We start from the raw sequence: 461,373 nt of genomic DNA, 5'->3' as shown, positions 1-461,373 counted from the left end.
CGGTAACTTATTAAGTGGTCAAGTGTATGTTCGTCCATTAAGAGAGGGTGTGGCTAAATTACCAGGTTACTATTTTGGTGATTTAAATGAAAAATACTTATCTCAAAATATCGATTTTAGTGAGTTTCCTTTAGATAAAGAGGGCAAGGGAGTTATTCAACTTGATAGTCAATGGAAAGAAGTAAAATCACCTTTACAATTAATTGTGCAAGCAAGTTTACAAGAGAGTGGTGGTCGCCCTATTGTACGTCGTGTTATACAATCGGTATGGCCTGCCAAACAGTTGGTAGGTATCCGTCCTTTATTTAAGGATAAAGAGGTGGATTATGATACTACTGTTGAGTTTGAGGTGTTATTAGCTAATGCTCAAGGTGACAAATTAGCAGCTAAGAATTTAAAAGTACGTTTCATTCGTGAGCGTCGTGATTACTATTGGTATTATTCAGACAGTGATGGCTGGGATAGCAATTATAATCAAAAAGATTTAATGATGGATGAACAGCAAATCAGTATTGCTAAAGGTACTACTGCTAAATTAACCTATCCTGTTGAGTGGGGTTATTATCGCTTAGAAGTGGAAAATCCAGCGACAGGTTTAATATCTAATTACCAATTCCGTGCTGGTTATTGGTGGCAAGAAAATACAGAAGAGGGTGGTGCAGTACGCCCAGATCAAGTAAAAATTGCACTTGATAAGCCAGCTTATAAAGATGGAGATAAAGCGAAGATAACTATTACTCCACCAGCGGCAGGTAATGGTTATTTAATGGTTGAATCTTCGGATGGTTTATTATGGTGGCAAGCAATAGATGTGCCTGCTACAGGTAAAACGTTTGAGATTCCTATCGATAGCAAATGGCAACGCCATGATTTATATATTTCTACTTTAATAGTTCGCCCTGGTGACCGTAAGGTTGGCGCTACACCTAAACGTGCGGTAGGTTTGTTGCATTTACCATTAGATCGTCAACAGCGTAAAGTTAATCTTGAATTAGTTGCACCAGAAAAAATGGGACCTTCACAAAATTTAGTGGTGAAGGTAAAAGCCAAAGATAACCAAGGTAACCCTATTAAGAATGCCACTGTATTAGTTGCTGCGGTGGATGTTGGTATTTTAAATATTACTAGTTATAAAACACCAGATCCATTTGCTGGTATCTTTGGTCGTAAAGCGTATGGTGCGGATCAGTTAGATGTATACGGTCAACTGATTGAAACAGGACAAGGTCGCATAGGTTCTTTATCATTTGGTGGTGATGCTGCATTAGCGAAAGGCGGTAAAAAACCAGATACTAATGTGATGATTGTTGCGTTACAAAGTAAACCTGTAACAGTTGATGAAAATGGTGAAGCCGAAGTATCTTTAGCTATTCCTGACTTTAATGGTGAGTTAAGGTTAATGGGGCAGGCATGGACTGATAATGCTTTTGGTATGGCAGAAGCTAAAACAGTAGTAGCCGCACCTATCATTGCTGAACTTTCTACACCTCGTTTCTTAGCAGGTGGTGATAGTTCTACATTAGCGTTAGATATTACTAATTTAACTGAAAAACCACAGAAGTTAGCAGTAAATTTAACTTCAGAGGGATTTGTTACTTTAGTTAATAGCAAACCTCAAGAAGTTACTGTAGCAAAAGGTGAGCGTAAAACATTAACGATTCCTGTAAAAGCTTTGTCAGGTATAGGTGTAGGTAAGGTAACCGTTACTGTGACTGGTATTACAGTAGAAGGTAAAGCAGCACCAGATATTAAACGGACATGGAGTATAGGCACACGACCTGCGTATCCTGCTAGTTTAGAAACTTTCCAAAATGTTTTAGAAAAATCACCCTGGAATATTCCAACTGCTGTACTTAGTGGTACTGAAATGCATGGTAGAGAGGGCTTGGTACAATTAACAAGTCAACCACCCTTGAATTTATCTAAACAAATTCAATCATTGCGTGCTTATCCTTATGGTTGTGCAGAGCAAACTACCAGTGGTCTTTATCCATCACTTTACTCAAGTGCTGAGCTATTAAAACGTTTGAGTGTTACTACAGATCAAACAGATGAGCAACGTCGTAATGCTATCGAAGTGGGGATTGGTCGTTTACTAGGTATGCAACGTCATAATGGTAGCTTTGGTTTATGGAGTAGTGATAGTGAAGAGGGCTATTGGTTATCTATTTATGTAACTGATTTCTTATTGCGTGCCCGTGAACGTGGTTTCTCAGTACCTGAAGAGCCATTACAAAATGCGGTAAAACGTATTCTGAATTATGTACAAAATAACAATAGTATTGATCCCTATTATACCGATAATAGAGATGCTACACGTTTTGCTGCTCAAGCCTATGCAGGTTATGTATTAGCTCGTTCTAAACAAGCTCCATTAGGTGCATTACGTGCGTTATATGATCGTCGTAGTCAGGCACCATCTGGTCTTTCTTTAATTCAATTGTCGGCTGCATTGAAATTAATGGGTGACAATACTCGTGCAGAACAGGCATTAAAAGAAGGATTAGTAAAAACACGTGATAACTCAAGAAGCTATTGGTGGATTGGTGATTATGGTAGTGAGGTGCGTGATAATGCATTAATCCTTGCTCTTCTCCAAGAGCACCAAATGGGCAGTGCAGATACTATATATAATCGTATGTTTACCTTAAGCCAAGATGTAGCTAATAAACGTTGGTTATCTACTCAAGAACGTAATGCTATTTTCTTAGCAGGTTATCGTGTTCTTTTAACGCCTGAAAAAGCTTGGCAAGCTGAGGTTGATGTAGCTGGTAATAAGTATACAGTTACTGATAAGCAACCTAGTTTGAAACTGTCTGATGAAGAAATGCGTAAAATCACCACCTTAAAAGTAGTGAACAAAACAGCAGATGTACCTTTATATCAAACAGTTAATGTAACGGGTTATCCTAGCCAAGCACCAAGAGCTACTACTAATGATGGTCTATCTATTTCGAAAGAATATTTAGATTTAAATGGTAGGACTTTAAATCTTAAAAATGTAAGAAGTGGTGACTTAGTGATTGTGCGGATTAAACTAGCCACTAAACAACGTATCACGGATGCGTTATTGGTAGATTTATTACCAGCAGGTTTGGAGTTAGAAAATCAAAATCTAGCACAAGCATCGGCAAGTTTAAAAGATGCAGCTGACACGATTAAGGAATCTTTAAAATCAATGCAAAGAGCACGTATTGCTCATCAAGAGTTCCGTGATGATCGCTATGTAATACAGTTGGATCTTGGTTATAACTATTCTAACCAAACAACAGATATATTATATTTAGCGCGTGCAGTAACACCAGGCGAGTATCGTGTACCTCCCGCGGTAGTGGAGTCTATGTATCGTCCTAACTGGCAGGCTACCAGTGATGCACCTGCATTACTGATTGTGAAGCCTCATTAAGTATTAGGTAGTTAATTAAAAAGGCGTACTTGAGTACGCCTTTTGTTTTGTAGAGTAAGTTAACTTGGCTATTTTACGTTTTATTGGTAGACATTGGCGAGTTTGGGTATCCATTCCAATTATTATCATTGGTTTACTATGGGTGCTTGATAAGTTATTTCCATTACCTATGCCTGAAGATGGTATAGCACGTATTGTATTAGCGAGTGATGGCACACCTTTATGGCGTTTTGCTGATAGAGATGGCGTGTGGCGTTATCCTATTACTATTGAGCAAGTATCGCCTGCTTATATTGAAGCCTTGTTAACCTATGAAGATCGTTGGTTTTATGAACATCCTGGGGTCAATCCTATAGCTTTAGGACGGGCATTCTGGCAGAACTTAACAGGTGGTAAAATTATATCAGGGGGTAGTACCCTATCTATGCAAGTGGCTAGACTCATTGAGCCACACCCTCGAACGTACTGGGGAAAAGTGAGACAAGTCTTTCGTACTATGCAGTTAGAATGGCATTTGAGTAAAGATCAGATTCTTACCTTATATCTTAATCGTGCACCTTATGGTGGAACAATTGAGGGTGTAGCTGCTGCTAGTTGGGCATATTTAGGCAAGCCGCCAGATCAACTTACTCAAGCAGAAGCTGCATTATTAGCAGTATTACCACAAGCGCCCAGTCGATTAAGACCAGATCGTTATCCTGAGCGTGCTAAATTAGCCAGAGATAAAGTATTAAACCGTTTAGCTGAATTTAATATATGGCCACAGTCTGTTATTGATGAAATACAACAAGAAAGTATTTTCTTAACGGATCGGCAAGAGCCACAAATGGCACCGTTGTTAGCGAGAAGATTATATAACAACAGTCAAACGCCTATTATTCAAAGTACTATTAATGTCAGTATGCAACGCCGTTTAGAGGATTTATTAAAGAACTGGCAAGTGCGTTTACCTGAATATACTTCAGCCGCTATTTTGGTGGTCGATCACCAAACCATGGAGGTAAAAGCCTATCTTGGTTCTATAGATATTACTGATGATAAGCGTTTTGGTCATGTGGATATGGTGTCTTCCATTCGCTCACCTGGCTCAACCTTAAAGCCTTTTCTCTATGCAATGGCAATGGATGCAGGGTTGATTCATTCTGAGTCTTTATTGCAGGATGTGCCAAGACGCTATGGTGATTATAAACCTGGTAATTTCTCAGCAGGTTTTATAGGGCCTGTATCAGCAAGTGAAGCTTTATCAATGTCACTAAATTTACCAGCAGTACAATTGCTTGAAGCGTATGGCCCAAAACGGTTTTATGGTGAATTAAAAGGGGCTGGAGTAAATTTAACATTGCCACCAATGGCAGAGCCTAATTTGTCAGTTATTTTGGGTGGTGTAGGGACTAAGTTAGAAGATTTAGTCATGGGTTATAGTGCTTTTGCACGTCAAGGTAAAGTAGCACAACTGCGTTTTAAACCTACTGATGTTTTAGAGGAAAGGCCATTGTTATCTGCAGGTTCTGCATGGGTGGTAAGGCGTATTTTATCAGGTCAAACAGAACCTGATCGAGACGAGCGAGCAAGGCTAGTACAACGTAGTGTATTAGCATGGAAAACAGGGACTAGTTATGGCTTTAGAGATGCTTGGGCAGTTGGCTTAGGACCACGTTATTTGGTAGGTGTATGGATTGGTAGACCTGATGGAACGCCAGTGCCAGGTCAGTTTGGAGTGGCTTCTGCAACGCCTTTATTATTACAAGTACATGATCTTATTATTAACCAAACTGCAAGCAAAGCATTATCAGTTACTGAAAGTAATCAGCCAGCTAGTGTTGGGGTAGCTGCCATTTGTTGGCCTTCGGGACAGCCATTGCCTGTTAAAGATGCTAATTGTCGTAAAGAGCGTTTTGCTTGGACATTAGATGGTCTAACACCCCCTACCTTGCAAGCAGTAGATCAACCTCTTGGCACAGGCATTAGTCAAACTATTTGGGTTAATAGCAAAGGTTTACAGGTAGCTGCTGATTGTGATGGAGCTATTGAAAAACGCATTGATTTATGGCCTGCTCCATTAGAACCTTGGTTAATTTATGCTGAACGTCGTAACCGTCGTTTACCTAAAGCTGATAAAAATTGTCCGCCTTTACTACCCACTAAATCAGCTCCTCTATTTATTGTTGGGGTGAGAGAGGGGGATAGATTGCGTTTACCTGCCATTAATACAGAGCCGTTAACATTAAAACTTTCTTCATTAGGTGGGGCAGGGCAACGTTGGTGGTTCTTAAATGGAGAACTGATTGAGGAAACTGTACCTGATGAATCTTTTGATAGAGAATTTATAAAGGCAGGTAAACAACAGTTAACTTTATTAGATGAACTAGGTCAAACAGCAACTATTGAGTTTTCCATTCAGTAAAATGTTATACTTTTACCTATTCAATTGCTTATTTGAAAGATATGGCGAAATTAATAAAAATTCTACAATGGATTCGTAAGTTTTTTAAGAGACTATTCTGGTTTACTATTTTTTCAATAATAGGAATATTAGTTATTTCGGTGTTGCTTGTGTTAAGTATGCGTTGGATTAATCCTATTGGCACTTCATTAATGGTTGAGCGTAAAATTGAAAGCTGGCAAGCGGGAGACGGCCTTAAGTTTCAAAGGGAGTGGAAAGGCTGGTATGAGATTTCTGATAGTTTAAAGTTGGCTGTTATTGCCTCAGAAGATCAAAATTTTCCTTATCACCATGGTTTTGATATGGAGGCGATTCAACAAGCTTTAAAACACAATGCGGATGGTGGTAATCTTAGGGGCGCAAGCACTATTAGCCAACAAGTCTCTAAAAATATTTTTTTATGGTCTGGCCGTAGTTGGTTTCGTAAAGGTGTAGAAGTTTGGTTTACAGCGTGGATTGAACTGCTTTGGTCAAAAGAGCGAATTCTTGAAGTTTATTTAAATAGTGCAGAATGGGGTGATGGTATTTTTGGTGCAGAAGCTGCTGCACAATACTATTTCAACACTACTGCTAGAAAACTAACTAAAGAACAAGCTAGTTTATTAGCTGCCGTGTTGCCTAACCCTAGAAATTGGAACCCTGCCAAACCAACAGTATATATAAATTCTCGTGGTGTTTTTATTCGTAAACAAATGGATAATTTAGGCGGTAATGCTTTCTTACAGAAGCTAAGATGTGGCAATGATTGCCCTAAATAATACAATGCTAGCTATACAATAGTTAGCAGGTTCTATTTCTACTATCAATCTTACTTATATTCAATAAGCAGCTATATCTAGCTGCTTTTGCTACATCTGATTAGCTTAAATCTGGATACTTGTCTAATTAATTTATCACTTCAATAATAACCATCTCATATTTTTTAAGCGTCATTTTTACTAAAAAAATAATATTAATTCCTCTTTTTTATTAAAAATAAATCATCATAATTATTTTTTATTTGTATAACTTATTGTTTATAAATAATTTATTTTTATGTTTGATATTTTTGTCAAAAGTTTGTTTGAAAGTATGAATAAAAGCTTAATTAAATTACATGTAATTTAAATTTATTTGACATGTAATAAATCAAGCATTAATCTAACTATAACCTGTTTTGTTGGAGTACAAGACAAGATAAGGAAAACAGTTGTGTAAATAATAAAGTTCAAGAGGAACAGAACAATGCGCTATTTAGCTTTTGCCATACCTGTTTTTGCTATTTCTAGTTTGAGTAGTTATGTGGCTGCTGAAGCAGATACAGTCGTAAATAATATTTCGAATGTCACAGAACAACAGCTAATTCAAACTAAGGATACGCTTTGTCGAGTAACAACAAGTTTTCCAGTAACCGTTCAGCAGTGTGGAGAGGAATGTACAAGCTTATTAAAAGTGGGTTTGATTAAAGTAGAGAAAATAGGTGTATCACCTAGTGTAGAGCAGTATGTATTAACAGAGTTGGGGCGTAATGCTTATATGCCAGCCTCCGCGAAATTATCAGGTAGTTTAGGGAGTTTTTGTTTTGGCAATATAACAAAACATCAAGTTATTAGTGTCAGTGCTATAGATGGTGAGCCACAGATAACGATTACCTATAGCGTTCATATAAGCGATCCGCATCCTGTTCTATATGATGCTAATTTTACGGCAAAGTATTTTTTACCAAATTTACAAGAAGGAAGTACTGAATCAAAACCGATGCAAAGGATTGTTCGTATCAGCTCAAAGGGAGAAGTAAGTATTGTTAGATAGCAAATTGTTTACCCAATAGCTATGGAGGGAAAGATAGTATGAATACAACGTGTCCTAACTGTGGTTATACGCGTCAATCAGAACATACAATATTAGTAATGCCAAGAGGATTATGCATCCTATAGGTATTTACAAAAACAATTGGAACAAAAGCAATTTTGTTTTTTTAAAAAACTTAAATCAAAATTTAATGATTTTTCATTACCCGATAATGAGTTTTTAATCTACATGATATTAGTTGTTATTTACCTATTTACCTATTTACCTTATTTCTTCGCTTTTCAGCAGAAGTTATATAAAGGTAATTGAAAAAATGGATAACTGCATAATAAGCAGAAAAAGGAGTATGTCATGATTATAACGTGCCCAAAATGTAGCTATGTACGTCAACTGCAAGATACTGCAGCTATCAATCAGTGTCCAAAGTGCCATATAGATTATAGGGTTTATGCACATTTTCAAAAGGAATCAGAGAAAGAACAAAAACAACCAATGAGCTATCAAGTTATTAATAGTAAGGTTAATCATTCTTTATCAGTCGATGATGTTATGACAGGAATGGCTTATTTATTTATTGCAGTATCCGTCATTATTTTATTGATGGCTATTTTTTGATAGGGAGGATATTAAAACAGTGATTACGGCTTGTCCAAAATGTGGCTATGTTCGTCAAGCAAAGGATACGACACCGTTAAATCAATTATGTGGATTATAGTGTTTTTTTGCATTCTCAAAAGCAATCAGAGCAAAAAGTAGATAAACCAACAACACGCAAAAAAATCAAAATGCCAGTTAGTAAGTGTTCATTGTTAGATAATGAAATTTTGATTTATGGAATGCTTATTTGTACGGTTATATTCATTATGTTTTTAGTACGATCAAGAGCTTTTTAGCTGAAAGAAGAAAAGTGTGCTTAAAAAATAAGTTTTTTTAATGGTTTTTATAGTTATCCGCTAGGGGTAATCTAGTGGATAACTAAATTATAATTAATTAGCCAATGGATTACGTTCAAGGCGTTTTTTTAAAAAATAGCCCCAAGACAAGCCAATAATAATAGAAACTAAAGAGGCAAGTAATACACCAGCTTTGGCGGCACCTAATAGCGTTTCATCAGTAAAGGCTAAGGTGGCTATAAAGATAGACATAGTAAAGCCTATACCAGCAAGCAAACCAGCTAATAATATACCATTCCAAGTAACTCCTTTAGGTAAATGACAGATACCTAATTTAACGACAATAAAACAGGATAGTAATATACCTATTGGTTTACCAAGAACAAGGGCACCAATAACACCATACATGATGTGTTGCGCTGAGGTTGCTGATAAGTCGAGGCTATCTATCGTAATACCTGCATTAGCTAAGGCAAATAAAGGCATTACACCATAAGTTACCCAAGGATGTAGCGCCATATTTACACGAGTAACAGGGGGTAATAGTTCCCTTTGTACTTTATGAAGTTCGTTATAGGAAACGGTTAACTTACCATTTTGATCAGTGGTTTTGATTGTGTTGATGGCATTGGTTACTGTTTCCACATATTTTTCTTTAGAAATAGTGGCTACAACTGGTGTCATTAAGCCTAATACTACACCGGCTAAGGTTGGGTGGGCCCCTGTCATTAACAAACCAATCCATAAAATAGCGCCAGGAATAATATAAGCATAAGCAGAGCGTAGGCCTAACCATTGAAATAATAGCACCAAGAAAATACCAAAGACACCAACAAATAGACCATTAATATCTAAACCACCTGAATAGAAAAAGGCGATAATTAGCACTGCTACAATATCATCAATAATAGCGAGGGCTAGTAAGAAAACCCTGATATTAGTAGGAATAGATTTACCTAATAACGCCAATGCACCAACAGCAAACGCAATATCTGTAGCCGTAGGTACAGCCCAACCTTGTTGTTGGATAGGCGCATGATTTAGTGCTAAATAAATAATTGCAGGAGTTACAACACCACCAATAGCGGCAGCAATGGGTAATGTGGCAAGGCGAAAATTTGAGAGCGCACCATCATGTATTTCCTTTCTAATTTCCATACCCACAACAAGGAAAAAAACAGTCATTAATGCATCATTTATCCAAAAATGCAGAGACTGTGAAAAGGTAAAAGAACCAAAACTGATACCAACAGGTGTATGCCAAAGCGCATGATAACTGTTTGCAAGTGAAGAGTTAGCCCAGATTAGAGCAATAATCGCAACTACAAATAAAACAATGCCGCCTACGGCTTCAATATGTAAAACTTTTTCTATGGCAGAAAGTGAGCGCATAGTAGCGGCATGAGCTTTGGGTAAGATAGGTTTTTTCATAGGCACGAATCCTCTGCGAGGCGGCCCGACCATCGTTTTAAAACCTGTAATACAACACTATGTTGTAACACCCAACTGGAAATTATAAAACAAATAAAAAAAGGAATCTATTTTTATAACCTTATATACAAGCCTAATTAATTTATTTTATTAAATAGGTTGAGCTTGCTTAGTAGATATTTTTTTCTTCCTTGTATCATATATAACAAATAATATACTTATAATCTCTAAGATTACTAATGTAAAATTAACATACACAAGTTTATCACCACCCGATAGGCCGCTTACTTTAAATTTTTGGGGGTTATTTCGGTTATAAGCAATAAGCACAGTTTTACCAACATAGTCTTTAGTTTGCTCTAAATTAACAGCCTCTTTCCTTTTCTCAATATCTATATAAGGTGGTGCGATTAAAGCTGATATTACTTTATTTTCATTATGAACTGTTTGTTCTACATCTTCTTTATCTGTAAATACTATTGTGGAATGATAGATAATATATTCCGTAGAACCATCATACTGTTTTGACTGTTCAGTATGAATAATAGTGCCCATGGACTCATCTGTATAATCATTAGCGGCGAAAGGATCTAGTATAAAATGGATAGCAACAATGATATTAACAATTAAACAAAATATCCAACTAGAATATATATGCATTGCTGATAATTTCTCCTAAAAAATGAGCATGTCAGTATACCTTTATACTAATTTATTGGTTTTATTTCATTAATTAATAATGAATCAATATGCCTATTATTGTTTTTAGGGAGCTTGGTGTAGCAGAGAAAGAGGTTATTGTTAGCAAAGAGAGCTATTAATAACTAATACTTAAGGTTAATACTACGTTATGCCTTTAGGTAATTTATTAATGAAGGGTATTTGCTTATAGTTTATACAGCCCATATTTAGTACCTTGTTTATCCCTAGTGAAAGACTATTCCTAATACTAAATATGGGTTTATCGCGCAGATATCTTTTTTTTGCCATTAGCCTCTAGTTTATTATGGTATTAGTTCCCGTTATAAACTAGAGGTTTTTCTTTAACTAATACAAAAAATTAGTTATTTAGTTTATTGAATACATAGATTATTTATCATTGGTTAATGATTGCATCACATTAATTAAACTATTGACATCTCTTAACAATAAAGTGCTAGCAATGGCAGTATTTTGTACGGCGTAGGGTTGGGAATTGTTATATTGGTGTAATGCTCTCAAGCAAACCTAATACAGTGACTAATCGGCCTGTTGCACATTCATAGATGTCTTCTAATGAAGTATTTTCATTTTAAAACCACCTATTTAGACCAGCAAGTTATTATTTGTTTTTATTATGTTAAGTTGTGAGAGTCTAGTATTTAAGAATCTTAGTAAATTAAGGAATTAAAAAGAGCTATTTGGCTAATTAAAAATATTTTAAGAGTTGAAGGGTTAGCTAATTATTATGAGTATTAATCTATATATTGATAAGTATTTATCAATATAAAAAGATGGTTTACTTGTTTAGTAATGAAGTAATGCTTGTTATACTAATGTCTAATAAATATTATTTAAAGTATAATTAAGTTTATTTTAAGGGTATTTATATACAATAGATTAATACCAAAAATAGGCTTAATCGAAGTTACTGTTTAAAGGAGTTTGCAGTATGTTTTTTAGTGCATCTGATACACATTTTCAGCTGTTTTGGGATGAAGCAAGCTCACCCAACTCAACAACAAATAACACACCATCATCTACTTCATCTCCTTTAGCACAAAGTACTGTATCTTCAAGCAATACAGCAGGTTTTGGAGAAGCTTTAGCAGCTATAGGTAATAAGTTTTCTAGTTTTTCAGGTGGTAGTAAATCATTAGATCCATTTTCAGCATTAGCAGCAGCCAATAAGTTAAAAGCATCATTAGGTGATAATGGCGACGAAGATACAGTCCAATCAGCTTTGGATAAGCTACAAATATTAACCTTCACAGGAGTAGAAGGAATTTCTACGCCTTATGCCTTTGAAATAACCTTAATCAACAAACATATACGCTTTGATATCACCCAACTGCTCAGCAAATCAGTCTTTATAGGATTTACCCCAGAAGGCAAATCTGGTAATGGTGTGCATGGTCTAGTTCAAGCGGTTAAGCGGGGCCCTATTAGCCAACACTATGGCATTTTTTCTATTGTCATTACTCCTCGTTTTACCCATCTAATGAAGCGCGTGAACCAAAGAAAATTCCTAGCCAAAACAGTACCAGAAATTATCACTACTATTCTCAATGAACATGGTATGCAAGAGGGAGCCGAATCAGGTTTTGAGTTTAAATTAAAAGAAACCTATCCAATCAGAGAGTTCTGTGTTCAATATGATGAGTCTGATTACCATTTTGTGTCGCGCCTTTGTCAAGAGGAGGGGATAGCTTATCATTTTCAACATACTTCAAGTAATCATAAAATGATCTTTACTGATGCTATGCCTTTCTTTCCTAGTGTAGCAGAAGCAGTTAAGTTTATGAATGACACAGGTATGGTAGCAGATAGCCAAGCCCTTAAATATTTTGATGTATCTTTAGCTTCTAGAACTCAAGCAGTAGCATGGCGAGACTATAACTTCACTAATATGAAAATACCAGAAGGGACTAGTGAAGGTAAGCAAAGTCAAAAAGGTAATCAAGCTATTGAGCCTAACCTTGAAAGTTATGATTACCCATCTACAGGTATGAATAAAGCTAGAAATGACCAACTAGCTAAAATAGAAATAGAACGTCTTCGAACTGATCATTTAATAGGTGAGGGGTATTCAGATATACCGACATTCCATAGTGGTTACTACATTACGATAGAAGACCATCCAAGTTTAGATACAATGGATGCTGAAAAACCTTGGTTGATTACCCAAATTAAACATAAAGGCTACCAGCCTCAAGTGCTAGAAGCCTTTGCAGGAGCAGGTAGTGCTGCTAGTACTACACTGCCTAGCCAACTACATAAATACTTAGATATAGACACAGAACTAGAATTTCCTGTTCAAAATCAACAACAAGGCTACTTCAACGTCTTTAATGCTATACCACAAGAAGTATCTTATAGACCTGCTAGAAGACACCTTAAGTCAAGAGTATTAGGAACCCAAACAGCTATTGTAACAGGCGCAGCAGGCGAAGAAATTTACTGTGATGAATATGGACGAATCAAAGTTCAATTCCATTGGGATCGTGAAGGTACTATGGACGAAAATAGTTCCCATTGGATCAGAGTAGTTAGCAACTGGGCTCATGATGGTTATGGTACTGTAGTTATACCTAGAGTAGGTATGGAAGTAAAAATAGATTTCCTCGAAGGAGATCCAGATAATCCAGTAGTAACAGGAGCAATTCACAACGGAGTCAACAAAGTTCCTTATGATTTGCCTGCTAATAAAACTAGAAGTGTATTTAAAACGTCTAGCTCAAAAGGTGGTGTAGGTTCTAATGAACTGCGAATAGAAGACAAAGCAGGCCAAGAACAAATCTTTGTGCAAAGCCAAAAAGATTTTGACCAGCTCACCAAAAACAACCACACAGTACAAGTTAACAACAACAGCCACCTACAGGTACAAAACGAACATAGTGAAACTATAGTCAAGAATCGCTATACCAAAAATGAAAGTGAAGAGCATCATTTAACTCAATTAGATCGTAAAACACAGATCATGATGAATGATTATAAAACTGTGGGAATGAGTGAGCATGAAACCATTGGAACAATAAAAACCACAGAAGCAGGCATGGAGATTCACTTAAAGAGTGGCTTACAAACAGTAATAGATGGAGGATTAAGTTTAACCTTAAAAGCAGGGGGGCAACATATTGTATTGAACCCTGCTGGAATATGGATGACCATGCCTGTCTTTACAGGTGGTGCTCCAATGGAAGGTACTCCTGCTGAGCCTTTAATGCCATTAAGTAAGTTTATGGCTGTGGCAGGGGTTACTTCTAAGCCAGTTATGCATGATAGCTATAATTTACGGTTTCATTTTACCAATGATAATCAAATTCCTTATGCCAATACTAGTTATATAGCTTATTTACCTGATGGTAATACAGTAAAAGGAGTAACAGATGCAGAAGGGTATACTAAGAGTTTCTTTAGTGTTGAACCGCAGGATATAGATGTACATTTATTGATGGAAACCTATGTGCCAGTTTTAAATGATAATGATTTAGTAGACACAGAAAATATAGGTGACTCGCAAAATGTACGGTTCCATTTTACAGATGATGATGATGTACCCTATGCAAATACTGACTATATTGCTACATTCCCAGATGGTTCAACCAAAGAAGGTACTACAGATCAACAAGGTTATACAGAAACCTTTTATAGCGATATTGAGCAAGAAATTAAAGTCCATCTAGTATTAGGTGAAGTACAGGCTAAAAAGGAGAGTATGTAATGGCTGGGGGAAACGAGAATAAGAACAGTAAGGATAATAAGGAAATCAGTTCTGGTAAAACTGAGAGAAAACCTAAGACAACTCAAGAGGTAGAAATTTCTAATAAGACACAAGTTGTAGTTTTTTATATTGGCGGAGCAGCAGATAAAAGAGCATGGTATGGACCTGCATATATTCCAATACTTAGAAAAGTAGAGTGGAAAGAAATTGGCCCATATCATAATATTAGATATGTTAAAGAAAAATTTGAGGCTTCTTTAGAGGCAAATAAGTTAGATAAGAGCCGATATGAAGGTATATATCTTGGATACTATGAAGTTTATAAGGAAAAACAACAAAATTCTTTAGTTGAGAAATATCTTGCCTGTAAGGATAAAAAGCACTTAAAAATAGTGATTATAGGACATAGTTTGGGTGGTTGGAATGGTGCACATTTTTGTAATTATTTGGTTAATAAAAAAAAGTATACAGTAGACTTTTTAATTACTATAGACCCTGTAGGTGTCGGTGATGGAGTAAAAATTGTTGCTGATGTAATTAATAGTTTTCCTACAAAAATTAAGGTTAGAAAGTCTTGGCATAATATACTAGAAATAGGTTCCAGTTTTGGGAATGCAGTTGCTAAAGTGGGAGAGAGATGGATTCCTGGATATGGTTGGAGCCTTAGCTTTCAAAGTTATGAACCAATGGGGAGTCCAGTTATAAAGCATGGCAGAGATGATTCACAATCATTTCCTGATTTTTCCTATATCAGTGAGTATGCACATGATTATGCATGGCATGGAATTTATGACAAGGAAAAACTAAAGATAATAGCTCCACAGTGTAATGCTAAGGAAGATCAATACACAGTTATAGAAGAAACTCCTATTAAACTTTCACCTTATGATCATGTTTCAATAGCATTAAGAGAATGGTTAAAGAAATAAATGTACTGTATAAATAGAAATGGTATAGAGCTATGACTACAAATGAACTTGAAATAAAAGAGCTATCTGAGCAAGACAAGAGCTATTTAATTAATATGATTAAAGCCACTATCCTAATATTAGCAGGCGAAAGTACTTTACAGAGTCAAATTAAATTTTTAGGTAAGTATATGGCTAATGCCCCTAAAACAGGAAAAATAGGAGTTGTTCATGAGTTCAATTATAAAGACTTATTTTCACTGGTTTTTGAAAAAGATACAAAACAGAACTGGAATACAGCACAGATTTTTTTAGATAAAGAATTGTTGACAAATTTCTCTGAGGATATTTTTTTACAGATGTTGCAATTAAACTTTAGTTATACAGAAAATGCACTGAATGATAGTTATGCTTATCAATGGCAGCTTAATAATAAGGTGAGTGTTATTTTTAAAGTTAAGCCAGAACAGCAAACAAATAATGACTATCCTACGGATTTTTATCAAATAGTTATGTTTAATAACTTAGGATAATAATGTAATGATAGTGGATAGGAAAATTTGCTAGGGAGATTTTACAATGTCTAGTTCTAATGAAGAGACAATGGGTAAAACCAGCTCAACAGAAAAGAATATAGTAAAGCAAAAAATTAGTCGGCCTAAAGAGCTTATTCTTTTATTCTGGATAGATGAGGAGGATAAAAATGGGGGATATGATGGTAGAACTTTATTCTCAGAAGCAGCTCAAACACGAATGGAAAATATAAAAAAATCATCTTGGTACAATGAAAAAATACATAAAGTTCATAATCCTCCCATACAAGCTATTCATGAAATAGGTCCTATTATTAATAACTGGACAAGTAAGTATGGTGGAAAAGATAAAATTAAAACCAGAGAAATAGGTGTTTTCTCTCATGCAGCAGGAGATGGTCCTATCTCATATCATACCGCTAATATTCCGCCTGTTACAGGTTGGCCTGTTCAAATGGCTATTACAGGAGGTTGGGATGCTATAGATTTTAACTGGAAAGAACAAGGCGCTATTTGTGTATTTTATGGTTGTAATACAGGACATAATCCAGAGGGATTTGCCCATAGCTTATCCAAGCTATCCAACTTTTCTGGAGTAACAGTTTGGGGACAAAGTACATCCGCCTTCCCATCATTTTATCCTAATTATAGAGTTACTACTGTTGCCCGATCAGCTGCGGATGGTTTCTTTCCTAATATTGTCAGGAAGACAGCACAAACTACATGGGATCTAATGGGGCCAACGTATATGGTTGGAGGTAACTCAGGAGAAGGGGTGAAATCAACTTATATTTTTGGATCACTGACTAACAGTGTAAATCAATTAACAGATGAAGAACTTAAGTCATATCCACCTGCTAATGTGCTGAAGTATTTTCAAAATGGAAACTATGAGGGACAAACTCACCAAGGAGTTTTTAATGATCATAGAAAGACCAATTAAACTATTATTATTAATATTCATTATTTCGTTATATGGGTGTCATGAGATGTCAGAACCAGAGTTTAAAGTTTATGGTAATAAACAGATTTTAAATAATATGATCATTAATGTTCAATCAATTAATTATCGCTTTAATGCCAATACTCCATCTTACACAGGTTCAAGAACGCAAACATTGCTATATAATGATAAACTATTCTCATTTACAAATGATCAAGTAGATCGATACAAAATTTATTTTTCTTATGACAACCAAGTAGCTATACTTGAATTTGATAATATTATGGCAAGGTTTAATGGCTCAAAGGGACGTATAAATCATTTATATGTTTATGAAAAAGATAATAGTATATACATTGAATATTATGGTTTTGATACAGATATACCTAAAAAAATAGGTGTTAAAAGTCATATGACTATACCATTAAAAGATTTTTTTGAAGAAAATAAAATCTCTGATCCCAATGATCAATTAGTATATAAAGAAAAATTATTTGAATTCTATGAACCTAGCATACAAAAATATAAACGAGATCCTCTTTCAAAAGAGGTGAAAGCAGCATTTATGGAAGCACGTTTTGAATTGAAAAAGGATTTTAAACTGTTACCCGAAGATATAAAAAAGATGAATTTGCCTGAAAATGAGTTAAAAGAGCTTTTAAAATAATCTAAAGAAAATTGAGACCAATAAAGTTAGTGAAAAAATAGTGAAAATATTAAAGAGACTCATTGGTATTTTATTATTTACCTCCCTTACCCCGATATTAGTCAGCGGCATAGGAAAATGAAAAGATTAATGTTATTAGTTGTAACTATCTTTTTTGTTAGTTTACATTTGGCTAATGCTCAGGAATGTGAAGATATGATAGGTACTTACCGTATTATTCCATTTTTTAAACCAGTAGGGTTGGCAATAGCTACTAAAGAGCTATTAACTTCTGCGCCTTTGGGAACCCCTTTTTTAAAGTGTAAAAATTAAATAACCAAGTTTGGCATGTAGGTTTGATTCGTGGGAATAGATACCCTATTGAGTTAATATAGGTGGATAAAGCATCAAGAACAAGTTTGAGTTTGAATATAACAGGGAGTGCTGATCTTTGTTATTATGAGTTAAATAAGGGTTTTAAAATAATTAAAGTTGATTTAACAAAACTTAATAAACAACAGTTATCGGTTTTACACGATTATATGTTAAGAGAGTGGGGAAATGAGCTACTTGACAAAGCAACTGATAGCCATACTATAAAAGAATCATATATATTTGATATAGACTCTTTACAAAAGATCAAATATTTTTTCATTATACGTTATTCTGAAATTGGGGTAGGTAGTTTTGTTTTTGTGTTTCCTTTACAGAAAGTAACAGATCGTACAGAGTTTACCTTAGTAGAAAAGAAAATATGAAACATACTACTATTTTACTTAAAGTTATGATTAGGATAATCCTAATATCAGACCAAAGTAATTAGCTATGTAATAGAGCGTTCGTACTAGATGACAATTTTTAATCTCAAGAGAGATTTAATGGTTAGAGTCTGTCAATGCTAATTGAAAACTATAATGTTTGATTTAGCTTACAGCAAATAAAAATAGGGATATATTTTACTTTATTTTGCAAATACGACTTTGTGCAGCAATTCTGACAGGGGTATTATTTGCGCCATACTGATCATATCCATTAAAGCGTTGTAAGACCTCAAAGAAAAAGCGCTTTTCAAACACTTCTGAGTAGATATGTAATAAGCTACCACCTTGATTATCTTCATCGTATAAAATATTAAATTGTTGTAACCTGCCGATAAACTCGGGGCTTAAATCGAATTTAGTAGCTAAATCATCATAATAGTTATCTGGTATTTTTAGTAATTTTAGACCATTTTGTTGTAGTTTTTCTGCGGTATTAAAAATGTCATGGGTGGAAAAGGCGACATGTTGCAATCCTGAACCTTGATAGGCTGATACTGAGCGTGCAATTGAGGTATGTTTATTTTCTGAGATATTTAATGGGATTCTAACTGTGCTGTCAATGCTATGGGCTACCTTACTTTTTATTAAACCGTAAGGGTCTGCTAAGGTGAGCTCATGTTCAGTAACAAAACCAATGATTGCTTTAAAATGTAATGTCCATATATCCATTGTTTCTGCACGGATACCAATCGCAAAATGATCAATGTTATTTAAATATGAGGGTTGATTATACGGTTTAGTATTAAAATCGGTTTGATGAATATCTGCCGCATTATCTAAAAAATATTGTAAGCTACCATCAGGAGCTAATATAGCTGGGATAAATTGTTCTTTCGGCCCTAAGCGGCCTTCATAGGTATGACAACCATATTGTTTAGCTCTACTTAATGCTTGCTCAGCATTACTGACTTTAAACGCACTAGCACATAATGAGGGGCCGTGTAATAAATAATAGTTTTGAGCAAAAGAGTCAGGCTCTGCATTCAATACTAAATTAATCTCACCCTGTTGATACAAGGTAACGTCTTTAGATTTGTGTTGGCCTGTTTTTTGAAAGCCTAGTTGTTCAAACCAATTACTTAACTCATGGTTAGATTGTCCATCCACTGCAAACTCTAAAAATGCAACATTTTTATATTGAGTGACTGATGGAGGTGAAAATAATGGTTCATTTACTTTTATATAATTATATTGTAAATGATGACGTGTTAGTTCTTCTAAATATAATAATGATCTTTTAGCGTATAAAGCTGTTTGCTCTGTAGGGGCCGCACGAAATTCATCGTTAAAAATTTCTAGAGATAAAGGGCCGTCATAGCCAGCTACTAAAATGGGCGCTAAAAAATATTGTAAATTGAATTCACCTTGACCCGGAAAGTTTCTAAAGTGACGACTCCATTCTAATACATCCATTTTCAGTAATGGTGCGTCAGCTAACTGAACAAAAAATATTTTATCTTTTGGAATATAAGCTAATTCGGTGAGGTCATCTTTAATAGATAAAGTATGGAAACTATCCAGAATAATACCTAAATTAGGGTGGTTGATTTGTTTTACTAATGACCATGCGTGTCTATAAGAGTTAACATGTGTTCCCCATGCTAAAGCTTCATAGCCGACTTTAATGTTATGTTGAGTAGCTTTTTCTGCAATCAGATGTAAGTCTTCCATTAGCGTATTATCATCTTTAATACAGTTGCTTTGGGTATTGCTACATAGCAGCATTTTATTTACGCCAAGCTCATGCATCAGTTCAAATTTTTTCTCAGCACGGTTAAGGTTATGTGATAATTTTTCACGAGGAGCTCCTTCAAAATCGCGAAAGGGTTGAAAAAGAGCAATTTCTAAATTCAAGTCTTGGCAAAGGTGTTTAATATCTTTAGGTGAGCCTTCGTAATAAAGCAGATCGTTTTCAAAAATTTCTACGGCATCGAAACCAGCCGCACTAATTGCTCTTAGCTTCTCAGGTAACATCCCACTAACTGAGACTGTTGCGATACTATGTTTCATTTCAGATCCTTTAAACTAAGTGTTCTATATAATATAACTAATGGGCTGTTTAATAACGGTCTAAGCCTGTTCTAAAGAGGCAGAACATTGTGCTGCTTCAATAGATAATGCATGTTGATACCAATATTTTTTGAGCATAATAAGGCAAGAAATTAATACAGCGGGTATGATTAATGATAATAATACTTGGGATAAGCCCCAACCAGCATCTAGCATAAAGGCTCCTGCATAAGCGCTTAATATCGCCCCTACACGACCAATACCATGCATCCAGCTATTACCTGTGGCCCGTGCTGAGGTAGGAAAGAATAAACTGGATAAGGCATTCATACCTGTGTTGGCTCCGTTAAAGCAGAAACCAACAAAGAAAGCGATAAATGATAGCAGTGCAAAGTGTACTGAAGCGTAACTCATTAATGCCATAATCGCGGCACCAATGGTATAGGTGCAGGCTAATACTTTATGAGGGCTGTATCTATCCATTAACCAACCCATAGTGACTGATCCTAAGGGGCCCCCTAATTGAAAAATGGCAGCGATTATTGCAGCTTGAGATAAAGAGAAGCCTGCTTCTTCAATAATAGTAGGTAACCAGCTACCTAGTAAGTAGACTAAAAATAAGGCAAAAAAATAGGCTAGCCACAAACAAATACTACCGACAATATAGTGCTGATTTAGTACGGTTTTAATAGGATTGGCTTCAACTACTTGTATTTGTGGCAGAATAAAAGTGGTGCTCTCATTGGCGGTATTTGATTTGATACGATTGACTATTTGAATGACCTTATCTTTTGAATAGTTTTTTAAAACCATAAAGCTAATAGACTCAGGTAATTTAATGAGTAATAGAACACTTAGCATCATAGGCATAATACCACAGACAACTAATACTGAACGCCAGCCATAGTGGGGGATAAGCCAAGAGGCAATAAAGCCACCCGAAGCTGCTCCTACGGTAAACCCCGCAAAGACTATAGTGACAAAAAGTGATCTATGTTTTGCTGGCGAATATTCACTAATAAGTGTGGCAGCTTGAGGCATTACTCCTCCCATAGCCACTCCTGCTATAAAGCGGTAAATAATCAGTGATGTAGTCGTATGGGAGGTAGCACCTAATAAGGTAAATAATCCAAAGGTAAAGACACATGATACTAAAATTAGTTTACGACCAAATTTGTCAGCGATAGGGCCAGCAATCATGGCTCCGATAGCTAAACCAAATAATGCCGAGCCTAGCACGGGTGCTATTTCTATATTGGAAATAGCCCATTGTCGTTTTAATTCAGGTGCTAGAAAGCCCATGATGGCAACGTCAATACCATCCATTATAACTGTTAAAAACATTAAGCTGATGATCATAAATTGATATGAGCTGGTTTTATTATTATCTAAAAACTCGCGAATATTAATAGTGGACATAATTACTCCTGTTTCGCTTAAGTTGCTATCTTATAAGGCTTATAAATATTTAATTTGAGCTACTTCTCTTAAATGTTCAGCTGTTGTTGTGGGGAAGTTGAAAAATTCTAAATAAGCGGGGATTTGCTCAAACAACATATCTGTTCCTATTTGAGTTTTGCAACCCAGTGTTTGTGCTGCTTTTAGAAAGGGAGTTACTTCTTTTTTCATTACCACCTCACCAATAAATTGGTTGGGATTTAATAAAGTAACATCAAGAGGTAACGGGTCATTGTCATTCATGCCTAGAGGGGTAGCATTAACCACAATATCATATTCAGCTAATGAATCTGTTTGAAAGGCAATTTCGAGTTCTGGGTAATGAGTTTTTAAGCGATTGCCAAGCGATTGTGCAGATCCCTGCCTAGTATCACTTAAACATAATTTAGTAATACCTACTGCTGCTAATGAGGCTGCAATAGCACTACCCACCCCACCAGAACCAACCACGAATGCTTTTTTACCTTGGGGATTTATACCTTTGCGAGTCATCCCTCTAACAAAACCTTCACCATCAAACATGTCGCCGATAACTTTACCGTCATCAGCTATTTTAATAGCATTACAGGCACCTGCAATTTTGGCGGTGGTGCTTAGTTCGTCAACTAGGCTTATAGCATTTACTTTATGTGGCATTGTAATGAGTGAGCCACGAAAATTTTTAACTTGTAGTAGTGCTTTTAAAACAAAAGGAAATTGTTCAGGAGAAACTTCTATAGGTAATAGAATGGTATTAATATTTAGTTCTTGTAAGTAAGGGTTATAGATCATAGGTGCTTTTACACTATGAATAGGATCGCCCAATAGGGTCAAAAAATCAGTTTTTCCATTGATAATCATTTTATTCTTACTCCATAAAATACTGATTGAAAAAATTTAAGGCGGCTTCGTAACCATAAACTCCTAAACCAGCAATCACTCCGATTGCTTGATCTGATAAATAGGAGTAATGGCGGAAAGGTTCACGCTTATAGACATTCGAGATATGTACTTCAATGAACGGGATAGTCACTCCTGCAAGTGCATCACGGATAGCAATACTGGTATGAGTGTAAGCTCCTGCATTAATTATGATGCCTTGTTGTGTTTCTTTAGCAGCATGAATTGCATCAACAATTTGCCCTTCACCATTATGTTGAGTATGACTTATATTGATTTGTAGTGTTTTAGCAACCTGTTCTAAGTGTGCAATTAACTCAGGCAGAGTTTGCTTTCCATAAGTATTAGGTTCTCTTAATCCTAACAAGTTGAGATTGGGGCCATTGATCAGCAGTATATTTGCTACTTTTGTCATATTATTTCTCGTCTTTATTATTTTGATCTTTATTTATGTTTTTGAATTTAACACAGAATTTAAAGGTAAAATACCTATTGCTGGTTCTATCAGTTATAACAAAAACAGTCACACTGTTACGGATAGTTGTGATTTTAAGCGTTGTGGCGAATGGCTAAATAAATAGTATTAGCTAATGGTCTAATCTATTGTTTAATAGTGTATTAATTGATTTTTAATGATTATGGTGAATATTGGTAATAAAAAAGAAGCTTCACCATGTTTAGTAAACATGATCGGTGAAGCTTAAAGAGTGAGGATTGGTATGAAATGTTTAAAATAAGTCAGCTATGAGTTAGCTTATTCTTCACTGAATGATTCGGTATCAATTTCAGCAAGAGTTGCTTTAGGATAACGATTGCCTTGTACTGTTTGTTGATTAATTAACTGCGTTACTTGCGTTAGAATATCATCAGCTATGTCTAAGTTGATTGTTGCAATGTTTTCTTGTAAATGATTAATATTAGTAGTGCCAGGTATAGGAATTACCCAATCGCTTTGCCGTAGTAACCAATACAGAGCAAGTTGTGCTGGTGAACAATTAGCTTGTTGAGCAATTTGGGCGAATTGCTTAAAAAGTTGTTGGTTATGTGACCATTGTGGTTCTTGAAAGCGTGGCATAGCAAGACGTATGTCATTTTTTGGTAAACTATGAAGATTTATTGATGATGCTAAAAAGCCTCTAGCCACGGGGCTAAAAGCTACTAAGGCAACCTTCAGTTTTTTGCACGTTTCAAGTAAACCTAATTCAGGATTACGGCTCCATAATGAGTATTCATTTTGCACAGCTGCAATAGGATGTATAGCATGAGCTTGTTGTAAAGTATTGGCTGATACCTCTGATAAACCTATTGCTCGTATTTTTCCTTCTTTAACTAAATCGGCTAAGGCTCCTACACTCTCTTCGATAGGTACTGTAAAGTCTCTTCGATGTAGGTAATACAAGTCGAGATGATCGGTAGCTAGTCGCTTTAAGCTTTCATTACATTGTGCTTTTATAGTTGCAGGTCTGCCATCAATAACCCGTTTACCATTAACACCCGCCATACCACATTTGCTGGCTAAAAAGATTTGTGAACGTTTAGCCTTTAAGCTAGAAGTGCCTAATAAATTTTCATTAGCGCCAAAACCATATAAGGTGGCTGTGTCGAAGTGGTTAACACCTAAATCTAATGCTTTATCAATTAATGCCTTTGCTTCCTTTTCAGGCAAGGGATGATTATAAGCATGGCTTAAGTTCATACAGCCTAGGCCAATACTCATGACTTCTTTACCTGCTAATTTTCTGGTTTGCAACATTAGCAACCTCTTATAGATTATTTAGTTGTTTTTCTAAATCAGCTAGTACTCGATAGCAATTTATTACTTGCGCTACACTTGAGTTAGGTTCGCGGCCTTCACGAATGGCTGTGAAGAATTCACGATCTTGTAATTCAATGCCATTGGGGGATACAGCTACTTTAGTTAAATCAATTTTTTCTTCTTTACCGTTGACTAAATCGTCATAACGAGCGATATAAGTACCTGTGTCACCAATATAACGGAAAAATGTACCTATTGGTCCATCATTATTAAAGGAGAGTGATAAGGTACAAATAGCGCCATTTTCTGCTAATAACTGAATAGACATATCCATAGCGATGCCAAGCTCAGGATTAATAGGCCCTTGAATGGCATTTGCTTTAACTACTTTTGAGCCAGTTTGATACTGGAATAAGTCTACGGTGTGAGCGGCATGATGCCAAAGCAAATGGTCTGTCCATGAGCGAGGTTGACCTAAGGCGTTAATATTGGTGCGACGGAAAAAATAAGTTTGTACATCCATTTGTTGGATGTGAAACTTGTTCTGTTTAACTTGCTGATGAATCCATTGATGTGAGGGATTAAACCGGCGAGTATGACCAACCATAGCCACTAAATTTGTTTGTTGTTGTACCTTGAGCACTTGTTCTGCCGCAGCTAAGTTATCAGCTAATGGTATTTCAACCTCAACATGTTTACCTGCTTGTAGGCATTTTAGTGTTTGCTCAGCATGTAAGTGGGTAGGAGTACATAATATAACGCAATCCACTTCTGGCATTTTTAGAACATCATCCAAATTGTTTGAATAATGCTCAACGGCATATTCTTCTGCTATTTTTTTAACGGAGTCAATTTTACTACTAACTAGAGCTACTACTTCTGCATCATCAATATTTTTAATAGCATCTAAGTGCTTAATGCCAAAGGCTCCTGTACCAACTAAAGCTACTTTAATTTGTTTCATGGTGTTCTCCTATTAGGCAGGCTCATTTTCTAAAATTAAATGACCTACTGCTGTATTAGAGGCTGGAACGTGATAGAAACGATGCGCAATACGTGGTTTTTTAGTTAAGTTCATCGCTCCGCGTGCTACTAACCACATAACTAACTCAATACCTTCCGAGCCTGCTTCTTCAACATATTCCAAATGAGGCATTTTAGATAAGCGTTCGGGGTCTTCAATAAGTTCATCTAAAAAACAATTATCCCAAGGTTCATTGATTAAGCCAGCACGTGCGCCTTGTAGTTGGTGGCTCATTCCACCAGTACCCCAGATATGCACATTTAAGTCCTCATCAAATGACTCAACCGCTTCTCTAATGGCTTGCCCTAAAGCAAAACAGCGAGCACCTGAAGGAACTGGATATTGCACCACATTTACATGCAATGGAATAACCTTACAGGGCCACTCTTCAACATCTCCAAACATTAATGATAAGGGGACAGTTAAACCATGATCAACAGGGAGCTCATTGGCAATGGTTAAGTCAAAATCATTTTGAATTAATGATTGGCCAATATGTGATGCTAGTTCTGGGTGTCCTTTTACAGTGGGTACAGGTCTAGGTCCCCAGCCTTCATCAGCAATAGGGAACTCAGCTGCTGTACCTAAAGCAAAGGTAGGAATTAAACTTAAGCTAAAAGCATTGGCATGATCGTTATAAATCAAAAAAATAACATCAGGTTTATTTTCTTTCTGCCATTGTTTAGAAAAATCATAACCACTAAAGACTTTCTGCCAGTAGGGTTCTTTATCTTTTCCTAAATCTAAAGCGGTACCTATAGCAGGAACATGAGAGGTATAAACACTTGCAGTAATTTTAGCCATATTATTCTCCTAATGCATGTTTTGGCACAGGTTTGCGTCCACCTGCAATCATCATGTCGCGGTATTCTTGTTCGGTCATTCCAGTCATGCTGCCAGCCATTTGTTGAAACGATAGCCCATCGGTAGCTCCTATTTTGGCTAGGAAATAAATATTGCCTCCTAATGCCAAACAACGATTTAAGTCTCGGGCGATCACTGCTTGCTTTTGCTGTTCAGTCATAGGCCACTCATCTAGATAGGCTCGCTCATTATTTTTAAAGCGTAAGCGGTTTTCTGCTTTCATTAGAGACATACAAAACTGATTTAGATGGTAGCCCAAGCGTGATTGGTCTGCATCAAAAATAGTAGTGCCATGAATGTTTTTATAAGGTTTATCGAGGCTCATTATTATTCTCCTTATTTTATAGGTAGTTATCCTGCAACTTCAGGCCAATATAAGCGCATAGGATTATCAACTAATAATTGTTTTTGTAAATCAGCCGTTGGTGCAATTTGCCTTATATAATCAACCAATAAACCATCATCAGGCATATGATCTTTTAGATTAGGGTGAGGCCAGTCAGTACCGAATAATACTCTATTAGGGAATTGTTCTACCAAGTAACGAGCAAAGGGAGCTACATCTTGATAAGCATTTTGTTCTCCGCTTAAGGCTCTTGGCCCTGTTATACTCAAACGCTCTGGGCAGGAAACTTTGCTCCAAATATTTGGATTATCACGCATTAATTTAACGAACAAGCTAAACTCAGGACCGTCTACTGGTTTGCTTACATCAGGACGTCCCATATGGTCGACTACTACAATAGTAGGTAATGAGGTAAAGAAATCCCATAAATCAGGTAAGTCTTCAGCTTCAAAATAAACCACAATATGCCAGTCTAATGGTGCAATGCGTTTTGCAATGATTTCTAATTGTTCTTTAGGTAGAAAATCTACCAAGCGTTTAACAAAGTTAAATCTAACACCGCGCACACCTGCTTGGTGTAATTTTAATAGTTCTTCATCTGTAATATCAAGTTTGATAGAGGCTATGCCACGAGCCAAATCATTTGACGCTTCTAATGCGTCTACTAATGCTCGATTATCAGTACCATGACAAGTGGCTTGTACGATTACGTTACGTGAAAAACCTAAGTGATCACGTAGTGCGAATAATGCTTCTTTGGGGGCATCACAAGGTGTGTATTTACGCTCTGGTGCATAAGGAAATTTGTCATGCGGGCCAAATACATGGCAATGCGCATCGACCGCACCCTCAGGTAACTTAAAATGAGGTTTACTTGGCTTATTATAAAAAGGTAACCAGCCTTTGGTAACTTCTAGTTGCTGCATTGTAAGCTCCTTTAGTCGATATATTTTAAGCCGGCTTGTGCTAGCGGCTCACGCATGTTGTAGTAATCGAGACCTAATGTACCGTTGGCGAATAAACTCCGCTTATCGTCTTCATTGTCTGATCTTTTTTGTGCAGCTTGAGCCACTTGCATTGCTTTTGCAGCAGGCACTACCACTACACCATCAATATCCGCTATCACTACATCGCCAGCTTCTACAAGCATGCCAGCACAAATGATAGGGATATTTACTGAACCTAAGGTAGCTTTAATAGTGCCCTTGCCATAGATAGCTTTACTAAATACGGGGAATTGCATTTCTGTTAAGTCAGCAATATCACGTACGCCACCATCAATAATAAGTCCTTTGGCACCTTGCGCGCGGAACGAAGTGGCTAATAGATCACCAAAAAAGCCATCACCATTATCTGTGGTACAACCTGCTACCACTACATCACCTTCACGGATTTGTTCGGCAGCAACATGCATCATCCAATTGTCACCGGGTTGGAGTAATACGGTAACTGCTGTGCCACAAACCTTGGCTTGTGGATAAATAGGACGCATGTAAGATTTCATTAAGCCCACTCGTCCCATTGCTTCATGAATTGTAGAGCTACTGTAGTTTGATAATATTTCAACCGCTTTTGGATCGGCACGTTGGATATTACGTTTTACTACACCGAGTTGATTAAATAATTCTAATGACATATTTATAGCCCCTTAGTACGTAATTTTTTATCTAAGCGTGTGAATACTCGACGAGCATTACCCTCAAATATTTGGTGACGCTGTTCAGCACTGATATTTGCTCCATCAATGTAGCGCTTAGTGTCATCAAAATAATGACCTGTTCTTGAGTCTATGCCACGCACCGCGCCAATCATTTCGGAGGCAAATAGAATATTTTTAGTGGGAACTACTTTGGTGAGTAAATCTATACCGTCTTGATGGTAAACACAGGTATCGAAGAAGATATTATTTAATAAGGTTTCTTCAATTTCTGGTTGTTTTAGTGCCTGTGCTAAACCACGGAAACGTCCCCAGTGATAAGGTACAGCGCCACCGCCATGTGGTATTAAGAATTTTATGGTAGGGAAATCTTTAAATAAATCGCTCTTTAAAAACTGCATAAAGGCCGTGGTATCGGCATTTAGATAGTGATCGCCAGTGGTATGAAACTTATCATGGCAACAAGTGCTGACATGTACCATGGCAGGAATATCATACTCCACCATTTTTTCATAAAGCGGATACCAATAGCGATCAGATAAGGCAGGGGAGGTCCATAAACCACCTGATGGATCAGGATTTAAGTTAATCCCTACATTGCCATATTCATTAACGCACTTTTCAAGCTCGGGGATACAGGTTTCTATGGGTACACCTGGAGATTGTGGAAGCATAGCAGCAGGCACAAAGCGATCAGGAAATAGTTGTGATACCCGATAACATAACTCATTACAGATAGCTGCCCATGTTGAAGAGACTTGAAAATCACCAATATGATGCGCCATAAAGCTGGCGCGAGGGGAGAAGATAGTTATGTCAGACCCTCTGTCATCCATTAATCGTAGCTGATTTTCTGTAATGGTTTGACGAATATCATCATCACTGATTTTTAGATCAGCTACGTTAGGTTTCTCTGTTGAGGAGGAAACACTTGCGATTTGCTGATTACGCCACTGATTTAAAGCTTCAGGGGCAGTAGTATAGTGACCATGACAATCAATAACTAAACTCATATAGCACTCCTTTAATGGCTATTCATTATTTTTTTATTTTGCTTGAACGCGACTAGCAAGCAGGCAAATTTCTCCTTGCATTATTAGTCGTGCAGTCCTTAATAAGGCCGCTTTTTGTACTGCTGGATTACCTTGCGAATCCACTGCTACTTCTAGTTCAACACTAAATTCACCGCTAGGGTGCTCAATAGATAACTGATGATGTGTTTTTTGATTGATGGCTGGTTGATAGATTTTTGTAGCAACTGTATTTGGTAGTACACACGCAGTGGCTACAGTAACTGCGGCTAACACACCAATCGCATCATGGCAAACGTGTGGGATAAAACAACGAGTATTAATTGCCCCACCTTGAGTTGCTTCAGAAAGTAGGCACATTTTGGGATAGTTTTTTTGGCTAACATCACCTAAACCCATTTTTTCTGAGGCTTTTAAGCGTAATGTTTCTAATTGTTCTTTTAGCGTTTTATTTTCATTTAATTCAGTCACTGATTCTTGCCCTGTGCAGTTAAGATCAGTGGCTTTGATTAGAATCATTGGCATGCCGTTATCGATACAGGTAACTTCTAATTTTCCTATATTGGGGATGTCAAAAGTATCTGCATAGTTTCCGGTAGGCAATAAGCTGCTACATACTGAACCTGCTGTATCTAAAAAACTAATTTTAATAGGTGCGCTAGTACCAGGGACGCCATCGATTTTACAGCTACCTTCATAAGTGATCTGTCCGTTAGGTGTTTGTATGGTGATATCGCTGAGCATTCCTGTATTTTCAGTTAATACGCGGACGGTCGTTTCACCTTGATGAGCAGTGATTAAGCCAGTTTCTAGCGCATAAGGCACAACTGCTGCCAACATATTGCCGCAGTTAGGTTCAGTGTTAACGGTAGAGTTATCAGGCTGTAGCTGTGCAAATAAAAAAGAAAGTTCAGCTCCTTGTGTATTTGCTTCACACTTAGCGACTATGCCTACTTTACTGGTTAATGGATGAGCTCCACCTAAACCATCAATTTGTCGTTTATCAGGTGAACCCATAGCGGCTAATAAAACTTTATTGCGTTGTTTTATATCAGCTGGCAAATCTGCTTGATTAAAAAATGGGCCTTTAGAAGTACCACCACGCATTAAGCAGCAAGGTATGCGAATTTGTTGTTCCATAGCTTTACTCTTCTTTTTATATTAATAGTGACTATGTTAGGCAATTCATCTATTATGATAAATATGAAAAAAAAACTACTAGATATGACAAATTAGCATAGCTGAAAAATAATCATAAATTATGGAGAGTGGCTGATGAAGAAAGAGTTACCCTTGGACTTAAAACAATTAAAGTATTTTATCCATGTTGCTGAGTTTGGTAGTTTTACTAAAGCGGCTAATCATTTAGATATTGCTCAATCGATGTTAAGTAGGCAGATTAGACGTTTAGAGGTGGATTTAAGGCAAAACTTATTAGTGCGCAATGGGCGAGGTGTGACCTTAACTGATAACGGTAAAATATTATTAGAGCATGCTTATGGCATTATGCATCAAATAGAGCGCACTTATGAAGAGTTAACCAGTGGTCAATTAACAGGGAAGGTTACGATAGGTTTACCACCAACTATGGCTAAGTTATTAGCTGTACCTATTACTAAACAGTTTAAACAAGCACTACCTAAAGCCAATTTGATAATTATTGAGGCATTAACTTCTACGATTGAAGAAGGTATTTTAACGGGAAAGATTGATATCGGATTACTGCATAGTTCGACTCTTGCTGCTGATTTAGAGGTGGCTCCTTTAGGAGATGAGGATTTATGCTTAATCGCTCCGCTTGATGATAACGGTATTAAACAACAAATTTTTACTCTAGAGGAAGTAGCAAAGTTACCGCTAATTTTACCCAGCCATCCCAACTCTTATCGATCTCTTGTTGAAACTGAAATGGCTAAAATCGGTTGTAAACCTGATATTGTGTTGGAAATGAATAGTGTTAATACTATTTTAGAGTTGGTTTACGAGAAAATGGGTTATGCGATATTATCTGCCCGTACTTTGGAATTAGTCACTTATAAAGATGCCTTAGTGGCTTATCCTATTACCTCGCCAACACTGATGAATAAACTATTTATAGCGGTTTCTAATAAAAGGATTATGACTCAAACCCAAAAGACTATGAAGAGTATTATTGAGCAGCTTTGCCAAGCTAAATATTGACTAGATAGCCTATTAATTAGCTGACTATTTGATTAATTTTGTTGTTTTATAGAAAGCTGATAGGGTAGTTAAAAATAATACGGTGCTCATCAAAATTGCCGTCTTTATTCCAACTCTGTCTTAGAGTATTAAAGCGCCATTTAATCGATAAATTTTTAAGTGCACCCTGTTGAAAAGTATAGGCAAGTTCTGATTCTCGCCCCCACTCTCTACCATTACTGGTGCGTAATGTATGTACATTACTGCCTTTAAAATAGCGATGCATCATGGTTAAACCTGTAATGCCTAGGCCTGTAAAATTATAGTCATAACGTAGTTGCCATGATTTTTCTTGAGGGTTGTCGTAGCTATTAGCAAAACTATCGTTGGCTAGTGTACCGCCACTTGAGCCAGTTACTCTCATCCAAGCACTATCACCCGTTAAACGTTGTAACCCTACATAGAAAGTGTGATGATTATAGTGAGCAGAAAATAAACCAAACAACACTTTATTATCTAGTTCACCTGCTTTTTTATTACCATCTTCTTTACCAATAAAGTAGCCTGTATTGGCTCGTAACTGCCAACTACCTAATTGTTGTTCATGTTTAAAGCTAAAATAACCTTGTTTGTAAACATCTTTTAATTGAGCAAACCATGCACCTGCTTGGCTTTTATTGTCATTAAAATTGTATTCTATGCCTGAAAAATTAAACCTATCTGAAGCAGCGAATTTGCCTTTACCTGAGTGGTAAAACATATCTTCCATACTTGCATCGTTTCTTAAGCTAGTACCTCGCATCTGGCCTGCATATAGGGTGGTATTTTGCCATTGGTTAGAGGTAAGCTGTGCACCTTGAAAAGTTTGTGGTAACGAGCGTCCATCATCAGCGCGTAAAATGGGTAAAGTGGTTACCCATTCGCCTACCTTTAACTCTGTTTTCGATAGTTTAAATTTACCAGCTGCTGCTAAACGACCATATTCACGCGCAGGTTTGCCATCATCATGAATCGGTAACATGGAGGTTTTTCCAGAACCTTTACCTGCATCTAATTTAAAGGATGAAAGCCCCAGTACATCTAAACCAAAACCCATGGCTCCTTGCGTATAACCAGATTTAAAATCGAATATGAAACTCTGTGTCCATGCTTTTGATTTATTTTGTGAGCTTTCATTTTTAGGAAAGTTACGAGTAAAGTAATAATTACGTAAGGTTAAGGTTGCATCAGCATCCTCCCAAAAACCTTCCGCATAACTATAGACTTGACTTGTACTTAGTAATAAAACAGTAGTAACTGTATTTTTAAAAGAAGCATAATAATTTTTATTCATAGCGACTCTATCAATTAGTTTTACAATTTAAGATGTTTATTATTTTGATAATTTGAATTTAGCACAGACTAGATCAGTCGAATATGGCAGCATTGCACTATCTGTTATAACAATAATGGTTACACTGTTTGGCTTATTATCTGGTAATAGAAATAAAAAATAGAGAAGAGCTCACTATCATTAGGAAATAGTGAGCATTTGACGAGAAGAGATATTTAATAAATTGCTTGTGTAGACTTATTGGTTAACCAAGGTGATGTTCTGCTAACCAAGTTGTAGCGATATGATGAAGTCGTTTTGCTCTGGTTAGTGCAGGTTCATTGGCTCGGTCTTTTTCGGGTATTTCAAGAGAAATAGCGGTTTCTGTGGGTAGCATGCTTATTATATCGGCTAAGTTTGTGATATATCCTTCGCCCGGTGCTTTGCGTTGTGATCTTGCTTGAGTAATAATTTCATCCATATTTTTAACTTCTTTAGTAGGCACATCACATAACTGAATATACCTAGGCATAGTTCCTCTATAACTTGACCAGTCAGCCGTATTGCTATGGGAGCGGTGGAAATGTATAGAATCTACTAATACTGATAAGTTGCTTTGGTTAACTTTATTAACTAAGGTCACTGCATCTTTTAAGGTAGCAGTAGATAACCAAGGCATAAATTCGACATGAGGTAAAATATCGTATTGAGCGCTTAGTTCAGCTAATAGTCCTAAGTTATCTATTAAGCGTGTTTCATTTTTATCATCTGCTGCTACTAAGGCACTTCTTGCACCGAGTAATTTGGCGGTTTCAAATATTGCTTCAAAGGCTTGAATATCGACATGCTCAGTAATTCGTAAAATTTCAATATCTTCTACTTTTACATCACTTTGCTTAAGCCGAGCAAGACATTCACGCCTAATAGGGGTGTCGCCTTTAAAATCATACGCAGGCTCATTAGGTGTGGCAGGGATTAAGCGTAAGCCAACGCAGTCATAGCCAGCTTGTTGAGCGCAATCGATCATTTCAGGTGGCGTTAATTCGAGTACAGTTAATGCAGCTAATGATAGTTTTCGCATTTTTATTTTTTCCTTTAGCTATTTATAGATGAGTAGTATTTACTAGGATAACTGATCCCTAAGGATAGGGAAGAAAGCATTTGTGTTGTTTTAAGCAATGGGGTAAATAATTGATCCATGTGTTTTTCTGTGAGCCTAACGCTAGGACCTGCAATACTGATAACACCCAAGGCTCTATGAGTATTAGTTTCAAAAACAGGAGCTGCCATAGCTGCTGTACCTAACCCCATACTGTTTTGAAAGCGTGCGTGTTGTTGTTCTCGTACAATAGCTAATTGTTGGTAAAGCAGTTCAATATTAAAGGGGGTAGGTTTTTCACCCTTTTGTAGATAACGCTGTTGTTGTAATTGTATCAATTCAATAGCTGTTGCATCATCTAACGTTGATAACCAAGCCAACCCTGAAGCAGAGAACGCTAAGCGTGCTTCATTGCCCATATCGCTGTCTATTCTCAATGCATCTGTAGCACCTTGCGCTTTAGCCACAAATATTAGCTTGTTAGTATCGATTAAACTTAATCGAACCAGTTCACCACTGATAGTTGCTAGCTCATTAAGTAGTGGTTGTACCACCTGAAAAATATTATCTACAGCCAGCCGCTGAAAGCCTAATTGGGTTAGTTTTAGAGTAAGTTGATAATACTTAGTATCATCATTAAGTTGGACATAACTGTGTTCCATTAAATCTGCAAGTAACCTATGAGTGGCACTTTTGGGCATTTCTAGCCGTTCTGCTATTTCTGTTAAAGCTAGCCCTACTGGTTGGCTCGCCAATAATTCGAGTAAAGACAGTGCGCGATTAATAATTTTAGTTGACATATTTTTCTGTATAGTAAGTAAATAATCTAATTTATTTGGAATAGTTTTCTACTTTATAACTTATCTAGCTATTTTTTGCACTACTTTGTACTGCATGGTTGGCTGCAATCCAAGCAAAGGCTAAACCTGGACCCAGTGTAATTCCAGGGCCTGGATAAGTTCCGCCCATAATCGATTGCATATCATTACCTACTGCATAAAGTTTATTGATTACTTGTTTATTAGCATTTAACACTTGAGCGTTAGTATTTGTAGCAAAACCTGTGCAAGCACCAATATCTCCGGGATAGAGTCTTACTGCATAAAAGGGAGGCTGCGTAATAGTTCCTAAGTTAGGATTAGGTTTATTAAAAGCATCTCCATTTGCTCGTTGATAATCGGTAGTACCTCTTGCGAACTGTAAATCGTTACCTGTTTTCGCATATTCATTCATTTGCGCTATGCTTTGTGCAGTTTTAGCTGGATCTATACCAAGTTTGCGTGCGAGTTCTGCGATAGTATTACCTTGAATTAAATAACCATCCGCCAGAAAAGGCTGTAGTTTTTTACCACCAGGGCGAACCATACCTAGACCATATTTACGTAAACCTTCTGTGTCTGTAATCAAATAACTAGGGATAGAGTTTGTTGTTTGTTGTGCTAGACCAAATCGGTGATATGAGGTTGATTCATTTACAAAACGCTCCCCTCGTTGATTTAGAGTAATCATCCCCGGCTTACCTCTATCTAAAATAAAGTGTGGGAATACGGCAATACTGTTATCTGCTCTTTTACGGGTTGATACAGGCGCCCAAAAACAATTAGTAGGGCCATTAATGTCACCATATACAGCGCCTAACTTTTCTGCTACAACATGGGCTTGAGCAGTATGGCCGGGTGCGCCTGGACACCAGTTTATATCAATAGTAGGAGCTAAGTGTTTACGTCTTTCAATATTTCGATTAAACCCGCCCGAAGCTAGAATAACGCCGCCTTTTACCTTAATTTTCTTAGTGTTACCTTGGTGGGTTAACTCAACACCAGAGATTCCCTGTTCATCTGTAAGTAACTGGGTCATCTCAGTTTCTAATAGGATTGGTACTTGTCTTTTATCCAGTGAATAAAGTAGCGAGGCAATTAGTGCATTACCCATTACTAAGCGAGTACCTCGTGGATATCTCAGCTTATCCATTACATGACGAGCTAATAATTTAGTGGAATAACAGAATGACTTAATATTTTTAGTTAAATTTAGTAGTTGCGTTATATCATCTCTATCAATCATCATTCCGCCTAAGACAGTAAATTCTGGGATAGGAGGACGAACTAACTTAAATCGCTGACCGAGTAATCTACCATCAAAAGGTAATGGTTCGAGAGCACGGCCGCATAACGTAGAATCTTGTTCTTCTGATTGATAGTCAGGATGAAAAGGACGCGCTCTATAACGAACAGAGGAATTTTGCTCAATCTCCTCAACAGCTATTGGGCCAGCATCTAAGAAAGCATCTAGCATAGCTTGGTCAGCTTTTTCACCAATAACAATATTTAAATAATGCTTAGCTTTATCTTTTGTGTCATTAAAGGCACCAACACTTGCAGCATGATGGGTGTTGGGTATCCAAGTAGTGCCTGCAGAAAAAGCGGTAGTTCCACCTACATATTCGGTACGCTCTACTAACAATACTTTTGCGCCTTTCATGGTAGCGAATACTGCGGCAGACATACCTGCGCCACCTGCACCTATCACAACTATATCGTATTCATCATTATTATTTAGATTGTCCCATGCATTCATAATTAACTCGCTATTGTGATTATTTTGATTAACGGTTTAAAAGCTTTATTTGTAATTGCCAAAACAAAAAAATATATGCTATTTTAGAAAACTGGAACAGTATTCCATTTTTTTAAAAGGTATACAACTTATTTTTTAATTACGAATTTGTAGCAACTAATATCAATAAGAAAGGCGTAAATATGAAACAAAACTATTGTGATGTGTTGGTGATAGGTGGTGGAGCTGCTGGTTTTTCGGCAGCAGTAACCGCCGCTTGGCATGGACAAAAAGTAATTTTAATTGAAAAGTCACATTTGTTTGGTGGTGCTACCTGTTGGTCTGGTGGCTGGATGTGGGTGCCACGCAATTCACTAGCACGTGCTGCGGGTATCATTGAAGATATCGAACAGCCACGGCTATTTTTACAAAATGAACTTAAAGATAAATTCGACCCAAAGCGAGTAGACATGTTTTTAAAGTCTGCCCCTGCGATGGTGGATTTTTTTGCTAACAATACCCTACTTCAATTTGAAGACGGTAATAAAATTGCTGATATTCACGGTCATACTGCTGGTGCTAAGGATGGCGGCAGGTCGGTAATTGCTGCCCCTTATCATGGTCGTAAAATGGGAAAGTTAGTCAAAAAAATGTTACCTCCTAAATGGGAAACAGGATTTCTGGGAATGCCTATTATGGCAGGTAAGGATTTATGGAGTTTTTTAAAAGCAACACGCTCCATTTCTGCTGCGTTCTACGTGGCTAAGAGATTGGGGCTACATGCTTTGGATTGGCTAATTTATGGCAGAACTATGCAATTTGTAAACGGTTCAGCATTAATTGCTAGATTAGCAAAGTCAGCTGAGGATTTAGGCGTAACTATTCGAGTTTCAACACCAGCAAAACAATTAATTGAAGAAAATGGTAAAGTGGTAGGTGCTATCGTGAGTACCGAATTAGGTGAAGAAACTATTCATGTTAGCAAAGGTGTTATCCTTGCAGCAGGTGGTTTTTCTTATGATATTAAACGTCGTGCCGCCATGTTTCCCCATATGAAGGATCCCTTAGCACATTGGCCATTACCACCTACTACTAATACCGGAGATGGGCTTAATATGGCGGAACAGGTGGGAGCTGAAGTAGCCACTGATCTAGCTTCGCCAGTAGCTTGGTGTCCTGTGTCATTAGTACCTTATAAGGATGGTACAGTAGGTCATTTCCCACATATTATTGATCGAGGTAAACCAGGGGTTATAGCGGTGATGCATAATGGTAAACGGTTTGTTAACGAAGCTGACGGCTATTATGATTATACTGCGGCTATGGATAGTAAGACACCTGCTAATCAAGAGGTATTCTCATGGTTGATTTGTAGTCATGAATGCCAGCGCCGCTACGGTTTTGGAATGACTAGACCGTTTCCTTTTTCAACTAAGCCTTGGCTTGAATCAGGTTACTTAAAGAAAGCTGATACTATTGAAGGCTTAGCCAGACTATGTGATATTGATCCAAAGGTCTTACGCCAAACCATCGATGAGTTTAATTTACACGCTAAAGAAGGCAAAGATCCTGAATATGGCAGAGGTGGTACAGCTTATAATAGAAAAATGGGTGATCCCGACCATCAGCCTAATCCTAGTTTAGCTCCACTTGATAAAGGCCCGTTCTATGCAATTAAAGTATTACCAGGTAGTTTTGGCACCTTTGCCGGCTTGAAAACAGATGAGCATGCAAGGGTGCTAAATAAAATAGGGCAGCCAATAGAGGGACTATATGCAGTAGGAACAGATATGGCCAGTATAATGGGAGGATATTATCCAACAGGTGGAATTAATTTAGGTCCTGCCATGACCTTTGGTTATGTGGCTGCTTGTCATATAGCAAATAAAACACCTTATACTAATGAGTAGTTTTGGAGTGATACAGTCTTACTTATTGATAAGTATACGATAACGGATAGTGAAATTATTTATGATTGTGTTATGCCTTTAGTTAACCTGATTTTTTCTCGTTAGTTTAAGCAGATTTCTACAATCCAATTATCTTATTTTAAAAAGGTATTTACTGAGAATTTTAGTAACGCAAGAAAAACAATAAAGCTATATGAGATATGAACAATGTCAATGCTAAGTTTAAAAGACCTACTTTATGTTTAATGATTGGATTGTTAGCATGTAACATGAGAGTTACTCCTTTTGTTCTGATTAAAGTTTCGACACCTTTATCAAAACGGGTGGCTCTCTCTTTTGCAAGTGAGTTGTACGATTAGATCTCAATTAATCTAGGTCATTGCTAGACTTGACCGTATTATGGGGTACAGATAAAAATTCTTGGCCTCCTGTCTTAGAAGGCAACCCACATAAATAGCGGAGAAGTTGATTATGAAAAAAGTTAAAATTATTGTTAGTCTGTTTTTATATTTTTTTACATCTCATTTATTCTTTGCAAAAGAAATATTTATAGATGAGTCTTCAGGTAAAGAATATCTATTTTTAGGTAGTGTCGAAGAAAATCAAAAAAAATGGTTAGATTTGAAAAATAATAAAATAGAGTGGATTGAAAATAGTAAGTTACAGCAACAAAGTGGTCAATTAACACCCGAAGAGTTTTTTGAAAAAATAATCAAAAGTGGCCTAATATTTCATGCTGATGGATCTGAACCATTCTGGAATGCCACTATTTCTGAAAACAAATTAAACATATCAATACATGGTGAAAAAGAACAAGAATTAGCTATCAAAACAGAAATGGATAAAAAACCTTTAGATGGTGTTTTTTTATTAATGTTTCAATCAAAAGATCATGAAGTTTATGGGCTAATTAGAAAACTTTGGTGGGATACAACCTGTGATATTAGTGTTACCGATGAAACATCTACTTTTGAAGTATTTATCAATTATCGAGGAAAAATTGTTAAGGGTTGTGCTAGGTTAGATAAGAAGTAGCTTTTATGTGTATATTAAATTGCAAGTGTATATTACTTACTATTTTAATTCTGATAACAATGGTTACTAGCGGAGAAGAAGTTCAAATAGAATCAATTAAATCTACAGAAGGAGCTGGTATAGAATGTACGACAACAATGTCAGGAAATTTAACATTAGATATTATGGGAGAAATAGGTAAAAGAAGTATCTCTATTATAAAAAAAGATAAATACCTATATATAAGTGATAAAGATATTCGTTATTCTCAACCTATCTATGAAGATAGTAAAAATATTTTTTATGTATTAGAAGTTTCTAGGAATATGTACTTTTTACATGGTGAACCTGTACGTGGTACTTTGGGAGATGAAGAATTAGAAAAATCAAAAGAGTCTTATGACATACTTAAGGAAGCATTAGAGGAAGCACATGAAAAAGGAAGTTGTTTGAACTAGAAGTTATAAAATAACATTTACCATTAATAGCATATGTTCATGAAAGAGGATAAATTGATTAAAATAAAAAATATAGTATTTATAATCACCTTTTTCTTTGTATTCCCATTAATTTCTTTTAGTTTCTCTTTAGAGGATGATTATGATGAGGATGGAATTAATGATAAATTTCAAGAAGAAACAGTAGATAATACGTTACATTTAAAGATGTGGCTTTCTTCCATTGATAAAAAAAAAGTCTTACATTATGAAGCCAGTAGATGAAGATAAAATCCCAACTGTTTATCGGAGTTATAAAAAAGGATACTTAGAGTTAGATAGCACATATTATCGTGTGCAAGGGTAGATCTATATAGAATTATATAAATGGTCGCTTGAAAAACAAGACTGGATTTTAACAAAAATAATAACTGGAGAAAGACCTGATCCTGCTAATGATATATTGATCCCATCATTAGAAGTAACATATGTAGAATGTTGTTTTGCTTTAGGTAGTGTAGACCCATACAAAGAATTAACAGAATCAAGAGTTCAGAAAGATATCAACGAAAGATTAGAAAAGAGAATATCTTTATACAATAGCGGCAAGATCAATGTAGCTATCAAGGATGTTGATATATTCGATGCTGTTTCTTATTCAACACTTTTAAATGATGAGAATTTGGTAATTCTTAATGATTTAGCATTTTATTTAGAAAAAGAAAATCCCACTGCTAGTGCTCTGATTTTAGAAAAATATTAACAAAATATCCAAATAGAATAGTAGCTAAATTTAACTTAGCCGATGCATACTGGGCAATTTTGGAAGGAGGCTCTCCTAAGATTAAACAGCTTTATCAAGAATACAAAGAGACAATGATTCAGAAAGGTTTAGCCAAGAAAATACCTGCGAGGGTATTTGAGCGTACTGAATAAGGTAAAGGTTTTGTTTTATCTGTGTAATTAAAAACTAAAATTTATTTAATTTGATCTTACAGCAAATCGAAATAGAGCTATAAATCGGGGTATATATTACTTTGATTAATAAAAAAGCCTAGTTAAATTAATTAACTAGGCTTTGGATATGGAGGCCGGGGTCGGAATCGAACCGGCATAGACGGATTTGCAATCCGCTGCATAAGCCATTCTGCCACCCGGCCATAAGAGTCGGCTATTCTAGCTTTCAGGTTAAAAACTGTCAAATTATTTCCAAATTATTTTTTTGTTTTTATATCATCATTCTACCTTTGAAGCATAGTGATTATTTATGCTAAAAAGACTTTGTTATAGCATTTAAGCTAACAATTATGATAGTGAATTTGGTTTGTGATTTTGTAAATAATTTAGGCTTTTATGATATTTCTCTATTCGCTCTATATCTTTATTGGAAAGCTCTGTAAGTCGTGTTAGGTTCATATTGTCTTTTAAGTCAGCTATTTTTACTGTTTTGGCTAGTTCATTATTGCTAACTCTTTCAATAAATTCTTGGTATGTTTCATTAGGCTGTTTAGTGAGAGCTTCAATAGCTTCTATAATATCCTGTGGAAATCCTTTATTTTTTAAATCTTCTATCGTTATGGTAGTGTCTTCTATTACATCATGTAATAAGGCAACGATTTTTGACTTGTCATCCTCTAGTGAGAACATTAAACGCAGAGGGTGTAGGATATAGGGTTGACCTGCTTTATCAGTTTGCCCTTTATGAGCATTAAAGGCTATATCAAGTGCTTCTGCTAGGTATTTTGAGTTTGTGTTTGAGATTGGCATATTAATAATCAACAGATTATAGGGAGTTGTTGATTATATATGGTTCTAGCAATGAGATGAATAAAATAAAGCCGTACTTTATTAATAAGTACGGCTTATTAGGTGTTTATTGATTCGTTTCAGTTTGTGCGTCTTGTTTTGTTTGTTCTGTGCTATCTTTTAATTGTTCAGATTTTTCTTGCATTTTAGCTTCTAGGCTGTCTTTAGTATCACTAGCAGACTGCTTAGCTTTTTCCCATTGTTCAGAAGCATCTTTGCTGATTTCATCTTTGGTTTCTGCAGCAGATTTTTTAGCTTTTTCCCATTCTTCAGCGGTGGCTTGTTTAGCATTATCCCACTTGTCAGAGGCTTCATTCATTACTTTATCAGTATTTTCAGAGGCAGATTTTTTAGCATCATCCCATGTTTCAGAAGTAGATTGCTTAGCTTCTTCCCATTTATCGGAAGTTGTTTGTTTGGCTTCATCCCATTTTTCTGCAGTAGCCTTTTTAGCTTGCTCAGTTTTAGCAGCAGCTGCGTCTTTGACATTATTAGCTGCTTCTTTAAGATTTTCAGAAGTTGTTGAGGTGTTTTGAGGTGTTGTAGCGGTATCTTTTTTACCATCATCACAACCTGCTAAAGCCAATAATACTAATCCACCTAACAATATTTTTTTCATAAGAAGAACCTCAGTTAATTAATAATAAGTTGCCTTTATGATATAAATAATCAGCTATTAAGTAAGTTAGACGATGGTCATAGTGATTGCTTTGATTTAACAAGATGTTAAAAGTTTTTAGAGGATATTTAAGAGAGTTATTTTAATGATCTGCTATAGATAATCATTTATTGTAAACAAACGGCTTATTCTATTGTCTTAATGTAATAGTATATTAAGGGTGATATTGTATGGTTGCCCTTGAATAGTAGGCGTGTAGTACCCATTTAATTAAAAAACTTGAGGGTTATTACTGATATGCAATTTATTGATTATTATAAAGTATTAGGAGTAGAGCCTACTGCTGACGATAAGACGATTAAGGCTGCTTATCGTAAGCTAGCACGGCAGTATCATCCTGATGTAAATAAAGAGGCAGGAGCAGAGGATAAGTTTAAGGAAGTCGCTGAAGCCTATGATGTATTAAAAAATCCAGAAAAACGCGCTGAGTTTGATCAGTTGCGCCAATATGCACAGCATGGTGGTAATTTTGAGGTGCCACCTAATTGGCAATCACAAGCAGGTGCGGGCAATGGTGGTTTCCATTTTGAAACAGATGGAGAGATGGGGGATTTCTCAGATTTCTTTGAGTCCATTTTTGGAGCAGGTCGTCGTGCAAGCGGTGCACATGCTAATGCAGGTGGTTCAGGATTTTCTTTTAAACGAGCGGGGCGAGATATTGAGTTAGAGTTACCCGTCTTTTTAGAGGAAGTTGTTTCTGGTGACTCAAAAGCTATTAGTTATAGAGTACCTAGTTATGATACTAATGGCCAGCGTCAAGCCGATATTACCAAGAACTTAAATATGAAAATTCCTAAGGGTGTTGTGTCAGGTGAACGTATCCGTTTAAAAGGACAGGGCGCACCTGGTATTGGAGGAGCAGCTAATGGGGATTTGTATTTAATTATTAAATTTGCTCCTCACCCTGATTTTGATGTTAAAGACTATGATCTGACTTTATCGCTACCAATAACACCTTGGGAGGCTGCATTGGGTGCTAAAGTGGCTATTCCTACATTAGCAGGTAAAGTTAATATTAATATTCCTGAAAATAGCCAAGCAGGTCAAAAATTTAGGGTTAAAGGCAAAGGTTTACCTAAGAAGAAAGATGGGGAAGCTGGCGATTTATATGTGATGTTGAAAATAGTTATGCCTCCGACTTTAAATGCGGAATCTAAGGCTTTATGGCAAGAACTGGCCGCTAAAAACTCTTTTGATCCACGTGCAGGGGGTAAAAAGTAATGGTTACTGTCATTGTTTATGATGTGCGAGAGTTATGCCAAGCTATTCATATTTCTGAACATTGTCTAATTGAAATTGTAGAGCATGGTATTGTAGAGCCTGAGGGTGATTCTATTGCAGAGTGGGTGTTTGATACACAGGCATTAGCACTGGTTAGAAAAGCAGTACGTTTACAGCGTGATTTAGAACTTGATTGGACAGCTACTGCATTAGCTATTAACTTGCTAGAGCAAATAGATCAATTACATTCTGATAATGAATACTTGAAACAGCGCTTAAAACGGTTAGAGCTAGCTCAAATTAAGTTGATTTAAAATATTAACTGATTGTTAGTTGATAAGTTATCTTGTTTGAAACAAAAAAAAGGTTCATATTTTTCCGTTATTAGGTATTTTCAGGTAAACTAAGCATTGGTTTTTATCCTAAGTTTAGAGACGAGTTGAGTTTATATGTCAAACGCTCATGCCACCTTATTAATAATTGATGATGATAGAGTGGTACGTGCGAGTATAGCGGCCTATCTAGAAGATAGCGGCTTTACCGTATTACAATCAGCAGATGGTGCCGAGGGGCTAGCAGTATTTGAAAGCAAGCGCCCTGATTTGGTTATTTGTGATTTACGTATGCCAAAATTAGGTGGGATTGATCTAATACGGCATATCGTTGAGGTAGACCCGGAGCTTCCTGTGATTGTGGTTTCTGGTGCAGGCGTTATGAATGATGCTGTAGAGGCTTTACGTTTAGGTGCGGTTGACTATTTAATTAAACCTATCGAAGACTTAGCTGTTCTTGAACATTCAATAAAACGTAGTTTAGAGCGCGTTAAATTAGCAAAAGAGAACTATCTTTATCAATTACAGTTGCAAGAAAGCCTTAATTTATTAAAAGAAGACCAAGATGCAGGGCATCGGGCACAAATGAATATGTTGCCTGAAACGCCTTGGAATACTAATGGCTTACATTTTGCGCATAAAGTTATTCCCTCGTTGTATTTATCAGGGGACTTTGTGGATTATTTCCGCATAGATGATGAACAAGTTTTCTTCTATCTGGCGGATGTTTCTGGGCATGGAGCTTCTTCTGCATTTGCTACTATTTTATTAAAATTTATTACAACCAGCTGGTTGTACAAGTTGCATCGCAAAGGGTTAGTTAGGGAGTTGAAACCTTCTATTTTATTAGGCCATATTAATAAGGGACTAATAGATAGTAAAATAGGCAAGCATGTAACAATGGTAATGGGTATAATTAACGAAAAGAATAATACACTCACTTATACAATGGGGGGACATTTGCCACTCCCCGTGCTGAGTAGTGAAGGAAAAGGGCATTATTTAGAAGGAACTGGTAAGGTTGTAGGCTTGTTTGAGGATGCTGTGTTTGAAGATATTAAAATACAGTTGCCAACAAGTTATACATTAACGTTATTGTCTGATGGTATTTTGGATTTATTACCTGGTAATGATCTTAAGGAAAAAGAGCTATTGCTTCCCAAATTGGTTGCAGAAAATGATGGTTCGTTGGAGTCATTATTAGATGTATTAGGTTTGGCAGAGTTAGAAGCATCACCAGATGATATATCATTATTGTTTATACGCGGAAACGCCATATGAGTATTGAGCATTCAACAGGGAAGATTTTATACACTGAACAGGATGATCTATTTGTTTTAAAATTAACAGGAGATGTTCGTTTAACATTATGTACAGCTCTTGATACAGCAATTTCTAAGCTGTTTGCTGAAAATAAATTTAAAGGTGTTACTTTAGATTTAATGGATGCAGTAAGTTTAGATAGCACAACATTGGGATTATTAGCTAAGTTATCTATTTTAGCTAAGCAGTCAATTAATGTTTTGCCTACCTTAGAAACTTCTAATGAAGATATTATTCGTTTATTAGATTCTATGGGTATAAAGGATTCTTTTGATATAACTGAGGGTAAGCAAGAACAATGGCTTGACCTTAAAGATTTAACTTCTGATGTTTGCTCTGAGGCCTTTGTAAAGGAGAAAGTATTAGAAGCGCATAAAATTCTAATGGATGTTAACGATAACAATAAAGCAGCATTTAAAGACCTAGTAAGTACTTTAGAAGCACAATAAATGAAATGGCGCAAATTTTAATCAGAAAAGACCACTTATAAGTGGTCTTTTTTATGAGTGCTAATTTTTAACTCGTTGTAAACGAAGCCGTAATTTACGATTAGAAATATGTTGTGCATAAGCATTACCACCAATAGCGGTAGCAATACCTATAACCACGATGGCAAAAAATACTTCTTTAGGTAGGGAGGTTAAATAGCCTGTTACAGAGGCAATTACTAAGCTAACAGCGATTAATACTAAGACAACACGAGGCACTATGGTGATATAAAAGCAGGGATTACCAAAGTTAGCAAAGCGATTTCTTTCTTCTTCATCTACTAGTGCAATAGGATTTTTACAAAAAGGACAACTAATGCTTTGTTCAGCACGTAATGCTTGTTGTTGTTTGGAATTAAGATGAAAAGGTCTTTTACAGCAATCAGGTAAGCCTTGGGCTCCTAATACAAATTTAATCATAAAGGCTCAATCATTCATTAAAAAGTAAATTAATTAATAGCGGTTATCTACTATAATAACATCATAAAGTAAAAATAAATGCGTTTACTAGTAATTTAGCTGATGAGTTTAGGCAATGGCAGATAAAGTAAAACGGTTTTGGGAAACTAAGACTTTACAGGAAATGACCACAGAAGAGTGGGAAGCACTATGTGATGGTTGTGGATTATGTTGTTTACAGAAATTACAAGATGATGAGGATGATTGTGTCTACTACACGCGTATTGCCTGTAAACTGTTGGATTTAAAAACTTGTCAGTGTCAGCATTATATTGATCGTAGACAATATGTAGCTGATTGTATACAACTTACTGTAAAAGATATTGATAGTTTTCATTGGTTACCGCCTACTTGTGCTTATCGTCGGTTAGCTGAAAATGATAAATTGCCTGATTGGCATCCATTATTAACGGGTGATCCAGCAACGACCATTAAATCGGGTATTACTATGTCAGGCAAAATGTTAAGTGAAACGAATGTTAGCGAAGATAAATGGGAAGATTATTTAATTTTTAGAGTAGGATAGGCATATTATTTGTTAAATAGTGGTCATTACTTCAAACTTAAACTAGGTACGGATTAATAGGTTAAAGCAGCATGATTCAATTTCGTAATGTAGGCATTATAGGTCGTTTAGGCAGTCAACAAGTGATTGATACAGTGTTTCGGCTGAAACAGTTTTTAGCAGAGAAAAACCTACATGTGATGTTGGAAGAATCCATTGCTGAAGCGATCTCTGAGCATGATATGCAAGTAGCCTCCTATAGCCTAATGGGGGAAAGCTGTGATTTAGCTATTGTGGTGGGTGGTGATGGCAGTGTACTTGGTGCAGCAAGGGAGTTAGCACCTTATAATATTCCTTTATTAGGTATTAATCGGGGTAATTTAGGTTTTTTAACAGATATCAAGCCTGATGAATTAGAAGCTCAGATAACAGAAGTGTTAGAAGGGCGTTATATTGTGGAAGAACGCTTTTTATTAACTGCTCATTCCTACCATAACGATCAATCTACAGGTTGTGCTGATGCATTAAATGATGTCGTACTGCATGCTGGTCAATCAGCACGGATGATTGAGTTTGAGATTTTCTTGGATGGTCAATTTATTAGTAGCCAACGTGCGGATGGTTTAATTATTTCTACACCTACAGGTTCTACGGCTTACGCGCTTTCAGCAGGTGGCCCTATTATGCATCCTAAGCTAGACGCTATTGTAGTAGTACCAATGTATCCACATACACTTTCTAGTCGTCCTATTGTGGTGGATGCGCGCAGTGAGTTAAAAATAGTTATTTCTCCTAATATCGATATTCATCCACAAGTTTCCTGTGATGCACAAAATCATTTGTATTGTGCACCAGGCGATGTCATTACGGTACGCAAAAATAGACATAAAGTTAAGTTATTGCATTTACTAGATTATAACTACTATGAAATTTGTCGTAATAAGCTCGGTTGGGGCAGTCGTTTGGGAAGGGAACATGACTAATGTGGCTTGATCCAAAGAGGGGATACGACATTATAGGAGATATACATGGTTGTGCTAATGCGTTAAGCCAGTTATTAGAACAGTTGGGTTATAGCAAGCAGCAAGGTGTGTGGCGACATCCTAAGCGGATGGCTTTATTCTTGGGGGATATTGTTGATAGGGGGCCTCATATTAGAGGGGCCTTGCATATAGTTAAAGCGATGGTAGATGCAGGGCAAGCTATTTGTTTAATGGGTAACCATGAGTATTATAGCTTAGGTTGGTTTACCCCACGTCAAGATAAGCCAAGTGAGTTTGTACATGCTCATAATGCAAGAAATAAGCGCATAATAAATGAGACACTTGAGCAATTTGCTGCTTATCCTGATGAATGGCAGGAATTTTTACAATGGTTTTATAGTTTGCCTTTATTTATTGATGCAGGACGTTTCCGATTAGTACATGCCTATTGGGATCAACTGTTAATTAACCAGTTTAAAGAACTTTGTCCTAACCAACAGATTACTCCTGAGTTATTACAGCAATCTGTTTATCATCATAGTGTGGCTTATAAGATATTTGATCATTTATTAAAAGGATTGAGGTTACCTTTACTCGATGGTCAGGTATTAGTAAGCAAAGATGGTTATGCCCGTAATGTCTTTAGGGCAAAATTTTGGGCAGATCATCCTGAGACTTATCAAGATGTAGTTTTTCAACCTGATGCATTGCCACATAATGCAATGATTACCCCTTTAACTGATCAACAAAAACATAGTTGTTCAGTTTATTCAGCTGATGAGCCATTATTATTTGTAGGGCATTATTGGTGTGAGGGAATGCCTGCTCCTATCCAAAATAATTTAGCTTGTCTTGATTACAGTGCAGTAAAATATGGTAAGTTAGTGGCTTATCGTTTAGATGATGAAACGAGGATAGATCGTAATAAGTTTGTTTGGATAAATGTAGAAAGACCCCATTAGTCTTATATCAAAAGGCTATTATTTTCGATATATTTAATTTTACTTAGAAAAGAAATAACCATTTTATATTGCTCATCGCAATATGGAATTTTTACTAATGATGAAAAAAATAATTATTTTATTACTGCTATTAAATTTGAGCTGTTATTGGAATTATTTACAAGCTACATCTATTGCTTATCAATCGAATGAAGTAGTCGCAGAAAATGAATCTTTTGTCCGTAAGCTAATTAATACAACTAAGCAAGGCTTTCTAGTACAGGATTTTTACCAAGAAGGTATGAAGTATACTGATCCTTATCTATTATTAAATCAACAGCAACTAGCATTAAATAATTTTGAGTTAGATGATTATTTAAATTATCACATCGATGGCGTTTTGATTGTCTGGCGCAGTGATGGTCAAAAGTTTTTAGAAGCTAATTTTTTAAAAGGTAAACCACAGGGTACTTGGACTTATTGGAACTTTTTAGGTGGTAAAAGCCTAGAAGGTAATTATCAGCAAGGGGAAAAGGTTGGCGAATGGATATCATGGTATAACAACCAGCGAATAAAACAACGAGGTAGTTATATACAGGGCAAACAGCAAGGTCATTGGCAAATGTGGCATACCAATGGTCAGCAACAATATGATGAGTTCTATAGCAATGGCTTGTTAAATGGTACATGGCAGAGTTGGTTTTATGATGGTAAATCAGAAATCACTGGGCAATATAAACAAGGTAAAAAAGAGGGATTCTGGCAGGGTTTCTATGATTCTGGGGATAGGTTTATTCATTACTATCAAAATGGCTTTGAAGATGGTTTATGGCAACGTTGGTACGCTAATGGACAAAAAGCTTATGAAGGGCGTTATCAACAGGGCAAACGCCATGGTATTTGGCAATATTGGCATGATAATGGTCAGTTGTCAGCCAAAATAACCTATAAGCAGGGCGAAGCTACTGGGCAAGTAACGAGAATGCACCTTAATGGTCAATTAGCACAACAGGGCAGTTATGTACAAGGTAGGCGGCAAGGGTCATGGTTAGCTTGGTATGATAATGGTGAAAAAAGAGAACAGAGTAATTATCAGCAAGGTTTACAACAAGGACTTTGGACGCTTTGGTATCCTAATGGTAATAAGTTTATAGAAGCCAATTACCAAGAGGGTGAGAAGCAAGGTAAATGGTTGCAATGGTATGATAACGGTAAACCATTATTAACAGGTGAATATAATCATAATTTAGCGAATGGTACATGGCAATATTGGGCTGAGGATGGCTCCAAGTATAAGCAACAACATTATATAAAAGGTGTTTTGCAAGATTAGTACGATGTTTTACAGTAATAGCTAATAGTGATACATTAAAAATAATGTTTAAACACTAAATGTTTTCTAATGAGGGAAAGTTATGGCTGTAATATTACAAATCGATTTTACTATGTCGGCAGATATGTTGGGTGATCGTTTGGTTAATCCTGCCACAGAGTTAGCTAACAGTATTACTAAAGAACCTGGTTTTATTGCTAAAATCTGGACAGAGAATAAAGCAACCAATGAAGCTGGTGGTATTTATCTATTTAAAGACAGAGAGTCAGCCCAAAACTATGTAGATATGCATCAAAAACGAGTAGAAAAAATGGGTGCAAGCAATATCAACTATAAAATATTTGATATTAATGAGGCTTTAACAAAAATTACTCAAGGGCCACTGCATTGGGATTAATATAAAGTAATTGATAACTACATAAACAGTAGCTATTTTCCGCTATAATAGCCACCGTTTATCTTTAGTAGGAAATAGCAAATGTTAGTATTGGGGTTAGAAACCTCTTGTGATGAAACAGGTGTGGCGTTGTATGACAGCAAAAAAGGGCTATTAGCTGACGCTTTATTTAGTCAGATTGACTTACACCGTATTTATGGTGGAGTAGTACCTGAATTAGCATCACGCGACCATATTAAGCGGTTAATCCCTTTACTAAATCAAGTGTTAGCTGAAGCAGGCTGTGCAAAGTCAGCGATTGATGCCATAGCCTATACCGCAGGGCCAGGTTTAGTGGGTGCTTTGTTAGTAGGTGCTTCATTTGCTCAAGCGCTGTCTTTTGCGTGGGGTATTCCCTCCGTAGGCGTGCATCATATGGAAGGTCATTTGCTAGCGCCTATGTTAGAAGAAAATCCTCCTAAATTTCCTTTTGTTGCTTTATTAGTATCTGGTGGTCATACCCAATTAGTGAAAGTGGAAGGTATTGGTCGTTATGAATTACTAGGTGAATCTGTAGATGATGCCGCAGGTGAAGCCTTTGATAAAACAGCTAAACTATTAGGGCTTAATTATCCCGGTGGACCAGAAATTGCTCGTTTGGCAGAGCAAGGCATGGTAAAGCGTTTTAAGTTTCCCAGACCTATGACCGATCGTCCTGGCTTAATGTTTAGTTTTAGTGGCCTTAAAACCGCAGCTTTAAATGCTTGGCAGCAATGCAAAGCAGATAATGATGATAGCGAACAAACTAAAGCCGATATTGCGTTAGCATTTCAGCAGGCAGTAGTGGAAACATTAACTATAAAATGTGGTCGAGCCTTAGAACAAACAGGTTTAAATCAATTGGTTATTGCAGGTGGTGTGAGTGCTAATAAAGTGCTTCGTCACTCTTTAGAAGAAATGGTTAAACCTTTCAAGGGTAATGTATTTTATGCACGCCCACAGTTTTGTACTGATAATGGTGCAATGATTGCTTATGCAGGTTGCCAACGATTAATGGCGGGTGAACATGGCGATTTAGCAATAGAAGTAAGAGCACGTTGGCCAATGGAACAGTTACCTGCAATTTAACAAATATAAAGGGTATCGCTAATTGATACCCTTATATGTATTGATTACTTGTTATAGATTAATTTTAATTTGTAAACAAGTCCTGCTATTACGGCACCTAAGATAGGGAATACAATAAATACCCATAATTGTGATAAGGCATGTCCATTAAATAAGGCTGGGCCTAAGCTACGAGCAGGGTTAACAGAAACACCTGTTACATGAATACCAACAATATGAATAAGCACTAAGGTAAAGCCAATAGCTAATCCTGCAAATTTGTTTAATGCTTGTTCATGGGTAGAACCAAGAATAACAAATACAAAGATAAAAGTAGCAACAGTTTCAAATAATGCAGCAGCAAGTAAATTATATTGACCTTGATAACCAGCACCATAGCCATTGTGTCCAAGGCCATTAGCTAGTGTAAAATCAGGTGAGCCACTGGCAATAAGATAGAGAATAGATGCTCCTGCGATAGCTCCAAGACATTGAGCGATAATGTAAGGAATAGCATCTTTTATAGAGATACGATTACTTACTAGTGCACCAATAGTAACAGCAGGGTTTATATGACAGCCTGAAATTGGCCCTATGGCATAAGCCATTGCTACAATGCTAAGACCAAAAGCAAACGCGATACCTAATTGTCCTACTTGATCTCCAGCTAATACAGCCGCACCACAACCAAATAACACTAAAGTAGCCGTTCCAATAAATTCAGCAAAATATTTTTTCATGATAATAAATCCAAAGGTTTTTTATTATTATATACCCGTTTGATATAAAAGATATTTTTATTCTTTAGTCTAGTAGCTATATTTTTAAAAATGGCGTTCACGGCCCGCTATTAAATCACGTAAATTACGGCGATGACGCCAAAGGATTAGCACACAAAGTACTAGAATAGGTAAAAGAATAGTGTGTTCAAATAGAATGGATATCATTGTCATAACAGCAAGTGCTAGTAAGGCAGAAAGTGAACTAGTACGAGTAAAGTAAAAAGTTATTCCCCAAGCAATGATAGCAATCATACCTATAATAGGAGATACAGCAAGCACCATTCCTGCTGCGGTAGCGACACCTTTACCACCTTTAAAGCGAAAATAAATAGGGTAAAGATGGCCAATAACAGCGCCTATACCAATCCATGCTTGTTGTTCTAATGTAAAATCTAATTGTTTAGCAATAAATACTGGTAAAATACCTTTTATTAAATCACCTATTAGGGTAAAAACAGCAAGGCGCATGCCAGCTACTCGCATCATATTGGTAGCTCCAGGATTCCCTGAGCCTAACGAGCGAGGATCTGTTTTTCCTGTTACTTTGCTAAGTAAAATAGCAAAAGATACAGAACCTAATAAATATGAAAAAAGTAGTAACAACCAAAACATGTTAATTATTCCTATCCTAATTGTTGATTGTAGCGAGATATTGTAATGGTGGATATAGTTTTTATTGAAAATCTTGAGGTTAGCTCTGTGATAGGAGTCTATGATTGGGAAAGAAATATTCGACAATGTCTAATAATTGACTTACGAATGGCATGGAATAATAAACAAGCTGCGCTAGGCGATGATATTACAAAAGCATTGGATTATGCCAAGGTATCTGAAGTTATTGAAACCTTTGCAGATAGTAGTCAGTTTCAATTAGTAGAAACTTTTGCTGAGAAATTAGCAGCGTTATTACAGCAACAATTTAATATTCCTTGGCTTAGCTTAAAAATAACCAAACCTGGAGCTGTACCTGCGGCGAAAGGAGTAGGTGTGGAGATTGAACGCGGATGTCGTTAACACAAGTTTGGTTAGGTTTAGGTAGTAATATCGATCAACAGCAGCATATTTCTGCGGCTTTATTGGCTCTTTCTAATGCATTGCAGGATATGCAATGTTCTCCTGTGTTTGAAAGTGAATCTGTAGGGATTACTAGCAGTAATTTTTATAATCTGGTGGTAACAGGTTCTACTTCATTACCTCTCTTTGAATTAAGTGCTATCTTAAAGAAAATAGAAGCAGATAACGGACGTTATGATAAGAACAAGAAGTCTTTACCACTAGATGTGGATTTATTGTTGTATGGCGAGCAAGTAGGTGAGTTTGATCATATTACGTTACCTCATACAGGTATTTTAAAAAATGCCTATGTGCTATTACCACTTTCTTTGCTATCACCTTTCCATAAACATCCAGTATTGGGTATGACCTTTTCTGAAATATGGCGACACTCACAGTCTGAGATAAATCAAAAATTGTGGATGATTGATACTCCTTGGCTTTGTTTTTAAAGCTAGTATACTACAGATACTAGTTGTTAGTTTTATAGTTAGGTGTGATAATTCTAACAATATCAACAAAAGGAGTTTGCCATGAAAGAGCGTGGTACATTTGTTATTAATGCTTATGCAGGTTTTATTGTTTTAACAGTATTTATAGGGATAGCTATTTATTTATTAAAACCCATATTAAGCGAACAATTACCAAGCATTACTAATATAGTAATTGCTGCTGTATTGGTATTCGTGTCATTTTTATTGCTTACTTCTTTGCGTATTATTGAACCTAATCAAGCACGGGTTATTATTTTCTTTGGTACTTATTTAGGTACTATTCGTAAGAGTGGTATTTTTATGACGGTGCCATTGGCTAAATCGATTGATGTTTCATTACGGGTTAGAAACTTTAATAGTAATACTTTAAAAGTAAATGATATTGATGGTAATCCTATTGAGATTGCAGCAGTTGTGGTTTATCGGGTAATTGATACAGCTAAAGCGTGTTTTGATGTGGAGCATTATGAGTACTTTGTTGCCGTACAAAGTGAAACAGCCATTCGCCATGTGGCTACTAAATATCCTTATGATACATTTACTGATAGTGATATTTCATTGCGTGGTAATGCTGAGGCAGTAGCTGAAGAGTTGACTCGTGAATTGCAAGAGCGACTTTCTGTAGCGGGTGTGGAGGTAATTGAAGCACGTATTACCCACTTGGCCTATTCACCTGAAATTGCTAGTGCAATGCTACAGCGTCAACAAGCTAAGGCGATTCTTTCGGCTAGACAAATTATTGTGGAAGGTGCTGTTTATATGTCTAAAACAGCTATTGAGCAATTAGAGAAAGATGGAACCCTTAATTTACAGGGTGAACAACGTGCAAAATTAGTGAACAATTTATTGGTTTCTATTGTTAGTGATCGCGGCACACAGCCGATAATTAATACAGGTACGTTGGACTAATACTAAGGAAGAGATGAATAGTAAATTAAGGCGATTATTATTGTTTTGGGGATAAATTTATTTATGACTGTAATAGCTAATCAATCTATTCAAAACCTACCTACTCCTGATAAGACTGGTGGGAAACCGCTAATGCTTGCATTAGCGGAACGTAAAACGATTCGTGATTTTAGTGATAAGCCGATAGCAGAACAAACACTAAGTGATTTGTTATGGGCTACTTGGGGGATGAATCGAGATGGTTGGCGTACTGCTCCTACTAGTATGAACAATCAACAGATGATTGTTTTTGTGGTAAAACCAGATGGTATCTGGCGTTACAATGCTAGCCAACATCAGCTAGAGAAAGTACTAGAGCAAAGTTATTATGCCGCTTTTGGTGGTGCACCACTGACTTTTATTTATGCAGGCTCGCAAGGTAAGTATGATGCATTATCAATAGGAGCTTTATATCAAAATGCAGGCCTTTATTGTGCTTCAGTAGGTTTAGGCAATGTGATTGAAACTAATCATAATCAGGTATTAGCTAATAGATTACCAATGCCTGTGGGCTATAAGATTTACATAACACAGTCATTTGGTTGGCCAGCATAGTAGCTTTGTCTACCCCTTAATACTAAGGGGTAGACATTAAAATTTACATTAATACATCATCAACTGGGTTGATAGGTTCAGGTAGTTCTTGCCCGATTATTTCTTTTACATTAATTTCTAAATTACGGCTCATAGCATCTAAGGGTAAATCATTTTGTTGTGCGTCAAATGGGTCAGAAATTTGGTCACCTAATGCATCTAAACCAAAAAATGTATAAGCTAAAAAACAAACGGCAAAAGGAGTAGTCCAGCCAATACTATCCACTAAGCAGAAAGGTAAGACAAAACAATAGATATGTACTGTTCTGTGTAGTAATAGAATATAAGGGAAAGGCAAAGGGGTATTCTTTATTTTTTCACAACCACTCAGTACACCTGAAAGATGGCTTAGCTCACGATCAACACTGGATAATAATACAGCATTGGTATTAGTTTTTTGACAAACGTTAGCGAACTCTATGCCTAATTTACTTAAGAGATTATTAGGGATATTAGGAGACTTCTCCAGTTCTTGATATTCTTGCTTAGTAAGATAGGGTTCTAGATCTTGTAAGGGACTATTATCCCGCAGTCTATTCCGTAATCCATAACTAAAAGCAATAATTTTATTGGTAATAGCTTGTTGTTCTTCCTTAGTCAGTTGTGGAAAAAAACTAACCAGTTGTCTGGTTAAGTTACGACTACTAATTAGTAATTGTCCCCATAATGTTCTAGCTTCCCAGAATCGTTGATAAGCAACATTATTTCTAAAACTTAAAAAGATAGCTAAGGTAATCCCCCAAATAGTAAAGGGTGCCGCTGTAATAATAATCTTATAGTGGTAAAGCGTACCATGGCTTAATACAACAACTGAGCTCAGTAATACAGTGAATAATACTCTACGCCAAATAATAGGAATAATTGATCCTTTCTTGGAAAAGAGGATAGCAAAGGTAGAAGGTGTTGTTGAGTGAATAATCATAAAAGAATAACTAAGCAAGACGGATAAATTAATTTTAATAGGAAAGCAATTTTTTTCAATACAACAAACAGTTTATTTGACAATCTTTCATAATAAAGTTTACTTAGGTTGTAATTTAAATGAGTTCAAGTCTTTTTTTATCCATGGCAGTTTATGCGTTAGTAACCTCTATTACCCCAGGCCCTGTTAATGTGGTGGCATTAAGTTATGGTACTCAGTATGGAGTTAGAGTTTCCGCTATTTATGTAACAGGGCAGGCTACAGGCTATACCTTGTTATTATTGCTGATAGGTTTAGGGTTACATCATATTTTAGAGCTTTACCCATTACTGATTACTATTATTCAATGGGCAGGCATCGCATTTTTACTTTTTCTAGCCTATAAATTTTTTACTGATAATGGACAATTACAAACTAGTAAACAGCGAAATAGTAATAGGCCTTTTTTATATGGTGCATTAATGCAATGGCTTAATCCTAAAGCATGGCTTTGTGCCGTGGCAGGTATTGGAGCGTATACAATGCAAGGTAATACATTATTGGTTTGGAAATTTGCGGTTATTTATTGGATTATCTGTTTTTTATCGGTAGGCTGTTGGGCTTATGCAGGTATTTTTCTACAACATTTTTTGCAAAAGCCTAATTATTTAAAACGTTTTAATCAGTTAATGGCATTGTTATTAGTAGCCAGTGCTATCTTTTTAGCTTTATAAGTTAAGTTTGGTATTGTTTTGGTGTAGCTGATAATAGCTTTTTAAAAGTACGTTGAAAGTGTGCTTGGTCAGAAAAACCACTGGCCATAGCAGCATCGATAATATTGCTACCCTGTCTTAATAAATTTTGTCCATATTGAATACGGCGGTTAATTAAATAATCATGGGGTGTCATGCCGTAATATTTTTTAAAACTACGAATCAGGTAATAAGGCGAAAGTTTAACCTGTTCACATAGAGTATCTAAATATAGAGAGTCTGTGCAATGTGCAGAAATATAATCAGCTACCTGCTGTAATTTATCATGGGGTAGGGGTAGTTTATCTGTGATAGCAATAGGGGTAATTTGTTGTTGTAATAATGAAAAGAAATCAATAACAGCTAATTGTTTATATAATACTTCATAGTCTGAGTTAGAGAGCGTTGTATAAAGTTTTTTTAATCCTTGATAGATAACAACATTGTGGGTAATGGTTTGTGGGAACGGATAAAAACGACCATCATTAATTCCCAGTTCTTGCTGTAAATTAGATAACCAAACAATATCTACATAGTACATAAGATAAGACCATGGTTGGTCATCAATTGGGTTACAGGCATGTACTGTATCAGGATTAATTAATACAACAGTTCCAGCTTGGGTTTGATGATTAATAGTACCATCAAAATAACTGCTAGTTCCTGCTGTAATAGCTCCAATTGAAAAAGTACTATGCATATGTTGCTGATAACAAGCTTTTCTACCATCAGCAACAGCACGTACTTCTAAAAAGGGTAAAGCAGGATGACGCCAGAATATAATAGGGTTTGTTGTGTCCAATTTGTTACCTGCATTATTTAGTAGTTTACATAGTTATACTAATAGTCAGCTACTGATATGGCAAGTTAAGTTACTAATTGGCTCCCTGTTTAGGCAAACATAGAGAAATAATTGCTGCAATAATCAGTAAAATGCCTGCGCTACCAAAAGCTATCCAATGGTTATGGAATACTTCATAAGCCCAACCACCTAACCATGAACTGATCATGGCGCCAATTTGGTGGCCTAAGTAAGCCCAACCATAGAGAATACCTACTAGGCGAATACCATAGACATCAGCAAGAATAGCTGAGGATAGTGCTATACTACCTGACCATACTAAACCGCCAATAGCCGCTACTGTATATAGTTCCCATTTAGTAGTTACCATTACTAGTGCAAGAAAACCTAAGCCCCGCACAAAATAAATAGCGGCAAGCATGTGGCGACGTTGGAATATATCTGAGATACGACCTAGTATCACTGTACCAAAGATAGCTACTAAGCCAATTAAGCCAATGCCTAATGAACTAGTAGTTTCATCAAAGCTGTGATCTATCAGCATGGGAATACCGTGTGTACCCAGTAGATTCATACTAAAACCACAGGTAAATAGCCCTATACAAATTTGCCAGAAAGGGAGGGTACGCATTGCCTCGCTTATATTTGCATAAGCAGCAGTAGGTTGATGTATTTTACTAGTAGCGGCTTTTTTAGCTATTTGATCAGGCAGTAAATCGGTATGCTCGGGTGCATCATCACGAATAATGAGTAAAGCAGTAGGAATAGTGAGTAGTGCAAAGATGATAGCATAACCCACCATTGTAGTTTGCCAACTAAATTGACTAATAGTATAGGTAAAGACAGGCGTCATTACAGCAATACCAGCCATTGAACCTGTTGATAAGAAGAATAGTGCCATGCCACGTTTGCGCGTAAACCAGCGACTTAATACAGGTGTTAAAGCCACAGGGCTTGTAAAAGCGAGACCTATTGATAACACAATACCAAAGGCTAGAAAAAAGCTAATTAACGTATTGGCAAACACTGTCCAGATTGAAGCACTAACAACAATAATAGTTCCCAAAATAAGTACAAACCTGGTGCCATATTTATTAACTAAATAACCTGCGATGGGCATACCAATACCATAAAACAGCATACCAATGGCAATAATGGCCGATAACCAACTACGGCTAAAACCAAGATCATGTAACATAGGTAAGAAAAATGGGCCAATACTCATCCGCATACCTACTGTTAACATGGTTAATAGGGTGGCTGCGGCTACAATATTCCAGCCAAAATACCAACTACCTGAACTATTTTTAGTCAATTTAAATTCCTCTGTTATTTTTAGTTTATTACTGTTACGTTATATTTTACTTAGTTAATCGTAGGGATTATTGTATTGATTAGATCATGTAGTTAATTATCAGTATTGTTAATAAGTTATTTTTAAAATTAGCTAGATTATAGCAATCTGTTATTAGAAACTCTAATAAATAGTTGGCAAAAAAAAGGGTACAAATTTGTACCCTAAAGAGTGATAAAAATGGTTGATTAGAAAGTGTATCGATAGCCTATATTGATTTGTTGTTTATCGAAACGGTTGCCATTGGCATAGTTTAAGTCTGCATGGATAGTATGTTGCTTATTAATAGTCATACTTACACCCAACTCATTATCCCAAAAGTTACCTTTAAAGCTGTGTTTCTCTTTACTGTTGTTTAAGTGATAACTGATATTGTCACCTGTAAACTCTCTTACATAACCTGTTTTCAGATAAACATTAATAGGGTTAGCTGTGTTTTTTACTTGATAGCCCACTGCAGTACTGACTCTGCCTAAAGTAGAGTTATAATCACTTAGTTTTATATTTAAGCCATTAGAGGCATGGACAGTATCACCTTGTTGATGCATGTAGCTTAACTGTACTTGTGGTTCTAAATACAAACCATCATTAGGGTTTTGAATGAAGAAACGTTTGCCAGCTTCTACCGATAAACCATATCCATTACTGCTAGCATGTCCAGATACTTTATTATTTTGAGTATCTTTAACACTAAAGTTATTTTTAATATGGTCATATTTTAAGAGGGTATCCACATAGAAGTCACTTTCTGTGATATAGGTACCATATAATCCAAAGTTATAACTGCGTACTCCACCATTACCACCGCGGTAATTAGGATTGGCATCCGTATAACCAGCTGCAACACCAACACGGAGAGCTCCTGTTGAAAGGTTAAGTAACTTATCTGCACCTATTTGTGTGCCACGATAGTTCATATCGAAGCCACCAAGATTGCCATCAAACGAGTTTAATTTACCCGCAAAACCACGCATCCAAATATCCACATCTTTAGTGTTTTCTGTATTACGCAGGTCGCCCATTCGTTGCATAAGGTTTTGGGTGTTAATGTAGCTCATTAGGTAACTGGTATTCATAAAGTTACCTGCTGCTTGTGCGGTAGTAGTTAATTTACCACCGCCACCAGGGCTAACAGGTCCTCTATTACAATTAGCATCTGCACAAAGTACCCAGTTATTGCCTTCTTGACGTAAACCGAACTCGTAACCACCTTGTTCAACTCGGCTGTATAATCTGAATTGGTTGGCATTGCCACCACTGGTAGTTTCTACTACAGTCAGTTTATCTGTTACTTGAGCAGTAGATGCTCCATTATTAGCAATGAATAGTTGATTATTACTATTAGCATCTAATTGATTTACTTTAATTAGGTCACCAATTTGGTTACCAATATCCGCTTGCATAGCATAGATACCATTACCTTTTAAACTGTTTACATTTAAGGTAACAGGATCAAAACTATTCACAGGAATATTAGTACCTAGTTGTACGGCACCAAATGAAGCGACACCATTATTTTCTAAGTTGGTAATATTAACAAAACTATTACCTGATCCTGATAAAGCAGTGTTAGCAATTAGTTTTAAATTACTTTGACTGTCAATAGTCGCATTGGCAATATTAGAGGTTTGGCTAGCAGAGCTTTGTATTGCTAATGTACCTTGATTGGTGATGTCTAGAGTACCTTGTGAGATACCACCATCATATATACTGGTGTAACCACCGTTTACGGTTGTATCTTTAATAATGCCAGCACTATTTACAACCTGTGACGCACCTGTATTAATAGTATTATTAATGACTTGTCCACTTCCCCAAACTTGTTGTAAACCACCAGTATTAATAACGTTGTTAGTGGCTATAGAACCAGTATTCTGTACTTTTTGTGCACCACCATTGTTCACTGTAGTATTGGTTGCTAGGCCACCACTATATACTTGTTGTGTACCGCCATTAACAGTAGTATCAGTAGCTAATCCATTGCTGTAAACATATTGGCTACCACTATTTAAGGTGGTGTTTTCTGCTTTACCAGCACCATTACTACTAGCATAAACTTTTTGTATACCACCATCGATAGTTGTATAAGTGACTAGCCCATTGGCATAGACATATTGTACACCTTGACTATTAATAGTTGTTTTATGGGCTTGTGAGCCTATGCCATAAACAGACTGCATGCCATTATTAATAGTAGTGTTTTCTGCATAGCCACCACCATTTTGAGTGGCGAAATTGGTGTTATAAATAAATTGAGAGCCACCATTGTTAATAATTGAACCAATGGCTTTGGCACCAGTACCATAAACGTTTTGCCGACCACCATTAATCAAGGTGTCTATGGCTGTGCCACCTTGGGTTGCATTGGTATTGACATTACCTGTTTCTAAGTAAACGTATTGTTTGCCGCCTGTTTCAATTATAGAGCCGGTAGATATACCTCCAGCCAATACCATTTCTGTACCACCATTTTTTACAGTGGTATTAGTAAGTTCTGCTGGGAATATATCCCAATCTATACTGTCATCAACAAATGCACCAAAACCAGCTTGGCCAACCATAACCCTACCACCATTTTCTACTGTGGTATTGTTTGCTGTACCGCCAACCCGTAACTCACTACCTTGTCCTGTAACAGTGGCATTTTCAGCCGTAGCATAAAAATATTCATTACTATCAGGATTACAGTTATTATTATTACAACCTGGGAGTAATACTAATTGTCCACCATCTTGAATAGTGGCATTAATATAGTCATGGTTAAAGGCATATACACCTGGGTGAGTAACAACTTCATTTTCTGAAATTTGATTGGCTAACCTTGCAAGCGCAGGGTTTACAATTGTTAGTAGCAAAAGCGGATACAATAGAGCACTAGAAGGTGCTCTAACAAACTTTGTATAATACATTTAGGATAATACTCCGATAATTACGGCTGACTTAATCGAAATATCCAAATAAAATTAGGAAGTTAAGTCGTTTATATGAGTATACTATACTTTGGTCTATGTTTTTTATTATAAGTTTCTTTAAGTGTGATGCCGTTCACTATATGTTTAGGTATTCATAACTTTTGTTGGCTATTATTCATAAAAGTATGAATTAATAGGTTGCTTAACTTGTTTGCCTAGGGCTTTATTATAGTGAAGAGGTAATTAATTGCTGAAAGTGCTTTGTTTTAATAAATTCATTAATAGGCATAGGTTTTCCTAGTAGATATCCTTGTAGAAAACGCACCCCTTTTTCTCTTAAATAGTTAGCTTGTTCTTCTGTTTCAATACCTTCAGCAAAGGACTCTAATTTGCAGTTATGGGCTATTTCTATAATACTATCTAAAATATTTTTTGAAAGAGCATCTGATCCAATACGTGATACAAAACTTTTATCTATTTTTAAATAATCTATTGAAAAATCATATAAGTAGCTTAGGTTTGAGTTACCTATACCAAAATCATCTAAAGCAATTTTGGCATTTAAGGTATGAAGTTCTTTAAATAATAGTTTAGTGGTCTCATTTACTTCAATAAGTTCTCGTTCAGTTACTTCTATGACTAGGGTTGCTTTGTTGGTTCTTAAATGTTTAAAGAACCTTCTGCAGTCATTTATAAATTCTAAATCTTTGCAATGAAAGCATGAAATATTGAACCCAATATGAAAATTATCAGGTAATTTTTTGGCATAAGGAGCTAGGGTAGTGGCTACCTCTTTCATAATTAATTGGGTCATTGGAATAATAAGCCCTGTTTTTTCAGCAAGAGGTATAAAGGTATCAGGCATAATGATAGTTGAGTTAGAGTCATGCCAACGTGATAAAACTTCGACCCCTATTATTTGATAATCCTCTGCTCTAAAAAGTGGTTGAATATAAGCTTTTATTTTTTCATCTCGAATAGCCATATGTAATTCATAATAGGATCCAGATATATTTTTTATTACCCAACGCGTAAAAAAATAACAAATGATTGTTAATAAAGTGACAATAAAAAAGTGTTTGCCATAATAAAAAAGTAATACTCCTATGGTGGGTGGGCTAATATAGGAGGTTTCTATTATATAGGGTGTTTGTCCAAGTGACGGAGTTTTAACAGTGTAATAGTTTTTTGTATAAGGGGTAACTCCTTGGTAAGTAATATTTGTATTGTCTAATTTTAAAGTGACTAGCTGTGTATCAAGTCGGGGCTCAAGAATATGTTTAATTTCTTGATCATCTATAACCATAATAACAGCATTATTTTCCTTATTATTATTGGGATAAGGCATATCAAAAACTTGGTTAAATAAAATATAAGAGACTTTAGGTATACGATCCAGATTATTAAAGTACTGTTTAGCAACAAATTGATTATCTGATGAGCAAAAAAATTGTTTATTTTTTATTAAATCAATAGATTTGATTTCAGGATTATTCTTTACAATTGCCATTAATAGCGGACGAGTAGTTTTACAATCTGTGTCTGTAAGGTGCAGAGTAGTTGTTGCAATAGTATAGATGGAGGCCATTATTTCATCTATATGACTGATAGCCATATAGTTAGTTTGTGTTGAAAATGCTCGCCCTTGATATTTTGCATATAGGAAAATACCTGTATATCCTATGAGTCCAGTAAAAATAGCTGTTATAAAGGGATAAAGTTTTCGTAAAATAGCAAAATTTTTTTTTCTTGAAAGTTCCATGCTAATTACACTCGCCTGAATGGGTGATGGCAGATATTATTTGAATTTTATAGTTAATTTATTGTTCTATCTCTATATTTATTGAAAAAATATACAGATTAGTTGAGTTGACTTTTAAAATATGGGCTTTGGATAAAGTCTTTGATAGGGATTGGAGGAGAGAAAAAATATCCTTGTAGATAGGTAACCCCTTTTTCTTTTAGATAATTAGCTTGCTCTTCAGTTTCAACGCCTTCCGCGCAAGATTCTAATTTACAATTTTGAGCAATTTCGATGATTGCGTCTAGAATATTTTTAGAAAGAGCATCTGAGCCAATACGTGAGATAAAACTTTTATCTATTTTTAAGTAGTCAATGGCAAAATCGTAAAGATAGGAAAGGTTAGAATTGCCAACACCAAAATCATCCAAAGCAATTTTGGCATTAAGTTTGTGTAACTCTCTAAATAATTGTTTAGTAGTATCTGTTACCTCTATTAGTTCACGCTCAGTTATTTCAACAACTAGTACAATTTTATCATTATTAACTTGTTTATAGAATTGTTTACAATCGTTTATTAATTGTAAGTTTTCACAGTGTTGTCGAGAAATATTAAAACCAATATGAAAGTTTGAAGAAATACTAGAACTAAAAGGAGCTAATGTTTGTGCTACTTCTTTCATTAGCTTTTGAGTTAAAGGGATAATTAATCCTGTTTTTTCAGCCACAGGAATAAAAGTGTCTGGACTGATTATACCCATTTGTGGATGATGCCAACGTGCTAATATTTCTATACCTGTTAGTTCACCAGTTTTAACACTAAAGATAGGTTGCGTGTAAGGTTTGATTTGATTGTTATTGATAGCTGTATTTAATTCATAGTAGGTGCTTGAAATATTATTAAGAAACCAACGAGTGACAAAATATGAGAAAAAAGCTAGCAGAATAACTAATAATAAGGGTATACCATGAAAATAAAATAAAATTTGTAAATTTAATGGATATATATAGCCAGTTTCAATTGTATAGTTATAACCAATATATGATTTTTCCTCAATTGGTTGATAGATCGTTGGTGTTTCTTTATCTATGCTGTGATAAGTAATGGTATGGTCATCTAGTTTTAATGTAATGATTTGAGTAGGAATCCTAGGGGTTAAAATCTCTTTTAGTGCTTCAAAACTAACAACAGTAATAATTATACGATGTCTTTTTGTAGTGTCTACTGAGTGATCTAAGACAATATCGTTATCTAACAGCATGAGAGCTGTATCTGGTGTATGTTGCTGCAATAATAGCTTTGTATTATTAGTTGAATTTGTACCATCTATATTGTTCTCAGACGAACAATAAGGTTTCTCATTTTTAAGTAAATTAATGGCTTTTATTCTATGGTTTTTAGCAACAATTTCTTCTAAGATAGGCTTGATTGTTTCGCAGTCAAGTTCTATAAGGGGTAGAACTGTAATAGTAGTTGAGTGAAGAGAAGTCAGTAGATCATCTATTTTACTAGTTACTATGTGATTAGTCTCAGAAGTAAAATTTTGCCCTTTTGTATAGGCATAAAAATGAATACCTGTATAACCAATGATGAAAATAAAAAATGCTACCATAAACGGATAAAGTTTACGTAGACTTGAAAAGCTTTTTATTTTGGTGGATTTCATGTAATAACTTATATTTAGTTGTTAAATGTAAATAATAAATTCCTTTCTAATACTGCTTTATTTAATGATTATAACAGGATTTATAATATATTATTATTGTATAGAATTTAGGGTATTTTTATATAATGAATAGGTAGTAGATTACTAATGATAAGGAGCTATGTTTTTGCATAAAAAAGCCTGTTAGGATTTAACAGGCTTTATTTTATATAAAAGAGCTTATTGTGCTTCTACTAGGGTTGTTTCTTCAGGGGCAGACCACACACGATAACGAACTTCAACATCTTTAGGCGCATAAACTACGATAGGTAATTTACTGTTATAGCGCGTAAATGTTTGAGTTGTCATTGGGACAAACGCTTCATGTTTATCATTATTAGGGCAAGCCATCATTGTAGAGGCAGGTTGGCCTACTTGTTCTACTACATAATAACTATAACCCCAACCTTGTAAATCTTTCTCTTCAACACTACCGCCAAGCATATAGCGGTTACAGCTATCAATCATAATTTTTTTGCCAAATACAAGTTCAACTTTGTAGTTTTGTTCATCCTGTTTAGGCTCTAAGAAAATAGCATAACGTTTTTGGTTTTCAGTTGCTTCTGGATAAGGCGCAACATCTTTTAATGCCTTAGGTTTCATGCCTTGCTCTTCCTTTTGTGGAGCTTTTACATCTGTTTGCGCTGGTTTAGCATTAGTTGCTTGAGTAGGCGTATTATCATTAGCTAATGCATAAAAGCTTGCACAACCTAATACAGTGGAAAGGCAAAGAGCAGAAATTTTTTTCATAACAATACCTGTTAGTAATCATTAAATTTGAATAAACACTAATTACTTTAATAGTAATTAACTTAGTACTTAATCATACTATAAAATAATAACGAAATAGTCATATACTATTGTACTACAAGATATTAACAGTAATTATTTATTAGCCAGTATCACAGCACGTTTAGGTGCTGGTAATCCTTCTATAGTGAAGTTGTGATCATTAGGGTCTAGAAAGTCTGGTAGCGATTGAAAAGTCATCCAGTCAGTTGATCGCTGTTCTTGAATAGTGGTTTGACTGATATCAACACAGCGAATATTGTTATAGCCAGCACGTTTTAACCACAGTATTAAAGCGGGAACTGAAGGCAAAAACCATACATTACGCATTTGTGCATAACGATCTTCTGGAACTAATGCTTGTTGTTCATCACCCTCAATAATGAGTGTTTCTAAAACTAACTGCCCACCTTTTACAAGACAGTCTTTTAACTCAAGCAAGTGATCAATAGGGGAGCGACGATGATACAGTACACCCATTGAGAATACTACATCAAAACTTTCTGACTGTTGGGGAAAGTCATCTAAGGTAAAAGGTAATGTCCATACAGGTAAATCAGGAAGGTATTTTTTGATGGCTAAAAATTGGCACATAAAGAGTAAATTAGGGTCAATGCCTAATACATATTTTGCACCTGCGCCTAACATACGCCATTGGTAATAACCATTGCCACAACCTACATCTAAAATATGTTTATCTTGTAGATTAAGATGGGGACTAACTCTATTCCATTTCCAGTCAGAATGCCATTCGGTATCTATAAAGGTATTGAATGTTTTGAAAGGACCTTTACGCCAAGGCATTAGTTTGCGTAAGGCTTGTTCTAGTTGGGTGTGTTGTTGTTCAGAAATAGCGCCGTTAATAGCAAACTCTTTGGCTAATTCGATATGTTCAACATTAAGTTCTGGTAGTTCCGCGATAGCAGCTCGCCAGCGAGGTAAGTCACCATGTTCTCTAGCTAGTCTCTTTTCTACTAGTTGGGGTAGTTGGCGTGCCCATGCTTGTAGATTGGTTTTTGCTAAGAGGGGTATTAAGTCAGTTAAGTCAATCATGGTAAGGCAATAAGAGAAATAAAGTTAAGACATTGAAACCAGACAGTTACTTTGGAAAAACCAGCATCATGTAGCCTTTGCTGGTGAATAGCAAGTGTATCTATTTTCATTACATTTTCAATAGCTGTACGCTTTTGAGCTATTTCAAGTTCGCTGTAGCCATTAGCTCTTTTAAATGCCAAATGTAAATCATTGAGAATATGTTGTGCATGACTGTCATCAAAGCGAACTTTTTCGGAAAGTAATAATGCGCCTTTTTTATCAAGAATGTTATAAATATTTTTAAGTATTTCTAAACGCTGCTCAGGCTTAATGAACTGCAAAGTGAAATTCATAGTAATTACAGAAGCTGCTTGCCAATCCATAGTTACAATGTCATCTTGTATTACTTGTGTAGGCACAAGTTCTTGGTACATGGCTTGTTGTGCAGTTAAATACTCTTGGCAGCGCTGTACCATAGGTGCTGAGTTATCAATCGCTAGAATACGACAGTCTGGTTGTTTTACATGACGGCGCAAAGCTTGAGTTACTGCGCCTAAGGAACAACCTAAGTCATACAGTAAACTATAGGGTTGAGCATATTGCGCAGCGATTACCCCAATATTTTCTACAATAGTAGGGTAGCCGGGTACAGATCGTTTGATCATATCTGGAAAAACGTTTACGACATCTTCGTTAAAAACGAAATCAGGCACTTTTTCCAGAGCAGTAGCAAAAATATTATCAGTTTCTTTCATAGTGATTTAAAGTAGATAGAACGCTTTATTTTAGCATTATGCTGGTATATATTCCTAGCAATGATAACAGAGAGTATTTAATGGTAAAACTTGAGTGGAGAAAACAATAATGAAATTAAAAATGTTTCAGGTAGATGCATTTACTGATACGCTATTTCAAGGCAATCCTGCGGCAGTTATACCATTAGCAGAGTGGTTGTCTGAGTCTCAAATGCAGCAGATTGCAGCTGAAAATAATTTAGCAGAAACTGCTTTCATTAAACAGGTTACAGGTAATAAGTATCATATTCGTTGGTTTACTCCTACCGTAGAAGTACCTTTTTGTGGCCATGCTACCTTAGCCAGTGCTTTTGTTTTATTCCATGAAAATGAATCATTAAATGAAGTAGTGTTTACCACTGAGCAAGTAGGGCAATTAATTATTTATAAGGGAGAGAATGGTTTTATACAGATGGATTTTCCTAATAGAAAACCTACTGAGGTAATTGATAATCCACCACAGGAGTTGTTAGCGGGGCTAAGTATAAAGCCACAGCGAGTGGTGCGTAACGTTCAAGCCTATTTTGCTATTTATGAGAATGAGCAACAGGTACGTGATGTAGTGGCTAATGGTGAGCAACTCTGTCAGCTGGATCCTTATTCTGTAACGATCACAGCACCTGGTAAAGAATATGATTTTGTTTCACGTTTTTTTGCAACTAATCATGGTGTTGATGAAGATCCAGTAACAGGTTCGATTCATACAGGATTAGCTCCTTATTGGGCAGAGCAATTAAATAAGACCCAACTATCTGCTTATCAGGCTTCTGCGCGAGGCGGTAAGTTATTATGTGAGGTTAAAGGTGATCGAGTAGTGATTGAAGGAAAAGGCGTTCTTTATTTAGAAGGTTATATTTATTTGTAATATTTTCATAAGAATGAAGGGAAATGACCTTCATTCTTTTGGCTGCTTTTGCTTAGCTTCTATTTGTTTAAGACGTTCGACAGTTCCTACATCTACCCAATCACCTGTAAATAACTCACCAGTTACTTGTTGCTGTTGCATAGCTTCTCTTAACAGTGGAGCTAATTTAAAAGCTTTTTCAGCGCAGTTGGCAAAAAGTTTTGGGTTAATAATAGCTATACCTGAATAAGTATATTTTTGTTCAGCTTCATTTAATACAATATTATCTTGAGTGAGAGCGAAGTCACCATTAGCCACATGTTGTGGATTATTAACTAATACTAAATGAGCTAGATGATTAATAGAGCGTTTTAGTTGTATAAAAGGGTAGTTACAAAAAATATCACCATTGACTATTAAAAAAGGTTGGTTACCTAAAAGAGGTAATGCTTTTAAAATTCCGCCTCCTGTTTCTAAAGGTTCTCCTTCCGCTGAATACCGAATAGATACACCAAATTGTTCGCCATTACCCAGATAATTTTCTATTTGTTGGCCTAACCAAGCATGGTTAATGACTAATTCTGTAAAACCTGCTTTAGCCAATGCTTTAATATGATATTCAATAAGAGGTATGCCATTCACAGGAATTAATGGTTTAGGTGTGGTTAAGGTAAGAGGACGCATACGTTCACCTTTACCAGCAGCAAGTATCATTGCTTTCATTGTTTGTTCTCGGGTAATGAAAGTTGGTTTAATAGATCTTTAAGGTCATTAAGTTCGGGACGACGTTTAATCACTTCATTAATATAGTTGAAAAAGCGTGGTACATCTTGCACATAACGGGGTTTATTATCTCTATGTCGTATCCGAGCAAAAATCCCAATTACTTTAAGATGGCGTTGTACTCCCATTAAGTCACTGGCTAATAAGAAGTCATCAAAATTATTGTGAATAGTAATACCTTGTTGCTGTGCTTGCTGCCAATAGTGTAATAACCATTGTTCCACTTTTGTTTGCGGCCAACTAATAAAAGCATCTTTAAAAAGACAGGTAATATCATAAGTAATTGGCCCATAAACAGCATCTTGGAAATCCAATACCCCTGGATTAATGTTACTGAACATTAAATTGCGTGGCATATAGTCACGGTGTACAAGCACTTTTGGCTGTTGTAAAGCACTGTCAATGAGTTTTTTACAAATTTTTTCCCATAGTAGTTGCTGAGTTTCTGTAAAGACAATGTTACAATGTTTGTTAAGGTACCATTCAGGAAAGAGTAATAATTCTCTTTGTAAAAGAGTTTCATTATATTCAGGAAGCTCAGTGGATAAAGGCGCTTGTTGCAGCTTAATTAAGCTATCAATGGCAAGTGGGAATAGTTTATCTGCATTTTGCTCAGTAAGTATTTCTAGCCATGTTTGGGTGCCGAGGTCTGATAGCAATAAAAAACCTTGCTCAAGATCAGCAGCTAGAGTTTGTGGAACATTTAATCCTTGTTTGGCAAGTAAGCCAGCTACTTTGATAAAGGGTTGGCAATTTTTATTTTCTTGTGGCGGTGGGGCATCCATCACTATTAGTGATTGATTATTTAAGTAAAGTCTAAAATAACGACGAAAACTTGCATCACTACTAGCCGCTGTTAATAATATGTCACCTTCATTTAGTTTGCCTTTGAAGAAGGGTAAATCAAGGGTTAGAGAGGATAGCCAAGTGGTTAATTGGGCTAGACGTAAGTCGTTATTCATAAATTGCTTCTCCAAAAGGGCTAGCAGTTAACGTAATGATGCTTTATTATCCACTATCTTTGCTCGATCATCGAGAGTATATTTGCCTGATTTTGGGCTATAGGAATTTTGGATTATTTTAAGATGGCAGTTAAAACTACCGTTTTTCACAAAAAAATACCTTTGTTAGTAACTGGCAGCTTTTTGTTATTGCAGCCTTTGGCCTTTGCACCAGTTACTTTTGCTGATAATAATCAGTTTGCTTGCCGTCCTTCTGCATCTGGTGGATGGGATTGTTCTACAGCTGAACGTTCCGCCAGTTTGCCACCACGTCCTACTACTTCTGTAGACCCTACTGTAACTGTAGCTAAAGCAGATGGTAAAAAAACTACTAAGGCAACAACACCTTTAGCAACTGAAAATAAAGGACGTGTCTTAACTAGTCGTAGTGAAGACTATAGCCATCTTGACTGGGTACCAAGAGATCAATTAACACCTGCACAACTTGCTGAAATCGGTATGTATTGTGAAGGTAGTTATATTGAACCAAATCGTGTGGGCATGAATGATAAGACTCCTATAGATGAGGCACCCACTTATATTGCTGCTAATACCTCAAGTTATAATCAAGAAAATCAAGTGGGCACTTTGGCAGGAGATGTGGTTCTACAACAAGGTTCTTTGCAAATAGAAGCAGACCAAGCCGATTTATCCCGTCTTGATAATATTGGTACCTTGTCTGGTAATGTTAAGTTACGTGATGTTGGTGCATTAGTTGTTGGCGATAGCGCTGAAGTTAAGTTGTCAGAAGGTGAAGCGCAGGTTGAAAATGCAGAATTTGTGGTACATCAAACCCATTATCGTGGTAATGCTCGTTATATCAAGCGTAGTTCTGATGGTCTGATTCGCTTAAAAGATGGTACTTTTACACGGTGTGAGCCAAGTGATAATACTTGGACAATTCGTGGTAATAATGTTGTTTTAAATCGTGACACAGGCCGTGGTACAGCCACTAATGCTACCTTAAGGGTAAAAGATATTCCGGTAATGTATTCGCCCTATATTTCATTCCCTATTGATAAACGTCGTCAAACCGGTTTTTTAATGCCTAGCTTTAGTTCCAGCGGCGACAATGGTTTCACGTTATTAGCACCTTATTATGTTAATTTAGCGCCTAATTATGACTTTACCCTTTATCCACAACTAATGACTAAACGTGGTTTATTGATGGAAGGTGAGTTTCGTTATTTAACAGAAAGCAGTCAAGGGCAATTTGCTGCTGCTTATTTGAATGATAATGGTGATATTGATGAAGACCGTAAAGTTTATGGTGAGGATACGCGTAATCGTTGGATGTATAGCTGGCAAAATACAACAGGTATGAATTCACGTTGGTTAGCAGAGGTAGATTTTACTCGTATTAGTGATCCTTTCTACTTTGAAGATTTGGATATTAATAGTAATGGGGTAAATAGCCAGGCTTATGTGAATCAAAAAGGTAAATTAACTTATCGTGGCGATAGTTTTACTGCTGCTATTAATGTGCATGCTTACCAAATGGCTACAATAAGTAGCATTACAGCCTATGATCGTTTACCTCAGTTAACTTTAACAGGTAAGTTACCCTTTACTCCGGGTGGTTTAAACTTTGATTATGATGCTGAGTATGTACGTTTTGATCGTGACTTAGAAAATAAAACCTATGATAATTTTAACTATCAATCCGATCCTGATTTGCAATACATGACTTATCATCCAGATTATTTAATTCAAGGATTGATGAGGGCAAATGGTAATCGTGCTTATGTGGCACCTGAAGTTAGCTTACCAATGAAAGCTTCTTGGGGTTACATTACACCTTCTGTGCAATATGCTTATACCAATTATGATTTAGATTTGGATCATAAAGGTAAACAACAAATGTTAGCAGAAGGACAACGCTTTAAGAATAGTGTTGATCGTGGGGTAGCCATTTATAAAGTAGATTCAGGTTTATATTTTGATCGTAAGGTAAATTGGTTTGGTACTAACTTTAAACAAACTTTAGAACCACGTGCTATGTATCTCTATGTACCTTATGAAAAACAAAATGATATCCCTATTTTTGATACATCAGAAACTCCATTTGGCTATGATAGCTTATTTAGAACGAATCGTTTCTCAGGACGTGATCGCATAGGTGATACTAATCAAGTCTCTTTAGGCTTAACGAGCCGCTTGTTAGAAGATAATGGTTTTGAGCGTCAACGTGTAAGTGTTGGGCAAGCTTATTACTTTAAAGACCGTAAAGTGCAAATGCCAGGTATTGATTGGCGGCAAAGAAACTTAGCTACTAATGATACATCGCCCATTGCTTTACAATATTTGTATCGTTTCAATCGTGATTGGCGATTATCAGCAGATTACAACTGGAGTCCTGAAGATAGTAAGACAGAGTCTGGTAGTGTGATGTTACATTATCAACCAGAAAGTAATCTTAATAAGATATTTAATATAGGTTTCCGTTATCGTGATGATAATGTAGCTTATAATTGGTGGACAAGTAAGTGGCAGCAGTCTGGTGATATGACTCGTCATTATTATCAGTATGGTGCTTGGCGAAATGATACTATTAAAGATTACTATAAGATAAAACAAGCTGATACATCTTTTATCTGGCCAATTATTCCGCGCTGGAGTTTAATTGGACGCTGGCAATATGACTATAACCGTAATCGTACTTTGGACTCATTTGGTGGTATTGAGTATGATAGTTGTTGTTGGCAGTTCCGTGTAGTGGGACGTTATTGGCAAAAATATGATGAGAGTATTCTAAGTCGTACTAATAGTACATCTGATCGAGGCATTTTCTTCCAAATAGTGTTTAAAGGGTTAGGTAATGTTTATGGCAGCGGTGCTAATGGTTTCCTAGATAAAGGTATTGAGGGTTATCGTAAACGTGAAGATCAAAGTTTCTAATTTTTGGCTGGTATTATTCTCAGTATTAGTAGTTTTTTCTGGGTTCACCTCTGCACAAGTAAAAAGTTTAGACCGTGTAATTGCTATTGTTGATGATGATGTCATCATGAAAAGTCAATTAGATAGTAGGGTAGAAGAGGTTGTTCAGACTGTATCTAAGCGTGGTGGTGATTTGCCACCACAGGATGTTTTGGTAAAACAAGTACTAGATAGATTGATTGTTGAGGATTTACAAATTCAATTGGCTAACCGTTATGGTATTACAGCTGATGATGAAGAAGTTAATCAAGCGGTTGCTGATGTGGCAAAACGTAATAACTTAAACATGGATCAGTTTAAAAAGGTTTTACAAAATGAAGGATTATCGTTGACTGCCTTAAGAGATCAGATTCGTCGAGAAATTCTTATTAATCGTGTGCGGCAACGAGTGATTGGTGAGAAAATACGTATTACTGATCAGGAAGTTAAAAACTTTTTAAATTCTGAAATAGGTAAAGCTCAATTATCAGAAGAATATTATTTAGCCAGTATTTTAGTTCCTGTATCTCAGGGAAGTTCTTATGCTGAAATCCAAAAAGCAGAACAAAAAGCTACTGATATTTATCGACAGTTAGAAAATGGTGCTGATTTTGCTAAGTTAGCGATGACTAGCTCTAGTGGTGATAAAGCGCTAGAGGGTGGAGAAATTGGTTGGCGTCAAGCAGCACAATTACCACCACCATTTGACCAGTTAATACATGGTTTGAAAGTAGGTGATTTTACACAGCCTGTCAGTACACCAGGTGGTTTAATCATCTTAAAAGTAATGGATAAAAGAGGTGGAGCAGCTCATTTACAAGATGAGACCAGTGTTCGCCATATTTTATTAAAGCCAAGTCAAATACGTAGTGAAGAAGACACTAAAAAATTAGCTGATCGTTTATATCAACGTATTATGGCTGGGGAAGATTTTGCTCAGTTGGCTAAAAGCTTCTCGGATGATCCTGGTTCTGCACACCGGGGGGGAAGTTTAAATTGGATTGATCCTAGTACATTAGTACCTGAGTTCCGTAAGGTAATGGATGAGTTGCCTGTAGGTCAGATATCACAACCATTTAAAAGTCGTTACGGATGGCATATCCTACAAGTAGAAGGTCGTCGTTCTACAGATAACAGTGCAGAATACCGTAAACAACAAGCCATGAATATTCTTTATGGTCGTAAATATGATCAGGAATTACAAATTTGGCTACAACAGCTTCGTGATGAAGCTTATGTGGAAACAAAACTATAGTTCTATTTGTTCTAATCTAAAAAACTAGCGATGCTTTGTTATCGCTAGTTTTTTTGTCTAAATACCTTATTTTTGTCTAATTCAAATTAATTTGCTATTTATTCTTTTGAATCTATTGATAGAATTTGTTGTACATACTGATTTAATGTAAAGGGTAGATTAGTTTTGCCTGTTAAACTGGTATTAGTGGTTGTTTTAAACCATTCCAGAAGGTATATTTCAGGTGTTTGCATTTGTCCTTGGGCTGCTTTGAAATAATCTAAACAGGCCATTTCTACAGAAGGCAATTGTTTATCCATAAAGCCAATAAGTTCTTCAATTTGTTTTTGATCTAATGACTCTACACCTAAATGACGGCTATTTAAAATCATTGACTTAATAATTGTTGAGGCTTTATTTTTTAAGGCCTGGTATTCAATACCCTGCATATAGCTAGCATTACCATTAGATTCTTTAATAATAATTAAGCCAAAAATTAATAGAAAAGCAGATAGGTATTGCTCAATATAGTGGTAGTCTAATATCTCATTGCCCTGTTGTTGTAAAACAGATCGTTTAGATTGGTTGATAAGCCCCATAAATGTTTCTGTCTTATCTCTAATTTTTTCAAGTACTTTAGTATGTTTTTTAGGGCGACATAGTTCCCTTATTAACTGTATTTCAGTTTCATCAACAGCATGCTCGCTTAAATTTCTGAAAATATAGGATTGGTCTGATAAATTAATACGGCTTTTTTCTTCAAACCATGCTTGGATAGGTAAGGTTGGGTCACTATTGTATTTTTTGGTATAGTTACAATAACTAGTAATTAATTGTTTTATCTGTTGATAATTATTTTTAGTTAATTCAGGAATTCGTTCTTTCTTAGTGCCACGTGTGAGATATACTTTTTGTAAGGTAGGTGTTGTATGTTCTAGTAAGTTATTAAATTGTTTGCTAGATGTATAGTTTGCTTTACCTTTTGATTGGCGAATACCAACAATACAGAGTAGTAAGTACAGTGAGGAGATATGTAATCTTGTATTAAGTTGACGAGGATTGGTATTTTGGGATGCTAATAATGGTTCTTCTAATACTTTTTGAGCAATAGCCTGTTGTAAAGCACCAATTAAATGGGAAGCACGTTCAGTCACTTCTAATTCTATAAATTGTTGTGTATGTTTATCAGTTAGAAATCGCCAAATAAGAAAACCTATTATTAAACATGCTGCTAGAATAATAATATTATAAGTACCTTGTAAAAATACACTTGCTGCTTGCAGTGCAATAGTGATTATAAATAATATTGATAAAATCTTTTTGCCATAACTGCTTTGATCCATAAAGTCTCTTCTTATAATTAGTTAGTTTTTAGTAGAATAGTATTCTAATAGATTTATTGATATTTTGTAATATTTGCCTATAAATGATGATAGAAATCTATTTAAATATAGATTTTTAATGATATGAACAGAACCGTTATATAATAGTTTGTATTTTTTATAATAATTTATTATTGCCTGAATGGACAAAACAAATAGGTTTTACTATGACTGTGCACACCGTGACTAATTTGCCAAATAATTTCCTCCATGCTGTTAATTTATTGATACCAGAAAGTCGTCGTTTTACAGATCCGATGACTACTTTGGCTTATGGAACAGATGCTAGCTTTTACCGCTTAATCCCCAAGTTAGTAATTCGTGTTGAAAGTGAGGAAGAGATAGTAGCTATTTTAAAGGCTGCTTATAAAGAGCAAGTTGCAGTTACTTTTAGGGCTGCGGGCACTAGTTTATCTGGACAAGCTTCTACTGACTCTGTGTTATTGGTATTAGGTGATAGTTGGAATGGTAAGGATATCCGTAATGATGGTTTACAGATTCGTTTACAGCCGGGAGTGATAGGTGCGCAGGCCAATAAATGGTTATTGCCTTATGGTCAAAAAATAGGGCCTGATCCAGCCTCTATTGATACCTGTAAAATAGGTGGTATTTTAGCCAATAATGCCAGTGGTATGTGTTGTGGTACTGCTCAGAATAGTTATAGTACGATTCAAGATATTCGCGTTGTATTAGCTGATGGTACGGTACTAGATACCGAAAATCCTGAGAGTGTAGAAGCTTTTAAACAAACTCATAACTGGTTATTAGAAGAGTTAGCACAATTAGCCAAAGATACTCGTGCTAATACGGAGTTGGCGGATAAAATTCGCCATAAATACCGTTTAAAGAACACCACAGGCTTATCTATTAATGCATTGGTGGATTATGATGAGCCTATTGATATTTTAAAGCATATTATGGTGGGGTCTGAAGGTATTTTAGGTTTTATTAGTGCAGTTACTTATAACACAGTACCTGAACATCCTTTTAAGGCCAGTGCCTTTATTGTGTTCCCAGATATTGAAACTTGCTGTAAAGCTGTACCTATTTTAAAACAACAGCCAGTTTCAGCTGTGGAGATGCTTGATCGTCGTAGTTTACGTTCGGTAGAAAATAAACCGGGCTTACCAGAATGGGTAAAAACCTTATCAGATAATGCTTGTGCCTTATTAATAGAGTCACGGGCAGTGAGTCCTAGCTTATTAAATGAGCAGTTAAAGCAAATTATGGAGTCTATTAAGCAGTTTCCTACTGAGCAAAAAATAGATTTTACTCAAAACCCTGCGGAATATAGCAAGTTATGGGCTATCCGTAAAGGTACTTTCCCAGCAGTAGGAGGCGTTCGTAAAGTAGGTACTACGGTAATTATTGAAGATGTTACTTTCCCTATTGAGCGATTGGCTGAGGGCGCAAATCGTTTAATCGAGTTGTTTGATAAACACCATTATGATGAAGCTATTTTATTCGGTCATGCCTTAGATGGTAATTTGCATTTTGTATTTACCCAAGATTTTAGTAATGCAGAGCAAGTAGCACGTTATTCAGCATTTATGAATGATGTTACTCAGTTAGTAGCGGTTGAGTTTGGTGGCGCATTGAAAGCTGAGCATGGTACAGGTCGTAATATGGCGCCCTTTGTTGAGTTAGAGTGGGGAACTGAGGCTTGGCAGTTAATGTGGAAGATTAAACGGCTTTTTGACTCTAAACACATTCTGAGCCCTGATGTTGTATTATCTAAAAATAAAGAGATACATTTACAAAATTTAAAACCATTACCTGCAGCTGATGAGTTAGTTGACCGTTGTATGGAATGTGGTTTTTGTGAACCTGTTTGCCCTGCTAAAGATTTAACCTTATCTCCACGTCAACGGATTGTAATTTGGCGTGATATTCAAGCTAGAAAACGAGCAGGGGAAGATGTTAGTGAGTTATTAAAACAGTACCATTATTATGGTGTTGAAACATGTGCTGCTACAGGTTTATGTGGTATGCGTTGTCCATTAGAAATTAATACAGGCGACTTAATCAGAAAGTTACGTGCTGATACAGTAACTCATACCAAAATGGCTAATTGGATAGATAATCATTTTGCAACTGCATTAAAAGGAGCACGTTTTACTTTTACTGTAGCTGCTAAAGCACAGCATATATTGGGTACTCCAATGATGGAAGGAATTACTCATGGCTTGCGTAAGTTAAGTTTTAATCATATACCTCGTTGGTCTAATGCAATGCCTACAGCAGGTGAACCGTTAAGATTTGTACCACCACAAACAGATAATCGTCCTCGAGTAGTTTACTTTACTACTTGTGTATCTCGGATGATGGGGCCTGCTGTTAAAGATATTAATCAAGTGCAATTAGTGGATAAAACTAAACAGCTTTTACAAAAAGCAGGTTATCAAGTGGTCTTGCCAGAATGGGTGAATGATCTTTGCTGTGGTCAACCGTTTGAGTCTAAAGGGTATCCCGAGCAAGCTACCAAAAAAATAAATGAGTTAATAGAAGCCTTGCTTGTCGCCAGCCGTAATGGTGAAGATCCAATCTATATGGATACAAGCTCTTGCAGTTTACACGTGATAGAGGCAGTTAAAGCACGGGGAATTAATCTAAATGTTTATGATTCAGTAGAATTTATTCATAAGTTTTTATTAGAGCGTTTAGAATTTCATCCTATAGAAGAAGATATTGCGTTACATATCACTTGTAGTAGCCAACATTTGGCTGAAAATCAAGCATTTTTAGATATTGTAAGAAGTTGTACTACAAAACAAGTGGTTATTCCTGAAGATATTCATTGTTGTGGATTTGCGGGTGATAAAGGATTTAATACACCAGAACTCAATGCACATTCTTTGCGTCGTCTTAAAGATGCTGTTAAGCATTGTAAGCAAGGTGTTTCCAATAGTCGTACTTGTGAAATTGGGTTAAGTGAGCATAGTGGCATTAACTATCATAGTATAGTGTATTTAGTGGACACTGTTACAACACCTAAATTTATCTCTGAACAAGTAAATGTTTCAAATAATTAAAGCAAAAATATTAACCAATCTATTAGTTAACTAATAGATTGGTTATTGTTATGAATAAATAGACCTTGAATTATTTATAACTTATTGAATAATAATAAATTAAATGTTGTTTATGAGTCGATAGTTGTTTGCTTGATTTAAGCCAATATTTTTATAGCTTTTAGTCCAATAAACAAAGAAAATAGCTTGACTTATTCACAGCGCTTGAAAAATCTAGCCTTTTCTTGTCAAGTTATTTTAAATATTTTTGTATTTATATAAGTTGTTGAAAAATATGAAGAAAAATATGATTTAAAAAGTAGCCAATTTAAGCCAAAGGTACTTGTTAGCAAGGCTATAGGGAATTTTTAAACTGTTATCAACAGAATTTGTGGATAGTTTTTTAGCAATTTAAACAAACATATTATTTTTTAAGAAAAGTGTATAAATTTATTAAAAATACAACCTATTTACATGGTTACTACAATTATTTTACATAAATTTGACAGGCTGTTTTGTATTCTGCATCCATTATAGTATGACAAAGTTGGGTATAGCGTGGATTACGTTCAGCAAATTGATGAGTCAAAAAAAGTATTTGATTGGAAAGTACTTGTTTGGTCGTTGCTATTCTTTTGGTATTTTTCTGGTGTTATACAGTCACTAATCTTTTTCTCTGGTACAGCAGGTTTTGAAGGGTTAAGAAATAGCTTCTATTTAAGTACCTTATGGTTGATACCTTTATTATTAATACCAAATTACACCAAACAAATAGCAGCTGTTATTGGTATTGTATTGTGGGCTGCTTCATTAGGTAGTTTAGGCTATTACATAATTTATCAGCAGGAGTTTTCTCAAAGTGTAATTTTTATTATGTTTGAGTCAAATCCAGCAGAAGCAAGTGAATATATTAGCCAATACTTTAGCATAACTTTATTAAGTATATTGATAGCTTATACCATAGGTGGTTTTTTATTGTGGCGTAAAGTACGAGCTATTTATTTTCCTAATCAGTTAATAACTTATACAGTGTGTTTATTTATATTTATCAGTGTGATGGGCTATCCGCTTGCTAATAGAATGATAAAAAAGCAAGAACCTTTAGCTGTTGCGTCTGAAAAAGCATTTATTCGTATGGAGCCAGCAGTACCTTGGCAATTAGCGGTTGGTTATTATCAATATCAACAACAATTAACTAATATGCAAAAGTTATTAGATAATAACGCGTCTTTACCACCATTAACTAATTTGCATGATATGAATGGGGATGCACCAAGAACATTTGTATTGGTGATAGGGGAGTCTACTTCACGGCTACATATGGGATTATATGGCTATCCTCGTGATACAACACCAAATTTGCAACAGATACAAAAAACAGATAAAGGATTAGTAGTTTTTAATAATGTAGTGGCTGCTCGTCCTTATACTATTGAAATGTTACAACAGGCATTAACTTTTGGGGATCAGCAAAATCCTTATCGTTATTTAACAGAGCCATCATTTATTAATTTGATGAAGCAAGCAGGTTATAAAACATTTTGGATAACTAATCAGCAAACCATGACAAAACGTAATACCATGCTTACTACGTTTTCACAAATAGCAGATGAGCAGTTTTATTTAAATAATCAACGTAGCCAGAATGCAGAGCAACATGATGAAGTGGTTTTCGAACCTTTTGCTAAGGTCTTAAATGACCCTGCACCTAAAAAGCTTATTGTGGTTCATTTGTTAGGGACTCATATGAATTATAAATATAGATATCCTGACGAGTTTAGTAAATTTGAAGGGAGAGATAAAGTTGTTCCCGATAATTTAGATGCGAAGCAGGTCGCTATTTATAATAGTTATGATAATGCAGTGCTTTATAATGATTATGTGGTATCTACATTAATTAAAAAGTTTGCTGCAACAGATCCTTATGGCTTTTTAGTTTATTTATCAGATCATGGGGAAGAGGTTTATGGCGATCCTCAGCATAAGATTTTAGGACGTAATGAAGCGGCTCCTACGAAAGGTATGTATACGGTTCCTTTTATGGTATGGACATCACCTAGTTGGCAACAAGAGCATAAACGGAATTTACAGTCGATGGTTAATCGCCCTTATAGTTCAAGTCATTTAATTCATACTTTATCTGATTTGGCTGGTTTAACTTATGATAATTATTTACCTGAGAACAGTTTGGTTAATGCTAATTATGCAGTTAAAACTCGCTGGATAGGTGATCCTAATGGTAAATTAAAGTCTTATGATGCTTTATTTCCAGATAATACTAAACAATCTACAATGGGCAATCCGTTAGCAATAGCTAAGGAAAGGCAGTTAAAGACTAAAAGAGAGTTAGTTGATTAACAGATAGAGTAATAAAAAAGCCAATAATTTGTTTATTGGCTTTTTTGAGTATTGATTAAGCAGTATTAAAGGCGGAATTCTTGGCCTAAATATACATCTTTTACAATTTGATTATTTAAGATATCTTCAGAACTGCCTTGGGCAATAATTTTTCCTTCATTCACAATATAGGCTTTTTCGCAAATATCTAATGTTTCACGTACATTATGGTCAGTAATCAGGATACCAATGCCTCTATCTCTTAAATGATAAATAATCTGTTTAATATCGTTAATAGAAATAGGGTCAACCCCTGCAAAGGGTTCATCGAGTAATATAAATTTAGGGTTACTCGCTAGTGCCCTAGCAATTTCAACACGACGTCTTTCACCACCTGAAAGGCTCATGCCCGTATTGTTACGGATATGATTAATATGAAATTCATTCAACAAACTTTCTAAGGTTTGGTTACGTTGTGTGGCTGTTATATCTTTACGCAATTCCAAAATAGCCATAATATTTTCAGTAACAGTGAGTTTACGGAAAATAGAAGCTTCTTGAGGTAGGTAACCAATACCTGCTTTAGCACGACCATGCATAGGTAGGTTGGTTACATCTTTACCATCGATAGTGATGATGCCTTGTTCAGGGTGAATTAAACCAACTATCATATAGAAACTCGTGGTTTTACCTGCACCATTAGGGCCGAGTAAGCCAACAATACGACCACTCTCAATAGATAGGCTAACACCGTTAACAACTTTACGGCCATTATAGGTTTTAATTAAGTTACTTGCTGCGAGTGTAGTCATTAGCTTATTTCTTCTTCTCTGGTTCAAGTACCATGTTAATGCGACCTGGCTTATTGGTGGAAGTAGTAGTGGTTGTTTTATTGCCTGCACTAATCAATTTACGTGCTGTATCGTAAACAATTTTATCACCAGTAAACACATTATTTTTTTGAATTACTTTAGCATTGTCAATCAATATAACTTTTTTGTTAGTTAGCTGATATTGTATGGTTTTGCCATAGGCTTTAATAACAGGATCATCTGCTGAAGGCTTTTGTTCATAGTAAGCTGGATTACCTTGGGAGGTCATCACCTGAATTCCACCCTCTTTATTACGAGTAATGGTGACAGTATGTCCCATAACTTTCATACTACCTTGAGTAATTATCACATTACCACGATACACTAATACCCCTTTGTTATTATCCAAGTCAGCAGTATCTGCTTGAATATGAATAGGTTGTTGACTATCAGTGGGTAAAGCATAGGATGCTGTTTGAGTTCCCATTAATAATGCTGCTAATATAATTAGGTATTTAATTCGCATTCTGGCCTCTATTTATTTTTGTCCTCACGTTAGACAAAATTTGTATTCGATTTGTTTCAAAATAAGCTTTAACCCCATTGCCTGATGATTCACCATCTGCTGAAGTGACAATAGCGTAGTCACTAGACTCTGCATATTTTTTATCAGGATAGATCATTACTTGACCATATTTTATGGGGTCAGATTGATTTTTTACTTGTCCAATTTCAAAAGTATTGGTTTGACCCTGTTCGTCAATTTGAGTACCTTTGATATTATTAATTAATTTGACTTCATCACCCTTAGGGCCAACTTCACCTTTATCGCTTCTAATAAACCATGGGTGTGCAGCTTCTTTATAAATATGTGCTGTAGGATTTGTTAAGTAGCTAATATCTGTTTCTTCAACATGAGTCAGTTTCTCTGTTGTCATTTTATAATCTGTAGTGCCATTTTCATTATACTGAACAACATTTACATCATTGGCAAAGTAATCAATAGTAGGTTTATTCATAAATTTTGTATCTATTTTTATAGTATCTTCTTCAAAATACTCAAAAATAGCCACTAATGCTACAAGTAATAGCAAAATACCGATTTTATAAATAAAGCTTCTAGTCATTGTTTATAAATACTGTTGTTGGAGAGTTTCTAATTGCTCTCGTGCTAGTAATATACGTTCGCAGAATTCACGAACAGCTCCTTTACCACCTTTCGCTTCAGTTACAGCCAAGGCATGTTGTTTAACAAAATTGTTGGCATTAGCTACTGCCATACCTATGCCCGCACATCTAATGGCTGGAAGGTCTGGTAGGTCGTCACCTAAATAAGCTACTTGCTCGTAGCTAAATGAGGTTTTTGCTAATAATTCATCTAATGCAGTCAATTTGTCTTCACGACCATGAAAATAGTGTTGGATACCAAGGTTTTTAACTCGATTTTCTACAACAGTACTACTGCGACCTGTAATTACAGCGGTTTGTATTCCCACTTGCATTAACATTTTAATACCTAAACCATCTAGGGTATTAAATGTCTTAAACTCAGTGCCATCAGGTAGAAAGTATAGACGACCATCAGTCATAACACCATCGACATCAAACACAGCGAGTTTGATTTTTTTAGCGCGTTCAGTGAAATGTAACATATTTAAATGACACCTGCTCGAGTTAGATCATGAATATGTAACACGCCGATTGGGTTTTGTTGCTCGTTAACAATAGGAAGTACACTGATTTTGTGGTCATCCATGATTTTTAATGCTTCTGCCGCTAGCATTTCAGGACGAGCTGTTTTACTGCGTGCAGTCATTACTTGCTCAATAGTGAGATGACGGATATCTGCATCGCGATCAAGGGTTCTTCTTAGGTCACCATCAGTAAATACACCCAGTAGTTTGTCCGCTGAGTCAACAACTAGTGCAATACCAAGTCCTACTCGTGACATTTCTAAAAGTGCTTCTTTAAGTGGGGTGGTGAGAGAAACTTTTGGTAACTCTTTACCTGTATGCATGATGTCAGACACTTTCAATAGTAAGCGACGGCCTAATGCGCCACCTGGATGTGAGAAAGCAAAGTCCTCAGCAGTAAAGCCTCTAGCCTCTAAAAGGGCAATAGCCAAGGCATCACCTAATACGAGAGTCGCTGTAGTAGAGGAAGTGGGGGCTAGGTTAAGAGGGCATGCCTCTTGGGTAACACTGACATCAAGATTTATATTGGCTGCTTGTGCTAATGGCGAGTTAACATTACCTGTCATGGTAATTAAAGTAATGCCTAAGCGTTTAATCAGTGGTAATAGGGTAGTTATTTCTGCTGTTGAGCCAGAGTTAGAAATGGCTAATACAATATCTTGTTTAGTAATCATGCCCATATCGCCATGACTGGCTTCAGCAGGATGTACAAAAAAAGCAGGAGTACCTGTACTGGCAAGTGTGGCAGCAATTTTACGACCAATATGCCCAGATTTACCAATACCTAATACAACAATACGACCTTGTGCACCTAAAATGAGTTTACAAGCTGTTACAAAATTCTCATTAATGTGTTCTTTTAATGACTTAATAGCTTGTAGCTCTAGCTCTATAGTGCGTTTGGCTGTTTCAATAAAGTTGAATTTGTTTTCCATTTAGTAACTACAATCTGGATGATTAAAAGTATAATTATAGCAATAAATTATTTTTATACGTAAATAATATTATTAAATTTAGTGTAGATTCATTTTATATTCTGAGTTATCGGTTAGAATAGAGAGATATCACTAATTAGATTACATTAAAAAGTAATAATAATTTAAGGAGAATAGAGTGTCGCCTAATAGCAGCTATGCTGTGGAATTACAAAATACGTCCTTTAAGCGTGGTGACCGTTATATTTTTAAAGATATTGATATGACCATTGCCCATGGCAAAATTACTGCCATTATGGGGCCATCTGGTTGTGGTAAAACAACCTTATTAAATTTAATCAGTGGTCAACTGTTACCAAATCAGGGAAAAGTGATGATTGACGGTAGGAATATTCCTGATCTAAGCCGTAGTGACTTATTTGATTTGCGTAAAGAAATGGGTGTGCTCTTTCAAAGTGGCGCACTTTTTACAGATATGAATGTTTTTGAAAATGTGGCTTTCCCTTTACGTATTCATACTGACTTGCCTGAACAGATGATTAGAGACATTGTCTTTATGAAGTTACAAGCAGTGGGTTTACGAGGTGCCGCTAATTTAGCACCTGATGAATTGTCTGGTGGGATGAAGCGTCGGGTGGCTTTAGCACGCGCTATTGCTATGGATCCACAAATTCTATTGTATGATGAACCTTTTGCAGGGCAAGATCCAATTGCCATGGGTGTACTAGTACGCCTAATTAAGTTATTAAATGATGCATTAGGTATTACCAGTATTATTGTATCCCATGATATTGATGAAACCTGTAGTATTGCTGACTATATTTATGTAGTAGGCAATGCGCAGGTATTAGGTCATGGTACACCTGAGGAGTTAAAACAGATGGATGATCCACGTGTTCGCCAGTTTATAATGGGTGAACCTGATGGGCCTATTCATTTTCAATTCCCAGCTGACGATTATCAAAAAGCATTACTGGGAGCTGATTAATGGAAAGCACAAGTAAAGGTTTATTAGGTCGCATCCAGTTATTAGGACGATCAGCTATTGATATTATAGCAAGCTTGGGTAATGCGGCTATTTTTCTAGCTATGTCATTGATAGGTCGACCTGGCCCAGGTAAACATTTTCAATTATTAGTGAAACAGATTTATTTTGTGGGTGTTTTATCACTGCCTATTATTGTTGTTTCAGGTCTATTTATTGGTATGATTATGGCCCTGCAAGGCTATAATATTCTAATTAGCTATGCTTCAGCAGAGGCTGTGGGCCAAGTGGTTGCTTTAAGTTTACTACGTGAATTAGGACCTGTAGTTACTGGGTTGTTATTTGCTGGCCGTGCAGGATCAGCATTAACGGCAGAAATTGGTAATATGAAGGCATCTGAACAGCTATCAGGTTTAGAAACCTTTGGTGTTGATCCACTCAAATATGTCATAGCCCCTCGTTTAATTGCGGGTTTTATTAGTATGCCATTACTAGCTACTATTTTCGTAGTGGTAGGTATTTGGGGTGGTGCAATGGTTGCCGTTGACTGGTTAGGAGTATTTGATGGTTCTTACTGGGGCAATATGCAAAGCAGTGTTCGTTTTGGTTATGATGTTTGTAATGGCTTGATAAAAGGTGTGGTGTTTGCCTTTGTTGCTACATGGATTGCGGTTTATCAAGGATATTCTTGTGAAGCGACTTCTGTAGGTATTAGTAGAGCTACTACCAAAACTGTGGTGTATTCATCATTAGCCATTTTAGGATTGGATTTTATTTTAACAGCATTAATGTTTGGAGAGATTTAATGAATAACCGTGCCCTTGAGATTACCGTAGGTCTTTTTGTATTGGCCGGTATATTGGCGCTTGCTTTGTTAGCATTTAGAGTGAGTGGTTTAACTTTAGGAGATACCGGTCAGGGTTCTTATAAAGTAACTGCTTATTTTGATAATGTGGATGGTTTAAAAGTGCGTTCACGTGTTGCTTTTGCTGGCGTAACAATTGGTAAAGTAACAGCTATTGAAATGGCGCCTAAACAGTATCAAGCTAAAGTAACTTTGGAGTTAAATGGTGATGTTAACTATTTACCTGAAGATTCTACTGCCATCATTTATACAGCAGGCCTATTAGGTGAAAAGTATGTGGGTTTTAGCTTAGGTGGTGAAGAAGAAGTATTAAAAGAGGGTTCTGTTATTAAAGATACGCAATCAACGCTAGTGTTAGAAGACTTAATTAACAAGTTTGTTATGGGTTCTGATGATAGTGGTAAAGAGGTTGCTAAACAATTACAGACAATGAATGATACTTTAAAAGAATTAGTTAAAACTAACCCAAATATTACTAATTAATCATAAGGAACTAAGAGAATGATGATTAAAAAATACAGCTATTTAATTTTTACATGTATATTAGCTATTTTTTCAACTGCTATTTTTGCAGCAGAGCAAACACCACAACAAGTAGTTCAATCCACAGTAGATGTGTTATTAAAGGATCTTAATGCCAATAGAGCAAAATATAAAAAAGATCCTGCTACATTCCATGAGTCATTACATAGTATTTTAAGTCCTGTAGTAGACGTGGATGGAGTAGCACGTAGTGTGATGACAGTAAAATATTCACGTCGTGCAACACCGCAACAAATGGAAACCTTTAAAACTAACTTTGAAAAAGGTTTAATGCAGTTTTATGGTAATGCTTTACTTGAGTATGAGAACCAAGGTATTAAAGTATTAAGAACTACTCCTACAGATAGTCCTGATCGTGTTAGTGTAGCGATGGAGTTAAGAGGTAATAACAATACTATTTATCCAGTTTCTTATACAATGGTTAAATTAGATGGTAAATGGGTCATTAGAAATGTTGTTGTTAATGGTTTAAATATTGGTAAATTATTCCGCGATCAATTTGCTAGTGAAATGCGTAATAATAACGATAACTTAGATTATGTTATTAACAATTGGGCTGATGCAGTAAAACGTGCTCAAGAATCAGCTGATAAAGATTAAGGTATCCATTTGTGAGTGATGTAACGACAAATACTACACTAGCTACCCTGAAAGAGGGTAGTACTGGTGAGTTATTACTTAGTGGGCAGTTAGATTATCGTAGTGGTAAACATCTTTATGAGCAAAGTGAAACTATTATTAAAAATAGTTCAGCTAATGCTTTTACATTAGATTGCTCAGGTGTTACACGTACTAGTAGTGTGGGATTGTCACTTGTTTTATCATTAATTCGTGATGCTAAAAAAGCAGGTAAGAGCCTGACCATTAAATCATTAACCGAAGACTTGGATGAAATTGCTAAGTTTTCAGGAGTAACAGAAATATTACCTTTGGCTGATGATTTTAAGGTAGTAAATGTAAATTAAGTATAGTGGGATAAGTGAATGCAACCAGCGGAAGTTAAGAAATTTTTAGAGGAACAACTACTAAATTCACAGGTTGAAGTGGAAGGTGAAGGCTGTAATTTTCAACTAAATATTATTAGTGATGAGTTATGTGCGTTAAGCCCTGTTAAGCGTCAACAACAAATTTATAGCCATCTTAATCCTTGGATTGCTGATGGACGTATTCATGCAATTACTATGAAGTTTTATACACGTAGTGATTGGGCAGAACGTAATTAAGATCATAATTATTTAGAGAGAATTGAATGGATAAGTTAAAGATTACAGGTGGTGTTGCGCTTAATGGTGAAATACGTATTTCTGGTGCAAAAAACTCGGCTTTACCTATTTTAGCTTGTACCCTATTAGGGGATACGCCCTCCACTGTATCTAATTTACCGCACTTGCATGATATTACAACCATGATTGAGCTTTTTGGCTGTATGGGTATTCAGCCTACTATCGATGAAAAGCTTAGTTTAGAAGTAGATGCATCAACGATTAAAACCCTAGTAGCGCCCTATGATTTAGTGAAAACTATGCGAGCATCTATTCTGGTATTAGGCCCAATGCTTGCTCGTTTTGGTAAAGCAGAAGTAGCATTACCTGGTGGTTGTGCGATTGGTTCCCGACCTGTAGATTTACATGTACGCGGTCTTGAAGCTATGGGTGCGATCATCAATATCGAGGATGGTTATATTAAGGCAGAATTACCACCAGAAGGCTTGCATGGTGCTAATTTCCTATTCGATACAGTGAGTGTAACAGGTACAGAAAATTTAATGATGGCTGCAGCACTGGCTAAAGGCCAAACGGTTTTACAAAATGCTGCTAAAGAGCCTGAAGTGATTGACCTTGCTAATATGATTAATCAAATGGGTGGTCATATTGCTGGTGCAGGTACAGATACTATTACTATTAATGGTGTTGAGCGTTTACAAGGTACTAATTTTCGAGTGATGCCAGACCGTATTGAAACAGGTACTTACCTTGTTGCTGCTGCTATTACAGGTGGTAAAGTTAAGTTAAAAGATACTGATCCACATATTCTTGAAGCCGTTTTACTAAAACTACAAGAAGCTGGCGCATTTATAGATACAGGTAAAGATTGGATTGCCTTAGATATGAAAGGTAATCGCCCTAAAGCCGTTAATATTCGTACAGCACCTTATCCTGCTTTCCCTACCGATATGCAAGCTCAGTTTATTGCTTTAAATGCAATAGCAGAGGGTACAGGTACCGTAACAGAAACGATTTTTGAAAATCGTTTTATGCATGTTTATGAAATGAATCGTATGGGCGCTCATATTCTTATCGAGGGTAATACAGCTATTGTGATGGGTGTTGATAAGATAAAAGGTGCACCTGTTATGGCTACAGATTTACGTGCTTCTGCTAGCTTGGTATTAGCGGGCTTAGTGGCTGAAGGTGAAACCTTAATTGATCGTATCTATCATATTGACCGCGGTTACGAATGTATCGAAGAAAAATTACAACTATTAGGTGCTAAGATTAAGCGTGTTGCAGGTTAAATATTATAGTTTATGTAGATAAAAGGAATTTTATCTACATAACTACAAGTATTAATTATCATTATATCTATCTAGTAACTTATTTCTAAACTTATTGCTCGGATCAACTTGTTGCTTTAACTTAAAAAATTGTTGAGCATTAGGGTAAGCCCTGTTAAATTGTTCTTTGCTAGCATGTATTTGGTAGGGTAAATAATAACTACCTTGGCAACTAAGTACTGCATCAATCAATTGTCTTGTCCATTCTCCTACCTTAGCTTTTGCCTGTGCTGTGGTTGCTTGTTGATAATAAATAACAAAAGCAAATACATCTGTTTTTGCCCAAGCAAGCAATGAACCGCTATCTTGTTTAGCATGGCGAATGGAAATATTAATTACATTGACTTTATTGGCACGTAATATCTTTATTAATTTAGGATAAAAATTATCAAACTGTTCAATAGGAACAAAGTATTCTTGTAATACAAAACTGCTATCTTGGGTTGCGATAGGGCCTAACTCTGCTACATTGTAACTAGCTTCATAATTACGCCATACTACCAGTTCTTTACGATAATCTGTTTTGTCATAGAGTTTTCTTAATTGCTTACCTAGATTATTAGAGGTGACGATAGCTATTTGTTTGTGTAGTTTAGAGTAGTCCTGATTTTTGTCTTGTAGTCTATCAGTAATAGTCAGTGGTTTATTAGTCTTAATATAGGTAACTGCACGTACTTGTTTATAGTCAGGTGGATAGATAACAGTATTATGAAAAACAGCCTCTTTGTTGTTGCTGATATTTTTTAAAAAATATATTTTATATTGGTTGATGGGCATAAGTTGGCTAATACGCTCTAATTTATTATTTTCTACAAGCTGTAAAGTAGCTTCAGTAATTACACCTAAACCACCATAACCACCAATGGCACCATAAAAAATTGTTGTGTTTTGAGTAGGGCTAGCAGTAATGAGTGAGCCATCAGCAAGCACTATTTTTATTTGTTTAACTGATAGAATTAATGGACCTTCACCTACATAACGACCATGTACATTAACTCCTAATGAACCACCTACAGTAAAGTCTGCATAGCTTTGCATAATTTTAACTGATAGGTTATAGGGATCTATTTGTTCTTGTATTTGGCGCCAATTAACACCTGTTTCAATAGTAATTTCTTTGTTATCTGGATCAAAAGCAATAATATGATTAAGGTGATTAATATCTATTTGTAGTGCTTGTTCAGTAGCTGTTTGGCCACCCATACTATATTTTCCACCAGCAATAGCAATAGGTCCATGATGATTTTTTATCAGTTCAACAACTTCAGTAGTAGAGGTAGGTTGTGCTATTTTAGCGACACTAATAGGTGTTAGTTGAGTAATATCATTAACAATGACACTATCTGCAAGAACAACGTGATGCCATAAAATAAATAAAACATAGATGGCCAGTTTTTTCACTTCTCTTTTATCCTTGAGTTAAATTGTTAATGTTATAAATATAATAAGAAAAGGTATTAATAGAAACTAAGTTTTATCAATACCTTATACAAAAAATAATATTAGAAATATTTGATCAGCGTATTGGGTTGAAACAATACACTTAATTCTCTTTTTATAAGTTAACAGATATTTAATAGGGAATTTATAGCATTGTTTGCCAAGAAAAGCCATAATAACGGTTAACCGATAAAAATTTAAAAGTTAAGTGTTTATTATGTTAACCATTGCATTATCAAAAGGACGTATTCTTGATGAAACTCTGCCGTTATTAGCAGAGGCAGGGATTGTACCTACCGAAAATCCAGAAAAAAGCCGTAAATTGATTATCCCTACTAGCCAAGCTGATGTGCGTATTCTAATAGTACGTGCTACTGATGTGCCTACTTATGTGGAGTATGGTGCAGCCGATTTAGGCGTAGCAGGTAAGGATGTATTATTAGAATATGGTGGTGATGGCCTTTATGAGCCATTGGATTTAAAAATCGCCCAATGTAAATTAATGACAGCCGGTGTAACAGGTAAGCCAGAGCCCAAAGGTCGCTTAAAAGTAGCCACTAAGTTTGTTAATGTGGCTAAAAATTATTATGCTGAGCAAGGCCGCCAAGTGGATATTATTAAACTCTATGGTTCTATGGAGTTAGCGCCATTGGTAGGTTTGGCAGATAAAATTATTGATGTGGTAGATACAGGTAACACATTAAGAGCCAATGGCTTAGAGCCACAGGAAATAATTGCTTATATTAGTTCACGGTTGATCGTTAATAAAGCTGCTATGAAGATGCAACATCATCGTATTCAAGCATTAATTGATACGTTACGTAAGGCTGTAGAATCTAGAAAAGAATCTTAAAAGTAACGAGGGGAAGATAAAACAATGTCAGTTAAGATACGTCGTTTGTCCTATAACCAAGCTGATTTCTCTAAGCAAATGAATGATTTGCTTAGTTGGGAAAGTGTTTCTGATGATACAGTTAATGGTCGTGTATTAGAGATTATTAGCGAAGTAAGAAAACGTGGTGATGCAGCTGTTGTTGAATATACTCAAAAGTTTGACCGTGTATCTGCTAAATCTATGGCAGAGCTAACTTTTGATAGAGAACGTATTCAGCAATCATTAGCAAGAATTAATCCAGAACAGCGGAAATCATTAGAGTTAGCAGCCGAACGAGTACGTTTATACCATGAGCATCAAAAACAAGACTCATGGCGTTATACTGAAGCTGATGGCACGGTATTGGGTCAAAAAATTACGCCTTTAGATCGTGTAGGTTTGTATGTACCAGGTGGTAAAGCTTCCTATCCTTCCTCGGTAATTATGAATGCTATTCCAGCCAAAGTAGCAGGTGTACCTGAGGTAGTGATGGTAGTGCCAACACCTGATAATGAGGTAAATGATATTGTGTTAGCTGCTGCTGCAGTAGCAGGTGTGGATAGGGTCTTTGCTATTGGTGGAGCGCAAGCTGTTGCCGCTTTGGCTTATGGTACAGAAACAGTACCTCCTGTCGATAAAATTGTAGGCCCAGGTAATATTTATGTGGCAACTGCTAAACGCCATGTCTTTGGTAAAGTGGGCATTGATATGATTGCAGGCCCTTCCGAAATATTAGTGGTGTGTGATGGTGGTACTAATCCTGATTGGATTGCTATGGATTTATTCTCACAAGCTGAACATGATGAAGATGCACAAGCTATTTTAATTTCTCAGGATAAAGCCTTTATTGATCAGGTTATCGAGAGTATTAATAAATTACTGCCTACTATGGAGCGTGCAGAGATTATTAGAACCTCTTTGGAAGCAAGGGGTGCGTTAATTCATGTAGATACTAAAGAGCAAGCTTTGGAAGTAGCTAATATCATTGCACCAGAACATTTGGAGTTATCGGTAGCTGATCCTGAAGACTGGTTGCCAGAGATTCGCCATGCAGGTGCTATTTTTATGGGACGTTATACTGCTGAATCCATTGGTGATTATTGTGCAGGGCCGAACCATGTATTACCTACTTCAGGTACAGCACGTTATTCTTCGCCTTTAGGTGTTTATGATTTCCAAAAACGTTCTTCAATTATTTTTTGTTCAGAGCAGGGAGCTGCTGAGTTGGGTAAAACAGCTTCGGTATTAGCTCGTGGTGAGTCATTAACTGCACATGCCCGTAGTGCTGAATATAGGATGAAAAAGTAATGAATAAATATTGGAGTTCCTTAGTTAATAAGTTAACCCCTTATGTGCCAGGAGAGCAGCCAAAGTTAGCTAAGTTAGTAAAATTAAATACTAATGAAAATCCTTATGGTCCATCTCCTAAAGTATTAGAAGCTATTAAGGAAGTAGCTACTGATAGCTTACGTTTGTATCCTGATCCCAATAGTGACCAGTTAAAGCAAAGCGTTGCTAACTATTATGATTTAGATGCTAACCAAGTTTTTGTTGGTAATGGATCTGATGAGGTATTAGCTATAGTATTTCAAGCGTTATTTAAACACGATGATGAAGAGCGCCCTTTACTATTTCCTGATATTAGCTATAGTTTTTATCCTGTGTATTGTGGTTTATATGATATTCACTTTACAGCTGTTGAGTTAGATGAATTATTCCAAATCAAAGTGAAAAGTTATCTAAGACCTAATAGCGGTATTATTTTTCCTAATCCTAATGCACCAACAGGTATTCTATTATCATTAGAGGATATTGCGGAGCTATTAGAAGCGAATACTGAGTCAGTAGTAGTGATTGATGAAGCATATATTGATTTTGGTGGTGAAACAGCTGTTGCTTTAATTAATCAGTATCCTAACTTATTGATTGTACAAACGCTTTCTAAATCAAGATCTTTAGCTGGTTTACGAGTAGGGTTAGCGTTGGGTAATACTGAGCTGATTGAAGCTTTAGAGAGAGTAAAAAATAGTTTTAACTCTTATCCATTAGATCGTTTAGCACAAGCAGGTGCGGTTGCAGCCTTTGAGGATGTGGAATATTTTAATGAAATTTGTCAGACTATTATTGAGGATAGAGAGTCCTTAGTAGCAGCGCTTGAGCAATTACAGTTTAGAGTATTACCATCAGCTGCTAACTTTGTATTTGCACGTCATACTAAATTAGATGCAGAGTTATTAGCCACTAAATTGCGTAATAGGGGCATTATTGTTCGTTATTTTAATAAAGCGCGTATTAATCAATTTTTACGTATCACTGTAGGCACTTTAGAGCAGAATCAACAGTTAATTGATGCAATCGTTGAGATAATGCAAGAAACTGAATAAAAGTGATAGCCTATAAGGGATAATCATTGATTATCCCTTTTTTATAATTCATTATTTCTGTAACTACAGAAATTAAGAAAATTTACAGGTTGATTATGATGAAACTAACACCTATTACTGAGAGATTTATTCTACATTGGGGTGAAATGGGGCCAAAATGGGGAGTGAATCGTACGGTAGCACAAATCCAAGCCCTTCTTTTTTTATCTGATGAACCACTGAATGCGGAAGATATTTGCCAGATTCTTAATGTTGCACGTTCTAATGTGAGTAATAGTATTAAAGAATTGCAGTTGATGAAGTTAATTAAAGTAGTACAAAAAATTGGTGATCGCCGAGACTATTTTGAATGCCAAAAAGATGTGTGGGAATTAGTTAGAACCATTATAAAAGAACGCAAAGAAAACGAGTTTGATCCTACCATAGCTACCTTAAAAGGTTATATGGAGGAGGATAGTTTTGCTCAAGAATCAAAATCTACGCAAAAACGTATTAAAGATACTTTAGAACTAATGCAAGTCATGGATAGTTGGGTTGATGAAATGCTAAAACTTTCCCCTGAAACAGTGCTAAAAATTATGAAATTAGGTGCCAAAGTACAGAAGTTAATTCGTGGTGATAAAGAAAAAAAGGTCAGTAAATAGTTGGTGAAATAGTGTTATAGCAGGGCTATAACACTATCATTTTTATTAACGAAATGATTTATTTAGTGCAAGTTTTGTAAAAAGATACATAATCCAAATGGAGAGTGATATTGCAAATAAGAAGATACTATATATTATAAGATATGCATTAAGGCCTATCCTCTTATCTATAGCAAAAACGATAATAAATAATGTAAGAATACTAAAAAATAAATAGTGAAATATTTTATAGAAATTATTATTAACTTTGTTGGCCAGTTTAAATATGAGAATAAAGGCAATGATATAAAAGAAGATTATAAAAATAATATAAGTATGATGTATCAATTCAGCAATTTGATAGAACATATTATAAGATAATACATTTTTAATTAAGATAATGATTGCAAAGATAATAAGATTTAAAATTATATAGCATAACATGGTAATGCTATATGCTTTGACAGTATTAATAGCATAAAAATCACTGTTACAAGATGATTTTAGATGGTTATAAGTCCATGTATAAAGATAAATAGAAGCTATAATACTAGAAATAATAAGATAGATTAGATCTTTCTTAACAGCATAAGAGTAAGGGTTTGTAAATGTTGAGTAATTGGCATAGGCAAAGAATGTACAAAAGACAAGTAAACTATAAATAGTAGCTATTAAATATTGGTTCAATACTGGATTAATTGTTATAGGATTAGGGGTTATATTGCATTTTTTAAAATAAAAATTACTAATCAAACCAACACAAACAATAAATATTGTTTTAAAGGTTAAGGTAATTATTTGAATTAATAATATTGCTATAGTGAAGTCGGCCAGCTCAAAAAAAAGGTAGCTAGTTTTAGGTAATACAACAGTAAATAAAATCATCATCATAATGAAAATAGTAATAGTTGTGCCTAAAACATAAAGTATATTATTTTTAGTGATTGATATGAGCGAGTATTGCATTGTAAAAAGTAATACAACTAGGAAAAGCGGTAATAATGTAGAAAAGATTAGATTATAAGAGCAATATGAAATAAAAAATGTAAAAGGATTTATAAAGTTAGGTTTTAAAATGATGGATTTTGTCACTGGATCAAAATTCATAAAGACAGTAAATAAATAATTGTAAAGAATATAAAGAATTACTGAAAGTAAAGGAAGTATAAACAGTTTTAGAGAGTTCTTGTGCATAAGATTAATTAATCCATTATAAAAATAGCTTATATAAATAACAGGGAATATTTTAGGGTAAAAGGGTTAATTGATTATTAATCAACAGTGAAAAAATAAGGAATGATTTTAAATTATGATAATGATAAGAAATGGTGATTAAAAAAGGGCTAAAAAAGATTAGCCCTAAGAGTGATTAAACATCTACTAAGATAAGTACAATTAATTCTTTTGGGCCATGTGCACCATAAGCCAGTACCTGCTCAATATCAGCAGTTTTGGAGGGGCCAGAAATTAGTAAAGCATTAGTTGGGGTATTCTCCACCCAATTTAATTTTTGTTGGGCATCATAGAAGTTATCAACAATCTTACTGGCTTCTAAAATAGCAAAGTGAATAGGTGGCACTAGACTCATTAAACGAGGTTCTTCTCTATTTGGCCATACAATTAAACTACCTGTAGCCGCAATACCACCCAAAGTACTGGTAATACTAGATTCAATCTCAAAGAATAGTTCATTTTTCCATTCATCCACTAAGCGATCGTAAAGTTTTAGAGTAGGAAGGTCGGTATTTTGCTGCCAATAGTTATCTATTTGTTTACCCCACTCAGTAGTAGGTGCATAAAGTAGGTTGTTTACTTGTTTTTGCTTAAGTAAATCAGCAAATAAAGCTACCCAGCTTGCTTTAGTGGTTTGATGAATTTCCGTGCGTACAGATTCCATCATGGTTCGTAATTGTTTAATTTTGCCTTGCGTATCACCATACGACCAAGGTTTAGTGACTAATTCAACATTAAAATCGTCAGGGCGAGGTGTGGTACCTTCAAGGCTGGTACGCAACTTTTTTAGAATATTTTCACGAGCAGTCATTATTGTTCTCCTAAGTGCTTACGTGCTAATTCATGAAGAGTATGCTTAGCTGGCTTAGCTTTGCTATGGTTTTGTGACCAAGCCATTATATTAGGGGTTAATGCCCTAAAACGAGTAGCCAATAGGCTAAAGTTCCGATATAACGCAGGTTTGGTATTCAGTGTTTTCCAAACTTTCCACATTAATCTTTCTTTACGCGAGAAGCGTGCACCTTGCCCTTTAACAGTATGAGGTGTTTCTTCAGGCGGACGAACATCTTCTTCACGAAGTCTGCGTAATAATTCAGGGATAGGGATTTTTACAGGACAAACTTCACCGCAAGCACCGCAAAGGGTTGAGGCAATAGGTAAGTCTTCAGTTTTATCGAGTCCCATTAAATGAGGAGAGATAATTTTACCAATGGGGCCAGGATATACCGTGCCATAAGCTTGCCCGCCGATACGGGTATAAACAGGGCAATGGTTCATACAAGCACCGCAACGGATGCAATTAAGGGTTTGTCTTAATTGTGCATCAGCAAAAGCTTGGGTACGACCATTATCTAATAAGACTAAATGGACTTCTTCTGGGCCATCCAGTTCGTCAGCTTTACGTGGACTGGAGATTAAGTTTACATAGGTTGTAATGGCTTGGCCTAATGCTGAGCGAGTGAGTAAAGAAACAAGGGCTACGGTATCACGCAAGTTTTCTACTACTTTTTCAATACCTGTAATAGCAATATGAACAGGTGGTACAGTGGTAGACATGCGGCCATTACCTTCGTTTTCCACTAAGAAAAGTGAGCCTGTTTCTGCTACTGCAAAGTTTACCCCTGAAATACCGATGTCAGCTTCAAAGAATTTTTGACGTAAAATCTTACGGCCTGTTTGAATTAGGGTATCTACATCATCAGTGTATTGGGTGTGTAGTTTATTTTCAAATAGATGGCCTACTTGCTTAGCACTTTTGTGAATGGCTGGCACAATAATATGGGAAGGGCGCTCATGGTCTAATTGGATAATATATTCACCCATATCAGATTCTAACGCTTCAATACCATGATGCTGTAGATAGTGGTTCATGTTCAGTTCTTCACTGACCATGGACTTACCCTTAATAAAGTGTTTAGCTTGGCGACGCTGAGCAATTTCCAAAATAATTTGGTTAGCTTGATCTGTAGTTTCAGCCCAATGTACTTGTACACCTTGTTTAGTTAGATTTGCCTCAAGCTTTTCTAATAAATCAGGTAGTTTAGAAAGGGCTCGAGCACGAATATGGTTACCTAGTTCACGTAGGTGTTCACGTTCATATTCATCACTCATGGAAGCTAAACGTTTAGTCATTAGCGAGTCCATAGCAGAGCGCATATTATGGCGTAACTGTTGGTTGCCTAGCGCTTGGTGAGCATTTTCTTTAAAATGTTGGCTTAACGCATCAAATACAGGAATACGATGTTGATCTTGATTACTCATCACTAGTGCCTCCTGTACGTAACCAAAGGAATGTAGCTAGATGTTGTCCCCTAAGGGCTTCATTTTGCTTTTCAAAAGAACCATTAATATTCATTAAACAACCACAATCAGCAGTCACTACTTGGCTGGCACCTGAGTCTTTCAGTGCTTTAGTTTTATCTAATACCATAGCACCTGAAATATCAGTCATTTTTACTGAGAAAGTACCACCAAAACCGCAGCATTCACTTTCATGGTCATGGTTGACACGTTCTACATTATCTAGTTGAGCTAATAGTTCCCGAACATGTAAGTGAGTATTCATTTCACGACGTGCTGCACAAGAAGTATGTAAGGCAATTTTGGTATGTGGCCCTTGATCTTTAAGTTGGATTTTACTGACATACAGTAAAAACTCACCAAACTCATAAATGCGTTCACTTAAGGCATTTACTTTCTCTAGAGTTTCAGGCTCATCTTTAAATAATTCTTTGTAATGATGGCGCATCATTCCCGCACATGAGCCAGAGGGGATAACCACAGGCCAATCGTGTTCAAATAGTTTTATTTGCGCGCGAGCTACTTCTTTTGCTTCTTCGGTATAACCTGAGGAGTAGGCCGGTTGGCCACAACAACCTTGGTCTTGAGGGTAATGTACTTTGATACCTTCACGCTCAATAACACGAATGGCATCTAAACCTGCATTGGGAAACATAATATCAATAACACAGGTGCCAAATAGATAAATATCCGTTGGTTTTTCTGTTGGATATTGACGGGGTTCAGGCAGAGAGGGAGCTACACGAGTTGCATTAGGTGCAGCGTCATAAAATAAATTACTCATCAGGTTATCCTCTGGTTTTTACCAGTTTTTATCGCTATCCCCTAGCTTTTTATACTTTGTTGAATGACTATTTGTAATGTCTTCAGCCATTCGCCTTGTCTAAAAAGCTATGGAAATAACTATCTCAAAATATGTAAATCTAACAGGACAATCACGGTAGTCCTGTTGGGTTATTAATGGGTATAAATCATCCAAGGAAATACATAAGATTGTAATAAATTTATAAGTCCTACAATTACAGCAAAGAAGATACTGTGCTTCACGGTAAAACGGAATAAATCAGATTCTTTACCCACTTGGTTAGTGGCAGCACAAGCTACTGCAATAGATTGTGGAGAAATCATTTTACCTGTTACACCACCACTGCTATTAGCGGCTACCATCAGTGTGTCTGATAAACCTAATTGATGAGCAGTATTAGCTTGTAAAGAACCAAATAATGCATTAGCAGAAGTATCAGAACCTGTTAGGAATACGCCTAACCAACCTAAGAAAGGTGAAAAGAATGGGAAGGCAATACCAGTGCTAGCAAGTACAAGTGCCATTGTTACAGACATACCTGAGTTGTTAGTCACATAAGCAAAGCCTAATACCATGCCGATAGAGAATATAGACCATTTTAATTCTTTAATAGTTTCCCAAAATGTACAGAGTGCTGATTTGGGGTTAATTCTTAAAATGATGATAGAAATAATAGCAGCGATTAAGATGGCTGTACCTGTAGCCGCCACCACATCAAATACAAATAAGTTTTTAATATGGTTAATTCCCGAGCCTGTAGGATCAGCTACAGCAATGGGGGCTGATTTGGTAATTTGAATGCCATCAAATACAAATTGGGCACTAAATACACTTAAAGCATCTTTAATAGTTTTTAAAGTCCATACACTAACCATAATGGTTAGCACAATAAAAGGCGACCATGCTAAAAGAATTTGTTTAAAACTATAGGGTAGGGGTTGTTTTTCTTTAGTACCAGTAGCAATGCTTGCCGTACCATCACCATTAATAGCTAGTTCTGCACTACCTTTTGGTTGCCAAACTTGTAATAAGGCAGTTAAGCAAAGCATACTCACTAATGCCGAAGTAATGCCTGCTAGCTCATAACTGATATAGTGAGCAGTAATATATTGCACAATAGAGAAACTAAAGCCTGTCACTAATGTGGCTGGTAAGGTTTGTTTAACACCTTTGACACCATCCATAATAAATACAATCCACATGGGTACAAAGGCAGCTAAGAAGCAGAGTTGACGACTAGTCATGGCACCTACTTCGTGGGCATCAATACCGCTTACAGAACCAGCAACAGTAATAGGAATACCAAGAGCACCAAAAGCAACAGGGGCAGTATTAGCAATTAAACATAAACCAGCGGCATAAATAGGGTTAAAACCAAGACCAACTAATAGTGCTGCTGTAATGGCAACAGGTGCACCAAAACCAGCAGCACCCTCTAGGAAACCACCAAAACAGAAACCGATTAATAGCACTTGTAGGCGTTTATCATCAGTAATATAGACAATGGAGTCACGGATAATATCGAACTGACCACTTTTTACGGTGAGCTTGTATAAAAATACGGCTCCAATAATGATCCATGCTATTGGCCATAACCCATATAGAAATCCATGAGCTGCGGAGAGTAAAGCCATTTTGGCAGGCATACCAAAAGCTACGATAGCAACAATAATAGATAAGATAAGTGTTATAGCACCTGCTATATGACCTTTTAATCTTAAAACAGTTAAGGCTAAAAAGAAAAATATTACAGGGATTGTGGCTACAAAGGCTGATAGGTAAATATTTCCAAAAGGATTATAGATGTGTTCCCATATTTGCATGAGTGGCTTGCCTCTTTATAGTGTTTATTATAAAGTTAGTTCTATTGTTATTTTGGTCAATTGGTAAGACCAATTTCAATTTATGTATATTAGATTAAAGGTTTATTGACTAATTAGTCAACTATTCTTTGTAAGACTTTTGTAGAGTTTGAAGTAATAAGTTAGAATTATTCGGATAAGTTGCTTGATAGACAAGAAAGAGACATTAATGGCCCAACAATTGGTAAAAAATAGAAAAATATCTGATGACATTGTTGAACGTTTAGAACAAATGATTTTAGAAGGTATATTTGCAACGGGTACACGTTTACCTGCTGAACGTAAGTTGGCTGAGCAATTTGGTGTTTCTAGACCTTCTTTAAGAGAAGCGTTAAAAAAGTTAGCAGCAAAAGGGCTCATTACCAGTAAGCAAGGTGGTGGTAACTATGTGGCAGAAGGTGTAGGTCAATTATTTAAAGACCCTATCTTAAATTTATATGAAGAATACCCTGATGCACAACGAGATTTATTGGAGTTTCGTCATACCTTAGAAGCTTCCAGCGCTTATTATGCAGCGCAACGTGCTACAGCCTTAGATTTAGAACGTTTAAAAAAGGCTTTTGAGTCTATTGAAAAACGTTATTTAGATAAAAATAGCACACAACAGCAGGAAGCAGAAGCAGATGCTAATTTTCATTTAGTAATTGCTGAAACAAGCCATAATATGGTATTACTGCAAATTATGAGAATGCTCTGTGATTTAGTAAAACAAAATATTATCACCAGTATTTTTGGCTTACATGCCTATAGTACAGAAGCACGTGATAGTTTAATGGAACAACATAGAGCATTGTATGAAGCTATAAAAAATGGTGACCCTGAGCAAGCCAAATTAGCAGCAAGTACACATATTGATTATGTTCGTACAGTCTGGGATGAAATGGCACAAGAGCAAAAGCGTATGGCTCAGTCAGCAAGAAGGGAACGGCTTAGCCAGAAGCAATAATAGGGGCTGTTTAGCCCCTGTTATGTATACTTTAAGAAGTATGGGCAGTTATTTTCATTAATACCATACCTGAGATAATAAGTATTGCTGCTAAGATACGTAAAGCACTTATTTGTTCATTTAAGAACATAATACCTACTATAAATGCACCTACTGCACCAATACCTGTCCATATTACATAGGCTGTACCTAATGGCAAACTACGCATTGCATAAGCTAATAATACAAAGCTAGCAATCATAGCAACAATAGTAATAATGGAAGGGGTAAGGTTTCTAAAGCCATCAGAGACTTTCATGAAATATGACCAAACAACTTCAAGTAGGCCAGCGGCTAATAAAGCAAACCATGCCATATATAATACTCTCTATTAGATAGGGTCAGGTCGTCCTGAAGTTATTGCGAAAAGAGAAAGGTCGTCCTTTCTGTCAGTCATTATAACATAAAGATTGAACACTGTAGGATAGCCTTTAATAGGTTTTAGTCACCGATTTGTTGTTATAAAAATGGGTTAATATTTTTTGATTGTAAACAGCTTATTGTATTATTCTCATCATCATTATTTGAAATTATAGTATGATATTGGCAATTTTTTTAGGTTAGAGGAATGATAATGCAAGCAGATATCGTTATTGTCGGTGCAGGTATGGTTGGCAGTACGCTGGCTTTAGCATTAAAAGATTCTGGATTAAGTATTGTTGTGTTAGAGAGTAATACAACTACTTATAAAGAGTTTACCGTTGAAACACCTTTTGAACCGAGGGTAAGTGCGATTTCCATTGCTAGTCAACGAGTATTGCAACATGTGAATGCTTGGAACGGTGTGCTTGCAAGACGCTTATCTCCTTATAGCCAAATGTATGTATGGGATGGTTCAGGCACTGGTCATATAGAGTTTGATGCAGCTTCTGTACATCAGCCAATATTAGGCCATATTATTGAAAATAGGGCAATTCAAGATGCTCTATTAGAAAAATTAGAAGAAGCAAATGAAACCATTACATTATTACCTGAAGTTGAGTTGGAAAGTTTAGAGCGTACAGCAGAAGGTTGGAGTATTGTTTTAAAAGATTACCTACAGATTCAAGCTAAACTAGTTGTGGGCGCAGATGGTGCACGCTCTAAAGTAAGACAGTTAGCCGATGTAAAAACACGTGAGTGGGATTATTTTCATCAAGCAGTTGTTACCAGTGTGCGTTGTGAAAAAACTCATCAACAAACAGCATGGCAACGTTTTACAGATGAAGGCCCGTTAGCTTTCTTACCTTTATCATTAGAGGGTGATGAACATTGGTGTTCAATTGTTTGGTCTTTACCACCTACCACTGCTGAACAAATAATGGCTTTGGATGATGAGGCATTTTGTAAAAAACTCTCTGAAACCTTTGAGTATAAATTAGGGAAAGTAGAACATGCAGATCCTAGAATGTGTATACCACTTCGCCAACGTCATGCTAAACGCTATATTCAACAAGGTTTAGCTGTTATTGGCGATGCGGCTCATGTAATACATCCATTAGCAGGGCAGGGTGTTAACTTAGGCTTTATGGATGCGGCAGCGTTAGCTGAAACGTTGCTTGAAGCTGTAGCACAAAATGAAGATATTAGTAGTGTAAAAGTGTTGGGTCGTTTTGAGCGTAATAGAATGCCTCATAATTTAGGTATGATGGCAGCGATGGAAACCTTTGAACGTTTATTCCAAGCGGATCCATTACCTTTACGTTGGCTTCGTAATACAGGATTAAAAGTAGTTAATCAATTACCAGAAGCAAAAGCATTATTTATTCGTAGAGCATTGGGTATTGAGGGTTCTTTACCTAAAATGGCAATGGCTTAACTGATTATTTATAATATGTAAGCCCCTACTATAGGGGCTTTTTCTTGAAAAATATATGAGTAACATTATTAATGAAAAAGAATTTTTTTACGGTATTGCCATTAGTTATTACTTTTGCCGTTATTTTTGCATGGCAATTATATGTTGAACAGCCCACTCCAACTGTAGAACCATCAACTAGTCAAACTGCTAATCAACATCAAATAGATCATAATCCAGCTACTAATAATCCTCAGTTATTAGCTGCTTATAATGATCGGGTTGGTAAGTTACAAGTTAAGGGGCAAGGGACTATTGTTAAAATATTAAAAGATGACTTAGAGGGTAGTCGCCACCAACGCTTATTATTAAGAGTGAATGATAATCAGACAGTATTAATTGCTCATAATATAGATTTAGCGCCACGTATTCCTAATCCTGAAGTAGGAGATATAGTAGAGTTTTATGGTGAATATGTGTGGAATAATAAAGGAGGTGTTATTCATTGGACACATAAAGACCCTAGTAGTAGACACACAGATGGCTGGTTACGTTATCATGGTAAACGTTATCAATAACTTAGATGAACTAGGAATGATTTTTATATAATGGAGTTTAGATACCATGAAACCTTTGATGATAACAAAGGAAGATTTACTTGCAGTAAATAGATTAAATTGGATAAGAAACTTTCGAATTAATAAATGGAAGTTTTTAGCTTTTGAGGTAGGTGGAGGGGTTTTAGGGTTTATCTTAATATTAGGCATTTTTACAACGCCTACTGTTGGGCTTATAGTAGGTGGACTAGGGTTAATTTTATTTATACCGTTTATTATTGTTGTTAGTTGGTTTATTGTTTTTCCTTTTTCGGCTAGTCAACAATTTCGTAAAAACAAAATCCTTTCAATACCCTATATGATAAAGTGGGATGAATCTTATTTTTATATATCCAGTGACCAAACAGATGCTAAATTAGCATGGAGTGTTTTGATGGATATGGTTGAAAATGATGACTATATATTGCTTTATTCGCATACTTTAATATTTCATTTGATTGCTAAACGCTATTTTGATAGTACTGAGGAAATGGAAAACTTCTTACATACAGCTAAAGCAGGTATGAATATAAACCTTACAAGCAAATAATCACTTACATCTTGAGATGGTAGTAGTTTGGAAGTTACGTAGTTTAATCTGTAAACCTTAATCCTAATGTTTGCCAAACCTCTACCAATGCTTCTACTAGATGATGAATATGATGATCTGTATGAAGCGGGGTAGGGGTTATTCTTAACCGCTCAGTACCTTTTGGTACAGTAGGATAATTAATAGGCTGAATATAGATATTATGTTTTTCTAATAAACGTTGACTGGCTGCTTTACATTTTTCCGCATCACCTACCATCACAGGAATAATATGGGTATCGGTAATCAATTGGGGTATTTTAGCTTCTGCTAGTGCTTGTTTAGCTTTTCTAACTTGCTGTTGTTGTAACTGTCGTTCAGTATTCGACTGTTTTAGGTGTTGTACAGAAGCTTTTGCAGCAGCCGCTACTGAAGGTGGAATAGCAGTAGAAAAGATAAAACCCGGTGCATAGCTACGAATAGCGTCAATAATATTAGCATTAGCAGCTAGGTAGCCGCCCATTACGCCAAAAGCCTTACCTAAAGTGGCTTCAATCACATCAATACGTTGCATGGCTTCAACTTGTTCTGCATAACCACCACCATGTTTGCCATACATGCCGATGGCGTGTACTTCATCTATATAAGTCATGGCTTGGTATTTTTCAGCAAGATCACAAATAGCATGGATAGGTGCTACATCACCATCCATTGAGTAGATACTTTCAAATACAATGAGTTTGGGACGATCACCTGCTTCTTTTAATAATTGCTCTAAATGATTAAGGTCATTATGTTTAAAAACAACTTTATCACAATGAGATTGTTTAATGCCTTCAATCATTGAGTTATGGTTATAGGCGTCAGAGAGAATTAAGCAGTTAGGAATTAATTTAGCGAGGGTCGAGATACCTGTTTGATTAGAAACATAGCCAGAGGTAAATACTAACGCAGCTTGTTTTTGGTGAAGGTCGGCTAGTTCTTGTTCAAGTTCTACAATAGCATGACTATTGCCAGAGATATTGCGTGTGCCACCAGCGCCAGTTCCATAACGCTGTGCTGTAGTACACATGGCTTCAATAACAGCAGGGTGATGTCCCATGCCTAAGTAATCATTAGAACACCAAACGATAATTTGTTGGGCTCCTTCTGCTGAATGCCAAAAGGCTACAGGGAATTGGCCTACAATGCGTTCAATGTCTGTGAAAACACGATAACGACGTTCTGTATGTAATTTATCTAATGCCGTATTAAAGAAATCTTGGTAGTTCATTACTTAGTAACTAATCGCTGGCTGTTAAAATAAATAAAGTAGAAACTGCGTTGAGTTAGTTTATAGTTTTAAGAAACATAGTTAACGCAATTCAATAGTTATTTGTTTACTACTGTTCTTTTCAGTTGGCTAAGTATACTCTAATCTAAATTTTTTTTAATAAAAAATCCGTCATATCGTTAAAAATGTAGAAAATATTTTTGATAAGTATTGTTCTTTTCCGCTATAAGTTCTAGGATAGTGCTCATAATTTTTAACATCTATTTATAAACTCTTATAGTCGCTTAGTGTCAATAATCACTAACACACAACAATAATGGAGAATAATATGCAATTGAAAGACACCAGTCTATTTCGCCAACAAGCTTATGTGGATGGTAAATGGTTAGATGCCGATAGTGGTAAAACTATTGAAGTAACCAATCCAGCGACAGGTGAAGTAATTGGTACAGTACCTAGAATGGGTGCTGCTGAAACTAAACGTGCCATTGAAGCTGCTAATAAAGCTTTGCCTGCATGGCGAGCTAAAACAGCAAAGGAGCGTTCAGTTATTATTCGCCGTTGGTTCGATTTATTAATTCAACATCAAGATGATTTAGCTTTAATCTTAACCACTGAGCAAGGTAAACCATTAGCAGAGGCTAAAGGTGAAATTGTTTATGGTGCTTCTTATTTAGATTGGTTTTCAGAAGAAGCTAAACGTGTTTATGGTGATGTGATTCCTGGTCATATGACAGATAAACGAGTGGTTGTTATTAAACAACCTATTGGTGTGACTGCGGCTATTACACCTTGGAATTTCCCTAATGCGATGATTACACGTAAAGCTGGCCCTGCATTAGCAGCTGGTTGTACGATGATTATTAAACCTGCAAGTGCTACTCCTTATTCAGCATTGGCTTTGGTTGAGCTTGCTGAGCGTGCAGGTGTTCCTGCTGGTGTGTTAAGTGTTGTAACGGGTTCGGCAGGTGAAATTGGTAATGAATTAACCAGTAATCCAATTATTCGTAAGCTTTCTTTCACAGGTTCTACTGAGATTGGCCGTGATTTAATGGCTGAATGTGCGAAGGATATTAAGAAAGTATCTTTAGAGTTAGGTGGTAATGCTCCCTTTATCGTATTTGATGATGCTGATTTAGATGCAGCTGTTGAAGGTGCGATGATTTCTAAATACCGTAATTCAGGCCAAACTTGTGTTTGTGCAAACCGCTTATATGTGCAAGACAGTATTTACGATGCGTTTATTGAGAAATTCAAAGCGGCCGTTGCTAAGTTGAAAATTGGTAATGGGGCTGAAGCGGGCATTACCACGGGTCCTATGATTGATGGTAAAGCAGTAGAAAAAGTACAAGAGCATATTGAAGATGCAGTAAGCAAAGGGGCTAAAGTGGTTGCAGGTGGTAAAGCACTGGGTGGTAATTTCTTTGAACCTACCATTTTAGCTGATGTACCTAAAGATGCCAAAGTATCTAAAGAAGAAACTTTTGGTCCATTAGCACCTGTATTCCGCTTCAAAACAGAACAAGAAGTGATTGAGTACGCTAATGATACTGAGTTTGGTTTAGCTTCTTACTTCTATGCTAAAGATATGTCACGTGTAATTCGTGTTTCTGAAGCGTTAGAATATGGTATGGTAGCTATTAATACTGGTTTATTATCTAATGAAATGGCACCCTTTGGTGGTGTTAAAGCTTCTGGTTTAGGCCGTGAAGGTTCTAAATACGGAATTGAAGATTATTTAGAAATTAAATATTTATGTATTAGTATTTAATTATTGGTGATTTCAGAAACATTGGCAGTCGATCATCGTATGCTGCCAATGACATCTTCTGAAGTTGTATCCTAACCCGACTGGATCGATGAACAGTCAAGAGGACATTATGGCTAAACAAGTAAAATCAACTAAAACAGTAAAACAATCAAAACCAACAGCTAAAGTAGTGAAACCAGCAAAAGCTGTAAAACCAGCTGCTAAAGCAGTTAAACAAGCAAAGCAAACTAACGCTAAATTATTTAAGCGTCGTGCAGCGGCAGTAGCTAATGGTGTGAGCATGATTCACCCAGTGGCTGTAGAGCGTGCAGAGAATGCTAAAATATGGGATGTTGAAGGTAAAGAATATTTAGACTTTGCTGGTGGTATTGCAGTATTAAATAGTGGTCACTTACATCCTAAAGTAGTTAGTGCTGTTCAAGAGCAATTAACTAAAGTAACTCATACTTGTTTCCAAGTAGTGGCTTATGAGCCTTATATTGAGCTTTGTGAAAAAATTAATGAATTAGTACCTGGTAAGTTCCCTAAAAAAACATTACTTGTAACTACTGGTTCAGAAGCTGTTGAAAATGCTGTGAAGATTGCTCGTGCGGCGACTGGTCGTCAAGGTGTAATCGTATTTGATGCTGCTTATCATGGCCGTACTATGTATACCCTTGCGATGACTGGTAAGAAAGTTCCTTATGCCGCGGGTATGGGTTTAATGCCAGGTGGTGTGTATCGTGCACTCTTCCCACGTAAATTGCATGGTGTAAGTGTAGCGGATGCATTAGCAAGTGTTGAGCGTATCTTTAAAAATGATGCGGAACCACGTGATATTGCAGCAATTGTTCTTGAACCTGTACAAGGTGAAGGCGGTTTCTATGCAGCGCCAAAAGAGTTCTTTAAAGGACTACGTGAAATCTGTGATAAACATGGTATTGTATTGATTGCTGATGAAGTACAAACAGGTGCTGGCCGTACGGGTACGTTCTTTGCAATGGAGCAAATGGGAGTAGTACCAGATTTGACTACGTTTGCTAAATCTATTGCTGGTGGTTTCCCATTAGCTGGTGTTTGTGGTCGTGCTGAGTTAGTAGATTCTATCCCACCAGGTGGTTTAGGTGGTACTTATGCAGGTAACCCACTTTCTTGTGCAGCAGCATTGGCAGTAATTGATGTATTTAAAGAAGAGAAATTACTAGATCGTGCTAATAAGTTAGGTGCTAAAGTTAAGAAAGCATTAACTGCTATTCAGAAGAAACATCCTACCATTGCCGAAGTTCGTATTACTGGTGCAATGATAGCGTTTGAGTTAATGGACAAGAAAACCCATAAGCCAAATGCTGAGCTAGTAGCTAAGATTGTAGAGCGTGCTCGTGAGAAAGGTTTATTATTACTTTCCTGTGGTTCTTACTACAATATTATGCGTATTTTAGTACCTTTAACTATTTCTGATGCAGATTTAGATAAAGGTTTAAATATTATTGCTGAGTGTTTTGCAGAGTTAGATAAAGGTAAAAAATAATTTATCTAATATCTTAGTAATAAAAAACCCATCATTTTGATGGGTTTTTTATGTATAAAATAAAATTATTTTTTCTTACCTTTTTTCTTCTTATTAGCTTTTTTACTACTAGGTAATGGAAATGCTTTTTCAAAAGCATTATGAACTTCTTGTAGCTTTTTCTCATGAATATCATGGATACGTTTACTACGTTCTTGTTTAAAATTAACTAGGTTATTGTCAGTTGTTTTCTTCATAAAAGCACACTGTGTAAGCTGAACAAGATAATACATATTTTAGAAAATAGTTATACTGAGCTTTAGCTTATTCTTAGTCAATAAATAATAATGGAAATGATTATAAAATAAAAAAATTCTTATTGATTAGTCATAAGGGATTATCTTTATTTGGATAAGATTAGAGTTAGTTCGTTTTATAAATTGAATATTATCAATAAGTAAGTTTTATTAAAAATCAGAATAGGCGCTGGCTTTATTGATTGCTTTGCTCTAAAGTGATTGTTTTTAAAGATAAGTCTTGTTATTTCTTGATACAGTAATTTAATAAAACTACTTTTATCAAGCTATTTAACATGATTAAAATGATGTCCTTTTAATTGATCCTTTCTTTGTGAAGTAGGGGATAGTTTAGTGGAAGCTAAAGATTTTTATACAGTAGCAGATAATCATGTACTGAAGTTTACAGAACAAACAGATTTAACTGAGGATGAAAAATGGTTAATTGCTTTAGGAGGAATTTTTTCTAGCCTAGCAGGAGACTATGTTAATAGTATTGAAACTGGACGAACTAATCAGGAAATCAGAGAATCATTACGTAAACATTGGTTAATTAATGACAGAGCTGCTTTTGAGCATGCTGCTTTACGATTGGCTATTGGTGAAAAAAGAGATCTTTATTTATCTCGCTTAAAAATGCTACGTCGTTTTTTTGATTTTCATGATAATGCTAATGTTGCTGTTAAATTTGTTGCAAAATTCTCACCGTTATTGGCTGTGGATTGGTATCAAACAAGAACTAAAGAAGATTTACGTAAAGTTGCTAGGGAAAAATTAGAGTTAGACCGATTGGCTAAACCAGGTAATAAAAAGAGTGAAGAGTTATTTGCTTTACTAAAAAATGCTAATGAATGGCGTAAAAAATTAGACTGTGTGGCTGACTATCATCAGGTAAATGATTTGGTTGCTTGGGATGCAGTGTGTTTAGTTAATTTAGCGCGTTGTGCTACACAGATTCATTTTATTGACCGTACAGAGTTTGTTAAATATGCTGGTGCTATTAAAAAACAAGTACAGGCTGCTTATAATAGTTGGAATGAAGCTGCGCTTGCTTACTTAATGGGCACTTTCTTATGGCAATATTCTGAAAGTAAAGCAAAAACAGTGATTAGAACAACTTGTCAATATTTAGAGGATCCTAGAACCTTAGTTCACTCTGTCAAATTTAAATAACAGTATGTTCGTTAGACCAGAAGTCAGCCAAAAATTTCTGCAATTTAAGATTTAGTTGAGAAAGCCTTTAAAACAGCTTAAGTGGCAAATGGTAATGAACAAGCGTTTGCTATTCAATCACGCGTAGATATTCACATTCAATATGTTCAAAGTATATGAACTGATAGACAGTGTTCTAAAAGATGTAGGCGGTGTTGTAGATGTTGTTTGGCGCTGTTACTGGTGGGTTTTAAAAGTCATCTATATTATTAATCATTTTTGGATTTAATTGTTGAATAGCTAATTTAGCTATACTCAATACAAATTTTGCTTCTGGTGTTTGATCGTCCTCAATAAACCAAGCTGCTGATAAGCCTGCAAAAGCAATAATCCATTTGATTAGTCGAGTTCGTTCAATGCCAGATAAAGCAATAATATTGTTTAATTGTCGAGAAAAATATGCTGGGTTATTTGCAATGCTTAGGTCAGGGTTACAAAGTAAATTAGCATAATCAAATCCTCTTTCACCGATGACTCGTTTAGGATCAATAGCTAGCCAACCACGCTCGAAATCTAGAATATTACGATGATGAATATCACCATGTAACACAACAATATCTTGTTCTGTGGCTAGTAAGTCATCAGCAATATTTTTGCAAAAAGCAAAAATATTAGGTAATGCTTGATTGATCTTTTGTAAAGATAAAAAGTGTTGTTGTAGCGAAATTAGCTTAGTAGGTGGTTGTTTCAAACGAGGGCTATGTAGTTGTTTTATGGTATTACAAATTATGGCTGTTGCCTGATCTGCTTGATTATTAAGTGCCATTGTGAGCAAAGAGCGTTGGTCACGTGCTTTTTCCATAAGTAGGGCTGTATCGTGATGAGCCAATACTTTTGCTGCGCCTTCTCCCTCCCACCAGCACATCACAAGATATCCTATTTTTTCCTCTTCACAGGAGGCTAGTTTGAGTATAGCTTCATTACCATTTGTTTGGATAACAGGTACTATTTGACTGGAGGGGGTATTAATGATTTCTCCATTAATAGAGAGTTGCCAACGCTTTAAATAATATTCAAGCATAATAGACCAATCTGTTAGCAGTGACAGTCAAGCACTTTAACAAAGTTTATGATAGTTAGCTAGGTGAGTGAGTAATAATGTTATTACATCAAGAGTTATTTAAAGCAATTTTTTTAGGTATGGACATGGTTAGTCCATACCCTGAGGTTTATTGATTATTAAAGGAGTCAGGTGTTAATTGGGCTTGTTCAAGAACTATATTTTTAGCATGTAATCCTTTATTCCCTTGCTCTATTTCGAAAAGAACGTTTTGACCTGCTTTAAGCGTTTTATAGCCATCTATTTGTATGGATGAATAGTGTACAAATAAATCCTCGCTGTGTGTCTCTGATGAAATGAAACCATAACCTTTGGTGTTATTGAACCATTTAACTTTGCCACGTAGCATATACATCTTCCTTATGATTTGAGAACCCTTATAATAAATAGACTGTACAAAGTACAGCTCCCAATTTGCTGGCTTTGCTTTATATTTAGCCAGTCTATTATTATATAATGAAATAGTTAAATTTAATTTGTTTGTTTAATTGATTTGTGCAAAATTTCATTACAGAAATTTACATAATCGTAAAAATAATAATTGTTTTTTAAAAACTAGAAAATAATACTAAAGTTTATAATGGATAAATTCTTCTAGGCATAAAACTATTATTTAACAAACCATAATATTGTAGTGAGCATGGTCAATTGACATGTTATATCGTAAAATAGCAATTATTAATTGTGTACAAAATATTGGATAGACAGTAGTATAATTCTTTTCAAATAAGTTTTTTAGGAACCGTCAAATGATCACAGGTAGTATTGTTGCGCTCGTTACCCCTATGGATCGTACAGGTAATATTGATTGGGATTGTCTCAATCGTTTAGTCGATTTCCATTTAGAAGAAGGTACTCATGCAATTGTTGCTGTAGGAACTTCAGGTGAATCACCAACTTTAGAGTTTGATTCTGAGCATTTAGAGGTTATTCGTCGTGTTGTGAAGCGAGTGAATGGTCGTATTCCAGTGATTGCTGGTACTGGTGCTAATTCTACTCGTGAAGCTATTGCTTGGACTAAAGCAGCTAAAGAAGTTGGCGCAGATGCTTGCCTATTAGTGGTTCCTTACTATAATAAACCTACTCAAGAAGGGCTTTATCAGCATTTCAAAGCCATTGCAGAAGCAGTGGATATTCCTCAAATTCTTTATAATGTACCAGGCCGTACTGTTTGCGATATGCAAGCAGAAACAGTTGTACGTCTTTCTCAAATACCTAATATTGTCGGTATTAAAGATGCTACTGGTGATATTGAGCGTGGTCGTGCCCTTTTAAAGCAAGTAAGTAAAGATTTTGCTGTTTATTCTGGCGATGATGCTATTGCTCTTGATTTAATTGTTGCTGGTGGTAAGGGTAATATTTCAGTTACTGCCAATGTGGCGCCGCGTGCCATGAGCGAGCTATGTATTGCTGCATTAGCAGGTGATATTGTAAAAGCGCAAGAAATTGATGCTTCATTGGCGGAGCTGAATAAAGCACTTTTTGTGGAAGCGAATCCAATTCCTGTAAAATGGGCACTGCATGAAATGGGGTTAATTCCTGAAGGAATTCGTTTACCATTGACTGTACTTAGTGAACGTTACCATGAGCAAGTACGTCACGCGATGCGCCAAGCAGTTATTCTTGAATAAATATTATTTAGCCATTGTTATGATGAATAGCGCAACTAGCGTCAGCGTCTCAGCTATAACGCCGAGGAAATGTTTAAGGAGTTTAAAGCCATGAGACAATTGGCTAAATTATCAGTAATCGCTGTAGTTATTTCAACCACAAGTGGTTGTGGTTGGTTATGGGGAGAAAAAGGTTATTTTAAAGACCGTTCTAATGATTATTTAGATGCTAAACAGGCACCTTTAATTACAGTTCCTGCCGATTTACAACAAAATACTAAGCCATTAGATCCCCTCTATCCTATTCCTGCTAATATTCCTAATTCAACAGCAGGTAAAGACTTTGAAGTGCCTCGTCCGGTACCTTTACAAATAGTTAATGAGAGTAAAGCATTTAGCTTGCAAAGTAGTCAAGGTGTGCAATGGTTTATTGTACAACAACCAACCATGCAAGTGTATGGACAAGCTTTTCAATATTTTCAACAAGCAGGATTTCATATTGATGTTACTCGACCAACAACAGGTGAGTTTACAACCAGTTGGGTAAAGCCTAGTGCATTAACCAGTATGTTATCTAATCGTCTATTGGCTATAGATCCATCATTGACTAAAGAAGAGTTTAAGGTAAGAGTAAGAATTGAACCTGGAGTAAGTTCTAATACTAGTGAAGTTTATACATTGGTTATGGTTCGTGCAGAGGATAGTACAGCAGACGCTGCTTGGCCTGCAAAATCACAAAATGCTTCAGTGGAATCAGTATTACTAGATGAGTTAATGGCTAATATGTCTAACACTCAAGCTATGGATAGTACAGTATCTTTACTAACAGATAGTCAGGTAGAGTCTACACCTGTAGCTTCTACAACTGCTGTTTTATCTAGAGATGCACAGAATATGCCCGTGCTAGTTATGAATGGTGATTTTGATTTAGTTTGGTCACGGGTAGAGCGTGCTATTACTACGGCTAATATTAAAATTGATGATATGGATCGTAGTATGGGTGCTTATTATGTTAATTTGGCTGAGAAGGCTGATGGTAGTTCTGATGTGGGCTTCTTTAGTCGGTTATTTGGTGGTAATTCACAGGCTAAGCGCGATGCGAGGGCTGAGCGTTATATTATTAAAGTAGATAAGGTGGATAATGCCATTAATGTCAGTGTTCAGAATGCTAAGGACAGTAGTCCAGCAGCTGCTGATAAAGCTGAAGCAATACTTAAGCAACTTAAAGATAATATGAATTAAGCATATAAATTAGCCTTAATAAAGAGTGAAAATAGATGGAAAAGCGTGAAGAACTTTACCGCGGTAAAGCAAAGTCAGTATTCGCAACAAGTGATGAGGATCGTTTGATTCTTTACTTTCGTAATGATACTTCAATGATGGATGGGGAAAAGATTGAGCAGTTAGAGCGTAAAGGGGAAATAAATAACCGTTTTAATGCTTTTATCATGCAAAAGTTAGAGGAAGCAGGGATTCCTACGCAGTTTGATACGTTATTATCAACCAATGAATCTGTAGTAAAAAAATTACAGATGATTCCTGTAGAGTGTGTAATTCGCAACTATGCAGCAGGTAGTTTAGTACGTCGTTTAGGTGTGGAAGAGGGAATTGCTCTTAAACCGCCAGTGTTTGAATTATTTTTAAAGAATGATAAGTTACATGATCCCATTATCAACGAAAGTGTAGCTATTACTTTTGGTTGGGCTAAAGCTGAACAGTTAGCTCGTATGCGTGAATTAACTTATCAGGTAAATGAAGTATTAACTAAATTATTTGATAAAGCAGGCTTATTGCTGGTTGATTTTAAATTAGAGTTTGGTTTATTCCATGGTGAAATTGTTTTGGGTGATGAGTTTAGTCCAGATGGCGCTAGATTATGGGATAAAGAGACACTTAAAAAATTAGATAAAGATCGTTTCCGCCAAGGTTTAGGTGGTGTAGTAGAGGGTTATATTGAGGTTGCTAATCGTTTAGGTGTTCCTCTCTAGTTATTTTTATAAATTAAAAGGGCTATTTAATAGCCCTTTTCTTTTTCAGTAAAATAAAGTTTGGTCTATTATGGCTAAGTTTAAATACATATTCTGCTAAATAATCTATCTATTACAGGCGAAAGGATAACTACTGTTTATGGTATAGTTAGTTTAAAATACTGTGTTGAATAAGGTGTATTGGAGATAAGGCATGAATAAAAAGATTGGTTTTATTGGCACTGGTAATATGGGTGGTGCCATTATTGGTGGGTTAGTACAAAGTAAAGTATTAGCCGCTAATCACATTTATGCAATCAATCATCATCCTAAAAGAACACAAGAGTTGGTTGAAAAGTTTGCTATTAATGCAACTAGTAGTATTGAAGAGCTTACCAAAGTCAGTGATATTGTAGTAGTTGCAGTAAAGCCTAAAGTGGTGGCTGAAGTATTGGCTGAAGCAGCGCCTTTTCTAAAGAAAGATGCAATCATTATTTCAGTAGCAGCAGGTGTCACTTTAGCAAGTTTAGAAAAGGCAATCGGTTCTAAACAAAAGTTAGTGAGAATAATGCCTAATTTACCTTCATTGGTAGGTGAGGGCATGAGCTCTATAACAGCTAATGAGTTGTTAACAGAAGAAGATTTGGTGTTAGTTAAAGAGATTTTCAATAGCTTTGGTAAAGCTGAGGTTGTAGTAGAAGATTTAATTCATGCTGTAGTAGGGGTAAGTGGTTCTTCGCCTGCTTATGTGTTTATGTTTATTGAGGCATTGGCTGATGCGGCAGTACAAGGCGGAATGCCTCGTGAACAGGCTTATACCTTTGCTGCCCAGTCGGTGTTAGGTTCTGCTAAAATGGTATTGGAAACAGGTATCAGTCCAGGTGCTTTAAAAGATATGATCTGTTCACCTGGCGGTACTACTATTGAGGCTGTCTGTGAATTAGAAAGAAAAGGTTTTAGATCAGCAGTAATTGATGGAACTATGGCCGCTATGGCTAAATCTGCAGTAATGAGTAAGAAAGATTAATTATTATTGATAATTGTTATGCAGGCTAGTTTATTGACTAGCCTGTTTGTTTTGATACATTGAAAAAGAGTTGTTATTTATGTGGTTTCGTAATTTATTAGTCTATCGTTTAACCCAACAAATTCCGTTAACTGAAGAAGAGTTAACTAAAGCGTTACAAACTAAGTTGGCTAAGCCTTGTACTTTTCAAGAGTTATCGACCTTCGGTTTTATTGCTCCTTTTGGTAAAGGTGAAGATGCACCTTTAACTCATGTAAGCCAAGATTTTTATTTAATTGCAGCACGTAAAGAGGAACGTATTTTACCCGCTAGTGTGATTAAAGAAGCATTGCAAGAAAAAGTAGATGAGATAGAGGCTAGAGACGCTCGTAAGGTTTACAAAAAAGAAAAAGATCAGTTAAAAGATGAAATAGTACAGGATTTATTACCTCGTGCTTTTAGTCGTAAAAAAGTAATTTATGCAGCTATTGCGCCTAAGTTAGGGTTAATCTTAGTAGATAGCACCAGTACCAGTAAAGCAGAAGAGTTACTATCTACTTTACGTGAGGCGTTAGGTTCTTTACCCGTTAGGCCTGTTACTGTAAAAGTTGCTCCTAGCGCTACGTTAACAGATTGGATTAAGACACAAAAGTCAGCGCAAGGTTTCCAAGTGTTAGAGGATTGTGAGTTGCGTGATACTCATGAGGATGGTGGAATTATTCGCTGTAAACGTCAAGACTTAACCAGTGAAGAGATTCAAATTCATTTGAAGTCGGGCAAAGTAGTGACTCAATTAGCATTAACATGGCAAGATAAATTATCATTTATTTTGGATGATAAGTTTGCTATTAAGCGCATTAAGTTTGAAGATTTATTATTAGAGGAAGCTGATAAAGAAGGTGGTGATGATGCCGCTAGCCAGTTTGATGCAACCTTTATATTAATGATGCTAACGTTTACTGAATTTGTTCCTGCACTTTTGGAAGCATTAGGTGGTGAAGAGTTACCACAAGGTATTTAACCATTGAATAGGTAGAGAAATGTCTGATAAAAAACCAGTAGATATTGCCATTATAGGTGCTATGGCAGAAGAGGTAGAGGCCTTAGTTGCTTATTTAACAGAACCTGCTTTATATGAAAAATTAAGCAGTGTTTATTATTCAGGTAAACTAGCAGATAAAGAGGTAGTAGTATTCCAGTCTGGTATTGGTAAAGTAGGTGCTGCTGTATCAACTGCCTATGTGTTAGAACATTTCTCACCTAAATTTGTTATTAATATTGGTTCAGCGGGTGGTTTTGATCCAAAATTAAAAGTTGGTGATGTGGTTATTTCTTCTGAAGTATGCTATCACGATGTAGATGTTACCCTCGTAGGTTGTGAATATGGACAAATTCCTAATATGCCAGCAGCCTTTGAGGCTAGTAAACAGCTTATAGAAATAGCTCAACAAGCAGTTCAGCAACACTCAAACCATAATTCCATGACAGGATTAATTTGTACAGGTGATTGTTTTATGTCAGATAAAGCAGTGGTTGAGTTGGCACGTAGTCGCTTTCCAACAATGATTGCTGCTGATATGGAAGCTGCTGCCGTTGGGCATACTTGTTATTTGTATGGTTGTCCTTTTGTGGTAATTAGGGCTATTTCAGATGTGGTGGATCAGCCTGATAATAAGATTGACTTCTTTAGTTTCTTACAAGTGGCGGCTAGAAATTCAGCAGAGATAGTGGTTAATATAGTAAAGCAGCTTAATTGATATAGAAAGATTAGCTAGGTTGGGATAATTTCCCAACCTAAGTAAAAGTTACCAGTTGATACCAAAGCCAAAAATATAGCGTGTTTCGTTAATACTGGAATCACTTGCACCATTGATGATATTACGGTTTACTTTGAAGTTTAAAGAGGCCCAATCGGTAAGTTTATAACGTATTCCTATATCTGTATCTAAGGTGTATTTAGCAACACTAGTATCAAAAGGACGTGTTGCATTACCTGTAGTGAATAGTTCAAAGTTCTTACCCAATAAGTAGCGATTATAATCCCAACGGATACCATAAGAACCAAAATTTTTGCTAGAAGTGTCTTGGTATTCATAACGTGATACATTAATTAATGACGACATTGAGAAAGCACCTAAGCTGTCATCCCAAAATTGATAACCAGGACCAGTACCTAGTGTGTATTGTTTGCGTAAATCTTCTATATGGTCAAGCTTAAAGCCAGCATTAGTTTGCCAGAACCATTGTTTAGTAATAAAGTGGTCGAGTGTGTAATCTAATGCATAGTTGTTGGTGGATACATTACCATCACTACTTTTACGGTTATATTCACCATTAAGAATATGACGCCAATTGCTGTGTTCTAGCTTTGTTTGAAAATCGATATCGAAAGTTGTTGTATCTTTCTCAGCTTTTTTGCTGTCAAGCGCTATGTTAACTTTACCAGACCAAATAAGGTCATCAATTTCTACACCAAGTTTTTTGGGTTTAATGATCTGTTTAATATCTTGTAATGCGACTTCTTGTGGTTCAGTACCATTTACTAGCTGTAATTTACCTTCTTCCGCGGGTTTAATTATTTTGGCTTTTTCTTGTTTATCTTTTTTGAGTTTGACTAATAATGGACTGGAAGTCTCAATTGTGGAAACTTTATTCCAAGAAATAGTGACTGAACCAGCATAGTCTGTGTCTAAGACTAGTTTACTGTCATTCAAGAGAGAAATAGTACCTGTTAAACGGTCACCATTTTTCATCCAAACAGTGTCTGCTAATGAGGAGAGTGATAAAAAAGCAAGAAGTAAGAAAGTAAGTAAGCGTACTAACATAATAATGTTTTTTAATAGAGAATAATTAATAGATAAGGTGAGGAAAATTTAAAGATTAAAATGTAATAAATCTTTTAATAATTTGCCAATAGCTAAGGAAAGTAGATGCTATAGCTTAATTTGTCAATATTTAAATGGTATATTACGTTACATAATATAAAAATTAAAAGTTAACGTATAATATAAACTAGAGAAATCCTTAGTGAATGTGATAAGGTAAAGCGATTTGTGGAAATAGATAATTTAATTCAATGGATGATGAATAGATTGCTATGATAAGGAATAGCCGTTAGTGAGTTTTAATGAGAACTAATACAGTAAAGCATTCTGTAAGTGCTTTAAAACTTCATCCTCATTTAGTTATTTTGGTGTTGGGGTTTTCAGCAGGTATACCTAGTTTATTAATATCTTCTACTTTGGGGATTTGGTTGCTAGGGGCGGGTGCTTCTTTTGAAACAATTGGTTATTTAGGTTGGATAGGCCTTATTTATGCACTTAAATGGGTTTGGGCTCCTATGTTGGACCAATGGCGCTTACCTTGGTTGGGAAGGTTAGGCCGTCGTCGTTCATGGTTATTATTTGCACAAATCTGTATTTTTACAGGATTGGTGTGTGTTGCTTTAACAGATCCGCAGGACTATCTAAGACTTTTTATTATTTTTGCCTGTTTAGTGGCCTTTTTTTCAGCTACACAGGATATAGCATTAGATGCATACCGTTTAGAAATAGCGGATCAGAGCCAGCAAGCAAAGTTAGCGGCACTTTATATTATAGGCTTTAGAACGGCATTATTGATTGCAGGAGCAGGTTCTTTACTATTAGCTACTTATTTAGGTACTTCTGAGCAACGTTATTATTATACTGCTTGGCAAATAACTTATATGGTTTTTGCAGTATTAATGATTCCTGCCATGTTGGTAACATTATTTAGTGCAGAGCCAAATATTCATATCAAGCAAGAGGAAATTGCTGAGGCAGAGTTTAGCTTTGGCCGCCAATTATTTGCTGTTGTTTTAGTATTGTTTTTAGTAGTATCACTTCCTGTGATGATCACTGCTATTATGGATAAAGCATGGCCAAGAGCATTGCTTTATGCGTTGATTTTGATAACAGGTTTATCGCCTTGGGGAAAGTCACAAATTTTACCTGTGCGTATTTTATTAAGAAGAATGCGCCATCATTTGAAATTAACTGCACGAGCTAAAGAAATTCCTAATTTTGATTTTGTTCATCAAAGTATTTCTATTATTGTAATGCTTATTGTGTTGGTTACAATTTATGCATCTAGTAAAGCTTATATACAAGGAGCATGGCCAAGGGGAACACTGTATCTGTTAATTTTCTTTGGTTGTATTACAGCGCCAGGCAGATTCTTAATGGCTCCTATTTTGACGCCAATGGTTGAGTTTATTCAGCGCTATCGTTGGCAGGCTTTATTGATACTAGCCATAGTTTCTACTTATAAATTGGCTGATACCATGCCACTTAATATGATCGATGTTTTTTTATTAAAACATGGCTTTAGTCAAAATATCATTGCTATTGTTGTTAAAGGGTTTGGTATTGTATTAACCATTATTGGTGCTGGCTTTAGTGTCTTTTTAATTAATAAATTTAGGATTATGCCAGTACTATTTTTTGGTGGTGTGGCTTGTGCTTTTACTAATCTACTTTATATTTTGTTGATCAATGATCAGGGAAGTATTGCTGTATTGACTGCTGGTGATTATGGTTATTTTTTGGTTCATAATAGTGTTGCATTTTATGGCGCTATACAACCACTTCCCAGTATTTGGGAGCAAGTAATAAATTTTGATCCGCATATATGGACTTTAATCAGTATTGTTATTTTTGATAGTTTAAGTGCAGGTATTGCAGTGTCAGCGTTACTAGCTTACTTGGCAGGATTAACTAATATTAAATTCTCAGCAACACAATATGCTATGTTAAGTTCTGTTATGTTGCTATTACCTAAATTTATGGGTGGTTATTCAGGCAGAATTCTTACCTATTATGACTATGATTATCAAAAGTTTTTTTGGATTTGTGTGTTGTCAGGATTGCCTACTTTATTGTTTATTGGTTGGGCATGGTTGAAGCAAGGGAAACAGGGTATTAATAATTAGTAGCATAATTGCTAAGTTAAATTCCCAAATAAACATGTTAAAATAGTGGGAATTATTTTTTGTTAGAGGTTAATAGCCTCTTTTTTGTTTTTGAATTACTCAATTAAAGTGTGGATATTTATGCCTATGCAATTAAGAAAAGCCGTTTTATTGTGTTGTTTAACTATTTTCTCGATAGCGGGCTTTGCTGCTGAGAAAGCAACTAATAAGCCGGTTTATGGTCGTTATGAAAAGATTAAAATGATGGATCTTGATGGTGCTTTAATTTCTGCTAAGATTGATACAGGCGCTATGACTGCTTCATTAAGTGCTACCAATATTAAAATGTTTAAAAAAAATGGTGAAGAGTGGGTGCGTTTTACGCCACAGGTAAAAGGGCAAAAATTTAGCTCTGTAGAGCTTCCATTAGTACGTGTGGGTAAAATTAAACGTCGTGCAGCAGATATTAGTGATGTAGAAACAGATGCTGATGATGATTCAGATGACGAGGATCCAAACTACACTTATCGTCCAGAAGTTGAAATGAAAGTGTGTATTGGTGATCAGCTAAAAACTATTAATGTTAATTTAACTGACCGTAGTTCTTTTAGTTATCCTTTATTAATTGGTGCAAAAGCATTGAGAGAATTTAAAGCTGTGGTTGATCCAAGCCTAAAATATCAGTTAAAAGCTACTTGTGCAGTTAAATAGAAAAATTAGAAAAGAACAGTTTTGTTAATGGAAATAATATGCGCGCACTGACATTACATTTAAAAATTCTTATTGCTATATTAGTAGGCATTGGTCTATTTTCTATAGCTTATCAAGTATTTGTACTAAAAATTCCTGTGCAAGAGGATGAACGAGGCAATTATTGGACAATTGATGCCAAAATTGATTTTTACGTGCGAGGTTCTAAACCTGTACGTGTACAATTTTTTGTGCCTTCAGAGCAAAATGGCTATCTTAGATACATTAAATCAACTGATAGTTTATTGGCAAAAGATTATGGTAGTAGTATCGAAGAAGATGCTCATGGTAATCAATTATTGACGTTGTCGTCACGTCGAGAATCAGGCTTGCAAACGCTTTATTATCGTTTAGCGTTAACTCAGCGCGATAGTTTAAGCACACCTAAACAGATTAAGGGCAAAACTTGGCGTGAAAGTATTCCATTAACAGAGCAACAACAAGTTGCTACTAAAACATTAATTGATAATATTCGTCAAAAGTCGTTAGATACAGCAACATTTATTACAGCAGCTATTAAAGCTGTAAATGATGTAAAGAATGATAATGTTAGTTTATTATTGAATAATGATAAGACAATAGATAATAAAGTTAATGTATTAGAATTATTGTTATCACAAGCACATATTCCTATTCAGCGTGTTCATACAGTTCGCTTGATAAGAGGGACAAATCAAAAGCCTGAACTTTGGATTAGGAGTTATATTGCACCTACCGTTGTTAAATCAAATAGTGATAAAAATACCAATAAAACGACAACGGCTACAAATAATCCAGGAACATGGGTTTATTTTAATCCAGAAACAGGTAAAACAGGCTTACCAGATGATCGTATAATTTGGTGGGTGGGCGATGACGAATTATTAAGTGTTGATAATGGTAATCAAGCAAAGGTAACCTTTAGCATTGATAACTCTGAGTTAGCGGCTAAAGGTATTATTTCTCAAATGGCTGGACAAAAAGATGCGAGTAGCTTTATTACTTACTCGCTATACAGTCTGCCTATTCAAGTCCAAGAAACTTATAATGTGATGATTATGATCCCAATAGGGGTTTTAGTTATTCTTGTTTTACGAAATATTATCGGTTTACAAACATTAGGAACCTTTACTCCCGTATTAATTGCATTAGCATTTAGGGAAACGGGTCTAGGTTTTGGTATCTGTTTATTTACGATTATTGTAACACTTGGCTTATCTGTGCGTTCTTATCTGGAGCATCTAAAGTTACAAATGTTGCCTAGGTTGTCTGTAGTATTAACTTTTGTTGTGGTATTAATTGCTGCTATTAGTCTATTTAGTCATAAGCTAGGCTTGGAGCAGGGATTATCTGTTACTTTATTCCCAATGGTAATTTTAACCATGACCATTGAGCGACTTTCTATTACATGGGAAGAGCGTGGAGGGACTAATGCTTTTAAAGTAGGTATAGGTACACTTTGTGCCGCTTCATTAGCTTATTTAGTAATGAAGATACCAGCCTTAGTTTATTTCGTGTTTACATTCCCTGGTATTTTATTAATATTAGTTGGTTTTATGCTCGCTATGGGACGCTATCGTGGTTATCGCCTAACTGAGTTACGTCGTTTTAAAGCTCTGTTAAAAGAGGGTTAGGCACATGTTATCTATGTGGAAAACTTGGAAGGAGCTAAAATCTCGCGGTATTATGGGGATTAATCAGCGTAATGGTGATTATATTCTCAAGTATAATAAGCGAAAATATTATCCTGTGGTTGATGATAAGATCATTACTAAGATGCGTGCTATTGAGGAAGGTATTCATGTGCCAGAACTCTATGGCATTATTGAAACAGAGCACGATATTAGTAAGCTAGATTCCATTTTAGCAGGCCGTACTGATTTTGTTATCAAACCAGCACAAGGGGCTGGTGGTGATGGAATCATCGTTATTGCGGATAAGTTTGATGAAAAAAGATTTAAAACTGTTTCTGGGCGAATGATTTCTCATTCAGAAATTGAGTATCAAATTTCTAGTATTTTAACTGGATTATATTCACTGGGTGGCATGAGAGATCGTGCACTTATTGAATACCGTGTAACACCAGATTCTATTTTTAATAGTATCAGTTATGAGGGTGTACCCGATATTCGTATCATTGTTTTATTGGGATATCCTGTGATGGCAATGTTACGTTTACCTACTCGTCAATCAAGTGGTAAAGCTAATTTACACCAAGGTGCAATAGGGGTGGGAGTAGATCTAGCCAGTGGTATCACTTTAAAAGGTACTTGGTTGAATGAGAAAATAGATAAACACCCTGACACAAACAACTTTGTCAGTGGTGTACAGTTACCAGATTGGGATAACTTTATGCGTCTGGCCACTCGCTGTTATGAGCTTTCAGGGCTAGGTTATATTGGCGTTGATATGGTATTAGACAAAGATCAAGGTCCTTTAATTCTAGAACTTAATGCACGTCCAGGATTAAATATTCAAATTGCTAATGACACAGGTTTAGCAATGCGTAATAAGATTGTTGAAGCACATATAGCAGATTTAAAGAAAAAACAACGTGTTGAAGCGCCTGAGGAAAGAATGCGTTTTTCCCAAGAGCATTTTGCAGTCAATTTTAATAAATAGTCTATTAAGCTACGATTATAGTACCTAAGCTATTTTATCTATTGTTGATACTTCTAATAATGGATAAGATAGCTTGGGTGTTTTTGATATAATGCTGTATATTATCGTGAAGAGTTGATTATACTTACTAATGTATTAATCACAATTATGGATTGTTGTCGATGAACAAAATAATTTATCTTGTTATTGCTATTTTAGTTATTGGTGGCATTGTTATGTTCCAAAATGGGGGAGACAACAATGCTTCAACTACTACAATAGTAAATTATAATGAAGGCGATATTATTGCTCAAAATAGTGAGTATTATCGTAAATTTATGGGTAAGAACTCTGATAACTTTTATGTTGTGCAAGATTTTTATTCAGGATTTGATACTAAACTGACTAATCCATTTACTTTAATTAGAGCTGACCAATTAACAAAATTACCGACTACAGTAGTTAAGGATAGTGGTTATTATAGCTCTCTATCTATTTATAGGACTTTTCGATTATGGACGAAAGAAGGTGATCCTATTGAAGAGTTGAATTTTATGGATGGTAAAATAGATGGTCCAGCAATCAAATGGTATCCTAATGGGCAGCAAATGTATCAACGTTATTACAAGGGTAATGTACCTGATGGTTTGTGGTCAGAGTGGTATGCAAATGGTCAATTAAAGTCAGAAGGCTTATATGCAGATAACAAACAAGTAGGCCCTTGGCGCGCATGGTTTGATGATGGAGCATTAACCAGTGAGGTTTTTTATACAGATGGTATAAAAGATGGGGCATCTGTAGTTTATAACCAAGCAAAAGTAAAGCTTGAAGAAGGTAATTATACTCAAGGAAAGAAACAAGGAGTGTGGCATTTTTCTGATCAGTTAGGTGAAAAGACATGGCAGGGAGAATATCAGGATGATGTTCCAACAGGGAAATGGCAATGGTTCTTTGAGGAAGGTAGGAAGATAGCTGAAGGTGAATATCAAAATGGATTAAAAGAAGGGATATGGACAGAATACGATGGCAATGATAACAAAACTAAAGAAATTACTTATAAAAAAGGTCAAAAAGTTTCAGAAAAAGTATTTAAAAAGTCTGAAAGTGAATAACCTAATGATCTTTAGTTACTAGTCAATTATTGTTGTATTGTATAGCTATGTAGATAAGTAAAATTTTATGTGCTAGAAGCTGTAAGGTGGAAAAATAGATTTTAGCACGATTATTTATTTTGATATTTAGATAAATAGGTGTTTATTTTGGCAAGCAAGAAAACATCGGATTATTATAAAGTAATTCCTGAGTCACTACATAAGGAAGCTGATGCATTAATAGATTATGTAAGATATTTTCCTTACCAGTTTCCTACAGAATGTCCTTATTGTGCCTATCATTCGTTTCGTCAGACAAACCATATTAATACTGCAGGTCAGCCACGTTTCGTTTGCTATCGTTGTAAAAAGAATTTTAGCCAATTAACAGGTACTTATTTTGCACAAATGAAACAAATAGAATTGTGGCCTGATTTTATTTGTTTACGATTGGCAGGTGTGTCTCTTATAAAGATACAAGACATATTGGGAATGTCGAATCATGCGGTAACTAATCGGGAAAAAGTTTTACGTCGTATGATTAAAGATCTTTTCCCTAATTTGGCAGCATGGTGGCTACCACATCATCAATGGCAAGATCGTCGTTTAACTCAACAAGTGAAAGAGGAAAAAAAGACATTTATCAGTTTTTTAGATAAATTAGTTTATCAGCAAACGATTGATTGTCCTGAATGTGGTAATAAAGGGGTAAAAAGGGTAGAGTTATCCAAACATCGCCCCTATTTTGTATGCCATCGTTGTAAAACACCTACTAACTTGCTGAAAGACACAGCCCTTTTTCGATTAGATCACATGGAGTTATGGCATTCTTATGTTGAGTGCTTAGTTAAAGGTGAAAGTAATTTAACTATTCAACAGCAATTAGATATTTCTCATAGTTGCGCATTAAATTGGCGAAAACGCTTTATTAAACAAATGCAAACAATGGGGCTGAATGAATTAGTGTACTGGATAAAGTGGCAATGGGGCCGTCGTCAAGCTGCTATTAGAGGTAAAGCTAATAAGACAGAGCCAAAACAAATATCTAAGTCAAATTCATTTAAAAAAAAGTAATTTTGTGAGTTTAGATTATATTGTTGTTTTCACAGTAATATAATCCTTCTATAGGCTATATCTTAAAAGATATTCTTATAGTATTTATCTAAATAATGCCGTATTAATAATGGATTATTACTCTGCAGTCTGTAGGGAAACAGGTATATATATCCTTAATAACTTTGTAGTAGTTGTTATAAAAATAGTTAATTATTAGTGTTTGATTTTTAAGTATGAGTTTTATGCACTATAATAATGATCATTTATTATGATATTGGTCTGTTACTAAAAAATAAGGATTAATAGTGATAAAAAAGAAAATACCGGATTACTATAAAATTATTCCAGAAACGTTACATAAGGATGCTGATGCATTAGTTGATTATGTTAGGTATTTTCCATACCAAACTCCCAGTCAATGTCCCTATTGTGGTTATCATTCATTTCGTCAGGCTACAGATATTAATGCAGCAGGGCAGCCGCGTTTTAATTGTAATCGTTGTGAAAGGAATTTTAGTCAATTAACAGGTAGCTATTTTGCGCATATGAGCCATATGGAATTATGGCCAGATTTTGTTATATACCGTTTATCAGGTTTATCATTTCAGAAACTCAGCAGATTATTAAATATTTCTGAAAATGCTTGCCAGATACGTGAAAGAAAACTCTACCAGATGATGGAAGATTTATTTCCTGCACTGTATCAATGGTGGAAACCTCATCATGAATTTAAAGATAGAAAGGTGACTGATCAAGTAGCAAAAGAACGTGCAACTTTCTTGAAGTGGTTAAAAACACGTATAGAACAACAAACAGCAAATTGCCCAATTTGTGGTAAGTTCATTAAACAGCGAGCTTTTGTTGGAGGGCATCTTGGTAAGCTTTCTCAAAATAAAAGTAGACCCTATTTTGAATGTAGCCGTTGCCGAAAAAGTTTTAGTGTTTTTAAAGACACACCAATTGATAAGCTTACCCATATAGACCTTTGGTTGCCTTTTGCGAAGGGGCTTTGCCAAGGTAAAAGCAATTATCAAATTATGGATACACTACCTACCATGATCATGAAAAAAACAGCGAGTAATTGGCGTAATAAGTTTATTGAACAAATGAAACTAATGGAACTCAATGAATTAGTATTTTGGTTAGAATGGCAGCGTAGTCGCAATAAAGGTGCAGAGACTCGTAAAGTAAAACAGCGAGAGGCTAAACAAAAAAGCAAATCCAAAAATTAGTTTTAACAACTATAGAAATAAAAACTACTCACTAATTATAACTAAAAATAATTGCCAAAATAAGAGGAGCATAGTTTCTTGATCTATTTTAGTCTTATAACTGTTAATAAAGTTAAGGATTAGGGTAAACTAGCCACTATGACTATATAAAACAGGAGGTTATTATGGCAAAAACGTTAGCAGAGTATCTAACAGAGTGTTATCAACAGTTAACAAAACATTGCTACCACAATGATGGTACACCTATTTTTGAGCAACAGAAAATAGATCGTGTAACCGTTGCTTGTGAGTTTGATTTATTAGTATTAATTAAAGGCGAGTTTTCTTCTTTAGAAAAAATAGCTATGTTAACTGCTAAAGAATACTGGTTATATGAGGCTCTAGAACTAACCCCTGTTATGCAACTGTTGGCACAAAAACTTTCAGACGGTTTAGCTTATAAAACCCCAAAAATAAGAGCAAAAAGAAAGTGTTTATTGGCATTATTACAAACAGATGGTGAAAACTTATTTGATAGTCTAGAAGCTTTCCTAGAAAACTTTGCAATAATGGATGTTCCTATGATTATGGTTAAACCTGTGTTAGATAACCATTTTGAAGGAGTATTAAAGAAAATAGATTATAGAACTAAAGAAGATAGCAACAAGTTTTCTTTTAATATAGGTTAGTATTTAGATAAAAAGCTATCTCTAACTAGATGATAAACATAATATAATGATTTTAATAATCTCACTAAAATGGAATATAAAAAATGTCTAATACAAAATTAAAGGATAAAGATTTTATATATGTAGTAAAAAAATATAATGACTTGCGTAAAGATAATCCTTGCCATAGATATGCATCTTCCGATTATTGCTTTAATTATTTTCAACTAAAACAAACAAAAGCTAAAAAATCTTTTTCTGATGATATGGAATATAGCTGTAATGTTTTAGGATTCTATTTAGCAAGTTGGGGTATGTATCGTGGTTCTAGTTACTTACTACAAAATAGTGCTTCTATTTTTAAAGGACTAATAGAGTATATAGATGAGATGGATAAAGTATACTGGACCATTGATGTTCCAGAATTCACAGATGAAAATATAGAGTTTTTAATTTCTTTATATAATCAAATTGCTAAAAAAATAAAATTAGATAATCGTAAAAAAGTTACTCTTATTACTAAAATTATGTTAGGTATTTGGGGGTGTGTGCCTGCATATGATAGCTATTTTACTAAAACTTTTTCAAATATATTTGCTGGTGAATGTGCTTTTACCTCATTTAATAAAAAATCATTAGAGTCAATTAAAAAATTTTACGAGGCTTACCAATTAGATATTGATTGTCTTGCTAAAGATGGAGATTATAGGACACTAGACTTTAATACTGGAGAAATGACTAATTTACCATATACTAAATCTAAGATTATTGATATGTATGGTTTTCAGAAGAGTTACAAATAGTGGGTAAAATTGGAAAATTGCTTTTTAATAACATATTCTTTTTTAGTTAACACTTAAACCTTTTTTAAGCATACTCTTAAATTAAGTGAAGTTTTTTGTGTAGATATAATAATTAGTAAGAAATGTTATTATGTAAAAAATGCTGTAAAAATGACTACTAATAAAGTTATGCCTAGTTGAATATTTAACTAGGCATAGATAAAATCAATGCCCATTACAACCACAGCCACCATGTCCACAGCAGTCGTCATCTTCTGCTAATGCTGCACCTTCTTCCATAGCTTCTAGTTCTAGTTGTAAGCTAACTAGATTAGTAGCCATAGGGCGTAGTACTAGGTTGGTAAATTCTGTATCATCTTCGGCTACATCAGTACCAATAAATAATTGGCCGCCAATATTTTGTACCCAAAGTTCTTTGCCATTTAGAATAATAGCAAAGCGGCCACAGTTGGTTTTTTGGGTATTGCCATCAGCGTCTTCTAGTAGTAATTCAATTGTTTCGTTCATAATCTATTCTCTTAATAAATAATAGTTAAGCTAACTTTTGGATAGCTTGTTCAAAGCGTTTTAAGCCTTCTTTAATATCGGCTTCTTCAATAATTAGGCTAGGGGCTAGGCGAATAACTTCTGGGCCTGCTTGTAATAGCATTAAGCCCTGTTGCTCAGCCGCTTGTATAATTTCTTTAGTACGTTCTTTCCATTCTGGAGTAAGTACACAACCAATTAATAAGCCTTTGCCACGTACTAGCGAGAAGATATTGTATTGTTTACCAATACGTTCTAACTCTTGTTGGAATAGGGCACGACGGATTTCTACGCCATTTAATACTTCAGTAGTGTTTACAATATCAACTACTTTGTTAGCGACAGCACAGGCTAATGGATTACCACCATAGGTTGTACCATGTACGCCTACTGAAAAACTTTTAGCTATATGTTCTTTGGTAAGCATAGCGCCAATAGGGAAGCCGCCACCTAAACATTTAGCATTGGTTAAAATATCGGGAATTACATTGTAATGCATATAGGCAAATAGCTTGCCAGTGCGTCCCATACCTGTTTGTACTTCATCAAAGATTAGTAAGGCATTGTGTTTATCACAAAGCTTTCTAACACCTTCTAAATAAGCTTGATCTGCTGGTAAAACACCACTTTCACCTTGAATAGGTTCAAGAATTACCGCACAGGTTTTATCAGAAATAGCGGCTTCCATTGCGGCTAAATCATTATAAGCTACATGTTTAATGCCTTCAATTTTAGGGCCAAAGCCACTGGAGTATTTGGCTTGGCCACCGGTGCTTACAGTGAAGTAGGTGCGACCATGAAAGCTATTAAGGGTGGAGATAATTTCATATTTATCTTCACCAAAGTTATCATAGGCATATCGACGGGCTAGTTTAAGTGCTGCTTCATTGGCTTCTGCACCAGAGTTGGAGAAGAATGCACGATCAGCAAAGGTAGCTTCAGTTAGTTTTTTAGCCAGTTGTAGTGCAGGCTCATTAGTAAAGATATTGGAAACATGCCAAAGTTTATGGGCTTGTTCGGTTAAGGCTTCAACAAGAGCAGGGTGGGCATGACCTAGTACATTCACTGCAATACCACCTGTAAAGTCTATATATTCTCGTCCTTCCTGATCCCATACTTTAGAACCTTGCCCTTTAACAGGAATAAAGCTAGCTGGAGAATAAACAGGAACGATATAACGATCAAAATCAGTACGACTTACAGTAGACATGGTAAATGCTCCTAGCAGAAAAATTAGCTGGCAAATTATAGCACTGAATTAAAACAAAAAAGGCGTCTTTGGTAAGACGCCTTTTTGAGATTCGAACAATGAATTGCTTATTTCTTACCGAAACCACCAAAACGTTGTTTGAAACGATCAATACGACCACCAGTGTCTAATACTTTTTGTTTGCCAGTGTAGAAAGGATGGCAAGCAGAGCATACGTCAATAGTGATGTCTTTGCATAAAGTTGAAGCAGTTTCAATAACATTACCACAGCTACAAGTAGCTTTGATAGCTTCGTATTTTGGATGGATATCAGGTCTCATTTAAGTTTCCTCAGTGTAAGCGTGCCGCCACTTAATTAGTATTAACAAAAACTAGGTACCGCACAGAAAATTGTGGCGTATTATACCAGAAAACGCAGTAACTGCAAGTTGCTTTTAAGCGTTAACGCTTATCTGCAATCATGCCAATAAACACCATAATAAGTAATAATATGGGGAATAAACTGTAATAATTCAAGTAGCTTAGTAGTTGTTTAACGAGTCCTGGTACATAGTTAATAATAAGACCAAACACTACCATATAAACGATAGCTAGAATAATAACCCTGAATACTATATTCATAGTACCAATTAAGCGTTGGATGTATTTGCCTAGACTAAGCCCAAATAGTACCAGTAGTACTGCAACAAGGGCGAGTGATATTTGATCTAGATGACGATCACACCAACGGGAAAGGGTGACAATAAAATCAAGTAGTGTATCCATAATTTAATCTAAAAAATATTCCAATAAGTTGTTTAAGAAAAGAAAACCTTGAGGGGTAGCTACTAAACGTTCATTGTTAGCCGCTAATAAACCAGTTTGTATTGCTTGTTGGCAAATTTTATCAATAGTGGCTAGTGGTAGGTAAGTACGTTCTGTAAAAAAGTGGCTAGGTACACCTTCTTTAAGGCGTAATGCATTCATCATAAATTCTACAGGTAGTTCTTCATTCGTTAGCCGTCGTTCGCCTGCTTGAGAAGGTTTATTAGACGCTAGATAGTCTTTAGGTACACGGGTTTTCCAATTACGGTAAATAGTGCCATCTAGTTGGGTTAGTTTGCCATGCGCACCTGCACCTATACCTATAAAATCACCAAAAGTCCAATAGTTAAGGTTATGTTTGGCTTGAGCGTTAGTTGATTTAGCATAGGCGGAAACTTCGTATTGTTGAAAACCGTTCTCTGCTAATAGTGATTGCCCTTGCTCTTGGATAGCCCATAATGCTTCATCCTCTGGCAATACAGGGGGATGTGACCAATAAGCAGTATTAGGCTCGATGGTTAATTGATACCAAGAGAGATGATCAGGCTGTAAAGCAATGGCTTGTTGTAAATCAGCAATAGCCTGTTCAGGTGTTTGTTCAGGTAAACCATGCATTAAGTCGAGATTTAAGCGAGTAAAGCCAGCTTGATGAGCCATTTCAACCGCTTTTATCGCTTCTTGTGCCGAATGGATACGCCCTAGAGCTTGTAGTTGGGTGCTATGAAAGCTTTGCACACCAATAGATAAACGATTAATTCCAAGACTAAAGTAATTAGCAAATTTTTGTTGTTCTGCTGTACCAGGATTTGCTTCTAAGGTGATTTCTATATCTTGAGCTAAGGTAAGTTGTTTGGCGATACCATTCAGTAGTAATTCAAAGCTATCAGCAGAAAATAGGCTAGGAGTACCGCCACCTATAAAAATAGATTGAATAGGGCGCTGTTGAGCTGCATCCACTTCTAAAGCAAGGTCTGCTAATAACGCCGTTATATATTCTTGTTCTGGTAACTCACCTTTTGTGGCATGTGAGTTGAAGTCACAATAGGGACATTTACGCACACACCAAGGGATATGGATATAGAGTGATAGTGGCGGTAGAGTTATAGCCTGGCTCATTAAATAGTTAAACGCTGTTTTAATAATGCCATAGCCTTAGCTCGGTGACTAAGTTGATTTTTTAATTCAGGCGATAGTTCAGCGCTAGAACATTGTTGCTCTGCTACCCAAAATAAAGGGTCATAGCCAAAACCATTAGTACCTCTTGCTTCGAATAAGATAGTACCTTGCCAAATGCCTTCACAAATAATGGGCATTGGATCATTTTCATGACGAACTAAAGCTAATGCGCAAATAAATTGAGCAGTGCGTTGATCTTCTGGAACGTCTTTTAGTTCATTGAGTAATTTAGCATTGTTTGCTTGGTCACCCGCATTGCCTGCATAGCGTGCTGAGTAAATACCAGGAGCGCCTTGTAGAATATCTACTGCAAGTCCTGAGTCATCAGCTAGGGCGGGCAATCCTGATACTTTGGCTGCATGACGGGCTTTTAAAATAGCATTTTCAACAAAGCTTAACCCAGTTTCTTCAGGTTCAATGGATGAAAACTCAGCTACAGAGTGAATTTCAAAGTGTTCGCCCAGCATTTTTTGTAGTTCTTTTAGTTTACCTTGGTTGTGACTGGCTAATACTAGCTTTTGGTGATTAGTCATTGTGTTCTCTATCTATTTACTAACTATTGGATGTTAATTGGTAAATGCCAATTTCACTCATAAGGTTTGGCCATAAACGGGTTAACATCGTATCATGATGTTGGCTATTAACTGCTAATCGCTGTAATACTTTTGCCCCTAGTTGCTTGGTTAAATTTTCAAAATCTTTGAAGGTGCAAAAGTGAATATTAGGTGTGTTATACCATGTATAGGGTAAAAATTCTGATACTGGCATTTTACCTTTTAAGCTAAGGTAAAGACGACAACGCCAATGACCAAAATTAGGGAAGGTGATAATACAGGTTTTCCCTACCCGTAGCATTTCTTGCAAGAGTTTATCAGGGTAGTTAAGTACCTGAATTGCTTGAGTCATGATTACGACATCAAAACTTTGGGTGGCAAAGTTGGCGAGTCCTTCATCAAGGTTTTGTTGAATAACATTAACACCTTTTTGTAGGCATTGGTTGATATTGGTAGAGTCAATTTCTAAACCATAACCACTCACTGCCTTATGTTTTGTTAAATAGGATAGTAGTTCACCATCACCACAGCCTAAGTCTAATATTCTACTATTATTAGGAATCCATTCTTGGATAATTTCTAAATCAGCACGCATTATATTCACCTTAAATAACAATACGTTGCATATAGGTTGTAAAGGCTTCTTGATACCTTGCAATGGGCATTAAGAAAGCATCATGACCTTGTGGTGCATCGATGTCTAAATAGCTTACATTTTTTCCTGCGGTAACCAGTGCGTCAACTATTTCTTTTGAGCGAGCAGGGGAGAAGCGCCAATCAGTAGTAAACGAAATTAAGAAGAAATTAGCTTTTACATGAGCAAAGGTAGCAGCAAGATCACCATTGTGTTTAGCTGCTGGGTCAAAGTAATCAAGGGCTTTAGTCATCAGTAAATAGGTATTGGCATCAAAACGACCAGAGAATTCTTCACCTTGATAACGAAGATAACTTTCTACTTGGAATTCTACATTATGGAAATCATAGTTTAGTTTTTCATGTTTTAAATCACGACCAAACTTTTGCCCCATCGCATCATCAGATAGGTAGGTAATATGTCCTACCATACGTGCTAACATTAAGCCACGTTTAGGGATAATACCTTGTTCTTGGAAGTTACCATCCAAAAAATCAGGGTCAGATAAGATGGCTTGTCTAGCCACTTCATTAAAGGCAATGTTTTGAGCTGATAGCTTGGGTGCAGCAGCGATAGCCACACAATGGCGAAGTCGATCTGGGTAGCTAATAGCCCACTGCATGGCTTGCATTCCGCCTAGACTGCCACCTACAACTGCTGCCCATTGTACGATACCTAATTTGTCCGCTAGTCTGGCTTGACTATTTACCCAGTCTTCTACAGTAACAATAGGGAAGGTTGAACCATAGGGTTTATTGGTTGCTGGATTGATACTGGAGGGACCAGTAGAGCCATTGCAACCACCTAAGTTATTAATACTAACTACAAAGAATTTATTGGTATCGATTGGTTTGTTGGGGCCTATATAGTTATCCCACCAACCCGGTTTTTTTTCATCTTCTGTATGATAACCTGCTGCATGGTGATGGCCTGAAAGTGCATGGCAAATTAAGATAGCATTACTATGTTGTTCATTTAATTTACCATAGGTTTCATAAATAATTTGATAACCAGCAGTCAACTCTTTACCACAAGCTAATTTTAAAGGCTTATCAAATGACATAATCTGTGGTGTGACTAGCCCAACAGAGTCCTTAGCAAAATTAGTTGTCATTGATAATTCCTTATTAAGTAAAAAATAACCAAATGTTAATTGTTAGGCTATTAGTTGTGCAATAAAGTTACTGATAAAAAACAGTAGTATCAGTGCAATCATTGGTGTGATATCGATAATTCCAATGGGTGGAATGATACGACGTAAAGGAGCCAATACAAAGTTACTAATTTGCTTAATTAATATAGCCGCAGGTGCTCTACTGTCTGGTGCAATCCATGACAAGATGGCATTACCAATAAAAATTAAGAATAGTAAATATACAAATGTATCGAGTAAAGCAATAAATGAAACAATAAGTATATTAACAAAAGCTAGGAGAACATTTTGGCCTTGTAGCAAAAGTAGTATGACAATAATAATTAGCTGTACTAAATAAGCTAGAATAATTGAAGCAAAATCTTGTCTGCCAATACTAGGAATTATTTTTCTCATTGGTTTTAATAAGGGGTGAGTTACTTTTACTATGAATTGGCTGATGGGATTATAAAAATCAGCACGTGCCATCTGTAGTAAAAAGCGTAACAGAATGATGGAAATATAAATCTTTCCTAGTAAAGCAATAATCATTAATAAAATATTTGAACCTGTCACTTGAATCTACCTAGTATTTCAGTGTGTGCTTTAAGCAAAGCATTAATTTTAAGGGAAAATAGCGAGTAATGAAACTAGCCTATTGTTAAACTTTATAATTCCTTTCACCAAAAATAGCTGTACCTATTCGTAGCCATGTGGCACCTTCAGCAATCGCAGCTTCGAGATCATGACTCATGCCCATGGAAAGTGTATCTAGAGATAAGTTAAGTTGTTGATTAATATCATCCTTTAATTTTCGTAAAGTGGCGAAGGCTAGATGTTGTGCTTGTTGGTCTTCGGTTGGCTCAGGAATAGTCATAAGTCCTTTTAGTTGCAGCCTAGGCATTTTATTAATAGCTTCTACCAGTACTTTAAGTTCAGCTGGATTGCAACCAGACTTACTTTGTTCACCACTAATATTTACTTGGATACATATTTGTAGTGGTGGAAGTGCTAAGGGACGTTGATTGTTTAATCGTTCAGCAATTTTAAGGCGATCAACAGAGTGAACCCATTGAAAACTCTCAGCAATATCTTTAGTTTTATTGGATTGGATTGGCCCAATAAAATGCCAGATTAATGGTAAACTAATTAACTCTGACTGCTTTTGTAAGGCTTCTTGCAAGTAATTTTCACCAAAATTGGTAATGCCACATTGAAAAGCTTCTCGAATAGCCATAGCAGGTTTGGTTTTACTAACAGCGAGTAAATGTATTTGCTTTGGGTCACGCTTTGCAATACTAGCAGTTTGAATGATACGTTGCTGAATAAAATCAATGTTTTTACTTATTTCTGACATTTATAACCTGTAAATCAATGTGTAATATAGTCAAGGTATGATATATTTATAAACAATTTTAACATGCTTTCACGGATTAATTGATTTTATTTGGAGGTTTAAAGCATTTATGGAAATCACTGAATTACTAGCGTTTAGCGCAGAGCACAAAGCATCGGACTTACATTTATCTGCAGGATTGCCACCAATGATTCGTGTGGATGGGGATGTACGCCGTATAAACCTTCCACCTTTAGATCATAAGCAAGTTCATAGCCTTGTTTACGATATTATGAATGATAGGCAACGTAAGGAGTATGAAGAAAACTTGGAGACGGACTTTTCTGTTGAAGTTCCAGGTTTAGCCCGTTTTCGGGTAAATGCTTTTAATCAAAATCGTGGGGCTGCAGCAGTATTTCGTACCATTCCTTCTAAAGTGTTAACAATGACAGAATTAGGGATGGGTGATGTATTTGAGAAGATTTGTAATAATGAGCGCGGTTTAGTGCTGGTTACAGGTCCTACAGGTTCTGGTAAATCAACCACACTAGCAGCGATGGTGGATTATGTGAATGCAACACGCTATGAGCATATTTTAACCATTGAGGACCCAATTGAGTTTGTTCATGAGTCTAAAAAATGCCTTGTAAACCAGCGTGAAGTTCATAGAGATACCTTAGGGTTTAATGAGGCATTACGTAGTGCATTGCGTGAAGACCCGGATATTATCCTCGTAGGTGAAATGCGTGACTTGGAAACTATTCGTTTGGCATTAACTGCGGCAGAAACAGGTCACTTGGTATTTGGTACATTACATACCAGTTCAGCAGCAAAAACTATTGACCGTATTATTGATGTATTCCCAGCAGCTGAAAAGTCAATGATTCGCTCAATGCTTTCTGAGTCATTACAAGCAGTAGTTTCACAGAAGTTAATTAAAAAGATTGGCGGTGGTCGAGTAGCTGCTCATGAAATTATGATTGGTACACCGGCTATTAGAAACTTAATTCGTGAAGATAAAGTAGCACAGATGAATTCTTCTATTCAAACTGGAGCGCAGGTAGGTATGAAAACGATGGATTCTAGTTTAAGGCTTCTAGTAGAAAAAGGCCTTATTGAAAGGATTTATTTAAAGAAAGCAGATTAATTAATAATTATTAGAATATATTTTTTTGAACGTTTATATGTATTTTTTTTTGTGTAGGTAGTGTGATGGAGTTTGAGAAATTATTACAGTTAATGGTGGATAAAAAAGCCTCTGACTTATTTTTGACAGTGGGTGTTCCGCCCTGTATAAAAGTTGATGGTAAGTTAGCTCCATTACCTGTGGATAAACTGAACGGCGATAGAATGAAAGAGTTGGCTAGGTTATTAATGACTGAACGCCAACAAAAAGAGTTTGCTTCTACACAGGAGTGTAACTTCGCTGTTAGTTATCCTGGAATTGGGCGTTTTAGGGTGAGTGCTTATATTCAGCGTAATCAAGTGGGCATGGTATTACGCCGGATTGTTACAGAGATTCCTAGTCTGGAACAGTTAGCATTACCTAAAATTATTAAAGACTTAGCCATGGTAAAACGTGGCTTAGTATTGTTCGTAGGGGCAACAGGGGCAGGTAAATCTACCTCACTAGCAGCTATGGTGGATTATCGCAATACCCATTCGACAGGGCATATTATTTCAATTGAAGACCCCATTGAATATTTGTTTAATCATAAGAACTGTATTGTAACTCAACGGGAAGTTGGGCTTGATACTGAGTCATTTGAAGTCGCTCTTAAAAATACCTTACGCCAGGCTCCTGATGTGATCATGATTGGTGAGGTACGTACTCGCCAAACCATGGAGTATGCGTTGGCGTTTGCTGAAACAGGCCACTTATGTTTAGCAACCTTGCATGCTAATAATGCTAACCAAGCATTAGATCGTATTATCAGCTTTTTCCCAACTGAACGTCATTCACAAGTATGGTTAGATTTATCATTAAATTTACGAGCTATTGTAGCGCAGCAATTAATTCCTAATAAAAGTGGTGTGGGACGGCAAGCTGCCGTTGAAGTATTATTAGGTACGCCACTTGTATCTGATATGATTCGTACAGGTCAGGTAACCGAGTTAAAAGGTATTATGTCACGTTCTGTTGAGTTGGGGATGCAAACCTTTGACCAAGCTTTATTTGATCTATTTGAAAGAGGCTTCATCTCTTATGAATCTGCTTTAGCTTGTGCAGACTCTGTGAACGATTTACGTTTGATGATTAAATTAAACTCAGAGAAAAGTGTTAAAGCTTCTTCAAGTGAATTATCAGGAGTCAAACTAAAAGACTATGATGATGAAGAGGATGATATTTGATCACTAATAAAAAATAGCCCAAATATGGGCTATTTTTTATTAAGTTAAGATGTTTACTCAATCATATTACGAATGGTTGATGTACATCTTTCATTGTTATTGCCTGTATAAATAACAGAACCTTGATCATCCCAAATACTACAATTGATATTTTTAGCATTTCTTTTTAAGTATGCTGCTTTTTGATTGTTTTTGTGCCATAAGGTAATTTCAGTGGGTGTATTATTGTTATACATAAACTCACTTTGTTTATGTTGGTTTGGATAGTAGGTAACATGAGGACCATGTAGTTTATCATTTTGATAAGTTTCTATAGCATGTTTATTACCATATTTATCCCAATAGGTACTGATACCTTCTCTTTTACCTTTTTTATAGTGTTTTTCAGCAACTTTCTTGCCTTCTTCCCAATATGAAACGGTTTCAAAATTACCTTCGATAAAGTAAATCTCTAAAGTTTTTTTGCCAGATTCATTCCAGTAAACAGCATAACCGTTTTCTTTGCCATTAATATAATATTGTTCAAGTTCTTTTTGGCCATTACTATGCCAACTGGTTAGTAAACCATCTTTTTGACCGTCCTTATAATAAGCTTCCATGTTTTTTTGACCATTTTCGTACCAAAGCGTTAAGTCGCCTTGAATACTTTTAGGCAGGCCTTCTACTAAATCAGTAGGCCGATTAAATGTAAAAGGATCAGACTGTTTTTGATTAGAATTTTGGTAAAAATCTTGTACAGTAATCCCCATGTTATTAACTGCTAAAATTTTTCTATAATAGCCATCTTGAGTAGGTGCTATTACAGGTTGCCAATCTTTATCAAAAAAGTATATCGTGCGTTGTGATGAAGATAATAGCGGGTTATCGTTAATTGTAAGGTCTTTTGAATATCCTATAACTGCCATACCGCATAGAATAATAGTAGTAAAAACTGCCCAGTTTTTCATTCTAATACTTCCTTTATTTATTTTGACAATATATTCCTTTCGTTATTTGTATTAAAAAGATTCTAGTTGTATATAAATTCCTCTAGCCTCTATGCCGAATTCTGCTGGCATTCCACAAGCTTTTTCTTGCTCTATAACAAGTTTTGGTGGTTTAAAGAAAAAATAAAGATTACAGTTTTGGTGAGGGCTAGAGTAAACACCAACACCTTGTGGATTAAATGTAGCAACACCATCTACTTCATTATAATACTGTACAGTCATTGCAGCATGAGTAGGGGTTTGAGCACTAAAAATTTTAAAATAGAATTTACCATTAATAGGGGTAGTAATATAAACATCTTTAATAAAATGTTCATAGGCAAAATAATATTGCCCAGTAATAGTTGTATCAGTGGTGTAGGGAGGGGGGAAGCTTGATTGCGAAGTGCCCTCATCAGCTAATGCCACTACTGAAAAGGTCATTAAATAAATAATAAGCGTATTAGCATAAAGAAATAGTCTATTGTTTATAGAAATATGTTGCATATTGTACTAAGAAAATAGCGTTTGTATAGGGTTAATCCGTCTATTCATCTGTTGTTATAAGGTATGGAGAAGCTAGTTAGTTGTTATTATGAAGAATATTAGCTTGAACTCGCCCTTTAGTTAAATCATTTAATAATTGTTGGAGTGTAGATATATTCTGTTTAGGTAATGCTAATAATAAAGATACTCCCTCTGCCTCAAAGTTTTGTTGCTCAATGATAGCCTCTAGATTATTTAATCTATTTTCTAATAAAGGCCATTCACTATAGTAGCAGTTGAGTTGACATAGAATACGAGGAATTAGCTCGATAAGAGGGGCCTGTTGTAAACAACGAGCAACACTCCCACCATAAGCCCTAGCAAGCCCACCTGTACCCAGTTTAATACCACCAAACCAACGAGTAACAATGGCTATTACATAATCGCATTGCTGGCCTTCTATTGCTGTTAGTATAGGTCTACCTGCGGTACCAGAAGGCTCACCATCATCGTTAAAGCGATAGTTTTGAGCTATTTTCCATGCCCAACAATTATGTGTTGCTGTTAGATCACTAACTTTTTCAATAAACTCAGAAGCTTGTTCAATAGTATTTACAGGAGCTACTTGTACAAGAAAGCGACTTTTTTTTATTTCTTCTATAAGTTGAAAGGGTTCTGATAAAGTAAAAGCCATAAGAAAAAGTGAATTGTTTCATGTTTTAAAAGATGATTCTTAATAATATCAACTAATCGCTAGTAGATGCTACTGGAATAAGTAATAATATTAGGGAAGATAATGATCTTAGTAGCAACTTTGATCATAAGTATTTGTAGGAGTAGTAGTAAAAGATGTTTGATGCAAAGGAAGTACGAATTCAATTACCTCATATTGAACTCGCAGGTTTGGAATATGGAGACCCTCAAGGAGAACCTGTTTTAGCATTACATGGTTGGTTAGACAATGCCATGAGCTTTGTACGTTTAAACCCTAAATTACAAGGAATGCGTATTATAGCTATAGATCTAATGGGGCATGGTTTTTCACAACATAAACCTGCTGGTACAGGCTATCAATTATGGGAAGCAGTGTTTAGTACAGTGGCAGTTATTCATAAACTAGGTTGGCAGAGATGTTCATTGTTAGGGCATTCTTTGGGAGCAATTATTTCGGTAATGATTGCAGCTATCCGTCCAGATCTGATTAAACAGTTAATGCTAATAGATGGTTTGGTCGCTTACTCTAAGCAACCTACGGAATTTCCTCAGCAGTTACAACAGGCTATGTTAGGCTTTGCTAAATCACTTGCTCAGCAACAAACAGTGAAAGTGTATGATTCTTTAGATAGTATGATTAAAAAGCGCCAAAAGGGATTAGTACCTATTAGTTATGAAGCTGCTAGTTTACTAATGGAGAGAGGTGTAAAGGCTGTTGAGGGAGGTTATAGTTGGCGTTCTGATAGTCAGTTAATGATTCCTTCACCTTTTCCTTTAACGGAGGAGGCCGCATGGTCTTATGCTGAACAAATAGTTTGTCCTACAAATTTAATTTTAGCTAAACAGGGATTATTAATTGATAATAAGCCTTTTATGCAACGTTTGTCACAATTAGATAATTGTAAAGTGGATATATTAGAAGGTGGTCACCACTTGCATTTAGATAATGAGCAATCTGCACAAGAAGTGGCTGATTGTTTTAATGATTTTTTAGTTTATTAAAGTTATGAAAGTGAGTTTATAACTCACTTTCATGCCTATCAATCAACGCCAAAAGCGTAATTGGTTAAGATGGTCTGCAGTTTTTGTTAATATATGGTCAACAGTAGCAGCTGCACCAAAACCTATTTTTTCTTGTAAGCCTTTCTTGATAACATAATGAACAGCATAAAGATCTGCTTGTTTAGCTTTATCCATTAGGTATTGATCGCTAGTAACAATACTATCAACTAATTGTTTTTCTAAGGCAGCAGTTCCTAACCATGTTTCACCTGTCGCTATCTCATCAATATTGAGATGTGGACGATTGGTTGCTACAAAGCTTTTAAAAAGTTGATGAGTTATTTCCAAGTCTTCTTGGAATTTCTCGCGACCTTTGGCCGTATTTTCACCAAAAACAGTCATGGTACGTTTATATTCACCTGCTGTCATCACTTCATAATCAATATCATGTTTTTTCAATAGCTTATGAGCATTAGGTATTTGTGCTACAACACCAATAGAACCTAAAATGGCAAAAGGTGCAGAATAAATACGGTTACCTATACAAGCCATCATATAACCACCACTAGCCGCTACTTTATCCACACAGATGATTAATGGGATATTAGCTTCACGAATTCTAGACAGTTGAGAGGCTGCTAAACCATAGCCATGTACCATACCTCCAGGACTTTCTAAACGGATTACTACTTCATCTGCCGGGGTCGCAATAGTCAATATAGCACTTATTTCTTGGCGTAAGCTTTCAACAGCAGAAGCTTTGATATCGCCTATAAAGTCCAAAACAAAAACTCTGGGTTTTGTTGCTTTTTCTTTACTTTTCTTAGCTTTTTGCTGTTTTGCTTTTTCTTTTTTGAGTTTTTTAAGAGCATCTTTATCTAAGATAGCTTCTTCAAGTTGGTCATGAAGTCTATCAAAATGCTCATTAACTTTTTGAATTTGTAATTGTCCTTTTTGAGCTTCATGTTTACGACTTTTTAAGCTAACAATAAATATAAGCACAGCAATAATAGCAAAAACAATTGTTAATGTTTTTAAAAGGAAACTAGCATATTCTAATAAAAAAGCCACTGTATTTTCCCCAGAATTAGTAAAGTTGTTAATTTAGTAAAAACACACATTGTACAGATTTTAAAAAAGGATAGGTATGCTAATTGTTTAGTTTAAAAGATAATTTAATGAAAAAATTATTATCTGATGTAAACTAATCACTTTTTTTAAGTTCCAATAATGGTGAAAGGAGTTTTTTAATGAGTGCTGATGAAATTATTGAACAATTAAAATCAAAATTTAACCCAGAAGCTGCTCAAGGAAAAGATTTAACTTTTCAGTTTATGATTGAGGGTTATCAAAATTATAGCTTGAAAGTAAAAGATGGCACCTGTGATATTGTTGAAGGCATAGTAGATAATGCTGATGTTACTTTGAGCATGGATAAGCAAGATTTTAAGGCGATGTTAAATAAAGAGTTAAATGCAATGATGGCATTAATGACAGGTAAATTAAAAATTGATGGTAACCCATTATTAGCAATGCAATTAAGCCAATTATTTTCTATATAGATAAGTTGAGGTATATTTGGATCCTTTTTCTCTTAGTCCTGAGTTGCTATTAATATTATCTGTTGTTGCTTTTATTGCAGGTTTTATTGACGCAATTGCTGGCGGTGGTGGGTTAATTACAGTGCCTGCATTATTAACAGCAGGGGTGCCTCCTCATTTAGTATTAGGGACTAATAAGTTAAGTGCTACTTTTGGTTCAGCCACAGCTAGCTTTGCCTATTATCGAAAGAAATTATTTTTACCTAAGCTTTGGTGGCCTAGCTTAATAGCCACAGCAATAGGTGCTGTAATAGGTGCAGTTATTGCACATAGTTTATCAGCCAGTTTTTTAGAAAAATTCTTACCTATTATTGTCTTTAGCTGTGGTCTATATTTCCTATTTTCAAAAACACCTAACAAAACAATGTCTGACAATGCAGTTATCCAGAAGCCTAGACAATGGCCACAGGGATTTACACTAGGATTTTATGATGGGATTGCAGGGCCAGGTACAGGCGCTTTTTGGATGGTGAGTACATTGCTTATGTATCCTGTTGATTTATTAAGAGCCAGTGGTGTTGCAAGAACCATGAATTTTGTCAGTAATGGTATGGCATTGGCAGTATTTATTGCTTACAACCAAGTAGCTTGGTTATTAGGGCTTTGTATGGGGCTTGCGTTAATGATGGGGGCTTATCTAGGTGCTAACAGCGCAATTAAGGGAGGCTCTAAGCTAATTAGACCTATTTTTATTTGTGTGGTAATGGCCATTACTATCCGTTTAGTTTGGAAAGGCTGGTTTGGTGGTAGCTAGTTTTTCAGAGATATAAAGATCTATTAAATACCTTGAAATGGCTTGTTTGGGGGGGAGTTCAGGGAGATTTTTGATAGAAAACCATTGAGCATCTTCAATCTCCTCAGGTTGAGGTGTTACTTCTCCAGCAGCATAATCCGCATGAAAGCCTAACATTAAAGAGTATGGGTAAGGCCAATTTTGACTACCAATATAACGTAAATTATTAATAGTAATGCCTACTTCTTCATGGACTTCACGATGGACACAGTCTTCAACTGACTCTCCAGCTTCCACAAAACCAGCTAAAGTGCTATACATATTGTTAGCAAAACGTGGTGAGCGAGCCAGTAATATTTCACTGCCTTTAGTAATAAGAATAATCATGCAAGGATTGAGTCGTGGATAAACTGTATTGTTGCATGAGGGGCAATACATATGATGCTGTTTACTGTTGTGTTGCATTCTACTACCACAACGACCACAGAATTTATAATCAATGGCCCATGTAGCTAATTGAGCAGCATAACCCAATAATTTAAAAGAAATAGAATCTATTTGTAGCATGAGTGGACGTAGTGCTTGCCAATGTGTATTGGCAAGCAATGGATACTGATTGTCTAAGATAACAAGATGAACAGGTGTATTATTCCATAAACCTAAGCTAATTATCTGATGATCAACTTGGTTGATAGTGGAGAATAGATCATCTAAAACAAAAAGAACTTGATATTGGTCTGTACACAAAAACTGGTTATTTGCATAAACCAATAATAAGTTCTTTTGAGTTGGTTGTAATGGAATATTAGCTTTTACGAAAGAGTCCAATTTTCAGGCCTTGTAAACTTAATATCATCGTCATCACTCTCTACCTTTTTAATAGGTTGAGGTTTTATCTCAGGCTTTTCTTCTTCATCTGTATCAGGTGTAGCAAGGGGCTCTAGTGATAATTTGGATGGTGCAGGTATATCTGTATGTGTTTTTTCTACTACTACTTTGGTAGTCTCAAGGGCAGGAGTAGGTGTTGGCTCTGCAGGTTCTTTAATATCCGTAACTATAGTAGCTGTTTTCTGTTCTTCTTCAGCAGTTTTAAAATCTGTATTAAAGGAAGCAAAGTCATCAAGATTAAAATCTAAGTCTTTTGGCTCTTGTAGAGTTACAGAATTATTATTTGGTGACGTTTCGTCATAGACATCTGCAAATAACATAGCAGGTTTACTATTGTTATGAGGTTTAGCTTCAGGTATTAGCGTATCTAATGTTGGAATTGTTTCAGCTTTTTTAGCTGTAACAGCCGGTGCAATCGGAGCTGTAGGAATTTCAATATCAGGTACATTAAGTGTTGCTAAACTTTCTTCTGCTAAGTCTAATACCTTGTTATCAGCTACAACATTTGTATTTAAGGTACCTGTTTCCATAAAGAACTCAAGACTAGCAAAAATATCAGCTAAGTTATCAAGTTGTTTAGTATCAGGTAAGGTATCTGTATTTAGCATTTGTGTATTAATGTAGTAGTTACATTGGCGAATAATTTTTGCAGCTCTTTCTTGGTTAAGAAAGAGTAAACAACCATAGATTTCATTTAAGGTTTGTGGCATTTTTTCTAGATATTGTTTATCACCTTTGGATTCAACATAACCCATAATATTTTGTTGAGCTGTTCCAATACCTGTTAGAGACTCTTGAATAGCCAGTGAACGACCTTGTTTAAGATATTGGTTGATTGTGTCTTCTACAGCTTCTGTATTGCTGGCCATCGATTTTTCATTATCATTACAGGAGGCATTTGTTTCATAATTTAGAATAATGCCTTCTACATGCAATATAACATCGGCTAATTTATCTAAGATATTAGAGCCTAGGCTAGTTTCATTTTTATTTAGTTCTAATATGCCTATTTGTTCTTTTAACATGGTTTCAGCTGATTGTAGGCCCACCAGCGAAAGTGTTTTAATAAGGTGTTCTAAGTTGTTTAGTAAGGATTCAGTAAGTGTTTGATGGTCTGCACTATGGCTAGTAAATGCATCTATTGAGTATTGAGTTTGTACGAGTTCTTCTCTTACAGCCGCAGTAAAAGAACAAATAGCACTTTGACTAGGACCTGCCAGTTTGTTCATTTCAGCTTCTAATACTTTATTATTATAAGGTAGAGGAGCTAAATTAAATGCACCAAATACAGTTAATGCCTTTATACCAAAGGCATTATCTAAAGATACTATGTATAGAAGATCTTTTAATAATGACTCATTAATAGGTTCATGGTTTATTTGAGCTTTACGTAGCTGTTGGTCTACACGACTAAATAGTTTTTTACGGGTAGGGTAAGCTGTCATTCTTGAATCAGTGAAGGATTCTATTGCGGCAGAGGTTACCCAGCAAAGTCTTGCAGCATTTTCATCATTAAGGTGTTTTTGTAATCTGTCCATAGATCTGGACATCATACGTAAGCTTGCTTCTCTATTTTCGTCTTTAATTAAGCCTAATAAGCCAATTTGATACATTTGGCGTAATCGACCAAAAAGAGGTAAATCAACAGCTTCTGGCAAGGAGTTAGGTAGTGGTGGCTGTATAATAGAGATATCAGCAAAATAGCTATCAGATAATGGAGGTTTTTTATCCGTTAGTCGTAACTCATTGATAACGGGAAGTAAAAGTTCTGGTAAAGGATAAGGATAATTTTCAAAGTTTTCTAAATAACGGCGTAAAGTAAAAATAGCAGTACTTAATGTGCTTAATGTATTATCCCACTGCGCATCAGCTTCTGTTGGAATAGACAGTGTACGCTCTAACATAAGGTCAGTTAATGCTGTAGCGCCAGAAATCTCAATTAATGTTAATGAACCACGGATTTGTTGTAAGGCTTGGATAAATTGTTGTAGAGAAGCATTACTCTGACGTTCAGAAATAAACATTTCTAAACAACGTTCAGCATGGTCAATGGTGATGAATAATTCACTCTTAACTAAATTAAGAAGAGTTATGATTGTCTTCATTTGTTTTGGAGCTGGGGGTGTTGCCAAATCAGTCATTGAAACTTGCCTACATAATTAAATGGGGGTAAACACATAAAAAATGTCGTAATGTAAATGTATAAGGTATTTTATATATAATCAATTCATATGGAATTATTACTCAAATGCCTTCCATTGCATCATTAATGGTTTAGCTGCTAACCGTTACTATAACAATACATCCTTACATCTTATTCTAACAAAACACATTAATTCGTTATGCTATCAAAGTCATTGTATGTTACATAGGTTAATAATGCTATTAAAGTACATTATACCTACTCCATTAGTAAATATCTAATCTGTCGGTTAATCTAGCTAATTAGCTATTTTATGAGGAATATCAATAGAGTTTAATAAATAAAAGATTCTGAAAATGGAACTATTTAAATAACTAGAGGTATATATTAATTATTAATTTCTATTACTTGTATAACAGGTTTTAAACTAAACGCATTTAATGCTGAGTATTATTTATTATGGTTGACACAACACAACAAACAGAAAGTCAGGATTTATCAGATAATGTTAACGAAAAATCAAAAAAGGTAACTTGTGCATTATTGATAGGTGCTATGGGCGTTGTCTATGGTGATATTGGTACTAGTCCACTGTATACATTAAAAGAGGTATTTCATATTGGTGGTATTACTACCAATGAAACAGGTGTACTTGGTGTTTTGTCGCTTATTTTCTGGTCTTTAGCATGGGTTGTTTCCATTAAATATGTGATTTTTATTTTAAGAGCTGATAACGAGGGTGAGGGCGGGACAATGTCATTAATCGCCTTGGCTCAAACGGCTACTGAGAATTATCCAAAACTGCGTAAAATAATAGTCTTATTAGGATTATTCGGTGCTGGACTTTTTTATGGGGATAGTATGATTACACCCTCTGTATCTGTTCTTTCAGCAGTAGAGGGGTTAATGCTGATACCTTCTTTTCAAGAGTTAGATCATTTTATTGTGCCTTTGGCTGTTGTTATTCTGATAGTTTTATTTTTGTTTCAACGGTTTGGTACAGCACATATAGGGAGGCTTTTTGGACCTATTATGATGTTATGGTTTTTAACCTTGGCTGTATTAGGTATTTATGGCATTACACATAACCCTATTGTATTGAAAGCGCTAAACCCAATGCGAGCTGTAGAGTTTATTTACTATCATAAAGCAGTAGGTTTTCTTATTTTAAGCGCTGTAGTTTTAGCGTTAACAGGGGCTGAAGCGTTATATGCTGATATGGGACATTTTGGTCGAGCACCTATTTCACGTGCTTGGTTTTTCTTTGTGTTTCCAGCCTTGGTGCTTAATTATTTTGGTCAAGGTGCAATGATTTTATTAGACCCAAGTGTTAAGCATAATCCCTTTTTCTTATTAGCACCTGAGTGGGCTTTAATGCCTTTAATTACGATTGCTACCTTAGCCACGGTGATCGCTTCACAAGCTGTTATTTCTGGGGCATTTTCCCTAACACAGCAGGCTATTCAATTAGGTTATATTCCTAATATGTTAATTCGTCATACATCTAGTGATGAGAAAGGGCAAATTTATATCCCTTTTATTAATTGGTCACTAATGGTTGGGGTAGTATTGTTGATTATTGGCTTTGGTTCATCTTCTGCATTGGCTTCAGCCTATGGTATAGCTGTAACAGGCACAATGATTATTACTACATTGTTGGTTTCCAGTGTTGTTTTATTGCTTTGGAGATGGCCGTTATGGATGGCTATTCCCTTATTATTAGCCTTCTTTATTGTTGATTCACTCTATTTTGCCGCTAACTTACCTAAAGTGCTGCATGGTGGGGAGTTCCCTATTATTGTAGGTATTGTGTTATTTATTATTATGAGTACTTGGAAGAGAGGCCGTGCATTATTGACAAAAAGCTTGGAGGAAAATAGCTTACCATTACCTGCTTTTATTTCTAGTATACGAATAGAACCACCTCATCGTATACAAGGTACAGGAGTGTTTTTAACATCAAGATTAGATGTGGTTCCTAACTCGTTATTATTAAATTTAATTCATAATCAGATTTTACATGAGCAAATTGTTTTATTAACAGTAATTGTTGATAATTTTCCAAGAGTTCATGCAAATAGACGTTTTGAAGTTGAAATATTTGGTGAAGGATTTTATCGAGTGGTATTGCATTATGGCTTTATGGAGGAGCCGGATATTCCTAAAGCATTACAGCTTTGTCACTTAAATGAGTTAAATTTTAGTAATATGACAACCACTTATTATTTAACTCGAGAAACTATTATTCCATCTAAAATGGGCATGGTACGTTGGCGTCAAGCATTGTTTTCATTTATGATGAAGAATGCGAGTGCAAGTTTGCGTTATTTTAATTTACCAATGAACCGTGTGATTGAACTTGGTACACAAGTGGAAATATAAGTGATGAGAGATTGGCTGAAAACAACACCAAAAGCAGAGTTACATTTACATATTGAGGGGTCTTTAGAGCCAGAGCTAATGTTTAAATTAGCTCACCGTAATAGTATTAAATTGCCTTGGAATGATATAGAAAGTTTACGTAAGGCTTACAACTTTAATAATTTACAGGAGTTTCTTGATTTATATTATCAAGGAGCGAATGTATTAAAAACAGAGCAGGATTTCTATGATTTAACATGGGCTTATTTACAGAAGTGTAAAGAGCAATGTGTAACGCATGTAGAGCCTTTCTTTGATCCACAAACTCATACTGATCGTGGAGTTCCTTTTGAAGTTGTTATTACAGGTATTAGTAAGGCATTACAAGACGCTAAATCACAATTAGGTATTAGCAGTGGCTTAATTTTATGTTTTTTACGCCATTTGTCAGAAGAAGCAGCTTTTAAAACATTGGCTGAAGCACTGCCTTATCAAGATCATTTTATTGCAGTGGGCTTGGATAGTTCAGAAGTAGGATTTCCTCCTAGTAAGTTTCAGCGTGTGTTTGATAAAGCACGTAGTACAGGTTTATTAGCGGTTGCCCATGCAGGTGAAGAAGGACCTCCTGAATATATTTGGGAAGCATTGGATTTATTAAAGGTTAAGCGAATAGATCATGGTGTTAGAGCGATTGAAGATGAGCGTTTAATGCAACGTTTAATTGATGAGCAAATACCATTAACAGTGTGTCCTCTGTCTAATATTAAATTATGTGTGTTTGATGAAATGAAGCAACACATTATTTTGGATATGCTGGATCGTGGTGTGAAAGTAACTGTTAACTCTGATGATCCTGCTTATTTTGGTGGTTATATGAATGAAAACTTTCAAGCGATGTTTGATCATCTAGGGATGACGCAACAACAAGCAGAAAAGTTAATTCAAAATAGTTTTGATGCTCGATTAGTTAAATAGAGTTATTTAGCTTATAACTGCCTTAGTTGATTAAGGCAGTTTTTTATCACCAAATATATAAGGTAATAGTCTTACCATATTTCTTGCATCATCGATCCCTCGATGTGCGGTACCAATAAATTCCATATTAGCTAGCTTTAACGCTTGTCCTAATCCTGGCTTTTTTTGAAGCTGCTGTTTTTCAGCCATTAATCGTTTGATATTAATATGCTTAGCACTAATAGGGTTAGCAACCTGATGATATTGGCAGTCTTGGTTTAACTGATTGTAGTCGTAATCACCCCATGAACAAAAAGCGAATTTTTTATATTGATAAAGCCATGTTTTAAAAGGGGCGATAAAGTTTTTAAAAGTAGTCGCTTTATCTACTTGTTGTTGAGTAATTGACGTTAGTTGTGTGCAGAATGTAGTTAATTTTGGATAACGTACAGGTTTGATAAAGCTCTGGAACTCATCTATTAATTGCAAAGTTTGGCTATCTACCATGACTGCACCAATCTCAATAATTTCCATTTGGTGACGAGGGATAGAACCTTGATCACAACAAGTGGCTTCAAAATCAATAATTAAATAATGTTGCATTTGTATTGTTTCTTTTGTTAATAGTATTATGTTGCTGTGTTTTATTATAACTTAATGATTCATTTAGTTTTTATGTGATTAAGATTTATGCTAAGAAAATTAAGCAAATCATTGGTTTTATGTTATCTTATACCGGTCTTAATGAGATGATTAGAGTAGATAAAATGACAGCTAAAAAGGATAATACAATTACTATTTTTGGTATTAAAAATTGTAATACCATGAAAAAAGCATTTGATTATTTAGATGAACATAATGTCAGTTATCAATTTCATGATTATAAGAAACAAGGAATTGATAAAGAGCATTTGCAAGCATGGTGTAAAGAACACGGTTGGGAAAAAGTTATTAATAAAGCAGGATTAACTTTTAAGAAGCTTGCTGATGAACAGAAAAAAGATTTAACGGAAAGTAAAGCAATAGAGTTAATGATTGCACAGCCCTCAATGATAAAACGTCCTGTCTTAGATTTAGGTAATAAGACATTGTTAGGTTTTAAAGTTGAAGAGTATGATCAAGTATTGAGTTTAAAATAATAGAGATAGAGGATTTTATGTCAAAAACATTGTTTAGTATGGCTTTTGGGGTGGGAACACAGAATCGTAAAGGGGAATGGTTAGAAGTATATTATGCGTTACCACTGTTTAGCCCTAGTACAGCATTAACTGATGCGGTAGCTCCTATGGTAGGTTACAAGGGTGGTAATGAAACAATAAGTATTACAGTAACCCAAGCAGCAGAGTTAGCAGCTGCATTAAAACTGGTTGATGAAAAGCAAGCTGGGTTATTAACACGTTTAGCTGAAAGTAATAAACCATTAGTAGCCGTATTATTAGCTGAAGACAGAGATCCTAGTTCAGTTCCTGAGGCCTATTTAAAATTACATTTATTATCACATCGTTTAGTTAAACCACATGGTACTAATTTGACTGGTATGTTTGGTTTATTGCCTAATGTTGCTTGGACTAATTTAGGGGCGATAGATGTTGAAGAGTTAGCTGAGCGTCAGCTAGAAGAGCGCATCAAAGGTAGAGACCTAAAAGTAACTTCTGTGGATAAATTCCCAAGAATGTCTGATTATGTTATTCCATCAGGTGTTCGTATTGCCAATACCGCACGTGTACGTTTAGGTGCTTATTTAGGCGAAGGTACAACGGTTATGCATGAAGGCTTTATAAATTTTAATGCAGGTACAGAAGGCCCTAATATGGTGGAAGGCCGTATTTCAGCAGGTGTTTTTGTGGGTTCAGGTACAGACCTAGGTGGTGGTTGTTCTACAATGGGTACTTTATCAGGTGGCGGCAATATAGTTATCAGTGTTGGTAAAAACTGTTTAATTGGTGCTAATGCAGGGATTGGTATACCATTAGGTAATAACTGTACTATTGAAGCTGGCTTATATATTACAGCAGGAACTAAAATAGCAATGTTATCTGGTATTAATACCGTGATTGATATTGTTAAAGCGAAAGAATTAGCAGGTCAAGATGATTTATTATTCCGTCGTAATTCTGAAACTGGACAAGTTGAATGTAAGAATCAACAACAGAAAGTTTCTTTAAATACAGATTTACATGATAATAATTAAATTATAAAAAAATCCCTCATTTTGAGGGATTTTTTTGATTAATCATTAATGTAAGTAACAGGTACATGTTCTGTTAGCCATACACCATTATCAGCCAAGTAAAAATGATAACCTTGCTGATACATTTCGGCACTATTAATTTTTAAAATAACTGGTTGGCCATGTCTTATAGCAACACTGTGAGCTGTTTCAGTATCTGTAGATAAATGTACATATTGCCTTGAGCCTGCTAGTAATCCTTGCTGTTTAATAGTGTCTAGGAAACGCGTAGCTGTTCCATGAAAGAGAGTATTAGGAGGCTGTTGAGGGACATATTCAATAGTGACTTTCTTAGTAGAATGTCCTTGGGCAGCGCGGATTCTTAAACCATCATCTGAAATAGTAAAGCGCTTTTTATCATTATTTTCCACAAGATAATTAAGTTGTTGTCTAGTGATTGGCTGTTGATCTTTAGCTAAGCTCTCTAATAAATCATGAATAATTACCCAACCTTGATTATCTAATGTTAAGTTATATTCTTCTGGTTTATGACGAAGAATATAGCTGAGTAACTTACTAATCTTTTCTTCTTGTTTGTTATCCATTCGTTTGCTGATCATGTATTTAGCTTAAGCTAATATTAAGTACAATTCTTTATTTTCTAGTTGTGCTTGTTTGGCTAACGCTCTTATTTCTTCTAGCTTTTGTTGAGCATGGGGTAATCGCCAATGAATTTCATTGTGTTCAGCCCAAATAGCGGCAGCTGAGATTAAATCTGCATCCTCTAAGGTTACTAGTGCTTTAAAAAAAGGCTCTGGTAGTCGATAGAGTATGGCATCTGAATCTATTTCAATAAACTCTAACTCATGTATTTCTTTAACTCGGCTATTGGTAAGGCTTGCCCATAAAGCACTGAGTTCATAATCAGTGAAGTCATTGAGTGCAATATAAGGGTGACTGTGTTCTAAAATATTATAGTTAACCGCATCTTCTGGATTTTTAGCAATAAAAATATCTGAAAATTCTGGCATGATAATCTCGGGTAGTTAGAATTTAATAGGGTAGTGTTTATTATAGGAAAATTAATAAATAAAGAAAGGGAGTTGAATATAGAACTTATATAGATTGCTACCCTTTATAATATAAGGGTAGCAACAACAAGTAGCTATCTTTGTAATAGTATATTGGCTGTTTGATCAAATGATCGGCAAGTTTCTTTATCAATAGCAAAACTAGTTAATAGGTTGTTGTTAGTATCATAGTAACTATATTGATAAGTAACGCCTTTGTTTATCGTTTGACGAGTAGTAGGGTTATTACATAAACCAGCAATATTCATATTGGGATTGATTTGTGCAGGTGTGATATTAGGTTGTTTAATGATGGCTTTATTCCAAATAGTTCGTTGTTGTGGATTATAGCCTACATCAGTCAGTTGAATGCTATCATTGCTAAGTGCATTAAGATTTTGCTTGATAGTTTTTGCTTCTTGAGCTAATTGTTTATCTAAGTCATCCTCTATAGCTGTTTCTGCACCAGTGGGGTTTTTGCAGTCTCTTAGATCTACTGAAAAGTCTTTGACTAGTTTATTTTCATCTTTTCCATAATATTTTAAATGAAAACTAATATATTTTTCTGTTAATTTGGAAAAATAAGGATGGTTACAGATTAAATTAATATTGTCTTCTTTTGTCATTTCGTTGATATTAATTGACTCTTTATCAGCTTTGGCATCAATTGAAATAGTCTTTTGGTTTGCATCATAATTAATATTGAAAGCGATAAATTGACTATTAAGTGGATGGGGAAGCGAGGTTTTTATTTGTGTGAGCTCTTTGTTTAACTGGCTTTCAAATTGTTTAAAGTTAAGTTCACAAGACGATTCTGTGATAACAATATTTTTTAAAAGATCTTTATTCATTCCATAATAAAAGAAACTAACAGTCATGCCTAAATTTATGGCAGAACGTAAAGTGGGGTTGTAACAAATTTCATTAGTGACCTTATCTTGCTCAGTTTTGTTAATTATGCGTTGAGGATCCAACAGTGTAGCTGTATAGATAAGGATTTGTTTTTGGTGATCGTAATTAATATCAGTTAATAATAAATCTGTAGATAGTTGTTTAGGTAAGTTTTGTTTAATTTGATTAACAGTTGTTGTTAGATCAGGCAGTGTAGTTGTTTGAGCAAAACTTAAACAAACAAAACTAGATAGTAGTATGGCTGCTAATGGTTTAAGCGAAAAAGTCATATTACATTCCAATAGTGAATTTAATGATGAGCAATTATACTCATAAAACACTAGAGTATCTAAAATTGTTTTATATACTGTGAAATAGTTAAAATTTTTATGGGGAGGGGGAGTGTTGTAAGAGGGGAAAGAATAAAAAGCAGCTAGTTTTAAAGCTATCTGCTTTTTATTTTGAAATAATCAAAGTAGTTAGATTATTTCTTACCCTTTTTAGCAGCTGGTTTCTTAGCTTGATTAACAGCTTCTTTAAGACCCTTACCTGCTCTGAAACTAGGAACTTTCTTAGCTGGGATAGTCATTGGTTCGCCAGTTCTTAAATTTCTAGCAACGCGTGCAGCACGAGCTTTAACCTCAAAAGTACCAAAACCTACTAATACAATAGACTCTTCTTTTTTTAGAGTTTCAGTAATAGTTTCTAATACAGCATTTAATACTTTATTAGCTTCAGTTTGAGTAATCTCAGCTTTGCTAGCAATTGCATTTACAAGTTCAGCTTTGTTCATACATATATTCCTTAATGATGGGAAAAGTTTAAAGCAAATAATACCCTAATAACAGAGTATGGATAAAACTACCTTAACTGCGTTAGATAATCAATACATATAATGCAGATAATTAAAGATTTTATAACTTTGTAAGCCATTTTCAAGGTATTTTTTCAAAAAAATTGGTTTTTTGCGACTAACTGCTACAGGGGAATGGTAACTTACTGATGAAGATCAATTTTTTAAGGGGTATAAATCTTTGAGGGCTACGATCTAATACTAATTAATGAGTCTTTAAGAGGTGAATATAAGAGGCATAGCCAAGAATATAATCGACAAAATAAGCTTTTACCGTACAATACACCCCTTATTTAATTGGTCGATTATGGTTTATGTCATCATTATCTGCTTCAGCAACTCAACAATTAAAGCTTTCTAGGCTACGTATTTCTATAGCTTTCTTTTTTGGTGTGGCTGGGATGAGCTTTAGTAGTTGGGCTGTTCGTACCCCTTTTATTCAGGAAAAATTACAATTAACCAAAATGGATTGGGGATTTTTATTATTATGTCCTGTTTTAAGCTCTTTTATTGCTACATTACTGTCTAGTTTTCTTATTGGTCATTTTTCTAGTAGAAGAACTACCATTATTGCTGCTTATTTAACAATACTCTCTGTGTTTTTGATTGGAATAGCACCTAATGTATGGACATTAGCTGGGGCTTTCATAGTGTTTGGTGCAGGCATGGGGTTAATAGATATTTCTATGAATGATCAGGCGGCAGCTTTAGAACGTATATATCAACGCTCAATTATGTCTTCTTTTCATGGTCTTTTTAGTGTAGGTGCTATGCTAGGATCGTTATTGGGTGGGCTATTAGCAAAGTTTGCTATAACACCTGCTTATCATTTATCTATGGTTGCGATTTTATTGATTATAGGTGTGGTTATCAATCAAAGGTATCTATTACATTCAACAGATAATATTACTGATGAAATTAGAGCTGAGATTAAGGTACCAATTATTGTCTTACCAAAAGGTAAATTGTGGATTCTTGGTTGTGTGGCTTCAGCTGCTGTATTTGTTGAAGGAGCAATGGCTGATTGGTCAGCTTTATTTTTAGAGAATATGGGTGCTCAAGAATGGTTGGCTGCACTTGGCTTAGCTTTTTTTACAGGGACTATGGCTGTAGGTCGTTTATTTGGTGATCGTTGGGTGGATTATGTGGGAGCAATCAGAGCAATTCAATGGGGTGCTGCTTGCTCAGTGTTAGGGTTATTTATTGCTTTAATTAGCTATTTTCCTATCGTTGCTATTATAGGGTTTGCTTTGTCTGGTATTGGTATGGCAATTATTTTTCCTTGTTTACTGACCTTGGCAGCCAGAGTTAAAACCAAGGAGATGTCATCTGCGGCTGCCATAGCCTCAGTTGCGATGATGGGGTATGTAATGATGTTATTAGGTCCCCCAATGATAGGTTTTTTAGCCCATGCTATAGGTTTACACTTAGCATTTATTGCATTATTTCTATCTAGTATTGTTGTGCTTTGTTTAGCAGGATTTGCTAGACCCAATAAAAACTAACTAAAAGGTTATTCTTTTAATTTAGAATAACCTTATTAGTCAAGTTTGTTATTCTTCATCCGTTGCAACATGATCAGCATCCATATTGAGTTCTTTTATTTTTCTAGTAAGAGTGTTTCGACCCCAACCTAATAGGAAAGCTGCCTCTCGACGGCGGCCGGCAGTATGTTTTAGTGTGGTTTCAATCATTACCTTCTCAAAAGTAGGCATAGCTTCGCCCAATAGATTGGTTTGACCTTGCTTAAGGGCTTGTTCGGCCCATAGTTTTAAGTTTTGTTGCCAACTACCTGATGGAGTTTCTGGTTTAGTTTGATTAAGCACTTCAGGTGGTAGATCATCAATATGTACTTCTCTACCTGATGCCATTACAGTGATCCAACGGCAAATATTTTCTAGTTGACGTACATTGCCTGGCCAAGGAAGGTTTTTTAAATATTCTTCAGTTTCTGGTTTAAGCACTTTGGGTTCTACCGCCAGTTCTTTGGCGGTATTTTGTAAAAAATGCTTGGTTAGGGCAGGGATATCTTCGCGGCGGTTAGATAAGCGAGGTATATGGATACGAATAACGTTGAGGCGATGAAATAAATCTTCGCGAAATTTTCCCTCTTGTACTAACATTTCAATATTTTGGTGAGTAGCAGCGATAATACGTACATCCACTTTAATGGGTATATGCCCACCCACACGATAGAATTCACCATCCGCTAATACCCGTAATAGTCTGGTTTGTGTGTCAGCGGGCATATCACCAATTTCATCAAGAAACAAAGTACCGCCATTGGCTTGCTCAAAACGACCGCGACGAAGTGTTGCTGCACCAGTAAAGGCACCTTTTTCATGGCCAAAAAGTTCAGACTCCATTAAGTCTTTAGGAATAGCCGCCATGTTTAATGCAATAAAGGGTGCTTTTGCTCTTGGACTATGACGGTGTAGTGCATGAGCAACTAGCTCTTTACCTGTTCCTGACTCGCCATTGATAAGTACACTGATATTTGACTGGCTTAGTCGACCAATAGCCCTAAAAACTTCCTGCATGGCTGGTGCTTCACCTATAATTTCAGAAGCAGGTTCGATAGGTTCAATAGCTGGGGTTTTATTGTTTGTTTCTTGGCTATGAATATAAGCACGTTTTACTAGTGAGATTGCTTCATCAACATCAAAGGGCTTAGGTAAGTATTCAAAAGCCCCACTTTGATAGGAGGCAACAGCGCTGTCTAAATCAGAATGAGCCGTAATGATAATTACAGGAATATCTGAATAGTTCGCTTTTATATGACCTAGTAAATCAAAGCCACTACTACCTGGCATACGGATGTCAGAAATTATGACATTAGGTTTACTGTACTCTAAGGCATTTAACACAGCATCAACATTATCAAAAGTCTGGGTTTGCATATTTGCTTGTTGTAATGCTTTCTCTAATACCCAGCGTATTGAGCGATCATCATCGACGATCCAAACATTTTCAGTGTGACTCATAATAGTGTTATTCCTTATTCTAAGGGTAGAAAAATAGAAAACTTGGTATTCCCTGATTGACTATGACATTCGATAGCCCCTTTATGCTGAGTAATAATATTTTGGGTAATGGCTAGTCCAAGACCTGTACCTTCAGGTCGACCACTTACCATAGGAAAAAATAAAGTATCTTTAATATGAGGAGGAATACCAGGGCCATTATCGGTAATATCAATATTAATAACTAGTCGATGGCGAATGGTTCCTATCGTAAATTGACGTAAAACACGTGTTTTTAGAATAATTTTAGGGTCTTCAATGGCTGAATTTTGTAAAGCTTCAAGTGCATTGCGAGTAATATTAAGTACTGCTTGTATAATTTGTTCTGCATCAACAATGATTTCAGGAATACTAGGATCATAATCTTTAATTAAATGAATATTACCTTGGCTTTCAGCAGTAATAAGTTGATAAACACGTTCTAATATTTCATGAATATTAGTCATTTGATAATTTGGAAGTTTATTAGAGCCTAGCATACGGTCTACTAAATTACATAATCTATCTGCTTCTTCGATAAGAATATTAGTATATTCTTTAAAAGAGTTATCTGTAAGGGCGCGTTCAAGTAGTTGAGCAGCGCCACGAATACCACCTAATGGATTTTTAATTTCATGGGCTAATCCTCTAATTAACAACTTATTACCTTCTTGTTGGGAGAGAATAACCTCTTCACGAGAAACTCTTAAAATATCCAGTACAATAATTTCTATCAGGAAAAGCGTCTTATTTTCTGATGTTATAGGAGTAATAATATAATCAGCCATAACTTCTTGATTATTACTAGTCACTAAGCATGCATCATGTTTGGTGCATGCTTGCCCCTTTTCGAGTACTTGTTGTAAAGTGAGCGATTCTGTTTTTTCAGAGACAATATCTGTTATTGGAAGATTGACACAGCGTTGAAAGCTTGTTGAGAGCATAATTTCAGCAGCAGGATTAATATATTTAATATGCAACTTACTATTTAATAAAATAACAGTAGTGGTTAAATTATCTAGTAATAGTTTATTGAGTGTTGTTGATAGTGTCATAACTCGTTGTCTCATTGCTTGCATAAGGTAATGCAAGAATTAAACCAATAACAAATGCCTATTATCTTTCATTAGATAAGCGGAATTTACTATGATTTCTTTGGTCTAAATTATCGTCAATTAAATTATGCACTATTTTTGTGCGTTTTCAATTTATTATGGTGCAATATAAACTTTTGCTGAACTTTGGTATAAAAAAGCGAAATAACCGATGATAAAATTATTGTTGGTAAGTTTATTTCTATATAATATAGCGGTTTATCCTTTATAAAAATATATGACAAGCTGGAGATAATTAATTATGAAGCTGGTCTCTGGGAAGAAAAAGGCCAATAAGTTTCTTAAGCAAATTAGTTTAAGCGTTTGTTTGAGTGTAGCTTTATTTAGTAATTGTTGGGCCGAAACAAATGATCCATGGCAAGGTTTTAACAGAGGGGTTTATAAGTTTAATGATACGGTTGACCGTTATACTTTAAAACCTATTGCTAAGGGATACCAATGGGTTACTCCAAAGTTTGTACAAACAGGTGTCAGTAATATGGCTGATAACTTAGGTGAGGTTCAAAATTTTGGTAATAATGTACTACAGTTAAAACTTCATGATGCTGGTGTTGATTTAGCACGTTTTGGTTTTAATAGTACTTTTGGTTTGTTAGGTTTCTTTGATGTTGGCTCTAAAATGGGACTGCAACGTAGTGATCAAGATTTTGGTTTAACGCTAGCACATTGGGGCGTACCTAGTGGTCCTTATTTAATGTTGCCGTTCTTAGGCCCTAGTACTGTTAGAGATGCTACAGGTAAAGTGCCAGATTTCTTTATGGATGTTACACCTTATATTAATGATAACGGTGTTGCCTATGGTATTTGGGGTGGTGAGATTTTAGATACTCGGGCTCGCTTATTATCTTTAGAAGGGATGATAGTGGGGGATCCTTATATTTTTATACGTAATGCTTATTTAGAAACCCGTGAATATAAAATCAAAGGTTATGTGGAAGATGACTTTTAATTAAGTTAAAAATATAAGTAATAAAAAAGGGGCTTTAACAGCCCCTTTTGTTTTATATTCAAATTATTTTTCAAAACGTTTGAACACTAAAGTAGCGTTAGTGCCACCGAAACCGAAGCTATTAGACATAACATGGTTTAGCGTTACGTTTTCTACTGTTGATGTTTGGATAGGTAAATCTGCTACTTCTGGATCTAATGTTTCAATATTAGCAGAGCCAGCAATAAAGTTACCTTCCATCATCAATAAGCTGTAAATAGCTTCTTGTACACCAGCAGCACCTAATGAGTGACCTGATAAGCTCTTAGTAGAACTAATAGGAGGTACTTTGCCATCTTTAAACATTTCACGAACTGCTTTAATTTCAGCAATATCACCTACAGGTGTTGAAGTGCCATGTGTGTTAAGATAGTCAATAGGGCCAGTTACTGTAGATAGTGCTTGTTGCATGCAACGTAGAGCACCTTCGCCGCTTGGTGCAACCATGTCATAACCATCAGAAGTTGCACCATAACCTACTAATTCAGCATAGATTTTAGCGCCACGTTTTAAGGCATGTTCTAGTTCTTCAACCACTAACATACCACCACCGCCTGCAATAACGAAACCATCACGGTTAGCATCATAGGCACGCGATGCTTTTTCAGGGGTATCATTGTATTGGCTTGAAAGGGCACCCATAGCATCAAATAGGAATGATTGTGTCCAATGTTCTTCTTCACCACCGCCAGCAAATACTATGTCTTGTTTACCCATTTGGATTTGCTCCATAGCAATTCCAATACAGTGAGCACTTGTAGCGCAAGCTGACGAAACAGAGTAGTTAAGACCTTTGATTTTAAAAGGTGTAGCTAAACAAGCAGATACTGTACTACCCATAGTACGGGTAACACGATAAGGACCTACACGTTTAATGCCTTTTTCACGAAGTGTATCTAATGCTTCCATTTGATTAAAGGTAGAAGCACCACCACTACCAGCAATTAAACCAACACGAGGGTTAGATACTTGCTCTTCAGTTAAATTAGCATCAGCAATAGCCTGTTTCATTGCTAAATAGGAGAAGGCAGCAGCGTCACCCATAAAACGTTTAATTTTACGATCAATAAGCTCTTCTAAATTAAGATCAATTGACCCACAAACATTACTGCGTAACCCCATTTCCGCATATTCTGGATTAAAACGGATACCTGAACGGCTAGTACGAAGACTAGTAGAAACAGTTTCTTTATCGTTGCCTAGGCAAGAGGTTATGCCTAAACCAGTAATCACAACTCGACGCATACGAATAACCCTTAGAAGTTGTCAGTGGAAGTAAATAAGCCAACACGTAAACTGTCAGCAGTATAGATTTCTTTTCCATCTACGCTAACACTACCATCTGCGATGGCTAATATTAATGAACGATTAATAGTACGTTTAATATGAATATGGTAGGTTATTTTTTTCGCAGTTGGAACAACTTGACCTGAAAATTTTACCTCACCAGCACCAAGCGCTCTGCCACGACCAGGATTACCTTGCCAACCCAGATAAAAACCAACTAACTGCCATAAAGCATCTAAGCCAAGACAGCCAGGCATCACAGGGTCGCCGATGAAGTGGCATTGAAAAAACCATAGATCAGGGCGAATATCAAGTTCTGCAATGATTTCTCCCTTGCCATATTTGCCCCCTGTAGAGTTGATATTAATAATTCGGTCCATCATCAACATATTGGGCGCAGGTAATTGAGCGTTGCCCGGACCAAACAGCTCTCCTCGACTGCATTTAAGCAAATCTTCATAGGAATAACTGTGTTGTGGTGTCATGTAAACTCCTTAGATCATTTATAATTAAAATGTTGATAGCTACCTACCTAACTATTAGCTATTATGTCTGCCTATTGGCAGGGAAAGATTATAAATAATCTAATAATGTAACGAGTAGTGGCTATTGCTTAAGTATATAAAAGTTGTATTTTACCTTTTAATGATTTAAAAATACAAACATTCTAAATTATTGAATTAATAATTTAGTATTAAATGATATTGCATAGTTAGGTATTTACTGAAAATAAGTAGGTTTTATATGAGTTATCAGAGAACTGTAGCAGTAATTGGTGGTGGTAGTTTTGGTACAGCATTAGCTAATTTATTGGCAGAAAATGGCCATAAAGTTCTAATGTGGATGCGTGATGCTCAACAGGCAGAGATTATTCGTACTGAACGGCAAAGTCCCCGTTACTTAAAAGGTGTACCTATTCATGCAGCAGTTGATCCAACTACCGATTTAACAAAGGCGATTAAGCCTGACTTACTATTTATTGCTTTACCTTCTAGTGCATTACGTGAAGTATTAAAACCTATTGCCAGTGAGTTAAATAATAAAATATTAGTTAGTATGACTAAAGGAATTGAGGCTAATACTTTTTTATTAATGAGTCAGATTTTACAAGAACTTGCTCCTCAAGCCAAAATAGGGGTGTTATCTGGCCCTAATTTAGCAAGAGAAATAGCAGAGCATGCCTTAACAGCCACAGTAATTGCCAGTGAAGATACTAGTGTTTGCCAACAGGTACAAGAAGTGTTACATGGCCGTACTTTCAGAGTCTATGCCAGCAATGATCGCTATGGTGTTGAGCTAGGTGGGGCTTTAAAAAATGTTTATGCCATCATGTCAGGCATGACGGTAGCATTAGGAATGGGAGAGAATACCCGTGCTACGTTGATTACTCGAGCTTTAGCAGAAATGACGAGGTTTGCAGTAAAACTTGGGGCAAATCCTATGACATTTTTAGGATTGGCAGGTGTAGGAGATTTATTAGTCACTTGTAGTTCTCCTAAGAGTAGAAATTATCAAGTGGGTTATGCTATTGGTCAGGGATTATCTTTAGAAGAGGCTGTAAGTCGTTTAGGTGAAGTAGCTGAGGGAGTTAATACCTTAAAAGTATTAAAAGCAAAATCAGATGAATTAGGGATTTATATGCCTTTAGTAACAGGCTTGTATGCCATTATATTTGGTGGTATGAGTTTAGAGAAGGTAATCGAAAAACTGATGTTAGCAGAGCCTAAAACAGATGTTGATTTTATATCAACAGAGGGTTTTTAAAATAAAAGGGTTAATAAACCCTTTTATTTTAATTCAAACATATCGGCGTCTTGATAAGCAGGAAAAGACTCACGAAATGCTAATAGTTTACTGCCCGATAAGGTATAGTTAAAAACTCCTGCTTTATCTTCACAAGTGACTAATTGCTCACCAAGATAATCAAACAGTTGGCTATCGCCACTATAAGGGTAGCCTTTGCCATCTTTACCGATACGGTTAACACCTGCTGTATAACATAAGTTTTCTATGGCTCTAGCAGGTAGTAAACGATTCCATTGTTGACGTCGAGCAGAGGGCCAATTAGCAACATATAATAATAAATCTGTATTATAAGGATCACGACTCCAGACTGGGAAGCGTAGGTCATAACAAATAAGAGGGCGAATTTTCCAACCCTTATGTTCAACTAACAGTTGATATTCACCAGCAGAGTAGTGCATATGTTCATTAGCCATTCGAAATAGATGGCGTTTATCATATTGCACCATAGTGCCATCAGGTCTTGCCCAAAATAACCGATTAAAGTACTTATTATCATTAGTACGAATAATTAAACTGCCTGTCACAACAGATTGTAATTGAATGGCTGATTGTCTTAACCATTGAATAGTCTGACCATCTTCTGACTCAGCTAGTTTTTCTGCATCCATTGAAAAGCCAGTAGTAAACATTTCAGGCAAAACAATAATGTCAGTATTAGTAATTTGTGCAAATTGTTTATCAAAATGAGCTTTATTAGCTTCAGGGTTTTGCCAAACCAAATCAGTTTGAACTAAAGCAATATTTAAATCTTCTAAATTGCGCATAATCTCTCCGCTGCTTGACGTAGCGTGTCATCTTTTTTGGCAAAACATAGGCGAACTAATCGCAATGATTGAGGTGGTTGTTGACAAAATACAGAAATAGGAATTGCGGCTATGCTATGTTTTTTGACTAGCCATTCTACCATTTGTAGGTCGTTAAAGTCTGGTTTGATTCGACTATAGTCTAGTAATTGGAAGTAGGTGCTGGGCGTCGGTGTAAAAGTAAACTTAGAGGCTGTTAATAAACTACAAAATAGATCCCTTTTTTGTTGGTAAAAATCAGGTAGCTCTATTAAGTGGTTAGGCTGTTTTGCCATAAAATCAGCTAAGGCGAATTGGAGGGGGGTAACGGTTGCAAAGCTAACATATTGATGTATTTTACGAAACTCTGCTGTTAATGCTGCTGGTGCTGCAACATAGCCTATTTTCCAACCTGTTACATGGAAACTTTTGCCAAAAGAGCTTATAACAAAAGAACGTTCAAATAATTCATCATGAGTGAGTAAGCTATGGTGAACAGCTTGATCAAACACAAGGTGTTCATAAACTTCATCACCGATTAAATAAATATCTTTATCACGAATAATATCAGCTAATTGTTGTAAGTCTTGTGCCGTTAATGTTGCTCCACTAGGGTTATGGGGAGTATTAATGATAATAAGACGAGTTTTAGCGGTAATTGCATCTCTTAATTGTTGCCAGTCAATAGTGAAATGTGGCAATTGCAGAGGAATATGAATGCAACGACCGGCTGCTAATGTAACAGCAGGTTCATAACTATCGTAACAAGGGTCAAATACAATAACTTCCTCACCTGTTTTAATCACTGCTTGGATAGCACAAAATATAGCTTGCGTAGCACCTGGTGTAACGGTGATTTCAGTGGTTTCGTTGAGTTGCTTATTATAGAAATACTGAATTTTTTTAGCTATTTGTTCCCTTAGTGATTGTATACCAATCATTGGTGCATATTGATTATGGCCTGATAAGGTATATTCACTGACTGCTTCACGTAATGCTAGGGGACTATCAAAGTCTGGAAAACCTTGAGATAGATTGATAGCACCAGTTTCCGCTGCCAATTGTGACATCTGGGTAAAGATGGTAGTACCTAGATTAGGTAATTTGCTATAAAAAGACATAATTAATAACTCTATGGTATTTCTTGTGGTTCTTGTTGTTTAGGTGGTAAAGGAGCGAAGTATCCCACAATCAGTAATAAAATGCCCACTATAGTAAAAGAAATAATACGCGCTAAGCTACCACTATTACTTAACTCGATAAAAAATAGTTTTACTACAACCACTGCTATTAGGCTAGCGCCAATTAACCAAAGTTCCCTGTAAACTTTTTTATGACCAGCAATCATCAGTGCTAGGGCGATAGATGTCCAGAGAATAGACAGGCTAGCTTGTACTATCATTGATTGTACTTGATCTTCAAAGTGAAACGGAACATGCGCCCAATGAAATGCTGTACGGAAAACAATGGCTGTACTCAATGCAAATAGTGAAATACCTATGATAATTTGGGTAATACGTCGTGTAGTTTTTGTTGTTATCTCAAATTCATTAAGGTGCTTATATAACCACCAAACAGAGCTGGCTAAGGATAACAATAGCCCTAGCTCTAATGGGTTTAGTAAAGGAATATAAGGGATATTAGGGATATTACCCGTACTAAAAGTATTAGCTAACCAGAACCAAGCTAAAGTTAATGCAGCTATCGGTAAAGAAGCAATAAAACAATACTCTCTACTAAAGCTATTGATAGGCCACGGTAGGTTTTGTTTATAACAGATAAGTAATAGCCAACAACTAGGAATAAACATCCAAACTAACCAATGCCAAGCATTAGCATTTGTTATAGATACTATAGGTAGTAGCTGATTTAGTGCAGTGGTTAAGACAGTTATTAATAACCATAGACCAACAATATGGCAGAGAGATAAAACATTATCTGGTAATAGTTCATTTAATCGTTTTAAATTAAAGAAGTGTACAGCAAATACCATTCCCCAAGCTAACCAGCCAAATTGGCTAAAAGGAGAGAGGTAATTATTGCTGAAAATGGTGCATGCTATAGGTACAAGTAGTCCTGTTACTAGAACTAGATCTCTCCATTGAAAACGTTTAGCGATCAAGCCAGATAAAAATAGACTAATAGCTGTTGTTAATAATAACCAAGTAGATTGCCAACTTGTATCAGCAACACGTGTTATTTCACTTAAAAAAGCAAAGCCCCACCAGCCAACTCCCCAAATTAATAATATTCGAGAAATAGGTTGCACTGTTTGTTGAAGCATTTTTATTGAAATGGGTTGTTGTATTCGCCATGAGGCAAATAATGCAACGATACTAAGAATAATCGGAGTCCAGAAACTAATATGGCCAAATGCTGGTAAATCAGTTGTAGCAGGTATGTTATGAGCAAATGTTAGTGTAGCGATGACTTGTAAAGCTAAGCTAAAATAGAAAGGTAGTATAAGGTTAAAGCGAACAGCTAATACGAAAATAAATAACCCACTGATAGACCAACAACTTGCTACGATTTGCCAAGGTAATACAAATAGAATGGCAAGGTTAGTAAAAATTAATCCTAATAATAGAATAATGTTTATGTTATAGCGTAATGTTTGATTTTGTGGATTACCATTATCTTCAGTTATAAATAAGCCATTAGTGAGTAATAGTAAGCCAAATATCATACATGTAATGAGTTGATACCAATCGGCATTGATTGCAGAACCTAAATATTGACTATTTATTCCCGTAATAAACACAAAACTTGCTAGTACTTGAATGATTAACCCATAATTAAAGAAAAGAGAAGATTTGATTCTTAACCCTAACCACATTGTAACAATGCCCGCAACTGCCCAACTTACAGCAGTTCCTTGTTGCATAAAGTGCAATGGGGCTATTAAATAGATAAAGCTAAGACCTGTAATACTAAACATGGTAGTTAAGCTTCGTTCTGTGCTCTCTAAATCTGCATAATATTTCTCTGCTTGATAAAAACTAAATAGTAAAGCGATACCTAGCATTAAAGCTCCCAGTGAAGAGCCAGCTAATAATGTTTGGTTGCCTAGGTTAATTTCAGTAAGAAAAGCAATGGCTGCAGCAAATTGTAAAAATACCGCAAATAATCGACCAATTTTGCGTTGTTGTCTTAAGCTAACCCAGAAAATTCCAGCGCCTTCCATCGCCCAAGAAGCAGAAGTCCAACTAGCATTAAATGCAAGTGGAATGGTTAAACTCGTAAATACTACGCCTAGCGCTAAACAAGTTTCGGTTAGTAATGAGATACGTTTACTACCAAACTTATAGAAAGCAAAAGCTTGTAGTAAATAAAAAATACCCAAAATAAAGGAGCTAATAGCAAAACCATATTCAATATGGTTGATAAGGGAGTATTGTAAGCCAAACCCTACAATTGGTGTACCAAAGATAACAGTTGCGTCAATATAGTCAGTTTGTCGAACTGACCATTGCAATAGAGCATTACGGTCATCTGGCGCATGTTTGGCATCGTAGAGTTTTCGGCGAGCGAATAATAAGCCTATTACAATATACATAATAAAGAAAACAATTAGGAAAGGCTCAGTACTCCAGAATAAATCAGGCGTATAAGATTTTATACCCCAAGCAAAACCTATTCCAAATGTGCCTACAAAACCAATTAGATTTAACAGACGCCATGTTTTAAACCATGCAATAGTTAGAATACTAGTATTCAACAACACAAAGTAGCTAAACAAGGCAACATGGCTACCTCCACCTGATGAGGCTAAAATAGGTGCGGCAAAGCCTCCGAAAGCTGCAGCAGCTGCTAAACTAAGAGAGTTTTGGAAAATAGCGAGTAGGGCAGATGAAATAGTAATAAATAATAATAAGATAAAAACAGTATTAGCAGGTAATAATTTGTGTAAATACATGGCTGCATAACAGGTTAGATAAAGTACAGCAACACCAGTACCCTGTAAAATAAGGCCATAGTTATTCACTCTATTGCGTAATCGCCAACCTAAACTAATTAATACTAAGCCACCAATGGCAACACCTATGTAACGGCCTTCAATGGGGAAGGTCATTCCTTCAGTGGCATAACGTAATAAAAAGGCAAGCCCAAGAAATAAAATAATGGCACCTATACGTAATATAGTATTACCTCCAAATAACCAATTACGGGCCATACCAAATATATCTATATTGTTTTCATTAACTGTGGTTTTTAATGGTGCTGGTTTCCTAATAGGAGGTTGTTTCTTGACTGGGTCTATAGGTGTATTTACAGCTGGTGCTGTTTGGTTTATTGGTTGTGGCTGTTGTTGTTTAGCTGGTTGCTCTATATTTTGAGTAGTAATAGTACTGGCAATAGAAGTGGTATCAATTGTTTGTTTGGCTGGGAGCTGAATATCTTGTGTAATTATACTATCAGGAGCTTTCTCTAAAGTTGATGGTAGTGGCTTACTAATAGTATCTATATGTTTATGTTGTTGGGTATTTTGTTCTGTAATTGGTTTAATGCTTATAGGTTTAATAGAAACTGGCTGTTCTATAGGTTTTTGGTTAGCAACTATTGGTGAGGCTGGTTCTGTAAATTTAGTTTGAGAAACAACAGGTTCTGTTTGTTTATCATCGCTAGTGAAGGTGTGTAGCTGTTTATTAATATGGATAATTTGTTTAGCAATGGATTGCTGATTTTGCTCTAGTTGAGCTTTTAATAATTGTAATTCTTTTTCTTGTTTTTTATTCTCACTGGCCAAGTTTTGAATACGAGAACTAAAACCAAGTACTAATCCAAAAATTGCTCCCATTAATGAGGATACAAGGGATTGATCCATAAGTAAACCAACAGCTCCTCCAACCAACATTAAAATCCACTGCATAACGTTTATCCCTATTTATATTTTTCAAATAAATGTTTAAATAATCATAATGGTTATTTAAATGAGTAACATTAATTATTTATTAAAATTGCCAAAATTAATATATAGTTAAGTATTAAATTTGTTATAGGAAAATATCTAGCTTAAAGAAAAGCTGTATAGCGCACTGGTATTCTTTTACAATGAATGTTAATAAGAAATTATAAATAATGTTATATTGATCTAATAATATAAACTTTTACGCGCTTGTTTTATGGAGATTAATAAATGATTTACTCAGGTAAAAACATTAAAGTTTTAATGCTCGAAAATAATATTGCTGAGTTAAGTTTTGATGCTACGGATTCATCTGTAAATAAGTTTGATACACTAACTTTGCAAGAGTTACAGCAAGCAGTAGCTGCAATTAAAGTAGAGCAATCACTTCAAGGGTTATTAATAACAAGTAGTAAAGATGCTTTTGTAGTGGGTGCTGATATTACTGAATTTATTCCTCTATTTCGTGAGCCAGTAGCTAAACAAAAAGAAACCTTTACAGCTGTGCACAAATTATTTAATGAAATTGAAGATTTACCTTATCCAACCATTTCTGTTATCAATGGTTTAGCGTTAGGCGGTGGCTTAGAGATAGCGCTAACAACTGATTTTCGTGTGATGAGTACTACTGCGCAAATAGGTTTTCCTGAAGTTGGTTTAGGTATTTGTCCTGGTTATGGTGGAACTGTACGCTCAACCCGTCTAATAGGTTTAGCTAATGCTTTAACATGGATGACTACGGGTAAAAATAATAAAGCAGCTGTTGCATTACAATTAGGTGCAGTCAATGCAGTAGCTGAAAATGATCAATTGAAAAATGTAGCTATTGATTTATTAACAAAAGCGATTAAAGGTGAAATTGATTATAAAAAACATCGTCAAGTTAAACTAGACCCTGTGCAAGTAGATGAAGTAGCTCAGCAGGCGGCTTTTGAGGCAGCAGAGGTTGCTAATAGTAAAATGGCAGCTAATTATCCAGCAGCAGGTGAAATTATTAGTTTATTAAAACAAAATATTAGCTTAGCTCGTGACAAAGCATTAGCGCTAGAGGTGGATAGTTTTATTAAACTAGGTCAAACTGATGTGGCAGCTAGTTTGATTGGCCTATTTATGAATGAGCAGGTGATTAAACGTAAAGCTAAAGCCTATGTAAAGAAAGCACGGCCTGTTAATTATGCAGCAGTATTAGGTGCAGGTATTATGGGTGGTGGTATTGCTTACCAATCAGCAGCTACTGGTACACCTATTTTTATGAAGGATATTAATGACCATGCTAATGAGTTAGGTATGGCAGAAGCTAATAATATTCTTAGTAAAAATATTAAACGTGGCAAGATTACTGAAGAACAAAAAAATGACACACTGCAACGTATTCATCCAACATTAAGTTATGAAGGTTTTGATAAAGTAGATGTGGTGATTGAGGCTGTAGTAGAAAGTCCTAAAGTTAAGAAAATAGTATTGCCAGAGGTAGAGGCGAGTGTAAAAGAAACCGCTATTGTTACTTCAAATACTTCTACTATTTCTATTAATTTATTAGCACAATCAGTAAAACGCCCTGAGAATTTTTGTGGGATGCATTTCTTTAACCCTGTGCATGCCATGAAATTAGTAGAAGTAATTCGTGGTGAGAAAACCAGTGAAAATACCATTGCAACTATTGTGGCTTATGCACAAAAAATGGGTAAGGCTCCTATTGTTGTTAATGATTGTCCTGGGTTTTTAGTCAATCGAGTGTTATTTCCTTATTTAGGCGGATTAGAGTCTTTAATTGCTGATGGTGCTGATTTTGTACATGTAGATAAGGTAATGGAAGCGTTTGGTTGGCCGATGGGGCCTGCTTATCTATCTGATGTGATTGGTATGGATACTTGTTGGCATTGCCAAGAAGTATTATCTGCCGGTTTCCCTGATCGCATGAAAAAAGAAGGTAATGATGCTATTGCTGTTCTTTATAAAGCAGAACGTTTAGGGCAAAAGAATAGTAAAGGTTTCTATGTATATAGCAAAGATAATAATGGTAGACTTAAAAAAGAAGCAGATTCAGTAGCTTATGATCTGTTAAAACCATTAGTTAAACAGTCAAAAGAAGTATCTGATCAAGAGATTCTTGAAAGGATGATGGTACCATTTTGTATGGAAACAGTCCGTTGCTTAGAAGAAGGTATTGTTGAAACAGCGGCAGAGGCTGATATGGCAATACTTTATGGCTTAGGTTTTCCAAGATTTAGAGGTGGTGCTTTGCGTTATATTGATACTGTAGGGGTAGCCAACTTTGTTGCTATGGCTGATAAATATAAGGACTTAGGTGCTATTTATCATGTTACTGATAAGTTACGTGTGATGGCTAAAACAGGTCAGCGTTTTTTTGATTAATATTAAGTATAGAGTTAGCCATTTTGTGCTAACTCTATATAGAGAGGGTTAGATGTTGTTAAAAAGTTATTGTTTAGGTGCTGTAATATTAGTTTTTTGTTCTGCATGTACTACATCAAATCATGATGACTTACATAAACGACCAACTGCTTTAGTAGAAGGATCTGATGCGTGGTTTGTTTGGGTTGATAGCCAAGTAGTGAGTGCAGATACTGCAGGTCATGGTCCTGATTTAGGCTCTGTGGAATGGTGTAATGTTATTGAGGCAAAGCTATTTAATAGGTCTTCAGGCTTAAAGCCTTGCTCCGTTGTATGGAATAATAAAGTTACTCAAGAGTTACAAGCTAGAAATAAATAATTTATTGTTTAGTATTTTTTAACTCTTTAGCAGCTTGTTCCAATATATTAATAATTTTCAATTTATCCTCTGATTGAATATTAATGCTATCTAAATAGATAGAGAAACCTTTGGTTTCGTGTTCAATATAGCAGCTTTCTTTATTTAATTTGCTACGTAGTCCAACAACTTCATAAATTCTAATAGGTCTAGAGAAACCTTTTACGGTTATTTCACCTTTATCACGACAAAGAATAACATCTTTAATTAAAGCATGAGTTTCTTCAGAAATAAGAATTTCACCAGGTTGAGCAGCATTCTCCAAACGGCTGGCTAAATTTACTTCTCGTCCAATAATCGTATAATCCATACGGGTATTAGCACCAAAGTTACCTACTGTACAAAAGCCAGTATTAATTCCAATACGTATTTCTAAATGACTTGTAATACCTCGGGAGGTCCAGTAGTTACGGACATGCTTCATATGGTTTTGCATGGCTAACGCCATAGAAGTAGCAGCAATAGCATCTTTTTGTGCACCTAAACTATTAGTATCACCAAAAAATACCATAATGCTATCACCCACAAATTTATCGATTGTGCCATTATAGCTTTGAGCAATATTAGACATTTCAGTTAAATAGTGATTAAGCATTTCTGTTAGAACTTCGGATTCAAGCTCTTCAGAAAGTTGTGTGAAATCTTTGATATCTGAGAAGAAAATAGTAAGCTTTTTTCGTTGAGTTTCTATACGCTCATATTTTTTTATACCAAAAATAGATTCCCAGACTTGAGGTGAAATATATTTATTTAATTTTTGAGCAATAATTTGTTGTTCTTTTTCATTACTAGCAATAATTTGTTTTAGTTTTATTTTTTCCTGTTCACCTTGGTATATATAACGGCCACAAGCAAATAAATAAAAACCTGTACAGAGTACATTGACGATAATCAAGCTGGTAGGAGGCTGTGGAATTAAAGGCTGTCCAAATAAAATGGTAAAAACGGTAATAAAACAAAATAGGACAAAGATGGCTGCAAGCGTATATCTAGCATTACTATTTAAGTAAGCATTAAAAATAATTGTGAGAATAAATAATAAAGTAATGATATTATTTTCGCCTAATAATAAAGCGACTAGGCTAACAACAACAGCATCTAATAGAATAAGGGCTAACTGATCTTGACGGTTTTTAGTATCTGTTAAAGATGATAGATAACCAATACAAGGAGTTATAATAGATAAACAAAGTAAAACAATAAAAGTAGGACGTTCAAAATAGCCAATATATTGGCCTACAATGGCCGTTATCGCTAGTGAAAAATAGGCAAAAAAACGCAAGTGATAAAGAGAAATTTTTTGCATTAAAATATTGTCTTAAAGAGAGTCCATAATTGTTAATTAACTATAAGGTATTAAATTATAGGGAATGATAGCTTTCATTACTATGAGTTATGGCGTTATTGTTACAATTATGTGAAATAAAACTTATATTTTTAAGAAAAAATGAATATTTTTTATTTTGTCATAGTTTTTAATAAGCTTTTTGGATGACTTATTGTCAATAACACACTAAAATACTCCATTTTAATTTAAGAGGGGGCGGAATCCCCATTCTTCATTGTATGTGCTACGAGGAAAATTCATGCAAGTTTCTGTTGAAAACACTTCTGCTATTGCTCGCCGTATGACTATTGAGATTCCTGGTAATCTTATTCAATCAGAAGTAGGTAAACGTTTAAAAGACGCAGTTGGTCATGCGAAAATGAATGGTTTTCGTCCTGGCAAAGTTTCTAAAACTACTGAAAAGCGTTATAGAGACTCAATTCTACAAGATATTATGTGGGAAAATTTTGAGCAAGCATTAAAAGATCAAAATATTGCTCCAGCAGGACAACCTTCTGCTATTGAACCAGAAGATTTTGTACAAGGTAAAGATTTCAAATATGTGGTTGATTTTGATATAGCGCCAGCAGAAATTGAGCTTGTTGATCACTCTGATATTGAAGTAACTCGTCCTGTACATGAGTTAACAGATTTAGATGTAGAAGAAATGATTACTGCTTTAAGAAAGCAAGCTTCTACTTTTAAAGAAGTTGATCGTGAAGCAAAAAATGATGATCGCATCATTATTGATTTTGTTGGCAAGTTAGATGGCGAACCATTTGAAGGTGGTACAGCTAATGAGCAAGCTTTAGTGTTAGGTTCAAAACAAATGATACCTGGCTTTGAAGATGCATTGGTTGGTGTTAAACAGGGTGAAGAGCGTACTTTTAAGGTAACATTCCCTGCTGATTACCATGCTGAAAACTTAAAGGGTAAAGAAGTTGACTTTACTGTTAAAGTTTCTAAAGTAGAAGAGATTGAGTTAGCACCATTAGATGACGCTTTATTTAAGCGTTATGGTATGGCAGAAGGTGACGCTGAGAAATTTACTGCAGAAGTGCGTAAAAATATGGAGCGTGAATTACGCCAAGCACTTAAAGGTAAATTGAAAAATCAAATATTTGCTGCTTTATTGAAAAAATATGATGTAGAGTTACCAAGAGTTTGGATTGATGGAGAAGCTTCAGCATTGCGTGATCAGTCCATTAATCAAATGAATGCGCAATATGGTATGCAATTAAACCCGCAAGATTTCCCGTTTGATCGCTTTAAAGATAAAGCTAAGAATCGTATTTTATTAGGTATGATTATTAGAAAAATCATTGAGAAGAATGAAATTAAAGCAGATGAAGCGCGTGTAAATACAATGATTGAGGATATTGCTTCAGTATATGAAGATCCAAAAGAAGTGATTGCACAATTTAACGAAGATAAACAAGGTTTAGAAGGTATTCGTTCTGTTGTACTAGAAGAACAAGTAGTTGATTTATTATTAGGTCAAGCAAAAGTAACTGATAAACCAATGGATTATCAGGAAGCTGTTAGACCTAATGAAGAAATGCATCTAGATGTCTAATTGCTTATTCTAAAGATATTTAGTAATAATAAATAGTAAGCCAGCTTTATGCTGGCTTATTACGCCTTTGAAAATAGAGATTGAGGAAGAGTAAAGTGTCAAAATCCATTTTACAACAAATGAGTAGTATTGAAGCAGCTGGTGGTCTTGTACCAATGGTTGTTGAGCAATCCTCACGTGGCGAGCGTGCTTATGATATTTACTCACGACTACTTAAAGAAAGAATTATTTTTTTAGTAGGACAAGTTGAAGATTACATGGCTAACTTAATTGTTGCTCAACTATTATTTTTAGAGGCTGAAAACCCAGATAAAGATATTCATCTTTATATTAACTCTCCTGGTGGTGTGGTAACAGCGGGCATGGCTATCTATGATGTTATGCAGTTTATCAAGCCAGATGTGTCTACTACCTGTATTGGTCAGGCTGCTAGTATGGGGGCTTTATTATTAGCGGGTGGTGCAGCCGGTAAGCGTTATGCTTTACCTCACTCTCGAGTAATGATTCATCAGCCACTAGGTGGGTTTCAAGGACAAGCATCTGATATTGAAATTCATGCTCGTGAAATATTAAGTATTAGAGAACGCTTAAATGAAGTATTAGCGAAGCATACAGGGCAACCTTTAGATATAATAGCGCGTGATACTGATAGAGATAATTTTATGAGTGCACAAGCCTCTGTAGAATATGGGTTAATTGATAAAGTATTGACAAGTCGTATGGCTATTTAAGATTAGTTAACTAATTGACTTGAAAATAGTAAATTTAGCCCCATTTATTCTGTGTAATGTATAAGTAATTTGGATTAATTGAATGACTGATATTCATAATAGTGACAACAACGGTAAGTTACTTTACTGTTCTTTTTGTGGTAAGAGTCAGCATGAGGTTCGTAAGCTGATTGCAGGCCCAGACGTCTTTATTTGTGATGAATGTGTCGGTCTGTGCGATGATATTATCCGTGAAGAAATTCAGGATCAGCAAGTTTCTGGTAATGATGATCAGAAGTTGCCATCACCAAAAGAAATTAGTGGTATTTTAGATCAATATGTCATTGGTCAGGAGCGTGCTAAAAAGATTTTAGCAGTAGCTGTTTATAATCACTATAAACGTTTAAATCGTCGTGATCGTAAAGATGATGAAATTGAATTAGGTAAAAGTAATATCTTATTAATTGGTCCTACAGGGTCAGGTAAGACGTTATTGGCTGAAACATTAGCACGTTTATTAAATGTACCTTTTGCAATTGCGGATGCAACTACTCTAACTGAAGCTGGTTATGTGGGTGAAGATGTTGAAAATATCATCCAAAAGCTTTTACAGCGTTGTGATTATGATGTAGAAAAGGCACAAATGGGTATTGTCTATATTGATGAGATTGATAAGATTTCTCGTAAATCTGATAATCCGTCTATTACCCGTGATGTTTCAGGTGAGGGGGTACAACAGGCTTTGCTAAAATTGATTGAAGGTACTGTTGCGTCTGTTCCTCCTCAGGGTGGGCGTAAACATCCACAACAAGAGTTTCTACAAGTAGATACTAAAAATATTTTATTTATCTGTGGTGGTGCTTTTGCTGGCCTTGAAAAAGTAATTCAAAGCCGTTCAGAGCCTGGTGGTATTGGTTTTAGTGCAGATGTTCGTAGTAAAGATACATCGAAAAAATTAAGCCAAGCTCTGAGTGAAGTAGAACCAGATGATTTAGTTAAATATGGTTTAATTCCTGAGTTTGTGGGACGTTTACCTGTTATTGCAACGCTAGAAGAGCTTAATGAAGAAGCATTGGTTGAGATTTTAATAGCGCCTAAAAATGCTTTAACCAAGCAATATGAAAAGCTATTTGAAATGGAAGGCGTTGAGTTAGAGTTTCGTGAAGATGCTTTAAAAGCTATTGCTAAAAAAGCATTAGAGCGAAAAATAGGTGCTCGTGGCTTACGTTCTATATTAGAAGGTATTTTATTAGATACAATGTATGAAATCCCTTCACATCAAAATATCAGTAAAGTCATTATTGATGACAGTGTAGTTACTGGTGGTAAACCATTGTTGATGTATACAAATGATGAACAACCAAAAACAGCAGCATCTGATGCACAATAATACTAAGCCCTATATTATTTTTTAGTATAGGGTTTAATGTAATAAATTAGTGTTATACTGCTACACGTACTAATTCCTATTCCCTTTACATGCCAGAGTTGACTATGAATATAACACCTGACGTGCCTCTATTACCTTTAAGAGATGTGGTTGTTTATCCTCATATGATAATTCCACTTTTCGTAGGTAGAGAGAAGTCTATTGAAGCATTAGAAATCGCCATGCAAGGGGATAGAAAAATTCTGTTGTTGGCACAAAAGAATCCTAGTGATGATGAACCTTCAGAGAAGGAACTTTACACGATAGGAACCTATGCGACTATCTTACAAATGCTCCGCTTACCAGATGGCACCGTTAAACTTTTAGTAGAAGGTGAGAAGCGAGCTAAAGTTGAGTCTATTGATCTTAAAAGTGATTATTGTAAAGCAACGATTAGCTTAATAGATGAGCAAGTGCTTGAGGGTGAAAAGGTTGAGGTGCTTAATCGTACTTTAATCAGTCAATTTGAGCATTATGTACAGTTAGGTAAAAAAGTACCTTCTGAAGTGCTTTCTTCATTAAATGATATTACTGATACTGGACGCTTAGTCGATACTATTGCTGTCCATATGTCCTTGAAGATCGAACAAAAGCAAGAAATTTTAGAGATTATAGATTTAGCTGATCGAGTTGATCATGTACTATCACAACTTGATACCGAAATGGAGTTGTTACAGCTAGAAAAACGTATTCGTGCTCGTGTAAAGAAACAAATGGAGCGTAGTCAAAGAGAGTACTACCTCAACGAGCAAATGAAAGCTATCCAAAAAGAATTAGGAGCATCAGAAGATGGCACTAATGAGTTGGATGAGCTGAGTCAACGTATTGAAAAAGCTGGGATGTCTAAAGAAGCTTTAGAAAAAGCCCATGTGGAATTAAATAAATTGCGTCAGATGTCTCCAATGTCTGCTGAAGCAACAGTGGTCCGTTCTTATTTAGATGCATTAATTAATGTGCCATGGAAAGCAAAAAGTAAAGTTAGATTAGATTTGCCTAAAGCCGAGCAAATTCTAGAAGAAGATCACTACGGTTTAGAAGAAGTTAAAGAACGTATTTTAGAATATTTAGCTGTGCAAAAGCGTGTTAAGAAATTAAAAGGTCCAATTCTTTGTTTAGTTGGCCCACCGGGAGTTGGTAAAACTTCACTAGCAGGTTCTATTGCTAGGGCGACTAATCGTCAGTTTGTAAGGATGGCATTAGGTGGGGTACGTGATGAGGCTGAGATTAGAGGCCATCGTCGTACTTATATTGGTTCAATGCCAGGACGTATTGTTCAAAAAATGACTAAAGTAGGGGTAAGAAACCCACTGTTTTTACTTGATGAAGTAGATAAAATGTCAAGTGATATGCGCGGTGACCCAGCATCTGCTTTATTAGAGGTATTAGACCCAGAACAAAACCATAACTTCAATGATCATTATCTTGAAGTAGATTATGATTTATCTGATGTAATGTTTGTTTGTACGTCAAACTCTATGAATATTCCACCTGCTTTATTGGATAGGATGGAAATTATTCGTTTACCTGGTTATACCGAAGATGAAAAGGTAAATATTGCGCAGCGTTATTTAGTGCCTAAGCAATTAGAAGCCAATGGTTTAAAAGATAAAGAAGTGTCTTTTTTAGAGTCTGCACTTCGTGATATTATTCGTTATTATACTAGAGAAGCTGGTGTTCGTGATTTAGAGCGACAAATCGCTAAAGTTTGTCGGAAAATTGTTAAAAAGAATGTTACTAAGACTAAGGTTACTTTGATTAAAGTAAAACCTACCAATTTGGAAGAGTTGCTTGGTGTACGTAAGTATAGTTACGGTAAAGCAGAAGAGCAAGATCAAATCGGTCAAGTAACAGGGCTTGCTTGGACGCAAGTAGGTGGTGAATTATTAACTATTGAGGCGGTAGTGGTTGATGGTAAGAGCCAAACCATCCGAACAGGCTCTTTAGGTGATGTAATGCTTGAGTCGATTACTGCTGCTTTAACAGTGGTACGTAGTAGAGCTAATACATTAGGATTACCTAGTAATTTCTATGAGAAAAAAGATATTCATATCCATATTCCAGAAGGTGCTACGCCTAAAGATGGGCCTAGTGCGGGAATAGGAATGTGCACGGCTTTGGTTTCTGCATTAACCGCTATTCCAGTGAAAGCGGATGTGGCAATGACAGGAGAGATTACCTTACGAGGAGAAGTACTTGCTATTGGTGGTTTGAAAGAGAAACTATTAGCTGCTCGTCGTGGTGGAATTAAAACTGTCATTATACCTCAGGAGAATATGCGGGATCTTAAGGAAATACCAAAGAACATTTTAAGTGACTTACAAATTAAGCCTGTTAAGTGGATTGATGAGGTTTTGCAAGTTGCTTTACAGTATATGCCGGAGCCTTTAGTCGTTGTGGATGGAAATGTAACAACTAAAGATGAAAAGCATGATAAAGCAGATACAAAGCATGTAAGTACCCATTGAAGTTTGCTACTATAAGCATTTAACGAATATGGTATAATGGCTTTGTTTTTTTAACAAACTTGAGTTAAGAGGGATAGCGTGTGAATAAGTCAGAATTAATAGATGCCTTGGCAACAAAAGCAGGTATTACTAAAACAGCAGCTGGTGTTGCCTTAGATGCAGTTTTAGCATCTGTTACTGAAGCTTTACAAACTGGTGATTCTGTAGCATTAGTTGGTTTTGGTACATTTAGTGTAAAAGAGCGTGCTGCTCGTACTGGACGTAATCCTAAAACTAAAGAGCCTATTAAAATTGCAGCCTCTAAAGTACCTTCTTTTAAAGCAGGTAAATCTTTAAAAGATGCTGTAGTTTAATATAAGTAGTTTTGATTTCCAGAAAATCTAAAAGGCGCACTCTGGTTTTAGATGCGCCTTTTTTTGTTAATTCATTGATGAGTTAAATAGCTTAGGCCACTTTCGGAGGGGGCATGCTGCAAGAAATTAGAGATAAGTCACAAGGTTGGATTGCCAAGACAATCATTGGTGTTATTGTACTTTTACTAGCATTAACAGGTTTTGAAGCTATTTTTAGGGCGGTCAGTAATGATGGTGAGGTAGCCTCTGTTAATGGCGAGGGTATAGCAACAGCAGAATTTAATGATACTTATCAGCAGCAGCGCTATATTTTAAGTGCTAATGGTCAGTTTGATGGTACACCAGAGGCGGTTAAAGAGTTAAAGAAATTAGTAACTGATAATTTAATCAATTATCGTATTCTTGTACAAGCCGCTACCAATGCAGGGTTTAGTTATTTACCAGAAGCTTATATTAAGCAGGCAATTGAAAGTAATCCCTTATATCAAACTAATGGCCAGTTTGATTATAGTCTTTTTGAGCAAGAAATTAGAAATTATGGTTATGGATCTGACAAACAGTTTGTGAGAGATCAATTAGACCGCAATTTATTGAGTCAATTACAAAGTGGCATAGTTGATGCCAATTTTGTTACAAATGATAGAGCTTCATATCTAGCTAAATTATTAGAGCAAACAAGAGATTTCTCTTATAAAGAATTAGACGCAAACAAAGTAACCAATATTTCTGATGAAGAAATTGCAACATGGTATGAAGATCATAAAAATACATTAAAAACACCAGAGCAAGTGGTTTTAGAATATATTGAGTTAGATAGAAATAATTTTCTTGAGCAAACGACTGTATCTGATAAAGAGTTAAGCGATCTTTATGCAAAGAAAGTAGTTGAATTAGATAAAACAGCAGTAAGACATCGAATCGCTCATATATTAATTCCTATAACTGCTAATCAATCAGCAGAGCAAGCAAAAACTAAGATTGATACTATTGAAAATGAATTAAAGCAGGGTAAAGATTTTGCCACTGTTGCTAAAGAAGAATCACAAGATACAGGAACAGCTGATAAAGGTGGTGATTTAGGTTTTGTCACTACAGATGATTTACCTGATCCAGAAGCATTTGCGCCAGTATTAACTACACTTACTAAAGTGGGAGATATTTCTGAGCCTGTTCGTTCACGTTTTGGCTGGCATATTATTAAACTAACAGATATTCAAAAAGCCACTATTCCTAGTTTTGACTCTTTGCGTGAGCAGTTGGCGAGCGAACTAAAACAACAAAAGGCGTATGAAGCTTATTTGGCAGAACAAAGAAAGCTAGATTCAGCTGCTTATGAAAATTATGATAACTTAGCGCAAGTTGCTAAAGATTTTAATTTAACCTTAAAAGAAACCAAACCTTTTGGACGTGAAACGGGATACGATGTTATTACCAGTAATGACAAAGTAATCAAAGCAGCGTTTAGTGAGAGCTTACTAAAGAATGAAGAAAATAGTGGAATTATTGAAGTAACACCTAATACTTCTATTATTGTTCATGTTAAGGAGCATTTACAGCCTTCTAATATGACATTGGAACAAGCGACACCAGACATTAAAGTAGCATTACAGAAAGAAAAAGCAACATCAGAAGGTGAGCAATTAGTTGCTGATGTAAAAACTGGAAAAATAGCGGTTAATGATACTTGGAAAGCCTTTAAATCTGTTAAACAACCTTTGCAGTTATCTGCAGAAGAGTTTCAAAAGTTATCACTTTCACCTGAAATATTAGAGTCATTATTTGCAATGCCAAAACCTACAGGGGATAAACCTAGCGTTTATGGTATTACCCTAAAAAATGGTAACTATGCAGTTATTGCCTTGTCTAAAGTAAATGAGTTTACAGGTTCTTTATCTGATGGAGATAAATTACAGTACCAAACATTAGCAGATAATGATTCTGCAAATAAACTTTGGGAAGAGTATAGGCAATATTTGAAAGATAATGCTGAAATCAAATATTTTGATAGTGAAGACTAAGCAAATCATATTAAAAGCAGCAGTTAAGCTGCTTTTAATGATTATACGAAGTGAGATCAACAGTGATATTTAATGAAATTGATTGGTGTATTATTGGCATCATCATTATTTCAACAGTGATTAGCTTATGGAGAGGTTTTATTAAGGAAATTTTATCACTGATTATTTGGATAATGGCGGTAGTCGTTGCTTGGTTATATGGCGGTTCTTTTGCTAATTATCTTACACCTAGTATAGAAATTCCTTGGATACGTGTTGTTATTAGTTGTGGTATTTTATTTATTTTAACCCTGATAGTAGGAGCTATTGTAAATTTTGTATTAGCACGTCTGATTAAAGCAACAGGGCTTTCAGGAACAGATCGTTTCCTTGGCATGTTTTTTGGCGCGGCAAGGGGTGGTATAGCCATTGTGATATTTGTTGGTTTATTAATGGATACACCAGCCAGTGAGTCTGATTGGTGGAAAGAGTCTGAATTAATACCTCCTTTTTTGGTTGCTGCTAATTGGTCAAAAAATGTTGTTTTGGGTGGTTGGCAATCTGTACCGCAGCCAGTTGATATACCACTTCAACCAAATATAGATTTACCTGTATCATCATCTTCTGAGTAGCGTAGTGAGGGTTTAGTTCATGTGTGGCATTTTAGGTATTGTAGGAAAAACAAATGTCAATCAAGCACTATATGATGCTTTAATTGTTTTACAACACCGTGGTCAAGATGCAGCGGGCATTGTAACCTGTAAAGATAATAAATTATTTTTACGTAAAGATAATGGTCTAGTTCGAGATGTATTCCACACGAGACATATGCAACGCTTAGTGGGTAACTATGGTATAGGACATGTTCGTTATCCTACTGCGGGTTCCTCTAGCTCAGCGGAAGCTCAGCCTTTTTATGTAAATTCTCCTTATGGTATTACTTTAGCACATAATGGTAATTTAACTAATGTGGAGCAATTATCAAAAGATATTTATGCATCAGATTTACGTCATGTAAATACAACGTCTGACTCTGAAGTACTACTTAATGCTTTTGCGCATGAGTTAGCTAAATCTAAAAAATTACATTTGGCACCCGATGATATTTTTGATGCAGTAACAGCATTATATCGCCGTTGTAGAGGCGGTTTTGCTGTAGTTTCAATGATTTTAGGCCATGGTATTGTCGCTTTTCGTGACCCTCATGGTATTCGTCCTATTGTTTATGGCCATCGTCAGACAGATTTAGGCACTGAGTATATGGTGGCTTCTGAAAGTGTAGCACTTGATGTGTCTGGTTTTACATTAATTCGTGACTTAGCACCTGGTGAAGCATTATATATTACAGAAAATGGTGAATTATTTACTAAGCAATGTGTAGAGGTTGAGAAGTTTACACCTTGTATTTTTGAGTATGTTTATTTAGCACGTCCTGATTCTATTATGGATGGCATTTCCGTCTATAAATCTCGTTTAAAAATGGGTGAAAAGCTAGCGGAGAAAATTTTAAGGGAACGTCCAAATCATGATATTGATGTGGTTATTCCTATTCCAGATACTAGTAGAACTTCTGCTTTAGAGTTAGCTAATCATTTAGGGGTTAAGTTTAGAGAAGGTTTTATGAAAAACCGTTATATTGGACGGACTTTCATTATGCCTGGCCAAGCGGAACGTAAGAAATCAGTAAGACAAAAGCTGAATGCTATCGATTTAGAGTTTAAAGATAAGAATGTATTACTGGTAGATGATTCCATTGTACGTGGTACTACTTGTAAGCAAATTGTTCAAATGGCAAGAGATGCAGGTGCTAAGAAGGTTTATTTTTGTTCAGCAGCCCCTGCGGTGCGCTATCCTAATGTATATGGTATTGATATGCCTAGCGTACACGAGTTAATTGCACATAATCGTACTACTGAAGAAGTGGCTGATTTAATCGGTACAGATTGGTTAATCTATCAAGATTTAGAAGATTTGAAAGAAGCTGTACGTTTTGAAGGTTCTGATGTTCATGATTTTGATTGTGCAGTATTTGATGGTCATTATGTAACAGGTGATGTAAATGCCGAGTATTTAAATCATATTGAAGAAGAACGTAATGATAAAATGCTTGCGAAAAAGAAAGCAGAAACGGCAATTATTGAGTTACATAATAACTAGTAACAACGATTGAAATGAGACAGTAGTAGCATGACTGATAAATGGCAAGCAGGTCGCTTAGACAGTGATTTGCAAGATGTTGGATTAGATACTTTAGCAATTAGGGCTGGGCAAGCAAGAAGTCCTGAAGGAGAGCATAGCGAGGCTTTATTTTTAACCTCAAGTTATGTTTTTGCTTCAGCTGCTGATGCTGCCGCACGTTTTGCTGGTCAGGATGAAGGTAATGTATATTCGCGTTATACTAATCCCACCGTGCGTAATTTTGAGCAACGTTTGGCTGCTATGGAAGGAGCTGAACAGGCGGTAGCAACTGCCTCTGGTATGTCTGCTATTTTAGCGTTAGTAATGAGCTTGTGTAATGCTGGTGATCATATAGTGGTATCACAAAGTGTGTTTGGTTCTACTATCAATTTATTTGAAAAATATTTTAAACGTTTTGCTATTGAAGTTGATTATGTGCCATTGGCAAATATAGCTGGCTGGCAAGCGGCATGTAAGCAAAATACTAAATTGTTTTTTGCCGAGTCACCTTCTAACCCATTATCTGAATTAGTTGATATTACTGCATTAGCAAATTTAGCCCATAGTAAAGGTGTGCTGTTAGCTGTTGATAATAGTTTTTGTACCCCTGCATTGCAACAACCTATTAAATTGGGCGCTGATATTGTAATGCATTCTGCAACTAAATATATTGATGGCCAAGGTCGTTGTTTAGGTGGTGCTGTTGCAGGTCGTGCAGAGCATATGAAAGAGTTAGTAGGTTTTTTAAGAACAGCTGGTCCTACAATGAGCCCATTTAATGCGTGGGTTTTTCTAAAGGGATTAGAAACATTAAGATTACGTATGCGCGCCCATAGTGATAATGCGTTGTTATTGGCAGAATGGTTAGTAGGACAGCCTAATGTTGAAAAAGTATATTATGCAGGGCTTATAGATCACCCTCAACATGATTTGGCTAAGCGCCAACAACAAGGTTTTGGTGCCGTATTAGGATTTGATGTAGTGGGAGGAAAAGAAGCTGCTTGGCGTTTGATTGATGCTACTAAACTGATTTCTATTACAGCTAATCTGGGTGATGCTAAAACGACAATTACTCATCCAGCAACTACTACACATGGTAGAGTGTCACCTGAAGCAAGAGCAAAAGCAGGTATTAAAGATGGGTTGATTCGTATTGCGGTGGGTCTTGAAGATATTGAAGATATTAAAGTAGATCTTGCTAGAGGTTTAGCGGCTGTTTAGTTTAAATTTCTAGAAATAAAAAAGCAGGCTTAAAGCCTGCTTTTTTGTGAATTAATAAGCTTGTTGATAAAGAAATTCAAGCAAAGCTTTTTGAGCATGTAGTCTATTTTCAGCTTGTTGCCATACTACAGAGCGGGAATCATCTAATAACGTTTCGCTAATTTCCTCTCCACGATGAGCAGGTAAACAGTGCATAAAAATTACATCGGGGCTGGCTAAATCAAGTAACTGTTCAGTCACTTGGAAGTTTTTGAATTTTTCTAAACGTTCTGCAGCTTCATCCTCTTGCCCCATAGAAGCAAATACATCCGTGCTAACTAAATGTGCACCAGCCACAGCCTCTTTAGGATCATCAGTAATTTGTACACGGCCTTTTGCTAATTCTACAAAGCGTGGATTAGGTTCAAAGCCTTTGGGGCAGGCTACTTTTAATTGGAAATCAAATTGTACGGCAGCTTCTGCATAACTATTACACATGTTATTACCATCACCAATCCAAGCCACTGTTTTACCAGCAATATCACCACGTTGTTCGAAATATGTTTGCATATCTGCTAGTAGTTGGCAGGGATGTAAATCATCTGTAAGTGCATTAATAACAGGCACCTTTGAGTTCTTAGCAAACTCTGTAACATTGTCATGAGCAAAGGTTCTAATCATTACCATATCAACCATACTAGAAATAATAATGGCTGAATCGTGAATAGTTTCTCCACGCCCTAATTGAGTATCTCGAGAGGCTAAGAAAATAGCTTGGCCGCCCAGTTGAATCATACCTGCTTCAAAGGAAACACGGGTACGGGTTGATGATTTTTCAAAAATCATCCCAAGAATACGACCATTTAGTGTGTTGTGAGGTATATTATCACGACGCATTGTTTTTAATTCTATGGCGCGCTTGATTAGCTTCTTTAATTCATCTTTTGAGCAATCAAATAGTGACAAAAAGTGCCGTACACTCATAAAAATATTACCTTGCTGTTAATTTAAGAGATTAAATTGATTACAATTATAGTCTTTATAATAGTGGTAAGAACTGATGTAAATGAAGGATTATGTCATAAAATCTTTTATAATAAAAGAATAACTATAGGACTTTAGATTAATTAAGAGGTTAGTTAATTAATCTTTAGCTTGTAATAGTGTATAGTAGTGTTATAAGGATAATAGATATTTTAGTAATGAGTTATCAGCAGAGATTGCCTACCAAATCAGGTTATTGAAAATGGGATTTTTAAAAGATATCGCTGAGCGTAAACAGTTTAAGCGTTATATGCTAGATGCTTGGCAACAATATTCTACGTTAAAGTCTTTAATACGAGAGCCTTTAATTCTAGTAGATATTCGTACAGGACGTATTATTGAAGTTAATGCGCCTTTTGAAAGGATATTGGGCTGGTCTATGAAACAAGTAGTAGGCGTGCCTATTGCTGATTTGGGTATTTGGCAAGAGTCTTCAAGAAATAAAGTTGTCAAATTAATTCTAAAAAAACGTACAGTTAAGCTGACAGATATTCAATTATCTACTATAGATGGTGATGTTCTGACAGGCGAGTTGTGTGCCAAAATAGTTCGTCTTAATGGGGGATTAGCTGTTTTAGCTACTTTTTATTATAGTCATAGTTTAATGACTGTAGAAAGGTTTTTTAATGTTAATGAAAGAGAGTTCTCTTCAGCATTTGATCCTACTACTGATGTGGTTACTATTTCTGATTTTCAAACTGCCAAATATATTAAGGTAAATGAAGCAATTCAAAATCTTTTGGGGTATCAACAAGCAAATTTATTGAAGAAAACAGAGTTTGATATAGGCGTATGGGCTTCAGTTGAAGAGCGAACAGATTTTCTAAAGAAAGTTAAAGAAGATGGACCTCAATTATTAGAGACTGCGCTATATCGCCAAGAAGTAGGCTATATGCCTATTAAATTCGTAGTTGATATTCTTTGTACGGAAGGTAAAAATTATGTAATGATGGTAGGGCATGATGTGACGAATTTACGTAAAGCAGAGCGTCGAGCTATTCATCTTGCCTATCATGATCCTTTAACTAATTTACCTAATCGTACTCTGTTGTATGAACGTTTAGAGCAGCAAATTAAATTAGTACAACGTTATAATTTACATGCTGCTTTGCTGTTTCTAGATTTAGATCATTTTAAAAATATTAATGATTCTATTGGGCATCCTATAGGAGATGCTGTTTTAAAGATCGTTACTACACGTTTGAAAGCCAGTATTCGTACTAATGACACTGTTTCTCGTGTAGGTGGGGATGAATTTATTATTCTACTTACTCGCTTAGAAGGTGATTTTAATGAGGTAGAACGACAGGTATTAATGACAGCAGAAAGGATTCGAGAAATTTTATCAGAACCCATGCTGATTGATGCATATCGTCTACAAATTTCTACCAGTATTGGAGTAACTATTATTCCTGAGCATGGTGTTAATACTTCTGAGCTAATTAAAAGAGCTGATATTGCTTTATATAAAGCTAAAGAGCTAGGTAGAAATATGATTGCTACTTTTAGAAGCTCTATGCAATCAGCTGTTGTACAACGTATGCGTATTGAAGCAAAGATGCGTCAAGCTTTACAAAATAAAGAATTTAAGCTTTGTTTTCATCCACAGGTTTTCTCAAGAACACATGAAATTACAGGCGCAGAGGCGCTTATTCGGTGGGTACAAGGAAAAGATGTATTTTCACCTGAGCATTTTATTAATATTCTTGAAGAAACTCAGTTAATTATTGAGGTAGGTGAGTGGATTATTTTAGAAGCTTGTCGTTTATATGCAAAATTAATGGATAATAAAGCTATTTCATTATTAGATTTTAAATTCTGTGTTAATGTAAGCCCTAAACAGATACAACACGAAGGCTTTTATGACCTTATTGAGCGTGCCCTCAAACAATATAATATTCCTAAAAGAGCTATCACTTTAGAAGTAACAGAGGGTATTGTTATTCAAGAAACTAATAATACTATTGAAAAAATGTATGCTTTAAAAAAGTTAGGTGTGAACTTTGCGATTGATGATTTTGGTACAGGTTATTCATCATTATCTTATTTAAAGAAATTACCCATTGATATGTTGAAAATTGATAAGGCCTTTGTTGATACAATTACTACAGATATTCATGACTCAGGTATTGTGAGTGCAATTATTACTATGGCAAATAGTTTAGATTTTGAAGTCATAGCAGAAGGCGTTGAAACAGTTGATCAATTATCGATTTTAGAGGAAAAAGGATGTTACTTATATCAAGGTTATCTATTTAGCAAGCCCTTAACCTTTGATTCATTACAAGCTTTGCTCGTAGCGCAAAGTAGTCGACAAATTTAATAATAAATTATGCACTTTATAGATTGGAAAGGGTACAATAATAAACTTTATTTGAGACATTTTGATTTGTCGTAGTAAAGGATATATGTTGTCTATTTCAAAGCTTTCTCGAAAAACATCGGGTTTTACAGTATTAGAATTATTATTAGTAATTACTATCGTTATTATAGTGGTTGCAGGCATTGCTTTTTATGTACTAACTTTTACAAGTTTTGGTAGTAAATTATTTAATAAGCAAGATGATCAGATAGTTAGTACTGCTCCTAAAACAGTTAATATTCCTATGATAAATACGGGGCAAATCGTTATTAATTTAACAGATGAGCCTTTACAAACATTACCAGTAGATGAAAAATTACTATTTGCATTTGATAAAGATGTAAAAGTAGGTACTGAATGGCCAATGGGAAATGCTGGCTTATTGGTGAAAAGCTATGATGGAAAATACATAGAATTAATAGGTTATCGCTATTTAAAAGTAAATAGACGATTAGCTAATAGTGGTTATGATGCATTGCAAGATTTAGACACTAATTCAGATAATCAGTTAGATGAATTAGATATAGATTTTGCTAATTTGTATGTTTGGTTAGATACCAACCAAAATGGACTTGTTGATAAGGATGAATTACAAAGTTTGCAAAAATTAGGTATTAAGTCTATTAGTATTGCTTCTATGGCTAATGCTAATAAAAGTATTAATAAAAGTATTATTACTAAGCAGGGACAGTTTATACGAGAAGATGGCTCCAAAGGAGCTGTTATTGAGATAAATCTTTTTCAAGATCCTTATTACAGGGAGTTTATTAGTAAATTAGCTGTTTCTGGCAATGCTAAAAAACTGCCTGATATAAGAGTTTTTGGCTATGTAAGAGATTTACAGGAGGCAGTGACGCAGAATCCTGATTTATATCCCTTAGTAGTAGATTATTTTGCTACAGAATTAGCAGATAGAAGATTCAATCAAATGGATCAAATTGTATTTGAATGGTCAAAGACATTTGAAAGTCCTTATTTAGAGAGTCGTTTAAAAAGTATTTCAACACCAAAGTTTGATATTAAATTAGCCAAAGACTTGAATTTTGATAAATATTCTGAGATAGCTTCAGATAATCAAAAAGCAGTTACTGAACTTATGGCAATTGAAGCATTTACAGGGCAACAGCAACTATATTTTTCTAAAACAGAAGTATTAAATAGAACTACTCAAAATTGGGAGTTACATTTAATAATTAGTTTAGGAAATCAAGTAATAATGAGTCAGACGATTGCAGCTAATCAAGATGGTACTAAAAAACAAATATTACTTTCTAGTGATAGGTTGAGTTTTTCTTCTGAGCAAAGAGTAAGTATTCGTAAAAAATACGATATGATTGTAGAGAACTTATTTAAAAAGCTACAAGATTCAGAGGGGGTTGGTAAACAAAAAACTATACAATCGGATACTTCATCTGAACAACAATGGGTAGATAAAAGTCTGCAAGATCAAATTAATACAGGGGAGTATTTTAGAAAGCCGCAAAAAGCTATTGATTATCCACGTAGACGACATATGTCAGAATGTGTAAAGCCAGGCAATATTATTGATCAGCAAGTTAGAGACTGTGCGGCAGGAAAAATTTCTAAAACTTGGTAGTTATCATCTAAAACTAATTGTTAATCTTTTTTAGGAAACTTTACAGGTTAAATTATGACAAACCTAATATAGTTTTATAAATAAAAGAGAGAATTACAATGGCTACTAAATTAGTTGCTGATATTTTGGTGGAGACATTAGAACAGGTTGGTGTTAAATCAGTTTGGGGTGTTCCAGGAGATTCACTGAATGCCATAACTGAGACCCTAAGAAAACGTAACCAGATTAAGTGGCAAAGTGTGCGTCATGAAGAGGCAGCAGCTTTCGCTGCCAGTGCATATGCTGATGCAACTAATCAATTAGGTGTGTGTGTTGGATCTTGCGGGCCAGGTAATTTACATTTGATAAATGGTTTGTTTGAAGCTCAACGAATGAATGCTCCTGTGTTGGCCATTGCTGCACAAATTCCAAGTAGTGAGTTAGGGCTTGGTTATTTTCAAGAAACCCATCCTGAATCTTTATTTAAAGATTGTAGTGATTACTGTGAGCTGGTTTCAAGTGCTGAACAATTCCCAAGGGTATTAGAAACAGCCATACGATCTGCTTTAACTAAACGCAGTGTTTCAGTTATTGTCTTACCTGGTGATGTGGCTTTTAGTGAAGCTACTGTTCAAAAAGTTCAATGGTCTACACCTGTATTACCTATTGTAGTGCCACCAGTACAAGAAATAGAGCAATTAGCTGATCTGTTAAATCATACTAAAAATATTGCTATCCTTTGTGGTTATGGTTGTCGTTATGCACATAATCAAGTAGTTGCTTTGGCTGAGAAGCTTAAAGCGCCTGTAGTACACGCCTTAAGAGGTAAGCCTTTTGTAGAGTATGATAATCCTTTTGATGTGGGGATGACAGGTCTTATTGGTTTTTCATCAGGTTATCATACGTTAAAAGAGTGTGATTTCTTATTAATGCTGGGTAGTAATTTCCCATATCGTAATTTCTATCCTGAACATGGTAATGTTGTTCAAATTGATTTAAGGGGAGAGCATTTAGGTAGAAGGACGCCATTACTTAAAGGGTTAGTGGGTGACATATCATCTACCCTAGATTTATTATTACCTAAGTTGACTGCACAAACAGATGATAGTTTTTTAGTAAAGGCTTTAGAGCATTATCATAAAGCTCGTAAGTCATTGGATGAATTAGCTACCCCTAACGCAGAGGATCGGCCATTACATCCACAATACTTAGCTGCAAGAGTATCTGAATTGGCTGATGAGGATGCTTTATTTACTGCTGATGTAGGAACTCCTACTGTGTGGGCTGCACGTTATTTAAAAATGAACGGTAAGCGTTATTTAACAGGTTCTTTCTCTCATGGTTCAATGGCTAATGCCACACCACAAGCAATAGGCTTACAAGCAGCTTTTCCTGATAGACAGGTCATAGCTTTGGCTGGTGATGGTGGTTTATCTATGTTATTGGGCGAATTATCAACTTTGGCATTAGAAAAATTACCTGTAAAAGTAATTGTTTTTAATAATAAATCATTAGGGTTTGTGGCTATGGAGATGAAAGCAGCAGGGCTAATGGATGATGTTACTCATCTAAATAGTCCAAATTTTGCTGCTGTAGCCGAAGCTTGTGGTGTTAAAGGTTATCAGGTAACATCTTCAAACCAATTGGATAGCACATTAAAAGAGGCTTTCGAGTATAATGGGCCTGTGGTTGTAGATGTGCATACAGAAACACAAGAATTATCGATTCCACCTAAAATTAATTTACAACAAGCCAAAGGATTTAGTCTTTATATGTTAAAGGCTATTTTAAGTGGGCGAGGTGATGAAATTAGAGAGTTGATAAAAACAAATTTATTTAGAGCTAAATAATTAAGGCTTATCTGTTGTAAAAAGAGAAGGTTATATATGGCTAACAAGCGTCCTTTATATATTCAATATTCAGGTCCAGGTTTACTGGAAACTCCTTTGTTAAATAAATCGAGTGCTTTTACCCGTGAAGAGCGTCGAGATTTTAATCTAACTGGTTTATTACCATACACAATGGAAACGATCGAAGAACAAGTAGTGCGTGCTTATGATCAGTATAATTTGTGTAACAATGATTTAGAGCGTCATGTTTATTTGCGTTCTATTCAAGATGATAATGAAACATTATTTTTCCGTTTAGTACAAGATCATCTGGAAGAAATGCTGCCTATCATTTATACCCCAACGGTAGGGCAAGCATGTCAGGAGTTTTCAAAAATTTATCGCAATCATCGTGGTATTTTCGTTAGTTATCCCGATAAAGATAATATCGACGATATTTTACATAGTGCTACTAAAAAGAATGTTAAAGTCATTGTGGTGAGTGATTGCGAGCGTATTTTAGGGTTAGGTGACCAAGGGGTAGGTGGTATGGGTATCCCTATTGGTAAGCTATCACTTTATACGGCTTGTGGTGGTATTAGTCCCGCTTACACATTACCCATTGTGTTAGACGTGGGGACTAATAACCCTGATTTATTGAATGATCCTATGTATATGGGGTGGCGTCATGAACGTATTTCTGGTGATGAGTACTATGAATTTGTTGATTTATTTATTCAAGCTGTAAAACGTCGTTGGCCTCGTGTTTTATTACAGTTTGAGGACTTTGCGCAACACACTGCATTACCATTATTAGAAAAATACAAAGATGAAATTTGTTGTTTTAATGATGATATTCAAGGTACAGCAGCAGTTGCAGTAGGTACATTGTGGGCTGCTTGTAAAGCTAAAGGTGAAAAGTTATCAGAACAAGTGGTAACGTTCTTAGGTGCTGGTTCAGCGGGTTGTGGTATTGCAGAGCAAATTGTCAGTGCTATGGTATTAGAAGGCTTAACAGATGAGCAAGCACGCCAACGGATATTTATGGTCGATCGTTGGGGCTTACTTACTGATGAAATGTCTCATTTACCAAACTTCCAGCAACGTTTAGCGCATAAGGCAGAAAATGTTAAAAGTTGGAATGTAGAAGGTAAAGATATTTCTTTACTGGAGACAGTACAAAATGCTAAACCAACCATATTAATTGGTGTATCAGCACAACGTGGTTTATTTACAGAAGAAGTGATCAAAACCATGCATAGCCATTGTGCTAAACCTTTGATAATGCCTCTTTCAAATCCTACCTCTCGTATTGAAGCAACACCTAAAGAAATCTTAACGTGGACCAATGGTGATGCATTAGTTGCTACAGGTAGCCCTTTTAGTCCTGTACATATTAATGATAAAGAAATTGCTATTGCTCAATGTAATAACTCTTATATTTTCCCAGGTGTTGGTTTAGGTGTTCTTGCTGCACGGGCTAAACGTGTGACTGAAACTATGATGATGGTTGCTGCTGATGCTTTAGCCGCTTGTTCTCCTATTGTGTTAACAGGTGAAGGCGCTATTTTACCTGCTATGAGTGATATTCAAGAGGTAACTAAAAAGATTGCTTTTGCGGTAGCTAAACAAGCACAAAAAGACGGTGTTGCTTTAGAGATTACAGATGAGCAAATTAAGCAATCGATAGAGATGAATTTCTGGAAACCAGAGTATCGCAATTATCGTCGAGCATCTCTGTAAAGATAAGTTATTAAATAAAAAAGGCTCAATAATTTATTGAGCCTTTTTATTTGAGTATTAATAAATAGTTAACGTTTTCTTTTTAGTAAGTAAGCACCAATAATAATACACACAACACTAGGTGTTATTGCCGCAAGTAATGGCGGAAAATTAAATACTAAGCTAGCTGGTCCCAGTAGATCATGAACAATCTTAAATACAAAGCCAATGGTAACACCAATGAAGATGCGTTGTCCCATTGTTACACTACGTAGTGGTCCAAAAATAAAGGAAATTGCTAACAGTACCAAGGCTAGTGTTTTAATAGGTTGTAGTAGTTTTTCCCAGAATTTTAACCAATAGTTATCATTATTTAATTCTTGATCTTCTAAATAGTGAATATATTTCCATAAGCCAGCAATTGATAAGTTAGAAGGATTGCTATTGATAGTATTGAGTAGTTCTGGAGTGATATCAATAGGTGTAACTTTTCCTTGAATATCTGCCATCTCGCAACTAGGCGTAGGAGTTAACCAGTTTTCAGAAGTATGTTCTATGGTTTTAGTATGATCATCATTAAAGCAAGTAGTAACACTATCTTTTAGTTGCCATTCATTATTTTGGAAAATAGCTTGTTTGGCGTAGATTGCATATTTTACTTTTTGATTGTTTATATAGTAACGAGTTACACCAAATAATAGACCATTGGGTTGTACACTATTAATACGTATGTATTCATTGCCTTGACGATGCCAAGTACCTTCCAATAGGGTTTGTTCTATAACTTGTTGATCAATATTATAGCTAATAGCTAACTCTTTGTTTGCTAATGCTTTTGTTTCCGTTTTTGGGATAACATATTCACCTATTAGTACACTAGCAATCATAATAACGAATACAGGCTTCATTACTGCATAAACAATACGGCCTGTGGACATTCCTGCGGCTCGCATAATAGTGAGCTCACTACGACTAGCTAATGTTCCTAAACCAATAAGACTTCCAACTAGGGATGCCATTGGTAGGTTATCATATAGTCTACGGGGTGCTGTTAGCGCAACATATTGTAAAGCTTGTAAAATACCGTAGTTATTTTTAAAGTCGTTTACTTGGTCAACTAAGGCAAATAAAGAAGCTAAGCAAATAATAATAAAGATAATAATCAGTATACTGTTTAAAATACTACCAGCAATATAGCGTTCTAAGCGATTTCCTATCATATGCCTACTCCTTGAGGTTTACGAAATTTAATTCTAATCGTATCCCAATATAATAGAGTTAGCGCAATACTTAGAAAGATAAAATGGATAATCCAGAAAAAGAAAATGGCTAATTTTCCTTTATCCATTTGTCCTCTTGCAGCAATTAAGAGGCCTAGATATAGCATATAGAGAAAAATAGCTGGAATTAATTTAAAGAACCTACCTTGCCGAGGATTTACCTTAGCTAGAGGTACAGCAAGCATAGCAATAATTATAACCAGTATGGGCATAGAAAACCGCCAATTTAGTTCGACACGATCTTCTAATTTATCGCTTTTCATTAACTCAGTTGTCGTTAAAGCATTTGATTTTAAGTCAATATTAATTTCAGGTTTGGGTAATAAGATGCCATAAATTTTATACTCTGTAACTCGATAATCTGCCTGCCCAGGGTTACCATCATAGCGATAACCATCTTTTAAAATAAGATAACGGGAATTATCAGGTTGTATTTCAATTTGTCCTGTTTTTGCTGACAGTACATTAGTTGAAACGTGTTCTTCAGTATCTTTTTTAGTGTCTATTTGAGAAATAAAAATATTAGTTAGATGTTTTTTGTCATGTGACATCGACTCAGTATAGGTAACACGATAAGTTTTAGTAGTAGCATCTGACTTTTCAAAGGATTGGAAGTGACCAGGAATTAAGGTATTAAACTCTGTCATTGAGTCTTGAGTTTTAATAAGTTCTCTGAACTTGTTCATACCTGCTGGGCCTAAACTAAAGCACAACCAAGCAACAATAAGAGTGATAATCGCTGTAGGTAATAGGGTATAAACAAATATTTTACGAATACTAATACCTGAACTACTTAAAATTACCATTTCACTGTCAAGATACATACGTCCATAGGCTAATAAAATGCCTAAGAAGAGGCCTAGCGGTAAGATTAAGTATAGAAAATCAGGTAGTCGGTACCACATGATCCAAAGTAGAATACTAGAGTCTATACCACCTTGAGCCGCATCTTTTAAGTAGTTGGTAAAGCGGCCGCTCATAATGATAATAAGTAACACAGAGCTAATGGCAGATAAGGTCACTAGAATTTCGCGAGTAAGGTAGCGTAAAACAATCAAGCTAAATGACTCCAATCAGTCAAATGATATTTGGGTTAGAAAATACTAATCCCTCATTATCCTAAAAAAACGTGGTTTTGTCTTGATAAATTTTAAGTAGGACAGCAAGAATAAGAGAAAAATGATTATTAATTATTATATAAGTTTTATTTAACGACTAATGCGCGAGTTAACTAGTTAATTTAATAGTGTTTTGAGTTGTTGGCTATTAAAAAGTACTTATTTAAGTATATAAAAGTATTTAAATAATTATTTTTCTCTAAGATATTTAGCATATTGTATAAGTTGGTTAGGCTTTATTAAATGATAATCCATTATTTTTTAATTCAATTTGCTATAGGGAAAAGATTAGGGCTATTGATATGGCTGCTGGTATTGTTACTTTTGTTATTACTAGACGCTCAGTAAAAGAGCTTGATTTAAAAGAGGGTAGCTAAGTTATAGATAGCATAGCGTGATAAGGCTATTAAGCCTTATCGCCCCTTAATTCTTGTACTTTTTCTTGTAGTAATTGCCTAGTTACTTGCTCAGCAGGAATAGCTTTATCAGCTATTATATTGATAGGCGCTCCAAAACTTCTTAATATTTTTCGTTTTGGATTACGGCTAAATGATGTTTTCCAAAGTCCTTGAATAGCTAAAGGAACTACAGGTACAGGGGTTTCTTTAATGATCTTTTCTATACCTGCCTTAAACTCAGCAATTTCACCATCAGTAGTGAGTTTTCCTTCAGGAAAAATACAGACTAGTTGCCCCTTTTGTAAGGCTTTAGCTATTTCAATAAACGCTTTTTCAAAAACTTCTTTATCTTCGCGATATCCGGCTATGGGAATAGCATTCGCTTTGCGAAAAGCAAATTTTACAATAGGCATATTGAAAATTTTATAATGCATTACAAAGCAAATAGGTCGCTTAATGGCGCCCCCAATCAATAATGCATCCACATAAGAAATATGATTAGAAACAATAACACAGCTCCCTTTTTCAGGGATATTATCTAATCCTTGATGAGACACATTATAAACAGAGTGAGAAGTTAACCACATCATAAAACGTAAAGTGAATTCAGGTACGATATTAAAAATATAAGCATTTACTGCAATATTCATTAAACCTACCACTAAGAATAGCTGAGGTATGCTTAAACCTGCAATACTAAGCAGGATAATGGCTACTATTGAAGCCAAAACCATAAATAAGGCATTTAATATATTATTAGCAGCAATTACCCTTGCACGTTCTTCAGGAGCTGAACGAGATTGCATAATGGCATAAAGCGGTACAATATAGAAACCACCAAATAAACCAATACCAAAAATATCAATTAAAACAAACCAAGTTTGAGGGTGTGCAAGCAGTGTTAACCAAGTATTACTAACGCCTCCAACCATTGGTAGGGTATAGGAGTGCCACCACAGTAGAATACTGAAAACAGTAAGACCAATTGAACCAAAGGGTACTAAACCAATTTCTACTTTATGTCCTGATAGCTTTTCACAAAGAATTGAACCTAAAGCAATAGATACAGAAAATACGATAAGGATAAGGGTGTAAGCACTAGGATCACCATTGAGTACTTTTTCTGCATAGTTTGGCATTTGAGTAATATAAATTGTACCTAGAAACCAGAACCAAGAGTTACCTAATATAGAGCGAGAAACAGCGAGTTTTTGATTAAAGCCAAGCTGCATTGTTTTCCATGTTTGAGAGAATACATTGAAACTGACTTTAAGGTTAGGCATGGGGGCAGGACTATGTAGAATTTTTCTACTAGCAAGGTAGCCTATGATAGCGATCAGTAATATGCAAAAGCTAATATAATAAGCATAAGGACCATTACCAGTCATTAAAACGCCTGCTAATAAAGTACCTGTTAAAATCGCTAAAAAAGTGCCCATTTCAACTAATGCGTTGCCGCCAATAAGTTCAGAGTCTTTTAAGTGTTGTGGCAAAATCGAGTATTTAACTGGGCCAAATAGTGCTGATAAAACGCCCATAGCAAATAGCACTATAAGCATCAGTACGAAGCTGCTTAGAAATAGCCCTACAGCACCTATTATCATAGTGATTATTTCTGCTATCTTTATTCTTCTAATAAGTAGTGATTTCTCATATTTTTCACCCAGTTGTCCGCCTAAAGCTGAAAATAAGAAAAAGGGCAGAATAAAGACAATGGCACAAAGATTAACTAATAAGTCTTTATCTATTTGACCACCATGAAATAGACTAGTAATAACCTGTTGATCTAAAAAATTACTAAAAGTTAACTTGTAGATAATAGCTAGTATTAGTGCTTGTTTAAATACATTATCATTAAAGGCACCAGCCAATTGACTAATAAAAAAGGGAAGATAACGACGTTCCTTTAACAATGTAAACTGCGAATGTTCTGACATCAAGAATTCCTATCAATTATTGTTCTTCACCTGATTAGTGTTACCGAAAAATTGTTTCCTGTAAATTGAAACAATAGTTTCAATTATGAGAAGATTTATATACAAACAGTTATGTTTATATGTTTAAAAAAGCAGATTATAATTTAATTAATGCAAACTAGCTAAGAAAGTTATTATTTGGTTGCTAGTAATTTCTTCAATAATTATCTTTAGATATACTAAGTTTTTTCTTTGTGAGAGAAGGTTGTTAGTAATTATTTTTATCTGAATTATGAAATCATGGTAATGCTATTTTTTTGGTACAGTTAGTTCTGTGATATCAGGCTTTATAGTAGATTTGTCTTCATAAGATTTTTTATGAGTTATCTTGCCATCTTCATAGGTTATTTCTTCTCGTAATTTCCCCTCTTTATTCCAAATACTCCATACGCCTGAAGAAAGATCATCTTTAAAGACACCTTCAGCGTATTTTTGTCCATTATCAAACCAAAATGTCCATATGCCATTTTGTTTATTAGCGATATAGTGCCCTTTACTTTCTGGTTGTCCATTGTCATACCAACTTTGTGAGAGACCATCTAACCGCCCACCTTGATAGTTAGCTTCGATTGCTTTTTTACCATTTTCATGCCAATAATGCCACAGTCCAGTTTCTTGGTTGTTATCATAATTTCCTTCAGACTCTAATTGACCACTTTTATACCAAGTTTTAGAAGGGCCAATAAGTAAGTCGTTTTTGTAAGTTTCTTCAATAGCTTGTTGGCCATTGTCATACCAATATTGCCATGTAGCATCTTTTTGACCATTAATAAATTGGCCTGCAATTTCCATTTGACCATTTTTATACCATTTTTTGAAATCACCAATGGCTTTACCATTTTCGTAGTTTTCTGTTACTGATAGCTGTCCGTTTTCATACCAGTATTGCCATACACCATCTTTTTTACCTTTTATGAAATTACCTGTTGCATGTTTTTGCTGATTTTCATACCAAACATTAGTTTTGCCATCTAATACACCATCAGAAAAGTGACCAGTTGCTTGTAGTTCACCATTCTCATACCAAAAATTGTAAACACCATTTTCTGTTCCATTGCTATAGTTTTTTTCAGAGGATTTTTTACCATTGGCATACCAAAGCACTAGAGGGCCATCAATACTCTTAATACCTATGGTGGTTAGTTCATTACTATCTATTACGGTAATAGGATCGCTTTGCTTTTTATTATTGGCAAAAAAATCTTGTATAACGAAATGGCCTCCAGGTGTTTTTTTAATAAATTTGCGATAGAAACCATTATTAACTTTTTTATCAGTAGGCTGCCATTTTGCATCATAGTACTGAATAATAGAGTTTTCTTTATATTGAGCAGGCTCTGTTATGGTAATAACAGCTTCTTCTGCAATAACGAGCTTTAAAGGATTTAATAAAGTTAAGGTCAATACAGGTATTAGCCAATAGCGCATAATATTATCTACCCCAAAAATTTGTTTATTACCTTAACATATCTCTATTTAGATAGGTAATTAGAAAGAAGTCAAATATATAGTTATTATGTCTTCTTTTTAAAGATAGTAGTGTTTTTGGCCTGTCCATTGTCATAGAGCGTTTCTTGGGTTTTGTTACCTGTTTTATCCCAATGAGTAAATAATCCAGATAGTTTATTATCTTTATAAAAGGACTCTGTACTTTTTATGCCATTATCATACCAGTAAGTCCATTTGCCTTGCTTATTTCCCTCTATATATTGTCCTTGTTGGCGTAAGTTTCCATTATTATGCCAAGCTGTAAAATCACCATGTAATACACCTGTTTTATAGTTTGCTTCGGATAATTTGCTACCTGTTCTTGACCAATAGGTAAATTTTCCTTCTTTTTGATCGTCTATATAATTTTCTTCTGCCTGGATTTGACCATCTATATACCAAATATAAAGAGTGCCATGTGTTTTACCAGATTTTCTGGTTTCTTGATATTGTTTCTTTCCATTTTCATACCAACTGTGCCAAATACCTTCTGGTATTCCTTTAATATAACTTCCTTCAAATTGTTTATTGCCATTTTTATGCCATAAAATGGAGGTACCTTCTATTTCTCCATCAATGTAATAAACCTCTTGTTGTTTCTGACCGTTCTCATACCAAGTTATAGATTTTCCTTGTGCTTTACCATTTTTTAATGTGCCTATACTGTATTTTTGGCCATTAATATACCAACGCTTAAAAGGGCCATTGATATTTTTAGGGTAACCATTAAGCATGGTTGAGCTGTCTTTTAGTAGGTAAGGATCAGTATATTTATTATCATTAGTAGTATAAAAGTCTTGTACAGCGACTTGGCCATCAATTAATGTTGCTAGGTATTTGCGATAGAAACCATTATGTATTTTATAAGGTGCAGGATTTCGATTATGGTCATAATAACTAATAATAGAGTTTACTTGATATGTTTTATTTGCAGTTGGCTCATTTGATTCTGCTAGAAGGTTAGTGGCAGATCCTAATAATAGGGTAGTTAGCAGTAAAGCTAATTTATACATCTTAATATTAATCATGCAGACAGAAAATTATTCAATACTACAGTTTATGGTTGTTTCATACATTTTATCTGAAAAATTGAAAATATCCTTTTCTGAAACTTGCTGTTTTATGGATTCATCTTTATTAATAGCGGCAATAAAAATTTTCCAATCTTTTTCAGTAAATGTATCCACCATATTATTGGCAATACAGTCACAATCCTTTAATTTATCAAGTTGGCAGTGTTTAAGTGCATAGGCTTTCATCTGTTCTTTATTGTTGAGTTTTAGATTATCAGCAAAAGCATTAGTTACACATAAACAGAGTATTACGGGATAAAGATGGGTTTTCATTAAAAATTCCTGCCATACAAACTGAATTAAAATTATTTTATTATTGAATAATAATCAATATTATATAATTGGCTTAGTTCACAATAAAATAGATATAGATTAAATAATTAATTGTTAACTGTCGCTACATATTTAATACCATTATTCTGTTGTTTTAGAAGATTTAGTGCTTTCGGGATATCTGTAAAACTCATAACTTCTATTTGTGGTAATGTTAATTCATTTCTGGCTATTTTTAATAATAGTTGCTCACCCGCTGTGACTAATTTGCTCCATTGTTTATCTGAGCCATGTACATGGATCGAAGCTAGTGCTATTTCATGCAGTGAGATGCTTGTAGTAAAAGGTGGTAGAGGAGCTTGCTCAATACGATCCTGTATACAAATAAGATGTCCATAATAGCCTAATAGATTAGCTAAAGATTTAGCACTATTACCATTAACAGTATCATAAATACTAAAGATATTTTGTGAGCCTAATTGTGAACGTAATTTGTTTTGCCAATCAGTATCTCGATAATCAAAGGCACTAATTACCCCTTTGTTGATAAATGTTTCGTGATGAGAGGGGCTAGCTGTTACATAAACTTTCGCTCCTATATCAATTAGGAGTTGCGTCAAAATACTACCAACAGCACCACCAGCACCATTTACTAAAACATTTTCTGCTTGTGGATTAGGTGTTTTCTGTAATGCTTGCCATGCTGTTAAAGCAGGACAAGGGAATGCCGCCGCGGTTTCATTACTGATTTGATCAGGTACAGCGATTAATGCTTTAGCACTAACAATAGTATGGCGACTAAAGCTACCATTAAAGCGTAAGTCTGTATGGTAAGTGTAGCGTGTGTCTAAATGTATATGCTTGGCATTCTTACCTACCGCAACAACAACTCCCATACCATCAACACCAGGTATTTGGTTTTTTTGCCAAGAGTCACTTAAGCCAGCCATTAGCTTCCAGTCTACAGGATTAATGCCAATAGCATGATTTTCAATTAACACTTGATCATCTTTTAAAGAAGGAATAGCAGTGTTTTGTAAAATAAGATCAGCAGGATTTTCACTTTTTTGCCAATGCCAAGCTTCTGTTGCTGTAATCATCTGATTTCCTAAATTTAGATAAAAAATTATTGATTGGATTGATATCCTTTAACTAACAATGATAGTGGATATATCGTTAATAAATGGCTGGTAAATTGTAACTAAGTACGTTAACTACTATTTTCACTAGTAGATTTATGTTAAAAATAAAGAAAAGAAGCAACCTATTTAGTAGAAGTTAGGAAAATATGACAGCTTATAGCAAATCATCACAATCTATTTGGCAGAAAATTCGTAATATATTTACCAGTGGCTATGAGAAAGTAGCAACGCAAGAGCTACAAATCGCCAGTGCTATGCGTAATAAGTTATCAGGTGTTGGTTATACTCTTACACGTCTTGTGTTTTTTGTAGTTAAATTAGCTGCAGTAGTCGTTTTATTTTGGTTGGCTATATGGTTATTTGTTTTTATGATGGTTTGGATAGTCTTTAAATTTATTACATTTAATAGAACAGCTAAGCAATACTATAAAACAGATGAATTTTCTGCAAAGAATAGCGATAGCAAGCGCTCTAATACCTACGATAACAATGGTAATTTAATAGATTAATAGTTTTATCCTATTCTAAAATTACTATGTTTTTTTGATTATTTATCTGCAAAAATATTTGTTTACTGTGTTAGTTAGAAAATATTAATAGCTAATATGAAGATATTTATATTGTTGTTAATAATTATAGTAAACTAATAATTATTTTTTGATAGATTTTATAGATGACAGCAACACAAACAACTGAGTTACCACCCAGTTATCGTTTTTCTGTAGCCCCCATGTTGGATTGGACTGATCGTCATTATCGCTATTTTATGCGGGGCTTAACTAAACATGCATTACTTTACACCGAAATGATCACCACAGGTGCATTGCTTTATGGTGATGCAGCTAGGTATTTAGCTTATAACCAAGCAGAACATCCAGTTGCTTTGCAGTTAGGTGGAAGTGTTCCTAGTGAGTTAGCTGCATGTGCCAAAATGGCGGTACAATGGCGCTATGATGAGGTTAATCTTAATGTAGGCTGTCCTAGTGATAGGGTGCAAAACAATTTAATTGGCGCTTGTCTAATGGCACATCCTAAATTAGTGGCTGATTGCTTTAAGGCTATGCAAGATGCTGTTGATATTCCTATTACTATCAAACATCGCATAGGCATTGATGGTCGAGAGAGTTATGGTGAGCTAGTAGATTTCGTTGGGCAAAGTGTGGAAGCGGGTTGTCAACGATTTATCGTACATGCACGTATAGCTATTTTAAAAGGGCTTTCTCCTAAACAAAATCGAGATATTCCACCTTTACGTTATGAAGTAGCTGCACAGCTTAAAAAAGATTTTCCAGATACTGTTTTTATTCTAAACGGTGGTATTAATACCATGCAGGAAGCCAATGACCATCTGCAAATCTTTGATGGTGTGATGGTGGGTCGAGCAGCTTATCATAATTGTTATGAATGGGCGCAGGTAGATCAACAGTTGTTTGCTAGTGATGAATCCGTTATTGCTCGTTCAGATGCTTTTTTAAGAATGTTGCCTTATATTGAGCAACATGTCGCTCAGGGTGGCGTAGTACAACATATTAGTCGCCATCTATTAGGCATTGCTCAAGGATTTCCTGGTTCTAGACGTATTCGACAACTGTTATCTGCAGATATTCATAAAGAAGATCCTGCTAAGATATTTGCTCAAGTTTTAGCTTATTTGCAGTCAACAGAGCTAAATGGTTGAGTATTGAATTAAGATAAGCGAAAATAGCGCACCTTTTATAAGCTCAAAGAATTTTACCTATTATGTCATTTGCCACTGAACTAAAAAACGAAGTTGAAAAACGCCGTACTTTTGCCATTATTTCCCATCCTGATGCGGGTAAAACTACCATTACTGAAAAGTTATTGCTAATGGGGCAAGCTATTAGTGTGGCGGGTACTGTTAAGGCGAGAAAGTCTGATCGTCATGCTACTTCCGATTGGATGGAAATGGAAAAGCAACGGGGTATCTCTATTACTACCTCAGTAATGCAATTTCCTTATCGTGAGCATATGATTAACTTGCTCGATACACCAGGCCATGAGGACTTTTCAGAAGATACTTATCGTACTTTAACTGCAGTGGATAGTGCGTTAATGGTGTTAGATGGTGGTAAAGGGGTTGAACCACGTACTATTGCTTTAATGGAAGTATGTCGTTTACGTGATACACCTATTGTTAGTTTTATTAACAAATTAGACCGTGATATTCGTGATCCTATTGAGCTATTAGACGAAATTGAAGCTGTTTTAAAAATTAAAGCGGCTCCTATTACTTGGCCTATTGGCTGTTATCGTGATTTTAAAGGTGTTTATCATCTTACTGAAGATAAAATTATTACCTATACTGCAGGTCATGGCCACGAGCGTATTGAAAATAGAGTTATTAGTGGCTTAGATACAGATGAAGCACGTGAGCATTTAGGCGATTTATATGATGACTTTAAAGAACAGTTAGAATTGGTTCAGGGAGCTTGTCATAAGTTTGATAAACAAGCCTTTTTGGAAGGTAAAATGACTCCTGTTTTCTTTGGTACTGCATTGGGTAATTTTGGTGTAGATCAAGTATTAGATGCAGTAGTCGATTGGGCACCATTGCCATTATCACGCATGGCTAATGAGCGTGAAGTAGTGCCAACTGAAGAAAAATTTACTGGGTTTGTGTTTAAAATTCAAGCTAATATGGATCCTAAGCATCGTGATCGTATTGCGTTTATGCGTATTTGTTCAGGTCGTTACCAAAAAGGCATGAAAATGTATCATTCTCGCATTGGTAAAGATTTAAAAATTTCGGATGCCCTAACTTTTTTCTCTTCTGAGCGTGAACAGTTAGAAGAAGCATGGGGTGGTGATATTATTGGTTTACACAATCACGGTACTATTCAAATTGGTGATACCTTTACTGAAGGTGAAAAGCTAAGTTTTACAGGTATTCCGCACTTTGCTCCAGAATTATTCCGTCGCGTACGTTTAAAAGACCCATTAAAATCTAAACAGCTTCGTCAAGGCTTACAAGAATTAGCAGAAGAGGGAGCAACCCAAGTTTTCTTCCCAGAACGTAATAATGACATTATTCTTGGTGCTGTGGGGGTGTTGCAGTTTGATGTGGTAGCTAGCCGTTTAAAAGAAGAGTACAAAGTAGAATGTTTGTATGAAGCAGTCAATGTTTGGTCGGCACGTTGGATTGAATGTGACGATAAGAAAAAACTTGAAGAGTTCAAGATTAAAGCAACTGATAACTTAGCGATTGATGGTGGTGGACATCTAACTTATTTAGCACCTACACGTGTTAATTTAAGTTTAATGGAAGAACGTTGGCCTGATATTAAGTTTAGGGCTACTCGCGAACATCACTAATAACGAAAAAGGCACTAATAATCTTAGTGCCTTTTTTGACTGGTTTACAACCCTTTAGCTTTTAAACGTGCCGCATGTGCAACGTATAAATCTACTGGATCAGGGGTAATAGGATGAACCCCCGCAACTTGATTAATAGTATCAGCATGATCCATTTGGAAATCAGTACCTATTACTTTTCCTAAATGCATACTAAAACGACCCACTAAGCCATCATTTTGATGGGCTTCTTTTTTGAAAAGTGAACTAAGCACTAGTAATAAAACATGGGTTGGATCGACATGATTTAAGCCTTCGTTAATAAGATTTTTCTTAATGATACCTCCCCATGAATAGTAACGTACGCCATTACTTTCAAGCTCTTTACCTTCACCGCCCCAAGTGGTTGGTAAACCATACGGGTATTTTTTATTAAAAGCGGCTGTGCCTTCAGTGGTTAAACTGGTTAGTGAGCCCAGTGCATCTTGTGGTGCAAAGGGTTTGCCACTTAATAAAGATATTAATGAGCCAAAAGTGCTTACCACTAAATTAGCAATTTCTGTTGGCAATTTGCACTGTAGGGCATCCATTACTAAATCAGCTATTTCTGAACCGAAGTTAACGCCACTTACGGAGGTAACCGAAGCCACCAACTCTGGATGTTCCCCAGCAACGTAACGAGAAGTGGGGGCGCCTTGGCTATGACCGATTAGATTGACTTTTTTAGCACCTGTTTTCTTTAAAATTTTGTGTACTTCAGCCAATAGTTGTTCACCACGTTCTTCAGTAGTATTGGTAGCAGATACCGTGGGAATAAACACGGTAGCACCGTGTCTTCTTAAGGTAGCTGGAATATTGAAAAAGTACGGATAACCTGCAATGCGACTGAAGCCAAATAAACCATGTACTAACACGATTGGGTATTTGGTTTTAGCTTTTTTACTGAACATAGAATCTCCTAGATAGTTGTAATTAATTTACATAAAAGGCTATCTAGTAGCTCTAACCAATAAGCAAATTGATATTGGTTTGTAAGTAATAAAAAGTATTTTTAATACCTTATTGTTACTTAGGCATATTATATTATTTTGAGGTGGAAAATACTTTTTGCTAGGGCAATAACTTATGCTAGTAAAAGATTGAAATTACTATTTGATAGCAACTTCGATCTTATAAGGGAAGTGGTTTGTTACTTAGAATTACGCTTTAATTGATCTTTTAATTTGGTGGGTACTTGATGAATCAACAAAGTATCGTTCGCTTCATCATATTCAATACGCGAACCTAACAAGTGTGCCTCAAAGCTAATAGAAAGCCCTTCAGCACGACCAGTAAAACGTCTAAATTGGTTTAAGGTACGTTTGTCTGGTGGAATGGCAGGTGAAAGTCCATAGTCTTTATTACGAATATAATCGTAAAAAGCTTTAGGTGTTTCTTCATTCATTAGTTCAGAAAGCTCATCTAAGGAAATCGCTTCACCTAATCTGGCTTGAGTGCTGGCGTAACTGACTAGTGTATCAGTCTTTTGCTTAGTCTGATCTTCAGAATAATCTTCATCTTCTACATAGTCACTAAAAGCTTTTAGTAAAGTACGTGTTTCACTGGGTGCATCTACACCTTCTTGGCAACCAATAAAATCACGGAAGTAATCAGATACTTTTTTTCCATTTTTACCACGAATGAAAGAAATATATTGTTTGGATTGCTTATTATTCTGCCACTCAGATAGGTTAATCCGAGCTGCTAAATGCAATTGTGATAAATCAAGGTGTTTAGCTTCTGTAACCTCTAGACTATCATTAACAGCAACCCCCTTGGTATGGTGTAAAAGAGTAATAGTTAAGTAGTCAGTCATTCCTTGTTGATAATGGGCAATCAACACATAGCCACCCATTGAAAGATTTGATTCTTCCATTAATTTTTGTAGGTGTTCGGTTGCTTGTTTACTAAACTCTATAAAGTTTTGTTGCTGTTCTAAGTAACCTGTTAGCCAACCACTAAAAGGATAAGCACCTGATTCTTCATGGAAGTAACCCCATGCTTTATTTGGCTTAGCATTATAACTTTCGTTTAAGTCTGTCAGTAGGTTTTCTAAAGCAGAGGATTCTTTTAATTCATGCTCACTAGCATGCAGAGTAGCAGGTGTGCCATCTGGCTTTTTATCAATTAAATGGACAATGCTATGGTAAATAGGCATAGTTTTCTCATTTATGAAAGATTAGGGTGTAAAGGGAATAATATGGGTACAAAGATAATACAAATTATCATAACAAGTATAGTAAAGGGTACCCCTATTTTAATAAAATCCATAAATTTATAGCGGCCAGGCCCCACTACTAATGTATTTACAGGTGATGAAACAGGTGTCATAAATGCAGCAGAGGCAGCAATGGCAATGGTCATGGCAAATGGATAGGGCGATGCACCAACATGTTGTGCAGCATTAATAGCAATTGGAGCAAGTAAAATGGCTGTGGCTGTATTGGAGATAAATAAACCAATAATAGCTGTTAAGGCAAATAGTGCACCAATTAATAAATGAGGATTAGAGTTGCCTACCACACTTAATAGACCTGATACGGCTAAATCTACGCCCCCTGTTTTTTGTAAAGCAGCAGCGAAAGGAAACATGCCCACAATAAGGATAAGACTTTGCCAATGAATTGATTTATAAGCACTATCCATATCAATACAACGAAATGCACCCATTAGTAAACAGCCTAGCAGCGCAACAATAACGTTGGGGAAAAAGCCACTAATCATTAGACCAACAGTAATTAATAAAGCAATAATGGCATAAGGTGCTTTACTTAAAGCAGGAGCAACATTATCAATTTCTGCGGGTAAACTGAGTACTAAGAAATCTTGGTTATGTGTTTGTAGATTCTTAATCGCTTTCCATGTACCTATTACTAGTAAGGTATCACCTAATTTTAAACTTTCATTAGTAATATCATTTTCTAAGGACTCGCCATTGCGTCGTAAACCAACAACATTAAGTCGATAAGTGGAACGGAATCCTATTTCTAGAATATTTTTACCAATTAATTTTGATTCAGGGGGGAGGGAAACTTCAGCCATACCAATAGAGCGAGATTGGTCAGTAAAATAGTCACCTTTAAAGGCTAATTTAGTGAGTTGAAAAGCATTACAAAAGTCATCAACCGTTTCTTTATAAAAGAAATCTACTAGTAAAATATCTCCCATTTTAATTTCTAAGTTAGAGGAAGCATCTAGTACTTTATGAGTGATTCGTTTTTCTCTTTCAACGCCAATGATATTAGCTCCAAAGCGAGCCCTAAGTTGTAGTTCTTCAATGGTTTTACCAATCATTAGCGAGCCTGAATTGACACGAAGCCTTCTATTTCTACCAGATAGCTTATAATCTCTAATTAAATCCGTTAGGTTACGTTTACCGGTGTTGGATAAAACTTCAGAATCTTTTGGAGCTACTAATAAACGACGGGCAAAGAGCATGTAACCAATGCCCACAAAAAGAATAATTAAGCCAATAGGCGTAAAAGAGAAAAAGCTAAATGCTTCAAATCCCATTTCTTCTAATTTACTGCTAACAACTAAGTTGGGTGCGGTAGCAACGAGCGTTAACATACCACTGATTAAGGCGGCAAAACTAAGTGGCATCATCAACCGTTTAGGGTCAGCTTTCATGTGGCTGGCAATGCTTAGAACAATAGGAATAAAAATGGCTACTATACCTGTAGAGCTCATAACAGAACCCAACAGAGCAACAGAACCCATCAGTAATACTATAAGTCGAGTTTCACTATTTCTGGCTTGTTTAATTAGCCATTCGCCAACACTATAGGCTATTCCCGTACGTACTAAGCTTTCTCCAATAACAAAGAAAGCAGCAATTAAAATAATACTGCTATCACTAAAGCCTGATAAAGTTTCATTAACAGTTAAAATGCCTGTTAATGGAAAAACAACAATAACTGTTAATGCTACAAAGTCCATGCGAGGCTTATTCATCATAAAAGCAACGATGGCTATTGCTAACAGGCAAAGCACAACAATTAAATCGATATTCATAGTGACAGTATCTGCATCTTGTAACAAAAAATTAGACAAACTAATGGATATTATACTGTTTTCAGTATCTATGGTAGTTTAATTATATTAGGATGCTATTTTTCTGCAGCAAACGACATATGAATGTGTGTTTTTGTTTGCAATAAGACATATTAAGTTGTAAAAGCAACTAGCTGATTATGATTGAATATGGAATACTTTGCGTTTTTATGAAAATATGTAGTAATCTGAGAGTTAAGTTTTGAAGCAAGGTAGCTTGAATTTGTCATTGATATGAGGACTAATGAATGTTGTTAAAGAAAGTATTACTAGGATTAACAGTTAGTTTGGCTGTTTTTACAGGTCTAGCTAATGCAGCAGAGAAAACAGTAGAAAATAAATTTAAGACCATGCTACCTGATGTTGTTGTTAAAGAAGTTGGTAAAAGCCCTATACAAGGTTTTTATCAAATTCAAGTAGATAGTGGTAAAGTTTTCTATATGTCAGAAGATGGTAAATACCTTATTCAAGGGTATTTATTTGAGTTAAATGATAAAACACCAAAAAATCTTACATTGGAAACTGAAGAAAAGTTTGTTGCTAATTTAATTAATAACATTGATAAATCGTCAATGGTTGTGTTTAAGGCAAAAGATAATCAACCTAAAACACACGTTACTATCTTTACAGATACAAGTTGTCCTTATTGCCATCGATTACATGAAGGTGTGCCAGCATTAAATGAACGTGGTATAGAGGTACGTTACTTGGCTTTCCCTCGTGAAGGTTTTGCTTCACGTGGTTTTGAGGAGCTACAAAAAGTATGGTGCTCAGATAACCAACAAGAAGCTATGAATCAATTAATGCAAGAAATTCCTGTGAAAAGTGTTAAAAAATGTAATACCCCCATTGTTGAGCAATATGTATTAGGTCAAAAAATAGGTATTAGAGGAACACCTGCTATTATTTTAGAAAATGGTCATATAATTCCAGGTTACCAACCAACACCTCAATTAATTAATGAAGCATTAGCAGCAAGACCTTCCACTAAATAATATTTTTTGTTTTAAAAGTTTGTACTAAAATGAATGCATTTTAGTACTTTTATTGGAATGTTTCATAAAAGATTTGGATTGTCTTGTGATTAAGTGGATTCGCTTTATTCTCCGTTTGCTGTTATTGGTGATAGCAGTAGGTGCTGGGGCATTAAGTATTATGTTTTTCTATCAGTTTCATACAGTTACGGTTGATCAGGTTTCTGAATTGTTATCGATACTTTCCCATGAACCAGTTTTAACAATTACTGTTGGAATTGGTTTATTGTTATTTGCCTTATCAACATTGGGATTGATTATGTTACTTCAATACCAAGTGTGGCGTTATCCACTTTCAATCTTTATAGGCTATATTGCTGGTGCTGTAATTTATTATCAGTTCTATTTAATGCATCCTTTTGAAGAAAATATTTTACAGTTGAATGATGATGCTTGGTATTATCCATTTATTTTGGCAACAGCATTACTACTTAGGGCTATAATTGGGTTTAAAATCTTGAGAATAAAAAGTCAAGTAGAATCAACTAATTAAGTTAAAGTATCCGTATGTCTATTTACTATTTATTAAAGAGTGTGATAACACTATAAATAGTAAACGGCTTTTATTATCACTTTTAATATAGATTAACCTCCAAGGAAACAATAGTTATATGGGTAAGTCACTGGTCATTGTAGAATCTCCAGCTAAGGCTAAAACGATTAATAAATATTTAGGCAATCAATATATTGTTAAATCAAGTATTGGTCATATTCGTGATCTGCCTACAGGGACTACTAAAGTAGCCGCAACGGCCAAGGGAAAGAAGGTAGCAGATACTAGCGTGTCGCCTAAAGAACGAGCCAAGCAACAATTATTTAAGCGTATGGGTGTGAATCCAGAGCATGGTTGGAAAGCTCATTATGAGATTCTACCAGGCAAAGAAAAAGTAGTAGATGAGCTAAAAAAATTAGCAAAAGAAGCTGATACTATCTATCTAGCTACCGACTTGGATAGAGAGGGAGAAGCTATTGCATGGCATTTAAGAGAGGCTATCGGTGGTGATGATAGCCGCTATAAGCGAGTAGTTTTTAATGAGATTACTCAGAAAGCTATTCAAAGTGCATTTGCTGAACCTGGTGAATTAGATCTTAATCGAGTTAATGCACAACAAGCACGTCGCTTTTTAGACCGTGTTGTAGGTTTTATGATTTCGCCATTGTTATGGCAAAAAATTGCTCGTGGTTTGTCAGCAGGGCGTGTACAGTCAGTAGCTGTTCGCTTAATTGTTGAGCGAGAAAGGGAAATCCGTGCTTTTATTCCTGAAGAGTTCTGGCAAATTGTGGCTGATTTGGCAACAGCAAAAAAAGAAAATATCAATTTTGAAGTTGTGAAACAGCTAGGCCAAGCATTTCGTCCCACTAATAAAGAGCAAGCTGATAAAGCTTTACAGCTTTTAGAAAAAGCAGCTTATAAAGTTGTTAAACGTGAAGATAAACCTACTAGTAGTAAGCCAACGGCACCTTTTATTACTTCTACTTTGCAGCAGGCTGCAAGTACCCGTTTAGGTTTTTCGGTTAAGAAAACAATGATGATGGCGCAACGCTTATATGAAGCGGGTTATATTACCTATATGCGTACGGATTCAACTAATTTATCTGCGGATGCTATTGATATGGTGCGCGGCTATATTGATAGTGAGTTTGGTAAAAAATATTTACCTGCTAAGGCTATTACTTATTCTAGTAAAAATAATGCACAAGAAGCTCATGAGGCTATTCGTCCGTCAGATGTTAATTTGCGAGCTACTCAGTTATCAGGTATGGAGCGTGATGCTGAACGTCTCTATGAGTTAATTTGGTGTCAGTTTGTTGCTTGTCAAATGCCTCCTGCAGAGTATTTATCTACAACAGTCACTGTTGAAGCTGGAGATTTTGAGTTAAAGGCTAAAGGCCGTATACTTAAATTTGATGGTTATACAAAAGTACTTGCTGCTGTAGGTAAAACATCGGAAGATCAGGTGTTACCAGCTATCAGTGAAGGTGAAATACTGCAATTAATTAAACTAAATCCATCACAACATTTTACTAAACCTGCTCCCCGTTATTCTGAAGCAAGTTTAGTAAAAGAGTTAGAAAAGCGTGGAATTGGTCGTCCTTCTACTTATGCATCTATTATTTCTACTATTCAAGAACGTGGTTATGTCACTTTACATAATCGTCGTTTTTATGCAGAAAAGATGGGAGATATTGTTACTGAGCGCTTAACAGAAAGTTTTGATGATTTAATGGATTACAACTTTACAGCTCATATGGAAGAAAATCTTGACCAGATTGCAGAAGGTGACATGCCTTGGAAAAAGCTACTAGATAGCTTTTATAAGGGGTTTAGTCAAAAATTGGAGAAGGCAGAGCAGTCAGATGAAGGCATGCGAGCCAATACACCTACTTTAACCCCTTTAATTAAATGTAAAGAGTGCGGTCGGGATATGATGATCCGTACTGCTTCAACAGGTGTTTTTTTAGGCTGTTCAGGGTATAACCTGCCACCTAAGGAACGTTGTAAAGCAACGATTAATTTGATTCCTGGTGATGAAATTGCCCAAGATGACGAGGGAGAGTCAGAAGCTCGAGTATTGCATAATAAGCATCGTTGTCCTAAGTGTGGTACAGCTATGGATGCTTATTTAATGGATGAACATCACAAGCTGCATATTTGTGGTAATAACCCTGATTGTGATGGCTATCAGATTGAAGAGGGTAGTTTTAAGATTAAAGGTTATGAAGGGCCTGTATTAGAATGTGATCGCTGTGGTAGTGAAATGCAGTTAAAAACGGGACGTTTTGGAAAATTCTTTGCTTGTACCAATGCTGACTGTAAAAATACCCGTAAGTTATTAGCGAATGGCCAACCTGCACCACCTAAAATGGATGCAGTACCCATGCCTGAACTTAAGTGCGAAAAAGTTGATGACACTTATGTGTTACGTGATGGTGCTTCAGGATTATTTTTAGCTGCTAGTCAATTTCCTAGAAAGCGTGAAACAAGAGCGCCTTTAGTTAAAGAGTTAATTCCTCATAAAGCAGAGATTGACCCTAAATACCACTACCTTTGCGATGCTCCTGTTAAAGATCCAGATGGAAACTTTAGCATAATTCGTTTTAGTAGAAAAACTAAAGAGCAATATGTACAAACAGAAATAAATGGTAAACCAACAGGTTGGAAAGCTTTTTATGATGGTAAGAAGTGGCTAGTTACTGATAAAGCTACGACTAAAAAGTAACTTTGAAATTAGAGAATAAATTATTAATATTCTCTAATATTATTATATTTCAGTGTTATAGTAGTTGAATAACAATATATTTATAATATAAACTGTTAGTTATATTGATTTTATTGTGTTTGTTTATAAATAGTTTTTTAATAGGTGCTAGTTAATTTGGTAACTTAGATCAATAGATGACCTGTTAATAGCGAGTTTTTATTTATAAATTGTAATTTTTTGTTGTGGTTCTTAGAAAAGTTATTAGATAATAAGTCAAGTTATCTATATTTCTAGATACTCATATGAGGTTTACACGAATAGAGTTTTTCTATTCAATAGTGAAGGTATTAGGGATTAATCATGGTGCGATTTCATAAATTAGCAGCAGTGGGTTTAGCAGTAACATTATCATCAATGGGCAGTGCATTTGCATTAGGATTAGGCGAGGTCACTTGGAAGTCCACATTAAATCAACCACTTAACGCTGAGATAGCTCTTTATGACGTACAGAGTATTACTAATAAAGAATTGGTTGTTAAAATAGCTTCTCCAGAAGATTTTGAAAAAGCAGGGATTGACAGACCTCACGCATTGAATGATTTGGTTTTTACACCTGTTATTCGTGGCAATAAGAGCATTATTAAAATTACCTCTAATCACCCGATTAAAGAACCATACTTAGATTTTCTATTGAGTGTATCATGGGCTTCAGGTCAAACGTTACGTGAATATACGTTACTTATGGATCCGCCAGCTTATGAGCCTGCTAAAGTTGTAACTTCTAAAGCTACCGTTCAGAATCCAGTAAAGCCAACTCAGTCTAAAACAGTGGCAGCACAATCTCAAAAAAAAACTAAACCTGTAGCAGCTGCACCAAAAGGAACAGTAAGAGCTCATAGAGGTTCTAGTTTATGGTTATTTGCTGAGAGAACACGTGGTAATGCATCTGTTCATCAGGCAATGCTAGCTATTTATGAAGCAAATCCAGATGCGTTTATTGATGGTAAAATGAGTTTATTGAAAGAGGGTGCTGTATTACGTATCCCTTCTAGAGAGCAAATGCGCCAAACTGCTCGTACAGAAGCATTATCTCAAGTGCTAGCAAATGTGAATGGCACAGCATCAACAACACAACGACAAATGGTTGCTAGTAAAGTTGACCAAAAACCAGCAAATAGTAAACCTACACAAGATCAGTTAAAGTTATCAGGTGTGTCTGAAACAAATAATACTTCTGGTAATGCTTCTGATAAGGCTATTATTGCTGACTTAAACAATAAAGTAGTACAGTCTGAAGAAGAACTTGATGCAACACGTCGTAAAAATAATGAATTACGTGGTCGCATGTCAGATTTAGAAGCTCGTTTAGCTGATATGAAGAAGTTAGTTGAATTAAAAGATAATCAATTAGCATCATTACAACAAAATATGTCTAAAGCTCAAAAAGAAGTTGCTCCAGATATGGAAGAGCAATCTAATGAAATAATTGAGACTAATGATGATGTAGAAGAAAAGACAATACAACAATAAATTATATTGTTGTATTTTGAATTTAAAAAAAGCAATCTAAATTAGGTTGCTTTTTTTATGTAAAATAGATTAAGTAAAGTGATGTGGAGCCTTTAGAACAGATTATAGGGTATCTTGATAACGCAAAATATTAGAAAGTTTACGGTTAGGCTTAGTGGCCTTTTTATAAATTAAAGCTGTTTTTCCTACATTTTGTACTATTTCACAGGCAACTGCTTGTGTTATTTCTTCTGTTAATTGTTTACGATCTTCTGGTGTAGCTACTGCCAACTTGATTTTTATAAGTTCGTGATCATTTAAGGCGCGCTCTAATTCAGAAATAACTCCTTCAGAAAGACCGTTTTTCGCTATAATAACGATAGGTTTTAAATGATGACCAATCGCTTGAAAATGTTTTTTCTGTTGTTGATTGATTGGCATAATAAGGTTCTCCACTTAAAAGTGGTATAGTTTACCTGACTTTTTATAAATGAGGTATAGTGTGGCGCGTTCTAAAAGCAGTCAACGTTGGCTTAAAGAGCATTTTGATGATCCTTACGTGAAACAAGCGCAAAAAGATGGATATCGCTCAAGAGCAAGTTATAAATTACTTGATATTCAGGAAAAAGACCGCATATTACGTAATGGTATGACTGTAATTGATTTGGGTGCTGCTCCTGGTGGCTGGTCACAAGTTGTTAGTAGAGTGATTGGTGAGAAAGGAAAATTAATCGCTTCAGATATTTTGCCAATGGATAGTATTGCTGATGTTACTTTTGTTCAAGGGGATTTTACTGAAGATGCAGTTTTTGAAGAGCTATTATCTGTAGTAGGTAATGCTCCTGTAGATTTAGTGATTTCAGATATGGCACCTAATATGAGTGGTATGCGCTCTGTAGATCAAGTGAAAGCTATGTTGTTATGTGAGTTAGCATTTGATTTTGCTACAAGAGTATTAAAACCAGGAGGGGATTTTTTAATCAAAATATTTCAGGGAGAAGGTTTTGATAGTTATTTACAATCAATACGTCAAGCTTTTGATAAGGTGCAAATGCGTAAACCAAATTCTTCAAGGGGTCGTTCTAGGGAGCAATATTTGTTGGCAAGGGGATTTAAAGGTACTGAAGTTTAATGGATTTCCATGTAAAATCTATAAACATTTATTTAAAGAAATTACATGCTGTTAGGGTCTATTTATAGTAGACTCAATTAGTAGGAATTGGATACTGTAAGTTTGTTATAGCAGTGCGAGCTAAATGAAGTAAGTAGTTGTTAAAAGAAGGGTGGCTAATTGAATAATACAACCAAAAATATAATATTGTGGATTGTTGTCGTTGTTGTGTTTGTCTCAATAATGAACAACTTCTCTTTAACTAATGACACTCAATCAATAAATTATTCTGAATTTATTCAACAGGTTAATGATAATAAAGTAGAAAGTATAACTGTTGAAGGATTTAATATTACAGGTAAACGAAAAGATGGTAGTTCATTTAAAACAGTGCGTCCTTACATTGAAGATAGAGGATTAATGGGAGATCTTCTAAAAGCAAATGTTAAAGTAATCGGTAAGCAGCCAGAACAGCAAAGTATCTGGACACAACTACTGGTAGCTTGTTTCCCTATCTTAATTATTATTGCGGTATTTATGTTCTTTATGCGTCAGATGCAAGGGGGCGCCGGCGGTAAAGGTGGCCCAATGAGCTTTGGTCGTAGTAAAGCACGTATGTTATCGCCCGATCAAGTAAAAACGACTTTTGCTGATGTTGCTGGTTGTGATGAAGCAAAAGAAGAAGTTGCTGAAATGGTAGAGTTTTTACGTGATCCAGGTAAATTCCAGCGTTTGGGTGGTCGTATTCCACGTGGTGTATTAATGGTTGGCCCTCCTGGTACAGGTAAAACATTATTAGCTAAAGCTATTGCTGGGGAAGCAAAAGTACCATTCTTTACTATTTCAGGTTCTGATTTCGTAGAAATGTTTGTGGGTGTAGGTGCTAGTCGTGTACGTGATATGTTTGAACAGGCTAAAAAGCATGCGCCTTGCATTATTTTTATTGATGAAATTGATGCTGTTGGTCGTCACCGTGGCTCTGGTATGGGCGGTGGTAATGATGAGCGTGAGCAAACATTAAACCAATTATTGGTTGAAATGGATGGTTTCCAAATGAACGATGGTATTATCGTGATTGCGGCTACTAACCGTCCAGATGTATTAGATAAAGCATTATTACGTCCAGGTCGTTTTGACCGTCAGGTAGTGGTTGGTTTGCCTGATATTCGTGGTCGTGTGCAAATCCTTAAAGTCCATATGCGTAAAACGCCAATTGAACAAGATGTTAAGCCTTCTATTTTAGCTAGAGGTACACCAGGTTTTTCTGGTGCTGATTTGGCCAACTTAGTGAATGAGGCTGCTTTATTTGCTGCACGTTCCAATAAACGTACGATTGGTATGAAAGAGTTTGAGTTAGCTAAAGATAAAATCTTAATGGGCTCTGAGCGTAAGTCAATGGTAATGCCAGAGGCAGAACGTCGTAATACAGCTTATCACGAGTCTGGTCATACGATTGTTGGTCGTTTAGTGCCTGAGCATGATCCTGTGTATAAAGTATCTATTATTCCTCGTGGTCGTGCGCTAGGGGTAACTATGTACTTACCAGAAGAAGATACTTATAGCCATTCTAAACGTTCATTAGAAAGTATGTTAAGTTCGTTATTTGGTGGTCGTATTGCAGAGGAGTTAACACTTGGTTTTGAGGGGGTAACAACAGGGGCTTCCAATGATATTATGAAAGCAACTCAAATTGCTCGTAATATGGTGACTAAGTGGGGATTATCAGAAAAATTAGGTCCTTTAATGTATGGAGAGGATGAACAAGAAGTATTCTCTGGTTATCGCGATAGTGCAGCTAATGCTATGTCTGCTGAAACTGCTAAGGCAGTGGATGAAGAAGTAAGAAGGATTATTGATTTTTGTTATAATCGTGCTAAGCAAATTCTTACAGACAATAGAGATAAATTAGATACAATGGCTGAAGCCTTGCTTAAATATGAAACATTAGACAGTGATCAAATTGATGACATTATGGAAGGAAGGGAAGTTCGTCCGCCTAAAGATTGGGATGCGGATGATCATACACCTTCAGCACCAACTTCAGTTGATAATAATCACACTAATGATAACGTGGAAAATAATAACCAATCTACTTCAACAGGAAATGGTGCAACTAGCGAGCACTAAATTATGAAACCTTCAGTTTCTATTCTTTCTCGGTTACCTTGTGGTAGCCGAGATCTTGATTTAACCCAGCCACAGGTAATGGGTATTCTTAATATCACTCCAGATTCTTTTTCAGATGGTGGATCCCACAATAATTTAGGTGCTGCTTTAAAACATGCTGAAGCTATGATTGAAGCAGGTGCTAGCATTATTGATGTAGGCGGTGAGTCTACACGGCCGAATGCAGCTATTGTGTCTGTACAAGAAGAATTAGATCGTGTAGCACCTGTCGTTGAAGCAATCAATAAAGAGTTTAATGTGGTTATTTCTGTAGATACCTCTACACCTGAAGTAATAATTGAATCAGCACGTTTAGGTGCAGGAATAATTAACGATGTTCGATCATTACAAAGAGAAGGTGCTTTAGAGGCTGCTAAACAAACAGGATTACCTGTTTGTATTATGCATATGCGTGGTGAGCCTAGGGATATGCAACAACAAACACACTATGATGATTTGCTTGTTGAGGTTAAAGATTTTTTACTTGAACGGAGTATGATTTGCCAACAGGCAGGTATTAGTAAAGAAAAGATAATTATTGATCCAGGGTTCGGTTTTGCTAAAACCTTAGAGCAAAATTTATTATTATTTCGTTATATGGATCAATTATTAACATTAGGGTATCCAATGTTAGTAGGTGTATCTAGAAAGTCGATGATTGGTGGTGTACTAGGTAAAGAAGTAACACAACGTCTTTATGGAAGTTTGGCATTGGCTGCTTTGGCTGTAACAAAAGGTGCTCATATCTTAAGGGTGCATGATGTGGCTGAAACAGTGGATGTTGTAAAAATGATTAATTCAGTAGAGCATGCAGAGTGACTAGAAAATATTTTGGAACAGATGGTGTACGTGGTCGTGTAGGGCAATATCCAATTACTCCTGATTTTATGTTGAGGTTAGGTTGGGCAACAGGTGTTGCTTTTCGTAAAAAGGGTGTTTGCCGTATTTTAGTAGGTAAAGATACCCGTATTTCTGGCTATATGTTTGAGTCAGCCTTAGAAGCTGGATTAGCTTCTGCTGGAGTTAACGTACAGTTACTTGGCCCTATGCCTACGCCAGCAGTTGCCTATTTAACCCGTACTTTTCATGCAGACGCAGGTATTGTTATCAGTGCCTCTCATAATGGTCATAATGATAATGGTATTAAGTTTTTTTCTAGTAAAGGTACAAAATTACCAGATGAAACTGAATTAATGATAGAAGAATTGTTAGATCGTCCAATGGAAGTGGTGGAGTCTAATTCTTTAGGTAAGGCCTCTCGTATTAATGATGCGGCAGGTCGTTATATTGAGTTTTGTAAAAGTACAGTACCCAACCATACTAGTTTTGAGGGAATGAAAATAGTATTAGACTGTGCTAATGGTGCTACTTATAAAGTGGCGCCTAATGTGTTTAAAGAGTTGGGTGCTGATGTGGTTTCTTTATTTGTGCATCCAAATGGCTTGAACATTAATGATAATTGTGGCTCTACTCATCCAGAACAATTAGTAGAGGCGGTGAAAAATCATCAAGCAGATATTGGTATCGGATTTGATGGGGATGGTGACCGTGTAGTTATGGTTGATCATTCAGGTGTTTTGGTCGAAGGTGATGAATTACTTTTTCTAATTGCTAGAGATTTAAAAGAACAAGGTAAATTAGAAGGTGGAGTAGTGGGTACTCTTATGAGTAACCTTGGTTTAGAGTTAGCGCTTAAATCATTAGATATTCCTTTTGCCCGTGCTAATGTGGGAGATCGTTATGTAATAGCATCTTTGTTAGAAAACGGTTGGCAATTAGGTGGTGAGAATTCAGGCCATATCGTTTGTAGTCATCATACAACAACAGGTGATGGCATTGTTGCAGCATTACAAGTATTAATGGCGTTGAAGCACAGAGGGCAAACATTGGCAGAAGCTCGCCAAGCTTTACGTAAATGCCCACAAAAACTGATCAATGTAAGATTAACAAATATGGTATCTGAACAAGAGTTACACTCAAAAGATATTCAACAGTTATCTGATCAGATTGTTAATGCAATGGATGGTAAAGGCCGTGTTTTATTAAGAAAATCAGGTACAGAGCCAGTGATTAGAGTGATGGTTGAAGGACAAGATGCACCAACTGTAGAAAGTTCAGCAAAACAATTAGCTGATTTGATTCAAAGTAAATTTGCTTAAATTTAAAACAACCAAGTGAGGTGTGTTATGCAAAGATTTGATGTAAAAGGTATGACGTGTGGTCATTGTGTTAGAGCTGTGACTGAAGCTATTAAGCAGTTAGATGATGATGCTGAAGTAGATATTGATTTAGCAGCAGGAAAAATGACAGTAGTCAGTGAATTACCAGCTACTGAAATTATCAAAGCGGTTTATAATGAAGGCTATGAGGCCTATGAAACTAAGTAATTAATTATAAAAAAGCCAAGCAAATGCTTGGCTTTTTATTGCTAGACAATAACAGCGCTTTCGTCAATTAGTCCTGCATGTTTTTTTACTAGCTCTGCTAGTATTTTAATACCTTTCTCTATTTTCTCTTCTGGTACAGTAACAAAAGCTAAACGTAAGCAATTTGCCATGGTGCTGTTAGCAAAGAATGGCTCACCTGGCACAAAAGCAACTTTATTTTGTACAGCTTCTGCTAATAGTTCTGTAGCATTGAGTTCTTTTGGTAGCTCGATCCAAATAAACATACCACCTTCTGGTCTATTAAATTTGACAGTAGAAGGCATGTATTTAGTTAAAGCATCTAACATGAAATTACAGCGTGTTGCATATAATTCACGAATAGTAGGGATATGCTTTTCTAGAAAACCATCTTTAATAACTTGATAAGCAATACGTTGAGTAAGACTTGGTGTATGTAAGTCAGCTGCTTGTTTTAGCTGTACTAGTTTATTAATAAATTCTTCATCAGCTACAATATAACCAAGACGTAAGCCCGGCGCGAGTATCTTTGAGAAAGAGCCTAAATAAACGATATTATCAGGAGCAAAACTGTACACGCCAGGTATTCTATTACCTTGATAATCTAATTCACCATAGGGATCATCTTCTACCAATATCAGATTATTTCTTTTAGCAATTTCTGCTAGTTTTTTACGTCTTTCTAAAGGTAGGCGGCGTCCTGTTGGGTTTTGAAAGTTAGGAATTAAATACATAAAGCTAGCTGATTTTGCCATTTCATCTGTTATAGAGTCAGGATTTAATCCTTTTTCATCACTTTCAATAGATATATAGTTAGGCTCATATTGAGTAAAAGATTGTAATCCGCCTAGATAAGTTGGTGTTTCTACTAACACTTTACTGTTTTTATTGATAAGGGCTTTACCGATAAGATCTAAAGCTTGTTGAGAACCTGTCACAATAAGTACTTGGCTTGGGCGAATAGTGACGCCATCTCGGGATACACGTTTAGCTACCCACTCTCTTAGAGGGGCATAGCCTTCTGTTGGGCCATACTGTAAAGCACCCACTGCATCATTGCTATTAAGAATGTTATCAATAGCTTGTTTAATCTCTGCCACTGGAAATGTATTTGGTGAGGGTAAACCTCCTGCAAATGAGATAACATCAGGTTGTTCAGTAACCTTAAGAATTTCACGGATAGCAGAGCTTTTAAGAGCCGTAGCTCGATCAGAAAATGTCCATTGCATTATATTTATTAACCTTTAATTAATCATATCGAATAAACGACGGTAGGTAATACCTAGAGTCAATAATTACAATAAAGTTTCTGAGAAATAATGATGAAGACTTTTAGCAGCAACAATAATTGTTAAAAAGTCACTTGTGGTGAGTTTTTAAGCTCCTTTTATTTATTGCTTAGCCTTAATGTGAAGCAGACGTTCTATCAATACCTTCGGTAAACTATGTAACGATGATATTGTAGCGTAATAAAAAAAATATAATAAGGGTAAGCTAAAATTAATTATCAATTTGAGTAGTAATAATATATTTATTAATGTTAAGTTAAGTTTATCTTTTTAAGATAAGTATTCAAGGTTTATAATAATTAATAGATTTTATATAGAAGTCATGGATATCAAAAGGAGTGTGTATGTCTCAATATAGGAATAAATTTTTATCATCATGGCCACAACTACAAATTAGTCAGAGCTTTTGGATCATTGACGACATTATAAATGAGGAGTTTTGGTTAGTAGATATTGATGATATAACACTTGAAATTAGACCACAGCAGAATATTAAGATTACTAAGCATGCTTTTCTTGCAGTGATTGATTATTTAGTAGAGCACAATCATTTTATAGATAATTCTTGTGAGGTGAAGACAGGCGATACTTATGAACGAAGTGTTCCATTATCCAGAGTAGTACAAGAAGCAAATCCTTATATGGAAGAGTGCTGTCTTAATTATGTATTAGCTATTCTTAAAGCTTTAGATATTGTTGATATAAGTGGCACACGATTAAATCGTGTTTGGTTAAAAGAGCTACCAGAAGAAGAGTAGAAACCTTTTATACAAAAAAACTAGCACTACACTTAAGGTGCTAGAATTTTCTGTAGTTCAGCTATTGGGGTTGGTTTACTAAATAAATAGCCTTGTAAGTATTTCACACCGTGCTGTGTTAAGTATTCTTTTTGACTATGATTTTCAACACCTTCAGCAATAATATAAATATTTAAGTTGTTAGCTAAATCAATAATACCATTGATAATATATCTGGATGATAGGCTATCTTCTAAAGTACTCACAAAACTTTGGTCTATTTTTATATAATCTACTTTAAAGCTGGTTAGGTAGGATAAACTAGAATGACCTGTTCCAAAATCATCAATTGAAATGAATACTTTAAGGTCTTGTAATAGATTAAAAAGTTTTTTTGCTGTTTCTGTGGGTTGCGCTATTTCACGCTCTGTAATTTCTAAAGTGAGTTGTATATGTTCTTTTGGAAAGTGTTGTAAAAATTTTTCACAGTCTAAGGCTAATTTAGTAGTTTGCAAGTGTTTAGGGCTGATATTTATACTAATATGGAAGCCTTTAGGAATAATCTCTAGATTTTTAATAAAGTCATTTTTTACATGTTCCATGAGGTTGAGTGTAAATGGGATAATATGTTTTGACCTTTCTATGGCAGAAATAAATTCATTAGGCATGATTAACCCTTTTTTGGGATGTTGCCAACGAATTAACACTTCAACACCAGACCATTGGTCACTGTTAGAAATTTTTATTAATTGATAGTAAGGAATAAACTGCTTGTGGCGCATTGCTTTTACAATATCATGAATGGGTAATTGGATATAAACTTTTATTCCAATAGGAATCATGACAAGTGACAATATCAGTAGAAATAGCAAATAATGTTCAAGCATATATTCTAAATAGGTAGTTAAAGATAAAACCGTAATAATTTTAAAAGGATATTGATTAGAACTAACTTCTATTTGATCTGGATTTCCTTTAAAAGAACGAGAAGATTGAGCCAGGCCTTTAATATCTAGCCAGTTTTCATTTATAACTAAAAATGAGTTCTTTTCATTATTTAATAGATAAGCTAAGTAACTGCCATCAATTGCTATTAATACTCCCCATGCCCCTTTAGTTTTATGATAATACACAAAAGATCTATCAGGAGTTATATCGTTATTACTAAAGAGGTGCATTAATTCGCCTTTAGCTAAAAATGTAGATCTGTAATTAGCATCAGCAAAAGATGAACAATAAATTATACTATCTTTAGTCAGGTTAAGTGTTCGAATATAAGTATGGGTAACTGTGTATTTTATTAAGGCAGGTTCAATAATTTCACAGGCTGGATTAGATATATTAAGTAATTTTGTAGCAGAATGATCTATTTCTGTTAGTAAGTTATTGATGGTTTTTATCGATTGTTTTGAAGAGGTGATAGCTTTATTTTGTAATTTAGAGACTGTATGAAAATACAACAAAATTATAATAAAAATAATAGGCAAAATAGTCACAACTACACTTATTAATAAATGCAAGATACGTATATTCCAGAACGTTACATATAGTTTCATAGATATTATCTTTTATTATTTTTGAAATTAATTTTTTTATAAAACGACTATATAATTCATTCGATGCAGAATGGTTAAACAGCTCCTTTAATGCATCTGGTTTAACTATACATTAAAAAATACTATGCGTTAATAATTTTTTTGCGAGTAAATACAAAAAATAAGACTAATACTTAATTGATGAAGCTGTATTAGTCTTATGTATTATTTTATCCATTTATATTACAGTTGCTTGAAAGAGTTGCTGTTGATTTTCCATATTTTTAAAGGCAACAGAAAGCATCAATTTAATGCGATTTAGTTGGTTTACTTCAGAGGCTCCAGGGTCATAGTCTACAGCTGTAATATTAGCCTGCGGATAACGCTCTTTGAGTGCTTTGATAACACCTTTTCCTGTAATATGATTAGGTAAGCAGGCAAAAGGTTGCATACAAATAATATTGCTTGCGCCCTCATTAATTAGGCCAATCATTTCAGCTGTTAAGAACCAGCCTTCACCCGTTTGATTACCACGAGAGAGAATAGGTGCTGCACCAAAAGCTAGTTCATCAATGGTATGAGGTGCATGGAAACGTTTACTATTTTGTAAGGCTTTACGCATATCTTTACGATAGTATTCCATACCTATAATAGCGGCTTGAGCGGCTAAAGCCGCTAGTTTACTTTTAGATAAGAATTTATGGTTAAAGTCATAATCATAGGCACAGTACAGTAAAAAGTCCATAAGGCCAGGCATAACAGCTTCACAGCCTTCTTGTTCAATAATTCTTACTAGATCATTATTAGCTGTTGGATGATATTTAACAAGAATTTCTCCAACTAGGCCGACACGTGGTTTTTTGATATCTAATAAAGGTAACTGATCAAACTCCTTAACAATATCATAGATGTTTTGTTTAAAAGTTTTAAAATCAGCTTTGTTAAGTGATTCTTTGCAACAATTTACCCACTTAAAATACAATGCTTCAGCTGAACCTTTTGTTAATTCATAGGGACGTGTAGCGAATAACGTTTGCATTAACACATCACCATAAACAACAGACATCATTAACCGATTAATAAGGGGGAGTGATAGTTTAAATCCTTGATGTTTTTCCATACCTAAAGTATTAAATGAAAGTATAGGTACATCTGCGAAACCTGCATCATATAATGCTTTACGTAAATAGCTGATATAGTTGGTAGCTCGACATCCTCCACCTGTTTGGGAGATCATTACAGCTGTTTTGTTAATGTCATATTTGCCTGATTTGAGGGCATTAATTAATTGTCCTATAACGATAATAGAGGGATAACAAGCGTCATTATTTACAAAACGTAATCCTTCATCAATAGCATTAGTAGGTACTTCTTCCAATACCTTAAAATTATAACCACATGCTTCAAAAGCTGGAGTAAAGAATTGAAAATGCATAGGGGACATTTGTGGTGCAAGGATAGTATAGTCTTCTCGCATTTTTTCAGTAAAGCTAGAACGTTTATATTTTGGTTTTTCATAAATACGTACAGCTTGGGTTATCGCTTGATTTTTTTCACGTTCTTGTAAAGCTGCTTTAAGAGAGCGTATTCTAATACGAGCTGCTCCTAAACTATTAACTTCATCGATTTTAATTCCTGTATAAATTTTGCCATGTTGTTCTAGAATTTCTTGTACTTGATCAGTTACTACAGAATCCAATCCACAGCCAAAAGAGTTTAGTTGAATAAGATCAAGATTCTTCTTGTTAGCGACTGTAGCGGCAGCTCTATAGAGACGAGCATGGTATGTCCACTGGTCTACTACACGTAAAGGTTCATTTAGTTTGCCTAAAAAAGCAATAGAATCTTCTGTTAAAACGGCCATACCCAGAGTAGTAATAACTTGAGGAATACCATGATGAATTTCAGGGTCTATATGATAAGGCCGTCCTGATAAAACAATACCATGTGTTCCTGTTTCCTCCATATATTCGAGAACTTCTAAGCCTTTTTCTTGAATATCTTGTTTAAACTGTTCTTGCTCGTGCCATGCTTTATCTAATGCTTTGCGAATAATAGAGGAGTTGATATTAAAGGGCGTAAATATATCCACTAGGCGTTTAGCTAGTTTTTTCTTATCTTCTAGTGATAAGAAAGGCTGCATAAAATTAATATTTTGTTCTTTAAGTAAATCTATATTGTTACGAATTAGTTCAGGATAAGAGGTTACTATAGGGCAATTAAAATGGTTATGGCTATCTGCATACTCTTTGTTTTCAAAAGGTACACAAGGATAAAAAATTGTTTTTATATCTTTTTCTATTAAATCAATAATATGACCATGAACTAATTTAGCTGGATAGCAAATTGAATCTGAGGGGAGGGTATCTAACCCTTTTTCCATAAGTGGTTTAGAGGATTCTGCTGAAAGTTCTACTCTAAATCCTAATTCTGTTAAAAACGTAAACCATAGCGGATAGTTTTCATACATATTAAGCACTCTTGGAATACCAATAGTGCCATATTTAGCCTGTTCTTTTTCTAGAGGAATGTAGTTGAAAATACGTTCATATTTATAGGTGTAGAGGTCTGGGATAGCGTTGGCTGCTTGTTTTTTTCCTAAGCCACGTTCACAACGATTGCCGGTAATAAATTTACGACCATCTGAAAAACGATTCAGTGTCATTGAGCAATTGTTAGTACAGACCTTACAGCGCACCATATTATGTTTAACAGAAAAGTTGGCGATACTTCGTTGGTTAAGCATGGTGGAGTTTTCAATTCCTTGCCAACGTTCTTTGGCAATGATAGCTGAACCAAATGCACCCATTAATCCCGCAATATCTGGACGAATAGGTTCTCGTCCTGAAATAAGTTCGAATGCCCTCAGTACGGAGTCATTATAGAAAGTACCACCTTGTACAATAATTTTTTCCCCTAAGTCTTGGGGATTTTTAACTTTCATGACTTTAATAAGCGCATTTTTAATAACAGCATAGGACAGCCCTGCTGAAATATCAGCAGCCGTTGCCCCCTCTTTTTGAGCCTGTTTAACACTGGAGTTCATAAAGACTGTGCAGCGAGAACCTAAATCAGCAGGTGCTGCTGAATCCAAGGCAATTTTAGCAAACTCATTAATAGGTGTTTCCACTGCTTGGGCAAAGGTTTCAATAAAAGAGCCACAGCCAGATGAGCAGGCTTCATTTAGTAGGATGTTATCAATAATGCCATCTTTAACACGTAGGCATTTCATATCTTGCCCACCAATATCAAGGATACAATCAACACCAGGTAGAAAATGATTGGCTGCTTTATAGTGAGCAATAGTTTCTACTTCTGAGGTATCTAGTTTGTAAGCTTCTCGAATAAGTGCCTCGCCATAGCCTGTCACCGAAGAAGCAGCAATAGAAGCTGTGGCAGGTAATTGTGCGTAGATTTCTTGTAAAATATTACTGACTATTTTTAAAGGATCACCTTCATTACTACCATAATAGCTATAAAGTAATTCACAGTTTTCACCTATTAATGTTGCTTTAGTAGTCGTCGATCCACAGTCTAGGCCAAGAAATAGAGGTCCTTGGTAAGTTTGTAAATCACCACGTACTACATTAGAGTTATTGTGGCGTTGTTCAAATGCTTGTCGTTCTTGTTGATTGAGAAATAGTGGGCGTAATGTATTAATTTCTCGCTGTTGTTGATTACTAAGATTTTGAAAAGAATTAAAAATTTGTTTTAGTGGTGTTGCTTTACTGCTATCGCCATGTAATGCTGCGCCCATTGCTACAAACAATTCACTGTCTTTTGGTTTAACAATATCTTGCTCAGTAAGCTGAAGCACTTCAATAAAGCGTTTTTTAAGTTCAGGTAAAAAATTAAGGGGACCACCTAAAAATACTACTTGCCCCTTAATTTTACGACCACAAGCAAGGCCGCTAATGGTTTGCTGTGCTACTGCTTGAAAAATAGAAAGAGCAATATCCTTTTTGGCGACGCCTTCATTGAGTAAGGGCTGTACATCTGTTTTAGCAAATACACCACAACGCGCTGCAATGGGGTAAATATTGGTAGCATTTTCGGCTAATTCGTTTAAACCAATAGCATCTGTTTTTAGTAAACTTGCCATTTGGTCAATAAATGCACCTGTACCACCTGCACATGAACCATTCATGCGTTGTTCTATGCCATTGCTAAAGAATGTTATTTTGGCGTCTTCACCACCTAGCTCAATAGACACATCTGTTTCTGGAATAAACGTTTCTACTGCTTTAGCACAGGCAATGACTTCTTGCACAAAGGGGTAACCAATAATTTCAGCTACATCTATACCACCTGAGCCCGTTACAACTAATGTGGCTGGGGAAGCTAAGTTAAATAAGTTAGTTTCAGCTAGCTCATTTATACAACGAATTACAGTATCTCTAACTTCGGAGAAATGGCGAGTATAGGTTTTATAAAGTATTTTATGCTGCTCATCCATAACCAATACTTTAACAGTAGTAGAACCTATATCTATGCCTATATATAAGGTTGCCAAGGGAAGCTTAGAAATATTTAATTTCGAATTCATAGTCACTCAATTACAATTTAAATTTATTCTGTAAATCATTATATTTTAATAAATAAACTATAATCTTAGCCAAGATCAATGATGATCTATGCAGGCAAAAAGTAAATAGTTATTATGTTTAGTTAAGCAAATATAGTACTACTAAGTGATAGATAGTAATTTTGTACAGCTTTGTATGTATCAGTTGTTACAAATAATAGCTTATTTAATTGCTTAAGCAGTTACCAATAACAAGCTTTGCGGATATCTTTAACTGCTTGAGTAACGCCAGATAGATCAAATTTTGCTGTAGCAATACTACCTTGAAAGAAAGTAGTGCGTACAGTTAGTTTATTCGATTTAATGAGTGAAGGTAGAATATCGTATGGTTGATAAGCATAAGCTGTTGCAGTGTCTTTAAGATATCGCCATTCAGTGTTAGCAAATTGTTGGGTGTCTGTTTGTAAGTAAACAGACATTTTACTGCCACGGGGTACATGTTGTCCCCAGTTAATAGTAAGTTCAGTAGCTCCTTGATTGCAGAGAATATTTAGTGTTATAGGATTGCCAAAGCTAGTATCGATCATTGAGGCAGGTAGAGAGGCTGAATAAATCATACCTTTATTTGTATTTTGAGTTTTTGTAGTCCATGCACTGTTGGTGGCATTTGTTTTATAACTAGGACTGTTAGTTTTTGGTGACATTTTATTGGTATCTGTAGGCGTATTTTTTTGTTCACAGCTTAGTAAAGTAATAAAACTAAGTAAGAGTACCCAATATTTTGCCATCATTATTTTCCTATATAGCTATGTAATATAGTGTAGCAGTTTTCTTTAGTTATTTAATAATCTTCCACTAATATATAGTAGAACTAGTGATTTATTTCTTATATCTTAAAAAATTAACAACAAGATTTAAGTATTTGATTAAATCATTGAAAAGTTTATATGCACAAAATAATTATAATTAACAACTAGTTTGGAGAAATATAATGAGTATAGCTGTACAGTTATTTATAGATGGTAAATGGTGTGATGCTAAGTCAGGCAAAAAAATTGATATTATTAATCCAGCAACAGAAGAAGTTATTGGTCAGCTAGCGCACGCAGAACAAGAAGACTTAGATTTAGCATTAAGTGCAGCAGAAAAAGGTTTACAGGTGTGGAGTGAAATATCTGCTTTTGAACGTTATAAGTTAATGCGTAAAGCCGCTAATTTATTACGAGAAAGAGCAACAGATATAGCAGCAAAAATGACAGAAGAGCAAGGTAAACCATCAGCCCAAGCAAAAGGTGAGGTATTATCGGGTGCTGATGTAATTGATTGGTTTGCCGAGGAAGGTCGCCGTGCTTATGGGCAGATAGTTCCTGCACGTGAAGAGGGTGTTTGCCAATTACAAATAAAAGAGCCTGTAGGTATTGTAGCCGCTTTTACACCGTGGAATTTTCCTATTAATCAAGTGGTGCGTAAGCTTTCAGCAGCATTGGCCGCAGGTTGTTCTATTATTGTAAAAGCACCAGAGGAAACGCCTATCTCGCCAGCGGAGTTAATAAAGGCATTTGCTGATGCTGGTATTCCAGAGGGTGTTATTAATTTAGTGTATGGTGTTCCTGCCGATATTTCTAATTATCTGATACCTCATCCATTAGTACGTAAAATTTCATTCACAGGATCAACAGCAGTGGGTAAACAATTAGCCGCTATGGCTGGACAACATATGAAATTAGCAACAATGGAGCTGGGAGGGCATGCACCTGTTATCGTTTGTGAGGATGCTGATTTAGATATAGCAGTTAAACAAATGTGTATTTATAAATATAGTAATGCGGGACAGGTATGTATATCTCCCACTCGTTTTTTAATTCATTCTAGTATTTATGATCAGTTTGTAGAGCGTTTTGTTGATGGAGCTCGTAAGATTAAAGTAGGTAAGGGAAGTGAACAAGATACTAAAATGGGACCTTTGGCGAATGAGCGTCGTATACCAACTTTAGAACGTTTAATTAAAGATGCTACAGATAAGGGCGCTAAATTATTATTAGGAGGTAAACCCATTGCAGGTAAAGGATATTTCTTTGAACCAACGGTATTGGGCAATGTACCACTTGCAGCTGATATTATGTCTGAAGAACCATTTGGTCCTATTGCATTAATGTGTAGTTTTGATACGATTGATGAAGCCATAAAAGAAGCGAATCGTTTGCCTTATGGTCTAGCGGCATATGCTTATACACAAAGCTTAGCGACAGCTACATTATTGGCTAAAAAAATACAATCTGGTATGTTGACTATTAACCATCTAGGCTTAGCTTATCCAGAAGTGCACTTCGGTGGAATTAAAGATTCAGGCTATGGTACTGAAGGTGGTAGTGAAGCAATTAATTGTTATTTACAAACAAAGTTAGTTACCCAAAAAGCCTTTTAATAATGTTATACAGTAGTCAATAAATTTATTGAGTGCAGGTAAGTAATGAAAAAGATAACACTAGTGAGTGTGTTGTTAGTAGCTGTTAGTACAGTGTGCGCACAGCAAATGTACCAATGGCGAGACGCTCAAGATAAAGTGCATTACACAGATAATCCAGTAGAAGCTAAACAAAAACAAGCTAGTATTATCGAAAAAGATCAACTTAAGAAAATAAATATGATTCCTGCACAAAGTTCTACGGAAGACATATCTTATCGTCGTCAACAAGAAGCATATATGCTTCAACAGCAAAGAGAGCTGTCTGATCAACGTGAGAGGATTCGAGAGCAATGTGAAAAGGAATATAATCGCTTACAGAATATTAAGAAAGATCCTCCAAGAATGGTAGATATTAATAGTGATGGCTCTAGACATTATTATAGTGATGAAGAAATTCAGGCTTTTGTTCAAAAACGTGAATTAGAATATAGCCAAAATTGTAGTAATTATTAAAAACAGTGGATGTTATGACTTGTATAAAGGATAATATTTCAATTTTTAGAATAGTGTCCTCTTTATAGGGCTCCTTTGTGAGGGAGTATTATGAGTAATAATAATGTAGATAATGCAGAAATAGCTAAGTTTGAGGCATTAGCTAGTCGTTGGTGGGATCGTGAGAGCGAATTTAAACCATTGCATGATATTAATCCGTTACGTATTAATTGGATTGAAGAACATATTAGTTTAGCAGGTAAAAAAGTGTTAGATGTTGGCTGTGGTGGTGGTATTCTTAGCGAAGGTATGGCTAAGCGTGGCGCCATAGTAACAGGTATTGATATGGGTGATGCTCCTTTATCAGTAGCAAAGTTACACCAGTTAGAATCTCAAGTTGCTGTTGAATATTTTAAAAGTACAGCAGAAGCTTTTGCTGAAGAGCATGCTGGGGAATATGATATTGTCACTTGTTTAGAAATGATAGAACATGTTCCTGATCCATCCTCTGTGATTAGAGCTTGTCGTAAACTTGTGAAACCTAATGGTTATATATTCTTGTCTACCATTAATCGTAATCCAAAATCTTATTTATTCGCAATAGTGGGCGCTGAATATGTACTTCGCTTATTACCAAGGGGTACACATGATTATCAGAAGTTTGTTAAGCCTTCTGAGTTAGGTTTATGGTGTCGTGAAGCAGGTTTAGATGTGCAAGATATGATTGGTCTAGTTTATAACCCACTATCTAAGACATATAAATTAGCTGGAGATGTCAGTGTAAATTATATGATTCAAACACAGCGTGTTGATTAACGGATAAGAGTTTATGAAGTTTGAGGCTATATTATTTGATATGGATGGTACAGTATTAGATTCTGCTCCAGACTTTATAGCTATTAGCCAACAGATGTTGAATAAGCATGGCTTAGCAGCAGTAGATGATGAAAAAATTAGGCAGGTGGTATCAGGTGGCGCCAAAGCAATGGTTGTGGCAGCTTTTGATATTACAGAAGATGATCCACAGTTTGAATCATTGCGTTTGGAGTTCTTAGATCTCTATTTACATTCCTGTGCAGTACATTCTCACTTATATAAAGGAATTGATAAGTTATTAACTGATATTGAGAAAGCGGGCATAAAATGGGGAATTGTTACTAATAAGCCTATAAGGTTTGCTGAACCTATTTTAGAACGTTTAGGTTTAACCAAACGGTGTGCAGTCTTAGTATGTCCTGAACATGTAGACTGCTGTAAACCTAGTCCTGAACCTTTATTATTGGCAGCTGAGCAATTGGCGATTGATCCACGCACTATCTTGTATGTGGGAGATGATAAGCGCGATATTGATTCAGGTAATGCAGCAGGTTGTAAAACATTAGCTGTTTGTTATGGTTATGTCCATCCGCAGGATAATCCTCATAATTGGGGAGCAGGTGCTGTTGTCAATACTGTTGCAGAGCTACAACAGGTGATTGATAGGGCAATTTGTGGTTGCTAACCTTATTTTATTTTAAGAATTAGGACTAAAGTTATGTTAGAAGTCCGTCATTTAAAAAGCCTCTATGCTTTACGAGAAACGGATAGTTTAGTAGAAGCAGCAGAGCGCTTACACTTAACACAATCAGCATTATCACATCAATTTAAAGAATTAGAAGAGCGTTTAGGCTTACAATTATTTGTTAGAAAATCGAAACCTGTACGTTTTACCAGCGCAGGACTAAGGTTGCTATCATTAGCAGATGAGGTCTTACCTCAATTGCGAAGTGCTGAACGTGATATAGCAAGACTTTCTGGTGGCACAGCGGGTCGTCTACATATGGCTATTGAGTGCCATAGCTGTTTTCAGTGGCTAATGCCTACCATAGATCAATTTAGAGATGCATGGCCAGAAGTCGAACTTGATTTAGCTTCAGGATTTGCTTTTGCTCCTTTGCCAGCATTGGCAAGAGGGGATCTAGATTTAGTGATTACAGCAAATCCTATGCAGTTATCAGGAATTATGTATGTGCCTCTCTTTACCTATGAAGCAATGTTAGCAGTAGCTAATCAACATCCATTAGCGAATAAAACATTTATTGAACCAGAAGATTTAAAAAGTGAGATATTAATTACTTATCCAGTAGAACATGATAAGTTGGATATCTTTACTCAATTTTTAGATCCTGCTGATATAGAGCCATTATCTGTAAGAGTGAGTGAAATGACCGTGATGATGGTGCAGTTAGTTGCTTCTAATCGAGGGGTATGTTGTTTACCTAATTGGGCTTTACATGAATATAGTAGCCGTGGTTACGTAAAAGCTAAGCGTTTAGGTGAAAAGGGATTACAGGCAACACTTTATGCAGGCATTAGAGAAGATATGTTTGATGCACCCTTTATGCAGGATTTTTTATTAACAGCAAAAGATACCTCTTTTTCGACACTAGAAGGGGTCAGTATGGTTAAGCAGGATAATTAAGTAATGATATCAACAGTATTAGTAACTGGAGGCGCAGGTTATATAGGCTCACATACTTGTGTATTGCTACTAGAAGCAGGTTATTCTGTGATAGTAATAGATAATCTGAGTAATAGTAATTATGAAGCTATTAGCCGAGTGCAAAAAATCACGGGCAAAACCATTCACTTTATAGAAGGTGATGTTAGAGATAGAAGTATTTTAGACAAAATATTTGCACAATATACTGTTGATGCAGTTATTCATTTTGCTGGGTTAAAGTCAGTATCTGAGTCTATTCAAAAACCCATTGAATACTATGATAATAATATAAACAGTACCCTAGTATTGTGCCAAGCAATGCGAAAGGCACAAGTAAAGAATTTGGTATTTAGTTCGTCCGCTACCGTGTATGGTGATCCTCAAGGTAAACCAGCTAAAGAAGATTTTCCTGTAGGGGGAACAACTAACCCCTATGGTACATCCAAATTAATGTTGGAGCAGATATTAACGGATATTTATCAAGCTGATAATAGTTGGAATATTGCACTGTTACGCTATTTTAACCCTGTTGGCGCTCATCCTAGTGGTTTAATTGGTGAAGATCCAACAGGTATCCCTAATAATCTTATGCCTTATATTGCACAAGTAGCAGTTGGCTTGCGGCCTTATCTTAATATTTATGGTGATGATTATGCTACCCATGATGGCACAGGAGTAAGAGACTACATTCATGTGATGGATTTAGCTAAAGGTCATGTTAATGCATTGCAATGGCTACAAACTAAACCGGGTATCAGACCTATTAATTTGGGAACTGGGGTAGGTTATAGTGTTTTAGATATGTTGCATGCATTTGAAAAAGCGTGTGGGAAAAAGCTAGACTATAAGATCATAGAGCGTAGAGCGGGCGATGTAGCTATTTGCTACTCTGATTCAAGCTTAGCTAAAGAGCTATTAAATTGGCAAACTCAATACAGCCTAGAAGATATGTGCAAGGATACTTGGTATTGGCAATCGAATAATCCAAATGGCTATAAATAGTTAATATTACTGTTAATTTACTGATTATTAACAATATACTCTCTAATAATTGGTGTTATGTTACTAACATTAACACCAATAAAGGTCTAAGAGGGTATTATGATTTCTACTTCAGTTTTTCCTTCACGTTATGTACAAGGTAGAGGGGCTCTAAACTTATTAGGTGAAGAGCTTGCAAGGTTTGGTAAAAAAGCACTTCTTTTGTTAGATCCATTTGTAGACGATAACTTTCATCAACAGGTTGAAAAGGCTTGTGCATCTCATGTGAGCTGTGTATTTGAGCGATTTGCTGGTGAATGTTGTGACGAAGAAATTAATCGTTTAATAGCACAGTCTAAAGATAATATTCCTGATGTTGTGGTTGGAATGGGTGGTGGTAAAACAATAGACACAGCCAAATATTTAGCAGATAGCATTAATCGTCCTGTTGTTGTTGTACCTACATTGGCTTCTACCGATGCGCCTTGTAGTGGTTTAGCTGTGGTTTACACCACTACAGGTGAGTATAAGCGCGCTGTAACATTTAAAGAAAATCCACGATTAGTTTTAGTTGATAGCCAAATTGTTGCACAAGCACCTGCTCGTTTCCTTGTGTCGGGTATGGGGGATGCATTAGCAACTTGGTTTGAAGCAGAAGATTGTTATATTAGTAATTCACCTAATATGACTGGCCGTAAAGGTTCGTTTACAGCTTATAACTTAGCTAATTTTTGTTATGAAACCTTATTAGAATATGGGGTATTAGCAGTACAAGCAGTTAAAAGGCAAGTAGTGACACCTGCATTAGAAAGAGTAATAGAAGCCAATACCTTATTATCAGGACTTGGTTTTGAAAGTGGTGGATTATCAGGAGCTCACGCTATTCATAATGGATTTACAGCACTTGAACCTACCCATCATTACTGGCATGGTGAGAAGGTTGCTTTTGGTACGTTAAGTTTATTGATGTTAACAGATAGATCGCCTGACGTAATTGATGAAGCATATTCTTTTTGTGAAGCAGTAGGATTACCTACTACTTTAGCTGATATTGGCTTAACTAATGTAACTCAAGAAGAGTTGTTAAAAGTAGCGCAGTTAGCTTGTGCAGAAGGTGAGACCATCTTTAACATTGCCACTGAGATCAATCCACAAACTGTGCTAGCAGCAATTTGTGCAGCGGATGAAGAGGGTAAACGTCGTAAAGGTAAATAATCGTATTGAGTAACTAGCTATTCCGGTTGGTTACTCATAACCAAAAATAACAATAAAATACCTCTAAAGATTAATTGGTTATAAGAGCAACTAATAAGCTAAGATCAAATTATACTATATAAGTGCTTTTCTTCATTACAGAACTCACTTATAGTGTGCCACCATAATTAATTTGTTATAGTATTGTTAACGATAATTGTTATCAATAAACTAATTTTCATTATTTTTCTGTTAATTGTTAGGAGTTTTTGATGAGTAAAATGGCCACAGAGCGTGTGCTAAGCGTTCATCATTGGAATGACACCTTATTTAGTTTTAAGACTACACGTGACCCAGGATTGCGTTTCCAAAATGGCCAATTTGTAATGATCGGTTTACAGGTAGATGGTAAGCCGTTGACGCGTGCTTATAGTGTCGCTAGCCCAAATTATGAAGATCATTTAGAGTTCTATAGTATTAAAGTACAAGACGGTCCACTCACTTCTCGTTTGCAACATTTAAAAGTGGGTGATGAATTATTGGTTAGCCGTAAACCAACAGGTACATTAATTACAGGTGATTTATTACCAGGTAAAAATGTATATTTTTTAAGCACAGGTACTGGCTTAGCACCTTTTATGAGCCTTATTCAAGATCCTGAAGTTTATGAGCGCTTTGAAAAAGTCATCTTAGTTCATGGGGTACGTTATATCAGTGAATTGGGTTACTATGACTTTATCACTAAACAATTACCAGAAAATGAATTTTTTGGTGAGATGGTGAAAGAAAAGTTAATTTACTATCCAACAGTGACTCGTGAACCGTTTGAAAATAATGGTCGTCTTACTGACTTAATGCGTATTGGTAAATTATTTAAAGATATTGGCTTACCACCAATTAATCCAGAACATGATCGTGCTATGGTGTGCGGTAGTCCCTCCATGCTAGAAGAAACCTGTCAAGTGCTTGATAGTTTTGGAATGAAAATTTCACCACGTATGGGCGACCCTGCTGATTACCTAATAGAACGTGCGTTTGTTGAAAAATAAATTATTATCCGACAGTTTTTACTTGCTACTTTGGGCTAGCTTGGGTAATATTTGCGCCCAACTTAATAGACGAGGTTAAGTATGCGTCGCCTACTAGTAGCAGGTAATTGGAAGATGCATGGTAACAGTGCTAGTGTTAAAGCATTGTTAGCAGGATTAGTAAATCTTACATGGCAACAGCAAGTAGATATTGCTGTGTTTCCTCCAGCATTATTTATTGTTGAGGCAGTACAATCACTAAAAGATACACCGATTATAATAGGTGCTCAAGATTGTGCAATAGAGTCCAAAGAAGCAGCTTTAACAGGTGAAATTGCAGCTAGTCAGCTAGTTGATGTAGGGTGCCAATTAGTATTAATAGGTCATTCTGAGCGTCGTTTATTATTGGGTGATACAGATTCAATATTGATTGAAAAGTTTAAGGCTGCCCAAGCGCAACAGTTAAAGCCAGTATTATGTATTGGGGAAACCCAGCAACAGCGAGAAAATAATCAAACATTTGCCGTGATTACTTCGCAACTTAATAGTATAATGGATACTTTAAGTATTGATGTTTTGGCTAATGCTATTATTGCCTATGAGCCTGTTTGGGCGATTGGTACTGGTTTAACGGCAACGCCTGAACAAGCGCAAGAAGTGCATAGTTTTATAAGATCACTAATTGCTGAAAAGAATGAAGCTATTGCCCAAAAAATACAGATTTTGTATGGCGGTAGTGTTAAAGCAGATAATGCACAAGCATTATTTGCAATGCCTGATATTGACGGGGGCCTAATTGGTGGCGCTTCTCTCAACGCAGATGAATTTGGTGCGATTTATCGCATAGCAGGAAATAAATAATGTTATTAGAGTCAGTTATTGTTATTGTTCATTTATTAGTTGCTATAGGTGTTATTGTTTTAGTATTACTACAACATGGTAAAGGTGCTGATATGGGAGCATCTTTTGGTAGTGGTGCTTCAAATACAGTTTTTGGTAGCCAAGGTTCTGCTAATTTTCTAAGTAGAACAACAGCTGTTTTAGTTGCTGTTTTCTTTATTACCAGTATTGGTTTAGCTTACTATGCTAAATCTAAATCCTCAGCTAGTTTATTTGATAAAGTTGCTCCTGCTGTTACTCAGCCAGTTACTCAACCACAACAGCCAGTTGTAGATGAAGTTCCAGCAGTAGATCATGCACCTGCACCTAGTGCAAATGGAGCAGTAGAGTTAAACTCGGCACCTAATGTAACAGTAGATCAAACAGAAACAGATAATCAAATTAATCATGAACCAGCAAAACCTACAGAAGGTAGCTAAGGTACATTATTAATTAAACCAGATAGTGCAGAGGTGGCGGAATTGGTAGACGCGCTACCTTGAGGTGGTAGTGACCGTAGGTCGTGTGGGTTCGAGTCCCATCTTCTGCACCAAATATAAAGCCTAGTTAATTAATTTAACTAGGCTTTTTTCTTTTAAAGATTTACTTAACCCCCAATTTAAACTCTATTTTAATTTTTAATTTCGCGGGTATAAAAAAAGCCTATAGGGGCGGCCAACATAAAAAAGGGGATAACTTTTAATTATTCCCCTCTACCTAGTTAATAATTTTATAATGGTGGTTGTGGCTATTTTTAGTTTCTTCTACAAACTGCTCATAAGAAGATGAATAGGGAAAAAACTAACTAATAACATGTTTATATTATCTATTAGATTCTATTAACTCAACAAGGCATAGTTTAGATGTTTTGTATAGGCCTATTGTTAAAATCTCCCTCCCTTTTTATCAAAATAAACTTATTAACTGTTGTTTACTTTTATAGACAAAAGTATAATTAATTCGATTTAATATGAGTTATTAAGTTTATTTAAAAAAATAATTTAATATGTGCCCTGCGAAAATATCTAACTTTAAAAAACAACATAAGTTTTTTATCTTAAATATTATTTTATAAAGCTTTAAGTAATTGATTTTATATAACAATAACTAAGAAAGTTAATTGGCTTATTAGGCTAATTCTGTAATAGGAAATGTTTTTCATTCTCTTTGTAATATTTTATAGATTCTAAATCTTTTAGTTTTATTTGAAATATTCTACTGATTTAGATGAGTAAATTTAAGTTAAGAGAGGATTTGTTATTGGCAATGTGATTGATACATTGCTGGTGATTTTTTGCTTATTATAAGGATAATTATTATGAAACAAATAAATAAAAAATTTAATTATGCCCCTTTGTTTATCAGCTATTTATTAATTAACAATCCTAGTTATTCAGCCAACTATGTAGCAAATGACGGAAGAGCACATAATTTATCGTCAAAGACTTATGAATCAACTACTACAGGGTTGAATAATTCTGCTCTTGTTTCTTCCTCTAATTCTGTCATTAATGGTCTTGATTTAAATTTAAGTTCTAGTTTACAACAAACTTCTGGAGCTTACACTGCTAGTGGTGGAGAAATTAATTTAAAGGATACAACCATTACTTTAACTGCTCCCGCAGGATCAGGATCAGGATATGGTATTTTGGCTAATGGTGAATCAACGACTAAGAGATCTTCAATTACTATGGATGGAGGTTCTATAACAGTTCAAAATAATCAAAATCATGGTGTATTGGCTTATCAAGGAGGTAAAGTAGATTTAAAAAACGGGACTATTATTAAAACGACAGGTTACGACTCAGCGGCTTTGTTTAGTATGGGTGTAGGTCAATACTCTAATAATAGCTCATTAGTTTCAGCTAATAATGTAATTATTAATACAACAGGAATACAAGGTTATGGTGTTCACACTAGAGCTTCAGGAGCAATAGACCTAACTAATTCACAAATTAACACTATTGGTGATGATGCTTTTGGAATATATGCGACAGAAGGGGGGGGTATTAATGTAACCGATACAACCATAGAAACCAGCGGCACCTTTGCATTTGGCTCTGCTGTAAACAATGCAACAATTTCATTGGATAGAACAACGATTAAAACTATAGGTACACAATCTAATGGGGTTTCAGTGGGAGTTTTAGGTAATGCTAATGTAAAAAATTCCATAATTGAAGTATTAGGACAAGATGCTTATGCTTTAATGACTCAAGCAAATACTGGGACTGTAACGGTTTCTAATACCAGCTTATCATCTAAATCTTCAGTAGGAATAGCGGTTTTAAGTGGAAAGACTAATATAGATCTTGACTCAACCATCTTAAATAGCGGAATTGGTAGAGCAATAGCGGTTTCTAGGAGCGGTGAAGCCAATATCACGCTTAACAATAATACTGTAGCCAATGGTACAGCTACTTCAGTTACAGGTGGAATACTTAATTTATCAATTAATACTAATTCTGAACTTAATGGTAATACAACCAATGTTAATGAACTTAATCTAAGCAAATCAGGTAAATGGATATTTACTACCGATAATAGCATACAGTCTATGGAAAATACAGGCGGTATTGTGCAATTTAACTCCAGCTCATTCTCTACACCCATTACCCTTACAACCAAAGACCTTTCAGGTGCAGGTACTTTTGCAATGAAAGCAGATGTTGGTAACTTAACTGGTGACTTATTAAATATTACGGATAATAGTTCTGGCTCTCATAAATTATCTATTAATAATAATGCTTCAAGTCCAACTAATGGTACTGAAGAATTAATTGTTGTAAAAACAGAGGATGGAATAAGTGATTTTTCTCTAACAAATGCGGTTGAAGCAGGTGGTTACCAATATAGACTTATTAAAGATGGCACAAATTGGAAACTTTATGCGACTGGTAAAGCATTAACAAGCACCGCCAATGCAGGCGTTAGTTTCTTTAATACAGGTTACTTTTCTAACTATATAGAAAACCAAACCCTACTACAACGATTAGGTGATCTTCGAAATCAACCTGAAAACACTAATACAGGTTTCTGGTTAAGAAGCTATGGTGGTAAATTAAATTTATTTAGTGGGCAAGGGGTTGCTGGTTTCGATATGCCCTATATAGGCACTCAAGGTGGTATAGATACCAAACTTGACTTTAACAAGTCTGATTTAATAGTTGGTGGTGTCGTAGGTTATACGCAAGGTAATCCTAATTATCAAGAAGGAAATGGTACAGTAAAAAACTACCATGTGGGTTTCTATGCCACTTATTATAATAATAATGGTATCTATCTAGATACCCTACTCAAATACAACTATATCCATAACCATTTTAATGTCAAAGATACAACTGGGATGGAAATTAAAGGTAATGGCAAAACTCAAGGTTATACCGCCTCTTTAGAAATAGGTAAGCGAATAATCTTTAATCAACAAAAAGAGGGAGTTTATATTGAGCCACAAGCGCAACTTACATATGGTTATCAAAGTAGTGTTCATATCAATGCTAGTAATGGCCTTAAAATATACTTAAGTGATTACCATACTACTCAAGGTAGGCTCGGGCTAAATCTGGGTTATCAATCAACAGGCCTAACACCTTTTAATATTTACCTAAAAACCAACTTCTTTCGAGAAATGGATGGCCTTGCAGCCTATAGATTGAATGGAAGCAAGCATAACTATAAGCTTAAAGGTAATTGGAGAAGTGGTGGTATAGGTGGAAGCATTAACCTTAATAAAAATCATAATATCTACCTAGATGCAGAATATACTAAAGGTAGTAGATTTCAACAACGACAACTCAACTTAGGCTACAGCTATCGCTTTTAATATTTATGTGTTAATAAAATTGTATTAATGCGTTTTATGAAAATAAGTATGAGGTTCATCTTATGCATTACATATAAAGCCTAGTTAAATTAATTAACTAGGCTTTTTTCTGTATAATATATGTTGAAAAAATTATCTTTTCATCCCTATATGAATTTGAGCATTTTTATTAAAAAATCTAGCTTATACATATTTATCTGCTGTATCTATAAGTTTCCAATCATAATCTACTTGTCTATATTGAATGTAAATGAAAAATTGTATACAGTATCTAAAACTATATTTTCTAAAGGTGTCATATGAAGCGTTTTGCAACTAGTGAATGGAATGGCTCTTTAAATGAAGGGGAGGGCGTTATAACTACTGGCAGTAATGCTCTTAATAAATTACATCATACTTATAAAACTCGTTATATAGAAAATGTATCCAAAGAAACAAGCCCAGAAGAGCTTATTGCTGCTGCACATGCTGATTGTTACTCTTCAATGTTTAAAATAGTATTTGAAAAAGAAGGATTTGATTTCAAACAATTAGAGACTCGTGTAGAGGTAACAATTGATGATACTACACATGAAGTCACAAGCTCACATATATATGTTAAAGCAAAAATTCCTAATATTTCTAAAGAACAATTTTTTGAGTTAGCTACTTTAGCAAAAAATATCTGTCCAATAAGTAAGCTTCTAAAAACTAACATTCTATTAGACTGTGAATTAATTCAATAATTTTAATTCCAAATTACTATCTGCTTTTTAAAAATAAATCATCTATAGCTGATTAGATGATTTATTTTTTATACTGCTCATCAGTTACTTTTTCCATCCATTTCACATTATTACCATTGATATCTTCTACAACAGAAAGATGAGTCATTGAGCTGTTGGGTGTGGCGCCATGCCAGTGTTTAATATTTGGTGGACACCAGATAACATCACCCTGTTTTATTTCATGTACAGTGCCGCCCCATTGTTGAGTTAGGCCTTTTCCAGCAGTTACAACCAGTAACTGCCCCTTAGGGTGGGTATGCCATGCAGAACGGGCGTTTGCTTCAAAAGTAACATAAGCAACAGATCGTGAAGGATTATCTAGGTTAAATAGAGGATCAATATATGCATTGCCTGTAAAGTACTGTTCAGAGCCTTTTATAGCGGATTGTGACTTTAGGTTTGTAATAATCTGTTGCTGTTCAGTTATATTTTTATTTACTAATTCGGCATAACTATTAACTGAGGTTGCTATGGTAATGGATGTAAGTGTTACTAGCCAAAGTTTCATTTTTTCTTCCTCATTAGATTTTGCTTTTAGTTATTCTGTTTGGTATTGTCTATCACTAACCTGTTCTAGCCAGTCTACTGCTTTGCCATCTATTTGTTCTTGAATAGCGATATGCGTCATAGCCGTAGTAGGGGTGGCACCATGCCAATGTTTTTCCCCAGCAGGAATCCAAACTACATCACCAGGCTGAATTTTTTGAATAGGTTCTCCCCAAAGTTGTATTAAACCTGAGCCAGCAGTAACTATTAAAGTTTGACCTATGGGATGAGTATGCCATGCTGTTCTAGCACCTGGTTCGAAAGTGACAGTAGCTCCGCTAGCGCGAGCATGACCTTCAGGTTGAAAAAGTGGATCAATACGTACAGTGCCAGTAAAGTAATCGGATGAACCTACGGTAGAGGCTTGTGAGCCGTTTTGTATAATTTTCATATGACTAAACCTTTTATCTATTATTTCTTACAGTATTGATCATAAATTTAGCAGATATAATTGCCTATTATTAGATGGTATAATTAGCATAGACTTATGAGGAAAATTCATCAATGCAACGTGAAAACTTTAATGATATTTTGGTTTTTTTAGTGGTCGCAAGGGAGCGTAGTTTTACCCGAGCGGCAGCTCAGCTTGGTGTTTCTCAGTCTGCTTTAAGTCATACTATCAGAGGCTTAGAGTCTAGGCTTAATTTAAGGTTGTTAACTAGGACAACGCGTAGTGTTTCACCTACTGAAGCAGGGGAGCGTTTGTTACAAACAGTAGGGCCGCATTATGCAGAAATTGAAGCTCAAGTAGCAGCTTTAAGCGAATTGCGTGATAAACCTGCTGGAACTATTCGTATTAGTGCTGCAGAGCATCCAGCTAATATAGCTGTTTGGCCAAAGTTAAAGGAATTTTTACGACACTATCCTGATATTAATGTTGAGCTTACAGTGGATTATGGAATGATCGATATTGTAAAACAGCGATATGATGCAGGGGTTAGAACAGGTGAGTTAATAGCAAATGATATGATTGCAGTGCGTATAGGCCCAGATATGCGTATGGCTGTGGTTGCAACACCTGACTATTTTAAAGAGTACCCTATACCAAACACACCACAAGATTTAATCAACCATAATTGCATTAATTTACGTCTTCCTACCTATGACAGTATCTATGCATGGGAGTTTGAAAAAGAGGGCTATGAGCAAAAAATACGTGTGCAAGGACAGTTAACATTTAATTTAACCTCACAACGGTTAGAGGCAGCTTTGGCTGGCTTAGGTTTAGCTTATGTGCCAGAAGATTTAGCCCGTCCTTATATTGCTACAGGTGAGCTTATAAGTGTGTTGGATGATTGGTGTTCATATTTTCCTGGATACTATTTGTATTATCCAAATCGTCGTCAGTCATCACCCGCATTTAAATTGTTAGTAGAAGCTTTACGATATAAGGGGGAGTAAAAATAATTAATTAGCATAATCTAGCTTTTTAAATCTTATTTATGAATTTATTTCATAACTCTATATACGAAATGCTATCTAATAAAATAAAAATAAATCTGTTAAATTGTTAAATGTAAAAGAAATGAATACAGATCAATAGCATACCTATTAATTTCATTTATCTAGTATTGATTTTTCGTATTTCATAAAAGTTATTCATGTGGAGAAAATAATGACAATGAAAGTTCTTGGCTATGCAGCGCAAACTGCTAAATCGCCTTTAGCACCTTATAACTTTGAGCGTCGTGAGCCACGTTCAGATGATGTAGTCATTGAAATTCTTTATTGTGGAGTTTGTCATTCTGATTTACACCATGTAAATGAAGATTGGACTACAAATTATCCTGTAGTACCTGGACACGAGATTATTGGTCGAGTGCTTAGTGTTGGAAAAGAGGTTACACGTTTTAAAGTAGGAGATCATGTGGGCGTTGGTTGCATGGTTGATTCTTGTCAGCATTGTAACCCTTGTCAAGCAGGTTTAGAACAATATTGTGAGGAAGGCAACACGCTTACTTATAATAGTTTTGATCGACATGATCATATGCCTACATATGGTGGATATTCTGAAAAAATTGTTGTTTCAGATAAGTTTGTTTTAAAAGTTCCTGAGGGAATAGATTTAGCAGGAGCAGCACCACTTTTATGTGCTGGTATTACTACATGGTCGCCATTAAGGCATTGGCAAGTTAAGAAAGGTAGCAGAGTAGCTGTAGTAGGCCTTGGTGGTCTTGGTCATATGGCATTAAAGCTAGCTAAAGGATTGGGCGCTAATGTTACCTTATTTACACGTTCTCCAGGTAAAGAGGAGGATGCGAAGCGTTTAGGTGCAGATAACATTGTTATTTCTACAGATGAAACACAAATGGCAGCGGCTAATGGTCAGTTTGATTTAATTATTGATACTGTTCCTTATGTACATGATATTAATCTATATATTCCAACTTTATCATTGAGTGGCACCATTGTATTGGTAGGTTTTTTAGGCGATATACAACCAACTTTAAATACTGCTCCTCTAGTTATGGGACGTAAAGCAGTGGCTGGTTCGGTAATTGGTGGTATAGCAGAAACTCAAGAGATGTTGGATTTCTGTGGTAAACATGGAATTACTGCTGATATTGAATTAATTACTATGCAAGATATCGATAAAGCTTTTAAACGAATGTTAAAAAGTGATGTTAAATATCGTTTTGTTATTGATATGGCTTCTCTAAAAAATAGCTAACTGAGTTTTATTTTTGTTCTATTGATTATGGTAGGAGGAATAATGAAAAAACTTATTTCTTTGCTAACAATAGTTTTTATCTCGATATTTGGTTTTATAAATATTATTGAGGCGAATACTGTGCAGGATAATAATTATAGTTTGACAGTTAAACAGCAAAAGCTTGCGCTTATTGCCGCATTAACAGCTACAGGTGATTTGCCACAGTTAAAGGTGGCACTAGCTGAAGGCTTAGATGCAGGCTTAACTATTAATGAAATTAAAGAAGTTTTAGTACAGATGTATGCTTATGCAGGTTTTCCAAGAAGTTTAAATGGTATTAATACTTTTATATCAGTAGTTGATGAAAGAAAGGCACAAGGTATTAAAGATAACCAGGGCCGTGAAGCATCTCCTATTACGGCTGAAGGTAGTAAATATGAAAGAGGTAAGAAAGTACTGGAAAGTTTAACAGGTCGGCAAGATCCTGGTAAAACATCTGGTTTTGGTGCATTTGCTCCAGAGATTGAAACTTTTTTAAAGGAACATTTATTTGCAGATATCTTTGAGCGGGATGTGCTTAGCTATAAAGATAGGGAGCTTGCAACTATTGCTGCTCTTTCTAGCTTAAAGGGTTTGGAGCCTATGTTACAGTCTCATATGAATATGGGAATGAATGTAGGTTTGACAGAAGCACAGATAAAAGAAATCTTATCAATTATTGGAACATCTGTTGGTAAGCAAGAAGCTGAGGCAGGTCTTGAGGTATTAAATAAAGTATTAGCTAGTCGTAAAAATAAATAGTAATTATAAATACAAGCCTAAGTAACCTACGTGGATAGCTTAGGCTTTATTTATAAGATATAAAGATGAAACGTTGTAAGCATCTTTAAGATAGTTCAAAGAAGGTTACTCCCTCTGTGTAAAGTGGAGGAAGTTCATTTATAAGAAAATCTTTTAATAAACATAATGCTTTTTCTTTTGGATTGCCTTTAGGCCAAACCATGTAATAACCATCACCTGTAGAAACAGCTTTTGGGAATGGAAGATATAAGTGTTGTTGAAAAAGTTCTTGTGAAACAAGCATTAAATCATTGGTGGATATTCCAATACCTTGTAATGCAGCTGAAATTCCTTGATCTAAAGTATCAAATACTTGGCCTCGTCTAATATCAACTTTATCCAGTAAATTTAAGCGATTAAGCCATCTTTTCCAATCTCTACGATCAAAAGAGGGGTGTAATAATTCCAGTTGATCTAAGTCATTAATTGTTAACTTTTTTTCCTGAGGATGGTAAGAAGGAGAGCAAATAGGAATTAGCCATTCATCAAATAATTTAAAGCAGTTATAGCTGGGTCCAAAGTTACCATCTGTTAATAATATTGCACAATCATAAGGTTCAGAGTAAAAGTCAACAGTATCAATATCCATCCATATGCTGGATAGCTGCACAGGGTAAGTAGGGTATTCTTTTTTGAATATATTAACTGCTTTTAATAACCAACGTGCAGTTAGTGTTGAGGGTACTTTAAGCCTAATGGTATTAGGATTATCTCTAAATAATAGACAAGCACGTTCAATAATAGCAAAACCAAGCTTTAACTCTTGTGCTAAGGTCTTTCCTTGGTCTGTTAGCGTTAGCTTAGGACCATTTCTTTCAAATAAATTGTAGCCAAGAATATCCTCAAGAGTTCTTATATGTCTACTAATAGCACTTTGTGTTAAAGATAGTTCATTAGCAGCTTGAGTAAAAGAGCAATATCTAGCAGCAGCTTCAAATGCACGAAGAGCATAAAGTGGGGGAATAGATTTAGTCATATTTTAATGATCATGATTAAAAGTCATAGTAAGCCATAAATTTTTGCGTTTTTCAATAGGCAAATAAATCAGCATTATCTTACGCGAATAGGAAAAAAGTCTAATTGCTTTTGCGTGAGGTGAAAATCGTGGATTCTATTTACAAATACATGATTAAACGTAATGAGTTATGTGGTGATAGCTTTTTACAAAGTCCCTTTTTTAGGGTTTGGATGCTTAGAGCATTAGGACAATTTGAAGATGCAATGGAAAATGATAATTTTCCATGTTTATTTGGTAAAAAATCTATTAAGTTAAAACAGTTCTATTTGTTTTTCTCTTCTATTAATAGACCTAGTGAAGATTTAACTAACTGTTTTCATGAATATACAGAGTTTGTAAAAAATATTCCTGCTAGGGATAGAATATATAGTCCTTTAGTTATCTTCTTTGAAAGAAATGCTTTTAGCAGTTTATCTGATGAGCACAATTATGCATGGAATGTTTTGCAGGAACTGCATGATCAAGATGAAGCGCCATGGCCGTTAGATGTGTCTCATAATACTGAAGATGAAAATTGGTCATTTTGTTTTAATGGCGTTCCTTTATTTGTGAATATAAGCTGTCCTAAACATGAAGTGATGAAAAGTAGAAATTTAGGTGAGCATATTGTTTTAGTAATTAATCCCAGAGAAAACTTTGATGAAGTTGCTAGTGCTGCTTCTAGAGGTGGAAAGACAGTTAGAGAAAAAATAAGAAAAAGAATCAGTGTCTATAATAATGGTGTAACTCCCTCAACATTAGGATTCTATGGCGAGAAAGAGAATTACGAGTGGCGTCAATATCAATTAGAAGAGCAGGGCGGACTTGAGCTTAAGAAGTGTCCATTACATATAAGGAAATAGCAGTAATGGATATGAGTTTGTTAACGATTTACGTAATTACAACATTAATGTTAATTGCAACGCCTGGCCCTGTTGTTTTTTTAGTGGTTAATACTGCATTAAAATCAGGGCCATATAAAGCTTTTGGTACAATACTTGGTACCAATTGGGCTTCTTTAGTATTAATTTTTGTTGCTGTCTTTATTATTTCAACTAGTCTTGTTATTAGTCCAAAATTATTTCATACGATTAGTCTATTCGGTTGCTTGTTTATTGGTTATATTGCTATTTCGTCAATTAAAGAAGCTTTAGAAATAAAGTCACTTGCTACAACTGAATTGACATCTGAAGATAATATAACCAGTACAACAAGTAAATCTTTTAAGAAGGGAGGCTTGCTAAGTGGTTTTTTAGTAGGACTCTCTAATCCTAAAGATATTATTTTCTTTGTGTCTTTTTTCCCGCAATTTATAAAGATAACGGATTCATTCAATAAAAGTATCTTTTTATTAACATTATTATGGATTCTGTTAGATTTTGTGATTTTGGGTATCTATATATTATTTATAAGGAAATTAGCCTCAAATAATATTAAGAATATCATCGTGCTAATATCTGGTATCGTATTATTAGCTATTGCGGGTACTGGATTTTTATATAGTTTGGCTGAGTTGGTAATCAAATGAATTATTTGTGATTTTCTAGTTATTTTTTTCTTCAGCTAAAGGCAATTAATTTTATTCTCCTATTGTTTAATATGTTTGTTATAAAAAGTAACATATTATTAGTAATATATATAAAGCTTTATTGGGGGTAATAAATGAACAATATAAGGTCTTTGAAGATTTTAAACTTTATGGCTTTTGCTTTATTGTTACTTGCAATAGTTTTCGCATTGCTATGGTTAGTGTCTTTTATATCGTTTGATAGTAAATTTGTTTGGGCTTGTGCAGTAGTAAGTATAACTAATATAGTAGCCATCTCTTTATTAAAATATTGGAAAACTTCTATTGCTGAAGAGCTTGGAGTAGGTTTATTTATTGTTGTCGCATTATTATCTAGTGCTTTGTATGATTGGGCTTTTTTTGCATTCTTTTGTGTCTATTGTTGGTTTATTATTCGTTTAATTAATTGGCAAATGGGATTAATGGAGCAATACCATGTTTCTACTATTATACCAATGACTTTAATTCTATTAATAAGTGGTGGCCTTGGCTATTGGGCAACTGTTAAAATAATTGGTTTTTAACGCGCCTAGCTGTCTATTCCTATTAAGCTCCAAATATAGTTGTCTTTTATACAGTATTGGCCTGTAATTAATGTTCCCTTTTGCCACTTATCAGATAGATCAATCAGTAATTTAAGGGTAACTTGCCCGCTAGTATTCCAATCAATGATTTCGGCATGCTCAAAATAAAAACGCTTGAGTGTAATGGGATACAATGCCTTAAATAGGCTTTCTTTAATTGAAAATGCAAGCGTAGTAAATAGACTAATATCTTTGCCTATTAGTTTTTGTTCATTTTGGTTAACAATAGTAGTTAATAGTTTTTTACTGCGTTGCTCAGAAATCAAAAATTCAATATCTAATCCTAAACATTGCCAATGTGTTTTTAGAGCTACGATTGCAGCAGCTACATGGTGACTGTGAGTGATACTGCCACAGCTTAGAAGGGGCCACTGTGGGCTTTTATCTTCACTTGATAAAGGATAGCCATTAATGTTTAAATTTTTTAAGGCTTCTCTTGCACACAGCCGACCAATTAAATATTCAGCATTACGTTTTTGGGCGGCATGATATAAAGCTGATGGCTGTTTAATATCATGCTGTTTATAAGCTATATCTGAAAAGTGTTGTTGATTAAATCGGCAGTGATATAAACAAACATTTTCCATTACAAAAGGAAAAACCCATTGTTTAGAAAAAGATGAATAAAAGGTAGGAATATTATCTGGATTCATTGTATTATTTTGCAGTGTTAATAAAAACTTTACTAGCCCATCTTGGTTTTTATTATCCAATTTATTAATTGTATTAGTATTTTATCTTTTAAATTATTTTATAAATTTTTACATGTAATGATATTGAAAATATTACATGTGAGTGATATAGTAACGCCATGGATACAAAAACATCAGCACATTATCAACGACTATACCGTCAACGTTTGCGAGAGCAGGGGTTGATAAAAAAAGAAGTTTGGATACTGCCAGAGCATGCTCGCATGTTACTGAACGTTGAAAAACAGTTACGTCAACCAGCAGGAATGACTCAATCATTATCACAGGAGAGTAATATGACAGCAGCTGTTTCAATGTGGACTAGTAATAAATTATTCGATGCTTTATCTGCCGTTGAACTATTTAAAAATGGCGGTGCTAGTGTTGAATTGGTACAGGGGACAGACCCAAGTTTACACATTATCATGCACGAGTTCGGTGATTTACCCGTATTTATTAGTGTTGTTGGTGAACAAATCATTGTAGAAAGTATTTTGTGGCCAACAGATGCAGTAAAAGATGTTAATACATTTAATGAAGAAGTATTAAGAACACATAAGTTTTTCCCCTTATCGACTATAGGTATCGAAAAACTTGCTGAAAATGATTTTTATATTATGTTTGGAGCACTAAGTTCTGAATCAAGTCTTTCAAATATAATGTTTGAAATTGAAATATTGTCAGATAACGTAATTAAAGCAACGGAAGCTTTTGAAAATTACTTAAAAGTTTAATTGAGGAGGAATGAGAGATGGGTGTGTGGAGCAAATTAATTACTGCGTTACGCGGCGGTGCTCACGAAGCAGGTGAAGCAATTATTGACACACAGGCATTACGTATTTTAGACCAAGAAATCCGTGATGCAGATGCTGAGTTACGCAAATCTAAAGAAGCTTTAGCTGAAATTATGGCTAAACAAAAATTAGCAGCAGAACGTGTTAAGAAAACACAAGCTAAGATTGATGAGTATGAAGGTTATGCATTTAAAGCGTTAGAAGCGGAAGATGAAAAACTAGCTCATGAAGTAGCAGAGAAAATTGCTAATTTAGAAGCTGCTTTTGAGTCTGAACGTGAAGCTGAAAGTGCATATTCTAAGAGTGCAGCTGATTTACGTAAAGCAATTACTCAATCAGAGGCTAATATTAAACGTTTGAAACAGCAAGTAGATACCGTTAAAGCGACAGAAAGCGTACAAAAAGCACAAGCCACTGTAGCTAGTCGTTATTCAGGCTCACAAAATAAAATGCATACTGCATTGGAGTCTTTAGAGCGTATTAAAAAGAAACAAGCTGAGCGTAGTGCTAGAATGGAAGCTGCTAGTGAAATAGAAAGTATGGAAACAGATGATGCATTAGATAGCAAACTTCGTGAGGCAGGTTTCTTAGCTAAAGAAGGTAGTGCCAATGATGTGTTAGAAAGATTGAAGAAAAAGCAGCAAGCTAAAACTTCATCTTAATTTATGGAAAAAGAAGCCACTTACATGAATTAAATCTATGTAAGTGGCTATTGCTAGGATAGAATAGTTGAGCTATTTATTGGGGAGGCTCAGATAATAATGGAACTTTTTTTTAGTACTATCTCTTCTTTTCCTACAATTATTTATACTTTTCTGATATTTGTAGCTGTTATTTTCTGGGGAGTTGCTGCCTTAGGTCTATTAGATATTGATGTCTTAGATTTTGGTGGTGTAGATACAGATATTGGTGGGGTAGATGGCTCAGATGGTCATTTAGATGTTACTCATACGGGTGATATTCAAGGTGGATGGTTCGCTGGCTTTTTAATGAAGTTAGGTTTGGACTCAGTCCCTTTAACCATTATTTTGACTGTATTCTTTTTTATTGGTTGGGCGCTTTGTTATTTTGCTCAGTTACTGCTTTTTAGTATACCGCTTGGGATATTACAAATTCCAGTTGGTATCGTTATTTTTTTAGCCTCTATCTTTCCTGCTGCCTATTTAACCGGATGGACATGTAAGCCTTTACGTAGAATCTTTAAAAAATTAAATGAAGAGCAAAACGCAACTTCAGCAGCATCACTCATTGGACAAGTTGCCATTGTTAGATCGGGTAAGGTAACAGAAACATTTGGGGAGGCTATTTATGATGATAAAGGAGCTGGACTTCATTTAAGAATTAGAGCAGATGAATCATTAACTTTACAAAGAAATGATAGAGTTGTATTGATTGAATATCTAGAAGATGGTGCTTATAGAGTGGTTAGTGAAGATGAGTTTAATGGCTTATAGTAGGGGAATAGAGTGACTGCTTTAGTTATAACCATATTCATATCTATAATTCTATTAGTAGTGGGTATTATTGTTTTCTTTAAACTATTTTATACCCAAGTGCCACAAAACTTTGCATTGATTGTAAATGATCAAAAAGTGTATTTTTCAAATGTAGTGACATTTCCTACCGATAAAAAGCAGTTAATGGAGATTTTACCAGTACAGATTAAAACAGCCTATTTGGATAGTAATGGACTGTTTTGTAAGGAAAAATTGTTATTAGATATTGTTATTAGTTATAACTTGTGTGTTAATTTTTCTCCTGAATCAGTATTAATGGCTGCTAAAAGAGTGGGTGTGGCTGATGTGGCAAATGCGTCAGCGGTAAGTAAGGCGCTGACTCCTATCGTAACTAATATTGTGAGAAAGCTAGTAGAACAACTTCCTTTAGAGATGTTGGAGAAAGATCAGGGAAAGGTGCGTAAAGCAATCATTGCACAATTAGCTAATCAATTAGACGGTTATAATCTGGAGTATATGAATATTGATAAAGTAGAACTAACCTCATTGGATAAGTTAGAACAAACTAATCCAAAGTTATTTGAACAGCAACAAGAAGCCCGACATATGTGGGATGTGGAACAGAAAAAAGTATTGGAAAGACGGTTAAAATTAATTATTGAGCAGCAGCAAGATTTGTCTAGAAAAATCAAACAAATGATAGAGAGTTATCAAGCAATTATTAGAAAGAAAATTAAATTCTTTTTGAATAGAGAATTACTTGAATAATTAGTATATTGCTGAGTTTTTAAATTGATTGTTATAGTTGGTTGATGTACAAGATTTAGAGAGTTCTTTGAGGTTTAGGGTTGGGGTTCTTATATTAGTTGGAGAGGATTTAAATGGCTATCTAATAGAAGAGATAGCTATAGGTTTTCTGAAACAATAAATATCCTAAAGAAAGAAAAAATTATTTCTTAATGAGTTATTAAGAAATAATTAAAGTTACTTATTTAAACTAAAACAAGTTTTAACATTGTTATATTTGGAGTAGGAGAGTCATTATAATGTTTTCGTCAATTTTAGCTGTTGTTGGCATAATAGCTGCGGCTGTTGTAGGGCTTATTATAGTTAGTGTACTTATAGTAAAGTCTTTTTATATTAAAGTGCCACAAGGTACAGCATTGATTGTTAATACCTTATCTTCAATACCTAAAGTAACTTTTACTGGTGCATTAGTTTATCCAGTGATTTATAAAAAGGAATTTATGAAAATTTCTTTGATTACTTTGGATATTGATCGCCGTGGTACAGAGGGTTTAATCTGTAAAGATAATATTCGTGCTGATATTACAGTAGCTTTTTATCTTAAAGTAAATGCCACTCAAGAGGATGTGTTGAAAGTAGCTAAATCAGTAGGCGCTGACCGTGCCTCAGATCATACAGCAGTAGCTACTTTATTTAATGCTAAATTTTCTGAAGCATTAAAAACAGTAGGTAAGAAATTTAATTTTGAAGAGTTATTTGCTGATCGTAAGCGTTTTCGTGATGAAATTATGCAAGCAATCGGTGAAGATCTTAATGGTTATTCACTAGAAGATGCTGCGATTGACTACTTAGATCAAACACCAATTGAGCATTTAAAGAATACTAATATTATGGATGCAGAAGGTATCCGTAAGATTGTTGAAAGAACTTCTTCTGAAATTGTTAAAACGAATGAATTGGATCGCGATAAAGATTTAGCGATTACTAAGAAAAATGTTGAAACTCAAGAGGCTACTTTAGCTTTAGAGCGTCAAAGAGCTGATGCTGAAAATAGACAAAAACGTGAAATTGAGACTACTAAAGCACGTGAAGAAGCTGAAACTCAGAAGGTTCAAGCTGAAGAGCGTACTAAAGCAGAAGTGGCTCAAAAACAAGCTGAACAAGAAATTGGTAAAGCAGATATTAATACTCAACGTGAGTTGGAAGTTACCGAGTTAAATAAAAAGCGTGTGTTAGTTGAACAAGAGGAAGGTGTAACTCAAGCTCAACAAGAAGCCATTGTTAAGCGTGAGCGTGAAGTTGAATTACAACGTATTGATAAAGAAAAAGCCTTAGAAGCAGAGCGTACAGCGATTGCTAATATTATTCGTGATCGTGTGGCTGTTGAACGTACGGTAGCTAAGGAAGAAGAAGCTATTAAAGAAGTACGTCAAGTTTCAGAAGCTGACCGCTCTAAACAAGTAAGTATTATTGATGCACAAGCAGAAGCAGAACGTGATTTAGTTCGCCAAGTGAAGCAAGCAGAAGCTGATGCAGAGACATCTAAACATAAAGCAGTTGAAATTAATAATATGGCACAGGCTGAACTAGAGGCGGCTGCGAAAAAAGCGGAGTCACAAAAACGTTTGGCAGAAGGTGTTCAAGCAGAGCGTGCGGCACCTGGTTTGGCGGATGCAAGAGTTCGTGAAGTACAAGCTTCTGTACGTGAAAAAGAAGGCTTAGTAGAAGCAAAATTAACGGCTGAAAGAGGTATAGCAGAAGCTAAGGCTGTTGAAGAAAAAGGTTTAGCAGAGGCGCGTGTTATTGAATTTAAAGCAGATGCTAATGAGAAGCAAGGTCTTGCTGAAGCTAAAGTACAAATGGAGCTTATGCTATCTGAAGCAAAAGGTAAGGAAGAGCAAGGTTTTGTTGAAGCTCGTGTGACTGAAGCTGCTGCTGTTGCCAAGGAAAAAGAAGGCTTGGTAGAAGCTAAAGTGATGGAAGAAAAGCTATCTGCTCAAGCACGTGGTGAAGAACAAGTAGGTATCGTGAAGGCCAAAGTAAGCCGTGATGTAGGTGATGCTGAAGCGGAAGTACTATTAAAACGTATGAGAGCAGAAGCAACGGGTCTTGCTGAGAAATTTACTTCACTTAATGCTCTTTCTGATAGTGCGCGTGCCCATGAAGAGTTCCGTTTACAATTGGAAAAAACCTTCGAACAAGCAATCACTGCAATTGCTGCTAATAAAGAAATTGCTAAAGATCAAGCAGAAGTATTGGCGGCTGGTCTGGCTAAGACGAAGATTGATGTTGTGGGTGGTGAAGGCGAATTCTTTGAGAAATTCTCTAAAGCATTGGCTGTGGGCAAGTCACTTGATGGCTTTGTAAATAGCAGCTCTGTTGCTCAAGGAGCAATTCAACAGTTGTTATCAGCAACTGCTGAGCGAGTAGCGAGTAGTGGTAAAAAAGACACACCAAAAACTGATGATTAATGGATTAAATTAACTCCAAGGATGGAGTAGGCTTAAATAATCTGGCTGACTTTATATTTAACAGGCCATTGTAGTAATAATTAAGGCGGCCTAGGTCGCCTTGTTAATTAAATGGGGCATTAAATGGTTGATTCCCAAGCAGTAGCACAAGAGCAAGAATTACTAGATAAAGCAGTTGCTGAAGGTGGCGCTTATGAAGTGTTAAATAAGCGTTTACAAGATCAAGGTCAGCAATTACGCAAGCAAATAGAAATTATTAATCAAAAGCGTTTAGATGAGTTTAAACGTAGTGACATGGAAGTGATTGGGCGAATTCGTATTCGTACTGAAAATAATAGTGTTGCTCGTGATATTGTGCGCGCAGGTGATTGGTTACTGTTTGGATACAATGTATTTTTAGGCCTTAAAAAAGAAACTCGAGTTGAAGATGTTTTTTCACTGTATAAATTAATTGAGGTAGAAGAAGGCTTTGATGTAGAGCACGTAGAGCTAGAGGGCACTTTTTTAAAAGACCCTAATTTTGTACGAGATTATACAGAGCTTTATGCATACTATAAGGATGCACGTTTATTACAACTGACCCAAAATAATGGTAAGTTATTAGCTAGCTTCCAGATGGGTGACAAGATAACGGATATCCGTGTTTTCCGTTGGGCACTGTCTGCAGATCATAAGCAAATTAGTTATATTGATAATCGTGGCGAGCGTGATATTGCTCTGCCTGCTCCTTATGATTTTGAGTGGCAAAAAGCTAACCGCGATATGCGGGTAAATGGTAAGTTTCCTCATATTAATATTTTAGATACTGTGTTTGTAGAAACTACAGGTGGTGATCTAACCATTAAAGTAGAGAATAATACAACAACAGGTTTAGGTATCTATAGCGAACCTGTAACGGATAAAACACAGTCAGTAGATGACGCGATCATCGAATATGCTCAATTAGGTAGTTTAGTTTTATTAAAAATATTACCTTATAGAGAAGATATATGGCGTTATCTAGTTTATAACACCATTACACAAAATGTAGAGCGAATAGATGCTATTGGTCAGTCTTGTGTTCAATTACCAGAGGATCATGGCATTATTTTCCCTGGTGGATATTATTTGCAAAATGGTGAGCATAAAAAGTTTGATCAGTCTATGGAGGGGATGCGATTCAAGCGTTCTGTAAAATCTCCTAATGGTGAAGATGTACTTTATATCTTTTATGAACCAAGTGAAGGGCGTAGTGCGTTATTTACCTATAATATGATTGAAAGACGCCTCCAAAATCCTATTTTGGGGCATGGTTATGCGCGTTTTGATGATGGCAAAATGGTTATTTTTGCCAGTGAAGGTAGTGAACCTATTCGTGTTCATCCAATGCAAATATGGCAAACACCTTATCTTTCAGAAGAGTTTGCTGCCAGACAACCTACCCGTAATACATTTTGGGGGCGTATTGGCAATCCAGAATTAGTAAGAGGTATTTCTGATCTTTATAGTTTAGGTCGAGACATTGATAGTAAATCTGTATCAGTTAATCACTATAACTTGATTCGTGAAAATATTCGTAAATTATTAGATAGTTATAGTTGGTTGACTGATAATCATTGCGGCGATATTGTTCAATCAGTTCGAGAAATTGCTGCAACTAGTGAAGCGGTGTTAGATGAATATGAAAAAGTAGAAAGTATTCGTCGCCAATCTGCCGAAACACTAGTACAAGCAGAAGAACAACAAAAAACATTAATTACTTCATTACGTCCAGATAGTTGGGAAACTATTCAGGAGTATGTAGATGCATTGCATGCTATCACTAAGCAATTAGGATACTTACTAACAATACGTGACTACCGTTATATGGATGTGGCACGTGTTGATTTTTTAGAAGAACAGTTAAAAAAATCACAGTTGCATATTTCAGAAGCAACAGGTGTATTTTTATCAACACCAGAAGCATTAGAACCATTCTCAGAAAAGTTAGAAGCTTTAGATGCTGAAGCGCAAGCTGCTACAACAGTTGTGCAATTAGAAGAACCGTTGACTGGCTTAAAAGGGCTAGGCGATGATCTTGACACACTTTCGCAATTGATGAGTACATTAAAAATTGATGATGCGAATCAACGTACTTTAATTGTAGAGGCTATTTCAGCCATTTATGGCCGCTTAAATCAAGCTAGAGCGAGGTCTGAACAACGTCGTAAGTCATTACGAAGTAATGAGTCAGTTGCCCAATTTGGTGCTCAATTTACACTGTTCACACAATCAATTACTAATGCGTTGTCTTTAGCAACTGACCCTGAGCGTTGTGATGATCAATTATCTCGTTTATTAGTACAGTTGGAAGAGTTAGAAAGTCAGTTTAGTGATAATGAAGAATTTTTGACTGATATTCTAGCTAAACGTGAAGAATTATTAGAGACATTTGATACTCATAAACAAGCTTTATTGGATGAAAGACAACGTAAAGCACAATCTCTACAAGATGCTGCACTACGTATTTTAGAGAGTATGAAACGTCGTACAGAACGTTTCACTAATCAAGAAGAGTTAAATGCATTCTTTGCAGGTGACCCTTTAGCTTTAAAGTTACGTGAATTATCAGACAAATTAAGAGAGTTAAAAGATAGCGTAAGGGCAGATGATCTTGATGCCCGTTTAAAATCAACTAAAGATCAGGCTATTCGTAGTTTAAGAGATAAGTCAGAAATCTTTGAAGCGGGTGGTAATGTTATTAAATTAGGCCCTCGCCATCGCTTTAGTGTTAATACGCAAGAGCTTGATTTAACCATTATGCCACGAGGTGAGCAACTTTATACTCACTTAACAGGTACTGATTATTTTGAATCATTAGGGGCTACGGAGTTAGATGAGCTACGGGACTATTGGCAATATACTACAGACTCAGAATCACCTGATTTATATCGTGGTGAATATTTAGCTGGACTTATTTTACAAACAGCAGAACAAAATAAAGATGGTTTAAGCATTGATCTGTTAGAGCAACAGTTAAAAGATCCTGCTCAATTAGAAAAAACGGTACGTGATTTTGCAGCTCCTCGTTATCGTGATGGCTATGAGCGAGGCATTCATGATCATGATGCTTGTTTATTGTTAGGTAAATTAATTCCATTACATCGTAGTGTTGGTTTATTACGTTACCCACCATTAGCACGTGGTTTTGCAACGCTATTTTGGGGACGTTGGAAAGAAAATATTGAAGCTGAAAAATGGCCTGAACGTGCTCATACTGCAATGAATATGGCTAAGTTATTTGGAAGCCAACAAGCATTAAAAGATTTACAAATAGAAATTGCACAAGCAATGGATAGCTATTTAGAAGTTCATGGCTTACCTGTTGATAAGCAAGAGCGTTCGATGGCAGCTGAATATTTAGTAGCTGTGCTTTCTGCTGGTGTAAATGTTGAGTTTACCTTTACTCGTTATGCTAAACAATTAATGGAAACACTGCAGAAACGTTTAGAAGCAGCACAAATGTGGCTTGGTTTTCAACAGTCATTAGCTAACTTACAAGGCCGTACTTTAGCTCGTTGGGAGTTAGCGGAAAGATGGTTTACTGCACTTTGTCAGGCTAATGATAATGATGTAGTGATTGAAACCGATGATGACTTAACTGCTTTACAAAGCTATATTCCAGAAGCAGTAGCACTTAGCTTATTGGATAGTAGTGTAATTTGGCGTTTTACAGAAATGGATTTGCGTTTCTCTGTTGAAGGTTTGATGGGAGAACATTCGCGCATTCAAAATACCAAAATGATTCTAGGGATTGATGATTTTTATGAGCGCTTTGGTTATCAGCAACAAGTGTTTGTACCTAATTTCAAACGTTATCAAGAATACCGTCAAGAAGTTATTAATCGGGAAAGAAATGCCCTGCGTTTAGAAGAGTTTAAGCCAAAGCCATTGAGTTCATTTGTTCGTAACCGCTTAATCAATGACATTTACTTAGGTGTGATTGGCGATAACTTAGCCAAACAAATGGGTACAGTGGGGGAGAACAAACGTACTGACCTTATGGGGTTATTAATGCTTATTTCTCCACCCGGTTATGGTAAAACAACCTTGATGGAGTATGTGGCTAATCGTTTAGGTTTAATCTTTATGAAGATTAATGGCCCTGCAATTGGTCATGAAGTTACTTCAGTCGATCCAGCACAAGCACCTAATGCTACTGCTAGACAAGAGTTGGAAAAACTTAATCTAGCATTGGAAATGGGTAATAATGTAATGCTGTATGTGGATGATATTCAACATACTAACCCTGAGTTTTTACAAAAATTTATTTCGCTTTGTGATGGTACTCGTCGTATTGAAGGTGTTTGGAAAGGCCAAACTAAAACCTACGATATGCGTGGTAAAAAGTTCTGTGTCATCATGGCAGGTAACCCTTATACAGAGTCTGGTGAAGTCTTTAAGATTCCTGATATGTTAGCTAACCGTGCGGATATCTATAATCTAGGTGATGTATTAGGCGGCATGGAAGATGTATTCCGTCTTAGCTATCTTGAAAACTGTTTAACTTCTAATCCTATACTAGCGCCTTTAGCTACTCGTGATATGGCAGACCTTTACCGTTTTATTGATAAAGCTGAAGGTAAGCCTTTCTCAAGTAATGAATTAAGTTATGATTACAGTACAGCTGAAGTTAATGAAATTGTTGCTACCTTACAACACTTAATGAGAGCTCGTGATTTAGTATACAGAGTAAATTTACAATATATTGCTAGTGCCGCCCAAGCTGATAAATATCGGGTTGAACCGCCATTCAAGTTACAAGGTAGTTATCGTAATATGAATAAGCTGGCGGAAAAAATTACGGCGGTAATGAATGAGCAAGAGTTGATGCAATTGCTTGAAGACCATTATCAAGGTGAAGCACAGCTATTAACGACAGGTGCTGAAGAGAATCTACTTAAACTGGCTGAAATACGCGGTAATATGACTGAGCAGCAACAAGAGCGTTGGGAACAAATTAAACGTGATTTCTTGCGTAATAAGTCGATGGGTGGTGACGACAATATTGGTAACCGTGTGGTAGCTCAGTTAGTTGATCTTTCTGAGGGAGTTAAAAATATTGCAACACGACCTGAGCCTGAGCGTGCACCATGGGAAAGTGTAATAGGGCAGTTTGCTGAAATGATAGCTGCTTTAAAACAAAAACCAGAACCAGCGCCTTGGGATAAAATGCTTTCTGGTATAGCCCATATAGCCGACGTAATGGATAAAGAGCCAGAGCCAGCCCCATGGGATAAAGTGATAAAACCATTAGCTCATATTAGTGAGGCTTTACAAGATAAGCCAGAAACTAATATTCAAGTGGTAAATCAACCTGTGCCTGGTTTAGACGCAGTATTAACTACATTAGCTGAAACACTAGAATATAGCTTTATGCCTATGTTAAAAACCATGGATAAAAAGCTAGATTTAGATTTACGTAATCATCAGCGTATGCAAGATATTATTACAGAGCTGAAGCTATTAGGACAGCATGTAGGTATGCACCCTAAACAATCGATTGATACGAAAGTAAAAGCAGGTAAACCTACAGAAAGTTCTTATCAAGAAGATGCTGAGTAAACAAGTACGGATAGTACTGGCTATTACCCTATTAATGGTAGGTGTTCAGATTATTAATATGGTTTTAGCTGGCGGCTTAGCAAATTATGGTGTTATTCCTCGTAGGTTAGATGGATTATGGGGAATTTTTACTTCTCCTTGGATTCATAGTGGAGTATTGCACTTACTAGGCAATTTATCTTGTTTTGTGGTTTTAGCATGGCTTTGTATGTTGCGTTCCATACGCTATTTTATTGTCGCTAGTATTTTTATAATTGTTGTGGGTGGCTTATTATTATGGTTGGTAGGGCGAGCAGCCTCCCATATTGGTGCTAGTGGTTGGATATTTGGTTTATGGGGATTACTGTTGGGTAATGCTTATTTTGATAGGACTATAAAAAATTTCCTAATCTGCATTATAGTAATAATGTTATATGGTGGTTTTGTTTTTGGTTTATTACCAAGTGCAGAGGTATCCTTTGAGGGGCATATCACAGGAATGTTGAGTGGTATTTTGTTTGCTTGGCTAACAGTAAATAATCAATCTCTAAGGGCATTAGCCCTTAGAAATGAAAGCTAGTTTATTTTTTCAAAAAGTTATCTACTAATAAACTAACTACTTCTTTACCTCGACCTGCCAGAGTTGCCTTTGCTCCATATAAAGCCATGCCCATAACTTGCCCCATTTCTATTTGAGGTGGCATAACTAGTTCATAGGGACTGGTATGTACATCCAAGAGGGCAGGGCCTGATTGTGCTAAGAATTCTTTAACAGCTACTTCTAAGTCTTGTGACTCTGTAACTTTACGTCCATAAAACCCTATTACTTCTGCCAGTTTTGCAAAATCTGGATTTTTTAAATCAGTATAGTTATCTACTAAACCTTCAACTTTTTGCTCTAGTTCTACGAAGTTCAGTGAACCATTATTAAGTACTACTATTTTAATAGGTAGGTTTTCTTGAATAGCTGTTAATAAATCACCTAGTAACATAGCTAAACCACCATCCCCTGAAATAGAGATAACTTGGCGATTAGGAAAGGCTTTTTGTAAACCCAAAGCTTGTGGCATCGCATTAGCCATTGTGCCATGCTTTAAGCTAGTAAGGGTACGGCGTTTACCATTAGTATTAATGTGACGCATTAGCCATACCATGGGAGAGCCACCATCGGCTGTAAATAGAGCATCATCTGTAGCATATTGATCTAGTAGTTCTACTAGATATTGAGGATGAATTTGGCCACTTTTAGTACTTTGTGCTTTTTTATCTAGTTTAGTGGTTGCATTAATGTGCATTTTTTGATGTTGTTCTAAAAAGCTAGTATCTTCTCTTTCACTGATTAATGGCAATAATGCAGTTAAGGTTGCTTTAATATCACCTACTGCACCAAAAGCAATAGGGTGACGTCTACCTAAGTGAGAAGCATCTTTATCAATTTGAATAATATTGGCTTTATCTGGATAGAATTGTGACCAAGCAAAGTCTGCACCTAGTAGTAGTAAGGTGTCACAGTTTTTTACCATGTGAAAACCAGACTCCATACCAAACATACCTGTTAGACCTACGTTATAGGGGTTATTATACTCTACAAAATCTTTAGCACGTGAGGTATGTGCAATAGGTGCTTTGAGTTTTGCGGCTAAGGCAATGAGTTCATCATGAGCATATTGACAACCAAGGCCGGCGTAAATACCTATTTTTTTACCTTGTTTTATAAGACTAACTATTTGCTGTAACTCATCATTATTAGGTATAGTAATAGGATTAGGATGATAAGTTTTAATAGCAGGTATATCAACTACTTCTGCTTGGCTGATATCAGCAGGTAAAATAATAACAGCAACCCCTTTTTTGTTTAGTGCAGTTTGTGCAGCCATTGTTGTTATTTTTCTAGCTTCTTTGGGATTAATAATCTGTTCGCAGAAAACCGAGCAAGTACTATAAACTGCTTTAAAGTCTACTTCTTGTGGGAAATCAGTATTTTGTTGAGCAGTAACAATTTGACTGGCTATTAGTACCACAGGTGCACCATTACGATGCGCCTCAAATAAACCATTAATAAAATGTAAACTGCCTGGGCCACATGAGCCAGCACAAGCTGTAAGGTGTCCTGTTAAATAAGCCTCTGCACCTGCGGCAAAAGCACCTACTTCTTCATGGCGAACATGAATCCAATCAATCTGGCTTTTATGAATAGCATCAGTAACATAGTTAAGTGTATCTCCTACAATTCCATAACAGTGCTTTACGCCAGCTTCTTGTAGAGTTTCTATGACAATTTGTGCAACTTGCTTAGTACTCATTAATATTTCTCCGTATAATAGGACATCTTTAATATTGATAAGTAGTAGGATGATTGGTTCGATTATCTATTACGATGGTCGTATAAATATATTAGAAATTAGTTAAATTAAGTTACCAGAATAGAAGTAGTTTGGTAGTTGTTAGGATTAATAAGAGAATTTATGTTAGTTCCAGCTAAATGGTTTTTTGCTAGTCGGCTTAATTTATGGGGACTAGTTTCAATACGAGTATTAGTATTGTCTTTACAGATTATTTCAGTAGCTATTTGTTATATTTATAAGCTATTTGATTTGCCTTGGGATGTGCTTATTTTTTCTTTTGTTGGGTCAGCTATTTTATGTATTTTAACCGTAGTTCGATTAACTTATATTTCATGGCCTGTTTCTGATATTGAATACACTATACAGCTCTCTTATGACCTAACCATCCATTGTTTACTTTTATATTGTACAGGAGGGGCGACTAATCCTTTTGTATCTTACTTTTTAGTGCCTATTACTATTGCCGCTGCCACCTTACCTTGGTTCTATACACTGTGTTTAGTGGGGTATGCTATTTTAGGTTATAGCTTATTATGGATATGGAATATTCCTTTGCAAATCCAGAGTGTTTGGGCGGGCGATACCGAAACATTGTTAATTAATTTGCATTTAGTAGGAATGTGGTTAAGTTTTACATTTTCTACTGTATTGATTGGTTTTTTTGTAAGTCAAATGGCGATTGCTTTACGACAACAAGACCAGAAAATAGCAGAATGGCGTGAAGAAGGTTTGCATGATCAACAGTTACTAGCGGTAGCAGCACAAGCAGCAGGCGCTGCACATGAGCTAGGTACTCCACTATCTACCATGAATGTATTATTAAAGGATTTACAGGATACTTATACTGATAAAGCATTACAGGATGATTTAGCATTATTGCAAAGCCAAGTTCAGCTATGTAAAGGTAGTTTGCAACAGTTAGTCCGAGCTGCGGAAGCTGAACGACTACATGATATAAAACTGCAAACGGTTACTAGTTGGTTACATACCATTTTGCAACGTTGGCATTTGATGCGTCCAGAGGTAAGTTACCACTATCAGCTACTAGGTAAGAGTGATGAGCCTATATTTAAACCTCATACTATTCTTAGTCAGGCACTATTAAATATTTTAAATAATGCCGCTGATGCTTGCCCAGAAGAGATAGACATTGAGTTAGCATGGACTAAAAATGATTTTACTATTAGTATTCATGATAAAGGATCAGGTATACCTTCGTTTATGGAAGATGGCATGGCTAAGCCTTTTGTTTCTTCTAAAGAAAAAGGTTTTGGTTTAGGTTTATATTTAAGTCAGGTGAGTGTTATTCGTGCAGGTGGTAGTTTGAAGTTGTATAATCATAAAGAAAAAGGGACAATAGCAATATTGCAATTACCACGCATAAAAAATCAATCATAAGAGAGTTATTATGACAGAAGAAGTCTTATTTGATGGGGATGAGCAACCACATTTATTATTAGTGGATGATGACGAAACCTTTACTCATATTATGGCGCGTGTATTGGCTCGAAAAGGTTTGCGTGTTTCAATTGCTAGTACTTCTGATGAAGCATTAAAAATAGCTAATGAAGATACACCAGAATATGCTGTTGTTGATTTAAAAATGAATGGTGAATCTGGTCTAGTATTATTACCTAAGTTACTAGAAGTTGATGCTGAAATGCGTGTTGTGATTTTGACAGGCTATTCTAGCATTGCTACCGCAGTTGAGGCCATTAAAAGGGGTGCTTGTAATTACCTATGTAAACCAGCAGATGTAGATGATGTACTAGCAGCACTATTGGCTAAGCATGTGGATGTTGATAAGCTGATTCCAGATAGTCCAATGTCAGTTGATCGTTTGGAATGGGAGCATATCCAACGTGTGCTTAGTGAGTATGATGGTAATATTTCTGCTACTGCTAGAGCATTAGGTATGCATCGTCGTACATTACAACGTAAACTACAAAAACGACCAGTAAGACGTTAATAATGACACCTGCTATTGCATTATTAAAGAAACAAAAGGTAAACCATCAAGTGGTTACCTATGAACATGATCCGCAGGCTGAGTCTTATGGTTTAGAAGCAGCTGAAAAATTAGGTGTACCAGCAGAGAATATTTTTAAAACATTGTTGGTGACTAATGATAAAAAAGAACTATTTGTAGGTGTTGTGCCTGTTTTAAAGAAGCTTGATTTAAAAGAAATAGCGCATGCTGTGGGTGCTAAAAAAGTAGAAATGGCGAACCCTGAGGTGGCACAAAGAGTAACTGGTTATTTAGTAGGTGGTATTAGCCCATTGGGACAAAAAAAACGCTTAGTAACTGTTATAGATGATTCAGCAGAAAAGTTAGATATGATCTATGTAAGTGGTGGTCGTAGAGGGTTAGATATAGCTTTAGCACCAAAGGATTTGGCTGAGTTATTAAAAGCTCAATTTGCGCCTATTGGTAAAGGTAAAGAGTAATGTCCCGCTATATTTTAGCGATTGATCAGGGAACGACAAGTAGCCGAGTTATTATCTTTAATCAGTTAGGTCAGCCAGTCACTACAGCGCAACAGAATATTACCCAATCCTTTCCTGATGATGGCTGGGTTGAGCATGATCCACAAGAAATCTGGCAAACAACATTAGCCCTGTGTAAACAAGCTTTAGAGCAAGCAAAACTAACAAGTGATGCTATTGTTGGTATTGGTATTACTAACCAACGTGAAACAACCATTGTTTGGGATGCTGCAACAGGTAAGACCATTTATCCTGCTATTGTTTGGCAAGATCGCCGTACCGCTGACTATTGTAGTGAGTTAAAAGAGCAGGGTTATGAACAGCAAATAATGGCTGCCACAGGTTTATTAATAGATCCTTATTTTTCAGCAACTAAGTTACGTTGGATACTAGATAATGTTGCTGATGCTAGAGAAAAAGCTAATAAAGGTGAATTACGTTTTGGTACAGTAGATAGTTTTCTGTTATGGCATTTAACGGGAGGAGAGTCGCACTATACAGATGCTACTAATGCCGCGCGTACCATGTTATTCAATATTCATACCCAACAATGGGATAAACAGTTATTAGAGTTATTTAATATTCCTGAATCATTGCTACCAAAAGTATTAGACTGTGCCGCAGAGTTTGGTAACACAAAACAAGATTTATTTGCTACTAGTATTCCAATTTTAGGTATAGCAGGGGATCAACAAGCTGCTTTAATTGGGCAAGCTTGCTTTAAAGAGGGTATGGTCAAAAGTACTTATGGTACTGGCTGTTTTATGATTAAAAATACGGGGGATGACCCCGTTGCTTCTACTAATCGTTTACTGACTACCATTGCTTACCGTTTACAAGGTAAACCAACTTATGCAGTAGAGGGTAGTATTTTTGTGGCTGGCGCTACAGTGCAATGGTTACGTGATGGTTTACGTTTATTTGATAATGCCGCAGATGCAGAATTAATAGCGCAAGCAACCCTTGATACACGAGGTGTGTATTTAGTTCCTGCTTTTACAGGGTTAGGTGCCCCTTATTGGGATCCAAAGGCTAGGGGAGCTATTTTTGGTTTAACCAGAGATACAGGCATTCAAGAGATTGTGACAGCTGGCCTAGAATCGGTGTGTTATCAAACATGTGATTTATTATTGGCTATGCAACAAGATAGCACCAGTCCCTTAACTACTTTACGTGTAGATGGTGGTATGGTAGTTAATAACTGGTTAATGCAGTTCTTAGCTGATATATTGGATATTACCGTAGAGCGTCCTGAAGTGAGTGAAACTACTGCTTTAGGTGTGGCTTGGTTAGTGGGTTTACAAGCAGGACTTTATAAGAGTTTAGATGAAATAGCTGGCTATTGGCATTTACAACGTCGCTTTGATCCTGTAATGCCTGTTGAAAAACGCCAACAACTCTATCATGGATGGTTAGAGGCCATTAAACGCGTGCGTACGGGCGTATAGCTATTACCATTTAACTTTTGTGTTGATTTACTTTGCAGTACTGGTTGTACTGTATTCAGCAAGTTGCTTTATCTAAAATTAAATAGTAACAGCTATATAATTATTTAAAACTTTTCTTATAGAAAATATCTAATGAACTTGCAGCACCACTAGCTGCTTCTAAATAAACTGTTTTAGTAAGTTTATAACGGAACATTAAAGTATTAAGCGAGTTAAAAATATTAACGCCATAGTGAATACTTAAGTCTTCTGTAATTTTACCACTTGCTGTAATGCTGGTATCATCTCCAGAGCCTTCTGTATCAAGTTGGAAATCTTGAATACCTACTTTACTTGCAACATTTGCAACTGATTCTGAAGAACCTGCTACCCCCATAGCAAGTGCTGCTTGGGCGAGTACATTATTATCACCTGATGACATGGGGCGACCAAATATAATATAAGATAACGCTTGATCTTGATTCATCGGTGGATTGGAGAATACTTTAGCTGTAGGCTCACTGGTTGGGCCTGTTACACGTATACCCGCTGTTACATCACCAACCTCTCTTATTGCTTCGATATCTAAAGTGGGTTCTGTGAGTGAACCAGTAAATAAAATTCTGGCTTTGCTAATTTTTAGACGTTGTCCATAAGCACGATAAATACCATCATTGAGATTAACAGAGCCTTGTGTAAATAAGTCTCTGGTAATTTTTAAGTTACCTGTAATATTAGATGTTAGACCAAAGCCTTGAAAACTAAGGCGATCACTTCCAATAAGCACTTCAACATCCATATTTAAGCGAATAGGTGCTTTAGTTTCAGTAGATTGTGTACTACTAACAATGACTGCATCAGAAGAAATGGTTACTGTAGAGGGAGGGAGATCCCTAACTTTAATAGCACCTCTAGGAATTTGAACAGTACCACTAACATTTAAGGTTTCAGTATCCATCTGTAATTTTAGATTAGCGCCTGCTTCTAAATTAGCATAAGGCGCTACAATGACAGGTAAATTATTGGCTTGCACAGCCATATTGATATTAAGGCCATTACCCCAATTAACATTGCCATTAAGTTTTGCATTACCTTGTTGACCACTACGCCACGAACCATCAAGTTTAAGGCTTTCGCCTTCAATTAGAGCATTTACTTGCAGTTGTTCTAAGCTAACAGGTATATCACCTAATACCGTGCCATTATTTAGTGTTACTTTACCTGATACATAGGGTTTCTCTAAGAATCCTGTGATTTTGCCTTGGCCATTAATTTTACCTTCGAGTTGATTAATATCAGGAGCAAAGGGTTGGAAGATACTTATATCTAAGCCATTAATAGAGAAATCACCAGCAATCGGTTTATTAGCTGCTAATGGATTGATGGTAAGTTGGCTTTTTAAGCTACCTAAGTTGCCACCTATAAAGTCTAAATGTGAGGTGATTTTGCTTGGTGTTAAATCTGCTAATAATGAAAGTTTTTGGTAGGGTAGGTCATGCCAACTTTCTTCAGAGTTTTCTCTCAGTTGGAAAGTACCACTATTAGCATTTATTTCAATTTTTCCAGTAGGACCAGATTGTGGCAGTTTTAATACAATGTTAGCTGCAAGAATACCTTTCCAATTGAAATTTTCAGGATACCAAGGTTTTAAACTGTCTAAAGGGAAATTAGCTAACTTATAGTTAATTTGTGTCTCTGGCAGTAATTTTTGTTGCTCAATGGCGCAAAGGGTTGCCTGACCATTTTGTAGACAATGACTGTCAAGAGTAAGCGCGCCTACGGCACTATAATGTAGTTTAGTTGGGCTTTGTAGCTGCCAGTCTTGACCTTGCGAGGCTAACTGTAATTTATTAATATCAACAATCCAATTATGTTGTTTGTCTTGCTGACTTTTTATAGCAGTTATTAGTTTAACCAGTCCATCTGTTAACTGTAATGTTAGTTGTTGATTATTGATATTACCATTACCCTCTATAATTAAATTACCTAACTGGGTAGTACCTGATCTAATATGATTTGCTTGTAGTTTGACAGTGGCTTGTTGTTGAGCATTTAAATTGGCAGTTAGTTGCAATTGGTTAATGCGTTGTTGTTGATAAGCTAATTTTTGTCCTGTTAAGTTAACACTGCCTTGTGGTTGTTGTAAGCTACCTGCAAGTTGGGCTTTGCCTCTTAAATTACCCGCTAATTCTGGTAAAAGTTGGTTGAGTGAAGGCATATTAATATCTAAGTTAGCTTGGATATTTTTGTTAAGTTCAGCATGTCCTGTAATCTGATTATTTCCTACTTTTACCAGTAGCTCAGGAATTTTCCATATTTGCTGTTTGGCTAAAACTTGAGTTTTAATTTGAGTAGGCTGATTACGTAAAGTCCCTGTAATATCAATTTTACTATCTGTTTCTATGGCACTATTTACTATCGTACCTGTACTATGAATATTACCATTTAATAGTCCTATTAAATCTGGTACCCAATAGTTTGGATTAATTGCTTTTAGATTAAGATCAGCTAGCCATGTAATAGTAGGATCAAATGTTACTTTTGCTTTGCCTGTGATATTGCCATTATCTGGTGTATCTACTTGTAATGTTTCAAGGGTAATCTGTTTTAAGTCACCTAGTAATTTCGAGGTGACAGCAAAATTACCAGCCGGCCCCGTTAAGGCAGCTTTGATATCCGCTTGATAGTTATTGTTTTGATATTGTAGGTTTGCTAGTAATGTACTTAGATCAACAGGAGGCGAGGATTCTAGTGGATATAACTGTTGCCAAGGAAAATGTTGGTAATCAATAGTAGCTTTCGCTTGTAGGCTAGGCTGAAAATTAGCTTGGCCAGTGATTTTTACAAACTGTTGTTCTGTGGTATTGAGAGTAAGTGTTTGTAGTTCTGCTTGTTTATCTGTTACTAAACTTTGTAAGGTTACGTTTACAGGGGTTGTTTGCCCTGCGAGTGTTGCATGGCTTGTAATACTAAATCCTTTCGCTAAATCACCTTTCGCGTTGAGGTTTAACTGCTTGATAGTTAGGCTTTTGGGTAAGTCCGCAACATTACTAGGAAAGAAGTCATTAATATTTACAGTTATATCAGCAGGTAAATCTTTTTCTAAAACATGTGCAGAACCATTGATCTTGGCTTGTAGATAGCCACTGCTTTCGATGGCTAAATTTAATTGTTTTTGTAGTTCACCTTGGGCATTCAGTTTAATTTGCCAAGGTGTTTCAAGTAATTGATCCAACTGTAACTGCCCTGCAATATTCAGTGGCCAATTGTCCGCTAATTGAATATTACCTTGTAAAGCTATATTAGCTTTTGCTTGAGCACTATATAACGTCAATGATTCAAAACTTACACTAGCATTACTCCAATGGGTATTAGTTAATAAGGTTTGACTAATGATTTCTTGGTTATCAAGTATTAATTTATCCAGTTGAATAGTTTTAATATCAATGCTGACAGGCAAATGGATGGTAGGTAATTGTATAGGTTCATCACTGGCTGACTCATTAGAGGCAGTGTCTTTATTATCTAGTAGTTTAATATTTAATTGTTCAACACTAAGTTTATCAATACACACATTAGCTTTAACCAGACAGCTCGCATACCAATCAAGGATAGGATGGTTAATAGTTACTTTAATACCATCATTTTGCCAAACTAATTGTTCTGCTGACCAGCCTCCACTCAATGTACCTTGAGGGTTGGTAATTGTTAAACCGGGTACAATATTAAGTAAGTAACGACTTCCTGTCTCGGTTTTTACAGCAAATGACAGGGCTGCAATAAGCAATAGGATTAAAATAAGTAAAATGATAAAAAAGTATTTTGCTATTTTACGTGTTAACTTCATAATTCAGGCCCCATTGAAAAGTGGAGTCTAACCGAGTTATCTTCAACACCATGGGCAATATCCACTCGAATAGGGCCAACAGGCGATACCCAACGTATACCTACACCTACCCCTGTTTTTAGGCCCATTGTCCATGAGTCACCAGCATTACCTTTATCAATAAAGGTAGCTGCGCGCCATTTTTCAGCAAATTGATATTGATATTCCATGCTACCAGCGATCATATAGCGGCCACCTATCTTTTTGTGATCATCATCTCTGGGTGAGAGTGTTTGATAGTCATAACCACGAACGCTCTGGTCACCACCTGCATAGAAACGTAATGAGGGCGGTATTTTTTCATAGTTTGGGCTATCGATTCCGCCTACTTCAATACGGCTTAAAAAACGATGCTTATCAGCAAAGGTGTAAAGACCTTTTGCTGAACCAGTGTAACGAATAAAATCGGCAGCAGATAAGAGACCTTCTTTGCCACCAGATAAACCAAATTGCAACCGATAACCTTTAGATGGATCAATACTATTATCAGATCTTAGATAAGAGTAATTAAAGCCAGGCATTAGAAACATACGAGTAGCATCTTCTTCACCTACTTTATAGGTTTCATTTTGCCAACGTAAAAAGAGTGTACGCATCCAACCGCTATCAAGTTTCTTGTTACGTTCTACTCCTAAGGTTAACAAGGTACTTTCAGTGTCTACAATATCTTCATGTTGTAAACCGGCAGTAAAACGTACATTGTCAGTTAATGGGTCTTCCATGGGGATTTGATACCATGTGGTAATATTTTGTCTAGGCCCTGAAACTTCTGTATTAAAACCTAGTTTATGGCCCCTGCTGTTAATCCATGGGCGTTCCCAGCCAAATTGTGTTCTCGGTCCAATATCTGTAGAAAAACCGAGTCCCATACTTAATACTCTTGATTTAGTTGCTTTAACTTGGGCAGTAACAGGCAGTTCAGTATGTTCTTTGTCAGTAGGGATGGCATCAATCCGTACATCTTCAAAATAACCACTAGATTGTAGGTTATTATTGAGTTCAGCAATTAGGTTTGAATTGTAAGGAGTCCCTTCTTTAAAATTTACAAAACGGTATAGTAAGTCTTCATCAAAGGGGTTATCTTCTCTACTGAACGTAACTTTTCCTAGTGTTGCTCGAGGGCCACTTTGGTATTTAATATTGATATCAGCTCTTTTTTCTTCTGGATTAATCAATAGTTGATGTTGAGTAAATTCACCAAAAAAGAAACCATAGTGTAAGGCTTGTGCTTTGATTTGTGATTTTGCACCTTCATAGACACCATGATTTAAGATGGCGCCTGTTGTTAAGTCTTGGCCACTGGGTATTTTAAATTCTTTAAGCGTAGCCGCATCGCCTTGTATATCAATATTTACATTTCTTAAATAAACAGGATCACCTAATAAAACCTTTATTTTCAGGGTAGGGTGATTAGTTTTTTTGCCTCTTACCCTTGTATGTACTTGAGTATCATAGTAACCAAGTGCTTGAGTAGCCTCTATCGCTTGTTTTTTTACAACAGTTTGCAGACGTAATAGAGTAGGTGTATCTTGGTCTTCAAAAGTACCAATGTAGGCTTCAATATTATCTTTAATGGCTTTATTTTCTGGTATAACCTCTACACTAATTTGGTTAGCTACTAATACTGTTGAGTAGCTAACTAAAGTAAAAAGTAGGGTGTTGTGGAAACGCATAGTGAAGTTAGACCAGTATTAGTAGTACAAGCAGTTATAATTTGTAGAAAACTATGTTTAAGCGTTGGATTAAAACAAAAAATAATATCAAAAGATATAGTACGTTCTGTTATAGATAATATTTAAATCGATTCTAAACCCTTTATCTATAAGTTAATTACCAATGTATTCACAGCCGCTGGTGCAAGTTTCTCTGATACAAATTTTAGAGAGTTCAGGTAGTAGTGGTTTTAGCTGTTGCCAAATCCAAATGGCTAAATTTTCACTGGTAGGATTTTCTAAACCTGCAATGTCATTAAGATAATTATGATCCAGTTGTTCATAAATAGGTTTAAAAATAGCCTTTATTTCAGCAAAGTCTTTTATCCAACCCATTTTAGGATCAACCTCACCTTGAACATAGAGGATGACTTTAAAAGAGTGTCCATGTAAGCGTCCACATTTATGCCCTTCTGGGACGTGGGGTAAACGGTGGGCTGCTTCAAATGTAAATTCTTTAAATAATTCCAAGGTAGTTAACTCGTTAAGCTATTAAAAGTGATATTGTAACAAGGAGCCGTTATTAACTCTATGCTTTATATTGAAATATGAGTATATAGCAACAGCTATAAAGTAATAGATTCTGTTTTTAAAACAGAATCTATTAAAACTTAGAATTGATAAGTGGCTGCTACCCTAAAGTTTCTACCTGGTTCGCTATAGTAGTCATAAGGTTGTAGGGATGTAGGCATACCACTTGAATCAGGAATATTTAAAGCATTCCAATATTTTTTATCCATTAAGTTGAATACGCCAGCTTGTAAACGCAGTCCTTTAACAGCTGATGGTTGCCAGTAGGCTGTTAAATCTACAACACCATAACCAGGTGCTTTGAAGTCAGCATCATTTTCGACTTTGTTTCTTCTTGCTGCACTGGTCATCATAATATCACCACCCCAATTATCACGTTGGTAGTTTAATCCTATGATTCCTGTTAGTGGTGCAATAGAGTTTAGATATTGATGTGTTTGTTGATCTTTACCTACAGCCCAAGCTGCTGAACTCCAAACTTTCCAATTGTTGGCAAATTGCCAGTGGGCAGTTGCTTCTGCACCATAAATATGCACTTTGCTGCGATTTTCCCAACGATCGACTCCATAACGATAGGTGCTTGGATCAAGTCCTAAACTTTGCATTGTACTATTATCAACAGTAATACTATCAATGAAGTTCTTATATTTGGAATAGAATAAATTAACTGAGCCACCTAGTTGTTCATTACCTAAATTTGCACCTAATTCGAAATTGTTACTTTCTTCTGGTTTTAACTTAGCATTGCCTAATGTGGCATAACCTACACCTGTGTTGATATAGTTCATATACAACTCTGTAGGGTCTGGCGCTTTAAATCCTTGTGACCAGCGAGCATAGGCTGTTAGCTGATCAGCTAATTGCCACTTAATGGTAAGACTACCTGATACTTTTGAATCTTTATTTGAACTACTGGTGTTTTGATTAAGTACATTACCAGCCACATAGTCTTTAGTATTTTGTGGCGTATGTTTGTAATAATCATAACGAATAGCAGGCGTTACTGTTATTTTTTCATTAGCAAAACTAATTTCATCAGCTAAATAAACAGCCCATTGTTGACCATGTGTTTTAGGCATATCTGATTGATTGGTATGTAATGAGCTACAGGCCATATAAAGAGCAAAATTAGGATCCCAAGGTGATGGCACAGAGGTAAATACAGGGCAGTTATCGTAACCACTAGCTGTTTGTTTAGCATTTAACTGATACCATTCGCCACCTATGGTTATTTTTTGATCAATATTTCCTTGGTTGAAAATCTTACTAATACTACCTGCAGTACCATACATTTCTTTTTGTAGTTGGTTATGGCGCATGTAGTTACCAATAGGTCTGCTGTTACGATAGGCTTGTTGCTTATTACCTCGTTCTGCATGTTGCCAATAAAGAACAGCATCAGCTTCATCTAACCAGCTATCATTGGAGGTTGTACGATATTTATAATCAGCAGAAATTCGTTGTCGTTTAACAATTTCTCTACTGTCATTATTATCTATTGCATAAGTTGTACCTTGACTGGTACGTAAATCTATATCTTTAGTTTTTGTGAATTGTTCACCTGTAAGGCCAATTTGATGACCAGAACCTAAATCCTGTTTTACTTTTAGTAGAAAGTTCTCTTGTTTAGTATCTGTAGGTTCAGGAGTAGTGCGTTGATTTCCATATAAGTTGCTATGGCCTTTGTTATCAAGCTCATGACCATGACGCTTACCTGCTTGAATAAGTACTGAAGTATTTGAGAAGCGGCCTGCCACGGCCATATTAAGTCCATAACTTTGATCACTAGAGTCATAGTCGGTTTTAAAAAGGGCACCATAATTTTTATCTTTGGTAAGTAAGTCTTCAGGGCTTAGGGTATAAAGATTAACAGAGCCCCCTAAACTACCAGAGCCTGATTGTGAGCCATTGGAACCACGAATAATATCTAATCTTGATAAAGTATTAAAATCAATACTATCAACACCACCCTTTTCACCACGAATACGATCATCTAAGTAAGGAAGGCGTATTCCATCAACTGTGGTAAGAACCCTGTCTTTTTCTAAACCGCGGATATTAATACTTTGGTTAGTTCTATTGAAATTAATCCCTGGTTCAGCTCTTTTAGCTAAATCTTCAAAGTTTCTAATGAAACGTTGGTCAAGGGTTTTATTTTGAATAGAAGAGACATTAGGGGGAGGTTGGTCTTCTAGTTTTTCACTGATTTGTAAAGTAGGTAATGTTAAATGGTTCTCTTTTGGTAATTCTTTTGCCACTACTAAACTTGGTACAACTAGTGCTACATATAGATGTTTCTTAAACTGGGACCTGCTAAAAGTGAACATATTTTTTCCCTGATAAAAAATTAACTATTATTTTTAGGAGGGCAAACTTTACATAAATAATAAACTTAATGCAAATAGTTATCATTTAGATTTACATTTAAATGGTTTTTAGGTAGTATTTTCTAAAACAACAAAACAGCTTTTAGGAAATATCAGTATGAAAACTGCAACACTGTATGAACAATGGTCTTCATTAAAAGAAACGCAACCTCAACTCAGAATATTGGATGCAGCTAACCAACTAGGTGTTAGTGAGGGTGAAATTGTTGCCAGTAGGGTTGGCATTGATACAATCAAATTATTACCCGAATGGGGATTGTTAATGCCAGCTATTGAAAGCTTTGGTCAGATTATGGCATTAACTCGTAATGAGTATTGCGTACATGAACGTAAAGGGGCTTATATTGATACGGCAATAGGAGAAGATAACAAAGTAGGGTTAATTGTTTCTCCTGATATTGACTTACGTTTCCTCATGAGTAATTGGGGAAGTGTCTTTGCAGTTGTTGATAAAGTTCCTGAGAAAATAGTTAAAGATGGAATTTTGCGTAGTATTCAAATATTTGATAAACAGGGTGTAGCTGTTCATAAAGTTTATTTGATAGAAGGCAGTAATATTGAAGCATGGACACCCTTTATTGACAGGTTTAAAGATCCAGAACAAAGTCAAACATTACAGTTAGAACCAAAACCATTAAGTGAGCCAACTATTGCTGATCAACAGTTAGATGTAGAGGCATTTCGAAAAAGTTGGGCCGAGTTAAAAGATACTCACCATTTTGTACCCATGTTAAAAGATTATAAGTTGGGTAGGGTGCAGGCTTTAAAATTAATAGGTAAAGAGTGGGCTGAGTCTCTAGCAATTGATTTATTACCTGAAGTATTTGAAAAAGCATCTAAGCTAAAGCAAAAAATTATGGTGTTTGTGGGCAATGATAATTGTGTGCAGATTCATACGGGCTTAGTGGAAAATCTTAAATGGGTTAATGGTTGGTTTAATGTATTAGATCCACTGTTTGATTTACACCTTAAAATGGAAGGTGTTGCTGAGTTGTGGCGAGTAAGAAGGCCAACTACAGAGGGCATCGTGACTAGTATAGAAGCTTATGATGCAAGTGGCAGTATTATATTACAGCTGTTTGGTCCACGTAGGCCTGGGATTCCAGAGCGTAAAGGATGGCGTGAGTTAGCAGAATCATTTCCTAGTCTTGAGGATAAATAGAATGTATCGTTGGTATTTAGCATTATTATTTCTATTAGGTATTGTATTAACAAGTTATGCTCATTCAGAACCTAAACATATTGTAAGTGTGGGAGGTTCTATTACAGAGTGGGTAGTGTTACTAGATGCTGAAGATAAGCTGGTAGGTATTGATACTACTAGTCTTTATCCTAAAAAAGTAACCAGCCTACCTAAGGTTGGTTATCAAAGGCAGTTGAGTGCAGAAGGTGTTGCTTCATTAAAACCTGACTTATTAGTAGGTAGTGCCGAAATGGGGCCTAACACTGTGCTGCAACAGATAAAAGATTTAGGTATAGAAGTTAAGGTATTATCTGATAAACCTGACTTAGAAACACTACAAAATAACTTATCTATTTTAGGCCAATTACTTAATAGACAAGCAAAAGCTAATGAGTTATTTCAAAACTATCAAAATAAACTTAATCAATTGAGTCAAGCTATAGATACTGCACGACAAACTCAAGCTACACCAAAGGTGTTGCTAGTAATAGGTTTACATGGAGGATTATTAGCTGCAGGTAAACAAACATCTGGTGATTGGTTAGTAGAACAAGCAGGTGGTAATAATGTAATGGATTTTAATGGTTATAAAGTGGTTTCTAATGAAGCATTAGCAGCTTTAAATCCTGATATTATTATTGTGGCAGATAGAGGTGGCAGCACTCAACAAGCCTTGATAACCAATATTAGTAAAACTGCACCTGCATTAACTATTACTAATGCTGCTAGGAATAATAAAATAGTCTTATTAGATGCTTCATTATTAGTGGCAGGATTAGGTCCTAGAATCCCTGAAGAGGCAACAAGGTTAGCTCATATATTCTATAATTTTCCTTATGACATTGCTGTAATTAAACAATTGTAATTATTTAACAAAATATACAAAGATATTATAAATGGCTAAACTGTTACTATTGAGAACAGATTAAACATTATTTTGTCGTAAGATAATTAATATATTTGATGATGAACACATGATTAGTAGAGTTGCTATAAAGCCTCTTTTTATAGGATTAATTTTGTTATTAATCCTTGTTTTTGCGCTATCTCTAAGTATTGGTGCGATACCTATTTCTTTTAAAGAGCTTTGGTATGTGTTATTCACTTCACAACCAGAGGCTTCTCAAAACAGTTTAGTCATTTGGCAAATTCGTATGCCACGTACTTTGTTAGGAGTAATGGCTGGTGCTGTACTAGCAATTTGTGGGGTAGCAATGCAAGGGTTATTTCGAAATCCTTTAGCAGATCCAGGGCTAATAGGTGTATCGAGTGGTGCTGCTTTAGGGGCAGGTATTGCTATTGTTTTTGGTACATCTTTAACTATTCCTTTAATTATCGAACCTTATCTATTATCTATTTTTGCTTTCTTAGGTGGAATAGTTGTTACGTGGTTAGTGTATAGATTGGGATTACGTAATGGTAGAACGGATGTTGCTACAATGCTCTTAGCCGGGGTTGCTATTACTGCTTTATCAGGCGCAGGGATTGGCCTATTAGCTTATATTGCCGATGATAGTATGTTACGTAAACTAACTTTCTGGAATATGGGTAGTTTAAATGGAGCTGTATACCCTAATTTGTGGCCATTATTAATAGTGACGATTGCTATTTGTATTTTTTTACCTTTTCGCGCTAATGGATTAAATGCTTTGTTACTAGGGGAGTCTGAAGCTCGTCATTTAGGCGTTAATGTAGAGCGAATAAAAATTGAATTGATTGTTTGTACCGCATTAGGTGTAGGTACCGCAGTTGCTGCAACAGGTATGATCGGTTTTATTGGTTTGGTAGTACCTCATCTTATACGATTATTAGTAGGTCCTAATCATCGAATATTATTGCCTGCTTCGGCAATAGCAGGTGCTTGTTTGCTTTTACTTGCAGATATTGTGGCGAGAGTAGTTTTAGCACCAGCAGAATTACAGATAGGTATTGTAACAGCGCTATTGGGTGCACCATTCTTTTTATATTTGCTGATGCGTAGGAGGTTTTAGTGATCAAGGCTGAAAACTTAACTCTCCAACGAGCAGACAAAACAATTATTGATAATATTGATTTAACTTTGCAGAGTGGTGAGTTGTTAGGTGTATTAGGTACTAATGGAGCAGGTAAAAGTACTTTACTAGCAGGGTTATGTGGCGAACTTGCCAGTGTAGCAGGGCAAGTGACTTTAGATGATAGACTGTTAGCTGATTGGCAAGCCACTGAGAGAGCCTGTCGTTTAGCTGTATTACCGCAAACAGCTAACCTGAGTTTTGCCTTTTTGGTCAATGAAGTAGTGGGTTTTGGTCGTTTACCTCACAATACAGGGTTTAAAAAAGACCAAGCTATTATTGAGGAAGTACTCGATTTAACAAACATTAGCTATTTAGCAAAACGTAACTATTTGGAGTTGTCAGGTGGTGAGCGACAACGAGTTCACTTAGCACGCGTATTAGCACAATTATGGCCTATTAATAATCAGTCAGTGTTGTTATTGGATGAACCTACCTCCATGCTAGATCCATTACATCAACATACTTTACTTAAAGTTGTTAAGTACTGTGCACAACAAGGTGCTACAGTAATGGTAATTCTACATGATTTAAATTTAGCTGCTTGTTATTGTGATCAACTAATATTTTTACAGGAAGGTAGAATTTTTACTAAAGGAACACCTCAGCAAGTATTAACTATAGAGAACGTTAAAACGATATTTGGTTTGGATGTATTAGTCCAGAAACATCCAATACAGGGATATCCACTAGTTATTGCATGTTAATTTGATATAGCTCTAAACAAAGTGATTCTCCTTTTGGTAGTTAAATTAATTTATATTATTATACCTAGCAGTAATTATATTGGTTATTTGAGTTACTACTATTTAAATGAAAGCTTCAAAAATCCAGATTGAAAATGAAGATGATAATTTCTTTAGTTTAAGTATTTGGTTTAGTAAAGATAGTTTTCTTAACTATATTATTATTTGCAGGGATGTATTAGATGATCCTGATACCATTGTGTATACGGAGTGTTTAGATAAACTTTATTATTTACAAACAACAGCAGATGAATTCTCTTATCAATTTATTGATAGTGTTTTACAGTTTCAACTAAGCACTGCAACACCTTTGCATTTTTTTACTGATAATAGTAAATTACAAGAGATAGAGTTAAATATTAATGACCTTAATAAAGTTCAAAATATATTAACGGATATATTTCAACCTAAAATGGATTATAGGAGGATACATTAGTATTAAGTAACCGCTGTAAGATTTTTAAAACACATAATATTATTTATTGATGTATAAGGGATTATAATATGAAAAAACTTTTATTTGTTTTTATTCTTTGTAGTGTAGGTACTTTAGTTCAAGCTCAAGCATATAAATGTAAGCAAAATAATGGGCAATATCTCTATTCAGATAAACCTTGTGTTACTTCCCCAGTACAAGTAAAAAAAACCGTTATGGCACCCAATGGAACAGTTGTTCAGCTAGCAAATGGTCTAACACCAATTCCATTACCTAGCGTTATTGTTACTGAGCTTTTTACAAATATAGAAAATGCTTGTAAAGCAAAAGATGGAGATGCTTTATTGGATCAGTTTTCTCAAGAAATGCAACAAGATATTAAAGAGAGGGCAGGCAATAAAACTATCTATGAAACAGTTTCTTCTGTTTGTAGTAAAATGAAAGTGATTAAAGAAGAGTTAAGTACATCCTCAGAGCAAACACTATTTGCTAGTAAAATGCCAAGTCAAACAACTATATTGTGTTTTTATAAAGAAACTAAGGGATTAGATAGTTGCATTGGTAATATTCAGATTACAGCCGAAAATAATAAATTAAAATTAAATGGTTACTAAATAGCAATATTATTTATATTAGGAAGTTGCTAATAGCTCACTAGTTGTTTTAAGCTAGTGAGCTGTTTCTCATAACATCATTAAGCAATGCAACCAGTAAAACAAAGCGTTAATATTTTTATAGCATTATGGCGTGTTATTAAATTATGTTTACATTTTAGTGTAGGTGCCATAAGAATATTCTTTTTTATAAGATTCTATGATGAGGCCAAAACTGCCAAAGTGCTTCGTGCATGGTCATCTAAATTAATGAAGATACTGGATATCAGGTTAGTGATTGAAGGTAATCTTCCACAACAATTACATAATACTTTGATTGTAGCTAACCATATTTCATGGCTAGATATTTTAGTTATTTTTACTGTAATAAAGCCACGCTTTGTAGCAAAACAAGAAATTAGCCATTGGCCTATTATTGGTAGATTGACTAAATTAGGTGATACTGTTTTTCTCGAGCGAGAAAATAAACGCGATATTATGCAGGTTAACCAGCAGTTATCAAAAGAGTTAGCTACAGGAAATTGTATAGCCGTTTTCCCTGAAGGAACTACTTCTGAAGGTTTAAGTGTAAATAAGTTTAAACCTTCATTATTTAAACCTGTTTATTGTTCAAAGGGTTGGGTAATACCCATTGCTATACAGTATTTAGATGCCCAAAGAAATATCACAACACGACCAGCATTTGTTGGGGATATATCTTTGTTACGTAGTGTTTGGAATGTATTAACCTGTTATCAATTAACTATTAAAGTTATTTTTAATGAAGTATTAGATAGCCATCAATATACTAGCCGAAGCCACTTAGCTAACACAGCACAACAACAAATAGCCAAGCATTGGATAACATATAATGGATCTAAAAACTAGATGGATAGATAGTTGTCAGCAGCTAGGCGTAGTAGCAGATCAAACTATTTTTATAAAATTAGTTCATTATTATTCACAGTCAGACCGTCATTATCACACTTTACAGCATTTGCAAGAATGTTTTAGTTATTTTGATTTAGTAAAAGATCAGACTGAAATACCTATAGCTATTGAAATGGCATTATGGTTTCATGATGCTATTTATAATGTAAAAGGTCATAATAATGAGCAGCTTAGTGCTAATTGGGCGGCAGAGTGTTTGCGATCATTGAATGCTAAACAAAGTATTATAGATCAAGTACAGCAATTAATTCTGATAACGGCTCATCAAACAATGCCACAAACAATCGATGAGAAAATAATTGTAGACGTAGATTTGGCTATTTTCGGAGCTACACCACAACGTTTTGCAGAATATGAACAACAAATTAGAAAAGAATATAGTTGGGTTCCTTATTTTTTATATAAAATGAAACGTAAGGCTATACTCAAGTCTTTTATAAAACGACCAGCTATTTATCAAACAGCAAAGCTATTTGACTTATTAGAGCAACAAGCCAGAGATAATCTTAGTAAAATAATTTAAGATTATGCCAGTTTTGCTGTTGTTAAAGATGGGGTGTTAGGTATCGAAGGTGGGCCTTTAGAATCTTTGGCAAGTTGCCTTATCTAAAATTAAATAGCATCAGCTATAATGTGCTATAGCTTAGAAGATTTTCTCTAACGTTAAACTTTCTGATATAATTATTGTTTTGATAGAACCCTTGGAAGTTTCCTCATGCAGCCTATGTTAACCATTGCATTACGTGCCGCCCGTAGTGCAGGCGAATATATTTTTAGAGCAACAGAACGTTTAGATAGTCTTAGCCCACAGCAAAAAGAAACGAATGATTATGTTTCTGAAATCGATAGAAATGCTGAAGAAATTATTATTACTGCTTTACAAAAAGCTTACCCTAATCATGGTATTTTGGCTGAAGAGCGCGGTTTGATAAAAGGAACAGCAGAAGGTGCTGACTATTTATGGATTATTGATCCGTTAGATGGAACCACTAATTTTTTACGTGGTGTTCCTCACTATGCAGTGAGTATTGCTTGCCAATATAAGGGGCGCTTAGAGCACGCTGTGGTGTTGGATCCTGTGCGTCAGGAGGAGTTTACTGCTTCTCGTGGTCGTGGGGCAGCAATGAATGGCAAACGTATTAGAGTAAGTGCTCGTAAAAGTTTAGAGGGTGCTTTATTGGCTACAGGTTTCCCATTTAAACAAGACCAATTAGATGGTTTAGATAGTTACTTAGCTATGTTTCGTGACTTAATAGGTGCTACTGCAGGTATACGTAGAGCTGGAGCGGCTAGTTTAGACTTGGCTTATGTAGCAGCAGGCCGCTATGATGCATTCTGGGAATCTGGTTTGTCGCAGTGGGATATGGCGGCAGGAGCATTATTAATTCAAGAAGCAGGTGGATTAATTAGTGACTTTAAAGGTGGTCATGACTTTTTAGAAAATGGCCAAGTAGTAACAGGCAATCCTAAATGTTTTAAAGCAGTTTTACAGACCATTCAGCCACATCTTCCTAAAAAATAGTATCTCTTGTATGGATTTGCTTTTTACGAGGCAAATCCATTTTTCCTTTTACATTCTTTAAGTATGCTATTAAAAGTTTAGCGTATTTATTCTAGTTGATTTATTACAATACATATTATTAGAAATTTGTATATAACACCTCATCAGGAAGTAGCTCTGACCATGCTGTAAATTGATGAGGATATACTATGAAAGTATTGTTAATTGATGGAGCAAAAGCATTTGCAGGCACACGAGGCAAATTGAATGACACTATGTGTGAAATTGCTAAAACAACATTAAAAGAATTCGGCCATGAAATGCAAGAAACGCGTATTGATAATGGTTATGATGTAGATGCCGAAGTGCAAAAGTTTTTGTGGGCAGAAATGATTATTTATCAAATGCCCGCATGGTGGATGGGGCCACCTTGGATTGTTAAAAAGTACATGGATGAAGTTTTTAATGCCGGTAATGGTATTTTTTATGAAGATGAAAAAGAAATATCCCCAGATCAATTAAAACCTTATGGTAAAACAGGTTTATTGCAGGGACGTCACTATATGTTGTCTGTTACGTGGAATGCACCAGCTGAAACTTTTTTAGAGTATGATCATTTTTTTGATGGACGAGGAGTGGATGCAGTTTACTTAGCTTTCCATAAGGCTCACCAGTTCTTAGGTTTAAAAGCATTACCTACTTTTTTAGCTGCTAATGTTGATAAAGACCCACATGTTGAGCAGCAAATAGCTGCTTATAAAACACGCTTATCTAGAGTAATTTGGATGATGGCGAAAAAGAATCTCCATGATTTGTAAAATTCTGTATTGATTTATAAGGCTAAATTTTATGTTTAGTCATATAGATAACAGATTTTTAGCGAGAGAATATTTATAATTAACATCATATTTTAAAGTATTTATTTTTGAGGTAATTGTGAAAATATTATTAATTAATGGTTCTCAAGTATTTGCTCATTCTGGTGGGCAACTTAACACAACTTTACATGAAGTGGCAGTTAAAACTTTGTCTGATTTAGGTCATCAAGTTAAAGAAACTCATATTGAAAAGGGTTATGATGATGCAGAAGAGGTAGAAAAAATACTGTGGGCTGATACCATTGTTTATCAAATGGCAGGTTGGTGGATGGGTACACCATGGAAAGTAAAAAAATATATGGATGATGTTTATACTGTTGGTCATGGAAAGCTATATAAAAATGATGGTCGTACACGTAGTGATCCCACCAAACAATATGGTACAGGTGGTATGTTAGAAGGTCGTTGTTACATGTTGTCAGTAACATGGAATGCGCCTGTAGAAGCGTTTGAAGAGTTTGGAAACTTTTTCGATGGCAGAGGGGTAGATGGCGTGTATTTTGCCTTCCATAAATCCCAGCAATTTTTAAGCCTATCAGCGTTACCTACCTTTATGGCGAATGATGTGATAAAAGAGCCAAATGTAGAGGCAACTACTGCTGCTTATAAAGCGCATTTGACAAAAGTTTTTGGAAAAGTGTAAATCTTTAAGCAATACCTTCATTTACTGATGTGGCTTGTTGGTGTTTTGCAGTTAGGTAAGTAATGATCATACCAATTGTGACACTACAAGCTAACATCAGTGCTGCTGGATAGGCAGTACCATTTTGTAACCAAGCAGTTAGACCTGATAAGCTTGCGGCAATAGCAAATTGTATCGTACCCATTAGTGCTGAAGCACTACCTGCTTGACGAGCGTCCACAGCCATAGCACAAGCAGTAATATTGGGTAGTAATACACCTAATGATCCCATAAAGATAATAATTGGAATGGTAAATAACCACACAGGGGCTTGTAGATAGTGAGCGAGTATCAATAAAAGCGCAGCAGTAAGTGATACCCAAAGTACTTTAGGAATCCAATAAATAGAGTTATGTTTAGCTAATAATAAATGGTTAAGTTGTGCAGATAACATAATACTTAATGAGTTAAGTGCGAATATCCAAGCATATTGAGTATTACTAAGACCGTGTAATTCAACAAATAAAAAATGAGAGCTGCCAATATAGATAAATAAGCCTGCTAATATAAAACCACTGACTATGCTATAACCTAGAAAGTTACGTTCTTTAAATAAATGTTGATATTGCTTGAAAGCACTGCTGAGTGGTGGGCGAGGAGCATTAGGTGGTAGTGTTTCAGGTAACCAAAATAGCGCAGTTATACCAATACTAATAGCAAAAATAAAACAAAAGTAAAAACTAGCATGCCAAGAAAAATAAACTAATAGTAAACTACCTAGTAAAGGCGCAACCATTGGTGTAATACCGTTAACTAACATAAGTTGCGAAAATACTTTGGCAGCTGTGTTAGGATCACAAAGATCTCTTACTACTGCCCTAGAAATAACCATTCCAGCACAGCCACCCAATGCTTGTAGAAAACGTAAAGTGATTAGCCAGTTAAGGCTAGAAGCTAATGCACAGCCTAATGAGGCAACAATAAATATACATGCCCCAACAATTAAAGGAGACTTTCGGCCTAGTTTATCAGTTAATGGGCCATATAATATTTGCCCTATTGCAAGACCAATAAGGTAAACAGAAAGACTAAGTTGGACATTGTCTGTTACTGTGTTGAAATCATTAGCTATTAAATCAAAAGAGGGTAGATATAAATCTATAGCTAGTGGTCCAAAAGCATTTAAACCTGCTAGGATTAGGATAATTCGTAAAGTCATTAACGCATTTTATAATAAAATGTAAAACTGTGCTGTACTAAATCATATAAATTACATACATCTTGTTTGTAAATAGATTAAAATAGTCATTCAAAATAAATAGAGGAACAACGATTAACTATGCGTCGAACTAAAGAAGAAGCTGAAAAAACAAAAATTGCGATTTTAGACGCAGCAGAAACCCTTTTTTTAAAGAAAGGGGTCTCAAAAACCAGTTTAGAAGAAATAGCGCGCGCAACAGGTATGACAAGAGGGGCCGTTTATTGGCACTTTAAAAATAAAGACCATTTGATTAATGAATTAATGAGTCAAATTTTTCAGCCAGTAGAACAGGTTTTTGAAGAGTTTATGGCAATGGAAGGCTCTGTTATCCATAAACTGTTTGGGTTATTTAAAAATATATTTGATGCGTTATCTAATGATGAAAAAACACGCAATATATTTACTATTTTATTAAGACGTTGTGAGTATACTGAGGAATTAAGTGAATCAGAGGCACGCTGCAATAATATGATAGAGGCATTTATTAGTCATTGTGCTGAGTTAATTAGTGAACCTGAAACTGCTAGCCGATTACGTTCTGATATTACTCCTGATTTAGCGGCTCACATGCTACATATTATGACTACAGGTGTTTTAAATGATTGGGCGCGTGATCCTAAACAGTTTTCTGAGGGTTATAATTCTGAAATTATTATCAAAGCATTTTTTCGTGGTATTTTTGTTGATTGGGAATAATACCAAACACAATATTTACAAGAAATAAGTGATTAAACTAGTAGTATTAACCTACTAGTTTAGTTCTAACCAAATAGGGCAGTGATCAGAAGGTTTTTCCATTCCTCTAATCTCATAATCAATGCCGGCAGCTTTAAGCCTATTCTGTAATGCGGTAGAAGCAAGAATTAAATCTATTCTTAGGCCACGTTTAGGGATATCCTCAAAACCACGACTACGATAGTCAAACCAGCTAAATTCATCATCAATATCTGGGTAAAGAGTACGAAAACTATCAATTAGTCCCCAATTTTTTAAATTACCCATCCATTCACGTTCTTCAGGTAAAAAACTACATTTTCCTGTACGTAACCAACGCTTAGCATTTTGCTCACCAATACCAATATCACAATCTTGTGGTGATATATTAAAATCTCCCATGATTAACAAGGGTTGTGTAGGAGACTGCTGGGCATTTAATAGCTGTAATAAATCAGCGTAAAATTTTTGTTTAGCAGGGAATTTTACAGGATGACTACGACTTTCGCCTTGTGGAAAGTAGCCATTCATAATAGTGATAGCCTGTCCTTGTGAGTCCTCATAAACACCTGCAATAAAACGGCATTGCGCACCCTCCACATCCGTAGGAAAACCACAATACGTTTTTAATGGTGGGCGTAATGATAGTAAGGCTACCCCATAATGGCCTTTTTGGCCATGATACTCCACATGATAGCCAAGATTTTGGATATCTTCTAAAGGGAATTGTGGGTTATCTACTTTAGTTTCCTGTAAGCCAATAATATCAGGTTGATACTTATCAATAATGGCTTTTAATTGATGGGGACGAGCGCGTAACCCATTAATATTAAATGATATAATTTTCACAATAATAACTTTTATTTAATAAGACTTAAAAATTCAGCACGTGTTGTCGCTTTTTCACGAAATGCACCCAACATAACCGAAGTGGTCATTGTTGAATTTTGTTTTTCAACACCACGCATCATCATACACATATGCTTTGCTTCAATAACTACAGCTACACCCAATGCTCCTGTGATTTTTTCAATGGCATTGGCTACTTCATGAGTTAAGTTTTCTTGAATTTGTAGGCGTCTCGCATACATATCAACAATACGGGCTATTTTAGATAAACCTAATACCTTACCATTGGGTAAGTAGGCGACATGTGCTTTACCAATAAAGGGTAACAGATGGTGTTCGCAGAGTGAGTAAAGTTCTATATCTTTGACTAATACAATTTCACTATTATCAGAGGTGAATAAGGCACCACCCACTACTTCTTCTAACGTTTGTTGATAACCTTTACAAAGATATTGCATCGCTTTAGCGGCACGTTTTGGAGTATCTATTAATCCTTCACGCTGAGGGTTTTCCCCAAGTTCTGTTAGGATAGCTGTATAGTGTTGTTGCAAGGACATGAGATTTCCCATTTAAGGTATTAAATTAAAGTGTTAATAGTACCTCAATCTGTTTATTGATAAAACTCAAATTTTATATTAATTGTTCAGTGAAAATATCAATGGTTAATATATTTATCCTTGTATAATAAAGATATAGGATGTAGTAATGATGCTAAATAATTAGGAGAACTTCATGACGGGATTACCTAAAAATATTGTTATTTTAACAGGAGCAGGTATTTCTGCTGAATCAGGTATTGATACTTTCCGAGATGAAGGAGGAATATGGGATAATCATCGTATTGAAGATGTTTGCACGCCTGAAGCATTTAAGCGAAATCCTGAGTTAGTACAAGAGTTCTATAATGTGCGACGTGCAGCTTTGTTATCTCCAGAAATAAAGCCAAATGCTGCTCACTATGCCATTGCGGAGTTACAAAATGAACATTCAGGAACCGTAACAGTTATTACGCAGAATATTGATAATTTACATGAGCGTGCAGGTTCCACAAAAGTTATTCATATGCATGGTGAATTATTAAAAGCACGTTGTATCAAAACAGGGCGTTGTTATGATTGGAATACTAATATTGAACAGAGTGATATCTGTCCTTGTTGTCATACTAAAAACACATTACGTCCTCATATAGTCTGGTTTGGTGAAGTGCCTTTAATGATGGATGAGATTTATAAAGCAATAGAGAAGGTAGACTTATTTGTTGCTATTGGTACTTCTGGCAGTGTTTATCCTGCTGCTAGTTTTGTAACAGAGGCAAATGCTAGGGATGCAGATACTTTGGAGATTAACTTAAAGCCGGGTCAAAATCAGAGTTTATTCAAACGCGCTATTTATGGTTTAGCTACAGAAAAAGTGCCTTTTTGGGTAGAAAGTTTGTTAAAAAATAACGTTAGTCGTCGTTATCCTGGGCTGACTAAAAAGAAATTTGATTAATGTCAGGTATTTATTAACTAATAATGGCTTTTAAATTATTGATTAAATATCAGTGGGTTATAAGTTTTTTGATTATTAATAATATTGTATCGCTAGATGAAATCAGTTATTGTTTTGTGATATGATAATAGCTTATTAAAGGATTGAAATTAGCATTTATATAACGCTATCAATCATGGTCTTTAGTAGTTCAGTAGTTATAAGTTCATTTTATATAACCCACTGTTTATTTGCTAAATAGTGGGTTATATGATGTTGATAGTATCTATTATCTGAATGGTTTATAGATTGTAAAATGGTTGTGTATATATTGTAATAATTACTATGGATGGTAACAAAAAAAATAATTGTGAGTTTATTGAGCTTAGGAATAAGTGAATAATTTATAAAGAGAAATCACTATGCAGAAAAAACCAATATATAAGTCTTTATATTTCCAAGTCATTGTTGCCATTGTAATTGGTATATTATTAGGACATTTTTCCCCCACTATAGTCGATCCTGTAACCAATGCTGTGGTCGAAAAAGGATGGGGTGAAGCAATGAAACCATTAGGGGATGGTTTTATTAAATTGATTAAAATGGTTATTGCTCCCATTATTTTCTGTACTGTAGTTAGTGGTATTGCTGGTATGGAAAGTATGAAATCAGTGGGTAAAACAGGTGGTATAGCTATTCTTTATTTTGAAATAGTTTCAACTGTTGCATTAGTCATTGGTTTAATTATTGTGAATGTTGTACAACCAGGTGTTGGCATGAATGTAGATGCATCAACGCTGGATATTAAAGGCGTTCAACAATATATTGGTAAAGAACAAAGTACTATTGAGTTTATTATGCATATCATCCCTAATACTGTAGTGGGTGCTTTTGCTAGTGGTGAAATATTACAGGTTTTATTCTTTGCAGTATTATTTGGTTTTGCTTTACATCGCTTAGGGGATTTTGGTAAACAACTATTAAATATGATTGATCAAATTGCTCATGCTATGTTTAATGTAGTTAATATGATCATGAAATTAGCACCTATAGGGGCATTTGGTGCTATGGCCTTTACCATTGGTCGTTATGGTATTAGTACCTTGTGGCAGTTAGGGCAATTAATGCTTTGTTTCTATGCTACTTGTTTAATCTTTATTTTCTTTGTATTAGGTGCTATTGCACGCTACAGTGGTTTTAGTATTACTAAGTTAATTCGTTTAATCAGAGAAGAGTTATTAATTGTATTGGGTACTTCTTCTTCTGAGTCTGTATTACCTCGTATGTTAAAGAAAATGGAAATAGCAGGTTGTCACAAATCAGTGGTAGGTCTAGTTATTCCAACAGGTTATTCTTTTAATCTTGATGGTACGTCTATTTATTTAACAATGGCGGCTATTTTCGTTGCACAGGCTACAAATACACCACTAGACTTAATGCATCAAATTACCTTATTACTGGTATTGTTGCTTTCCTCTAAAGGTGCTGCTGCTGTAACAGGTGGTGGTTTTATTGTGTTAGCCGCAACCTTGTCGGCAGTAGGGCATATTCCTGTAGCAGGTATTGCACTTATCCTAGGTATCGATCGTTTTATGTCAGAAGCACGTGCACTAACTAACTTAGTGGGTAATGCATTAGCGACGGTGGTAGTGGCTAAATACTGTGGTCAGTTGGATGTGGAAAAACTAAATTATGCATTAACTAATCCAGCAGAAGTTGATCAACAAATGGCGACTGCTGTAAGATAATTAAGTTTTATTGAAGTTAAAAGTGGATAATATCTTGGTGTATTATCCATTTTTTTTGGCAATTAAAATTAACCTAAAATTAAGTATATTTGTATATATTATTGTTGCTTATATACAGTAGGGTGATCACTTGTGAAGAAGAATATATTTTATAAAAGCGTTTTATTAGTTATGAGTATGATTCTAGGGAATAGTTTTGCTCAGAATATACAACAAGCAGATTATCAAGAAGTTGCAAAGCTTAATCAATATTTCCAAGAGCAGGATAAAGTTGTTGCCAGTAAAATCGATTTTACTAGTTTTATGAAACTAGCTGAGGAAGTAGAACAGTATAGGGCTAACAGATTATTAGGTTTAGATGATTTTTTAGCAAAGGCAAAACAGCCTAATACTGTTATTTTAGATTCTCGTTCTAAAGCAATGTATGATAGAAAACACTTAAAAGGTGCTATCCATTTAAACTATTCTGATTATAATCAAATCAGTTTATATCAACTAATTCCTGATAAAAATACCACTATTCTTATTTATTGTAATAATAATTTTATTGACGACCAGCAGAGCTTTGCTAGCAAAATGGCAGTAATACCAAAGGATTTGGATGGTAAACAAACTTATGCTAATAATCTTACGCTCGCCTTAAATATTCCTACTTTTATTAATTTGTATGGTTATGGCTATCGTAATGTCTATGAGTTAGCTGATTTAGTATCAGTTAATGATAAACGTCTTCAATTCGAGGGAACAGCTGTTACTACAGTTGAAGAAAATATTAAGCAAAGCATAATTAATTCAATTGTCCAATAACTTACTATATCCTTCTTGATAGCTAGCATAATAGGGGGTCCAGCCTGTTGTTTTTGCTAGCTTATTAGAGAGTCTTTTACTACCTACACGACGCTCACTGTACTCATCAGCAAGTTCAGTGATATTTAGTTTATTTCTTATCCAAGCCAATGTTTCTTGAATAGGTGCTGGATTATCGTCAACGCCAATATAGTAATTATTTAATATATTACCCGTTTGCTGATATTGAATTAGCTGTTGTATAAGGTTTGCAGCATCCTCAATATGAATTCTATTAGCATAAAGAGGAGGCTGATCGGGATAATGTACGCCCTGTTTAGCCTGATTAATTAGGTAAGTACGATTAGGTCCATAAATACCTGACAAACGTACACAGGTGCTAGCTAGATTACTTTGCAATGCTAATTGTTCCATAGCTAACATGGTTTTACCCTGTACATTATCAGGAGTAGTTGGGCTATTCTCATCAAGCCATTGTCCATCATTTTGCGCATAAACCGCTGTACTAGAAATAACAAACAGTCTTTTAGGTACTTGTTGGCATTGTTGCAACCAATTTAGAGTATTTTGTAGGCCTTTATAATAGAGGTCATAATATTGATTATGCTCAGCCTTACTAGGGGCTACACAATATACAATATAGTCCAAATGATGTTGTGGCCAATTTATTGGTAAGTTTTCTTGGTATAAGTCAAGACCTATACCTGAGATTGCATTCGGTAGTTGGCTGATATTTCTTCTCGCACCATAAACTTGCCAACTTTCATTGGCCATCTTTATACCTAGTCGTGTACCTAAATCACCACAGCCTATAATAAGTAAAGAGGGTTGTTTATTGTTCATTGTCAGTGGTTCTTCTTTGTTGTATATAGAATAGTATCCATATTAGTAATGCAACTGTGGCAGTTGTAGCTCCAACAATGGTAACACCAATCCAACCAAAATGAGCAAAAATCCATGTAGAGCTCAGCGAGCCTGTAGCACCACCTATAAAATAACACAGCATATAACAAGCATTTAAACGATTTCTGGAATCAGGGTTTATTTTATACACTTGATTCATGGTAGTAACATGAATAGATTGCACAGCTAAGTCTAATATTAAAATACCAATAATTAATAAAGTCACCGAAAAAGCTGTAAAAGCCAAGGGCAGCCAAGAGGCAATTAATAAAATAAAGCCTAGTGTAATGACTAAATTGCTTTTACCATGATCTGCTAATTTACCAGCATAAGGGGCCATTAATGCGCCTGCTGCACCAATTAAACCAAATAGACCAATGACTAAATCACTATAGTTATAAGTATCAGCTAAGATAAGAGCAATGGGTGTCCATAACAGACTAAATACAGCAAAGTTTAGCGCGCCCAATAGTCCATATACAATTAACTTGGGGTATTTAATAAATTGCCCTATGGTAGAAATAAGTAAATGGTGGTAAGCCATTTTAGTGGAGGCTGGATAGCGAGGAAGTGTTTTTAATAATAAAATGATGATAATAAATAAAGTAACCGCCGCAATAAAATAAATGGTACGCCAACTTCCTATATATGAACAAAATCCAGCTGCTGTTCTTGCTAATAATATTCCTAGCAATAAGCCACTCATAATAGTGCCTACTACTTTTCCTCGTTCAGTGGGTGAGGCTAAACTAGCAGCAAAGGGCACAATAACCTGTGCAACTACAGCAAAGAAACCAGTTATTGCCGTACCAATTAATAACCATGTCATATTCTGTGCAGTGGCAGAAACCAGTAGACCTAACATTGAGGTGAGGGACATACTTACAATAAGTCCTCGTCTTTCAATAAGGTCTCCTAAAGGCACCAAAAATAATAATCCTGCTGCATAGGATAATTGAGCAACAGTAATAATAACGCCTGTACTACTAAGAGGAATATGCAAATCATTCCCTATAGTATTCAATAATGGTTGAGCGTAGTAGTTACTAGCTACGCTTACTCCAGTTGCGATTGATAATAGCAATACAAACCAAGAGGAGAGAGGTTTGATGGAAGTCATATAAGTATTTCTATTTAAAAATTAATTGATTGTTTGTAGGAGTAAATGTAAAGACTATGATTAATAAAATAATGCTTATGATACTCATAAATATCTAAGCTAAGGCAAGTGAACTAAAGTATTGTAATATGATACCAGTAATCAAGGGAAATAAGGAGGTGTTTAAATAACCAATGCCTTGTAGAAAAACTTCTAACTCATATTGGTTTGCTCTGGAGTATTAAGATTATCCATAATGACAAAAAAAGGTTATCAACTAGTTAAGTCTATTTCGGAACCTTATGTTGCATACCCACATAAGATTGTCAGTTATTTATACCAACAAGAACATTTAACAGTACCATTATAAAAGCTAATAAAACATTGATAATGAATTAGTAGATAAAAGTAACAAAAAAGTGGGCGTTAATTAGTAAAAATATTATTATAATCACTAAAAGTAGAATGGAGATATTAGAATGCGGATAACATTAATTTTTACTATGGTTTTAGCTACATTGGTGGCTTGTAGCAGTACTTCTCCTGAGAAAAGATATCAAATGGGGCCATGGGATGGTTTATTTGGCGTTCAAATGGGCATTACTAAGGAACAAATAGAACGTTATTCTCCTTTAGCAGGTCTTGGTAATGATGGGCAAACCTTTGCTGGTAATGCATTACCTAATAGTTATGGTTATCAATTTGAGTCTATTGTATACACTATTAATTCCATAGAAGGGTTATGTGCATTATCTGTAGTTAGTGCAAGTGATGATGATACTGCTCAAATACGCTATAAAATAGAAGATCTTTATGGTAAACCAACAATTGAACGTCCTAATAAATATGTCACTTGGGATAAAAAGAATATGACTCCTGCTGCGGTAATAGTGATTAATTATGCACCTAACAATAATGTTATTAAGGTTTTTTATCCTAATGCTGATCGCTGCCGATTACTTTAAATAATATATTGATTATTAGTCACACTCAATTTTAGATTTTATGTTGCTGTAAAAGCTAAAGAGGTAACTTTTGACTACTAGAACATTAGTTGTAGGTGCTGGTATCATAGGGTTGTTAACTGCTTATACCTTAGCAAAGGAAGGCATAGAAGTTATTTTGTTAGAGAGAAATAGTGCTGTAGGAAGAGAGTCTTCATGGGCAGGTGGTGGTATTATTTCTCCATTATTTCCTTGGCGACAACACTCCTCCATCACTAGTTTAGTCAATGTTTCGCAAGATAATTATCTAGCGTTTATCACTGAGTTAAAAAGCCTTTCAAACATTGATCCAGAGTATTATATAACGGGATTATATTGGTTAAATTTAGAAGATGAGCAACAGGCACTGGACTGGGCTCAGCAATACCAACGACCACTTAATAAAGTGGATATTGTTGAGGTTGAACGAGCTGTTAGTGTTTTAGGAAGTGGTTTTACCTCTGCTATCTATATGGATAATGTAGCTAATATCCGTAACCCACGATTAATTAGGGCATTACATAGTATTCTAGTTAATATGCCTAATGTACATATTCAAGAAAATTGTATGTTTACTGATATTATTCAACAGGGAGGGCGTGTTATTGGTGTTCATACAAGCCGCCAAGATTATTATGCTGATAATGTTGTAATCTGTACAGGAGCATGGTTAGGCAATTGGTTGCATTCCTTAGGGCTTAATATATCGGTAAAACCTGCTAAAGGACAAATGATTTTGTTTAAATGTGCAGAGAATTTTTTACCCACTATTGTTTTAGCTAATGGGCGTTATGCTATTCCTCGTCGTGATGGACATATTTTAGTGGGGAGTACAATGGAATATGTTGGTTACGATAATGAACCTACATTAGAAGTGCAGGAAAGCCTTCGACAATCAGCTATAGAGATGCTGCCTGAGTTGGCTAAAGCACAAGTGATACAACATTGGTCAGGGCTTAGACCAGCAGCGCCTGAAGGTGTTCCTTATATTGGGGAGGTGCCAGATTATCCCGGTCTATGGTTAAATTGTGGGCATTTCCGTAATGGTTTTGTTTTAGCACCTGCTTCATGTCAGCTATTAACAGATTTAATGTTAGATAGACAGCAAATAGTAGATGCTAATCCTTATTTACCAGTTAATAGGCTTTAAAATATTAGTTAATAGTGATTAAATAATATGAGTAACATCATATATTTTATAGGCAATAGCAGACAACATAGTAATAGCACCTAACCACATAATAGCTATCCCCCAATTATATTGACGGAAATTAAAGCCAAAACCTAATAAACAACAGGCAGTAATCAGTAAAATAAGCACTATCTCAAAAGTTGTCATTGTTTTATCCTTATTTTTTCGGTAACGGTGTTAATAAATTAGCAGGTGGAATTTTTCCTTCTAATTTTTGACCTAATAAAGTCTCAATATTAGGTAATATAAAAATATCATCCTCTCCTATTAGACTAATAGAGATACCTTTAGTTCCTGCTCGGCCAGTACGGCCTATACGATGTACATAATCATCAGGAGTTTCTGGTAGATTATAGTTAATGACATGGCTGATACCATCAATGTGGATACCTCGGCCAGCTACATCGGTAGCAATCAATACCGCGATTTTGCCTGCTCTAAATTTTTCTAATGTTTGTACACGTTTGTTCTGTGCAACCTCTCCTGACAATAGGGCAGTGCTAATGCCTTGGTATTTCAGTTGTTTTTCAATATCTCGTACTTGGTCACGACGATTAGCAAAAACAATAACACGTTGCCAATTGTTTTGTTGTATTAGGTTATAGAGTAAAGTAAGTTTATCAGTTTCAGATACGGCATATATGTGTTGCTCAATAGTATCACTGGCAACAGTTTCTGGCGTTATCTCAACAATAGCAGGATCAGTGGTCCATTGTTTAGCCAAATCCATTACATCATCAGTGAAAGTGGCTGAGAAAAATAGGGTTTGTCTATCTCGTTTGTGAGGCGTATGGCGAATAATTTGTCTTACTTGAGGAATAAAACCCATATCTAACATTCGATCAGCTTCATCAAGAACAAGTATTTCTAACATGTCTAAATGAATTTCATTACGCTGCTGAAAATCCAATAAACGACCAGGTGTTGCTACCAAAATATCACAATAATTGCTCTCTATTTGCCTTAATTGCTTGTTAAAGTCCATGCCACCAACAAAACTCATCACATTAAGGGATGTGTATTTTGTTAATGTCTGTGCCTCTTTAGCTATTTGTATAACGAGTTCTCTAGTAGGGGCGATGATTAGAGCTCTGGGTTCCCCCATATAGCGTTCAGTAGGTGGAGAGGTTTCTTCTAGTTGAGCAATAATAGAAATAAGAAAAGCAGCCGTTTTACCTGTACCAGTTTGTGCTTGTCCTATACAATCTAGCCCTTTTAAGGTATGGCCTAGTACACCTGCTTGAATAGGTGTGCAATAAGTGAAACCAAGATCGTATATGGCATGCATTAGAGAGTTTGATAGGAATAAGTCATGAAAACGAGTCTTGCCCGCTTGTGGTTCTACAACAAAGTCTTCTACCTGCCATTCCATTAATAGGGTACTTGTTTGCTTTTTGTTTGTTGATTGTTGTTTTTTAACACGAAGCTTTTTATGAGGTGTTTTTTTCTGTTTATTATTGTGTTGTGAAGCGTTTTCAGATGGAGCTTTATTAGCCACTTGTTGAGGGGGAGTAGCTTGTTTTTTAGTAAAAAAACTTTTTAATGCTTTTAGCAAAGTATTTATTCCATTTATTAAGTAATAACTTCTGTATTTTAACGTAGATTAGCATTATCTGCACTATGCTAATGCTTTTTTAAAGTAAACTATTAGTTTGATTATAATATATTTCTTGGTAGTATCTTTTAATATGTATCATTAATTAGTTGTAAACAATTAGCTTAATTAGCTGGGATTATTTATAGTATGCTTTTTTATCAGCATATATAAAGGCAAAAACTATGAAATTAAAGTTATTAGTTGTGGCAACAATGCTTACTTGTGCAACAGCGTGGGCAGAAAAGACGCCAAGTACGCCAACATTAACAAAAGAAGCTGTTTTACAAGAATTAAAAACGGGTTGTTTACAAAGTGGTAATACTGAAAAATCTTGCGACTGTTCCATTAAAAACTTTGATGACAAGTTAGCAAAAGAAGAGTGGGATTTATTATTAACACCACCACAAAGCATTACTCAAGAAGATATTACTAAGTTTAAAAATGTTGAGACTAAAATGCTTCAAGTAGTAAATGATTGTGGTGCAAATAAGCAATAGTCTATATAGAATGAAATAAATAAAGCAGCTTAGGCTGCTTTATTTATTTGAGGCAAAATTCATTTCATGGTCTTCAATTAATACTTGTGGAATATTTAATTTATGACCATAGATAACTGAATAGAACAATACATTTTGCACATATTGACGGGTTTCATTAAACGGTATGGTTTCTATCCATACATCAAAATCTACGTTGTTAGAATTTTGTAGCCATTGTCTCACTCTGCCTGGGCCAGCATTATAGGCGGCGGAAGCTAAGATGCGATTGTTCTGAAAGCGTCCATACATTTGACCTAAGAAAGCGGTACCTAATTGTATATTAGTATTAGGGTTTAATGCCTCTTGAGGTTTTGCTAATGGGATATCAAATTTCTTGGCAGTCTCTTTTGCTGTAGCAGGCATAAGTTGCATTAATCCCATAGCACCAGCATGTGACTTAATCCGATCATTAAATGCACTTTCTTGACGCATAATAGCAAAAGCCCAGTTAGGACTAATGCTCCTATTATCAGCCTCTTTAACCAGAATATCTTTATAAGCAATAGGGAAACGGATAGTTAAATCATCCCAATAACTAGTAATAGCCAAGGTACGTATCGCGTAGAAATAAAGATTCATATCATAGGCTAACTGTGAAAGGGCAAGCATCTCTTGTTTAGAAAGATTGCGTGTGAGGTTATGCCATTCAATCCAAGCTTCGTTATCCATTCCCTTATACAAGTACTCTATAGCTCTTTGTATGGCAGGCATATTCTTTATTCTTAGCACCATACTATTATTAACAATAATAGGCTGATGGTTAAATTGATAGTCAGCATTAACTCGTTGCGCAGCTAAAAAGCCGTAAAAATCTCTTTCTTGGGCTAGCTTGTTATACTGTTCTATAATTTGGGGGGCTTTAGGGTCTATATATTGTGCTACCCTAATTTTCCAATACTTCCAACGATTAGTTTGGGCTAATTGCTCAGGTAAGCGATTAATTAAGTCTTGCGCTTGTTGCCAACGGCCTAATCGTAGTAATAATCTTACATGCCATTCGCTTACATCATCATGATCTAGGTTGGCATCATATTTTGCTAAAATTGGTAATGCTCGATCGTCATAACGACGTGCAAAAGTTAAGCCTATATCGTTAGCTAAAGCGACTTTTTGGTCATCAGAAAATTGTAAACGAGTTCCATAGTATTGTAGTAATGATAATGCTTGTTCTGGATCTTGGCGTGCTAAACGTCTTAACCCTAAACCAACAATATCACCAGTAATTTTATCTTTACCCTGAAAGTTTTGGGTTTTAGCGATTAATGTAGGGTTTTTTGCGACATAGGTAAACTCTTTACCTTGCTCAGTTAATGAAGCAGGTAATAATCCTACAATATGATTAGCTAGTCTATACTCCTTTGCTTCAAGAGCCATTTTTAGACGCTGCCAACGTATATCAGCAGTCATTTTGCCTTGTTTTTTCCAATAATTGAATACTACATCACAAGCATTGGGTTGGGAATGAGGTTTTAACCAGAGTTTTTCAGCTAATTCATTTGCTTTAGTTGTTTGTTTATTTTGATAGAGGTATTGTCCGTAAAAACAATCAAGCTCAGAAAAGGTATCAGGTTGGTAATACTTTAAGAAAGTATTCCAATCACCTCTTTCCGCCACTAGGCGTAACCAACGCATTTCTAACCAGCGTGTTTGTGGTAAATCTTGGTGCTTTTTTACAAACAGTATAACTTCCTTATCAGAGGCGAGTTTTATACGTTTGTTGAGTTCTAAGTAGGCAAGATAGGGTTCTAATGGGTAACCTTGTAATGCTTTTTTATGGCTATAGTAAACAAGCGGATTATTTTTATCTAATGCAACTTTTGCTTGATCAAAATAGTTACGTTGCTCTTCTAAAGTGGCTGCTTGCAAAGTAAAGCTGGCTAATAATAAGCAGCTTACTGTAGACACATAGCGAATCAATGCGTTAGCCATAATAGTGTTAGACCTTTATATTTCATGAAAATACTATAGCTTACCTTGCTAATTAAGAATTTGCGAATACTTAAATAATACAAATTATTGATTGCTAGTTTTGGTTATAAGTAATGCCTGTTAAACTATCTAGCTTGATGTTTGGAGATAACTATGGCATTGCTGAAATTTACTGATGTATCATTGGCTTACGGTATGACACCTTTATTAGATAAGGTGTCATGGCAAATAGAAAAGGGCGAGCGTGTTTGTATTATTGGTCGTAATGGTACGGGTAAGTCTAGTTTATTGAGTTTAGTAAAAGGGATTAATCAACCTGATGATGGTGAAATATGGCGAGCTCCTGGTTTAAAGATTGGGGAGTTACCTCAGGAGTTGCCTAAAGCTGATAATCGCATTGTATTTGATGTGGTAGCAGAAGGTTTAACAGGGGTAGGAGAGTTATTAGCTCGTTATCATCATTTAAGCCAACATATTAATAATGATGACGATTTACAGCAGTTAATGCAAGTTCAACAACAATTAGAAGCGAAGGATGGCTGGCGATTACAGCAATTAGTAGAAACTACTTTAACAAGATTACAATTGCCAGCCGATAAAAAATTAGCAGAATTATCTGGTGGTTGGCGGCGTAGAGTTTTACTAGCCCAAGCGTTAGTGGCTGAGCCAGATTTATTATTATTAGATGAACCAACTAACCATTTAGATATAGGGGCGATTAATTGGTTGGAAAATGCTTTGATGGATTTTAAAGGCGCTATTTTGTTTATAACCCATGATCGTAGTTTTTTACAGCATTTAGCTACACGTATTTTAGAGTTAGATCGTGGTTATTTGATTGATTGGAAAGGTGACTATGCAAGCTTTTTAGTGCATAAGGAGCAACAGTTAGCTGCCGAAGAAACAGCCAATGCTTTGTTTGATAAAAAATTAGCTCAAGAAGAAGTGTGGATTAGACAAGGAATTAAAGCTAGGCGTACCCGTAATGAAGGACGCGTACGTGCTTTAAAAGCTTTGAGGCAGGAGCGTGCTGAGCGTAGAAATGTGCAAGGTAAGGCAAGTTTCCAATTAGATAGCTCTGAGAAATCAGGCAAGCAAGTTATTATTGCAGATAATATTAGTTTTGGTTATGAAGATAAGCCACAAGTAAAGGATTTTTCGTTGATTATTCAACGAGGTGATCGTATTGGCTTATTAGGTGCAAATGGTACGGGTAAAACAACCTTATTAAAATTATTATTAGGTGAGTTAGCGCCTAATAATGGACAGGTAAAGCATGGAACAAAGCTAGAAATTGCCTATTTTGATCAACTACGTAATCAATTGGATGAAGAAAAAACAGTATTAGACAATGTCGCTGAAGGGCGTGATTTTATCAGTATTGCAGGTCAAGAAAGACATGTGCTGAGCTATTTAGGTGATTTCTTGTTTAGTCCACAACGCGCAAGAACTCCTGTAAAGGCATTGTCAGGCGGTGAGCGAGCACGATTATTATTGGCTAAACTCTTTAGTAAACCAGCTAACTTATTGGTACTGGATGAGCCTACTAATGACTTAGATATAGAAACTTTAGAGTTACTAGAAGAAGTATTAGATAGTTTTCAAGGAACGGTTCTTATTGTCAGCCATGATCGTGTCTTTTTAGATAATGTAGCAACCAGTACTCTCGTGTTTGAAGGCAATGGTAAAGTCATTGAATATATTGGTGGTTATGATGATTGGTTAAGACAGGGTGGTTCACCTAAGTTGCTAGGTGTGCAAGATGAAAAACAAACAGCAGTAATGATTGAAACTACTGTGCAATCAGCTAAGTCAGTAGTGACACAAGAGCAATCTACAAAGCGAAAATTAAGTTATAAAGATCAGCGCGAACTAGATGCATTACCTGCCAAGATTGAAGCATTAGAGTCTGAGTTAGAGATATTGCAAGAACAAGTCAATAATCCTGATTTTTATCAGCAATCAACGGACGTAACCAGTGTTGTATTAGAAAAGTTAACTAATATGCAGCTTGAGTTAGATGGGTTATTAGAACGTTGGTCTGAGTTAGAAGGATAATAACTATATAAAAAAGCCCAGTACTTACTGGGCTTTTTATTGAAAATAGGTTTATTTTTTAAACATTCCCATAAGATCCCAAGGATATTCAGTAATGACACGAAGTTCATTGATATCATCTGAGAAGCCTGAAGAACGGTAAATAGCATAGCGAACACGTACACTGAGGTCTTTAGCTGGGCCTGTTTGTACTACATATTTCGCTTCAATATCATGCTCAGTTTCTGTTACCTTACCGCCTGATTTATTGCTATCACGTAGGTATTCAGAAATATTAGTACCACGAAGATATCTAGTCATAAAACTTAGGCCAGGTACTCCATATTTGCTCATATCAAGATCATAACGAGCTTGCCATGAACGTTCATTTTCATTATTAAAGTCTGAGTACTGTACAGAGTTAGCTAAATAAATAGCTCCACCACCGTCAACACCATAAGGATTACCTGGCCCATCTCCTGTTACACGTTGATGAGCTAAAGTAAACTTGTGGGCATCATAGGTATAGGAAGCTTGTAAACTCCATACATTAGAGTTGATTTTATCACCGTTATATACTTGACGACTTAGGTGTTTTACAGGGCCTTGACTTTTGGTATTGTAGTAATTAAAAGATAGGTCTACTGCTTGTTTATCATCAATTGGAATAGCGTAATCAACACCTACATATTTTTTCTTCCAGAAGTCTTGTACATCTGAATAATAAAGTGAAGCAGATAGATTATCAGTAAATTGATAAGTACCCCCAATAAAGTCAGCACGTTTTAAGCCAGTGCCTCTATCATTGTATAGTCCCCAATCATTAGACCTTGAATCCCGGTAGCTTTGATTCATTGCACGTAATGAGGTAAAGTGTCCAGCATTAATAGTAAGATTTTTAATTTCGTTACTGGTTAGTAAAAAGCCTTCTGCTGTTTCTGGGAATAAACGGGCATCATCCACAGAGAAAACAGGCGTGTCTACCATCTGTTCGCCATATTTTAAAACAGTGTTGGAGATACGCATTTTTACAGCACCGCTGCCTTTGCTATAGTTATCTTCAGCTCGTCCATGGCTATCAATCGGAAGTAATCCTGCACCATTACGTCCTCTACCTGTGTCTAGTTTAAAACCATACATACCAAATGCATCAACACCAAAGCCTATGGTTCCTTGGGTGAAACCAGACTCATAGGTAGCCATGAAGCCTTGTGCCCATTCCTCACGATAGCTTTGACGTTCTTTGCCATCTTGAGTCATATTTGAATTACTAGAGTTACGAAAATCACGCTTAAAATAAACGTTACGAATAAGCACATTTAAGTTACTGTCTTCTACAAAACCAGCAGATTCAGCTTGAGCGTTTTTATTAAGTATAGAGTGAGTTGAGGTGTCCTGCTGCTCTTCAGCGATGGCTAAAGTTGGTATAAGTGTTGCGATGGTTACTGCCAGCAAGTTATGTTTGGCTTTATTCATTTGCTAGTTTCCCTATTTCAAGCATGAGCTAAGTTTTTGTAATATCGGTTATTAGATGTATTGTTGTAGCAAAAAACTATGTAATAAAATAAGTAAGATCTTTTTATTAAATTTAAAAATATAATCATATTACCTCATTTGTTAAAAACTATAGCATTAAAGACATTGATGTAAAATAAGTAATTAAAATTTTTATGATTTAATGCAATTAGTATGCCTTTTGTGCTTTTTTGTTATAAAAAATGATAATTTAATTGTTTATAGTGATTGTGATTTTAAATTATTGTTATGAAAAGATAATCTCTAAATGATTTATGTTAGAGTTTTTTTTAATATTTTAAGTTAAATTGTTAATATAGCGTAAACTAAGTTACATACTGTTTTTAATAATAGGAATTGATATGTTTATATTAGATGAGTATTTAAATAAAGATTGTATTGCAATTGGCAATTTCCCACTTTGCCAATTACTACTAAAGGATGATAAAAAATATCCATGGTTTATTTTAGTACCAAGACGTAATGATACGATGGAAATATTTGACCTGTTACCTGATGAACAACATCAGTTATGGGCTGAAGTGACAGCTTTCAGTGAATTAGTTAAGGATGTTTTTAAAGCTGATAAGATCAATATTGGTGCATTAGGTAATATTGTTAGCCAATTACATATCCATGTAATAGCACGTTATAAAGATGATGTAACTTGGCCTCAACCTGTTTGGGATAAATTACCTGCAAAACCTTATGATGAGAGTGAAATAGACGCTATTAAAAAGCAGTTGCAAGAAATAATGCCTGTTACCTTTTCATTTAAGTGATTAATAATGAGTGATTTAGAGGCGCGTGTTAATGACTTGGAAAGTCGTCAGGCTTTCCAAGATGATACTATTCAAGCATTGAATATTACTATTGTAAAACAACAACAGTTAATAGACCTTTTAGAAAGAAAAGTACAGTTACTGATTAAAGGTCACAATGAGTTATTAGAGCAGTGGCGTGAGATTGAGGACAATATACCACCACCTCATTATTAAAATTTGTGTTATGAAGGGAACTTATTACCTTTTTAACTTTCTGTTAGAGGACAGAATCCTAAAAATCTGAAAAGTAAGTTTGAAGAGAAATAATAAATTTCTCATATATTTCTCTTTTTCTTATCTCTAGTAACTTTATTATAGAAAAGAAGCTAATTACTTTATTTAAGTAATTAGTCAGTGTTTTGTGTGTTTGTGAAAAATTAGGTTATAAATTAATTGATATTAAGTTTAATAAGGGGAGTTTAGCGCATTTATGTATGCTTTATTACAACCCTTTATTTGTCCAAGTTTAGATGCTGTAAAATTCGCTATAAAAGTGTCTATTGCAGCAGGGGTAACATTGTTTCTTGCTTTTTGTTGGGATTTAAATCAGCCGCAATGGGCAGCTGCAACTGCTGTGATTGTAGCTCAGCCTCATTCTGGGATGGTCGTAAGTAAAGGCTTGGCTAGGCTAGTAGGCACTATAATGGGAACAATAGTGGCATTAGTAATTACAGCATTGTTTAGCCAAACACCATGGCTCTTTATTGCTGCTATGGCTATTGTCTTAACCCTTTGTACTGCAGCTTCTACAGTTATTCGTAGTATTTGGTCTTATTCATTCGTGTTAGCAGGTTATACTACGGCAATTATTGTTTTACCTGATATTTTTAAGCCACTTTCTATTTTTGATTATGCCATTGCAAGATGTACAGAGATTTGTTTAGGGATTATATGTACTTCTGTAGTGTTTGCTATTTTATGGCCTGTTCGTGTTCATCATAGCTTAGTAACAGAGGCTTCTAATACGTGGAAGGCAGGTCTATTATCTGCTTGTAGCGCATTGAAAGGGCAAAATGTTAATGAGAGCTTATTAAATAGCCTTGCAAAAATTGTAGCTGTAGACGCACAGCGTGAACATGCACTATTTGAGGGCGGTGATGGCAAAAATCGGGCAAAAGCTATCCAGGATATGAGTCATGATATTCTGGCATTATTACGTGCAGCAAGGGGTGTGGCGAGACAATGGAAGTTTCTATCTAGAGAAAGCGCTGAGCAGTTGCAACCTTGGCTTGATGAGTGTATTGAGAAATTAACTATTCCTACCCATAAATCTTTAACTCACTTAGCAAAAAGCCTCTATGAAGCAGGCCGTATTAATAAAGAGATGGAACAAAAAGATATTCTAGCTCGATTAGAAATGGTTATTCGTTATGCTATTGCGGCAGGATTAGATTTGTCATCAGTACGCAGTGGTAAATTGCACAGAAGAGCAAAAGCTACTTATTTATCAATACATAGAGATTATTCATTAGGGTTATTCTTTGGTTTGCGGACAGGGCTAGCTTTTATTGTATTAGCTGCTTTTTGGATGTTATGGGGCTGGCCTATTAATGAAGCAAGTGGTGCTTTAATGATGGTAGCTGTTACTTGCAGTCTCTTTGCCAATAGAGAAAATGCGGCTCAGATAAGTATGGGATTTTTGCGTGGGATTTGCTATGCAGTGATCGTAGCTTTTGTCGTTTCTCAACTTATTATTCCTTCTTGGAGTGGTTTCCCACTATTGTGGTTGGCTATAGGTGTACCACTATTTTTTAGCTCACTTGGTCTTGTTAAACCTGAGATAGCTGGTACTTGTACTATATTTTCTATTAATATTGTAATGTTATGTAGGCCAACTAATCATGGCTTTCAATCTACCGAAATGTTTATTAATCAGGGTTTAGCCATGCCATTAGGCATTATAGCGGCGATGCTAGCATTTCATTTGGTTAAAATTAACACACCTTATTGGCAGGGCAGATATATGTTAGGAGCTATGCTAAAGGATTTAAGGAAACTGACGCAAAGTTCGGTGGGTGGCGCTGAAACATGGTTTGGTGGACGAATGGCGGACCGTTTAATTTTGTTAGCACGCCATCGAGAAATAATGGCAGCAAAAGCTGAGGAACGCTGGAATGATGCCTTGCATGTAATGGATATGGGTGATGAGATACTTAATCTACGTAGTAGTTTAGTGGGGCAAAAAGTATTACGTACAGATTTAGCTGATTATTTAGCGGTATTAGTGAAAGTATTTGAGAAAGAACCTGATAGTATTAATACATCTCTTTTAGATGAGGCAAGTGAGAAGCTTAAATCTGCTATTAGGAAAAAAGATGTTGATACTAATTCATTATTAGCATTGTCATCTGTTAAACAGTTACAACAAATTTGGTCTGCTTGGAGTCAAGAACAATCTAGACAAAAGGAAGAAAATTATGGGGTTGCATGAGGTGGCTATTGGTGGTATTTATATCAGTCCGCTACTAGTTTTTGCAATATTAGCATTACCTATTACCAAAGGTGTGTTAATGCTTATTCAAAAAACCCCATTACCCCGATGGATATGGCATGAAATGCTATTTATTTGTGCATTATATTTATTGATTTTTTGTATACTGACATTAATTGTTGGCGTCTTTTTTTAGGGTGAGGTAAGTGTGCGTTCAGTTATACGTGTAGGTGTGACTCTATTTGTAGTAGTGCTTGCTATTATTGCGGCCATTTTGTTATGGCGGTTCTATATGTTATCACCATGGACAAGAGATGCTAGAGTTAGAGCAGATATTGTAACCATAGCGCCTGATGTGGCAGGTTGGGTTATTGAACTTAAAGTTAAAGATAATCAGCAAGTGAATGAAGGTGATATATTGATGACGATTGATAAAGATCGTTATCAGGCGGCTTATGATCAGGCAAAAGCGATTGCTGAAACTAAAAAACAACAAATGTATTTAAAACAACATGAAGCGAAACGCCGTCGTATACTTGGTTCAAAAGCAATTAGTGCAGAATTATTAGAGAATGCTCAAATAGAAGCAGCTATTGCCAAAGGTGAGTATGATCAATCATTGGCACAACTTGAATTAGCCAAACTTAATTTAGATCGAAGTATTGTTAAAGCTCCACGTTCTGGACAAATTACTAACTTACAATTGGTGCAAGGTAATTATATTAAAGAAGGCCAAGCGGCTATGGCGATTGTGGTGAAGGATTCTTTATATATACAAGCTTATTTAGAGGAAACCAAATTACCAGGTGTTCAGGCTGGAATGCCAGTAGCTATTCGCTTAATGAGTGGTAGTAAGTTATTAAAGGGACGTGTTGAAGGTATCAGTCGTGGTATTACGGATCGTAATGCTACACCAGATGGACAATTATTAGCGGATGTAGAACCTACTTATAATTGGGTTCGTTTAGCACAGCGTATCCCTGTTCGTATAGAGTTTGATGAAATACCAGAAGATATCCATTTAGCAGCAGGTATGACAGCCAGTGTGCGAATTGGTGAACCAAGATTTGCTGATTTATTTATTTTATGGTGATGGTTTACAGCTTCTCTCATAAGGCAGGGATGGGAGAAACTGTCAAAATGAGAGTAGATTAACCAATAGCAACTTTAGGTAATTCAGCCATTTCTATTTCAACGCTTTCATTGGGAAGTAAGGCAGTTGCATCACCCACTACAATACGTTTATTACGTTGATTAAATACCTTAGTAGATAGGCGCACTTGATTCTTAGGTAACTTTTCTAAAACTTCAATTTCAATTCGTAAAGTATCACCAGCATGAACAGGGCGTAAAAATTCTAAGGTTTGTGTTAAATACACTGAACCTGGGCCTGGTAGATGGCAAGCCATAGCTGCACTGATAAAACCGGCACTCAACATCCCATGTGCAATCGGTTTTTTAAAGCTAGTAGTGGCTGCATATTCAGCACTTAAATGAACAGGGTTGTTATCACCAGATGCTGCAGCAAATAATAAAATATCTTTTTCTTCTACACTTCTTTCAATAGTAGCTTTTTGACCGATCTCAATGGCATCATAAGTAATGGTTTGAATTGTATTTGGCATGATTTACTCAATGTAATGTCAATTAAATCGTTCATTTTAACTAAAATTAATCACTAGTTTAAATAAAATTGTTGTTTATTTTGGTTTGGTTAAGTAATTAGAAAGTCTTACTTAGACATATTATTAATTTGAAATAAATAACTATTAGTTAATATCAGTCGTTGGAAATGATATAATTCAACATTACATAATTAAAAAATAGCTGAGTTAATTATTCACTTTCTATTAATAGCTGTATCATACTAATTTACTAGTTTTTTGCATAATGGTGTTCTTATTGATTTTAGTTAATAAGAATTAATAAGTAAGGTTTTTTTGTGGCTGAATCAACAACAGAGTTTAATTACCCTAAACTGGATAAAGTAACCGTAATAGGGCTAGGTCTTATTGGTGGCTCTTTTGCTAAAGCAATAAAAGAGCGGGGTCTTAGTCAACAAGTAGTAGGCTTTGATAAAAGCGTTGATACTTGCCAAATAGCTATACAAAATCAGGTAATAGACCATTCGGCTGCGTCTCTTATTGACGCTTGCCAAAATGCAGACCTTATAGTATTGGCTATTCCTATTCTAGCAGTAGAAAAACTTTTACCACAGTTAGCTGAACTTGATTTAGGAAAAGCAGTTATTACTGATGTGGGGAGTGTTAAAGGTAATATAGTTGATGCTGTGCGTTTAGCAATGCCAGATCAGTTATCTATATTTGTTCCAGGGCATCCTATAGCAGGTTCTGAGCGTAGTGGTATAGAAGCTGCTAACAGTGAGTTATTTGTTAATCATAAAGTGATTTTGACACCTAATGATCAAACCAGTTTAACTGCTTTACAGTTAGTAACAAGTATTTGGCGGACATTGGGTGCCGATGTTGAGCAGATGTCTGTTGAACATCATGATGAAATTTTAGCAGCCACTAGTCATTTACCCCATTTATTGGCTTATGGCTTAGTAGACTGTTTAGCAAAAAATCATGATAACTTAGATATTTTTCGTTATGCCGCGGGAGGTTTTCGTGACTTCACCCGTATTGCGGGCAGTGATCCTATCATGTGGCATGATATTTTTCTGGCAAATAAAAAAGCAGTGCTCGCTGTTTTAGATAGTTATATGCAAGAGTTAAATGGGCTCTATAAAGCTGTTGAGGAAAAAAACGGCACAGAGTTATTAGATGTTTTTACTCGGGCAAAAGCAGCACGTGGTCATTTCAATAAGATTTTAGAAGATAGAGCTAATATGAACAATAAATCTCAACAACCAACAGATTTAATTTTTATTGCTAAACCCGTTAAAAAATTATCAGGTCAATTACAAGTTCCAGGTGACAAATCTATTTCACATCGCTCTATTATTTTTGGTTCATTAGCGGAAGGTGTAACCACCGTTGATGGCTTTTTGGAGGGTGAAGATGCGTTAGCTACCTTACAAGCTTTCCGTGATATGGGGGTGACTATTGATGGGCCTGATGAGGGTAGAGTGGTTATTCATGGTGTTGGAATGCGAGGCTTAAAAGCGCCTTCTGGAGCAGTATATTTAGGTAACTCAGGTACTTCAATGCGTTTATTGGCAGGTTTATTATCTGCTCAAGCCTTTAGCTCTGTATTAACAGGTGATACTTCTTTATCAAAACGTCCCATGAATCGTGTGGCGAAACCGCTTAGAGAAATGGGAGCTGTTATTGAAACAGGAGCAGAGGGAAGACCACCTCTAAGCATAGAAGGCGGACATCTTTTAACTGGTATGCACTATGATATGCCCATGGCGAGCGCACAAGTTAAATCATGCTTATTATTAGCAGGTATGTATGCTTCGGGAGAAACATCCGTTACAGAGCCAGCTCCTACTCGAGACCATACTGAGCGTATGTTAAGAGGGTTTGGTTATCCTGTTGAAGTTAATGGTTCAACTGTAACGATTAAACCAGAAGGTAAACTAACCGCAACTAATATCCATGTACCTGCAGATATTTCCTCAGCTGCCTTCTTTTTAGTAGCAGCAACGATTGCTGAGCAGGCAGATTTAACATTGACCCATGTAGGTGTCAATCCAACACGGACTGGCGTTTTAGATATTCTGAAGCTAATGGGTGCAGATATTACTCTGGAAAATGAAAGAGAAGTTGGTGGAGAGCCAGTAGCTGATATTAGAGTGCGTAGTGCAAAATTAAAAGGTATTCAAATTCCAGAAGAGCTAGTTCCTTTAGCGATTGATGAGTTCCCTGTATTATTTGTAGCAGCTGCTTGTGCAGAGGGAACAACAGTATTAACGGGTGCTGCTGAACTAAGAGTAAAAGAGTCTGATCGTATCCAAGTAATGGCTGATGGCCTAATCACTTTAGGTATTAAAGCAGAACCAACAGCTGATGGAATTATTATTGAAGGTGGACAAATAACCTCAGGAGAGGTGTGGAGTCATGAAGATCACCGTATAGCAATGTCTTTTGTAGTTGCTTCTATTCGTGCACAAGGTGATGTTCGTATTCGCGATTGCGAAAATGTGGCTACTTCTTTTCCCAATTTCTTAGAATTGGCTCAACAATGCGGTATTAATGTAAAACAGGAGTAGAGTGGATGGCAGTAGAGCAAATACCTTTAATCACCATTGATGGGCCTAGTGGTTCTGGTAAGGGAACCATAGCTACATTGCTAGCTAAAAATTTGGGCTATAACTTATTAGATTCAGGTGCTATTTATAGGGTATTGGCAACAGCCGCTGAAAAGCATCAGATTGCATTAGACGATGAAAGTGCATTAGTTCAGTTAGCAGAAGATTTAGATGTTGTTTTTAAGGTTGATACAAACCAAGATAAACAATCTATCTTGTTAGAAGGCCTAGATGTGTCAGACAAGATTCGTACTGAGTCAGTGGGTAGTTGTGCTTCTAAAGTTGCTGCTTTACCAAAGGTAAGAGAAGCCTTATTACAGCGGCAAAGAGCATTTTTAACAATGCCAGGGTTAGTTGCTGATGGTCGTGATATGGGAACAATCGTATTTCCTACTGCTCCTTTAAAATTCTTTTTAACAGCTAGTGCTGAGGAAAGGGCTAGAAGGCGCCATATTCAGTTGAAAAAAGCCGGTGAAGATGTTATATTGGGGAGTCTTATTGATGAAATTAGAAAGCGTGATGAACGGGATACTAATAGATCTGTTGCTCCTCTAAAGCCAGCAATTGACGCTATTGTTATAGACTCAACCACGCTAACGATTGAACAAGTGTTGCAAGAAATTTTAACTGAAGTATCTAAGCACACTATTTTTAGTTAGTTTAAAAGTAATTTTTTCATACCAAAGAAACCAGCTAAAGTTCTTTGGTATTTTATTAACTAACCCGTATTTAAGCTGGAGATACGGTTAGACGATTTATCGTCTTTAACTACAGGTATGAACATGAGCGAAAGCTTTGCAGAACTTTTTGAAGAAAGTCAAAAAATCCAATTAATGCAGTCTGGTTCTATTGTAACAGGGACTGTGGTTGATATCGCCGGTGATTGGGTTATCGTTGATGCTGGATTAAAATCTGAAGGTTTTATTCCTTTAGAACAATTTGTAAATGAACAAGGTGAAGTAACCATCAAAGTTGGGGACGACGTTCAAGTAGCTTTAGAAGCTGTTGAAGATGGTTGGGGTGAAACCAAGCTTTCCCGTGAAAAAGCTAAGCGTGCTGAATCTTGGCAAACGCTTGAAGCTGCATTCGCTGCCGAAGAAGTGGTTAAAGGCCTTATCAATGGTAAAGTTAAAGGTGGCTTTACAGTTGATGTTAATGGTATTCGTGCTTTCTTGCCAGGTTCATTAGTAGACGTGCGTCCTGTACGTGATACTTTACATCTAGAAGGTAAAGAGCTTGAGTTTAAAGTTATCAAGTTAGATCAAAAACGTAACAACGTTGTGGTTTCTCGTCGTAGCGTATTAGAAGCTGAAAACAGTGCTGAGCGTGAAGCATTATTAGAGAACTTACAAGAAGGTCAAGAGGTTAAGGGTACTGTTAAGAACTTAACTGATTACGGTGCATTCGTAGACCTAGGTGGTGTTGATGGTTTATTACATATCACTGATATGTCTTGGAAACGCATCAAGCACCCATCAGAAGTAGTTGCTGTTGGTGATGAAATTGATGTTAAAGTATTGAAATTCGATCGTGAGCGTAACCGTGTATCTTTAGGCTTAAAACAATTAGGCGAAGACCCATGGATTGCAATCAAAGCTCGTTATCCACAAGGCACTCGTGCAATGGCACGTGTTACTAACTTAACAGACTATGGTTGTTTTGCTGAGTTAGAAGAAGGTGTGGAAGGTTTAGTTCACGTTTCAGAAATGGATTGGACTAACAAAAACATCCACCCATCTAAAGTGGTACAAGTGGGCGACGAAGTTGAAGTTCAAGTGTTAGAAATTGACGAAGAACGTCGTCGTATTTCTCTAGGTATCAAACAAACTAGAACTAACCCATGGGAAGACTTCTCTACTCGTTACAACAAAGGTGACAAAATCACCGGTAACATCAAATCAATCACTGATTTTGGTATCTTCATTGGTTTAGAAGGCGGTATCGATGGTTTAGTACACCTATCTGATATTTCTTGGAATGAAACAGGTGAAGAAGCTGTTCGTAACTACAAGAAAGGTGATGAAATTGAAACTATCATTTTATCTGTTGATGCAGAACGTGAGCGTATTTCTTTAGGTATCAAACAACTTGAAGCTGATCCATTCCTTGACTATGCTGAAACTCATGACAAAGGCACAGTAGTTAAAGGTATAGTGAAAGAAGTTGATGCTAAAGGTGCAATTATCACTTTAGCTGAAGAAGTTGAAGGTCAACTAAAAGCTGCTGATATTTCTCGTGAGCGTGTTGAAGATGCGCGTACAGTATTGAAAGAAGGCGAAGAAGTTGAGGCGAAGATCACTAACGTTGATCGTAAATCTCGCGTAATCACTCTTTCTATCAAAGCTAAAGATGTTGAAGAAGAGAAAGATGCCCTTAAAGAGCTTCGTAAACAAGACGATACAGCACCAACTACATTAGGTGACTTATTCCGTCAAAAATTAGAAGATCAAAATAATTAATGATCTGCTAATAAAGTAAAAAAGGGCGATTTATTCGCCCTTTTTTATTGTTTATTCATTTATATAAATATATTAAAGATAATAATTACAGCATGATAGAGTTAAAAAATGAATTATTTCAAATAGAGCTAATTGATGAAAGTACGTTTACTTTAGACTCTACGGATAATAAGGTCTATAACAAATTATTTAACCCTATAAATTTAAAAAGAAGTGATTGTTATAACCTTATAGTTCTTTAATAATTATATTGTAGAGATTGATTTAATAGTATTAGAAGTATTAATTGTAAGCAGTTTTCTGATCATGAAATATTTTTCTCTATTAATTACTTTAGTGGAGGGTATCTTATATATGGTGAGCTTGAAATTATAAAATTAGATAATGGATTTAATAAGGAGTGGATATTTGGCTATAGTGATGTATTTATTAGCACTACTGGTGAGGAATCATTTCAAATTAAAGATAAAAAAATACATCTTCTTTGTTGGGATGGTAATAAATTGATATTGGATAAAGATGGCAATCTTATACAACAACTATCTAGTTCTATAAACTAACCTATATTAGCTGGTTGGATGAAAATAAATCATATATTTTCTAGAAAAAAGCTTTACAAAAATTAAAAAACCTCTATAATGCACAACCCATAAAGCCGGTATAGCTCAGTCGGTAGAGCAACTGACTTGTAATCAGTAGGTCCCGAGTTCGACTCTTGGTGCCGGCACCATATATAAAGCCTAGTTAATTGATTTAACTAGGCTTTTTTTATTTAATAGCTTTTATTAACCCCTAATTTAACCCCTATTTTATTTTTTAACCTACCTTAATTAAGTTAAATTTCAGTTTTTAATTTTGCGGTTAAATAAAAAAGCTAGAGATACGGTCACCACATTTTAAAATAATAAGTTTTATCCTACCTCTCCCATACTTAACTAGATATATTATTAATTAGCTTTTTGCTGATCTAACCATTGTTGCCTTTCTGTTATTTCTTTTTGTAGTCTTGGGCTTGGTTGTGTCCATTTTTCTTTAGGTAAGGGCATAGACCATGCTAGGATGGTTTCATCTTTAAAGTCGGGGATTTCATTTAGTTTCCAACTGTCATAAAAATCCACTAAAAACTCACCCAAAAGTACAATGCTACCTAAACTACAAATAGCCCCTATTAAATCGCCTTCTTTCCATTCCATAATCATTCGCCCTATGCGCCCATCTTTTATAGGATGTTTATTGCCAATACTAGGCTCTGGACAATCCTCTGCGCCTATTTCCATAAAGCTACGGATACATTCCCATTGGGCAAAACCACCCTCAGCAAACGCACAATTAGACGAAAACACCGCCACATATTGCTTTGTTTTGGGATGAGGGGCATAGAGATTAAAAATAGCCTGAGTAATTACCCCATGTCGACCATAGGTATTGATTTCTTTGGTTTCGGCTTTAATTTTTTCCCAAGGGATAAACCAATCCTGTTTTTTATAGCGTATATACACTTCTCGTCGCTGACGGTTAAATCGTATTCTAGGTAAAGGGGCGGATTTAAATAGGGCATAGATACTGCCTAATATAATAGGAAAGCATACAATAAGTGAGATAATGACTAAACCACCACCTTTTGAAAAATTTTCCCATCCCATTAAGTAAACAATTAAGCCTATTAGCCAAGAGTAACCCCATAAAAAAACATAAACACCAGCAATAGCATATTCAGAACAAATATCTAAAATATTATGAGTTTTGCGTCCAATAATCCCCCTATATCGCCTGCGGTATGGCCAGTAGGGATAGGTGGCGGGGATAATTGAACGGTTTTCATTAGGCTATCCTTATGCTTTAGGGGTTAATTGTTGTGAGGTTAAGGTTACTAAAGTATCTCTAGCATTTATAAGCTCACAGTTGCTAGGGTTGGTTAATTCTTCTACACCACTGTGTTGTATACGGAAATAATAATCTTCCACTTGTAGATTTTTAGCTATTTCGGCTATCTGCTTATTGTATAGTGTGATAATAGGATTAGTATAGTAAATATGCGCTTCTAGCTGTTCGATTTCTACAGCCTCAAGCTCTGCTTTTAATACAATACCTTGCCCTATCTCATGGGGTATCCACTGCGCTTTACTACGTTTTTGCCAAGCAGGGGTAATAATATTAATATCATGATTATAGTATTTAGTATGTTTAGCTTTTAAGGTAAGCATCACTTCTGCGCTATGATCGGCAGCAGGCAGATAAATAGTAAGCTGTTTAAGGCGATTATAAACAGAGGCAAACTCACCATCACGATAATGTCTTGTTGGCGCATTGGGATTACTGGCAAGTTGGTATTCACTTACTAAGGTAGGTTTAAAAAGTAGTTTAACCAATTCCGCTAAATCTTCTACTAATTGACTAGCAGTAGGATTAGTATATTTAGGGCGAGTACCCCAACAGCAACCACTTAAAAAGTGTTGTAAAGGCGTTTCTTGTTGTGCAATCATAACAATAGCTTTTTGGGTATTAATATACTCTAGGCGGTTTTTGTAGTTTCTTTGCTTATCGTTCATTCTGATAACCTCTAACGATTATTAGGCTTTTAACTTTTTTAAAGACAATAAAAGTCTCTATTAGCTAACCAAAGGGTTAGCTAATGATTAATGTTTATAATGAGTTAATTGATTTTTGTTTAGCTAGCTTTACTATGTTGTCTTTCTGCTAAACGTTGCTCTATCCATTCTTGGATTTCGTTATATTCCCAAAAAGTTGATCGACCAACTTTAGTGTATTGGGGAAATATACCTGCATTAACATAGTTATATATGGTAGCTCTTGATAAGCCTGTAATAGATATTACTTGAGAGAGTTTGATAAATTTTTTAGTTGATAGCATAGCTAAATTCCTTAACTGGTAAGAGTAAAGGCAGTCTAGCTACTCGGAAATATATAATATCGAAAGGTAGGTAATAGATAGAATAGGTTATCAAGTAACTCCATGCTGTTTGCATTGTTCAATATCTATGTCCTAACAGTTTGTAATTATAAATTATTTTGCTAGGGTAGTCTTGTGTTTTCTTGTTATTGCTAAGTATTGCTTAGTAAGTTTATCGCTTTTTATTAATAATATTCATGATGATATTAAGTTTTATATTTTGGTAGCTGTACAAAGACAAAAGACTCTTTATTGATTAGGTTTTTACTATAAAAATATTTCATGGTTCTTTTACAAAAAAATAGATTTATATGGTATTAGTAGATATAAATAAACCCGCCTAAAGCGGGTTAATCTCTAATGACAATGTTTAGTACCCGCTTTTCTATCCATATGACAACCATTTTTATCCGTGCGACCAGAATGAGCACTGTAAGACTGCTTGCTAGTAAGCCAACCACTATAATAGCCAGTATTAGCTTTTTCATTGAAACATCCTTTTTTGGGTTTTAATTAACTTATCAATATATCAAAAGGATATCTTTTTTAATAATTACTTTAGATATGTAATAGCATGAGTTTTTTATGTTTTCTTATATATAAGTTAAGCGAATAGAATTAGAAGATAATTAAAAATTTAACTTACAGATAATAATTAATAATGAAAAAACTATTATTAGTTATTTTTTCTTATATAGGGAGACTGAATGTTTACCACCGTATCAATAATCATCTTGGTAAGTGTTTTATTTGTACTAAAAGAGCTTCTAAGATCAAAAAATAAGAAAAACTCGAAGAGAAGCAGTTGGGGTCCTCCTTTAAGAGAACAGACAATTCAAAAGCCTAGCCCTAACATTAGAGATAAAGGAGATCAGTTAAAAATCGTATCTTCTGAGAGTGTAGAGTTTTCAACTAGAAAACTTATGGGATTCCATGAGTATAAGGTTTTTAATTTAATTGAAAAGGAAATTATTCCAGATTTTAAATATTGCAGAGTATTTGCTCAAGTAAGTCTTGGTGAGATCTTAGATTCTAGCTATAACTTGGCTCGTAGATGTATTAATAGTAAGCGTGTAGATATCTTAATTATTGATGGTAGTGGTAATCCTTTGCTAGCTGTTGAATATCAGGGATCAGGTCATTATAAGAGCGATGCAGCTTTGAGAGATGCTGTAAAAAAAGAAGCATTACGTAAAGCAGGTGTTGGTTATATAGAAGTTACTCCTGAGCATACAAATGATGACATTAAATATATTGTAAGAAGATCACTTGAAGGTCGAGTAGTAGTGAAAAATAATACTGAACAAAAGCCAGTTGAGCAGTTTTCTGTATAGTTGGCTAATAACTTAAGGTAATGTAGTAGTCACGACCAGATCGTACAGTAACCCATTTTAAAAAGGTGTCTGTTAGGTTAGATCTGGTCTAAATTCTTTTCTAACCAGATCAGTTTTCCATCAAGTAATGTTTCCATAGGAGTTCTTCCACAGCATATTTTACCTTGATGAGTTCGGTTATTATTGTAGTAATCTAGCCATTCGTCCAGATCTTTTTGCAGTTCCTCTAGATGATTATAAAGCTTTTTCCTAAAGGTAATTTGGTAAAACTCTTGTGATACAGTCTTATGGAATCTTTCACAAATACCATTAGTCTGCGGTGACATGGCTTTAGTTTTAGTGTGATCAATATCATTGATCGCTAAATAGAGCTGATAATCATGGTGTTCTACCTTTCCACAATACTCTGTGCCTCTATCAGTGAGTATTCTCAACATAGGCAGTTCATGACTATTATAGAAAGGTAATACCTTATCATTAAGTATATCCGCTGCGGTAATCGGTGTTTTAGTGGTGTATAGCTTACAATGAACTACCTTTGAGTAGGAGTCGATAAAGGTTTGTTGGTAAATTCTACCTACACCCTTTAAGTTACCTACATAAAAGGTGTCTTGGCAACCTAAATAACCAGGATGAGCAGTTTCTATCTCACCACTCGCTTCATCATCGTGCTTTTTCTTTTCTAAAGCAGCTATTTGTTGATCGTTGAGAATAATACCTTCAGTAGCTACTTTTTCTTCTAATGCTTTAAGACGTTTTTTAAAATTCTCTAAGTTATACCTAAGCCAAATAGAACGAACACCGCCACCTGAAACAAATATACCTTGCTTTCTTAACTCGTTACTAGCTCTGTGTTGACCATAGGCAGGATACTCTACAGCATAAGATACTACTGATTGCTCTGTTGTTTCATCCACTCTATTTTTTAGATTAGGTACTCGTCTACTTTTTGAAATAAGCGAATCGATATCACCTTGCTCTACAAGTTCTTGGTAGCGATAAAAGGTATCTCTTGATACCCCCATTACTTTACAGGCTTTGGATACGTTTTGTAGTTCTTCTGCTAAGTTTAAAAGACCTACTTTATGTTTAATGATTGGATTGTTAGTATGTAACATGAGAGTTACTCCTTTTGTTCTGATTAAAGTTTCAACACCTTTATCAAAACGGGTAACTCTCTCTTTTGCAAGAAAATTGTACGATCAGGTCTTAACTATTCCATATTATCAGATATATTTGGGGTAACACTGCTTCCTCTAGGCCCATAGTTTTTACAGCCATTTTCCAGATCATTTACAGTAAAACCTGCATAAGAGGTTGTAGATAAAAAGGTAGTTAATACTATTAATATTATTTTTTTCATATCTCTCTCCTAGAGCTTCCTTTGAATTAAAATAACTTATATATTTTCAAGTTATTATAAACTTAGAATAATCTATTAATAGCATTTTCCTTTATTAGACTTTAGTATTGGAATTATTTGTTTTTTCTAAACTTCCTAGGAGCTATAGCTTTTTGAGACCATAGACTAATCTTATTAGCTCTAGCTTGTTCTTCTGCTTTTTTGTATTGCTCGTTTTTCTTCCCAAAAGGACAGTACCAAGCCATTCCTTTTTGAATCATTATAAGATTAACATCTTCATAACATGAAGGTTCAAATTTTGTTAAATAGGTTGGTGCGCTATATTTGAACAGTAGAGCATGATAGTTCCTAGAGTATATCTATACCTATCTTTACCATGAGTATCTACCCTCACAGTTTTATTGAATATAAGATCAGATAAGGCTTTTCTGGACGCAGTGCCAAAATCTTGTTTACGTTCAGGCGCATCTATTTGATAGAGCCTAATCTTATGTTGAACTTTATCAGCAGTTAAACAGGTAATAGTATCACCATCAGCAATAGCTACTACTTTACAAGTGAGAGTATCAGCAAAGGAAATAATTGGGCAGAGTAATAGAATGGAGAATAGCTTCATATTATTTGTTTATCAATGAGATATACGACTATAGTATATAGCCTATAAATAGAAATTACACTATTTTGATTAATAAAAAAATATTTAATGAAAAATAATTTATATTTAATAAGGTAATGATTTAATTGATTTTTATTTTTATTGACACCTAATATTATTTCAAAGCAAAATGGTTTTGCTTGCAAGCATAAATGTAAAATTTCAAATAAAAATAATTATCTATTTTATAAGATAATGCTAGCCTCTCAGGAGAACTAAATGAAAAAGATTATGATCGCATTTATAATGTCATTATTTACTTTAATATCAATTAATTCTTATGCACAGGAGCAAAGATGGACAAGTTGGAAATTAATTGCTGTTGGTACTGTTTATTGTGCATATGAGCGTGTTTTAGAGGAATATGATCCAGTAGCAGGGGTATGGGTTGCTACAGATACTAAAGAAGTAAAATCGATAATGGCAGTTTATGGCTGCCCAGCAACTCTTTAAATACAATAAGCCCATCATATGATGGGCTTATTTAACTACTGGTAACTCATCCCATCTAGTAGTATAACGTTTACTTAGCAAATCCCTTTTGATACTCCAAGCAGCATTTTGTCTAATACCACCTATTCTAATAGTATCTCTACCCATTTTTCTATTAATTGAATCAATGGTATTCATTAATGTATCTGATTTTTGACGTTCTTCGCTATCCTGTGATGCTGAAAATATATCAAACTGCTCAATATCCTTATCAGTTAGATCAAGCATCATGACACCAGCTTTCATAAACAAATAGCCTTTTCTGTAAATAGCTTTTAATCCTTCTTGAGTTGTTTTAATGATCTCTCTCGTATCATTAGTTGGATAAGGAAGAGGAACAACTATAGAAGGGTTATACTGGGGTAAATCATCCCTAAAACGATTGGTTTTTAAGAATACTAATACAGCTCTAGCAACAGAGTTTTGTTTTCTTAACTTCTCAGCTCCACGACTAGCATGAACTCTAATAGCTTCGTGTAGGTCGTAGAGACTACCTGTTAAACGTCTAAAGCTATGAGAAGTCATAATATTCTTTTTAGGTGTATCGAGATCATCAAGTTCAATGCATGGAGTACCTTGTAATTCCAATGCTGTACGTTCAAGAACAACTGAGAATTTTTTTCTAATAAATTTAGGATCAGCTTCTTTTAATTGCCATGCTGTTTTTATGCCCATTGCCTGCAGTTTGTTAGCTATTCGATAGCCAACGCCCCATATTTCACTAACAGGCAACTGCTTTAATAGTTCTTCAAGTTTATAATCAGAAGGATGCAACCAACATACGCCCTCATAATCAGGATTTTTTTTAGCCACATGATTAGCTATTTTTGAAAGAGTACGTGCCGAGGAAAGACCAATACTGACTGGAATACCTGTATTGCGTTTAATAATAGCCCTTAAACGTTTACAGTACTCCACAGGATTACCAAAGCCTTCTAAGTGGATAAAAGCTTCATCTATTGAGTAAATCTCTAAATCAGCAGTATGTTCTCTGACTGTATCAAAAACTCTACGACTCATATCACCATATAGCTCATAATTAGAGCTTAAAAGGGTAATCTGTTTACGAATATTAGGCGGAATTTTAAAAGCAGGCATACCCATAGGCACAAGAGGCTTAATCTCATTAGAACGAGCTATTACACACCCATCATTGTTGGAGAGAATACCTACGGGTTTGCCTTCAAGCTTTGGATTAAAAACACGCTCACAAGAAGCATAAAAGTTATTGCAATCAATAAGGCCAATCACTAACTTCTACCCCTTAAAGAATGAATAGCATGTATCACAACGCCCCATATATGAACATCTTTATCCTCTAAAGGAATAGTAGGGTATTCAGGATTGCCAGATACTAAGCAAAGCGAATTAGGCATATAAGCCAATTGCTTACAGGTTAACTCACCATCTATAGCTACAATTACAATATCACTAATTTTCGGCTCAAGAGAACGATCTACAATCAGTAGATCACCACTAAATATACCGTACTCAATCATAGAGTCGCCAACAGCCCTAATATAATAAGTAGAACTAGGGTGTTGTATAAGATGTTCAGTAAGGTCTAACTTAGTTTCAAGATAATCATCAGCAGGGGAAGGAAAACCAGCCCTAACAGGACTATTTACAAATGGCAGATACCGATTTTCAGATTCAAGTACACCACCAAGCACAATAAAACCAGATTTGTGCAAGTTAAAATCTCCAAAAAAACTATAGAAATCCTGTAGACTAAAAATCCCTAAGCGGCATCATGCTCATTGTTGGATTATTAAAAGAGATAGTATGATTAAAACTACATACTACTATGAGTTAAATATATAGATAAATATTTATGGCGGTCAAGTTAGCTATTTCTCTAAAATAGTCAAAAAAGGGAAAGATAATCTAGAGTTGATAAATTAAGAGAGTAACTGCCAGCTTATTTATTATTAATTTTTGAATTGATAGGGGGCTATGTAGCCATGTTCTTTATTATAAGTAATATAGTTGCTCCACCATTGCATAATATTAATACGTTCTTCTAAATTCATCTTTATCATTGTCAGGTTTTAGCACACCTTTCTCATAAGGGTAAATGTCAGATAGTGAGACGAACCATGTTGTATCATTAATCGAATATGAGGTAAATACTCTTAATTTAGCTGCTTGTTCAGAGTTATTCATAGTTGGTTCTGTAGCTGAAGCATAACTATAGATACCGTTTAATAATCCAATAGAAAGCATATAGAAAAAGGATAAGATATTTTTTTTCATTAATTCGTATGCTGTATACAATATTCTAAAATAGAGTGTAAAGTGATAAAAAGATAAATCACTTTATCACAGTTATTTCAAACTAAATAAGCGATTTATAAAAAACTTAAGTGTAAGTACGCTCAAAACATGGATACAGGAGACTAATAAGTTTTTCCAGAGCTATTACAACAAATTAATCCAGAACAAAAGATAGAGGCTATTTATACTGATGGAGCTTATGATACCAAAGTTTGTTATCAAGCCACCACAGAGGAAGTTTAGTAGAATCTAAAATGCACTGCATAAAATGTTTAGGTGAAAAAGTGATGTCTAGCTCCTTTGTCGCTAGGTAGCAGGGCTTACTATAAAAGTCGCCCCATTAAATCAATTTACCTTAATTAGATAGAGCTCTCACTATATGTGTCTCTTGAGTTTGTAGGGGTGTGGTAAACTTACTCTAAATTTATTAGAAGCTAAATTTGCTGTTAGAAAAATTAAAAACAGAAGCTGAAAACAAATAGAACATGAGGTAAACAGCGTAAGGAAAAGGTCGTTTTTCAACAGTAGAAACTATAAAAACAACCTTATTAAAGCACTGTACTAAATGAATTTTTAAGCTATAACCAATAGGTTTGGAGATTGCCTCTTGAAGCTAATGATTGAGAAGGTAACTCACTAAATAGCATATGATAGTCCATCGCGAATTGACTCATATGCCAAAAGCCCCAAGCCATAGCTGCATCTTGTACAGTTTTATGTTTCGAGTAACGGCTTTCTAACTCTCTGCGTACAGCATTGAGTCGGATTGCTTTTAAATAAGTATTAGGACTAATTCCCCAAATAGCGTGAAAGCAATTTTGTAGGGTGCGGCGACTAACATGAAGATATTCACAAAGATTAGCGACAGTGATAACGTCTTGTGGATGTCCTATTACATAGTCACGGGCTTTAGTAACAATCTTTTGGTAATTTTCTCGAGTACGAGAGCGCTTATTATCAACTTGATGGGAGTTGAGTAATAAGCCTGCTAGGCTATCTAATAAATCCTGCCGGAGTGTTTTTAATGTGGCTGGGTTAGTGGTTAACTCTGAATATTGTGCACCCGCAATTAATGCTTGTTGAATAAGATGGCAAATATATTGTTTCTGGAATGCGTTAACTTGTAGTGTTGTATTACGCATTAGAGGAAATAAGGTATCTTGTTGCTCTTTATAGAGAGAGCTTATATGGTTTGTTAACAGCTCTAAGTCTACTACTAAGCCCATGATGGTATAGTCATCGGGCGTGTTCAATTCAAATTCTTTACCACCTTCTCGAATAGCTATTGTCTGCGGTGAAATAGCTTGTGATCCAATATAACCATCAGTGGTTTCTGTATCAGGTGGTATACCTAGCCAAACTGCATTAGGCCAAACCATACAAGATTGACGTAATGCAGAGCTAGTATATTCTTTAAAGAATTGCACACCCTCTAACCAACATTCATCTAACTGACCAGTAAATTGGCCAGGTTTTAATTGGTCATAAAGTTGCTGCCATGCAGTGATATTACACGCATGTTGATAAACATCATCAGTTTTACGCACATTGACATTATGTAAATCAACAATGGGCGTAAAGTTTTTTTCGTCAACAGTAGACTTGCCGTCGATAGGATCAACAATTAAATGGTGTAAATCAATATCCTTGATTTTATTATTCATAACAACCACCATAGATAAAAAAACAGTTATCTATACTATAGCAGTTGTTGCCATAAATCTCTATGGGGTCTTGGTACAACCATACTATAAACAAGTAATCCTTTTTCACCTGCATTAGCACTGGCAGTGTTCACTGCAGTAGTAGTATCAGCTACATCACCTGTTAATACTAAGTAACATTTTCCACCAATACCAAAGGCCATATGGATTCTAATTAATGTGACATTGGCTGCTTTTACTGCACTATCAGCTGCTTCAATACAAGCTGCCACACTATAAGTTTCTACAACACCTAATGCCTGTTGTGAGTCAACTTGTGTAACACCGCTAATAGCAGGTAATACAGAGTGGTGAATATTAGGTAAGATGAATTGATCAACTAATAGATGACCACCTTCCTCTGCGCCAATTTCTACAGATTGCTTAACTGCTGCTACATCACCACCTACCATGACAATATATTTACCTGGACAGATAGTTTTTGCAGTCAGTAAAGTAACATCAGCTGTTTTTAACATTGCATCTGCAACTTGTATGCCTTTAGCAATGCTATTTAGTTCTACTAACCCAATTGCATGATGCATTTATTATGACTCCTGAGCAATAACAATATTTTGGTCATCAATGTGTTGTACAAAGCCTGTAATACTAGCGTGAAGAGGTACACCAAGTTGTCCCTCTGCCATCTCTGCTAATAATTGCCCTTTGGTTACTTTATCACCTACTTGAATAACTGGTTTTGCAGGTGCGCCAATATGTTGTCTAACGGGCAAAGTTACCTTGATAGGTTGCCAACTGGTATCAAACCAAGGTGCTTTATGGTTGACCTTATCTAAATCTAAGCGGCTGATAAGGCGCTTAATAGGTAATAGACGATAACGTGCCATTGGATCTGCTGGACGAAGTTCACCTTCATAGCGACCACCTTGTTCACGGAATTGTTTCTTTAAGGCTTGATTCAAACGCATAGGTGAAATATCAACAGGGCAGGCATAGGCTTCACAAATACCACATTCTGAGCAGGTAAGTGCTGATAGTAGAATAGAGGCCTCGTCAGCTTTTTGATAATTAACTGCACGTACAATTAAGTGAGGAGGTAATTCATGCCCAATTAAATGACGTGGGCATAGTTCTGTACATAAACAACATTGTTCACATACTGTTCTGGCCATCGCTACCACACTTTGCATATTTTGCTTACGACGGCGAATCAATAAGTGATCATCAGGTAATACCAATAAGCCACCTGTTGTTTTAGTAACAGGTTCATCTAATGATTCTACTAATGCCCCCATCATAGGGCCACCATTAATAAAGGCAGGATTACTAATAGTGGGGCCACCTGCTAAATCTAAAACTTGCTTTAGGGTAGTACCTAAAGGTACGGTTAGAGTAATAGGTTGTTTAACCATACCGTTGACGGTTAAAGTACGGTCTGTTACAGGTGTTTCATTTTCTACGGCATAGGCAACATTGATTAATGTTTGTACATTATTTACTACCACACCTACTGATAAGGGTAGGGCAGCAGGAGGTACTCTACGACCTGTTGCTAACCAAATGGTAATAACTTCATCACCAGCTGGGTAAATATCTTCTAATATATGTAAACGAATATTAGCAGGTAATAAAGGTTCAAGTTGAGTAATAGCTTCTTGATATTTAGCTTTTAAAGCAATAATACCTTCTTTAGCACCTGTAGCTTTCATGGCATATTGCAAACCACGGACTAGATCATCAGCTTGCCGAGCAGCTAGTTGTTGATCTACTTTTAATAAAGGTTCGCATTCAGCACCATTCACTAAATAAATTTCAGCTTCAGCGTTTAATTTAACATGTGTAGGGAAACCTGCGCCACCAGCACCAACAATACCTGCTTGTTGTACACGTTGCCGTATGGTGGCAGCATCAATTTCAGTAATCATTTTTTAGCCTCAATGATATAGTAGCGATTACCTTTTCGACGTAATTTACCATCACCAACACAATTTTTTAACAACGCACTAATTTCTGTCTTAGAAACATTAAAATGGTTCATAAGATCAGTTAAATTACGGCCTTGTGGATGTTTGGCAATAAGCTTGATAAGCGCTACTTCATTTATCTCATCAGATTCGGTAACTTTAAGTTCAGTAGTTGTTTCAACTACTGGCTTAGCAGCTTTCTCTGGCGCTGCTTTAGGCGTAGCTTTGGTCACTGCGACTTCTGTAGCAGGTGTTACTACTTTAGGCGCAACAGGTTTAGTTGTTGGCGCTTTAGCTTCACTAACAGCAGTTTGTGGTTGTTGAAGATTAAGAACAAACCATTCTGTATCTGTTTCTGGACGGCCTATCTCTTTACGTATAATAACTTGGCCTAAACGACTGGCTGCTGCTGAGCCTGCATCCAATGCAGCACGGCAAGCAGCTAAATCGCCTTCAATCACTAAAGTAATCATCCCAGGCGGGGTTACGGTTTGACTGATTAGACGCACTTGAGCTGCCTTCAGCATTGCATCGGCAGCTTCAATGCTGGCGGTTAAGCCGCTTACCTCCAACAGTCCTAATGCGTTTATCATATTAACTCCTTGCCTAAGATTGGATAGGATTACGACCTACTTCTAAAACTGCTTCAGCAAATGCATCACAAGCAGATTTACAGGCAGCTTGGCTACCTCTCAAAAATGCCGCTGAATAGTTGGTTTCAGATGGAGGTGGTACATAACAAACTAAGTCAACTTCAGCTGCTTTTAATGCAGCATCAATTCCAAAAGTAGCTTCTAGTGGTGGTGCTACCAAGTAGGCAATAGGATCGCCTAGTGGAATGTTAGCCATTTCCGAAAGGTAAGAACCAGTGCGTGATACTACATGCGCTAAGAAAGCAGTATCTTCTTGGTCGTTTGCCCATTGGAACGCTGGGCCATCTTCAATAGTAGCAATCATCGCGTTTAAACCTGCACGAACTTCAGCAGGATTAGGACCACCTAACATGATTAATACTTCTCCAGCAGTTGGTGATGGAGCATTTGCAGCACCTGCGTATAATGAGCGACCATATACCACTTGTACTTGAGCTTGTTTGGTCGCTTCATCTGCTGCAATATAAGTCACGTCATCAGAGTCAGCTGTGATTAAACCTAAACTACGGATATGATCGGGTAGTTTTAGCTCTTTGCGAAAATCTTCTTGCAGTGAAGCAATTAATCTAACGGCTTTAACACTGGGTCTTATTAGGTCTAATGTAGGCATGATATTGCCTCCTTATTAACGGGTTAAGCCAATGCCAGACGCTTTCTTATCTAGCATACGTTTAACTAAATCAACAATAACTGCTGCTGCTTCTACAGGTGGAGTACCTGCACGGTGAATATTTGAGATACAAGTTCTATCCGCTTCAACAGAGTCAGCTACAGTTGGGCTATAAATAGCATAACAAGATAAACTTTCTGACTGGCCTAAACCTGGTCTTTCACCCACTAACATAACAACTGTTTTAGCGCCTAGTACTTCACCAATTTGGTCTTCAATTTTTACTCGGCCATAACGGACGAAAAATGGAGTACCTACATCTAAACCAGCACTTTGTAAACCAGCTAGTAGAGGAGGTAGAATTTCCTCATAGTTAGCAAGGATAGCATCAGTAGATAAACCATCTGAAACCACTACTTGTACTTGAGGATTTTTTTTGCATTTCTCAAGTAAAATTTTAACAGAATCATCACTTAAAATACGACCCATATCAGGACGGGTTAAGTATTGATCTTTATCGTGAACTTCAGATTGTAACTCTAATAAACCTTGTTTTTGTACCCACTCAGAAGGTACTTCTTTAAGTACTGTATCTTTTGAGCGAGAGTGATCAGCTAAAAAACGTAGTAATGAATTTGTCCTAGGTCTAACACCTGTACGACCAGAACCAACACGTGATGCAGTATTGTTTTTTAACGCTTGTAACACTTCTAGATTATGAGGGTGTTGTACACCAATCCATTGTTTAGCTTCCTGAGAACCTAAGTCAATAGAGCAACTTTCAACCGCTTCATTAGTCACATTATTACTAGCCTGCCCAACATTTTGAGTGGTAGTAAAAGATGTGCTATTACCTTTCACATCAAGTTTGCTCATTACTTCTCGAACAAGCGCATCAATTTGTTTTTGATCCATGATTTATTACCCCTCTTAGAAGAATAGTGAAGCGTCACCAGCAGCACTGGTTAAACGACCGTTACTCATAATACCCATGCTTTCTAACCAACGTTCAAACTCAGGAGAAGGGCGTAGGTTTAGTAATTGACGTATCATAGCAGTATCATGGAACGCAGAGGTTTGATAGTTAAGCATAATATCATCACCTAAAGGCATACCAATAATAAAGTTACAGCCAGCAGATGCTAATAAGATAGAAAGTGTTTCATTAACATTTTGATCTGCATTGGCATGATTGGTATAACAGCAGTCACAACCCATAGAAATACCACTTAATTTACCCATAAAGTGATCTTCTAAACCTGCGCGCATAATTTGACGACCATCGTAGAGATACTCAGGGCCAATAAAACCAACCACGGTGTTCACCATAAAAGGATCATAGTGACGAGCCAGTCCATAGTTACGAGCTTCCATGGTTACTTGGTCAGCACCATAGTGGGCATTTGCAGAAAGAGCAGAGCCTTGGCCTGTTTCAAAGTAGAAGAAGTTACTACCAGCAATACGATTATATTCTCTACCAATTGCTTGTGCTTCATTTAACATTTCTAGGCTAATACCAAATTCTTTTAAGCCTTTTTCGCTACCACAAATACTTTGGAAGATTAAACCACCGGGAGCACCTTTACGAATAGCTTCCATTTGAGTGCTAACATGACCTAAAACACAGCCTTGGGTAGGGATTTTAAATTTATCAATAACTTCATAGATGGTATCTAAAACACGACGTAAGTTTTCCACATCGTCCGTTACAGGGTTTACACCAATTACGGCATCACCTGAACCATAGGATAAACCTTCATAAATCTGCGCTTCAATACTTTTAACATTGTCACGAGTATCATTAGGTTGTAAACGAGCAGCAAAATGGCCTGGTAAGCCGATAGTGTTATTAGCTCTTTTTACTACAGGGATTTTTTTTGCACCATAGATTAAGTCACCGTTAGAGCATATTTTAGCAACTGCCGCAACTACTTCAGATGTTATACCTTTACGTAAGAAAGCGATATCATCGTTAGTGGTGTCATCACAGAGAATATACTCACGTAACTCACCAATGGTCCAATTTTTGATACTGTTATAAGACGTCTCATTCACATTGTCTTGAATAAGGCGAGTAACACAGTCCTCTTCATATGGAACCACTGGATTCATACGAACATCTGCAATAGTCATTTCAGATAGCACTTGCTTTGCCGCCACACGTTCTTGTGATGATGTGGCAGCAACACCTGCCAACTCGTCGCCAGAGCGTGGCTCATTAGCTTTTGCTAAAACTTCTTTAACATCTTTAAATTGATAGCTTTGACCAAAAAGCTGGGTTTTAAGTTTCATTAATTACGCTCCTTTAGGAAGGAAATGCCAATGATTTAACGGTGATTGGTACAATTTCCCCGCCAAATAATGGGTTGCCAATATCAATATAATCGCCTTCTCGGGTTACTACTTCATCAATGACGGCCAATGTTCTACCCCCTAAGTGTGGTTGTAGTAACATCCCTAGTACTTTACCGAGATCCTGTTGAGCAATCACGATAAGTGGCTGAGAATTGGGATAATGTTGTGAAAAATCACCTAGTGCTTTAACACATAACTGAATAGCCTGATAAGTTACAGGTGTATCAGCAGGGAGCGTTAAAGCATAAGAGTCAGTTTCAGCAGATAAATCATGTTGTATTAATGCTTGTTGCCAAGCTGTAAGAAGCTCCTCTGGGTTAAGTGATACACCACTTACTCTGGTATGAATAACTGGAATATTACGAATTGGTAAAGGAACTTCTTTTAACCAAATAGTACTACCAGAAAGTGATAAGGTATGTGCACCAGCTCCAATGACAGTAGCTCTAATAGTTTGTTTAGGTGCTTTTAAAGGCAACTTAGCGAAACCAGCATGCTTCGCAATAGCACGAGCTAGTAATGGGCCAATGTCCCCAAATTTAAATAGTTGATCGTCGGTTACTGGCTGATAAACGCAAGTACCAACACCACCTGAAATAGTTAATGCATTTAACAATCCTGAAGTGGGGAGGGCATCTGTCATTAATAGTTGTTTGGCTAGATCAGAAGGTTGTCCTATAGTCACTTGATAAAGTAAATCAGCCATCAACTCTGTCACTTGTACAAGTTGTTGTCTATTAAGTGTTAGTGGATCTTGATTACCAAACAAGGCTTGGCAGACTAGTTTACCAGGAGCATGTGCACGTACCACACGACCCTGTTGATCTGTTTCTAATAAACGTCCACCAATATTAAGACAAGCAGAGTCAACCACCTCGCCATCTTCAAATAATACATAGTTAGCAGTGCCACCACCGATATCAATATTTAATACACGACCAATGGTAGTGCGTGATAATTCACTCGCTCCTGAACCTTGTCCTGCAATGATTGATTCTAAGTGTGGGCCTGCTGTGGCTACAACAAAGTTGCCTAGTGTTTCTGCTAGTTTCAATACTGCAGGGCGTGCATTACGTGCTTTGGACGTTTCACCTGTGATGATGATAGCGCCAGACTGAATTTCTTCAGGGGTAACACCAGCAGTACGGTACTGATCTAGAATAAATGACAATAGCTCTTCTTCACGAATACGTCCCTCAAAATCTATAGGTGTAAAGATTACAGGACTTTCGTAAAGAATTTCACGTTTAGTAAACTCGTAGTGAGGTACTTGTGATACAGCGGCACGATTTACTAACTCTAGGCGAGAGAAGATCACCTGAGTAGTGGTAGTACCTATATCTATACCTACACTACGAATTACTGTGGTAGCCATCTTAATATTCCTTATTTAGCTTCTGCTTCAAAAGAAGTTTCTTCAACAACAATATCAACTTCTTCTACCTTCATTGGAGCAGAGGTTTTAGGTGCAATCATCATCGCTACACCAACAGCTGTAATACCACCGACTAACTTACCTACGATCATTGGGAAGATCATGGTGGATACACCAATACCTGCAACAAAACCTAAGTGATCACCTAAGGTGAAGGCGGCAGATACAGCAAATGCACAGTTAATAATTTTACCACGCTCATCCATTCTGCTCATCATACTGAACATTGGGATATTGTTTGCTAAGGTAGCGATCATACCGGCTGCTGCAATGTCATTCATTTTCAATAGGCCACCCACTTTCATTAAAGGCTTTCCAAACCAGCGAGTGATTAGGAATACCATTGGGTAAGCACCTAGTAAGATACAAGCAATGGAACCAATAACTTCCATGGCGCGCATATCATCAGCAGCTGGTGATTGAGTACTGAAAATAGGATCCATACCAGGAATAAAGGTCCAATCTGTTGTAAACTTTAATACTGCTGCTACTAAGCCAACAGTGATGATACCCACTAAGATTTTTGCAAAAACTTGGAAGCCAGAGATCATTTTTTCAGGGAATAGTTTTAAACCTAAAACAATCAGTGCTGCAATAATGATTACTGGAATCATGTTGACTAAGATAAATACGAAAGTAAACGTTGCAGGGCGGCCATCAAGTTCTACACCTGAGAACATGGCTATTAAACCAGCAGCAATACAGCCTACTGGGATGGTGACGATACCTGCTAAGACACCTAAAGCTAGGTAACGTCTGTCAGATTTATCAATGATGCCAAGTGCTACAGGGATAGTAAATACAATGGTTGGACCCATCATAGCCGCTAAGATGATACCTGAATATAAGGCTGCGGCATCTGAAGTGGCTAATTGTTTAGCAAGGAAGAAACCACCCATATCGCAAGCTAATATAGTGCCAGCAAACATTGATGGATCAGCACCTACAGCTTCATACAGAGGTTTAACTAAGGGGCCTAAATAAGTGGCAATAACAGGGGCTAAAGCAGTGATTCCGACCATTGCCAACCCTAAGGCTCCCATCGCCATAAAGCCTTCTTCAAATTGACTACCTGAACCGTCAATACCTTTACCCACTTTCCCTAAACCAATCTTGCTAAGAATAGATTCTGAGCCCCCAAACTGGTTAAGGATACGATCAAAGGCTGCTATTATCATAAAGGCCATCATGATATAGACAATAATTTCATTAATACCCATTAGCCGAACTCCTACTCATTATAAAAATTAAACCTTCTTGTTAGTTTATTAAGAGGCTAATGCATCTTGATAAACTGCAATTATTTGCTCTTGTGTTACTGTCCGAGGATTAGTTGTTAAACAGATATCTTGCATAGCCGCTTCGGCAAGCTGCGGGATATCCTCAGGAGACCCTCCAAACTCTCCTAATTTTTTACAAAGTCCAACGTCATATATAAGCTGTTGTATAGCTTTAATAGTGTCTTCTGCTTCTATTTGTTTACCCGTTAATGCATGACCGATTTCAGCATATTCTTTCTTGCAAACTAATTGGTTGAAGCGCATAACAGCAGGCAACATAATGGCATTACACATGCCATGAGGAATATGGTATTTACCACCAATTTGGTGTGCCATTGCATGGCATAGACCAAGTCCTCCATTGGAGAAAGCCATGCCTGCCATATAAGAGGCAAGCATCATTGATTCACGAGCAGGAATATCATTACCTTGGCCTACTGCATGGGGTAGTGCTTCACCAATTAAGGTAATTGCTCTGTAGGCAAAACCTTTGGTAAGTGGTGTTGCATGACAAGCTACATAGGTTTCAATGGCATGAGTAAGTGCATCAATTCCTGTAATCGCAGTAATTTCAGAGGGCACACCTAAAGTTAAGCAAGCATCAATAATAGCTAAGTCAGGTATTAGTTGTGGATGAACTAATACTTGTTTTACATCATTTGTAGTATCAGTAATAACTGCAATATTAGTTGCTTCTGAGCCTGTTCCTGCTGTAGTAGGAATAGCGATCAGAGGTAGACGTTTTTTTAATTTAATGGCTTTATTGGCTAAATTCTCAATAGGTAAATCAACATTAGCTGCTAACATAGCAGTCGCTTTAGCGGCATCTAAAACAGATCCACCGCCTAATGCAAGTACACTATCGCATTGCGCAGCTAACAATTGTTTAGCTGCTGCTTCAACTATTTGAGTAGTTGGTTCACCACCAGCATAGGTGATGATTTCATATTTAATATTGGCGCCTTCTAAAGAGCGATATAAACCTTCATCTATGCCTTGTTTGTGTAGGAAACCATCAACCATCACAAATACACATTTCAGGTCGCGCTCAGCCATAGCTTCGCCGCAACGTGCTAATGCACCTGCACCAATAAAGGTTTGTGGTGGCACAGTAAATTCACGTACTGACTGGGCATTAATTAAATCAAGAGCACGATAAATTACATGGCTGACTTCGTTAATCTGCATGATTATCCTCCATTCCACAAACGGCAATGGCTAAGGGAGTAATGAAGATAGGCAAGGTAGGTAGTATTACTTTTTGCTCAGGAAATGCTTGGCTAAATAACACACCAACACCAGGTAGTGCACAAGAACCACCTGATAAATAAATCTCTTCTACTGGATATTGCTGTAGATGATCGTGAACAATATCAGTCATTTTTTCAAAAACAGGACGTACAATAGGCCAAATTTCTGTACCTTGTTCTTTTTTCTTTGTTTCTGCTTGTTCAATAGGTAGATTAAGGTTGCCTGCTAAAGTCAGTGAAACATGATGACCACCCGTGGCCTCATCACCTGAATAGACAACTTTACCATTTTTAATGACAGCAATACCGGTGGTTCCACCACCAATATCTACTACAGCCGCACTTTTTAAGTGCAACATATTAGCAACGGCAGAGGGCTCATCAATTACATGAGTCACCTCAAGTCCAGCTGCTTCTAAAACATTGACAGAGATTCTGGGGTCTGTCCCAGGAGGAAAAGAGGTTGAAGCTTTGGTAAACTCAACACCCAATTGCTCCTGTAGGCTAGCGAGTTGTTTTTTAACAATCGATACAGCCCCAAAGAAATCCCAAACGATACCATCACGCACTACATCAGCCTGATCAAGGCGAGTAGCTATCGGATTAGCATCTTTATCTATGACGATTGATACAATATTACAAGTACCCAAATCGATACCTAAAAACCACTCCTTGAGAGGGTGCTCTGGTTTTTTATCAGATTCACGTAGTTGCTTCTCCGCTAATTGTAAGCGGTGATTTAACCATTGATCGATATCTCTTTGGGACATGATTTTTCCTTATTACACAATACGGAAATGTTCAGTTAGAACACAACGACGTAACCTTACAAAGGTACGTGCACAAGTAACACCTTCGCCTGTAGGAGTAGTGATTGTCATTGTTGTCCAACCTTCACCACCAAAGCCTAAGCCAGCGATACATGGACCGTTTTTAACAAAGATACTGGTATCGATAGCATTAGCCATACGATCTAAGTTGTCTAGGTTACGTGAGTGCATGGATGCTGTATGATGACAACCGCCCTCAAGCTTCACGGCTAAATCAATTGCTTGATCAACGTTTCTAGCACGAACAATCGGTAATACAGGCATCATCATTTCAGTAATGGCAAAAGGATGGTCAGCAGGTGTTTCAACAATCAGTAAACGAGTAGTTTCTGGAACGTTCAAACCAATAGCAGCAGCAATTTTACAAGCATCACGTCCTACCCAATCACGACTCACTGTACCTCTACCTTGTTCATCAATTTTAGGTAGTAGTAAAGGTTGTAATTGTTTAGCTTGTTCTGCTGTTAATAACACTGCATTATGGCGTTGCATAGCAGCAACTAACTGATCAGCTACTGAGTCAACAACAATAACTACTTTTTCATCAGCACATATAATGTTGTTATCAAAAGAAGCACCATAAACAATTTTGTCAGCTGCTCTGTCAATATCAGCTGTTTCATCTACAACTGCAGGAGGGTTCCCAGCACCAGCAGCAATAAGACGTTTATTAGTATGCTTACGAGCAGACTCTACAACGGCATCACCACCAGTAACCACTAATAAACCAATACCAGAGTATTTGAATAAACGTTGCGCAGTTTCAATATCAGGATTAGCCACAGTAACTACTAAGTTAGCAGGGCCACCAGCCGCAACAATTGCTTCATTAATAACAGTAATAGCACGTTGTGATACTTTTTTAGCAGCAGGGTGGGGTGCAAAAACAACACTGTTGCCTGCAGCAATCATGCTGATAGAGTTGTTGATAACAGTTGCCGCAGGGTTAGTAGAAGGTGTTACTGAAGCCACTACACCCCAAGGAGCATTTTCTGTTAAAGTAAGACCATTATCACCTGTTAATACTTCGGGCCTTAAACATTCTGTACCAGGTGTTTCACGTGCTTGTAATAAGTTTTTAGCTGTTTTGTCGTCAACACGACCCATGCCGGTTTCAGCAACAGCTAATTCAGCTAATTCTTTTGCATATTTCTCGCCTGCTTGACGAACGGCAGCAATAGCAAGATTACGCATTTTTACAGTTTTTAATGCTCGTTGTGCTTCTCTTGCAGCAGCAACAGCATCATCTAATTCGTTAAATACGCCTGCGGCGATTTGTTGTGATGCAGCGGATGTTGGTTTGTTAGGCTGACCACTACCCATTGAAGTCAGTACCGCTCTGACCACTTGTTCAATTTCTTTAGGATTTATGTCCACTGTAATACCTCACTTATGGTAGAAAATTTTACCATTAACAACAGCTTCGTCTACAATACCTACCACACTGGCATCAACAGGTGCTTCCACGCCATTAATACTGTGAATAGTTTTACGAGCTGCACTACCACTAACAACCAAGACCCACTCACCATCGCCTGCGCCTACAGAATCAGTAGCGACAAGCCGTTCACCTTCTGGTAAACCGTTTTTATCTATCATGTCTACAAGCAGTAGGCGTTCTTGCTCAAACCCAGCAAGTTTTACGGTACTAACAACTTGTCCTACGACAACGGCTAATTTCATGAGTCCTCCTTTATTGCTATGTTACAAAGGCAACAGTAAACAACACTGACTTGTTGTACTAATAATTAGAACAACAATACCTTTTGTAGCATGCAATACGTCAAAACCAATTGGATAATAGAGGTGTGGAATTATTATTAATAAAACACACACCTCAATTCGGGTGAGTTATTGCTCAGTCCAATGGTTTCTCAGCAGACATTTTGATTGGGAAAATATCTTCCAAATCGCTATGTGGGCGTGGGATAACGTGAACTGCGACTAACTCACCACCAACACGTTGTGCAGCCGCTGCACCAGCGTCTGTTGCCGCTTTACAAGCTGCTACATCACCACGTACCATTGCAGTTACTAAACCACCACCAATTTGTTTGTAACCAACTAGTTTAACTCTAGCTGCTTTCACCATGGCATCAGAGGCTTCGATTAACGCCACTAAACCTTTGGTTTCAATAATGCCTAAAGCTTCCATTATAAATTCCTCTCAGTTAGCCTCCCGTAATGGGAGTTAATACAAGTGGCAAGCCACCCAGTTAATCTTTTTATAGAAATTTTAACTGTTCTATAAAAAGTGGTAATCGCGTTTTCTTACAAATAAAACGCCATATCTCTTATTTAGCACGCATTTTTGTAGCAAGCATGGCTACTTGAACCATATCTTGCCAACTACAACCGCGTGATAAGTCATGCATAGAGCCATTTAATCCTTGAATAAGTGGACCAATAGCTTCGTATTTACCTAATCGTTGTGCAATCTTGTAACCAATGTTACCTGCTTCTAAAGAAGGGAAGATTAACACATTGGCTTTACCTGCAACTTGGCTATCAGGTGCTTTTTGTTTAGCAACACTTTCCACCATTGCAGCATCAAATTGAAGCTCGCCATCAACTGCTAAGTTAGGCATACGTTCGCGCACTATATCTGTTGCTAGCTGCACATTATTTACAGCTTCATGTTTAGCACTACCTTTAGTAGAGAATGATAACATCGCAACACGTGCAGTTTGTTCTGTTATTGCTTCAAAACTTTGGGCGGTACTTATTGCAATGTCTGCCAACTGCGCCCCTGTAGGTTGTGGAACAACCCCGCAGTCGGCAAATCCGAGGATTTGATCTCCATTTGGAGAGATCATAATCATGATCGAAGATAATGTTTTGTTATTAGGTGCTAAACCCAATACACGTAATCCAGCTCTCAATACACTAGAAGTAGAGGAGAGGTTACCTGCAATACAGTAATCACTTTTACCTGTAGCGATCATTGCTGCACCAAACCATAGCGGATCCTTGATATTTTTCTTAAGGTCTTCTATTGGTTTATCTGGCATACGTTGTGCTAAATAGGCTGTAAACTCAGGTAACCATTCTGATGTTGCTGGATCAATAATATTTAATTGATTAAAAGGTAAATTATGTTGTTCACACAAATTACGTAAATCAGCAGGGTTAGCTAACAGCCAAGGATAACCTAACTGTTGCTGTTGAATATGAATAGCTGCTTGAATTGCTCTGATATCTACTGCATCAGGAAATACAATCCAGCTTGGATTATCTTTTGCTTGCTGTTGGCAGCGTTCAATAAGATTCATTATTGTGCTCCCAATTTAGCGAGTAACATTTCTGTAGTAGGCCATTCTTTACCTGTTTCATGGAGTACACATAACAACATTAATACATAAACTGCACTGGATAGCCGATTTAAACCTTGCATAAGATCAGGTCTTGAAACTACCAAATCGCGATCAATAAATATAGAGGCTGCTGAGGTTTCAGTTTCACGAATTTCAGTACGTAATAAGTTCAATAAACAAGCATTACGACCATGTTCTACCGCAGGCACAATATGATCGTGTCCAATATATTTAAGTGGTTGGTGAGATAGCTTATGAATAGCTTTTTCATCTAACCCAGCAATAACAAAATCAGTTAAGGTTTCATTTAATACATCAGCTCGCATAATATTGCCTAATACAGAGCGAATATCTGCTAACCAGCGTTGTGGTTCTGCAGTGGCTTCGACTTGTAACCAAACAGCCATTGCGATACAACTATCTAACTTAGCTCTAAAAGCTAAGCGAGGATCAGATTTAGATACTAATGTGTGAGCGTTTAAGTGAGTTAGTGTGTCTGGTTTTTTCGCAACAGCTTGATGACAAAGCTGACATTCAGCAGCGACATGCCCCTGTTGACTGGTTAAACCATGTACCTGTTTTAATTTAGGTTGATAAGTACTGTTGTTATTTGTTGGTTTATCTTCTGTTGCTTCAACAAATAACCGTCCTTGTTCATCATGAAATTTTACTACTAAATGATGATCAGTAATCAAACCACGAGCAGCAGGCGTTAATTTGCAATCAGCAGGTAAGCGAATCTCTGTGCCATCGCTTAGGCTGTAGTTTGCTCTTAGCCAGTCTTCTGTTATAAAGTTACTCATGATTATTCTCCATGACGCTACTATTGGTCTTGCCAATTAGCAGGCCATGACACATATACAAAACGAACTTTAGTAGGTGTGCCAAATTGAATAGAAGAACCTTTAGGGATAAAGATTAAATCTCCCGCTTTGGCTATTTTAACTTCATTGTTGTGACAAATATGTAACTCACCTTCAAGTACAATATTTATTTCATCGTAGTTTAATGTCCATGGGAAGAAAGCATTTTCCCATGCCATATAACCAGCAGCCATATTGCTGTTATCAGCAGTGCCGATCATATCAGCGATACCAACTTGCTTTTCTATACCAGCCCCTTCAAAGATTTCTAATTTAGCCATATTGCCTTTTACTAACTTGACAGCAGAAGGTTTTTGGTTAGAAGCTTTAGGTGCAGCAGCATGTTTATTCTCTTGAACAGCTTTACACACTAATTGATCTATCAGTGCATCGCTAATCATGGCACCTTTAGGTAATTGTTCAATAATTGCCTGTCTAATAGTTTTTAACTCTGCTTCAGTCAGTGAGGAGGAGCAATTACCTGTATTAGGTTTTTTGACTGCTTGAGCTTGCGGACAATTTTTATCCACTATACGGATACCTAACTGTTCTGCCACCTCTTTTGCTTCAGGTGTAATAATGCAATTAGTTAAGCTAACCTCAATTTCAGTTTGCCCCTTAGCTTTTATCTCGCGGATATTGTCAGCTGTAATTAATTGTTTACTCATTGCGCTTTCCTCTTAGATGGCACATCCTGCTCAAGAAATGTTGCTAAAGCTTGAACACTAGTTGGATCTTGTGTGCAGATTTCAAAAATAGGTTCCTTTAAGCCATGCTCTAACAGCATTTGTTTTATTGCAGGTACATCAACATTAGGTAGATCTATTTTGGTAATAACAGTAATAAGGCGTTTGTTTTGATAAACTTCGAGTAGTCCGGTAGGCAGACGACAAATAGGATCGTTTGCTGCGTGGACATAAATAATAGCTTCTGCTTCAGTGGTAGTACTAATCAGTGCACGATATAGGCGAGGGTGATTAAAAAACTCTCCTGGAGTGTCTACACCACCTTGTTGGTCAAAAGCTACAGCTTGAGTTTTAACAGCTAAGCTATAGTCGTCATTGAGTGCATTAAACAAAGATGTTTTACCTGCACCAACGGGGCCGACTAACACGTAGCGCTGTTGTAACATGGTTAGCTCCTAGTTACAGTACAGACAGCATAACCTAAGGCTGTGCCCAGATTACGTATTGTGTGATTAAGTGCTTCTTCTACAGCACCGACTGAACCATAAATTACTAAAGCACCACTAAAACGATCAAGAAAACCTATTTCAACATTGGCTGCTTTAGTTGCAAAGTCACCTGCAATCATAGCTGTTTCACTGGGAGTTAAGGTCATAATGCCAATAGCTTCTGCATCGGGTACACCAATCTTCTGTGCTAAATCTTTTCCAGGATGAGCAATAAGATGTGCCAATGTGACTTGTTTACCAGGCACAAATTCTTGGATAATTCTCGTTTGGGTTTTTTCAATATCCATCATTACCTCCTAAGATGTAATGAGCTTAACAAGGAAATTCGCGGAGCGAATATCAAAAATTGGCAATTAATTTATAAAATTGTGCTAAGTCATATTTATTGTGTACTAAGCCATATTTATTTTGTGTCTAGCATGCTCTAAAGTACTTTTTATTTATATTAGCCAATTGTCGTATGTGTATTAAATATACTGGGTATTATTTTATTTTTTTAGAAAATGAATAGATGTAATCAGCGGTAATATTTGAAAGGATTTTATTTAACTAATTGAAAGAATATTAATTTAAGCTAGCATTGAATATACTAGCTCAAATTTCAAATATACTAATTTTGTTTTGCTCGACGAACGGTAATACTTTCTCCAGCTATTCCCCAATTATCTTGATTAATTTCATCAATCACGACAACAGTAGTAGCAGGATTTTTATTAAGTACTCTTGCTAGTAATTCCGTTACGCCTTTAATTAATTCAGCTTTTTGTTCTGTAGTAGGGGCTTCATTACCACCTGTAACCTTAATATTAACGTATGGCATGTTGTTTCTCCTTAGCTAGTTGAATGTGGTTATTTATAATATGTTTAAAGATAAGTAGGCCAGCAGCTAGAAATAAACTGATAGCAGATAGAATAAAGGCAAACTCAAAACCTTGATCATGGGAAATTAACCCTGCTATAGATGGCCCCATAATCTGACCAATCCCATAAACACCTGTTAATATAGCAATGGTATGCGCACTGGGTTTACCACTTAAAGTAATGCCATATTGTAGAGCAAGTACGGTAATACCCATAAAAGTTCCTCCTAATAGCAATGCACCTAATAAGATAATAGCAGGTGTATTAGAAATAATAGGTAAAACCACGCCAATACCTTGTAATAAAAAAGCGAGTATTAACATTGGTTGATAACCTTTTTTTGCTGCATAACGCCATAGTGGGGCACTTAATGCGGCAGCAATGCCTGTTATTATCCAAGCTGTACTAGCGAGGGTGGCTGATTGAGTAGTAGTTTTTACCAATGTTACTAAGAATGTAGTACCAATAATGTAGCCAAAACCCTCTAAAAAATAGATAAGTATTAATAGATAATAACCACTTTGTACCTTTTGTGGATTCGTTGTAGTTGAGTTATTTTGAAGGCTTAATGAAAAATTTTTAGTTGGGCGCAAATAGATTAGTGCTATTAGTATTAGCGGAATACAAAGTAATGCAGTGGTTATCCAAGCACCTTCAACACCTAGTGCATTTACTAAAGGTTGACTGCTTAGACCACTTAGTGCGATACCTATACCCACACCGCTATAAAGGATACCTGCAAGTATAGGTTTATTGATGGTAGCTAAAGTATCTAATACAATAGCAGAACATAAAACAAAACAGGCACCAGAAGCAACACCTGATACAAAACGTATAATATTCCATAGATAAACTTGTTCTGTTAATCCCATAGCTAAAGTGGTTAAGAAACTAAAACATAGAAAAAAGCTAAGTAATAGATAACGACGTAACCCCGCTTTTTCGTTAAACACGGCCAGTACACCAATTAGATAGCCAGTATAGTTCCATGCAGCCATTGTTCCTGCTATTTTTTCATTTAACTGATAGTTATCCATCATATAAGGTAACATGGCGGTATAAGCAAAGCGTCCAATACCCATTACTACAATAAGTACACAAAGCCCGCCCAATGTTTGCAGTAAGCCATTTTTATAAAATGGGTTCATGGTGAAATCCTATACTGAAATTATTTTGTAAAGCTTGTTAATTGTTTTATGAAGCAATTCTAGTTAGAATAATGATTCAAGTAAATTGAATAAAATCGAAATATATATTCGATTTTGGAGAATGTTTTGTGGAGCTTTCTTATTTAAAAACATTGATAGCTGTTGTTGAGCAAGGGGGAATAACCCGTGCAGCAGAATACCTAAATAGAGTACCTTCAAGTATTACAACCAGAATAATACAATTGGAGGATAATCTTGGGGTGCAGTTATTCATTCGAGAAGGTAAGCGGTTATTAGTAACTGATAAAGGACAATTACTCTATAACTATGCTAAACAAATTGTTGAGTTAGCAAATGAAGCAGAACTACAAATAAAAAGTGCACTACCTAAAGGTAAGTTACGTATTGGTGCTATGGAAAGCACAGCGGCAGCTAGACTACCTAATTTGTTAGCAAAATTACACTTACAATATCCGCAAATAGACTTAGAACTTACGACTGGAACCAGTAATTCACTGTATGAGGGATTATTGTCTAATCAGCTAGATGCAGTGTTTATTGCAGATACACCAGCAGATGATCGATTGGATAAGTTAGGGGTTTTTAAAGAGCAATTGGTAATTGTTGCACCTAAAGATCATTCTGTTATTAATACACCACAAGATATTCACAAAAAAACATTACTAGTATTTAAAGATGGTTGCTCTTACCGTGATAGATTAGTTAGGTGGTTTGTAGAGCATGATGTAAAAACTGAACGTATCGCAGAGTTATCTTCTTATCATGCTATTTTAGGTGGAGTATCAGCAGGAATGGGAGTGGGGATTGTTCCAGAAGCGGTACTTAAATTATTTCCAGATAAACAAACCCTAAGTGTTCATAAACTATCTAAATCTATTGGTAGTGCAGTAACTGATTTAGTGTGGAGAAAAGGTATGTTATCCGCTAATATTGCAGCATTACAATCCTGTTTGACGACGTAATTTAAAATTGTATAGTTACTATATTATGAGAGAAATGATTAGCAAAATAATACTACTATCTTTCTTTAAGTAACTTTATTAGCATGACTAACTTAGTGACCTTTTTGCTAATAAAAATAATGTAATAGGAGTTACTTTGTGAAGTCTACAGAAGCAGTGATAGTTATTCATGCAGAAACAGATTCAATTGGTAATTTAGCAGATTTATTACCTGAGTTAGGTATTGCTTATAAAGTGATAGCTGTTACTGATAATTTACCTAAACCTGATGAGTTACAGTTATTAATTTTATTAGGTAGCCCTGCATCAGCTTATGATCATCGTTTGGCTTGGGTTCCCAAAGAGTTAAATTGGCTTAAGCAGGTACAACAAAAAAATATTCCAACCTTAGGGATTTGCTTTGGTGCACAAATATTAACCCGCGCCTTAGATGGTCAGGTTTTTAAAAATAGTCAACCAGAGTTAGGTTGGACAGATATCAATATTGTAAATGATCGATGGCAACATGCAGGCCCTTGGTTTAACTTCCATTATGATGCTTTTACTGCCCCTAAAGATGCTATTTTATTGGCAGAAAATGATATAGCGCAGCAGGCTTATAGTTGGGGAAGGGCGTTAGCTGTACAGTTTCACCCTGAAATGTGTAATGCTATGTTCGATTGTTGGATGAAAGAATGGCAAAGTAATCAAACTGGGCAAAGATTTTTAGAAAAAATGGCTGATCTTCCAGAACAATGGCGTAAAGAAATTGAGCTTAGAGAAGCAACAAATCGTCAAAACTTTAAACAATTATTAATGGCGTTTTTAAAGAGTATTTAACTAACTAGAGGTTTAACAATGACAAAATTAACAGTAAATGATTGGGAAAGCCGCGCTAAAAACTTAACTATAGAAGGTAGAGCTTTTATTAATGGTGAGTATGTGACTGCGGAAAGTGGTCAAACTTTTGAGTGTATTAGCCCAATTGATGGCAGAAAATTAGCTGATGTAGCCAGTTGTGATACAGTTGATGCGATTAAGGCTGTTACTAATGCCAGAGAAACTTTTGAATCTGGTATATGGTCACAATTACCTCCAACCAAAAGACAGGCTATTTTAATTCGTTTTGCTGACTTAATAAGAGCTAATAAAGAAGAATTAGCCCTATTAGAAACCTTAGATATGGGAAAACCTATTAGTGATTCTTTGGCTATAGATATTCCTGGTTCTGCTAAATCGATTAGATGGATGGCCGAAGCCATTGATAAGGTGTATGGAGAAGTTGCCGCTACGCCAGAAGATCAACTCGGGTTAGTAACCAGAGAGCCGGTAGGTGTTGTGGCAGCTATTGTACCTTGGAACTTCCCATTAATGATGGCTTGTTGGAAATTAGGGCCTGCGTTAGCTACGGGCAATTCAGTTATTTTAAAACCTTCTGAAAAATCGCCATTAACAGCTATTCGTGTAGCACAATTAGCCATTGAGGCAGGTATTCCTAAAGGAGTGTTCAATGTATTGCCCGGTTATGGTCATACTGTAGGTAAAGCGTTAGCCTTGCATATGGATGTGGATACTTTAGTGTTTACAGGTTCTACTAAAACCGCTAAGCAGTTAATGATTTATGCGGGTGAATCCAATATGAAACGTGTTTGGTTAGAAGCAGGGGGTAAGAGTCCGCATATCATATTTGCCGATGCCCCTGATTTAAAAGAAGCTGCACAAGCCGCTGCTACAGCCATTGCCTTTAATCAAGGAGAGGTATGTACAGCAGGTTCTAGACTATTGATTGAACGTTCTATTAAAGATCAGTTTATGCCATTGTTGTTAGAGGCGATTAAATCATGGAGACCAGGTAATCCTCTTGACCCTGCAACGAATATAGGAGCGTTAGCGGATGATACCCAAATGAAAACTGTGATGTCCTATATTGAAGCAGGTAATCAAGAAGGGGCTAAGTTGGTATTAGGTGGACAACGTATTGCTGAAGAAACAGGTGGTATGTATGTTGAACCTACTATTTTTGATAATGTTACCAATGATATGAAAATAGCTAAAGAAGAAATCTTTGGTCCCGTATTGTCTATTATTACTTTTGATACAGTAGAAGAGGCTGTGCAAATAGCTAATGATACTCAATATGGTTTAGCGGCAGCTTTATGGACAGCTAATTTATCTAAAGCTCATCGTGTAGCACGAGCTTTGAGAGCGGGTAGTGTGTGGGTGAATCAATATGATGGTGGTGATATGACAGCACCGTTTGGTGGTTATAAACAATCAGGTAAAGGGCGTGATAAATCACTACATGCCTTTGATAAATACACTGAAGTAAAAGCAACATGGATTAAGCTATAAGTTTATAGCGGTTATAAAAAAGCTCTACTTTTAGTAGAGCTTTTTATTTTAAATTACTTAAGTAATTCAATAATACCTTGGCTTTCTAATTCAGCAATTTTTTCGTCAGATAAACCAAGGTGCCTTTTTAATACATCCTTAGTATGTTCACCTAAACGAGGAGGTGTGAGCTCATAAGTAATAGGTGTACCAGAAAGTTTAAGTGGGCAACCAACCATTGTATAGTCTGTACGTAATGGATGGGGCATGTTGACTTTCATACCACGTGCTTCAATTTGTGGCTCTGCCATTGCTTGGCCTACATCGTTAATAGCGCCAACAGGTACTTTTGCAGGATAAATAGCAGCTACCCATTCATCGGCTGTTTTAGAAAGAAAATGTTTAGAGAGTAGTTCTACAATCTCCGTACGGTGCTCCACACGTGCTGCGTTAGTAGTAAAACGTGGGTCTTGTGGTAAGTCAGGCAAACCAATAGCTTTAGAAAGTGAAACAAATTGGCTGTCATTACCGCAGGCAATAATAAAGTCTCTATCAGAAGCACGAAATACTTGATAAGGAACGATATTAGCATGAGCATTGCCATAACGACCAGGTACTTTATTAGACGTTAAATAGTTCATACCTTGGTTAGCAAGCATAGCTACTTGAGTATCCAGTAAAGCTACATCAATGTATTGGCCTTTGCCTGTTTTTTCACGGCTATACAGAGCAGCCTCAATACCTACTGTCGCATACATCCCAGTCATTAAATCGGCAACTGCAACCCCCGCTTTTTGAGGGCCGCCACCAGGTAAGTCATCACGCTCACCAGTAATACTCATTAAACCACCAAGACCTTGAATGATAAAATCATAACCAGGTTCAGTAGCTCGAGGGCCAGTTTGACCAAAGCCAGTGATTGAACAGTAAATAAGTCTTGGGTTTAGTTTAGCTAGATCATCATAACCAAGACCGTATTTAGCTAGATCACCTACTTTATAGTTTTCTATTAAAACATCTACTTCACAAGCCAATTTACGGATTAACTCTTGACCTTCTGGAGAAGCGATATTAACTGAAACAGACTGTTTACCTCGATTGGCAGACATATAGTACGATGACTCTTTAGTTTTATTACCATTATCATCGTTCATATAAGGAGGGCCCCAGCCACGTGTGTCATCTCCATGAACGGGGCGTTCAATCTTGATAACTTCTGCACCTAAATCAGCGAGAAGTTGACCACACCAAGGTCCTGCTAAAACTCGGCTCATGTCAAGGACACGAACTCCTGCTAATGCTCCCATTGCTATACCTCTTTTGTTTTTGTTTAAATGCGCTCAATAACCATAGCCAAACCTTGACCTACACCAATACATAAACTAATTACTGCATAACGTTGACCAGTACGCTGTAACTGTCTTGCTACTGTTAATGCTAAACGTGCTCCAGATGCACCCAGTGGGTGACCTAAGGCAATAGCTCCACCATTTGGATTAACACGTGAATCATCTAAAGCTACACCTAGTCCTTTTAAGCAAGATAATACTTGGGTAGCGAATGCTTCGTTAATTTCAATAATGTCCATGTCATTTAATGTTAAACCAGCGCGTGCTACTGCCTTTTTAACCGCTTCTACTGGACCAACTCCCATAATACGGGGTTCTACTCCAGCTGCCGCCGCTGATAAGATACGGGCTATTGGTTTTACACCACGTTGTTCACCCATTTCTTGGCTACCAATCAATAAGGCCGCTGCTCCATCATTAACACCAGACGCATTACCTGCGGTCACTACGCCACCTTCAAATAATGATCTTAGTTTTGATAAGGATTCAAAGTCAGAGCTAGGACGTGGATGTTCGTCTTCAGTGACAATCTTTGGTGGTGTTTTTTTACCAGTAGATACTTCTACAGGACAGATTTCGTCTTTAAAGAAACCAGCTTGACGTGCTGCTTCATATTTAGCTTGTGATGCAGCCGCAAATTTGTCAGCTTCTTCGCGGCTGATACCAAATTCTTTGGCTACGTTATCTCCTGTTTCGGGCATACTGTCATTGCCATACTTAGCCACTAAACGAGGATTAGGGAAACGTGAACCAATGGTTGTATCATAGATAACCGCAGCACGACTATAAGCTGATTCTGATTTAGGAATCACAAAGGGAGCACGTGACATGCTTTCAACACCACCTGCTAAGTATAAAGCACCTTCGTTACAAGTAATCGCACGAGCGGCATCAATAATTGCTGCTAGACCACTGGCACAAAGACGGTTAACTGTTTGACCAGGAACGGTATAAGGTAAACCTGCTACTAATAATGCATTACGTGCAACGTTACGAGAATCTTCACCAGCTTGGTTGGTAGAACCTAAAATAACATCTTCAATATCTTCTGCATTGAATTTACTTCTTTCGATAAGTTGTTGCATAACGCCTGCAACGAGATCATCGGGACGGATGGAAGATAATACACCTGCATGGCGTCCAAATGGTGTACGTAGTCCCTCATAAATATAAGCATTGAGCATTATTCTTCTCCTAATTTTTAACTGTAATAATTAAGACAGTTTCTTGTTATATAGCAATATGTTCTTTTTAGTGTACTTATTTATCATGATTAACATAATAGTGATTGAATAAATGGTACAAATTTATTTTGAAAAATGTACTAATTACTTTACCTCTTTGCAATGTTATTGAAGATTTATTTTATTTTTGTTGTGTTTTTAATCTAATAAATTGTTTGTTATTTTCATTTAAGTAAATGAATTTATTTAAGGTTATGTCTTTTTCTCAATACCAAATGAAAGTTATATTTTTTTATGATGAATGGTTGAATATTTCATTATGCGAAATGTAATTTTGTTTTTGTTGATTTTTGTTAATAATACGGTTTATGATAGGTAAAAATAAAAGATCAACTATATGGAATTTTAAAGTGGCAAAAATAATAAACTGCCCGCCATTCCAATGGTTGTCTATAACAAAAGTATCTTGAAGGAGGATTGATTTAGTGACTCAGTCGTATCTACACAGATTTGTTAATACACGGGCTAAAATTAGTATGCAAACTTCAAATAAAGACTTTAGTACTATAAAAATATAAGTATTAATTTTTAAATGTTTAATAATTAATAATATTTTTCATTTAATTAATAAGTAAAACAAACAAAACAATCAGCAAATGTTAGGAGATTAACATGATCCGCGACCAAGAAACATTAGATATTTTACTAGACTCTATTCGCAATTTTGTTACGAATGAGTTGATGCCTAGTGAAAATGAAGTAGCAGAAACGGACCAAATTCCGGAACGTATTGTTTCTCAAATGCGTGAAATGGGGCTATTTGGCTTCTGTATTCCAGAAGAGTTTGGTGGATTAGGTTTAACTATGGAAGAAGAAGTAAACGTGGCTTTTGAGTTAGGTCATACTTCTCCTGCATTCCGTTCACTTTTTGGAACAAACAATGGCATTGGTTCACAAGGTATTATCATTGATGGTACGCCAGAGCAAAAAGCACACTACTTACCAAAATTAGCCACTGGCGAATTTATTTCTTCTTTCTGTTTAACAGAGCCTGATGCTGGTTCAGATGCTGGTTCATTAAAAACTACGGCTAAGCGTGACGGTGATTTCTATGTGTTAAATGGAACTAAGCGTTTTATCACTAACGCTCCACATGCTGATATCTTCACAGTAATGGCACGTACTAACCCGGATATTAAAGGTGCTGGTGGTATTTCTGCATTTATTGTAGAGCGTGGTACACCAGGTTTAACTGTTGGTAAACCAGATAAAAAAATGGGACAAAAAGGTTCTCATACTGCTGACGTAATTTTTGAAAATTGCCGTATTCCTGTTTCACAATTAATTGGTGGAGTGGAAGGGGTTGGTTTTAAAACAGCAATGAAAGTATTAGATAAAGGTCGTTTACATATTGCTGCATTCTCTGTAGGTGTTGCAGAACGTATGTTAAATGATGCTTTACACTATGCTTTAGAGCGTAAGCAATTTGGTAAACCTATTGCTGAGTTCCAATTAATTCAAGCAATGTTAGCTGATAGTAAAGCTGAAATTTATGCTGCAAAATGTATGGTAATTGATGCTGCACGTAAGCGTGATGAAGGTAAAAATGTAGGTACAGAAGCTTCATGTGCAAAGATGTTTGCTACAGAAACTTGTGGTCGTGTAGCTGATCGTGCAGTACAAATTCATGGTGGTGCGGGTTATGTCAGTGAATATAGTATTGAACGTTTCTATCGTGATGTACGTTTATTCCGTATTTATGAAGGTACAACACAAATTCAACAATTAGTTATTTCTAGAAATATGATCAAGGAAGCTCAAGGTTAGAAATAATAAAGAGGGGAGTTGTTGCCCCTATTAATAAGGGGCAACAATAAGCAGTTTCATAAATAATGAGATAAAAACAATGGCGTCTTCAAATAATTCAGTAAATGCACCTGCGTCAGTTGAGCAACACAATAAAATTTGGATATTGGTTTTTATATTTTCTTTCCTAGGCTTATTAGTTGATGGAGCAGATTTATTATTTCTTTCATTTAGTTTAAGTTCATTAGAAGCTGAGTGGGGACTCAGTCAATTTGAGAAAGGCATGTTAGGTTCTTATACCCTAGCAGGTATGGCGATTGGTGGTATCTTTGGAGGATGGCTAGCTGATCGTTTTGGACGAGTAAAAGTAGTGGTAGCTAGTATTTTAATATTTTCTATTGGTACTGCTATTTTAGGTGCAACACAAAGTTATTTTCAATTTGCAGTCATGCGCTTTCTTGCCTCTCTCGGGCTTGGTGCATTGTATGTGGCTTGTAATACGTTAATGGCTGAATATGTACCTACCAAATACCGTACTACAGTATTAGGTACTCTACAGGCAGGTTGGTCTGTAGGTTATATTGTTGCTTCATTACTAGCAGGTTGGATTATTCCTAACTATGGCTGGCGTTGGTTATTCTATGTGGCTATTATCCCAGCATTTATGGCTATTGCTATGCAATTCATGGTGCCTGAGCCTGCCGCATGGCGCGCTGCAAAAGCAAAACGTGATGCCGATAAAGCTGCTGGTGTTGATACTAGTAAGCAGAAAGAAAATGCGTGGACTGTGATTTTTGCAGATAAGACCACCCGTAAAATGTTCTTATTATGGGCGGCTACAGCTGGTTTCTTACAATTTGGTTACTATGGGGTAAATAACTGGTTACCTAACTATTTAGAGAAAGAACTGCATTTAGATTTTAAAAAGGCGGCTTTCTTTTTAGTAGGCTCTTATACTGCAATGATCTTAGGTAAGATTTTAGCAGGTATGGCGGCAGACCGTTTTGGTAGACGTGCTGTATATGCTTTTGGTGCGATAGGTACAGCAGTCTTTTTACCAGTAATTGTAATGTTCCATAGTCCAGTAAATATTGCTTACCTAATGGTACTGTTCGGTTTCCTTTATGGTATTCCCTATGGTGTTAATGCAACCTATATGACTGAGAGTTTTGAAACTAAAATTCGTGGCACAGCAGTAGGAGGTGCTTATAACGTAGGTCGTGCAGGTGCGGCTATTGCTCCAGCCTGTATAGGTTTTATTGCATCACATTATTCAATTGGAGCAGGTTTCCTTGTAATGGGTGCCGCTTATTTCTTCTGTGGTCTTATTCCTGCATTATTTATTAAAGATAAACTATTTGATCCTCAAAAATAATTAGTTAATGTAAAGACCCACTATAAAGTGGGTCTTTATTAAGACTTTGCAGTATAACCACGATAAGCTAATGGCATAAAAGCAACTAATAGAGCAAATATGGCTGTAATGCTTACATAATAAGCAGGAGCCATTGCATTATGGTGTAACCATGCGCCTGTAATCATGGGAGTTAGCCCACCAAAAATGGCATAAGACAAATTATAAGCAAAAGATAATCCTGTAAAACGAATAGCAGGTGGGAAAGCTTTAGTACCAACTATGGGGGCTGTAGCAGTAGAACCAGCGAAAAGTCCCATTAGGCCATAGTTAAAGATTAAAGTACCTGTACTTATATCACTATGTAGTGAGCTATAAAAATAAAAACTTGTGATAATTAGGCCACCCCATACTATTGAAAGCGTTAAGCGAATACCTAATTTATCGCATAAATAGCCCCATAAAATACAGCCTAGGGTCAGTGTTAAAGTAGCTACACAATTAGCTTGCAGGGAAGTAGTACGATCAATCTGATACATGTCCTCTAAAATAATAGAAGGTGTCATTAATATAGTCACTACAATGGTTGTAGATAGTGCCCAAGTTAAAATGGCGGTAATAAAACAAGCTGTTTTATGTTGTTTAATAACGGTGAGAATAGGTAGGGTAGTAGCTAATGCTTGTTTTTTTGCCATTTCTTTGAAGACAGGTGTTTCCTCTAAAAAACGACGTAAATAAACAGAAATAAAGCCAAAAATTCCACCTAATAAAAAGGGGATACGCCAAGCATATTCTTTGACTTCTACATCAGAGAAGTTTTGTTGAATAATAATGGCTACAATTGAACCTAAAAAGATTCCACCAGTAATACCCGATGTCAAGGTACCAATACCAAGCCCATAGCGTTGTTTAGGGGTATGTTCTGCAATAAAAACCCATGCGCCCGGCATTTCTCCACCAATAGCAGCACCTTGTAGAATACGCATAATAAGTAATAAAAGAGGGGCTAATACACCTATGGTTTCATAGGTAGGTAAACAACCAATAACAAATGTAGGCAGTGCCATTAAGAAAATACTTAATGTGAACATGCGCTTACGACCTATTTTGTCACCAAAATGTGCCATTATAATGCCACCAATCGGACGGGCTAAATAACCAGCAGCAAATACCCCAAGTGTTTGCATCTGAGCAAAAAATTGATTTTCACTAGGAAAAAATAGTTGTGTCAGTATATTGGTAAAAAAGACAAATATTACAAAGTCATAAAATTCTAAAGTACCACCTAATGAGGATAAAGCCAGTGTTTTATAATCACTTTTATTAAGTGGTCGAGCATGAGGCTGTCCATTTATAGCAACATTTGCTGTATTTATCATAATAGTCCAATAAACTTGTGATGTATGTGTTGTATTAGAAAAGCTAACAAGTTGTTTAATATTATTTAAATAAACTTATAAGTGTTAGTTTATTTTTTTATTATATAGCTTGATGTCCCTACTCAAAAGCCTATTAGTAGAATAAATTTATTATATATAGGGCTTTTTCAATGAAATAGTTTCCGATATTCAGTTCGATCAATAGCGTTTAAGCCAAATGATGTTTTATATACGGTAAGATCAATATGAGGTTGTTGTTCTTTATTATAAGTACGGTATTTGGGTGATATTTTTCTAGTAAAATATAATTGAGTATTATCTCTACTTTGCCATGTTTGTTGTTGATTATCCTCAGTAGTTATTATAAATGTTGTTTGAATAGGTGTTCCAATAAGTTGCGGAAGAAGATTGGTTACAGGAAGCGTTAGAAAAGCTGTAGTGGCTGCAATGAGTAAACAGGGAATAATAATATATATTTTTACATGCCGCATATACCAAATTGAAAATAGTACAACAATGATGGTTGCTGATATATACCACCATAATTGGTTAATACTGTCTAATAAAACAGTAGATAGAGTAAAAAAAAGCAATATAGCTATTGTCATTATAAATAGAGCTGCATACGTAATATGTTTTACTTCTTTACCCAAATCTAAAGAAGAAAGATCATTTTGTGTTTTTTTATATAATTCATTAGTGGGTGAAATTTGTTCAATAGATTGGTAGTAATATGCTTCAATAACTTCTAATAAATTATTAGGAGTAGTTTGATTAATAAATATATCTTGTTGTTCTGTTTTAATAGTTAAGGTATATCTTTTACCATTATTAAGAATAAATAATAGTTCATTATTTAAATACTTATGTCGATCTTTATTATTAATAACAAGATATAATTTGGATAAATCAGTCCACAGGATTTTTTTTGGTACGTTAAAACTAATACAATCTATAAAATTGATGCCTTGCTCATTAATAATAATATGTTCTTTTTGATTAATGACTTTGAAAATAAACCAACAGAAAGGAATCATAATAGAGTAAAAAGCAATTCCCATAATGATAAAACGAGTACTATTTTTTATAAGAGCGACGTTAATTGTGGATATAACAGCAAATAGTATTATGGCACTAAATCCGATATTAAAAATTGTTTTATGCTGTTTGGTCATATTAAAAGTAAATGATTTAATAGATAAATTATTTGTATTTATGTTTATAGAGGGTTTACTCATATCATTAAATCCATTTTCTAAACTACTTAATTAGTTTTTTAATTATCATATAAGATAATACATTAAATAAATACTGTTAGTAGCATTATCTACTACTTCATTATTATAATAAAAATTGTTTTATTGGCTTTATATATTGAAGTTCTTTTTAAGAATTATTTAATATAAAGTTAATGCTTAAAAAGCAAATGAAACAGTACTACCCACTAGCCAATTTCTTTTGGCAGCAGGTTCATAAAAATAACCATTTCTTTCATTAACAATAACAGAACCAACGTAGCGACGATCCAGTAAGTTATCGATTCTAACAAAACCATTTATTGTCCAGTGGTCGCCACTTTGCCATGTGTAACCAGTATAAGCAGAGCTGGTAAAGTAGGAAGGGGCGGCTTCAGAGTTATTGTCAGTGACATAGATTTTACTCATATATTGCCCATCAATGCCTACATACCAACCTGTATCTGGTTTCCAAGTAATAGCTCCATAGAGTGTTTGTTTAGCTATACCTGGAATATAGTTGTTACTTCTAATATCAGCAGAAACATTATCGCGGTAGTAAGCGTCTATCCATGTATAAGATAATTGTGTTTTGATATTTTCAGCAAAGTCATTATTCCAAGCTAATTCAAAACCATTACGACGTGTTTTACCACCATTTTGGTAAGTACTTCTACCACCAATATTGCCCGCGGTGATAATTTCGTCCTTAGTATTGATTTGAAATAAGCTAGCTGTAATCATGCCGCGAGGTAGCATTATTTTAGTACCAAGCTCATAGTTGTCACTGACAGATGGTTTAAGGTTTAAGTTTAAACCTGCATCGCCATCAGGACGATAGGATAATTCAGTAAAGGTAGGGGTTTCAAAACCTTTAGCATAGGAAGCATAAAGATTAATATCAGAAGTTATGGCATAGCTTAAAGCTGCCATTGGTAATATTCTATGGTAAGTTTTAGAACCACTATCATCGCCATTGGATATATACTTGTCATCTGATTTAAAGCGAACGGTGCTATAACGAACACCAGTATCTAGTTCCCATTTAGAAGCAAATTGCCAAGAACTTTGCATATAAGGATCAATATTATAAAGTTTATTATTTTCTTTACGTCGTAACTTTCCTTTTTCTCCATAAATAGGATTAGTGGCGGTACCTAGATAGTTTTCATAACCTTTACGATTATCTTTCATAAGGTCATAAGAAATACCCGAGATCAAGGTAAAAGGGCGATCAGCTAAACTGAGATGAGATATCCAACGTAAGTCAGCACCACCGTAGTTACGTTGAAAATCGATTACACCACCCGCATGGCCAGGATTTTGTTGTGCCGCAAAAGGTATTGATTGGTATTGCACATTATCCCTTACACCATAATAAAGCATGGCTTTTAGTTCATTATTATCATTAATATTTTGTTCGTATAAAAAGCCACCTTGGGTTTGGGTGACTTTTTTGCGCGTATCAAATTGTTTTGCTTTGTCAGCATTTTTAGGATCATGTTTAAATTGTTGGCGTGTTACTCCTAAAGGATCTTGAGCCTTTAAGTCCACATTGTTAAGAACAAAAGTAATTTTTCGATCAGGGTCTATTTGCCAGCTAAATTTAGCATTTTGTAAGTTTTTCTGGGTATCACTATGATCGCGATAACCAGTGGTTGAAAAATGGCTACCACTTAATGTGTAGTTGAAACTACCTGTTTCAGTAGGTATTGAGCCTGTTCCTTTTACATTATTGCGATAGGAGTTAAAACTACCAATGGCTGTACTTGCTTCAAGAGCGGGACGTTCAGAACCATCTTCTGTAAAAATTTGGATAACACCACCTGATGAATTGCCATAGAGTGATGAAAAAGGGCCTTTTAATACTTCAATATGGTCAACACTGGCTAAATCAATATTAGAAATTTGTCCCTGACCATCAGGCATTGAAGCAGGAATACCATCTACGTAAATACGTGTGCCTCTTACACCAAATGCAGAACGTGCACCAGCACCCCGAATAGATAATCTAAGGTCTTGTGCATAGTTATTACGATTTTGTATTTGTACCCCTGCAACACTTTGTAGGCTTTCTGATAAATTAACTTGTAACTTGCTATCACGAATATCTTTACCTTCAATAATATCCACAGCAGCAGGTGTATCAAAAACTGTTGTTTCTGTACGGGTACTACTAACTTCTACAGTAGGCAATACAATATCATCTGCAGCAACTACATAACTTGTTGGTAAAATAATATTGCATAATAGGTAGATAAAGGCTTTTTTTTCTTTCCGTAATAGCTTTTTCATATTATCCGTAAAGTTTTAAAAGGAAGATCTAATCTCTAAACCGCCCACTACAGCATTGCGGACATGTGTCACGCCACCTGGATTTTTAACATATTGAAGGTTAGGGCGAACAGAAAGCCATTTAGCGATATTAATAGCATAATAAAGCTCTGCATTGTATTCTGCCCTTTGAATAGGTGTGTAGTCGGGGTTGTCATAGCCTAAAGCACCATTATTGGCTTGATAAATTTCATTAGCTAAATGTTGCCCACGACGTGTTCTTGAACCTACATCAATCCTTGCTACAGCTAAGCCTATGCTATCTTGTGGGCGAAAGTTAAAAGGCCCTTTATAAATACCACCAATGAACTGATTATTGGTAACAGCATTAGTGTTTCTATCATGCATACTAAAGCCAGCAAACAGCACTAACCCTCGAGATGTATCTTTACCGTGAGAGGTAACTTGCTGTTGACCAATAAGCCACCAACCATGTCTATTGCTTCTAGTTTTTGCATGATTACCTGTTATAGCAATGGGGGAACCATATTCATCTTTATAAACATCATTTTGATTAGCAGATGAATAAAAATAACCAACCCTGTACTCACCAGGTAAACCATTGTTACCTACTTTAGGTGTCCAAATAAACTCCATAGGGAATAGTGCACCACGGCCACCGCTCCCATTTAATTTAAAACCATTACTTTTTTCTAAGACAGAAGGGTTTTGTTCAAATGCGCCAATTTGGAAAGCAAAATGAGGGGTGAAATCATATTTAATTTTAGCTGCCCATTGGCCAATAGGGCCGTTATACCATGAGTTTACCCAGTTACCCACTTGTGAACCACAAAAGGCTAAGTTTTGAAATTCACAACCTAAATCAGCAAATGTATTAAAGTCATCACCAACACCATAACGACCAGCTTTAATAGACAAACGATCAAAGAATTTTTGTTGATACCATAAGTGAGTAAGGCGTACTGTTTGACCTCTGCCATAAATTTCTTGGGTATTAGATAACTGTCCTGTTCGGGGATCTGCTAGGCGATCACTTGATAATGATCTGCCATTACGGGCTGTTATAGTTACTTGAAATTCAGCAATGGGCAAACCGAAAATTTTCTCTAAATCTAAATGGCTTCCTAATGTCCATTGGTCAGCATAACGTGCCGTACGATCATTATTGTAACCGCCACCTAAGTTAGCAGAGGTTTCAGATAAATAATTAAAAGAAAATTGATAACCTTTTGCCTGTAAATTTGAGCGAACACCGCCCCAGTCACCTAGCATCCAAGGGGAGTCTATATCAAAAGGTTTAGCCTGAATAGCTGAGCTAAAAAGAACAGTATTTAATCCTATTACCACTAATGTTTTTATGATGTAGTTATTAGTTTTTGGTTGTATAGGTATCATAATGTTCCTTCAGCATTATTTATGTTTAGTTATTGGTTTCAGGTAATGCATAAGCAATAATGTAATCACCCATCTTAGAGCCAAAAGAACCATGACCACCCACCACTAAAAGTACATATTGGCGACCATCCTTACCTTTATAAGTCATAGGTGTCGCTTGACCACCAGCAGGTAATCTTGCTTTCCAAATCTCTTCACCTGTAGCTACGTTATAACCACGAATATATTGATCAAGTGTACCGCTCATAAAAGCAACACCACCTGCTGTTGTAATAGGGCCACCCATAGCAGGTACACCTACAGGAAAAGGCATAGGAATAATTGGTGTATTGTCTCGAGAGGTACCGTTATGATGTTTCCACACAACAGAGTAATCAGTGAGGCTAATACCTGCAACGTCTCCCCAAGAAGGCGCTTGGCAAGGAAAGCCTAATTTAGACAAAAATGGATGCATTATAACTGCATAGGGAGCACCTTTATTAGGCTGTAGTCCTTGTCCTTCGGAGGCTTTTTTAGCATCTTTAGCTAATTGTGAAGCAGGTACAAGTTGTGAAACAAAAGCCATGTAATTAGCGGGTGTAAAAATAAGTTGTCTTTCAGGGTCTACTGAAATACCCATCCAGTTAAATACGCCTACATTACCTGGATAAATAAGGCTGCCTTGTACAGAAGGAGGGGTATATTGCCCTTCATAACGTAAGGATTTAAAACCAACTCGGCAGGTTAATTGGTCAAAGGGTGTTGCGCCCCACATGTCTTTTTCAGTTAAGTTAGGACGTAATAAATTAAGTGCTGATCTTGGTTGAGTTTTTGAAGCCCAATCACCTTCAACTGCACCTTGTGGTGTTTCAATATCATGAATAGGAACGATAGGTTCTCCTGTCTTACGATTTAAGACATATAGGCTACCTTGTTTAGTGGGTTGTATTACTGCAGGTTCAATACCAAGTTTTGTTTTTAAGTCTATTAACACAGGCTGTGCAGGTACATCCATGTCCCATAGGTCATGGCGAGTAAATTGGTAGTTCCAACGAACTTTACCCGTTTCTATCTCTAACGCTACAATACCAGCACTAAATTTTTCAGCACCTTCAGTACGTTTGGCACCATATTGATCAGGAGTTTGGTTACCCATTGGTAAATAAACCATGCCTAACTTTTCATCGGCACTCATCACAGACCATACATTAGCTGAGTTACGTGGGTATATTTCTCCATTAGCAATAGGTTCCGTTTTGTCTGGTTGGGTACTATCCCAGTTCCATACTAAATGACCATCAGATATATCAAAGGCTCTAATAACACCTGATGGCTCATCAGTAGACTCATCATCTGTTACATGAGCACCAACAATAATTAAATTGCGTGTAACAACTGTTGGAGAGGTTGGATAGTATCCACCTGGTGTAAATGGACCTATATTTTTAGTTAAATCTACGGAGCCATTATCACCAAACTCTGAACATATTTCGCCTGTGTCAGCATTAAGTGCTATTAAGCGAGCATCAGCAGTAGGTAAAATAATACGACGTGGACAAGAACTGTTTTTAACTTTTTCTGCAATAGTATTATCGATTGTTAAATCGTTATCTGGTGTAGTTTCTTGATCTAGTGATAAATATTTATCCGCATCATAATAAGAAACACCACGACAAGTCATATGTGCCCAACCTTTGAAATTTTCAGCACCTTCTAAGCTTATTTTAGGATCATACTCCCAACGAGTTTTACCTGTTTCTGGTTCTAACGCTAAAACTTTACTATGGGGTGTACAAGCATAAAGAAGGCCATTAACTTTCAATGGAGTGTTTTCGTTGGTAATTTCTAAAGGGTCATTTTTACTAGGTATATCACCTGTTTGAATACGCCATACTTCTTTTAAATTATGAATATTATCAGGTGTAATTTGATTAAGAGAAGAGTAATGGAGCCCTGCATTAGTACCACCATAAGCTATCCAGTCATCACTTGCAATTTGGTCAGGATTAATATGGTTTGCTTTAGGATTATCTATGATGCCTTTAATTGTTGTATTTGGATCTGTAAATAAAGGAGCTACTATAATAATAGCACTAACTACAACAGCAATACTAAGAAGAATAGGTAATTTTGGTTTTTTAGTTTGTACTTGTAATGGTTTCCACCACCAAGGCAATAACAGCATAACCCCTAATACGAACCATACCCATAAGCGTGGTACTACTAACTGCCACCAATCTAAACCAACTTCCCATAATCCCCAGCCAGTAGAGCCTAATAAAAATAACGCAAACAAAATAAGCGCTTCTTCATGGTTAAGCACAATTAAAATACCTGTAACAATTAAGGTAATACCTGCAATTAGATAATAGTAAGAGCCACCTAATGAGACCAGATCGATACCTCCGATTGATAAAAATAATCCCATCAGAATGAAGATTATGCCTGTGGCTATCAGTAATTTATTTTTGCTAAACATTTATTAACCTTCATAAGTAAGTTTGATTTTCTGAAAAGGGGAAAATGACAAATTTAATTTGTACTGTAATGATGTTCAGAAATATAAAGTTATTTAATCTTGTTATATCAAAGTAGTAAATTAACAATAAGTAGCAATTGGAATTTCATAGCTTGAGAGAACTTCATATAAGTAGTCCCTATTAAGTAATGTATGAACTAAACCCAAGCAACTAGAAACAGGGATATCCATAAATTTTGCAAGCTCACTTAAAAAAAGAGGTCTTTGCTGAGTGGCAAAAACCTCGACTAAGTCTAGTCTTATAGCAACCAGTTTTACCGTCATATTATTTGTTCTCTTAACAGTGTATTAAATTAGAAAATAAATTCATGCTCGTAAAATGTTGTACCGTGTTAGTTTAAGATATCAATTAATTACAATTTTTGTTTAAGAGAGCATTTACAACACGAAAACCATTTTTCTGCCTATTTTTTGGAAAATAGTCTGGTCTGTTCACAAATATGTGTTATTGCATTATGGACTGCTTTTTGGTCATCATTTAATTGAAAACTCACAACGATATCATCTTATTATTTTACTTTTTAAAAAATAAAGTCAACTGTATTTGTTTATGAAAAAGAGTAATATTTAGAGCGTCTTATAATATTGACAAAATATAATTCTCAACTTTTAATATGAAAAAAATTTATAAATATAAAAAGGTAATAATAAATGCGAAATAAGATCTATAAAACAGCACTGGATGCAATCAGTGATGTTATTCATGATAATCAATTAATAGCTGTTGGTGGTTTTGGTGCTTGTGGTGTGCCATTTGCTTTAGTCGATGCGTTGTTAACAATAGGTGTAAAAGATTTAACCGTTATCTCCAATAATGCAGGAAATGATGGCAAAGGACTAGGCAAGCTGATTGATAGTCGCCAGATAAAGAAAATGATTTCTTCTTATGTAGGTGAGAATAAAGAATTTGAGCGTCAATATTTAGACGGTGAACTAGACGTTGAGTTTACACCACAAGGTACTTTGGCAGAAAAGTTAAGGGCAGGTGGCTGTGGTATTCCTGCTTTTTATACTCAAACAGGTGTGGGAACAGTAGTTGCAGAGGGTAAAGAAACCAGAGAGTTTGATGGTAAGCAATATTTATTAGAGCAAGCATTGCATCCAGAAGTGTCGTTAGTTAAAGCTTATATAGCAGATAAAGCAGGTAATTTACGTTTTAGAAGAACAGCCTGTAATTTTAACCCTGAAGTGGCAATGGCAGGCAAAATCACTATTGTAGAAGTTGAACAGTTAGTTGAGGTGGGTGAACTTGATCCTGATGATATTCATTTAGCAGGTATTTATGTTCATCGAGTTTTCCATAATCCACATGCACAACAAGATAAATATATAGAACAACGTACAATAAGAGAAAGGGCTTAATACTATGGCTTGGACAAGAAATGAAATGGCTGCTAAAGCAGCACAGGAGCTAACCGATGGTGCTTATGTTAATCTAGGAATAGGTATTCCAACCCTTGTCGCAAACTATGTGCCTGATGGTGTTGAAGTGTGGTTACAAAGTGAAAATGGTTTATTAGGTATAGGCCCTTTTCCTACAGAAGAAGAAATTGATCCTGATTTAATCAATGCAGGTAAACAAACCGTCACCACTATCGCAGGTTCCGCCACTTTTTCATCGGCGACCTCTTTTGGCATGATTCGAGGCGGTAAAGTTGATTTAGCTATTCTTGGTGCAATGCAAGTAAGTGAAAAGGGCGATCTGGCAAACTGGATGATTCCTGGCAAGCGTGCGAAAGGCATGGGTGGTGCGATGGATTTAGTGGTAGGTGTTAATCGCATTGTGGTGATTATGGAGCATGTTTCTATTAATAAAAAGGATGGAAGTACAGAGTTTAAAATAGTACCTGAATGTACTTTTCCTTTAACAGGGGTAGCAGTGGTTGATCGTATTATTACTGATTTAGCGGTATTAGATGTAACGCCAGAAGGGATTAAATTAGTAGAATTAGCCCCTAATGTAACAAAGGAAGAAGTGCAACAAAAAACAGCTGTGAAATTACTCTAAGGTTTAAGAAAACACTGTTAATTTTAGAGCTTATAGTTGTTCTATGACTCAGAAGTACGATTAGCATGAGTGATAAAGTAATAAGTATATTTATAACTAGAGATTTTTATAAGTATTTTAAGAGTATTGATATATAAGGATAGTTTTATATATAGTCTTTTATTTATTCTGTGTAAGTGTTTCAATGAGATGACCATTACTTATTTCCAAAATATGTTCACCAAATAGTTCAACATCCTCTATGTCATGGGTAATAAGGATAATAGGGATATCTAGCTGCTGTTGCAGTTCATGTATTTCCGTACGTATTTTTTTGCGTAAAGTTTGGTCTAATGCTGAAAAGGGCTCATCTAATAATAAAATACTTGGATTAGTAACTAATGCTCTGGCTAATGCGGTACGTTGCTGTTGACCGCCAGAAAGCTGGTGAGGGTAGTGATTAGCTAGTGATGCTAATTCAAGATTATTTAACCACTTAGTGACTTCAGGAAAATGAATATTTTGACTAGGATTTAGCAATCCTTTTTTAAGGGCAAAGCTTACGTTCTGTCTAACCGTTAAATGTGGAAATAAGCTATAGTTTTGAAAGAGATAAGCTAAGTTTCTTTGTTGGGGCTTTAGATTAATTTTTTTATCAGTATCAAATAGTATTTTATCAGCCATTTTTATATAGCCTGTATCAGGTTTGATTAAACCAGCAATACTTTTAAGTATCATAGTTTTGCCAGCACCAGATGGGCCAAAAATAACGATACGTTTACTATTCGAAGAAAATTTTACATTTAGTTTAAAAGTATGTGTAGCAGAGTTTAAAGTTTTCTGTATATCAAGTTCAATTTGCATAGCCAATTAACAAGGTATCTTATGTGAAGTTAAACGTTTAGCTAGCAATAATACAATAATACAGACAATAGAGGTAATTAAAACAAGGGTATTTGCAATACTATCTTGTCCTGCCTGTACAGCTTCATAAATAGCAACTGATAAGGTTTGGGTTTTACCCGGAATGCTACCTGCTACCATTAAAGTAGCACCAAACTCACCTAGCGCACGGGCAAAAGCTAATAATACGCCTGCTAGAATACCGCGCCATGCAAGGGGGAGAGTTACCCGAAAGAAAATAGCTAATTCAGAGATGCCTAATACTCTCGCTGTTTGTTCATATTGTTGATCGATACTTTCAAAAGCAGCTCTAGCAGGTTTAAATACTAATGGAAAAGTGACTACCACTGAGGCAATAACAGCTCCTTGCCAAGTAAAGATGAGATTAATATCAAATACTTCTTTTAGCCATTGGCCAATCCAGCCATTACGACCTAAGAGAACTAGTAGGTAATAGCCTAATACAGTAGGTGGCATTACCATAGGGAGGGTAAGAATAGTATCTAATACCTCTCTGCCAAAAAAACGTTTGCGAGCTAGTAAGTAACCAACAGATATGCCTAGTATAAGGTTGATAAAAACAGCCCAGCCGGCAACTTTAAGAGAAAGAAAAAGAGCTGACCAAGCTATATCCATAATAATTCAACTATTGATTGATAGAGGAGAAACCATATTTAGCTAATATTTGTTGACCTTCTGTTGATAATACAAACTCAATAAAATTATTAGCTAGTTGATTATGCTTGCTCTCTTTTATTTGTGCAATAGGATAGGTTACAGCTGTTTTTAAAGACGCTGTTAATAATATTTTTACTTTATCTTGCATAATAGCCGCATCACTACCATATACAAAACCAACATCTACTTCATCTCTTGCAACATAATCAAGAGCTTGACGGACGTTTTGAGTATAAATAAATCTGTCCTTTAACGACTGCCATTGGCCAGTTTGTTCTAATGCTTCTTGAGTATAACGGCCAGCTGGTACATTAGCAGGATTGCCAACAGCAATACGTTTTACAGTATCTAAGTTAAGATCAGTTAACTCTTTAATAGTTAATGAGCTTGCAATAGGGGATATTAATACTAGTGTATTTTGGGTAAAGTCTTTACGGGTTTCATTGTTAATTAACTGTTGTTGTTCTGCCTGATCCATTGTTTCCTGATCAGCAGAAGCAAATACATCAACAGGAGCGCCTTTGGCTATTTGTTGAAGTAGGGTACCTGATGCTGCAAAATTAAAAAGAATTTTGTCAGCAGGGTGTTTCTTTTCAAACTGAGTAGCAATTTCTTTAAATGCATTATTTAAGCTAGCTGCTGCTGACACAACAATTTCTTCAGCTTGAACAATTGAAGCAAAGGATAAACCAATAACACTAGCTAGTAATTTTTTTGTTAAGTTTTTGCTAATCATGATGAAATCCTTTGAATTAAAAAAAGTACCCACCTAAATATGGTGGTGGGTACTAAGTGAAATGCTAAGAACGAGGCCTTACAAGTTGCCATGCACGTGTTATATAAGTGACAGCAGCAAAGCCACTAAAAACATGAACTAGTCTTGTAAAAGGGAAAATTACAAATAACCCCATCCCCATAAATATATGTAATTTGAAGATGATAGATGCTTCAGCGATAAAACTAGCCGCATCACCACGGAAAGTTACGATATGTTGTGCCCAAGTCATTAGTAATACCATTTCATGACCATCTAAATGTTGGGAAGATACAACAATAGTACTAAGGCCAAGTAACAAGGTAATTAATAGCCAAATCAAAACTAACTTATCACGCCAAGTACTATTGGCTAGTAATCGGTCACAGGTAAAGCGACGATGGATTAGAATAACTAATCCCACTAAACACATAGTACCCATTATGCCACCAGCTGTCATAGCTACTACTTGTTTGAATGAGTGGCTAATACCAAGTGTATCCCAAACCACTACTGGAGTTAATAAGCCTACTAAATGTCCAAAGAATAGGCCTAAAATACCCACATGGAATAAAATATTGCCTAAACGTAATTGCCCTGCATAAAGTAACTGGCTTGATTCACTTTTCCAAGAGTATTGTTCCCGTTCAAAGCGAACTAAACAACCTACAATAAAAATACTCATGGCAATATATGGATAGATTCCAAATACAAATTTATCAATATAATTCATTTTGCTTGCCTCTCTAAAGTAGTACTGGCCATACAGGCGTTGGAGCTATTTATTTGTAAAAGTGGCTCTATACCTTCGGGATTAGGGCCGAATTTTTCTAAAGCCTCATCCATATCCCGTATGGGAGGAGTAGTTAAAGGTTTTGGTTTGACAGGTGAAAGTGATTCCAACACTTGAAAAATACCAGCATACACAGAGTTGTCAGCAGCTAGTTTATTACCAAGATGGCTAATAACATCAATAGCTTCACCTAATAGGGCTGTTGCTTTATCTTCATCACAAATAGTTAGAAATTCTAGAAATAATGGTAAATAATCAGGTAATTCATCCGAAACTACTTCAAAACCTGCTGATTTGTATTCTTCCATTAAATCTACCATTGCTTGACCACGAATGCGGTCTTCACCATGGATATGTTCAAACAAATGCAAAGAGTGTGTAGGTGTGCGGTCAAAAGTCTGTACATAATTCTCTTGCAAGGTGATGATGTCAGTTGTAGTTAATTCAGTTAGCAAAGGCGTTAACTGATGAGTAGCTACTTTTTCATCTGCTAGTAGTTGCTTGATAGTGGGAATACTATCAAGCAAATCCTGTTCAGGATAACAAAGTAATACAGAGATTATTTTGTAGATTGCCATTAGCTATTACTCTCCTTGTTTCTATTAGCCTCACGATCTTGCATTGCATCACTGAAGATAATAGGAGAGGCTTTTTTCTTGCCAAATAGACTAGGTTTGCTAGCACCATCTGAACAGCCATTGCCAAATGTAAAGCCACAAGAACCTTTGTCATTAAATGCTGTTTCAACCATTTCTTTATGAGAGGTAGGAATAACAAATCTATCCTCATAATTAGCAATAGCCATAATTTGATACATTTCATCTACTTGCGCAGGTGACAAATGAGTACTTTTTAAAGTAGACACATCAGCTTGTTTATCAACAGATTTACTACGCATATAACGACGCATAGCAATCATTGTTTCTAGAGCTTTTAAAACAGGTTCTTCTTTACCAGCAGTTAACAAGTTAGCTAAATAACGTAAAGGAATACGTAAATCTTTAACATCAGGAATAATACCGTTTTCACCAATTAGACCATTCTCCATTGCTGATTGAATAGGAGATAAAGGTGGGATATACCAAACCATTGGTAAAGTACGGTATTCAGGATGAAGAGGGAAGGCCACTTTCCATTCCATTGCCATTTTATAAACAGGTGATTTTTGTGCGGCATCTAACCAGCTTTGAGAAATACCTTGTTTAAGTGCTTCTTCAATAACTTTTGGATCGTTTGGATCTAAAAATACACCTAGTTGAGATTCATATAAGTCTTGAGTGTTTTCAACTGATGCAGCTGCTTCAATTTTATCCGCATCATAAAGTAATACACCAAGATAACGAATACGACCCACACAAGTTTCAGAACATACCGTAGGTTGACCACCTTCAATACGTGGATAACAGAAGGTACATTTTTCAGCTTTACCTGATGTCCAGTTATAGTAAATCTTTTTATAAGGGCAGCCAGAAATACACATTCTCCAACCACGACATTTATCTTGGTCAATAAGAACGATACCATCATCTTCACGCTTATAAATAGAACCTGATGGGCAACTAGCTACACAGGTAGGATTCAAACAGTGTTCACATAAACGTGGTAAATACATCATAAACGTATTTTCAAAAGTAGAGTGAATCTCTTTTTGAATACCTTCAAATAACATATCTTTAGCACGTTTCTTGAACTCTCCACCTAAGTCATCTTCCCAGTTTGGACCCCATTCAATTTTGTCCATTTTCTTGCCTGTTAAAACAGAAACTGGGCGAGCTGTAGGAGGGGTTTTTACATCTGGTGCATTTTGTAAACGCTCATAATCATAGGTAAAAGGTTCATAATACTCATCGATTTGTGGCAAGTTTGGGTTAGCAAAAATATTACCTAAGATTTTTAACTTACCACCTTGTTTAGGTTGTAATTTACCACCCTTAAGTACCCAACCACCGTTATATTTTTCTTGGTTTTCCCATTCTTTAGGAAAACCAATACCAGGTTTGGTTTCTACGTTGTTAAACCATGCGTATTCCACACCGTCACGGCTAGTCCATACGTTTTTACAAGTTACGGAACAGGTATGACAACCGATACATTTATCAAGGTTTAACACCATGCCGATTTGTGCTCTAATTTTCATCAGCTAATCCTCTTCTCTTATAACTCGACTTTAGGTTGTTGTACGGTATCGGCTTGTTCTAACCAATCAACTTTCTTCATTTTTCTAACTACTACAAACTCATCGCGGTTTGAGCCTACTGTACCGTAATAGTTAAAGCCATAAGCAAGTTGCGCATAACCACCGATCATATGGGTTGGTTTAAGTACTGTACGAGTTACTGAGTTATGGATACCTCCACGTTTGCCAGAAACTTCTGCACCAGGAACGTTCACGATTTTTTCTTGGGCATGATACATAAGTGTCATGCCTTCAGGTACACGCTGGCTCACAATTACACGAGCGGTCAATGTACCGTTTAGATTAAATACTTCGATCCAGTCATTATCAACAATACCCGCTTTTTGAGCGTCTATTTCAGATATCCAAACATGCGGGCCACCACGGGATAGGGTAAGCATTCTTATATTGTCTGAATAGGTACTATGGATACCCCATTTTTGATGAGGTGTAATAAAGTTAAGAACAACTTCTGGATTACCATTACTATGCTGGCCTAAGACTTTCTTAGTAGTTTTTAAGTCTACAGCAGGTTTGTAAACACAAAGTTCTTCACCAAAGCTACGCATCCATTGATGATCTTGATAGAACTGCTGACGGCCAGTGATAGTGCGCCATGGTATAAGCTCATGGACATTGGTATAACCAGCGTTATAACTCACTTCTTCACTTTCTAAACCTGACCATGTAGGAGAGGAGATAATTTTGCGAGGCTGTGCTTGAATATCTCTAAAACGAATACTGTCATGTTCACGTGGCTTAGCAAGATGTGTATGATCAATACCAGTGATTTTAGAGAGTGCGCCCCATGCTTTAACAGCAATATGACCATTAGTTTCTGGCGCCAGTGTTAAAATCATCTCAGCTGCATCAATAGCCGTATTTAGTTTAGGTTGACCTTGTGCTACACCTTCTTGAACAACACTGTTTAAACCACGTAAGATATCAACTTCATGCTTAGTATCCCAGCTAATACCTTTACCACCATTACCTATTTTCTCTAATAATGGGCCGATAGAAGTATATTTTTGATAAATAGCACCATAATCACGTTCAACTACAGTCATAGCTGGCATTGTTTTACCTGGAATAGGTTCACATTCACCTTTTTTCCAGTCTTTAACATCAAACGCTTGGCCTAGTTCTTGAGGTGTATCATGCATTAGCGGTGTTAATACAAGGTCTTTTTGTACACCTAAGTAGTCTTTACCTAGTTCAGAGAACTTCTTGGCAATACCTTTATAAATTTCCCAGTCAGTTTTGCTTTGCCATAAAGGTTGTACTGCTTCACTTAATGGGTGAATAAAAGGATGCATATCAGAAGTATTTAAGTCATCTTTTTCATACCAAGTAGCGGTAGGTAATACAATATCACCATACAGGCAAGTAGTAGACATACGGAAATCAAGTACTACTAATAAATCTAATTTGCCTTCTACAGCAGGGCGAACAGTAATTTCAGTTGGTTTAATACAGTTTTCTTCTTCAGAAATAACGGCATTTTGAGTACCTAATAAATATTTTAGGAAATATTCATGGCCTTTGCCCGAAGAACCTAAAATATTAGAGCGCCATACAAACATATTGCGTGGGAAGTTAACAGGATTATCTGGGTCATTACATGACATATCTAACGAACCATTTTTTAATCCATTAACTGCATATTGAATAGGATCTTCACCATTGGCATTAGCTTGTTTGGTTATTTCTAATGGGTTAGTGGCTAGTTGTGGGGCAGAAGGTAACCAACCCATGCGCTCAGCTTTAGCGTTGTAATCAATTAACGCCATTTTGGTGAGTTCACTGCTGGCAGTAGGTGCAATAATTTCATTAACACCTAATTTTTCATGGCGCCATTGGCTTGTGTGAGCATAGAAGAAAGAAGTACCATTCATTTGACGTGATGGACGGTGCCAGTCTAGACCAAAGGCTAGGGGAGTCCAACCTGTTTGTGGGCGTAGTTTTTCTTGGCCTACATAGTGAGCCCAACCACCGCCACTTTGTCCAATACAACCACACATCATCAACATATTGATAATGCCACGATAAGTCATATCCATGTGATACCAGTGGTTTAATGCAGCTCCGACAATTACCATGCTCTTACCATGGGTCTTATCTGCGTTTTCAGCAAACTCACGCGCTACTTGAATAACCATTTCTGGTTTAACACCAGTATGTTTTTGTTGCCATTTAGGTGTATATGGAACATCATCCATATAATCTTTAGCAACATTACCGCCACCTAAACCACGATCAATACCATAGTTAGCTATCGATAAGTCAAAAACAGTAGTAACTAATGCTTGCGTACCATCTGCTAAGGTAATGGTTTTAGTAGGTACATTGCGAACGATTTGCTCGCTGTGTTCATCTCCAGCAAAGTAGCTGAAAGCAACAGGAGTAGCTTGGTCGTGTTTATTGAATAAAGAAAGTTGCGCTTTAATTTCACGATCTTTGCCATCTTGCTCTTGTAGATTCCATTTACCAGATTGTCCCCAACGGAAACCTACAGAACCTTTAGGTGCAACAATATCACCAGTATTTTCGTCAATAACTAAGGTTTTCCAATCAGGATTATTTTCTTCGTCTAAGTTATTGGCTAAATGACTAGCACGTAAGAAATAGTCAGGAATATATTTTCCATCTTGCTCTTTTAACATGACTAACATTGGCATGTCAGTGTATTGACGACAGTAGTCAGAGAAATACTCAGAAGGATTATCAAGATGGAATTCTTTTAAAATTACATGCCCCATTGCCATTGCTAAAGCGGCATCGGTACCTTGTTTAGGCGCTAACCAAATATCACCAAACTTGGCCATTTCACCAAAGTCTGAAGAAACGGCTACGGTTTTAGTACCTTTATACCGAACTTCTGTATAGAAGTGAGCATCTGGGGTACGTGTCATTGGTACGTTAGAACCCCATACCATTAGGTAAGTAGAGTTATACCAATCGGCTGATTCAGCTACGTCAGTTTGTTCACCCCATACTTGAGGGCTTGCTGGAGGTAAGTCACAGTACCAGTCATAGAAGGAGAGAGGCACACCACCAATTAATGATAAATAACGAGAACCTGCTGCGTAACTTACCATTGACATAGCAGGGATAGGCGAGAAGCCAATAACACGGTCAGGTCCAAAGTTTTTTACAGTGAAATTATTAGCCGCTGCAATAATCTCATTCACTTCATCCCAGTTAGAGCGAACAAAGCCACCTAAGCCACGACGTGATTTATAAGATTTTGCTAGCTCTGGAGTTTGGCTAATATATTCCCATGCAGCAATAGGATCTTTCGTTTTACGAGCTTCTCGCCATAACTTGGCCATTTGTCCACGTAACATAGGGTATTTAACCCGTTGTGCAGAGTAGACATACCAGCTATAAGATGCACCACGTGGGCAACCACGAGGCTCATGGTTAGGTAAATCAGGGCGTGTACGGGGATAGTCGGTTTGCTGAGTTTCCCAAGTAATTAAGCCGTTTTTAACATAAACTTTCCAGCTACAAGAACCTGTACAGTTAACACCATGGGTTGAACGAACAATCTTGTCATGTTGCCAACGTTGGCGATAAGCGTCCTCCCATTTTCTATCTTCTTCAACAACAGCACCATGGCCATTAGAGAAGGTACTTTTTACCTTCCCAAAGAAGTTTAAACGATCTAGTAAATGGCTCATAATATCTCCTAATCACGGAATTTTTAATCTATCAAATCTATTAATTATTATTTAATTAGCAAGGTGCTTCAGCATTTTTACGCGCGTAGAACCACCAATTAATTAGTACACAAGTTATATAAAAACCTATGAAACAATAGAATGCCATTGCAATGGAACCAGTTTGATCAATAGACATACCATTGATTCTAGGGATAGCAAAGCCACCATAAGCACCAATTGCTCCAATAAAACCTAATACTGCACCTGACTCTTTATTTGCATTAAGCATGGCATGTTTTTGAGCATCTTCACCTTTGCCTGCTGCTAAGCGTTTATGAAACTGTATAAAGATATTGGGTACTTGGGCAAAAGTAGAACCATTACCCACGCCAACAAAGGCAAATAATAAGAGGAAGCTAATTAAGAAGCCTGCAAAGTTACCGCCTTGTCCTTGATGAGGTAAGAAGAATAAAACAGCACCCACACAAAGGATCATAGCAATGAAGCTCCATTGTGTTACACGTGCGCCGCCAATTTTGTCAGATAAGAAACCACCAAATACACGGAAGATAGAACCTAATAATGGGCCTAAAAATGCATAGGTTAAAGGATTAACAGCAGGAAATTCATGTTTAATCAGTAAAGGTAAAGCAGCAGAGAAACCAATAAATGATCCAAAAGTACCCACATAAAGCCAACACATAATCCAATTATGTTTACGTTTAAAAATGGTTGCTTGATCTGCAAAAGAAGCTTTAGCTGAAGCGATATCATTCATACCAAACCAAGCAAAAATAACCACTAAACTAATAAATGGAACCCAAACAAAACCTGCGTTTTGTAACCATAAATAAGAAGTAGCACCATCATGTGTCCAAGTTTGTGGGCCACCAGCAATGGCACCAAAAATACCAATGCCAATCACCAATGGTACAATAAACTGTACTGCGGAAACGCCAAGGTTACCTAAACCTGCATTTAAACCAGTAGCACTACCTTTTTCTGCTTTTGGGAAAAAGTAGCCAATATTAGCCATTGATGAACTAAAGTTAGCACCACCAAAGCCACAAAGTAAGGCAAGAATAGCCATAGTTGAAAAGCTAGTAGTTGGATCTTGAATACAGATACCTAAACCAACAGTAGGAATTAATAAGCTAGCAGTTGAGACGGCTGTCCAACGTCTACCACCAAAAATAGGTACCATAAAAGAATAGAAGATTCTTAGCGTAGCACCAGAGAGGGCAGGTAAAGCAGTTAACCACATAAGTTCATTAGGCGTATAGTTAAAGCCTATACGGGGTAGATAAACGACAACAACACTCCACAGTTGCCAAACAGCGAAGGCGAGTAGTAATGCTGGAATTGATATCCATAGATTACGTCGGGCAATGGAGCGCCCTTGTTGTTCCCAAAATTTTGGATCTTCAGGATTCCATTGAGTGAGTACTTTAGCCATGTGCTTTTCCTATTTATTAGTTAGAAGCTAATTTGCCAGATTTTTGTAAATTCTTTATTTGCATTGATTTAAATGAGAAGTGCATCCAAATCAAACTAACGGCAACAGTACCGAATAGAAGCATAAAGGAACTAGAGCGAATACCTGTAATATCAACAAGTGCACCAAACATGATTGGCAGCAAGAAACCGCCTAAACCGCCAGCAAGCCCTACTACACCAGATACAGTACCTATATTGTCTGAAAACTCATCAGAGATAAATTTAAATACAGAGGCTTTACCAATCGCCATGGCGATACCAGCAAAGAATAATAGAACAGTGAACCAGAAAGCGTTAATACCGATAGTCATACTTAAAGGCTCATCTGGATTTACAGTACCAATTAACATTTTGGTTTGAGGGTAAGAGAGAATAAAAAATACAACTAAACAAACCCACATTACTGCCCAAGTAATTTTATAGGCACCATACTTATCAGATAACCAACCACCAAAGGCACGTAATACACCACCGGGTAATGAGAAACATGCGGCTAAGAATGCAGCAGTAGTTAAAGTAAAACCATACTCATCCACATAATAGTGAACCATCCATAAAGATAAACCAACATAGCCTCCAAATACCACAGAGTAGTACTGGCAATAGCGTAATACAGCAGGATCTTTCATCATGGCTAGTTGTTGTCTTAATGTTACTGTAGTAGATGAAACAATATGTTCAGGTTTGCTATAACTAAAAACAAAAAATAAGATAGCAGTAACTAGCATGACAATGGCATACACATTAGGAACCATCTGCCAGCCCCAAACGGCCACAATTGTAGGGGCAATTAATTTATTGACTGCTGCGCCTGCATTGCCTGCACCAAAGATACCCATTGCGAGACCTTGGCGATCTTTAGTAAACCAACGGGCAACATAAGGAGTACCTACTGAGAATGAACCTCCTGCTAAGCCAACAAATAAACCAATAACAAGAAGTTGCCAATAAGCTGTTGCATATTGCAGTAAGAAGATAGGGATAACACAACTCATCATTAAGATGAAGAATACTATTCTGCCGCCAAAACGGTCAGTCCAAATACCTAGTGGGATACGAATAAGTGAACCAGATAAAACAGGAAGGGCAGTTAAAATACCAAATTGTGTTTCAGTTAAACCAAGCTGGTTTTTAAGTGGAACACCGATAACAGCAAACATCATCCAGATCATAAAGCAGACAGTAAAGGAAACTGTGCTAGAACTAAGTACAATATAAGGCTTATAATTTTGCTTAACCATTGTAGTACACCATCAGGCTGAAATTGTTACTGTATACCTTACGTTTTTTAATGATAATAACCAATTGGTCAAAAGCCCAGTAGACTTTAGTAGCTTGGTTTATAAGGGACTAATCACTTTGGCCTAGTTTATAAAATAGTTATTTATGCTTATGGACAATAGTAAAAATTGATTATTATGGTTTTAATAGAAACACTGATTTTAATGTGATTAATTATTTATGAATGATCAACAATTATTGCGCTACAGTAGACATATTTTATTACCGCAGTTAGGTATAGAGGGACAACAAAGAATATTAGACAGTAAAATATTGGTAGTTGGTTGTGGTGGTTTAGGATGTGCGGCTATTCCTTTTTTAGCTTCAGCAGGAATAGGACAACTAACTATTGCTGATGATGATAAGGTAGATTTTTCTAACTTACAGAGACAAACCCATTATACCAAACAAAATATTGGCCAATCTAAAGTGGAGGCCATGGCACGCTATATTTTTCAACAAAATAAGGAAGTAAATATAACTGCTTTAGTTAAACGTCTTGAGTTAGATGAATTAATTGAGCTTTGTAATGAACATGATGTTGTTTTAGATTGTAGTGATAATTTTGCAACCCGTAAGGCAATAAATCAAGCTTCAGTAATCACTAAAACTCCACTGGTATTTGGTTCTGCTATTCGTTTTGAGGGACAGTTAAGTGTATTTGATCCTCGCAATGAGGAATCGCCCTGTTATGCTTGCATATTTGATGGCGATGATATAGCACAAGAAAGCTGTGCTGCCTCTGGTGTATTTGCACCTTTAGTTGGTGTTATTGGTGCTAAACAAGCAGCAGAAGCATTAAAAATAGTGGCAGAAATTGGAACAACGCCTGTAGGTATAATGCAAAACTATGATGCCTTAGACTTAAACCATTATCCTGTTAAATTTCAACGAAATCCGAATTGTAAGGTGTGTGGTAAGCAGCATTAGTTAGTGATTAGTTTACTATCTCCCATGGTTGTACATCTCCAGTTACCAATGTAAACAAGGGATGTTGCTTAGGTGTTAAAATTTCTTTGTACTCTGCAAATAATTGAGGGCTACGTATGGCTAGCTTTTTTAATAAATGCTGCCATTCATAATTTAATTGACCAGTGGTTTCAGTAATTTCTAGAGTAGGATTGGGGTAAAGAATTTTTGTTTTATCAAAGCAATAGTTTCTTTTTGTTGCTTCATTAGCAATTTCTGTCAAAAAGGCACCTATTGCCTGTAATGGTTCTGGATGATTTTTAAATCTAAAGAGTTGTGGGTGATTAGTGTAACCCTTAGTTTCACCCAATAATACTTTTTGTGCTAACAGACCTTCTCGCCAGGCAGCTAATAACCCTTTAGTATCTAAATATTGAGGATGTACTGTCCACAAGCGCATAGATTAACTAGCCTTAAAGTTTATCTAAACCATGTTCAATAGCATAAACTGCTGCTTGTACACGGCTATGTAAGTTAAGCTTTCTTAATACATTTTGAACATGTACTTTTATGGTGCTTTCAGTTAAATCTAATGAACGGGCGATTTCTTTATTACTAACTCCTTTAGTAAGCCATGCTAAGGTTTCTTTTTCTCTAGGTGTTAATGTTTCATAAAGCTTGTCAATATCTTGAGTCGTAGGGGCTCGTAATTGTGTGATTAATTTAGTAGTCATTTCTGGAGATAAAACACTATCACCATCTACTGCTTTACGAATGCTGTTGAGTAAAAAATCAGAGTTTATATTTTTCAGTAAATAGCCTCTGGCACCTATGCGCATACATTCAGTAAGATCACTACCATCTTCAGAAACAGTTAACACTAATACAGCAAGACCAGGTTGAGTACTTAATAGTTGTGGAAGAGCTTCTCTGCCTCCCATAATCGGCATATCTAAATCAAGTAATACAACATCAGGGTGAAGTGATTCAGCAAGTTTTATACCTTCTAAACCATCAGCTGCCTCACCAATGACTTCAAAATCATCTTGTGTTTCTAGGAGAAAACGTAGGCCACTACGAAACAGGGTATGATCATCAACAAGTAGAATCTTGGTTTTATTATTTGTCATAAAATGCCTCGTTGTTCTTTTGGAATAGTAAGTGTTATTGTAGTCCCTTGATTAGGGATAGAGTTAATTTCGATAGTTGCAGAAATTTGCGCAGCGCGTTCTGCCATAATTGACATACCAACATGACGTGGTTTTTTCCGTTCAATAGCTTCTTTATCAAAGCCACAGCCATTATCAGCGATGGTCATTATAAATTGTTCATCATTTTTAAAAGCAACTTTTACTAGACTACATTTAGCATGTTTACGAATATTAGACAGTGCTTCTTGTAGAATAAAAGTAACCTGTAGTTGCTGTTGTGGATTAAGCGAAGGGCCATTACCAGAGCTTGTAACTTGTACATCTACTTTAGTTTGTAACTTAAAACGATCAAGTAGCTTTTGTACTACTTCGCTGAAGTCTTCTTTGTTAATACGTGTTCTGAAATTTAATAATAATTCACGTACATCTTCATAAGACTCTTGGATACCTTGTTGAATAAAATTAAGATTTTTTTCTACTTGTGTTAGTTCATTGTTAGCTAATGCTGTTTGTAGCATTTGAACCTGTAAATTAAGGAAAGACAAAGACTGTGCAATACTGTCATGTAGCCCCTGTGCTATAAGGTTACGCTCTTTCATAACAGCAAGTTGTTTATCACTAAGTGCTAATTGTTGGTTTTCTAATGCAACTGCTAATTGTCCTGTTAGTGTTTCAATTAGATATTTAGTTTGTGGTAATAATTGAAAATCCTCTGTTTTAAAATACAACGTCATAATACCAATTTCATGGTTACTATGTTGAATATGAAAAATGATAAAGTGGTTAAAATGATTTTTAATACAATGTGCAATTGTTGGTTTTGTATCAGGTAAATAAAATACTTGAACATTTTCTTGCGTGGCAGTTGTACCACATAAACATTCAGTAATGGAACTGCATTTAGGTGAAGCTAATAGCTCTCCAGGTAGTCCCTGACTGGCGATATAGTTCAATCGATAGTGAGTTTCATCTAATAAGCGAATACTACCAGCATCAGCATCACTGAGTTCTATAATATTATTTAAAAAGCTTTCTGTCATAATTTCTTGTGTGTGAGACTCATGAAGAAAGGCTGTAATGTCATAGAGCGCTGAAAGTTCATGATTTTTTTCTTCTAGTGCGGCAGTTTTTTCCGTCACTTTTTGTTCTAAGTTAGTATATAAGTCTTCTAGATTGCTTGCCATTTTATTAAAGCCAAGTGATACCGTACCAAACTCATCGCGGCTAGTAATGGTAATACGTTTAGATAGATCACCATGGCTTACATGAGTAATACCGTCCTGTAATCGGCTTAATGGTAAAATTACCAACCGATAGAGGAGGTAGATAGCTGTAAATGCTGAGAAAATAACCATCATAATTAAAACGCTTTGGATAAAGCGTAACCAACTAATATGTTGGGTATTTTGTACTTCAATAAATTTAACTAAAGCATCAATATCAGCCACAAATTGATCAAAATAGGCGAGGTCTTTAGTTAATATTTTTGAACCAGCTTGATTATAGTGATGGATGAGGGGTAATACTTTTTCTTGCCATGACTGATTAATATTAAATATTTGAATATCTATACTAGGATTTTTAGGCAATAAAAAACTATTACGATCAAGGCTTTTAAGGTTCTCTAAAATACGTTCAAAGTTTGCTTGTTCTTTTTGTAGCTCGGTTTGATCCTGCTGTTGGGATAATAATGTAACAATATGGTAGACCCTCATACGTAAGCTACCAGCATCGTTAATAGCAATGCCACCACTTTCTAATTGCCACAACAGTGCAAGCGTATAGCCTGTAAAAATAAGTGCGCACACAACCCATAGCACTACTGAAACTAGCAGTTTAGTAGAAAGACTATGGCGTCTTAACGTGCTTCTCATCATTTTATCATTCCGTTGCTTGCCATAAGCCGCTTTTGCCACCTTCTTTTTTTAATAGATGAATGGACTGAATACACATACTTTTATCTACCGCTTTTAACATATCATATACAGTTAATAGGCCAATAGAAACAGCATTTAATGCTTCCATTTCCACACCTGTTTTACCAACTGTTTCTGCGGTTACTTGAAGGTGTAAACATGAGTTTGCTTCATCCGCATTAAACTCCACACTAACATGTGTTAATGGTAAGGGGTGGCAGAGAGGAATTAAATTAGAGGTTTGTTTAGCGCCTTGAATAGCTGCAATACGGGCAATACCTAATACATCACCCTTTTTACTAGCATTATGACCTAATAATTGGAATGCTTCTGCTGACATCTGAATAGAGCCTGTTGCTATCGCTTGTCGTTTAGTAGGTTGCTTTTCTGCAATGTCAACCATATGTGCTTGCCCAGCAGCATCAAAATGAGTCAGCTTTGTCATAAAATTATCCTATAGGTATAAATTACAAAAATTACCACGCTATGTCATTATACGCAATTAGCCGAAGTGGTTAGTTACATAGGACAAATGGTGAGTTGTTTATCTAGTAATATTTTATTATCCTTACCAGTAGTTTGGAAAGGGTGGTATATTCTATTATGATTAAGATTCGTTATTTTGGTTCGCTAAAAGAAACTTTAAATACTACAGAAGAACAACTTGATTGGGAAAAAGGGCTTACTACAGATAAGCTACTACAAGACTTAAGACAAAGAAATGAAGTCTGGGCAGAAGCTTTAGCTGAAAAAAATGTTTTTAGGCTAGTGGTTAATCAGCAAGTTGTATATCAGCCAGTAGCTATTAAAGAAGGTGATGAGGTTGCTATTTTACCTCCTGTAACAGGTGGATAAAATGATCTCCGTTAGCATACAAACAGAACCTTTTAATAGTTTACAAGAAGAGCGCAAGTTACAAGCAACTGCTAGTGACTGTGGTGCTATGGTCAGCTTTAAAGGAATGGTTAGAGGTCATGATCAACAACAGCCATTGTCCCATCTTTATTTAGAACATTTTCCACAAGTTACTGAACAAGAAATAGAACGTATAATCCAATTAGCGCAAGAGCGCTGGCATTTTTCTAGCTGTATAGTTATTCATAGAATAGGTAAACTAGCAGTAGGAGAGGATATAGTTCTGGTTATGGTTGCCGCTAAACATCGTAAGGAAGCCTTCCATGCTACTGAATTTATTATGGATTACTTGAAAACAGAGGCACCTTTTTGGAAAAAAGAATTTTTCCAGAATGGTACTAGTCAATGGGTTGTCGCAAAAGAGTCAGATACAAAACAAAAACAACAGTGGTCTAATTAATGGTTAACTCACAATATAAAATTATTGGATTAATTTTAGCAGGTGGTCAAGGTCAACGTGTTGGGAGACAAAATAAAGGACTACTTAAACTACAAGGTAAACCTTTAGTACAGCATGTATTAGATAATTTATCTCCACAGTTAGATGAAGTAGTTATCAGTGCTAATGAGGATATTAAAAGTTATCAAGCACTAGTGAATTCAGTATTTACTGATCATCCTATCTGGCAAGGTAAGGGGCCTTTAGCCGGTATTATAAGTGCTACTCAAGCATTACCAAAAGATATAGACGCTATTCAAGTTGTTCCTTGTGATACCCCCTTTTTACCTAATGATTTAGTGGCACAATTGGCTAAAGCATTATTTAGTGATCCACAAAATGAAATTGCTTATGCAGCTACTGAAAACTGTATACATCCCAGTATTTTCTTATGTAAACCTTATATAAATGATAAATTAGCTGATCATTTAGCTAATGAAAAATATAGTTTAAAGTCATGGATTTTTAGTCATCATGCGGTAGAAGTATTTTTTGAAGATGAACAAGCTTTTACTAATATCAACCATTTAGAGACTTTAGCTAGCTTTCAATAAGAGGTTACCATGTTAGATTATTATCAAGCATTACAAGAGTTATTAGAAAAGCTATCTCATACTGCAAAAGTAGAGCAACTAGATTTATTAAAGGCAACTAACCTAATATTAGCAGAAGATGTACCTGTACAATACAACGCCCCATTGTTTGATAACAGTGCAATGGATGGTTATGCAGTAGGTGGAGAGCTTGCAGGTTGTGAACAATGGCAAATTGTTGAACGAGTTGCAGCAGGGGATACTGCTGAAAATATTGCTTTAACTACAGGGCAAGCAGCAAGAATTTTTACGGGTGCACCTATTCCTAAAGGAACTACTGCAGTTATTCAACAAGAAAATACAATCGTTGAAGGTAATATTCTAAAAGCTACAGCGTCTGTTAAGAAAGATCAAAATATTCGTTATTGTGGTGAAGAGTTAACTAAAGGCGGACAACTATTGCCTGCTCAACAACGGTTAGTTCCCGCGGCAATTGCTCTATTGGCAAGTCAAGGATATAGCCAAGTTAAAGTATATAAACCACTTACTATCCATGTTTTTTCCACAGGTAATGAGCTAATAGAGCCAAATCAAACACTTTCTACAGGCAAAATCTACGACGCTAACCGCTATTTATTATTGAGTTGGTTGCAGCAATCACCTCATCATATTATTGATGGCGGTATTTTACCTGATAATCAACAACAAACAGAGAAAGCTTTAGCCGAAGCAAGTAAAAAGGCAGATGTAATTATTACTTCTGGTGGTGTATCTGTTGGTGAAGAAGACCATGTGCGAGCAGCTATACTGCAATTGGGTGAGTTAGTTTTCTGGAAACTAGCGATTAAACCAGGCAAACCATTTGCATGGGGTAATATTGATGATAGTAAAGTATTTATGTTACCTGGTAATCCTGTTAGCTCATTGGTTACTTTTCAACAATTAGTTGTACCTGCTTTAAGGGTTATTGCAGGTGAGTCAGCTAGCAATGCTATGGTTAAGCCGATGATGGCCAAAACCAAGTTTGCGGTCAATAAAGTACAGCCTAGACGAGAATTTTTACGTATTGGCTTAGCCAATGATGAGGCAGGATTTTGGGCAGAGAAGCTAGAAAATCAAGGCTCTGCTATGTTGGCAACTTGTATTACAGCCGATGCATTAGCAGAAATCCCTGCAAATGTAGCAGTTAATGAAAATGATTTAGTTAAGATCTTTCCTCTTGATTACAAGGTGTAATGATTATGCAGCATATAAAAATAGGGTTAGTTTCAGTAAGTGATAGAGCCAGTACAGGCGTTTATGAAGATAAAGGTTTACCTAGCCTAAGAGAATGGCTAGATGAGGCTGTGCTGAATCCAAAAGAATATATTGAGCGTTTAATTCCTGATGAACAAGATTTAATTGAGAAAACATTACTTGAGTTAGTGGATGAACATCAGTGTTCATTAGTGCTTACTACGGGCGGTACAGGCCCTTATCCACGCGATGTTACACCTGATGCTACATTAGCAGTGGCAGATAGATTAATGCCTGGTTTTGGTGAGCAAATGCGCCAAGTAAGTTTACATTTTGTGCCTACGGCAATTCTATCAAGACAAGTAGGTGTTATTCGTAAAAACAGTTTAATCTTAAATTTACCAGGTAGACCCAATGCGATCAGAGAAACATTAGGGGGAGTTAGAGACGAACAAGGAAAAACATTAGTACATGGTGTTTTTGCTGCGGTGCCATTATGTATTGATGCAATAGGTGGCCCATTTATTGAAACTGACGCTGAGGTTTCAAAAGCTTTCAGACCTAAGAATAGTTGATTTAACCACCTGTGGCAGACATGATGCGTATAATTTGAGTAGGTTTATCTAAAAAGTTATGCGCCTCAGGTTTTAATCTAACAGCTTGCTTAATAGCTGATTCTAATTCATCATCACTGCAGTTATCCCGTAATAGGGGGCGTAATTCAAAACTGTGATTTTGTCCTAGACACATATAAAGTGTACCATCTACCGCTAACCTGACTCTGTTACAAGTTGCACAAAAGTGTTGCGACATGGGGGTAATCAAGCCAAGAATAAACTCACCATCAGGTGTTTGCCAGTAGCGAGCAGGGCCACTACCCATAATTTTAGTAGAGGGCATTAGATCAAATTTAGGTTTTAATTGAGCAATGACTTTTTGTAAATCAACATATTGGGAGTTTTGCCCAGTAACACCCATGGGCATAACCTCAATTAAACGTAAGATAAACTTATTTTCGATACAGAATTGTATCATTTGCTCAATATCACCAATATTTTGATTGGGTAAAGGCACCATATTGATTTTAATTTTATCAAAACCAGCATTTTTGGCAGCTGCTAGGCCATTTAAAACTTTACTAAGGCTATCACTACCACTGATTTGTTCAACACAATCACGACGTAGCGAATCTAAACTAACATTTAATCGATGAACACCAGCCTTATAAAGTGTTTCTGCATGCTTAACTAATTGTGTACCATTGGTAGTCACAGAAAGATCATTAACACCTTCAATTTTAGAGAGATTATTGGCTAGTTCAGCGAAGTCCTTTCTAAGAAGTGGTTCTCCACCCGTTAGGCGAAAATGGTTAGTACCTAATTTGGCAAATGTTTTTACTACACGCTCTATTTCTTCAAAGGTTAACCAGTTTTTGGGTACTTCGAAATCTTTAAAGCCTTTAGGAATACAATAACTACACCGCAAATCACAGCGATCAGTTACTGACACTCTTAAATAACTAATATCTCTACCAAAATCATCGGTCAACATAGCACTAACCATAATATATAACTTTATATTAGTATAGTGGGAAACAAGGCCTTAGCAACTCCCCTATAAGTAGGATAAAACTAACTATTTAGTATTAGAAAAGAGTTAATAAGAATAAATAAGGCTACGTTAAGTAGCCTTATTTAGAACGTTTAATAACGAACAATAACTGATTTTAGTTCGGTATAGTCGTCAATAAAATGACTACCAAACTCACGACCAACACCAGAGCCTTTAGCGCCACCAAAGGATATTGCAGGATCAAGTGCGAGGTGCATGTTAACCCATACTGTACCCGCCTCAACTTGTGCCACTAAGCGCATGGCTTTACTTAGATTATTTGTCCAAACGCTGGCGGTTAAACCATAGGGTGAATCGTTCATTAGTTTTACTAACTCTTCATCTGTTTTAAAGGGGAATAGGGTTAGTACAGGGCCAAATGTTTCTTCGTGTAATAAAGCACTTTTTTCATTTTTAGCACGGATAACAGTGGGGTACACATAATAACCTTTACCCTCTACTTGTTTGCCACCAAAGACGATTTGATCACCTTCTTGTTTTGCCTTTTCAAAGAAAGAGAGAATCTTTTCAAAATGTGGTCGATTGGATAGTGGGCCAAATTGATTTTGTGGGTTTAGTGGTGAGCCAATTTTCCAGCTAGTCAGTGCGCTGATTAGTTTTTCTGTCACTTTATCAATAATGGATTCGTGAATATAGAAACGTTCAGCAGAGGCGCAAATTTGCCCTTGGTGTGATAATCCTGCTGCAATTATGCCTTGCACAGCCTCATCAATATCAACATCACCTAAAAAGCCAGCAGCATTTTTACCACCTAGTTCTAAAGTAAAGCGCTTAATGTTGTTTTTAACAGCACCTTGACCGATTTTAGCACCCGTAGACATAGAACCTGTAAAACTGATTTTAGCAATAGATGGATGGTCTATTAGTGCTTGGCCTACATTACCTAAACCATTAATAACGTTGATAACACCAGCAGGAATGCCTGCTTCCTCATGAGCTATTTGTGCAACACGTAACATAGAAAGAGGAGTGAATTCACTTGGTTTAATAACAATGGTACAGCCACAAGTGAGTGCAGCGGCTAATTTCCAAATAGAAATCATTACTGGGAAATTCCAAGGAATAATACCACCTACTACGCCAATGGGTTCACGACGGGTAAAACCTGTATATTGTTCGCCATTTATTGAGGGTTGAGAGGTCTGTGCAACAGTCTCACCAGTAATTTTTGTTGCCCAACCTGCATAGTAGCGTAAGAAAGAACAGCTTTGATCAATTTCAAAACGAGCAATATCAATCAACTTACCTGTGCAAAGTGTTTCTATTTGTGCTAATTCTTCTTTATGATTGGCTAATGCCTCTGCAAATTTTAATAGACTATTTTGTCTGGTCTCTGGTGTAGCTATCTTCCAAATATCGTTAAAAGCATTATAAGAGCTTGTTACAGCTTGGTTTATTTCGTTGTCTGATGCCATAGGAACTTTAGCGACTATTTCTTCAGTAGCTGGATTAATAACATCTATTGGTTGCTCACCTGTATTGTAAAATTTACCATTAATATAGTGGGCATGGCCTTTAGCGAGAAATTCTTTAACTTCTGGTAGTATTTTAATATCAGTCATGTTAGTTTCCTTTTTTATAGTCAGTAATAATAAACTCAGCAGCCCGCTCAGCAATCATGATGACAGGAGCATTAGTATTACCACTGGTGATATGGGGCATAACAGAGCTATCAGCAGCTCTTAAATTGCTGACACCTCTTACTTTAAGTTGTAAGTCAACCACCGATGTTTCTAGTGAGGAACCCATTCGGCAAGTACCAATAGGGTGAAATACTGTTTTACAATATTGTCTGATAAACTCTTCTAGTTTTTCATCTGTATCATAGCTTGAGTCAGGAGCTATTACCTCAGTTACAACACTTTTTAACGATGGTGCTTCAAAGAATTTAAGACCAAATTTTACAGCCCTTAATTGAGCGCTCATATCATCTGCTTCTGCTAGATAGTTACCTTTAATACGAACCATATCGTTAGGATCTTTACTACGTAGCAAGACTTCACCACGAGATTTGGGATATACATGACCTAGTTTTAAGGTAATACCATCGCCATCTAAGTCTTTTCTAGCATCTAAGTTGTCAAAGTTATCAATGACAGGTAGTGCATGAATCTGCGTTTCGGGTTTGCCGTCACCATCTAAATCAAAGAAACCACCAGACTCTAGAATATTGGAAGTAACCACACCATGTTTATAAGCTAACCATTCAATGCCATTAGCAATTTTTTTAAGACCTTTGGATTCTTGTAATAGGCTAGGTGTATTAGCTGTTTTAGCATTTAATGAAAGGTGTAGATGATCTTGGTAGTTTTTTCCGACATTAGGGCTATCAACTTTTAGTTCAATCCCTAATTCTTGTAGGTGATCTTTGGGACCTATACCAGAGAGCATTAATACTTTTGGTGTACCCATTGCGCCTGCTGTTACAATAATTTCATGGTTAGCCTGTGCTGTGATAGTTTGCTTGTGTTTATGTTTATATTGAACAGCTACAGCCTCACCATTTTCTATAATGATTTGTTCTGTTAGTGCATCAGTAACCACTGTAAGGCGATCATTATCGATAACTCGACTTAAATAGGCATAAGCTGTACTAGCACGTTTTCCCAAGTGGGTGGTACTTTGAAAGTAGCCAGCACCTGCTTGTTCAGCACCGTTAAAGTCTGTTACATAAGGAAAACCTAACTCTTGTGCTGAGCGTATGTACGCCATACTTAAAGGATGTCTATAACGATTTTCACTGACCCATAAGTGACCTTTAGTACCGTGATAAGACCCAGATAAGCTTTCATTATTTTCTGCTTGGATAAAGTAGGGGAGCACATCTTTATACCCCCAACCTGTACAGCCATAAGTTTGTTGCCAATCGTCATAGTCTTGAGCATTACCACGTACATAGATCATACCATTAATGGAGCTGCTACCTCCCATTACTTTACCTTGAGGAACAGGAATACATCGATTGTTAGCAAAAGGCTCAGGATCTGTCACATAACCCCATGTACAGCTTTGCATAACAAAAGGAATACCAGCAGGCATGTGAATAAAAGGATTAGTATCTTTTGGTCCAGCCTCTAGTAATAGTACAGTAGCATTTGTTTGCTCAATTATTTTAGTAGCAATAACACAACCAGCAGAACCCGCGCCAATAACAATAAAATCATACTTTTTGTTCATTATAACCTCTAAATTGTTTATTATTATGTGTCTTGTTGGACAATAGTTTTTGTTGGTTTACTTCATTTAAATCTAAACAAACAGGTTATTTATATTAGATAATGTTGCAGTATTAATACGGTGACATTAGTTTATTATGCTTCGTTAATAATCTGGTCAAGATTGTCATAGACATTGGGATACAATTTCTTCAATAAAATTGAATAAATAAAACCACCCACAGCCGTGCCAAATACTAATACAGGAATGAGATAAATTAGCTTGGAATGCACACCACTTAAAATATCCAGATTTACTACTACAATCCATAAAAAAGCACTCATAAAAATAGCGGATAAAATAGGGGCATAGAGGACTTTCCATTTCGGTAATTGTAGTTCAGTATTTTTTCTAAAATAAGCTATCACAGCTAGAGAAACCAAAGTTTGTAGCAGTAAAATAGCCATTGTGGTAATGGCTGAACCCCATGTAAAAATATCGGTAAGAGGATTTTGATTGCCAATTACTAATACCGTAATAATTAAAATCATAGTAATTGTTTGGCAGATACTAGATAAGTAAGGCGTACCTTTTTTAGGATGCAATTTAGACAGTTTTGACCAGAATAGGCCGTCACGAGAAATATAATAGAAGTAGCGTGCAACATTGTTATGGAAAGATTGTGTAGCAGCAAATAGACTAGTGATTAAAAGAACATTAATCACTAATACACTCCATTTGCCTAGGGCTGATTGAGCTAAATTAAATACGAATAATTCGGGGTTTTTTGCTACAGCTGCTTGAACATTAGCTACGCCATAAGCTTGAATAAGGCCCCAACTACAAAATGCAAAAAAAGTAGTGATAATCACTACTGCGATAATAGTAGCCATAGGGATTGTTTTTTCTGGATTGCGGCATTCTTCTGAATAAATAGCGGTTGCTTCAAAGCCAATAAAGCCTGCTACAGCAAATACTAAAGCAATACCTACATTACCACTAAAAACAACGGTTGGATTGAATGCTGTAAAGTCTAAAGCGCCTATTTGTGCATGTTTATAAACTGTTACTACTGCAATAATTAAGGCAATACCTACTTCAAGTAGCATTAAAATACCTAGTACTTTACCGCCAATTTCAATGCGCTCAATGCCAAGTAAACATACCACTAATAACATAGCAATGGTATAGACCCACCAAGGTAAATCTATACTGAAATAATCATGAAAGAAGATTTGGGTAAACAGGCCAAAGATTGCTGCCACAGCTATTTCAATGGAGACATAAGCTAGGATAGCGACACCTAGACCGCTAACCCCCAATTTATTGCCTAAACCTGCTGAGATATAAGCGTAAAAAGCTCCAGAGTTTTTAACATAGCGACTCATGGTAATAAAACCAATAGAGAATAACAGTAGTAACGCTCCCGATAAAATATAAATGCCCGGAATACCACCACCATTGCCTTCTAAAATAGCAATGGGCATACCGCCTACTAAACCTGTTAAAGGGGAGGCTGCTGCTACAACAAAGAAGACTAGTGCAGCTAAGCCAATACTGTTTTTCTTTAGATGAGTTGCAGAACTCATGTGAATACTCCTATTTATTATTTTATTAATGGTCATTTAATTGTGATTATTATTTTGTTAATAAAATAGAAGTATTGCTCTATAAAAAATAGAAGAAATCGGTAATGTAGTTAAATATTAATCATATGTAATGCGTTTTTGATAGAAACTATGTTGTATTTCTGTGGTAAATTTTTTAGGTGATATCGCTGCAAATTTTTTAAACTCTCTTAAAAAATGAGATTGATCGGCATAACCAAGATCAATAGCGAGATCAGTTAAGTTTTTGAGTTGTTCTTGTGCAGTTAAATTAAATAGGGCTTGTTGGAATCTTAAGATTAAACAGTAGAGTTTAGGTGATATGCCAAATTGTTCAGTAAATATTTTATAGATATAGCGCGCTGAAAACCCTGTCAGCTCTTCTAGTTCAGTAATTCTAATATCACCATTATACTGATACATTAACTGACTAAGTTGTTGGCATAAGTCAGACTGTCTATTGGCTAGTCGATCAGTGTAGTTTTGCATAAAAAAATTAATCTGATTTGCAAAACAGTGGCTAGAAGCAATTTTTTCGATTAAAGGGGAGGCGTTAGGGTCAATATCTGCTAAGGCAATTTCTGCATCTGTTAGTTCTTTGGGGAGTATCGAGGAGAAGTCAGGTGCAAAGCCTGGTACAAAACGAACCCCAAAATAGCGTTTGTTTTTTTGTAACTCAACAAGTTTAGCCGATATAGTGCTGCCACAAATCCGAGCAGCAGGGGTGGTAGGATCACATAAGAATAAGATATCGGTACAGGCATCTGGTACAGCAAATGTATAACCTTCTGAATTATCAGCAACAAAACTATAAAAGTGAGAGATAACAGAGTTATCTACCATCTTTTTACGATAGGTAGAGTGGGTACTTAATACAAAATAGGGTTGTATATTTTTTGTTTCTAGTGCTTTATGAGAAAAAATAACGCTCATGTTTTACCTTTTTGCTAAGCTTTTTTATTGTTGTTTTGAGTGCGTATTATATTTACAAAGTTAATGTACATCTGAAATTAGATTAACGTATAACTTGTTTTATATATATTTTTCTAATTTATCAGTAGTACAGATTTATTCTATTTTTATCTTAGCACGGTCAATAGAATTAGCTACAACTAAAAATAAAAAATTAATTTATAAGCTAATAGCTACAAATAAGGATAAAAAATGTTAGAAGTAGAAACGCCTACCTATTACACGGCTACTAAAAAATATAATTTGAACTTTCCTTCGCTTGAGAATGATATTGATGTTGATGTTGTTGTTATAGGCGGTGGCTTTTCTGGAATTAATACAGCACTTGAGTTAGCTGAAAAAGGTATTACCAATATTGCTGTATTAGAAGCAAAATACCTCGGCTATGGTGGTACAGGCCGTAATGGTGGACAAATTATGGCTGGGATTGGTCATGATCTTGATGCTATAAAAAAAGATGTTGGTGAAGAAGGACTTAAAACAATTTTTGCCATCAGTGATCAAGGCTCTAAGATTATTCAAGAGCGGATAAAGAAATATGATATTCAAGCAGATTTTTGTCATGGCTATGGTTATTTAGGCTTTAATGCTAGGCAAACTAAGACTCTACAAGAGTGGGAAAAGGGATTTAAAGAGTTAGATAAAGAAAATGAGATTTATCTTCTAACAGGTTCAGATGTGCAAAAAGTTGTGGGTTCTACTGCTTATGAAAGTGCTTTAGTACATATGGGGGCAGGTCATGTGCATTCGCTTAATCTGCTATTAGGTGAGGCTAAAGCTTTATCTTCCTTAGGTGCACAGATTTATGAATATAGCCCTGCATTAGAAGTGACCTATGGTTCAACAATTAAAGTAAGAACAGCCAAAGGTACGGTTACTGCCAAGAAGATGCTATGGGCCTGTGATAGTTTCATCAATAAAATGGAGTCACAATTAGATAAAAAAATTATTAATACTTATGCTTTTCAATTAATGACAGAACCATTATCAGATGAATTAATAGAACGTATTAGCCCTATTAGAGGGGCTTATAGCGATATTAGGCCTATTATCGACTACTATCGAGTAACTAAAGAAAACAGTTTGTTATTTGGTAGTGCAACAAGGTTTGTAGAGCATATCCCACATGATTTAAAACAGTTTAATCGTAAACTTATGCTGCAAATCTTCCCTTATTTAAAAGATGTGAAGATTGACTTGGCGTGGGGTGGGCCAATGGGTTGTAGTGCCAATTTATTCCCACAAATAGGTAATTTGCCAAATCAGCCTAATGTTTATTATGTACAAGGTTATTCAGGGTTTGGTGTTACACCGAGTCATATCATTTGCAAAATTCTAGCATCAGGTATTGCTGAGCAATCTGAATATTATGATCTTATCAGTAAAGTTCATCATCGAAATATTATTGGTAAACAGTCAATTCGTCCACTTCTGTTAACAGGTGCTAAATGTTGGCATCAATTATCAGGGTTTTGGACTGGTCGTAGATAATTTTTTATAGGAGATAACACAATGATGTTAAAAATAAATAAAGACCTTACCTTAGAACAATTAGACAGCTGGGGAACAGTGATTGATTTAGGGTCTGAATTAATCGAAGGTGATGGTAAAGCCTATGGTAAATTCACCTTAGGTAATCCAGAGTTACCATCAAGTGGTGGTTATTTTGGAGTGACTAAAAGTGTTTTTCGTATGACTTATCCTTTTTCTGAGCAGGCTACTATTGTTAAAGGTCAAGTGACTTTAACCAATGAAGATACGGGTGAAAAGTGGACTTTTAAAGAAGGTGAAAGTTGGATTGTAGAGAAAGGTACTAAGGTACTGTGGGAGGTAAATTCTGATTACTTTATTAAGCATTATTTCTCAGCAAATTAGTTTAATAAGGTCAAATAAGTTATAGCACGTTCAAATTAATAATCAATGATTACTATATGGCATGGAAAATGGAGTTTTCATGCTTGTAGTAAGCAATAACACTATCAAAATAATAAAGTTAATTGAGGTAAGAAACGTGGGAAACAAGCGCATATATTTAGCTACATTAGTAGCTTTAGGGTTGTTCTGTGCACCATTACAAGCTTATACCTTGTATAAAGATGATCAAACAAATTTAAATGCAGATGTACAAGCTGTATTTGGAATGTTTAACAGCAGAAAGAATTATGATGGTAGATCAGGAGGATCTACTTGGCGAGAAGGTTTTATTAAATATGGTGTTAATGGTGATCATCGTTTTACTAACTCTATGCAAATCTATGGTACGTTAAACTGGGTTAGTTCTGCTACTTGGGGCGATGGTGATGCTGCAGGTAATACAATAGGTGATGAGCGGATCACTAAAATAGAAGATGTGTTTATTGGTTGGCGATCAGGCAATATTTTCACTGCATTAGGCGATGATGGAGTTGATGTGTCCTTTGGTCGTCAAGTAATTACTATTGGAGATGGTTTTTTAATTAATGATGATGGGCCTAATTTAGGCAAGGGTCCTATGGATGGTAAGTTAAATCGAGGCGGAGCTTATTATCTGGCAGCAAGACATGCTTTTGACAAGACAGCTGTAGTACGTTTGGGAGGCCAAAAGGGTTTGCGTAGTGATTTGATTTGGTTAAAGTCAGACAATAGAGCACAAGCTAATACAGGACTGTTAATAGGTACTTTGGAATATGTAGTGGATCTAGGTACATTAGGTTTTACTTATATTCATGGTCGTAATGTAGATAAAAAATATGCTTCTGATATGCAGTTAGCAAGGGATGGCATGAATGTTTACAGTATTAGAGGCGTTGGTAATTTAGGGATTCATAAAGACCTTAATCTGTCCTTTGAGTATGCTAAGCAACATAAGGATAGGTATACAGATGGTCAAAAAATATCAGGTAAGGATAATGAAACTGCTTGGTATGCAGAAGCTGGTTGGACTTTTTCAGAAGTACCTTGGTCTCCTAATATAAGTTATCGCTATAGTCGCTATTCATCACAGTGGGATTCATTATTTAATGGTCTTAGTAGAGGTTATGGAACTTGGTTTCAAGGCGAGGTGGCAGCAAATTACGCAGGGCCATATAACTCAAATACAAGTATTCAGCATGTGGCATTTAAAGTAACGCCTTTGGAAAATGTAACAGTAGGGGCACTTTATTTTGATTTTAATACCTTACATAAGAAAAATAATCTTAATTTAGATGCACAAGAGTTAGATTTATTTGTGGATTGGGCGGTTAATGATCATTTAGTCATATCGCCCTTAATTGGCTTATATAATCCTAAAAAATCGGAGAAGAATGGCGGTAATCAAGTAAGTAGTAGTGGTACAAACGTCTATAGTCAATTAGTAATGGCAGTTTCCTTTTAAAAAGTATAAATAGTAGGTTAATTAATATAAGTGGAGTTATTTTTATAATAAAAAGATTTTTAAGTTTAAATTAAAGTAACAATGAGATTATCTAAAAAAGTAGTGTTTATCTGACTATAAATACTAGGCTTGTTGTAGTAAATCAGTAAACGTAGTATTTTTTTAAGATATTCTGAATTCAGATAACATGAATAATATTGTTAGTTTAATAGTTGAGTAGCTTATGCGATTTACTCTAAGTTTTAGTTTGGTTGTGTTTAGCTTAATTATAGCCGCTGGTTGTTTATGGGTAGCTAGTTATTTAGCTTGGTATTGGGCAATATTAGCTATTTTTCTGTTTGCCCATATTAATAATATGCCCTTCTCTATAATGCATGAAGCAGCACACGGTGTAGCCGCTAACTCTAAATTAGGTAATCGTATTATTGGAGTGATGAGTAGTTGGGCTTATCCCACTTCATTTTTATTACAAAAACAAGCACATCAAGGACATCATGAACGTAATAGGACAGATTTAGATCTTTATGATTATTATTTGCCCCATCAGTCTAAATTCAGACGCAATATAATTCTATATGGTGGTAATTTATTAGGCTTATATTATGTTTGTGTAGTATTTAGTAACTTCGTTTATTTGATTGCTAGTGGTTTTTATCGATCAGCTTTTTTTAAAAAGAAAGTAGCTACTAATTTAGAGTGCAGCCATTATATAGCAGATATTTCTAAACTACCTAGTTTACAGGTATGGTGTGAGATAGCTCTTTCTTTTGGTTATCAGGCTTTATTAGTTTGGGTTTTAGATTTAACCTTTTGGGGTTATGTGCTTTGTATGTACGCATTTGCATTACATTGGTCTGTTTTGCAATATGCGGATCATGCGTGGAGTAGTCGGGATATTAAAAATGGCGCATGGAATCTAAAGGTGTTACCTATTTTTCGTTGGCTTGCTTTAAATTATCACTATCATTTAGCTCACCACCAACATCCTACAGTGCCTTGGTATGATTTACCTAAGTATGTAGATAAGCAAGAATTACAACCTAGTTTTTGGCGAGTATATTTTACCTTGTGGAGAGGGGTGCGCCCAGCTCCACCTATGGGCGCTGCTGCCGACTTAGACTTTCTTTTTCCGGAATATAAAGAAACCAAGTAATAAGCCTAAAATTAAGCCACCTGCTAAACCTCCAATTAACATTTTATTAATTGCAGCAGAGGCTTCATCTAAAATAGGGTTATTTAAGAAGTCTGTACCCATATGCATGGTTCTAATTTTCCATGCACCATCTTCTAATGCAACAGTGGCTGTCCAACGAGTTTTTATATTATAGATTCTACCATCGCTTAGGGTATATTGTTCATGTCCACTACCGTAAGAGATACCCCATGTTTTATCAGGTGAAATCTCTGTGAGTTGATCAGGCGTAAATTGTATGGTTAGTTTTTTCAGAAATTTGTCTGAACCAAACCATGAGCGCATATAAGGTATTATAGCTTCTCTACCATTGATAAATTCTTGTGTAACAGGTGTGGCTCGCATGTCTTTACTAAGTACAGGTAGCATCTTGTCATAGTCACCTGTATTAATCGCTTCAGTAACTGTTTTTAATACTTGTCTTAATTCATCATGAATTGCATTATCTTGCTCCTCTGCCATTATATTAAAACTAATTAACACCAGTAGAGCGGCAATAATCTTTTTCATAGTATCTTCCTATAATCATATGAACTAATAATGACAGACTAAATCCTGTAATTACATCTAATAAATGATGTTGATGCACTAGTATTGTAGAGCTAGTTAAGCCGATTAACCATAAATAAAATAGGTAACTTAAATATTTTTTGGTGTTTGCTGTAATAATAAAAACAATAGTAGCAGAATAAACGACATGCAATGATGGTACAAGATTATAAGGATGGTCTAGATTAAATAGTTGGCTATATAATAGATGATACAAGGGCTGCTCTGGAATAGTTCTTGTGAATCCCAAATGGCAGGGTATTAAAAGAAAAATAAAAGCAGCAATTATAGTAGCTATGATTAATTCTATAGCTAATCGTTTTAATGCCGTAGTATTTAATACAAATACAGGTATTAAGAGTACTAAATACATAGAAAAATAAGGCCAAATAAAACTAGCAACAAAAGGAATTTGTAATTCAAAGGGTAAGTAGAGGCCAAAAGTATGTTGTCTTTCACTGGCATACCAGTTTAACAATGGATATAACCCAAAAAAAGCAATACCAACCAATGTTCCCCACATAAGAAAAATTTTAAGACGTTGGCTGATGGGTTCTAGTGTATATTTAAGAAGGTTCAATGTTTACTTTTAAAGTTAAATTAATAATTTATTATAATAATTTTAATTGTGAAAATAAAAGCATATTAATTGAAATTAAGTTTTAAATAAGGAAGTAGATATATAAATGTAAAATAAGTGCATATGTTAAAGTTAAAGTATCAAGTGTGTTAGACTGACAAAGATAATTATTAGAGTGATTGAGACTTTTAAGAAAATGAATTATCAGGCCTACTTTCAAACAGTAAACTCCATTACTGCTAGTAAAAAGCAACAAATGGCCGCTATTTATTTTCAATATTATCAAGGTAGCGATTTAGAGCGTTTTTACCAAGATTTAGACAATAAAAATGAAGTGCTTTTTCTAGAGCAGCAAGGGCAGATGGTTGGCTTTACAACCATAGAGTTTTATTCTTTTCAGCAAAAAATGATTGTTTATTCAGGTGATACTATTGTAATGCCTGAGCATTGGCAACAACAGTCATTGCATTCTGCTTGGATTCAACGGATGGGTAAATTAAAGCAAGATAACCCTACGACTCCCATCTATTGGTTTTTATTAGTGAAAGGCTATAGAACTTATAAATACTTAATTGTATTCGCAAAGAGTTTCTATCCACATTGGGATGGATTACAACCAGAATTAAAACAATTGGCTGATCAGTTAGCAGTAGCTAAGTTTGTAGAGCTTTATAATGTGCGGACAGGGGTTGTGGAGTGTCCTAGTGAGTATGGCTATTTAAAAGAGGATTTGACGGATATTGCATCCCATGAGCAACAAAAAAAGTCGAGTCAATTTTTCCTTAGTAAAAATCCTTATTATTATAAAGGCCATGAGTTAGTTTGTTTATGTGAGCTAAGTGCTGATAATTTACAGAGTCGTGCTCAAAAACTATTTTTAGATACTAATATTGAGTACCGAAATGAATAATCCTTGGCAACATTTTGCTCAATATTTAGCGCCAATAGCGCAGTCCACAGTTGTTGTACAACAGCAGTGGTTAGCACAATGTTTAACCCATAATCAGCACTCTGTTTATGGTCAGCAATATCAATTTGCTAGTATTAATAATATAGCGGAATATCAAGCACGTGTTCCTATTACTAATTATGAAATGCTATATCCTTGGATTGAAAAATTATTACGAGGTGAAACTAATCAATTATTTAATGGTGAGGTAATCGCTTTTGAAAGGACAGGTGGTAGTCATAGTGGCGGTAAGCTATTTCCCTATTCAGCAAGAGGTTTAGATGACTTTCGGAGAGCTGTGTTAAATTGGTTAGCAGAGTTAATTGCTCAATATAAAATTACTAAAGGTAAAGTGTATTGGGCACTTAGTCCTGCTACTGCAGAGCCACAGGCCACAGCAAAGGGAGTAGCTATTGGCGGCGGTGATGTGCTTTATTTAGGGCATGAAAATCTAGCCGCTTTTATGGCACTATCTGCTGTTCCTTTTTCTGTTGGACAGGTAAGTAATGTAGAGGATTGGCAATTATTAACACTCTATTATTTATTACGTAGTGATGATGTAACGGTTATTTCCATTTGGAGCCCTAGCTTCCTTATCCAGTTATTAAAGGCTTTACAACAGCAACAGAATAAGCTTTTAGATTTATTAAATAATGGTGGTATGGTTGCTAACCATGTCTTAGCAAAAGATATAGAGGCTGCTCAGCGTTTACAGCAGTATTTAAGTCAACAACAAACACAAATATTATGGCCTGATTTAGTAGTAATAAGTTGTTGGGCTGATGCGTCTTCGGCTATGCAGGCCAAAGTGTTAGCAGATTATTTTCCTTATACAAAGATACAACCTAAAGGCTTATTATCCACCGAAGCTGTAATCACAGTACCTAATCAGCTAAACGAAACCCTGCTTTGTACAGCAAGTAATTTTTATGAGTTTTTAGATGAGCAGGGAAAAATACATTTAGCTCATGAGCTAGAAGTACAACAGAGTTATCAGGTAATAGTTACTACTAATAGTGGACTTTATCGTTATGACACCACTGATATAGTCACTTGTTTAGGCTATCAGCAAGATAGGCCTATTGTTAAGTTTATAGGACGAGCAGGCGTTGTTTCTGACTTAGTGGGTGAAAAATTAACAGAAAGTTTTGTTAATCATTGCTTAGCACCACTTAAAGGGTTTGCAATGCTTTGCACAAACAAACCAGAATGTAGTTATATTCTGTTAACAGATCAAAATTATTTTGACGAGAATAAACATATACTAACAATTATTGAGCAAGCGCTATGCAATAATCCACAATATGATTATGCTAGGAAGTTACAGCAACTGGCACCACTAACGTATAAAGCAATTGATGCGCCCAATAAGCAGTATTTAACGTGGCAATTAGCTAAGGGTAAACGATTAGGTGATATAAAGATTCCAGCTCTGTTTTTGGGAGACTGGAGAAAAGTATTTCAAGTGTAGGTAATAAACAATGGAAGTAAAATATAACAACGATCGCAAAATGAAATTGGTACTAATTTCTCCAAAAGGGCCGTTATATCGTAAGAGTGGTGGGATTTTTAAAAAATCCTTACGTTACCAACCGTTGACTTTAACAACCTTAGCCGCACTAACACCCAAAGAGTTACCTATTGAAATTACCTTGATAGATGAAGGTATTATGGAAATACCTGCTGATTTACAAGCGGATTTAATAGGTATAACAGCCATTACTGGAACAGTAATAAGAGCTTATGAGTTGGCAGATCAATTTAGGGCAAAAGGCATTAAAGTATTATTAGGTGGCCCTCATATTACTTTAATGCCAGAGGAAGCGACTGAACATGCGGATGCTATTTGTATAGGCTATGCAGAGAAAACATGGCCGCAACTCATTTATGATTTTTTTGCTGATAAATTACAACCTGTTTATAAACAAAGTGAATGTTTTGACTTAAGTAACAATACATTACCTTTCCCTGAAAGAGAACGTTTTGATAGTAAATACTTTCTAACTCAGGCCGTATTTGAAGCGACTCGCTCTTGTGGTCATGACTGTGAGTTTTGTGTGGCACCTACTGCATGGGGGCGTAAGCAATATCAACATCCAGTGTCTTGGGTAGTAGAAGATATCCGCCAATTTGTAGCGAAAACAGGCAAACGAAAGCTTATTTTTGTTGATTTAAATTTAGTATCAGATCTTGAATATGCTAAAGAGTTATTTACCGCACTTATTCCATTAAAAATCCAATGGTTTGGTCTATCAACTGTATTAATTGCTCATAATAATGAATTAATGGAGTTAATGGCTAAGAGTGGTTGTAAAGGATTATTGCTAGGCTTAGAAACTGTTACTACTGGTAGTTTAGGGGATGCAGGCAAGAAATTTAATTCTTCAGTTAACTATAAAGAATTAATAGGTACATTACATAAATTAGGTATCTCTATTCAAGGTTGTTTTGTCTTTGGATTAGATCATGATACGTTAGATACCTTTGATGCAACCGTAGAGTTAGCCATAGATGCATGCATTGATTTACCACGTTTTTCTGTATTAACACCTTTTCCAGCAACACCTCTTTATAAAAGATTAGAGCAAGAAAATCGCATTTTAACGAAAGATTGGTCACTCTATGATGCACAACATGTTGTATTTGAACCAAAGTTAATGACCGTGCAACAGTTATCAGATGGGCATGAAAGGGCTTGGAAGAAGATATATCAATATAAAAATATTTTTAAACGCTTATGGGGGGCGCGTAATTTCCAATCTTTAGCATTAACAGCTAACTTGGGTTATAGATTTTACGCACATAACCTGCATAAGTTTTATACCTGTGATTGGCCTATTGAGCGTAATCCTTCTAAAATTATTTTGCAAAGTAAATAACTATGCGGTTAACTTTTGTACATCCAGCTATTGGTCATCGTTTAGGTGAGTCTTATTTGCGTTCATGGCAAATGGAGCCTTTACCAATTGCTGCGTTAAAAGGGCTTACGCCTGATACTGTGGAAACACGTTTCTATGATGATCGATTAGAAAAAATTTCCTATGATGAAGCTACTGATGCTGTAGTTATTTCTGTAGAAACCTATACAGCTAAACGGGCTTATCAAATAGCCAGTGAGTATAGACAGCGTGGCGTACCTGTAGTTATGGGAGGTTTTCATGTTACCCTCGTACCAGAAGAGGCTAGCCGTTATGCTGATGCTATTATGGTGGGCGAGGCTGAAGGGAAATGGCTAGAGTTAATTGATGATTTACAACATCATACACTTAAACCTTTATATCAAGGTATTCAAACGGATCTTAGTGGTGTAAAAGTAGATAGAAGCCTTTTTAAAGGTAAGCGTTATTTACCTATTGGTTTAGTTGAAACAGGTCGAGGTTGTCGATTCCCTTGTGAATTTTGTGCTATCCAAACATTTTATCAACGCAGTTATCGTAGACGTGATCCTGACCAAGTATTAAAAGAACTAGCAGAGCAAAAGTGTAGCAAAAAGATCTTCTTTTTTGTGGATGATAATTTTGCAGGTAATATCCATGAAAGTAGGGTGTGGTTACCTGAGTTAGCCAAATTAAATATTCGTTGGATTACCCAAATGAGTATTAATGCCGCCCATGATGAAAGCTTTTTAAAAGAGCTTGCTCAGTCTGGTTGTAAAGGCGTGTTAATAGGTTTTGAGTCACTTAATGAAGATAATCTTAAGCTGATGAATAAACGCTTTAATACCATGAAAGGTGGCTTTTCTCAGGCATTAGCTAATTTAAGAAAATATGGTATAGCGGTTTATGGGACTTTTGTATTTGGTTATGATCATGATACTCAAGAATCCTTTAGTCAAGCAGTTGCTTTTGCTGAGCAAGAGGGTATGTACATTGCTGCTTTTAATCATATGACACCTTTTCCAGGTACGCCTCTTTATAAACGATTACAACAAGAAAATAGATTGCGCTATGAACATTGGTGGTTAGATGATAATTATCGTTATAATGAGGTGCCGTTTTATCCTACCCAATTAACACCTGAGCAAGTCACTACAGGTTGTGTAAGTGCTCGTAGAGATTTTTATAGTTGGCGCTCTATTTTTAAACGTAGTTGGAAAAATCGCAGCGACTTTTTTATGTTTCGTAATTTTTTCCCAATTAATGCGTTACACAGAAATGAAATCAGTTCACGGAATGGTTATCCACTAGGCGATGAAGCGTGGCAAGGTAAGTTGTTGGAGATTAAATGATTAATTTCCATGCTGTATCTGCAAATAACCAGCAACACTTTGTTAAATTGCTAGAAGAAAATGCGATGCAAGGTTGGGTGGATATGCTGATGACTCGCCAGCCAAATTATTTAAATAAGCAACATTATTTTGGTCAAGAATATCCAGTGTTGGCAGAACAAGAGGGAGTTTTTTTAGGTTGTTGTCAACTGACTAAACAACAGGGTTTTGTAAATGGTCAACGGGTAGACTTAGGCTATCTTAATAGTTTAAGAGTCAGCGAAAATTATAGAAATAAAATACGTGTACTGAAAGAGGGGTTTAGTTATCTTAAAAATTTTCTTAGCCCTCTTGCTTATTGCTATACCAGCATAGCCAGTGATAATAAAATAGCCCGTAGAATATTAGAAAAAGGTGTTGCAGGATTACCTAAATATCAATTATTAGGTGAGTTATCTACCTTTGTTATTGCTAAGACAAGGGCAAAGCATTTAGGATTATGGCAGAAAGTAGGGCAGTTACAAACTATTGTTGATTTTTATAATAAGCAGGCTAGCCAGTACCAGTTAGCTCCTTATTTAGCAGAAGATTGGCTAATAAAAGCCGATTTACCTGTATTAGGTTATTACCAGAATAATCAATTAAAGGGCTGTGCGGTATTGTGGAATCAACAATCATTTAAACAGATTATAGCTAGTCATTATCATCCTCTTATCAATCTTTTAAGACCTGTTTATAATGGTTATGCTAAGTTGACTAATAGACCTCAGTTACCAAAGCTTAAGCAAGTATTAGATCAAAGCTTTTTAAGTTTTTTTCAAGTGCAAGATCAACAAATGATCATACCTTTAATAAAAGATGCCTTACCTCATTGCCAAACTTCTTTATTAACATTCTCTTTAGCTGCTAATCATCCACAAGCTCACGCTATTATTGATACATTTAAACCATTGGTTTATAAAACGAGAATTTATGGGGTTGAATTAGTGGCTAGTCCAGTATGGGAAAAACAAATGCTTAATCCAGAAGCAGCTATTTTATGAAAATAGTATTATTAAGACCTAATATGGGTGATTATCGAGCAACTGATGCGATGCCACCATTAGCTATGGGCATATTAGCAGCCAGGGCTGAAGAACATGATATTCAGTTTTATGATGATCGTGTGGAGGTTATACCCACAGAATTAGAAGCAGATTTAATTGCTATTTCAGTAGAAACATTTACGGCTAGGCGCAGTTATCAATTAGCTGACTATTATAGAGAGCAAGGTATTAAAGTAGTGATGGGAGGTTATCATCCTACTTTCTTACCAGAAGAAGCCTTGCAACACGCTGATAGTATCATTGTTGGGGATGCTGAAGGCGCTTGGGAACAGTTATTAAAAGATTTTCAGCAAAATAAATTACAAACTATTTATTATGGTAATCATGATTTACCTTTAGATGATTATCGATTAGATCGTAGTATTTTTAAAGGTAAGAAATATGCACCTGTAGATTTAATTCAATATACTCGAGGTTGCCGTTTTACCTGTGACTTTTGTTCTATTCATGGTTTTTATAAAAATGGTGTAAGGGCTAGGCCAATAGCATATTTTAAAGAAGAATTAGTTACTTTAAAGCCCAATCGTTTTTTTCTGTTTGTGGATGATAATTTATTTGGTAATAGGTCTATTTTAGAAAGCTTGTTAACTATGTTAAAACCTTTGAAAAAACGTTGGGGTTGTCAGATTAGCATTGATGTGGCGAGAGATGAAACACTACTAGATCAATTGGCAGAGGCAGGTTGTCGTTTTGTGCTAATAGGCTTTGAAAGCCTTAATTCAGCCAACTTAAAGCAAATGGCAAAGCCTTGGAATAAAGTGGCTGGAGATTATGAAAAAGTAGTAAAGGCATTACATAATAGAGGTATTAATATTTATGGTACTTTTGTATTTGGTTATGATGAAGACACAGAGGATACGATAAAACAAAGTCTTGATTTCGCGTTAAGCAATAAGTTAGAAATAGCTAACTTTAATCCTCTTACTCCAACACCTAGTTCAGCGCTTTATAATAGATTACTAGCAGAAAAGAGGCTTATATCACCTGAGTGGTGGATTGATCCCAACTATTGCTATGGAAATCCAATTTTTCAACCTAAAAAAATGGCTGCTGAACAGCTAACAGAACTTTGTTTTGAAGCGAAAAAAACATTTTATAGCTATTCATCTATTGCTAATAGGTTATTTAGCTTTCAGAAAAAAACAAAATGGCTAGATAAAGGCGTAACCCTATTAGCCAATATTATTTCTCATCGAGAAATTATTAAAAAACAAGGCAAGCAATTAGGAGGGGTACAACATGAAACTTACCCTCATTAAGCCAACAATAGGGCGTAGAGAACATAGTTTATATGTTGATGAAGGACGTATGGAACCGCTAATGCTTGGTGTGTTAGCCGCGCTTACGCCTGATGATGTAGAAGTAGTAATGTATGATGATAGAATGGAATCTATCCCCTATGATGAGCCAACCGATCTAGTGGCTATTACTTTAGAAACTTATACTGCTCGCCGTGCCTATGAGATAGCGAGTGAGTATCGGCAACGGGGAGTAAGGGTAATTATGGGGGGTATCCATGTTAGCCTATTACCAGAAGAAGTATTACAGCATGCAGACAGTATTTTCTTAGGTGATGCTGAAACATTATGGGCAACCATGATAGAAGATGCTCGCCACAATAAATTAAAACCTCGTTATGAAGCACCTGTTGGTGTAGGGCAGGTCAATCATTGTGGTGATAAATTGATTGCAAGACGAGATATTTATCAAGGTAAAGGATATTTGCCTATTTCTCTTATGCAGTTTTCTCGTGGTTGTCGTTTTGCCTGTAAGTTTTGTGCAGTAAGCCAATATTTTGGAGGTAATTACTATTTACGACAAATAGATGAAGTGGTTAGAGAAATAGCCAGTCAAAACCGTAAATTTATTTTTTTTATTGATGATAATATCGCTACCGATCATAAAGCATTGGCAGAACTATGCCATGCGTTAATTCCCTTAAAAATTAATTGGATTAGCCAAGCTAGTTTAGATGTTACGAAAAATCCTCAATTAATGAAGCTAATGCAACAAAGTGGTTGTTGGGGCAATGTAATGGGCTTTGAATCTATCAACCCATTGAGTTTAAGGGATGCAAAGAAATCGCCTAATATAAAAGATTTTAACCATTATTTGCAGGAGATTAAAGTTCTTCGAGATCATGGTATGCAGACATGGGCAGCTTTTACTTTAGGGTATGATCATGATACTGTTGAGAGCATTGAGCAAACAGTAGAGTTTGCGTTAAAAAATCGTTTTGCATTTGCTGCTTATAATATTCTTATGCCTTATCCAAATACACCGCTTTATAGTCAACTACAGCAAGAAGGGCGTTTATTATTTGATGATAAATGGTGGTTACATCCTGAATATCGCTTTAACCAAGCAGCCTATATTCCTAAGTTAATGACACCAGAGCAACTAACAAAAGCCTGTCATGATGCCCGTAGTCATTTTAATAGTATCCCTTCGATTATAAGACGCTTTTCTGATTTAAGAGTCACTGTGCAATCAATGAGCCGAGTTCTTTCTTTTTGGCGTTATACTTTTTTATTTAGAAAAGAAGTCTATAAAAAACATGGTATGAAGTTTGGTCTTAAATGAAAAAATTATTACATATTTATCCCTATCTAGCTGCATGTTTACTATCTCCATTAGCAGCCTATTTATGGTGGCAAGAATACCAAAACTTATTTCAAATGTTATTAGCATGGCTTATCCCCGTATTATGGGCTTATATTGTGCCTGGTGTGGGTACTAATATTTGTAAAGTGTGGGAAGTTAAGTCTAAATTTAATATAGGGCGTTTTCGTATTCAACATGGATTTGTATTTGGTAGTGCCACTGCGTTACTTTCATGGTTAACTCATCAATATACAGCACAAACGATATTAGATATATTTGTCTCTGCATTAATACTTTGTTCAGTGATAGGTTTTTGGAATATTCTTTATGATATTGTGGCCATTAAAGCGGGTATTTTATTTGTATATAACGAACCTTGGGCAAATAATAAAGAAGCAGAAACTATAGTACTTGATTATGCCCCTTGGATTTTTGGTGGGTTTGGTTTTTGTTATGGTTTAATGATAAGTAGCTATGAATATATAGTCTATTGTTATGGACAGCAAAGTTATTTATTTTCTACTGTGTTTTTCATTATAGGTTTATGTTGTTGTATTGTTATTCCTGTATTAGGTGTGATGAATTATTCTTATAAAAAATATGGTCACACAGGCACTAAGCCTATTATTCATAATAGTAAGATTTTAAAATAGAGAAAAATCTTTTTTTCTCTATCAAACTTTTATTTAATATAACTAGACTAAGATATTAGAGTAATTTTTTAAAAAAGTTATTATGATTTAATAGCTTACATTGTATAAATAGAAGTTCTTTGTAAGTAATAGCGTCAAAAAATAAGAGTCCATATGCGTTATTTCTTTTTAGGTGATTGTCATGAAAATCAATTCTATGATTTTAGCAAGCTTAGTGTTAGGTTCTATTAGTTATGTAAATGCGGCAGGTACAATTTCTGGTCAGTTGGATGTCAGAATTACGATAGGTCAAGGATGTTCAATTACTCATGGTGGTGGTATTGGTACTTATAACCAGTTTGGTACACTGGATTTTGGTGTGCAAACAAATTTAAGTACAGCTGTTGATGCGAAGGCTTCTGGAGCAGGTGGGGCTAATACAGTTGGTGTTATATGTTCTCCTGCATTACCTTATACAGTCGCTGTAGATAATGGTGTTAATGCAACTGGTTCACAACGTCAAATGCGTAATCAAACCACAGGATTAACAAATAATTATATTGCCTATAATCTTTACCAAGACTCTGCTCGAGCCACTGCATGGGTCTCTGGAACACCTGTTAGCCGTGCAGGTACAGGTTTGGCTCAATCTCTAGACTTCTATGGTCGAGTTCCTGTTGTAACACCAGCCCCTGCCGCAGGTACTTATACTGACGCTGTTGCTGTAACTGTTAGTTGGTAGGGAGATGAGAGTAAGTAATCGTATTAGTATATTAGTAATAGGGTTACTTACTAGCATTGTTGGATATTCAGCAACTAAAACTGCCGTAATTAATATCAACGCTAATGTTGTTGCTGCTTGTGAGGTAGGTTCAACGAGTACAGGCGGAAGTATATCTTTCGGTATGCTTGATTTTGGATATGTATCTGATCTTAGTACGAGTGTTGCTGTTGTTGGCCAAGCTAACAGTGGTGGTATTCGTATTAAGTGTAGTAATAATACACCTTATATTGTTTATATGAGTTCAGGGCTAAATAGTCAAAGTACAACTGTACGTTATTTAAGTAATGGTTCTACAGCAGTTAGGTATAACCTATATATTGATTCTGCTCATACAGTGGTTTGGGATGATATTAAAGGCCTTTCGGGCACTAGTAATGGTCAAGAAACTTGGTTACCTATTTATGGATTTATACCTCAACAATCAGTATCTGAAGTAGGTATTTATACAGATAGAGTGAGTGTGACTATTACCTATTAATATTAGGACTTACATGAAGTATAAAATAAAAAAAATATTTTATATTGTTTGTGGAGTGTTAGGGTTAACTTCTGTGGTATTGGCTGATACAGGAGTTGACGATAAAACTGTTTCACAGTCTTTTAAAGTACAAGCAGAAATTATAAAGGGATGTTTATTAGGTAGTGGTGGTTCAGATACCAGTAGTTTTGGAACTATAAGTTTTGGAAACGTATCATTACTTAACCAAAATAAGGACGTTATATCAAGCAATAATGCAGGTTCAATTATTGTTAAATGTACGCCTGGCATTAATGTAACTATCAGTTTGAGTAGTGGTGTTAATAATAGTGGTTCTATTGCTAATGGACGCTTATTAAAAAATACAAATACGAATGAGATATTAAGTTACCAGCTATTTCAGGATGCTAATTTCAGTAGTATCTGGGGTAACGGTAGTAATGGTGGTAGTAGTAAAACAATTAGCTCCAGTGGTACAACAGAATCTTATCCTATATATGCTCGTTTATTGGCAGCTTCTACCATGCCAAGTGTAGGGACATATACAGATACTGTAACAGTCACAATAAGTTATTAATAAATCATTGTCGTGAGATGAATAGATAATTATGAAAATAATACAAGCGTATAACAATAAAATTGAATACATGATTTTTATTTTATTGATGGGGTTTTACAGTAATATTTTTGCCGCTAGTTCAATTTTAATTTGGCCACTTGGTCCAACTATTGAGGATACAGATAAAGCTACTTCTTTATGGATACAGAATAATGATAAACAATCTGTTTTTTTACAAATTCGTGTATTGAAATGGCAACAACAAGATGGTGAGGAGTCATTAGTTGAGCAAACAGAAATTGTTGCTAGTCCTCCAGTGGCTGAAGTACAACCAGATAAAAAACAATTAATAAGATTAGTTAAAAGTATTAATATTCCTGCCAATACCGAGAATGCTTATCGTGTTTTAATTGATGAAATTCCAAGGGCTGATATTAAGTCAGAAAATATAAGTCAGGGTTATGGTGTTGCATTTCAAATGCGTTATTCTGTACCTTTGTTTGTACAAGGAAATAATATTTGGACAAATCAGGATTATAGAAAGCCACGTGATATTAATAAGGCCACATTACCTGTTTTAGATTATAAGATACAAAATAAAGAAGGTAAATCTTGGTTAGTTATTACGAATAAAGGGCAAGTTCATGCACGACTTGCCAAAGTGTTCTTTAAACAAAATAACCAAGTGTATACTGTAAGTGATGGATTATTAGGTTATGTTTTGCCTAATCGTTCTATGTCTTTTCCTATTCCTGCCAACGTTAAAGCAGCAGGAACATTATTTGCTAATATTAATGAAATGCCAAACCCAATTACTATAAATCATCAATAGTATTGGCATTTTATGAAAAATAAATTTGTATATTTATACACAAACATTACCTGCATTATTAGCATTTTTTTAGTGATTAATATGTACAGTATGGTATTGGCCAGTGATGAACAACTACCTCAGTTTGATCTCCCAGATACAGTACTATGGTTAGAAATTGTTATTAATGGTAAGCCTTCTGGACATATTATAGCGGTAGATTATCGTAATAAGCATTATTGGTTAACTGCAGAACAATTAGACCAAATAGGTTTATCAATGTTAAAGCCTAAAAACCAACAGTCTATAGCTATTGATCAAATAGTTGGTGTTAATGTGGGTTATAACGCTGAACTACAGCAGTTAATGATTGATTTACCAACTTCATGGCTTCCATCACAACATATTACTGTTAATAAAACGATGTATAAACAAGTTGAAGCAAAAAGTAGTCTAGGCGCTTTAATGAACTATGATATATATGCTACTTCTCCAGAGCAAAAGAATGCTTCTGATAATCTATCATTATGGACAGAGCAACGTGTTTTTGATGGTTTTGGTGTAGTTTCAAATACAGGAATTTATCGCAAATCATTTGGTGGTAAGCAGAGTAACAATCAAAGTGATCGTTATGTACGTTATGATACACAGTGGAAGTACAGTAATGAAAATAGCATGATTAGTTATTCTTTTGGAGATGTTATTACAGACTCATTACCATGGTCTAGTTCTGTACGATTAGGTGGTTTTCAAATTGCACGTAACTTTGCTACACGTCCTGATTTAATTACTTATCCATTACCACAGTTTATGGGTAATGCTGCTATTCCTAGTACAGTAGATCTTTATATTAATAATTATAAAATGGATACACAGTTACTGAATCCAGGGCCATTTACATTAGAAACACAACCTTATATTAATGGTGCTGGTAATGCTACTGTAGTGACAACAGATGCATTGGGAAGAAAGGTTAGTGCTACAGTTCCTTTTTATGTGGCCAGTAATTTACTAGGTAAAGGTTTAACAGATTATAGTTTTTCGTCTGGTATTCTACGTCGTAATTATGGACTTAAGTCCAGTGATTATAGTAATGCTGCGATGAATGGTATAGCGAGATATGGTGTAACTGATTGGTTGACAGTGGAAGGTAGAGTAGAGGGCGCTCAATATCTTTTATCTTCGGGTATTGGTGCAGGTATTCGGTTAAGCAATTTAGGTGTACTCAATCTTTCAACGAGTGGCAGTCAGGCTAATGATAAAGCATGGAGCAAAGAGAAAAGAAGTATTCAATCTTATTATAATCCTATAACGGGAATGATTGATTACAAGGATATTTACACTGACAATGTTCCACAAAAGAATAAAGGTACTCAGGCTGTAGCGGGATATAGTTATAACAATCAAGTTTTTAGTGTGAATGCGCAACGCATTGTGCGTTCAGAGGGATATGCTGATTTATCTAATTATCGTTCAGACTATCTTTTAAGTAGACGTCAAGATCAAGTGACTACCAGTATAGGAATAGGAAGATTCGGAGCTATAGGTAGTGGCTATTTTGCAACACGCAGTGCTAGGGGAGATGAAACTAGAATAATTAATATTTCATGGAGTGCGGCAGTATGGCGTAATGTTAGTTTATATGCATCTATTAACAAAGAAATTGGGTGGTCAAGGTGTTAGTGCTCAGATTATGCTTTCACTTCCTTTAGATGACTGGGGAACAACAAGCATTTCATCCAGTAGAGATACTAGTAATCATTGGGTAACAAGAACAAATTGGAGTAGAAGTGCACCTACTGATGGGGGCATAGGTTGGAATTTAGCTTTTGCTAATGGCGGTAGAGAATCTGATAAATATCGCCAAGCAGATATAACATGGCGTTCAGATTATTTTGAAACAAAGGGTGGAATGTATGGTAACAAACATGATTATACTCGTTGGGCAGAAATGACAGGAGCTGTTGTTATGATGAATGGAGATATGTATACAACCAATACTATTAATGATGCTTTTGCACTTGTCTCTACAAATAGTTTTGAAGATGTACCAGTATTTTATGAAAATCAGCCTATTGGTAAAACTAATGCAAAAGGTTATATGCTAGTACCTACTGTAACCTCTTGGTATCCAACTAAACTTAGTATTGATTCACTAAACTTGCCCGCTGATGTGGATATTCCTTCTACAACTTATGAGTTATCAGTGCGTGAAAAAAGTGGTTTATTAGTAGATTTTAAAATTAAAAATATTCAATCCGTTAATCTTACCTTATTAGATAATAATGATAAGCCTCTTCCTAAAGGTAGTACTGTTAAGACACAAGACAATAAAACCAGTTGGGTGGGTTGGGATGGGTTAGTGTGGCTACAAGATATAAATGCTAATAACCAACTTACCGTAACGCGTGCAGATACAGGAAAAGTTTGTAATGTTATCTTACATATACCTAAGCAAAAAGGCATTATTTATTTAGGTCAACAAAAGTGTCAATAGGAACTAATTAAATGATAGTTAAATCTATAAACCTATATATATTTATTTTTTTATGTTTAACAAACACTGTTGTTGAGGCGGCTTGTAGCGTAGGTAGTAATGAAAGTATTAATTTAGGACAGAATAGCTCCTTTACTGTTTATAACAATTCTATTGCCGCTTCCAACAATGTTGGCTTAAGTTGCTCTGGTTTACTTGGTTTAGGTATCCTTTCAGGCGATCAAATTATTGTGACATTAAAAAATAGTGTTAATAATTTAACGTTAAAAAATAATGATGGTTCAGGTGATGTTATCCCTTATGGTATTTATGCAGATAGCACTTATCAGCACCAATTTCTTGTTAATCAAGCAATTAATTATAATAGTATAGGTTTATTAACACTTATTTTAGGTGGAAAAAGTTTTAATATTAAGTTTTATGTAAAAACCTCTCCAGGAGCTAATGTTCGTGCAGGAACATATTCAGATAGCTTAACGTTTAATTGGAACTATAATATTTGTTCATTATTAGGAATATTAGATATTTGTGTAGGAGTACAAAAGGATAATGTTGATCGAACAATAACAGTTACTGCAGTGATTGATAAACAATGTGCTATTAATAATGCTCCAGATCTTAACTTTGGTAGTTATGCATTAGTAGGCCAATTTAACCCAATTACCCAAAATATTAATTTGACCTGTACTAAAACAGAAGGTTATAAAGTTTCTTTTAGTGATGGTAATAATAGATTAGCTAATAGCTGGCGACGTATGACTGACGGGCTGGGACATTATTTACAATATAATATTTATCAAACAGATGGTGTAACTGTATGGGATACAACCAATAAACTATCAGCATCTGGAACAGGTTTATCTCAAACGATACCCTATAAAGCAATTATCAATCCATCACAAACAGAATTACCTGCCGCAACTTATACAGATCAAATTACAGTGATTGTAGAATATTAAAAAGTTTATAAAAATTCAAATATTGTGATGAGGTAGAAAGGATTAAATTTTATTAAAGATAATTGTATATACATATACTATTTTCTAATGGTTTAGTAAAATCCTCTTTAATGATTGTTTTTTAAGAGGCTCTTTATTGTGGCGCAGCCAAAAGATTTATTTGCTAGTAATATTGGGAGTTTTCCTGCCCCTCTTTATCAGCGTGTTAAACAAATGATTGTACAGCAAATTCATTCAGGGGCATGGCCTCCTCACTATCGCATTCCTTCCGAAGCTGAATTAGTAGAGCAGTTAGGGTTTAGTAGGATGACCATTAATCGTGCATTACGGGAGTTAACTACTGAAGGTTTGTTAATTCGTATGCAAGGCGTGGGGACTTTTGTGGCAGAACCTAAAGGACATGCCGCTTTATTTGAAATACGCAATATAGCTGAGGAAATAGCAGAAAGAGGGCATCACCATTCTACGCAAGTAGTTGTTATGGAACAAATCAAAGCTAATCAAAAACAAGCAACTGATTTGGAGTTAAAAGTAGGAGATCGTATTTTTCATTCGGTGTTAGTACATTTTGAAGAGTATATTCCTATTCAAATTGAGGAGCGTTATATTAGCTCTAAAGTTGCACCAGATTATTTAAAGCAAGATTTTACTCAGCTAACGCCTAACCAATATTTAACTGAACTTGCTCCCGTTACAGAGGGTGAACATGTGGTTGAAGCTGTTTTGGTAACAAAGCAGGAAAGTGATTTATTACATATTAAACATGGCGACCCTTGTTTATCTATCCAACGTCGTACTTGGTCTGGTGCTTTAGTTATTTCTAGTACCCGTTTACTTTATCCTGGTAGTCGTTATCGTTTAGAGGGTAGGTTTGGCCTATGATAAAGTTATTAAAAGCTCAAGACTACATAAAAATGCCTTGGAAAAATGGAGCTGGTATAACAGAGGAAGTAATCAAGGTTACTGATTATAATATAGATAATTTTTTATGGCGTGTTTCGATTGCTGATATAAAAGAAGACGGTACATTTTCTTCATTTATAGGATATCAGCGAATTATTAGTGTTTTAGAAGGAAAAGGAATGGTGTTAGAGGTGGACGGAAAACTTTCACGTCCATTATCTACTTTTGATCCTTTCGCATTTAAAGGTGAGTCTGAAGTTTCTTGTAAATTATTGAAGGGTCCATTAAGAGATTTCAATCTTATTTACAACCCACTTTCAATAGCTGCTAATTTACAATGGATTGTTAATGAGCAACCAACCAGAATTTTTACCAATGCTGAAGATATAGTGTTATTTAATGCAGGTGATAAGGTAACAGTTAATATCTCTAATCAAGAGATTGTATTAGAACATTATGATACTTTATGGGTAACAAATCAGGATGATTTAAAAGAAGTGTATATAACTACAATAACTAATTCTTTTAAATGCTGTTTTATATCTCTTACCTCTAAAAATTAAGATATATTTATTAAAACAAAATACTTAATTGTTTACGAAAAGTAACGCTTCAGTAACAGTGAAATAATAAAATCTCCATTTATGGTGTATTAATGCACTTGTTTAGTGCATAGATTTTCTAAAAATATTCTTGTAATAAAATTAGTAATTTTTCTCTTTATTTAATTTTTTATTAATTAATAGGTTAGCCAATTCATTAATATTTTTTTATTGGTTTGGCCTTTAATTTGCATATAATTGTATATACAAGTTAGTACAAGTAAATATCTGTCTAGGAGAAAGTAATGGCTAAGCAAGACCGTTTTCGTGATGTAACTATAAGAGCGCCAAGAGGTACAAAGCTAAATGCTAAAAGTTGGTTAACTGAAGCGCCACTTCGTATGTTGATGAATAATCTTGATCCGGATGTCGCTGAGAATCCTAAGGAATTGGTTGTGTATGGTGGCATAGGTCGTGCTGCGCGTAATTGGGAGTGTTACGATAAAATAGTCGAAACATTAAAAAAATTAAATGAAGATGAAACATTATTAGTTCAATCAGGTAAACCTGTTGGGGTATTCAAAACGCATAGTAATGCGCCACGCGTACTTATTGCTAACTCTAATATTGTGCCACATTGGGCGAACTGGAAGCATTTTAATGAGCTAGATGCTAAAGGTCTTATGATGTATGGTCAAATGACCGCAGGTAGCTGGATTTATATTGGTAGCCAAGGGATTGTACAAGGTACTTATGAAACCTTTGTGGAAGCAGCTCGCCAACATTATAACGGCAGCTTAAAAGGACGTTGGGTAGTAACTGCTGGTTTAGGTGGTATGGGTGGTGCACAACCATTAGCAGCTACCTTAGCAGGTGCTTGCTCATTAAATATTGAATGCCAACAAAGCCGCATTGATTTCCGTTTAAGAACACGTTATGTGGATGAGCAAGCTAAAGATTTAGATGATGCCATTGAACGTATTCGGAAATATACCGCTGAGGGTAAGGCTATTTCTATTGCGTTATGCGCTAATGCAGCAGAAGTGTTACCTGAGTTGGTACGTCGTGGTGTAAAACCTGACTTATTAACCGATCAAACCAGTGCCCATGACCCATTAAATGGTTACTTACCTAAAGGTTGGACGTGGGAAGAATATCGTCAACGTGCCCAAACAGAACCAGATTTAGTGGTAAAAGAAGCTAAAGCATCGATGGCGGATCATGTACAAGCAATGCTTGATTTACAAAAAATGGGGGTGCCTACTTTTGACTATGGCAATAATATTCGTCAAATGGCCTTTGAAGAAGGTGTGAAAAATGCCTTTGATTTCCCTGGTTTCGTACCTGCCTATATTCGTCCATTATTCTGTCGCGGTATTGGTCCTTTCCGTTGGGCTGCTTTATCAGGTGAGGCAAGCGATATTTATGCAACAGATGCTAAAGTAAAAGAACTTATTCCTGATGATAAGCATTTACATACTTGGTTAGATATGGCGAAAGAGCGTATTAGTTTCCAAGGCTTACCTGCACGGATTTGTTGGGTAGGTCTAGGTGAGCGTGCGAAGTTAGGTTTAGCCTTTAATGAAATGGTACGTAGTGGAGAGCTAAAAGCTCCTATCGTTATTGGTCGTGATCATTTGGACTCTGGTTCGGTAGCAAGCCCTAATCGTGAAACTGAGTCTATGCAAGATGGTAGCGACACTGTTTCTGATTGGCCATTATTAAATGCTCTATTAAATACTGCTAGTGGTGCTACTTGGGTGTCTTTACATCACGGTGGCGGGGTAGGTATGGGCTTCTCGCAACACTCTGGCATGGTAATCGTTTGTGATGGTACTGATGAAGCGGCTGAACGTATTGCGCGAGTGCTGCATAATGATCCTGCTACAGGTGTAATGCGCCACGCTGATGCTGGTTATGATATCGCCATTGAATGTGCTAAAGAGAAAGGCCTTAATTTACCGATGGTTAAATAACCATGCTAAGGGGTGGATATGTCTGATGATAATAAATTCAAACCTCTTACTGGCATTAGAGTACTCGATTTAAGTCGAGTACTTGCTGGCCCACACTGTACAGGTATGCTGGCAGATATGGGGGCAGAGGTAATTAAGTTAGAAGTACCTGAGCATGGTGATGATAGTCGCCATTTAGGGGCTTTTGATGAGACAGGTTACAGTATTTACTATGCATTGATTAACCGAGGTAAGCGTAGTATCGAAATAGATTTTAAAGATGCGGATGATTTAAAACGTTTTTATCAGTTAGTTGCAGAGTCTGATGTAGTCGTAGAAAACTTCCGACCTGGGGTAACTAAGCGGTTAGGCATTGACTTTGAAGTATTAAAACAACATAACCCAAAATTAGTTTATGCCAGTATTTCTGGCTTTGGGCAAGAAGGGCCGCTTTCTAAACATCCTGCTTATGACATTGTTGCACAAGCTATGTCAGGACTTATGAGTGTAACTGGCTTCCCCGAAGCAGGGCCAACCCGAAGTGGTGAATCATTAGGTGATTTATGTGCAGGTGTTTATGCTGCATGGGCTATCAGCACAGCTTTATTTGCCAGAGAGCGTCATGGTACAGGGGCACAATATATTGATGTAGCCATGTTTGATGTACTTGTTAGCATGCAAATGACAGGTTTAGCTGGTTTATTAGCAAGAGGTAAAGCTCCTGGTTTAGTAGGTAATAGGCACCCGATTTCTACGCCTTTTGATACTTATAAAGCGAAAGATGGTTTGGTAGTTATTGCCATTGCGAGTGATAAGCTATTTTTTAAATTTTGTGAGTGTATTGGTAATAAGACGTTAGCTACTGATCCACGATTTGCTAATGATACTGTGCGTACCGAACATCAGCATGTGGTTAAAGCTGAAATAGAGGATTGGACTGGAAAGCTTACTGTACAGGAAGTCTGCGATACTTTACTAGAAGCAGGTATTCCTGCTTCACCTGTATGGGATTTAAAACAAGCCACCGATTGTGAACAAGCTAAGTTAAGAAAACTATTTGTACCTGTTGCAGGACAAGCTTTTCCTATTGTGCCACAGCCTGTTTATATCAATGGTGTAAAACCTCACAGTACCACTCATGCGCCTGTGTTGGGCGAAGCTAATAATCTTTTTGGATTATCAAAAAAATAAGGGGAAACAAAATGGTGTTTAAATTAGATGCTACAGAACAAGCCATTGTTGAGTCCGTTCAACAAGTAACAGAAGATATATTAAAAGCTAATGCTCAACAACTAGATGAGAGTGAAGGATTTTGTGGTGATAACCTAAAGACTTTAGGTGAATTAGGTTGTATGGGTATTAATTTACCTGAAGAATATGGAGGATTAGGTATTGGTAGTTTAGCAATGAGCTATATTGTAGAAGCAGTAGCTAAGGCTTGTGCTTCTACAGCTTCTTCGCTAACAGCTCATTTTTTGGCGACTGATTCTATTCTGGTTGGCGGTACTGAAGCACAAAAGCAAGACTTATTACCACGAGCAGCTACTGGTGAGATTTTAGGTGCTTTTGGTTTAACTGAGCCAGCCGCAGGTTCTAATCCTGTTGATATGCGTACCAAGGCAATTAAAGAAAATGGTGGTTGGCGTATTCGCGGTAGTAAACATTATATTACTAATGCAGCTGAAGCTGATTTTATTGTACTTTACGCGAAAACTGATCCGGAGGCAGGAGCTAAGGGAATTAGTGCTTTTATTATTCCTAAAGGTACAGAGGGTGTTACATTTTCTAGTCCTGAGAAAACCATGGGATTAAGAGGTAGTACTATTTATGAGTTGGCATTGGATTGTTGGTTACCAGAGTCAGCTATGTTAGGTGAGGAAGGTAAAGGTTTTCATACCGCTATGCATGTACTTGATCGTGGTCGAGTGGAAGTGGCAGCTATGTCATTAGGTATTGCTAGTGCAGCTTTTGAAGATACTATGAAATGGATTAATGAGCGACAAATTGGTCCGAAACCTTTAGCTGCTTATCAAGGTACTCAATGGAAAGTAGCTGATATGTATAGTCAATTAGAGGCTGCTAGATTAATGACAGCAAAAGCTGCAATATCACGTGATAGTAGTGATAGGTTTAGCTTAGAGTCAGCTACTGCAAAATTATTTGCAGCTGAAGTGGCGGGTTTTGTAACAGATGCAGCGTTACAGTTGCATGGTGGTTATGGTTATATTCGAGATTTACCATTGGAGCGATATGTGAGGGATGCACGTATCTTACGGATTTTTGAAGGTACTTCAGAGGTTCAAAAAATAATAATCTCAAGGGCTGTAATTAATCAATATAAATGACAATAGATAAGCAAGGTATAAATAGTCTATCTTGCTTTTTTTATCACTGGTTAACAATAATAAATTAGCTGTGGTGTGGGGAGTATGATATGACATTAAATACTGAAAATAAAACAAGTAAATTAGTTGAAACCCGTTCTATTGATTATATTCCCGAAGCAGAGCGACATGGCAGTGTATGGAGTCAATTTACATTATGGTTTGGTGCTAATCTACAAATTACGGCTATTGTTACAGGTGCATTAGCTGTTGTGTTAGGTGGTGATGTATTTTGGTCACTGATAGGCTTGTTTATTGGTCAAGTAGTAGGTGGTGCTATTATGGCTCTGCACGGTGTGCAAGGTCCTAAATTAGGGTTGCCACAAATGATCTCAAGTCGCGTGCAGTTTGGTGTTTATGGTGCAGTTATACCTATTGTGTTAGTGTGCATTATGTACATTGGTTTTTCTGCTAGTGGTTCAGTGCTAGCGGGGCAGGCGATAGGTAAGTTAGTCCATGTATCTGATAATTTAGGTATCCTAATCTTTGGGATACTATTGGTTATTTTTACTATTTGTGGTTATAAAATTATTCATGGAATGGGGCGTTTGGCCAGTGTGGTAGGTGTTTTAGCTTTTTGTTATATGTTCTATCAATTAATGACCAAACATGATGTGATAGCGTTATTAAGTATTAAACATTTCTCTTGGGCTAGTTTTATGTTGGCGGTTTCATTATCTGCCTCATGGCAAATAGCCTTTGGCCCTTATGTAGCAGATTATTCACGTTATCTGCCTAAAAACACCTCTAGCTTTAAAACTTTTCTAGCAGTAGGTTCTGGTAGCATTATTGGTACTCAAATTTCTATGATTTTTGGAGTGTTAGCAGCAGCTCAAGCAGCCCAAAGTGGTGGTGCTTTTAGACATCATGAAGTTGAATATATTGTAGGTCTAAGTGGGGTTGGGTTAATAGCTGCATTACTGTATTTTATTATTGCCTTTGGTAAGGTGGTAATTACTACCCTGAATGCTTATGGTAGCTTTATGTCAATGGCGACTATTATCAGTGGTTTTCGTGGTCATAGTGTTATTTCAAGTAGATTACGTTTTATTTATATTTTTATTATGGTTGGTTTGTCTGTAGTTATTGCTTTATTAGGGAGAGGTGATTTCTTAAATAATTTCTCTGCTTTTTTATTATTCTTACTCACTTTCTTTACACCTTGGAGCGCAATTATTATTGTTGATTATTATCTAGTGACTAAGCAACGCTATGATATTCCTGCGCTATCAGATCCTAATGGTCGCTATGGTAAATGGAATTGGGTGGGCATAGGTGTTTATATCTTTGGAGTATTAATTCAAATGCCATTTGTTGATACTAAGTTCTTCACAGGCCCTTTAGTACATTATTTACAAGTGGATATTTCATGGATTATTGGTTGGATTATTCCTGCCATTGTATATTTTATTTTAGCGCGTAAGTTTAGTTATGAAATACCTCATCAATTAATTATCCCTGATCATGAAACTGATGACAGTGAACAAGATGATAATTTTCTAAAGGACATAAGTAATGTGGCAGTCAACTGATAAAAGTATTTGGACAGGAAGAGATGATAGCAGTGAAGGAGCATTAGCGCTTCGGTTATTTCAGACAATTATAGTGGCTAATGAGTTTGCCCCCGTACAATATGCTAATCATACAGCACTATTAGGTTTTATGTGTGATGAAGGTGTTCGACTTAATAAAGGAAGAGTAGGTGCACAAGAGGCTCCTAATGTTATTCGAAAAGCAATGGCAAATTTAGCAGCGCATAATAGTCATAATAAATTAGTGGATTTAGGTAATGTGCTGTATCAAGATACTTTAATTGCTAGTCAACAAGCTTTAGCCGAGTGTGTAACACAATGCCAACAACAGCAACTTAAAACTGTAGTGCTTGGCGGTGGCCATGAAACAGCTTTTGCTCATGGTATGGGTATTTATAAGGTATTTCCCAATAAAAAAATAGGCATTATTAACTTTGATGCACACTTAGATATTCGCTTATCAAAAGAAGGTTCTTCTGGCACACCTTTTAAGCAGTTGGCTGATTATTGTCAAGAAGCTAATAGGCCTTTTAATTACCTTTGTATAGGGGCTAGTTTGGCTGCTAATACAGGTTCATTATTAAACACAGCTGATGAGTTAGGCGTACAGATTATTTGGGATACTGAATGCAATAACCAAAATCTAGCAAATATATTGGCAAGGGTAAAACAGTTTATAGAAAGTGTTGATATTGTCTATTTAACTGTTGATTTAGATGTACTGCCACTGTCATATATGTATGCTGTATCTGCACCTGCAGCTTATGGTGTAGGTTTAGATTTTTTAATAGCAGTTGCCGATTTTATTAAAAATAGCGGTAAATTACAGGCAGCAGATTTTGTAGAGTTTAACCCTGCATTAGATAATCAAGGACTATGCGCTAAAGTTGCCGCACGTTTTGTATGGCAAATATTATTAAATTGGTAGTGACTATAATTTAGTTTAGATAAAGTAAAGAGTTGGAGTTTATGATGAAAACCCTATGGCAACATTTTCATGCAATCACTATGCAAAATGGTAACTACAATATTATTGAAGATGCTGCCATGATTACTGAAAATGGTTTAATTAGCTGGATTGGTAAAAGGGCAGATAAACCTCAAGTAGAAGCTAAAGAAGTTAATCTTAATAATGCATGGGTAACACCAGGATTTATTGATTGCCATACCCACTTAGTATTTGGTGGTGATCGTAGTGGTGAGTTTGAAAAACGATTACAAGGTGTGAGTTATGCTGAAATAGCTGCGCAAGGTGGTGGTATAGCAAGTACTGTCAAAGCTACTCGTGAAGCTTCAGAACAAGAGTTATTAGCTTCTGCTTTAAAGCGAGTTAAACATTTATTAAGTGAAGGAGTAACCACCTTAGAGATTAAATCAGGTTATGGTTTAACGTTAGAAAGTGAACGTAAAGTATTAAAAGTTATCCGTAAGCTTGGAGAAATATTGCCTGCTACAGTAAAGGCTACTTGTTTAGCTGCACACGATATTCCACCTGAATATAAAGGAAAAGCTGATGACTATATAACACATATTTGTGATGTGATGTTACCAACTTTAGCCAAAGAGGGGCTAGTAGATGCGGTAGACGCTTTTTGTGAACATTTAGCTTTTTCACCAGCTCAAGTAGAAAAAGTATTCCAAAAAGCACAAGCACTAGGTCTACCTGTTAAGCTGCATGCAGAGCAATTATCATCGCTACATGGCTCTAGCTTGGCTGCTAAGTACCATGCCCTTTCCGCTGATCACTTAGAATATATGACAGAGTCCGATGCAATTGCTATGGCAAAAGCAGGAACAGTTGCCGTATTATTGCCAGGAGCTTTTTATATGTTAAGAGAGATCCAATTACCACCTATGGATGCATTACGTAAGCATGGGGTAAAAATAGCTTTATCAACCGATTTAAATCCAGGCACATCACCTATGTTATCACCTAGGCTATTGTTAAATATGGGCTGTACTCTGTTTAAAATGACTCCAGAAGAGGCCTTAGCAGGTGTTACCATTAACGCAGCACAAGCATTAGGTTTAGAAACAACACATGGCAGCTTAGAGCAAGGCAAAGTAGCAGATTTTATTGCGTGGGATATTAACCAACCAGCTGAACTAGCCTATTGGTTAGGTGGGCAATTAGCTACACATATTATTCAAAAAGGACAGTTTGTTAAGTCTTTTTAAGAGTAAAAATATTGTATTGCCAGTGAGTAGAGAAGAGGGTTTTGGGTTAGATTTAGTGTGTTGGTTAACATCTAAGTTAGCCTTAAAATTCAATCTAATATTTGTATAGTAGAAGAGTTAAATACTTTTGTTGAGGGTAATAATTGTATAATTGATTATTGGTACTAATGCCTTTATTAAGTTTCATATTTATTAATCTCAATGGTGATATGAACTAACTCCTCATGGATACTTAATAGATTACGAAAATAATCAGGCGAAATATTTTCTGAAGTTACTAGTCCTACAATACAAGCATACTTTTCTTTACCAACACGCCATACATGTAAATCACTTATTTTTGCCTTAATGGGGCTTTGCTCAATCACTTCTTTTATTTCTTGAACAACAGGAGTATCCATTTCGGCATCTAACAGTATTTTTCCAGAATCACGGATTAAACCATAAGCCCATACTGATACTAAAATAGCGCCTACAATACCCATAACAGGATCAAGCCAAGCTGCACCCCAAAACTTACCAGAGATTAGTGCAATAATAGCTAAAACAGATGTGGCAGCATCAGTAATCACATGAATATAAGCAGCCCGTAAGTTCATATCATGATGATGCCCATGAGCATGATCGTGTGAACCATGATGATGGTGGTGATCATCTTTTAATAACCAAGCACAAGCAAGATTAACTAGCAAGCCGATAAAGGCAATAATAATTGCTTGGTCATAATGAATTTCGGCAGGATTAACTAATCTTTCAATTGAGTGAGAAAACATCAGTACAGCAATAAGGGCCAGCAATATAGCACTGGTAAAGCCACCCAAAACTTCAATCTTCCATGTACCAAAAGCAAATCTATTATCATGTGCATATTTTCTAGCAAATACATAAGCTAATACGGAAAGCCCTAATGCTAGAGTATGGGAGCTCATATGCCAGCCATCCGCTAGTAGAGCCATTGAATTAAATGCATAACCACCAATGATTTCAGCTATCATAGTGATAAATGTTAACAATACCGCTAGCTTAGTTTTTTTCTCAGCAAGAGGATTACCTTCATTAAATAGATGAGAGTGTTGCCAATTAGTAAGGTCTTTATTTGCTGACATTAAATATTACCTTTTTTTCTGTTGCTTAATATACTATACCCCAGTATAGGGGCTGTTATAAATGAGAATTATCTATAACACAACGTCAAATGGATACTGAATAAGTAGTAACTATTTTGCGGTCTTATCTAAAATAGGCTTTTTAAAAGCTATTATCTTGTATTGAAAATACTTTATAGGTTAATCATAAGAAAAAGACATTTATTCTAAATTACAGTAGAATTTTCTGATTACTTTTTTAAAGGATTTTTTATATGTCACTTGGTTATTTTGAAAAACCTCGTTGGATGCGTGATTTAGTAAGATTTTTACCATTGAAAAGCCAATTTGTCTTATCTGGTAATATCCGAGATTTACAGGCATGTGAAATTACACCAAGTGTTGTTACACCACAATCTTTTGAATTGACCTTATATCGCACTTTAAGGGAAGCAGGGTATAGTCAAGTGGTTATGTGGGATCCTTTAATAGGTTTTCAATGTTTGCAAACCCCTGATTTACCTGCCCAAAATACTGATCAATTGCTACAGCAGTTAGGGTTAACTCCTGAGAATGGCTGTGCAGCAGGTGGTTTGGATTTATTAAGTAATGTTATAGAACGATTAGTAGGACTAATGGGTGATCCTATAGCATTGGTAATAGATTTTGCTTCTCAGTTAAGCATTCGGGCAGATAACTTAAGCGCTGTAGAGCATCAATTATTTACTCGTGCGTTAGTGTTATCGCATCAAGCGAGAATGCGTCCTGCTGGTGCTAATCGTGCTCCTTTTTTTAATACGATATTATGGTTAGTAGAAAAAGAGGGGGATTTACCTGATTGGTTATTAGTTAATAATCCAAAATTACGTCATATTCCTGTATCTAAACCAGATAATATAGCACGGCGCGCTTTAGCATTGCCGTTGATTAAAGGAATTCCAGGTTCACAACAGGCTACAGATGAGGCATTGCTTAAAGCAGAAACAACTTTTGTAAATAGTACAGAGGGAATGCTGTTATTGGATATGAATGCTATTGCTACTTTGGCGCGTGTGGAACAAATCAATATTGATAATATAGGTGATGCTGTACGCCATTATAAGGTAGGTGTAACAGAGGATCCTTGGCAAAAAATTGATCGAGAAAAAATAAAGCAAGCTGATGAGTTTGTGTATAGGCGAGTCAAAGGGCAAAATCATGCAGTGACTCATATGCTAGATATCATTAAGCGAGCAATTACTGGTGTTGGTACTAGCCGTAAAGGTAATAGACCGCGCGGAGTAGTTTTTTTAGCGGGGCCAACAGGGGTGGGTAAAACAGAATTAGCTAAAACAATTACCAGTTTATTATTTAATGATGAAAGTGCTTATATACGTTTTGATATGTCAGAGTTTAGTTCAGAGTTCTCTGATCAGCGTTTAATAGGAGCACCTCCAGGCTATGTTGGCTATGATATGGGTGGAGAGCTAACGAATGCTATTCGTGAAAAGCCGTTTAGTGTGGTGTTATTTGATGAGATTGAAAAGGCTCATCCAAGAATTTTAGATAAGTTTTTGCAGATTTTAGATGATGGTGTGTTAACTTCAGGAAGAGGTGAGCGAGTTTATTTCTCAGAAGCTTTAATTGTATTTACCTCTAATCTTGGTATCTATAAGGTAACAGAAACTGGTGAAAGGATATCTAATGTGTCAGCAGATGATCCTTTTGAAACAGTACAAATAAGAGTACAAAATGAAATTGAGCGCTATTTTAAATTTGTGCTAAATCGTCCAGAAATATTAAATCGAATGGGAGAAAATATTATTGTTTTTGATTTCATTCGTAAAGATGTTGCAGAGCAAATCTTCCAACAAATGATAGATAATATTATAGAAGATTTAAAAACTAATGGATTAGCTTTAGCATTTACTATAGGAGCCCTAGAAAACTTAAGAAAAATAGCTTTAGCTGACCTTTCAAACGGTGGACGAGGTATTCGTAATCAAATAGAAGCACATTTATTGAATCCTTTAGCACGTAAGTTATTTGAGTTAAATCCACAAGTAGATCAAAAAGTGACTATTACTAGATTACAAGCTGGCTCTTTAACATTGGAGTAGTTAGTGTGGTTAAGTTGGGGTTGTCTCGTGTACATTTTCCTGTTTCTACTTTAGGGCCAGGTAATAGATTAGGAATCTGGTTGCAAGGTTGTAGTTTAAGGTGTCAAGGTTGTATTTCTGCTGATACATGGGCAAAAGCTAAAGATTTTATAGCAGTAAATCAGTTTGTAGAGCAAATAACACCTTGGTTAATACAAGCAGAAGGTATTACAATTTCTGGTGGTGAGCCATTTGAACAGCCAGAAGCATTATTAGCTTTATTAAAACAACTTAAACAAAAAACATCGGTAGATATTTTGTTGTATACAGGTTACTCCATTGAAGCGATTGAGCATCACATACAGCAAGTGAAACCTTATGTAGATGTGTTAATCTCAGATCCTTTCCAATATCAAACGTCGCAAACATTGCGATTACGGGGTAGCGATAATCAACGATTACATTTTTTTACCACGCTAGGTAAGGAACGATTTAAAGATTATCAGCAAGAGATAAGTAAGCAAGATCAAGTATTAGATGTTATGTTTGATGAAGATGGCACAGTATGGTTTGCAGGTATACCCAAGCGTGATGATTTTTTACGATTACAATCTTTTTTAGAGCAACAAGGTCACCAAATAACAGTGACTGCGGATAAATCCAAGCATTAAGGAAATTATTTATGGCAATGATGCGTTTTTGCCCTAACTGTCACTCAGAACGTTCACTCTATGAGATTTTTTGTGAAGGAGCAATTGACGGTACTCCTTGTGGCTGGGATTTATCAAACGAGCCTATTCGCGAAACTGGCTGGCGACCACAATTAGTTGTTACGGCTGAAGAGGCGATAATTGAGAATTTAATACCTCATTGTACTAATGGACACCCAATGGAAGAGGGTGATTTAATTTGTATAGTCTGTGGTGCAGATTTAGCAGAACAAACACCTGTAACTGCAGCTGTTACAGAAGAAGTAATTGAGCAATCTATAACAACAGCTACTACTGATGAAACAATAGAAACAGTTGTGGCTGGCTGGCGTCTACTAAATACTATTAGTAGTACAGATGGTACACGAGTACGTTATTTAGCTGAAAGAGAAGAAGATAATCGTAGAGCAGTATTAACTTTGTATAGTGCTGGCGCAGAGCCAGATATTGCTGTTTATGATGTTTTAAAAGGTTTACCTCGTGAGCACGTACCAGAAATTATTGCAAAAGGACGTTGGAACTCACAAGCCTATGTGGTTGCAGAAGAGTTAACGGGTGGTACGTTATCTGATTTAGGCATTGTTATTAATGATTTAGCTACTATCCGCCATGTGATGACAGAGTTAGGGGGAGCATTACAAGCTTTTGCAGAAGTTGGGTTACGCCATTGTGATTTAAGGCCAGAAACGTTATTAGTGCGTAGTCGAGAACCTTTGGATTTAGTAATTACAGGATTTGGTTCAGCACGTTTATCTGAATTTGACTTAGAAGTTATTTCACCCTTAACAACAACTTTATACACTGCTCCTGAAGTTGTAGCTGGTGGTGTAAGTGCTGCATCTGATTGGTGGAGTCTAGGGGTTATTCTGTTAGAGCAGCTTACCCAAGGTAAGTGTTTTGAAGGTGTTAATACTCAAGCGTTTTTAATACAAGTATTAACCAATGGTATTGATATTCCTAAAGGGCTTGATCTTAGATTACAGCTTTTATTGAGGGGGTTACTAGCAAAGGACCATCATCAGCGTTGGCAATGGTCACAAGTAAAAGCATGGATTAATGGTGAAGCAGTTACCGCACCAGAAATAATAAAACCAACTCAAGATACTGAATTGGGGGCTACTATTACCTTAGCGGGTAAAGCTTACCGTAGTCCTAAATTATTTGCATTAAGTGCAGCAGATCCTATTAATTGGCAAGAAGCGCAAACCCATATGTTGCGTGGTAGGGTTGTAACATGGCTAGAGCAAGCTGAATTTGATCAACAGGAATTAGCAAAGATAAGAGAAGTTTTTCGTCAACAAGATTTATCCCCAGATATACAGTTGATGCTAGTATTAAAGGTATTAAACCCTGATATGCCATTAATTCTGAAGGGGGATATTGTTACTCCTAGTTGGCTATTACAGCATCCTTTAGAAGGTTATCAATTAATTGCTAACTTTATATCCAACTTATTGAAAGACTTGGAGGGTTGGTTGTGGCGCTTACATGAGCGTGCTAATACTGTTCGAAAAAGAGCAAAAAATTTACATATTAAGTTAGATGAAGAAGTTTTAAAAATTCATTTACTCTCTACTTCAAGGGCACAGTTAACGGCTTTATGGGAGGAACGTTGGGCAATTTTACCTGATGCTAGTAATGTAGGTTTATTGTCGCTTATGGAGCGACGTATTATTAGCGAGGAAGACTTAATCGTTTTATTGAGTGCTGAGATTGGCCAGTTTAAATCTGTAGATACGGTTATTGAAGAAACAGTTAAATTAGGTGAAAAGTTTGATATTTTAACAGCTGTAGAAAGTGAATTAAGGCTATTGATTAACCAACCACGTTTAGCTTTATATCAAACATTAACTGAACGAGTCGAAGGGTTTGCCAATACAGGGCATGAGCAAGTAGATAAATGGGCTGAACAATATCGTTTAGAGAAAAGAATGCCATTAGCTCGACTATTGTTATTATTAAGTGTACCAGCCGAGCAATGGTCTAAACCGCATAAACAACAATATGTTTCACAGATTATAGATTTTTTTCATAAAAAAGTTACTACAGCCGTATTGCAAGGTCCATTAGTTCGGATGTATATGGGAATGTATACAGGGCGTGTAGATATTACATTATTAGGAACAGAGCGTAGATCAGCAAACCACCTGTTAGACCATATTTTAGAACGTAATAATCGACAAATTAGTATTGATGTTACAGCTTTTCAAAATAGTAATTACCTTGAATATCAATTAAACAATCTTTATCGTCAATCCAATTTGTATAAAAGAGATACAGGAATTGATGGTCTCTATATGGGGTTTCCTTTTTTACTTTATCAAGAGCCACATAGTTATAGGTTACCAAGAATTGCTCCGTTATTATTATGGCCAATAAAATTAAATTACGATATGGGATTGAGAAATCGTATTACTTTGGCTTTTGATAGTGATCGGGAAGAAATCCGTATTAATCCAGCATTGGAAGGGATATTAGGTAAAGAGCTTTGCCAAACTTGGAAAAAAGTACTGGATGATTTATTAGCTCGTTCTGCATTAACATCTGTTGAAGTAATGGATGCGTTAAGTTTATTAGGTAATGTATTATCGCAACAAGCACAGGCATTGCCTACTAATCTTGAGGTGAGTCGAGGAGAGGTGCATTTTGCCTGTTCGGCTGTATTATTTGATGTAAACTTTATGGGACAGTCGATAGGGGAAGAGCTTAATCGATTGAAGAAAATGTCTCCTGTAGGTACGGCTTTAGAAACTGCATTACGTTTAAAACCTTATCAAGCAGTAGCAGAAATTCCTGAGAAGCCAGCAGAGTTAGATCGTTATTTCACTGTTGACAGCGATCCATCACAGGAGAATGCGGTATTGCAATCACGGCAAGAACCTGGTTTATTAATAGAAGGGCCGCCAGGTACAGGGAAGAGTCAAACGATTGTAAATATGGTAGGTGATGCTATTGGTCGTAATAAAACAGTATTAATTGTTTGTCAGAAAAAAGCTGCTTTAGAGGTTGTTCACAAAAGATTAGTTGCCGAGGGATTAGGCGCTCGCAGTGTAATGGTTAATGATGTCAATGGTGATAGAAATGCTGTCATCGGAAGTGTTAGAGATCAGTTAGAGAAGTTATTTAGAGCACCACAAAAAACAGATTGGCAAGTAAAACGTGAGCAAGTTGCAGAAAAAATTACTAAGTTAGAAAAGCAATTAGATAGTTACCATGAAGCTTTGCATTATCAAGATCAGCAAACAGGCTTAACTTACCGAAAATTAATTGCTGAACTTATAGGTTTAAATAAAGAATATAGTTTGTTTGCCGCACCTCAATTAAGGCCAATTGTTAGTCCTTTAAACATTCAGCGGTTAGCTGAGCTGGAAGATGAGTGTGCCCCTTTAATTCGTTATTGGTTACCTGCAAACTATGAAAACAGTCCATTGGCAAACTTGCAGGCATTTTCTCATGATTTAGCAACCGTAGAAGATTTTAAAAACTTTTTTGAGCAGTTTTTAGCAGTAGAACAATCAAGAATAGATACATTAAGTGTTAATAGGGCGCGTTTTGAGTTATCTAACCCAACGCCTTATCAACATTGGATTGATACTGAAAGTAATGCTTTCTTAAGCATCTCTGAAAATTTAAGGGCACGTTTAATTAAATGGTTACCTTTCTTTAAGGTAGATTCAAATAAAGAAGCTACCTTAGTAGAGGGTGATTTGCTGGTTAATCAATTAAAAAGCTTACAAGAACAGTTAGCTATTGCTAAAGAAAGTGGTTGGTGTGATTTATCAGCTAAACTTTGTTTACTTGAGCAAGATCTTTTAGATGAGCTTTTACAAAAGGCTAGAGTTATTGTTACACCAGCTCCTTGGTATAGCTTTCTGAGTATTAAGCGTTATAAAGCAAAGCGTAGCTTATTAGATTTTTTAGCACTGCAAGGAGATATTCCTGCTAAAGAACGGATTCCTATGCTCTACAACGCATTAGTATTAGAACATGAATATCGACCCATTCGCAAAGAATTACAAACAGTTTGTGCCAAATTACAGTTACCTGTTCCTGAAAATACCATTGGTTCTAAAATGAAACAGGTTATACAGGATACACTAGGTTTATTGCTAGAAATAAAGGAGTGGTCAGAGAAAATATCAGCAGCTCCTCGTTCAGAGGATGTAGAGGCAGCTATTATTAAAAACAGAATGGCATTTGAACAGTTACTTGCAGATTATACATCAGCATTTAATAGGCATTTTGCTCGTAAAGCTTCTTTAGAGAAATTAGCTTTATTGGCTAACTATTTGATGGGTCCTTTATATGATGCTTGTAAAGTAGCTATTGAGCAAAATACAGCAACACCTTTAGATATTATAGATATAAAACGTTCCTTACCAACTACTACTGCTTATCAGTATTTTAGAAAACGGGTAGAGCAGTTAACACCTATTGCTATAAAACTATTTACAAAGCTACGGATATATCAACAAGAGCTTGAGCAGTTTGCAATAACTGATTTAGATAAAAAGTTTAGACAGCTGATTAATTATGAAGCTAGAAATACATGGAAGGAACGTTTAGAACAAAACTATCCTGCATTATTAGTTAATTATGAGGAAACACAGCAACGCATAGCTTCTTTAGCAGAGGCGGATACAGAAATGCGTGATTTAAACAGAATACTGTTAGAGCAAAATATACCTGTTAAAGAGTTAGCTTCTGCTAGAGAATGGGAAGATATTACAAGGTTAACAGGACAAAGAGCAAGGCGTCTGAGAGAGTTTATTGAGCAAGGTGAAAAATTAGGCTTAATGAAGTTGCGTCCTATATGGTTAATGAACCCTGATGTGGCCAGTAGATTACTGCCTCTTAAAGCTGGACTTTTTGATATGGTTATTTATGATGAAGCCTCGCAAATGCCGATAGAGTATGCTATTCCTACTCTTTACCGTGGCAAAATAGTCGTGATAAGTGGTGATGAAAAACAAATGCCACCCAGTTCTTTCTTTGCTACACAAGTGGAAGTAGATGAAGAAGATATAGATTTAAAACTTTCCTTTGAAGACTTAAGTGAAGAAGAGCAACAAGAAGCACTACAGGGAAAATGGAATAGTAAAGAAATTATGGACTGTCCAGATTTATTACAATTAGCACGTTCAGTATTACCAACAACAGGACTACAAATTCACTATCGCTCTGCTTATCGGGAATTAATAGATTACTCTAATGCAGCTTTTTATAGTAATCAATTAAATATACCAGTACGTCATCCATTAGAAACAGTTAAACAAGCTCAACCTATTGAGTATTTAAGGGTTAATGGTACTTATGAGGATCAAACTAACTTACTTGAAGCTAAAAAAATAGTGAGTAAAGTGGCAAGAATTTGGTTACAACCTAAAGAGCAAAGGCCATCGTTAGGCGTAGTAACTTTTAATAAGAAACAGGCTGATTTGATTGAAAGTTTATTTTATAAAAGAGCTAATAGAGATAAAAACTTTGCTGCTGCTTATAAAGAGGAAAGTCAACGGGTAGAGTCTGGTGAGGATATGTCAGTCTTTATTAAAAATGTGGAAAATGTACAAGGTGATGAGCGAGATATTATTTTATTTTCCACTACTTTTGGGCGTAATAAGGAGGGTGTTTTTAGACGTAACTTCGGTGTGTTGGGGCAGCAGGGAGGAGAAAGACGTCTTAATGTTGCCATTACCCGTGCGCGTAAAAAAGTGATTTTAGTTTCCTCTATGCCTATTGATGCAGTTTCTGATATGTTAGCTGCACAACATTTACCTAGTACACCAAGAGATTATTTACAATGTTATTTAGAGTATGCGAGGGCTTTATCTGAAGGCGAGTTTGATAGTGCTAAAGGTATTCTTAATAGGGTTGTTACAGTTAGTCATTCTCGTGTAGAGACATTAGTTAATAAACAGAAAGATGCTTTCTTAGATGATGTGGAAGATTATATTAAATCTTTAGGTGTTAACTATACACGTAACTCTGGCGCTGATGTTTTTGCTTTAGATTTTGCTATAGAAGACCCTAAAACAAACCTATATTGTATAGGGATAGAATGTGATGCGCCTATTAATCCTTTATTAAGTAGTGCACGCTCCAGAGATATTTGGCGTACTAGTGTATTAAAACGAGCTATTCCAAATATCTATCGTATTTCATCACATGGATGGTATGAATATAACGAACAGGTGAAGCAGCTTCTTAAACAAGCTATTGAAGAAATATTACAAGTAAAGGAGACTGCTGTATGAGTGGTCCTAAAGTTGTTCGTATCGTTACAGTGGAAGAGGTGATTGATATTTGTCAGGGGCATTTAGCACGTTTAGACCAAGCTATTCAGCAATGGCAAAATAGTATGGATAAAATAAATGAACAAGATGAAGATTTTTATAAAGGTATTGTAAAATGTCGTGAAAATTTTAATCAAATGCTAGCTGAAGAAAGATTTCTTGATTTACAAAAATTAGTACCTATTGAAATAGATCATTTAGCAGAAGATATTGAACAACGTAAAAAAGATAAGATTGAACAAAAAATACAACAACGTATAGAAAATAGGCAACTAAAGGAAAATGTAAAAACTATTTTAAAATCTATCTTAGATAAGAACCTTTCTATTCCAAATGATTTAGATGAAAAAATACAACAAATTATAAAAAATGATTATCAAGGGAATGTAAATGAAGTATTAAACCAAGCCTTTCTATTATTGACACCTAAACAAGATAATCAACTAACTGATCGTCAACAAGCATTACTTGATCGAATGGAAATTGATAATACTAAGCAAACTTTTCATGATTGGTTTAAACAACAAGGTCAAGTATTACAACGTGATCCTCGTATAGTTCAGGTAGACAACTATTTAAGCGAGTTAGCGCTTGAAAATATAGCAATATATGAGGTTTTTAGTAATCGATTAATCAATATAGAAAAAGAAACTCAACAAAGCCGTCAAAATCTATTATTAGATAGTTTAATATTAGATTTAAGTAAAACAGTAAAAGAAACGAAAGAGCGTAATGCTTTATTAAATCAACTGGAGTTGATATTAGCAGAGCTACGACAAACAACAGCTAATCCATTAAATATTGATATGCAAGCTTTAGATAAAGCAACTATACAAGAACTTAAAGAATTAATTAACAATTGTGAACTTCAATTAACAGAGATTAGACAAGCAACAATAGCTACTTACCGACAACAAACAATCTTACAAGGATTGGCAAGTCTAGGGTATGAAGTAAGAGAAGGAATGCAAACGCAATGGGCGAAAGAGGGAAAATTAGTCATTCGTAATCCTGCCACTCCAGGATATGGTATAGAGTTAGCGGGTAAAGCAGAAAATCCCAGACTTCAAATACGTGCAGTTAGGTTTACTGCAACTGAAAATAGACAACGAGACACAGATATTGAAACTTTATGGTGTGGTGACTTTGGTAAACTACAGACTTGGTTAGCTAAACAGGGCAGTGAGCTATTATTGGAAAAGTCATTACCTATTGGGCAGGTTGCTTTGAAACAAATAGTTGAAGTAAATGAAAGTCCTCAACAAGGATATACACAGACAAAGTATTTATAGGTTAGGTTAGTAATATTGTGTTTGGCAGCATAGTAACCATGATTTCTGATTGGGTATTATGAGAGGAAGCTATGGAAAGCATATATTGGTCTTGAAAGCTTTGGGAATATAAGTACCAATTATTTTCTTTGATATTTATTTGACGATGATTAGTAAATGGAAAAGGTATTTCAAAGGAAGTAGGAGATAAAAAGAAGCCACTGCCTTCTGCTTTCATAATGGCCTCTTTTAAAGTCCATAATTGAAAAAAATCAATATTGTTATTGTTTAGAAAAGCGTTATATTCATTGTGGGTTAGTGCTTGCTGGTATTCATGAATATTAATAGGTACTATTTTTTCGATATCTACTCCTATAGCTCCTTGATCGTTATAAGCACAAACTACCCAATTATTAGAGTGCGAAATATTAAAGCCACCTTGCATAAAATCAATAGATGGTTTTCGATAATTATTGTAACTGATATCAGGTAGAGTGTTTCCTTGAAAGTTCTCATGTTTTTTTAGTATATAAAGTAATAGCATTTTACCTATTAAAGATCGATATTTATCTTCGTTAAATCTAAATTGTTCAAGATCTTTTTGAGACGAGCTATTAAGTATTTTTTTCTGAGACTGAAGGTGAGACCAGTCCAATCCTTTTATAGAGGCACAATAAATATAGTTCATAATATATAAGAAACCCCATCAAACAAAAAGTAATTGTTTGATGGGGTATGGAATAAAGTGATTAACTGACTAATTCAGTGATATAGCTTATAATCTCTTGTTCCTTTTCAAGTATTTTGTAGTGATTAGAGTCTATTTCTACAAGTTGTAGTTGATTAGGATAAGTAATATAAGCATCAATATTATTTAATGGATATCTCTGGTAGAGTTCTGTAGAACCATTAATTTCTTTAGCTTTAAATAATACAACTTGAGTTTTTTTCAGCTTGTTCGATAAAGGTTGTACAGAAAGTTTATTATCAATCTCCATCATGGATTTTACTTTGGGTTTTAAATATGCAGGTATATTTAGTTCCTCCATTATATTGATAAGATCAATGGGTTGATCATTTAGTTTTAAATCATCTTCATTTAATAGCCATGTATCCAGTAGATAAACTTTAATATCTTTTATACCTCTTGCTTCTAAATTAGCGGCTAATTCTAATGCAATTTGTCCACCTAAAGACCAACCGAGCAAGGTAATGGGTTCATCTTTATTAAGTATTGTATCAATATGCTCTAAGTAGTATTGAGTTAATAAAGTTAGATCATCAATTTTTTGCTCATGATAGAAATTATATGAATCAATTCCATAACAGTAATGATGTCCACTCAATTTATTGGCTAGGGAGTTGTAAACTTCACAGCCTCCCAGACCTGGATGAATCATAAACATTTGTGGTTTGTCTTGGGCACTATTTAATAGCATTATCGGATTAAACTGCTCTTTAGCATTGGCAATTTTTATAGCTAATTCTCGAATAGTGTTGGTAGTTAAAATATCCACTAAACGTAGTTTAATTTTAAAAGCTTCGTTAATTTTATTGTTTAGTAACATTGCTAAAATACTATTACCGCCTAATTTAAAGAAATTATCTAGCATACTAATTTCAGTATTTGAAATTTTTAAGACACTAGAGAATACTTGGCAGAGGGTATTTTCAATAGCATTTTCAGGTGCAACATAGGTAATGGTTTCAGTAAAGTTCGGCTTTGGTAAGGCTCTCCTATTTAGTTTTCCATTGGAGGTAATAGGTAGTTCAGTTAAATGCATAAAGTAACTAGGTATCATGTAACTAGGTAAATTTTTATGCAAATAGTCGTGTAGTAGTTGTGAGTCAATCTCTTGTGGTGATGTATAGTAAGCCACAAGGTATTTACTGCCTGATGAATGCTCGTATGCTATTACAATACTATGATTGATTGCTGGGTATTGTGTTAGACGTGCTTCAATTTCACCTAATTCAATTCTAAAACCACGGATTTTTACTTGGAAATCATTACGTCCTAAGTATTGTATATTGCCATCTGGTAAAGAACGAACAAGATCGCCTGTTTTATAAATACGACTATTATAGTGTTGCTGTTTTTCCTCTGTTGTTTGGAAAGGATTAGCAATAAAACGTTCAGCGGATAGGCTAGCGTTATTTAGATAGCCTCTAGCGACACCATCACCACCTACATATAGCTCACCAACAGCTCCTATAGGAACAGGTTGTAGTTGTTCATTGAGAATATAGGCAGATGTATTAGCAATAGGCTTACCAATTAGTACATCAGTTATATCAGGATTGTTACAATCGTAATATAAAACATCTACTGTGGCTTCAGTAGGACCATATAGATTGTGTATTTCACAATTAGGTATCAAGCTATGGCATTTTTTAACTTCGTAAAGATTTAGTGCTTCACCACTACAGAATAAATACTTTAAGTTTTGTACTTTAGATTGTAATTCTGTTTGGGTGGCTAATGTTTCAACAAAAGCTACTAGCATTGAGGGTACAAAGTGTAATACATTTACTTGTTCGCGTTCTATTAACTCAGCTAAATAAAGATTATCTTTATAAAGTTCTGGATGTGCAAAAACAATACAGGCGCCATACCAGTTTGCCCAGAACAATTCCCATACAGATACATCAAAGGTATAGTTAGTTTTCTGTAAGATATGGTCTTGCTCGGTGATAGGATATTGATTATGCATCCAAACAATACGATTAACCACGCCTTGATGTTCTAACATTACACCTTTTGGATTGCCTGTTGTACCACTGGTATAGATAACATAAGCTAAGTTGTTAGGTTGTGCTACTGTTGTTAAATCATCACTACTGTAATTAGTAATTTCAAGTATTGTTTCTGGTGCTTGTAAATTAATAACTACTTGATCTGTAGTCGCTAATGCTTTGACCTTATCATAACTTGTGTTGGTGGTTAAAACGACCTTGGTTTTAGTATCTGCAAGCATGTAGCTAATACGCTCAGCTGGGGCTTGTGGATCCATAGGAACATAAGCACCACCTGCTTTAAGGATAGCTAAAATACTAATTAGCATATGTTGTGAGCGGTCCAAACAAAGTGCTACCAGATCATCTGCTTGTATTGCAAAGTTATCTCTTAAGTAGTGAGCTAACTTATTGGCGCTTTGGTTGAGTTGTTGATAAGTTAAGCGATTATCTTCATACACCATCGCAATATTATTAGGTGTTTTTTGCACCTGCTTTTCAAAAAGCGCATGAATAGTCATATTTTTAGGATAATCGCATTGCGTTTGGTTCCATTGATAAATGGTTTTTGCAAAGGTATCTCTGTTTAAATAGTTTAGTTGTGTAATGGTTTGTTGTTTCTCACATAAACTAGCAAATTGCTCAAGTATGAATTGATAAACAGTAATGTAATGCATTATGGTTTGTTCATCAAACAACCGTGTAGCATAGTTAAATATACCTGTAATAGCTTCTTTAGAGTCATCTAACATGGTGGTTATATCAAATTTAGCTACTTGATACTCAGTACCCGCTGCTTGATAAGGAATAAATAACTGTTCTGTGTCTGTTGTTAGATTATTACCAAAAGACTGTACACCAAACATAACTTGGAAAATAGGATGTCTTGAGGAGTCTTTTTCAATCTGCATAACATCTACTAGTTTTTCAAAGGGTAGATCTTGGTGCTTTTGTGCATCGATGATTAATTGCCCTGTATGTTGAATAAATTCAACGAGTGTTTGCTCAGCTGAAATCTGTTGTCTTAATGCTAAGGTATTAACAAATAAACCAATGGTTTGTTCGATAGCTTGATAATGTCTTCCTGCAATAGGTGTGCCAATGACAATATCTTGTTGATTACTGAAAGCACCCAATAATAGGTAATAACCACTTAATAATACGCTATATAAACTTACATTGAGTTCAGCAGCTAAAGAGCGTAGTTGTTGGCTGAGTTTAGCATCTAGCTGAAAATTAATATCTTTACCACTGTAGTCTATTTGTAACGGACGTACATAATCAGTTGGTAAATTTAATGGTTGATAATCAGCTAATTGTTGTTGCCAATATTGTAGTTGTTCATCTAATACTTTACCTTGTAGATACTGACGTTGCCATAGAGCATAATCTTTATATTGAATATCAATAGCTGGTAATAACCATTGCTCCGCTTGTTCAATTTTTCCTTGCTGTAGGGCAGTAAGGTATTGATAATAATGTGTTAGCTCTTTAATCAATAGTTCTATTGACCAACCATCAAAAGCAATATGATGAATAATCATGCTGATATAATTATCATTACCTAGTAAATAATGGTTAACAGCAATAGGCAATTCTCTATCTAGCTTAAATACGCGATGTATATGCTTGTAAATATGTTGATCTAAATCTTCTTGTGAGGAGCATATAAAGGTATCAACCACAAAAGGAGTAGTAGCTAATGGAAGTATCTGCTGATAGCCTAAGCCATCACTATTAGTTTTAATGACAGAACGTAATACTTCATGTCGTTCGATTACTTTTATAATGGCCTGTTCCAGAATAGCAAGATCAATAGAAGATGCTAATTTAAATATCAATGGAATATTATAAGCATTACTGCCATTCTCATAAGAGTCAATAAACCATAAGCGTTCTTGGGCAAACGATAATAGTTGTTGCTGAGGATTATCAATAACGGGAGCGACTATACAAACATGTTCACCCTGTGACTCTTCAACAAATTTTGCTAAAGCTTGCACTGAACGATGAGCAAAGATATCAGCTACATGGATAGGTTTGGCGAATAATCTAGTAATTTTGCTGGCTAACTTAATCGCTAAAATACTATTACCACCTAACCTAAAGAAATCATCTGAGATACTAATAGTTTCAGCTGCAATACCTAAAAACTCTGCATAACTTTCTACTAACTGTTGTTCAGTTTTTGTGTTAGGGGCTATATATAGCTCTTGGCTAATTAATGATGGCTTAGGCAAGGCATGGCGATCAATTTTTCCATTGATAGTAACAGGGAAGGATGTCAAATGAACAAATGCAGCAGGTAGCATGTAATCAGGTAAAAACTGCTGTAAGTAGCTCAATAGTTCATCGTCGGTTATAAACTCCTCAGCTACATAGTAAGCGGCTAAGTATTTATTACCTGTAGTGCTATCTAATGCTAAGACAATAGCTTGTTTAATGGTAGGGTATTCATTTAAACGTGCTTCAATTTCACCCAATTCAATTCTAAAGCCACGAATTTTAACTTGGAAGTCGTTGCGGCCAACATATTCAATATTGCCATCTGCTAAATAACGTACAAGATCACCTGTTTTATATAATCTACTATTATAACTTTGAGCCTTTTCTTCAGCAGTTTGCAGATGATTATTAATAAAGACACTATTAGTCATTTCAGGATTATTTAAATAGCCGCGACCAACACCAGCACCACCGATATAAAGCTCACCTATCACACCTGTAGGTACTGGCCGTAAATATTTATCTAAGATATAGGTACAAACATTATGAATTGGTTGACCAATATTGGTATTAATATCATCTTTTTTGTAAGCATGAGCAGTTGCCCAAACGGTAGTTTCGCTAGGGCCATATACGTTAATTAATTTTACACCCTGTTGACAATATTGATTAACTAATTCCTTACTAGTCGCTTCACCACCTACCGTTAAAACAGGTAGTTGTAGCGTTTCATTTTTATCTAGTAAAGCAGGTGGTATAAAAGCAAAGTCTATATTGCGATCTTTTATATAAGTAGCTAAGGCTGTAAAATCTAACCGTTTATGTTCTGCTAGAACATGTAAACAATGACCATTCAATAAGGCGTTGTAAATTTCAAAGGCATGAGCATCAAATACATAACTGGAATACCAGAGTACATTTTTAGGTTTGTGTTGTAGATCACAATGCGCTAAATCTAAAATATCTTGTTGTACTGTAGCAAGATTGGCCAATGTATGATGCTCAATCATTACACCTTTGGGAAGGCCTGTAGTACCGCTTGTATAGATAATATAAGCCAAGTTACTGGCTTGAGTTTGGCTAATAATATTTTGTTTATCTAATTTTACTAGTGTATTGATTAATGTTGGATTATCTATATCTATTATTTCAGTATTATAATTTTGGACTATACTATTTAACTTACTATAGTAGTGCTGATTAGTTAATACCGCTTTGCACTGTGTATCTGTAATCATTAGTTGAGTACGTTCAACAGGCGTTTGTGGGCTCATAGGCACATAAGCTGCACCAGCTTTAAGTACAGCTAAGATACTGATGACCATATGCTCAGATTTATCAAGATATAATCCTATTAAATCATCTGGCTCTATAACAAACCGTTGTCTTAAATAATTAGCTAATTGATTGGTGTAGTCATTTAATGCTTGATAGGTGAATTGAATATCTTCATATACTAATGCAATATTATTAGGTGTTTGTTGAACCTGTTCTTCAAATAACTGGCTAATCAGTTTGTTTTGAGTAAAGGGTACAGTTTTTGCTACTTGATTTTGAATAAGTTGGGTGTGTTCCTGTGCTGTTAACAGTTTTAATTGGTTAACATGGATATTAGGATTATTAAGTAGTTGTTCAAGTGTTAATTCAACACCTTGTAAGATCCTAGTAATAGTTTGTTGATTAAATAGCTCACCCGCATATTTTATTTTAAAGTTAATTTCGCCTGCTTTTTCATAAACTACGATACCTAGAGGGTAGTCTAATTTTTCTTTACCTTCTTTAAAGATTATTTTAAGTTGCTCATTGTTGCTATCTGAAACAGGATAGTTTTCAAAAACAAATAATGAGTTAAAAAGTCGATTAGCAGATTTTTGTAATTCTGTAAGACTTACGTTACTGTGATTATTTACATTATTAATATGGGTTTGTAAATTTTTAACAATACTAATTAATGTATCTTCAGTATGCTCTAAGGTAATGGGTAGGGTATTAATGTAAAGACCTACTGATGTTTCTATGCCATCAACAGGCAGGTTTCTACCTGAGACAGTCATACCTAGTGTTGTAATATCTGTATTACCATAAATGCTTAGTTGTTGATGCCAACAATATTGCATCAATGCATTTAAGGTAAACTCATGTGTTTTACATAACTGTATAAGTTTTTCACCTTGCTGTTTAGCAATAGTTATAGAAAGTTCTTGAGGGTCTTCAATATAACGATGTTCATTTAAGTTTATATGACGCATCTCTGGCTTAAGAAGACTTTCTAAGTTTTCTTGATTATCTTGATTAAGGTAATTTTTCCAAAACTCGTCTGTTTTATGTGTTTGTGCTTGTAAAAACGCTTGCGCCGCTAAATAACTTTTATCTTCCTGTATATTAATAGGTTGATTGTTAAGTAGTGCTAAATAATTTTGATGGACATCCTGCATTAAAATAGGAATACTCCAACCATCTAGAATGGCATGATGATTATTAAAGATACAACGGTAATGTTGCTCTTTATATTTAATTAGATAGATTCTAAATAATCCCCCTTTAGAGAGGTTGTAATTAATTTGACGATCTTTTTCTAATAAATTGGCCGTAGTAGATAATTGTTGCTCTTCTGATTGATCAGTTAAGTCAATAAACTGCCAGCCAAAGCTATTGGTTTTATCAACAATTTGGATAAAATCTTCATCCCAAGAAAATCTTAAGCGTAATGTGGGATGTTTAGCTTGGGAAAGTTGCCATGCTTTATGAAGTAAATCAGTTTGTAATGCATTGTGGTAATCCCAAATCATCTGGATACGATAAGCATTATCTAATTCACCTTGGACAATTGCGTGGTATATAAAGCCTTGCTGTAAACTATTAGCAGGGTAGATAGCAGTTATTTCATTATTGTGTTGAATTTTATCTAATAAATTTTTAGAAATTACATGATTAGTATCTGATACAGTTAAATAGCTACGATTTAGAAGTAATAACTCAGTAATTAAACATTCTAACTGTTGAGTAAAGGCAACAGAAAAATATTCAAGCTGTGCACTATTTAAATAGCCTTCCACTGCGAATTGTAATTGTCCATTTAGGATGCCACCATTCAATGCTAAGAAATCAGTATTGCGATTGTCTGGAGACATCGCTATTCCTGAGTTTTCATTACTGAATGTCCAGTATGAGCTTTGCTCATCACTATCAAATTGACCCAAATAATTAAAACAGATAGCAGGTAATGGCTGTTTGGTATAACCCACTAATACGCCATACCCAAAACCATGATGTGGAATGCTTCTTAAGTAATCTTTAATAATAGGTAAATTTTGTACAATTCCTTGCTCTTTAACATCAAGTTTAACAGGGTACATACAGGTGAACCAGCCAACAGTATTATTAATGTCAATATCGTTGAATAAATCTTCTCGGCCATGTCCTTCAAGGTGGATATAATGCTGATTAAGATTAAAGACAAGTTTTAAAGCACTGGCTAATGCGGTGAGTAAAATATCATTTATCTCTGTGCCATAGACTTTATTTATATCACGTAGCAATACCGTCGTTTGTTCTTTTGATAGTTGAATTTTAGTTTTATTAAGTGTATCAGTCCGATAAGAGGTTAACTGTTGATTATAATTATCTAGCCCTCTAACTATTTCATGCCAATAGTCTTGTTCATTATCAAAGCCTTGTACAGTAACAATTGGATAATTTTGTTGGTTATTAATCCATTGACGATAGCTAGTACCTTTATCACCTAAAATAGTGCTAGGATCAATGGCATTATTTAATGATGCATTTTGTTCACTAAAGTACTGATAAAGTTTTTGTAGATCATTTTTAATAATTCGCCAACTCACTGCATCAATATTTAAATGATGGACTGCAATATGAATACGTGCGCTATTATCTGCATAACCTTCAAGATAACCTATATGGAAGAGTGGGCCTTCAGTAAAGTTAAATTGATTTTGCCATTGGGTTAACTGTTTTGTAATTTGTGCTTCAGTAAAGCCTTTGATATCTATATGATCAAAAGGTAATACGGTGATAGTTGAATGATAATAGCCATTCAAGGCGTCTTGATAAGTAGCTCGCAGTATATCGTGATATTCAACCAATTTACTAAGGCTTAGTTGTAGTAATTCAATATTAAGTTTTGGTACTTTAATTAAAAATGCTTGGTTCCAATGATGATAAGCAGGTAGTTTGCCTAATTCTCTATTAGCAAAGAACCATTGTTGGATAGGTGCTAAAGGAATATTACCTTCTAAAATACCTTGTTCAGATTGAATAGTAGGTATTAAATTATCTTGGTTTTTAATTACATGGTCGCTTAACGCTTTAACTGTACGATAAGTAAAAATATCTTTAATAGATAGATAATAATTTAATGATTGTCTAATGCGATTAGCCAATTGAATACTGCTAATACTATCACCACCTAATTTGAAGAAGTCATCTTCTATGCTGATAGTGTCATTCTGTAATCTCAGTACTTCAGCAAATGTATTACAAAATAGAAGTTCTGTATTATTAGTTGGTGCTAGGTAGTTTTTAGCATTAGTAAATACTGGCTTGGGTAGCGCCCTATAATTCGCTTTACCATTACTGGTAATAGGAAAGGCATGCATATGTATAAAAACAGCAGGCAACATATAATCAGGCAAAAATTGCTGTAAATAATTTAGTAATTCATTATTATCTAAAGCCTCATCAGCCACATAGTAAGCAGCTAAATACTTATTGCCTATATTATTATCTAAGGCTAAAACAATAGTTTGTTTAATACTAGGGTAATTACTTAAACGTGCTTCAATCTCACCTAATTCGATTCTAAAGCCACGAATTTTAACTTGGAAGTCATTACGGCCAATATACTCAATATTACCATCTGCTAAATAACGTACAAGATCCCCCGTTTTATACAACCTGCTATTGTAACCTTGAGCTCTTTCTTGTTCAGTTTGGAAAGGATTATTAATAAAGACTTTATTCGTCATTTCAGGGTTATTTAAATAACCACGACCCACACCTGCACCACCAATATAAAGCTCTCCGATAACGCCAACAGGAACAGGCTGTAGGTGTTCATCCAATATATACACGGTTGTATTAGTCAGAGGTTTGCCAATGGTAACTGTTTGTTTAAATGGCACAGTTGCTTGATTAGTTAAGTAGGCTGTAGCGTAAGTGGTCGTTTCTGTAGGGCCATAAACATGAACTAAATTAACATTCGGGTAGCATTCTCTAAATTTATTAACATGGATGGCCGAAGAGGCTTCGCCACCAAATAATACATATTTTAACTGAGCTAAATTAGTTAATTTAGCATCTACTAACGTATTGAAAAAAGCAGTGGTAGAGAAGAAGTTTGTAATTTGATAATCAACAATCAACTGATTAAACTTCTCTAAATCCAAGAAATTATCTTTAGTAGCGATTACTAAACTAGCCCCATTAAGTAAAGAGCCAAAAATATCATAAGTAGAAGCATCAAATTGATAACCAGAGATACTTAATAAATGATCGTTTTCGTTGATCTCAACATAGTTAGCATTAATAATTAGACGATTAATATTATGGTGTTCAATCAACGTACCTTTTGGGTTACCTGTAGTACCACTGGTATAAATAACATAAGCTAAATCATGGGCAGTAGTATCAATAATAGGGGGAGTGCTTGGATACTGTGCTAATGTATTTACAAAAGCTGGCTGATCAATACAAGATACAGGGATGTCTATGGCTAAAGAAGTTACCTTATCTTGATAGTGCAATTGAGTAATGATGGCTTTTAGTTTGGCATCTTGTATGATAAAGCCATTACGTTCATTGGGAGCATCAGGATCCATAGGAACATAAGCAGCACCCGCTTTAAGGATAGCTAAAATACAGACAACAATTTGTTCTGAGCGATCAAGGTATAATCCAACTAAATCATTAGGCTGAAGCTGATAAGTAGTCTGTAAATACTGTGCTAATTGATTTGCTTGCTGATTGAGCAACTCATAAGATAGTTTAGTTTGATTAAAGATAACCGCTGTATTATGAGGTGTTTTTTGTACTTGTTGTGCAAACAACTGAACAACCGTTTTATCATTTGCATAGGGTTTTTGAGTATTATTTCTACGATAAATTAATTCTTCATAGGTTTCTGTATTTAAGAATTTTAATTTGGCAATAGCCTGCTGCTCTTCACACAAGTTAGTAAATTGTTTAAGTATACATTGATAGACAGTAATGTAATTTTCGATGGTTTGTTTATTAAATAGAGAAGTAGCGTAGTTAAATACTCCTGTAATTGCTTCATTAGAATCATCTAATGTGGTAGTAATATCGAATTTAGCTACTTGATACTGTGTATCTTCAACTTGATAATGTTCCAATAAACCATTAATTGCTTTTAATTGAGAGCTACCAAATGATTGTACGCCAAACATTACTTGGAAAATAGGATGTCTTGAAGCATCTTTTTCAACTTGCAGAGCATCTACTAATTTTTCAAAAGGTAAATCCTGATGTTTTTGGGCTTCACTAACTAATTGTCCTGTTTGTTTAATAAAGTCTACTAGTTGTTGCTCAGATTTAATTTGTTGTCTTAGTGCTAAGGTGTTTACAAAGAAACCTATAGTATTTTCAATAGCCTGATAATGCCTTCCTGCAATAGGTGTTCCTAAAACAATATCTTTTTGACTGCTTAAAGTACCTAATAACAGATAATAACCACTGAGTAGTACAGTATATAGGCTAACATTTAAATTCGTAGCTAACGTTCTTAACTGTTGGCTTAATTGACTATCCAATTCAAAATGAATATCTTGGCCTTTGTAATCAATCTCTAATGGCCGTACATGATCTATTGGTAAATTTAATGGTTCATAGTCAGCGAGTAGTTGTTGCCAATAGTGTAATTGATCATCTAACACTTTGCCTTGTAAATATTGACGTTGCCATAAAGCAAAGTCTTTATACTGGGTTTCTACGGCTGGTAATACTAACTGTTTAGCTTGTTCATTAGCCCCTTTTTGCAGGGCTTCAAGATACTGGTAAGCTTGGATAAATTCATTAATAAATAAATCAAGAGACCAGCCATCAAAGGCAATATGATGGATAACAATCGCTAGATAACATTCATTCGCTAATTGATAGCGGTTAATAAAAATAGGGTATTCTGTATCTAAAGCAAATATATGATGGATATGTTGATAAATAGTACTTTGTAAGTCTTGTTGTGAAAGGCATAGATTAGGATGAATTACAATAGGCATGGTTTGTAAATCCATTACCTGTTGATAACCCAGTCCTGCTGAATTTGTTTTAATTAGTGAGCGTAATATTTCATGGCGTTCCATTACTATTATAATGGCTTGTTCCACAAGGCTAAAGTCAACTACAGGGTTTACTTTAAATACTAAAGGAATATTATAAGCATCACTGCCACCTTCATAAGAATCAATAAACCATAACCGCTCTTGTGCAAAAGATAATAATTGTTGTTGAGGGTTATCAACTACAGGGGCTATAATAGAAATCTGCTCACCCTTAACATTATCAATAAATTCAGCTAAGGTACGTGCAGAGCGATGAGCAAAAATATCAGCCACATGGATCTGTTTAGTAAATAATCTAGCTAACTTACTCGCTAATTTAATGGCTAAAATACTATTGCCACCTAATCTAAAGAAGTCATCAGTGATACTAATACTTTCACTTGCAATACCTAATAATTCCGCATATGCTTCAACTATCTTTTGTTCAATGGTTGTACTGGGTGCTATATATTGCTCTTGAGTAATTAATGAAGGGGTAGGTAAGGCACGTCGATCAGTTTTACCATTCATATTTACTGGGAAAGCAAGTAAATGAACAAAAGCAGTTGGCAACATATAATCAGGTAAAAACTGCTGTAGATAATTCAATAACTCATTATCAGCTATGGCTTTATCAGCTACATAATAGGCAGCTAAATATTTATTATTGGTAGCACTGTTTAAGGCTAAAACAGTCGCTTGTTTTATGGCAGGATGATTATTTAAGCGAGCTTCAATTTCTGTTAATTCTATTCTAAAACCACGGATTTTAACTTGGAAGTCATTACGGCCAATATACTCAATATTACCATCTGCTAAATAACGTACTAAATCCCCTGTTTTATACAACCTGCTATTATAGCCTTGAGCTTTTTCTTGATCGGTTTGGAAAGGATTATTAATAAATACCTTATTTGTCATTTCAGGGTTGTTCAAATAACCACGACCAACACCCGCACCACCAATATATAGTTCCCCTATAACGCCAATAGGAACAGGCTGCATTTGCTCATCTAATATATAAATAGTCGTATTAGTGAGGGGTACGCCAATGGGAACACTATGATCAAAAGGAGCATTTGCTTGATTAGCGAGATAAGCTACAGCAAATGTAGTAGTTTCTGTTGGGCCATAACCATTAACTAACTTTACGTGAGGGTAAAGTTTTCTAAATTTATTAACATGAACTGCAGAAACTGCTTCACCACCGAATAATACATACTTTAATTTAGCTAGATTGGTTAATTCAGCATCAACGAGTGTATGGAAAAAAGTAGTGGTAGCAAAGAAATTAGTAATTTTATAGTCATCAATTACTTTATTAAATTGTTCTAAATTTAATAAATTGTCTTTACTGGTTATAACTAAGGCAGCACCATTAAGTAAAGAACCAAAAATATCGTAAGTAGAAGCATCAAATTGATAGCCAGAGACACTTAATAAACGATCAGTATCAGTAATATCTACATAATTAGCATTAATAATTAAGCGATTTATATTATGATGTTCAATTAATGTGCCTTTTGGATTACCTGTAGTACCACTGGTATAAATTACATAGGCTAAATTATGTGGGGTCGTAGTGTTTACAGGGTTATGCGTTGGATATTGTGTTAGTGAATCCACAAAAGCTGGTTGATCAATACATAATACAGGTATTGATAACGCTAAATTATTTACTTTGCTTTGGAAATGCTCCTGAGTAATGATAGCTTTTAGCTTAGCATCTTGCATAATAAAGCCATTACGTTCATCAGGCGCTTCTGGGTCCATAGGTACATATGCAGCACCCGCTTTAAGGATAGCTAAAATAGATACTATGATTTGTTCAGAGCGATCTAAGTATAATCCTATGAGGTCGTCAGGTTGGATATTGTAAGTGGTTTGTAAGTGATGAGCTAATTGGTTTGCTTGTTGATTGAGTAGTTCATAAGATAGTTTGTTTTGATTGAAAATAACAGCAATGTTATCAGGATTTTTTTGAGCTTGTTGTTCAAATAGTTGAACAACGGTTTTATCATTAGCATAGGGTTGTTGAGTATTGTTTTTAGAATAGATTAGTGCTTGATAGGTTTCTTTATCTAATAAGTCAATATCTTTTGTTAGGGTATGGGTAAGGTCATTGACCAGATAGTCTAGCAATTGAATAAATAGTTTTTGATATAGCTGAATAAATTGTTGTACAAGGTGCTTATCTAATTGTTGATCATCAAATTTAACGCGATAATTAATATGATTATTATGTTCTTCCTGTTCAAAAATTAATTTATTAGATAAGTCTATTTGTAATTCATGATTTATTTTTTCGCCATGAATGCCATTAAGATGAGTTTGATGGTCACGGAAAAAGGTTTGTACAAAAGCAATATCTAAAATATTAGGATTATCAACATAAGACATAATCTCGTAGATAGGCAAATACTTACCACTAGATTTTTTAAGGTCTTTATAGTATTTGGTAATGTTATTAATAACAGCTTGTAAGGTGGTGTTATCATCAAAATGGTAATTAATTAATAATGTATTAACATGGGCACCATAAAATAAATCTTTACCTTCTAACATAGCAACTGGATAAACAAGAGGGATATTGGTTTGTCTTGTCATTTTATGCAGTAGTAAAGCCATTACTAACTGGCCAAACATGTAAGTAGTAATTTTATATTTACGACGTAGAGTTTTTAGTTGCTTATCTACTTGCTCATCATAACTAAATAAATACTCGGTGATAAAAGGTATACTTTGTTTTTTAGGGACAATATTGGTTGTTTTTAAAAAAGATAAATCAATGCTTTGTACTTCTTCTAAATGTTCTTTCCAGAACGATTCCATTTGCTCTTTTTGAGTGGTGAGTATATGTTGGTAGGTATTATGAAGTCCTTGATGCATTTCTGTTTGAGTTTCAAGAGTAGGGATTTCATAATTAATGCCATTATAATTTTTACGAATCTTTTCCCATATTTCTTGGGTACTAATACCATCTACAACAATATGATGAAAAACGAATAGTATCCGATATTGTTCATTAGCTAATTTGATTAGATGTATTCTTGCTAAAAGATCTTTTTCTAAATTAAAGGGAGAGGTAACGATGTTATAAAGTTCATCATCAGTTAGCGGCGAATCATGATAGGTAATAGCATTTTTAATAGGGGGAGAGGGAATCCAGCATATGCCTTCTGGTTGATTGGAAATGGTATGGCGTGTTATAAAATGTTCATTAAATATTTTATTAAAACAGTCAGCAAATCGTTGTACATCTATTTTACCTAATACAGTATTATCTATCACAATATTATAATCACTGCGCAAAGGATTAGATAACCACTCATAATAGAAAATTGACTGATAAGGGGTTAGTTTAACATTTTTCATTTTTTTATAACCTATAAACATTAAGACATAATAAAGCCACATTGATGCAATGTAATTATCATGTTTATGACGGAAGCTAATATCAAAGAAATTGGATAATGTTTTGCTAAAACCAAGAATTATTTAAAGTATTAGTTTGAGCGAATGAGGAAAGATTTTCTTAGGTCTGGTTATATGCAGAACTAAATAGTTTCCTTAACATTGTAGGTTTGATAAGCCAGATATATTGATACTCAAAAAGTATATAGTGATAAAGAGAGGATATTTTGTTAATGGATTTTATAAAAAAATAGAATTTTTTATTTGAGTGATTATTATTTAAAATAAATAATGATAGTGTTTTTTTATCTCTTAGTCCTTTTTTTATTAATGAATAAAAAGTTTTTTCATTAATTTTATTGATCATCCTAATACTCCCTATATTCCTATTAAAAACTGTTATTAAGGATACCAATTAAAAGATAATACAAAACTATACTTTGGTATAATATAGTAATAATATTAATATATTAGGTAATATTTTACTAAAGAAAAGGTTTGTAAATAGCGTGCAATTGTCAGCTTTTTTGGCAAAGATAGGTCTATAATTAATTAAGTTGGAGTAATTAAATTTTTTGATAGGTAACATGTTAATTTAATTGGTTATGTCATTTGAGTTATGGTTTTTCTAAAACGTGCTAGTGTAAAAGTGAAAAACTAAGACCTAAAATAGTTAACCACAAAAAAGGCACCTATACTGTTTTAATACCTGCACCTTGGAATAAAATAGCTTGACCTAATTTTACAACGTGAGTTGTCGGAGCAATTAGCATAATATATTGTAAATGTCTGTTTGCATGATAACGAATGGCTGATCCTTTTTAACAAAGTTTCCTTCTTTTACTAGTATTTGTTCAATATGTGTAGCTAGTTTAGTTGATATATTGATTTTAGTTGCTTTTATGTAACAAAACTCTCACCAAAATTTTGATTATGTATACGACTCCATATTAAGTAGTTTATTATCAAAATTAAAATAATAATTATGGGTATTAATATTGGTTTTTTTACTTGAACTTTCATAATATGAAGTCTTATCACTGAAAATTATAATGCTGGTAGAACACATGCATTGAGGTAAGGGTGACGGTGGGATTCTTGGTTGGTTTGTTGAATAAAACGTGGTGGAATTTGGAATCTCATATAGGAACTACATGTACCTGAGCAGATAGCATCAGATGGGGAGTCGAGGATATCAATAAGTAATTGGGTTATATTATTTCTAGCATTACTGTAGTGGTGGTGAATTTGTTCTAAAGAGCATAGTAAGCGTTGTCAATTAGAATAGCCATATTACGTTCAAGTGCTGCTGTAATAAGTTGTGAAAAACTTGTGCTGCAAGGCTTGAGGTCTATCGGTAAATGATAAAACAAGCTCTTAGACTAAAGTATACTAAAGTAAAATATCCTGTTCATATATGCTTTACTGGAATGGAAAGGTGGTTGTAGTGTTTTTTGCTTCAAAGGAAACTCTAGGAGAGATATTATGAAGAAAATAATTATTGTTTTATTTGCATTAAGTTGTTCTTTATTATCTATGCAAGCGTTTGCAGCAGTACAATGGGATAATATGGGTTGGATTTATAGTCAATATGAATCACAAAGTTTTGATAAAAAAACCAATTATAGAATATGTAATTATAGGCACACAAATAAAGGTTTTGGTGGCGGAGATATTATCACACAAGTAACATATACAGCGAATGCTCCTTTCAAACCACAATTTTGTCCACCAACAAGATGGGTTAACTGGTAATATACAATTATAAGCCTCTTTATTTAGAGGCTTTTTATCTTTGGTTGTCATCACTTACTCCTTAAAATAGTCATGATTTTTAATGGTTGGAGTAGGTTTTATAAAATTTCTTATTTTAATAAGTGTCTTATATGAATGTATAGTATTGTTTGCCAAATTTTATTGTCATATTAAATAGATATTTTAATATCTATGGAGAGAGTTGATATGAAAAATATATGATAATGTTATTTGCTTTAACTTTTATATCAGGATTTGCTATCGCGCAAAAATCTACGCACTAACCTTTGAGAGCTTTAATTTTTACAGGTCAAATGACGACATTTTTGAATTCTAAAACTTGTTATTACAAAGAGGTCATATTGCCGGGCTATAATCCTTTCGGATTTGGTAGACAAAGAGTTTTTAGTGTGAATGTAGCATGTCCAGAGATTCTTTATGAGTATGAATAAGTTTTATAAGTGATTTAATATCCTTTGAAGTAAAATTATCAACTTGACAAGAAGCCCTAGCTAATAGTGCTTTTTTATAACTACGGCTAGGCAAACCTTCCCAAAAAGCATGCTGTCTATAATCATATAAATAATTAATAAAGTATTCAGCATTTGTTATATTCAAGTTAATTAAATTACAGAAAAAATCCTTATGTGTAATAAGGATTACTGTATGAACACTTATCCGTCGATCATAAATGATACCTATTAATCAGTGAATGATTATCATAGCTTTATGGTGGTAAAAAGTTAAGCCAGAATTAGAAAAGAGAAAAAGGATAGTTGATATATTTAATATAACATCTGTTTAATTACTAAAACATACGTTAATAGATCAGTTTGATTTAATAGAGTTAGTCGATAAGAATTTAATTATAGTGAATAGCATTATAGAGGAGGTATGTTTTTACTTTAATTTTTTGGTGTATTTTTAAAATAGTATGATATTTAGGTAAAAGTTATCGAAAATAATGGTTGTTTTATCTGCATATTAGCTTCATTAATTTAATATTGATATAAGTCATTATAAAGTAATATATTTGATATGACACATTGGTAATAATAGATTGTTTTGTTAGGTCGTTTGTTAGTCTACATTACGATAACTAACTTTATAATATTTAAAAATAAATTAACAGGTCATATATGATATTTAACTGTCATAGTTAAAAAGATGACATAAATGTGTGTATTAATAAAAAATACTCTTTATCGTTTTGCTAGCAAACTATTCGGCAGATTTTTAAAAGAATATGGCAGTATATTTATAAAAAAGTTTTAGTTAATGCCCTAATACTAAAGTCTAATATTTATGTGAAAAAATAGTTTTATATTGTTTCGCAGGGAGAAATAAAATGTATAAAGGGAATAATAAAACTATTTGAGTGAAAGGAGTATCATTATGTTTCATAATGCTAATGAAACTATTTGTGCACTTGAAATTGAAGGGCTAACTAATACGGGTTTACAAGTGCTTGGCTTTGATGGTATTGAATCAATAGATGCTGAGTATGCCTTCGAAATTACCCTAGTCAATAAGCATATTCGTTACGATATTACAAAATTATTAAGTAAGCCAGCTTATCTGTCTTTTGCTAAAGAAAACAAAGGAATTCATGGAATTATTCATTCTGTAAAAAGAGGGCCTGTGGGAGGACACTATGCACAATATACTGTGATACTAGCCCCTCGGTTTACACATTTATATAAGCGGGTTAATCAACGCACTTTTGTGGGTAAAACAGTGCCAGAAATTATTACCGTTATTTTGAATGAGTATAGTTTACAGCAATCAGATAAAAACGGTTTTGAGTTTAAATTTAAAGATCAAGAAGTTTATATACCAAGGGATTTCTGCGTTCAGTATGATGAAAGTGATGCACACTTTATTCATCGTCTCTGTGAAGAAGAGGGTATTGCTCAACACTATGAGTTTAGTCAAGACAGTCATCAGCTAGTATTTACTGATTCGCAACCATTTTTCCCATCTATTGCTAACACTGTAAGATATGCCAGTGATACAGGAATGGTGGCAGATGATCCTGTATTTAAGAAGTTTGATGTTAATTTAGCTAGTGCAACAACTTCGAGCTGTTACCGTAATTATAATTTTGAAAATATGAAAATTCCTGAGGGTAGTGCAAAAGGGATATTAAATGAGAAAGCTAATCAAGCAGTTGAGGCTGAGCTTGAATATTATGATTATCCTCAATATCATTCAAACCAACAACAAGCACAACGTTATGCAGAGATACAGATAGAACGGTTAAGAGTGGATCACATACAAGCAGAAGCTTACTCAGATGTACCTGATTTACATGCCGGTTATTTTGTAACTGTAGAAGAATATCCAGTTTTAGATAGTTTAGATGCAGAACAACCTTGGTTGATTAAGCAAATTAAGCACCAAGCTAGACAGCCTCAAGTACTAGAAGCGTTAGGTGGAGAAGTGTCAGCGGCTGGCCTTGTACCTACACAATTAAATAAATATTTTAAATATCCAATAGCAGAAGAATTACACTTCCCTTTTGATAATTTCAGTCAAGGCTACCGTAATTGTTTAGTAGCTACACCACATATGGTTGTCCATAGACCTAAAAGCTTACATCTAAAACCTAAAGTTTTTGGTGTTCAAACAGCCATTGTGACTGGACCAAAAAATGAAGAAATTTATTGTGATGATTATGGTCGTGTTAAAGTACAATTTCATTGGGATCGTGAGGGTACTTATGATGAAAATAGCTCACATTGGATTCGTGTAGCAAGCAATTGGGCTCATAATGGCTACGGAAGTGTTGTTATACCTCGCATCGGTATGGAGGTTAAAGTTGATTTTTTAGAGGGAGATCCCGATAATCCACTAATTACAGGGGCAATTCATAATGGTGTTAATAAAGTACCTTATGAATTGCCAGCAAATAAAACGCGTACAGTGTTTAAGACCAATAGTTCTAAAGGAGGCAATGGGTCTAATGAGTTACGCATAGAGGATAAAAAAGACCAAGAAGAAATTTATATTCATGCACAAAAAGATATGAATACCAAAGTGCTTAATGATATGAGAACTGAGGTTTTACATGATAAAACAGTAAAAGTGCATAATAATTTAAATACTCAAGTATTTAATGTAATGAATACAGAAGTAAAGGTGGATCAGAATACACGCGTACTTAATAATATAAATGTTGAGGTATTAAACACCAAATCTACACAAATTCGTAATAATGAAATACTAGAAGTTACTAATAATCGAATGCATCATATTGTTGGAGACGATAACTTATTTGTAAATAGGGAGCGTCGAGTACAATCTAATTTAGATTTCTCGGTGATTACTGATCAAACCTTACATATGCGTGCAGCGGTTAATTATTTAGCTATGGCTGGAAATGAAATTCATTTTCAAGCAGGTAGTAAAGTAGTGATAGATGCAGGCGCAGAAATTACTTTACAAGCTGGTGGTAATTTTCTAAAAATTGATGGTAGTGGAATAAGTAGTAGCCCCGCAGTACATTTAGGTATTGGCGTACCCGGTGTGGGTACCCCAGCAGTACCTAGACCACCTATTAGTTTAATGGGAGTGACACCTCCAAATTATTATCAAAGTGTAGCAGGTAATGAATTTGGCCAAGCAGTACCAATTAATTCACCCAAAATTGTTATACCTGAACCCTTATTAAATGAAGCTGAGGGTATGAGTGATTGCATGTGTCCTAATTCTCCTTTAGTGGGAGGCCCTGTTAACCCTATTTTAGGTGCTAAAGTATTACCTGCTAAGGTAGATTTTTCACAGCCAGCACCTACTCCTTTTGTATTTAGTCGTAGTTATAATTCAAGAGATGGCCGTTGTAGTAGCTTAGGTCAAGGCTGGTCAATTACGGGTGAGAACATTGGATTGGAAGTTTATGATAATAGTACGATTGTGATTGATACAGTAGGTCGTCGTATTCATTTTAGTGCACTTCAGCCAGGTCAAGGTTTATATTCTGCTTCAGAACAGTTCTGGATTCGTCGTGGTGGTACATCTGATATTGTATTGGTATGGGATGAAATGTGGCATGTAGTACCAGAAGAGCTAAGAGAGGATAGTACGGCTTACTTTTTAATGAAGGAAGGTAATGTATCTGTAATAAAACAAATTGCTGGGAAATGGCGTTTACAGCAAGAATTGTATAAAAATGGACATAAAACACTTTATCGTTGGAATGAATTTGGTCATTTATATGCTGTACAAGACAGTGCAAATGCTATTTATATTTTCTTTTATACACAATACCCTACTGCTGTTGAGCACGATACAGGGCACCGTTTACACAGTGTAGGCTTATTAAAAGATGTGACTAAATTAGAAGATGTTCCTTTACAAATTAATAGCGAAACATTAGATATTACTTGGTTAGTACATTACAGTTTTAATGAAGAGGGTGACTTAGAACAAGTTTATAACAAGGATCGTGAGTTAGTTGTAAGCTTTGAGTGGGAAAGTCATATGATGACTAAATTAAGCCAACCAACAGGTCGCACTATCCGCTATAAGTGGAACCATTATAATCCTCAAGGTAAGGTAATTGAACAAGCAGAGGAAGATGGCTTAATTTATTACTATACTTATCAAGATAATCACACAGAAGTGAAAGATAGTCTTGATCGTATAGAGCGTTACTATTTTAATGGTACAGGTGGTTTACAACGTTGGACTGCCTATGAGCGTGCAGATGGTAGTCGTATTGAGTATGAGTATGATCGATTGGGACGCCTTGTAGCTACTGTAGACCCATTAGGTCGCAAGAAATTAAACCAGTTAGATGAGAAAGGTCGATTAATTGGTATGACTATGCCTGATGGTGGACAGTGGACTTATAAGTTAGATCAAAAAACTGGAAAGCCTTTGGAAATTATCGCTCCAGAAGGGCAGTTTACTCAAATGGTGTATGATAAACAAGGTAATCTAATTTCTATTACTGAACCTACAGGAGCAGTGACTAAGTATCAATATGATAATCCTACATTGCCAAATAATCCGACACAGATTATTGATGCTAAAGATGGAGTGAAAAAATTAGAATGGAATGAAGTAGGTCAGTTAAAGAACTATACCGATTGTAGTAACAATATGCTACAAAAAGATTATGATGCCAATGGTCGCTTACTTAGTGAAACCAATGCACAGGGTGAAAAAATCAGCTATGAGTATGATAATAAAGACCGTTTAACCAAAGTAAAAATGGCTGATGGAAAGCAGATTGAATACCAATATGATATCTTAGACCGTGTTATTGCTGTGATTGATCCTAAAAAATTGAAAACACGTATGGAGTATGACCGCTTTAGCCGTGTGATTAAAACCATTGACCCTGCTGGGCTTGAAGTTAAATACAGCTATGACAAAGCAGGCCGTGTAGTTCAAGTAATTAACGAAAATGAGGCTGTGGCTAGTTTTGAGTACGATGTACTAGATCGGCTAGTGCAAGAAAAAGACTTTGATGGCACAGTAAAACAATACCAATACAACGTAGCTGATGAAATGGTAGCAGTAACCGATAGTTTAGGTCGTAAGATCAACTATAAATACGATCCTATGGGGCGTGTAACTGAACGCCAGCTACCAGCTACAGATGTACATGGGGTGTTAACTGAGCATTTCATCTGGCGTAAAGATGGCTTATTAGCTTCAGCTATTAACTTAGCCGTATCGGTTGTTTATGATTATGACCGAGCTGGGCGTTTGGTGCGTGAATCACAAACTCACCTAGACGATAACTGGTATTATCAGGTGGATCAAACTTTTGATATTATGAGTAACCTTGAAAAAACAGCCTATAACAATGCCCCTGCTGTTTCTTGGATGCGCTATGGGCCAGGCCATTTACATGGACTCATGGTTGATCAGGTGGAAGTGCTCTTTGAGCGCGACCAACTACACCGAGAAATTGTGCGTAAGGCAATGGTAACGGGAGCAAAAGAGCCATTATTTGAAGCCCATACTAACTACAACCCATTAGGTCAACTAGCAGATACAACAGTGATGATGGGCGCTAACCAATGGCAACGCCAATATCAATACGACCAACTAGGCCAACTTAAACAAATTGCTGATAACCTATTGCCAAACATTCAGTATCAGTATGATGACTCAGGCCGTTTAGTGGGTAGCCAACATAATGATCAAGCCTTTAACTACCACTTTGACCCTGCAGGGAATCGTTATCTCCCTGTAGATGGGCCACGACTACTAACCACCAAGCAAAAAACGGTGGTGGAGGATGAGGGGGATGAGCTACTAGCAATTCTAAACCCAGAATTATTGGCGCAAAAACTTCATCAACGTTCTGTGACAGCTGAGAAAGTTAAGGGTAAAAAAGTCAAGGCTGCAAAAGCCGTATGGGCAACTAACCAAATTACCGAACTCAATGGTAATCAGTACCAATACGATAATGCAGGAAACCTAAGCCGCATACAACGTGCAGATGGGACACGGTTAGATATGAAATACGATGCACTTAACCGTCTAATTAAACTAACCCGCAGTGGTACAGCAGAAATACTACACACAGAGTACACCTACGATGCCTTCTCAAGACGAATCCGTAAAGTCATTGATAACGGCCAGCAAAAAAATACAATCCGTTATGGTTGGTTGGGTGATACATTGTGCTCAGAAACTAAGAATAATAGGGAACGTACCATTGTGTACCAACCTAATACCTTTGTACCACTATTGAGTATTGAACATGATGAAATGGAAGTGCCCATTGAAATACGTCAATGCCGTAGACAGTTTGAAGAGGCCAACTTAGAGTTACCGATGGATTTAGTATTTAAGCCTGAAAACTTACAAATTGCTTTCTATCATACCGATCACTTAGGTACACCACTTAAATTAACCAGTAGTACGGGTGAAGAACTTTGGAGCGCTGAAGCAGATGATTGGAAAGCAGTAAAAAATATAGTGGGACATATCGACCAACCTATTCGCTTCCAAGGTCAATTTGAAGATGAAGAATCTGGGCTATACTATAATAGTAATAGATATTACCTGCCAGAGTTAGGGCGTTATGTGACTCATGACCCAATTGGATTTAAGGGAGGATTAAATACTTATATTTATCCAAGTAACTCTATTAATTATGTGGATCCATATGGATTAGATATTCGTTTAGTTAATACAAATGCTGTAGGTGGCTGGCATAGAAAAGTTGAAGTTTTTGATCCAACAACAAACACCTTACAAAAAGCAATTAGTTTTGGTGTAGATGATGCTAATGCTAAATCCTCAGCTAGTAATAGTGGTGGAGTACTAGGATCCTCTGGATCATCAAGGCCCTCTGGCTCTTCTGGTTCTGGTCAGCCAGCTAGGGGTGGTAAAGGATCGGGAGTTGTTTATGAGGATTGGGATCCTGCAACTAAAGTAGTAAGTACTTTTGCTACTACACCAGAAGAAGATCAGCTAATAATTGATTATATGGAAGAGCAGGTTGGAAATAGGGCAAAATACAATGTGCTTACTTATAGTTGTAGAGACTACTCAGCACAGCAGTATCATCATATTGTTAACATGATTCAAGCTCGTAGAGGGACTGGTATATAGTTATGCAAAATATTTTAGTTAGTGTATTAGGTTGTTTATTTTTTTGTCAGGCTGAGTTTCCTATTCAGTTACTACAGAATAATTTTCAGTATGAATTATATGAAGCGGGTAAACGAATCGAACAGCGCCCATTTGTTATGACAGAAGATATTATTCAGTTCTTTGAAAAGGAGAAAGCGGATTGGAAAAAAGATAATGTAACTTATGCACCTCATTATGTATTAGTTTCACAGAACATAAAGATTAATATTTTTACACATAAGATTATTGTGAACTACCAAACTAAAGAAGGTAAGTTTGCTCAGTATACTAAGGAGATTGATACAAAAGAGCTGTTATTGATGATTAACAGTAGTAAGTAGCAGGAACAACGTTTTCTTCAAATATTTCATCTTTAAGCTTTAAAGATGAAATATTAGGCCTAAATTATGATTTTGAAAGAATAGGAGGCCCAGTAGATGTTAATTGGATATTTTATGTACTACAGGATGTGTTTTTGGTAGGGTGCTAGGTGTTGTTAATGCAAATTATTTTATGGGTAAAGCATTATGGAATGTGTTAATAGTAAACATCATAATAGGCATTTTATTAAATAAAAAAAGCTGTAAATCATGATATTAAGTAATTTATAACAGGTTTGAACTAAGAGATTTCAATAGCCTTATTAAAGAGTTTAGTTATAGAAGGGGAATAAATCATGCCAACAGAATTAGTAGCAGCTATCGCAGCTCAGTTAGGTACAACAACTGCAGCTACAGTTTCTTCAGCAATAGCGCCATTGGTAGCGAGTAATACATTGACAGTGACAGCCGTAGCAGCTCAACTGGGTATTTCCGTAGCTGCTGCATCAGCAGCTGCAATTACAGTTGCAGCAACGGCTGGATTACCATTATTAGCCGCAACTGCTTTGCTGGCTACAGCTAAAGTAATTAAAACAGTGTTAACTATTGTAGTAGTAATGGTGGTATTGGCGATTATTATTGTAATAGTTGGTTTACTGGTTAAAATAATTCAGACAATTCTGTCTTTAGGTGATATTACAGATCATGGTGGCAGAGTAATTAGTGCTTTTGCTGGGTGTGACTTTAATGGTATTCCATCTGTTGGCATTGGTGATAAGGTATATTGTCCTTGTCCTGACTGCCAAGGAGTCTATTCAGTTATAGAGGGGGCTGGTGGTATGGGCTTTACTCAAGTACCTATTACACTAACTAATATGAAAACATCTTGTGGTGCTAGTTTAATAGGGTCACAAGGTGGTTTTGGTTTTGCTCCTTAACTTAGCGTAATTAAACAACTCTCTTCTATGAATCTTGTAGAAGAGAGTTGTTCTTAATAGTTAATGTAAACTAGCTTCCTAAGCTGTTAATGCTGATATAAGGAGAAGCGTACATTGTTGGTTATTAGAGTAACACAGCTCTGCACTCTCCAGATTTTTCAATAACCTCTGCTACTTTAAGTATTAAGTCTTCACTTATTTTCCAGCCCTTTGTTTGGTCTCCATACTATTTTACAAGTATTTTTCTTAAATCTTTTTTTGTTAGCATATCCATTATTAGCCTCTCCTTGATTGATAAGTGCTCATCATTGAATCCACTTGCTCTATAGTGAATAGTGAGTCCTTTGATTTTAATGAAATCAACACGTTTACCTTTTTCATCAATAATCAACACTCTTAAAGGTTTATCATTAGCTTCATTTATAATAAAAACCTTGCTCTTATAAGTGATTAAGAGTTTTATTTGAGTAACGTTGCAATTGATATTATGTATATCTCTAATTTTTAGGATTTCTTTATCATCTTTTGATACGTTTTCTAATCCTAATGCATTTATATAGTCTTCAGTTGAGGCGATCTCTATAGCTGACAGATAGACTATGTATTTAGTTTTATTGTTATAGAATATAAATTGTAGTCCTTCGCTAAATGTAACGCTTTCTGCTTGCGGTGCAAAAAAAGTTTATTCAGGTGCGTAAATTTGGAATATATTATCTTATGAGGCAGGATGTTCTCTAACTGCTGGTTTGCAAGTTATCCGTATATACTAATGAAGCAGAACATAATAATAGAGAAAATAGAAATCGTTCCATAAACAAATATCCTTAAAATACTTATAGATCATCTTATTTAATTACGATTATAGTGTATTAGAGGAAAGTATTATTATTGTTCGGCATAAAAACTAAATGCTAGAAATTAAATGTAGTGTGGAAGCTAGTAAACAATTAAAATAATATTTTTAAAGTATGGTTGTTTACTCTCTCAACCATACTTTTACTGAAGTTATATTGGAAGTATAGCTGGACAGCTTAAAATAAGTGGGAATTGAGCCTCTACGCGGTCTTCTTTATATTCATTATTTTCAATCCATTTTTTAAGATATAAGCAACTCCATACCTGATGACCATCCATTCTTGTAACAATTTCTTGATGATATAAATGATATAAGCCATCGTATTCGTTAGCTTTTACCATTCCGTTTGATAATGTTAAAACTATAAAACTTGTTAATAATATTTTTATTATATTTTTCATAAAATTCTCCATGACTTTTTACGTATTTTTATACATCAGTAAGTATTGCTTTTTTAGACTATTAGTATTGTTTTAGATGAGATATAAGACAATAGTATTGTTCTGCTCAAATGAAATTATAGTTTTTTGATTTTTAAGAATATTGATTGATAAAGTATTTATTTCTCTAATGACTTGAAGTCTATTAGTTCAAATTTACATTTAATAAAAGAGGTGGAGCAAAGGGCCAATAATTAAATGACACCTTACTCTTTGCTATCATCTTTTTTAGTGTTAAACCTACTGATTTGCCAAATACCTAACTACAGATTACGGCTACGAATATTCCCGCTACGCCCACAAGTAATAGCATAGCTTCAATTTCTCCACCTGGATGATGTTACACAGTGGAAAGATCAACCAATCTTAAACTTGCTATACCGAATAATTCAAGTAGTATGCCAAAAAATATTTTTATATAATTTTCTTTTTTTGCCTAGTATAAAGTTATCTTCAAGTGAGTTAGAATTGATTAAAAAATGGACAAAATAGCAGGCTTTATAAACATTAGTGTGGGACAATACTAATTTTGTGGGATTTTGAGAGGATTAAAAATATAGCTGAAAGCATTGGTGTAATTGGTGGGTCGTATAGGGCTCGAACCTATGACCAATTGATTAAGAGATAACCTGTCTAATCACTATAACTAATTGATAAATAATGTAATTTGCTCTTTTTTGTTAGGCAAAATTTACAAAAATAACAACATTTTGCAAACGTATTTGCAAGGCTTTCAGAGCGAGTTTTGAGAAAAATATTTGATGTTTTTTGTTGTTGTTAAGCATAAAAATCAAATGCTAGCATGAGTAATATTCATTATATTAAGTAGTTTAATGACAAGTTACGAATTAGATTTTTTAGGCTCATTATCTAAAGATAATAAGTTTATTCCACTGGCTAGCTAGACTGTAAGAGCTGGCATTCCAAATAGATGAAATATCTTTAAGAAAAGTTGTATACAAAGAAGATCAAGTATATTTAACTTCGCCTAATCTGCCAGTTATAGAGTTTACAGATCGTGATTCTCAAATATGGGGAGTGGTTAGGTTTAATGCTCATTCATTTAAAAGAAATAATATTAATACACATTTGTAATTTATCATTTGTTAAATTAAGAATTCAGGTAAAATAATTATCATATGAATGATTTAAAAAAGGACTAATTCAAAGGAGTA

General features: G+C 35.7%; 395 protein-coding genes, 3 tRNA genes and 1 pseudogene (1 of these 399 cut by a window edge). 219 read left to right on the top strand and 180 right to left on the bottom strand.

Features of this window, described 5'->3' with window-relative positions:
• The 5 genes from ACQVD9_RS12795 to ACQVD9_RS12775 form a co-directional block, all read left to right on the top strand.
• Nucleotides 1-3,406: the 3' portion of an alpha-2-macroglobulin family protein gene (locus tag ACQVD9_RS12795; protein ID WP_413774198.1), read on the top strand. 1,481 nt of this gene lie to the left of the window's left edge; the window shows 3,406 of its 4,887 coding nt (coding positions 1,482-4,887); the start codon falls outside the window, past its left edge; its stop codon occupies nt 3,404-3,406.
• Nucleotides 3,407-3,476: 70 nt separating this feature from the next.
• Nucleotides 3,477-5,810: a peptidoglycan glycosyltransferase PbpC gene (gene pbpC, locus ACQVD9_RS12790; RefSeq protein WP_413774197.1), complete on the top strand. Its 2,334-nt coding sequence runs from the start codon at nt 3,477-3,479 to the stop codon at nt 5,808-5,810.
• 41 nt (nt 5,811-5,851) lie between these two features.
• Nucleotides 5,852-6,607, top strand: coding sequence for a monofunctional biosynthetic peptidoglycan transglycosylase (mtgA, locus tag ACQVD9_RS12785; protein ID WP_264746335.1), 756 nt, complete (start codon nt 5,852-5,854; stop codon nt 6,605-6,607).
• Between the two features lie 466 nt (nt 6,608-7,073).
• Nucleotides 7,074-7,640, top strand: a complete 567-nt coding sequence (locus ACQVD9_RS12780) for a hypothetical protein (RefSeq protein ID WP_264746334.1) — start codon at nt 7,074-7,076, stop codon at nt 7,638-7,640.
• A 351-nt stretch (nt 7,641-7,991) separates the two neighbouring features.
• Entirely contained in the window at nt 7,992-8,255 is a 264-nt protein-coding gene (locus tag ACQVD9_RS12775; RefSeq protein WP_264746333.1) for a hypothetical protein, read from the top strand.
• A gap of 371 nt (nt 8,256-8,626) precedes the next feature.
• On the opposite strand, the gene nhaA is transcribed toward ACQVD9_RS12775, so the two are convergent.
• The gene (nhaA, locus tag ACQVD9_RS12770) at nt 8,627-9,964 is read right to left on the bottom strand and encodes a Na+/H+ antiporter NhaA (protein ID WP_264746332.1); all 1,338 of its coding nucleotides are present in this window, start codon (nt 9,962-9,964) and stop codon (nt 8,627-8,629) included.
• Between the two features lie 150 nt (nt 9,965-10,114).
• Entirely contained in the window at nt 10,115-10,624 is a 510-nt protein-coding gene (locus ACQVD9_RS12765; RefSeq protein ID WP_264746331.1) for a hypothetical protein, read from the bottom strand.
• Nucleotides 10,625-11,615: 991 nt separating this feature from the next.
• Between ACQVD9_RS12765 and tssI (ACQVD9_RS12760) the strand changes: the two genes are divergently transcribed.
• From tssI (ACQVD9_RS12760) to ACQVD9_RS12730, 7 genes are all read left to right on the top strand, one after another.
• Nucleotides 11,616-14,387, top strand: a complete 2,772-nt coding sequence (gene tssI / locus ACQVD9_RS12760) for a type VI secretion system tip protein TssI/VgrG (protein WP_264746330.1) — start codon at nt 11,616-11,618, stop codon at nt 14,385-14,387.
• Nucleotides 14,387-15,316: an alpha/beta hydrolase family protein gene (locus tag ACQVD9_RS12755; RefSeq protein ID WP_264746329.1), complete on the top strand. Its 930-nt coding sequence runs from the start codon at nt 14,387-14,389 to the stop codon at nt 15,314-15,316. Before tssI (ACQVD9_RS12760) ends, ACQVD9_RS12755 begins: the two co-directional genes overlap by 1 nt.
• A 32-nt stretch (nt 15,317-15,348) precedes the next feature.
• Entirely contained in the window at nt 15,349-15,828 is a 480-nt protein-coding gene (locus ACQVD9_RS12750) for a hypothetical protein (protein WP_264746328.1), read from the top strand.
• A gap of 46 nt (nt 15,829-15,874) precedes the next feature.
• Entirely contained in the window at nt 15,875-16,771 is an 897-nt protein-coding gene (locus tag ACQVD9_RS12745) for a hypothetical protein (RefSeq protein WP_264746327.1), read from the top strand.
• A 46-nt stretch (nt 16,772-16,817) separates the two neighbouring features.
• Complete coding sequence (locus ACQVD9_RS12740) at nt 16,818-17,438, top strand: hypothetical protein (protein WP_264746326.1); 621 nt, start codon at nt 16,818-16,820, stop codon at nt 17,436-17,438.
• Between the two features lie 117 nt (nt 17,439-17,555).
• The gene (locus tag ACQVD9_RS12735; protein ID WP_264746325.1) at nt 17,556-17,750 is read left to right on the top strand and encodes a hypothetical protein; all 195 of its coding nucleotides are present in this window, start codon (nt 17,556-17,558) and stop codon (nt 17,748-17,750) included.
• A gap of 62 nt (nt 17,751-17,812) precedes the next feature.
• A complete protein-coding gene (locus ACQVD9_RS12730) occupies nt 17,813-18,175 on the top strand; it encodes a hypothetical protein (protein WP_264746324.1) in 363 nt (120 codons plus the stop codon).
• 198 nt (nt 18,176-18,373) lie between these two features.
• Here ACQVD9_RS12730 and ACQVD9_RS12725 read toward each other — a convergent pair whose 3' ends face one another.
• The 12 genes from ACQVD9_RS12725 to ACQVD9_RS12670 form a co-directional block, all read right to left on the bottom strand.
• On the bottom strand, nt 18,374-20,248 hold the full coding sequence (locus tag ACQVD9_RS12725) for a bifunctional sugar phosphate isomerase/epimerase/4-hydroxyphenylpyruvate dioxygenase family protein (RefSeq protein WP_264746323.1): 1,875 nt from the start codon (nt 20,246-20,248) through the stop codon (nt 18,374-18,376).
• A 60-nt stretch (nt 20,249-20,308) separates the two neighbouring features.
• Nucleotides 20,309-21,667 (bottom strand): MFS transporter, encoded by a 1,359-nt coding sequence (locus tag ACQVD9_RS12720; RefSeq protein ID WP_264746322.1) that lies wholly within the window; start codon nt 21,665-21,667, stop codon nt 20,309-20,311.
• 39 nt (nt 21,668-21,706) lie between these two features.
• Complete coding sequence (locus tag ACQVD9_RS12715) at nt 21,707-22,546, bottom strand: shikimate dehydrogenase family protein (protein WP_264746321.1); 840 nt, start codon at nt 22,544-22,546, stop codon at nt 21,707-21,709.
• A gap of 7 nt (nt 22,547-22,553) precedes the next feature.
• Nucleotides 22,554-23,000 (bottom strand): type II 3-dehydroquinate dehydratase, encoded by a 447-nt coding sequence (gene aroQ / locus ACQVD9_RS12710; protein ID WP_264746320.1) that lies wholly within the window; start codon nt 22,998-23,000, stop codon nt 22,554-22,556.
• A gap of 339 nt (nt 23,001-23,339) precedes the next feature.
• On the bottom strand, nt 23,340-24,338 hold the full coding sequence (locus ACQVD9_RS12705) for an aldo/keto reductase (RefSeq protein ID WP_264746319.1): 999 nt from the start codon (nt 24,336-24,338) through the stop codon (nt 23,340-23,342).
• A gap of 10 nt (nt 24,339-24,348) precedes the next feature.
• Nucleotides 24,349-25,305, bottom strand: a complete 957-nt coding sequence (locus ACQVD9_RS12700) for a Gfo/Idh/MocA family oxidoreductase (RefSeq protein ID WP_264746318.1) — start codon at nt 25,303-25,305, stop codon at nt 24,349-24,351.
• Between the two features lie 12 nt (nt 25,306-25,317).
• Entirely contained in the window at nt 25,318-26,169 is an 852-nt protein-coding gene (locus tag ACQVD9_RS12695) for a class III extradiol dioxygenase subunit beta (protein ID WP_264746317.1), read from the bottom strand.
• A gap of 1 nt (nt 26,170) precedes the next feature.
• Nucleotides 26,171-26,554 (bottom strand): protocatechuate 4,5-dioxygenase subunit alpha, encoded by a 384-nt coding sequence (ligA, locus tag ACQVD9_RS12690; protein ID WP_264746316.1) that lies wholly within the window; start codon nt 26,552-26,554, stop codon nt 26,171-26,173.
• 26 nt (nt 26,555-26,580) lie between these two features.
• Nucleotides 26,581-27,501 (bottom strand): amidohydrolase family protein, encoded by a 921-nt coding sequence (locus ACQVD9_RS12685; protein WP_264746315.1) that lies wholly within the window; start codon nt 27,499-27,501, stop codon nt 26,581-26,583.
• A gap of 11 nt (nt 27,502-27,512) precedes the next feature.
• On the bottom strand, nt 27,513-28,211 hold the full coding sequence (gene ligK, locus ACQVD9_RS12680) for a 4-carboxy-4-hydroxy-2-oxoadipate aldolase/oxaloacetate decarboxylase (RefSeq protein WP_264746314.1): 699 nt from the start codon (nt 28,209-28,211) through the stop codon (nt 27,513-27,515).
• A 2-nt stretch (nt 28,212-28,213) separates the two neighbouring features.
• Nucleotides 28,214-29,245, bottom strand: a complete 1,032-nt coding sequence (locus ACQVD9_RS12675) for an amidohydrolase family protein (protein WP_264746313.1) — start codon at nt 29,243-29,245, stop codon at nt 28,214-28,216.
• A gap of 33 nt (nt 29,246-29,278) precedes the next feature.
• Nucleotides 29,279-30,403 (bottom strand): 4-oxalomesaconate tautomerase, encoded by a 1,125-nt coding sequence (locus ACQVD9_RS12670; protein WP_264746312.1) that lies wholly within the window; start codon nt 30,401-30,403, stop codon nt 29,279-29,281.
• 135 nt (nt 30,404-30,538) lie between these two features.
• Between ACQVD9_RS12670 and ACQVD9_RS12665 the strand changes: the two genes are divergently transcribed.
• Nucleotides 30,539-31,444: a LysR family transcriptional regulator gene (locus ACQVD9_RS12665; RefSeq protein WP_264746311.1), complete on the top strand. Its 906-nt coding sequence runs from the start codon at nt 30,539-30,541 to the stop codon at nt 31,442-31,444.
• Nucleotides 31,445-31,490: 46 nt separating this feature from the next.
• On the opposite strand, the gene ACQVD9_RS12660 is transcribed toward ACQVD9_RS12665, so the two are convergent.
• From ACQVD9_RS12660 to ACQVD9_RS12645, 4 genes are all read right to left on the bottom strand, one after another.
• Nucleotides 31,491-32,756, bottom strand: a complete 1,266-nt coding sequence (locus ACQVD9_RS12660) for an OprD family porin (RefSeq protein ID WP_264746310.1) — start codon at nt 32,754-32,756, stop codon at nt 31,491-31,493.
• Nucleotides 32,757-33,000: 244 nt separating this feature from the next.
• Nucleotides 33,001-33,816 (bottom strand): sugar phosphate isomerase/epimerase family protein, encoded by an 816-nt coding sequence (locus tag ACQVD9_RS12655; RefSeq protein WP_264746309.1) that lies wholly within the window; start codon nt 33,814-33,816, stop codon nt 33,001-33,003.
• Nucleotides 33,817-33,830: 14 nt separating this feature from the next.
• Nucleotides 33,831-34,634 carry an IclR family transcriptional regulator gene (locus tag ACQVD9_RS12650; RefSeq protein ID WP_264746308.1) on the bottom strand — a complete coding sequence of 268 codons (804 nt, stop codon included), beginning with the start codon at nt 34,632-34,634 and terminating at the stop codon, nt 33,831-33,833.
• Nucleotides 34,635-34,698: 64 nt separating this feature from the next.
• On the bottom strand, nt 34,699-36,411 hold the full coding sequence (locus tag ACQVD9_RS12645) for an FAD-dependent oxidoreductase (protein WP_264746307.1): 1,713 nt from the start codon (nt 36,409-36,411) through the stop codon (nt 34,699-34,701).
• A gap of 182 nt (nt 36,412-36,593) precedes the next feature.
• Between ACQVD9_RS12645 and ACQVD9_RS12640 the strand changes: the two genes are divergently transcribed.
• The 5 genes from ACQVD9_RS12640 (at nt 36,594) to ACQVD9_RS12620 (ending at nt 40,514) form a co-directional block, all read left to right on the top strand.
• Nucleotides 36,594-38,300, top strand: coding sequence for an FAD-dependent oxidoreductase (locus ACQVD9_RS12640; protein ID WP_264746306.1), 1,707 nt, complete (start codon nt 36,594-36,596; stop codon nt 38,298-38,300).
• Nucleotides 38,301-38,771: 471 nt separating this feature from the next.
• Nucleotides 38,772-39,335, top strand: a complete 564-nt coding sequence (locus ACQVD9_RS12635; RefSeq protein WP_264746305.1) for a hypothetical protein — start codon at nt 38,772-38,774, stop codon at nt 39,333-39,335.
• A gap of 5 nt (nt 39,336-39,340) precedes the next feature.
• Nucleotides 39,341-39,772: a hypothetical protein gene (locus ACQVD9_RS12630; RefSeq protein WP_264746304.1), complete on the top strand. Its 432-nt coding sequence runs from the start codon at nt 39,341-39,343 to the stop codon at nt 39,770-39,772.
• Between the two features lie 39 nt (nt 39,773-39,811).
• Nucleotides 39,812-40,036, top strand: coding sequence for a hypothetical protein (locus tag ACQVD9_RS12625; protein WP_264746303.1), 225 nt, complete (start codon nt 39,812-39,814; stop codon nt 40,034-40,036).
• A 178-nt stretch (nt 40,037-40,214) separates the two neighbouring features.
• The gene (locus ACQVD9_RS12620) at nt 40,215-40,514 is read left to right on the top strand and encodes a hypothetical protein (protein WP_264746302.1); all 300 of its coding nucleotides are present in this window, start codon (nt 40,215-40,217) and stop codon (nt 40,512-40,514) included.
• Between the two features lie 322 nt (nt 40,515-40,836).
• Here the strand turns inward: ACQVD9_RS12620 and ACQVD9_RS12615 are convergent.
• The 3 genes from ACQVD9_RS12615 to ACQVD9_RS12605 all read right to left on the bottom strand — a co-directional run bounded on the left by ACQVD9_RS12615 (nt 40,837) and on the right by ACQVD9_RS12605 (nt 42,176).
• A tRNA-Cys gene (locus tag ACQVD9_RS12615) sits at nt 40,837-40,911 on the bottom strand.
• Nucleotides 40,912-41,056: 145 nt separating this feature from the next.
• Nucleotides 41,057-41,518, bottom strand: coding sequence for a GTP pyrophosphokinase (locus ACQVD9_RS12610; RefSeq protein WP_264746301.1), 462 nt, complete (start codon nt 41,516-41,518; stop codon nt 41,057-41,059).
• Nucleotides 41,519-41,624: 106 nt separating this feature from the next.
• Nucleotides 41,625-42,176 carry a prolipoprotein diacylglyceryl transferase gene (locus ACQVD9_RS12605; RefSeq protein ID WP_264746300.1) on the bottom strand — a complete coding sequence of 184 codons (552 nt, stop codon included), beginning with the start codon at nt 42,174-42,176 and terminating at the stop codon, nt 41,625-41,627.
• Between the two features lie 297 nt (nt 42,177-42,473).
• Between ACQVD9_RS12605 and ACQVD9_RS12600 the strand changes: the two genes are divergently transcribed.
• From ACQVD9_RS12600 to ACQVD9_RS12585, 4 genes are all read left to right on the top strand, one after another.
• The gene (locus tag ACQVD9_RS12600) at nt 42,474-43,457 is read left to right on the top strand and encodes a DnaJ C-terminal domain-containing protein (RefSeq protein ID WP_264746299.1); all 984 of its coding nucleotides are present in this window, start codon (nt 42,474-42,476) and stop codon (nt 43,455-43,457) included.
• Complete coding sequence (locus tag ACQVD9_RS12595; RefSeq protein ID WP_264746298.1) at nt 43,457-43,771, top strand: chaperone modulator CbpM; 315 nt, start codon at nt 43,457-43,459, stop codon at nt 43,769-43,771. Before ACQVD9_RS12600 ends, ACQVD9_RS12595 begins: the two co-directional genes overlap by 1 nt.
• A gap of 135 nt (nt 43,772-43,906) precedes the next feature.
• A complete protein-coding gene (locus ACQVD9_RS12590; protein WP_264746297.1) occupies nt 43,907-45,070 on the top strand; it encodes a response regulator in 1,164 nt (387 codons plus the stop codon).
• Nucleotides 45,067-45,561 (top strand): STAS domain-containing protein, encoded by a 495-nt coding sequence (locus ACQVD9_RS12585; protein WP_264746296.1) that lies wholly within the window; start codon nt 45,067-45,069, stop codon nt 45,559-45,561. Before ACQVD9_RS12590 ends, ACQVD9_RS12585 begins: the two co-directional genes overlap by 4 nt.
• Before the next feature lie 60 nt (nt 45,562-45,621).
• Here the strand turns inward: ACQVD9_RS12585 and ACQVD9_RS12580 are convergent, their stop codons facing one another.
• A complete protein-coding gene (locus ACQVD9_RS12580) occupies nt 45,622-46,020 on the bottom strand; it encodes a hypothetical protein (RefSeq protein ID WP_264746295.1) in 399 nt (132 codons plus the stop codon).
• Nucleotides 46,021-46,135: 115 nt separating this feature from the next.
• Here ACQVD9_RS12580 and ACQVD9_RS12575 point away from each other — a divergent pair, with 115 nt between their 5' ends.
• The 6 genes from ACQVD9_RS12575 to tsaD all read left to right on the top strand — a co-directional run bounded on the left by ACQVD9_RS12575 (nt 46,136) and on the right by tsaD (nt 51,325).
• Nucleotides 46,136-46,585, top strand: coding sequence for a YcgN family cysteine cluster protein (locus ACQVD9_RS12575; protein WP_264746294.1), 450 nt, complete (start codon nt 46,136-46,138; stop codon nt 46,583-46,585).
• Nucleotides 46,586-46,656: 71 nt separating this feature from the next.
• Entirely contained in the window at nt 46,657-47,547 is an 891-nt protein-coding gene (locus tag ACQVD9_RS12570) for an NAD(+) kinase (RefSeq protein WP_264746293.1), read from the top strand.
• Complete coding sequence (locus ACQVD9_RS12565) at nt 47,547-48,509, top strand: metallophosphoesterase (RefSeq protein WP_264746292.1); 963 nt, start codon at nt 47,547-47,549, stop codon at nt 48,507-48,509. The genes ACQVD9_RS12570 and ACQVD9_RS12565 overlap by 1 nt, the downstream gene beginning before the upstream one ends.
• Nucleotides 48,510-48,606: 97 nt before the next feature.
• Nucleotides 48,607-49,821: a toxin-antitoxin system YwqK family antitoxin gene (locus tag ACQVD9_RS12560; RefSeq protein WP_264746291.1), complete on the top strand. Its 1,215-nt coding sequence runs from the start codon at nt 48,607-48,609 to the stop codon at nt 49,819-49,821.
• Between the two features lie 82 nt (nt 49,822-49,903).
• Nucleotides 49,904-50,218, top strand: coding sequence for a monooxygenase (locus ACQVD9_RS12555; protein ID WP_264746290.1), 315 nt, complete (start codon nt 49,904-49,906; stop codon nt 50,216-50,218).
• Between the two features lie 81 nt (nt 50,219-50,299).
• Nucleotides 50,300-51,325 (top strand): tRNA (adenosine(37)-N6)-threonylcarbamoyltransferase complex transferase subunit TsaD, encoded by a 1,026-nt coding sequence (gene tsaD, locus ACQVD9_RS12550; RefSeq protein WP_264746289.1) that lies wholly within the window; start codon nt 50,300-50,302, stop codon nt 51,323-51,325.
• A gap of 44 nt (nt 51,326-51,369) precedes the next feature.
• Here tsaD and aqpZ read toward each other — a convergent pair whose 3' ends face one another.
• The gene (gene aqpZ / locus ACQVD9_RS12545; RefSeq protein ID WP_264746288.1) at nt 51,370-52,044 is read right to left on the bottom strand and encodes an aquaporin Z; all 675 of its coding nucleotides are present in this window, start codon (nt 52,042-52,044) and stop codon (nt 51,370-51,372) included.
• Between the two features lie 84 nt (nt 52,045-52,128).
• Nucleotides 52,129-52,698, bottom strand: a complete 570-nt coding sequence (gene plsY, locus ACQVD9_RS12540; protein ID WP_264746287.1) for a glycerol-3-phosphate 1-O-acyltransferase PlsY — start codon at nt 52,696-52,698, stop codon at nt 52,129-52,131.
• A 48-nt stretch (nt 52,699-52,746) separates the two neighbouring features.
• Here plsY and folB point away from each other — a divergent pair, with 48 nt between their 5' ends.
• The 4 genes from folB to ACQVD9_RS12520 all read left to right on the top strand — a co-directional run bounded on the left by folB (nt 52,747) and on the right by ACQVD9_RS12520 (nt 55,136).
• Nucleotides 52,747-53,100 carry a dihydroneopterin aldolase gene (folB, locus tag ACQVD9_RS12535; protein WP_264747902.1) on the top strand — a complete coding sequence of 118 codons (354 nt, stop codon included), beginning with the start codon at nt 52,747-52,749 and terminating at the stop codon, nt 53,098-53,100.
• On the top strand, nt 53,091-53,591 hold the full coding sequence (gene folK, locus ACQVD9_RS12530; RefSeq protein WP_264746286.1) for a 2-amino-4-hydroxy-6-hydroxymethyldihydropteridine diphosphokinase: 501 nt from the start codon (nt 53,091-53,093) through the stop codon (nt 53,589-53,591). The genes folB and folK overlap by 10 nt, the downstream gene beginning before the upstream one ends.
• An 81-nt stretch (nt 53,592-53,672) precedes the next feature.
• The gene (locus ACQVD9_RS12525; protein WP_264746285.1) at nt 53,673-54,542 is read left to right on the top strand and encodes an SPFH domain-containing protein; all 870 of its coding nucleotides are present in this window, start codon (nt 53,673-53,675) and stop codon (nt 54,540-54,542) included.
• A 63-nt stretch (nt 54,543-54,605) separates the two neighbouring features.
• A complete protein-coding gene (locus ACQVD9_RS12520; RefSeq protein ID WP_264746284.1) occupies nt 54,606-55,136 on the top strand; it encodes a nitroreductase family protein in 531 nt (176 codons plus the stop codon).
• A 43-nt stretch (nt 55,137-55,179) separates the two neighbouring features.
• On the opposite strand, the gene ACQVD9_RS12515 is transcribed toward ACQVD9_RS12520, so the two are convergent.
• Nucleotides 55,180-56,097: a bestrophin family protein gene (locus tag ACQVD9_RS12515; RefSeq protein ID WP_264746283.1), complete on the bottom strand. Its 918-nt coding sequence runs from the start codon at nt 56,095-56,097 to the stop codon at nt 55,180-55,182.
• A 119-nt stretch (nt 56,098-56,216) separates the two neighbouring features.
• Here ACQVD9_RS12515 and ACQVD9_RS12510 point away from each other — a divergent pair, with 119 nt between their 5' ends.
• Nucleotides 56,217-56,810: a LysE family translocator gene (locus ACQVD9_RS12510; RefSeq protein ID WP_264746282.1), complete on the top strand. Its 594-nt coding sequence runs from the start codon at nt 56,217-56,219 to the stop codon at nt 56,808-56,810.
• Between the two features lies 1 nt (nt 56,811).
• Here ACQVD9_RS12510 and ACQVD9_RS12505 read toward each other — a convergent pair whose 3' ends face one another.
• The 8 genes from ACQVD9_RS12505 to cmoA all read right to left on the bottom strand — a co-directional run bounded on the left by ACQVD9_RS12505 (nt 56,812) and on the right by cmoA (nt 67,922).
• On the bottom strand, nt 56,812-57,630 hold the full coding sequence (locus ACQVD9_RS12505) for an AraC family transcriptional regulator (protein ID WP_264746281.1): 819 nt from the start codon (nt 57,628-57,630) through the stop codon (nt 56,812-56,814).
• A 73-nt stretch (nt 57,631-57,703) separates the two neighbouring features.
• A complete protein-coding gene (locus tag ACQVD9_RS12500) occupies nt 57,704-58,945 on the bottom strand; it encodes an MFS transporter (protein ID WP_264746280.1) in 1,242 nt (413 codons plus the stop codon).
• Nucleotides 58,946-59,172: 227 nt separating this feature from the next.
• Nucleotides 59,173-61,893: an autotransporter outer membrane beta-barrel domain-containing protein gene (locus ACQVD9_RS12495; protein ID WP_264746279.1), complete on the bottom strand. Its 2,721-nt coding sequence runs from the start codon at nt 61,891-61,893 to the stop codon at nt 59,173-59,175.
• A 229-nt stretch (nt 61,894-62,122) separates the two neighbouring features.
• Nucleotides 62,123-63,658, bottom strand: a complete 1,536-nt coding sequence (locus ACQVD9_RS12490) for an EAL domain-containing protein (RefSeq protein ID WP_264746278.1) — start codon at nt 63,656-63,658, stop codon at nt 62,123-62,125.
• Nucleotides 63,659-63,756: 98 nt separating this feature from the next.
• Nucleotides 63,757-65,304 carry an EAL domain-containing protein gene (locus tag ACQVD9_RS12485; RefSeq protein WP_264746277.1) on the bottom strand — a complete coding sequence of 516 codons (1,548 nt, stop codon included), beginning with the start codon at nt 65,302-65,304 and terminating at the stop codon, nt 63,757-63,759.
• Between the two features lie 219 nt (nt 65,305-65,523).
• Nucleotides 65,524-66,093, bottom strand: coding sequence for a serine protease inhibitor ecotin (gene eco / locus ACQVD9_RS12480; protein ID WP_264746276.1), 570 nt, complete (start codon nt 66,091-66,093; stop codon nt 65,524-65,526).
• A 135-nt stretch (nt 66,094-66,228) separates the two neighbouring features.
• Entirely contained in the window at nt 66,229-67,185 is a 957-nt protein-coding gene (cmoB, locus tag ACQVD9_RS12475; RefSeq protein ID WP_264746275.1) for a tRNA 5-methoxyuridine(34)/uridine 5-oxyacetic acid(34) synthase CmoB, read from the bottom strand.
• Nucleotides 67,182-67,922, bottom strand: a complete 741-nt coding sequence (gene cmoA / locus ACQVD9_RS12470; protein WP_264746274.1) for a carboxy-S-adenosyl-L-methionine synthase CmoA — start codon at nt 67,920-67,922, stop codon at nt 67,182-67,184. The genes cmoB and cmoA overlap by 4 nt, the downstream gene beginning before the upstream one ends.
• 109 nt (nt 67,923-68,031) lie before the next feature.
• Here cmoA and ACQVD9_RS12465 point away from each other — a divergent pair, with 109 nt between their 5' ends.
• On the top strand, nt 68,032-68,826 hold the full coding sequence (locus ACQVD9_RS12465) for a PhzF family phenazine biosynthesis protein (protein WP_264746273.1): 795 nt from the start codon (nt 68,032-68,034) through the stop codon (nt 68,824-68,826).
• Between the two features lie 30 nt (nt 68,827-68,856).
• Here ACQVD9_RS12465 and murU read toward each other — a convergent pair whose 3' ends face one another.
• Nucleotides 68,857-69,528, bottom strand: a complete 672-nt coding sequence (gene murU, locus ACQVD9_RS12460) for an N-acetylmuramate alpha-1-phosphate uridylyltransferase MurU (protein WP_264746272.1) — start codon at nt 69,526-69,528, stop codon at nt 68,857-68,859.
• Nucleotides 69,525-70,550: an aminoglycoside phosphotransferase family protein gene (locus tag ACQVD9_RS12455; protein ID WP_264746271.1), complete on the bottom strand. Its 1,026-nt coding sequence runs from the start codon at nt 70,548-70,550 to the stop codon at nt 69,525-69,527. The genes murU and ACQVD9_RS12455 overlap by 4 nt, the downstream gene beginning before the upstream one ends.
• Before the next feature lie 123 nt (nt 70,551-70,673).
• On the opposite strand from ACQVD9_RS12455, the gene ACQVD9_RS12450 reads away from it, so the two are divergent.
• Entirely contained in the window at nt 70,674-73,487 is a 2,814-nt protein-coding gene (locus ACQVD9_RS12450) for an LPS-assembly protein LptD (protein WP_264746270.1), read from the top strand.
• Nucleotides 73,468-74,760 (top strand): peptidylprolyl isomerase, encoded by a 1,293-nt coding sequence (locus ACQVD9_RS12445; protein ID WP_413774159.1) that lies wholly within the window; start codon nt 73,468-73,470, stop codon nt 74,758-74,760. The genes ACQVD9_RS12450 and ACQVD9_RS12445 overlap by 20 nt, the downstream gene beginning before the upstream one ends.
• A 98-nt stretch (nt 74,761-74,858) precedes the next feature.
• Here ACQVD9_RS12445 and ACQVD9_RS12440 read toward each other — a convergent pair whose 3' ends face one another.
• Entirely contained in the window at nt 74,859-76,082 is a 1,224-nt protein-coding gene (locus ACQVD9_RS12440; RefSeq protein ID WP_264746269.1) for a hypothetical protein, read from the bottom strand.
• Nucleotides 76,083-76,288: 206 nt separating this feature from the next.
• On the opposite strand from ACQVD9_RS12440, the gene ACQVD9_RS12435 reads away from it, so the two are divergent.
• The gene (locus tag ACQVD9_RS12435; protein WP_264746268.1) at nt 76,289-79,153 is read left to right on the top strand and encodes an FAD-binding and (Fe-S)-binding domain-containing protein; all 2,865 of its coding nucleotides are present in this window, start codon (nt 76,289-76,291) and stop codon (nt 79,151-79,153) included.
• 537 nt (nt 79,154-79,690) lie between these two features.
• Complete coding sequence (cptA, locus tag ACQVD9_RS12430; protein WP_413774158.1) at nt 79,691-81,490, top strand: phosphoethanolamine transferase CptA; 1,800 nt, start codon at nt 79,691-79,693, stop codon at nt 81,488-81,490.
• A gap of 65 nt (nt 81,491-81,555) precedes the next feature.
• On the opposite strand, the gene lptB is transcribed toward cptA, so the two are convergent.
• Genes lptB through ACQVD9_RS12405 form a run of 5 tightly spaced genes read right to left on the bottom strand, consistent with a single transcriptional unit; the run spans nt 81,556 to nt 84,910 of the window.
• Entirely contained in the window at nt 81,556-82,281 is a 726-nt protein-coding gene (gene lptB, locus ACQVD9_RS12425) for an LPS export ABC transporter ATP-binding protein (protein WP_264746267.1), read from the bottom strand.
• A gap of 4 nt (nt 82,282-82,285) precedes the next feature.
• Nucleotides 82,286-82,807, bottom strand: a complete 522-nt coding sequence (gene lptA, locus ACQVD9_RS12420; RefSeq protein ID WP_264746266.1) for a lipopolysaccharide transport periplasmic protein LptA — start codon at nt 82,805-82,807, stop codon at nt 82,286-82,288.
• Nucleotides 82,797-83,408, bottom strand: a complete 612-nt coding sequence (lptC, locus tag ACQVD9_RS12415) for an LPS export ABC transporter periplasmic protein LptC (RefSeq protein ID WP_264746265.1) — start codon at nt 83,406-83,408, stop codon at nt 82,797-82,799. The genes lptA and lptC overlap by 11 nt, the downstream gene beginning before the upstream one ends.
• Before the next feature lie 3 nt (nt 83,409-83,411).
• On the bottom strand, nt 83,412-83,933 hold the full coding sequence (locus tag ACQVD9_RS12410) for a KdsC family phosphatase (RefSeq protein ID WP_264746264.1): 522 nt from the start codon (nt 83,931-83,933) through the stop codon (nt 83,412-83,414).
• 2 nt (nt 83,934-83,935) lie between these two features.
• On the bottom strand, nt 83,936-84,910 hold the full coding sequence (locus ACQVD9_RS12405; RefSeq protein ID WP_264746263.1) for a KpsF/GutQ family sugar-phosphate isomerase: 975 nt from the start codon (nt 84,908-84,910) through the stop codon (nt 83,936-83,938).
• 178 nt (nt 84,911-85,088) lie between these two features.
• Between ACQVD9_RS12405 and ACQVD9_RS12400 the strand changes: the two genes are divergently transcribed.
• The 7 genes from ACQVD9_RS12400 to murA are packed head-to-tail and all read left to right on the top strand — an operon-like array spanning nt 85,089 to nt 89,818.
• Nucleotides 85,089-85,898, top strand: a complete 810-nt coding sequence (locus ACQVD9_RS12400; protein ID WP_264746262.1) for an ATP-binding cassette domain-containing protein — start codon at nt 85,089-85,091, stop codon at nt 85,896-85,898.
• The gene (mlaE, locus tag ACQVD9_RS12395; RefSeq protein ID WP_264746261.1) at nt 85,898-86,701 is read left to right on the top strand and encodes a lipid asymmetry maintenance ABC transporter permease subunit MlaE; all 804 of its coding nucleotides are present in this window, start codon (nt 85,898-85,900) and stop codon (nt 86,699-86,701) included. The genes ACQVD9_RS12400 and mlaE overlap by 1 nt, the downstream gene beginning before the upstream one ends.
• Nucleotides 86,701-87,243 (top strand): outer membrane lipid asymmetry maintenance protein MlaD, encoded by a 543-nt coding sequence (mlaD, locus tag ACQVD9_RS12390; protein WP_264746260.1) that lies wholly within the window; start codon nt 86,701-86,703, stop codon nt 87,241-87,243. Before mlaE ends, mlaD begins: the two co-directional genes overlap by 1 nt.
• 18 nt (nt 87,244-87,261) lie before the next feature.
• The gene (locus ACQVD9_RS12385) at nt 87,262-87,903 is read left to right on the top strand and encodes an MlaC/ttg2D family ABC transporter substrate-binding protein (RefSeq protein ID WP_264746259.1); all 642 of its coding nucleotides are present in this window, start codon (nt 87,262-87,264) and stop codon (nt 87,901-87,903) included.
• An 11-nt stretch (nt 87,904-87,914) separates the two neighbouring features.
• A complete protein-coding gene (locus ACQVD9_RS12380) occupies nt 87,915-88,268 on the top strand; it encodes an STAS domain-containing protein (RefSeq protein WP_264746258.1) in 354 nt (117 codons plus the stop codon).
• 18 nt (nt 88,269-88,286) lie between these two features.
• Nucleotides 88,287-88,526 (top strand): BolA family protein, encoded by a 240-nt coding sequence (locus ACQVD9_RS12375; RefSeq protein ID WP_264746257.1) that lies wholly within the window; start codon nt 88,287-88,289, stop codon nt 88,524-88,526.
• A gap of 26 nt (nt 88,527-88,552) precedes the next feature.
• Nucleotides 88,553-89,818: a UDP-N-acetylglucosamine 1-carboxyvinyltransferase gene (gene murA, locus ACQVD9_RS12370; protein WP_264746256.1), complete on the top strand. Its 1,266-nt coding sequence runs from the start codon at nt 88,553-88,555 to the stop codon at nt 89,816-89,818.
• Between the two features lie 51 nt (nt 89,819-89,869).
• Here murA and ACQVD9_RS12365 read toward each other — a convergent pair whose 3' ends face one another.
• Nucleotides 89,870-91,258 (bottom strand): FAD-binding oxidoreductase, encoded by a 1,389-nt coding sequence (locus ACQVD9_RS12365; RefSeq protein WP_264746255.1) that lies wholly within the window; start codon nt 91,256-91,258, stop codon nt 89,870-89,872.
• 256 nt (nt 91,259-91,514) lie between these two features.
• Between ACQVD9_RS12365 and hisG the strand changes: the two genes are divergently transcribed.
• The 4 genes from hisG (at nt 91,515) to ACQVD9_RS12345 (ending at nt 95,199) form a co-directional block, all read left to right on the top strand.
• Nucleotides 91,515-92,150 carry an ATP phosphoribosyltransferase gene (gene hisG / locus ACQVD9_RS12360; protein WP_264746254.1) on the top strand — a complete coding sequence of 212 codons (636 nt, stop codon included), beginning with the start codon at nt 91,515-91,517 and terminating at the stop codon, nt 92,148-92,150.
• 24 nt (nt 92,151-92,174) lie between these two features.
• Nucleotides 92,175-93,479, top strand: coding sequence for a histidinol dehydrogenase (hisD, locus tag ACQVD9_RS12355; protein WP_264746253.1), 1,305 nt, complete (start codon nt 92,175-92,177; stop codon nt 93,477-93,479).
• The gene (hisC, locus tag ACQVD9_RS12350) at nt 93,479-94,555 is read left to right on the top strand and encodes a histidinol-phosphate transaminase (RefSeq protein ID WP_264746252.1); all 1,077 of its coding nucleotides are present in this window, start codon (nt 93,479-93,481) and stop codon (nt 94,553-94,555) included. The genes hisD and hisC overlap by 1 nt, the downstream gene beginning before the upstream one ends.
• 95 nt (nt 94,556-94,650) lie before the next feature.
• On the top strand, nt 94,651-95,199 hold the full coding sequence (locus ACQVD9_RS12345) for a GbsR/MarR family transcriptional regulator (protein WP_264746251.1): 549 nt from the start codon (nt 94,651-94,653) through the stop codon (nt 95,197-95,199).
• 1,348 nt (nt 95,200-96,547) lie between these two features.
• On the opposite strand, the gene ACQVD9_RS12340 is transcribed toward ACQVD9_RS12345, so the two are convergent.
• The 4 genes from ACQVD9_RS12340 to ACQVD9_RS12325 form a co-directional block, all read right to left on the bottom strand.
• Nucleotides 96,548-97,222 (bottom strand): LutC/YkgG family protein, encoded by a 675-nt coding sequence (locus tag ACQVD9_RS12340; protein WP_264746250.1) that lies wholly within the window; start codon nt 97,220-97,222, stop codon nt 96,548-96,550.
• Nucleotides 97,222-98,673 carry a LutB/LldF family L-lactate oxidation iron-sulfur protein gene (locus ACQVD9_RS12335; protein ID WP_264746249.1) on the bottom strand — a complete coding sequence of 484 codons (1,452 nt, stop codon included), beginning with the start codon at nt 98,671-98,673 and terminating at the stop codon, nt 97,222-97,224. The genes ACQVD9_RS12340 and ACQVD9_RS12335 overlap by 1 nt, the downstream gene beginning before the upstream one ends.
• Complete coding sequence (locus tag ACQVD9_RS12330) at nt 98,666-99,496, bottom strand: (Fe-S)-binding protein (protein ID WP_264746248.1); 831 nt, start codon at nt 99,494-99,496, stop codon at nt 98,666-98,668. The genes ACQVD9_RS12335 and ACQVD9_RS12330 overlap by 8 nt, the downstream gene beginning before the upstream one ends.
• 173 nt (nt 99,497-99,669) lie before the next feature.
• A complete protein-coding gene (locus ACQVD9_RS12325; protein WP_264746247.1) occupies nt 99,670-101,340 on the bottom strand; it encodes a lactate permease LctP family transporter in 1,671 nt (556 codons plus the stop codon).
• A gap of 208 nt (nt 101,341-101,548) precedes the next feature.
• Between ACQVD9_RS12325 and ACQVD9_RS12320 the strand changes: the two genes are divergently transcribed.
• Nucleotides 101,549-102,325, top strand: a complete 777-nt coding sequence (locus tag ACQVD9_RS12320; protein WP_264746246.1) for an FCD domain-containing protein — start codon at nt 101,549-101,551, stop codon at nt 102,323-102,325.
• A gap of 31 nt (nt 102,326-102,356) precedes the next feature.
• Here the strand turns inward: ACQVD9_RS12320 and ACQVD9_RS12315 are convergent, their stop codons facing one another.
• The gene (locus tag ACQVD9_RS12315; RefSeq protein WP_264746245.1) at nt 102,357-102,680 is read right to left on the bottom strand and encodes a DMT family transporter; all 324 of its coding nucleotides are present in this window, start codon (nt 102,678-102,680) and stop codon (nt 102,357-102,359) included.
• Between the two features lie 258 nt (nt 102,681-102,938).
• On the opposite strand from ACQVD9_RS12315, the gene ACQVD9_RS12310 reads away from it, so the two are divergent.
• The 3 genes from ACQVD9_RS12310 to ACQVD9_RS12300 all read left to right on the top strand — a co-directional run bounded on the left by ACQVD9_RS12310 (nt 102,939) and on the right by ACQVD9_RS12300 (nt 105,287).
• Nucleotides 102,939-104,162, top strand: coding sequence for a 2-octaprenyl-3-methyl-6-methoxy-1,4-benzoquinol hydroxylase (locus tag ACQVD9_RS12310; RefSeq protein ID WP_492089045.1), 1,224 nt, complete (start codon nt 102,939-102,941; stop codon nt 104,160-104,162).
• A 71-nt stretch (nt 104,163-104,233) separates the two neighbouring features.
• Nucleotides 104,234-104,719 (top strand): DUF3465 domain-containing protein, encoded by a 486-nt coding sequence (locus ACQVD9_RS12305; RefSeq protein ID WP_264746243.1) that lies wholly within the window; start codon nt 104,234-104,236, stop codon nt 104,717-104,719.
• A gap of 46 nt (nt 104,720-104,765) precedes the next feature.
• Nucleotides 104,766-105,287, top strand: a complete 522-nt coding sequence (locus ACQVD9_RS12300) for a YcxB family protein (RefSeq protein WP_264746242.1) — start codon at nt 104,766-104,768, stop codon at nt 105,285-105,287.
• Nucleotides 105,288-105,330: 43 nt separating this feature from the next.
• Here the strand turns inward: ACQVD9_RS12300 and hemA are convergent, their stop codons facing one another.
• The gene (gene hemA / locus ACQVD9_RS12295; RefSeq protein WP_264746241.1) at nt 105,331-106,539 is read right to left on the bottom strand and encodes a 5-aminolevulinate synthase; all 1,209 of its coding nucleotides are present in this window, start codon (nt 106,537-106,539) and stop codon (nt 105,331-105,333) included.
• 328 nt (nt 106,540-106,867) lie between these two features.
• On the opposite strand from hemA, the gene gabD reads away from it, so the two are divergent.
• Nucleotides 106,868-108,310: an NADP-dependent succinate-semialdehyde dehydrogenase gene (gabD, locus tag ACQVD9_RS12290; protein WP_264746240.1), complete on the top strand. Its 1,443-nt coding sequence runs from the start codon at nt 106,868-106,870 to the stop codon at nt 108,308-108,310.
• Between the two features lie 109 nt (nt 108,311-108,419).
• Nucleotides 108,420-109,817, top strand: coding sequence for a 4-aminobutyrate--2-oxoglutarate transaminase (gene gabT, locus ACQVD9_RS12285; RefSeq protein WP_264746239.1), 1,398 nt, complete (start codon nt 108,420-108,422; stop codon nt 109,815-109,817).
• 65 nt (nt 109,818-109,882) lie between these two features.
• Here gabT and ACQVD9_RS12280 read toward each other — a convergent pair whose 3' ends face one another.
• On the bottom strand, nt 109,883-110,053 hold the full coding sequence (locus tag ACQVD9_RS12280) for a hypothetical protein (protein WP_264746238.1): 171 nt from the start codon (nt 110,051-110,053) through the stop codon (nt 109,883-109,885).
• Between the two features lie 393 nt (nt 110,054-110,446).
• On the opposite strand from ACQVD9_RS12280, the gene ACQVD9_RS12275 reads away from it, so the two are divergent.
• Nucleotides 110,447-111,265 (top strand): DUF1266 domain-containing protein, encoded by an 819-nt coding sequence (locus tag ACQVD9_RS12275; RefSeq protein WP_264746237.1) that lies wholly within the window; start codon nt 110,447-110,449, stop codon nt 111,263-111,265.
• A gap of 229 nt (nt 111,266-111,494) precedes the next feature.
• Here the strand turns inward: ACQVD9_RS12275 and ACQVD9_RS12270 are convergent, their stop codons facing one another.
• Nucleotides 111,495-112,325: an aminoglycoside phosphotransferase family protein gene (locus ACQVD9_RS12270; RefSeq protein WP_264746236.1), complete on the bottom strand. Its 831-nt coding sequence runs from the start codon at nt 112,323-112,325 to the stop codon at nt 111,495-111,497.
• A 148-nt stretch (nt 112,326-112,473) separates the two neighbouring features.
• Nucleotides 112,474-112,713, bottom strand: coding sequence for a cold shock domain-containing protein CspD (cspD, locus tag ACQVD9_RS12265; protein ID WP_264746235.1), 240 nt, complete (start codon nt 112,711-112,713; stop codon nt 112,474-112,476).
• A 400-nt stretch (nt 112,714-113,113) separates the two neighbouring features.
• On the opposite strand from cspD, the gene dapA reads away from it, so the two are divergent.
• The 6 genes from dapA (at nt 113,114) to ACQVD9_RS12235 (ending at nt 118,704) form a co-directional block, all read left to right on the top strand.
• A complete protein-coding gene (gene dapA, locus ACQVD9_RS12260; RefSeq protein ID WP_264746234.1) occupies nt 113,114-113,995 on the top strand; it encodes a 4-hydroxy-tetrahydrodipicolinate synthase in 882 nt (293 codons plus the stop codon).
• Nucleotides 113,996-114,085: 90 nt separating this feature from the next.
• Nucleotides 114,086-115,216, top strand: coding sequence for an NlpB/DapX family lipoprotein (gene bamC / locus ACQVD9_RS12255; protein WP_264746233.1), 1,131 nt, complete (start codon nt 114,086-114,088; stop codon nt 115,214-115,216).
• 35 nt (nt 115,217-115,251) lie between these two features.
• Nucleotides 115,252-115,962: a phosphoribosylaminoimidazolesuccinocarboxamide synthase gene (gene purC / locus ACQVD9_RS12250; protein WP_264746232.1), complete on the top strand. Its 711-nt coding sequence runs from the start codon at nt 115,252-115,254 to the stop codon at nt 115,960-115,962.
• Between the two features lie 193 nt (nt 115,963-116,155).
• On the top strand, nt 116,156-116,968 hold the full coding sequence (proC, locus tag ACQVD9_RS12245; protein WP_264746231.1) for a pyrroline-5-carboxylate reductase: 813 nt from the start codon (nt 116,156-116,158) through the stop codon (nt 116,966-116,968).
• Nucleotides 116,969-117,047: 79 nt separating this feature from the next.
• Nucleotides 117,048-117,968 carry a recombination-associated protein RdgC gene (gene rdgC / locus ACQVD9_RS12240; protein ID WP_264746230.1) on the top strand — a complete coding sequence of 307 codons (921 nt, stop codon included), beginning with the start codon at nt 117,048-117,050 and terminating at the stop codon, nt 117,966-117,968.
• Nucleotides 117,969-117,987: 19 nt separating this feature from the next.
• The gene (locus ACQVD9_RS12235) at nt 117,988-118,704 is read left to right on the top strand and encodes a 5'-methylthioadenosine/adenosylhomocysteine nucleosidase (RefSeq protein WP_264746229.1); all 717 of its coding nucleotides are present in this window, start codon (nt 117,988-117,990) and stop codon (nt 118,702-118,704) included.
• 48 nt (nt 118,705-118,752) lie between these two features.
• Here ACQVD9_RS12235 and ACQVD9_RS12230 read toward each other — a convergent pair whose 3' ends face one another.
• Complete coding sequence (locus ACQVD9_RS12230) at nt 118,753-119,772, bottom strand: DUF481 domain-containing protein (protein ID WP_264746228.1); 1,020 nt, start codon at nt 119,770-119,772, stop codon at nt 118,753-118,755.
• 302 nt (nt 119,773-120,074) lie between these two features.
• Between ACQVD9_RS12230 and ACQVD9_RS12225 the strand changes: the two genes are divergently transcribed.
• The 9 genes from ACQVD9_RS12225 (at nt 120,075) to ACQVD9_RS12185 (ending at nt 130,036) form a co-directional block, all read left to right on the top strand.
• Nucleotides 120,075-121,898 carry an AmpG family muropeptide MFS transporter gene (locus tag ACQVD9_RS12225; protein ID WP_264746227.1) on the top strand — a complete coding sequence of 608 codons (1,824 nt, stop codon included), beginning with the start codon at nt 120,075-120,077 and terminating at the stop codon, nt 121,896-121,898.
• 126 nt (nt 121,899-122,024) lie between these two features.
• Nucleotides 122,025-122,588 (top strand): ATP-dependent zinc protease family protein, encoded by a 564-nt coding sequence (locus tag ACQVD9_RS12220; RefSeq protein ID WP_264746226.1) that lies wholly within the window; start codon nt 122,025-122,027, stop codon nt 122,586-122,588.
• A 38-nt stretch (nt 122,589-122,626) separates the two neighbouring features.
• On the top strand, nt 122,627-124,240 hold the full coding sequence (locus tag ACQVD9_RS12215) for an inactive transglutaminase family protein (protein ID WP_264746225.1): 1,614 nt from the start codon (nt 122,627-122,629) through the stop codon (nt 124,238-124,240).
• Between the two features lie 4 nt (nt 124,241-124,244).
• A complete protein-coding gene (locus tag ACQVD9_RS12210; protein ID WP_264746224.1) occupies nt 124,245-125,228 on the top strand; it encodes an alpha-L-glutamate ligase-like protein in 984 nt (327 codons plus the stop codon).
• A gap of 161 nt (nt 125,229-125,389) precedes the next feature.
• Entirely contained in the window at nt 125,390-126,319 is a 930-nt protein-coding gene (locus ACQVD9_RS12205) for a toxin-antitoxin system YwqK family antitoxin (protein ID WP_264746223.1), read from the top strand.
• A gap of 147 nt (nt 126,320-126,466) precedes the next feature.
• Nucleotides 126,467-127,372 carry a hypothetical protein gene (locus ACQVD9_RS12200; protein ID WP_264746222.1) on the top strand — a complete coding sequence of 302 codons (906 nt, stop codon included), beginning with the start codon at nt 126,467-126,469 and terminating at the stop codon, nt 127,370-127,372.
• A gap of 287 nt (nt 127,373-127,659) precedes the next feature.
• Complete coding sequence (locus tag ACQVD9_RS12195; protein ID WP_264746221.1) at nt 127,660-128,586, top strand: hypothetical protein; 927 nt, start codon at nt 127,660-127,662, stop codon at nt 128,584-128,586.
• 164 nt (nt 128,587-128,750) lie between these two features.
• On the top strand, nt 128,751-129,254 hold the full coding sequence (locus ACQVD9_RS12190; RefSeq protein ID WP_264746220.1) for a hypothetical protein: 504 nt from the start codon (nt 128,751-128,753) through the stop codon (nt 129,252-129,254).
• A gap of 83 nt (nt 129,255-129,337) precedes the next feature.
• Entirely contained in the window at nt 129,338-130,036 is a 699-nt protein-coding gene (locus ACQVD9_RS12185; RefSeq protein ID WP_264746219.1) for a hypothetical protein, read from the top strand.
• Between the two features lie 204 nt (nt 130,037-130,240).
• Here the strand turns inward: ACQVD9_RS12185 and ACQVD9_RS12180 are convergent, their stop codons facing one another.
• From ACQVD9_RS12180 to ACQVD9_RS12135, 10 genes are all read right to left on the bottom strand, one after another.
• On the bottom strand, nt 130,241-130,543 hold the full coding sequence (locus ACQVD9_RS12180; protein ID WP_264746218.1) for a topoisomerase II: 303 nt from the start codon (nt 130,541-130,543) through the stop codon (nt 130,241-130,243).
• Between the two features lie 25 nt (nt 130,544-130,568).
• Nucleotides 130,569-131,771 carry an aspartate aminotransferase family protein gene (locus ACQVD9_RS12175; protein WP_264746217.1) on the bottom strand — a complete coding sequence of 401 codons (1,203 nt, stop codon included), beginning with the start codon at nt 131,769-131,771 and terminating at the stop codon, nt 130,569-130,571.
• A gap of 107 nt (nt 131,772-131,878) precedes the next feature.
• Nucleotides 131,879-132,091, bottom strand: coding sequence for a 50S ribosomal protein L31 (rpmE, locus tag ACQVD9_RS12170; protein WP_201094783.1), 213 nt, complete (start codon nt 132,089-132,091; stop codon nt 131,879-131,881).
• Nucleotides 132,092-132,212: 121 nt separating this feature from the next.
• Nucleotides 132,213-132,536 (bottom strand): DUF3392 domain-containing protein, encoded by a 324-nt coding sequence (locus tag ACQVD9_RS12165; RefSeq protein WP_264746216.1) that lies wholly within the window; start codon nt 132,534-132,536, stop codon nt 132,213-132,215.
• A 3-nt stretch (nt 132,537-132,539) separates the two neighbouring features.
• Nucleotides 132,540-133,691 carry a radical SAM family heme chaperone HemW gene (hemW, locus tag ACQVD9_RS12160; RefSeq protein WP_264746215.1) on the bottom strand — a complete coding sequence of 384 codons (1,152 nt, stop codon included), beginning with the start codon at nt 133,689-133,691 and terminating at the stop codon, nt 132,540-132,542.
• On the bottom strand, nt 133,691-134,284 hold the full coding sequence (gene rdgB / locus ACQVD9_RS12155) for an RdgB/HAM1 family non-canonical purine NTP pyrophosphatase (RefSeq protein ID WP_264746214.1): 594 nt from the start codon (nt 134,282-134,284) through the stop codon (nt 133,691-133,693). The genes hemW and rdgB overlap by 1 nt, the downstream gene beginning before the upstream one ends.
• A 19-nt stretch (nt 134,285-134,303) precedes the next feature.
• Nucleotides 134,304-134,900, bottom strand: a complete 597-nt coding sequence (gene metW, locus ACQVD9_RS12150) for a methionine biosynthesis protein MetW (RefSeq protein WP_264746213.1) — start codon at nt 134,898-134,900, stop codon at nt 134,304-134,306.
• A 10-nt stretch (nt 134,901-134,910) separates the two neighbouring features.
• On the bottom strand, nt 134,911-136,053 hold the full coding sequence (gene metX, locus ACQVD9_RS12145) for a homoserine O-succinyltransferase MetX (RefSeq protein ID WP_264746212.1): 1,143 nt from the start codon (nt 136,051-136,053) through the stop codon (nt 134,911-134,913).
• A gap of 42 nt (nt 136,054-136,095) precedes the next feature.
• On the bottom strand, nt 136,096-136,647 hold the full coding sequence (locus ACQVD9_RS12140) for a YggT family protein (RefSeq protein ID WP_264746211.1): 552 nt from the start codon (nt 136,645-136,647) through the stop codon (nt 136,096-136,098).
• An 85-nt stretch (nt 136,648-136,732) separates the two neighbouring features.
• The gene (locus ACQVD9_RS12135; protein ID WP_264746210.1) at nt 136,733-137,428 is read right to left on the bottom strand and encodes a YggS family pyridoxal phosphate-dependent enzyme; all 696 of its coding nucleotides are present in this window, start codon (nt 137,426-137,428) and stop codon (nt 136,733-136,735) included.
• A gap of 109 nt (nt 137,429-137,537) precedes the next feature.
• Between ACQVD9_RS12135 and ACQVD9_RS12130 the strand changes: the two genes are divergently transcribed.
• Both ACQVD9_RS12130 and ACQVD9_RS12125 read left to right on the top strand, forming a co-directional pair.
• A complete protein-coding gene (locus tag ACQVD9_RS12130) occupies nt 137,538-138,554 on the top strand; it encodes a type IV pilus twitching motility protein PilT (RefSeq protein ID WP_264746209.1) in 1,017 nt (338 codons plus the stop codon).
• A 65-nt stretch (nt 138,555-138,619) separates the two neighbouring features.
• On the top strand, nt 138,620-139,759 hold the full coding sequence (locus tag ACQVD9_RS12125) for a PilT/PilU family type 4a pilus ATPase (RefSeq protein ID WP_264746208.1): 1,140 nt from the start codon (nt 138,620-138,622) through the stop codon (nt 139,757-139,759).
• A 53-nt stretch (nt 139,760-139,812) separates the two neighbouring features.
• Here ACQVD9_RS12125 and ACQVD9_RS12120 read toward each other — a convergent pair whose 3' ends face one another.
• The 3 genes from ACQVD9_RS12120 to ACQVD9_RS12110 all read right to left on the bottom strand — a co-directional run bounded on the left by ACQVD9_RS12120 (nt 139,813) and on the right by ACQVD9_RS12110 (nt 141,904).
• Nucleotides 139,813-140,706, bottom strand: coding sequence for a toxin-antitoxin system YwqK family antitoxin (locus tag ACQVD9_RS12120; protein WP_264746207.1), 894 nt, complete (start codon nt 140,704-140,706; stop codon nt 139,813-139,815).
• Nucleotides 140,707-140,757: 51 nt separating this feature from the next.
• The gene (locus ACQVD9_RS12115; RefSeq protein ID WP_264746206.1) at nt 140,758-141,231 is read right to left on the bottom strand and encodes a hypothetical protein; all 474 of its coding nucleotides are present in this window, start codon (nt 141,229-141,231) and stop codon (nt 140,758-140,760) included.
• Nucleotides 141,232-141,307: 76 nt separating this feature from the next.
• On the bottom strand, nt 141,308-141,904 hold the full coding sequence (locus tag ACQVD9_RS12110) for an IMPACT family protein (RefSeq protein ID WP_264746205.1): 597 nt from the start codon (nt 141,902-141,904) through the stop codon (nt 141,308-141,310).
• A 155-nt stretch (nt 141,905-142,059) separates the two neighbouring features.
• On the opposite strand from ACQVD9_RS12110, the gene ACQVD9_RS12105 reads away from it, so the two are divergent.
• Nucleotides 142,060-142,926, top strand: coding sequence for an alpha/beta fold hydrolase (locus ACQVD9_RS12105; RefSeq protein WP_264746204.1), 867 nt, complete (start codon nt 142,060-142,062; stop codon nt 142,924-142,926).
• Nucleotides 142,927-142,968: 42 nt separating this feature from the next.
• Here the strand turns inward: ACQVD9_RS12105 and sohB are convergent, their stop codons facing one another.
• Nucleotides 142,969-143,997 carry a protease SohB gene (sohB, locus tag ACQVD9_RS12100; protein WP_264746203.1) on the bottom strand — a complete coding sequence of 343 codons (1,029 nt, stop codon included), beginning with the start codon at nt 143,995-143,997 and terminating at the stop codon, nt 142,969-142,971.
• 179 nt (nt 143,998-144,176) lie between these two features.
• Here sohB and ACQVD9_RS12095 point away from each other — a divergent pair, with 179 nt between their 5' ends.
• A complete protein-coding gene (locus ACQVD9_RS12095; protein ID WP_264746202.1) occupies nt 144,177-144,488 on the top strand; it encodes an SCP2 sterol-binding domain-containing protein in 312 nt (103 codons plus the stop codon).
• Nucleotides 144,489-144,504: 16 nt separating this feature from the next.
• Nucleotides 144,505-145,281: a TSUP family transporter gene (locus ACQVD9_RS12090; protein ID WP_264746201.1), complete on the top strand. Its 777-nt coding sequence runs from the start codon at nt 144,505-144,507 to the stop codon at nt 145,279-145,281.
• Here the strand turns inward: ACQVD9_RS12090 and nudC are convergent.
• Together nudC and ACQVD9_RS12080 are read right to left on the bottom strand one after the other, a co-directional pair.
• A complete protein-coding gene (gene nudC / locus ACQVD9_RS12085) occupies nt 145,249-146,088 on the bottom strand; it encodes an NAD(+) diphosphatase (protein ID WP_264746200.1) in 840 nt (279 codons plus the stop codon). The genes ACQVD9_RS12090 and nudC overlap by 33 nt on opposite strands.
• On the bottom strand, nt 146,073-148,289 hold the full coding sequence (locus tag ACQVD9_RS12080) for a FimL-related protein (protein WP_264746199.1): 2,217 nt from the start codon (nt 148,287-148,289) through the stop codon (nt 146,073-146,075). Before ACQVD9_RS12080 ends, nudC begins: the two co-directional genes overlap by 16 nt.
• A 461-nt stretch (nt 148,290-148,750) precedes the next feature.
• Between ACQVD9_RS12080 and ACQVD9_RS12075 the strand changes: the two genes are divergently transcribed.
• Together ACQVD9_RS12075 and ACQVD9_RS12070 are read left to right on the top strand one after the other, a co-directional pair.
• Nucleotides 148,751-150,673, top strand: a complete 1,923-nt coding sequence (locus tag ACQVD9_RS12075; RefSeq protein ID WP_413774157.1) for a potassium transporter Kup — start codon at nt 148,751-148,753, stop codon at nt 150,671-150,673.
• Nucleotides 150,674-150,676: 3 nt separating this feature from the next.
• Nucleotides 150,677-151,627, top strand: a complete 951-nt coding sequence (locus ACQVD9_RS12070) for an adenosine deaminase (protein ID WP_264746198.1) — start codon at nt 150,677-150,679, stop codon at nt 151,625-151,627.
• A 30-nt stretch (nt 151,628-151,657) separates the two neighbouring features.
• Here the strand turns inward: ACQVD9_RS12070 and ACQVD9_RS12065 are convergent, their stop codons facing one another.
• Nucleotides 151,658-152,209: a 3'-5' exonuclease gene (locus ACQVD9_RS12065; RefSeq protein WP_264746197.1), complete on the bottom strand. Its 552-nt coding sequence runs from the start codon at nt 152,207-152,209 to the stop codon at nt 151,658-151,660.
• 164 nt (nt 152,210-152,373) lie between these two features.
• Between ACQVD9_RS12065 and ACQVD9_RS12060 the strand changes: the two genes are divergently transcribed.
• Nucleotides 152,374-152,745, top strand: coding sequence for an ArsC family reductase (locus ACQVD9_RS12060; protein ID WP_264746196.1), 372 nt, complete (start codon nt 152,374-152,376; stop codon nt 152,743-152,745).
• Between the two features lie 17 nt (nt 152,746-152,762).
• Nucleotides 152,763-153,797, top strand: coding sequence for a 2,3,4,5-tetrahydropyridine-2,6-dicarboxylate N-succinyltransferase (dapD, locus tag ACQVD9_RS12055; protein ID WP_264746195.1), 1,035 nt, complete (start codon nt 152,763-152,765; stop codon nt 153,795-153,797).
• 38 nt (nt 153,798-153,835) lie between these two features.
• On the opposite strand, the gene ACQVD9_RS12050 is transcribed toward dapD, so the two are convergent.
• From ACQVD9_RS12050 to ACQVD9_RS12035, 4 genes are all read right to left on the bottom strand, one after another.
• On the bottom strand, nt 153,836-154,381 hold the full coding sequence (locus tag ACQVD9_RS12050) for an RNA 2'-phosphotransferase (protein WP_264747898.1): 546 nt from the start codon (nt 154,379-154,381) through the stop codon (nt 153,836-153,838).
• 24 nt (nt 154,382-154,405) lie between these two features.
• On the bottom strand, nt 154,406-154,807 hold the full coding sequence (locus ACQVD9_RS12045; protein WP_264746194.1) for a hypothetical protein: 402 nt from the start codon (nt 154,805-154,807) through the stop codon (nt 154,406-154,408).
• Between the two features lie 134 nt (nt 154,808-154,941).
• Nucleotides 154,942-156,027, bottom strand: a complete 1,086-nt coding sequence (locus ACQVD9_RS12040; RefSeq protein ID WP_264746193.1) for a hypothetical protein — start codon at nt 156,025-156,027, stop codon at nt 154,942-154,944.
• A gap of 194 nt (nt 156,028-156,221) precedes the next feature.
• Entirely contained in the window at nt 156,222-156,530 is a 309-nt protein-coding gene (locus ACQVD9_RS12035; RefSeq protein ID WP_201094832.1) for an HU family DNA-binding protein, read from the bottom strand.
• A 374-nt stretch (nt 156,531-156,904) separates the two neighbouring features.
• On the opposite strand from ACQVD9_RS12035, the gene ACQVD9_RS12030 reads away from it, so the two are divergent.
• Nucleotides 156,905-158,095 carry an MFS transporter gene (locus ACQVD9_RS12030; protein WP_264746192.1) on the top strand — a complete coding sequence of 397 codons (1,191 nt, stop codon included), beginning with the start codon at nt 156,905-156,907 and terminating at the stop codon, nt 158,093-158,095.
• A 48-nt stretch (nt 158,096-158,143) separates the two neighbouring features.
• Here ACQVD9_RS12030 and glnG read toward each other — a convergent pair whose 3' ends face one another.
• On the bottom strand, nt 158,144-159,574 hold the full coding sequence (gene glnG, locus ACQVD9_RS12025) for a nitrogen regulation protein NR(I) (protein ID WP_264746191.1): 1,431 nt from the start codon (nt 159,572-159,574) through the stop codon (nt 158,144-158,146).
• A gap of 14 nt (nt 159,575-159,588) precedes the next feature.
• Nucleotides 159,589-160,647: a nitrogen regulation protein NR(II) gene (glnL, locus tag ACQVD9_RS12020; protein ID WP_264747897.1), complete on the bottom strand. Its 1,059-nt coding sequence runs from the start codon at nt 160,645-160,647 to the stop codon at nt 159,589-159,591.
• Nucleotides 160,648-160,948: 301 nt separating this feature from the next.
• Between glnL and ACQVD9_RS12015 the strand changes: the two genes are divergently transcribed.
• Nucleotides 160,949-161,656, top strand: coding sequence for an MlaA family lipoprotein (locus ACQVD9_RS12015; protein WP_264746190.1), 708 nt, complete (start codon nt 160,949-160,951; stop codon nt 161,654-161,656).
• 63 nt (nt 161,657-161,719) lie between these two features.
• Here ACQVD9_RS12015 and fabB read toward each other — a convergent pair whose 3' ends face one another.
• A complete protein-coding gene (gene fabB / locus ACQVD9_RS12010; RefSeq protein WP_264746189.1) occupies nt 161,720-162,940 on the bottom strand; it encodes a beta-ketoacyl-ACP synthase I in 1,221 nt (406 codons plus the stop codon).
• Nucleotides 162,941-162,951: 11 nt separating this feature from the next.
• Nucleotides 162,952-163,467 carry a 3-hydroxyacyl-[acyl-carrier-protein] dehydratase FabA gene (gene fabA / locus ACQVD9_RS12005; RefSeq protein WP_264746188.1) on the bottom strand — a complete coding sequence of 172 codons (516 nt, stop codon included), beginning with the start codon at nt 163,465-163,467 and terminating at the stop codon, nt 162,952-162,954.
• Nucleotides 163,468-163,726: 259 nt separating this feature from the next.
• Between fabA and ACQVD9_RS12000 the strand changes: the two genes are divergently transcribed.
• Nucleotides 163,727-164,746 (top strand): NAD(P)H-dependent glycerol-3-phosphate dehydrogenase, encoded by a 1,020-nt coding sequence (locus tag ACQVD9_RS12000; RefSeq protein WP_264746187.1) that lies wholly within the window; start codon nt 163,727-163,729, stop codon nt 164,744-164,746.
• A 23-nt stretch (nt 164,747-164,769) separates the two neighbouring features.
• Here the strand turns inward: ACQVD9_RS12000 and ACQVD9_RS11995 are convergent, their stop codons facing one another.
• The 3 genes from ACQVD9_RS11995 to ACQVD9_RS11985 are packed head-to-tail and all read right to left on the bottom strand — an operon-like array spanning nt 164,770 to nt 170,440.
• Entirely contained in the window at nt 164,770-165,552 is a 783-nt protein-coding gene (locus tag ACQVD9_RS11995) for an amidohydrolase (RefSeq protein WP_264746186.1), read from the bottom strand.
• On the bottom strand, nt 165,540-166,691 hold the full coding sequence (locus tag ACQVD9_RS11990) for a pyridoxal phosphate-dependent aminotransferase (RefSeq protein ID WP_264746185.1): 1,152 nt from the start codon (nt 166,689-166,691) through the stop codon (nt 165,540-165,542). The genes ACQVD9_RS11995 and ACQVD9_RS11990 overlap by 13 nt, the downstream gene beginning before the upstream one ends.
• A gap of 11 nt (nt 166,692-166,702) precedes the next feature.
• Nucleotides 166,703-170,440 (bottom strand): DUF2339 domain-containing protein, encoded by a 3,738-nt coding sequence (locus ACQVD9_RS11985; protein WP_264746184.1) that lies wholly within the window; start codon nt 170,438-170,440, stop codon nt 166,703-166,705.
• Between the two features lie 267 nt (nt 170,441-170,707).
• On the opposite strand from ACQVD9_RS11985, the gene fadB reads away from it, so the two are divergent.
• Together fadB and ACQVD9_RS11975 are read left to right on the top strand one after the other, a co-directional pair.
• The gene (gene fadB / locus ACQVD9_RS11980; RefSeq protein WP_264746183.1) at nt 170,708-172,852 is read left to right on the top strand and encodes a fatty acid oxidation complex subunit alpha FadB; all 2,145 of its coding nucleotides are present in this window, start codon (nt 170,708-170,710) and stop codon (nt 172,850-172,852) included.
• A 52-nt stretch (nt 172,853-172,904) separates the two neighbouring features.
• Complete coding sequence (locus ACQVD9_RS11975; protein ID WP_264746182.1) at nt 172,905-173,210, top strand: hypothetical protein; 306 nt, start codon at nt 172,905-172,907, stop codon at nt 173,208-173,210.
• Between the two features lies 1 nt (nt 173,211).
• Here the strand turns inward: ACQVD9_RS11975 and ACQVD9_RS11970 are convergent, their stop codons facing one another.
• A complete protein-coding gene (locus ACQVD9_RS11970; protein ID WP_264746181.1) occupies nt 173,212-174,555 on the bottom strand; it encodes an adenylate/guanylate cyclase domain-containing protein in 1,344 nt (447 codons plus the stop codon).
• A 280-nt stretch (nt 174,556-174,835) separates the two neighbouring features.
• Here ACQVD9_RS11970 and tig point away from each other — a divergent pair, with 280 nt between their 5' ends.
• From tig to ACQVD9_RS11925, 9 genes are all read left to right on the top strand, one after another.
• On the top strand, nt 174,836-176,152 hold the full coding sequence (gene tig, locus ACQVD9_RS11965) for a trigger factor (protein ID WP_264746180.1): 1,317 nt from the start codon (nt 174,836-174,838) through the stop codon (nt 176,150-176,152).
• A gap of 119 nt (nt 176,153-176,271) precedes the next feature.
• Nucleotides 176,272-176,883 carry an ATP-dependent Clp endopeptidase proteolytic subunit ClpP gene (clpP, locus tag ACQVD9_RS11960; RefSeq protein WP_264747896.1) on the top strand — a complete coding sequence of 204 codons (612 nt, stop codon included), beginning with the start codon at nt 176,272-176,274 and terminating at the stop codon, nt 176,881-176,883.
• A gap of 82 nt (nt 176,884-176,965) precedes the next feature.
• A complete protein-coding gene (gene clpX, locus ACQVD9_RS11955) occupies nt 176,966-178,252 on the top strand; it encodes an ATP-dependent Clp protease ATP-binding subunit ClpX (RefSeq protein WP_264746179.1) in 1,287 nt (428 codons plus the stop codon).
• Nucleotides 178,253-178,356: 104 nt separating this feature from the next.
• On the top strand, nt 178,357-180,756 hold the full coding sequence (gene lon / locus ACQVD9_RS11950; RefSeq protein ID WP_264746178.1) for an endopeptidase La: 2,400 nt from the start codon (nt 178,357-178,359) through the stop codon (nt 180,754-180,756).
• Nucleotides 180,757-180,836: 80 nt separating this feature from the next.
• The gene (locus ACQVD9_RS11945; protein WP_201094861.1) at nt 180,837-181,109 is read left to right on the top strand and encodes an HU family DNA-binding protein; all 273 of its coding nucleotides are present in this window, start codon (nt 180,837-180,839) and stop codon (nt 181,107-181,109) included.
• Between the two features lie 113 nt (nt 181,110-181,222).
• Nucleotides 181,223-183,127, top strand: coding sequence for a SurA N-terminal domain-containing protein (locus tag ACQVD9_RS11940; protein ID WP_264746177.1), 1,905 nt, complete (start codon nt 181,223-181,225; stop codon nt 183,125-183,127).
• 62 nt (nt 183,128-183,189) lie between these two features.
• On the top strand, nt 183,190-183,738 hold the full coding sequence (locus ACQVD9_RS11935) for a CvpA family protein (RefSeq protein ID WP_264746176.1): 549 nt from the start codon (nt 183,190-183,192) through the stop codon (nt 183,736-183,738).
• A gap of 19 nt (nt 183,739-183,757) precedes the next feature.
• On the top strand, nt 183,758-185,263 hold the full coding sequence (gene purF, locus ACQVD9_RS11930) for an amidophosphoribosyltransferase (RefSeq protein WP_264746175.1): 1,506 nt from the start codon (nt 183,758-183,760) through the stop codon (nt 185,261-185,263).
• 30 nt (nt 185,264-185,293) lie between these two features.
• On the top strand, nt 185,294-186,505 hold the full coding sequence (locus ACQVD9_RS11925; protein WP_264746174.1) for an O-succinylhomoserine sulfhydrylase: 1,212 nt from the start codon (nt 185,294-185,296) through the stop codon (nt 186,503-186,505).
• Between the two features lie 51 nt (nt 186,506-186,556).
• Here the strand turns inward: ACQVD9_RS11925 and argF are convergent, their stop codons facing one another.
• A complete protein-coding gene (gene argF, locus ACQVD9_RS11920; RefSeq protein ID WP_264746173.1) occupies nt 186,557-187,468 on the bottom strand; it encodes an ornithine carbamoyltransferase in 912 nt (303 codons plus the stop codon).
• A gap of 262 nt (nt 187,469-187,730) precedes the next feature.
• Between argF and ACQVD9_RS11915 the strand changes: the two genes are divergently transcribed.
• The 4 genes from ACQVD9_RS11915 (at nt 187,731) to ACQVD9_RS11900 (ending at nt 195,038) form a co-directional block, all read left to right on the top strand.
• On the top strand, nt 187,731-189,851 hold the full coding sequence (locus tag ACQVD9_RS11915; protein ID WP_264746172.1) for an EAL domain-containing protein: 2,121 nt from the start codon (nt 187,731-187,733) through the stop codon (nt 189,849-189,851).
• Nucleotides 189,852-189,936: 85 nt separating this feature from the next.
• Nucleotides 189,937-191,487, top strand: a complete 1,551-nt coding sequence (locus ACQVD9_RS11910; protein ID WP_264746171.1) for an SPM autocatalytic domain-containing protein — start codon at nt 189,937-189,939, stop codon at nt 191,485-191,487.
• A 98-nt stretch (nt 191,488-191,585) separates the two neighbouring features.
• Nucleotides 191,586-193,316 carry a ubiquinone-dependent pyruvate dehydrogenase gene (poxB, locus tag ACQVD9_RS11905; RefSeq protein WP_264746170.1) on the top strand — a complete coding sequence of 577 codons (1,731 nt, stop codon included), beginning with the start codon at nt 191,586-191,588 and terminating at the stop codon, nt 193,314-193,316.
• Between the two features lie 36 nt (nt 193,317-193,352).
• A complete protein-coding gene (locus ACQVD9_RS11900) occupies nt 193,353-195,038 on the top strand; it encodes an NAD-dependent malic enzyme (protein ID WP_264746169.1) in 1,686 nt (561 codons plus the stop codon).
• 68 nt (nt 195,039-195,106) lie between these two features.
• Here ACQVD9_RS11900 and lptG read toward each other — a convergent pair whose 3' ends face one another.
• The 7 genes from lptG to ACQVD9_RS11865 form a co-directional block, all read right to left on the bottom strand.
• Nucleotides 195,107-196,237 (bottom strand): LPS export ABC transporter permease LptG, encoded by a 1,131-nt coding sequence (lptG, locus tag ACQVD9_RS11895; protein ID WP_264746168.1) that lies wholly within the window; start codon nt 196,235-196,237, stop codon nt 195,107-195,109.
• Nucleotides 196,234-197,355 (bottom strand): LPS export ABC transporter permease LptF, encoded by a 1,122-nt coding sequence (lptF, locus tag ACQVD9_RS11890; protein ID WP_264746167.1) that lies wholly within the window; start codon nt 197,353-197,355, stop codon nt 196,234-196,236. Before lptF ends, lptG begins: the two co-directional genes overlap by 4 nt.
• 466 nt (nt 197,356-197,821) lie before the next feature.
• Nucleotides 197,822-199,750 carry an MFS transporter gene (locus tag ACQVD9_RS11885; RefSeq protein WP_264746166.1) on the bottom strand — a complete coding sequence of 643 codons (1,929 nt, stop codon included), beginning with the start codon at nt 199,748-199,750 and terminating at the stop codon, nt 197,822-197,824.
• A 288-nt stretch (nt 199,751-200,038) separates the two neighbouring features.
• Nucleotides 200,039-201,217, bottom strand: coding sequence for a toxin-antitoxin system YwqK family antitoxin (locus ACQVD9_RS11880; protein WP_264746165.1), 1,179 nt, complete (start codon nt 201,215-201,217; stop codon nt 200,039-200,041).
• A gap of 86 nt (nt 201,218-201,303) precedes the next feature.
• Nucleotides 201,304-202,290 (bottom strand): toxin-antitoxin system YwqK family antitoxin, encoded by a 987-nt coding sequence (locus ACQVD9_RS11875; RefSeq protein ID WP_264746164.1) that lies wholly within the window; start codon nt 202,288-202,290, stop codon nt 201,304-201,306.
• Between the two features lie 27 nt (nt 202,291-202,317).
• The gene (locus tag ACQVD9_RS11870; RefSeq protein ID WP_264746163.1) at nt 202,318-202,623 is read right to left on the bottom strand and encodes a hypothetical protein; all 306 of its coding nucleotides are present in this window, start codon (nt 202,621-202,623) and stop codon (nt 202,318-202,320) included.
• 107 nt (nt 202,624-202,730) lie between these two features.
• The gene (locus ACQVD9_RS11865; protein ID WP_264746162.1) at nt 202,731-203,723 is read right to left on the bottom strand and encodes a zinc-binding dehydrogenase; all 993 of its coding nucleotides are present in this window, start codon (nt 203,721-203,723) and stop codon (nt 202,731-202,733) included.
• A 188-nt stretch (nt 203,724-203,911) separates the two neighbouring features.
• On the opposite strand from ACQVD9_RS11865, the gene ACQVD9_RS11860 reads away from it, so the two are divergent.
• From ACQVD9_RS11860 to ACQVD9_RS11850, 3 genes are all read left to right on the top strand, one after another.
• The gene (locus ACQVD9_RS11860; protein WP_264746161.1) at nt 203,912-204,274 is read left to right on the top strand and encodes a hypothetical protein; all 363 of its coding nucleotides are present in this window, start codon (nt 203,912-203,914) and stop codon (nt 204,272-204,274) included.
• A 164-nt stretch (nt 204,275-204,438) separates the two neighbouring features.
• Nucleotides 204,439-205,443, top strand: coding sequence for a tRNA dihydrouridine(20/20a) synthase DusA (gene dusA / locus ACQVD9_RS11855; protein WP_264746160.1), 1,005 nt, complete (start codon nt 204,439-204,441; stop codon nt 205,441-205,443).
• Nucleotides 205,444-205,505: 62 nt separating this feature from the next.
• The gene (locus ACQVD9_RS11850) at nt 205,506-207,098 is read left to right on the top strand and encodes a peptide chain release factor 3 (RefSeq protein ID WP_264746159.1); all 1,593 of its coding nucleotides are present in this window, start codon (nt 205,506-205,508) and stop codon (nt 207,096-207,098) included.
• Between the two features lie 44 nt (nt 207,099-207,142).
• Here the strand turns inward: ACQVD9_RS11850 and ACQVD9_RS11845 are convergent, their stop codons facing one another.
• From ACQVD9_RS11845 to ACQVD9_RS11835, 3 genes are all read right to left on the bottom strand, one after another.
• Complete coding sequence (locus ACQVD9_RS11845) at nt 207,143-208,027, bottom strand: esterase/lipase family protein (RefSeq protein ID WP_264746158.1); 885 nt, start codon at nt 208,025-208,027, stop codon at nt 207,143-207,145.
• Nucleotides 208,028-208,266: 239 nt separating this feature from the next.
• Nucleotides 208,267-209,274 (bottom strand): nucleoid-associated protein YejK, encoded by a 1,008-nt coding sequence (gene yejK, locus ACQVD9_RS11840; protein WP_264746157.1) that lies wholly within the window; start codon nt 209,272-209,274, stop codon nt 208,267-208,269.
• A gap of 11 nt (nt 209,275-209,285) precedes the next feature.
• Nucleotides 209,286-211,130 (bottom strand): SLC13 family permease, encoded by a 1,845-nt coding sequence (locus ACQVD9_RS11835; RefSeq protein ID WP_264747895.1) that lies wholly within the window; start codon nt 211,128-211,130, stop codon nt 209,286-209,288.
• 287 nt (nt 211,131-211,417) lie between these two features.
• Between ACQVD9_RS11835 and ACQVD9_RS11830 the strand changes: the two genes are divergently transcribed.
• From ACQVD9_RS11830 to ACQVD9_RS11815, 4 genes are all read left to right on the top strand, one after another.
• Nucleotides 211,418-212,164, top strand: a complete 747-nt coding sequence (locus ACQVD9_RS11830) for a disulfide isomerase DsbC N-terminal domain-containing protein (protein WP_264746156.1) — start codon at nt 211,418-211,420, stop codon at nt 212,162-212,164.
• An 85-nt stretch (nt 212,165-212,249) separates the two neighbouring features.
• The gene (locus ACQVD9_RS11825) at nt 212,250-212,696 is read left to right on the top strand and encodes a hypothetical protein (RefSeq protein WP_264746155.1); all 447 of its coding nucleotides are present in this window, start codon (nt 212,250-212,252) and stop codon (nt 212,694-212,696) included.
• Between the two features lie 118 nt (nt 212,697-212,814).
• On the top strand, nt 212,815-215,424 hold the full coding sequence (gene topA / locus ACQVD9_RS11820) for a type I DNA topoisomerase (RefSeq protein ID WP_264746154.1): 2,610 nt from the start codon (nt 212,815-212,817) through the stop codon (nt 215,422-215,424).
• 342 nt (nt 215,425-215,766) lie between these two features.
• The gene (locus ACQVD9_RS11815; protein WP_264746153.1) at nt 215,767-216,936 is read left to right on the top strand and encodes a type IV pilus assembly protein FimV; all 1,170 of its coding nucleotides are present in this window, start codon (nt 215,767-215,769) and stop codon (nt 216,934-216,936) included.
• A 102-nt stretch (nt 216,937-217,038) separates the two neighbouring features.
• On the opposite strand, the gene yhbY is transcribed toward ACQVD9_RS11815, so the two are convergent.
• The gene (gene yhbY, locus ACQVD9_RS11810; RefSeq protein WP_264746152.1) at nt 217,039-217,356 is read right to left on the bottom strand and encodes a ribosome assembly RNA-binding protein YhbY; all 318 of its coding nucleotides are present in this window, start codon (nt 217,354-217,356) and stop codon (nt 217,039-217,041) included.
• 61 nt (nt 217,357-217,417) lie between these two features.
• Between yhbY and rlmE the strand changes: the two genes are divergently transcribed.
• The 5 genes from rlmE (at nt 217,418) to ACQVD9_RS11785 (ending at nt 222,579) form a co-directional block, all read left to right on the top strand.
• Nucleotides 217,418-218,047 carry a 23S rRNA (uridine(2552)-2'-O)-methyltransferase RlmE gene (rlmE, locus tag ACQVD9_RS11805; protein ID WP_264746151.1) on the top strand — a complete coding sequence of 210 codons (630 nt, stop codon included), beginning with the start codon at nt 217,418-217,420 and terminating at the stop codon, nt 218,045-218,047.
• A gap of 159 nt (nt 218,048-218,206) precedes the next feature.
• Nucleotides 218,207-220,153, top strand: coding sequence for an ATP-dependent zinc metalloprotease FtsH (ftsH, locus tag ACQVD9_RS11800; RefSeq protein ID WP_264746150.1), 1,947 nt, complete (start codon nt 218,207-218,209; stop codon nt 220,151-220,153).
• A 3-nt stretch (nt 220,154-220,156) separates the two neighbouring features.
• Nucleotides 220,157-221,011, top strand: coding sequence for a dihydropteroate synthase (gene folP / locus ACQVD9_RS11795; RefSeq protein WP_264746149.1), 855 nt, complete (start codon nt 220,157-220,159; stop codon nt 221,009-221,011).
• Nucleotides 221,008-222,351 carry a phosphoglucosamine mutase gene (glmM, locus tag ACQVD9_RS11790; RefSeq protein ID WP_264746148.1) on the top strand — a complete coding sequence of 448 codons (1,344 nt, stop codon included), beginning with the start codon at nt 221,008-221,010 and terminating at the stop codon, nt 222,349-222,351. Before folP ends, glmM begins: the two co-directional genes overlap by 4 nt.
• 27 nt (nt 222,352-222,378) lie before the next feature.
• Nucleotides 222,379-222,579, top strand: a complete 201-nt coding sequence (locus tag ACQVD9_RS11785; RefSeq protein WP_264746147.1) for a heavy-metal-associated domain-containing protein — start codon at nt 222,379-222,381, stop codon at nt 222,577-222,579.
• Nucleotides 222,580-222,620: 41 nt separating this feature from the next.
• On the opposite strand, the gene ACQVD9_RS11780 is transcribed toward ACQVD9_RS11785, so the two are convergent.
• Nucleotides 222,621-223,826 carry an aminotransferase-like domain-containing protein gene (locus ACQVD9_RS11780; RefSeq protein ID WP_264746146.1) on the bottom strand — a complete coding sequence of 402 codons (1,206 nt, stop codon included), beginning with the start codon at nt 223,824-223,826 and terminating at the stop codon, nt 222,621-222,623.
• A gap of 404 nt (nt 223,827-224,230) precedes the next feature.
• Between ACQVD9_RS11780 and ACQVD9_RS11775 the strand changes: the two genes are divergently transcribed.
• Nucleotides 224,231-224,644 (top strand): hypothetical protein, encoded by a 414-nt coding sequence (locus ACQVD9_RS11775; RefSeq protein ID WP_264746145.1) that lies wholly within the window; start codon nt 224,231-224,233, stop codon nt 224,642-224,644.
• 32 nt (nt 224,645-224,676) lie between these two features.
• Here ACQVD9_RS11775 and ACQVD9_RS11770 read toward each other — a convergent pair whose 3' ends face one another.
• From ACQVD9_RS11770 to ACQVD9_RS11760, 3 genes are all read right to left on the bottom strand, one after another.
• Nucleotides 224,677-226,179 carry an EAL domain-containing protein gene (locus ACQVD9_RS11770; RefSeq protein ID WP_264746144.1) on the bottom strand — a complete coding sequence of 501 codons (1,503 nt, stop codon included), beginning with the start codon at nt 226,177-226,179 and terminating at the stop codon, nt 224,677-224,679.
• A gap of 217 nt (nt 226,180-226,396) precedes the next feature.
• A complete protein-coding gene (locus ACQVD9_RS11765; protein ID WP_264746143.1) occupies nt 226,397-230,704 on the bottom strand; it encodes a 2-hydroxyacyl-CoA dehydratase in 4,308 nt (1,435 codons plus the stop codon).
• Between the two features lie 221 nt (nt 230,705-230,925).
• Entirely contained in the window at nt 230,926-231,471 is a 546-nt protein-coding gene (locus tag ACQVD9_RS11760; RefSeq protein ID WP_264746142.1) for a type VI secretion protein, read from the bottom strand.
• Nucleotides 231,472-231,674: 203 nt separating this feature from the next.
• Here ACQVD9_RS11760 and ACQVD9_RS11755 point away from each other — a divergent pair, with 203 nt between their 5' ends.
• The 13 genes from ACQVD9_RS11755 to ACQVD9_RS11695 all read left to right on the top strand — a co-directional run bounded on the left by ACQVD9_RS11755 (nt 231,675) and on the right by ACQVD9_RS11695 (nt 244,694).
• A complete protein-coding gene (locus tag ACQVD9_RS11755; protein WP_264746141.1) occupies nt 231,675-233,108 on the top strand; it encodes an NAD-dependent succinate-semialdehyde dehydrogenase in 1,434 nt (477 codons plus the stop codon).
• A gap of 45 nt (nt 233,109-233,153) precedes the next feature.
• Complete coding sequence (locus ACQVD9_RS11750) at nt 233,154-233,603, top strand: DUF4124 domain-containing protein (RefSeq protein WP_264746140.1); 450 nt, start codon at nt 233,154-233,156, stop codon at nt 233,601-233,603.
• 90 nt (nt 233,604-233,693) lie between these two features.
• Nucleotides 233,694-234,398 carry a bifunctional 2-polyprenyl-6-hydroxyphenol methylase/3-demethylubiquinol 3-O-methyltransferase UbiG gene (gene ubiG / locus ACQVD9_RS11745; protein WP_264746139.1) on the top strand — a complete coding sequence of 235 codons (705 nt, stop codon included), beginning with the start codon at nt 233,694-233,696 and terminating at the stop codon, nt 234,396-234,398.
• A 13-nt stretch (nt 234,399-234,411) separates the two neighbouring features.
• Complete coding sequence (locus ACQVD9_RS11740) at nt 234,412-235,083, top strand: HAD family hydrolase (protein ID WP_264746138.1); 672 nt, start codon at nt 234,412-234,414, stop codon at nt 235,081-235,083.
• Nucleotides 235,084-235,116: 33 nt separating this feature from the next.
• A complete protein-coding gene (gene metR, locus ACQVD9_RS11735; protein WP_264746137.1) occupies nt 235,117-236,043 on the top strand; it encodes a transcriptional regulator MetR in 927 nt (308 codons plus the stop codon).
• A 3-nt stretch (nt 236,044-236,046) separates the two neighbouring features.
• Entirely contained in the window at nt 236,047-237,066 is a 1,020-nt protein-coding gene (galE, locus tag ACQVD9_RS11730) for a UDP-glucose 4-epimerase GalE (protein ID WP_264746136.1), read from the top strand.
• 99 nt (nt 237,067-237,165) lie between these two features.
• Entirely contained in the window at nt 237,166-238,260 is a 1,095-nt protein-coding gene (locus tag ACQVD9_RS11725) for a glycerol dehydrogenase (protein WP_264746135.1), read from the top strand.
• A gap of 251 nt (nt 238,261-238,511) precedes the next feature.
• On the top strand, nt 238,512-239,288 hold the full coding sequence (gene fpr / locus ACQVD9_RS11720; protein WP_264746134.1) for a ferredoxin-NADP reductase: 777 nt from the start codon (nt 238,512-238,514) through the stop codon (nt 239,286-239,288).
• Between the two features lie 81 nt (nt 239,289-239,369).
• Entirely contained in the window at nt 239,370-240,128 is a 759-nt protein-coding gene (tpiA, locus tag ACQVD9_RS11715; protein WP_264746133.1) for a triose-phosphate isomerase, read from the top strand.
• A complete protein-coding gene (gene secG / locus ACQVD9_RS11710) occupies nt 240,128-240,586 on the top strand; it encodes a preprotein translocase subunit SecG (RefSeq protein WP_264746132.1) in 459 nt (152 codons plus the stop codon). Before tpiA ends, secG begins: the two co-directional genes overlap by 1 nt.
• Nucleotides 240,587-240,613: 27 nt before the next feature.
• Nucleotides 240,614-240,699 (top strand) — tRNA-Leu (locus ACQVD9_RS11705).
• A gap of 765 nt (nt 240,700-241,464) precedes the next feature.
• Nucleotides 241,465-243,969, top strand: a complete 2,505-nt coding sequence (locus ACQVD9_RS11700) for an autotransporter outer membrane beta-barrel domain-containing protein (RefSeq protein ID WP_264746131.1) — start codon at nt 241,465-241,467, stop codon at nt 243,967-243,969.
• A 299-nt stretch (nt 243,970-244,268) separates the two neighbouring features.
• Nucleotides 244,269-244,694: an OsmC family peroxiredoxin gene (locus ACQVD9_RS11695; RefSeq protein WP_264746130.1), complete on the top strand. Its 426-nt coding sequence runs from the start codon at nt 244,269-244,271 to the stop codon at nt 244,692-244,694.
• A 61-nt stretch (nt 244,695-244,755) separates the two neighbouring features.
• Here ACQVD9_RS11695 and ACQVD9_RS11690 read toward each other — a convergent pair whose 3' ends face one another.
• Together ACQVD9_RS11690 and ACQVD9_RS11685 are read right to left on the bottom strand one after the other, a co-directional pair.
• Nucleotides 244,756-245,244: a (R)-mandelonitrile lyase gene (locus ACQVD9_RS11690; RefSeq protein WP_264746129.1), complete on the bottom strand. Its 489-nt coding sequence runs from the start codon at nt 245,242-245,244 to the stop codon at nt 244,756-244,758.
• A 30-nt stretch (nt 245,245-245,274) separates the two neighbouring features.
• On the bottom strand, nt 245,275-245,673 hold the full coding sequence (locus ACQVD9_RS11685) for a (R)-mandelonitrile lyase (protein ID WP_264746128.1): 399 nt from the start codon (nt 245,671-245,673) through the stop codon (nt 245,275-245,277).
• 113 nt (nt 245,674-245,786) lie between these two features.
• On the opposite strand from ACQVD9_RS11685, the gene ACQVD9_RS11680 reads away from it, so the two are divergent.
• The 3 genes from ACQVD9_RS11680 (at nt 245,787) to ACQVD9_RS11670 (ending at nt 248,736) form a co-directional block, all read left to right on the top strand.
• Nucleotides 245,787-246,683, top strand: a complete 897-nt coding sequence (locus tag ACQVD9_RS11680; protein WP_264746127.1) for a LysR family transcriptional regulator — start codon at nt 245,787-245,789, stop codon at nt 246,681-246,683.
• A gap of 214 nt (nt 246,684-246,897) precedes the next feature.
• A complete protein-coding gene (locus ACQVD9_RS11675; RefSeq protein WP_319804733.1) occupies nt 246,898-247,953 on the top strand; it encodes an NAD(P)-dependent alcohol dehydrogenase in 1,056 nt (351 codons plus the stop codon).
• 42 nt (nt 247,954-247,995) lie between these two features.
• Nucleotides 247,996-248,736 carry a carboxymuconolactone decarboxylase family protein gene (locus tag ACQVD9_RS11670; RefSeq protein WP_264746126.1) on the top strand — a complete coding sequence of 247 codons (741 nt, stop codon included), beginning with the start codon at nt 247,996-247,998 and terminating at the stop codon, nt 248,734-248,736.
• Nucleotides 248,737-248,821: 85 nt separating this feature from the next.
• On the opposite strand, the gene ACQVD9_RS11665 is transcribed toward ACQVD9_RS11670, so the two are convergent.
• Nucleotides 248,822-249,751 carry a LysR substrate-binding domain-containing protein gene (locus tag ACQVD9_RS11665; protein ID WP_264746125.1) on the bottom strand — a complete coding sequence of 310 codons (930 nt, stop codon included), beginning with the start codon at nt 249,749-249,751 and terminating at the stop codon, nt 248,822-248,824.
• A gap of 128 nt (nt 249,752-249,879) precedes the next feature.
• Here ACQVD9_RS11665 and ACQVD9_RS11660 point away from each other — a divergent pair, with 128 nt between their 5' ends.
• From ACQVD9_RS11660 to ACQVD9_RS11650, 3 genes are all read left to right on the top strand, one after another.
• Nucleotides 249,880-250,635: a YqcI/YcgG family protein gene (locus tag ACQVD9_RS11660; protein WP_264746124.1), complete on the top strand. Its 756-nt coding sequence runs from the start codon at nt 249,880-249,882 to the stop codon at nt 250,633-250,635.
• A gap of 5 nt (nt 250,636-250,640) precedes the next feature.
• Nucleotides 250,641-251,300: a LysE family translocator gene (locus tag ACQVD9_RS11655; protein WP_264746123.1), complete on the top strand. Its 660-nt coding sequence runs from the start codon at nt 250,641-250,643 to the stop codon at nt 251,298-251,300.
• Between the two features lie 134 nt (nt 251,301-251,434).
• Nucleotides 251,435-251,863, top strand: a complete 429-nt coding sequence (locus tag ACQVD9_RS11650; RefSeq protein ID WP_264746122.1) for a hypothetical protein — start codon at nt 251,435-251,437, stop codon at nt 251,861-251,863.
• Between the two features lie 5 nt (nt 251,864-251,868).
• Here ACQVD9_RS11650 and ACQVD9_RS11645 read toward each other — a convergent pair whose 3' ends face one another.
• Nucleotides 251,869-252,576 (bottom strand): 4'-phosphopantetheinyl transferase family protein, encoded by a 708-nt coding sequence (locus ACQVD9_RS11645; protein ID WP_264746121.1) that lies wholly within the window; start codon nt 252,574-252,576, stop codon nt 251,869-251,871.
• Between the two features lie 158 nt (nt 252,577-252,734).
• Between ACQVD9_RS11645 and bacA the strand changes: the two genes are divergently transcribed.
• The 7 genes from bacA (at nt 252,735) to ACQVD9_RS11610 (ending at nt 264,226) form a co-directional block, all read left to right on the top strand.
• Nucleotides 252,735-253,349 (top strand): biofilm formation regulator BacA, encoded by a 615-nt coding sequence (bacA, locus tag ACQVD9_RS11640; protein ID WP_264746120.1) that lies wholly within the window; start codon nt 252,735-252,737, stop codon nt 253,347-253,349.
• A gap of 17 nt (nt 253,350-253,366) precedes the next feature.
• Nucleotides 253,367-254,071, top strand: a complete 705-nt coding sequence (locus ACQVD9_RS11635; RefSeq protein ID WP_264746119.1) for a PspA/IM30 family protein — start codon at nt 253,367-253,369, stop codon at nt 254,069-254,071.
• Between the two features lie 99 nt (nt 254,072-254,170).
• Nucleotides 254,171-254,863 (top strand): YqiJ family protein, encoded by a 693-nt coding sequence (locus tag ACQVD9_RS11630; protein WP_264746118.1) that lies wholly within the window; start codon nt 254,171-254,173, stop codon nt 254,861-254,863.
• Nucleotides 254,864-254,875: 12 nt separating this feature from the next.
• Nucleotides 254,876-255,634 (top strand): flotillin family protein, encoded by a 759-nt coding sequence (locus ACQVD9_RS11625; protein WP_264746117.1) that lies wholly within the window; start codon nt 254,876-254,878, stop codon nt 255,632-255,634.
• Nucleotides 255,635-255,912: 278 nt separating this feature from the next.
• Nucleotides 255,913-258,084: a flotillin family protein gene (locus tag ACQVD9_RS11620; protein WP_264746116.1), complete on the top strand. Its 2,172-nt coding sequence runs from the start codon at nt 255,913-255,915 to the stop codon at nt 258,082-258,084.
• 123 nt (nt 258,085-258,207) lie between these two features.
• Nucleotides 258,208-263,667, top strand: a complete 5,460-nt coding sequence (locus ACQVD9_RS11615; RefSeq protein ID WP_264746115.1) for a DNA repair ATPase — start codon at nt 258,208-258,210, stop codon at nt 263,665-263,667.
• On the top strand, nt 263,657-264,226 hold the full coding sequence (locus ACQVD9_RS11610; RefSeq protein ID WP_264746114.1) for a rhomboid family intramembrane serine protease: 570 nt from the start codon (nt 263,657-263,659) through the stop codon (nt 264,224-264,226). The genes ACQVD9_RS11615 and ACQVD9_RS11610 overlap by 11 nt, the downstream gene beginning before the upstream one ends.
• 1 nt (nt 264,227) lies before the next feature.
• Here the strand turns inward: ACQVD9_RS11610 and ACQVD9_RS11605 are convergent, their stop codons facing one another.
• The gene (locus ACQVD9_RS11605) at nt 264,228-265,949 is read right to left on the bottom strand and encodes a thiamine pyrophosphate-dependent enzyme (protein ID WP_264746113.1); all 1,722 of its coding nucleotides are present in this window, start codon (nt 265,947-265,949) and stop codon (nt 264,228-264,230) included.
• Nucleotides 265,950-266,111: 162 nt separating this feature from the next.
• On the opposite strand from ACQVD9_RS11605, the gene ACQVD9_RS11600 reads away from it, so the two are divergent.
• The 4 genes from ACQVD9_RS11600 to glpK are packed head-to-tail and all read left to right on the top strand — an operon-like array spanning nt 266,112 to nt 269,926.
• Complete coding sequence (locus ACQVD9_RS11600; protein ID WP_264746112.1) at nt 266,112-267,389, top strand: ATP-binding protein; 1,278 nt, start codon at nt 266,112-266,114, stop codon at nt 267,387-267,389.
• Nucleotides 267,390-267,399: 10 nt separating this feature from the next.
• Nucleotides 267,400-267,960: a response regulator transcription factor gene (locus ACQVD9_RS11595; protein WP_264746111.1), complete on the top strand. Its 561-nt coding sequence runs from the start codon at nt 267,400-267,402 to the stop codon at nt 267,958-267,960.
• A gap of 2 nt (nt 267,961-267,962) precedes the next feature.
• Entirely contained in the window at nt 267,963-268,439 is a 477-nt protein-coding gene (ybaK, locus tag ACQVD9_RS11590; protein ID WP_264746110.1) for a Cys-tRNA(Pro) deacylase, read from the top strand.
• The gene (gene glpK / locus ACQVD9_RS11585) at nt 268,439-269,926 is read left to right on the top strand and encodes a glycerol kinase GlpK (protein ID WP_264746109.1); all 1,488 of its coding nucleotides are present in this window, start codon (nt 268,439-268,441) and stop codon (nt 269,924-269,926) included. The genes ybaK and glpK overlap by 1 nt, the downstream gene beginning before the upstream one ends.
• Before the next feature lie 100 nt (nt 269,927-270,026).
• On the opposite strand, the gene ACQVD9_RS11580 is transcribed toward glpK, so the two are convergent.
• The 4 genes from ACQVD9_RS11580 to ACQVD9_RS11565 form a co-directional block, all read right to left on the bottom strand.
• Nucleotides 270,027-273,752: a translocation/assembly module TamB domain-containing protein gene (locus ACQVD9_RS11580; RefSeq protein ID WP_264746108.1), complete on the bottom strand. Its 3,726-nt coding sequence runs from the start codon at nt 273,750-273,752 to the stop codon at nt 270,027-270,029.
• Entirely contained in the window at nt 273,749-275,464 is a 1,716-nt protein-coding gene (locus ACQVD9_RS11575) for an autotransporter assembly complex protein TamA (RefSeq protein WP_264746107.1), read from the bottom strand. Before ACQVD9_RS11575 ends, ACQVD9_RS11580 begins: the two co-directional genes overlap by 4 nt.
• A gap of 153 nt (nt 275,465-275,617) precedes the next feature.
• The gene (queD, locus tag ACQVD9_RS11570) at nt 275,618-275,974 is read right to left on the bottom strand and encodes a 6-carboxytetrahydropterin synthase QueD (RefSeq protein WP_264746106.1); all 357 of its coding nucleotides are present in this window, start codon (nt 275,972-275,974) and stop codon (nt 275,618-275,620) included.
• Nucleotides 275,975-276,114: 140 nt separating this feature from the next.
• Nucleotides 276,115-278,361, bottom strand: a complete 2,247-nt coding sequence (locus ACQVD9_RS11565; protein WP_264746105.1) for a TonB-dependent hemoglobin/transferrin/lactoferrin family receptor — start codon at nt 278,359-278,361, stop codon at nt 276,115-276,117.
• A gap of 157 nt (nt 278,362-278,518) precedes the next feature.
• Here ACQVD9_RS11565 and ACQVD9_RS11560 point away from each other — a divergent pair, with 157 nt between their 5' ends.
• From ACQVD9_RS11560 to ACQVD9_RS11510, 11 genes are all read left to right on the top strand, one after another.
• On the top strand, nt 278,519-279,583 hold the full coding sequence (locus tag ACQVD9_RS11560; protein ID WP_264746104.1) for a hemin-degrading factor: 1,065 nt from the start codon (nt 278,519-278,521) through the stop codon (nt 279,581-279,583).
• Nucleotide 279,584: 1 nt separating this feature from the next.
• Complete coding sequence (locus tag ACQVD9_RS11555; RefSeq protein ID WP_264746103.1) at nt 279,585-280,469, top strand: heme/hemin ABC transporter substrate-binding protein; 885 nt, start codon at nt 279,585-279,587, stop codon at nt 280,467-280,469.
• Between the two features lie 109 nt (nt 280,470-280,578).
• Nucleotides 280,579-281,595 carry a FecCD family ABC transporter permease gene (locus ACQVD9_RS11550; protein ID WP_264746102.1) on the top strand — a complete coding sequence of 339 codons (1,017 nt, stop codon included), beginning with the start codon at nt 280,579-280,581 and terminating at the stop codon, nt 281,593-281,595.
• Nucleotides 281,595-282,362 carry a heme ABC transporter ATP-binding protein gene (locus tag ACQVD9_RS11545; RefSeq protein ID WP_264746101.1) on the top strand — a complete coding sequence of 256 codons (768 nt, stop codon included), beginning with the start codon at nt 281,595-281,597 and terminating at the stop codon, nt 282,360-282,362. The genes ACQVD9_RS11550 and ACQVD9_RS11545 overlap by 1 nt, the downstream gene beginning before the upstream one ends.
• A 106-nt stretch (nt 282,363-282,468) precedes the next feature.
• Nucleotides 282,469-282,837 carry a hypothetical protein gene (locus ACQVD9_RS11540; protein WP_264746100.1) on the top strand — a complete coding sequence of 123 codons (369 nt, stop codon included), beginning with the start codon at nt 282,469-282,471 and terminating at the stop codon, nt 282,835-282,837.
• 68 nt (nt 282,838-282,905) lie between these two features.
• Nucleotides 282,906-283,451: a DUF4124 domain-containing protein gene (locus ACQVD9_RS11535; RefSeq protein ID WP_264746099.1), complete on the top strand. Its 546-nt coding sequence runs from the start codon at nt 282,906-282,908 to the stop codon at nt 283,449-283,451.
• Between the two features lie 87 nt (nt 283,452-283,538).
• On the top strand, nt 283,539-284,318 hold the full coding sequence (locus ACQVD9_RS11530; RefSeq protein WP_264746098.1) for a lysophospholipid acyltransferase family protein: 780 nt from the start codon (nt 283,539-283,541) through the stop codon (nt 284,316-284,318).
• Nucleotides 284,302-284,904 (top strand): HD domain-containing protein, encoded by a 603-nt coding sequence (locus tag ACQVD9_RS11525; RefSeq protein WP_264746097.1) that lies wholly within the window; start codon nt 284,302-284,304, stop codon nt 284,902-284,904. The genes ACQVD9_RS11530 and ACQVD9_RS11525 overlap by 17 nt, the downstream gene beginning before the upstream one ends.
• A gap of 192 nt (nt 284,905-285,096) precedes the next feature.
• Nucleotides 285,097-285,903, top strand: a complete 807-nt coding sequence (locus ACQVD9_RS11520) for an inositol monophosphatase family protein (protein ID WP_264746096.1) — start codon at nt 285,097-285,099, stop codon at nt 285,901-285,903.
• 188 nt (nt 285,904-286,091) lie between these two features.
• Complete coding sequence (locus ACQVD9_RS11515; RefSeq protein WP_264746095.1) at nt 286,092-286,700, top strand: NAD(P)H-dependent oxidoreductase; 609 nt, start codon at nt 286,092-286,094, stop codon at nt 286,698-286,700.
• A gap of 118 nt (nt 286,701-286,818) precedes the next feature.
• A complete protein-coding gene (locus ACQVD9_RS11510) occupies nt 286,819-287,403 on the top strand; it encodes an NAD(P)H-dependent oxidoreductase (protein ID WP_413774156.1) in 585 nt (194 codons plus the stop codon).
• Between the two features lie 4 nt (nt 287,404-287,407).
• Here the strand turns inward: ACQVD9_RS11510 and ACQVD9_RS11505 are convergent, their stop codons facing one another.
• Entirely contained in the window at nt 287,408-288,601 is a 1,194-nt protein-coding gene (locus ACQVD9_RS11505; protein ID WP_264746094.1) for a multidrug effflux MFS transporter, read from the bottom strand.
• 120 nt (nt 288,602-288,721) lie between these two features.
• Here ACQVD9_RS11505 and ACQVD9_RS11500 point away from each other — a divergent pair, with 120 nt between their 5' ends.
• A complete protein-coding gene (locus tag ACQVD9_RS11500; protein ID WP_264746093.1) occupies nt 288,722-289,339 on the top strand; it encodes a TetR family transcriptional regulator in 618 nt (205 codons plus the stop codon).
• A 54-nt stretch (nt 289,340-289,393) separates the two neighbouring features.
• Here the strand turns inward: ACQVD9_RS11500 and xthA are convergent, their stop codons facing one another.
• Both xthA and folE read right to left on the bottom strand, forming a co-directional pair.
• Entirely contained in the window at nt 289,394-290,206 is an 813-nt protein-coding gene (gene xthA, locus ACQVD9_RS11495) for an exodeoxyribonuclease III (RefSeq protein ID WP_264746092.1), read from the bottom strand.
• An 11-nt stretch (nt 290,207-290,217) separates the two neighbouring features.
• A complete protein-coding gene (gene folE, locus ACQVD9_RS11490; protein ID WP_264746091.1) occupies nt 290,218-290,763 on the bottom strand; it encodes a GTP cyclohydrolase I FolE in 546 nt (181 codons plus the stop codon).
• Nucleotides 290,764-290,938: 175 nt separating this feature from the next.
• Between folE and cobB the strand changes: the two genes are divergently transcribed.
• The 3 genes from cobB to ACQVD9_RS11475 all read left to right on the top strand — a co-directional run bounded on the left by cobB (nt 290,939) and on the right by ACQVD9_RS11475 (nt 294,231).
• The gene (cobB, locus tag ACQVD9_RS11485; protein ID WP_264746090.1) at nt 290,939-291,697 is read left to right on the top strand and encodes a Sir2 family NAD+-dependent deacetylase; all 759 of its coding nucleotides are present in this window, start codon (nt 290,939-290,941) and stop codon (nt 291,695-291,697) included.
• 401 nt (nt 291,698-292,098) lie between these two features.
• Nucleotides 292,099-293,424 (top strand): dicarboxylate/amino acid:cation symporter, encoded by a 1,326-nt coding sequence (locus ACQVD9_RS11480; RefSeq protein ID WP_264746089.1) that lies wholly within the window; start codon nt 292,099-292,101, stop codon nt 293,422-293,424.
• A 132-nt stretch (nt 293,425-293,556) separates the two neighbouring features.
• On the top strand, nt 293,557-294,231 hold the full coding sequence (locus ACQVD9_RS11475; RefSeq protein ID WP_264746088.1) for a rhodanese-like domain-containing protein: 675 nt from the start codon (nt 293,557-293,559) through the stop codon (nt 294,229-294,231).
• Here the strand turns inward: ACQVD9_RS11475 and ACQVD9_RS11470 are convergent.
• Both ACQVD9_RS11470 and ACQVD9_RS11465 read right to left on the bottom strand, forming a co-directional pair.
• Entirely contained in the window at nt 294,217-295,074 is an 858-nt protein-coding gene (locus ACQVD9_RS11470; RefSeq protein ID WP_264746087.1) for an NAD-dependent epimerase/dehydratase family protein, read from the bottom strand. The genes ACQVD9_RS11475 and ACQVD9_RS11470 overlap by 15 nt on opposite strands.
• Nucleotides 295,064-296,254 (bottom strand): MFS transporter, encoded by a 1,191-nt coding sequence (locus tag ACQVD9_RS11465; RefSeq protein ID WP_264746086.1) that lies wholly within the window; start codon nt 296,252-296,254, stop codon nt 295,064-295,066. Before ACQVD9_RS11465 ends, ACQVD9_RS11470 begins: the two co-directional genes overlap by 11 nt.
• A gap of 458 nt (nt 296,255-296,712) precedes the next feature.
• On the opposite strand from ACQVD9_RS11465, the gene ACQVD9_RS11460 reads away from it, so the two are divergent.
• Both ACQVD9_RS11460 and thiO read left to right on the top strand, forming a co-directional pair.
• Nucleotides 296,713-297,198: a hypothetical protein gene (locus ACQVD9_RS11460; RefSeq protein ID WP_264746085.1), complete on the top strand. Its 486-nt coding sequence runs from the start codon at nt 296,713-296,715 to the stop codon at nt 297,196-297,198.
• Between the two features lie 70 nt (nt 297,199-297,268).
• On the top strand, nt 297,269-298,366 hold the full coding sequence (thiO, locus tag ACQVD9_RS11455) for a glycine oxidase ThiO (RefSeq protein WP_264746084.1): 1,098 nt from the start codon (nt 297,269-297,271) through the stop codon (nt 298,364-298,366).
• A gap of 18 nt (nt 298,367-298,384) precedes the next feature.
• Here the strand turns inward: thiO and ACQVD9_RS11450 are convergent, their stop codons facing one another.
• Together ACQVD9_RS11450 and rhlB are read right to left on the bottom strand one after the other, a co-directional pair.
• The gene (locus tag ACQVD9_RS11450) at nt 298,385-298,555 is read right to left on the bottom strand and encodes a hypothetical protein (RefSeq protein ID WP_264746083.1); all 171 of its coding nucleotides are present in this window, start codon (nt 298,553-298,555) and stop codon (nt 298,385-298,387) included.
• 10 nt (nt 298,556-298,565) lie between these two features.
• Nucleotides 298,566-299,963 (bottom strand): ATP-dependent RNA helicase RhlB, encoded by a 1,398-nt coding sequence (gene rhlB, locus ACQVD9_RS11445; protein WP_264746082.1) that lies wholly within the window; start codon nt 299,961-299,963, stop codon nt 298,566-298,568.
• Between the two features lie 224 nt (nt 299,964-300,187).
• On the opposite strand from rhlB, the gene ACQVD9_RS11440 reads away from it, so the two are divergent.
• Entirely contained in the window at nt 300,188-300,502 is a 315-nt protein-coding gene (locus ACQVD9_RS11440) for a hypothetical protein (RefSeq protein WP_264746081.1), read from the top strand.
• A 39-nt stretch (nt 300,503-300,541) separates the two neighbouring features.
• Here ACQVD9_RS11440 and ACQVD9_RS11435 read toward each other — a convergent pair whose 3' ends face one another.
• Nucleotides 300,542-302,473, bottom strand: coding sequence for a transglycosylase SLT domain-containing protein (locus tag ACQVD9_RS11435; protein WP_264746080.1), 1,932 nt, complete (start codon nt 302,471-302,473; stop codon nt 300,542-300,544).
• A gap of 153 nt (nt 302,474-302,626) precedes the next feature.
• Between ACQVD9_RS11435 and ACQVD9_RS11430 the strand changes: the two genes are divergently transcribed.
• Nucleotides 302,627-304,531, top strand: coding sequence for an ATP-binding cassette domain-containing protein (locus tag ACQVD9_RS11430; protein WP_264746079.1), 1,905 nt, complete (start codon nt 302,627-302,629; stop codon nt 304,529-304,531).
• A gap of 51 nt (nt 304,532-304,582) precedes the next feature.
• Here ACQVD9_RS11430 and ACQVD9_RS11425 read toward each other — a convergent pair whose 3' ends face one another.
• Entirely contained in the window at nt 304,583-305,986 is a 1,404-nt protein-coding gene (locus tag ACQVD9_RS11425; protein WP_264746078.1) for an OprD family porin, read from the bottom strand.
• Nucleotides 305,987-306,387: 401 nt separating this feature from the next.
• On the opposite strand from ACQVD9_RS11425, the gene ACQVD9_RS11420 reads away from it, so the two are divergent.
• From ACQVD9_RS11420 to ACQVD9_RS11400, 5 genes are all read left to right on the top strand, one after another.
• A complete protein-coding gene (locus tag ACQVD9_RS11420) occupies nt 306,388-306,807 on the top strand; it encodes an HIT domain-containing protein (protein ID WP_264746077.1) in 420 nt (139 codons plus the stop codon).
• A gap of 6 nt (nt 306,808-306,813) precedes the next feature.
• The gene (locus tag ACQVD9_RS11415) at nt 306,814-307,023 is read left to right on the top strand and encodes a SlyX family protein (RefSeq protein ID WP_264746076.1); all 210 of its coding nucleotides are present in this window, start codon (nt 306,814-306,816) and stop codon (nt 307,021-307,023) included.
• A 256-nt stretch (nt 307,024-307,279) separates the two neighbouring features.
• The gene (locus tag ACQVD9_RS11410; RefSeq protein WP_264746075.1) at nt 307,280-309,280 is read left to right on the top strand and encodes an FUSC family protein; all 2,001 of its coding nucleotides are present in this window, start codon (nt 307,280-307,282) and stop codon (nt 309,278-309,280) included.
• Nucleotides 309,267-309,476 (top strand): DUF1656 domain-containing protein, encoded by a 210-nt coding sequence (locus tag ACQVD9_RS11405; protein ID WP_264746074.1) that lies wholly within the window; start codon nt 309,267-309,269, stop codon nt 309,474-309,476. Before ACQVD9_RS11410 ends, ACQVD9_RS11405 begins: the two co-directional genes overlap by 14 nt.
• 12 nt (nt 309,477-309,488) lie before the next feature.
• Entirely contained in the window at nt 309,489-310,373 is an 885-nt protein-coding gene (locus ACQVD9_RS11400; RefSeq protein ID WP_264746073.1) for an efflux RND transporter periplasmic adaptor subunit, read from the top strand.
• Between the two features lie 58 nt (nt 310,374-310,431).
• Here the strand turns inward: ACQVD9_RS11400 and ACQVD9_RS11395 are convergent, their stop codons facing one another.
• Nucleotides 310,432-310,905 carry a MaoC family dehydratase gene (locus tag ACQVD9_RS11395; protein ID WP_264746072.1) on the bottom strand — a complete coding sequence of 158 codons (474 nt, stop codon included), beginning with the start codon at nt 310,903-310,905 and terminating at the stop codon, nt 310,432-310,434.
• Between the two features lie 317 nt (nt 310,906-311,222).
• Here ACQVD9_RS11395 and ACQVD9_RS11390 point away from each other — a divergent pair, with 317 nt between their 5' ends.
• The 4 genes from ACQVD9_RS11390 (at nt 311,223) to ACQVD9_RS11375 (ending at nt 316,688) form a co-directional block, all read left to right on the top strand.
• Entirely contained in the window at nt 311,223-313,460 is a 2,238-nt protein-coding gene (locus ACQVD9_RS11390) for a bifunctional prephenate dehydrogenase/3-phosphoshikimate 1-carboxyvinyltransferase (protein WP_264746071.1), read from the top strand.
• Between the two features lie 5 nt (nt 313,461-313,465).
• The gene (cmk, locus tag ACQVD9_RS11385; protein ID WP_264746070.1) at nt 313,466-314,158 is read left to right on the top strand and encodes a (d)CMP kinase; all 693 of its coding nucleotides are present in this window, start codon (nt 313,466-313,468) and stop codon (nt 314,156-314,158) included.
• A 123-nt stretch (nt 314,159-314,281) separates the two neighbouring features.
• Entirely contained in the window at nt 314,282-315,958 is a 1,677-nt protein-coding gene (rpsA, locus tag ACQVD9_RS11380) for a 30S ribosomal protein S1 (protein ID WP_264746069.1), read from the top strand.
• A 654-nt stretch (nt 315,959-316,612) separates the two neighbouring features.
• Nucleotides 316,613-316,688 (top strand) — tRNA-Thr (locus ACQVD9_RS11375).
• Between the two features lie 217 nt (nt 316,689-316,905).
• Here ACQVD9_RS11375 and ACQVD9_RS11370 read toward each other — a convergent pair.
• From ACQVD9_RS11370 to ACQVD9_RS11355, 4 genes and pseudogenes are all read right to left on the bottom strand, one after another.
• Nucleotides 316,906-317,601, bottom strand: coding sequence for a DUF6708 domain-containing protein (locus tag ACQVD9_RS11370; protein WP_264746068.1), 696 nt, complete (start codon nt 317,599-317,601; stop codon nt 316,906-316,908).
• A 189-nt stretch (nt 317,602-317,790) separates the two neighbouring features.
• Nucleotides 317,791-318,507 (bottom strand): hypothetical protein, encoded by a 717-nt coding sequence (locus tag ACQVD9_RS11365; RefSeq protein ID WP_264746067.1) that lies wholly within the window; start codon nt 318,505-318,507, stop codon nt 317,791-317,793.
• Between the two features lie 119 nt (nt 318,508-318,626).
• Entirely contained in the window at nt 318,627-318,830 is a 204-nt protein-coding gene (locus ACQVD9_RS11360) for a helix-turn-helix transcriptional regulator (protein ID WP_264746066.1), read from the bottom strand.
• Between the two features lie 396 nt (nt 318,831-319,226).
• A pseudogene (locus tag ACQVD9_RS11355) lies at nt 319,227-319,292 on the bottom strand (YHYH domain-containing protein); the annotation flags it as partial.
• A 284-nt stretch (nt 319,293-319,576) separates the two neighbouring features.
• Here ACQVD9_RS11355 and ACQVD9_RS11350 point away from each other — a divergent pair.
• The gene (locus tag ACQVD9_RS11350; protein ID WP_264746065.1) at nt 319,577-320,203 is read left to right on the top strand and encodes a DUF2726 domain-containing protein; all 627 of its coding nucleotides are present in this window, start codon (nt 319,577-319,579) and stop codon (nt 320,201-320,203) included.
• Between the two features lie 77 nt (nt 320,204-320,280).
• Here the strand turns inward: ACQVD9_RS11350 and ACQVD9_RS11345 are convergent, their stop codons facing one another.
• The 4 genes from ACQVD9_RS11345 to ACQVD9_RS11330 form a co-directional block, all read right to left on the bottom strand.
• Complete coding sequence (locus ACQVD9_RS11345; RefSeq protein WP_264745663.1) at nt 320,281-321,321, bottom strand: IS481 family transposase; 1,041 nt, start codon at nt 321,319-321,321, stop codon at nt 320,281-320,283.
• 95 nt (nt 321,322-321,416) lie between these two features.
• Nucleotides 321,417-321,566, bottom strand: coding sequence for a hypothetical protein (locus tag ACQVD9_RS11340; RefSeq protein ID WP_264746064.1), 150 nt, complete (start codon nt 321,564-321,566; stop codon nt 321,417-321,419).
• Nucleotides 321,567-321,679: 113 nt separating this feature from the next.
• The gene (locus ACQVD9_RS11335) at nt 321,680-321,898 is read right to left on the bottom strand and encodes a thermonuclease family protein (RefSeq protein ID WP_413774196.1); all 219 of its coding nucleotides are present in this window, start codon (nt 321,896-321,898) and stop codon (nt 321,680-321,682) included.
• Entirely contained in the window at nt 321,868-322,182 is a 315-nt protein-coding gene (locus tag ACQVD9_RS11330) for a thermonuclease family protein (protein WP_264746063.1), read from the bottom strand. Before ACQVD9_RS11330 ends, ACQVD9_RS11335 begins: the two co-directional genes overlap by 31 nt.
• A gap of 258 nt (nt 322,183-322,440) precedes the next feature.
• Here ACQVD9_RS11330 and ACQVD9_RS11325 point away from each other — a divergent pair, with 258 nt between their 5' ends.
• Nucleotides 322,441-322,674 carry a hypothetical protein gene (locus tag ACQVD9_RS11325; RefSeq protein WP_264746062.1) on the top strand — a complete coding sequence of 78 codons (234 nt, stop codon included), beginning with the start codon at nt 322,441-322,443 and terminating at the stop codon, nt 322,672-322,674.
• 27 nt (nt 322,675-322,701) lie between these two features.
• Here the strand turns inward: ACQVD9_RS11325 and ACQVD9_RS11320 are convergent, their stop codons facing one another.
• The 24 genes from ACQVD9_RS11320 to ACQVD9_RS11205 form a co-directional block, all read right to left on the bottom strand.
• Entirely contained in the window at nt 322,702-323,964 is a 1,263-nt protein-coding gene (locus ACQVD9_RS11320) for a Y-family DNA polymerase (protein WP_264746061.1), read from the bottom strand.
• The gene (locus ACQVD9_RS11315; protein WP_264746060.1) at nt 323,964-324,407 is read right to left on the bottom strand and encodes a LexA family protein; all 444 of its coding nucleotides are present in this window, start codon (nt 324,405-324,407) and stop codon (nt 323,964-323,966) included. Before ACQVD9_RS11315 ends, ACQVD9_RS11320 begins: the two co-directional genes overlap by 1 nt.
• Before the next feature lie 316 nt (nt 324,408-324,723).
• Complete coding sequence (locus ACQVD9_RS11310; protein WP_264746059.1) at nt 324,724-324,969, bottom strand: hypothetical protein; 246 nt, start codon at nt 324,967-324,969, stop codon at nt 324,724-324,726.
• 599 nt (nt 324,970-325,568) lie between these two features.
• The gene (gene eutR / locus ACQVD9_RS11305) at nt 325,569-326,654 is read right to left on the bottom strand and encodes an HTH-type transcriptional regulator EutR (protein WP_264746058.1); all 1,086 of its coding nucleotides are present in this window, start codon (nt 326,652-326,654) and stop codon (nt 325,569-325,571) included.
• A gap of 35 nt (nt 326,655-326,689) precedes the next feature.
• Nucleotides 326,690-327,238 carry a BMC domain-containing protein gene (locus ACQVD9_RS11300; RefSeq protein ID WP_264746057.1) on the bottom strand — a complete coding sequence of 183 codons (549 nt, stop codon included), beginning with the start codon at nt 327,236-327,238 and terminating at the stop codon, nt 326,690-326,692.
• A gap of 3 nt (nt 327,239-327,241) precedes the next feature.
• Nucleotides 327,242-328,579, bottom strand: coding sequence for a 4Fe-4S dicluster domain-containing protein (locus ACQVD9_RS11295; RefSeq protein WP_264746056.1), 1,338 nt, complete (start codon nt 328,577-328,579; stop codon nt 327,242-327,244).
• Entirely contained in the window at nt 328,576-329,211 is a 636-nt protein-coding gene (locus tag ACQVD9_RS11290; protein ID WP_264746055.1) for a BMC domain-containing protein, read from the bottom strand. Before ACQVD9_RS11290 ends, ACQVD9_RS11295 begins: the two co-directional genes overlap by 4 nt.
• A gap of 13 nt (nt 329,212-329,224) precedes the next feature.
• Complete coding sequence (gene eutL / locus ACQVD9_RS11285) at nt 329,225-329,881, bottom strand: ethanolamine utilization microcompartment protein EutL (protein ID WP_264746054.1); 657 nt, start codon at nt 329,879-329,881, stop codon at nt 329,225-329,227.
• Nucleotides 329,882-329,896: 15 nt separating this feature from the next.
• Nucleotides 329,897-330,796, bottom strand: a complete 900-nt coding sequence (gene eutC, locus ACQVD9_RS11280) for an ethanolamine ammonia-lyase subunit EutC (RefSeq protein ID WP_264746053.1) — start codon at nt 330,794-330,796, stop codon at nt 329,897-329,899.
• Between the two features lie 15 nt (nt 330,797-330,811).
• The gene (locus ACQVD9_RS11275; protein ID WP_264746052.1) at nt 330,812-332,173 is read right to left on the bottom strand and encodes an ethanolamine ammonia-lyase subunit EutB; all 1,362 of its coding nucleotides are present in this window, start codon (nt 332,171-332,173) and stop codon (nt 330,812-330,814) included.
• 13 nt (nt 332,174-332,186) lie between these two features.
• Nucleotides 332,187-333,611: an ethanolamine ammonia-lyase reactivating factor EutA gene (locus ACQVD9_RS11270; RefSeq protein ID WP_264746051.1), complete on the bottom strand. Its 1,425-nt coding sequence runs from the start codon at nt 333,609-333,611 to the stop codon at nt 332,187-332,189.
• Between the two features lie 11 nt (nt 333,612-333,622).
• Nucleotides 333,623-334,891, bottom strand: a complete 1,269-nt coding sequence (eutH, locus tag ACQVD9_RS11265; protein ID WP_264746050.1) for an ethanolamine utilization protein EutH — start codon at nt 334,889-334,891, stop codon at nt 333,623-333,625.
• 48 nt (nt 334,892-334,939) lie between these two features.
• A complete protein-coding gene (locus tag ACQVD9_RS11260) occupies nt 334,940-336,139 on the bottom strand; it encodes an iron-containing alcohol dehydrogenase family protein (protein ID WP_264746049.1) in 1,200 nt (399 codons plus the stop codon).
• Nucleotides 336,129-336,971, bottom strand: coding sequence for an ethanolamine utilization protein EutJ (gene eutJ, locus ACQVD9_RS11255; RefSeq protein ID WP_264746048.1), 843 nt, complete (start codon nt 336,969-336,971; stop codon nt 336,129-336,131). The genes ACQVD9_RS11260 and eutJ overlap by 11 nt, the downstream gene beginning before the upstream one ends.
• A gap of 12 nt (nt 336,972-336,983) precedes the next feature.
• Nucleotides 336,984-338,408 (bottom strand): aldehyde dehydrogenase family protein, encoded by a 1,425-nt coding sequence (locus ACQVD9_RS11250; RefSeq protein WP_264746047.1) that lies wholly within the window; start codon nt 338,406-338,408, stop codon nt 336,984-336,986.
• Between the two features lie 9 nt (nt 338,409-338,417).
• Nucleotides 338,418-338,714 (bottom strand): EutN/CcmL family microcompartment protein, encoded by a 297-nt coding sequence (locus ACQVD9_RS11245; RefSeq protein WP_264746046.1) that lies wholly within the window; start codon nt 338,712-338,714, stop codon nt 338,418-338,420.
• 175 nt (nt 338,715-338,889) lie between these two features.
• On the bottom strand, nt 338,890-339,186 hold the full coding sequence (gene eutM / locus ACQVD9_RS11240) for an ethanolamine utilization microcompartment protein EutM (protein ID WP_264746045.1): 297 nt from the start codon (nt 339,184-339,186) through the stop codon (nt 338,890-338,892).
• A gap of 139 nt (nt 339,187-339,325) precedes the next feature.
• Nucleotides 339,326-340,303: a phosphate acetyltransferase gene (gene pta, locus ACQVD9_RS11235; protein ID WP_264746044.1), complete on the bottom strand. Its 978-nt coding sequence runs from the start codon at nt 340,301-340,303 to the stop codon at nt 339,326-339,328.
• Nucleotides 340,303-341,148: an ethanolamine utilization cob(I)yrinic acid a,c-diamide adenosyltransferase EutT gene (gene eutT, locus ACQVD9_RS11230; RefSeq protein ID WP_264746043.1), complete on the bottom strand. Its 846-nt coding sequence runs from the start codon at nt 341,146-341,148 to the stop codon at nt 340,303-340,305. Before eutT ends, pta begins: the two co-directional genes overlap by 1 nt.
• A 20-nt stretch (nt 341,149-341,168) precedes the next feature.
• Entirely contained in the window at nt 341,169-341,876 is a 708-nt protein-coding gene (eutQ, locus tag ACQVD9_RS11225; protein WP_264746042.1) for an ethanolamine utilization acetate kinase EutQ, read from the bottom strand.
• Nucleotides 341,873-342,340 (bottom strand): EutP/PduV family microcompartment system protein, encoded by a 468-nt coding sequence (locus ACQVD9_RS11220; protein ID WP_264746041.1) that lies wholly within the window; start codon nt 342,338-342,340, stop codon nt 341,873-341,875. The genes eutQ and ACQVD9_RS11220 overlap by 4 nt, the downstream gene beginning before the upstream one ends.
• Before the next feature lie 2 nt (nt 342,341-342,342).
• Nucleotides 342,343-342,690 carry an ethanolamine utilization microcompartment protein EutS gene (gene eutS / locus ACQVD9_RS11215; protein ID WP_201095782.1) on the bottom strand — a complete coding sequence of 116 codons (348 nt, stop codon included), beginning with the start codon at nt 342,688-342,690 and terminating at the stop codon, nt 342,343-342,345.
• Between the two features lie 323 nt (nt 342,691-343,013).
• Complete coding sequence (locus ACQVD9_RS11210; protein ID WP_264746040.1) at nt 343,014-343,223, bottom strand: tautomerase family protein; 210 nt, start codon at nt 343,221-343,223, stop codon at nt 343,014-343,016.
• Nucleotides 343,210-344,412, bottom strand: coding sequence for an MFS transporter (locus ACQVD9_RS11205; protein ID WP_264746039.1), 1,203 nt, complete (start codon nt 344,410-344,412; stop codon nt 343,210-343,212). Before ACQVD9_RS11205 ends, ACQVD9_RS11210 begins: the two co-directional genes overlap by 14 nt.
• Before the next feature lie 128 nt (nt 344,413-344,540).
• On the opposite strand from ACQVD9_RS11205, the gene ACQVD9_RS11200 reads away from it, so the two are divergent.
• The 3 genes from ACQVD9_RS11200 (at nt 344,541) to ACQVD9_RS11190 (ending at nt 347,726) form a co-directional block, all read left to right on the top strand.
• Nucleotides 344,541-345,395 (top strand): LysR family transcriptional regulator, encoded by an 855-nt coding sequence (locus tag ACQVD9_RS11200; protein WP_264746038.1) that lies wholly within the window; start codon nt 344,541-344,543, stop codon nt 345,393-345,395.
• A gap of 138 nt (nt 345,396-345,533) precedes the next feature.
• A complete protein-coding gene (locus ACQVD9_RS11195; RefSeq protein ID WP_264746037.1) occupies nt 345,534-346,214 on the top strand; it encodes a type 1 glutamine amidotransferase in 681 nt (226 codons plus the stop codon).
• Between the two features lie 18 nt (nt 346,215-346,232).
• Nucleotides 346,233-347,726, top strand: coding sequence for an aldehyde dehydrogenase (locus ACQVD9_RS11190; RefSeq protein WP_264746036.1), 1,494 nt, complete (start codon nt 346,233-346,235; stop codon nt 347,724-347,726).
• A 53-nt stretch (nt 347,727-347,779) separates the two neighbouring features.
• Here ACQVD9_RS11190 and ACQVD9_RS11185 read toward each other — a convergent pair whose 3' ends face one another.
• Complete coding sequence (locus ACQVD9_RS11185) at nt 347,780-349,012, bottom strand: CaiB/BaiF CoA transferase family protein (protein ID WP_264746035.1); 1,233 nt, start codon at nt 349,010-349,012, stop codon at nt 347,780-347,782.
• Between the two features lie 23 nt (nt 349,013-349,035).
• The gene (locus ACQVD9_RS11180; protein WP_264746034.1) at nt 349,036-350,238 is read right to left on the bottom strand and encodes a 3-oxoadipyl-CoA thiolase; all 1,203 of its coding nucleotides are present in this window, start codon (nt 350,236-350,238) and stop codon (nt 349,036-349,038) included.
• A gap of 672 nt (nt 350,239-350,910) precedes the next feature.
• Here ACQVD9_RS11180 and ACQVD9_RS11175 point away from each other — a divergent pair.
• Together ACQVD9_RS11175 and ACQVD9_RS11170 are read left to right on the top strand one after the other, a co-directional pair.
• Nucleotides 350,911-352,065 (top strand): acyl-CoA dehydrogenase family protein, encoded by a 1,155-nt coding sequence (locus tag ACQVD9_RS11175; protein ID WP_264746033.1) that lies wholly within the window; start codon nt 350,911-350,913, stop codon nt 352,063-352,065.
• 79 nt (nt 352,066-352,144) lie between these two features.
• Nucleotides 352,145-353,419, top strand: coding sequence for an MFS transporter (locus ACQVD9_RS11170; RefSeq protein WP_264746032.1), 1,275 nt, complete (start codon nt 352,145-352,147; stop codon nt 353,417-353,419).
• A gap of 38 nt (nt 353,420-353,457) precedes the next feature.
• Here the strand turns inward: ACQVD9_RS11170 and ACQVD9_RS11165 are convergent, their stop codons facing one another.
• The 6 genes from ACQVD9_RS11165 to ACQVD9_RS11140 form a co-directional block, all read right to left on the bottom strand.
• Nucleotides 353,458-354,777, bottom strand: coding sequence for an MFS transporter (locus ACQVD9_RS11165; RefSeq protein ID WP_264746031.1), 1,320 nt, complete (start codon nt 354,775-354,777; stop codon nt 353,458-353,460).
• 167 nt (nt 354,778-354,944) lie between these two features.
• Nucleotides 354,945-356,015: a hypothetical protein gene (locus ACQVD9_RS11160; RefSeq protein WP_264746030.1), complete on the bottom strand. Its 1,071-nt coding sequence runs from the start codon at nt 356,013-356,015 to the stop codon at nt 354,945-354,947.
• A 177-nt stretch (nt 356,016-356,192) separates the two neighbouring features.
• The gene (locus tag ACQVD9_RS11155; RefSeq protein ID WP_264746029.1) at nt 356,193-358,307 is read right to left on the bottom strand and encodes a TonB-dependent receptor family protein; all 2,115 of its coding nucleotides are present in this window, start codon (nt 358,305-358,307) and stop codon (nt 356,193-356,195) included.
• A 15-nt stretch (nt 358,308-358,322) separates the two neighbouring features.
• Nucleotides 358,323-359,702 carry a carbohydrate porin gene (locus ACQVD9_RS11150; protein WP_264746028.1) on the bottom strand — a complete coding sequence of 460 codons (1,380 nt, stop codon included), beginning with the start codon at nt 359,700-359,702 and terminating at the stop codon, nt 358,323-358,325.
• A 25-nt stretch (nt 359,703-359,727) separates the two neighbouring features.
• Nucleotides 359,728-362,160 carry a glucose/quinate/shikimate family membrane-bound PQQ-dependent dehydrogenase gene (locus tag ACQVD9_RS11145; RefSeq protein ID WP_264746027.1) on the bottom strand — a complete coding sequence of 811 codons (2,433 nt, stop codon included), beginning with the start codon at nt 362,158-362,160 and terminating at the stop codon, nt 359,728-359,730.
• A gap of 120 nt (nt 362,161-362,280) precedes the next feature.
• Nucleotides 362,281-362,484, bottom strand: a complete 204-nt coding sequence (locus tag ACQVD9_RS11140; RefSeq protein WP_413774155.1) for a helix-turn-helix domain-containing protein — start codon at nt 362,482-362,484, stop codon at nt 362,281-362,283.
• 387 nt (nt 362,485-362,871) lie between these two features.
• Between ACQVD9_RS11140 and ACQVD9_RS11135 the strand changes: the two genes are divergently transcribed.
• Nucleotides 362,872-363,582, top strand: a complete 711-nt coding sequence (locus ACQVD9_RS11135) for a CoA transferase subunit A (protein ID WP_264746026.1) — start codon at nt 362,872-362,874, stop codon at nt 363,580-363,582.
• A gap of 4 nt (nt 363,583-363,586) precedes the next feature.
• Nucleotides 363,587-364,228 carry a CoA transferase subunit B gene (locus tag ACQVD9_RS11130; protein ID WP_264746025.1) on the top strand — a complete coding sequence of 214 codons (642 nt, stop codon included), beginning with the start codon at nt 363,587-363,589 and terminating at the stop codon, nt 364,226-364,228.
• 159 nt (nt 364,229-364,387) lie between these two features.
• Here ACQVD9_RS11130 and ACQVD9_RS11125 read toward each other — a convergent pair whose 3' ends face one another.
• The 9 genes from ACQVD9_RS11125 to ACQVD9_RS11085 all read right to left on the bottom strand — a co-directional run bounded on the left by ACQVD9_RS11125 (nt 364,388) and on the right by ACQVD9_RS11085 (nt 375,914).
• Entirely contained in the window at nt 364,388-365,071 is a 684-nt protein-coding gene (locus ACQVD9_RS11125) for a sulfate/molybdate ABC transporter ATP-binding protein (protein WP_264746024.1), read from the bottom strand.
• Between the two features lie 6 nt (nt 365,072-365,077).
• A complete protein-coding gene (gene modB, locus ACQVD9_RS11120) occupies nt 365,078-365,746 on the bottom strand; it encodes a molybdate ABC transporter permease subunit (protein ID WP_264746023.1) in 669 nt (222 codons plus the stop codon).
• Nucleotides 365,747-365,756: 10 nt separating this feature from the next.
• Nucleotides 365,757-366,524: a molybdate ABC transporter substrate-binding protein gene (modA, locus tag ACQVD9_RS11115; RefSeq protein ID WP_264746022.1), complete on the bottom strand. Its 768-nt coding sequence runs from the start codon at nt 366,522-366,524 to the stop codon at nt 365,757-365,759.
• A 64-nt stretch (nt 366,525-366,588) separates the two neighbouring features.
• Nucleotides 366,589-367,275, bottom strand: coding sequence for a respiratory nitrate reductase subunit gamma (gene narI, locus ACQVD9_RS11110; RefSeq protein WP_264746021.1), 687 nt, complete (start codon nt 367,273-367,275; stop codon nt 366,589-366,591).
• Nucleotides 367,272-367,913 (bottom strand): nitrate reductase molybdenum cofactor assembly chaperone, encoded by a 642-nt coding sequence (gene narJ, locus ACQVD9_RS11105; protein ID WP_264746020.1) that lies wholly within the window; start codon nt 367,911-367,913, stop codon nt 367,272-367,274. The genes narI and narJ overlap by 4 nt, the downstream gene beginning before the upstream one ends.
• Nucleotides 367,913-369,472 carry a nitrate reductase subunit beta gene (narH, locus tag ACQVD9_RS11100; protein ID WP_264746019.1) on the bottom strand — a complete coding sequence of 520 codons (1,560 nt, stop codon included), beginning with the start codon at nt 369,470-369,472 and terminating at the stop codon, nt 367,913-367,915. The genes narJ and narH overlap by 1 nt, the downstream gene beginning before the upstream one ends.
• A 17-nt stretch (nt 369,473-369,489) precedes the next feature.
• Nucleotides 369,490-373,194, bottom strand: a complete 3,705-nt coding sequence (locus tag ACQVD9_RS11095; RefSeq protein WP_264746018.1) for a nitrate reductase subunit alpha — start codon at nt 373,192-373,194, stop codon at nt 369,490-369,492.
• Between the two features lie 55 nt (nt 373,195-373,249).
• Entirely contained in the window at nt 373,250-374,632 is a 1,383-nt protein-coding gene (locus tag ACQVD9_RS11090; RefSeq protein WP_264746017.1) for a NarK family nitrate/nitrite MFS transporter, read from the bottom strand.
• A 16-nt stretch (nt 374,633-374,648) separates the two neighbouring features.
• Nucleotides 374,649-375,914, bottom strand: a complete 1,266-nt coding sequence (locus ACQVD9_RS11085; protein WP_264746016.1) for an MFS transporter — start codon at nt 375,912-375,914, stop codon at nt 374,649-374,651.
• Between the two features lie 220 nt (nt 375,915-376,134).
• Here ACQVD9_RS11085 and ACQVD9_RS11080 point away from each other — a divergent pair, with 220 nt between their 5' ends.
• Entirely contained in the window at nt 376,135-376,884 is a 750-nt protein-coding gene (locus ACQVD9_RS11080; protein ID WP_264746015.1) for a HesA/MoeB/ThiF family protein, read from the top strand.
• Between the two features lie 7 nt (nt 376,885-376,891).
• Here the strand turns inward: ACQVD9_RS11080 and ACQVD9_RS11075 are convergent, their stop codons facing one another.
• Genes ACQVD9_RS11075 through moaC form a run of 4 tightly spaced genes read right to left on the bottom strand, consistent with a single transcriptional unit; the run spans nt 376,892 to nt 380,375 of the window.
• Nucleotides 376,892-377,323, bottom strand: coding sequence for a pyrimidine dimer DNA glycosylase/endonuclease V (locus tag ACQVD9_RS11075; RefSeq protein WP_264746014.1), 432 nt, complete (start codon nt 377,321-377,323; stop codon nt 376,892-376,894).
• A 13-nt stretch (nt 377,324-377,336) separates the two neighbouring features.
• Nucleotides 377,337-377,993, bottom strand: a complete 657-nt coding sequence (locus tag ACQVD9_RS11070; protein ID WP_264746013.1) for a response regulator — start codon at nt 377,991-377,993, stop codon at nt 377,337-377,339.
• The gene (locus tag ACQVD9_RS11065) at nt 377,990-379,891 is read right to left on the bottom strand and encodes a histidine kinase (protein WP_264746012.1); all 1,902 of its coding nucleotides are present in this window, start codon (nt 379,889-379,891) and stop codon (nt 377,990-377,992) included. Before ACQVD9_RS11065 ends, ACQVD9_RS11070 begins: the two co-directional genes overlap by 4 nt.
• A 4-nt stretch (nt 379,892-379,895) precedes the next feature.
• Nucleotides 379,896-380,375 carry a cyclic pyranopterin monophosphate synthase MoaC gene (gene moaC / locus ACQVD9_RS11060; RefSeq protein WP_264746011.1) on the bottom strand — a complete coding sequence of 160 codons (480 nt, stop codon included), beginning with the start codon at nt 380,373-380,375 and terminating at the stop codon, nt 379,896-379,898.
• A 158-nt stretch (nt 380,376-380,533) separates the two neighbouring features.
• On the opposite strand from moaC, the gene moaD reads away from it, so the two are divergent.
• Genes moaD through mog form a run of 5 tightly spaced genes read left to right on the top strand, consistent with a single transcriptional unit; the run spans nt 380,534 to nt 383,628 of the window.
• A complete protein-coding gene (gene moaD / locus ACQVD9_RS11055) occupies nt 380,534-380,785 on the top strand; it encodes a molybdopterin converting factor subunit 1 (RefSeq protein WP_264746010.1) in 252 nt (83 codons plus the stop codon).
• A 1-nt stretch (nt 380,786) separates the two neighbouring features.
• Nucleotides 380,787-381,245, top strand: coding sequence for a molybdenum cofactor biosynthesis protein MoaE (locus ACQVD9_RS11050; RefSeq protein ID WP_264746009.1), 459 nt, complete (start codon nt 380,787-380,789; stop codon nt 381,243-381,245).
• A complete protein-coding gene (mobA, locus tag ACQVD9_RS11045) occupies nt 381,245-381,838 on the top strand; it encodes a molybdenum cofactor guanylyltransferase MobA (RefSeq protein WP_264746008.1) in 594 nt (197 codons plus the stop codon). Before ACQVD9_RS11050 ends, mobA begins: the two co-directional genes overlap by 1 nt.
• 9 nt (nt 381,839-381,847) lie before the next feature.
• The gene (locus tag ACQVD9_RS11040; protein WP_264746007.1) at nt 381,848-383,053 is read left to right on the top strand and encodes a molybdopterin molybdotransferase MoeA; all 1,206 of its coding nucleotides are present in this window, start codon (nt 381,848-381,850) and stop codon (nt 383,051-383,053) included.
• A gap of 5 nt (nt 383,054-383,058) precedes the next feature.
• The gene (gene mog, locus ACQVD9_RS11035; protein ID WP_264746006.1) at nt 383,059-383,628 is read left to right on the top strand and encodes a molybdopterin adenylyltransferase; all 570 of its coding nucleotides are present in this window, start codon (nt 383,059-383,061) and stop codon (nt 383,626-383,628) included.
• Between the two features lies 1 nt (nt 383,629).
• Here the strand turns inward: mog and moaA are convergent, their stop codons facing one another.
• The 5 genes from moaA to ACQVD9_RS11010 all read right to left on the bottom strand — a co-directional run bounded on the left by moaA (nt 383,630) and on the right by ACQVD9_RS11010 (nt 390,381).
• Complete coding sequence (moaA, locus tag ACQVD9_RS11030) at nt 383,630-384,604, bottom strand: GTP 3',8-cyclase MoaA (protein ID WP_264746005.1); 975 nt, start codon at nt 384,602-384,604, stop codon at nt 383,630-383,632.
• 152 nt (nt 384,605-384,756) lie between these two features.
• Nucleotides 384,757-386,247 (bottom strand): aldehyde dehydrogenase family protein, encoded by a 1,491-nt coding sequence (locus ACQVD9_RS11025; RefSeq protein WP_264746004.1) that lies wholly within the window; start codon nt 386,245-386,247, stop codon nt 384,757-384,759.
• A gap of 1 nt (nt 386,248) precedes the next feature.
• Entirely contained in the window at nt 386,249-387,862 is a 1,614-nt protein-coding gene (locus ACQVD9_RS11020) for a GMC family oxidoreductase (protein WP_264746003.1), read from the bottom strand.
• A 134-nt stretch (nt 387,863-387,996) separates the two neighbouring features.
• Complete coding sequence (locus ACQVD9_RS11015) at nt 387,997-389,430, bottom strand: APC family permease (RefSeq protein WP_264746002.1); 1,434 nt, start codon at nt 389,428-389,430, stop codon at nt 387,997-387,999.
• Between the two features lie 117 nt (nt 389,431-389,547).
• Nucleotides 389,548-390,381: a helix-turn-helix domain-containing protein gene (locus ACQVD9_RS11010; protein WP_264746001.1), complete on the bottom strand. Its 834-nt coding sequence runs from the start codon at nt 390,379-390,381 to the stop codon at nt 389,548-389,550.
• A gap of 231 nt (nt 390,382-390,612) precedes the next feature.
• Here ACQVD9_RS11010 and ACQVD9_RS11005 point away from each other — a divergent pair, with 231 nt between their 5' ends.
• The 4 genes from ACQVD9_RS11005 (at nt 390,613) to ACQVD9_RS10990 (ending at nt 394,928) form a co-directional block, all read left to right on the top strand.
• On the top strand, nt 390,613-391,911 hold the full coding sequence (locus ACQVD9_RS11005; RefSeq protein ID WP_264746000.1) for an NAD(P)/FAD-dependent oxidoreductase: 1,299 nt from the start codon (nt 390,613-390,615) through the stop codon (nt 391,909-391,911).
• Nucleotides 391,912-391,932: 21 nt separating this feature from the next.
• Nucleotides 391,933-392,295 (top strand): cupin domain-containing protein, encoded by a 363-nt coding sequence (locus ACQVD9_RS11000; protein ID WP_264745999.1) that lies wholly within the window; start codon nt 391,933-391,935, stop codon nt 392,293-392,295.
• 79 nt (nt 392,296-392,374) lie between these two features.
• A complete protein-coding gene (locus tag ACQVD9_RS10995; RefSeq protein WP_413774154.1) occupies nt 392,375-393,775 on the top strand; it encodes an alginate export family protein in 1,401 nt (466 codons plus the stop codon).
• A 223-nt stretch (nt 393,776-393,998) separates the two neighbouring features.
• On the top strand, nt 393,999-394,928 hold the full coding sequence (locus ACQVD9_RS10990) for a fatty acid desaturase family protein (RefSeq protein WP_264745997.1): 930 nt from the start codon (nt 393,999-394,001) through the stop codon (nt 394,926-394,928).
• On the opposite strand, the gene ACQVD9_RS10985 is transcribed toward ACQVD9_RS10990, so the two are convergent.
• Together ACQVD9_RS10985 and ACQVD9_RS10980 are read right to left on the bottom strand one after the other, a co-directional pair.
• Nucleotides 394,890-395,477 carry a YybH family protein gene (locus ACQVD9_RS10985; protein WP_264745996.1) on the bottom strand — a complete coding sequence of 196 codons (588 nt, stop codon included), beginning with the start codon at nt 395,475-395,477 and terminating at the stop codon, nt 394,890-394,892. The two genes, ACQVD9_RS10990 and ACQVD9_RS10985, sit on opposite strands and share 39 nt — an antisense overlap.
• On the bottom strand, nt 395,440-396,039 hold the full coding sequence (locus ACQVD9_RS10980; protein WP_264745995.1) for a phosphatase PAP2 family protein: 600 nt from the start codon (nt 396,037-396,039) through the stop codon (nt 395,440-395,442). The genes ACQVD9_RS10985 and ACQVD9_RS10980 overlap by 38 nt, the downstream gene beginning before the upstream one ends.
• Before the next feature lie 232 nt (nt 396,040-396,271).
• Here ACQVD9_RS10980 and ACQVD9_RS10975 point away from each other — a divergent pair, with 232 nt between their 5' ends.
• The 23 genes from ACQVD9_RS10975 to hutI all read left to right on the top strand — a co-directional run bounded on the left by ACQVD9_RS10975 (nt 396,272) and on the right by hutI (nt 421,176).
• Complete coding sequence (locus ACQVD9_RS10975; RefSeq protein ID WP_264745994.1) at nt 396,272-397,006, top strand: hypothetical protein; 735 nt, start codon at nt 396,272-396,274, stop codon at nt 397,004-397,006.
• Nucleotides 396,999-398,516: a GH3 auxin-responsive promoter family protein gene (locus ACQVD9_RS10970; RefSeq protein WP_264745993.1), complete on the top strand. Its 1,518-nt coding sequence runs from the start codon at nt 396,999-397,001 to the stop codon at nt 398,514-398,516. The genes ACQVD9_RS10975 and ACQVD9_RS10970 overlap by 8 nt, the downstream gene beginning before the upstream one ends.
• 40 nt (nt 398,517-398,556) lie before the next feature.
• On the top strand, nt 398,557-399,924 hold the full coding sequence (locus ACQVD9_RS10965; RefSeq protein WP_264745992.1) for a B12-binding domain-containing radical SAM protein: 1,368 nt from the start codon (nt 398,557-398,559) through the stop codon (nt 399,922-399,924).
• Nucleotides 399,925-399,926: 2 nt separating this feature from the next.
• The gene (locus tag ACQVD9_RS10960) at nt 399,927-401,273 is read left to right on the top strand and encodes a B12-binding domain-containing radical SAM protein (RefSeq protein ID WP_264745991.1); all 1,347 of its coding nucleotides are present in this window, start codon (nt 399,927-399,929) and stop codon (nt 401,271-401,273) included.
• Nucleotides 401,270-402,295: a hypothetical protein gene (locus ACQVD9_RS10955; protein ID WP_264745990.1), complete on the top strand. Its 1,026-nt coding sequence runs from the start codon at nt 401,270-401,272 to the stop codon at nt 402,293-402,295. The genes ACQVD9_RS10960 and ACQVD9_RS10955 overlap by 4 nt, the downstream gene beginning before the upstream one ends.
• Nucleotides 402,292-403,617 (top strand): B12-binding domain-containing radical SAM protein, encoded by a 1,326-nt coding sequence (locus ACQVD9_RS10950; RefSeq protein ID WP_264745989.1) that lies wholly within the window; start codon nt 402,292-402,294, stop codon nt 403,615-403,617. The genes ACQVD9_RS10955 and ACQVD9_RS10950 overlap by 4 nt, the downstream gene beginning before the upstream one ends.
• Complete coding sequence (locus tag ACQVD9_RS10945; protein WP_264745988.1) at nt 403,598-404,941, top strand: B12-binding domain-containing radical SAM protein; 1,344 nt, start codon at nt 403,598-403,600, stop codon at nt 404,939-404,941. The genes ACQVD9_RS10950 and ACQVD9_RS10945 overlap by 20 nt, the downstream gene beginning before the upstream one ends.
• Complete coding sequence (locus tag ACQVD9_RS10940) at nt 404,938-405,615, top strand: hypothetical protein (RefSeq protein ID WP_264745987.1); 678 nt, start codon at nt 404,938-404,940, stop codon at nt 405,613-405,615. The genes ACQVD9_RS10945 and ACQVD9_RS10940 overlap by 4 nt, the downstream gene beginning before the upstream one ends.
• A gap of 181 nt (nt 405,616-405,796) precedes the next feature.
• Nucleotides 405,797-406,336, top strand: a complete 540-nt coding sequence (locus ACQVD9_RS10935) for a Csu type fimbrial protein (RefSeq protein WP_264745986.1) — start codon at nt 405,797-405,799, stop codon at nt 406,334-406,336.
• Nucleotides 406,337-406,340: 4 nt separating this feature from the next.
• Complete coding sequence (locus ACQVD9_RS10930; RefSeq protein ID WP_264745985.1) at nt 406,341-406,856, top strand: Csu type fimbrial protein; 516 nt, start codon at nt 406,341-406,343, stop codon at nt 406,854-406,856.
• A 13-nt stretch (nt 406,857-406,869) separates the two neighbouring features.
• Complete coding sequence (locus ACQVD9_RS10925) at nt 406,870-407,433, top strand: Csu type fimbrial protein (RefSeq protein ID WP_264745984.1); 564 nt, start codon at nt 406,870-406,872, stop codon at nt 407,431-407,433.
• A 31-nt stretch (nt 407,434-407,464) separates the two neighbouring features.
• Nucleotides 407,465-408,247 (top strand): fimbrial biogenesis chaperone, encoded by a 783-nt coding sequence (locus ACQVD9_RS10920; RefSeq protein ID WP_264745983.1) that lies wholly within the window; start codon nt 407,465-407,467, stop codon nt 408,245-408,247.
• Between the two features lie 81 nt (nt 408,248-408,328).
• Nucleotides 408,329-409,909, top strand: coding sequence for a fimbria/pilus outer membrane usher protein (locus tag ACQVD9_RS10915; RefSeq protein WP_264745982.1), 1,581 nt, complete (start codon nt 408,329-408,331; stop codon nt 409,907-409,909).
• Nucleotides 409,869-410,723 (top strand): fimbria/pilus outer membrane usher protein, encoded by an 855-nt coding sequence (locus ACQVD9_RS10910; RefSeq protein ID WP_264745981.1) that lies wholly within the window; start codon nt 409,869-409,871, stop codon nt 410,721-410,723. The genes ACQVD9_RS10915 and ACQVD9_RS10910 overlap by 41 nt, the downstream gene beginning before the upstream one ends.
• Nucleotides 410,724-410,734: 11 nt before the next feature.
• Complete coding sequence (locus tag ACQVD9_RS10905; RefSeq protein WP_264745980.1) at nt 410,735-411,682, top strand: Csu type fimbrial protein; 948 nt, start codon at nt 410,735-410,737, stop codon at nt 411,680-411,682.
• Nucleotides 411,683-411,895: 213 nt separating this feature from the next.
• Nucleotides 411,896-412,564 carry a histidine utilization transcriptional repressor HutC gene (gene hutC / locus ACQVD9_RS10900; protein WP_413774195.1) on the top strand — a complete coding sequence of 223 codons (669 nt, stop codon included), beginning with the start codon at nt 411,896-411,898 and terminating at the stop codon, nt 412,562-412,564.
• Nucleotides 412,561-413,148 carry a HutD/Ves family protein gene (locus ACQVD9_RS10895; RefSeq protein WP_264745978.1) on the top strand — a complete coding sequence of 196 codons (588 nt, stop codon included), beginning with the start codon at nt 412,561-412,563 and terminating at the stop codon, nt 413,146-413,148. The genes hutC and ACQVD9_RS10895 overlap by 4 nt, the downstream gene beginning before the upstream one ends.
• A gap of 284 nt (nt 413,149-413,432) precedes the next feature.
• Entirely contained in the window at nt 413,433-415,103 is a 1,671-nt protein-coding gene (gene hutU / locus ACQVD9_RS10890) for a urocanate hydratase (protein ID WP_264745977.1), read from the top strand.
• 18 nt (nt 415,104-415,121) lie between these two features.
• Nucleotides 415,122-416,273: a CaiB/BaiF CoA transferase family protein gene (locus ACQVD9_RS10885; protein ID WP_264745976.1), complete on the top strand. Its 1,152-nt coding sequence runs from the start codon at nt 415,122-415,124 to the stop codon at nt 416,271-416,273.
• 11 nt (nt 416,274-416,284) lie between these two features.
• Nucleotides 416,285-417,427: an acyl-CoA dehydrogenase family protein gene (locus ACQVD9_RS10880; protein ID WP_264745975.1), complete on the top strand. Its 1,143-nt coding sequence runs from the start codon at nt 416,285-416,287 to the stop codon at nt 417,425-417,427.
• A gap of 89 nt (nt 417,428-417,516) precedes the next feature.
• Nucleotides 417,517-418,998, top strand: coding sequence for a purine-cytosine permease family protein (locus tag ACQVD9_RS10875; protein ID WP_264745974.1), 1,482 nt, complete (start codon nt 417,517-417,519; stop codon nt 418,996-418,998).
• Entirely contained in the window at nt 418,982-419,926 is a 945-nt protein-coding gene (gene hutG / locus ACQVD9_RS10870; RefSeq protein WP_264745973.1) for a formimidoylglutamase, read from the top strand. Before ACQVD9_RS10875 ends, hutG begins: the two co-directional genes overlap by 17 nt.
• A gap of 44 nt (nt 419,927-419,970) precedes the next feature.
• Entirely contained in the window at nt 419,971-421,176 is a 1,206-nt protein-coding gene (hutI, locus tag ACQVD9_RS10865) for an imidazolonepropionase (protein WP_264747892.1), read from the top strand.
• A gap of 176 nt (nt 421,177-421,352) precedes the next feature.
• On the opposite strand, the gene dmeF is transcribed toward hutI, so the two are convergent.
• Nucleotides 421,353-422,282: a CDF family Co(II)/Ni(II) efflux transporter DmeF gene (dmeF, locus tag ACQVD9_RS10860; protein ID WP_264745972.1), complete on the bottom strand. Its 930-nt coding sequence runs from the start codon at nt 422,280-422,282 to the stop codon at nt 421,353-421,355.
• Between the two features lie 254 nt (nt 422,283-422,536).
• Here dmeF and ACQVD9_RS10855 point away from each other — a divergent pair, with 254 nt between their 5' ends.
• The 4 genes from ACQVD9_RS10855 to ACQVD9_RS10840 are packed head-to-tail and all read left to right on the top strand — an operon-like array spanning nt 422,537 to nt 432,634.
• Entirely contained in the window at nt 422,537-424,360 is a 1,824-nt protein-coding gene (locus ACQVD9_RS10855) for an AAA family ATPase (RefSeq protein WP_264745971.1), read from the top strand.
• A gap of 5 nt (nt 424,361-424,365) precedes the next feature.
• Nucleotides 424,366-425,010: a 4Fe-4S cluster-binding domain-containing protein gene (locus tag ACQVD9_RS10850; protein ID WP_264745970.1), complete on the top strand. Its 645-nt coding sequence runs from the start codon at nt 424,366-424,368 to the stop codon at nt 425,008-425,010.
• Nucleotides 425,011-425,021: 11 nt separating this feature from the next.
• Nucleotides 425,022-431,303 carry a protein kinase domain-containing protein gene (locus ACQVD9_RS10845; protein WP_413774153.1) on the top strand — a complete coding sequence of 2,094 codons (6,282 nt, stop codon included), beginning with the start codon at nt 425,022-425,024 and terminating at the stop codon, nt 431,301-431,303.
• Nucleotides 431,300-432,634: a hypothetical protein gene (locus ACQVD9_RS10840; RefSeq protein WP_264745969.1), complete on the top strand. Its 1,335-nt coding sequence runs from the start codon at nt 431,300-431,302 to the stop codon at nt 432,632-432,634. Before ACQVD9_RS10845 ends, ACQVD9_RS10840 begins: the two co-directional genes overlap by 4 nt.
• Before the next feature lies 1 nt (nt 432,635).
• On the opposite strand, the gene ACQVD9_RS10835 is transcribed toward ACQVD9_RS10840, so the two are convergent.
• Both ACQVD9_RS10835 and ACQVD9_RS10830 read right to left on the bottom strand, forming a co-directional pair.
• The gene (locus ACQVD9_RS10835; protein ID WP_264745968.1) at nt 432,636-433,301 is read right to left on the bottom strand and encodes a 4'-phosphopantetheinyl transferase family protein; all 666 of its coding nucleotides are present in this window, start codon (nt 433,299-433,301) and stop codon (nt 432,636-432,638) included.
• A gap of 61 nt (nt 433,302-433,362) precedes the next feature.
• A complete protein-coding gene (locus tag ACQVD9_RS10830; RefSeq protein WP_264745967.1) occupies nt 433,363-448,248 on the bottom strand; it encodes a non-ribosomal peptide synthetase in 14,886 nt (4,961 codons plus the stop codon).
• Between the two features lie 1,524 nt (nt 448,249-449,772).
• Between ACQVD9_RS10830 and ACQVD9_RS10825 the strand changes: the two genes are divergently transcribed.
• The 4 genes from ACQVD9_RS10825 to ACQVD9_RS10810 all read left to right on the top strand — a co-directional run bounded on the left by ACQVD9_RS10825 (nt 449,773) and on the right by ACQVD9_RS10810 (nt 458,902).
• Nucleotides 449,773-450,042 carry a hypothetical protein gene (locus tag ACQVD9_RS10825; protein ID WP_264745966.1) on the top strand — a complete coding sequence of 90 codons (270 nt, stop codon included), beginning with the start codon at nt 449,773-449,775 and terminating at the stop codon, nt 450,040-450,042.
• Between the two features lie 1,395 nt (nt 450,043-451,437).
• Nucleotides 451,438-457,623, top strand: a complete 6,186-nt coding sequence (tssI, locus tag ACQVD9_RS10820; protein WP_264745965.1) for a type VI secretion system tip protein TssI/VgrG — start codon at nt 451,438-451,440, stop codon at nt 457,621-457,623.
• A gap of 2 nt (nt 457,624-457,625) precedes the next feature.
• The gene (locus tag ACQVD9_RS10815; RefSeq protein ID WP_264745964.1) at nt 457,626-457,985 is read left to right on the top strand and encodes a hypothetical protein; all 360 of its coding nucleotides are present in this window, start codon (nt 457,626-457,628) and stop codon (nt 457,983-457,985) included.
• Nucleotides 457,986-458,320: 335 nt separating this feature from the next.
• Nucleotides 458,321-458,902, top strand: coding sequence for a PAAR domain-containing protein (locus tag ACQVD9_RS10810; RefSeq protein WP_264745963.1), 582 nt, complete (start codon nt 458,321-458,323; stop codon nt 458,900-458,902).
• 1,005 nt (nt 458,903-459,907) lie between these two features.
• Here the strand turns inward: ACQVD9_RS10810 and ACQVD9_RS10805 are convergent.
• On the bottom strand, nt 459,908-460,159 hold the full coding sequence (locus ACQVD9_RS10805) for a hypothetical protein (protein WP_264745962.1): 252 nt from the start codon (nt 460,157-460,159) through the stop codon (nt 459,908-459,910).
• Nucleotides 460,160-461,373: the final 1,214 nt, after the last annotated feature.

This window comes from Entomomonas sp. E7T21, assembly GCF_058693955.1.
Note: the sequence above shows the minus strand (reverse complement) of the source record. Positions and strands in the feature narration are given on the sequence as shown.

What these genes read in the sequence shown, in the direction of transcription:
- mtgA (WP_264746335.1), top strand. Translation starts at nt 5,852, where the DNA reads ATGGCGAAATTAATAAAAATTCTACAATGGATTCGTAAGTTTTTTAAG.
- ACQVD9_RS12780 (WP_264746334.1), top strand. Translation starts at nt 7,074, where the DNA reads ATGCGCTATTTAGCTTTTGCCATACCTGTTTTTGCTATTTCTAGTTTG.
- ACQVD9_RS12775 (WP_264746333.1), top strand. Translation starts at nt 7,992, where the DNA reads ATGATTATAACGTGCCCAAAATGTAGCTATGTACGTCAACTGCAAGAT.
- nhaA (WP_264746332.1), bottom strand. Translation starts at nt 9,964, where the DNA reads ATGAAAAAACCTATCTTACCCAAAGCTCATGCCGCTACTATGCGCTCA.
- ACQVD9_RS12765 (WP_264746331.1), bottom strand. Translation starts at nt 10,624, where the DNA reads ATGCATATATATTCTAGTTGGATATTTTGTTTAATTGTTAATATCATT.
- tssI (WP_264746330.1), top strand. Translation starts at nt 11,616, where the DNA reads ATGTTTTTTAGTGCATCTGATACACATTTTCAGCTGTTTTGGGATGAA.
- ACQVD9_RS12755 (WP_264746329.1), top strand. Translation starts at nt 14,387, where the DNA reads ATGGCTGGGGGAAACGAGAATAAGAACAGTAAGGATAATAAGGAAATC.
- ACQVD9_RS12750 (WP_264746328.1), top strand. Translation starts at nt 15,349, where the DNA reads ATGACTACAAATGAACTTGAAATAAAAGAGCTATCTGAGCAAGACAAG.
- ACQVD9_RS12745 (WP_264746327.1), top strand. Translation starts at nt 15,875, where the DNA reads ATGTCTAGTTCTAATGAAGAGACAATGGGTAAAACCAGCTCAACAGAA.
- ACQVD9_RS12740 (WP_264746326.1), top strand. Translation starts at nt 16,818, where the DNA reads ATGTCAGAACCAGAGTTTAAAGTTTATGGTAATAAACAGATTTTAAAT.
- ACQVD9_RS12735 (WP_264746325.1), top strand. Translation starts at nt 17,556, where the DNA reads ATGAAAAGATTAATGTTATTAGTTGTAACTATCTTTTTTGTTAGTTTA.
- ACQVD9_RS12725 (WP_264746323.1), bottom strand. Translation starts at nt 20,248, where the DNA reads ATGAAACATAGTATCGCAACAGTCTCAGTTAGTGGGATGTTACCTGAG.
- ACQVD9_RS12720 (WP_264746322.1), bottom strand. Translation starts at nt 21,667, where the DNA reads ATGTCCACTATTAATATTCGCGAGTTTTTAGATAATAATAAAACCAGC.
- ACQVD9_RS12715 (WP_264746321.1), bottom strand. Translation starts at nt 22,546, where the DNA reads ATGATTATCAATGGAAAAACTGATTTTTTGACCCTATTGGGCGATCCT.
- aroQ (WP_264746320.1), bottom strand. Translation starts at nt 23,000, where the DNA reads ATGACAAAAGTAGCAAATATACTGCTGATCAATGGCCCCAATCTCAAC.
- ACQVD9_RS12705 (WP_264746319.1), bottom strand. Translation starts at nt 24,338, where the DNA reads ATGTTGCAAACCAGAAAATTAGCAGGTAAAGAAGTCATGAGTATTGGC.
- ACQVD9_RS12700 (WP_264746318.1), bottom strand. Translation starts at nt 25,305, where the DNA reads ATGAAACAAATTAAAGTAGCTTTAGTTGGTACAGGAGCCTTTGGCATT.
- ACQVD9_RS12695 (WP_264746317.1), bottom strand. Translation starts at nt 26,169, where the DNA reads ATGGCTAAAATTACTGCAAGTGTTTATACCTCTCATGTTCCTGCTATA.
- ligA (WP_264746316.1), bottom strand. Translation starts at nt 26,554, where the DNA reads ATGAGCCTCGATAAACCTTATAAAAACATTCATGGCACTACTATTTTT.
- ACQVD9_RS12685 (WP_264746315.1), bottom strand. Translation starts at nt 27,501, where the DNA reads ATGCAGCAACTAGAAGTTACCAAAGGCTGGTTACCTTTTTATAATAAG.
- ligK (WP_264746314.1), bottom strand. Translation starts at nt 28,211, where the DNA reads ATGTCATTAGAATTATTTAATCAACTCGGTGTAGTAAAACGTAATATC.
- ACQVD9_RS12675 (WP_264746313.1), bottom strand. Translation starts at nt 29,245, where the DNA reads ATGAGTTTAGTTATTGATTGTCATGGTCACTATACTACTGCCCCTGAA.
- ACQVD9_RS12670 (WP_264746312.1), bottom strand. Translation starts at nt 30,403, where the DNA reads ATGGAACAACAAATTCGCATACCTTGCTGCTTAATGCGTGGTGGTACT.
- ACQVD9_RS12665 (WP_264746311.1), top strand. Translation starts at nt 30,539, where the DNA reads ATGAAGAAAGAGTTACCCTTGGACTTAAAACAATTAAAGTATTTTATC.
- ACQVD9_RS12660 (WP_264746310.1), bottom strand. Translation starts at nt 32,756, where the DNA reads ATGAATAAAAATTATTATGCTTCTTTTAAAAATACAGTTACTACTGTT.
- ACQVD9_RS12655 (WP_264746309.1), bottom strand. Translation starts at nt 33,816, where the DNA reads ATGCGAAAACTATCATTAGCTGCATTAACTGTACTCGAATTAACGCCA.
- ACQVD9_RS12650 (WP_264746308.1), bottom strand. Translation starts at nt 34,634, where the DNA reads ATGTCAACTAAAATTATTAATCGCGCACTGTCTTTACTCGAATTATTG.
- ACQVD9_RS12645 (WP_264746307.1), bottom strand. Translation starts at nt 36,411, where the DNA reads ATGAATGCATGGGACAATCTAAATAATAATGATGAATACGATATAGTT.
- ACQVD9_RS12640 (WP_264746306.1), top strand. Translation starts at nt 36,594, where the DNA reads ATGAAACAAAACTATTGTGATGTGTTGGTGATAGGTGGTGGAGCTGCT.
- ACQVD9_RS12635 (WP_264746305.1), top strand. Translation starts at nt 38,772, where the DNA reads ATGAAAAAAGTTAAAATTATTGTTAGTCTGTTTTTATATTTTTTTACA.
- ACQVD9_RS12630 (WP_264746304.1), top strand. Translation starts at nt 39,341, where the DNA reads ATGTGTATATTAAATTGCAAGTGTATATTACTTACTATTTTAATTCTG.
- ACQVD9_RS12625 (WP_264746303.1), top strand. Translation starts at nt 39,812, where the DNA reads ATGAAAGAGGATAAATTGATTAAAATAAAAAATATAGTATTTATAATC.
- ACQVD9_RS12610 (WP_264746301.1), bottom strand. Translation starts at nt 41,518, where the DNA reads ATGCCAATCTCAAACACAAACTCAAAATACCTAGCAGAAGCACTTGAT.
- ACQVD9_RS12605 (WP_264746300.1), bottom strand. Translation starts at nt 42,176, where the DNA reads ATGAAAAAAATATTGTTAGGTGGATTAGTATTATTGGCTTTAGCAGGT.
- ACQVD9_RS12600 (WP_264746299.1), top strand. Translation starts at nt 42,474, where the DNA reads ATGCAATTTATTGATTATTATAAAGTATTAGGAGTAGAGCCTACTGCT.
- ACQVD9_RS12595 (WP_264746298.1), top strand. Translation starts at nt 43,457, where the DNA reads ATGGTTACTGTCATTGTTTATGATGTGCGAGAGTTATGCCAAGCTATT.
- ACQVD9_RS12590 (WP_264746297.1), top strand. Translation starts at nt 43,907, where the DNA reads ATGTCAAACGCTCATGCCACCTTATTAATAATTGATGATGATAGAGTG.
- ACQVD9_RS12585 (WP_264746296.1), top strand. Translation starts at nt 45,067, where the DNA reads ATGAGTATTGAGCATTCAACAGGGAAGATTTTATACACTGAACAGGAT.
- ACQVD9_RS12580 (WP_264746295.1), bottom strand. Translation starts at nt 46,020, where the DNA reads ATGATTAAATTTGTATTAGGAGCCCAAGGCTTACCTGATTGCTGTAAA.
- ACQVD9_RS12575 (WP_264746294.1), top strand. Translation starts at nt 46,136, where the DNA reads ATGGCAGATAAAGTAAAACGGTTTTGGGAAACTAAGACTTTACAGGAA.
- ACQVD9_RS12570 (WP_264746293.1), top strand. Translation starts at nt 46,657, where the DNA reads ATGATTCAATTTCGTAATGTAGGCATTATAGGTCGTTTAGGCAGTCAA.
- ACQVD9_RS12565 (WP_264746292.1), top strand. Translation starts at nt 47,547, where the DNA reads ATGTGGCTTGATCCAAAGAGGGGATACGACATTATAGGAGATATACAT.
- ACQVD9_RS12560 (WP_264746291.1), top strand. Translation starts at nt 48,607, where the DNA reads ATGATGAAAAAAATAATTATTTTATTACTGCTATTAAATTTGAGCTGT.
- ACQVD9_RS12555 (WP_264746290.1), top strand. Translation starts at nt 49,904, where the DNA reads ATGGCTGTAATATTACAAATCGATTTTACTATGTCGGCAGATATGTTG.
- tsaD (WP_264746289.1), top strand. Translation starts at nt 50,300, where the DNA reads ATGTTAGTATTGGGGTTAGAAACCTCTTGTGATGAAACAGGTGTGGCG.
- aqpZ (WP_264746288.1), bottom strand. Translation starts at nt 52,044, where the DNA reads ATGAAAAAATATTTTGCTGAATTTATTGGAACGGCTACTTTAGTGTTA.
- plsY (WP_264746287.1), bottom strand. Translation starts at nt 52,698, where the DNA reads ATGTTTTGGTTGTTACTACTTTTTTCATATTTATTAGGTTCTGTATCT.
- folK (WP_264746286.1), top strand. Translation starts at nt 53,091, where the DNA reads ATGTCGTTAACACAAGTTTGGTTAGGTTTAGGTAGTAATATCGATCAA.
- ACQVD9_RS12525 (WP_264746285.1), top strand. Translation starts at nt 53,673, where the DNA reads ATGAAAGAGCGTGGTACATTTGTTATTAATGCTTATGCAGGTTTTATT.
- ACQVD9_RS12520 (WP_264746284.1), top strand. Translation starts at nt 54,606, where the DNA reads ATGACTGTAATAGCTAATCAATCTATTCAAAACCTACCTACTCCTGAT.
- ACQVD9_RS12515 (WP_264746283.1), bottom strand. Translation starts at nt 56,097, where the DNA reads ATGATTATTCACTCAACAACACCTTCTACCTTTGCTATCCTCTTTTCC.
- ACQVD9_RS12510 (WP_264746282.1), top strand. Translation starts at nt 56,217, where the DNA reads ATGAGTTCAAGTCTTTTTTTATCCATGGCAGTTTATGCGTTAGTAACC.
- ACQVD9_RS12495 (WP_264746279.1), bottom strand. Translation starts at nt 61,893, where the DNA reads ATGTATTATACAAAGTTTGTTAGAGCACCTTCTAGTGCTCTATTGTAT.
- ACQVD9_RS12490 (WP_264746278.1), bottom strand. Translation starts at nt 63,658, where the DNA reads ATGGAACTTTCAAGAAAAAAAAATTTTGCTATTTTACGAAAACTTTAT.
- ACQVD9_RS12485 (WP_264746277.1), bottom strand. Translation starts at nt 65,304, where the DNA reads ATGAAATCCACCAAAATAAAAAGCTTTTCAAGTCTACGTAAACTTTAT.
- eco (WP_264746276.1), bottom strand. Translation starts at nt 66,093, where the DNA reads ATGAAAAAAATTTCTGCTCTTTGCCTTTCCACTGTATTAGGTTGTGCA.
- cmoB (WP_264746275.1), bottom strand. Translation starts at nt 67,185, where the DNA reads ATGATTGACTTAACTGACTTAATACCCCTCTTAGCAAAAACCAATCTA.
- cmoA (WP_264746274.1), bottom strand. Translation starts at nt 67,922, where the DNA reads ATGAAAGAAACTGATAATATTTTTGCTACTGCTCTGGAAAAAGTGCCT.
- ACQVD9_RS12465 (WP_264746273.1), top strand. Translation starts at nt 68,032, where the DNA reads ATGAAATTAAAAATGTTTCAGGTAGATGCATTTACTGATACGCTATTT.
- murU (WP_264746272.1), bottom strand. Translation starts at nt 69,528, where the DNA reads ATGAAAGCAATGATACTTGCTGCTGGTAAAGGTGAACGTATGCGTCCT.
- ACQVD9_RS12455 (WP_264746271.1), bottom strand. Translation starts at nt 70,550, where the DNA reads ATGAATAACGACTTACGTCTAGCCCAATTAACCACTTGGCTATCCTCT.
- ACQVD9_RS12450 (WP_264746270.1), top strand. Translation starts at nt 70,674, where the DNA reads ATGGCAGTTAAAACTACCGTTTTTCACAAAAAAATACCTTTGTTAGTA.
- ACQVD9_RS12440 (WP_264746269.1), bottom strand. Translation starts at nt 76,082, where the DNA reads ATGGATCAAAGCAGTTATGGCAAAAAGATTTTATCAATATTATTTATA.
- ACQVD9_RS12435 (WP_264746268.1), top strand. Translation starts at nt 76,289, where the DNA reads ATGACTGTGCACACCGTGACTAATTTGCCAAATAATTTCCTCCATGCT.
- lptB (WP_264746267.1), bottom strand. Translation starts at nt 82,281, where the DNA reads ATGACTACACTCGCAGCAAGTAACTTAATTAAAACCTATAATGGCCGT.
- lptA (WP_264746266.1), bottom strand. Translation starts at nt 82,807, where the DNA reads ATGCGAATTAAATACCTAATTATATTAGCAGCATTATTAATGGGAACT.
- lptC (WP_264746265.1), bottom strand. Translation starts at nt 83,408, where the DNA reads ATGACTAGAAGCTTTATTTATAAAATCGGTATTTTGCTATTACTTGTA.
- ACQVD9_RS12410 (WP_264746264.1), bottom strand. Translation starts at nt 83,933, where the DNA reads ATGTTACATTTCACTGAACGCGCTAAAAAAATCAAACTCGCTGTGTTT.
- ACQVD9_RS12405 (WP_264746263.1), bottom strand. Translation starts at nt 84,910, where the DNA reads ATGGAAAACAAATTCAACTTTATTGAAACAGCCAAACGCACTATAGAG.
- mlaE (WP_264746261.1), top strand. Translation starts at nt 85,898, where the DNA reads ATGGAAAGCACAAGTAAAGGTTTATTAGGTCGCATCCAGTTATTAGGA.
- mlaD (WP_264746260.1), top strand. Translation starts at nt 86,701, where the DNA reads ATGAATAACCGTGCCCTTGAGATTACCGTAGGTCTTTTTGTATTGGCC.
- ACQVD9_RS12385 (WP_264746259.1), top strand. Translation starts at nt 87,262, where the DNA reads ATGATGATTAAAAAATACAGCTATTTAATTTTTACATGTATATTAGCT.
- ACQVD9_RS12375 (WP_264746257.1), top strand. Translation starts at nt 88,287, where the DNA reads ATGCAACCAGCGGAAGTTAAGAAATTTTTAGAGGAACAACTACTAAAT.
- murA (WP_264746256.1), top strand. Translation starts at nt 88,553, where the DNA reads ATGGATAAGTTAAAGATTACAGGTGGTGTTGCGCTTAATGGTGAAATA.
- hisG (WP_264746254.1), top strand. Translation starts at nt 91,515, where the DNA reads ATGTTAACCATTGCATTATCAAAAGGACGTATTCTTGATGAAACTCTG.
- hisD (WP_264746253.1), top strand. Translation starts at nt 92,175, where the DNA reads ATGTCAGTTAAGATACGTCGTTTGTCCTATAACCAAGCTGATTTCTCT.
- hisC (WP_264746252.1), top strand. Translation starts at nt 93,479, where the DNA reads ATGAATAAATATTGGAGTTCCTTAGTTAATAAGTTAACCCCTTATGTG.
- ACQVD9_RS12345 (WP_264746251.1), top strand. Translation starts at nt 94,651, where the DNA reads ATGATGAAACTAACACCTATTACTGAGAGATTTATTCTACATTGGGGT.
- ACQVD9_RS12340 (WP_264746250.1), bottom strand. Translation starts at nt 97,222, where the DNA reads ATGACTGCTCGTGAAAATATTCTAAAAAAGTTGCGTACCAGCCTTGAA.
- ACQVD9_RS12335 (WP_264746249.1), bottom strand. Translation starts at nt 98,673, where the DNA reads ATGAGTAATCAAGATCAACATCGTATTCCTGTATTTGATGCGTTAAGC.
- ACQVD9_RS12330 (WP_264746248.1), bottom strand. Translation starts at nt 99,496, where the DNA reads ATGAGTAATTTATTTTATGACGCTGCACCTAATGCAACTCGTGTAGCT.
- ACQVD9_RS12325 (WP_264746247.1), bottom strand. Translation starts at nt 101,340, where the DNA reads ATGCAAATATGGGAACACATCTATAATCCTTTTGGAAATATTTACCTA.
- ACQVD9_RS12320 (WP_264746246.1), top strand. Translation starts at nt 101,549, where the DNA reads ATGGCCCAACAATTGGTAAAAAATAGAAAAATATCTGATGACATTGTT.
- ACQVD9_RS12315 (WP_264746245.1), bottom strand. Translation starts at nt 102,680, where the DNA reads ATGGCATGGTTTGCTTTATTAGCCGCTGGCCTACTTGAAGTTGTTTGG.
- ACQVD9_RS12310 (WP_492089045.1), top strand. Translation starts at nt 102,939, where the DNA reads ATGCAAGCAGATATCGTTATTGTCGGTGCAGGTATGGTTGGCAGTACG.
- ACQVD9_RS12305 (WP_264746243.1), top strand. Translation starts at nt 104,234, where the DNA reads ATGAAAAAGAATTTTTTTACGGTATTGCCATTAGTTATTACTTTTGCC.
- ACQVD9_RS12300 (WP_264746242.1), top strand. Translation starts at nt 104,766, where the DNA reads ATGAAACCTTTGATGATAACAAAGGAAGATTTACTTGCAGTAAATAGA.
- hemA (WP_264746241.1), bottom strand. Translation starts at nt 106,539, where the DNA reads ATGAACTACCAAGATTTCTTTAATACGGCATTAGATAAATTACATACA.
- gabD (WP_264746240.1), top strand. Translation starts at nt 106,868, where the DNA reads ATGCAATTGAAAGACACCAGTCTATTTCGCCAACAAGCTTATGTGGAT.
- gabT (WP_264746239.1), top strand. Translation starts at nt 108,420, where the DNA reads ATGGCTAAACAAGTAAAATCAACTAAAACAGTAAAACAATCAAAACCA.
- ACQVD9_RS12280 (WP_264746238.1), bottom strand. Translation starts at nt 110,053, where the DNA reads ATGAAGAAAACAACTGACAATAACCTAGTTAATTTTAAACAAGAACGT.
- ACQVD9_RS12270 (WP_264746236.1), bottom strand. Translation starts at nt 112,325, where the DNA reads ATGCTTGAATATTATTTAAAGCGTTGGCAACTCTCTATTAATGGAGAA.
- cspD (WP_264746235.1), bottom strand. Translation starts at nt 112,713, where the DNA reads ATGCTACGTGGCAAAGTTAAATGGTTCAATAACACCAAAGGTTATGGT.
- dapA (WP_264746234.1), top strand. Translation starts at nt 113,114, where the DNA reads ATGATCACAGGTAGTATTGTTGCGCTCGTTACCCCTATGGATCGTACA.
- bamC (WP_264746233.1), top strand. Translation starts at nt 114,086, where the DNA reads ATGAGACAATTGGCTAAATTATCAGTAATCGCTGTAGTTATTTCAACC.
- purC (WP_264746232.1), top strand. Translation starts at nt 115,252, where the DNA reads ATGGAAAAGCGTGAAGAACTTTACCGCGGTAAAGCAAAGTCAGTATTC.
- proC (WP_264746231.1), top strand. Translation starts at nt 116,156, where the DNA reads ATGAATAAAAAGATTGGTTTTATTGGCACTGGTAATATGGGTGGTGCC.
- rdgC (WP_264746230.1), top strand. Translation starts at nt 117,048, where the DNA reads ATGTGGTTTCGTAATTTATTAGTCTATCGTTTAACCCAACAAATTCCG.
- ACQVD9_RS12235 (WP_264746229.1), top strand. Translation starts at nt 117,988, where the DNA reads ATGTCTGATAAAAAACCAGTAGATATTGCCATTATAGGTGCTATGGCA.
- ACQVD9_RS12230 (WP_264746228.1), bottom strand. Translation starts at nt 119,772, where the DNA reads ATGTTAGTACGCTTACTTACTTTCTTACTTCTTGCTTTTTTATCACTC.
- ACQVD9_RS12225 (WP_264746227.1), top strand. Translation starts at nt 120,075, where the DNA reads ATGAGAACTAATACAGTAAAGCATTCTGTAAGTGCTTTAAAACTTCAT.
- ACQVD9_RS12220 (WP_264746226.1), top strand. Translation starts at nt 122,025, where the DNA reads ATGCAATTAAGAAAAGCCGTTTTATTGTGTTGTTTAACTATTTTCTCG.
- ACQVD9_RS12215 (WP_264746225.1), top strand. Translation starts at nt 122,627, where the DNA reads ATGCGCGCACTGACATTACATTTAAAAATTCTTATTGCTATATTAGTA.
- ACQVD9_RS12210 (WP_264746224.1), top strand. Translation starts at nt 124,245, where the DNA reads ATGTTATCTATGTGGAAAACTTGGAAGGAGCTAAAATCTCGCGGTATT.
- ACQVD9_RS12205 (WP_264746223.1), top strand. Translation starts at nt 125,390, where the DNA reads ATGAACAAAATAATTTATCTTGTTATTGCTATTTTAGTTATTGGTGGC.
- ACQVD9_RS12190 (WP_264746220.1), top strand. Translation starts at nt 128,751, where the DNA reads ATGGCAAAAACGTTAGCAGAGTATCTAACAGAGTGTTATCAACAGTTA.
- ACQVD9_RS12185 (WP_264746219.1), top strand. Translation starts at nt 129,338, where the DNA reads ATGTCTAATACAAAATTAAAGGATAAAGATTTTATATATGTAGTAAAA.
- ACQVD9_RS12180 (WP_264746218.1), bottom strand. Translation starts at nt 130,543, where the DNA reads ATGAACGAAACAATTGAATTACTACTAGAAGACGCTGATGGCAATACC.
- ACQVD9_RS12175 (WP_264746217.1), bottom strand. Translation starts at nt 131,771, where the DNA reads ATGTCTACTGTAAGTCGTACTGATTTTGATCGTTATATCGTTCCTGTT.
- rpmE (WP_201094783.1), bottom strand. Translation starts at nt 132,091, where the DNA reads ATGAGACCTGATATCCATCCAAAATACGAAGCTATCAAAGCTACTTGT.
- ACQVD9_RS12165 (WP_264746216.1), bottom strand. Translation starts at nt 132,536, where the DNA reads ATGGATACACTACTTGATTTTATTGTCACCCTTTCCCGTTGGTGTGAT.
- hemW (WP_264746215.1), bottom strand. Translation starts at nt 133,691, where the DNA reads ATGAGCCAGGCTATAACTCTACCGCCACTATCACTCTATATCCATATC.
- rdgB (WP_264746214.1), bottom strand. Translation starts at nt 134,284, where the DNA reads ATGACTAATCACCAAAAGCTAGTATTAGCCAGTCACAACCAAGGTAAA.
- metW (WP_264746213.1), bottom strand. Translation starts at nt 134,900, where the DNA reads ATGCGTGCTGATTTAGAAATTATCCAAGAATGGATTCCTAATAATAGT.
- metX (WP_264746212.1), bottom strand. Translation starts at nt 136,053, where the DNA reads ATGACAACTAATTTTGCTAAGGACTCTGTTGGGCTAGTCACACCACAG.
- ACQVD9_RS12135 (WP_264746210.1), bottom strand. Translation starts at nt 137,428, where the DNA reads ATGTCAGAAATAAGTAAAAACATTGATTTTATTCAGCAACGTATCATT.
- ACQVD9_RS12130 (WP_264746209.1), top strand. Translation starts at nt 137,538, where the DNA reads ATGGAAATCACTGAATTACTAGCGTTTAGCGCAGAGCACAAAGCATCG.
- ACQVD9_RS12125 (WP_264746208.1), top strand. Translation starts at nt 138,620, where the DNA reads ATGGAGTTTGAGAAATTATTACAGTTAATGGTGGATAAAAAAGCCTCT.
- ACQVD9_RS12120 (WP_264746207.1), bottom strand. Translation starts at nt 140,706, where the DNA reads ATGAAAAACTGGGCAGTTTTTACTACTATTATTCTATGCGGTATGGCA.
- ACQVD9_RS12115 (WP_264746206.1), bottom strand. Translation starts at nt 141,231, where the DNA reads ATGCAACATATTTCTATAAACAATAGACTATTTCTTTATGCTAATACG.
- ACQVD9_RS12110 (WP_264746205.1), bottom strand. Translation starts at nt 141,904, where the DNA reads ATGGCTTTTACTTTATCAGAACCCTTTCAACTTATAGAAGAAATAAAA.
- ACQVD9_RS12105 (WP_264746204.1), top strand. Translation starts at nt 142,060, where the DNA reads ATGTTTGATGCAAAGGAAGTACGAATTCAATTACCTCATATTGAACTC.
- ACQVD9_RS12095 (WP_264746202.1), top strand. Translation starts at nt 144,177, where the DNA reads ATGAGTGCTGATGAAATTATTGAACAATTAAAATCAAAATTTAACCCA.
- ACQVD9_RS12080 (WP_264746199.1), bottom strand. Translation starts at nt 148,289, where the DNA reads ATGACTGATTTGGCAACACCCCCAGCTCCAAAACAAATGAAGACAATC.
- ACQVD9_RS12075 (WP_413774157.1), top strand. Translation starts at nt 148,751, where the DNA reads ATGGTTGACACAACACAACAAACAGAAAGTCAGGATTTATCAGATAAT.
- ACQVD9_RS12070 (WP_264746198.1), top strand. Translation starts at nt 150,677, where the DNA reads ATGAGAGATTGGCTGAAAACAACACCAAAAGCAGAGTTACATTTACAT.
- ACQVD9_RS12065 (WP_264746197.1), bottom strand. Translation starts at nt 152,209, where the DNA reads ATGCAACATTATTTAATTATTGATTTTGAAGCCACTTGTTGTGATCAA.
- ACQVD9_RS12060 (WP_264746196.1), top strand. Translation starts at nt 152,374, where the DNA reads ATGACAGCTAAAAAGGATAATACAATTACTATTTTTGGTATTAAAAAT.
- dapD (WP_264746195.1), top strand. Translation starts at nt 152,763, where the DNA reads ATGTCAAAAACATTGTTTAGTATGGCTTTTGGGGTGGGAACACAGAAT.
- ACQVD9_RS12050 (WP_264747898.1), bottom strand. Translation starts at nt 154,381, where the DNA reads ATGGATAACAAACAAGAAGAAAAGATTAGTAAGTTACTCAGCTATATT.
- ACQVD9_RS12045 (WP_264746194.1), bottom strand. Translation starts at nt 154,807, where the DNA reads ATGCCAGAATTTTCAGATATTTTTATTGCTAAAAATCCAGAAGATGCG.
- ACQVD9_RS12040 (WP_264746193.1), bottom strand. Translation starts at nt 156,027, where the DNA reads ATGACTTTTTCGCTTAAACCATTAGCAGCCATACTACTATCTAGTTTT.
- ACQVD9_RS12035 (WP_201094832.1), bottom strand. Translation starts at nt 156,530, where the DNA reads ATGAACAAAGCTGAACTTGTAAATGCAATTGCTAGCAAAGCTGAGATT.
- ACQVD9_RS12030 (WP_264746192.1), top strand. Translation starts at nt 156,905, where the DNA reads ATGTCATCATTATCTGCTTCAGCAACTCAACAATTAAAGCTTTCTAGG.
- glnG (WP_264746191.1), bottom strand. Translation starts at nt 159,574, where the DNA reads ATGAGTCACACTGAAAATGTTTGGATCGTCGATGATGATCGCTCAATA.
- glnL (WP_264747897.1), bottom strand. Translation starts at nt 160,647, where the DNA reads ATGACACTATCAACAACACTCAATAAACTATTACTAGATAATTTAACC.
- ACQVD9_RS12015 (WP_264746190.1), top strand. Translation starts at nt 160,949, where the DNA reads ATGAAGCTGGTCTCTGGGAAGAAAAAGGCCAATAAGTTTCTTAAGCAA.
- fabB (WP_264746189.1), bottom strand. Translation starts at nt 162,940, where the DNA reads ATGCGTCGAGTTGTGATTACTGGTTTAGGCATAACCTCTTGCCTAGGC.
- fabA (WP_264746188.1), bottom strand. Translation starts at nt 163,467, where the DNA reads ATGACACCACAACACAGTTATTCCTATGAAGATTTGCTTAAATGCAGT.
- ACQVD9_RS12000 (WP_264746187.1), top strand. Translation starts at nt 163,727, where the DNA reads ATGAGTTATCAGAGAACTGTAGCAGTAATTGGTGGTGGTAGTTTTGGT.
- ACQVD9_RS11995 (WP_264746186.1), bottom strand. Translation starts at nt 165,552, where the DNA reads ATGCGCAATTTAGAAGATTTAAATATTGCTTTAGTTCAAACTGATTTG.
- ACQVD9_RS11990 (WP_264746185.1), bottom strand. Translation starts at nt 166,691, where the DNA reads ATGTCTTTTTATAGCAAATTACCTAATCTAGGTACTACCATCTTTACC.
- ACQVD9_RS11985 (WP_264746184.1), bottom strand. Translation starts at nt 170,440, where the DNA reads ATGCAGTGGATTTTAATGTTGGTTGGAGGAGCTGTTGGTTTACTTATG.
- fadB (WP_264746183.1), top strand. Translation starts at nt 170,708, where the DNA reads ATGATTTACTCAGGTAAAAACATTAAAGTTTTAATGCTCGAAAATAAT.
- ACQVD9_RS11975 (WP_264746182.1), top strand. Translation starts at nt 172,905, where the DNA reads ATGTTGTTAAAAAGTTATTGTTTAGGTGCTGTAATATTAGTTTTTTGT.
- ACQVD9_RS11970 (WP_264746181.1), bottom strand. Translation starts at nt 174,555, where the DNA reads ATGCAAAAAATTTCTCTTTATCACTTGCGTTTTTTTGCCTATTTTTCA.
- tig (WP_264746180.1), top strand. Translation starts at nt 174,836, where the DNA reads ATGCAAGTTTCTGTTGAAAACACTTCTGCTATTGCTCGCCGTATGACT.
- clpP (WP_264747896.1), top strand. Translation starts at nt 176,272, where the DNA reads ATGAGTAGTATTGAAGCAGCTGGTGGTCTTGTACCAATGGTTGTTGAG.
- clpX (WP_264746179.1), top strand. Translation starts at nt 176,966, where the DNA reads ATGACTGATATTCATAATAGTGACAACAACGGTAAGTTACTTTACTGT.
- lon (WP_264746178.1), top strand. Translation starts at nt 178,357, where the DNA reads ATGAATATAACACCTGACGTGCCTCTATTACCTTTAAGAGATGTGGTT.
- ACQVD9_RS11940 (WP_264746177.1), top strand. Translation starts at nt 181,223, where the DNA reads ATGCTGCAAGAAATTAGAGATAAGTCACAAGGTTGGATTGCCAAGACA.
- purF (WP_264746175.1), top strand. Translation starts at nt 183,758, where the DNA reads ATGTGTGGCATTTTAGGTATTGTAGGAAAAACAAATGTCAATCAAGCA.
- ACQVD9_RS11925 (WP_264746174.1), top strand. Translation starts at nt 185,294, where the DNA reads ATGACTGATAAATGGCAAGCAGGTCGCTTAGACAGTGATTTGCAAGAT.
- argF (WP_264746173.1), bottom strand. Translation starts at nt 187,468, where the DNA reads ATGAGTGTACGGCACTTTTTGTCACTATTTGATTGCTCAAAAGATGAA.
- ACQVD9_RS11915 (WP_264746172.1), top strand. Translation starts at nt 187,731, where the DNA reads ATGGGATTTTTAAAAGATATCGCTGAGCGTAAACAGTTTAAGCGTTAT.
- ACQVD9_RS11910 (WP_264746171.1), top strand. Translation starts at nt 189,937, where the DNA reads ATGTTGTCTATTTCAAAGCTTTCTCGAAAAACATCGGGTTTTACAGTA.
- poxB (WP_264746170.1), top strand. Translation starts at nt 191,586, where the DNA reads ATGGCTACTAAATTAGTTGCTGATATTTTGGTGGAGACATTAGAACAG.
- ACQVD9_RS11900 (WP_264746169.1), top strand. Translation starts at nt 193,353, where the DNA reads ATGGCTAACAAGCGTCCTTTATATATTCAATATTCAGGTCCAGGTTTA.
- lptG (WP_264746168.1), bottom strand. Translation starts at nt 196,237, where the DNA reads ATGATAGGAAATCGCTTAGAACGCTATATTGCTGGTAGTATTTTAAAC.
- ACQVD9_RS11885 (WP_264746166.1), bottom strand. Translation starts at nt 199,750, where the DNA reads ATGTCAGAACATTCGCAGTTTACATTGTTAAAGGAACGTCGTTATCTT.
- ACQVD9_RS11880 (WP_264746165.1), bottom strand. Translation starts at nt 201,217, where the DNA reads ATGCGCTATTGGCTAATACCTGTATTGACCTTAACTTTATTAAATCCT.
- ACQVD9_RS11875 (WP_264746164.1), bottom strand. Translation starts at nt 202,290, where the DNA reads ATGTATAAATTAGCTTTACTGCTAACTACCCTATTATTAGGATCTGCC.
- ACQVD9_RS11870 (WP_264746163.1), bottom strand. Translation starts at nt 202,623, where the DNA reads ATGAAAACCCATCTTTATCCCGTAATACTCTGTTTATGTGTAACTAAT.
- ACQVD9_RS11865 (WP_264746162.1), bottom strand. Translation starts at nt 203,723, where the DNA reads ATGATTACAGCAACAGAAGCTTGGCATTGGCAAAAAAGTGAAAATCCT.
- ACQVD9_RS11860 (WP_264746161.1), top strand. Translation starts at nt 203,912, where the DNA reads ATGACAGCTTATAGCAAATCATCACAATCTATTTGGCAGAAAATTCGT.
- dusA (WP_264746160.1), top strand. Translation starts at nt 204,439, where the DNA reads ATGACAGCAACACAAACAACTGAGTTACCACCCAGTTATCGTTTTTCT.
- ACQVD9_RS11850 (WP_264746159.1), top strand. Translation starts at nt 205,506, where the DNA reads ATGTCATTTGCCACTGAACTAAAAAACGAAGTTGAAAAACGCCGTACT.
- ACQVD9_RS11845 (WP_264746158.1), bottom strand. Translation starts at nt 208,027, where the DNA reads ATGTTCAGTAAAAAAGCTAAAACCAAATACCCAATCGTGTTAGTACAT.
- yejK (WP_264746157.1), bottom strand. Translation starts at nt 209,274, where the DNA reads ATGCCTATTTACCATAGCATTGTCCATTTAATTGATAAAAAGCCAGAT.
- ACQVD9_RS11835 (WP_264747895.1), bottom strand. Translation starts at nt 211,130, where the DNA reads ATGAATATCGATTTAATTGTTGTGCTTTGCCTGTTAGCAATAGCCATC.
- ACQVD9_RS11830 (WP_264746156.1), top strand. Translation starts at nt 211,418, where the DNA reads ATGTTGTTAAAGAAAGTATTACTAGGATTAACAGTTAGTTTGGCTGTT.
- topA (WP_264746154.1), top strand. Translation starts at nt 212,815, where the DNA reads ATGGGTAAGTCACTGGTCATTGTAGAATCTCCAGCTAAGGCTAAAACG.
- ACQVD9_RS11815 (WP_264746153.1), top strand. Translation starts at nt 215,767, where the DNA reads ATGGTGCGATTTCATAAATTAGCAGCAGTGGGTTTAGCAGTAACATTA.
- yhbY (WP_264746152.1), bottom strand. Translation starts at nt 217,356, where the DNA reads ATGCCAATCAATCAACAACAGAAAAAACATTTTCAAGCGATTGGTCAT.
- folP (WP_264746149.1), top strand. Translation starts at nt 220,157, where the DNA reads ATGAAACCTTCAGTTTCTATTCTTTCTCGGTTACCTTGTGGTAGCCGA.
- ACQVD9_RS11785 (WP_264746147.1), top strand. Translation starts at nt 222,379, where the DNA reads ATGCAAAGATTTGATGTAAAAGGTATGACGTGTGGTCATTGTGTTAGA.
- ACQVD9_RS11780 (WP_264746146.1), bottom strand. Translation starts at nt 223,826, where the DNA reads ATGCAATGGACATTTTCTGATCGAGCTACGGCTCTTAAAAGCTCTGCT.
- ACQVD9_RS11775 (WP_264746145.1), top strand. Translation starts at nt 224,231, where the DNA reads ATGTCTCAATATAGGAATAAATTTTTATCATCATGGCCACAACTACAA.
- ACQVD9_RS11770 (WP_264746144.1), bottom strand. Translation starts at nt 226,179, where the DNA reads ATGAAACTATATGTAACGTTCTGGAATATACGTATCTTGCATTTATTA.
- ACQVD9_RS11765 (WP_264746143.1), bottom strand. Translation starts at nt 230,704, where the DNA reads ATGAATTCGAAATTAAATATTTCTAAGCTTCCCTTGGCAACCTTATAT.
- ACQVD9_RS11760 (WP_264746142.1), bottom strand. Translation starts at nt 231,471, where the DNA reads ATGGCAAAATATTGGGTACTCTTACTTAGTTTTATTACTTTACTAAGC.
- ACQVD9_RS11755 (WP_264746141.1), top strand. Translation starts at nt 231,675, where the DNA reads ATGAGTATAGCTGTACAGTTATTTATAGATGGTAAATGGTGTGATGCT.
- ACQVD9_RS11750 (WP_264746140.1), top strand. Translation starts at nt 233,154, where the DNA reads ATGAAAAAGATAACACTAGTGAGTGTGTTGTTAGTAGCTGTTAGTACA.
- ubiG (WP_264746139.1), top strand. Translation starts at nt 233,694, where the DNA reads ATGAGTAATAATAATGTAGATAATGCAGAAATAGCTAAGTTTGAGGCA.
- ACQVD9_RS11740 (WP_264746138.1), top strand. Translation starts at nt 234,412, where the DNA reads ATGAAGTTTGAGGCTATATTATTTGATATGGATGGTACAGTATTAGAT.
- metR (WP_264746137.1), top strand. Translation starts at nt 235,117, where the DNA reads ATGTTAGAAGTCCGTCATTTAAAAAGCCTCTATGCTTTACGAGAAACG.
- galE (WP_264746136.1), top strand. Translation starts at nt 236,047, where the DNA reads ATGATATCAACAGTATTAGTAACTGGAGGCGCAGGTTATATAGGCTCA.
- ACQVD9_RS11725 (WP_264746135.1), top strand. Translation starts at nt 237,166, where the DNA reads ATGATTTCTACTTCAGTTTTTCCTTCACGTTATGTACAAGGTAGAGGG.
- fpr (WP_264746134.1), top strand. Translation starts at nt 238,512, where the DNA reads ATGAGTAAAATGGCCACAGAGCGTGTGCTAAGCGTTCATCATTGGAAT.
- tpiA (WP_264746133.1), top strand. Translation starts at nt 239,370, where the DNA reads ATGCGTCGCCTACTAGTAGCAGGTAATTGGAAGATGCATGGTAACAGT.
- secG (WP_264746132.1), top strand. Translation starts at nt 240,128, where the DNA reads ATGTTATTAGAGTCAGTTATTGTTATTGTTCATTTATTAGTTGCTATA.
- ACQVD9_RS11700 (WP_264746131.1), top strand. Translation starts at nt 241,465, where the DNA reads ATGAAACAAATAAATAAAAAATTTAATTATGCCCCTTTGTTTATCAGC.
- ACQVD9_RS11695 (WP_264746130.1), top strand. Translation starts at nt 244,269, where the DNA reads ATGAAGCGTTTTGCAACTAGTGAATGGAATGGCTCTTTAAATGAAGGG.
- ACQVD9_RS11690 (WP_264746129.1), bottom strand. Translation starts at nt 245,244, where the DNA reads ATGAAACTTTGGCTAGTAACACTTACATCCATTACCATAGCAACCTCA.
- ACQVD9_RS11685 (WP_264746128.1), bottom strand. Translation starts at nt 245,673, where the DNA reads ATGAAAATTATACAAAACGGCTCACAAGCCTCTACCGTAGGTTCATCC.
- ACQVD9_RS11680 (WP_264746127.1), top strand. Translation starts at nt 245,787, where the DNA reads ATGCAACGTGAAAACTTTAATGATATTTTGGTTTTTTTAGTGGTCGCA.
- ACQVD9_RS11675 (WP_319804733.1), top strand. Translation starts at nt 246,898, where the DNA reads ATGACAATGAAAGTTCTTGGCTATGCAGCGCAAACTGCTAAATCGCCT.
- ACQVD9_RS11670 (WP_264746126.1), top strand. Translation starts at nt 247,996, where the DNA reads ATGAAAAAACTTATTTCTTTGCTAACAATAGTTTTTATCTCGATATTT.
- ACQVD9_RS11665 (WP_264746125.1), bottom strand. Translation starts at nt 249,751, where the DNA reads ATGACTAAATCTATTCCCCCACTTTATGCTCTTCGTGCATTTGAAGCT.
- ACQVD9_RS11655 (WP_264746123.1), top strand. Translation starts at nt 250,641, where the DNA reads ATGGATATGAGTTTGTTAACGATTTACGTAATTACAACATTAATGTTA.
- ACQVD9_RS11650 (WP_264746122.1), top strand. Translation starts at nt 251,435, where the DNA reads ATGAACAATATAAGGTCTTTGAAGATTTTAAACTTTATGGCTTTTGCT.
- ACQVD9_RS11645 (WP_264746121.1), bottom strand. Translation starts at nt 252,576, where the DNA reads ATGAATCCAGATAATATTCCTACCTTTTATTCATCTTTTTCTAAACAA.
- bacA (WP_264746120.1), top strand. Translation starts at nt 252,735, where the DNA reads ATGGATACAAAAACATCAGCACATTATCAACGACTATACCGTCAACGT.
- ACQVD9_RS11635 (WP_264746119.1), top strand. Translation starts at nt 253,367, where the DNA reads ATGGGTGTGTGGAGCAAATTAATTACTGCGTTACGCGGCGGTGCTCAC.
- ACQVD9_RS11630 (WP_264746118.1), top strand. Translation starts at nt 254,171, where the DNA reads ATGGAACTTTTTTTTAGTACTATCTCTTCTTTTCCTACAATTATTTAT.
- ACQVD9_RS11620 (WP_264746116.1), top strand. Translation starts at nt 255,913, where the DNA reads ATGTTTTCGTCAATTTTAGCTGTTGTTGGCATAATAGCTGCGGCTGTT.
- ACQVD9_RS11615 (WP_264746115.1), top strand. Translation starts at nt 258,208, where the DNA reads ATGGTTGATTCCCAAGCAGTAGCACAAGAGCAAGAATTACTAGATAAA.
- ACQVD9_RS11610 (WP_264746114.1), top strand. Translation starts at nt 263,657, where the DNA reads ATGCTGAGTAAACAAGTACGGATAGTACTGGCTATTACCCTATTAATG.
- ACQVD9_RS11605 (WP_264746113.1), bottom strand. Translation starts at nt 265,949, where the DNA reads ATGAGTACTAAGCAAGTTGCACAAATTGTCATAGAAACTCTACAAGAA.
- ACQVD9_RS11600 (WP_264746112.1), top strand. Translation starts at nt 266,112, where the DNA reads ATGTTAGTTCCAGCTAAATGGTTTTTTGCTAGTCGGCTTAATTTATGG.
- ACQVD9_RS11595 (WP_264746111.1), top strand. Translation starts at nt 267,400, where the DNA reads ATGACAGAAGAAGTCTTATTTGATGGGGATGAGCAACCACATTTATTA.
- ybaK (WP_264746110.1), top strand. Translation starts at nt 267,963, where the DNA reads ATGACACCTGCTATTGCATTATTAAAGAAACAAAAGGTAAACCATCAA.
- glpK (WP_264746109.1), top strand. Translation starts at nt 268,439, where the DNA reads ATGTCCCGCTATATTTTAGCGATTGATCAGGGAACGACAAGTAGCCGA.
- ACQVD9_RS11580 (WP_264746108.1), bottom strand. Translation starts at nt 273,752, where the DNA reads ATGAAGTTAACACGTAAAATAGCAAAATACTTTTTTATCATTTTACTT.
- ACQVD9_RS11575 (WP_264746107.1), bottom strand. Translation starts at nt 275,464, where the DNA reads ATGCGTTTCCACAACACCCTACTTTTTACTTTAGTTAGCTACTCAACA.
- ACQVD9_RS11565 (WP_264746105.1), bottom strand. Translation starts at nt 278,361, where the DNA reads ATGTTCACTTTTAGCAGGTCCCAGTTTAAGAAACATCTATATGTAGCA.
- ACQVD9_RS11560 (WP_264746104.1), top strand. Translation starts at nt 278,519, where the DNA reads ATGAAAACTGCAACACTGTATGAACAATGGTCTTCATTAAAAGAAACG.
- ACQVD9_RS11555 (WP_264746103.1), top strand. Translation starts at nt 279,585, where the DNA reads ATGTATCGTTGGTATTTAGCATTATTATTTCTATTAGGTATTGTATTA.
- ACQVD9_RS11550 (WP_264746102.1), top strand. Translation starts at nt 280,579, where the DNA reads ATGATTAGTAGAGTTGCTATAAAGCCTCTTTTTATAGGATTAATTTTG.
- ACQVD9_RS11540 (WP_264746100.1), top strand. Translation starts at nt 282,469, where the DNA reads ATGAAAGCTTCAAAAATCCAGATTGAAAATGAAGATGATAATTTCTTT.
- ACQVD9_RS11535 (WP_264746099.1), top strand. Translation starts at nt 282,906, where the DNA reads ATGAAAAAACTTTTATTTGTTTTTATTCTTTGTAGTGTAGGTACTTTA.
- ACQVD9_RS11530 (WP_264746098.1), top strand. Translation starts at nt 283,539, where the DNA reads ATGCAACCAGTAAAACAAAGCGTTAATATTTTTATAGCATTATGGCGT.
- ACQVD9_RS11525 (WP_264746097.1), top strand. Translation starts at nt 284,302, where the DNA reads ATGGATCTAAAAACTAGATGGATAGATAGTTGTCAGCAGCTAGGCGTA.
- ACQVD9_RS11520 (WP_264746096.1), top strand. Translation starts at nt 285,097, where the DNA reads ATGCAGCCTATGTTAACCATTGCATTACGTGCCGCCCGTAGTGCAGGC.
- ACQVD9_RS11515 (WP_264746095.1), top strand. Translation starts at nt 286,092, where the DNA reads ATGAAAGTATTGTTAATTGATGGAGCAAAAGCATTTGCAGGCACACGA.
- ACQVD9_RS11505 (WP_264746094.1), bottom strand. Translation starts at nt 288,601, where the DNA reads ATGACTTTACGAATTATCCTAATCCTAGCAGGTTTAAATGCTTTTGGA.
- ACQVD9_RS11500 (WP_264746093.1), top strand. Translation starts at nt 288,722, where the DNA reads ATGCGTCGAACTAAAGAAGAAGCTGAAAAAACAAAAATTGCGATTTTA.
- folE (WP_264746091.1), bottom strand. Translation starts at nt 290,763, where the DNA reads ATGTCCTTGCAACAACACTATACAGCTATCCTAACAGAACTTGGGGAA.
- cobB (WP_264746090.1), top strand. Translation starts at nt 290,939, where the DNA reads ATGACGGGATTACCTAAAAATATTGTTATTTTAACAGGAGCAGGTATT.
- ACQVD9_RS11480 (WP_264746089.1), top strand. Translation starts at nt 292,099, where the DNA reads ATGCAGAAAAAACCAATATATAAGTCTTTATATTTCCAAGTCATTGTT.
- ACQVD9_RS11470 (WP_264746087.1), bottom strand. Translation starts at nt 295,074, where the DNA reads ATGAACAATAAACAACCCTCTTTACTTATTATAGGCTGTGGTGATTTA.
- ACQVD9_RS11465 (WP_264746086.1), bottom strand. Translation starts at nt 296,254, where the DNA reads ATGACTTCCATCAAACCTCTCTCCTCTTGGTTTGTATTGCTATTATCA.
- ACQVD9_RS11460 (WP_264746085.1), top strand. Translation starts at nt 296,713, where the DNA reads ATGCGGATAACATTAATTTTTACTATGGTTTTAGCTACATTGGTGGCT.
- ACQVD9_RS11450 (WP_264746083.1), bottom strand. Translation starts at nt 298,555, where the DNA reads ATGACAACTTTTGAGATAGTGCTTATTTTACTGATTACTGCCTGTTGT.
- ACQVD9_RS11440 (WP_264746081.1), top strand. Translation starts at nt 300,188, where the DNA reads ATGAAATTAAAGTTATTAGTTGTGGCAACAATGCTTACTTGTGCAACA.
- ACQVD9_RS11435 (WP_264746080.1), bottom strand. Translation starts at nt 302,473, where the DNA reads ATGGCTAACGCATTGATTCGCTATGTGTCTACAGTAAGCTGCTTATTA.
- ACQVD9_RS11430 (WP_264746079.1), top strand. Translation starts at nt 302,627, where the DNA reads ATGGCATTGCTGAAATTTACTGATGTATCATTGGCTTACGGTATGACA.
- ACQVD9_RS11425 (WP_264746078.1), bottom strand. Translation starts at nt 305,986, where the DNA reads ATGAATAAAGCCAAACATAACTTGCTGGCAGTAACCATCGCAACACTT.
- ACQVD9_RS11420 (WP_264746077.1), top strand. Translation starts at nt 306,388, where the DNA reads ATGTTTATATTAGATGAGTATTTAAATAAAGATTGTATTGCAATTGGC.
- ACQVD9_RS11415 (WP_264746076.1), top strand. Translation starts at nt 306,814, where the DNA reads ATGAGTGATTTAGAGGCGCGTGTTAATGACTTGGAAAGTCGTCAGGCT.
- ACQVD9_RS11410 (WP_264746075.1), top strand. Translation starts at nt 307,280, where the DNA reads ATGTATGCTTTATTACAACCCTTTATTTGTCCAAGTTTAGATGCTGTA.
- ACQVD9_RS11405 (WP_264746074.1), top strand. Translation starts at nt 309,267, where the DNA reads ATGGGGTTGCATGAGGTGGCTATTGGTGGTATTTATATCAGTCCGCTA.
- ACQVD9_RS11395 (WP_264746072.1), bottom strand. Translation starts at nt 310,905, where the DNA reads ATGCCAAATACAATTCAAACCATTACTTATGATGCCATTGAGATCGGT.
- cmk (WP_264746070.1), top strand. Translation starts at nt 313,466, where the DNA reads ATGGCAGTAGAGCAAATACCTTTAATCACCATTGATGGGCCTAGTGGT.
- rpsA (WP_264746069.1), top strand. Translation starts at nt 314,282, where the DNA reads ATGAGCGAAAGCTTTGCAGAACTTTTTGAAGAAAGTCAAAAAATCCAA.
- ACQVD9_RS11370 (WP_264746068.1), bottom strand. Translation starts at nt 317,601, where the DNA reads ATGGGATGGGAAAATTTTTCAAAAGGTGGTGGTTTAGTCATTATCTCA.
- ACQVD9_RS11365 (WP_264746067.1), bottom strand. Translation starts at nt 318,507, where the DNA reads ATGAACGATAAGCAAAGAAACTACAAAAACCGCCTAGAGTATATTAAT.
- ACQVD9_RS11360 (WP_264746066.1), bottom strand. Translation starts at nt 318,830, where the DNA reads ATGCTATCAACTAAAAAATTTATCAAACTCTCTCAAGTAATATCTATT.
- ACQVD9_RS11350 (WP_264746065.1), top strand. Translation starts at nt 319,577, where the DNA reads ATGTTTACCACCGTATCAATAATCATCTTGGTAAGTGTTTTATTTGTA.
- ACQVD9_RS11345 (WP_264745663.1), bottom strand. Translation starts at nt 321,321, where the DNA reads ATGTTACATACTAACAATCCAATCATTAAACATAAAGTAGGTCTTTTA.
- ACQVD9_RS11340 (WP_264746064.1), bottom strand. Translation starts at nt 321,566, where the DNA reads ATGAAAAAAATAATATTAATAGTATTAACTACCTTTTTATCTACAACC.
- ACQVD9_RS11330 (WP_264746063.1), bottom strand. Translation starts at nt 322,182, where the DNA reads ATGAAGCTATTCTCCATTCTATTACTCTGCCCAATTATTTCCTTTGCT.
- ACQVD9_RS11325 (WP_264746062.1), top strand. Translation starts at nt 322,441, where the DNA reads ATGAAAAAGATTATGATCGCATTTATAATGTCATTATTTACTTTAATA.
- ACQVD9_RS11310 (WP_264746059.1), bottom strand. Translation starts at nt 324,969, where the DNA reads ATGAAAAAAAATATCTTATCCTTTTTCTATATGCTTTCTATTGGATTA.
- eutR (WP_264746058.1), bottom strand. Translation starts at nt 326,654, where the DNA reads ATGAATAATAAAATCAAGGATATTGATTTACACCATTTAATTGTTGAT.
- ACQVD9_RS11300 (WP_264746057.1), bottom strand. Translation starts at nt 327,238, where the DNA reads ATGCATCATGCAATTGGGTTAGTAGAACTAAATAGCATTGCTAAAGGC.
- ACQVD9_RS11295 (WP_264746056.1), bottom strand. Translation starts at nt 328,579, where the DNA reads ATGATTACTGAAATTGATGCTGCCACCATACGGCAACGTGTACAACAA.
- ACQVD9_RS11290 (WP_264746055.1), bottom strand. Translation starts at nt 329,211, where the DNA reads ATGATAAACGCATTAGGACTGTTGGAGGTAAGCGGCTTAACCGCCAGC.
- eutL (WP_264746054.1), bottom strand. Translation starts at nt 329,881, where the DNA reads ATGCCTACATTAGACCTAATAAGACCCAGTGTTAAAGCCGTTAGATTA.
- eutC (WP_264746053.1), bottom strand. Translation starts at nt 330,796, where the DNA reads ATGGATCAAAAACAAATTGATGCGCTTGTTCGAGAAGTAATGAGCAAA.
- ACQVD9_RS11275 (WP_264746052.1), bottom strand. Translation starts at nt 332,173, where the DNA reads ATGAAACTTAAAACCCAGCTTTTTGGTCAAAGCTATCAATTTAAAGAT.
- ACQVD9_RS11270 (WP_264746051.1), bottom strand. Translation starts at nt 333,611, where the DNA reads ATGGCTACCACAGTAATTCGTAGTGTAGGTATAGATATAGGTACTACC.
- eutH (WP_264746050.1), bottom strand. Translation starts at nt 334,891, where the DNA reads ATGGGTATTAATGAAATTATTGTCTATATCATGATGGCCTTTATGATA.
- ACQVD9_RS11260 (WP_264746049.1), bottom strand. Translation starts at nt 336,139, where the DNA reads ATGCAGATTAACGAAGTCAGCCATGTAATTTATCGTGCTCTTGATTTA.
- eutJ (WP_264746048.1), bottom strand. Translation starts at nt 336,971, where the DNA reads ATGTCCCAAAGAGATATCGATCAATGGTTAAATCACCGCTTACAATTA.
- ACQVD9_RS11245 (WP_264746046.1), bottom strand. Translation starts at nt 338,714, where the DNA reads ATGAAATTAGCCGTTGTCGTAGGACAAGTTGTTAGTACCGTAAAACTT.
- eutM (WP_264746045.1), bottom strand. Translation starts at nt 339,186, where the DNA reads ATGGAAGCTTTAGGCATTATTGAAACCAAAGGTTTAGTGGCGTTAATC.
- pta (WP_264746044.1), bottom strand. Translation starts at nt 340,303, where the DNA reads ATGAATCTTATTGAACGCTGCCAACAGCAAGCAAAAGATAATCCAAGC.
- eutT (WP_264746043.1), bottom strand. Translation starts at nt 341,148, where the DNA reads ATGAGTAACTTTATAACAGAAGACTGGCTAAGAGCAAACTACAGCCTA.
- eutQ (WP_264746042.1), bottom strand. Translation starts at nt 341,876, where the DNA reads ATGAGTAAACAATTAATTACAGCTGACAATATCCGCGAGATAAAAGCT.
- ACQVD9_RS11220 (WP_264746041.1), bottom strand. Translation starts at nt 342,340, where the DNA reads ATGTTACAACAGCGCTACGTGTTAGTCGGCCCCGTTGGTGCAGGTAAA.
- eutS (WP_201095782.1), bottom strand. Translation starts at nt 342,690, where the DNA reads ATGGATATTGAAAAAACCCAAACGAGAATTATCCAAGAATTTGTGCCT.
- ACQVD9_RS11210 (WP_264746040.1), bottom strand. Translation starts at nt 343,223, where the DNA reads ATGCCATACGTTAATATTAAGGTTACAGGTGGTAATGAAGCCCCTACT.
- ACQVD9_RS11205 (WP_264746039.1), bottom strand. Translation starts at nt 344,412, where the DNA reads ATGAACCCATTTTATAAAAATGGCTTACTGCAAACATTGGGCGGGCTT.
- ACQVD9_RS11190 (WP_264746036.1), top strand. Translation starts at nt 346,233, where the DNA reads ATGACAAAATTAACAGTAAATGATTGGGAAAGCCGCGCTAAAAACTTA.
- ACQVD9_RS11185 (WP_264746035.1), bottom strand. Translation starts at nt 349,012, where the DNA reads ATGGGAGCATTAGCAGGAGTTCGTGTCCTTGACATGAGCCGAGTTTTA.
- ACQVD9_RS11180 (WP_264746034.1), bottom strand. Translation starts at nt 350,238, where the DNA reads ATGCTCAATGCTTATATTTATGAGGGACTACGTACACCATTTGGACGC.
- ACQVD9_RS11175 (WP_264746033.1), top strand. Translation starts at nt 350,911, where the DNA reads ATGATCCGCGACCAAGAAACATTAGATATTTTACTAGACTCTATTCGC.
- ACQVD9_RS11170 (WP_264746032.1), top strand. Translation starts at nt 352,145, where the DNA reads ATGGCGTCTTCAAATAATTCAGTAAATGCACCTGCGTCAGTTGAGCAA.
- ACQVD9_RS11165 (WP_264746031.1), bottom strand. Translation starts at nt 354,777, where the DNA reads ATGATAAATACAGCAAATGTTGCTATAAATGGACAGCCTCATGCTCGA.
- ACQVD9_RS11160 (WP_264746030.1), bottom strand. Translation starts at nt 356,015, where the DNA reads ATGAGTAAACCCTCTATAAACATAAATACAAATAATTTATCTATTAAA.
- ACQVD9_RS11155 (WP_264746029.1), bottom strand. Translation starts at nt 358,307, where the DNA reads ATGAAAAAGCTATTACGGAAAGAAAAAAAAGCCTTTATCTACCTATTA.
- ACQVD9_RS11150 (WP_264746028.1), bottom strand. Translation starts at nt 359,702, where the DNA reads ATGATACCTATACAACCAAAAACTAATAACTACATCATAAAAACATTA.
- ACQVD9_RS11145 (WP_264746027.1), bottom strand. Translation starts at nt 362,160, where the DNA reads ATGTTTAGCAAAAATAAATTACTGATAGCCACAGGCATAATCTTCATT.
- ACQVD9_RS11140 (WP_413774155.1), bottom strand. Translation starts at nt 362,484, where the DNA reads ATGACGGTAAAACTGGTTGCTATAAGACTAGACTTAGTCGAGGTTTTT.
- ACQVD9_RS11135 (WP_264746026.1), top strand. Translation starts at nt 362,872, where the DNA reads ATGCGAAATAAGATCTATAAAACAGCACTGGATGCAATCAGTGATGTT.
- ACQVD9_RS11130 (WP_264746025.1), top strand. Translation starts at nt 363,587, where the DNA reads ATGGCTTGGACAAGAAATGAAATGGCTGCTAAAGCAGCACAGGAGCTA.
- ACQVD9_RS11125 (WP_264746024.1), bottom strand. Translation starts at nt 365,071, where the DNA reads ATGCAAATTGAACTTGATATACAGAAAACTTTAAACTCTGCTACACAT.
- modB (WP_264746023.1), bottom strand. Translation starts at nt 365,746, where the DNA reads ATGGATATAGCTTGGTCAGCTCTTTTTCTTTCTCTTAAAGTTGCCGGC.
- modA (WP_264746022.1), bottom strand. Translation starts at nt 366,524, where the DNA reads ATGATTAGCAAAAACTTAACAAAAAAATTACTAGCTAGTGTTATTGGT.
- narI (WP_264746021.1), bottom strand. Translation starts at nt 367,275, where the DNA reads ATGAATTATATTGATAAATTTGTATTTGGAATCTATCCATATATTGCC.
- narJ (WP_264746020.1), bottom strand. Translation starts at nt 367,913, where the DNA reads ATGGCAATCTACAAAATAATCTCTGTATTACTTTGTTATCCTGAACAG.
- narH (WP_264746019.1), bottom strand. Translation starts at nt 369,472, where the DNA reads ATGAAAATTAGAGCACAAATCGGCATGGTGTTAAACCTTGATAAATGT.
- ACQVD9_RS11095 (WP_264746018.1), bottom strand. Translation starts at nt 373,194, where the DNA reads ATGAGCCATTTACTAGATCGTTTAAACTTCTTTGGGAAGGTAAAAAGT.
- ACQVD9_RS11090 (WP_264746017.1), bottom strand. Translation starts at nt 374,632, where the DNA reads ATGGCTAAAGTACTCACTCAATGGAATCCTGAAGATCCAAAATTTTGG.
- ACQVD9_RS11085 (WP_264746016.1), bottom strand. Translation starts at nt 375,914, where the DNA reads ATGGTTAAGCAAAATTATAAGCCTTATATTGTACTTAGTTCTAGCACA.
- ACQVD9_RS11080 (WP_264746015.1), top strand. Translation starts at nt 376,135, where the DNA reads ATGAATGATCAACAATTATTGCGCTACAGTAGACATATTTTATTACCG.
- ACQVD9_RS11075 (WP_264746014.1), bottom strand. Translation starts at nt 377,323, where the DNA reads ATGCGCTTGTGGACAGTACATCCTCAATATTTAGATACTAAAGGGTTA.
- ACQVD9_RS11070 (WP_264746013.1), bottom strand. Translation starts at nt 377,993, where the DNA reads ATGACAAATAATAAAACCAAGATTCTACTTGTTGATGATCATACCCTG.
- ACQVD9_RS11065 (WP_264746012.1), bottom strand. Translation starts at nt 379,891, where the DNA reads ATGATGAGAAGCACGTTAAGACGCCATAGTCTTTCTACTAAACTGCTA.
- moaC (WP_264746011.1), bottom strand. Translation starts at nt 380,375, where the DNA reads ATGACAAAGCTGACTCATTTTGATGCTGCTGGGCAAGCACATATGGTT.
- moaD (WP_264746010.1), top strand. Translation starts at nt 380,534, where the DNA reads ATGATTAAGATTCGTTATTTTGGTTCGCTAAAAGAAACTTTAAATACT.
- ACQVD9_RS11050 (WP_264746009.1), top strand. Translation starts at nt 380,787, where the DNA reads ATGATCTCCGTTAGCATACAAACAGAACCTTTTAATAGTTTACAAGAA.
- mobA (WP_264746008.1), top strand. Translation starts at nt 381,245, where the DNA reads ATGGTTAACTCACAATATAAAATTATTGGATTAATTTTAGCAGGTGGT.
- ACQVD9_RS11040 (WP_264746007.1), top strand. Translation starts at nt 381,848, where the DNA reads ATGTTAGATTATTATCAAGCATTACAAGAGTTATTAGAAAAGCTATCT.
- mog (WP_264746006.1), top strand. Translation starts at nt 383,059, where the DNA reads ATGCAGCATATAAAAATAGGGTTAGTTTCAGTAAGTGATAGAGCCAGT.
- moaA (WP_264746005.1), bottom strand. Translation starts at nt 384,604, where the DNA reads ATGTTGACCGATGATTTTGGTAGAGATATTAGTTATTTAAGAGTGTCA.
- ACQVD9_RS11025 (WP_264746004.1), bottom strand. Translation starts at nt 386,247, where the DNA reads ATGACTGATATTAAAATACTACCAGAAGTTAAAGAATTTCTCGCTAAA.
- ACQVD9_RS11020 (WP_264746003.1), bottom strand. Translation starts at nt 387,862, where the DNA reads ATGAACAAAAAGTATGATTTTATTGTTATTGGCGCGGGTTCTGCTGGT.
- ACQVD9_RS11015 (WP_264746002.1), bottom strand. Translation starts at nt 389,430, where the DNA reads ATGAGTTCTGCAACTCATCTAAAGAAAAACAGTATTGGCTTAGCTGCA.
- ACQVD9_RS11010 (WP_264746001.1), bottom strand. Translation starts at nt 390,381, where the DNA reads ATGAGCGTTATTTTTTCTCATAAAGCACTAGAAACAAAAAATATACAA.
- ACQVD9_RS11005 (WP_264746000.1), top strand. Translation starts at nt 390,613, where the DNA reads ATGTTAGAAGTAGAAACGCCTACCTATTACACGGCTACTAAAAAATAT.
- ACQVD9_RS11000 (WP_264745999.1), top strand. Translation starts at nt 391,933, where the DNA reads ATGATGTTAAAAATAAATAAAGACCTTACCTTAGAACAATTAGACAGC.
- ACQVD9_RS10995 (WP_413774154.1), top strand. Translation starts at nt 392,375, where the DNA reads ATGCTTGTAGTAAGCAATAACACTATCAAAATAATAAAGTTAATTGAG.
- ACQVD9_RS10990 (WP_264745997.1), top strand. Translation starts at nt 393,999, where the DNA reads ATGCGATTTACTCTAAGTTTTAGTTTGGTTGTGTTTAGCTTAATTATA.
- ACQVD9_RS10985 (WP_264745996.1), bottom strand. Translation starts at nt 395,477, where the DNA reads ATGAAAAAGATTATTGCCGCTCTACTGGTGTTAATTAGTTTTAATATA.
- ACQVD9_RS10980 (WP_264745995.1), bottom strand. Translation starts at nt 396,039, where the DNA reads ATGTGGGGAACATTGGTTGGTATTGCTTTTTTTGGGTTATATCCATTG.
- ACQVD9_RS10970 (WP_264745993.1), top strand. Translation starts at nt 396,999, where the DNA reads ATGAATAATCCTTGGCAACATTTTGCTCAATATTTAGCGCCAATAGCG.
- ACQVD9_RS10965 (WP_264745992.1), top strand. Translation starts at nt 398,557, where the DNA reads ATGAAATTGGTACTAATTTCTCCAAAAGGGCCGTTATATCGTAAGAGT.
- ACQVD9_RS10960 (WP_264745991.1), top strand. Translation starts at nt 399,927, where the DNA reads ATGCGGTTAACTTTTGTACATCCAGCTATTGGTCATCGTTTAGGTGAG.
- ACQVD9_RS10955 (WP_264745990.1), top strand. Translation starts at nt 401,270, where the DNA reads ATGATTAATTTCCATGCTGTATCTGCAAATAACCAGCAACACTTTGTT.
- ACQVD9_RS10950 (WP_264745989.1), top strand. Translation starts at nt 402,292, where the DNA reads ATGAAAATAGTATTATTAAGACCTAATATGGGTGATTATCGAGCAACT.
- ACQVD9_RS10945 (WP_264745988.1), top strand. Translation starts at nt 403,598, where the DNA reads ATGAAACTTACCCTCATTAAGCCAACAATAGGGCGTAGAGAACATAGT.
- ACQVD9_RS10940 (WP_264745987.1), top strand. Translation starts at nt 404,938, where the DNA reads ATGAAAAAATTATTACATATTTATCCCTATCTAGCTGCATGTTTACTA.
- ACQVD9_RS10935 (WP_264745986.1), top strand. Translation starts at nt 405,797, where the DNA reads ATGAAAATCAATTCTATGATTTTAGCAAGCTTAGTGTTAGGTTCTATT.
- ACQVD9_RS10930 (WP_264745985.1), top strand. Translation starts at nt 406,341, where the DNA reads ATGAGAGTAAGTAATCGTATTAGTATATTAGTAATAGGGTTACTTACT.
- ACQVD9_RS10925 (WP_264745984.1), top strand. Translation starts at nt 406,870, where the DNA reads ATGAAGTATAAAATAAAAAAAATATTTTATATTGTTTGTGGAGTGTTA.
- ACQVD9_RS10920 (WP_264745983.1), top strand. Translation starts at nt 407,465, where the DNA reads ATGAAAATAATACAAGCGTATAACAATAAAATTGAATACATGATTTTT.
- ACQVD9_RS10915 (WP_264745982.1), top strand. Translation starts at nt 408,329, where the DNA reads ATGTACAGTATGGTATTGGCCAGTGATGAACAACTACCTCAGTTTGAT.
- ACQVD9_RS10910 (WP_264745981.1), top strand. Translation starts at nt 409,869, where the DNA reads ATGCATCTATTAACAAAGAAATTGGGTGGTCAAGGTGTTAGTGCTCAG.
- ACQVD9_RS10905 (WP_264745980.1), top strand. Translation starts at nt 410,735, where the DNA reads ATGATAGTTAAATCTATAAACCTATATATATTTATTTTTTTATGTTTA.
- hutC (WP_413774195.1), top strand. Translation starts at nt 411,896, where the DNA reads ATGATTGTACAGCAAATTCATTCAGGGGCATGGCCTCCTCACTATCGC.
- ACQVD9_RS10895 (WP_264745978.1), top strand. Translation starts at nt 412,561, where the DNA reads ATGATAAAGTTATTAAAAGCTCAAGACTACATAAAAATGCCTTGGAAA.
- hutU (WP_264745977.1), top strand. Translation starts at nt 413,433, where the DNA reads ATGGCTAAGCAAGACCGTTTTCGTGATGTAACTATAAGAGCGCCAAGA.
- ACQVD9_RS10885 (WP_264745976.1), top strand. Translation starts at nt 415,122, where the DNA reads ATGTCTGATGATAATAAATTCAAACCTCTTACTGGCATTAGAGTACTC.
- ACQVD9_RS10880 (WP_264745975.1), top strand. Translation starts at nt 416,285, where the DNA reads ATGGTGTTTAAATTAGATGCTACAGAACAAGCCATTGTTGAGTCCGTT.
- ACQVD9_RS10875 (WP_264745974.1), top strand. Translation starts at nt 417,517, where the DNA reads ATGACATTAAATACTGAAAATAAAACAAGTAAATTAGTTGAAACCCGT.
- hutG (WP_264745973.1), top strand. Translation starts at nt 418,982, where the DNA reads ATGTGGCAGTCAACTGATAAAAGTATTTGGACAGGAAGAGATGATAGC.
- hutI (WP_264747892.1), top strand. Translation starts at nt 419,971, where the DNA reads ATGAAAACCCTATGGCAACATTTTCATGCAATCACTATGCAAAATGGT.
- dmeF (WP_264745972.1), bottom strand. Translation starts at nt 422,282, where the DNA reads ATGTCAGCAAATAAAGACCTTACTAATTGGCAACACTCTCATCTATTT.
- ACQVD9_RS10855 (WP_264745971.1), top strand. Translation starts at nt 422,537, where the DNA reads ATGTCACTTGGTTATTTTGAAAAACCTCGTTGGATGCGTGATTTAGTA.
- ACQVD9_RS10845 (WP_413774153.1), top strand. Translation starts at nt 425,022, where the DNA reads ATGGCAATGATGCGTTTTTGCCCTAACTGTCACTCAGAACGTTCACTC.
- ACQVD9_RS10840 (WP_264745969.1), top strand. Translation starts at nt 431,300, where the DNA reads ATGAGTGGTCCTAAAGTTGTTCGTATCGTTACAGTGGAAGAGGTGATT.
- ACQVD9_RS10835 (WP_264745968.1), bottom strand. Translation starts at nt 433,301, where the DNA reads ATGAACTATATTTATTGTGCCTCTATAAAAGGATTGGACTGGTCTCAC.
- ACQVD9_RS10830 (WP_264745967.1), bottom strand. Translation starts at nt 448,248, where the DNA reads ATGAAAAATGTTAAACTAACCCCTTATCAGTCAATTTTCTATTATGAG.
- ACQVD9_RS10825 (WP_264745966.1), top strand. Translation starts at nt 449,773, where the DNA reads ATGAAGAAAATAATTATTGTTTTATTTGCATTAAGTTGTTCTTTATTA.
- tssI (WP_264745965.1), top strand. Translation starts at nt 451,438, where the DNA reads ATGTTTCATAATGCTAATGAAACTATTTGTGCACTTGAAATTGAAGGG.
- ACQVD9_RS10815 (WP_264745964.1), top strand. Translation starts at nt 457,626, where the DNA reads ATGCAAAATATTTTAGTTAGTGTATTAGGTTGTTTATTTTTTTGTCAG.
- ACQVD9_RS10810 (WP_264745963.1), top strand. Translation starts at nt 458,321, where the DNA reads ATGCCAACAGAATTAGTAGCAGCTATCGCAGCTCAGTTAGGTACAACA.
- ACQVD9_RS10805 (WP_264745962.1), bottom strand. Translation starts at nt 460,159, where the DNA reads ATGAAAAATATAATAAAAATATTATTAACAAGTTTTATAGTTTTAACA.